Source organism: Amphibacillus marinus (assembly GCF_900110345.1).
GTDB lineage: Bacteria > Bacillota > Bacilli > Bacillales > Amphibacillaceae > Amphibacillus_D > Amphibacillus_D marinus.
The window spans coordinates 1-461,373 of the sequence record NZ_FODJ01000001.1 but is presented as its reverse complement, the minus strand read 5'-3'; the positions used below and the strand labels follow the sequence as shown (position 1 = coordinate 461,373).

At 38.5% G+C, this 461,373-nt stretch carries 455 protein-coding genes, 6 tRNA genes, 1 other RNA gene, 3 riboswitches and 2 other annotated features (1 of these 467 only partly in view); of the genes, 302 read left to right on the top strand and 160 right to left on the bottom strand.

Translation table 11 applies throughout. From position 1 onward, the window contains the following. The 9 genes from sdaAA to rnc all read left to right on the top strand — a co-directional run. A protein-coding gene (gene sdaAA, locus BM000_RS02275; RefSeq protein ID WP_091494379.1) for an L-serine ammonia-lyase, iron-sulfur-dependent, subunit alpha crosses the window boundary here: on the top strand, nt 1–13 show its 3' end. The gene continues 863 nt to the left of window position 1, outside the view; only the last 13 of its 876 coding nucleotides appear in the window; the start codon falls outside the window, past its left edge; the stop codon is at nt 11–13. Between the two features lie 21 nt (nt 14–34). Then, a complete protein-coding gene (recG, locus tag BM000_RS02270; protein WP_091494377.1) occupies nt 35–2,071 on the top strand; it encodes an ATP-dependent DNA helicase RecG in 2,037 nt (678 codons plus the stop codon). Nucleotides 2,072–2,278: 207 nt separating this feature from the next. Next, nucleotides 2,279–2,842, top strand: a complete 564-nt coding sequence (gene fapR, locus BM000_RS02265; RefSeq protein ID WP_091494375.1) for a transcription factor FapR — start codon at nt 2,279–2,281, stop codon at nt 2,840–2,842. A 14-nt stretch (nt 2,843–2,856) separates the two neighbouring features. Then, nucleotides 2,857–3,858 (top strand): phosphate acyltransferase PlsX, encoded by a 1,002-nt coding sequence (gene plsX, locus BM000_RS02260; protein WP_091494373.1) that lies wholly within the window; start codon nt 2,857–2,859, stop codon nt 3,856–3,858. A gap of 1 nt (nt 3,859) precedes the next feature. After that, the gene (gene fabD, locus BM000_RS02255; protein ID WP_091494370.1) at nt 3,860–4,810 is read left to right on the top strand and encodes an ACP S-malonyltransferase; all 951 of its coding nucleotides are present in this window, start codon (nt 3,860–3,862) and stop codon (nt 4,808–4,810) included. Next, the gene (gene fabG, locus BM000_RS02250) at nt 4,800–5,537 is read left to right on the top strand and encodes a 3-oxoacyl-[acyl-carrier-protein] reductase (RefSeq protein WP_091494368.1); all 738 of its coding nucleotides are present in this window, start codon (nt 4,800–4,802) and stop codon (nt 5,535–5,537) included. The genes fabD and fabG overlap by 11 nt, the downstream gene beginning before the upstream one ends. 34 nt (nt 5,538–5,571) lie before the next feature. Further along, entirely contained in the window at nt 5,572–5,805 is a 234-nt protein-coding gene (acpP, locus tag BM000_RS02245; protein WP_091494365.1) for an acyl carrier protein, read from the top strand. 68 nt (nt 5,806–5,873) lie between these two features. Continuing rightward, nucleotides 5,874–6,005: a hypothetical protein gene (locus BM000_RS17060; protein ID WP_281245837.1), complete on the top strand. Its 132-nt coding sequence runs from the start codon at nt 5,874–5,876 to the stop codon at nt 6,003–6,005. Between the two features lie 141 nt (nt 6,006–6,146). Beyond that, a complete protein-coding gene (rnc, locus tag BM000_RS02240; RefSeq protein WP_091494363.1) occupies nt 6,147–6,839 on the top strand; it encodes a ribonuclease III in 693 nt (230 codons plus the stop codon). Nucleotides 6,840–6,901: 62 nt separating this feature from the next. Here the strand turns inward: rnc and BM000_RS02235 are convergent, their stop codons facing one another. After that, nucleotides 6,902–7,123 (bottom strand): DUF1128 domain-containing protein, encoded by a 222-nt coding sequence (locus BM000_RS02235; protein ID WP_091494360.1) that lies wholly within the window; start codon nt 7,121–7,123, stop codon nt 6,902–6,904. Between the two features lie 121 nt (nt 7,124–7,244). Between BM000_RS02235 and smc the strand changes: the two genes are divergently transcribed. The 101 genes from smc to BM000_RS01730 all read left to right on the top strand — a co-directional run bounded on the left by smc (nt 7,245) and on the right by BM000_RS01730 (nt 109,576). Then, complete coding sequence (gene smc / locus BM000_RS02230) at nt 7,245–10,811, top strand: chromosome segregation protein SMC (protein WP_091494357.1); 3,567 nt, start codon at nt 7,245–7,247, stop codon at nt 10,809–10,811. An 18-nt stretch (nt 10,812–10,829) separates the two neighbouring features. Next, nucleotides 10,830–11,831 carry a signal recognition particle-docking protein FtsY gene (gene ftsY, locus BM000_RS02225; protein WP_091494353.1) on the top strand — a complete coding sequence of 334 codons (1,002 nt, stop codon included), beginning with the start codon at nt 10,830–10,832 and terminating at the stop codon, nt 11,829–11,831. A gap of 70 nt (nt 11,832–11,901) precedes the next feature. Next, nucleotides 11,902–12,231 carry a putative DNA-binding protein gene (locus BM000_RS02220; protein ID WP_091494348.1) on the top strand — a complete coding sequence of 110 codons (330 nt, stop codon included), beginning with the start codon at nt 11,902–11,904 and terminating at the stop codon, nt 12,229–12,231. 13 nt (nt 12,232–12,244) lie between these two features. Then, nucleotides 12,245–13,597: a signal recognition particle protein gene (gene ffh, locus BM000_RS02215; RefSeq protein ID WP_091494342.1), complete on the top strand. Its 1,353-nt coding sequence runs from the start codon at nt 12,245–12,247 to the stop codon at nt 13,595–13,597. 80 nt (nt 13,598–13,677) lie between these two features. Further along, nucleotides 13,678–13,950 carry a 30S ribosomal protein S16 gene (gene rpsP, locus BM000_RS02210; RefSeq protein ID WP_091494338.1) on the top strand — a complete coding sequence of 91 codons (273 nt, stop codon included), beginning with the start codon at nt 13,678–13,680 and terminating at the stop codon, nt 13,948–13,950. A gap of 15 nt (nt 13,951–13,965) precedes the next feature. Then, on the top strand, nt 13,966–14,193 hold the full coding sequence (locus BM000_RS02205; RefSeq protein ID WP_091494335.1) for a KH domain-containing protein: 228 nt from the start codon (nt 13,966–13,968) through the stop codon (nt 14,191–14,193). Between the two features lie 72 nt (nt 14,194–14,265). Then, nucleotides 14,266–14,781, top strand: coding sequence for a ribosome maturation factor RimM (gene rimM / locus BM000_RS02200; protein ID WP_091494331.1), 516 nt, complete (start codon nt 14,266–14,268; stop codon nt 14,779–14,781). Beyond that, nucleotides 14,781–15,497, top strand: coding sequence for a tRNA (guanosine(37)-N1)-methyltransferase TrmD (trmD, locus tag BM000_RS02195; protein WP_091495031.1), 717 nt, complete (start codon nt 14,781–14,783; stop codon nt 15,495–15,497). Before rimM ends, trmD begins: the two co-directional genes overlap by 1 nt. A gap of 180 nt (nt 15,498–15,677) precedes the next feature. After that, nucleotides 15,678–16,022 carry a 50S ribosomal protein L19 gene (rplS, locus tag BM000_RS02190; protein WP_091494326.1) on the top strand — a complete coding sequence of 115 codons (345 nt, stop codon included), beginning with the start codon at nt 15,678–15,680 and terminating at the stop codon, nt 16,020–16,022. Between the two features lie 667 nt (nt 16,023–16,689). Continuing rightward, the gene (lepB, locus tag BM000_RS02185) at nt 16,690–17,235 is read left to right on the top strand and encodes a signal peptidase I (RefSeq protein WP_091494324.1); all 546 of its coding nucleotides are present in this window, start codon (nt 16,690–16,692) and stop codon (nt 17,233–17,235) included. An 11-nt stretch (nt 17,236–17,246) separates the two neighbouring features. Then, nucleotides 17,247–18,095 (top strand): ribosome biogenesis GTPase YlqF, encoded by an 849-nt coding sequence (gene ylqF, locus BM000_RS02180; protein WP_091494321.1) that lies wholly within the window; start codon nt 17,247–17,249, stop codon nt 18,093–18,095. A gap of 108 nt (nt 18,096–18,203) precedes the next feature. Continuing rightward, entirely contained in the window at nt 18,204–18,974 is a 771-nt protein-coding gene (locus tag BM000_RS02175) for a ribonuclease HII (RefSeq protein ID WP_091494318.1), read from the top strand. Between the two features lie 70 nt (nt 18,975–19,044). After that, on the top strand, nt 19,045–20,877 hold the full coding sequence (locus tag BM000_RS02170; RefSeq protein ID WP_091494315.1) for a hypothetical protein: 1,833 nt from the start codon (nt 19,045–19,047) through the stop codon (nt 20,875–20,877). Then, entirely contained in the window at nt 20,874–21,149 is a 276-nt protein-coding gene (locus BM000_RS02165; RefSeq protein ID WP_091494313.1) for an EscU/YscU/HrcU family type III secretion system export apparatus switch protein, read from the top strand. The genes BM000_RS02170 and BM000_RS02165 overlap by 4 nt, the downstream gene beginning before the upstream one ends. 171 nt (nt 21,150–21,320) lie before the next feature. Then, on the top strand, nt 21,321–22,232 hold the full coding sequence (gene dprA, locus BM000_RS02160; protein WP_091494310.1) for a DNA-processing protein DprA: 912 nt from the start codon (nt 21,321–21,323) through the stop codon (nt 22,230–22,232). Between the two features lie 125 nt (nt 22,233–22,357). Continuing rightward, entirely contained in the window at nt 22,358–24,436 is a 2,079-nt protein-coding gene (gene topA / locus BM000_RS02155) for a type I DNA topoisomerase (protein ID WP_091494306.1), read from the top strand. 512 nt (nt 24,437–24,948) lie between these two features. After that, a complete protein-coding gene (gene xerC / locus BM000_RS02150) occupies nt 24,949–25,857 on the top strand; it encodes a tyrosine recombinase XerC (RefSeq protein ID WP_091495029.1) in 909 nt (302 codons plus the stop codon). A 9-nt stretch (nt 25,858–25,866) separates the two neighbouring features. Further along, nucleotides 25,867–26,412 carry an ATP-dependent protease subunit HslV gene (gene hslV, locus BM000_RS02145; RefSeq protein ID WP_091494304.1) on the top strand — a complete coding sequence of 182 codons (546 nt, stop codon included), beginning with the start codon at nt 25,867–25,869 and terminating at the stop codon, nt 26,410–26,412. Nucleotides 26,413–26,430: 18 nt separating this feature from the next. Next, nucleotides 26,431–27,831 (top strand): ATP-dependent protease ATPase subunit HslU, encoded by a 1,401-nt coding sequence (gene hslU / locus BM000_RS02140; RefSeq protein ID WP_091494301.1) that lies wholly within the window; start codon nt 26,431–26,433, stop codon nt 27,829–27,831. Nucleotides 27,832–27,859: 28 nt separating this feature from the next. Continuing rightward, nucleotides 27,860–28,639, top strand: coding sequence for a GTP-sensing pleiotropic transcriptional regulator CodY (codY, locus tag BM000_RS02135; protein WP_091494299.1), 780 nt, complete (start codon nt 27,860–27,862; stop codon nt 28,637–28,639). Between the two features lie 793 nt (nt 28,640–29,432). Next, the gene (flgB, locus tag BM000_RS02130; RefSeq protein WP_091494296.1) at nt 29,433–29,825 is read left to right on the top strand and encodes a flagellar basal body rod protein FlgB; all 393 of its coding nucleotides are present in this window, start codon (nt 29,433–29,435) and stop codon (nt 29,823–29,825) included. 2 nt (nt 29,826–29,827) lie between these two features. After that, entirely contained in the window at nt 29,828–30,286 is a 459-nt protein-coding gene (gene flgC / locus BM000_RS02125; RefSeq protein ID WP_091494294.1) for a flagellar basal body rod protein FlgC, read from the top strand. Between the two features lie 14 nt (nt 30,287–30,300). Next, entirely contained in the window at nt 30,301–30,597 is a 297-nt protein-coding gene (gene fliE / locus BM000_RS02120; protein ID WP_091494291.1) for a flagellar hook-basal body complex protein FliE, read from the top strand. Between the two features lie 44 nt (nt 30,598–30,641). Further along, nucleotides 30,642–32,267 carry a flagellar basal-body MS-ring/collar protein FliF gene (gene fliF / locus BM000_RS02115; RefSeq protein WP_091494289.1) on the top strand — a complete coding sequence of 542 codons (1,626 nt, stop codon included), beginning with the start codon at nt 30,642–30,644 and terminating at the stop codon, nt 32,265–32,267. Nucleotides 32,268–32,279: 12 nt separating this feature from the next. Beyond that, nucleotides 32,280–33,290: a flagellar motor switch protein FliG gene (gene fliG / locus BM000_RS02110; protein WP_091494286.1), complete on the top strand. Its 1,011-nt coding sequence runs from the start codon at nt 32,280–32,282 to the stop codon at nt 33,288–33,290. Continuing rightward, complete coding sequence (locus tag BM000_RS02105; RefSeq protein ID WP_177178174.1) at nt 33,283–34,068, top strand: FliH/SctL family protein; 786 nt, start codon at nt 33,283–33,285, stop codon at nt 34,066–34,068. The genes fliG and BM000_RS02105 overlap by 8 nt, the downstream gene beginning before the upstream one ends. After that, nucleotides 34,046–35,359 carry a flagellar protein export ATPase FliI gene (gene fliI / locus BM000_RS02100; protein ID WP_091494280.1) on the top strand — a complete coding sequence of 438 codons (1,314 nt, stop codon included), beginning with the start codon at nt 34,046–34,048 and terminating at the stop codon, nt 35,357–35,359. The genes BM000_RS02105 and fliI overlap by 23 nt, the downstream gene beginning before the upstream one ends. Beyond that, nucleotides 35,359–35,805: a flagellar export protein FliJ gene (gene fliJ / locus BM000_RS02095; protein WP_091494277.1), complete on the top strand. Its 447-nt coding sequence runs from the start codon at nt 35,359–35,361 to the stop codon at nt 35,803–35,805. The genes fliI and fliJ overlap by 1 nt, the downstream gene beginning before the upstream one ends. 5 nt (nt 35,806–35,810) lie before the next feature. Next, nucleotides 35,811–36,392 (top strand): hypothetical protein, encoded by a 582-nt coding sequence (locus tag BM000_RS02090; protein WP_091494275.1) that lies wholly within the window; start codon nt 35,811–35,813, stop codon nt 36,390–36,392. A gap of 28 nt (nt 36,393–36,420) precedes the next feature. Then, a complete protein-coding gene (locus BM000_RS02085; RefSeq protein WP_091494272.1) occupies nt 36,421–37,776 on the top strand; it encodes a flagellar hook-length control protein FliK in 1,356 nt (451 codons plus the stop codon). Between the two features lie 3 nt (nt 37,777–37,779). Further along, nucleotides 37,780–38,229 carry a flagellar hook assembly protein FlgD gene (gene flgD, locus BM000_RS02080; RefSeq protein ID WP_091494269.1) on the top strand — a complete coding sequence of 150 codons (450 nt, stop codon included), beginning with the start codon at nt 37,780–37,782 and terminating at the stop codon, nt 38,227–38,229. A 12-nt stretch (nt 38,230–38,241) separates the two neighbouring features. Continuing rightward, on the top strand, nt 38,242–38,619 hold the full coding sequence (locus BM000_RS02075; protein ID WP_091494267.1) for a TIGR02530 family flagellar biosynthesis protein: 378 nt from the start codon (nt 38,242–38,244) through the stop codon (nt 38,617–38,619). An 81-nt stretch (nt 38,620–38,700) separates the two neighbouring features. Next, the gene (gene flgG / locus BM000_RS02070) at nt 38,701–39,606 is read left to right on the top strand and encodes a flagellar basal body rod protein FlgG (RefSeq protein ID WP_091494264.1); all 906 of its coding nucleotides are present in this window, start codon (nt 38,701–38,703) and stop codon (nt 39,604–39,606) included. Nucleotides 39,607–39,621: 15 nt separating this feature from the next. Continuing rightward, complete coding sequence (locus tag BM000_RS02065; protein WP_342708146.1) at nt 39,622–39,888, top strand: flagellar FlbD family protein; 267 nt, start codon at nt 39,622–39,624, stop codon at nt 39,886–39,888. Continuing rightward, nucleotides 39,869–40,288, top strand: a complete 420-nt coding sequence (locus BM000_RS02060; protein WP_091494261.1) for a flagellar basal body-associated FliL family protein — start codon at nt 39,869–39,871, stop codon at nt 40,286–40,288. The genes BM000_RS02065 and BM000_RS02060 overlap by 20 nt, the downstream gene beginning before the upstream one ends. A gap of 27 nt (nt 40,289–40,315) precedes the next feature. Next, nucleotides 40,316–41,317 carry a flagellar motor switch protein FliM gene (gene fliM / locus BM000_RS02055; protein WP_091494259.1) on the top strand — a complete coding sequence of 334 codons (1,002 nt, stop codon included), beginning with the start codon at nt 40,316–40,318 and terminating at the stop codon, nt 41,315–41,317. Next, nucleotides 41,307–42,464: a flagellar motor switch phosphatase FliY gene (gene fliY, locus BM000_RS02050; protein ID WP_091494256.1), complete on the top strand. Its 1,158-nt coding sequence runs from the start codon at nt 41,307–41,309 to the stop codon at nt 42,462–42,464. The genes fliM and fliY overlap by 11 nt, the downstream gene beginning before the upstream one ends. A 20-nt stretch (nt 42,465–42,484) precedes the next feature. Next, entirely contained in the window at nt 42,485–42,847 is a 363-nt protein-coding gene (locus tag BM000_RS02045) for a response regulator (RefSeq protein ID WP_091494254.1), read from the top strand. Between the two features lie 4 nt (nt 42,848–42,851). Then, nucleotides 42,852–43,508, top strand: a complete 657-nt coding sequence (locus BM000_RS02040; protein ID WP_091494251.1) for a flagellar biosynthetic protein FliO — start codon at nt 42,852–42,854, stop codon at nt 43,506–43,508. Continuing rightward, on the top strand, nt 43,501–44,160 hold the full coding sequence (gene fliP, locus BM000_RS02035; protein ID WP_091494249.1) for a flagellar type III secretion system pore protein FliP: 660 nt from the start codon (nt 43,501–43,503) through the stop codon (nt 44,158–44,160). The genes BM000_RS02040 and fliP overlap by 8 nt, the downstream gene beginning before the upstream one ends. A gap of 20 nt (nt 44,161–44,180) precedes the next feature. Beyond that, on the top strand, nt 44,181–44,450 hold the full coding sequence (gene fliQ / locus BM000_RS02030) for a flagellar biosynthesis protein FliQ (protein ID WP_091494247.1): 270 nt from the start codon (nt 44,181–44,183) through the stop codon (nt 44,448–44,450). 4 nt (nt 44,451–44,454) lie between these two features. Next, complete coding sequence (gene fliR, locus BM000_RS02025) at nt 44,455–45,234, top strand: flagellar biosynthetic protein FliR (RefSeq protein WP_091494245.1); 780 nt, start codon at nt 44,455–44,457, stop codon at nt 45,232–45,234. Between the two features lie 4 nt (nt 45,235–45,238). Beyond that, nucleotides 45,239–46,315 (top strand): flagellar biosynthesis protein FlhB, encoded by a 1,077-nt coding sequence (flhB, locus tag BM000_RS02020; protein ID WP_091495025.1) that lies wholly within the window; start codon nt 45,239–45,241, stop codon nt 46,313–46,315. Nucleotides 46,316–46,339: 24 nt separating this feature from the next. Then, nucleotides 46,340–48,373 carry a flagellar biosynthesis protein FlhA gene (flhA, locus tag BM000_RS02015; RefSeq protein WP_091494242.1) on the top strand — a complete coding sequence of 678 codons (2,034 nt, stop codon included), beginning with the start codon at nt 46,340–46,342 and terminating at the stop codon, nt 48,371–48,373. Next, the gene (flhF, locus tag BM000_RS02010; RefSeq protein ID WP_091494239.1) at nt 48,370–49,479 is read left to right on the top strand and encodes a flagellar biosynthesis GTPase FlhF; all 1,110 of its coding nucleotides are present in this window, start codon (nt 48,370–48,372) and stop codon (nt 49,477–49,479) included. The genes flhA and flhF overlap by 4 nt, the downstream gene beginning before the upstream one ends. Next, the gene (locus BM000_RS02005; RefSeq protein ID WP_091494237.1) at nt 49,472–50,347 is read left to right on the top strand and encodes a MinD/ParA family protein; all 876 of its coding nucleotides are present in this window, start codon (nt 49,472–49,474) and stop codon (nt 50,345–50,347) included. Before flhF ends, BM000_RS02005 begins: the two co-directional genes overlap by 8 nt. Before the next feature lie 7 nt (nt 50,348–50,354). Next, nucleotides 50,355–51,428, top strand: a complete 1,074-nt coding sequence (locus BM000_RS02000) for a protein-glutamate methylesterase/protein-glutamine glutaminase (RefSeq protein ID WP_091494234.1) — start codon at nt 50,355–50,357, stop codon at nt 51,426–51,428. Nucleotide 51,429: 1 nt separating this feature from the next. Next, entirely contained in the window at nt 51,430–53,436 is a 2,007-nt protein-coding gene (locus BM000_RS01995; protein ID WP_091494231.1) for a chemotaxis protein CheA, read from the top strand. A gap of 16 nt (nt 53,437–53,452) precedes the next feature. Further along, the gene (locus BM000_RS01990; RefSeq protein ID WP_091494229.1) at nt 53,453–53,911 is read left to right on the top strand and encodes a chemotaxis protein CheW; all 459 of its coding nucleotides are present in this window, start codon (nt 53,453–53,455) and stop codon (nt 53,909–53,911) included. 14 nt (nt 53,912–53,925) lie between these two features. After that, complete coding sequence (locus tag BM000_RS01985) at nt 53,926–54,555, top strand: chemotaxis protein CheC (RefSeq protein ID WP_091494226.1); 630 nt, start codon at nt 53,926–53,928, stop codon at nt 54,553–54,555. Beyond that, nucleotides 54,552–55,052, top strand: coding sequence for a chemotaxis protein CheD (locus tag BM000_RS01980; protein ID WP_091494224.1), 501 nt, complete (start codon nt 54,552–54,554; stop codon nt 55,050–55,052). Before BM000_RS01985 ends, BM000_RS01980 begins: the two co-directional genes overlap by 4 nt. Nucleotides 55,053–55,073: 21 nt before the next feature. Then, the gene (locus tag BM000_RS01975) at nt 55,074–55,832 is read left to right on the top strand and encodes a FliA/WhiG family RNA polymerase sigma factor (RefSeq protein ID WP_091494221.1); all 759 of its coding nucleotides are present in this window, start codon (nt 55,074–55,076) and stop codon (nt 55,830–55,832) included. A 38-nt stretch (nt 55,833–55,870) separates the two neighbouring features. Beyond that, a complete protein-coding gene (locus BM000_RS01970; RefSeq protein ID WP_091494218.1) occupies nt 55,871–57,238 on the top strand; it encodes a flagellar assembly protein A in 1,368 nt (455 codons plus the stop codon). A 23-nt stretch (nt 57,239–57,261) separates the two neighbouring features. Next, nucleotides 57,262–57,564, top strand: coding sequence for a hypothetical protein (locus BM000_RS01965; protein WP_091494215.1), 303 nt, complete (start codon nt 57,262–57,264; stop codon nt 57,562–57,564). A 10-nt stretch (nt 57,565–57,574) separates the two neighbouring features. Next, a complete protein-coding gene (locus BM000_RS01960; protein WP_091494213.1) occupies nt 57,575–58,051 on the top strand; it encodes a DUF6115 domain-containing protein in 477 nt (158 codons plus the stop codon). 152 nt (nt 58,052–58,203) lie between these two features. Next, nucleotides 58,204–58,950: a 30S ribosomal protein S2 gene (gene rpsB / locus BM000_RS01955; protein WP_091494210.1), complete on the top strand. Its 747-nt coding sequence runs from the start codon at nt 58,204–58,206 to the stop codon at nt 58,948–58,950. 99 nt (nt 58,951–59,049) lie between these two features. Then, nucleotides 59,050–59,934: a translation elongation factor Ts gene (tsf, locus tag BM000_RS01950; RefSeq protein ID WP_091494207.1), complete on the top strand. Its 885-nt coding sequence runs from the start codon at nt 59,050–59,052 to the stop codon at nt 59,932–59,934. A gap of 153 nt (nt 59,935–60,087) precedes the next feature. Continuing rightward, complete coding sequence (gene pyrH, locus BM000_RS01945) at nt 60,088–60,810, top strand: UMP kinase (protein ID WP_091494204.1); 723 nt, start codon at nt 60,088–60,090, stop codon at nt 60,808–60,810. Between the two features lie 3 nt (nt 60,811–60,813). After that, nucleotides 60,814–61,371, top strand: a complete 558-nt coding sequence (frr, locus tag BM000_RS01940; protein WP_091494201.1) for a ribosome recycling factor — start codon at nt 60,814–60,816, stop codon at nt 61,369–61,371. A 463-nt stretch (nt 61,372–61,834) separates the two neighbouring features. Continuing rightward, nucleotides 61,835–62,599: an undecaprenyl pyrophosphate synthase gene (locus BM000_RS01935; protein ID WP_091494199.1), complete on the top strand. Its 765-nt coding sequence runs from the start codon at nt 61,835–61,837 to the stop codon at nt 62,597–62,599. 22 nt (nt 62,600–62,621) lie between these two features. Continuing rightward, complete coding sequence (locus tag BM000_RS01930) at nt 62,622–63,413, top strand: phosphatidate cytidylyltransferase (protein ID WP_091494196.1); 792 nt, start codon at nt 62,622–62,624, stop codon at nt 63,411–63,413. 17 nt (nt 63,414–63,430) lie between these two features. After that, complete coding sequence (dxr, locus tag BM000_RS01925; RefSeq protein WP_091494193.1) at nt 63,431–64,579, top strand: 1-deoxy-D-xylulose-5-phosphate reductoisomerase; 1,149 nt, start codon at nt 63,431–63,433, stop codon at nt 64,577–64,579. Between the two features lie 19 nt (nt 64,580–64,598). Beyond that, nucleotides 64,599–65,855 carry an RIP metalloprotease RseP gene (gene rseP / locus BM000_RS01920; protein WP_091494190.1) on the top strand — a complete coding sequence of 419 codons (1,257 nt, stop codon included), beginning with the start codon at nt 64,599–64,601 and terminating at the stop codon, nt 65,853–65,855. A 28-nt stretch (nt 65,856–65,883) separates the two neighbouring features. After that, on the top strand, nt 65,884–67,590 hold the full coding sequence (locus BM000_RS01915; protein ID WP_091494187.1) for a proline--tRNA ligase: 1,707 nt from the start codon (nt 65,884–65,886) through the stop codon (nt 67,588–67,590). A gap of 93 nt (nt 67,591–67,683) precedes the next feature. Then, nucleotides 67,684–71,976, top strand: a complete 4,293-nt coding sequence (locus tag BM000_RS01910; protein ID WP_091494185.1) for a PolC-type DNA polymerase III — start codon at nt 67,684–67,686, stop codon at nt 71,974–71,976. 392 nt (nt 71,977–72,368) lie between these two features. Then, the gene (gene rimP, locus BM000_RS01905) at nt 72,369–72,845 is read left to right on the top strand and encodes a ribosome maturation factor RimP (protein WP_091494182.1); all 477 of its coding nucleotides are present in this window, start codon (nt 72,369–72,371) and stop codon (nt 72,843–72,845) included. 13 nt (nt 72,846–72,858) lie between these two features. After that, a complete protein-coding gene (gene nusA, locus BM000_RS01900; protein WP_091494179.1) occupies nt 72,859–73,980 on the top strand; it encodes a transcription termination factor NusA in 1,122 nt (373 codons plus the stop codon). A 14-nt stretch (nt 73,981–73,994) separates the two neighbouring features. Continuing rightward, nucleotides 73,995–74,276 (top strand): RNase P modulator RnpM, encoded by a 282-nt coding sequence (gene rnpM / locus BM000_RS01895; protein ID WP_091494176.1) that lies wholly within the window; start codon nt 73,995–73,997, stop codon nt 74,274–74,276. Beyond that, nucleotides 74,269–74,577, top strand: a complete 309-nt coding sequence (locus BM000_RS01890; protein WP_143063875.1) for a YlxQ family RNA-binding protein — start codon at nt 74,269–74,271, stop codon at nt 74,575–74,577. The genes rnpM and BM000_RS01890 overlap by 8 nt, the downstream gene beginning before the upstream one ends. Before the next feature lie 21 nt (nt 74,578–74,598). Beyond that, on the top strand, nt 74,599–76,656 hold the full coding sequence (gene infB / locus BM000_RS01885) for a translation initiation factor IF-2 (RefSeq protein WP_091494173.1): 2,058 nt from the start codon (nt 74,599–74,601) through the stop codon (nt 76,654–76,656). Beyond that, the gene (locus BM000_RS01880) at nt 76,653–76,934 is read left to right on the top strand and encodes a DUF503 domain-containing protein (protein WP_091494170.1); all 282 of its coding nucleotides are present in this window, start codon (nt 76,653–76,655) and stop codon (nt 76,932–76,934) included. Before infB ends, BM000_RS01880 begins: the two co-directional genes overlap by 4 nt. A gap of 41 nt (nt 76,935–76,975) precedes the next feature. Then, complete coding sequence (gene rbfA, locus BM000_RS01875; protein WP_091494167.1) at nt 76,976–77,326, top strand: 30S ribosome-binding factor RbfA; 351 nt, start codon at nt 76,976–76,978, stop codon at nt 77,324–77,326. A 107-nt stretch (nt 77,327–77,433) separates the two neighbouring features. Further along, nucleotides 77,434–78,384 carry a tRNA pseudouridine(55) synthase TruB gene (gene truB / locus BM000_RS01870; protein ID WP_091494164.1) on the top strand — a complete coding sequence of 317 codons (951 nt, stop codon included), beginning with the start codon at nt 77,434–77,436 and terminating at the stop codon, nt 78,382–78,384. Further along, the gene (locus BM000_RS01865; protein WP_091494162.1) at nt 78,359–79,297 is read left to right on the top strand and encodes a bifunctional riboflavin kinase/FAD synthetase; all 939 of its coding nucleotides are present in this window, start codon (nt 78,359–78,361) and stop codon (nt 79,295–79,297) included. The genes truB and BM000_RS01865 overlap by 26 nt, the downstream gene beginning before the upstream one ends. Before the next feature lie 138 nt (nt 79,298–79,435). After that, a complete protein-coding gene (gene rpsO / locus BM000_RS01860; RefSeq protein ID WP_091494159.1) occupies nt 79,436–79,705 on the top strand; it encodes a 30S ribosomal protein S15 in 270 nt (89 codons plus the stop codon). A 267-nt stretch (nt 79,706–79,972) separates the two neighbouring features. Next, on the top strand, nt 79,973–82,090 hold the full coding sequence (pnp, locus tag BM000_RS01855) for a polyribonucleotide nucleotidyltransferase (protein WP_091494156.1): 2,118 nt from the start codon (nt 79,973–79,975) through the stop codon (nt 82,088–82,090). 456 nt (nt 82,091–82,546) lie between these two features. Further along, nucleotides 82,547–84,034 (top strand): ABC transporter permease, encoded by a 1,488-nt coding sequence (locus BM000_RS01850; RefSeq protein ID WP_091494153.1) that lies wholly within the window; start codon nt 82,547–82,549, stop codon nt 84,032–84,034. A gap of 14 nt (nt 84,035–84,048) precedes the next feature. After that, on the top strand, nt 84,049–84,720 hold the full coding sequence (locus BM000_RS01845) for an ABC transporter ATP-binding protein (protein ID WP_091494151.1): 672 nt from the start codon (nt 84,049–84,051) through the stop codon (nt 84,718–84,720). Further along, the gene (locus BM000_RS01840; protein ID WP_091494148.1) at nt 84,713–86,143 is read left to right on the top strand and encodes a PASTA domain-containing protein; all 1,431 of its coding nucleotides are present in this window, start codon (nt 84,713–84,715) and stop codon (nt 86,141–86,143) included. Before BM000_RS01845 ends, BM000_RS01840 begins: the two co-directional genes overlap by 8 nt. A 269-nt stretch (nt 86,144–86,412) precedes the next feature. Next, the gene (locus BM000_RS01835) at nt 86,413–86,817 is read left to right on the top strand and encodes a hypothetical protein (protein WP_091494145.1); all 405 of its coding nucleotides are present in this window, start codon (nt 86,413–86,415) and stop codon (nt 86,815–86,817) included. A 46-nt stretch (nt 86,818–86,863) separates the two neighbouring features. Then, nucleotides 86,864–87,706: a hypothetical protein gene (locus tag BM000_RS01830; RefSeq protein WP_091494143.1), complete on the top strand. Its 843-nt coding sequence runs from the start codon at nt 86,864–86,866 to the stop codon at nt 87,704–87,706. After that, on the top strand, nt 87,706–88,527 hold the full coding sequence (locus BM000_RS01825; RefSeq protein ID WP_091494140.1) for a hypothetical protein: 822 nt from the start codon (nt 87,706–87,708) through the stop codon (nt 88,525–88,527). The genes BM000_RS01830 and BM000_RS01825 overlap by 1 nt, the downstream gene beginning before the upstream one ends. Then, nucleotides 88,528–89,175, top strand: coding sequence for an ABC transporter ATP-binding protein (locus tag BM000_RS01820; protein WP_091494138.1), 648 nt, complete (start codon nt 88,528–88,530; stop codon nt 89,173–89,175). After that, a complete protein-coding gene (locus BM000_RS01815) occupies nt 89,165–89,818 on the top strand; it encodes a hypothetical protein (RefSeq protein ID WP_091494135.1) in 654 nt (217 codons plus the stop codon). The genes BM000_RS01820 and BM000_RS01815 overlap by 11 nt, the downstream gene beginning before the upstream one ends. A gap of 713 nt (nt 89,819–90,531) precedes the next feature. Continuing rightward, complete coding sequence (gene yqfC, locus BM000_RS01810) at nt 90,532–90,837, top strand: sporulation protein YqfC (protein WP_245751552.1); 306 nt, start codon at nt 90,532–90,534, stop codon at nt 90,835–90,837. Continuing rightward, nucleotides 90,834–92,033, top strand: coding sequence for a sporulation protein YqfD (gene yqfD, locus BM000_RS01805; RefSeq protein WP_091494132.1), 1,200 nt, complete (start codon nt 90,834–90,836; stop codon nt 92,031–92,033). The genes yqfC and yqfD overlap by 4 nt, the downstream gene beginning before the upstream one ends. 3 nt (nt 92,034–92,036) lie before the next feature. Next, complete coding sequence (locus BM000_RS01800; RefSeq protein ID WP_091494129.1) at nt 92,037–93,008, top strand: PhoH family protein; 972 nt, start codon at nt 92,037–92,039, stop codon at nt 93,006–93,008. Between the two features lie 226 nt (nt 93,009–93,234). Beyond that, a complete protein-coding gene (locus BM000_RS01795; protein ID WP_091494127.1) occupies nt 93,235–95,385 on the top strand; it encodes an HD family phosphohydrolase in 2,151 nt (716 codons plus the stop codon). 1 nt (nt 95,386) lies between these two features. Further along, nucleotides 95,387–95,854, top strand: a complete 468-nt coding sequence (gene ybeY, locus BM000_RS01790; RefSeq protein ID WP_091494124.1) for an rRNA maturation RNase YbeY — start codon at nt 95,387–95,389, stop codon at nt 95,852–95,854. Continuing rightward, nucleotides 95,829–96,212: a diacylglycerol kinase family protein gene (locus tag BM000_RS01785; RefSeq protein ID WP_091494121.1), complete on the top strand. Its 384-nt coding sequence runs from the start codon at nt 95,829–95,831 to the stop codon at nt 96,210–96,212. Before ybeY ends, BM000_RS01785 begins: the two co-directional genes overlap by 26 nt. 30 nt (nt 96,213–96,242) lie before the next feature. Further along, a complete protein-coding gene (era, locus tag BM000_RS01780) occupies nt 96,243–97,151 on the top strand; it encodes a GTPase Era (protein WP_091494119.1) in 909 nt (302 codons plus the stop codon). A 133-nt stretch (nt 97,152–97,284) separates the two neighbouring features. After that, nucleotides 97,285–97,428 carry a YqzL family protein gene (locus BM000_RS01775; RefSeq protein WP_091494116.1) on the top strand — a complete coding sequence of 48 codons (144 nt, stop codon included), beginning with the start codon at nt 97,285–97,287 and terminating at the stop codon, nt 97,426–97,428. A 560-nt stretch (nt 97,429–97,988) separates the two neighbouring features. Continuing rightward, nucleotides 97,989–98,732 (top strand): DNA repair protein RecO, encoded by a 744-nt coding sequence (recO, locus tag BM000_RS01770; protein ID WP_091494114.1) that lies wholly within the window; start codon nt 97,989–97,991, stop codon nt 98,730–98,732. Nucleotides 98,733–98,797: 65 nt separating this feature from the next. Next, nucleotides 98,798–98,980 (top strand) — a binding site (T-box leader). Nucleotides 98,981–99,066: 86 nt separating this feature from the next. Next, a complete protein-coding gene (gene glyQ, locus BM000_RS01765; RefSeq protein ID WP_091494111.1) occupies nt 99,067–99,957 on the top strand; it encodes a glycine--tRNA ligase subunit alpha in 891 nt (296 codons plus the stop codon). Then, nucleotides 99,947–102,031 carry a glycine--tRNA ligase subunit beta gene (gene glyS / locus BM000_RS01760; RefSeq protein WP_091494108.1) on the top strand — a complete coding sequence of 695 codons (2,085 nt, stop codon included), beginning with the start codon at nt 99,947–99,949 and terminating at the stop codon, nt 102,029–102,031. The genes glyQ and glyS overlap by 11 nt, the downstream gene beginning before the upstream one ends. A 15-nt stretch (nt 102,032–102,046) precedes the next feature. Further along, entirely contained in the window at nt 102,047–102,856 is an 810-nt protein-coding gene (locus tag BM000_RS01755; protein ID WP_091494106.1) for a pyruvate, water dikinase regulatory protein, read from the top strand. Nucleotides 102,857–103,635: 779 nt separating this feature from the next. Further along, nucleotides 103,636–105,456 carry a DNA primase gene (gene dnaG / locus BM000_RS01750; protein WP_091494103.1) on the top strand — a complete coding sequence of 607 codons (1,821 nt, stop codon included), beginning with the start codon at nt 103,636–103,638 and terminating at the stop codon, nt 105,454–105,456. A gap of 31 nt (nt 105,457–105,487) precedes the next feature. Further along, a complete protein-coding gene (rpoD, locus tag BM000_RS01745) occupies nt 105,488–106,609 on the top strand; it encodes an RNA polymerase sigma factor RpoD (protein WP_091494101.1) in 1,122 nt (373 codons plus the stop codon). A gap of 506 nt (nt 106,610–107,115) precedes the next feature. Further along, nucleotides 107,116–107,739, top strand: coding sequence for a hypothetical protein (locus tag BM000_RS01740; protein WP_091494098.1), 624 nt, complete (start codon nt 107,116–107,118; stop codon nt 107,737–107,739). 24 nt (nt 107,740–107,763) lie between these two features. Then, complete coding sequence (locus tag BM000_RS01735; protein WP_091494095.1) at nt 107,764–108,462, top strand: tRNA (adenine(22)-N(1))-methyltransferase; 699 nt, start codon at nt 107,764–107,766, stop codon at nt 108,460–108,462. After that, on the top strand, nt 108,455–109,576 hold the full coding sequence (locus BM000_RS01730; RefSeq protein WP_091494093.1) for a Nif3-like dinuclear metal center hexameric protein: 1,122 nt from the start codon (nt 108,455–108,457) through the stop codon (nt 109,574–109,576). The genes BM000_RS01735 and BM000_RS01730 overlap by 8 nt, the downstream gene beginning before the upstream one ends. Nucleotides 109,577–109,623: 47 nt before the next feature. Here the strand turns inward: BM000_RS01730 and BM000_RS01725 are convergent, their stop codons facing one another. After that, on the bottom strand, nt 109,624–110,565 hold the full coding sequence (locus tag BM000_RS01725) for a 4-hydroxy-3-methylbut-2-enyl diphosphate reductase (protein ID WP_091494090.1): 942 nt from the start codon (nt 110,563–110,565) through the stop codon (nt 109,624–109,626). A 162-nt stretch (nt 110,566–110,727) separates the two neighbouring features. On the opposite strand from BM000_RS01725, the gene BM000_RS01720 reads away from it, so the two are divergent. Both BM000_RS01720 and BM000_RS01715 read left to right on the top strand, forming a co-directional pair. Beyond that, nucleotides 110,728–112,041: a DEAD/DEAH box helicase gene (locus BM000_RS01720; protein ID WP_091494088.1), complete on the top strand. Its 1,314-nt coding sequence runs from the start codon at nt 110,728–110,730 to the stop codon at nt 112,039–112,041. Between the two features lie 11 nt (nt 112,042–112,052). After that, nucleotides 112,053–112,946: a deoxyribonuclease IV gene (locus BM000_RS01715; RefSeq protein ID WP_091494086.1), complete on the top strand. Its 894-nt coding sequence runs from the start codon at nt 112,053–112,055 to the stop codon at nt 112,944–112,946. Nucleotides 112,947–113,026: 80 nt separating this feature from the next. Here BM000_RS01715 and BM000_RS01710 read toward each other — a convergent pair whose 3' ends face one another. Beyond that, entirely contained in the window at nt 113,027–113,311 is a 285-nt protein-coding gene (locus BM000_RS01710) for a DUF2624 domain-containing protein (protein WP_091494083.1), read from the bottom strand. Between the two features lie 153 nt (nt 113,312–113,464). Between BM000_RS01710 and BM000_RS01705 the strand changes: the two genes are divergently transcribed. Next, nucleotides 113,465–114,163, top strand: coding sequence for a lytic transglycosylase domain-containing protein (locus BM000_RS01705; protein WP_177178172.1), 699 nt, complete (start codon nt 113,465–113,467; stop codon nt 114,161–114,163). A gap of 122 nt (nt 114,164–114,285) precedes the next feature. Here the strand turns inward: BM000_RS01705 and ispG are convergent, their stop codons facing one another. Both ispG and BM000_RS01695 read right to left on the bottom strand, forming a co-directional pair. After that, nucleotides 114,286–115,386, bottom strand: coding sequence for a flavodoxin-dependent (E)-4-hydroxy-3-methylbut-2-enyl-diphosphate synthase (gene ispG / locus BM000_RS01700; RefSeq protein ID WP_091494080.1), 1,101 nt, complete (start codon nt 115,384–115,386; stop codon nt 114,286–114,288). A gap of 88 nt (nt 115,387–115,474) precedes the next feature. Then, nucleotides 115,475–115,828, bottom strand: coding sequence for a hypothetical protein (locus BM000_RS01695; protein WP_091494077.1), 354 nt, complete (start codon nt 115,826–115,828; stop codon nt 115,475–115,477). Between the two features lie 60 nt (nt 115,829–115,888). Here BM000_RS01695 and BM000_RS01690 point away from each other — a divergent pair, with 60 nt between their 5' ends. The 11 genes from BM000_RS01690 to BM000_RS01640 all read left to right on the top strand — a co-directional run bounded on the left by BM000_RS01690 (nt 115,889) and on the right by BM000_RS01640 (nt 123,231). After that, entirely contained in the window at nt 115,889–116,545 is a 657-nt protein-coding gene (locus BM000_RS01690) for an NfeD family protein (RefSeq protein ID WP_177178171.1), read from the top strand. A gap of 197 nt (nt 116,546–116,742) precedes the next feature. Beyond that, a complete protein-coding gene (locus BM000_RS01685) occupies nt 116,743–118,389 on the top strand; it encodes a Na/Pi cotransporter family protein (RefSeq protein ID WP_091494075.1) in 1,647 nt (548 codons plus the stop codon). Nucleotides 118,390–118,772: 383 nt separating this feature from the next. Further along, nucleotides 118,773–118,847 (top strand) — tRNA-Asn (locus BM000_RS01680). 5 nt (nt 118,848–118,852) lie between these two features. Then, nucleotides 118,853–118,929, top strand: a tRNA-Met gene (locus tag BM000_RS01675). A gap of 26 nt (nt 118,930–118,955) precedes the next feature. Then, nucleotides 118,956–119,031: transfer RNA gene (locus BM000_RS01670), tRNA-His, on the top strand. 6 nt (nt 119,032–119,037) lie between these two features. Then, nucleotides 119,038–119,114: transfer RNA gene (locus BM000_RS01665), tRNA-Ile, on the top strand. Between the two features lie 17 nt (nt 119,115–119,131). Next, nucleotides 119,132–119,224: transfer RNA gene (locus BM000_RS01660), tRNA-Ser, on the top strand. Nucleotides 119,225–119,254: 30 nt separating this feature from the next. Further along, nucleotides 119,255–119,327: transfer RNA gene (locus BM000_RS01655), tRNA-Phe, on the top strand. Nucleotides 119,328–119,595: 268 nt separating this feature from the next. Next, nucleotides 119,596–120,156 carry a TraR/DksA C4-type zinc finger protein gene (locus BM000_RS01650; RefSeq protein ID WP_091494072.1) on the top strand — a complete coding sequence of 187 codons (561 nt, stop codon included), beginning with the start codon at nt 119,596–119,598 and terminating at the stop codon, nt 120,154–120,156. Nucleotides 120,157–120,315: 159 nt separating this feature from the next. After that, on the top strand, nt 120,316–120,924 hold the full coding sequence (locus BM000_RS01645) for a superoxide dismutase (RefSeq protein ID WP_091494069.1): 609 nt from the start codon (nt 120,316–120,318) through the stop codon (nt 120,922–120,924). Nucleotides 120,925–121,080: 156 nt separating this feature from the next. After that, entirely contained in the window at nt 121,081–123,231 is a 2,151-nt protein-coding gene (locus BM000_RS01640) for a peptidoglycan D,D-transpeptidase FtsI family protein (RefSeq protein ID WP_091494067.1), read from the top strand. Between the two features lie 48 nt (nt 123,232–123,279). On the opposite strand, the gene BM000_RS01635 is transcribed toward BM000_RS01640, so the two are convergent. Together BM000_RS01635 and BM000_RS01630 are read right to left on the bottom strand one after the other, a co-directional pair. After that, nucleotides 123,280–123,774 carry a hypothetical protein gene (locus tag BM000_RS01635; RefSeq protein WP_091494064.1) on the bottom strand — a complete coding sequence of 165 codons (495 nt, stop codon included), beginning with the start codon at nt 123,772–123,774 and terminating at the stop codon, nt 123,280–123,282. A gap of 11 nt (nt 123,775–123,785) precedes the next feature. Next, nucleotides 123,786–124,130 (bottom strand): hypothetical protein, encoded by a 345-nt coding sequence (locus BM000_RS01630; protein WP_091494061.1) that lies wholly within the window; start codon nt 124,128–124,130, stop codon nt 123,786–123,788. A 213-nt stretch (nt 124,131–124,343) separates the two neighbouring features. Between BM000_RS01630 and rpmG the strand changes: the two genes are divergently transcribed. Together rpmG and BM000_RS01620 are read left to right on the top strand one after the other, a co-directional pair. After that, complete coding sequence (gene rpmG / locus BM000_RS01625) at nt 124,344–124,493, top strand: 50S ribosomal protein L33 (protein WP_067730425.1); 150 nt, start codon at nt 124,344–124,346, stop codon at nt 124,491–124,493. A gap of 81 nt (nt 124,494–124,574) precedes the next feature. Further along, nucleotides 124,575–125,126 (top strand): 5-formyltetrahydrofolate cyclo-ligase, encoded by a 552-nt coding sequence (locus tag BM000_RS01620; protein ID WP_245751551.1) that lies wholly within the window; start codon nt 124,575–124,577, stop codon nt 125,124–125,126. Here BM000_RS01620 and BM000_RS01615 read toward each other — a convergent pair. After that, a complete protein-coding gene (locus BM000_RS01615; RefSeq protein WP_091494056.1) occupies nt 125,103–125,948 on the bottom strand; it encodes a hypothetical protein in 846 nt (281 codons plus the stop codon). The two genes, BM000_RS01620 and BM000_RS01615, sit on opposite strands and share 24 nt — an antisense overlap. Nucleotides 125,949–126,033: 85 nt before the next feature. Between BM000_RS01615 and BM000_RS01610 the strand changes: the two genes are divergently transcribed. The 5 genes from BM000_RS01610 to BM000_RS01590 all read left to right on the top strand — a co-directional run bounded on the left by BM000_RS01610 (nt 126,034) and on the right by BM000_RS01590 (nt 131,525). Further along, nucleotides 126,034–127,479: a spore germination protein gene (locus BM000_RS01610; RefSeq protein ID WP_091494053.1), complete on the top strand. Its 1,446-nt coding sequence runs from the start codon at nt 126,034–126,036 to the stop codon at nt 127,477–127,479. 85 nt (nt 127,480–127,564) lie between these two features. Beyond that, nucleotides 127,565–127,753, top strand: a complete 189-nt coding sequence (locus tag BM000_RS01605; protein WP_091494051.1) for a YqgQ family protein — start codon at nt 127,565–127,567, stop codon at nt 127,751–127,753. 19 nt (nt 127,754–127,772) lie between these two features. Next, nucleotides 127,773–128,738, top strand: coding sequence for an ROK family glucokinase (locus BM000_RS01600; RefSeq protein WP_091494048.1), 966 nt, complete (start codon nt 127,773–127,775; stop codon nt 128,736–128,738). A 161-nt stretch (nt 128,739–128,899) separates the two neighbouring features. Further along, nucleotides 128,900–130,795 carry an LTA synthase family protein gene (locus BM000_RS01595; RefSeq protein ID WP_091494046.1) on the top strand — a complete coding sequence of 632 codons (1,896 nt, stop codon included), beginning with the start codon at nt 128,900–128,902 and terminating at the stop codon, nt 130,793–130,795. 112 nt (nt 130,796–130,907) lie between these two features. Then, nucleotides 130,908–131,525 carry an MBL fold metallo-hydrolase gene (locus BM000_RS01590; protein ID WP_091494043.1) on the top strand — a complete coding sequence of 206 codons (618 nt, stop codon included), beginning with the start codon at nt 130,908–130,910 and terminating at the stop codon, nt 131,523–131,525. A gap of 48 nt (nt 131,526–131,573) precedes the next feature. On the opposite strand, the gene BM000_RS01585 is transcribed toward BM000_RS01590, so the two are convergent. Genes BM000_RS01585 through comGA form a run of 7 tightly spaced genes read right to left on the bottom strand, consistent with a single transcriptional unit; the run spans nt 131,574 to nt 135,443 of the window. Then, nucleotides 131,574–131,894 (bottom strand): hypothetical protein, encoded by a 321-nt coding sequence (locus BM000_RS01585; RefSeq protein ID WP_091494040.1) that lies wholly within the window; start codon nt 131,892–131,894, stop codon nt 131,574–131,576. Further along, nucleotides 131,827–132,363, bottom strand: coding sequence for a competence type IV pilus minor pilin ComGF (gene comGF / locus BM000_RS01580; RefSeq protein ID WP_177178170.1), 537 nt, complete (start codon nt 132,361–132,363; stop codon nt 131,827–131,829). Before comGF ends, BM000_RS01585 begins: the two co-directional genes overlap by 68 nt. Beyond that, nucleotides 132,323–132,655 (bottom strand): hypothetical protein, encoded by a 333-nt coding sequence (locus BM000_RS01575; RefSeq protein WP_091494034.1) that lies wholly within the window; start codon nt 132,653–132,655, stop codon nt 132,323–132,325. The genes comGF and BM000_RS01575 overlap by 41 nt, the downstream gene beginning before the upstream one ends. Then, nucleotides 132,642–133,085: a type II secretion system protein gene (locus BM000_RS01570; protein WP_091494032.1), complete on the bottom strand. Its 444-nt coding sequence runs from the start codon at nt 133,083–133,085 to the stop codon at nt 132,642–132,644. The genes BM000_RS01575 and BM000_RS01570 overlap by 14 nt, the downstream gene beginning before the upstream one ends. After that, nucleotides 133,075–133,389 (bottom strand): competence type IV pilus major pilin ComGC, encoded by a 315-nt coding sequence (comGC, locus tag BM000_RS01565; RefSeq protein ID WP_245751549.1) that lies wholly within the window; start codon nt 133,387–133,389, stop codon nt 133,075–133,077. The genes BM000_RS01570 and comGC overlap by 11 nt, the downstream gene beginning before the upstream one ends. Before the next feature lie 19 nt (nt 133,390–133,408). Beyond that, nucleotides 133,409–134,464 carry a type II secretion system F family protein gene (locus BM000_RS01560; protein WP_091494029.1) on the bottom strand — a complete coding sequence of 352 codons (1,056 nt, stop codon included), beginning with the start codon at nt 134,462–134,464 and terminating at the stop codon, nt 133,409–133,411. Continuing rightward, on the bottom strand, nt 134,433–135,443 hold the full coding sequence (gene comGA / locus BM000_RS01555) for a competence type IV pilus ATPase ComGA (protein ID WP_091494026.1): 1,011 nt from the start codon (nt 135,441–135,443) through the stop codon (nt 134,433–134,435). The genes BM000_RS01560 and comGA overlap by 32 nt, the downstream gene beginning before the upstream one ends. Before the next feature lie 198 nt (nt 135,444–135,641). Between comGA and BM000_RS01550 the strand changes: the two genes are divergently transcribed. From BM000_RS01550 to glnA, 7 genes are all read left to right on the top strand, one after another. After that, nucleotides 135,642–136,145 carry a shikimate kinase gene (locus BM000_RS01550; protein ID WP_091494023.1) on the top strand — a complete coding sequence of 168 codons (504 nt, stop codon included), beginning with the start codon at nt 135,642–135,644 and terminating at the stop codon, nt 136,143–136,145. 45 nt (nt 136,146–136,190) lie between these two features. Beyond that, entirely contained in the window at nt 136,191–136,367 is a 177-nt protein-coding gene (locus tag BM000_RS16575) for a YqzE family protein (RefSeq protein WP_177178169.1), read from the top strand. Between the two features lie 175 nt (nt 136,368–136,542). Further along, on the top strand, nt 136,543–137,436 hold the full coding sequence (locus BM000_RS01545; protein WP_091494021.1) for an AAA family ATPase: 894 nt from the start codon (nt 136,543–136,545) through the stop codon (nt 137,434–137,436). A gap of 90 nt (nt 137,437–137,526) precedes the next feature. Next, on the top strand, nt 137,527–138,768 hold the full coding sequence (gene hflX, locus BM000_RS01540) for a GTPase HflX (RefSeq protein ID WP_091494017.1): 1,242 nt from the start codon (nt 137,527–137,529) through the stop codon (nt 138,766–138,768). Between the two features lie 3 nt (nt 138,769–138,771). Next, nucleotides 138,772–140,010: a methionine gamma-lyase family protein gene (locus tag BM000_RS01535; protein ID WP_091494014.1), complete on the top strand. Its 1,239-nt coding sequence runs from the start codon at nt 138,772–138,774 to the stop codon at nt 140,008–140,010. Nucleotides 140,011–140,164: 154 nt separating this feature from the next. Further along, the gene (locus BM000_RS01530) at nt 140,165–140,569 is read left to right on the top strand and encodes a MerR family transcriptional regulator (protein WP_091494011.1); all 405 of its coding nucleotides are present in this window, start codon (nt 140,165–140,167) and stop codon (nt 140,567–140,569) included. Nucleotides 140,570–140,594: 25 nt separating this feature from the next. Then, complete coding sequence (gene glnA / locus BM000_RS01525) at nt 140,595–141,932, top strand: type I glutamate--ammonia ligase (RefSeq protein WP_091494009.1); 1,338 nt, start codon at nt 140,595–140,597, stop codon at nt 141,930–141,932. A 95-nt stretch (nt 141,933–142,027) separates the two neighbouring features. Here the strand turns inward: glnA and BM000_RS01520 are convergent, their stop codons facing one another. Together BM000_RS01520 and BM000_RS01515 are read right to left on the bottom strand one after the other, a co-directional pair. Next, nucleotides 142,028–142,213, bottom strand: coding sequence for a tyrosine-type recombinase/integrase (locus BM000_RS01520; RefSeq protein ID WP_091494004.1), 186 nt, complete (start codon nt 142,211–142,213; stop codon nt 142,028–142,030). 61 nt (nt 142,214–142,274) lie between these two features. Then, nucleotides 142,275–142,727, bottom strand: coding sequence for a GNAT family N-acetyltransferase (locus tag BM000_RS01515; protein WP_091494002.1), 453 nt, complete (start codon nt 142,725–142,727; stop codon nt 142,275–142,277). Between the two features lie 465 nt (nt 142,728–143,192). Between BM000_RS01515 and BM000_RS01510 the strand changes: the two genes are divergently transcribed. Both BM000_RS01510 and BM000_RS01505 read left to right on the top strand, forming a co-directional pair. Continuing rightward, complete coding sequence (locus BM000_RS01510) at nt 143,193–143,375, top strand: hypothetical protein (RefSeq protein WP_091493999.1); 183 nt, start codon at nt 143,193–143,195, stop codon at nt 143,373–143,375. A 112-nt stretch (nt 143,376–143,487) separates the two neighbouring features. Further along, the gene (locus tag BM000_RS01505; protein WP_091493996.1) at nt 143,488–143,862 is read left to right on the top strand and encodes a winged helix-turn-helix transcriptional regulator; all 375 of its coding nucleotides are present in this window, start codon (nt 143,488–143,490) and stop codon (nt 143,860–143,862) included. A gap of 38 nt (nt 143,863–143,900) precedes the next feature. Here BM000_RS01505 and BM000_RS01500 read toward each other — a convergent pair whose 3' ends face one another. Further along, nucleotides 143,901–144,413 (bottom strand): type 1 glutamine amidotransferase domain-containing protein, encoded by a 513-nt coding sequence (locus tag BM000_RS01500; protein ID WP_091493994.1) that lies wholly within the window; start codon nt 144,411–144,413, stop codon nt 143,901–143,903. Nucleotides 144,414–144,799: 386 nt separating this feature from the next. Beyond that, nucleotides 144,800–145,096, bottom strand: coding sequence for a hypothetical protein (locus tag BM000_RS01495; protein WP_091495013.1), 297 nt, complete (start codon nt 145,094–145,096; stop codon nt 144,800–144,802). Between the two features lie 271 nt (nt 145,097–145,367). On the opposite strand from BM000_RS01495, the gene BM000_RS01490 reads away from it, so the two are divergent. Continuing rightward, nucleotides 145,368–147,068: a methyl-accepting chemotaxis protein gene (locus BM000_RS01490; protein WP_091493991.1), complete on the top strand. Its 1,701-nt coding sequence runs from the start codon at nt 145,368–145,370 to the stop codon at nt 147,066–147,068. 271 nt (nt 147,069–147,339) lie between these two features. On the opposite strand, the gene BM000_RS01485 is transcribed toward BM000_RS01490, so the two are convergent. Next, on the bottom strand, nt 147,340–147,726 hold the full coding sequence (locus BM000_RS01485; protein WP_091493987.1) for a YhjD family protein: 387 nt from the start codon (nt 147,724–147,726) through the stop codon (nt 147,340–147,342). Nucleotides 147,727–147,963: 237 nt separating this feature from the next. Between BM000_RS01485 and BM000_RS01480 the strand changes: the two genes are divergently transcribed. The 3 genes from BM000_RS01480 to BM000_RS01470 all read left to right on the top strand — a co-directional run bounded on the left by BM000_RS01480 (nt 147,964) and on the right by BM000_RS01470 (nt 152,271). Next, nucleotides 147,964–149,430 (top strand): tagaturonate reductase, encoded by a 1,467-nt coding sequence (locus BM000_RS01480; protein ID WP_342708145.1) that lies wholly within the window; start codon nt 147,964–147,966, stop codon nt 149,428–149,430. Beyond that, complete coding sequence (locus tag BM000_RS01475) at nt 149,423–150,910, top strand: UxaA family hydrolase (protein WP_091493981.1); 1,488 nt, start codon at nt 149,423–149,425, stop codon at nt 150,908–150,910. The genes BM000_RS01480 and BM000_RS01475 overlap by 8 nt, the downstream gene beginning before the upstream one ends. A gap of 77 nt (nt 150,911–150,987) precedes the next feature. Beyond that, complete coding sequence (locus BM000_RS01470; RefSeq protein ID WP_177178168.1) at nt 150,988–152,271, top strand: Gfo/Idh/MocA family oxidoreductase; 1,284 nt, start codon at nt 150,988–150,990, stop codon at nt 152,269–152,271. Nucleotides 152,272–152,316: 45 nt separating this feature from the next. On the opposite strand, the gene BM000_RS01465 is transcribed toward BM000_RS01470, so the two are convergent. Beyond that, the gene (locus BM000_RS01465) at nt 152,317–154,611 is read right to left on the bottom strand and encodes a helix-turn-helix domain-containing protein (RefSeq protein ID WP_091493976.1); all 2,295 of its coding nucleotides are present in this window, start codon (nt 154,609–154,611) and stop codon (nt 152,317–152,319) included. Nucleotides 154,612–154,692: 81 nt separating this feature from the next. Beyond that, a complete protein-coding gene (locus BM000_RS01460; RefSeq protein WP_091493973.1) occupies nt 154,693–155,331 on the bottom strand; it encodes a YesL family protein in 639 nt (212 codons plus the stop codon). 298 nt (nt 155,332–155,629) lie between these two features. On the opposite strand from BM000_RS01460, the gene BM000_RS01455 reads away from it, so the two are divergent. The 8 genes from BM000_RS01455 to BM000_RS01420 all read left to right on the top strand — a co-directional run bounded on the left by BM000_RS01455 (nt 155,630) and on the right by BM000_RS01420 (nt 166,257). After that, on the top strand, nt 155,630–157,165 hold the full coding sequence (locus BM000_RS01455) for an extracellular solute-binding protein (RefSeq protein WP_091493970.1): 1,536 nt from the start codon (nt 155,630–155,632) through the stop codon (nt 157,163–157,165). 249 nt (nt 157,166–157,414) lie between these two features. Then, entirely contained in the window at nt 157,415–158,389 is a 975-nt protein-coding gene (locus tag BM000_RS01450) for an ABC transporter permease (protein ID WP_091495011.1), read from the top strand. Between the two features lie 45 nt (nt 158,390–158,434). Next, nucleotides 158,435–159,298 (top strand): carbohydrate ABC transporter permease, encoded by an 864-nt coding sequence (locus BM000_RS01445; protein WP_425425154.1) that lies wholly within the window; start codon nt 158,435–158,437, stop codon nt 159,296–159,298. 116 nt (nt 159,299–159,414) lie between these two features. Then, a complete protein-coding gene (locus BM000_RS01440; RefSeq protein WP_091493965.1) occupies nt 159,415–160,911 on the top strand; it encodes a glycoside hydrolase family 28 protein in 1,497 nt (498 codons plus the stop codon). A 14-nt stretch (nt 160,912–160,925) separates the two neighbouring features. Next, nucleotides 160,926–162,491 carry a glycoside hydrolase family 43 protein gene (locus tag BM000_RS01435; RefSeq protein WP_091493961.1) on the top strand — a complete coding sequence of 522 codons (1,566 nt, stop codon included), beginning with the start codon at nt 160,926–160,928 and terminating at the stop codon, nt 162,489–162,491. An 11-nt stretch (nt 162,492–162,502) separates the two neighbouring features. After that, nucleotides 162,503–163,597, top strand: a complete 1,095-nt coding sequence (locus tag BM000_RS01430) for a glycoside hydrolase family 88/105 protein (RefSeq protein WP_091493958.1) — start codon at nt 162,503–162,505, stop codon at nt 163,595–163,597. 11 nt (nt 163,598–163,608) lie between these two features. Beyond that, nucleotides 163,609–164,076, top strand: coding sequence for a hypothetical protein (locus BM000_RS01425; RefSeq protein WP_091493956.1), 468 nt, complete (start codon nt 163,609–163,611; stop codon nt 164,074–164,076). Between the two features lie 12 nt (nt 164,077–164,088). Beyond that, on the top strand, nt 164,089–166,257 hold the full coding sequence (locus tag BM000_RS01420; RefSeq protein ID WP_091493953.1) for a glycosyl hydrolase family 28 protein: 2,169 nt from the start codon (nt 164,089–164,091) through the stop codon (nt 166,255–166,257). Between the two features lie 5 nt (nt 166,258–166,262). On the opposite strand, the gene BM000_RS01415 is transcribed toward BM000_RS01420, so the two are convergent. Next, entirely contained in the window at nt 166,263–167,249 is a 987-nt protein-coding gene (locus tag BM000_RS01415; protein WP_091493951.1) for a LacI family DNA-binding transcriptional regulator, read from the bottom strand. A 126-nt stretch (nt 167,250–167,375) separates the two neighbouring features. Between BM000_RS01415 and uxaC the strand changes: the two genes are divergently transcribed. From uxaC to BM000_RS01390, 5 genes are all read left to right on the top strand, one after another. Continuing rightward, nucleotides 167,376–168,779, top strand: coding sequence for a glucuronate isomerase (gene uxaC, locus BM000_RS01410; RefSeq protein WP_091493949.1), 1,404 nt, complete (start codon nt 167,376–167,378; stop codon nt 168,777–168,779). A gap of 376 nt (nt 168,780–169,155) precedes the next feature. Beyond that, the gene (locus BM000_RS01405; protein ID WP_091493946.1) at nt 169,156–169,683 is read left to right on the top strand and encodes a hypothetical protein; all 528 of its coding nucleotides are present in this window, start codon (nt 169,156–169,158) and stop codon (nt 169,681–169,683) included. A 208-nt stretch (nt 169,684–169,891) separates the two neighbouring features. After that, entirely contained in the window at nt 169,892–170,992 is a 1,101-nt protein-coding gene (yfkAB, locus tag BM000_RS01400; RefSeq protein ID WP_091495009.1) for a radical SAM/CxCxxxxC motif protein YfkAB, read from the top strand. Nucleotides 170,993–171,135: 143 nt separating this feature from the next. Next, nucleotides 171,136–171,217: riboswitch (ZMP/ZTP riboswitch) on the top strand. 120 nt (nt 171,218–171,337) lie between these two features. After that, nucleotides 171,338–172,537 carry a 3-phosphoglycerate dehydrogenase family protein gene (locus BM000_RS01395; protein ID WP_245751548.1) on the top strand — a complete coding sequence of 400 codons (1,200 nt, stop codon included), beginning with the start codon at nt 171,338–171,340 and terminating at the stop codon, nt 172,535–172,537. Nucleotides 172,538–172,777: 240 nt separating this feature from the next. Then, nucleotides 172,778–173,668, top strand: a complete 891-nt coding sequence (locus BM000_RS01390) for an AraC family transcriptional regulator (protein ID WP_177178167.1) — start codon at nt 172,778–172,780, stop codon at nt 173,666–173,668. Between the two features lie 34 nt (nt 173,669–173,702). Here the strand turns inward: BM000_RS01390 and BM000_RS01385 are convergent, their stop codons facing one another. Continuing rightward, on the bottom strand, nt 173,703–174,401 hold the full coding sequence (locus tag BM000_RS01385) for a CPBP family intramembrane glutamic endopeptidase (RefSeq protein ID WP_091493938.1): 699 nt from the start codon (nt 174,399–174,401) through the stop codon (nt 173,703–173,705). A gap of 394 nt (nt 174,402–174,795) precedes the next feature. Between BM000_RS01385 and BM000_RS01380 the strand changes: the two genes are divergently transcribed. From BM000_RS01380 to BM000_RS01370, 3 genes are all read left to right on the top strand, one after another. After that, entirely contained in the window at nt 174,796–175,800 is a 1,005-nt protein-coding gene (locus BM000_RS01380) for an LLM class flavin-dependent oxidoreductase (protein ID WP_091493936.1), read from the top strand. Nucleotides 175,801–175,864: 64 nt separating this feature from the next. Beyond that, nucleotides 175,865–176,557, top strand: coding sequence for an SDR family oxidoreductase (locus BM000_RS01375; protein ID WP_245751547.1), 693 nt, complete (start codon nt 175,865–175,867; stop codon nt 176,555–176,557). A gap of 131 nt (nt 176,558–176,688) precedes the next feature. Further along, nucleotides 176,689–177,243 (top strand): NADPH-dependent FMN reductase, encoded by a 555-nt coding sequence (locus BM000_RS01370; RefSeq protein ID WP_091493931.1) that lies wholly within the window; start codon nt 176,689–176,691, stop codon nt 177,241–177,243. A 32-nt stretch (nt 177,244–177,275) separates the two neighbouring features. On the opposite strand, the gene BM000_RS01365 is transcribed toward BM000_RS01370, so the two are convergent. Genes BM000_RS01365 through BM000_RS16955 form a run of 3 tightly spaced genes read right to left on the bottom strand, consistent with a single transcriptional unit; the run spans nt 177,276 to nt 178,100 of the window. Further along, nucleotides 177,276–177,473 carry a hypothetical protein gene (locus tag BM000_RS01365; protein ID WP_091493928.1) on the bottom strand — a complete coding sequence of 66 codons (198 nt, stop codon included), beginning with the start codon at nt 177,471–177,473 and terminating at the stop codon, nt 177,276–177,278. Continuing rightward, the gene (locus tag BM000_RS16715; protein WP_177178166.1) at nt 177,467–177,631 is read right to left on the bottom strand and encodes a hypothetical protein; all 165 of its coding nucleotides are present in this window, start codon (nt 177,629–177,631) and stop codon (nt 177,467–177,469) included. The genes BM000_RS01365 and BM000_RS16715 overlap by 7 nt, the downstream gene beginning before the upstream one ends. Nucleotides 177,632–177,647: 16 nt before the next feature. Beyond that, on the bottom strand, nt 177,648–178,100 hold the full coding sequence (locus tag BM000_RS16955; protein WP_245751546.1) for a ZIP family metal transporter: 453 nt from the start codon (nt 178,098–178,100) through the stop codon (nt 177,648–177,650). A gap of 113 nt (nt 178,101–178,213) precedes the next feature. Here BM000_RS16955 and glsA point away from each other — a divergent pair, with 113 nt between their 5' ends. Beyond that, entirely contained in the window at nt 178,214–179,143 is a 930-nt protein-coding gene (gene glsA / locus BM000_RS01355; protein ID WP_091493925.1) for a glutaminase A, read from the top strand. Between the two features lie 238 nt (nt 179,144–179,381). Here glsA and BM000_RS01350 read toward each other — a convergent pair whose 3' ends face one another. Further along, entirely contained in the window at nt 179,382–179,996 is a 615-nt protein-coding gene (locus BM000_RS01350; RefSeq protein ID WP_091493922.1) for a cupin domain-containing protein, read from the bottom strand. Nucleotides 179,997–180,058: 62 nt separating this feature from the next. Further along, nucleotides 180,059–180,781, bottom strand: a complete 723-nt coding sequence (locus tag BM000_RS01345; RefSeq protein WP_091493919.1) for an NAD-dependent protein deacylase — start codon at nt 180,779–180,781, stop codon at nt 180,059–180,061. Nucleotides 180,782–180,941: 160 nt separating this feature from the next. Between BM000_RS01345 and queD the strand changes: the two genes are divergently transcribed. After that, entirely contained in the window at nt 180,942–181,403 is a 462-nt protein-coding gene (gene queD, locus BM000_RS01340) for a 6-carboxytetrahydropterin synthase QueD (protein ID WP_091493916.1), read from the top strand. Continuing rightward, nucleotides 181,403–182,131 (top strand): 7-carboxy-7-deazaguanine synthase QueE, encoded by a 729-nt coding sequence (gene queE / locus BM000_RS01335; RefSeq protein WP_091493913.1) that lies wholly within the window; start codon nt 181,403–181,405, stop codon nt 182,129–182,131. Before queD ends, queE begins: the two co-directional genes overlap by 1 nt. A gap of 48 nt (nt 182,132–182,179) precedes the next feature. Here queE and BM000_RS01330 read toward each other — a convergent pair whose 3' ends face one another. After that, nucleotides 182,180–183,220 carry an NAD(P)/FAD-dependent oxidoreductase gene (locus tag BM000_RS01330; protein ID WP_091493909.1) on the bottom strand — a complete coding sequence of 347 codons (1,041 nt, stop codon included), beginning with the start codon at nt 183,218–183,220 and terminating at the stop codon, nt 182,180–182,182. A 306-nt stretch (nt 183,221–183,526) separates the two neighbouring features. Here BM000_RS01330 and rlmD (BM000_RS01325) point away from each other — a divergent pair, with 306 nt between their 5' ends. The 5 genes from rlmD (BM000_RS01325) to BM000_RS01305 all read left to right on the top strand — a co-directional run bounded on the left by rlmD (BM000_RS01325) (nt 183,527) and on the right by BM000_RS01305 (nt 187,480). Continuing rightward, entirely contained in the window at nt 183,527–184,909 is a 1,383-nt protein-coding gene (gene rlmD / locus BM000_RS01325) for a 23S rRNA (uracil(1939)-C(5))-methyltransferase RlmD (RefSeq protein ID WP_425425153.1), read from the top strand. Nucleotides 184,910–185,072: 163 nt separating this feature from the next. After that, complete coding sequence (locus tag BM000_RS01320; RefSeq protein ID WP_091493904.1) at nt 185,073–185,906, top strand: Hsp33 family molecular chaperone HslO; 834 nt, start codon at nt 185,073–185,075, stop codon at nt 185,904–185,906. Beyond that, a complete protein-coding gene (locus BM000_RS01315; protein WP_091493901.1) occupies nt 185,899–186,615 on the top strand; it encodes a MerR family transcriptional regulator in 717 nt (238 codons plus the stop codon). The genes BM000_RS01320 and BM000_RS01315 overlap by 8 nt, the downstream gene beginning before the upstream one ends. Nucleotides 186,616–186,910: 295 nt before the next feature. Beyond that, the gene (locus BM000_RS01310; protein WP_143063870.1) at nt 186,911–187,261 is read left to right on the top strand and encodes a DUF6442 family protein; all 351 of its coding nucleotides are present in this window, start codon (nt 186,911–186,913) and stop codon (nt 187,259–187,261) included. Further along, a complete protein-coding gene (locus BM000_RS01305; protein WP_091493896.1) occupies nt 187,262–187,480 on the top strand; it encodes a helix-turn-helix transcriptional regulator in 219 nt (72 codons plus the stop codon). Between the two features lie 1,084 nt (nt 187,481–188,564). Here BM000_RS01305 and BM000_RS01300 read toward each other — a convergent pair. Both BM000_RS01300 and BM000_RS01295 read right to left on the bottom strand, forming a co-directional pair. Continuing rightward, nucleotides 188,565–190,133 carry a response regulator gene (locus tag BM000_RS01300; RefSeq protein ID WP_091493893.1) on the bottom strand — a complete coding sequence of 523 codons (1,569 nt, stop codon included), beginning with the start codon at nt 190,131–190,133 and terminating at the stop codon, nt 188,565–188,567. A gap of 23 nt (nt 190,134–190,156) precedes the next feature. Next, nucleotides 190,157–191,860: a sensor histidine kinase gene (locus BM000_RS01295; protein WP_091493890.1), complete on the bottom strand. Its 1,704-nt coding sequence runs from the start codon at nt 191,858–191,860 to the stop codon at nt 190,157–190,159. A gap of 146 nt (nt 191,861–192,006) precedes the next feature. On the opposite strand from BM000_RS01295, the gene rhaM reads away from it, so the two are divergent. The 27 genes from rhaM (at nt 192,007) to BM000_RS01160 (ending at nt 231,769) form a co-directional block, all read left to right on the top strand. After that, nucleotides 192,007–192,327 carry an L-rhamnose mutarotase gene (gene rhaM / locus BM000_RS01290; protein ID WP_091493888.1) on the top strand — a complete coding sequence of 107 codons (321 nt, stop codon included), beginning with the start codon at nt 192,007–192,009 and terminating at the stop codon, nt 192,325–192,327. Next, a complete protein-coding gene (locus BM000_RS01285) occupies nt 192,320–193,165 on the top strand; it encodes a sugar phosphate isomerase/epimerase family protein (protein WP_342708144.1) in 846 nt (281 codons plus the stop codon). Before rhaM ends, BM000_RS01285 begins: the two co-directional genes overlap by 8 nt. 18 nt (nt 193,166–193,183) lie before the next feature. Next, a complete protein-coding gene (bglB, locus tag BM000_RS01280) occupies nt 193,184–194,275 on the top strand; it encodes a beta-galactosidase BglB (RefSeq protein WP_091493885.1) in 1,092 nt (363 codons plus the stop codon). A 351-nt stretch (nt 194,276–194,626) separates the two neighbouring features. Further along, nucleotides 194,627–196,441 (top strand): glycoside hydrolase family 35 protein, encoded by a 1,815-nt coding sequence (locus BM000_RS01275; RefSeq protein WP_091493882.1) that lies wholly within the window; start codon nt 194,627–194,629, stop codon nt 196,439–196,441. After that, the gene (locus BM000_RS01270; protein WP_245751544.1) at nt 196,422–198,257 is read left to right on the top strand and encodes a rhamnogalacturonan lyase; all 1,836 of its coding nucleotides are present in this window, start codon (nt 196,422–196,424) and stop codon (nt 198,255–198,257) included. The genes BM000_RS01275 and BM000_RS01270 overlap by 20 nt, the downstream gene beginning before the upstream one ends. Before the next feature lie 19 nt (nt 198,258–198,276). Further along, complete coding sequence (locus BM000_RS01265) at nt 198,277–200,562, top strand: AraC family transcriptional regulator (protein ID WP_091493880.1); 2,286 nt, start codon at nt 198,277–198,279, stop codon at nt 200,560–200,562. Between the two features lie 201 nt (nt 200,563–200,763). Continuing rightward, nucleotides 200,764–201,438, top strand: coding sequence for a rhamnogalacturonan acetylesterase (locus BM000_RS01260; protein WP_245751543.1), 675 nt, complete (start codon nt 200,764–200,766; stop codon nt 201,436–201,438). A 4-nt stretch (nt 201,439–201,442) separates the two neighbouring features. Next, nucleotides 201,443–202,147, top strand: coding sequence for a DUF1961 family protein (locus BM000_RS01255; protein WP_091493874.1), 705 nt, complete (start codon nt 201,443–201,445; stop codon nt 202,145–202,147). Nucleotides 202,148–202,176: 29 nt separating this feature from the next. Beyond that, nucleotides 202,177–202,833, top strand: a complete 657-nt coding sequence (locus BM000_RS01250) for a YesL family protein (protein WP_091493872.1) — start codon at nt 202,177–202,179, stop codon at nt 202,831–202,833. Nucleotides 202,834–202,871: 38 nt separating this feature from the next. Further along, complete coding sequence (locus tag BM000_RS01245; protein WP_091493869.1) at nt 202,872–205,436, top strand: exo-rhamnogalacturonan lyase family protein; 2,565 nt, start codon at nt 202,872–202,874, stop codon at nt 205,434–205,436. A gap of 338 nt (nt 205,437–205,774) precedes the next feature. Then, nucleotides 205,775–207,241, top strand: a complete 1,467-nt coding sequence (locus BM000_RS17135; RefSeq protein ID WP_091493866.1) for a polysaccharide deacetylase family protein — start codon at nt 205,775–205,777, stop codon at nt 207,239–207,241. A 248-nt stretch (nt 207,242–207,489) separates the two neighbouring features. After that, nucleotides 207,490–209,028, top strand: coding sequence for an extracellular solute-binding protein (locus BM000_RS01235; RefSeq protein WP_091493864.1), 1,539 nt, complete (start codon nt 207,490–207,492; stop codon nt 209,026–209,028). A gap of 157 nt (nt 209,029–209,185) precedes the next feature. Next, entirely contained in the window at nt 209,186–210,148 is a 963-nt protein-coding gene (locus tag BM000_RS01230; RefSeq protein ID WP_091493861.1) for an ABC transporter permease, read from the top strand. Nucleotides 210,149–210,166: 18 nt separating this feature from the next. After that, a complete protein-coding gene (locus BM000_RS01225) occupies nt 210,167–211,051 on the top strand; it encodes a carbohydrate ABC transporter permease (protein ID WP_091493859.1) in 885 nt (294 codons plus the stop codon). A 293-nt stretch (nt 211,052–211,344) separates the two neighbouring features. Beyond that, nucleotides 211,345–212,640: an ABC transporter substrate-binding protein gene (locus BM000_RS01220; RefSeq protein ID WP_091493856.1), complete on the top strand. Its 1,296-nt coding sequence runs from the start codon at nt 211,345–211,347 to the stop codon at nt 212,638–212,640. Nucleotides 212,641–212,738: 98 nt separating this feature from the next. Continuing rightward, entirely contained in the window at nt 212,739–213,668 is a 930-nt protein-coding gene (locus BM000_RS01215) for a carbohydrate ABC transporter permease (RefSeq protein WP_091493853.1), read from the top strand. Nucleotide 213,669: 1 nt separating this feature from the next. Further along, nucleotides 213,670–214,515: a carbohydrate ABC transporter permease gene (locus BM000_RS01210; protein WP_091493851.1), complete on the top strand. Its 846-nt coding sequence runs from the start codon at nt 213,670–213,672 to the stop codon at nt 214,513–214,515. Between the two features lie 74 nt (nt 214,516–214,589). Next, a complete protein-coding gene (locus BM000_RS01205) occupies nt 214,590–215,222 on the top strand; it encodes a YesL family protein (protein WP_091493848.1) in 633 nt (210 codons plus the stop codon). Between the two features lie 18 nt (nt 215,223–215,240). After that, nucleotides 215,241–217,220, top strand: coding sequence for a beta-galactosidase (locus tag BM000_RS01200; protein WP_177178165.1), 1,980 nt, complete (start codon nt 215,241–215,243; stop codon nt 217,218–217,220). A 789-nt stretch (nt 217,221–218,009) separates the two neighbouring features. Continuing rightward, nucleotides 218,010–218,987, top strand: a complete 978-nt coding sequence (locus tag BM000_RS01195) for an AraC family transcriptional regulator (protein ID WP_177178164.1) — start codon at nt 218,010–218,012, stop codon at nt 218,985–218,987. 172 nt (nt 218,988–219,159) lie between these two features. Further along, nucleotides 219,160–220,554, top strand: a complete 1,395-nt coding sequence (gene rhaB / locus BM000_RS01190; RefSeq protein ID WP_091493840.1) for a rhamnulokinase — start codon at nt 219,160–219,162, stop codon at nt 220,552–220,554. 18 nt (nt 220,555–220,572) lie between these two features. Beyond that, on the top strand, nt 220,573–221,838 hold the full coding sequence (gene rhaA, locus BM000_RS01185; RefSeq protein ID WP_091493837.1) for an L-rhamnose isomerase: 1,266 nt from the start codon (nt 220,573–220,575) through the stop codon (nt 221,836–221,838). Between the two features lie 143 nt (nt 221,839–221,981). Continuing rightward, nucleotides 221,982–223,127, top strand: a complete 1,146-nt coding sequence (locus BM000_RS01180) for an iron-containing alcohol dehydrogenase (protein WP_091493835.1) — start codon at nt 221,982–221,984, stop codon at nt 223,125–223,127. Between the two features lie 133 nt (nt 223,128–223,260). Continuing rightward, nucleotides 223,261–224,088, top strand: a complete 828-nt coding sequence (rhaD, locus tag BM000_RS01175) for a rhamnulose-1-phosphate aldolase (protein WP_091493832.1) — start codon at nt 223,261–223,263, stop codon at nt 224,086–224,088. A gap of 172 nt (nt 224,089–224,260) precedes the next feature. Beyond that, a complete protein-coding gene (locus tag BM000_RS01170) occupies nt 224,261–225,034 on the top strand; it encodes a DeoR/GlpR family DNA-binding transcription regulator (RefSeq protein WP_091493829.1) in 774 nt (257 codons plus the stop codon). 333 nt (nt 225,035–225,367) lie between these two features. Further along, nucleotides 225,368–228,658, top strand: a complete 3,291-nt coding sequence (locus BM000_RS01165) for a DUF5107 domain-containing protein (protein WP_091493827.1) — start codon at nt 225,368–225,370, stop codon at nt 228,656–228,658. Between the two features lie 33 nt (nt 228,659–228,691). Next, nucleotides 228,692–231,769: a galactose-binding domain-containing protein gene (locus BM000_RS01160; protein ID WP_091493824.1), complete on the top strand. Its 3,078-nt coding sequence runs from the start codon at nt 228,692–228,694 to the stop codon at nt 231,767–231,769. Between the two features lie 5 nt (nt 231,770–231,774). On the opposite strand, the gene BM000_RS01155 is transcribed toward BM000_RS01160, so the two are convergent. Beyond that, nucleotides 231,775–232,641 carry a helix-turn-helix transcriptional regulator gene (locus BM000_RS01155; RefSeq protein ID WP_091493822.1) on the bottom strand — a complete coding sequence of 289 codons (867 nt, stop codon included), beginning with the start codon at nt 232,639–232,641 and terminating at the stop codon, nt 231,775–231,777. Between the two features lie 196 nt (nt 232,642–232,837). Between BM000_RS01155 and BM000_RS01150 the strand changes: the two genes are divergently transcribed. The 27 genes from BM000_RS01150 (at nt 232,838) to BM000_RS01025 (ending at nt 262,927) form a co-directional block, all read left to right on the top strand. Beyond that, nucleotides 232,838–234,868, top strand: a complete 2,031-nt coding sequence (locus BM000_RS01150; protein WP_177178162.1) for a beta-galactosidase — start codon at nt 232,838–232,840, stop codon at nt 234,866–234,868. Nucleotides 234,869–235,286: 418 nt separating this feature from the next. Continuing rightward, nucleotides 235,287–237,065, top strand: coding sequence for a glycoside hydrolase family 43 protein (locus BM000_RS01145; protein ID WP_091493816.1), 1,779 nt, complete (start codon nt 235,287–235,289; stop codon nt 237,063–237,065). 801 nt (nt 237,066–237,866) lie between these two features. After that, nucleotides 237,867–238,076, top strand: a complete 210-nt coding sequence (locus tag BM000_RS01140; protein ID WP_091493814.1) for a helix-turn-helix transcriptional regulator — start codon at nt 237,867–237,869, stop codon at nt 238,074–238,076. Then, nucleotides 238,066–238,488: a hypothetical protein gene (locus BM000_RS01135; protein ID WP_091493811.1), complete on the top strand. Its 423-nt coding sequence runs from the start codon at nt 238,066–238,068 to the stop codon at nt 238,486–238,488. Before BM000_RS01140 ends, BM000_RS01135 begins: the two co-directional genes overlap by 11 nt. 57 nt (nt 238,489–238,545) lie before the next feature. Further along, nucleotides 238,546–239,268, top strand: a complete 723-nt coding sequence (locus tag BM000_RS01130; protein WP_091493808.1) for an ABC transporter ATP-binding protein — start codon at nt 238,546–238,548, stop codon at nt 239,266–239,268. A gap of 23 nt (nt 239,269–239,291) precedes the next feature. After that, nucleotides 239,292–240,929 (top strand): putative ABC transporter permease subunit, encoded by a 1,638-nt coding sequence (locus BM000_RS01125; RefSeq protein WP_091493806.1) that lies wholly within the window; start codon nt 239,292–239,294, stop codon nt 240,927–240,929. A gap of 370 nt (nt 240,930–241,299) precedes the next feature. Next, the gene (locus BM000_RS01120; protein ID WP_091493803.1) at nt 241,300–242,049 is read left to right on the top strand and encodes a hypothetical protein; all 750 of its coding nucleotides are present in this window, start codon (nt 241,300–241,302) and stop codon (nt 242,047–242,049) included. A gap of 124 nt (nt 242,050–242,173) precedes the next feature. Continuing rightward, nucleotides 242,174–242,353 carry an ATP-binding cassette domain-containing protein gene (locus BM000_RS01115; RefSeq protein ID WP_091493800.1) on the top strand — a complete coding sequence of 60 codons (180 nt, stop codon included), beginning with the start codon at nt 242,174–242,176 and terminating at the stop codon, nt 242,351–242,353. 155 nt (nt 242,354–242,508) lie between these two features. Then, nucleotides 242,509–243,681 carry a 23S rRNA (uracil(1939)-C(5))-methyltransferase RlmD gene (rlmD, locus tag BM000_RS01110; RefSeq protein ID WP_091493796.1) on the top strand — a complete coding sequence of 391 codons (1,173 nt, stop codon included), beginning with the start codon at nt 242,509–242,511 and terminating at the stop codon, nt 243,679–243,681. A gap of 139 nt (nt 243,682–243,820) precedes the next feature. Beyond that, nucleotides 243,821–244,474, top strand: coding sequence for a GPP34 family phosphoprotein (locus BM000_RS01105; protein ID WP_091493794.1), 654 nt, complete (start codon nt 243,821–243,823; stop codon nt 244,472–244,474). Nucleotides 244,475–244,654: 180 nt separating this feature from the next. Next, a complete protein-coding gene (locus BM000_RS16940; protein WP_245751542.1) occupies nt 244,655–244,861 on the top strand; it encodes a class I SAM-dependent methyltransferase in 207 nt (68 codons plus the stop codon). A gap of 6 nt (nt 244,862–244,867) precedes the next feature. Further along, nucleotides 244,868–245,257, top strand: coding sequence for a class I SAM-dependent methyltransferase (locus BM000_RS16935; protein WP_245751541.1), 390 nt, complete (start codon nt 244,868–244,870; stop codon nt 245,255–245,257). A 478-nt stretch (nt 245,258–245,735) separates the two neighbouring features. Next, nucleotides 245,736–246,305: a hypothetical protein gene (locus tag BM000_RS01095; protein ID WP_091493792.1), complete on the top strand. Its 570-nt coding sequence runs from the start codon at nt 245,736–245,738 to the stop codon at nt 246,303–246,305. A gap of 201 nt (nt 246,306–246,506) precedes the next feature. After that, nucleotides 246,507–247,406 (top strand): hypothetical protein, encoded by a 900-nt coding sequence (locus BM000_RS01090; RefSeq protein ID WP_091493789.1) that lies wholly within the window; start codon nt 246,507–246,509, stop codon nt 247,404–247,406. Continuing rightward, the gene (locus BM000_RS01085; RefSeq protein ID WP_091493787.1) at nt 247,407–247,964 is read left to right on the top strand and encodes a hypothetical protein; all 558 of its coding nucleotides are present in this window, start codon (nt 247,407–247,409) and stop codon (nt 247,962–247,964) included. 64 nt (nt 247,965–248,028) lie between these two features. After that, nucleotides 248,029–248,406 carry a YbaN family protein gene (locus BM000_RS01080; protein WP_091493785.1) on the top strand — a complete coding sequence of 126 codons (378 nt, stop codon included), beginning with the start codon at nt 248,029–248,031 and terminating at the stop codon, nt 248,404–248,406. A gap of 57 nt (nt 248,407–248,463) precedes the next feature. Further along, on the top strand, nt 248,464–250,104 hold the full coding sequence (locus tag BM000_RS01075; protein WP_091493782.1) for a PucR family transcriptional regulator: 1,641 nt from the start codon (nt 248,464–248,466) through the stop codon (nt 250,102–250,104). 279 nt (nt 250,105–250,383) lie between these two features. Further along, on the top strand, nt 250,384–251,901 hold the full coding sequence (locus BM000_RS01070; protein ID WP_177178161.1) for a xanthine permease: 1,518 nt from the start codon (nt 250,384–250,386) through the stop codon (nt 251,899–251,901). A 3-nt stretch (nt 251,902–251,904) separates the two neighbouring features. After that, nucleotides 251,905–252,576: a cysteine hydrolase family protein gene (locus BM000_RS01065; RefSeq protein ID WP_091493780.1), complete on the top strand. Its 672-nt coding sequence runs from the start codon at nt 251,905–251,907 to the stop codon at nt 252,574–252,576. 3 nt (nt 252,577–252,579) lie between these two features. Next, nucleotides 252,580–254,106, top strand: a complete 1,527-nt coding sequence (locus BM000_RS01060; protein ID WP_091493777.1) for a SulP family inorganic anion transporter — start codon at nt 252,580–252,582, stop codon at nt 254,104–254,106. Nucleotides 254,107–254,131: 25 nt separating this feature from the next. Then, nucleotides 254,132–255,079, top strand: a complete 948-nt coding sequence (locus BM000_RS01055; protein WP_091493775.1) for an oxamate carbamoyltransferase subunit AllH family protein — start codon at nt 254,132–254,134, stop codon at nt 255,077–255,079. Further along, entirely contained in the window at nt 255,039–256,592 is a 1,554-nt protein-coding gene (gene fdrA, locus BM000_RS01050) for an acyl-CoA synthetase FdrA (protein WP_091493772.1), read from the top strand. Before BM000_RS01055 ends, fdrA begins: the two co-directional genes overlap by 41 nt. Continuing rightward, nucleotides 256,592–258,025, top strand: coding sequence for a YlbE family protein (locus BM000_RS01045; RefSeq protein WP_091493770.1), 1,434 nt, complete (start codon nt 256,592–256,594; stop codon nt 258,023–258,025). The genes fdrA and BM000_RS01045 overlap by 1 nt, the downstream gene beginning before the upstream one ends. Next, entirely contained in the window at nt 258,018–258,956 is a 939-nt protein-coding gene (arcC, locus tag BM000_RS01040) for a carbamate kinase (protein ID WP_091493768.1), read from the top strand. Before BM000_RS01045 ends, arcC begins: the two co-directional genes overlap by 8 nt. 174 nt (nt 258,957–259,130) lie before the next feature. Then, complete coding sequence (gene atzD, locus BM000_RS01035; protein ID WP_091493765.1) at nt 259,131–260,237, top strand: cyanuric acid amidohydrolase; 1,107 nt, start codon at nt 259,131–259,133, stop codon at nt 260,235–260,237. Nucleotides 260,238–260,333: 96 nt separating this feature from the next. After that, nucleotides 260,334–261,584 carry a hypothetical protein gene (locus BM000_RS01030; protein WP_091493763.1) on the top strand — a complete coding sequence of 417 codons (1,251 nt, stop codon included), beginning with the start codon at nt 260,334–260,336 and terminating at the stop codon, nt 261,582–261,584. Between the two features lie 50 nt (nt 261,585–261,634). Continuing rightward, the gene (locus BM000_RS01025) at nt 261,635–262,927 is read left to right on the top strand and encodes a uracil-xanthine permease family protein (protein WP_218144073.1); all 1,293 of its coding nucleotides are present in this window, start codon (nt 261,635–261,637) and stop codon (nt 262,925–262,927) included. Between the two features lie 87 nt (nt 262,928–263,014). Here the strand turns inward: BM000_RS01025 and BM000_RS01020 are convergent, their stop codons facing one another. Beyond that, a complete protein-coding gene (locus tag BM000_RS01020; protein WP_091493760.1) occupies nt 263,015–264,811 on the bottom strand; it encodes a methyl-accepting chemotaxis protein in 1,797 nt (598 codons plus the stop codon). A gap of 315 nt (nt 264,812–265,126) precedes the next feature. After that, a complete protein-coding gene (locus BM000_RS17055; RefSeq protein WP_281245832.1) occupies nt 265,127–265,258 on the bottom strand; it encodes a hypothetical protein in 132 nt (43 codons plus the stop codon). A 558-nt stretch (nt 265,259–265,816) separates the two neighbouring features. Between BM000_RS17055 and BM000_RS01015 the strand changes: the two genes are divergently transcribed. After that, on the top strand, nt 265,817–266,350 hold the full coding sequence (locus BM000_RS01015; protein WP_091493758.1) for a hypothetical protein: 534 nt from the start codon (nt 265,817–265,819) through the stop codon (nt 266,348–266,350). A 132-nt stretch (nt 266,351–266,482) separates the two neighbouring features. Continuing rightward, entirely contained in the window at nt 266,483–267,928 is a 1,446-nt protein-coding gene (locus BM000_RS01010; RefSeq protein WP_091493756.1) for a protein adenylyltransferase SelO, read from the top strand. Nucleotides 267,929–267,991: 63 nt separating this feature from the next. Here the strand turns inward: BM000_RS01010 and BM000_RS01005 are convergent, their stop codons facing one another. After that, the gene (locus BM000_RS01005) at nt 267,992–268,777 is read right to left on the bottom strand and encodes a squalene/phytoene synthase family protein (protein ID WP_091495001.1); all 786 of its coding nucleotides are present in this window, start codon (nt 268,775–268,777) and stop codon (nt 267,992–267,994) included. A 310-nt stretch (nt 268,778–269,087) separates the two neighbouring features. Between BM000_RS01005 and BM000_RS01000 the strand changes: the two genes are divergently transcribed. From BM000_RS01000 to BM000_RS00995, 3 genes are all read left to right on the top strand, one after another. After that, nucleotides 269,088–269,825: a SurA N-terminal domain-containing protein gene (locus BM000_RS01000; RefSeq protein ID WP_091493755.1), complete on the top strand. Its 738-nt coding sequence runs from the start codon at nt 269,088–269,090 to the stop codon at nt 269,823–269,825. Between the two features lie 63 nt (nt 269,826–269,888). Further along, nucleotides 269,889–270,050 carry a hypothetical protein gene (locus BM000_RS16710; RefSeq protein ID WP_177178160.1) on the top strand — a complete coding sequence of 54 codons (162 nt, stop codon included), beginning with the start codon at nt 269,889–269,891 and terminating at the stop codon, nt 270,048–270,050. Between the two features lie 92 nt (nt 270,051–270,142). Then, the gene (locus tag BM000_RS00995) at nt 270,143–270,940 is read left to right on the top strand and encodes an N-acetylmuramoyl-L-alanine amidase (RefSeq protein ID WP_091493753.1); all 798 of its coding nucleotides are present in this window, start codon (nt 270,143–270,145) and stop codon (nt 270,938–270,940) included. Nucleotides 270,941–271,028: 88 nt separating this feature from the next. On the opposite strand, the gene lexA is transcribed toward BM000_RS00995, so the two are convergent. After that, nucleotides 271,029–271,652 carry a transcriptional repressor LexA gene (gene lexA / locus BM000_RS00990; protein WP_091493752.1) on the bottom strand — a complete coding sequence of 208 codons (624 nt, stop codon included), beginning with the start codon at nt 271,650–271,652 and terminating at the stop codon, nt 271,029–271,031. Nucleotides 271,653–271,812: 160 nt separating this feature from the next. Here lexA and BM000_RS00985 point away from each other — a divergent pair, with 160 nt between their 5' ends. The 10 genes from BM000_RS00985 (at nt 271,813) to BM000_RS00940 (ending at nt 284,018) form a co-directional block, all read left to right on the top strand. Continuing rightward, on the top strand, nt 271,813–272,478 hold the full coding sequence (locus BM000_RS00985; RefSeq protein ID WP_091493750.1) for a YneB family resolvase-like protein: 666 nt from the start codon (nt 271,813–271,815) through the stop codon (nt 272,476–272,478). 38 nt (nt 272,479–272,516) lie between these two features. Beyond that, on the top strand, nt 272,517–272,750 hold the full coding sequence (locus BM000_RS00980; RefSeq protein WP_091493748.1) for a DUF896 domain-containing protein: 234 nt from the start codon (nt 272,517–272,519) through the stop codon (nt 272,748–272,750). Nucleotides 272,751–272,850: 100 nt separating this feature from the next. Further along, nucleotides 272,851–274,839 (top strand): transketolase, encoded by a 1,989-nt coding sequence (tkt, locus tag BM000_RS00975; protein ID WP_091493747.1) that lies wholly within the window; start codon nt 272,851–272,853, stop codon nt 274,837–274,839. 345 nt (nt 274,840–275,184) lie between these two features. Then, entirely contained in the window at nt 275,185–275,604 is a 420-nt protein-coding gene (gene sirA / locus BM000_RS00970; protein WP_091493745.1) for a sporulation inhibitor of replication protein SirA, read from the top strand. 118 nt (nt 275,605–275,722) lie between these two features. After that, nucleotides 275,723–275,953 (top strand): YneF family protein, encoded by a 231-nt coding sequence (locus BM000_RS00965; protein WP_091493742.1) that lies wholly within the window; start codon nt 275,723–275,725, stop codon nt 275,951–275,953. A 420-nt stretch (nt 275,954–276,373) separates the two neighbouring features. Then, the gene (locus tag BM000_RS00960) at nt 276,374–277,513 is read left to right on the top strand and encodes an ATP-binding protein (protein ID WP_091493740.1); all 1,140 of its coding nucleotides are present in this window, start codon (nt 276,374–276,376) and stop codon (nt 277,511–277,513) included. A 186-nt stretch (nt 277,514–277,699) separates the two neighbouring features. After that, nucleotides 277,700–280,390, top strand: coding sequence for an aconitate hydratase AcnA (acnA, locus tag BM000_RS00955; RefSeq protein ID WP_091493737.1), 2,691 nt, complete (start codon nt 277,700–277,702; stop codon nt 280,388–280,390). A gap of 603 nt (nt 280,391–280,993) precedes the next feature. Beyond that, nucleotides 280,994–283,285 carry an AAA family ATPase gene (locus BM000_RS00950; protein ID WP_177178159.1) on the top strand — a complete coding sequence of 764 codons (2,292 nt, stop codon included), beginning with the start codon at nt 280,994–280,996 and terminating at the stop codon, nt 283,283–283,285. A 4-nt stretch (nt 283,286–283,289) separates the two neighbouring features. Continuing rightward, entirely contained in the window at nt 283,290–283,715 is a 426-nt protein-coding gene (locus BM000_RS00945) for an acyl-CoA thioesterase (RefSeq protein WP_091493735.1), read from the top strand. Then, on the top strand, nt 283,716–284,018 hold the full coding sequence (locus tag BM000_RS00940; protein WP_091493732.1) for a hypothetical protein: 303 nt from the start codon (nt 283,716–283,718) through the stop codon (nt 284,016–284,018). Between the two features lie 54 nt (nt 284,019–284,072). Here BM000_RS00940 and yidD read toward each other — a convergent pair whose 3' ends face one another. The 3 genes from yidD to plsY form a co-directional block, all read right to left on the bottom strand. Beyond that, the gene (gene yidD / locus BM000_RS00935; RefSeq protein WP_091493729.1) at nt 284,073–284,324 is read right to left on the bottom strand and encodes a membrane protein insertion efficiency factor YidD; all 252 of its coding nucleotides are present in this window, start codon (nt 284,322–284,324) and stop codon (nt 284,073–284,075) included. 12 nt (nt 284,325–284,336) lie between these two features. Continuing rightward, a complete protein-coding gene (folE2, locus tag BM000_RS00930; protein ID WP_091493727.1) occupies nt 284,337–285,254 on the bottom strand; it encodes a GTP cyclohydrolase FolE2 in 918 nt (305 codons plus the stop codon). Between the two features lie 155 nt (nt 285,255–285,409). Then, on the bottom strand, nt 285,410–285,997 hold the full coding sequence (plsY, locus tag BM000_RS00925) for a glycerol-3-phosphate 1-O-acyltransferase PlsY (protein WP_091493724.1): 588 nt from the start codon (nt 285,995–285,997) through the stop codon (nt 285,410–285,412). A 171-nt stretch (nt 285,998–286,168) separates the two neighbouring features. Here plsY and BM000_RS00920 point away from each other — a divergent pair, with 171 nt between their 5' ends. From BM000_RS00920 to BM000_RS00905, 4 genes are all read left to right on the top strand, one after another. Next, nucleotides 286,169–286,588, top strand: a complete 420-nt coding sequence (locus BM000_RS00920; RefSeq protein ID WP_091493722.1) for a CoA-binding protein — start codon at nt 286,169–286,171, stop codon at nt 286,586–286,588. A 312-nt stretch (nt 286,589–286,900) separates the two neighbouring features. Next, nucleotides 286,901–288,859 (top strand): DNA topoisomerase IV subunit B, encoded by a 1,959-nt coding sequence (gene parE, locus BM000_RS00915; protein ID WP_245751540.1) that lies wholly within the window; start codon nt 286,901–286,903, stop codon nt 288,857–288,859. Nucleotides 288,860–288,877: 18 nt separating this feature from the next. After that, nucleotides 288,878–291,325, top strand: coding sequence for a DNA topoisomerase IV subunit A (gene parC / locus BM000_RS00910; protein ID WP_091493719.1), 2,448 nt, complete (start codon nt 288,878–288,880; stop codon nt 291,323–291,325). A 151-nt stretch (nt 291,326–291,476) separates the two neighbouring features. Then, the gene (locus BM000_RS00905; protein ID WP_245751539.1) at nt 291,477–291,944 is read left to right on the top strand and encodes a flavin reductase family protein; all 468 of its coding nucleotides are present in this window, start codon (nt 291,477–291,479) and stop codon (nt 291,942–291,944) included. A 42-nt stretch (nt 291,945–291,986) separates the two neighbouring features. Here the strand turns inward: BM000_RS00905 and BM000_RS17050 are convergent, their stop codons facing one another. Beyond that, a complete protein-coding gene (locus tag BM000_RS17050; protein ID WP_281245831.1) occupies nt 291,987–292,109 on the bottom strand; it encodes a hypothetical protein in 123 nt (40 codons plus the stop codon). A gap of 720 nt (nt 292,110–292,829) precedes the next feature. After that, complete coding sequence (gene hisJ, locus BM000_RS00900) at nt 292,830–293,636, bottom strand: histidinol-phosphatase HisJ (protein ID WP_091493718.1); 807 nt, start codon at nt 293,634–293,636, stop codon at nt 292,830–292,832. Nucleotides 293,637–293,766: 130 nt separating this feature from the next. Between hisJ and BM000_RS00895 the strand changes: the two genes are divergently transcribed. The 10 genes from BM000_RS00895 to BM000_RS00850 all read left to right on the top strand — a co-directional run bounded on the left by BM000_RS00895 (nt 293,767) and on the right by BM000_RS00850 (nt 300,939). After that, the gene (locus BM000_RS00895) at nt 293,767–294,882 is read left to right on the top strand and encodes an ATP phosphoribosyltransferase regulatory subunit (RefSeq protein ID WP_245751538.1); all 1,116 of its coding nucleotides are present in this window, start codon (nt 293,767–293,769) and stop codon (nt 294,880–294,882) included. Beyond that, on the top strand, nt 294,879–295,493 hold the full coding sequence (gene hisG / locus BM000_RS00890; RefSeq protein WP_091493713.1) for an ATP phosphoribosyltransferase: 615 nt from the start codon (nt 294,879–294,881) through the stop codon (nt 295,491–295,493). The genes BM000_RS00895 and hisG overlap by 4 nt, the downstream gene beginning before the upstream one ends. After that, nucleotides 295,490–296,794 carry a histidinol dehydrogenase gene (hisD, locus tag BM000_RS00885; RefSeq protein ID WP_091493710.1) on the top strand — a complete coding sequence of 435 codons (1,305 nt, stop codon included), beginning with the start codon at nt 295,490–295,492 and terminating at the stop codon, nt 296,792–296,794. Before hisG ends, hisD begins: the two co-directional genes overlap by 4 nt. Further along, entirely contained in the window at nt 296,781–297,368 is a 588-nt protein-coding gene (gene hisB / locus BM000_RS00880) for an imidazoleglycerol-phosphate dehydratase HisB (protein ID WP_091494993.1), read from the top strand. Before hisD ends, hisB begins: the two co-directional genes overlap by 14 nt. After that, nucleotides 297,365–297,964 carry an imidazole glycerol phosphate synthase subunit HisH gene (hisH, locus tag BM000_RS00875; protein WP_091493707.1) on the top strand — a complete coding sequence of 200 codons (600 nt, stop codon included), beginning with the start codon at nt 297,365–297,367 and terminating at the stop codon, nt 297,962–297,964. Before hisB ends, hisH begins: the two co-directional genes overlap by 4 nt. Continuing rightward, nucleotides 297,961–298,668 carry a 1-(5-phosphoribosyl)-5-[(5-phosphoribosylamino)methylideneamino]imidazole-4-carboxamide isomerase gene (gene hisA, locus BM000_RS00870; protein ID WP_091493704.1) on the top strand — a complete coding sequence of 236 codons (708 nt, stop codon included), beginning with the start codon at nt 297,961–297,963 and terminating at the stop codon, nt 298,666–298,668. Before hisH ends, hisA begins: the two co-directional genes overlap by 4 nt. After that, on the top strand, nt 298,665–299,423 hold the full coding sequence (gene hisF, locus BM000_RS00865) for an imidazole glycerol phosphate synthase subunit HisF (RefSeq protein WP_091493702.1): 759 nt from the start codon (nt 298,665–298,667) through the stop codon (nt 299,421–299,423). The genes hisA and hisF overlap by 4 nt, the downstream gene beginning before the upstream one ends. Continuing rightward, on the top strand, nt 299,413–300,063 hold the full coding sequence (gene hisIE / locus BM000_RS00860) for a bifunctional phosphoribosyl-AMP cyclohydrolase/phosphoribosyl-ATP diphosphatase HisIE (RefSeq protein WP_091493699.1): 651 nt from the start codon (nt 299,413–299,415) through the stop codon (nt 300,061–300,063). Before hisF ends, hisIE begins: the two co-directional genes overlap by 11 nt. Before the next feature lie 237 nt (nt 300,064–300,300). Continuing rightward, the gene (locus tag BM000_RS00855) at nt 300,301–300,495 is read left to right on the top strand and encodes a helix-turn-helix transcriptional regulator (RefSeq protein WP_091493696.1); all 195 of its coding nucleotides are present in this window, start codon (nt 300,301–300,303) and stop codon (nt 300,493–300,495) included. Nucleotides 300,496–300,498: 3 nt separating this feature from the next. Continuing rightward, nucleotides 300,499–300,939: a hypothetical protein gene (locus BM000_RS00850; RefSeq protein WP_091493693.1), complete on the top strand. Its 441-nt coding sequence runs from the start codon at nt 300,499–300,501 to the stop codon at nt 300,937–300,939. Between the two features lie 207 nt (nt 300,940–301,146). Here the strand turns inward: BM000_RS00850 and msrA (BM000_RS00845) are convergent, their stop codons facing one another. Together msrA (BM000_RS00845) and gltC are read right to left on the bottom strand one after the other, a co-directional pair. Continuing rightward, nucleotides 301,147–301,674, bottom strand: a complete 528-nt coding sequence (gene msrA / locus BM000_RS00845) for a peptide-methionine (S)-S-oxide reductase MsrA (RefSeq protein ID WP_091493691.1) — start codon at nt 301,672–301,674, stop codon at nt 301,147–301,149. Between the two features lie 29 nt (nt 301,675–301,703). Next, complete coding sequence (gltC, locus tag BM000_RS00840; RefSeq protein ID WP_091493688.1) at nt 301,704–302,615, bottom strand: glutamate biosynthesis transcriptional regulator GltC; 912 nt, start codon at nt 302,613–302,615, stop codon at nt 301,704–301,706. Between the two features lie 138 nt (nt 302,616–302,753). On the opposite strand from gltC, the gene gltB reads away from it, so the two are divergent. The 9 genes from gltB to BM000_RS16705 all read left to right on the top strand — a co-directional run bounded on the left by gltB (nt 302,754) and on the right by BM000_RS16705 (nt 316,843). Further along, a complete protein-coding gene (gltB, locus tag BM000_RS00835; protein ID WP_091493687.1) occupies nt 302,754–307,313 on the top strand; it encodes a glutamate synthase large subunit in 4,560 nt (1,519 codons plus the stop codon). A gap of 15 nt (nt 307,314–307,328) precedes the next feature. Then, nucleotides 307,329–308,819 carry a glutamate synthase subunit beta gene (locus BM000_RS00830; protein WP_091493683.1) on the top strand — a complete coding sequence of 497 codons (1,491 nt, stop codon included), beginning with the start codon at nt 307,329–307,331 and terminating at the stop codon, nt 308,817–308,819. A gap of 520 nt (nt 308,820–309,339) precedes the next feature. Then, nucleotides 309,340–310,413 carry a branched-chain amino acid aminotransferase gene (locus BM000_RS00825; protein WP_091493680.1) on the top strand — a complete coding sequence of 358 codons (1,074 nt, stop codon included), beginning with the start codon at nt 309,340–309,342 and terminating at the stop codon, nt 310,411–310,413. A 399-nt stretch (nt 310,414–310,812) separates the two neighbouring features. Beyond that, nucleotides 310,813–311,337, top strand: a complete 525-nt coding sequence (locus tag BM000_RS00820; protein ID WP_177178158.1) for a VanZ family protein — start codon at nt 310,813–310,815, stop codon at nt 311,335–311,337. A 68-nt stretch (nt 311,338–311,405) separates the two neighbouring features. Beyond that, nucleotides 311,406–311,627: a binding site (T-box leader), on the top strand. 192 nt (nt 311,628–311,819) lie between these two features. Beyond that, nucleotides 311,820–312,935 carry a glutamate 5-kinase gene (proB, locus tag BM000_RS00815; protein WP_091493675.1) on the top strand — a complete coding sequence of 372 codons (1,116 nt, stop codon included), beginning with the start codon at nt 311,820–311,822 and terminating at the stop codon, nt 312,933–312,935. A gap of 2 nt (nt 312,936–312,937) precedes the next feature. After that, nucleotides 312,938–314,185: a glutamate-5-semialdehyde dehydrogenase gene (locus BM000_RS00810; protein ID WP_091493672.1), complete on the top strand. Its 1,248-nt coding sequence runs from the start codon at nt 312,938–312,940 to the stop codon at nt 314,183–314,185. 130 nt (nt 314,186–314,315) lie between these two features. After that, nucleotides 314,316–315,242, top strand: coding sequence for a manganese-dependent inorganic pyrophosphatase (locus BM000_RS00805; RefSeq protein ID WP_091493670.1), 927 nt, complete (start codon nt 314,316–314,318; stop codon nt 315,240–315,242). Nucleotides 315,243–315,346: 104 nt separating this feature from the next. Next, nucleotides 315,347–316,606, top strand: coding sequence for a threonine ammonia-lyase IlvA (gene ilvA / locus BM000_RS00800; RefSeq protein WP_091493667.1), 1,260 nt, complete (start codon nt 315,347–315,349; stop codon nt 316,604–316,606). 84 nt (nt 316,607–316,690) lie between these two features. Next, nucleotides 316,691–316,843, top strand: coding sequence for a hypothetical protein (locus tag BM000_RS16705; protein ID WP_177178157.1), 153 nt, complete (start codon nt 316,691–316,693; stop codon nt 316,841–316,843). On the opposite strand, the gene BM000_RS00795 is transcribed toward BM000_RS16705, so the two are convergent. Then, nucleotides 316,840–317,283 (bottom strand): YaiI/YqxD family protein, encoded by a 444-nt coding sequence (locus BM000_RS00795; protein ID WP_091493664.1) that lies wholly within the window; start codon nt 317,281–317,283, stop codon nt 316,840–316,842. The two genes, BM000_RS16705 and BM000_RS00795, sit on opposite strands and share 4 nt — an antisense overlap. 69 nt (nt 317,284–317,352) lie before the next feature. Here BM000_RS00795 and BM000_RS00790 point away from each other — a divergent pair, with 69 nt between their 5' ends. From BM000_RS00790 to BM000_RS00740, 11 genes are all read left to right on the top strand, one after another. Continuing rightward, the gene (locus tag BM000_RS00790; RefSeq protein ID WP_091493661.1) at nt 317,353–318,228 is read left to right on the top strand and encodes a CvfB family protein; all 876 of its coding nucleotides are present in this window, start codon (nt 317,353–317,355) and stop codon (nt 318,226–318,228) included. A gap of 217 nt (nt 318,229–318,445) precedes the next feature. After that, nucleotides 318,446–318,772: an ATP synthase subunit B family protein gene (locus BM000_RS00785; protein ID WP_091493659.1), complete on the top strand. Its 327-nt coding sequence runs from the start codon at nt 318,446–318,448 to the stop codon at nt 318,770–318,772. Beyond that, complete coding sequence (locus tag BM000_RS00780) at nt 318,759–320,720, top strand: V-type ATP synthase subunit I (RefSeq protein WP_091493657.1); 1,962 nt, start codon at nt 318,759–318,761, stop codon at nt 320,718–320,720. The genes BM000_RS00785 and BM000_RS00780 overlap by 14 nt, the downstream gene beginning before the upstream one ends. A 20-nt stretch (nt 320,721–320,740) precedes the next feature. Beyond that, a complete protein-coding gene (locus BM000_RS00775) occupies nt 320,741–321,217 on the top strand; it encodes a V-type ATP synthase subunit K (RefSeq protein WP_177178156.1) in 477 nt (158 codons plus the stop codon). A gap of 26 nt (nt 321,218–321,243) precedes the next feature. Next, entirely contained in the window at nt 321,244–321,834 is a 591-nt protein-coding gene (locus BM000_RS00770; protein WP_091493652.1) for a hypothetical protein, read from the top strand. A 9-nt stretch (nt 321,835–321,843) separates the two neighbouring features. Continuing rightward, nucleotides 321,844–322,854, top strand: a complete 1,011-nt coding sequence (locus tag BM000_RS00765) for a V-type ATPase subunit (RefSeq protein WP_245751537.1) — start codon at nt 321,844–321,846, stop codon at nt 322,852–322,854. Further along, complete coding sequence (locus BM000_RS00760; protein ID WP_091493647.1) at nt 322,844–323,155, top strand: V-type ATP synthase subunit F; 312 nt, start codon at nt 322,844–322,846, stop codon at nt 323,153–323,155. Before BM000_RS00765 ends, BM000_RS00760 begins: the two co-directional genes overlap by 11 nt. Before the next feature lie 18 nt (nt 323,156–323,173). Next, nucleotides 323,174–324,958: a V-type ATP synthase subunit A gene (locus tag BM000_RS00755; RefSeq protein ID WP_091493644.1), complete on the top strand. Its 1,785-nt coding sequence runs from the start codon at nt 323,174–323,176 to the stop codon at nt 324,956–324,958. Beyond that, entirely contained in the window at nt 324,951–326,327 is a 1,377-nt protein-coding gene (locus BM000_RS00750) for a V-type ATP synthase subunit B (protein ID WP_091493641.1), read from the top strand. Before BM000_RS00755 ends, BM000_RS00750 begins: the two co-directional genes overlap by 8 nt. Nucleotides 326,328–326,334: 7 nt before the next feature. Next, the gene (locus BM000_RS00745) at nt 326,335–326,964 is read left to right on the top strand and encodes a V-type ATP synthase subunit D (RefSeq protein WP_091493639.1); all 630 of its coding nucleotides are present in this window, start codon (nt 326,335–326,337) and stop codon (nt 326,962–326,964) included. A gap of 667 nt (nt 326,965–327,631) precedes the next feature. Next, the gene (locus BM000_RS00740; protein ID WP_091493637.1) at nt 327,632–327,994 is read left to right on the top strand and encodes an IDEAL domain-containing protein; all 363 of its coding nucleotides are present in this window, start codon (nt 327,632–327,634) and stop codon (nt 327,992–327,994) included. A gap of 278 nt (nt 327,995–328,272) precedes the next feature. On the opposite strand, the gene BM000_RS00735 is transcribed toward BM000_RS00740, so the two are convergent. The 3 genes from BM000_RS00735 to BM000_RS00725 are packed head-to-tail and all read right to left on the bottom strand — an operon-like array spanning nt 328,273 to nt 330,414. Then, entirely contained in the window at nt 328,273–329,001 is a 729-nt protein-coding gene (locus BM000_RS00735; RefSeq protein WP_091493635.1) for a P-II family nitrogen regulator, read from the bottom strand. Then, nucleotides 328,994–329,725, bottom strand: coding sequence for a DUF1538 domain-containing protein (locus tag BM000_RS00730; RefSeq protein ID WP_177178155.1), 732 nt, complete (start codon nt 329,723–329,725; stop codon nt 328,994–328,996). The genes BM000_RS00735 and BM000_RS00730 overlap by 8 nt, the downstream gene beginning before the upstream one ends. Then, nucleotides 329,722–330,414 (bottom strand): DUF1538 domain-containing protein, encoded by a 693-nt coding sequence (locus BM000_RS00725; RefSeq protein ID WP_091493632.1) that lies wholly within the window; start codon nt 330,412–330,414, stop codon nt 329,722–329,724. The genes BM000_RS00730 and BM000_RS00725 overlap by 4 nt, the downstream gene beginning before the upstream one ends. A gap of 195 nt (nt 330,415–330,609) precedes the next feature. On the opposite strand from BM000_RS00725, the gene htpG reads away from it, so the two are divergent. The 10 genes from htpG (at nt 330,610) to BM000_RS00675 (ending at nt 339,662) form a co-directional block, all read left to right on the top strand. Next, nucleotides 330,610–332,490 carry a molecular chaperone HtpG gene (gene htpG / locus BM000_RS00720; RefSeq protein WP_091493630.1) on the top strand — a complete coding sequence of 627 codons (1,881 nt, stop codon included), beginning with the start codon at nt 330,610–330,612 and terminating at the stop codon, nt 332,488–332,490. 56 nt (nt 332,491–332,546) lie between these two features. Continuing rightward, nucleotides 332,547–332,657: riboswitch (TPP riboswitch) on the top strand. Nucleotides 332,658–332,734: 77 nt separating this feature from the next. Then, on the top strand, nt 332,735–333,415 hold the full coding sequence (tenA, locus tag BM000_RS00715; protein WP_091493627.1) for a thiaminase II: 681 nt from the start codon (nt 332,735–332,737) through the stop codon (nt 333,413–333,415). 64 nt (nt 333,416–333,479) lie between these two features. Then, nucleotides 333,480–333,920 (top strand): YndM family protein, encoded by a 441-nt coding sequence (locus BM000_RS00710; protein ID WP_091493624.1) that lies wholly within the window; start codon nt 333,480–333,482, stop codon nt 333,918–333,920. A gap of 260 nt (nt 333,921–334,180) precedes the next feature. Continuing rightward, nucleotides 334,181–334,987 carry a YitT family protein gene (locus BM000_RS00705; protein WP_091493620.1) on the top strand — a complete coding sequence of 269 codons (807 nt, stop codon included), beginning with the start codon at nt 334,181–334,183 and terminating at the stop codon, nt 334,985–334,987. Nucleotides 334,988–335,496: 509 nt separating this feature from the next. After that, nucleotides 335,497–336,081, top strand: coding sequence for a chromate transporter (locus BM000_RS00700; RefSeq protein WP_091493618.1), 585 nt, complete (start codon nt 335,497–335,499; stop codon nt 336,079–336,081). A 2-nt stretch (nt 336,082–336,083) separates the two neighbouring features. Then, nucleotides 336,084–336,941, top strand: a complete 858-nt coding sequence (locus tag BM000_RS00695; protein ID WP_091493615.1) for a LysR family transcriptional regulator — start codon at nt 336,084–336,086, stop codon at nt 336,939–336,941. 166 nt (nt 336,942–337,107) lie between these two features. After that, nucleotides 337,108–337,650 carry a chromate transporter gene (locus BM000_RS00690; RefSeq protein WP_091493612.1) on the top strand — a complete coding sequence of 181 codons (543 nt, stop codon included), beginning with the start codon at nt 337,108–337,110 and terminating at the stop codon, nt 337,648–337,650. Next, entirely contained in the window at nt 337,647–338,231 is a 585-nt protein-coding gene (locus BM000_RS00685; protein WP_091493609.1) for a chromate transporter, read from the top strand. The genes BM000_RS00690 and BM000_RS00685 overlap by 4 nt, the downstream gene beginning before the upstream one ends. Nucleotides 338,232–338,522: 291 nt before the next feature. Continuing rightward, the gene (locus BM000_RS00680; RefSeq protein WP_091493607.1) at nt 338,523–339,032 is read left to right on the top strand and encodes a CueP family metal-binding protein; all 510 of its coding nucleotides are present in this window, start codon (nt 338,523–338,525) and stop codon (nt 339,030–339,032) included. A 96-nt stretch (nt 339,033–339,128) separates the two neighbouring features. Further along, nucleotides 339,129–339,662 (top strand): methylated-DNA--[protein]-cysteine S-methyltransferase, encoded by a 534-nt coding sequence (locus BM000_RS00675; RefSeq protein ID WP_091493604.1) that lies wholly within the window; start codon nt 339,129–339,131, stop codon nt 339,660–339,662. Nucleotides 339,663–339,688: 26 nt separating this feature from the next. Here the strand turns inward: BM000_RS00675 and BM000_RS00670 are convergent, their stop codons facing one another. Continuing rightward, nucleotides 339,689–340,510, bottom strand: coding sequence for a CAP domain-containing protein (locus tag BM000_RS00670; RefSeq protein WP_091493602.1), 822 nt, complete (start codon nt 340,508–340,510; stop codon nt 339,689–339,691). Between the two features lie 276 nt (nt 340,511–340,786). On the opposite strand from BM000_RS00670, the gene BM000_RS00665 reads away from it, so the two are divergent. The 8 genes from BM000_RS00665 to BM000_RS00630 all read left to right on the top strand — a co-directional run bounded on the left by BM000_RS00665 (nt 340,787) and on the right by BM000_RS00630 (nt 347,602). Beyond that, nucleotides 340,787–341,173, top strand: coding sequence for a RidA family protein (locus tag BM000_RS00665; protein WP_091493600.1), 387 nt, complete (start codon nt 340,787–340,789; stop codon nt 341,171–341,173). Between the two features lie 72 nt (nt 341,174–341,245). After that, entirely contained in the window at nt 341,246–342,514 is a 1,269-nt protein-coding gene (gene bcbE / locus BM000_RS00660) for a bacillibactin exporter BcbE (RefSeq protein WP_281245841.1), read from the top strand. 273 nt (nt 342,515–342,787) lie between these two features. Beyond that, on the top strand, nt 342,788–343,330 hold the full coding sequence (locus tag BM000_RS00655) for a sigma-70 family RNA polymerase sigma factor (protein ID WP_091493596.1): 543 nt from the start codon (nt 342,788–342,790) through the stop codon (nt 343,328–343,330). Further along, complete coding sequence (locus tag BM000_RS00650; protein ID WP_091493593.1) at nt 343,330–343,758, top strand: hypothetical protein; 429 nt, start codon at nt 343,330–343,332, stop codon at nt 343,756–343,758. Before BM000_RS00655 ends, BM000_RS00650 begins: the two co-directional genes overlap by 1 nt. Then, complete coding sequence (locus BM000_RS00645; protein WP_091493591.1) at nt 343,758–344,852, top strand: hypothetical protein; 1,095 nt, start codon at nt 343,758–343,760, stop codon at nt 344,850–344,852. Before BM000_RS00650 ends, BM000_RS00645 begins: the two co-directional genes overlap by 1 nt. Next, entirely contained in the window at nt 344,852–345,745 is an 894-nt protein-coding gene (locus tag BM000_RS00640; protein ID WP_091493588.1) for a hypothetical protein, read from the top strand. The genes BM000_RS00645 and BM000_RS00640 overlap by 1 nt, the downstream gene beginning before the upstream one ends. 151 nt (nt 345,746–345,896) lie before the next feature. Then, on the top strand, nt 345,897–346,658 hold the full coding sequence (locus tag BM000_RS00635) for a GNAT family N-acetyltransferase (protein ID WP_091493585.1): 762 nt from the start codon (nt 345,897–345,899) through the stop codon (nt 346,656–346,658). A 245-nt stretch (nt 346,659–346,903) separates the two neighbouring features. Beyond that, nucleotides 346,904–347,602 carry a metallophosphoesterase family protein gene (locus tag BM000_RS00630; RefSeq protein WP_091493583.1) on the top strand — a complete coding sequence of 233 codons (699 nt, stop codon included), beginning with the start codon at nt 346,904–346,906 and terminating at the stop codon, nt 347,600–347,602. A gap of 209 nt (nt 347,603–347,811) precedes the next feature. Here BM000_RS00630 and BM000_RS00625 read toward each other — a convergent pair whose 3' ends face one another. From BM000_RS00625 to BM000_RS00610, 4 genes are all read right to left on the bottom strand, one after another. After that, a complete protein-coding gene (locus BM000_RS00625) occupies nt 347,812–348,570 on the bottom strand; it encodes an alpha/beta fold hydrolase (protein ID WP_091493580.1) in 759 nt (252 codons plus the stop codon). Nucleotides 348,571–348,685: 115 nt separating this feature from the next. Further along, nucleotides 348,686–350,224 (bottom strand): glycoside hydrolase family 43 protein, encoded by a 1,539-nt coding sequence (locus BM000_RS00620; RefSeq protein ID WP_091493578.1) that lies wholly within the window; start codon nt 350,222–350,224, stop codon nt 348,686–348,688. 57 nt (nt 350,225–350,281) lie between these two features. Beyond that, nucleotides 350,282–351,817, bottom strand: coding sequence for a glycoside hydrolase family 43 protein (locus tag BM000_RS00615; RefSeq protein ID WP_091493575.1), 1,536 nt, complete (start codon nt 351,815–351,817; stop codon nt 350,282–350,284). 3 nt (nt 351,818–351,820) lie between these two features. After that, nucleotides 351,821–353,944: a glycoside hydrolase family 3 C-terminal domain-containing protein gene (locus BM000_RS00610; protein ID WP_091493573.1), complete on the bottom strand. Its 2,124-nt coding sequence runs from the start codon at nt 353,942–353,944 to the stop codon at nt 351,821–351,823. A gap of 129 nt (nt 353,945–354,073) precedes the next feature. Here BM000_RS00610 and BM000_RS00605 point away from each other — a divergent pair, with 129 nt between their 5' ends. Beyond that, nucleotides 354,074–354,859 (top strand): helix-turn-helix transcriptional regulator, encoded by a 786-nt coding sequence (locus tag BM000_RS00605; protein WP_091493570.1) that lies wholly within the window; start codon nt 354,074–354,076, stop codon nt 354,857–354,859. 21 nt (nt 354,860–354,880) lie between these two features. On the opposite strand, the gene BM000_RS00600 is transcribed toward BM000_RS00605, so the two are convergent. The 7 genes from BM000_RS00600 to BM000_RS00570 form a co-directional block, all read right to left on the bottom strand. Beyond that, nucleotides 354,881–355,132: a DUF4190 domain-containing protein gene (locus tag BM000_RS00600; RefSeq protein ID WP_091493567.1), complete on the bottom strand. Its 252-nt coding sequence runs from the start codon at nt 355,130–355,132 to the stop codon at nt 354,881–354,883. A gap of 211 nt (nt 355,133–355,343) precedes the next feature. Continuing rightward, nucleotides 355,344–356,822 carry a phytoene desaturase family protein gene (locus BM000_RS00595; protein ID WP_091493565.1) on the bottom strand — a complete coding sequence of 493 codons (1,479 nt, stop codon included), beginning with the start codon at nt 356,820–356,822 and terminating at the stop codon, nt 355,344–355,346. Continuing rightward, a complete protein-coding gene (locus BM000_RS00590; protein WP_091493561.1) occupies nt 356,819–357,928 on the bottom strand; it encodes a glycosyltransferase family 2 protein in 1,110 nt (369 codons plus the stop codon). The genes BM000_RS00595 and BM000_RS00590 overlap by 4 nt, the downstream gene beginning before the upstream one ends. Before the next feature lie 4 nt (nt 357,929–357,932). After that, complete coding sequence (locus BM000_RS00585; protein ID WP_091493559.1) at nt 357,933–358,658, bottom strand: lysophospholipid acyltransferase family protein; 726 nt, start codon at nt 358,656–358,658, stop codon at nt 357,933–357,935. Then, nucleotides 358,642–359,373 (bottom strand): carotenoid biosynthesis protein, encoded by a 732-nt coding sequence (locus BM000_RS00580; RefSeq protein ID WP_245751535.1) that lies wholly within the window; start codon nt 359,371–359,373, stop codon nt 358,642–358,644. The genes BM000_RS00585 and BM000_RS00580 overlap by 17 nt, the downstream gene beginning before the upstream one ends. Before the next feature lie 167 nt (nt 359,374–359,540). Then, entirely contained in the window at nt 359,541–360,767 is a 1,227-nt protein-coding gene (locus BM000_RS00575; RefSeq protein ID WP_091493557.1) for a peptidase U32 family protein, read from the bottom strand. A 17-nt stretch (nt 360,768–360,784) separates the two neighbouring features. Beyond that, nucleotides 360,785–361,708 (bottom strand): peptidase U32 family protein, encoded by a 924-nt coding sequence (locus BM000_RS00570; protein WP_091493554.1) that lies wholly within the window; start codon nt 361,706–361,708, stop codon nt 360,785–360,787. A 386-nt stretch (nt 361,709–362,094) separates the two neighbouring features. Between BM000_RS00570 and BM000_RS00565 the strand changes: the two genes are divergently transcribed. After that, the gene (locus tag BM000_RS00565) at nt 362,095–362,376 is read left to right on the top strand and encodes an acylphosphatase (RefSeq protein ID WP_091493551.1); all 282 of its coding nucleotides are present in this window, start codon (nt 362,095–362,097) and stop codon (nt 362,374–362,376) included. Nucleotides 362,377–362,423: 47 nt separating this feature from the next. Here the strand turns inward: BM000_RS00565 and BM000_RS00560 are convergent, their stop codons facing one another. The 11 genes from BM000_RS00560 to BM000_RS00510 form a co-directional block, all read right to left on the bottom strand. Then, on the bottom strand, nt 362,424–362,663 hold the full coding sequence (locus BM000_RS00560) for a ferredoxin family protein (protein WP_091493549.1): 240 nt from the start codon (nt 362,661–362,663) through the stop codon (nt 362,424–362,426). 32 nt (nt 362,664–362,695) lie between these two features. Then, nucleotides 362,696–363,241 (bottom strand): histidine phosphatase family protein, encoded by a 546-nt coding sequence (locus tag BM000_RS00555; RefSeq protein WP_091493546.1) that lies wholly within the window; start codon nt 363,239–363,241, stop codon nt 362,696–362,698. An 80-nt stretch (nt 363,242–363,321) separates the two neighbouring features. Continuing rightward, nucleotides 363,322–363,522, bottom strand: a complete 201-nt coding sequence (locus BM000_RS00550; protein WP_091493544.1) for a DUF6501 family protein — start codon at nt 363,520–363,522, stop codon at nt 363,322–363,324. Nucleotides 363,523–363,644: 122 nt separating this feature from the next. Next, entirely contained in the window at nt 363,645–364,607 is a 963-nt protein-coding gene (gene msrA, locus BM000_RS00545) for a peptide-methionine (S)-S-oxide reductase MsrA (protein ID WP_091493541.1), read from the bottom strand. Nucleotides 364,608–364,662: 55 nt separating this feature from the next. Then, entirely contained in the window at nt 364,663–365,232 is a 570-nt protein-coding gene (gene vrrA, locus BM000_RS00540; protein ID WP_091493538.1) for a VrrA/YqfQ family protein, read from the bottom strand. Between the two features lie 183 nt (nt 365,233–365,415). After that, nucleotides 365,416–366,096: a PspA/IM30 family protein gene (locus BM000_RS00535; RefSeq protein ID WP_091493536.1), complete on the bottom strand. Its 681-nt coding sequence runs from the start codon at nt 366,094–366,096 to the stop codon at nt 365,416–365,418. Between the two features lie 35 nt (nt 366,097–366,131). Then, the gene (locus tag BM000_RS00530; protein WP_218144072.1) at nt 366,132–367,232 is read right to left on the bottom strand and encodes a hypothetical protein; all 1,101 of its coding nucleotides are present in this window, start codon (nt 367,230–367,232) and stop codon (nt 366,132–366,134) included. Nucleotides 367,233–367,475: 243 nt separating this feature from the next. Further along, nucleotides 367,476–367,724 carry a DUF2584 family protein gene (locus BM000_RS00525; protein WP_091493533.1) on the bottom strand — a complete coding sequence of 83 codons (249 nt, stop codon included), beginning with the start codon at nt 367,722–367,724 and terminating at the stop codon, nt 367,476–367,478. A gap of 143 nt (nt 367,725–367,867) precedes the next feature. After that, a complete protein-coding gene (locus BM000_RS00520) occupies nt 367,868–368,083 on the bottom strand; it encodes a YozE family protein (RefSeq protein ID WP_091493530.1) in 216 nt (71 codons plus the stop codon). Nucleotides 368,084–368,094: 11 nt separating this feature from the next. Further along, nucleotides 368,095–368,583 (bottom strand): dihydrofolate reductase, encoded by a 489-nt coding sequence (locus BM000_RS00515; protein ID WP_091493527.1) that lies wholly within the window; start codon nt 368,581–368,583, stop codon nt 368,095–368,097. 11 nt (nt 368,584–368,594) lie between these two features. Then, nucleotides 368,595–369,554, bottom strand: a complete 960-nt coding sequence (locus BM000_RS00510) for a thymidylate synthase (RefSeq protein ID WP_091493525.1) — start codon at nt 369,552–369,554, stop codon at nt 368,595–368,597. A gap of 135 nt (nt 369,555–369,689) precedes the next feature. Between BM000_RS00510 and BM000_RS00505 the strand changes: the two genes are divergently transcribed. Further along, nucleotides 369,690–370,709, top strand: a complete 1,020-nt coding sequence (locus tag BM000_RS00505) for an NlpC/P60 family protein (RefSeq protein ID WP_091493523.1) — start codon at nt 369,690–369,692, stop codon at nt 370,707–370,709. On the opposite strand, the gene BM000_RS00500 is transcribed toward BM000_RS00505, so the two are convergent. Beyond that, nucleotides 370,706–371,308 (bottom strand): HD domain-containing protein, encoded by a 603-nt coding sequence (locus tag BM000_RS00500; protein ID WP_091493521.1) that lies wholly within the window; start codon nt 371,306–371,308, stop codon nt 370,706–370,708. The genes BM000_RS00505 and BM000_RS00500 overlap by 4 nt on opposite strands. Before the next feature lie 303 nt (nt 371,309–371,611). Between BM000_RS00500 and BM000_RS00495 the strand changes: the two genes are divergently transcribed. Beyond that, a complete protein-coding gene (locus BM000_RS00495) occupies nt 371,612–372,031 on the top strand; it encodes a ribonuclease HI family protein (RefSeq protein WP_091493518.1) in 420 nt (139 codons plus the stop codon). On the opposite strand, the gene BM000_RS00490 is transcribed toward BM000_RS00495, so the two are convergent. From BM000_RS00490 to BM000_RS16700, 9 genes are all read right to left on the bottom strand, one after another. Further along, the gene (locus tag BM000_RS00490) at nt 372,009–372,278 is read right to left on the bottom strand and encodes a DUF6123 family protein (protein WP_091493516.1); all 270 of its coding nucleotides are present in this window, start codon (nt 372,276–372,278) and stop codon (nt 372,009–372,011) included. The genes BM000_RS00495 and BM000_RS00490 overlap by 23 nt on opposite strands. 203 nt (nt 372,279–372,481) lie before the next feature. Beyond that, complete coding sequence (locus BM000_RS00485; RefSeq protein WP_091494986.1) at nt 372,482–373,939, bottom strand: carboxypeptidase M32; 1,458 nt, start codon at nt 373,937–373,939, stop codon at nt 372,482–372,484. 44 nt (nt 373,940–373,983) lie between these two features. Next, the gene (locus BM000_RS00480) at nt 373,984–375,120 is read right to left on the bottom strand and encodes a THUMP domain-containing class I SAM-dependent RNA methyltransferase (protein ID WP_091493513.1); all 1,137 of its coding nucleotides are present in this window, start codon (nt 375,118–375,120) and stop codon (nt 373,984–373,986) included. A 129-nt stretch (nt 375,121–375,249) separates the two neighbouring features. Then, nucleotides 375,250–375,634, bottom strand: an RNA gene (gene rnpB, locus BM000_RS00475) — RNase P RNA component class B. Between the two features lie 81 nt (nt 375,635–375,715). After that, the gene (gene gpsB, locus BM000_RS00470) at nt 375,716–376,018 is read right to left on the bottom strand and encodes a cell division regulator GpsB (protein WP_091493510.1); all 303 of its coding nucleotides are present in this window, start codon (nt 376,016–376,018) and stop codon (nt 375,716–375,718) included. A gap of 97 nt (nt 376,019–376,115) precedes the next feature. After that, nucleotides 376,116–376,670 (bottom strand): SLOG family protein, encoded by a 555-nt coding sequence (locus tag BM000_RS00465; protein ID WP_091493508.1) that lies wholly within the window; start codon nt 376,668–376,670, stop codon nt 376,116–376,118. 71 nt (nt 376,671–376,741) lie between these two features. Beyond that, nucleotides 376,742–377,056, bottom strand: a complete 315-nt coding sequence (locus BM000_RS00460; protein WP_091493505.1) for a CotD family spore coat protein — start codon at nt 377,054–377,056, stop codon at nt 376,742–376,744. Between the two features lie 227 nt (nt 377,057–377,283). Then, entirely contained in the window at nt 377,284–377,637 is a 354-nt protein-coding gene (locus tag BM000_RS00455; RefSeq protein ID WP_091493502.1) for a DUF1798 family protein, read from the bottom strand. Between the two features lie 117 nt (nt 377,638–377,754). Further along, nucleotides 377,755–377,928: a hypothetical protein gene (locus BM000_RS16700; RefSeq protein WP_177178154.1), complete on the bottom strand. Its 174-nt coding sequence runs from the start codon at nt 377,926–377,928 to the stop codon at nt 377,755–377,757. Between the two features lie 298 nt (nt 377,929–378,226). Here BM000_RS16700 and recU point away from each other — a divergent pair, with 298 nt between their 5' ends. Together recU and BM000_RS00445 are read left to right on the top strand one after the other, a co-directional pair. After that, the gene (gene recU, locus BM000_RS00450) at nt 378,227–378,820 is read left to right on the top strand and encodes a Holliday junction resolvase RecU (RefSeq protein ID WP_091493500.1); all 594 of its coding nucleotides are present in this window, start codon (nt 378,227–378,229) and stop codon (nt 378,818–378,820) included. A gap of 17 nt (nt 378,821–378,837) precedes the next feature. Further along, entirely contained in the window at nt 378,838–381,324 is a 2,487-nt protein-coding gene (locus BM000_RS00445; protein ID WP_091493497.1) for a penicillin-binding protein 1A, read from the top strand. A 163-nt stretch (nt 381,325–381,487) separates the two neighbouring features. Here BM000_RS00445 and BM000_RS00440 read toward each other — a convergent pair whose 3' ends face one another. The 47 genes from BM000_RS00440 to sleB form a co-directional block, all read right to left on the bottom strand. Beyond that, complete coding sequence (locus tag BM000_RS00440) at nt 381,488–381,823, bottom strand: YpoC family protein (protein WP_091493491.1); 336 nt, start codon at nt 381,821–381,823, stop codon at nt 381,488–381,490. Further along, complete coding sequence (nth, locus tag BM000_RS00435) at nt 381,820–382,482, bottom strand: endonuclease III (protein WP_091493488.1); 663 nt, start codon at nt 382,480–382,482, stop codon at nt 381,820–381,822. The genes BM000_RS00440 and nth overlap by 4 nt, the downstream gene beginning before the upstream one ends. 15 nt (nt 382,483–382,497) lie before the next feature. Further along, the gene (locus BM000_RS00430; RefSeq protein WP_091493486.1) at nt 382,498–383,175 is read right to left on the bottom strand and encodes a DnaD domain-containing protein; all 678 of its coding nucleotides are present in this window, start codon (nt 383,173–383,175) and stop codon (nt 382,498–382,500) included. Between the two features lie 97 nt (nt 383,176–383,272). Beyond that, the gene (gene asnS, locus BM000_RS00425; RefSeq protein ID WP_091493483.1) at nt 383,273–384,565 is read right to left on the bottom strand and encodes an asparagine--tRNA ligase; all 1,293 of its coding nucleotides are present in this window, start codon (nt 384,563–384,565) and stop codon (nt 383,273–383,275) included. A gap of 170 nt (nt 384,566–384,735) precedes the next feature. After that, nucleotides 384,736–385,911: a pyridoxal phosphate-dependent aminotransferase gene (locus BM000_RS00420; protein WP_091493480.1), complete on the bottom strand. Its 1,176-nt coding sequence runs from the start codon at nt 385,909–385,911 to the stop codon at nt 384,736–384,738. Between the two features lie 14 nt (nt 385,912–385,925). Continuing rightward, nucleotides 385,926–386,456 (bottom strand): hypothetical protein, encoded by a 531-nt coding sequence (locus BM000_RS00415; RefSeq protein WP_091493478.1) that lies wholly within the window; start codon nt 386,454–386,456, stop codon nt 385,926–385,928. Then, the gene (locus BM000_RS00410; RefSeq protein ID WP_091493476.1) at nt 386,422–386,595 is read right to left on the bottom strand and encodes a YpmA family protein; all 174 of its coding nucleotides are present in this window, start codon (nt 386,593–386,595) and stop codon (nt 386,422–386,424) included. The genes BM000_RS00415 and BM000_RS00410 overlap by 35 nt, the downstream gene beginning before the upstream one ends. A 214-nt stretch (nt 386,596–386,809) precedes the next feature. Continuing rightward, nucleotides 386,810–389,536, bottom strand: a complete 2,727-nt coding sequence (gene dinG / locus BM000_RS00405) for an ATP-dependent DNA helicase DinG (protein ID WP_091493473.1) — start codon at nt 389,534–389,536, stop codon at nt 386,810–386,812. Nucleotides 389,537–390,310: 774 nt separating this feature from the next. Then, complete coding sequence (locus BM000_RS00400) at nt 390,311–391,063, bottom strand: iron ABC transporter ATP-binding protein (protein ID WP_091493470.1); 753 nt, start codon at nt 391,061–391,063, stop codon at nt 390,311–390,313. After that, nucleotides 391,060–392,124: an iron chelate uptake ABC transporter family permease subunit gene (locus tag BM000_RS00395; protein WP_091493468.1), complete on the bottom strand. Its 1,065-nt coding sequence runs from the start codon at nt 392,122–392,124 to the stop codon at nt 391,060–391,062. Before BM000_RS00395 ends, BM000_RS00400 begins: the two co-directional genes overlap by 4 nt. Then, nucleotides 392,121–393,119, bottom strand: coding sequence for an ABC transporter permease (locus tag BM000_RS00390; RefSeq protein WP_425425152.1), 999 nt, complete (start codon nt 393,117–393,119; stop codon nt 392,121–392,123). The genes BM000_RS00395 and BM000_RS00390 overlap by 4 nt, the downstream gene beginning before the upstream one ends. Nucleotides 393,120–393,152: 33 nt before the next feature. Further along, nucleotides 393,153–394,184 (bottom strand): siderophore ABC transporter substrate-binding protein, encoded by a 1,032-nt coding sequence (locus BM000_RS00385; protein WP_091493462.1) that lies wholly within the window; start codon nt 394,182–394,184, stop codon nt 393,153–393,155. Nucleotides 394,185–394,650: 466 nt separating this feature from the next. Continuing rightward, nucleotides 394,651–395,037: an aspartate 1-decarboxylase gene (panD, locus tag BM000_RS00380; protein ID WP_091493459.1), complete on the bottom strand. Its 387-nt coding sequence runs from the start codon at nt 395,035–395,037 to the stop codon at nt 394,651–394,653. 15 nt (nt 395,038–395,052) lie between these two features. Beyond that, on the bottom strand, nt 395,053–395,925 hold the full coding sequence (gene panC / locus BM000_RS00375; RefSeq protein ID WP_091493457.1) for a pantoate--beta-alanine ligase: 873 nt from the start codon (nt 395,923–395,925) through the stop codon (nt 395,053–395,055). Nucleotides 395,926–395,927: 2 nt separating this feature from the next. Continuing rightward, nucleotides 395,928–396,761: a 3-methyl-2-oxobutanoate hydroxymethyltransferase gene (panB, locus tag BM000_RS00370; RefSeq protein WP_091493454.1), complete on the bottom strand. Its 834-nt coding sequence runs from the start codon at nt 396,759–396,761 to the stop codon at nt 395,928–395,930. Between the two features lie 11 nt (nt 396,762–396,772). Continuing rightward, complete coding sequence (locus BM000_RS00365; RefSeq protein WP_091493452.1) at nt 396,773–397,750, bottom strand: biotin--[acetyl-CoA-carboxylase] ligase; 978 nt, start codon at nt 397,748–397,750, stop codon at nt 396,773–396,775. Then, nucleotides 397,726–398,928: a CCA tRNA nucleotidyltransferase gene (locus tag BM000_RS00360; RefSeq protein ID WP_091493449.1), complete on the bottom strand. Its 1,203-nt coding sequence runs from the start codon at nt 398,926–398,928 to the stop codon at nt 397,726–397,728. Before BM000_RS00360 ends, BM000_RS00365 begins: the two co-directional genes overlap by 25 nt. After that, nucleotides 398,900–400,069: an N-acetyl-alpha-D-glucosaminyl L-malate synthase BshA gene (bshA, locus tag BM000_RS00355; RefSeq protein ID WP_091493446.1), complete on the bottom strand. Its 1,170-nt coding sequence runs from the start codon at nt 400,067–400,069 to the stop codon at nt 398,900–398,902. The genes BM000_RS00360 and bshA overlap by 29 nt, the downstream gene beginning before the upstream one ends. After that, nucleotides 400,066–400,476 (bottom strand): methylglyoxal synthase, encoded by a 411-nt coding sequence (gene mgsA / locus BM000_RS00350; RefSeq protein ID WP_091493444.1) that lies wholly within the window; start codon nt 400,474–400,476, stop codon nt 400,066–400,068. The genes bshA and mgsA overlap by 4 nt, the downstream gene beginning before the upstream one ends. 164 nt (nt 400,477–400,640) lie before the next feature. After that, the gene (dapB, locus tag BM000_RS00345; protein ID WP_091493441.1) at nt 400,641–401,444 is read right to left on the bottom strand and encodes a 4-hydroxy-tetrahydrodipicolinate reductase; all 804 of its coding nucleotides are present in this window, start codon (nt 401,442–401,444) and stop codon (nt 400,641–400,643) included. A 7-nt stretch (nt 401,445–401,451) separates the two neighbouring features. Then, entirely contained in the window at nt 401,452–401,793 is a 342-nt protein-coding gene (locus BM000_RS00340; RefSeq protein ID WP_091493440.1) for a nucleotide pyrophosphohydrolase, read from the bottom strand. Between the two features lie 194 nt (nt 401,794–401,987). Next, entirely contained in the window at nt 401,988–402,197 is a 210-nt protein-coding gene (locus BM000_RS00335; RefSeq protein ID WP_091493437.1) for a hypothetical protein, read from the bottom strand. 63 nt (nt 402,198–402,260) lie between these two features. Continuing rightward, nucleotides 402,261–402,848, bottom strand: coding sequence for a lipoprotein heptaprenylglyceryl N-acetyltransferase LhaT (gene lhaT, locus BM000_RS00330; RefSeq protein WP_091494984.1), 588 nt, complete (start codon nt 402,846–402,848; stop codon nt 402,261–402,263). Nucleotides 402,849–402,944: 96 nt separating this feature from the next. Further along, nucleotides 402,945–403,523 carry a ReoY family proteolytic degradation factor gene (locus tag BM000_RS00325; RefSeq protein WP_091493435.1) on the bottom strand — a complete coding sequence of 193 codons (579 nt, stop codon included), beginning with the start codon at nt 403,521–403,523 and terminating at the stop codon, nt 402,945–402,947. A 46-nt stretch (nt 403,524–403,569) separates the two neighbouring features. Then, nucleotides 403,570–404,820, bottom strand: coding sequence for a tetratricopeptide repeat protein (locus tag BM000_RS00320; protein ID WP_091493432.1), 1,251 nt, complete (start codon nt 404,818–404,820; stop codon nt 403,570–403,572). 201 nt (nt 404,821–405,021) lie between these two features. Further along, nucleotides 405,022–406,308 (bottom strand): 3-phosphoshikimate 1-carboxyvinyltransferase, encoded by a 1,287-nt coding sequence (gene aroA / locus BM000_RS00315; RefSeq protein WP_091493429.1) that lies wholly within the window; start codon nt 406,306–406,308, stop codon nt 405,022–405,024. Between the two features lie 11 nt (nt 406,309–406,319). After that, entirely contained in the window at nt 406,320–407,420 is a 1,101-nt protein-coding gene (locus BM000_RS00310) for a prephenate dehydrogenase (protein ID WP_177178153.1), read from the bottom strand. Continuing rightward, nucleotides 407,417–408,523 carry a histidinol-phosphate transaminase gene (gene hisC / locus BM000_RS00305; RefSeq protein WP_091493424.1) on the bottom strand — a complete coding sequence of 369 codons (1,107 nt, stop codon included), beginning with the start codon at nt 408,521–408,523 and terminating at the stop codon, nt 407,417–407,419. The genes BM000_RS00310 and hisC overlap by 4 nt, the downstream gene beginning before the upstream one ends. 16 nt (nt 408,524–408,539) lie before the next feature. After that, the gene (aroH, locus tag BM000_RS00300) at nt 408,540–408,902 is read right to left on the bottom strand and encodes a chorismate mutase (protein ID WP_091493421.1); all 363 of its coding nucleotides are present in this window, start codon (nt 408,900–408,902) and stop codon (nt 408,540–408,542) included. After that, nucleotides 408,902–409,978 carry a 3-dehydroquinate synthase gene (gene aroB / locus BM000_RS00295; protein ID WP_091493419.1) on the bottom strand — a complete coding sequence of 359 codons (1,077 nt, stop codon included), beginning with the start codon at nt 409,976–409,978 and terminating at the stop codon, nt 408,902–408,904. The genes aroH and aroB overlap by 1 nt, the downstream gene beginning before the upstream one ends. Next, nucleotides 409,978–411,144 carry a chorismate synthase gene (gene aroC / locus BM000_RS00290; RefSeq protein ID WP_091493418.1) on the bottom strand — a complete coding sequence of 389 codons (1,167 nt, stop codon included), beginning with the start codon at nt 411,142–411,144 and terminating at the stop codon, nt 409,978–409,980. Before aroC ends, aroB begins: the two co-directional genes overlap by 1 nt. A gap of 136 nt (nt 411,145–411,280) precedes the next feature. Further along, the gene (locus BM000_RS00285; RefSeq protein ID WP_091493416.1) at nt 411,281–412,054 is read right to left on the bottom strand and encodes a CheR family methyltransferase; all 774 of its coding nucleotides are present in this window, start codon (nt 412,052–412,054) and stop codon (nt 411,281–411,283) included. A 79-nt stretch (nt 412,055–412,133) separates the two neighbouring features. Further along, the gene (locus BM000_RS00280; RefSeq protein ID WP_091493413.1) at nt 412,134–413,108 is read right to left on the bottom strand and encodes a polyprenyl synthetase family protein; all 975 of its coding nucleotides are present in this window, start codon (nt 413,106–413,108) and stop codon (nt 412,134–412,136) included. Nucleotides 413,109–413,154: 46 nt separating this feature from the next. Continuing rightward, complete coding sequence (locus tag BM000_RS00275; RefSeq protein WP_091493410.1) at nt 413,155–413,841, bottom strand: heptaprenyl diphosphate synthase component 1; 687 nt, start codon at nt 413,839–413,841, stop codon at nt 413,155–413,157. 49 nt (nt 413,842–413,890) lie between these two features. Then, nucleotides 413,891–414,097 (bottom strand): trp RNA-binding attenuation protein MtrB, encoded by a 207-nt coding sequence (gene mtrB / locus BM000_RS00270; RefSeq protein WP_091493407.1) that lies wholly within the window; start codon nt 414,095–414,097, stop codon nt 413,891–413,893. A 93-nt stretch (nt 414,098–414,190) separates the two neighbouring features. Further along, the gene (locus tag BM000_RS00265) at nt 414,191–414,463 is read right to left on the bottom strand and encodes an HU family DNA-binding protein (protein WP_067836543.1); all 273 of its coding nucleotides are present in this window, start codon (nt 414,461–414,463) and stop codon (nt 414,191–414,193) included. 593 nt (nt 414,464–415,056) lie between these two features. Then, entirely contained in the window at nt 415,057–416,535 is a 1,479-nt protein-coding gene (gene spoIVA / locus BM000_RS00260) for a stage IV sporulation protein A (RefSeq protein ID WP_091493402.1), read from the bottom strand. 455 nt (nt 416,536–416,990) lie between these two features. Continuing rightward, on the bottom strand, nt 416,991–417,251 hold the full coding sequence (locus tag BM000_RS00255; protein WP_091493399.1) for a stage VI sporulation protein F: 261 nt from the start codon (nt 417,249–417,251) through the stop codon (nt 416,991–416,993). Between the two features lie 62 nt (nt 417,252–417,313). Then, on the bottom strand, nt 417,314–418,357 hold the full coding sequence (locus BM000_RS00250; RefSeq protein ID WP_091493397.1) for an NAD(P)H-dependent glycerol-3-phosphate dehydrogenase: 1,044 nt from the start codon (nt 418,355–418,357) through the stop codon (nt 417,314–417,316). 12 nt (nt 418,358–418,369) lie between these two features. Further along, nucleotides 418,370–419,680, bottom strand: a complete 1,311-nt coding sequence (der, locus tag BM000_RS00245; RefSeq protein WP_091493394.1) for a ribosome biogenesis GTPase Der — start codon at nt 419,678–419,680, stop codon at nt 418,370–418,372. A 195-nt stretch (nt 419,681–419,875) separates the two neighbouring features. Continuing rightward, a complete protein-coding gene (locus tag BM000_RS00240) occupies nt 419,876–420,442 on the bottom strand; it encodes a YphA family membrane protein (RefSeq protein WP_091493392.1) in 567 nt (188 codons plus the stop codon). 352 nt (nt 420,443–420,794) lie between these two features. Next, the gene (gene rpsA, locus BM000_RS00235; RefSeq protein WP_091493389.1) at nt 420,795–421,937 is read right to left on the bottom strand and encodes a 30S ribosomal protein S1; all 1,143 of its coding nucleotides are present in this window, start codon (nt 421,935–421,937) and stop codon (nt 420,795–420,797) included. An 89-nt stretch (nt 421,938–422,026) separates the two neighbouring features. Continuing rightward, complete coding sequence (locus BM000_RS00230; protein ID WP_091493387.1) at nt 422,027–422,614, bottom strand: lysophospholipid acyltransferase family protein; 588 nt, start codon at nt 422,612–422,614, stop codon at nt 422,027–422,029. Next, a complete protein-coding gene (cmk, locus tag BM000_RS00225) occupies nt 422,615–423,295 on the bottom strand; it encodes a (d)CMP kinase (protein ID WP_091493384.1) in 681 nt (226 codons plus the stop codon). It lies immediately after the preceding gene. Between the two features lie 31 nt (nt 423,296–423,326). After that, a complete protein-coding gene (locus BM000_RS00220; protein WP_091493382.1) occupies nt 423,327–423,986 on the bottom strand; it encodes a flagellar brake protein in 660 nt (219 codons plus the stop codon). A gap of 367 nt (nt 423,987–424,353) precedes the next feature. Beyond that, entirely contained in the window at nt 424,354–425,703 is a 1,350-nt protein-coding gene (ypeB, locus tag BM000_RS00215) for a germination protein YpeB (protein WP_091493379.1), read from the bottom strand. 14 nt (nt 425,704–425,717) lie between these two features. Continuing rightward, nucleotides 425,718–426,581: a spore cortex-lytic enzyme gene (gene sleB / locus BM000_RS00210; protein ID WP_091493377.1), complete on the bottom strand. Its 864-nt coding sequence runs from the start codon at nt 426,579–426,581 to the stop codon at nt 425,718–425,720. A gap of 205 nt (nt 426,582–426,786) precedes the next feature. Here sleB and BM000_RS00205 point away from each other — a divergent pair, with 205 nt between their 5' ends. Beyond that, the gene (locus tag BM000_RS00205; protein WP_091493374.1) at nt 426,787–427,359 is read left to right on the top strand and encodes a genetic competence negative regulator; all 573 of its coding nucleotides are present in this window, start codon (nt 426,787–426,789) and stop codon (nt 427,357–427,359) included. A 67-nt stretch (nt 427,360–427,426) separates the two neighbouring features. Here the strand turns inward: BM000_RS00205 and BM000_RS00200 are convergent, their stop codons facing one another. From BM000_RS00200 to BM000_RS00185, 4 genes are read right to left on the bottom strand one after another with little or no spacing between them, the layout of a single operon-like run. Then, the gene (locus tag BM000_RS00200; protein ID WP_091493372.1) at nt 427,427–428,395 is read right to left on the bottom strand and encodes an asparaginase; all 969 of its coding nucleotides are present in this window, start codon (nt 428,393–428,395) and stop codon (nt 427,427–427,429) included. A gap of 47 nt (nt 428,396–428,442) precedes the next feature. Beyond that, on the bottom strand, nt 428,443–429,048 hold the full coding sequence (locus BM000_RS00195; RefSeq protein ID WP_091493369.1) for a hypothetical protein: 606 nt from the start codon (nt 429,046–429,048) through the stop codon (nt 428,443–428,445). A gap of 56 nt (nt 429,049–429,104) precedes the next feature. Continuing rightward, on the bottom strand, nt 429,105–430,637 hold the full coding sequence (locus tag BM000_RS00190; RefSeq protein ID WP_091493367.1) for a RecQ family ATP-dependent DNA helicase: 1,533 nt from the start codon (nt 430,635–430,637) through the stop codon (nt 429,105–429,107). Between the two features lie 18 nt (nt 430,638–430,655). Then, a complete protein-coding gene (locus BM000_RS00185; RefSeq protein WP_091493364.1) occupies nt 430,656–431,705 on the bottom strand; it encodes a YpbB family protein in 1,050 nt (349 codons plus the stop codon). Nucleotides 431,706–432,156: 451 nt separating this feature from the next. Here BM000_RS00185 and BM000_RS00180 point away from each other — a divergent pair, with 451 nt between their 5' ends. Further along, nucleotides 432,157–432,426, top strand: a complete 270-nt coding sequence (locus BM000_RS00180; RefSeq protein ID WP_091493362.1) for a ferredoxin — start codon at nt 432,157–432,159, stop codon at nt 432,424–432,426. A gap of 89 nt (nt 432,427–432,515) precedes the next feature. Here the strand turns inward: BM000_RS00180 and BM000_RS00175 are convergent, their stop codons facing one another. The 26 genes from BM000_RS00175 to BM000_RS00040 all read right to left on the bottom strand — a co-directional run bounded on the left by BM000_RS00175 (nt 432,516) and on the right by BM000_RS00040 (nt 455,172). Beyond that, nucleotides 432,516–433,814: a hypothetical protein gene (locus BM000_RS00175; protein ID WP_091493359.1), complete on the bottom strand. Its 1,299-nt coding sequence runs from the start codon at nt 433,812–433,814 to the stop codon at nt 432,516–432,518. A gap of 15 nt (nt 433,815–433,829) precedes the next feature. After that, entirely contained in the window at nt 433,830–434,342 is a 513-nt protein-coding gene (locus BM000_RS00170) for a sigma-70 family RNA polymerase sigma factor (RefSeq protein WP_091493357.1), read from the bottom strand. A gap of 395 nt (nt 434,343–434,737) precedes the next feature. Then, on the bottom strand, nt 434,738–435,268 hold the full coding sequence (locus BM000_RS00165) for an ECF transporter S component (protein ID WP_091493353.1): 531 nt from the start codon (nt 435,266–435,268) through the stop codon (nt 434,738–434,740). A gap of 2 nt (nt 435,269–435,270) precedes the next feature. Continuing rightward, a complete protein-coding gene (locus tag BM000_RS00160) occupies nt 435,271–435,633 on the bottom strand; it encodes a DUF4430 domain-containing protein (RefSeq protein ID WP_091493350.1) in 363 nt (120 codons plus the stop codon). 90 nt (nt 435,634–435,723) lie between these two features. Beyond that, a riboswitch (cobalamin riboswitch) is annotated at nt 435,724–435,901 on the bottom strand. Then, the gene (locus tag BM000_RS16695) at nt 435,879–437,570 is read right to left on the bottom strand and encodes an ATP-binding protein (RefSeq protein ID WP_177178152.1); all 1,692 of its coding nucleotides are present in this window, start codon (nt 437,568–437,570) and stop codon (nt 435,879–435,881) included. (Overlaps the previous riboswitch by 23 nt.) Then, nucleotides 437,570–438,286: a response regulator transcription factor gene (locus tag BM000_RS00145; protein ID WP_091493347.1), complete on the bottom strand. Its 717-nt coding sequence runs from the start codon at nt 438,284–438,286 to the stop codon at nt 437,570–437,572. The genes BM000_RS16695 and BM000_RS00145 overlap by 1 nt, the downstream gene beginning before the upstream one ends. Nucleotides 438,287–438,336: 50 nt before the next feature. Continuing rightward, entirely contained in the window at nt 438,337–439,074 is a 738-nt protein-coding gene (locus BM000_RS00140; RefSeq protein ID WP_091493345.1) for a pseudouridine synthase, read from the bottom strand. 186 nt (nt 439,075–439,260) lie between these two features. Beyond that, on the bottom strand, nt 439,261–439,791 hold the full coding sequence (locus BM000_RS00135) for a spore maturation protein (RefSeq protein ID WP_143063887.1): 531 nt from the start codon (nt 439,789–439,791) through the stop codon (nt 439,261–439,263). Continuing rightward, nucleotides 439,791–440,378, bottom strand: coding sequence for a nucleoside recognition domain-containing protein (locus tag BM000_RS00130; protein WP_091493339.1), 588 nt, complete (start codon nt 440,376–440,378; stop codon nt 439,791–439,793). Before BM000_RS00130 ends, BM000_RS00135 begins: the two co-directional genes overlap by 1 nt. Beyond that, nucleotides 440,378–441,271, bottom strand: a complete 894-nt coding sequence (locus BM000_RS00125; protein WP_091494982.1) for a serine hydrolase — start codon at nt 441,269–441,271, stop codon at nt 440,378–440,380. Before BM000_RS00125 ends, BM000_RS00130 begins: the two co-directional genes overlap by 1 nt. Nucleotides 441,272–441,521: 250 nt before the next feature. Next, nucleotides 441,522–442,103, bottom strand: a complete 582-nt coding sequence (gene scpB, locus BM000_RS00120) for an SMC-Scp complex subunit ScpB (protein WP_091493337.1) — start codon at nt 442,101–442,103, stop codon at nt 441,522–441,524. Nucleotides 442,104–442,109: 6 nt separating this feature from the next. After that, complete coding sequence (locus BM000_RS00115) at nt 442,110–442,847, bottom strand: segregation/condensation protein A (protein ID WP_091493334.1); 738 nt, start codon at nt 442,845–442,847, stop codon at nt 442,110–442,112. Between the two features lie 289 nt (nt 442,848–443,136). Beyond that, nucleotides 443,137–443,487, bottom strand: a complete 351-nt coding sequence (locus tag BM000_RS00110; RefSeq protein ID WP_091493331.1) for a GNAT family N-acetyltransferase — start codon at nt 443,485–443,487, stop codon at nt 443,137–443,139. A 142-nt stretch (nt 443,488–443,629) separates the two neighbouring features. After that, complete coding sequence (locus tag BM000_RS00105) at nt 443,630–444,064, bottom strand: peptidylprolyl isomerase (protein WP_091493329.1); 435 nt, start codon at nt 444,062–444,064, stop codon at nt 443,630–443,632. 15 nt (nt 444,065–444,079) lie between these two features. Then, complete coding sequence (lysA, locus tag BM000_RS00100) at nt 444,080–445,402, bottom strand: diaminopimelate decarboxylase (RefSeq protein ID WP_091494980.1); 1,323 nt, start codon at nt 445,400–445,402, stop codon at nt 444,080–444,082. A gap of 179 nt (nt 445,403–445,581) precedes the next feature. Beyond that, nucleotides 445,582–447,045: a spore germination protein gene (locus BM000_RS00095; RefSeq protein WP_091493326.1), complete on the bottom strand. Its 1,464-nt coding sequence runs from the start codon at nt 447,043–447,045 to the stop codon at nt 445,582–445,584. A 350-nt stretch (nt 447,046–447,395) separates the two neighbouring features. Next, a complete protein-coding gene (gene sigF / locus BM000_RS00090) occupies nt 447,396–448,145 on the bottom strand; it encodes an RNA polymerase sporulation sigma factor SigF (RefSeq protein WP_091493323.1) in 750 nt (249 codons plus the stop codon). 14 nt (nt 448,146–448,159) lie between these two features. Continuing rightward, nucleotides 448,160–448,600: an anti-sigma F factor gene (spoIIAB, locus tag BM000_RS00085; protein ID WP_091493320.1), complete on the bottom strand. Its 441-nt coding sequence runs from the start codon at nt 448,598–448,600 to the stop codon at nt 448,160–448,162. After that, nucleotides 448,597–448,950, bottom strand: coding sequence for an anti-sigma F factor antagonist (gene spoIIAA, locus BM000_RS00080; RefSeq protein WP_091493318.1), 354 nt, complete (start codon nt 448,948–448,950; stop codon nt 448,597–448,599). The genes spoIIAB and spoIIAA overlap by 4 nt, the downstream gene beginning before the upstream one ends. Before the next feature lie 205 nt (nt 448,951–449,155). Then, on the bottom strand, nt 449,156–450,319 hold the full coding sequence (locus BM000_RS00075) for a D-alanyl-D-alanine carboxypeptidase family protein (RefSeq protein WP_091493315.1): 1,164 nt from the start codon (nt 450,317–450,319) through the stop codon (nt 449,156–449,158). 113 nt (nt 450,320–450,432) lie between these two features. Next, nucleotides 450,433–451,320: a site-specific tyrosine recombinase XerD gene (xerD, locus tag BM000_RS00070; RefSeq protein WP_091493313.1), complete on the bottom strand. Its 888-nt coding sequence runs from the start codon at nt 451,318–451,320 to the stop codon at nt 450,433–450,435. Between the two features lie 519 nt (nt 451,321–451,839). After that, nucleotides 451,840–452,286 carry a ferric iron uptake transcriptional regulator gene (gene fur / locus BM000_RS00060; RefSeq protein WP_091493307.1) on the bottom strand — a complete coding sequence of 149 codons (447 nt, stop codon included), beginning with the start codon at nt 452,284–452,286 and terminating at the stop codon, nt 451,840–451,842. A 104-nt stretch (nt 452,287–452,390) separates the two neighbouring features. Next, nucleotides 452,391–453,032: a stage II sporulation protein M gene (gene spoIIM, locus BM000_RS00055; RefSeq protein WP_091493305.1), complete on the bottom strand. Its 642-nt coding sequence runs from the start codon at nt 453,030–453,032 to the stop codon at nt 452,391–452,393. Between the two features lie 196 nt (nt 453,033–453,228). Then, nucleotides 453,229–454,395, bottom strand: coding sequence for an endonuclease Q family protein (locus BM000_RS00050; protein ID WP_091493302.1), 1,167 nt, complete (start codon nt 454,393–454,395; stop codon nt 453,229–453,231). 7 nt (nt 454,396–454,402) lie between these two features. Then, the gene (locus tag BM000_RS00045; protein WP_091493299.1) at nt 454,403–454,945 is read right to left on the bottom strand and encodes an NUDIX hydrolase; all 543 of its coding nucleotides are present in this window, start codon (nt 454,943–454,945) and stop codon (nt 454,403–454,405) included. An 11-nt stretch (nt 454,946–454,956) separates the two neighbouring features. Further along, complete coding sequence (locus tag BM000_RS00040) at nt 454,957–455,172, bottom strand: DUF3886 domain-containing protein (RefSeq protein WP_091493298.1); 216 nt, start codon at nt 455,170–455,172, stop codon at nt 454,957–454,959. Between the two features lie 225 nt (nt 455,173–455,397). On the opposite strand from BM000_RS00040, the gene BM000_RS00035 reads away from it, so the two are divergent. Genes BM000_RS00035 through rnz form a run of 3 tightly spaced genes read left to right on the top strand, consistent with a single transcriptional unit; the run spans nt 455,398 to nt 458,098 of the window. Continuing rightward, on the top strand, nt 455,398–456,144 hold the full coding sequence (locus BM000_RS00035) for a glycerophosphodiester phosphodiesterase (protein WP_281245839.1): 747 nt from the start codon (nt 455,398–455,400) through the stop codon (nt 456,142–456,144). A 7-nt stretch (nt 456,145–456,151) separates the two neighbouring features. After that, a complete protein-coding gene (namA, locus tag BM000_RS00030; RefSeq protein ID WP_091493294.1) occupies nt 456,152–457,174 on the top strand; it encodes an NADPH dehydrogenase NamA in 1,023 nt (340 codons plus the stop codon). Further along, complete coding sequence (gene rnz, locus BM000_RS00025; RefSeq protein WP_091493291.1) at nt 457,175–458,098, top strand: ribonuclease Z; 924 nt, start codon at nt 457,175–457,177, stop codon at nt 458,096–458,098. 57 nt (nt 458,099–458,155) lie between these two features. On the opposite strand, the gene BM000_RS00020 is transcribed toward rnz, so the two are convergent. Both BM000_RS00020 and BM000_RS00015 read right to left on the bottom strand, forming a co-directional pair. Continuing rightward, nucleotides 458,156–459,418 carry a DNA polymerase IV gene (locus BM000_RS00020; RefSeq protein ID WP_091493289.1) on the bottom strand — a complete coding sequence of 421 codons (1,263 nt, stop codon included), beginning with the start codon at nt 459,416–459,418 and terminating at the stop codon, nt 458,156–458,158. Between the two features lie 83 nt (nt 459,419–459,501). Next, complete coding sequence (locus tag BM000_RS00015; RefSeq protein ID WP_091493286.1) at nt 459,502–460,620, bottom strand: M20/M25/M40 family metallo-hydrolase; 1,119 nt, start codon at nt 460,618–460,620, stop codon at nt 459,502–459,504. A gap of 183 nt (nt 460,621–460,803) precedes the next feature. Here BM000_RS00015 and BM000_RS00010 point away from each other — a divergent pair, with 183 nt between their 5' ends. Continuing rightward, nucleotides 460,804–460,950, top strand: coding sequence for a DUF4044 domain-containing protein (locus BM000_RS00010; protein WP_091493285.1), 147 nt, complete (start codon nt 460,804–460,806; stop codon nt 460,948–460,950). Between the two features lie 156 nt (nt 460,951–461,106). Then, the coding region (locus BM000_RS00005; protein WP_143063867.1) for a transposase at nt 461,107–461,373 on the top strand (267 nt) is incomplete at its 3' end.

Below are 461,373 nucleotides of genomic sequence, written 5' to 3'. Positions count from 1 at the left end.
TCAAAATAGTTGATCAATAGAGAGAGGGAGTATTTTGTTAGAAACAAAGGTAACTGAGATTTCTGGAGTTGGACCTGCTCTAGTTGAAAAGCTAGCTGAACTGAACATCTATACTGTTGAAGACCTCCTTTTCACATTTCCTTCTCGTTATGACAATCATGAGGTTAGTCCGTTAAGTACCCTGGTTCATGAGCAGAAGGCCACGATAGTTGGTACGGTTGCTAATCAGGCGGTCGTCACTTTTTATGGTAGAAAAAAGTCTAAATTAACTGTCCCGATTAGAGTTGAGAACGTTATTGTTAAAGGTATTATGTTTAATCGTGCCTTTGCAAAAAAACATTTGCAAGAAGGCGAAACGGTAACTTTAACGGGAAAGTGGGATCAGTATCGACAACAGCTTACAGTTGAACACTATCATCTAGGTGAAAAAACAGAAGAAGATTCTATTCAGCCTATCTATTTAATTAGACAGGTATTTAAATCGTCACAATTCAAAAAAATTATCAAACAAGCTCTTGCTCAATACAGTGATCAGATTAATGAAATTCTACCAATGGCATATTTAAAGACATATAAATTATTCTCTAGAGCATTTGCTGTCCATCAAATGCACTTTCCAACGGATTTTGAGCATTTAAAACAAGCAAAGCGCCGTATTGTTTACGAAGAGATCCTGCTTTTTCAGCTTAAAATGCAAGCATTGCGAAAGTACCATCGTGAACGTACAATTGGCACTGCTCATCATTTTGATAAGGATAAAATTGCGTACTTTATTCGCCGCCTACCTTTTAAACTGACTGAAGCACAACATAAGGTGCTAACAGAAATTCATGATGATATGGTATCGCCGTATCGAATGCATCGACTGCTTCAGGGAGATGTTGGCTCTGGCAAAACTGCTGTTGCTGCCATTGCGCTATATTCTGCTGTTTTGTCGGGAAAGCAAGGTGCCATTATGGTCCCTACTGAAATTCTAGCGGAGCAGCATCATCATTCGCTAGCTGCGATGTTTAATCAATTAGCTCGAGTTGAACTGTTGACAGGCTCTATTAAAGGAAAAAAGAGAAAAGATCGATTAGCAGCTTTACATAACGGTGATATTAATATTATTGTCGGTACCCATGCACTTATTCAGGATGAAGTTAATTTTAAGCAACTAGGGCTCGTCGTTGTTGACGAACAGCATCGCTTTGGTGTCAATCAACGTAAAGTGCTGCGTGAAAAAGGTGTTGCGCCAGACGTGTTATTTATGACTGCCACTCCTATTCCAAGAACACTAGCTATTACCAGCTATGGTGATATGGATGTATCTACTATTGATCAAATGCCAATAGGAAGAAAGCCGATTGAAACCTTTTGGGTGAAAGACTCAATGATGCCAAGATTAATTTCCTTTATTGAAAAGGAAGTGGCAAAAGGCCATCAAGGCTATGTCATAACACCTTTAATTGAGGAGTCAGACAAGCTTGATATTCAAAATGCTGTCGATCTCTATCAGCAGTTAGACATGACGTTTGCAGGTAAATTAAAAGTAGACTTATTGCACGGACGTTTAAGTAATGACGAAAAGGACCAAGTTATGAAAAGCTTTGCTCGAAATGAGACTCAACTTCTCGTCGCTACTACAGTTGTTGAAGTTGGTGTAAATGTACCTAATGCCACTGTCATGATGATTTATGATGCGGAGCGGTTTGGTCTTTCTCAACTCCACCAATTAAGGGGAAGGGTCGGGCGTGGAGATGCTCAAAGTTATTGTATTTTGATAGCTGACCCAAAAGGTGAGATTGGTAAAGAGAGAATGCGAATTATGACGGAAACAACAAATGGTTTTGAACTGGCCGAGCACGATTTAAAACTTAGAGGTCCTGGTGATTTTTTTGGTTCCAAGCAAAGTGGGCTACCGTCGTTTAAAGTGGCTGATTTGGTTCAGGACTATCGCGCGTTAGAAACGGCTCGAAAGGATGCTCAGCTTATTATTAATGATGATAAACTGGAGCAAGATCCATCATATGCAGGCTTAAAAAAATTTATTGATCAGGTGCTTGATCGGCATATTCAGGGCTTTGACTAGAAGTAACATTATTTTTGCTTACTCGTATTTAACACGTGTATGTAATCATAAGAAAGCTGATAAATAGCCGTATAGTGCTAATATAGAGATTAATTTTTATGAATGTTTATCTTCAGGGGTTGCAAAAAAATCAAATGTTCGTTATATTACTATTAGTACCTAGTCATAGGATGAAAAAAGTACGGAAATTAAATAGGCGGTGTTGACATGAGGTTACCAAAGAAAATTCGCCAAGAACGTTTAAAAGCTAAAATTGAGGAGACACCCTTTATAACAGACGAAGCTTTAGCAGAGCATTTTACCGTTAGTATTCAAACGATTCGATTAGATCGAATGGAATTGTCTATACCGGAACTTAGGGAGCGGATTAAATCTGTTGCAACTGATCAATGGAACGAGACGGTAAAAGCATTACCGATTGATGAAGTAATTGGTGAAATTATTGACTTAGAGTTAGATAAACGGGCAATATCTATTTTAGATATTACACAGGACCATGTTTTTTCAAGAAATGCGATTGCTAGAGGACATCATCTTTTTGCTCAAGCGAACTCACTAGCAGTAGCTGTAATTGACGACGAGCTTGCTCTAACTGCGAAGGCTGACATTCAGTTTTCTAGACAAGTAAAGCAGGGTGAACGCGTTATTGCAAAGGCGCAGGTAGAATCAATTGATCGGCATCGGCGTACATTAGTAAAAGTGGATAGTTATGTCGATAATGAGCTGGTTTTTTCCGGTCATTTTACCATGTTCCGTTCAACGGATAAATAGAGGGGTGAACGACAATGAAAATTGTAATTGATGCAATGGGAGGCGACCATGCTCCGCAAGCAATTGTAGAGGGCGCACTTGAGGCTGTTAAATCTATTAAGCAGTTAGAAATTACCTTAGTTGGTGATGAAGAGAAAATTAGACCATATCTGAATGAATCACAATCATTAACAATTATACATACAAAGACCGTTATTACAGGTGATGAGGAACCAGTCCGGGCGGTTCGGCGCAAAAAAGATGCATCGCTCGTTTTAATGGCAAAAGAGGTAAAAGAAGGAAGAGCAGATGCATGTATTTCTGCAGGTAACACAGGAGCGTTAATGAGTGCTGGACTCTTTCAGGTAGGTAGGATCAAAGGAATTGAACGCCCAGCCTTAAGTCCAACCTTACCCACCATTGATAAAAAAGGATTTGTCCTCCTTGATGTAGGAGCAAATGTTGAAGCAAAGCCGAAGCATTTGCTTCAATATGCGATTATGGGCTCAATCTATAGTGAAAAAGTACGCGGTATTAAGTCTCCACGAGTGGGCTTATTAAATGTTGGAACAGAAGATGGAAAAGGAAACGAGTTGACTAAACAAGCGTTTGAACTATTGCGGAAAGCACCTATTCACTTTGTTGGCAATGTTGAAGCGCGGGATTTATTGGACGGTGTGGCTGATGTTGTTGTAACCGATGGCTTTACTGGAAATATTGCGCTTAAGACAGTTGAAGGTACTGCACTAACCATGTTTAAAATGATTAAGGCAACATTTATGTCGTCACTTAAAACAAAGCTAGCTGCAGCAGTGGTTAAGAAAGACATGCGTGGCTTAAAAAATCAACTCGACTACGCTGAATATGGTGGCGCTGGCTTATTCGGTCTAGCTGCTCCTGTTATTAAAGCCCATGGTTCATCAAATGCTCGAGCAATTTTTAGCGCAATTAAGCAAACGTGTCACATGGTTGAACATAATGTAACAGCAACGATTGAATCAACAATAGCAACACTTAATGAAGGTGAAGGTGAATAGCATGGGAAAACGGGTAGCATTTGTATTTCCAGGTCAAGGCTCACAAAAAGTCGGCATGGGACAGGAACTGTTTAGCCAGAATCAGAAGGCTAAAGCAGCCTTAGTAAATGCTGATGAAAGTCTGGGTTTCTCTATATCTACTCTTATAGCGGAAGGGCCAGAACTGGCCTTAACTGAAACGAAGCATGCCCAACCAGCATTATTGCTTATGAGTAGTATTCTGGCTGATATGCTAAGCGAGGCTGGTGTAAAGCCTGTTGTAACAGCAGGTCACAGTCTAGGAGAATATAGTGCATTAGTAGCTTCTGGTGTATTAGCATTTGAGGATGCTTTAAAGCTTGTTCATGAACGGGGAAAACTAATGGAAGCAGCATACCCTGCTAATCAAGGCTCAATGGCTGCTGTACTAGGCTTAGAGGCGCCAACTATTAAAGATACAATCTCAGGGTTAGAAGAAACGGTAGAGTTAGCAAATTTAAATTGTCCAGGACAAATTGTTATTTCTGGAACAAAACAAGGCATTGAAGTGGCGATTCCACTTTTGCAGGAAGCTGGTGCTAAACGGGTGATACCTTTAAATGTAAGTGGTCCCTTCCATTCATCATTAATGAAGCCTGCTTCAGAACAATTTGCCCAATTACTTGATAAAATAACCTTCCACGATGCAGCGATTCCGGTCTTTGCAAATGTAACTGCTGAAAAGGTAGAAGGGGCAGCAGAAATAAAGGAGTTGCTTGTCAAGCAACTTTACTCTCCAGTAAGGTTTCATGAAATAATATCTGCCCTGCTTGCGGATGAGCTTGATGCTATTATTGAAGTAGGGAATGGCAAGGTATTAAGTGGGTTAATAAAAAAAGTATCGCGTCGGGCAAAGGTCTTTTCTGTTGAAGATTTAGTCTCATTAGAAGCGTGTGTTAATTGGTATAAGGAGGAAGAATCAAATGGTGAATAAGGTTGCTCTTGTCACTGGGGCATCTCGTGGAATTGGGCGAGCAATAGCACTTGAACTCGCAACAAAAGGCTATGATGTGGCTGTTAATTTCTCTGGAAGTGAGGGGAAAGCGCAGGAAGTTGTTAAGGAAATTGAAGCGCTCGGTCAACAGTCTATTGCTATTCAAGCAAATGTTGCTAATGAGGACGCAGTTAAGGACATGATTAAAGCAGTGGTTGATCAGTTCGGTCGCCTTGATGTCCTTGTTAACAACGCTGGGATTACGCGTGACAATTTGTTAATGCGAATGAAAGTTGATGAATTCGAACAGGTTATTGATACCAATTTAAAAGGTGTTTTCTTATGTATGAAGGCTGTTACTAGACAAATGATGAAGCAAAAATCAGGTAAGATTATTAATATTTCTTCCGTTGTCGGAATAAGTGGCAATGCAGGTCAGACCAACTATGTGGCTGCAAAAGCAGGCGTTATCGGCATGACAAAAACAGCTGCTAAAGAATTAGCGGCACGAAATATTAATGTTAATGCGATCGCGCCAGGTTTTATTACAACTGATATGACTGATCAGTTAAATGATGAGCTGAAAGCACAGCTACTCGCGCTGATCCCGCTCGCTAAGCTGGGTGAAGCAGCGGATATTGCAAAGGCAGTTAGCTTCTTTGCTTCAGATGACGCAGGCTATATAACTGGGCAGACGCTTCAAGTTGACGGTGGCATGGTCATGTAACTCGCTTAACTTTATTTGAAAGGAGGTGAACGGAATGGCAGATACATTTGAACGTGTGAAAAAAATCGTCATTGATCGATTAGATGTTGAAGAAGATAAAGTAACGCTTGAGGCATCTTTTAAAGAAGATTTAGAAGCAGATTCATTAGATGTGGTTGAGCTTATTATGGAACTTGAAGATGAATTTGATACGGAAATTGCTGATGAAGAGGCTGAAAAGCTTGCAACAGTTGGTGATGCTGTTCAATACATAGATAGTCAAGCTTAAGATGAATTCTAGTATTTGAACGGGTTAATTCTGCTTTATAAAGTTATTTTCTTTTGGGTGCTTATCAATTGGCATTGAACAAGCAATTTGAGGAACGAATTGCGAAAGTAAACGACGACTCTCGTGTATCTGTTGCTTGTGATAGAAAGCAATTGTTACTTTCTATCATGGCTATGACAGTGCTCGCTGGATTAATCTAAATTTTCACTGATCAATGTCATTTGATGAAGAACCTTTATGTTAAAGTTGCAAAGATCTCCTTGTTTACAGAAAGAGATCTTTGCATTTTTCAATAAGAAAGGATAATATATAGAAGTGTAATTGATTAAGGAGGTGAATATATGCATTTTAATCAATTAGAACAAGCGTTAGGGATTACTTTTAATAACCAACGTATCCTCGAGCAAGCCTTCACCCATTCTTCCTATGTAAATGAACATAAAAATCGCATCCATCAAGATAATGAGCGACTTGAGTTTTTAGGTGATGCAGTGCTAGAACTAGGGATTTCCCAATATTTATATCGGACCTATCCAACGAAAGCAGAAGGCGAGCTAACGAAGCTTCGAGCTTCAATTGTTTGTGAACCTGCCCTTGTCAAGTTTGCTACTGATCTTAACTTCGATCGTTATGTATTATTAGGGAAAGGTGAAGAGCGCACGGGCGGACGTAAACGACCAGCATTGCTAGCTGATGTGTTTGAGGCTTTTATTGGAGCGCTATATCTTGATCAAGGCTTCGAGGTTGTCGTAGAGTTTCTACGTGCGCACGTTTATCCGAAGGTAAAGGAGGGCGCCTTTTCTCACGCAATGGATTATAAAAGTCAATTGCAGGAGCTGATTCAGCAAAATAAGCACGCAGAGATTGAGTATGAAATTATTGCTGAGCATGGTCCGGCGCATGATCGTGAGTTTGTTGCCCATGTTAGAATTAATCAAGATGTAACTGGTGTTGGACGAGGGCGAACAAAGAAAGAAGCTGAACAACGAGCAGCCAAGAAAGCACTAGATCGACAAGAAGTTAAAACACCTTAAGTGAGCGTTGGCTAGTTTTTATGAATGACTTCGTAAGAACGAGCCAACGGTTATGGTATTGGTTATTTACGAATTTTTGATAACTCCTCAATAAAGGCTTGTGTTTCAGAAACACTAAGGTTTTCTTTCCCCTCAAGATGGTTAAACAACCATTTTAAATCATCATATTTTTCCAAATTATAATCATCCACGTCTAATAATGCTGTGTTGACGACTCCTAGTTTTTTACCAATTTCATTTAACAGATATGCTAAATTCTGTTCAGTGGCCTCTGACAAACTCATTTTTAACGCCTCCTTCATGATTAACCTTCTAACCCGTGCCTCTTTATGATAAAATAAATAAGTTGAAATAGAAAGTGATAATGCATAAGTAGCGTTATTAAACGGAATAGGTGAGAAAAGTATGTTTCTTAAAAAATTAGAATCGATCGGGTTTAAATCTTTTGCTGAACGCATCTCTGTTGACTTTGTCCCGGGGGTAACGGCAGTTGTTGGCCCGAACGGTAGTGGGAAAAGTAATGTAACGGATGCGATACGCTGGGTACTTGGTGAGCAGTCAGCGAAATCTTTACGCGGCTCAAAAATGGAAGATATTATTTTCCAAGGTAGTGATTCGAGAAAGCCGCTTAATGTAGCGGAAGTCACACTTATCTTAGATAATCAAGAGCGGACATTGCCAATTGACTACCAAGAAGTTAGCGTCACTAGACGCGTTTATCGGTCTGGTGACAGCGAATTTTATTTAAATAAGCAATCTTGCCGTTTAAAGGATATTACTGATCTCTTTTTAGATTCTGGACTAGGACGTGAAGCATTCTCGATTATAAGTCAGGGAAAGGTTGAGGAGATTTTAAGCTCTAAAGCAGAAGAGCGCCGGACTATTTTTGAAGAAGCTGCTGGTGTATTAAAGTATAAAAACCGGAAGAAGAAAGCAGAGTATAAGCTCGCTGAAACGCAAGAGAATCTTAATCGGGTAGAGGATATTATTTACGAAATTGAGGATCAACTAGAGCCGCTCAAGCAACAGGCATCAATTGCCAAGGAATATTTAGAAAAGAAAGAAGAACTTGCTAACACTGAAATAGCGTTATTACACGCAGAAATTGAAACGTTACATACAGAATGGCAGGCTATGCTCACTGAGGTCGAGCGCTTGAAGGATAATGAACGTGAATTAAACGTTCATGTTCAAACCGAGTCTGCTCAGGTAGAACAAGAGCAGCAGCAAATAGAAAAGCTTGATCAGCAGATTGAAGCATACCAGCAGCAGCTCTTATCGTTAACAGAATCGTTAGAAAAACTAACGGGTCAGAAGAATGTGATACGAGAACGTGCTAAACACACGACGGAAAACAAACAAAAGCTTGAGCAGCAGCTTAATGAACTAGACTCGGAATTAACTGAAATTCAAAGTCGTCTAAAAGAAGAATCGGATCTCCTATCAGGACTTGGTGGGGGCCGTACTAAAACAAAGCAAGCACTAATGCTTATTAATGATCAGCTTGGTAAAAATGTTAATGACATTGAGCAAGAGATCGATTCCCGTAAGGCTGACTTTATCGAATTATTAAATGCGCAGGCCACAACGAAGCATGCTCTTCAATCATTTGCTAAGCAAATTAAGCAAATTGATGATCGTAACGATACGAGCACAATCAGGCATGAAAGCTCACGGAATGATTATCAACAGCTACAGCAAGAGGAAGCAAAATTAGCTGCAGATTGTCAGGCTACTGCTAAGGATTTAGCCCGCATTAAACAGACGATCTTAACTAAGACAACACAAATAAATCACGAAAGTTCTGTTATTAAGGATATGCAGCAAAAGCTGCTTGAAGGGCACCGTCATATTGATAAGCATAATTCGCGAAAAGAGTTACTTGAAGAAATGAAAGAGGACTTCCAAGGGTTTTATGCTGGGGTTAAGGCTGTTTTAAAGGCGCGTGACCATGGTAAGCTGACAGGTGTGCAGGGGGCTGTAGCTGAATTAATTACTATTCCAGAACGTTACTTGGCAGCAATGGAAACCGCATTAGGCGGTCAAGGTCAACATGTAGTCGTTCAAACTGAGCGTGAAGCGCGCGCGGCGATTCAGTATTTAAAAAAGAAAAATCAAGGTCGGGCAACTTTTTTGCCACTTGATGCTATTCAAGCAAAGGTTTTTCCTGAGCAACTTGAAGCAAAGTTACGTAACCATTCTGGTTTTGTTGCGCTCGGGAATAATGTTGTAGAGGCTGATTCAACAGTTCAAATCGTTAAAGACTATCTACTTGGACAGACGATAATTGCAAAAACGTTGGCGGATGCAAATGCGTTAGCTAAGCTGGTGAATCGACGCTATCGAGTCGTTACCCTTGATGGTGATATTGTTAATCCTGGTGGCTCAATGACTGGGGGGGCAAAAAAGAATAATAATCAGTCTATTTTTTCCCGTGACCAGGAGCTTGAAGGTTTGAAGCAGAAACTGCTCGAATATGAGCAAAGCGTACACCGATTCGAGCAGGAGATTGCCTCTAAAGAATCTGACTTATCAGCTTATCAGACAGAACTAAATAAACTTAATCAGGCATATGATGACAAGCAAGCATCTTATCACACGCTTGCTGCAGACCATCATGCATGTCAAATTAAGCTATCACATTTTAATGATCAGCTAAAAGTTCATGAGCAGGATCAAGCTCGGGTAAACAGTGAACGTGAGCAACTTGTCAAAGAACTTCAGCAAAACGAAATGATGCTTAAGCAACTTAAAGCGCAAATTAGCGAAATTGAACAAGAAGTGGAGCAACTTGAAAGAAACAAACAAAACTTTAATGCTAATCGTGAACAGTTACAAGCTGAAGCGAACCAGTTAAGTATTCAGCTAGCTGAAGAAAACAAAGAATATCGGTTTAAGCAAGAACGTATTGAAACATTAGAAAGTCAACATACTGAGAAACTTGCCTTTGAAGCGCGTCTAAAAGCAGAGCTAGTGGAAATCATAAAATTCGAACAAGAATTTAAACAGGTTGACCAGCTCGAGCAGCAGCTTGAATTAAATGAGCAGGATAAGATCCACGTAACAGAGGCAATTCAAACTAAGCGTCAGGAACGTTTAATGTTGACAACGGCTTTGTCTGAACGAGAAGCTGTGGTAAAAACAAAGCAGAATCAACGCCAGGCTTTAATTGAGTCCCGACAGAAGTTTGAGGTCCGCGCTAATCGTTTAGACGTTGAATTAGAAAACCGTCTAAGTCATTTACAAGAAGAGTATGAGTTAAGCTACGAGAAGGCGAAGCAGCTATACCCGAAAGTAGAGAGTATAGATGAAGCTCGTAAGCAAGTGAAGCTAATTAAGCGATCAATTGAGGAACTTGGCACAATTAATATTGGCGCAATCGAAGAATTTGACCGTATCAATGAACGGTATCATTTCTTAACTGAACAGCAGACTGATTTAATTGAAGCAAAAGAAACGCTATTTGCTGTCATTTCAGAAATGGACCAGGAGATGGAACGTCGGTTTGATGAAACGTTTACGCAGATTAAAGCGGAATTTACAGTTGTGTTTCAGCAGTTGTTTGGTGGAGGGCACGCAGCACTACAGCTAACCGATCCTGCTAGTTTGTTAACGACGGGGGTAGAAATTAAGGCTCAGCCCCCCGGGAAAAAAGCGCAGCAGCTTGCTTTGTTATCCGGTGGTGAGCGCGCTTTAACAGCGATTGCACTCTTGTTTGCGATTCTTCGGGTTAGACCAGTGCCTTTCTGTGTTCTAGATGAAGTAGAGGCAGCGCTTGACGAAGCAAATGTTGAACGCTTTAGTCGTTATTTAAAACAATACAGTGAGAATACGCAATTTATTGTAATCACACACCGTAAAGGCACGATGGAAGGCGCCGATGTTTTATATGGTGTGACCATGCAGGAATCTGGCGTTTCTCGCTTCGTTTCAGTTAAACTGGAAGAGACGAAAGAATTACTTGAATCATAAAGAGGGAAGTGAACGACGATGAGTTTCTTTAAAAAACTAAAAGAAAAATTTACTGGCTCGGCAGAAACTGAAGAAGTATCTGATAAATATAAAGCTGGCCTATCAAAAACGAGAAGCTCGTTCTCGGCCAAGTTAAACGATCTTGTCGCCCGTTATCGTAAGGTAGATGAAGATTTTTTTGAAGATCTTGAGGAGGTTCTGATATCGGCTGATGTCGGTGTTAATACCGTTATGGAATTGGTAGCAGAGCTGGAGCTAGAGGCAAAACGCCAGAATATTAAGGATGCAATTGATTTAAAAGAATTAATTTCTGAGAAGCTTGTTGAAATTTATACCGATGGTGATTACACAGCTGAGGTGCCACTAAATTTAAATTCAGCTGGATTATCTGTTATTTTATTCGTTGGTGTTAATGGAGTTGGTAAAACGACCTCAATTGGCAAGCTAGCATACCAGCTTAAACAAGAAGGTAAGAAAGTCCTGTTAGTAGCAGGTGATACCTTCCGTGCTGGTGCAATTGAACAACTGGGTGTCTGGGGAGAACGAATCGGTGTTGAAGTTATTAAGCAAAGTGAGGGCAGTGATCCTGCTGCTGTTATGTATGACGGGATACAAGCGGCTAGGTCTCGTGGTGCCGATGTTTTATTATGTGATACCGCAGGTCGTCTACAAAATAAGGTAAACTTAATGAATGAGCTCAGCAAAGTCAAGCGCGTGATTGAACGAGAGATTCCTGGGGCTCCGCATGATGTATTGCTAGTCCTTGATGCCACAACAGGTCAAAATGCACTTGTCCAAGCAAAAACATTCTCAGAAACAACAGATGTAACCGGTATTGTCTTAACAAAGCTTGATGGTACAGCTAAGGGGGGGATCGTCCTGGCGATTAGGAAAGAGCTTAATATCCCCGTTAAATACGTCGGACTTGGTGAACAAATGACTGATTTAGAGAAGTTTGACCCCAATGCATTTGTGTATGGTTTATTTGCTGATATGGTTACTGAGCAGCAAATGGATTAACTTGACAACAATACACGCAATCGACTAATATCAATGTGTAAAGTTTTTTTACTTAACAAGGGGTGTCGATATGTTAGACAAAACAACACGCATTAATTTTTTGTTTGATTTTTATCAAACATTACTAACACCTAAGCAACGTAATTATATGGAATTGTATTACTTGGAAGATTATTCATTAGGTGAAATATCGGACACTTTTGACGTTTCAAGACAAGCGGTCTATGATAATATTAAACGAACAGAAGCGATGCTTGAAAGCTATGAGGAAAAATTAAAGCTTTACGAGAAATTTTTGGATCGCCAAGGCTTACTGAATCAGCTCTCAGACTTATTAATACAAGGGACAGAGCCTAAACAGGCAGTAGCCGTTGTACAGCAACTAAAAGAATTAGATTAGGAGGGTCTCCTCTATGGCATTTGAGGGTTTAGCTGACCGTCTGCAACAGACGATAAAGAAAATGACGGGCAAAGGGAAAGTAAACGAGCAAGATGTGAAAGAAATGAGTCGTGAAGTACGATTAGCATTACTAGAAGCTGATGTGAACTTTAAAGTTGTAAAGGATTTTGTTAAAAAAATAAGAGAACGAGCTGTTGGTACTGAGGTGATGGAGAGCCTGACACCAGGTCAGCAAGTTATTAAGATTGTTAAGGAAGAACTCACGCTCTTAATGGGTGGAGAGCAAAGTAAGATTGCTGTTGCGAATCGACCGCCGACGGTAATTATGATGGTTGGTCTCCAAGGTGCGGGTAAAACAACAACCTCTGGGAAATTAGCTAATTTACTGCGCAAAAAGCATAACCGTAAGCCATTGCTAGTCGCAGCCGATGTTTATCGCCCGGCTGCAATTGATCAGCTTAAGACCGTTGGAAAACAGCTTAATATCCCTGTCTTTGATAAAGGGACAGAAGCGAATCCAGTCGATATTGCTAATGAAGCGATTGAATATGCAAAGCAGGAGCATTTAGACTACGTTATTGTTGATACAGCGGGTCGCTTGCATATTGATGAGCAGTTGATGGGTGAGCTTACTCAGATTAAAGCAGATTTAAATCCCGATGAGATCTTTTTAGTTGTTGACGCAATGACCGGACAGGATGCGGTAAATGTTGCAGAAAGCTTTGATCAGCAGCTTAATGTCACAGGGGTTATCTTAACGAAGCTTGATGGCGATACGCGTGGTGGGGCAGCACTCTCAATTCGAGCAGTAACAGATAAGCCAATTAAATTTGCTGGTATGGGCGAAAAGTTGGATGAACTTGAAGCGTTTCACCCGGAAAGAATGGCTTCGCGTATTTTAGGGATGGGTGACGTTTTGACCCTAATTGAAAAAGCGCAAGAAAACATTGATGAGAAGAAAGCAAAAGAATTAGAAGAAAAAATGCGCTCAGCGTCATTTACTTTTGATGACTTTCTCGACCAGATGGAGCAGGTTAAAAGTATGGGTCCACTTGATGAGCTTTTGGGCATGATTCCTGGTGCCAACAAGATGAAGGGGCTTAAAAACGTCCAGATTGATGAAAAACAAATTGTCCACGTTGAAGCCATTGTAAAATCAATGACAAGACAGGAAAGACAAGATCCTGGATTAATGAATGCTGGTCGAAAAAGACGAATTGCCAAAGGTTCTGGTCGTCCTGTTTCTGAGGTTAATCGGTTGTTAAAACAATTTGAGGAAATGAAAAAAATGATGAAGCAAATGAGTGGTATGCAGGGTGGTAAGAAGGGAAAACGAAAAAAAGGTTTTAATTTACCCTTCATGTAATGGAAAAACACTTTACAGACTGTTCAACATCTGATACAATCTAAACTTGTGTAAAACATTTATTTATGGAGGTGCGAAATATGGCAGTTAAAATTCGTTTAAAGCGTATGGGATCTAAACGTAACCCATTCTACCGTGTAGTTGTTGCAGATGCACGCGCTCCACGTGACGGACGTATTATCGAACAAATTGGCACATACAATCCGGTTGCAAATCCGGTTGAAGTGAAATTAGATGAAGAAAAAGCATTAAACTGGATGGCTAATGGTGCGAAACCAAGCGATACAGTACGTAATTTATTCTCTAATGAAGGCATCATGAAGAAGTTCCACGACCAGAAAAATCAAAAGTAAGGTAGCGTGATAAACATGAAAGCCTTAATTACTACAATTGTTCAACCACTTGTAGATCATCCTGAAGATGTTGCGGTTACTGTTAAAGAAGAGACCAATAAGGTTGTCTATCATTTAACAGTTCATCCAGAAGACGTCGGTAAGGTGATTGGGAAGAATGGTCGAATTGCTAAATCAATTCGAACAGTTGTGTATGCAGCGGGAACAGATACGAAGAAACGTATCTATCTTGACATTATGTAGAACAGGGGGAGGGCGACCTTTCCCTGTTTTCTGTATATAATAAGGTTTAATAATTTATAAGTAGGTGATTAAATGACAAGCTACTATAATGTGGGTAAAATTGTTAATACGCATGGCATTAAAGGTGAGGTTAAAGTTGTGCGTATTACTGACTTTGATGAGCGATTTAAACCTGGCAATCGCCTCTATTTATTCTTAGCTGATAAGCCAGAGCCACTTGCCCTCACAATTAAGCAGCATCGTAAGCACAAACAATTTGATATGCTTCAATTTGAGGGATATCATAATATTAATGAGGTTGAGCACTTTAAGCAGGGTATCTTAAAGATTGATCATCATGACTATGCTGATTTAGAAGATGGTAGCTATTATTATGATCAAATTATTGGCTGCGATGTTGAAACAACTACTGGCGATCAGCTTGGTATCATTAAGGAAATACTTGCACCAGGCGCGAATGATGTTTGGGTGGTAAAGAGCAAAGGGTCAAAGGACATACTTGTTCCTTATATTGAACAGGTGGTGAAAGAGGTTCACCCAGAAGAGAAACGTGTCATTATTGAGCTGATGGATGGAATGCTTCCATGATGCAAATTGATATTTTAACCCTTTTTCCACAGATGTTTACTGGTCCGATGGAAAGTTCAATTATGAAGAAGGCACAGGATAACCATGCATTTCGTTATCAAACGATTGACTTTAGGGAGTATGCTGATAATAAGCATCAAAAGGTTGATGACTATCCATACGGCGGGGGTGCGGGGATGGTTCTAATGCCACAGCCAATTTTTTCTGCAGTTGATGCCATTGATAAAAATGAAAGTCGGCCACCACGTATTATTTTAATGTGCCCACAAGGTGAACGTTATTCGCAAGCGAAAGCTGAAGAGCTTGCTAAGGAAGAGCATCTGATATTTATTTGTGGCCATTATGAAGGCTATGATGAGCGAATTAGAGAGCAATTAGTTACGGATGAAATATCCATCGGTGATTTCGTACTTACTGGTGGTGAGCTTGCCGCAATGACAGTAATTGATAGTGTCGTTAGATTACTCCCAGATGCACTTGGGAATGCGGCATCAGCACAAGAGGACTCCTTTTCCACGGGTTTACTCGAGCATCCCCATTATACTCGGCCAGCAGAGTTTAGAGGGCTGGAAGTGCCTGAAGTACTAAGATCAGGTCATCATGAAAAAATTGCCCAGTGGCGAAGGATGCAGTCACTCATGCGAACTAAACAGCGCAGACCTGATTTGTTAGAAAATATGCTTCTTTCAAAAGAAGAGCAACAATGGCTTGAATAGTGATGCCTTAAGTGATTTAGGTAAAGTAAACATATAGCAATTCTGCTTTATTAGACTTGAATTGTCTTTAAATATATGCTATATTAGCAAATGGACTTAAGCTATGACTTAAGTGAGAACGATGTTCCGCTGCCGGGCACTTAGCAGGTATGAGCATTAGTTAAGAAGGAGTGTATACACATGCAACAATTAATTGCAGACATTACAAAAGATCAATTACGTACAGATCGTCCAGCGTTTCGTCCTGGTGATACGGTAAAGGTACACGTTAAAGTAGTCGAGGGTACTCGTGAACGTATTCAGGTCTACGAAGGTGTTGTCATTAAGCGCCAAAACGGTGGTATTAGTGAGACATTTACAGTGCGTAAGATTTCTTATGGTGTTGGTGTTGAACGTACTTTCCCAGTACATTCACCACGTGTTGATAAGATTGAAGTTAGTCGTCGTGGCCGTGTGCGTCGTGCGAAACTTTACTATCTACGCAACCTACGTGGAAAAGCTGCCCGTATTAAAGAAATTCGCTAAATTTACTTGCAAAAGGAGCTTGAATGTTCAAGCTCCTTTTTTCACGTGAAAAAACCACACAACTGAGCTTCATTAAGCAATATCAATTGTCTCTGCTATCGTTTAGTTAGCAGGAGATTGTTATTAATCAAGTGATTAAATAATATAAGGCTGTTTGAATTTGCTAGCTTAGCCGAAGAAGCGCTACGCTTTAACTTAAAGACTACTATATAAGGTTGTCTATTAAATAGCGTTGGTAAGATAATTTCCCAAGATTAGGCGGGAGAAAAAAAGCTGACTTCTGCGGGAATAGCACGTGTCCGAAGATCCCTTTGAGGATGTTAGACGATGGACGCGACATCGTGTCACAATGTCTAACTGACTCACATCCTGTGAACCTGAAGATGTCACGTTCGTGCCCTTAGGTGAAAGCAGCTCTTTTTTACTGGAGGCATACAAACATTTGCTTAACCAACTCTATTTGATGAAGAACCCTATTTAATTGGACAATTAGTTAGTGTTTGTTCTTATTCGATTAACCAAAAAAATAACCATACCCTTTGCTTAGGGATAGGAGAAAAGTGTATGATAGGGATAGACGTAGCAGTATGAACAGCGCAACATCTGATGTGTAGCAATAGCGGTTAATACCATTACTAAATGCTAGATATCAATCCGGAGGGTAGCGATGGTGAAGGATAAAGTAGATGTGAAATTAGCACTTAAAATAATTGCTCTAGTTGTTTTCTTAGGCTGGCTGATTAGGCTGCTCGTATTTGCAACAATTGAAATTGATGGGCCTTCGATGGAACCGACACTTACACGAGGAGAGCGCATTCTCATTGAGAAGTTTTCTTACCAAATTTCAGAGCCTGCCCGCTTTGATATCATTGTTTTTCAGGCTACCGAAGAAAAGAACTATATAAAACGAATTATTGGATTACCTGGAGAGAAAATAGTGATGGAGGATGATCAGCTCTACATTAATGATCAGCCTATTAGAGAGCCGTTTCTTACGGTGCAAGACTATAGTTTTAATTTTACCAATGACTTTAGATTAAATAATCTTCCAGGCAGACATCATGTCATCCCTGAAGATTATTACCTTGTTTTAGGTGATAATCGAATAAATTCAACAGACAGTCGTAGCTTAGGACTAATTGCCAAGCAGCAAATTATTGGTAAAGCCAGTATCCGTTATTGGCCACTACGTCAAATTAGTTTTATAGAATAGAGGTGAAAGGTATGACTGCAATTCAATGGTTTCCTGGGCACATGGCAAAAGCAAGGCGTGAGGTGCAGGAAAAATTAAAGCTTGTTGATTTCGTGATTGAGTTGGTAGATGCCCGAGCACCATTGGCATCTCAAAATCCAATGCTTCAGCAAATTTTACAACAAAAACCCAAAATGCAAGTTTTAATGAAGAAGGATTTAGCTGATCCAGCTAAAACGGCTGAATGGCTTGCATACTTTAAACAGCAAGATCAACTGGCTGTTGCTGTCGATGTTCAGAATCGTCAGGATGTGCAACAAGTAGTTGAAGCAGCTAAACAAATGGCTGCTGCTAAAATGGAACGCCTTAAGAGAAAAGGTGTGCGACCGCGAGCAGCCCGGGCGATGATTATTGGTATTCCCAATGTCGGTAAATCGACGTTAATCAATCGCCTAGCTAACCGGAAAATTGCCAAAACAGGTGATCGACCAGGTGTGACAACAGCGCAACAATGGATTAAGGTTAAAACTGATTTTGAGCTATTGGATACACCAGGTATTCTGTGGCCAAAATTTGAAGATCAACAAATTGGTTATCGCCTGGCTGCTTTAGGCACGATTAAGGATCAGCTGTTATCGATTGAGGATATTATTACTTATGTGCTATCTTTTTTAACAGAAAATTATCCCCATCTTGTGGCAGAGCGGTATCAAATTGATTCTTTGACCATAGAGCCAGCAGAGCTGATCAAACACATTGGTGAACTACGCGGGGCACTTACGACAGGTGCAGCGGTAGATATTGATAAGACAGCAGAGCTTATTATCCGTGATTTCCGTTCCGGAAAGCTCGGACGAATAACACTTGAGCATCCAGAATAAATAAAGGTTTGGGGAACGGCTTTTTCCTTTTAATCAGCTGTTCCTCTTTTCTTTAACATTATGAGGCTGGTGTCGATATAAATACTAAGTAACGAAAGGGACAAACAGATGCTTTCAAATAAATCAATTGCTGACATTAAGCAGATGCTAGTGCTTAATCAGCTTAGTACGGATTCAATTCCCTTACTTGAGAGTGATGCGAGAAAAGGGGTTCAACAACTGGCACGGCAACTAAAGAAGCAGCAAGCACAGCATGAACAATTGCAACAGAGGTTTATGACAATGAATGAGATAGAGAATCGCTATCGAGAGCAAGGCTGTGAGTTCATAGCTGGTCTGGATGAAGTGGGAAGAGGCCCACTTGCTGGTCCGGTTGTGGCAGCAGCAGTTATTCTACCAAAAGACTTCAGCTTGTTAGGGTTAACAGATTCTAAGCAATTGTCAGTACATAAGCGAAATGAGTTTGCTGCTATTATAAAAGAGCAGGCAATTTCAGTCGGAGTTGGTATCATTAGTCACGACATCATTGATCGTATTAATATTTATCAGGCATCAATTAAAGCAATGGAAGAAGCACTTAAACACTTAACGCAAAAGCCAGATCAATTACTTGTTGATGCAGTGCCACTCGACCATCTCTCGTATCAATCAGAAGCGATTATTAAAGGTGATCAGAAAAGTATTTCAATTGCTGCCGCTAGTGTAATTGCTAAAGTGACAAGAGATCAGCTCATGGCTCAGTATCATGAACAGTATCCTCACTATGATTTCTGTAATAATCAAGGTTATGGAACGAAGAAACATTTGGCTGGTATTTACAAACACGGCATTACCCCTATTCACCGCCGAACATTTGCACCGATAAAAGAATACTTATAGAAAGCGAGCTTCTGCCATGATATCTGATTTCTCAGCACTTTCAATAACACCTAATTCAGGAATAAATACCATGAAAGAGGACGCGCTTTCACTAAGGGCGGGACAAGTCGTAAGGGGCGAGATCCGCCAAATTTACCCTAATCAAACTGCGCTCATACAAATTGGGCGTCATCAAATAACAGCACAGCTTGAGACGAATCTTGAGGTTGGACAGTCATTTGTTTTTGAGGTGCAAGCTACAGAAGGGCTTCCCGAATTAAAGATCATAACTGCGGTTCATTCAAAGCAAGCGTTAGCAGAACAAGTAGCACAGCTACTGGAATATTTGGGTGAGAAACAAAGTAAAGGTGCCCAGCAATTTCTTAATCAAGTGTTGCGAGAAGAGTTAACACCTAGTTTTTCTGACCTTAAGCAGGCTTTAGCACTGCTTAAGGGCCAAAATGATACCGAGATCCAGACAATTTTATTAAGCATGATTAAAGATCAAATACCCATTACTCATGAAGCCTTTGCTGCAATAAGAACGCTTGAGAGTAAGCAATCAGTCCAGCAAGACATGGGAATGCTAGCAAAGGAACTGGCGGAAAAACCAGCCGGTCACTTAAGCGAATTGGAGCAACAGCTGCTTGGTCGAATTCAAAAAGTGGTCTCTTCAGCAACGGTATTTGGACAACAAGATAGTGGGCAACAGGTCAATCCTAGCGAAGTCATTGTGCCGGAGTTTCATAAATTACATAGTTCAAGCTCAATACTATTTTCAACTGTAACTAACCGTTTTTTAAGCGAAGCAATTGTAAATCTACTGGGTGCATTACCAGAGCAACGTTCAGGTTCATCAGTTGTTACAACAAATACACTAAATAATTTGCTTAATAGCTTGGTAAGTAACCAAGGAGACTTAAGCCAGCTAAGTCATGATTTAAAGGGGAAGGGTCCCCTTATTGAGCAATTATTAACAGACCAACTTTCCATTCCACAGAGGCAATTAAATCAGCTAACAAGATTTGTTGAAGGTATAACGACAGTATCTCTGAAAGAGTCACAGTCTAACTTTGTAAAACTAAGTAATTTCTTTAGCGAGAATCCAATTGCATTTGCAAAAATTAATGATAAGCTTCCTGATTATGCTCAAGTAGAATTTATCAAAGTATTTGAAGAGCGTTCAATTGAGCAATTTTCCACAATTAAAGCACCACTTTTATCATTATTAGACAATCAAATTCCGCATGCTGACCAAGCTAAAGTATTTCATTTATTAAATCAATTAACTGATGGAGATCGCCAGGCTTTATCAATTAAACAACAATTCATAATTGGATTTAAAGATTACTTGATAAACAGTGGCTTGGATTATGAGTATCAATTAAGTCAAGGGCGGGAGGGTGATGAACAACAGCTTGCTTCTTTAAAGCAATTGCTTATGGAAAGTTACACAAATCAGCAGCCCAACAATCAATTATTAAAAACAATCATTGATTCCATTACTGGCCAGCAGCTATATTTAATTCGAGAGGATCAGAATTATATTCACGTTATGCTTCAACTACCTGGGTTTTTAAATCAAGAACAGAACATAAAAATCGAAATGCAAAGTCAAAAGAAGGAAAGTAATCAACTCGATAGCGATTTTTGTCGTATTGCATTTTATCTTGACCTTGAACGAATTGGTACAACAGTGCTTGATATGCATATTCAAAATCGTATTGTAAATGTGACTGTTTATAATAAAGAGGATTTATCCCCCTTTTTTATGCAATATAAGACTGAATTAAAAGCAGGATTAAAGGCGCTCCAATATGAACTATCGGCTGTTAGCTATCGGCCATTTGCAACAGAAAGTACGAATGATGTTGCTAACGAAAAAAATAGTGAAAGTCACAACGAATGGGATCTAAAAATATGAAGAAGAATAATCAGCTATCGCGAGCAGTAGCACTTAAATATGATCGAAAAAAAAATAGCGCTCCGGTTATAAAAGCAAAAGGAAAAGGGTACGTAGCTGATGAAATTATCAAACGGGCACAAGCAAGTGACGTGCCCATCCAACAAGATAAAAGCCTAGTAGAGATGCTCTCAGAGTTAAACATAAATGACCGTATTCCGGAGGAGCTTTATCAAGCGGTTGCAGAGGTATTTGCCTTTATCTATAAAGTTGATCAAGAGCAAAAAAAATAATGTAACCAGCTTTAACATAGATTAAAACTAAAAAAAGGCCATTTTTAGCAATTAAAGTAGTAAAACCGATGCATTATTATAGGAAAACACTGTTGCTCACTAACTAGACAGGCTTGGTAGTATTGCATAAACTAATAGGAATAGAATGCGTTTAAAAAGGAGTTTAGTTGTATGCATGATTCCCGTTCCTATCTCATTTATTTAGCACAAGCGTCATTTATATCAAGACGCTTTTTACAGAAGCTGCTAGAAAAAAATTCAGATGTTACTACTTTGCTGAACTGGACCATTAGTGATTTAGCTAACCAGTTTAGGCTGACTGAGCAGAATGCCGCGCGTTTTTTTCATTATTTGCATGACCAAGCACTTATGCAATTAACTCTTCAAAAACTTACCGGTATTAAGGTTTGGACAATTATTGATTGCGATTATCCCAACAGTTTAAAAAACATTCCTGATCCTCCAGTTGTCTTGTATGGATTAGGAAAAACTCAGCTAATACATCACTGTCCTGCTTTAGCAGTAGTTGGCACGCGTCACCCGTCTAATTATGCAAAGAAGCATATTTATCAGCTCCTTTATCCGCTTGTTACAAATAATTGGCTTATTGTAAGTGGGCTAGCTAAAGGAATAGATGGGTACGCACATCGCATTGCTACATATTATCACGGCCAAACAATAGCTGCTATAGCTGGTGGCTTTAATCATCCATATCCTCGCGAGAATCTCTCTTTATTTCATCATCTTAAGGAAAAGCATCTCATTATCTCTGAATATCCGCCAAATCAAAAACCAGAACGTTACCATTTTCCAGAAAGAAATCGGTTAATTAGTGGGTTATCCTTTGCGACATTAGTTGTTGAAGCTAAAGAAAGAAGTGGCTCGCTTATTACTGCTGATCAAGCTTTAGAGCAAGGTCGGGAGGTGATGGCGGTACCAGGTTTAATAAGTGAAGAATATGCTCAGGGCTGTCACAATTTAATTAATAACGGGGCAAAATTAGTTCAAAATACCTATGATATCATTGAAGAATGGCATGCGATTGAACGAAAATGGTGTCGAACTATAGTAGATAATGATTAGGATTTCAACAATATTATAAAAAAAATTACTGATATATTTGACAAATGAATAAAAAGTATTTAATAATAGTGAAGATTTATTTCATACAATTAGTAAAAATAGAAAACCTCTTGGGAGGGAATGTTATGGCAGATTACCTAGTTATTGTGGAATCACCTGCAAAGGCAAAAACAATCGAACGTTATTTGGGGAAAAAATATACCGTTAAAGCATCAATGGGTCATATCCGTGATCTACCTAAAAGTCAAATGGGGGTAGATGTTGCAGATAAGTATACACCTCGATATATTACCATCAGAGGAAAGGGTCCTGTTTTAAAGGAGTTAAAAACAGCTGCAAAAAAAGTGAAAAAAGTTTACCTCGCAGCTGACCCGGATCGAGAAGGTGAAGCAATTGCTTGGCACTTAGCTCACAGTCTCGATATCGATGAGAAATCAGATTGTCGTGTCGTTTTTAATGAAATAACCAAGGAAGCCATTAAAGAATCGTTTAAACATCCACGCAGTATTAATATGGATTTAGTTGATGCTCAACAAGGAAGAAGAATTTTGGACCGTTTAGTTGGCTACAATATCAGCCCATTACTATGGAAGAAAGTAAAAAAAGGCTTAAGTGCGGGACGAGTTCAATCGGTCGCTGTTAAAATGATTATTGACAGAGAACGAGAAATAGAGAAGTTCGAGCCAGAGGAATATTGGTCAATTGATGGTCACTTCTTAAAAGATAATGATCAATTTAATGGTCACTTCTTTCGCTTAGATGGTGAGAAAGTAAAGCTATCTAATAAGGAAGAAGTCAATCACGTTCTTGATCGTTTAAAAGATAATCAATTTAAAATAGAAAAAGTAGAGAAAAAAGAACGGAAACGTAATCCAGCCTTGCCGTTTACGACATCTTCACTTCAACAAGAGGCAGCTCGTAAATTAAACTTTAGAGCTAGAAAAACAATGATGGTTGCCCAACAGCTTTATGAAGGGATTGACCTTGGTAAAAAAGATGGTGGCATTACTGGTTTAATTACGTATATGAGAACTGATTCAACACGCTTATCCGAAACAGCATTAAAAGATGGTAGAGCATACATTTCTGAGCAATATGGCAGTGAGTACCTTGGTGAAAATCGAAAAAGTAAAAATGCAAACAATGCTCAGGATGCCCATGAAGCAATTCGCCCAACAGCTGTTCTTCGGGAGCCAAGTACATTAAAAAGTATATTATCGCGAGATCAATACCGTTTATATAAGTTAATCTGGGATCGCTTTACTGCTAGTATCATGGCACCAGCAGTAATGGATACGATGACTGTTACGCTAACGCAAAATGGTGTTGAGTTCAGAGCAACGGGCTCAAAGATTAAATTTAAAGGGTTTATGAAGGTCTACATTGAAGGAAATGATGATAACAAGCAGGAAGAATATCATTTTTTACCAGAGCTTGAAGTTGGTATGGTCGTTGACGCAGCACAGATTGAACCTAATCAGCACTTTACTCAACCACCACCACGTTATACTGAAGCTAGGCTGGTAAAGACAATGGAGGAAAAAGGGATTGGTCGGCCGTCAACCTATGCACCAACCCTTGATACAATTCAAAGACGTGGCTATGTCACCTTGGATAACAAGCGATTTATCCCGACAGAGTTGGGTGAAATTGTTATTGAGCTCGTCATCGAATTTTTCCCGGAAATTATTGATCTTGACTTTACCGCTAAAATGGAAAGTGATTTAGATGAAATAGAGGATGGAAAGACCGAATGGATTCAAATTATTGATAATTTTTATCAAAACTTTGAAAAACGGCTTGAAAAAGCTGAAAAAGAAATGGAAAAGGTTGAAATTAAAGATGAGCCTGCTGGAGAGGACTGTGAGAAGTGCGGTCACGAGATGGTTTATAAGATGGGACGCTATGGTAAATTTATGGCTTGCTCAAACTTTCCAGATTGCCGAAATACGAAGCCGATACTAAAAGAGATTGGCGTAAATTGTCCAAGTTGTAAAAAAGGAAATATTGTCGAACGTAAGTCAAAGAAAAGAAGAACATTCTATGGCTGTGATCAATATCCAGAATGTGATTTCCTATCATGGGAAAAACCGATTTCTCGTCCTTGTCCTAAGTGCGATAAGATGTTAGTTGAGAAGAAGGCTAAAAAAGGCACACAAATTCAGTGCTCAAATTGTGATTATAAAGAAGAAGCACAACAATGATTTGTTAAGGGCGACTCTATGCTAGGCGTTAAAAGATTATCTTATCCACATTATTTTAAAAAAATCAAGGAAAGTTGCTTGCATGTCTTCATCCTATGCAAGCAACTTTTTTAAATTTATATGGGGATATGTTCGATGACACTTTACTGTTAAACATGGGTACTCATCAACACGTTATCATGTAGCAATACGTCTTAATTGGTGCATACGTTACTATTATAAAATGGACAGGTTTGTTCCAGTTAGGCAACTGTCAAAACAATAAAAGTGTTGACCAAGTGCGAATTAGGTTTAGTGAAGATAGCTAATGATAAATTATATTGACATGGTTTAGAATTGCGTTTATAATTTCCCGGTGGTAAGTATATTTGCTTGACAGAATTTCAATATGCTATGATAGTGCTATGAGAGGATTCAGAACTTTATTATTATTCAGTAAATAAGTTGCTTTCCCGATCATATTATGATACGGTTTAATCGCCTACAGCTAAAGAGGTGACACTGTGGATCAAATGCAGTTGCTAAAAAAAGAATTTAATTTATATCTACAAATTGAAAAGAATGTTTCACCTTATACGTTATCTTTCTATAGCCATGACCTCGATATTTTCTTTAGTTTTTTAGAACGCGAGCAATTAACTACTGTTAAGGATGTTGATGAAAGAGCGGTAAGGTTTTTTTTAACAAACTTATATGAGCAAAAGCTATCAAGAAAAAGTGTAGCAAGAAAAATTTCAAGCTTACGAACGTTCTACCGATATTTAGAGAGAGAAGGTTACTGTGAATCAAACCCGTTCTTGTCAATTTCTTTGCCTAAAGCAGAGCAATCACTGCCCAATTTCCTTTATAGTGAGGAGCTTGTCAAGCTTTTTCAAGTAAGTGATCTGTCTAATCCACTAGGTCAACGGGACCAAGCTATACTTGAGCTCATGTACGCAACTGGAATACGCGTTAGTGAATGTCAAACTTTAACTGTAGAAGCTGTTGATTTATCATTACAAACAATTATTGTTTTAGGGAAAGGACGAAAGGAACGGTATATTCCTTTTGGCTCATTCGCTGATAAAGCGCTTCGACGGTACTTAACAGGAGGTAGGAAGGTATTGCTGGAAAAGGGTAAAGCTGATACCAACTTGCTCTTCTTAAATGCAAAGGGTGCACCATTAACAGCACGGGGAATTCGTTATCTTTTAAATAAGCTTGTAAAAGATGCGGCTCTAACCATTCACTTACATCCACATGCATTAAGGCATACGTTTGCAACCCACATGTTAAATGAGGGGGCAGACTTAAGGAGTGTTCAAGAACTGCTTGGGCATGAACATTTATCAACTACGCAAATTTACACACATGTAACCAAGGATCGACTAAAGGATGTTTATATGAAAAATCATCCGCGAGCTAAGAAACAAGAAGAATGAGGTGGTTTTTTGGTTGCTCAATTTCACGCAACGACAATTTTTGCTATACATCATGACGGTAAATGCGCAATGAGCGGCGATGGTCAAGTCACGCTTGGAAATGCAGTTGTGATGAAGCACAAGGCAAAAAAGGTTCGAAGACTATTTAAAGGGCAAGTCTTAGCTGGATTTGCTGGGTCAGTTGCTGACGCGTTCACTCTGTTCGAGAAATTTGAAGCAAAACTTGAAGCTTTTAATGGTAACCTAGAACGATCAGCCGTTGAGCTTGCGAAGGAATGGCGAAGTGATAAAATGCTTCGTCAGTTAGAGGCTATGCTTATTGTTATGAACAAAGAGGGTTTATTGCTTGTGTCTGGGACAGGGGAAGTAATTGAACCAGACGATGGCATCTTAGCAATTGGATCAGGAGGACAATACGCCTTATCAGCTGGTCGTGCATTAAAGCGATACAGTCCAGAGAAATCTGCTAAAGAAATTGCTAAAGCTGCATTAGAAATTGCTGGGGAGATTTGTGTATTTACCAATGATCAAATTGTGTTAGAAGAGCTTGATTAAGTTAAGGGGGGAGTTTTGTTGAGAGAGAATCTTTCACCAAAACAAATTGTTACAGAGCTGGATCAGTTTATAATTGGTCAGAAGCAAGCCAAAAAGTCAGTTGCAATTGCGCTTAGAAATCGCTATCGTCGTATGAAGCTGGATAATCGGATGCGCGATGAGATTGTGCCTAAAAATATATTAATGATTGGGCCAACTGGTGTCGGCAAAACAGAAATTGCACGGCGATTAGCAAAGCTTGTTGGTGCGCCCTTTATCAAGGTGGAAGCAACTAAGTTCACTGAGGTTGGTTATGTTGGACGCGATGTTGAATCAATGATTCGTGACCTTACTGAAATGGCAATTAGAATGGTTCGGCTTGAAAAGATGGAAAAAGTACAGGATAGAGCAATTGAACTAGCAAATGAGGCATTAGTAAATTTACTTGTTCCAATGGCCAAAAAACAGTCAAATTCAATAAAAAATCCTTTTGATGTTTTCTTTCCGCAATCGCAAACGGACAATCAGCAAGAGCACAATGACGACCAGTCCACTGATGATCGGAAGCTGAAGCGCAAGCAAGTTGCTCATAAGCTTGCATTAGGTGAGGTTGAGGACACACTAGTTTCAATTGATGTTGAAGAACAGCAAACGAATATGTTTGACTTAATGCAAGGTTCAGGGATGGAACAAATGGGTGTTAATATGCAAGATATGTTTGGTCAATTTATGCCGAAAAAGACAAAAAAACGCAAATTAACGGTAAGTGACGCGCGCAAGGTGTTGACTAATCAAGAAGCTGAAAAGCTGATTGACCTGGATGAGGTTACCCAACTAGCTCTTGAGAAAGTAGAGCAAATGGGCATTGTATTTATTGATGAAATTGATAAGGTTGCTGGAAAGAGTGATCACCAAGCAAATGTATCACGTGAAGGTGTTCAACGTGACATCTTACCAATTATTGAAGGATCGACTATTATTACCAAATATGGCGCTGTTAAAACTGATCACATTCTATTTATTGCAGCAGGTGCTTTTCATATGTCGAAGCCATCTGATTTAATTCCAGAGCTACAAGGACGATTTCCAATTAGAGTAGAATTAGAGAAGCTTTCCGTTGACGATTTCAGAAGGATTTTAACAGAGCCTACCAACGCTCTACTTAAACAATATCAAGCCTTGCTAGCAACTGAAGAAGTGACCGTTAACTTCACGGAAGAAGCGATTACACGGATGGCTGAAGTTGCCTATCATGTTAACCAGGAAACGGACAATATTGGTGCACGTCGTTTGCACACGATCTTGGAAAAATTATTAGAGGATTTATCATTTGAGGCGGATAGCATTACAATGCCAACAATAGAAATTACCGCCCAATATGTCGACGAGAAACTAACAAATATTGCTGAGGACAAGGATCTACGGCAATATATCTTATAAGAAACGCACATTAAATGGAGGAATATACATGGAATTATTGGAGCGCGCACGGAGAATTAATTCAATTTTACAAGGTACCACTGGTAAATCAGTAAACTTTAATCAAATGGCAGTCACGCTACAGGAAATTATAGCTGCCAACATTTTTGTTGTAAGTCGGAGAGGGAAATTATTAGGTTTTTCAATTAATCAACAAATTGAGAATCCTAGAATGAAGGCTATGCTTGAGGAAAGACAATTTCCAGAAGTCTATACAGAGAGCCTATTCCGCGTGAATGAAACGACAGCAAATATTGAGATTGATAGCCCATATACAGCATTCCCAGTTGAAAATAAAGATTTGTTTGAGAAAGGATTAACAACAATTGTCCCGATAATTGGTGGCGGAGAGCGCCTAGGCACGCTAATTTTGAGTCGATTAAATGCTGATTTTAATAACGATGATTTGTTATTAGCTGAGTATGGTGCAACTGTAGTAGGTATGGAGATATTGCATGAAAAGTCAGAGGAAATTGAGAAAGAAGCTAGATCAAGAGCTGTTGTTCAAATGGCGATTAGTTCGCTATCATATAGCGAGCTGGAAGCAATTGACCATATTTTTGCAGAGCTAGATGGTAAGGAAGGGCTTTTGGTCGCAAGTAAAATTGCAGATCGTGTCGGTATTACGAGGTCCGTTATCGTCAATGCACTAAGAAAGCTTGAAAGTGCAGGTGTAATTGAGTCACGTTCACTAGGAATGAAAGGGACATACATTAAAGTTTTAAATGATAAATTCTTGTTTGAATTAAAGAAGCTTAAAACTGAATAGCAACAGTAAAAGGAGAAGCTGTAAAGGATCCACAGTCATATTGTGGATCTCATTTACAGCTTTTTTTAGGTTGTATTTAAATAGCGTTGGTTAAGCAAATGTTTGTATGGCGCCAGCAAAAAAGAGCCGCTTTCCGGGCTCAGCCTCGGGCTGAAAGGATGTGAGTCAGTTAGACATTGCGAAACGATGCCGCGTCCTTCGTCTAGGTGTCTTCGGACAGGTGCTATTCCCGCAGGAGTCGGCTTTTTTTTTGCTTCCGCCTAATCTTGGGAAATTATCTTACCAACTCTATTTGATGAAGAACTTTTTTTAAATAAAGAATGATTAACTGAAACGAAAGCGTCATCATCATACTGTCTATCTAAGTATATTATCACGGTTTTTTCAGCTCCATGCTCAAGTAGTAGGTATAACGTTTTACTTAAATTGGTAAACTGAGATGATTCATTAAAAAAAGGTTCAATATGACTATATTTTAGTTTTTCGAGGGATTTACTGGGATCTAGTTGGGACAAAAGAATTGTTATTGAAAAGTGGGTTAAATTAGGTATTTTAGCAAAAAAACCTTATATTCTAAAAAAGATCCAGTTTTATTGAAAAAAGAAATGAGTAAATCAAGCTATCCTTTTATTTCTGTTGATTCTTAGGATTTAGTTCTATAGTATTATTATTCCGCTTTTTCTTTAATAACTTTAGTCAGAATATAGAGAATTATCATAGACAGCTATTCTTTTTTACAATACAATGACAGTATGATTACGAAATGTAGAACTATGGGCGGGGAGGTCGTAAAATGTCTATTTTTGGTCGCTCTGTTGATAATATTCAACACGGCTTGAACTATTCTGTGCTAAAAAATGAAACGATATCGAATAATGTTGCCAATGTCGATACAGCAAACTATAAAGCTAAGCAAGTAGCTTTTAAAAGTTTGCTAGAGATGGAAAGTAAAAATGGGTTCAAAGCGAAGCGTACGGATCCTCGTCACCTTGACTTTGGCCGGACAACAAATGGTTTTCGAATATCAACTCATTCAAACACACAATACAACCATAATGGCAACAATGTTGATATTGATAAACAAATGTCAGAGTTAGCCAATAATCAGATTTATTATCAAAGCTTAGTGGACCGTTTAAATGGTCATTTTAATACATTACAAACAGTTATTAGGGGAGGAAGGTAAAGTTGAACATCTTTAATGGAATGAATATTAGTAGCTCAGCTTTAACCGCACAACGCCTAAGAATGGATACAGTGTCGTCCAATATAGCAAATGCTGAAACGACACGAGCCAGACTTAACGAGCAAGGAGAATTTGAGCCTTATCGGCGTAAAACAGTTAGAATGCAGGAACAGGGCGCTAGTTTTACTCAGCAATTAAGACGATTTCGTCAAGGTACAAGTAATCAAAATTTAACAGGGGTTAACATCACAGCAATAAGGGAAGATGATGAACCCTTTATGATGGTATATAATCCAACTCACCCAGATGCAGGCGAAGATGGCTATGTACAAATGCCAAATGTCGATCCACTCCAAGAGATGGTAGACCTAATAAGTGCGACGCGTTCTTACGAAGCAAATGTTACAGCACTAAATGCAACAAAAGGCATGCTCATGAAAGCATTAGAAATTGGTAGATAAAAGGAGGTAAAAAAATGAATGTTGGATTTTTACAGAATATTCAGCCATTAACAACAATTAATAGCCAGGCTGGCCAAAATCAACGTCCGCAAGCTCAATTTGCCAGTGAGTTGAAGGATGCCATACATAAATTAAATCAAGAACAGGTTGAAACAGAAATAAAAACTGAAAAGCTTGTCAATGGTGAAATCGATGATTTGCATGATGTGATGATTACCGCTCAAAAATCTGCTATTTCAATGAATTTAGCAGTGGAGATACAGAGCAAAGTCATTGACTCATATAACGAAATAATGCGGATGCAACTTTAAGTTACAGGACCTCAAGCAAAAGTTGTTAGGTATGGAGGCACAGAATGAAAGAGAGATTAGAACAATATCGAGGCAAAATAATTGAATTTTGGAATGCAAGAACGACAAAGCAAAAAGGACTGTTCATTACTTCATTCATACTTTTTCTAATCGTCGTAATAGGTGGATCGTTGCTAGCAAACCGATCAACAATGGTGCCCTTATATAGTGATTTAACGATGCAGGAAGCTGGTCAAATTAAAGCGGAGCTCGACGAGAGAGGCGTTAAGAATGAAGTGACAGACAGTGGTACATCTATTCGCGTACCTAGTGAACAGGCTGATGCGTTACTCGTTGATTTAGCCGCACAGGGAATACCCAACAGTGGAAGTATTGATTACTCCTTTTTTAGTGAGAATACCTCGTGGGGAATAACGGACAATGAATTTGACATGATTAAGCTAGATGCTATGCAGACAGAGCTTGGGAACTTATTAACTGGCTTTGCAGGAATAGATCAGGCAAACGTCATGATTAATTTACCAGACCAGCAAATCTTCGTAAGTGATGCCCAACAAGAGGCAACAGCATCTATTCGACTTACCTTAGTTCCTGGATACACGTTTGAACAAGATCAGGTAAATGCTCTTTATCATCTGATATCTAAATCAGTACCTAATCTTCCTACCAGTAATATCGTCATAATGGACCAAAACTTTAGCTATTATGATCTAAATGATGAAGATATTTTTTCAAGTGCAAATGTTTATGCAAATCAACAGGCGATTAAAAAAGATATTGAGCGGGATATTCAAAGACGTGTTCAACAATTACTAGGTACGATGATTGGAAATGATAAGGTAATAGCTACAGTTACTACTGATATTGATTTCACTCAAGAAAATCGTGTGGAGCAGCTAGTCGAACCGGTTGATGAAGAGGAAATTGAAGGGCTACCGATTAGTGTAGAGACTATTCATGAAACCTATTCTGGAGACCAAGCGCTGGCTGACATTGCTGGTGCTGGTGAAGAGGATATTACCAATTATCCAGCTGGAGAAACTGGTCAAGGTAATTACGAATTGATTCAAGAGTCTGTCAATTACGAATTTAACCGAATTCAGAGAGAGATTAGTGAAAGTCCTTATAAAATTAGAGACTTAGGCATACAAGTAGCAATCGATAATCGCACTGGTGTATTAAACGCTCAAGGACAGCCTGAATACTTAACTGCTGCCGAGCAAGCAAATGTAGAACAGAGTATTGCTTCAATACTTGAATCAATTATCTCAACTTCGATTGATGGATCATATGGCGAAGTTGATTTCGCTCAAAATACATCAATTGTTTTTCAAGAGTTTAATAATGATCCTGTTGCAAATCCAGCTGTATTTACGATTGCTGTCTGGATGTATATTGCTTTAGGTATCGCCCTCTTGCTTATTATCATTCTGATTATCCTTTTAATGCGTAAGCGTCGAGGAAGTGATCAAAGTGAATTTGAAGCTTACGAAGAAGTTTCCGCAACGGATTCAGCTAGTGTAGCAGAAACAGATTTTGATGACATCTCAGGAATTGAAGAGGCAGAAGATACTGAAGGTACGATAAGACGTAAGCAATTAGAAAAGATGGCCAAGGACAAGCCAGATGAATTCGCAAAACTCTTACGTTCATGGATATCGGAAGATTAGGGGAGGTACATTATGGCTAGGCAACAAAAGTTTACAGGACAACAAAAAGCAGCTATATTGCTTATCTCTCTTGGGCCTGATGTGTCAGCTCAAGTTTATAAGCACTTAACTGAAGAGGAAATTGAAAAATTAACACTTGAAATTTCATCAATAAAGAAAGTCGATTCGGGTCAAAAGGATGATATTCTCGAGCAGTTCTATCAAATCGCTTTGGCACAGGACTATATTACACAGGGTGGTATTGGTTATGCCAGAACAGTGTTAGAAAAAGCGGTTGGTACTGAGGAAGCTAAAAATATTATTGCGCGTTTGACCTCGTCGTTACAAGTTAAACCATTTGATTTTGCACGAAAGGCTGAGCCTAGTCAAATTCTTAATTTCATCCAAAATGAGCATCCCCAAACAATTGCGCTTATATTATCATACCTAGAAAATGAACAAGCGGGACAAATATTATCCGCTCTTCCGCAAGAGGTGCAGGCGGATATTGCTAGACGGATAGCGATTATGGATTCCACCAGTCCAGAAATTATTTTTGAAGTTGAGCAAATTCTTGAGCGTAAGTTATCCGCAACTGTTACTCAAGATTATACGCAAACAGGCGGTATTCAAGCCGTAGTTGAAGTACTTAACGGAGTAGATAGAAGTACCGAACGAACGATTTTGGATGCATTAGAAATTCAAGATCCGGATTTAGCAGAAGAAATCAAGAAGCGGATGTTTGTGTTTGAGGATATTGTCACATTAGACAATCGAGCAATTCAACGTGTTATTCGTGATGTTGAAAATGATGACCTTAGACTTGCTCTAAAAGTTGCGAGTGAGGAAGTTCAAGAAATTGTCTTTAGCAATATGTCGACACGGATGGCTAGTACATTTAAAGAAGAAATGGAATTTATGGGACCTGTTCGTCTTCGCGATGTTGAGGAAGCTCAGTCACGTATTGTTGGTGTCATTCGCAGGCTTGAAGAAAATGGTGAGATCGTGATAGCACGTGGTGGAGGAGATGATATTATTGTCTAAGCGTCGGCCTCTCGATCAAGAGAACCATCGGGTTATCTCGATTCGCCCAGTTACCTTTTCTGGAGAAGATAATCAATCAATAGTAGCAAATGAAGCACAATTAATTGAAGATAGGGTAGGACATGCACGGGCCGAACTAGTTAGAATTAACGGGCGAAAGGATCAAACACTGCAAAAGATTAAAGAAGACCTTGCTGCGGCGGAGCATCAGATTCAACAAGCGAGAGAAGATTGGCAAGCTGAAAGAGAAGCTTTGATTATGCAAACAAAAGAAGAGGCTTTTCAAGTTGGTTATGCTGATGGTGAACAAAAAGCATACCAAACTAGACAAGCAGATATTGACCAAGCAAATCAAATTCTTAATGTAGTTAAATCGGAAAAACTTAAGCTACTAGCTGAATATGAGGCAGATATTATTAGTCTTGTTATGACTATTGCCAAAAAAGTAATCCGAACAGAATTAGATCAAGCAGCTGGGTTAAGTCATCTAGTTAGCCAAGCGCTTAAAGAGTTGAATGATGAACCCTTTATAAAAATCCATGCAAGTACAGAAGATTTCATGAAAATTAATAATCACTACAAGCACTTTAAATCAATTGTTGATCAGCGCATTGTCTTAACCATTCATCCTAATGACCAGTTAGGCAAAGGTGATTGTTTAATTGAAACGCCGCATGCAAAGCTTGATATCTCAATAGATGTGCAGCTTAAAAAGATTGAAAAATGCTTGGTTGAACTGATGGAGGAATTCAGTCGTGAAGATAACCAGCTATATTGATGCGATTAAGGAACTAGATACCTACAACCGCTATGGCGAAGTAACTAGAATCGTCGGTCTCATGATTGAATCTGTTGGTCCGGTGGCAAATATTGGTGATGTCTGCTATATTCATCCGAAAAAAGGAATTAAAATAATGGCAGAGGTAGTAGGTTTTAACGATAATCATGTTATTCTCATGCCATACTCCCAAATTACGAATATAGGGCCTGGTAGTCTAGTAGAAGCAACAGATCGTCCGCTTACGATTAAAGTTGGAGAGGGCTTAGTTGGGAATGTTATTGATGCCCTTGGACAACCACTTAATATGGCCAACCTTCCCGTTGGATTAGTAAACATGAATACAGAAAGAACGCCACCAAATCCTTTACAGAGGCCACGAATTTTAGAGCCTATCGAACTTGGTGTTAAAACGATCGATGCGATGCTTACAGTTGGAAAGGGTCAGCGAATTGGGATATTTGCTGGAAGTGGTGTTGGTAAAAGTACATTACTCGGCATGATAGCTCGTAACAGTGAAGCAGATGTTAATGTCATTGCATTAATTGGTGAGCGTGGTCGTGAGGTGCGTGAGTTTATTGAAAAAGACCTTGGTGAAGAAGGATTGAAGCGATCGATTGTCGTTGTAGCTACCTCTGATCAGCCTGCGCTAATGAGAATAAAAGGTGCATATACAGCAACAGCAATTAGCGAATATTTCAGAGATCTTGGTTACAACGTCAATCTTATGATGGATTCAGTGACACGGGTTGCAATGGCTCAGCGTGAAGTTGGTCTGGCGACGGGTGAGCCGCCAACGACAAAAGGTTATCCGCCGTCTGTTTTTGCCATACTACCAAAATTATTAGAACGAACGGGTACGAGCGATAAAGGAACGATTACAGCTTTTTACACTGTGCTAGTTGATGGCGATGATTTAAATGATCCGATTGCTGATGCTACCCGCGGAATCCTTGATGGGCATTTTGTTTTAGACAGGAAGCTTGCCGAACAGGGCCAGTTTCCAGCTTTAAATGTACTTAAATCAATCAGCCGGGTGATGCCTCAAATTGTCGACGAGCATGCTAGAAAACTCGCAATGGAAATGCGTGCGCACTTGTCAATCTATGAAGAGAATTATGAACTCATTCAAATTGGCGCCTACAAAAAAGGAACCAACCCTGCCGTAGATCAAGCTATTCAATTACATAGTAAAATTATAAATTTTTTAAGGCAAGATATTGACGAAAAATGCTCTAGGCAGGAAGCACTTGCATTAATGGAACAGGTTTTATATGGAGGAGCTAATTAATGACAAATGTACGAGCATTCAATAAAATTTTAAACCATCAACAGCATCTTAAAAACCAGGCACAGATGGCCTATCAGACAGCTGTTGATGAGTTTCAAGAAGTTGCTGAAAAATTATATTTACTTTTGCAAAAAAAAGAACAAGTCGAAAAGGAGTACAATTACTATCTTTCTTCTAGTGGAACAGTTACAACCATTGCAACACACTATGCTTTTATTGAACGCATTAAAGAGAAGATTGCGCTTGTTCAAGTTGAACTACAGAAAAAACGGACAATGATGGAGCATCGACAACAGAATCTTACAGCTGCGCATGTAGAAGTGAAAAAAATTGAAAAGATTATTGAAAAGAAAAAGCTAAAGTTAGTCGAGTTAGAAAGATATCATGACATGCAGGCAATGGATGAAGTGGGATCAAGGTTATATTTTAAACATGGAGATAGGTGAGGGATATGTCACAAATTAAAGAAACACCAAAACAAAAAAACAATAATATCAGAAACTTAACCCTTGTGATTCTCGCTCTTCTTATTGTCATGATGGCGGTCCTTGTGTTTATTATGCCAATGTTTGGCTTTGAACCGTTAGAGCGACCGATTGGCTATGTGAAATCATTATTTGGCTCTTCCCAAGAAGCTGCTGGGGATGCTACTGCTAATTTTGAACAGACTGAGCAACGTTATCTGAGCCAAATTGAGCAATATGAAAATCAATTAAATGAAGCAGAAGTTGAATTAGCGCAAAGCTCCGCTGAGATTGATCGCTTAACACAAGATATTGTCAGATTAAATAATCAAATTGATAATTTGCGTGATGAAGCAGAGGAAGGTTCTGATGTACAGGAAAGCGTCTTAAGCCTAGCAAAAACATACACAGAGATGTCAGCGGTAAATGCTGCTGCGATCTTAGCTAATGTTTCTGATTCGCTAGCTATCTCTATTTTAAGAGAAATAAAAGAGAGTGAACGGGGCGCTATCTTAAGTGCGATGGATCCTGAGTTAGCTGCGCGTTATACAGAACAATTAGCTAATTAACAACAATTGAAGGGAGGTGAACTAAAAAATGATCAATCTTTTACCAATGCCGAGCATAGCACAGCAAGGTATTCGTTCACAGTTAACATCTACGTCATCAATATCATCAAGCTTTAATCAAGTCCTTCAGTTAGAACATGGGTTGCGTATACAAGAGCAACACCCAGAAGAAAGTGAAAGTATGATTGATGGACTTGTTGAGCTACTGAAGAACAACGAACTGATTACGTTTGATGACGAGGGGCACTTAGAAGAATTGCTAGTCCAATTAGATGAGCTAAGAGATAAATTAGGCTATCTCATTGATGATGAGAACTGGATTAATCGTATGCTAGCAGAGAATACAAGTGTTGAACAAATAAATGTAAGTGACCTGCTTGCGTTGACGCAAGAATTGCAGGATGAACTAGCTGAAGTCGATGAAACAGTAGCGATGCAATTCTTGTTATTTATCAATCTTTTGCAACATGATGCTGTTCGTTTACAAGAATCTGCAACCCATGCTAGTCAAGTGTTTGCCCCTACGTATAGCGCAGTTAATCTTGAGGGCCGAGAGCTCAATCAGGATTGGTTACATCAGGCACAGGACATACTCAGACATAGTAGCGAATTTGATCGAGAACAGGCTAAACAATTACTTCAGCTGTTAAAAGCAAACCTTTCATCAAATGGTGTGCTTACTCATTTTCCTAAAGTGGCAGATCAAACTGCTGAAGGTGATATTTTAGAACAAATCATGACAAGCTTTCAACGTAAAACCTATGTAGAGCAAAGAGGCTATAAGGCTGATGCAAGCGTAACGACGACTGATATCATGAAGTGGGTTAGAGGTGCGGTTGAACGGCTTGGTGCTAATGATTCAGAGCGAGAACAAGTATTTGGACAGCTGTATCAAGAGGCTACAGGCCATCATAAGCTTGAGCAATATACCCTCCATCTCGGAAATGGGGCTGAGGAAGGCGAGGCTTTAGCTCAACGGTTACTTGAGCAAATGGAGCAAACGTTAGCGAAAAGTCAATTTTTAAAATTAGGTAATAACCACAGTCAGCTGTTATTAAAGCTAACCCCACATGCGTTGGGGGAAATTAATGTTGCGCTTACTGAAATAGACGGTGAACTAATTGTGAAATTAAGTGCAGTTTCAGAGATGGCTAAAGAAGCACTTGAGGCCAATGTAAAGGAGCTACGCCACTTATTTTCGCCACATAACATTTTGATTGAAAAGCAGGAGCAGCCTGTTGTTGGTCCTGAACAACAACATAGTTTTACTGAGCACGACGAGCAGGAGCATGCTAATCAGCAAGAGCAAGCTCAACAAGGCGAAGAGCAGACTATGCAAGCTCAGTTAGATTTTGAAGAAATTCTATTAAATGAAAGGGTGTAACCATTGACAACAATTGATCCATCGTATTATTTGAGAAATCAACAGCGGTCAGCACCAAGTAGTGAGCTAGGTAAGGACGAGTTTTTGAGAATACTAATGGCGCAAATTCAAAATCAAGATCCACTAAATCCAATGGATGATCGTGAATTTATTGCGCAAATGACGACTTTTTCATCCTTAGAACAAATGATGAATATGAACAGTTCAATAACCCAGCTTGTAAACAATCAGATGGTATCACCGGTCATTCAGTTTAGTCATTTAATTGGTAAAGAGTTAAGTTATTATGCAATTGATAGTGAAACTGGAAAGGTTATTGAGCCGAAAGAAATAAAGCAAAGTACTGTTATTTCTATAAGTGAGAAGGAAGGCTTTGCCGTTATTGAACTTGCTAACGAAGATAAGATTTATACGGATGAGATTATTCGTATTACCCAACCTGCTCAAGCATAAAGGAGGGTTTAGATGGGACAACACATCCCACATATTGATCAACGAAGTCTAATACCAGCGGCTCATTCTTCCCGATCTAAACGAATGGATTTAGAAACGAGCCGATTTAGTGAGGTATTAAGAAATTCAGAACAGCAATTAAAGATAACGAAACATGCGCAACAGCGATTAAATCAGCGCAATATTAAGATTAACGAAGAAACATGGCAAGAGATTGCTTCGCACATGCAGCTAGCGAAGCAAAAAGGTATTACTGACTCTTTGGTAGTTACCTCAGAAGCGACCTTAGTCGTGAATGCTAAAAATAATACGATTATAACGGCCATGAACCGAGAAGAAGCAAGTAGTCGATTATTCACTAACATTAATGGCACAATTATTTTAGACTAAGGCTGGACCCTAAAATAGGGAAGCCTACAACCCTGTTGACTGACTGAGACAGGAGCTTTATTAACTAGGAGGAATTAGGTTATGTTACGTTCAATGTATTCAGGTATTGCGGGTATGAGAGGGTTCCAAACGCAATTAGATATTGTTGGAAACAATATTGCTAATGTAAATACTGTAGGTTTTAAGAAAGGCCGCGTTACCTTTCAAGATATGATGAGCCAGACTGTAGCTGGTGCATCGGCACCGACTGGCATTCGTGGTGGTGTAAATGCCCAGCAGGTTGGCTTGGGCTCACAAATAGGCTCAATTGATAACATCCATACACAAGGAAATCGACAAACGACCAATCGTGCGTTAGATTTAGCGTTAGAAGGAGATGGTATGTTTGTCTTTGCAACAGGTATTGCCCTTGATGCAAACGCAGTAGATATTGCCGATGTTAATCTGCAATACTCTCGTGCTGGTAATCTCTATTTGGATGACTTTGGCTATATTGTTAACCCTAATGGTCAGTATTTACTGGGTGTAAATGGTCTGACAGCTGAAGTAGAAGGACAAGAGCCAGATAATATTACAGTTGGTGCAGAGCAGGCAACACGAATTCGCATTCCAGAATCAGCTTCGAGCTTTAGTATTCAAGGGGATGGAACAGTTATCTATATTGATGCAAACAATCAAACACAAGAAGCGGGTCAGATTATGCTCGCTAACTTCTCTAATCCAGGCGGGTTGGAAAAAGTAGGTTCAAACATGTACCGTTCTTCTGTCAACGATGGTATGGTCGGAACAAATGGCATACCTCAATTAATTGCACCAGAAACACAGGGGGTAGCGCAGATTGTTTCAGGTGCACTTGAAATGTCTAATGTTGATTTAGCAGAGGAATTTACGGATATGATTGTTGGACAACGTGGCTTTCAAGCAAATACTAGAATTATCACAACTTCTGATGAAATCCTGCAAGAGCTTGTAAACCTTAAACGATAGTTTAAAAAGGAGGGGATGGAGCAAGTTTTAATAAACTTGCTCCTAACATATATGATTCAATTAACTCATTTTAGAGGAGATACCTTTATCCTAAATGCGATGTTTATTGAACGTGTTCAGGCATTGCCCGATACGACAATAACGTTACACAGTGGCAAAAAACTGGTTGTCAAAGAGTCTGTTGATGATGTGGTACTCGCTTCAATGACATATTATCAGCAGATTGGACTAGTGGGATCCCAGCAAAAGGTAGGTGTAAATAATGACCAACAAGGCGTTTAAAGTTGTTTTAACATGTTTAATAATGATTACCATTATCGGGTTAGCGCTCGTTATCTTCTTATTGCTAAACAACAATAATGCCGATAACGATGTCATTACGATTGATGACCAAATTGAGGCGTCATATATGACAGAAGCAATGAATATTGACTTAAGTGACAACCGTTACGCACAATTACAATTTCGGATCATTACGGACAGTGTGGATACGCGAGATGAGATGGAAAAGCGTATTTTTCAATTTCAAAATCTCTTAATTAAAGAAACTGTTGATATGAACTCGGAAGAATTGAATAGTGACCTAAGTGCGTTTGAAACAAGATTAAAGGATGAAATGAATGTATTTATGGAAGACGGAGAAATTACTGATATTTTCATCGTAAGTAAAATTATTCAATAATAACTCCATTATAGGAGGTGAAATGACATGGCAGATGAAGTTCTATCCCAGAGTGAAATAGATGCACTTTTATCAGCATTATCATCAGGAGAAATGGATGCAAATCAGCTAAAAGAAGAGGAAAAGGAGAAAAAAGTACGTGTCTATGATTTTAAGCGTGCGCTTCGTTTCTCAAAAGACCAAATAAGAAGCATTTCTAGAATACATGAAAATTATGCTAGAATGCTGACGACATATTTTTCAGCTCAATTACGTACATATGTGCATATCTCGGTTGCTTCTGTTGATCAGATTCCATATGAAGAATTTATTCGCTCTATTCCGACAATGACGGTTCTTAATGTTTTTAGTGTCGCGCCATTGGACGGAAGAATTATTTTTGAAATAAACCCAAACATTGCATATGCAATGTTGGACCGAACCTTAGGTGGAAAAGGTAGTAGCCTCAATAAGATTGAAAGCTTAACGGAAATAGAATCAACATTAATGTCGAATCTGTTTGAGAAATCTTTGGATAATCTACAAGATGCCTGGTCCTCTGTTGCGGAGATTGATCCAGTGCTTGAGGAGTTTGAGGTTAATCCACAATTTCTTCAGCTAGTCTCGCCTAATGAGACGGTTGTAGTCGTTTCATTAAATACGACAATTGGCGATACCAGTGGAATGATCAATATTTGTATTCCCCATGTTGTACTTGAGCCAATAATTCCAAGACTTTCTGTTCATTACTGGATGCAAAATGAAGGGCAAAAGGAACGAAAGCATGGTGAATATGAGTTGTTAACAGAGAACCTTGAGGGAACTGTGTTAGACTTAAAAGTTATTTTGGGAAAAACAAACATTACCGTTAATGATTTTCTAAATATCGAAAAAGGTCATGTCCTCCATCTTAACCAAGCTATTAACGAAGCTTTGACGATGGAGTCAGCGGATGAGATGATTTACTTGGTCCAACCGGGTAAGAGTAGGAACAAAGTCGCGGTTCAAATTATTGCAGAAAAAGAAGGAGGGAACCAAGATGATGAGTGATGGCATGCTCTCGCAGGATGAAATTGATGCGTTATTGACAGGAAACGATGATCAACAAGACATAGATTTTGATAATGAGGATGTAGAACAAAATATTTCACAAATCATGTCTGATCTAGAAAGAGATGCTTTAGGTGAGATAGGGAATATCTCGTTTGGTAGTTCGGCGACGACATTATCAAAATTGTTAAATCAAAAAGTAGATATTACAACGCCCACTGTCTCGGTAATTAAAAGGGACAACTTGGAAGAAGAATTCCCACATCCCCACGTTGGTGTTGAAGTTAAATATACTGAGGGTTTTGAAGGGATAAATTTATTTGTTCTAAAAACAAATGATGCTGCAATTATCGCTGATTTAATGCTTGGTGGTAATGGTGAAGCAGCTAATATTGAGTTGACTGATATTCATATGAGTGCAGTCCAAGAAGCGATGAATCAAATGATGGGGACAGCTGCAACTAGTATGTCAACAGTTTTTTCAAAGCGAATTGATATTTCACCACCATCAACAATGATGTTAGACGTTAAGGATGAAGCAAGTGATGCCTATATTCCAGATGCTGATATACTTGTCAAAGTTTCATTCCAATTAAAAATTGGTAGCTTAATTGATTCAAATATTATGCAGTTACTCCCTACTTCATTTGCTAAAGATATGGTTGATAGCCTGTTAAATGGTGAATCAAACAGTGAGAATAGTGGTAATGACCAAGAGGCACTTGACCAAGATCTAAGTTTATCTGAGCAGAGCGAGTCAATTGGCACGATGCGGACAGATAAAGAGCAGGTACAACAGACGATAGGTCAACCGACTAGACAAGATACAACGGTACAAACTGCTAAGTTTTCCGAATTCGAGGAGGTTAAATTGCCACAGGTGGAAAAGCAAAATTTAAATATGTTGTTAGACATTCCGTTACAAGTAACTGTTGAATTAGGAAGAACGAAACGAGCGGTCAAGGATATTTTAGAGTTTTCCTCGGGCTCCATTATTGAGCTTGATAAGTTAGCGGGTGAGCCGGTAGATATACTGGTAAATAACAAGCTAATTGCAGAAGGAGAAGTTGTCGTCATTGATGAGAATTTTGGTGTTCGCGTTACGGATATTGTCAGTCAGTCAGCACGCTTAAAAAAACTAAAGTAATCGTAATGGAGGTTTAATGGATGGCTAAGAGAGTATTAATTGTTGACGATGCAGCTTTTATGCGCATGATGATTAAAGATATATTAATTAAGAATGGCTTTGATGTTGTAGGTGAGGCGCAGGATGGGAATCAGGCGGTGGAGAAGTATGATGAATTAAAACCAGACCTCGTGACAATGGATATTACCATGCCTGATAAGGACGGAATTACTGCGTTAAAAGAGATCATTGAGTCACATCCACACGCCACTATTATTATGTGTTCAGCTATGGGCCAGCAAGCGATGGTAATTGATGCTATCCAGGCGGGTGCAAAAGACTTTATAGTCAAACCATTTCAAGCAGAACGTGTTTTAGAGGCAATTAATAAAGCATTGGATTGATCACATGAAAAAAGTATGGATTAGTGTTATGTTATTAATTGTTTTAAATCCACTTCTTATTCATGCAAATGATGAGAATGATTCTGTTACTGATCACTTTGAGTTGAACAATCAGCAGGAAACACCTAATTCGACTGCTGAAGTAGACGATCTTAACCAAGGGCTTGAGATTGAAAGTGAAGTAAGTACTAATGAGCGCCCTGGAATACTTGTCCTCTCCTTCCAATTGTTTTTTAGTTTGGTCCTCATTATCGGACTTATTTACGGCCTATTAAAGCTGTTTAATCGCATTGGTAAGCAAAAGAACCAAACAACTGTCTTGAACAATCTTGGGGGATTGTCATTGGGGTCAAACAAATCCATTCAATTAATAAAGGTGGGGGAACGTGTCTATCTAATCGGAGTAGGTAATGATGTTACTTTGATAGATGAATTAAAGGATGCTGAATTAATTGACAAGATAGATGCCAATGACCGTTCAAGTCGCGATGAATTAAAGTTTAGTTTTCTAAAGGACTTGAAGTCAAAATGGTCGCAAAAAGACAATGATGAGCACAATGAGCAAGCTTTTGCATCATTATTTAAGGGAGAAGTAGATGCTATGAGAAAAAAACGTCAAGAAATTCACTCCGTGATAAAGGAAGATATGAATCATGATTGATATTTTCTCAAATACGGATATCGAGTCAGTCTCATCGGCAGTACAGCTACTACTATTACTAACCGTCTTCTCCCTTGCGCCAAGTATCTTAATTTTAATGACAAGCTTTACGCGAATCATTATTGTGTTGTCTTTTACCCGAACATCCCTAGCAACACAACAGATGCCACCTAACCAAATCTTAGTTGGTATTGCGTTATTTATGACTTTTTTTATTATGGCACCAACTTTTCAACAAATTAATGAAGAGGCACTATCACCGCTTTTAAATGAGGAGATTGGCCTTGAAGAAGCCTATGATTTAGCAAGTTCGCCAGTCAAACATTTTATGGCTGATCATACGCGGCAAAAAGATTTAACCTTATTTTTAAATTACGCTAATGTCGACACAATTGAGTCAATCGATGACATCCCTCTGACTGCGTTGGTTCCTGCTTTTGCAATTAGTGAACTGAGGACGGCGTTCATGATGGGCTTTCTTATTTTTATTCCTTTCTTAGTAATTGATATGACAGTAGCTAGCGTGCTAATGTCAATGGGGATGATGATGCTTCCACCAGTTATGATTTCATTACCGTTTAAAGTGCTCTTATTTGTGTTAGTGGATGGGTGGTATCTTATTACAGATGCTTTACTATCAGGATTTAATTAGGAATAGAGAGGTGACAATTAATGAGTGCAGAGTTTGTGATTAACCTTGCCGAGCAAGGCGTTTTTACCATTTTAATGGTGGCCGGTCCATTGCTAATCCTCGCTTTAAGTGTGGGACTTTTAGTTAGTATTTTCCAAGCAACAACGCAAATTCAAGAACAAACCTTGGCCTTCATTCCTAAAATTGTCGCGGTGCTATTTGGTTTAATTTTTTTTGGACCGTGGATGCTTACACAAGTTGTTGAGTTCACAACAAATATTTTGCAGAATTTAAATCAGTTTGTAGGGTAATCGTATGCTAACACTAATCGATCTTAATGGATTACCTGCCTTTTTACTTATTTTTTCAAGAATAATCGCGTTTATGACAACGGTCCCGATTTTCTCATATCGAAATATACCTAACCCACTAAAAATTGGTTTAAGCATTTTTGTCAGCTTATTACTCGTTTTTAGTCTTGATTTACCGACACTTTCAATTGATTTATTTTTTGTTTTCTTAATAATAAAAGAAGCACTAGTTGGCATTATCCTTGGGTTAGTTGCTTATGTTATTCTTGCATCTGTGCAAATAGCTGGGGGGTTTATTGACTTCCAAATGGGTTTTGCCATTGCCAATGTTGTTGATCCTCAAACAGGTGCTCAAGGTCCAGTAATTGGTCAATATTTCTACACCTTCGCTATTTTATTTATTCTTGCGGTTGATGCTCACCACATCTTTATTAATGGAATTTGGTATAGTTTTGAAGTTATTCCGTTTGATCAATACATTTCCTTTGATCAGAGTGGCTTTATTTTAACTGTTATAACAATGTTTAATCAACTGTTCATTATGGCATTTCAGATGGCCATTCCAATTGTGGGAAGTCTGTTTTTAGTTGACGTCGCGCTTGGTATTATTGCACGTACTGTTCCACAACTCAATGTTTTTGTAGTTGGACTTCCATTAAAAATAACCGTATCTTTGTTTCTAATTGGGATGTTCATTGCACTATATATTGGCTTAGTAAGAAGAATGTTTGGCTATATAATTGAAATGATGAATGTATTTATGCGGTTATTAGGAGGGATTTGACTTGATGCTTCAGCTTGATTTGCAATTTTTTTCGGGTGAAAAAACGGAAAAGGCAACCCCGAAAAAAAGAGAAGATACCCGGAAAAAGGGGCAAGTGGCCAAGAGTCAAGATTTGAATACTGCAATTCTTCTATTTCTAATGTTTCTTACCTTTATTGCAATTGGACCATTCTGGAAAGAAAGAATGACAAACTTGTTTAGTCGTACGTTTTCTGAGTTTATTTTTACAAATGTTACGCAGGGCTCGATTCACTTAGTGTTTATTGAGGTCGTTAATTACATGGCTATTACAATTGCGCCTGTATTAGTGGTTGCTGTTATTGCTGGAATTAGTGCTACATTTTTACAAATTGGCTTTTTATTTACGACAGAGCCACTTCAATTTAAGCTAGATAAATTAAATCCTATTTCAGGGGCGAAAAAGATATTTTCAATTAGAGCTATTGTTGAACTAGTCAAATCTTTATTAAAAATTGCCATTATTGGGACAGTCACATTTTCAGTTCTATGGCTCAATAAGGATGAAATGATGATGCTAGCTCAAGGAAATATTGATAGTGCACTGTCTTTCTTTGGTCGAACGGCTACCCAAATGGGGATTTATGCTTCTATTGCTATTTTAATTCTCGGCATTCTTGATTATGGTTATCAGCGCTTTGATTATGAAAAGAACATTAGAATGTCAAAAAACGACATAAAGGATGAACATAAGAACATTGAAGGTGATCCGCTTATCAAGTCCAAAATTAAGGAAAAGCAACGGCAAATGGCGATGAGGAGGATGATGAGTGATGTCCCTCAAGCTGATGTAGTCATTACGAATCCAACACACTTTGCTATTGCCATTAAGTATGATGAAACAAAAGCCGATGCCCCTTATGTTGTTGCTAAAGGTGTAGATTATGTTGCATTGAAGATCCGTCAGATTGCAACAAATCACGATGTGATGCTCGTTGAAAATCGTCCTCTAGCAAGAGCATTATATGCAGAGGCTGAGATAGGTCAAGCAATTAATGAATCATTTTATCAAGCGGTGGCTGAAGTGTTGGCCTATGTCTATCAAGTTGAGAAAAGAGCTTAACGTAGCCTGTAAGGAGAGAGAAATATGAAGCTGAAAGATTTATCTGTATTATTATTTGTCATTATCATTATCGTCATGCTGATCATTCCGTTACCAGGCTGGTTATTGAGCTTTTTAATTTTATTAAATATAACGTTGTCTCTTATTGTTATTCTAGTTGCCATGAATGCCTCTGAAGCATTGGATTTTTCTATTTTGCCTTCTTTATTACTCCTGCTAACTTTGTTTAGATTAGGTTTAAATGTATCGACAACACGATCAATTTTAAGTGAACAAACAGCAGGAAATGTAGTAGAGACATTTGGTAGCTTTGTTATTGGTGGTAACCCACTCGTAGGTTTTGTGGTTTTTGTTATTTTAATTATTATCCAGTTTCTTGTTATTACCAAAGGAAGTGAACGGGTATCTGAGGTAGGAGCAAGGTTTACCTTAGATGCTATGCCAGGGAAACAAATGAGTATTGACGCTGATCTCAATGCTGGGCTGATTAATGAACAACAAGCAAAGGAACGACGCAAGAAAATTGAACGAGAAGCTGATTTCTATGGTGCGATGGATGGGGCCAGTAAATTTGTTAAAGGAGATGCAATTGCTGGTATTCTCATTGTCATCATCAATATTGTGTTTGGACTCATTATTGGTATGATGCAATACAATATGGCTTTTGGCGAGGCAATTGCTACTTATATGCGCCTAACCGTTGGTGATGGGTTAGTCAGTCAAATTCCCGCATTATTAGTATCAACAGCAACTGGTATTATTGTGACACGAGCTGCTTCTGATGATAACTTAAGCAGTGACGTGACTAATCAACTTTTGCAATACCCTAAGTTGCTCTATGTTTCAGGCGTATCAATTTTTTTATTCGGTTTAACCCCAATTAACTTTTGGTTAACGACACCCATTGCGATTTTATTAATAGCTGGGGGTTATTTACTTGATCGGCCTAACCAGTCTGAGTTAGTCGATCAAGCGGTTGAAGATGAGGAAGAAACAAGCAAACAAATGAAGTCTCAAGAAAATGTTGTCGATCTTATTAGTATGGATCCGATCGAATTTGAATTTGGTTATGCATTGATTCCATTAGTAGACGCTTCTCAAGGTGGCGACCTAATGGATCGCATTGTCATGATTCGCCGCCAGCTTGCTATTGAGTTAGGTATTGTTATTCCAGTGGTAAGGATTAGAGATAATATCCAGCTACCACCAAATGCTTATCAGCTCAAGGTCAAAGGTAATGAGGTGGCACATGGCGAGTTAATGCTAGACCATTACTTAGCCATGACGCCAGGCTTTGATGATAATGAACTTGATGGTATTGATACAAATGAGCCTGCGTTTGGTCTTCCAGCAAAGTGGATTGCAGAGGAAGTAAAGGACGATGCAGAGTTATCAGGCTATACTGTAGTAGATCCGCCTTCTGTGGTTTCCACACATATTACAGAAATAATTAAACGGTATGCTCATGCTTTATTAGGCAGACAAGAGACAAAACAGCTTATTGACCATTTAAAAGAGTCATACCCTATTTTAGTTGAAGAGGTTACTCCAGAGCCACTAAGTATTGGTGATGTGCAAAAGGTGTTAGCTAAACTACTAAGAGAGCAAGTTTCAGTGCGGAACTTACCCGTAATTTTTGAAACACTTGCTGACTTCGGGAAAATGACTAATGATCCTGAGTTGCTAGGTGAGTACGCTAGGCAAGCCCTTGCAGCGCAAATTACAAAACAATATACGAATGGTTCTAAATCATTACGTGTGATTACTGTATCTGGAAAGGTTGAACAATTAATTGCTGATCATGTTCAGCAAACAGAGCATGGCAATTACTTAGCCTTAGATCCAGATAGTCAGCAACGCTTAATTAAAGCGGTCACTGGAAAAATAGAGCGGTTATCTTTACAAGAGGAGACACCTATTATTCTATGCTCACCAACTATTCGCATGTATATTAAGCAGTTACTTGAGCGCTTCTTTCCGCATACGGTCGTATTATCGTATAATGAATTAGAATCAGATATAGATATACAAAGTGCTGGGGTGGTGGATATAGAATGAGAATAAAAAAATTTATAGCACCAACGATGCCAGAAGTGATGGATCAGGTAAAACAGGAGTTGGGTTCTGAAGCAGTTATCTTGAATTCTAAAGTCATTCATAAGGGTGGCGTACTTGGTTTATTTAAAAAAAGAAATATTGAAGTCGTAGCAGCTATCGAGCCTCATCCTGTTCAGCAAAGGAAACAACAAAGTGCGCACAAACACTCGAATAGCAGTGTAACTGAATCAAGTTCTAATATAGCAGTATTGGAGGAATTACGATCACTGCGAAAGATGATTCAAGCAAATCCAAGAGAAGGTGATGATGAGAGACCTATCCTAATTAAGGAATTCTTAAGCTTTCTAATGAAGCAAGATATAAAGCAAGATATTGCTGAAGAAATTACTACGCATCTATATGAGTCCAATCTTGGTGATGAAACGCTTTTTGCAGATTTGCTAGCAGATTTTAAAGTGTATTTGCTCAACCACTTTCAGCAAAAAAAATGTGGTAGCAAGACGTTCGCGACTCGGTTTATTCATTTGGTAGGTCCAACTGGTGTAGGCAAAACAACAACAATAGCAAAGTTGGCCGCGAAAAGCTTACTAAAAGACGGCAAAAAGGTGGCGTTAATTACAACTGATACCTATCGTATCGCTGCAATTGAGCAATTGCGTACTTATGCCAAAATTCTAGATATTCCGCTAGAGATCGCTTATAACATAGAAGATTATCAAAAAGCACGCTTAAAGTTTCAAGCTTATGATACGGTTTTCGTTGATACAGCTGGGCGTAATTTCCAAGATGAGAAATACATTAACGAACTCGGTAACGTAGTGGATCTTGATCATGATATTGAAACATATTTAGTGATGGCATTGACAGCGAAAGCTGCTGATTTAGATAGTATTTATAAGAAGTTTGCAACTGTCCCAATTAAAGGATTAATTCTGACTAAGCAGGATGAAACAGCATCAATGGGTTCAGTACTGAATTTAACCTATGCCAATCCGATTTCTATTGCTTTTATTACAAATGGTCAAGATGTACCTGACGATATTGTTGATCCAACACCAGCTTATCTAACAGAATTATTAACCAAAGGTAACCATTCGCATGTATAGAGATCAAGCTGAGCAACTTAGGAAAAACATGCAAGTTAACGACAAATACTCACATGGTGAACGTGCAACGGTAATTTCTGTGATTAGTGGTAAAGGCGGAGTTGGCAAGTCTAACGTAACCTTGAACTTTGCCTTAACACTCGGACAGCAGAATAAATCAGTGCTAATTATTGATTTAGATATTGGCATGGGTAATATTGATATTCTACTCGGTCATCAATCTCGGCATTCAATTGTTGAACTGTTTGAGCAACGACTATCGATCCAAGACATCATTGAACATACACCTAATAATATCTCATACATCTCTGGTGGTTCTGGTTTATCAACATTATTTCAGATGAGTGAGCAAAAGCTATCTTATTTCCTAGATCAATTTGGCTGGCTCTTATCGAGCTATGATTATATTTTCCTAGATATGGGTGCAGGTGTGACAAGTGATAGTTTATCTTTTATCTTATCAGCGGATCATTGTTTCGTCGTGACAACACCAGAGCCGACAGCGATGATGGATGCCTATGCTATGATGAAGCATGTCCATCAACAGAATAAGGAGCTTCCTTTTTATTTATTGATTAATCGAGCAGAATCAATTAGAGAGGGAAGAAAGGCTCTGGCTAGACTTCAAGCAGTTTCTGAACGATTTTTAGGGAAAAGTATCGAATATCTGGGTATTTTGCTTTATGATAAGGTTGTATCAAGAGCGGTTATTAAGCAAGTTCCATTTACACGCTTTGCCCCCAATGCTAGTGTTTCAAAGCAACTTAAGCAGATTGTCAGTGTATATTTATCGGAGTCTCAACCAGCTAATCAAAAGGTAGAACATACATTTATCGCTAAGTTTAAAAGCTTCTTTACAGAAAGGTAGTTACATAATGAATGATATTAAAGTGCTTGTTGTTGATGATTCTGCCTTTATGCGTAAGATGATTTCTAACATTCTACAATCCCACATTAAAATCAGCGTGGTTGGGACAGCACGAAATGGTGAAGAGGCTATCAAGAAAGTTAAAGAGCTAAGCCCTGATGTTATTACGTTAGATGTTGAAATGCCAGTGATGGACGGTATGACAACTTTAGCAGAGATAATGAAGGTTAAACCCATTCCGATTGTTATGCTCTCAAGTTTAACTAAAGAAGGAGCAGATAAAACATTTGAGGCATTAGAACTAGGAGCAGTTGATTTCATCACAAAGCCTTCTGGTTCTATTTCACTAAACATTAGAGAAATAGAAGCCGAAATTATAAGTAAGGTGATACAAGCTGTTAAAGCTAAGGCAAAGCCTACTATAAACGCAACACTACCCAGAAAAAGGATGCGTCCATATCTTTATGATAGCAGCCCTAAGTTTACCACTAAGAAGGGATACGTGGTTGCTCTTGGGACATCGACCGGTGGTCCAAGAGCCTTGCAGCAAGTATTAACTGTTTTACCAAGCAATTTGCCTGCCCCAATTGTTATTGTGCAACATATGCCTGTCGGATTTACGCGTTCTTTAGCGGAAAGATTAAACCGGTTAGCTAATATAAAAGTAAAGGAGGCTGAAGATGGTGAGATGCTAGAAAACGGTGTTGCATATATTGCGCCTGGTGGTGAGCAATTTAGAGTTAAAGAAGTCGCCAATCGACTGCAAGTGCATATTCACAAAGAAGAAAATCGGAATGGTCATCAGCCTTCTGTAGATGTCCTGTTTGAATCGTTAGCCCATGTACCGAGTAAGGAATTAATTGCAGTCATAATGACGGGAATGGGATCAGACGGTGTTAATGGTTTAATTGAAATGAAGACAAGGAAACCAAATACAATTATCTTTTCTGAAGCTAAAGAGACATGTGTGGTTTATGGAATGCCACAAGCTGCTGAAAAAACAAAACTTGTTGATTCAGTTCTTGAGCTACCTGATATCCCAACCGCAATTGTAAATCAATTGAAAGCAAGAGGTGAGTAAGATGGAAATGAATGAATATCTTGATGTTTTTATTGAAGAAAGTAAAGAGCATATTCAGGCGCTAAATGATCATTTACTTAAGCTTGAATCAAACCTTGGAGACCTTGGCTTAGTTAATGAAATCTTCAGATCAGCCCATACCCTTAAGGGGATGTCTGCGACAATGGGCTTTACTGATCTTGCTGATTTGACTCATAAGATGGAGAACGTACTGGACGCGATTCGAAATGACAACATTAGTTTAACACCAATCATTATTGATATTATCTTTCAAGCAGTTGATGCGTTAGAGTCGATGGTTGTAGATATTATTAATGGTGGAGAAGGTAAAAAGGATGTAACCGAGCTAGTTGCAATTTTACAAGGCGTTGAACAAGGAGAAGAAGTCCCAACTGAGCAATCAGTGTTAGAGCAACCAAATCGTATAACGACTCAATCGGCCCGTCTTGATGAATTTGAGTTAGCTGTTCTAAATCAGTCTAAAGAAAATGGCTTTAACAATTATCAAGTCAACGTTCAATTACAAAAGACCTGTCTCCTTAAAGCCGCTCGTGTGTATATGGTGTTTGAAATTTTCGATCAAATTGGTGAAGTCATTAAGTCAATGCCAACAGTAACCGAGCTAGAGGATGAAAACTTTGAGTATGATTTTACTGTTATTTTGGTTACCAAGGATTCACCAACTGAAATTGAGAAAAAAATTCTAAAAGTCTCTGAAGTTGATCACGTTTTAGTTGAGCCATTTGAGGTGAATTATGCAGGTTTAGAAGAAGAGGCAAACATAGAGCACATTGAAACCGCTCAGACTTTAGCAGTAGATATAGACGCTTCTGAAGAAGAAACGAAGAAGAAATCTTTTTCGTCAAAGACAATCCGTGTCAATATTAATCGTTTAGATGCACTAATGAACCTATTTGAAGAATTAGTGATTGACCGTGGTAGACTTGAACAAATCTCAAGTCAGTTAAAAAACAGTGATTTACAAGAAACCGTCGAGCATATGACTCGTATTTCTGGTGACTTACAAAATATTATTTTAAATATGCGAATGGTTCCGATTGACCAAGTTTTCAATCGTTTTCCAAGAATGGTACGTCAACTGGCTAAAGATCTAAATAAGAAGATTAATCTAGAAGTAGTTGGTGCTGAAACTGAATTAGATCGAACAGTTATTGATGAGATTGGTGATCCACTTGTTCACTTAATTCGTAACGCGCTCGATCACGGTATTGAAACGGCAGAAGAGCGATCTAAAAGCGGAAAAGTTGAAGAAGGCACACTAAAACTTAATGCCTACCATAGCGGAAACAGTGTATTTATCGAAATCACAGACGATGGAGCAGGCATTGATCGCCAAAAGGTTCTGCAGAAAGCTATCTCCAATGGTATAGTTAAAGAAGAGGACGCTGATACATTCACTGATCAACAAGTATTTCAGCTTATTATGGAAAGTGGTTTTTCCACGGCAGATAAAATTTCTGATATTTCTGGACGAGGTGTTGGCTTAGATGTCGTCAGAAATAAGATTGAGGCATTAGGCGGAACAATAACGATTCATTCTGTAGCTGGAGAAGGATCTACGTTCTTAATCCAATTACCGCTTACCTTATCAATTATCTCGGTAATGCTTACTGAAGTACAGCAAGAGAAATATGCCATTCCGTTATCATCAATACTAGAAACAGCGATTGTTCATAAAAAAGACATTATGCGTGCTCATAATCAACAAGTAATTGATTTCCGGGGAAAAGTTGTACCACTCGTTTCTTTAAAGGATATATTTCAAGTACCGGGAGAATTGCCTAATGACGAATATTTTTCAGTTGTTATTATTAAACAAGGCGAAAAAATGGCAGGTTTAATTGTAGATACCTTTATCGGCCAACAGGAGGTTGTGCTTAAGTCTCTTGGTAATTATTTAACAGACATATTTGCTATTTCAGGTGCTACCATTTTAGGAGATGGACAGGTCGCATTAATTGTTGATACGAACGCTTTAATTAAATAGGTAGGAGGATTTGACCATGGTTGAAGTAACAGAAGCATACTTAAAAGCAATTATCTTTCAGTTAAATGATGAAGAATATGCAATGCCAGTGGAATTAGTTGGCTCAATTGAGCGGATGATGCACGTCACACGAATTCCTGGGGCACCTGATTTTGTCAAAGGTGTGTTAAATTTGCGTGGTGTTGTGACGCCAATTCTTGATCTCAGGAAGCGGTTTGGTTTTGAGGAGAAGGCTTATACAGATAGTACCAGAACGATTATTATTCACTATAATCAAATTAATATCGGCTTAATTGTTGACGCTGCATACGATGTTGTTGATATCCCTAAGGACCGTATTGAAGCAGCCCCAGAAGTAATCGGCGGTATGCATATTGATTATATTTCTGGTGTAACCAAGCATGAGGATCGGTTACTCATTCTTTTAGATATTGATAAAATTTTGGAGACTAGTAATCTAAACATAATAGAATAAGTAGGTGTAAGACGATGTCATTTATTAAGTCCTTGTCGGGAACACAACTTGATGCGCTTAAAGAAATTGGAAACATTGGCTCAGGCCATGCGGCAACAGCATTGTCAATGATGCTAGATCGGAAAGTAGAGATGAGTATTCCAAGTGTTAGAGTAGTCGATTTTAATGAAATGATGGAGTTAGTGGGAGGGCCTGAAACATTAATTGTTGCTGTGTTTTTACGAATTGAAGGAGATGCACCTGGGAATATGTTCTTCGTTCTTTCACCCGAAGAGGCTAATGCATTTGTTAAGCAACTAACGGGAACAACGTCCTTTTCTATCGCCGATATTGATGAAATGTCAGCCTCAGCATTACAGGAAATGGGTAATATATTAGCCGGATCCTATTTATCTGCTTTATCTGACTTTATTAATGTCTTGTTGCAGCCTTCAGTTCCAATTTTGTCAATTGATATGGCAGGTGCAATTTTAGCAGAGGGATTATACGAATTATCTCATGTCAGTGATTACGCCATTATAATTGATACACTTATTGATGATCACTCACAAGATAATCGACCTATTCAAGGACATTTTTTTCTACTGCCAGATCCGGATTCTTTTTCAAAGATTTTTAACAACTTAGGCGTACAACCGCAGTGAAAACAGTGACAGGGCAAGTTGTAAAAGTGGGAATTGCTGATCTGAAATTCGCAAAATCGCCGGATATCTTGCGAACATCAGGACTCGGTTCCTGTGTTGGTGTTGTAATCTATGACCAGGGGCTTAAAATGGCTGGAATGGCACATGTTATGCTCCCAGAGTCCAAACAAGCTAAGAAAACGAATCAAAATATGTATAAGTATGCAGATACAGCTATTCCAATTCTAATTGAGGCATTAATTAAGGACGGTGCAAGAAAGTTCGCTTTAAAAGCCAAGCTGGCTGGTGGGGCCCAAATGTTCTCCTTCACCTCTAAAAATGATATGCTTCGTGTGGGTGAAAGAAATATTCAAGCTGTCAAGGATCAGTTAGAGATATATCGTATCCCAATTATATCAGAGGATATTAGCGGAAATAGCGGTCGTACGATAGAATTTTCACTTGAGACCTGTTTACTAAATGTAAGAACGGTAAGCAAAGGGGCAACTAATATTTAAAAAGAAAGCGAGGCGATTGGATTGATTGATCAAAAAGAAGCTATTGATCAGCTATGGATAAAATGGAAAGCGTCTAGGGATTCGGATACCGCCAATCGGCTCGTTGAGTACTATCTATATTTGATCGATTACCATGTTCAACGTATATCAGCACACTTACCGCAAAATGTACTAAGAGACGATATCCGAAGCTTAGGATTTGTAGGATTATTTGATGCATTACAGAAATTTGAACCGGAGAGAGATTTGAAATTTGATACCTATGCCTCCTTTAGAATTCGAGGCACGATTATTGATGGTTTAAGAAAAGAAGATTGGCTCTCACGATTAACACGAGAGCGCGCTAAGAAAATTGATCAAGCTACCAGCATGCTTACGCAACAGCTGCAACGTCAGCCTACAGCTTCTGAGATTGCTAAGCATTTAAATATAACGACTCAAGAGGTAGAAACAAGTTACAAGGATGTCTTGTTTGCAAACCTGCTTTCAATGGAAGAGAAAACAAGTGACGACTCTGATGATTACAAAGAAGGAATCGGTCATTCTATTATTGATAATCAACAATTGTCGCCTGAAGATTTAATGGTGAAGCAGGAGAATTATCAGGAGTTAGCGAATTCGATTCATAATTTAAACAAAAATGAGCAGCTTGTTATTAGCTTGTTCTATCATGAAGAGTTATCATTCACAGAAATTGGCCAGGTGCTTTCTTTAACAACATCTAGAATATCGCAAATACATAAGCAGGCCATCTTTAAGCTACGACATGCACTTTCTTAACGATTTGAAAGAGCTTATTTTACCTTGGAGGAAAACAAATGAGTGATCTTAATCAGTATTTTGAAATCTTAATTTCTGAGGATTACATGTATGCTAGTATTCAACTAAAAGAGGAATATGATCCAGCAGAAATTGATGAGGCAATGATTGATCAATGGTTGAAGCGCGAGAAAATTCTTTTTGGTATTGATCGCTCAGTTGTTAAACAGTTAGCAACTGGAACTAATTTCAATATGTTCCCTGTTAGAATAGCTACTGGGATTGATACTATTGATGGTCAGGATGGGACAATCGATTTTGTATGTGACCAAGAAGGTTTTTTTGATGAAGGGGAAAAACGTAATTTCAGAGACGTTAAGAAGATTCCAGCATTAAATGAGGATGAATTAATTGCAAGGATAACGCTACCCACAAAAGGCATCACAGGTGAAAATATTTTAGGTAAAAAAATGCCAGCTCGTAACGGCAAGCCAATTAAATTGAAGGCTGGTAAAAATGTTCGGTTTGACAGTGAAAAAAATGCTTTTTTTTCAACAACAATTGGCAAGCTAAGTGTCGATAGAAGTAAAATTAATGTCTTTAATACCTATGAGCTGAATGAAGACTTATCAATGCTGACCGGTAATATTAAGTTTGCTGGTTCAGTACTTGTGAGAGGCAATGTTCCAGATGGCTTTAGTGTTCAAGCTGATGGTGATATTTTTATTTATGGATTAGTTGAAGCTGGCCATCTCGAAGCTGGTGGAAACGTTGAAGTTTCAGAAGGAATTGTTGGACTGCAGAAGGGCAGCATTAAGGCAGGCGGTGATGTTAATATTGGCTATGTTAATCAAGCTAAAATTGAAGCTGAGCAAAATATTAATGTGCGAAATACCATTATGCATAGCCATTGTGTTGCAAAAGGGCGCATTATTTGTCAAAATGGCCAAATAATCGGAGGGACAAATTCAGCAGGACAATCAATTGAAGCGAAAGATGTTGGAAATAGAATGGATACAAAAACAGAGGTTGCGATAGGCGTCAATCAACAAAAAGCCACCATGGAAAATAAGTTATTTGAAGCGAAATTCACCTTAAAACAAGAATTAGAAAAGCTTGAACTTATTGGCAAGCGATTGCAAGAAAAAGCGAAGCAAAGTGAATTATCTGCGAAAGAAAAGATTTTACTGCTCAAACAGCGAAACTCACAGCAAGTAACGGAAGACAAATTAACGCGGATTGAGAACCAACTTGAGCGATTAAATGTTCAGATTGGTGACGAGAATAAGGCGCGTTTAATCGTAAAGGGCTCCCTATATCCGAATGTCGACCTTAGATTTGGCAAGTATCAGCGTACAACAGAACAATGCTACAAATATTCACAAGCCTTTATTGAAGATGGGGAAATAAGAATTGTTTCTTTATAATTAATTGAAGGGAGTAGATTGTGGTGAGCTGGAGAGCGGTTGAAATGCAAGTCGCACTGCCGAGAACACAGGATGCTGGCCGGATTCAAGAGCAGATTCAACAACGTGGCCAGTTTATGCAGGATGTCTTAGCATCCGCACAATTACAATCTGAGCTTTTAAAAAGAAAGACCGTGACAAATCTTGATAAAAAGAAGCATTTGATTGATACAAAAGAGCGCAAACCTAATCAAACAATGAAAAATTCTGCTAGTTTTGTGCGGGAACAACAGCCTAACAAGATTAGTCATCCGTATTTAGGAAGTAAAATCGATTTTAATGGTTAAGAGGGATACGATGCTGTTACTCTATATTTTATTACTAATAAGCTTTTTTTTACATGTACTAACCTTTGTTCAGTTGCGACAAATGAAAGTAAAACACGAGCAACCACGGCGAGATCATGAGCACCTAATTCGACAGCAAAAAGAGCTTGAAGAACTATTATCAGTTTATTTAGTTGAGATGAGAGAAGAAAATGAATCGCTTTTAGCGGCTTTGACTAAGAAAACTCCAAAGAAAGCTAACGTGATTGAACAGGATAGGCAGGAACAAGACTCGAAAGATGATCCGGACCACGGTTTAAAAACAAAATATTCAGACTATAAACCACTAGCGGATGACAAACCTGGTGAATCCTTTAAGCCTTCACTTGCAGCACAGGTTTTAGCAATGCATGATCAAGGTCAAGCTGTAGATGCTATTGCCAAGCAGCTTAACAAAGGTAGAACAGAAATTGAATTAATGCTTAAATTCCAACAAAAAAACGATTGAAATGCTTGCTTGTCAGTTTCTGTTATGATATAGTTACTTTTGGTGTTAATTACACACGCTTATGGATGGTAGAAATGGTGCTACAGAAGAAGCTGTAGTTTTTCTATAAAAATGAAGTAAGCGGAGGAAAAAACCATTAGGAGGAAAAGGAAATGGCAGTAATTTCAATGAAACAACTTCTTGAAGCTGGTGTGCACTTTGGTCACCAAACACGTCGTTGGAACCCAAAAATGAAGAAATATATCTTCACGGAGAGAAACGGCATTTACATTATCGATTTACAAAAAACAGTGAAAAAGGTTGATGAAGCATATAACTTTATCAAAGAAGTAGCTGAAAATGGTGGAACTGTTTTGTTTGTAGGTACAAAAAAACAGGCACAAGAATCGGTTAAAGATGAAGCTATTCGTTCAGGTCAATACTACATTAACCAACGTTGGTTAGGTGGTACATTAACGAACTTTGGTACAATCCGCAAGCGTATTAATCGTTTAGTTGCGATTGAAAGAATGGAAGAAGATGGTACATTTGATGTACTTCCAAAGAAAGAAGTCGTTGGTCTTTTAAAGGAAAAAGATCGTCTTGTTAAATTCTTAGGCGGAATTAAAGAAATGAAAAAAATTCCTGACGCATTGTTTATTGTTGACCCACGTAAAGAGCGCATTGCCGTGGCTGAAGCACATAAATTAAATATTCCAATCGTAGGTATTGTTGATACGAACTGTGATCCGGATGAAATTGATTATGTTATCCCAGCAAATGATGATGCAATTCGTGCGGTGAAGCTATTAACGTCAAAAATGGCCGATGCTATTTTAGAAGTTAAACAAGGCGAGGAAATTGAAGAAGTAGAAGCTGCAGTTGAAGAGACAACTGAAGAAGTTACAGCTGAACAATAATAACTAAGGTTACGGAGGTGATAAGAGGGGAACCTTTTATCACCTTTTTTTAAGAGTATAAGATCTAGTATGGTTGATTATGAATAGGAGGAATTTAAAATGGCAGTAACAGCAAGCATGGTAAAAGAACTTCGTGAAAAAACTGGCGCAGGTATGATGGACTGTAAAAAGGCACTTCAGGAAACTGATGGCGATATGGATAAAGCAATTGATTATTTACGTGAAAAAGGTATTTCAAAAGCAGCTAAGAAGGCAGATCGTATTGCTGCTGAAGGTTCAGCATACACACTTACAGAGGGTAACGCAGCTGTACTTATTGAGGTAAACTGTGAAACGGACTTTGTAACGAAAAATGATCAGTTTAAAGCGCTTCTAAATGAATTGGCTAAGCATTTACTTGCTCAAAAGCCTGCAACATTAGAGGAAGCTCTTCAACAGCCGCTTCATGGAGATGGCGAAAGTGTAGAAACATTTATTCATAATAATATTGCAAAAATTGGTGAAAAACTATCACTTCGTCGTTTTATCATTGCAGAAAAAACAGATGCAGATGCATTCGGTGCCTATATTCATATGGGCGGCAATATTGGTGTCTTAACAGTTGTTGAAGGTACAACTGATGAAGCATTTGCTAAAGATATTGCAATGCATATCGCTGCAGTAAATCCACGCTTTGTTTCTCGTGATGCAGTAGATGCGGAAACCGTTGAAAAAGAACGAGAAATCTTAAAGCAACAAGCGCTTAGTGAAGGCAAGCCAGAGAATATCGTTGAGAAAATGGTTGAAGGCCGTCTTGGTAAATTCTTTGAAGATATCTGTTTACTTGAGCAAAGCTTTGTTAAAGATCCAGATCAAAAGGTTAAAAAGCTAGTTGCTGATAAAGGAGCTACTATCCATGCTTTCACACGCTATCAGGTTGGTGAAGGTATTGAAAAGCGTGAAGAGAACTTCGCTGAAGAAGTAATGAGTCAAGTCAAAAAATAAACAATCTTATTTAAAATCGGTTATAAATGGGAGCACATAGTGTTCCCTTTTCTTTGGACATGCAAGATTGGTTTTTTTAAAATAGGATGTATAATTGTGTCTATTAAAAACTTGGTGTAAAATATAACTAAATTCTACATAATGGAGGTTATTATGACGACTGCACGCTATAAGAGAATTGTATTAAAACTAAGTGGTGAAGCATTAAGTGGTGAGCTAGGCTATGGGCTTGAACCAAAGATCATTCAATCTATTGCAAAGCAAGTAAGAGAAATCGCTGAAATGGGTGTAGAAATAGCCATCGTAGTTGGCGGCGGAAACATCTGGCGTGGTAAGGTTGGAAGTGAAATGGGGATGGATCGTGCAAATGCAGATTATATGGGTATGCTTGCTACCGTCATGAACTCTTTAGCGCTTCAAGATAGTTTAGAGAATTATGGTGTCGAGACGCGTGTCCAAACATCAATAGAGATGCGTCAAGTTGCAGAACCATATATTCGTAGAAAAGCAATTCGTCATCTCGAAAAGAAACGTGTTGTCATTTTTGCTGCTGGTACTGGAAATCCTTATTTCTCAACTGATACAACAGCTGCCTTACGAGCTGCTGAAGTCGACGCAGAGGTTATTTTAATGGCCAAGAACAATGTTGACGGTGTCTATAATGCTGATCCTAAGTTAGATAAAACTGCTCAGAAATATGATTCACTGACGTATATGCAAATGCTTAATGAGGAATTAGGTGTCATGGATTCAACAGCATCTTCTTTATGTATGGATAATGATATACCTCTACTTGTTTTTTCTGTTTCAGAAGAGGGAAATATTAAACGGGCCGTCTCTGGAGAAGAGATCGGTACTCTTGTTAGGGGGAAATAAACGATGTCAGAAGCAATCATTAACGAATCGAAACAACGAATGGAACAGGCCATTCAATCCTTTTCCAAGAATTTAGCTACAGTAAGAGCTGGTAGAGCAAATCCAGCAATTCTAAATAGTGTCTTTGTTGATTACTATGGTGCACCAACACCTTTAAATCAACTCTCCACTATTTCAGTGCCAGAAGCACGCTTGCTTGTTATTACCCCTTTTGATAAATCTTCAATTGGTGAGATTGAAAAGGCTATTCAGAAGGCTGACCTTGGTTTAGCGCCATCAAGTGATGGCAATGTGGTTAGAATTGCAATTCCAGCTCTTACCGAAGAACGTCGTAAGGAATTAGTTAAAGTCGTTGGGAAATTTGCCGAAGAATCAAAGGTTCAGGTTCGTAATGTAAGACGCGATGCTAACGATCAGTTAAAGAAAGCTGAGAAAAATGGTGATCTTACCGAAGATGATCTTCGTGATTATCAGGAAGATGTCCAAACAGAAACCGATCAATTTATTACGAAAATTGATCAGATGGTGACTGAGAAAGAAGCTGAAATCCTAGAGGTGTAAACAGTTAGGCAAGGCTAACCTGCTTGATCAGTGAACAATGAATTTAGTTAAATACAACGGCTATTCTTTGCTTAGCTGATCAGATAAGTGTAACAAAAGAGCGATCACTTTTGTTACACTTTTTTTACACGTTAGCGTCAATTTCATAATGGCACATACTGGTTTTTAATACGAATACTCACAAAGCGAAGGTCAAGATTAGTTCGGTTACCTTTTTTTCCTACCGTTAGACAGTGACCTTATTTCTATGAAATTGATATTTAGCTTAAAATAATGTACATAAATCGAATAAAGCTATTAAGATAATGAGCATGATAAGCGAGTAAAGGTAAGGCTTTGTTTGTCCAGTTTTAGGAGAATTTTAAAGCTCTAATAGGATTGTTAGTGAATCTCAGTCAAGAACATGGTAAACTGTAAAAAGAATTGTTAGAACGAGATGGCGTTTTAAATGGGGGAAATTGTAATGGCATTTTTTAAATGGCCTTTTAAAAAAAGAAAGGTTGAAAGCTTCGCAAGAAATGCGACCTTAAAACTAGTACCAAACCATGTAGCCATTATTATGGATGGTAATGGTAGATGGGCAAATAGTAGAGGTCTTCCTCGATTTGCTGGTCACAAAGAAGGCATGGATAACGTAAAGAGGATTGTAAAAGTAGCGAATGCTCAAGGAATTAAGGTATTGACGATGTATGCATTCTCGACTGAAAATTGGCGAAGACCAAAGCAAGAGGTCGACTACTTAATGAAGCTACCAAAAGAATTTCTTAACATATATTTACCTGAACTAATTGAAGAGAATGTTCAGGTGAAAATGATTGGTCATAGAGCTCAACTCCCCGCACATACACAAGCGGCAGTGGAGCAAGCCATCGAGCAAACAAAGCATAATAATGGTTTAATTTTAAATTTAGCCTTGAATTATGGGAGTCGTGCTGAAATTATTGCGGCCATTAAAGCAGTCGCAGGTGATGTTTCAGCTAATAACATTAATATTGATGATATTGATGAAGCAACAATTAATAAGCATTTATTTACAACTGACTTGCCAGATCCCGATTTACTAATTCGGACAAGTGGTGAAATGCGTGTAAGCAACTTCCTTCTATGGCAGCTTGCCTATACCGAATTCTGGTTTACCGATGTCCATTGGCCTGCATTTACTGAGGCGGAATTCGTTAAAGCCTTAGATGCGTATCAACAACGAAAAAGACGTTATGGTGGATTATAAGCCATAAAAAGGGGGCTTCCAAATGAAGACAAGAACTATTACAGCAATAATTGCAATTTTGCTCTTTTTCCCTTTTGTTATATTAGGGGGATGGCCATTTTATCTCGTCATGTTTTTAATTAGCTCAGTTGGACTTTATGAACTATTACGCATGCGGCAAATGACTAAGTATCCAATTCCAATAGCATTTACAATGGTTTTACTTTGGTCATTAGTTCTACCTGAAACGAATAAGCTTAATTTAAGCTGGGTTTACGCATATCAAAGAGAAATAATATTATTGGTTGTGCTACTATTACTAGGCTATACAGTGCTTGTTAAGAATAAATTTACTTTTGAAGATGCAGGATTTATGGTGCTATCAGCTATATACGTTGGCCTTGGTTTTCATTATTTCATTGAGGTACAGGCTTCTGGATTAGAGTATATTTTTTATGCCATCGTGGTCATTTTAGCTACTGATACGGGTGCTTACTTTTCAGGGCGATACTTTGGAAAGCGCAAGCTTTGGCCTGAAATTAGCCCTAATAAGACCATTGAAGGTGCAATTGGTGGGATTGTGCTGGCACTTGTTGCCGGGCTTACCTTTCACTTTATCTTTACTGTACATCAATCGACAAGCATCGTTATTCTGGTCTCAATTTTAGCAAGTATTGTTGGTCAAATTGGTGACTTAGTAGAGTCGGCGTTTAAAAGATACTATACTGTCAAGGATTCAGGGCATATTTTACCAGGTCATGGTGGAATTCTCGATCGCTTTGACAGCTGGTTGTTTGTTTTTCCGATTTTGCATTTTATTCAATTTGTTTCATAAATTAAAGGAGTGGAATCTTGAAAACAATCACATTACTAGGGGCAACCGGCTCGATCGGACAGCAAACCTTAGCCGTTATTCGAGCACATCCTGACCAATTTGTCATTCATGCGTTAGCCTTTGGCCGAAATGTCGAACTTGCTCGTCAATTTATATACGAGTTTCAGCCAGAAAAGGTCGTGGTACAGGATAAGGAAACCAAACAAAAATTAACTGCTTGGGTATCAGGTACGAAGATATTGGTAGGATTACCAGGTTTAATTGAGGTTTGTACCGATGAAGCTGTTGATTTAGTTGTAAATGCTATTATCGGAAGGATTGGGCTAGAGCCTACTCTGCAAGCAATTAAGGCAAATAAAACACTAGCGATTGCCAATAAAGAAACTCTTGTTACTGCTGGCCATTTAGTAATGGATGCGGTTGCCAAGCATCAAGTCAACTTATTACCTGTTGACAGTGAGCATTCCGCAATTTTTCAATGTTTGCAGGGCGAAAATGAACAAACGGTTAAAAAGCTTATTATCACTGCTTCTGGTGGAAGTTTTCGAGCAAGGACGAGAGCTCAGCTTGCTGATGTTTCAATTGAGGATGCGTTACAGCACCCAAACTGGTCAATGGGTGCCAAAATAACGATTGATTCAGCTTCAATGATGAATAAAGGGCTTGAAGTGATTGAGGCACATTGGTTATTTGGACTCGACTATGATAAAATTGATGTTATTTTACATAAGGAAAGTGTCATTCATTCAATGGTTGAATTTCAAGATCGAAGTGTGATTGCTCAACTAGGTAATGCTGATATGAGAATTCCGATCCAGTATGCGCTATCATACCCTACTAGAATACCGCTCAATGATGCGGATTCGCTTGATTTAGTATCTTTAAGCCAGTTGAATTTTGAAAAAATGGACCTTGAGCGTTTCCCTTGTTTAGCGATGGCAATTGAAGCAGGGAAAAGTGGTGGCTCATTACCAACAGTGCTGAATGCAGCTAATGAACAAGCTGTAGCGATGTTTCTGAATAATGAATTGTCATTTTTAGGAATTGAGGACGTGATAGAGTATGCACTAGCTCGGCATGTTAAAATTACCAATCCCGATTTAGAAACGATTTTAGCCATTGATGAAGAAACAAGACTTATCGTTCGCGATCAGATAAAACGTTAGCTTAAAAGGAGAGAGGCACTTGAATACAATTGTTGCTTTCATACTAATGTTTGGTTTATTAGTATTTGTGCATGAATTTGGGCATTTTATCGTAGCTAAAAAAACAGGCATGCTCGTAAGGGAATTTGCAATCGGCTTTGGACCGAAAATATTCTCAATTAAACGGGCAGAGACGTTATATACAATTCGGATTTTGCCAATGGGTGGTTACGTTCGGGTTGCTGGTGAAGACCCTGAAATTGTTGAGCTTAAGCCTGGTCAGCATATTGGTCTTAAGTACAATAAGCAAGGACAAGTAAATAAAATTATTGTCAACAATAAGGATAAGCACCCAACGGCTGAAGTCATTGAGGTCGAGCAGGCTGACTTAACGCACCAGTTACAAATTAAAGGCATGCTAATTGGTGAAGAAGAAGTGAAGGTCTATCAGATTGCAGTGGACGCTGATTATGTCATGAATGAGTCTGAGACACGCATTGCACCCTTTGATCGTCAGTTTGCTGCTAAAACCAAGCTTCAGCGGTCAGCGCAATTATTTGCCGGACCATTAATGAATTTTATTTTAACGGCGCTTCTGTTTTTTGCGTTAGCGGCATTTAGTGGGATTCCAGTGGAGGATGCGCGGCTAGGAGAGATCGCTCCTAACAGTCCAGCTGAACAAGCTGGATTACAACCTGGAGATCAAATTACTCAAATTGATCAAGTAGAAATAAATAGTTGGTTAGACTTTCAACGATATGTAAGTGAGCGACCTAATCAAGAATTAACAATTAATTATCTTAGAGATGGTGAAGCAGATAAGTTAACGATTGTTCCAACTTCTGAGCAATTGGATGATAGTGAAGTTGGTCGAATCGGTGTTAGGCAGTACATGGAGAGATCAGTGACTAGAGCGATACCGTATAGCCTAACTCAAACCTATGAATGGTCTAAATTAATTCTGGTTAACTTAGGTATGCTTGTAACTGGTCAATTCTCAGTTGATATGTTATCTGGACCAGTTGGTATTTATGATTTCACCGATCAAGTTGTGCAAACAGGTTTTTGGAATTTCGTCCAGTGGACTGCGGCATTAAGTGTGAATCTAGGTATTATTAATTTACTGCCGTTACCAGCACTCGATGGCGGAAGACTACTGTTTGTTGGCATTGAAGCAATTAGAGGAAAGCCAATTTCCCCAGAGAAAGAGGGACTCGTACATTTTGTTGGCTTTGCGTTACTTATGTTACTTATGGTTATTGTGACATGGAATGATATACAACGTTTATTCTTGTAAAGGGTTAACTAGAGAAGGTGGATGAAAAATGAGACAAAGCAGAACTTTAATTCCAACATTAAAAGAAACACCAGCTGATGCTGATATAGCGAGCCATCAATGGCTCTTACGGGCTGGGTACATTAGACAGAACTTTTCTGGGGTATACAGCTTTTTGCCACTAGGAAAAAAGGTTTTAGATAAAATTGAACAGGTTGTGCGTGAGGAAATGGACAAGGTTGGGGCTAACGAAGTATTAATGCCTGCCTTACAATCTGCTGACCTGTGGCGAGAATCAGGGCGATGGGACAAGATGGGTCCTGAATTGATGCGGTTAAATGATCGGCATGAGCGTGAGTTTGTCCTGGGGCCAACTCATGAGGAAGTGGCTACAAGTATGATTCGTGATGAAGTCAAGAGCTACAAGAAGCTACCACTAACCTTGTACCAAATTCAAACAAAGTTTCGTGATGAGCGTCGTCCTCGCTTTGGCTTACTTAGAGGACGAGAATTTATTATGAAGGATGCATACTCTTTTCATGATTCAGAGCAAAGCTTGGAAGAAAGTTATCAGACAATGTATCAAGCGTATACGCAAATATTTACTCGGCTAGGATTAAACTTTAGAGCTGTTATTGCTGACTCTGGAGCGATGGGTGGTAAGGATACCCATGAGTTTATGGCGCTATCACAGGTTGGAGAAGACACAATCGCTTTTTCAGATCAATCTGACTATGCGGCTAATATTGAAATGGCCGAGGTTCTAGATTGCTATTCCTTCTCAGAGCAAGAGGCTAAGCCGCTTGAGCTGGTTGATACTCCAAATCAGAAAACGATGCAGCAGGTTGCTGACTATCTTGGTCATGCCCTTGATGCTGGAATGAAGTCATTACTCTATCAAATTGATGATGCTTTTGTTCTAGTTGTCACAAGAGGTGATCATGAAGTGAACGAAATCAAACTGAAAAATCATTTCGCAGCAAGTAAGGTTGAATTGGCGGATGAAAAAGTAAGTGGAGAATTACTTCAAGCAGGCTTTGGTTCATTAGGTCCGATTGATGTACCAGCAGAGGTTAAGGTTGTGTGTGACTTGGCTGTTCGGGCAATGGCTAATGTTACCTGCGGTGCTAATCAGGATGATAAGCATTATGTCAATGTTAATCCTAAGCGGGATCTCGTTAATGTTGAGTACGCTGACCTTCGCTTTATCAAAGCGGGTGATCCTTCCCCAGATGGTAAGGGCACCATTGAATTCGCTGAAGGTATTGAAATAGGCCAAGTATTTAAATTAGGTAGCTTTTATGCGGAGCAATTAGGCGCGACCTACTTAAATGATCAAGGCAAGTCAGAGACAATGCTAATGGGTTGTTATGGTGTCGGTGTTTCTCGAACACTTGCTGCTATTGTTGAACAGCACCATGATGATAAGGGCATTGTCTGGCCGGTTCAAGTAGCACCTTACCAAATCCACTTACTTGTGCTAAATAGCAAGAAAGAAGAGCAAGTTCAATTAGGTGAGCAAATTTACCATCAGCTCACTAGTGCCGGCTATGATGTCCTTTATGATGATCGTAAAGAACGGGCAGGCATTAAATTTGCTGATAGTGATTTAATTGGTATTCCTTATCGAGTAACTGTTGGTAAGCAAGCAGACGATGGTATTGTCGAATGTAAAGTTCGGATGACAGGTGAACAATCTGAACGTCATTTTAAAGAAATTATTCCATACCTCGAGCGCAGCCTGAACCCGAACTAGATAAAGAAGCCCTTGTCCGTTTTGTCCGAGACAAGGGTTTTCCTTATTTAAATCTTTTTCAATGCTAAACGAGTAAGAAATGGAGGGATAAGAATGAGTTTATCTAGTCAGGATAAAATGAAACTATTACTAGATCAACTAGGTGTAGTTGAGGATGATCAACTAACCTATTTTACTGAGGCAAAGCTTTCGAAGTTAATTGTTTATAAGAAAACACAACGATGGTTATTTCAATTTCACTTTGACAATATTCTGCCGATTGAAGTATTTCGGTTATTTCGTTTACAACTGCAAGAAGCCTTTTCACAGATTGCTAAGGTTGATTATCAAATTACTAATGGCAATCTACAAATTGAACCTGATCAGGTGCTGGGCTATTGGCGCGATTTTGTTGAACAGGAAGAAGATTTATCGCCAGCCTATGCTGATCAGTTAAAGCAACATCAGCCATCAGTTTCTGGCAATAAACTCGTATTAAAAGCCAGGAATGATACTGAGGCAGAAGTGTTTAAGACGAGGTTAGTTAATCCTTATAAAGTATACTGTCACAAGCATGGCTTACCTGTTTGGACAATTGATGCAGCAGCTGAGTCAATTGCTGCCGACCTGGAGAGATTTAGAGAGCAAAAAGCATTAGAAGACCAGCAACTTGTGCAAAAAGCAATTGCGGATAAGGCCAAGCAAACGACTAAAGCTAAGCAATCTGATGCTAATCATCCGTTAACGATTGGGTATCCGATCAAAGAGGAACCGATTCAGATGAACACCATTTTAGAAGAAGAACGAAGGGTTATTTTACAGGGCTATGTTTTTGCTGCTGAGGTGAGAGAGTTACGATCGGGACGGCACTTGCTTATTGTAAAAATAACTGACTATACCGATTCATTTTCAGTGAAAATGTTTTCAAAAGGCGATCAAGATCAAGAAAAGTTTAAGCAAGTCAAGAAAGGCATGTGGATTAAAGCGCGAGGCAGTATACAAACCGATACTTTCTCAAATGAATTAACGATGATGATGAATGACCTTAACGAAATTAAGGTTGAAACGAAGCAAGACCTTGCGCCTGAGGGCGAGAAACGGATTGAACTTCACAGCCATTCAACCATGAGTCAGATGGATTCTGTTGTACCGGTATCAAAGCTTGTTGAACAAGCAGCAAAATGGGGCCATAAGGCTATCGCCATTACTGACCATGCTGGGGCACAGGCGTATCCAGAAGCGCACGCAGCCAGTAAAAAGCATGGTATCAAGATGATTTATGGTGTGGAAATTAATTTAGTCGATGATGGTGTGCCGATTGCCTATAATGAGGTAGATCTGCAGTTAGATAATGCCAGCTATGTGGTTTTTGACGTTGAGACAACAGGCTTGTCCGCTGTTTATGATACCATTATTGAACTTGCAGCGGTAAAAGTCAGAGATGGCGATATTGTCGATCGCTTTGAACGTTTTGCCAATCCACATAAGCCACTCTCACAAACCATTAAGGATTTAACAGGCATTACTGATGATATGGTCAAGGATGCACCGGAAGTAAAAGATGTGTTAGCTGAATTTCGGGAGTGGATGGGTGATGACATTCTTGTTGCACACAATGCTAGCTTTGATATCGGTTTTATTAATCAAGGCTTTAAACAGCATGGTGTGGAAAAGGCTACCAATCCTGTTATTGACACGTTAGAACTGGGAAGATTTATCCTACCGCAATTAAAGAGCCATCGATTGAACATCCTTTGTAAGTATTATGGCATTGAGTTAACCCAGCACCACCGGGCCATATACGACACTGAAGCCACTGCTTATTTATTACTAAAGCTCATCAAAGAAGCACAAGAAAAAGAAATTACCAATCATAATCAATTCAATCTACATATGGGTGAAGGAAATGCTTATCAGCGAGCTCGCCCGTACCATGCAACGTTATTAGCTAAAGATGAAACAGGGTTGAAGAATATCTTTAAGCTCGTTTCAATGGCGCATATTGATTATTTCTATCGGGTACCTAGAATTCCACGGTCTAAGCTGATCGCGCACCGCGCTGGTATTCTAATTGGGACGGCATGTGACAAAGGTGAAGTATTTGAAACAATGATGCAGAAATCTGCTGAGGAAGCAGAGCGTGTTGCAGCATTTTATGACTATATTGAAGTGCAACCACCAGAGAACTATGCACCATTAATTGATCGTGAATTAATTGAGAATGAAGCACAGCTTTATGATATTCTTCGTCAATTAGTCGACTTAGCAGATCAGCTTGAAAAACCATGTGTTGCTACCGGTAATGTCCATTATCTTGAGGAACGAGATCATATTTACCGACAAATTCTAATTAAATCGCAGAATGGAAATCCATTAAGCAGACAGAAGCTACCGAACGTACCATTTCGAACGACCGATGAAATGCTAGCCTGTTTTGATTTCCTTAGTGATGAAAAAGCAAAAGAAATTGTGGTCACCAATCCTCATAAAATAGTAGATTTAGTCGAAGAGATTAGTCCAGTGAAAGAGGATCTGTATACGCCTAACATTGATGGGGCCGATCAAGAGATTCGTGATATGAGCTATGCCTTTGCGCATAACTTATATGGTGAAGAGCTTCCAGAAATTGTAGTTGCAAGGATGGAGAAGGAACTAAAAAGCATAATTGGTCATGGCTTTGCTGTTATCTACTTAATTTCGCACAAGCTTGTGAAGAAATCTTTAAATGATGGTTATCTCGTTGGATCTCGGGGCTCGGTCGGCTCATCGTTAATTGCAACATTTACTGAAATTACCGAGGTAAATCCTTTACCACCACATTATGTCTGTCCAAACTGTCGTCACCATGTTTTCTTTACTGATGGTGAATATGGTAGTGGCTACGATCTGCCTGATAAGGATTGTCCGGAATGTGGGACAGCCTATCGAAAGGAAGGGCAGGATATCCCGTTTGAAACCTTCCTTGGCTTTAAAGGAGATAAGGTTCCAGATATCGACTTGAACTTCTCAGGAGAATATCAGCCGATTGCGCACAACTATACCAAGGTTTTATTTGGTGAAGATAAGGTTTACCGAGCAGGAACAATTGGAACAGTAGCGGAAAAGACCGCCTATGGTTATGTGAAGGGCTATGCATCAGATCACAACCTTCACATTAAAAATGCCGAGGTTGATCGCTTAGTGCAAGGCTGTACGGGTGTGAAAAGGACAACTGGTCAGCACCCGGGGGGGATTATTGTTGTTCCCGATTATATGGACATTTATGATTTTTCACCCATTCAATTTCCGGCAGACGATCGTAATTCTGAATGGAAAACGACCCATTTTGATTTCCATTCTATTCATGACAACTTATTAAAGCTTGACATTCTTGGGCATGATGATCCGACAATGATTCGGATGCTTCAGGACTTGAGTGGCATTGATCCGAAGACCATTCCTACCGATGATGCTGATGTCATGAAAATATTCTCATCTCCTGATGTCCTGGGTGTGACGGTTGATGATATTATGTGCGAAACGGGCACTCTTGGTGTTCCAGAGTTCGGGACCCGTTTTGTTCGACAGATGCTTGAGGATACTGGTCCAAAGACGTTTGCCGAGCTTGTTATTATCTCTGGTCTTTCTCATGGGACAGATGTTTGGCTAGGCAATGCGCAAGAGCTAATTAATCAAGGTATTTGTAAACTGCCTGATGTTATTGGCTGTCGTGATGATATTATGGTTTATCTTATGCATAAAGGACTTGAAGCTTCATTAGCCTTTAAGATTATGGAGTCTGTCCGTAAAGGGAAAGGCTTAATTGATGAGTGGATTGTTGAAATGAAGAAGCAGGATGTCCCAGATTGGTATATCGACTCTTGTAAAAAGATAAAGTATATGTTCCCTAAAGCCCACGCTTCGGCCTATGTGTTAATGGCTATTCGGATTGCATACTTTAAGGTCCATCACCCTATTCTATTCTATGCCGCCTACTTTACGGTACGAGCGAGTGATTTTGAGCTAGACACAATGGTAAAAGGTTCAGCAGCCATTCGCTCTCGGATTGAGGATATTTATAAGAAGGGTAATGATGCAGCACCAAAGGAGAAGAGTTTAGTCGTTGTCCTAGAACTGGCACTTGAAATGAACGCGCGCGGCTTTACCTTTAAAAAGGTTGACCTTTATAAATCAAGTGCGACCGACTTTCTTGTGGAGGGTGATGGCCTAATTCCTCCGTTTAATGCAATAGATGGTTTAGGAACAAACGCTGCGTTAAATATCGTGAAGGCGCGTGAGCAAGGTGAGTTCCTATCGAAAGAAGATTTACGAGAGCGAAGCCGTATTTCAAAAACAGTTCTTGAGTATCTCGATGACCATGGTTGCTTGCAAGGGATGGAAGAAAAAAATCAACTGTCCCTATTTTAACTAAAAAATATGGTTTAGGTGGCCAACGTTTTCAAACCAACCTTTACCACCACGGATGTTGCTAGCAAACTTTTGGTTGAGAGGTGGAAAGAGTAGTTGAACTTTACAGCTAGATGTGTTATAGTTACCCTAGCTTTAAGTGAGCGTGTACTGAAGAAAGAGTGGGGAAACCCACTCTTTCTTCACAGCTTGATCTTTTTTGTCATTCTATGTTTTTTGGTTTATCCCTTGTCACTCGGACAAGGGATTTGTCATTATGTCAAAACACCGTAATGAAGCTAGTGTCATGATTTAAACTGCAAAATTGAGATAATGAAACATTTAAAAATTGTCTACACTAAAAAAGATCAATCGGGTAGCGCTAAACAATTTAGGTTGAAGGAGGCGAATTTGTGAGTTCATCTGTTACAGAAAAAACCGAAGCACTGGTCATCCCTATATTAGAGGAGATGCAGCTTCAGCTCGTCGATATTGAATTTGTTAAAGAAGGTAAGAACTGGTTCCTAAGAGTGTTTATAGACAAGCAAGATGGTGTCGATATTGAGGAATGCGGTCGTGTATCAGAGCGGTTAAGTGAACGCTTAGATAAAGACGATCCGATTTCAACACCCTATTACTTAGAGGTATCCTCACCAGGTGCAGAACGACCATTAAAAAAACCAGAGGATTTTAAGTCTAAGCTTGGTAGTAATATTTATGTGAAGCTATATGAACCGATTGAAGGCAAGAAAAGCTATGAGGGTATTCTCGTTTCATTTGATGAAAATGAACTTGTGACAATTGAAGTAAAGGACAAAGCAAGGACAAAGCAGGTTGAGATACCGTATAAAAAAATGGCTAAAGCTCGGTTAGCGGTATCATTTAATTAAAGGGGGAAGTATTGTGAGTAAGGAGCTTTTTGATGCCATTAATTATTTAGGCGAGGAAAAAGGGATTGACAAGGATGTATTAATTGAAGCGTTAGAGGCAGCATTAATATCAGCCTACAAAAAGAATTTTAAATCCGCTACTAATGTTCGAGTTGATCTAAATGAAGAAACGGGTAGCATGCATGTCTTTTCACGTAAGGAAATTGTAGAAGATGTCGAGGATACCCAACAACATATTGATTTAGATACAGCAAAGTCAATTAATCCCAATTATGAGCTTGGCGATATTATCGAGGTAGAGGTTACGCCACGTGACTTTGGTAGAATTGCTGCTCAAGCAGCTAAGCAAGTAGTGACACAGCGTGTTAGAGAAGCAGAGAGAGGCGTTATCTTTAACGAGTATATCGATCGAGAAGAAGATATCATGAATGGGATCATTCAACGTGTTGATCCGCGCTTTGTTTACATTGATTTAGGTAAGGTTGAAGCTAAGTTAGCAGAGCCTGAGCAAATGCCAACTGAAAACTATCGTGTTCATGATCGGATTAAGGTATTCGTTACCAAGGTGGAAAACACAAACAAAGGTCCACAGATCTTCGTTTCACGCTCTCATCCTGGACTATTGAAGCGGTTGTTTGAAGTCGAGGTTCCAGAAATTTATGATGGTATTGTTGAAATTAAATCAGTTGCTCGAGAAGCAGGTGATCGTTCTAAAATTTCCGTATTTGCAAAGGACCCTGATGTTGACCCAGTCGGCTCTTGCGTTGGTCAAAAGGGACAGCGTGTCCAAACAATTGTTGATGAGCTTAAGGGAGAAAAAATTGACATTGTTGAGTATTCAGAAGATCCAGTCGTATATGTCTCTAATGCACTAAGTCCTTCAAAAGTAACGGAAGTCCATGTAAATGAAGAGCAGAAAGCCACAACTGTAGTCGTACCTGATAACCAGCTTTCACTTGCAATTGGTAAACGCGGTCAAAATGCTCGACTTGCTGCAAAACTTACCGGGTGGAAAATTGACATCAAAAGTGAAAAGGAAGCTGCTGAATTGGGCATTTTGGCAAGGCGTTCGGATTCAGGAACATCAGAGGATTTTGAGCCACTTTTCGATACAAACGAAGATTTGTTTAGTTAAGAGGAGTGATAACAATGGCGAAAAAAACTAAAAAAATTCCATTGCGAAAGTGTATTGTCTCGCATGAAATGAAGCCGAAGCAATCTTTAATTCGTATTGTTCGAACTAAAGAAGGAGAAGTCTTTGTTGATCCCAGTGGCAAAAAAAATGGTCGTGGTGCCTATGTGTCAAATGATTTGACTATTGTAGATCAGGCTGAAAAGAACAAAGCGATCGAAAGTCATTTTCAACTAGGTGAGATTGAAAACTTATATAACGATTTAAGAAAAGTAATTCAAGGTGAAAACATTGAGTAACGAGCAAAAGTATTTAAACATGATTGGTTTAGCAACTCGAGCACGAAAGACGACATTTGGTGAAGAGCAAATTATTAAAGATGTAAAGCGAGGACAGGCGAAGCTTGTGTTAATTGCAAGTGATATTGGTCTTCAAACATCAAAAAAACTGACTGATAAATGTACATTTTACCAGGTTCCCTGTCGTAAGATGATTATCGACCGAGATCGCTTGTCACATGCTGTCGGGAAGTCAGGCAGAGTTGCTGTCGCCATTACAGATGAAGGGTTTGCTAAGAAAATTTGCTCATTACTCGATTAAATATTATTCGGGGGTGACTGTATGGCTAAAACAAGAGTTTATGAATATGCCAAACAACACAATGTTTCAAGTAAAGAAGTTATTAATAAATTAAAAGAATTAAATGCTGATGTATCAAATCACATGTCGACAATTACGGATGAACATGTAAAAGCACTAGATAAATTGTTTAAACCTGAGCCAAAAGCGACTGAAACTAATCAAAATCAGCAACAGCAAAAAGCTAAACATACACCAAAGGCTAAAAAAGAAGGAACAGCAAAAAAAGCAGGACAACCAAAGCAAGAAACAAAGCCAGCGGAAGAAAAGAAGCAGGCTGAGTCATCTAATAAGACGATAAAATATACTGGGTCGCTCACTGTTGGGGAACTTGCTGAAAAGTTAGGTAAAGAAGCAAGTGAAATAATTAAAAAGCTAATGTTTCTTGGCGTAATGGCGACAAAGAATCAAGATTTAGATGATGATTCTATCGAGCTTATTTGTGGCGAATATGGTATTGCTGTTGAAAAAGAGATTGAGGTGGAGAAAACAGATTTGCTTCAATATATTGAAGCAGATCAAGAAGATGCGCTTGAAGAGCGCCCACCAGTTGTTACAATTATGGGCCACGTTGACCATGGTAAAACAACATTGCTTGATTCAATTCGAAATACCAAAGTTACTGAGGGTGAAGCGGGCGGCATTACGCAACATATTGGTGCTTACCAAATTAGAACAAATGACAAGAAAATAACCTTCTTAGATACGCCTGGTCACGCAGCATTTACCAGTATGCGTTCCAGGGGAGCACAGGTAACTGACATTGCCATTTTAGTCGTTGCGGCTGATGATGGGGTCATGCCGCAAACTGTTGAGGCGATTAACCATGCTAAAGCAGCTGAGGTACCGATTATTGTCGCGGTAAATAAGATGGACAAAGAAGGCGCTAATCCTGACCGTGTTATGCAAGAATTAACAGAGTATCAACTAATTTCTGAGGAATGGGGCGGTGAGACCATTTTTGTTCAGATGTCTGCCCTTCAAGGTGAGGGAATTGATGATCTGTTAGAAATGATTTTATTGGTAGCAGAAGTTGAAGAACTTAAAGCTAACCCTAGTAAACGTGCTCATGGAACAGTAATTGAGGCTGAGTTAGACAAAGGACGGGGCTCGGTTGCTTCGTTACTTGTGCAAAGCGGAACCTTACGAGTAGGTGACCCAATTGTGGTTGGAAGTACGTTTGGGCGTGTTCGAGCGATGGTTAACGACCTTGGACGACGTGTTAAAAAAGTTGGTCCGTCTACTCCAGTTGAAATTACTGGGCTTAATGAAGTGCCACAAGCTGGTGACCGCTTTGTTGTGTTCGAGGATGAAAAGACTGCGCGACAAATTGGTGAACTGCGTCAGCAAAAGCAAATCGAGGAGCGCCGTGGTGATCGTTCGAGAGTCAGCTTAGAAGATTTATTTGACCAGATTAAGCAAGGAGAAATTAAAGATATTAATATTATCTTAAAGGCGGATGTTCAAGGTTCTGCTGAAGCATTAGCAGCATCGTTAAATAAAATAGATGTTGAAGGTGTTAAGGTTAATATTATTCATACTGGTGTAGGGGCAATTAAAGAGTCAGATATTATCTTGGCGTCAGCATCAAATGCGATTGTAATCGGTTTTAATGTTCGCCCAGATAATAATGCTAAAAGTGCAGCAGATTCTGAAAAAGTAGATATTCGTTTACATCGAATTATTTATAAAGCAATTGAAGAAATTGAAGCTGCAATGAAAGGGATGCTTGATCCCGAATTTGAAGAGAAGGTTATTGGTCAAGCTGAAATACGTGAGACATTTAAAGTCTCTAAGATTGGAACCATTGCAGGTAGCTATGTAACAGATGGTAAAATTACTCGTGACTCAGGTGTTCGTGTTATCCGCGATGGCGTTGTCATTTTTGAAGGTGAGATTGACTCACTTAAGCGCTTTAAGGATGATGTTAAAGAGGTTGCCCAAAATTATGAATGTGGTATTACACTTCAGAATTTCCACGACCTTAAAGTCGGTGATGTCTTTGAATGTTATGTTATGGAGGAGATTGAGCGTAAATGATTCTCTACGCTGAAGTAGAGTGTTTCATTTATGAAGCCCATTCTTTAAAAGAGAAGCGGTCCGTTATTAAGAGGATCATGACTCGACTTCAGAATCAGCATAACATTTCAATTGCTGAGTTAGATTATCAAGACTTATGGCAACGCACTGCCTTTGGGATAGGAACGATTGCTTCCAATCGCCTGCTTTGTGAACAGGTTATCGATGCCTGCCTGAAGACAATTGATTCATTTCCTGAAATTGAACGAACACGTGTAGAAAGACAGTGGTTCGGGTAAAGCTATAGTAAGTATCGATTTAGAAATAGAGGTGAGCATTGATGAGTCAAGTGCGAGCAAATCGTGTTGCTGAGCAAATGAAAAAAGAGCTCGGTGACATTATTACTAGAAAAATTAAAGACCCGCGTGTTGGCTTTGTCACCATTACGGATGTAGAGGTGACAGGAGACCTACAGCAAGCAACTGTTTATCTAACCATATTAGGTGAAAAAAGAGAGCAACAGGATACGCTGTTAGGGTTATCAAAGGCAAAGGGCTTTATTCGGTCTGAGATTGGACAGCGGATTCGATTGAGAAAGACACCGGAATTGTTCTTTGAGCTTGATGAGACGATTGAAACAGGGAATCGAATTGAAAGTTTATTACGTGACTTGAATCGATCAAATGATTAATATTTTACTTAACAAAACCCTTGTTCTATAATGAATCAAGGGTTTTGTTTTGATTAAAAGCCGTTATAATCATTAATTACTTTTTTTCATTTTCTGGAGGAAAAAGCATGAATGGTATTGTTCCACTATGGAAGCCAGTTGGCCTTACGTCACACGATTGTGTGATTAAACTAAGAAGAATTTTTGCAACAAAAAAAGTTGGTCATACGGGGACACTTGATCCGGAGGTGGCTGGTGTATTGCCGATCTGTATTGGTGAAGCAACCAAAGTTGTGCCGTATTTAACCAATACAAAAAAGACCTATTTAGCTGAGGTCACCCTTGGTATCGCAACGGATACCGAGGATCAAACAGGACAGATTATTGATCAAGTCGCCATTAATCAACAACTTAGCAAGACAACTATTAAAGCTGTGCTGGCCAACTTTGTTGGCGAAATTACCCAGATTACCCCGCTGTATTCGGCAGTTAAGGTCAATGGGCGTAAGCTATATGAATATGCACGTGCTAATGAACCAGTTGAGCGCCCAATCCGACACGTAACTGTTCATCAGCTAGCATATATTGAAGATAGCTTTAGTCAGACAGATGGTAAGGTCAGCTTTAAAATAAGCACAACTGTTTCAAAAGGCACATATATTCGAACATTAGCTGTGGATATTGGCCGAGCTTTAGGCTATCCTGCTCATATGTCGCATTTAATTCGAACGAGAACAGCTGATTTTACTGAAGCGACTGCGATTGGGCTTGATCAGTTAGAATCGCTAAAGCAAGAAGGCGATTTGCAGCGGATACTGTTACCGATCGAAGCAGGTTTAACCCACTTACCCATTCACAATGTGAGTGCTTCACTGGCGAAAAAAGTCTTAAATGGTCAAAAATTGGCGCGACCTGAGGGCTGGTCTGCTAATGAAGTATACCGTATTGAATATGAAGACAAGCTATTAGCTATTTATCAAGTACATCCATCTAATTCTGATCTGATTAAACCATTACGTGTATTTAATTATGCAACTAAGGAGGTGACCGGCATTGAAGGTCGTTCGGCTGAACAGTAATCACGACTATTTAATCGATCCAATTGATCGTGCGGTTTGTGCCGTTGGGTTCTTTGACGGTATTCACAAAGGGCATCAACAAGTGATTGAACAAGCAAAGCAAATTGCCAAGCAAACAAATGCCAAGCTTGCCGTCATGACATTTAGCCCACACCCATCAGCTGTCTTAAATAAGGGTAAGCATGCTGTATCTTATTTAACACCACTATTAGAAAAACAAGCGATACTTCAAAAGCTTGGTGTCGACATTGTTTATGTTGTTAAATTTGATTTAGAGCTAGCTCAGCTTAGTCCGGAAGCTTTTATTAACCATTTTATTGTTGATCTTAATATTTTCCATTTAATCTGTGGATTTGATTTTACATATGGCCATATGGGCAAAGGTAATGTTACAACCCTGTTTGACCATGCGAATCATCGCTTTGACGTGACTGTCATTGAGAAGTATAGCGAGGACGATCAGAAGGTTAGCTCAACCCGCATCCGGAAGCTGTTGGCTGAGGGAGCTGTTGATCAGGCTGAAACATTATTAACGCGCCCATTAAAGACGATTGGTAAGGTGGTACATGGTCATAAACGGGGCCGGTCAATTGGCTTTCCGACAGCAAACATGCTAGTTGATTTAAAGCAAGCCTTGCCGAAAACCGGTGTCTATTATGTTGTGGTCGAAATTGATGATCAGCTGGTGCATGGGATGGCGAATCTCGGCTATAATCCTACCTTTGACCACGAGGTGGTTGAAACAACGGTCAAGTTGGAAGTACATTTACTCGATTTTAATAAGGACCTTTACGGTCAAGAAGTCGCGTTGTATTGGAAGAGATACTTGCGGCCAGAAACTAAATTTGATTCGATTGATTCACTAATTGAACAAATTAAACAGGATGAAGCAGAAATTCGGCAGTTTTTTTAAAGAAATGACCTGTAATACTTGCATTTTTTATGAAAAAGCGTTAATCTAGTTAACGGAAACCATCTACTTGGCATCACGTTCTCCAGCGGATGCTAGGTGATTGGGGATTTTTAAATGATTTAATAGGAGGTGAACAGGATGGCAATTACACAAGAACGTAAAAACGAACTTATTAATGAGTTCAAAACACACGAAAACGATACTGGATCTCCAGAGGTTCAAATCGCTGTCCTAACTGCAGAAATTACGAGCTTAAATGATCACTTACGTACACACAAAAAGGATCATCATTCACGCCGTGGTTTATTGAAAATGGTTGGGAAACGTCGTAACTTATTAACTTATTTACGTAACAAAGATGTTACACGTTACCGTCAACTTATTGAGAAGCTTGGCTTACGTCGATAATGTCAACAAAAGCGGGACTAGTCCCGCTTTTTCTGTATGTTATTTTAGTAAGTAACATTGGACGAAACTTATAGTCATCCTTGCGCTCGATTCTGATCAAAGCGCTGCCTAACCAGCTATGCAGCGTTTTGATCAGGATGGAGCAAGATAATGATAATGATGCAAAAGGATAATGAGGTTTTGACCCCAATGTCATTTATTAATTTCTAATAATGTGTAGAAACCTGTAATCGTTAGCTTACGTAAAAGAGAGGGGTCATGAAAAAAATGACGAACAAACAAATTTTTAAAACTGAAATAGCAGGTAAACCCTTTATTGTTGAAGTTGGTGAGCTCGCTAAGCAAGCAAGTGGTGCTTGTATGGTGCATTATGGCGATACATCCGTACTTGCAACTGCAACGGGTTCTAAAGAGCCAAAGGATTTACCGTTCTTCCCATTAACCGTTAACTACGAGGAGCGTTTATACGCAGTTGGTAAGATCCCTGGTGGTTTTATTAAAAGAGAAGGGCGTCCGAGCGAGAAAGCGGTTTTAACTTCACGTTTAATTGACCGTCCAATTCGTCCATTGTTCCCGGACGGATTCCGTAACGATGTTCAAGTTATTAGTATAGTGATGAGTGTCGACCAAGATGCACCTTCAGAAATAGCAGCAATGCTTGGTTCTTCAATTGCCTTAGGTGTGTCAGATATTCCATTTGCTGGTCCGATTGCCGGTGTTATTGTTGGCCGAGTTGATGGCGAATTTGTTATTAATCCGACGACTGAACAAAGAGAAAAAAGTGATATTGATTTGACTGTTGCTGGTACCAAAGATGCCATTAACATGGTTGAAGCAGGCGCTGACGAAGTAGCTGAGGATGTCATGCTCGAAGCCATTATGTTTGGACATGAAGAAATTAAACGATTAGTTGCTTTCCAAGAGGAGATTTATGCTGCTGTTGGTAAAGAAAAAATGGCAGTTAAGCTTTTTAGTCTAGATCAAGAGTTGACAGCTGATTTAGAAAACACGGCAAAAGACGAGCTTATCACAGCCATTCAGGTCGTAGAAAAGCATGCCCGTGAAGAAGCCATTCAAGCTGTTAAAGCTAAAGTTATTGAGCAGTATGAGGCAAAAGAGGCTGACGAAGCAACATTAAGTCAAGTGAAGGACATTTTAGATAAAATGGTTAAGGATGAAGTTCGCCGTTTAATTACGCAGGAAAAGGTCCGTCCAGACGGAAGAAATCCTGAAGAAATTCGCCCACTTACCTCTCGTGTTAAGCTATTACCAAGAACGCACGGCTCTGGTTTGTTTACACGTGGACAAACACAAGCACTAAGCGTATGTACCTTAGGTGCTTTAGGTGATGTTCAAATCTTAGATGGATTAGATCTTGAGGAATCAAAACGCTTTATGCACCATTACAATTTCCCGTTATTTAGTGTTGGTGAAACCGGCCCAATTCGTGGTCCTGGCCGTCGTGAAATTGGTCATGGGGCGTTAGGTGAACGTGCGCTTGAAAAAGTCATTCCGTCAGAACAGGATTTCCCATATACCATTCGTCTTGTTTCCGAGGTTTTAGAATCCAATGGTTCAACTTCACAAGCAAGTATTTGTGCATCTACCTTAGCAATGATGGATGCAGGCGTTCCAATTAAAGCACCAGTGGCTGGAATTGCTATGGGTCTTGTTAAGCAAGGTGATCATTATACCGTTTTAAGTGATATTCAAGGAATGGAAGACTATTTAGGTGATATGGACTTTAAAGTAGCTGGAACAGAAAAAGGTGTCACAGCACTTCAAATGGATATTAAGATTGAAGGGCTTTCTAGAGAGATTCTTGAAGAAGCACTCCAGCAGGCAAGAGTTGGACGTATTCATATCTTAAGCCATATGGCAGAGGTAATAGCAGAGCCTAGCGAACAATTATCAGCTTATGCACCAAAAATCTTAACATTATCAATTAACCCAGACAAAATTCGTGATGTTATTGGACCGAGCGGTAAGCAAATCAATAAGATCATTGAAGAGACAGGTGTTAAGATTGATATTGAGCAGGACGGTAAGGTGTACATTTCTTCAACAGAACAAGCAATGAATGAAAAAGCGAAGCAAATCATTGAAGATATTGTTAGAGAGGTTCAAGCAGGTGAAATGTATTTAGCAACAGTTAAACGTGTTGAAAAATTTGGTGCCTTTGCTGAATTATTTAAAGGTAAAGAAGGTTTAATTCACATTTCAGAGCTGGCAATTGAACGGACAAACAAGGTTGAGGATGTCGTCAAAGAAGGCGATAAAATTATGGTTAAGGTAAAAGAAATCGATCGTCAAGGTCGGATTAATTTATCACGTAAGGTTGTGCTGTTAGAAGAGCAAGAAAAGCAAAAAGAAGCGAAGAAGTAATAGGAAAAGCCTCTTGTGATCGTTTTGATCTGAACTGCACCCGAATTGTTAGCTGCAAGCTAACAATTGGAGGTGCAGTTTTCTTATGGCTAAATTTACTGTGGAAGAAGAGAAGCTTGATGACGCTTTCGAGCCGGTGGGTAAAAGCAAGTCCAGTAGCTGACAGAGCAAATTAATAGTCTAGTCCGATTCTTAATGTTCGTGTTTGGAACTCATATTAGCAATTATGAAATGCTTACAATTATTTAAAATGAAAATATTCAAAAAAATTGCAATCAAATTGAAACCTAAATGAAATATAAAGCGTCTAATAGGATGTACATAAACTAAATATTTACACTGATTACCATTATTTTAATAATAATAATAGATTTATTGTCTTTATTAACATATAATGATAGTGAATTATTTAGTCTGTTTTATCATAGATTAGTAGATTACCAAGGAGGCTAGGAAGTGAATTTTGTAAAAAGAGCACTATTAAGTATTGTAAGGCGTAAGGGGAAAGTACTTATTTTATTCGCAGTTATTTTAATTTTAGGCAATGTAATCTCAGGGGCTGTCTCAATACGCCAAGCTTCAAGAAATGTTGAATCGGCTATTAAGGAGCAGCTAGGTGCAGGAACGACCATTGATCTTGATTATGATAAATTGTATGAAATGGAAGAAGCGGGCGAAATAACTTGGGAAGAGATTGAAAGAATTGGTACTGATCTAATTAATCAAATTGGCCAGCTCTCTTATGTGAAATACTATGATTATTCAATGTCTAATTACTATGAAGCAGAAAATCTTATTGGTTATGATCCATATATGGAAGAGTATGAAGATGAAGAATTTATGTACCAGACCTACTTTCATTTAAAAGGGATTAATTATCCATTAGTAACAGATATTGAAGAGGGTAATGCCACCTTAATCGCCGGACGTGTATTTAATGAAGAGGAAATTACAAACGGTGCAATGGTAACTTTAGTTTCAACCAAAGTTGCCGATTTAAATAATTTATCCGTTGGTGACACAGTTACCTTATCAAATGTCCTTTATGATTATAGTGTGGACAGTGTTTCAGAATATCCGGTGCTAGAGGAACGTGATATCCCTCTTGAAATTATTGGTATATTCGAAACGAGAGCAGCTAAAGAACAGCGCGAAGGCGACGATAATGAGGGAAGTAATAACCCTGATCAAGAGTATTTTGATCAAGAATTCCAGAATCGTTTATATGTTTCAAATGAAGTCATAAAAAACGAAGTTAATTGGGAAATGCAAGTAATGATTGAGAATAATGACGAATATGCTGAGCTCTATCAAGATGAAGATAATTTTGAATACTATACACCTTACTTTATATTAAATAGTGTACAAGATAGCGAAGCTTTTATTGAGGAAGCTACAGTGTTATTGCCACCACTATATCACGTAATAAGCTCATTAGATCAATATGAAGATATTGCTGGACCAATTGAATCAATCTCAAATTTATCTAATTATGTACTAATCTTTGCAGTTGTTGCGACAATTCTTATTATCAGTTTAGTGGTTTTACTCTTTTTAAGAGATCGAAAGCGAGAACTTGGTATCTATCTGTCACTTGGAGAACGAAAGGGTCGTGTTATTGGGCAAATTATGATTGAAGTGGCTATAGTCGCAATTGTAGCGATATCTGTTTCCCTGTTCACCGGTAATTTGTTAGCGGAAAATGTGTCAGAAAGCTTAATTGAAGCGAATACGTCAACTAGTGATGATTTCTATGGCATCTCATATCCGACAGATTTTAACTCGCCGTTAGATACTGACGATGTTATTGAAGCTTATGAGGTGACATTATCTACCGAATATATCATCGTTTTTTATAGCATCGGCTTATTAACGATCTTAGTGTCGACTGTGGTCCCATTAATTTATATTGTCCGTTTAAATCCGAAAAAAATATTAATGTAAAAAGAGGTGAAGTCATGTTATTAGAAGCAAAAGAAGTTAATTATTACTATCAAGATGGTGAAAGTAGACGGTACATTTTAAAGGATACCAATGCCAAGTTTGAAAACGGCAAGTTTTATGCGATTCTTGGTCAGTCAGGCTCGGGTAAAACGACCTTTCTATCTCTTTTAAGTGCCCTTGACTCACCAAAGAGTGGCGAAATTCTGCTTAATGATGTTAACATCAAGCAACTTGGCTATGAAAAGTACCGACGCAATAAAATCGGCATTATTTTTCAAGCTTATAATCTAGTGCCAACATTAACGGCTGTTGAAAATGTCCTTGTGCCGATGTCGATTACTGAAAATGAGATACCAGCGGATCGTAAAACAGTTGCCTATAATCTTCTTGATTATATTGGCATTGGCAAATCAAAGGCAGATCGCTTTGTTAATGCACTATCTGGTGGCGAGCAGCAGCGTGTCGCGATTGCTCGGGCGTTAGCAACAAATGTTGAGCTTATTCTTGCCGATGAGCCAACGGGGAACCTTGACGAGGAGATGGAACAAGAAATTGTCGATATTTTCAAAAAACTAGCTCATGAACATGATAAATGTGTGATTGTTGTTACCCACTCGAATGAAATTGCGCAACAGGCTGATCATATTCTAAGATTAAAGAAGGGAATTCTCGAAGTAGATGAGTGATTTTCTTTCTAAATTTAATAAGGATAATTATGACGAGAATAAAGAAGATCACGGAGCGATTAGTAAACAAGAATCTAATCAACTTGACCAAGATGATTTAACGAAAGCGCCCGATAATTCAATTGTTCCAGCTAAGGAGGACAGACCTACAACGGTAAGTCGTAGGTCTGAATCACAGGAAGAGTATGAAATTGATCCAACTTATCGTATTAAAAAGCGGCGCCGGATCATATACATAGCAGCTGCTAGTGTTATTATGTTGATCATTTTAGGTATTGTTTATTATCAAGCCGTTCATGCCGAAGTAGAAGACTTTACTAATCAGCCAGTCTCTGAAGTTCGCGCATGGGCAAGTGAACATGAGATCGAACTCGTTATTACAAATAATTATAGTCTCGAGTATGACAGCAATCATGTTATTGAACAAAGTGTTGCCAAGGGCGACAAGATACGTAAAGGTCGTGAGCTTGCAATTGTCAGTAGTCTAGGACCTGATCCTGAGGAACAATTGCTATTTCCGGATTTTGAGGAATTAACAGAATCTGAAGCAACAGAATGGATTGAAATAAACAAGGCGGAGAACCTACGCTTGCTTACTGTCTATCATGATGACATTGAAGCAGGAGCGTTTGTTGAGCTCGTCTTACGCGATACTGAGCTAGACTTAAGTGAGTACCGAAGAAAAGATAGTGCGACTGTTTATTATTCAAGAGGCGAAGAAGTATTTGAAAAAAATATTACCGTCCCTGATTTCTCCGGTGTTCCACGTGCCGAGGTTGAGGAATGGGTGACAAAAAATGAAATAAAGATGACATACAAGGAAGCGGATTCTAATTCAATCGAGCTCGGCCATATTATTAGTCAATCAGTTGCGGCTGAGGAAAAAGTAGCCAAGCAGGATGATATGGAAGTGGTGGTCTCAATAGGACCTGCTTTTGAAGTGCCCAACTTTAACGAACTGTCAATGGAAGAGGCGACTAATATTACCGAGGTGTCGGTAATGCTTAGACAACGATATCACAACAGTGTTGGTTATGGTCGGTTAATTTCGCAATCGGAAGAGGCCGGTGCAAAGATTACTGATCAAGATAGTGGTCAACTTACAGTGACTTATTCATTGGGTAAGCCTTATTTACGAGATTATCGCGGTCTGCTTGAAGGTGATCTGCCAGAAGCATTTTACAACGATTATCAAGCTAAAGGTGCGAATATTAAGTACGTTGTGAAATATGTTAACGCACCGGAGATTAAAGGCACTGTGGTTGGAATGAGCAAATTTAATGAGTTTGTTGCGATGGAATACACGGTAGAAGTTAGAGTCAGTAATAATGCCAATGCTGAGCCAGTCGGCCCCCCTGACTTTGGCGATAATCCGATTGGTGAGGAACCAATTAGTGGTGATGATGCTAAGGATGAAGCTTAACAATACTCACTGCTGCTAAGGCTGTTGAGAAATTCATCTCAACAGCCTGTTTTTTCGATAAATAATCCTAAATTTGTAAAATGAATAATATTTAAATAAGTTTATTGTAAAAATTACATTAAAAGGTATATAAATAATTAACTATCCAATTTTACTAAAATTTTTAAAAAAATTAAAAAATATCTTTACAATTAGTAATTTATGGTATATGATTTGGGTAGGGTATGGAGATTTAAGTCGTTTTAATAAAAATGTTGGGAGCTAACTTAATGAAAAAAACAATGTTCAAAATTCTTTCAGTACTATTTTTTTGTAGTTTAGTCTTTGGAAGTAATGTTTTTGCAGCTAGGGAGACACTTAATTTACCATCTCGACAGTCATGGGTTGATAAGGCTGCAACTAGAAGTGGAACATACAATGACGTAAGAGCTCGTCTGTATTCTGTTTATCCCCCAAATGGCGGTACAGATAATTTTACTAGAATTCAAGTGGTAGTTGCGACACCTGGGAATCTTCATATAACAGATACGGTTACTCTTAATGAGACCGCTACAAGTAATACGAGTATCAAATTAAGAAATGGAACTCTTAATAATAGATCTATAAAATTTAGATTTAGAGGAAATAATCCAGATTATGCAGCGAAAGCTGATGTTGAATGGCAAGGTAGATAATTAAAAATGACTTATTTCTTCTACCCACTATAAAGAGTGAAGGGTCTTGAATGATATGTTAAAAAACTCAATTAAAATGCAACTAAGTGTATTATGGGAACGAAAAACAGCAACAATAATATTCGCTTTGTTAATGGTTTTAGTACTTGTGAATTTTTTTTCAAATGTTTTGACTTATCAAGGCCGTGATGTTCTTGACATGTATCACCCAATGAAGTTATTGACATTTTCTACCTGGAGTGAATTTAGTTACTATTTAAGACAATATTATCCATTGCTTGTTGTTATACCAGCTGGTTTCTCATTATTTGCGGACCATCAGTTAAACCAATTTATTTTTATTCAGACTAGAATAGGGTCGAAAGCATATTATTGGGGTAAAATAGTAACAGTTTTCTTGGTCACCTTTTGTGTGTTCACACTTCCGTTTTTAATCGAGATAGGTCTTAACATGTTGGCTTTCCCTACTCATGCGGTTGGCGATCCTTCAAATTTAGGTATACTAGATCAGGTGTATTTAAATACTATAAGTACCCTTTTTTTTCCGATTATTAAGCAATCAGTCTATGCCTATGCTTTTATCTTTACACTGTTCGTTGGTGTTATCTCAGGAATACTATCAATATTTACAGTTTCCGTCTCTGCGTTTAGAATCAAATTTAAAGTCTTATTATTCTTACCAGTTTATCTTTTGCTTCATTTCACAGCGTATTTAAAGCAACTCGTCCCAACAATTAATTTTGATACAAACTACTTTTTTTATTTAGTCATGCACGAACCGGTTAGAAATGTCAAGGCGAATTCTATTGCAATCGCTATCTTTATGTTGATTACTGTCTGTACTTCTTTACTGATCTTCCTAATGAAAATGAATAAGGATGCACTTTAATGGCCCTAGCTATTCGGAAGTGCCTTATTATCGCGATTGGGTTAGGTTTTATTGAATCATTTGTTTTTTTTACTATGGAGGGGACAGTCAACTGGTCAGATATTATTCTACACTTTGGTTTTTCAGAGATTGAAATTATTTTTGTGTATTTGATTGAGTTAAGCATTCGCTTATTACCCATAATTTTATTTCAAGCCTTTTTTGGTACATACATCTACCAAAGATTTTGTTCGGCAAGCGTTTACTATTTTTCACGTTGCCCTAACCGGATACGATGGTTTTTAAAAGAAGCTTCGAAACTATACTTGTTAGCGTTTATTTATCCGTTTTTGATGGTACTGACAACCATTGTCGTTGTCCCATTTATTAAAACTATTCATTTTGATCATGTAGCAGTTCTAATTTTTATTTATTATCTGCTGATTCATTCTATGTGGTTATTTATCACAACATTAATGATTAATGTGCTCTCCATAAAATTTGATAGTGGGTTAGGTTTTGTGATTGTTACAGGATTACAAATAACAAGCGTTACTTTAATGCTTCTGTGGGAAAAAGTCTGGCCGCTTGTGGATAATCCAAGTGTTGCTTTTCATAGTTTACTGTTAAAATTTAATCCGATCGCACATCTTATCTTGCCATGGCATAGCAGTAAGAATGCAGATATAAATAATCTAATTAATCAGTATAATCTTTCTTTTGATTTAAATGAATCTGTGTTGCTTTTTTTATTACTTAGTAGCATGGCATTAGGATTAGGCTGTTTGATCATAAAGCAACAAGAGTGGATTGTTTTAAACAGGGAAAGTGGAGGAATCTAAATGTTAAAAGTAAATCAGATTAGTAAAACAATTAAAGGTAAAGTAATTTTAAATAATATTAGTTTAGACCTTAAGCAAGGTGAAATCTATGGTTTTGTTGGACGTAATGGCTCTGGTAAGACGATGCTTTTTCGAGCACTTTCTGGCCTAATGAAAATTGACTCAGGAGATATCATCTATAATAATTATAAATTACACCATGATGTTACTGTTTTTCCGAATTTAGGAATTACGATTGAGAATGCCGGACTTTATCCGGAGTTTACTGGATTTAAGAATCTTCAATTATTAGCTAAACTTAATCGTAAAATTGGGGATCAAGAAATTAAAATCGCTATTAAGAGAGTTGGTTTAGACCCGGATGATGTTCGCACGTTTCGTAAGTACTCTTTGGGAATGAAGCAACGGATTGTTTTGGCACAGGCGATCATGGAGAAACCTGAACTTATTCTATTAGATGAACCGACTAACTCATTAGATGAAGAAGGTGTCAAGTTAATTCGTCAAGTGATACGTGAAGAACAGGAGCGGGGTGCAATGGTCCTTCTGGCTAGCCACAATAAAGAGGATATTAAATTATTAGCTGATCAAGTCTATTATTTGGATAGTGGTCGACTAGTAGACGAGGTGTATTCACATGCTAAATAAAATATTAATAAGCTTAATCGCGCTGTCTGTGATAGTTGCGGGTGGAATAGGGCTTTTTTTTCGCCAAACTTATACAGATGTTTCTGCTAATGAAAACATGCTAGAACAATTCACAGTTGCGCTCTGGGATCTGGACCTCTCACCAACCTTAATTGATACTATGCGCCAAGTTTTACCTGATAGCCCAATTATTATTCGGGCCAAATCTGATGGAAGAACACACTATACGTTCAAAAATTTTTATCAAAATGTCATTGTTGAAGAAGTTTATCAAGGAAAAGATATCGCTGTTGGTGATCAAATATCAATTATGGATTTTAGTTGGTATGTAGTTTTTGATAATATGTCAATAAACGCTAGTTTTATAAATCTAATGCAATCAAATGAAGAATACTTAATTTTTCTAGAAAAAAAACTTGATACGATCCATCCAGACGACCAGATTTATTTAACGAATGATTTAATTATGCCTCCTATCTTCAATTATGAAGATAAAGAGCATGAAATTCTCAGTGTAACAGATGAAGATCTTTATGTACCGTATTCGTCAGTGAAATATAATGAGTTCTTTGTCAGTTCAGAAGAAGCATTAATAGAATTAATGGTATTAAAACACGAGTTGTTAGCCCAATATCCCAGATAAAAAACCAATCATTTGATTGGTTTTTTATCTGGGATATTGGAATTTTTCCATCCCTTCATCAAATAGGACGTATAATTAAGTCGTCGTGCGATACGTAACTTGTAATATTCTTTGACATACTCGTGGACAAGAAGCGTCATGTTCATTAAGTTTAGTAGCCCTGTAATTTTCTACGACCACTCTCTGCTATATTCCCATGATAAAGGTCATCTACCTCTGTTTTTGTTATGGATTTATCTGTATTCTAACATACAAGTCAATAGGAAATTTCAAATGCAAACTGGAACAGTTAACTATGTGGATTAAAAATGTTGATAAGAAGGTCGGGTTGAGCGATCATGTAGTATGAAGATGGATTAATAACTTAAGAATTCGTTATATAAAAGATTTGTTAGAGAGAATGAATTCCAGTAATTTAATTAAACGTGTAAGTGTTATCATCATCTATACAACTATACAACCTTTTTAAGTTTGAGTTGGTAGGGAATTTGACTTGCGGTAGTCTGAGAGAAGAGCAAATTATTTAATTGTAAGCTTTACAATCATTTAAATCTATCTTTTTATTTTTAAGAATAAAGAACTAGTAGATATACAGCGTTAGGTCACTTGTATAAGTTTATAAAAGCAAAAGCTATGTGTATGCAATAGAAACAGAATTGTAGTTCTGATTATTTTATTAAAAACATATCTTGAGAAGTGAGGGAGGCGATTCCGTGGGTAAGTTGCGATCTTTTATTAATAAACGCGCCAAGACAACGATTGGCATGACAATGGATATGCAGATCAAATTACCAAGAATAACGATGATTGGCGATCTTCATGTATACATAGAGAATCATCGAGGGATCCTTCGTTTCACAGCAGATGAAATAGAATTAAATGTAAGTGGTGGTACATTGCTAATAAATGGTGAGGAACTTGTTATTAAAATGCTTTTATCAGAAGAAATCCTAATCGAGGGTATGATTAGGAGCATAACGAATCAATATAGCACTGACCAAAGTGAGGTGAAGACATGAGGCGAATTAAACCTTCTCGACTAAAAGGTATACTAACAGTCAAGGTCTATGGTCATTATGCAGAACGTTTTTTTGATTTATGTGCAAGACATGATATTACGGTCTGGTCAATAAAAAAGTTATCACAACTGGAATGCCAAGGTGATGTCTATTTAACTGATCTTCGTAAAATTAGGAAACTTAGAAGAAAAACAAGGTACAAGCTGTCTTTTATTAATAAGACAGGCTTGCCATTCTGGTACAAGCACCTTAAAAATTATCGACTGTTACTTACTTCTTTACTAATTGGTCTAGTTGCTTTTATCTATTTATCACAATCAATCTGGACAATAAACATTACGGGTACGTCGACTGAGATGGAAGCAAAAATCGGGCAATCCTTAGCGGACCTCGGCGTTAGATTGGGCAAAATAAAATGGCTTATCGATAGTCCAGCTAAAATACAAGAGCAGATACTAGCAGAACATAGTAACCTCTTATGGGTAGGTATTAAACAGTCAGGTATTAGCTATCAATTAGAAATTGTTGAAAAAAAGCAAATTGAACCCGAGAATAAGACAAGCAACTTGCACCTTTATGCTAGAAAAGACGGTGTAATTAGTCGGATGTTCGTGTCTAAAGGTCGACCCGTGGTTGAAGTAAATGATTTTGTCAGAAAGGGGCAGTTACTTGTAACTGGAGAGTTAAGTAATCGTGAAGAAGAAACGGATGAACAGCCGCTTGTTAATGTCGAAGCTGAGGTGTTTGCAACAACATGGTATGAATCTAGAATTCAAATTCCACTTAGTAGTCGGAGTATTGCTGAAACCGGGCGAAATAACAAGAAGTATTTCCTCAGCTTAGCTAATTTCAAACTTCCGATCTGGGGATTCTTCTCAGATAGTTACAATGCTGAATATGTTGAAAGATCGATTTACACACCGACATTGTTTAATTGGAAATTCCCTGTTAGTTTACTTGTGAATGAGCATAAAGAAACACAGATGTATGCAATTAAGAGAACGGAAAATGAAGCGATTCAAATAGGTCTACAACAAGCGAAAAATCAATTATTAGCTGGACTTGGACATGATGCAGAGGTAGTAGAAGAAAAAATTTTGCAACAAACGATTGAGAATGGTAAAGTAAACATACACGTATACTTAACCGTGACAGAGAATATCGTGAATACTACTGAGTCAATCCAAGGAGATTAGTTTATGTCAGATGCTCTACACTTAATTGATCTACAAATAAAAGATCCTCAAGAGGCCATGAGTCTGTTTGGTGCAGAGGACAACCATTTGAAACAGCTTGAAACACAGCTTGATATAGTAATTGTGACCCGAGGTGAACAAGTCCGCGTTCAAGGTAAACCGGAAGCAATTTCCCTAGTTGGTGATGTGCTAAAAGGCTTATTAGCTGTTATAAGGAAAGGAATTAAAATTTCCAATCGTGATGTTATTTATGCAGTAAAGCTTGCTAAAGATGGGAATATTGAGCAATTCTATCACCTGTTTGATGAAGAAATCATTCGGAATGCACTTGGTCGTCCGATTCGAGTAAAAACAATTGGACAACGTAGCTATTTAACGCAAATAAAAGCAAATGATGTTGTCTTTGGCATTGGGCCGGCAGGGACAGGTAAAACTTATTTAGCTGTCGTAATGGCGGTAAAAGCGTTAAAGGCAGGTAAGATTAAAAAAATTATTTTGACAAGACCCGCGGTAGAGGCTGGAGAAAGCTTAGGATTTCTGCCTGGCGATTTAAAGGAGAAAGTTGATCCATATTTAAGACCTTTATATGATGCATTACACGATGTCTTAGGTCTTGAGCATACAACCCGACTAATTGAACGAGGAACGATTGAGATTGCACCACTTGCTTATATGCGGGGAAGAACGTTGGATGATGCCTTTGTCATCTTAGATGAAGCTCAAAATACTACGCAAGCACAAATGAAAATGTTTTTAACCCGTCTAGGTTTTGGTTCTAAGATGGTCATTACCGGAGATATTACGCAAATCGATTTACCTAATGGTGTATACTCTGGCTTAAAATCTGTTGAACAGACACTAAAGCGCATTAATGGTATTAGCTTTGTTTATTTAGAACAGCAGGATGTCGTTCGACACCCGGTCGTACAAAAAATTATTGCAGCTTATGAACAGCAATTAGAGGCTAAGAACTAATTCTTACAGCAGAAATTAATTATATTGTCGCTTGTAGACTAGACAAAAAAACAAATGATTTCGTGACGATCCACGATTATTATTTGTTTTTTTCTGTCTAGAGCCAACTTATTTAACTAGTATTGTCCAAATTTTGCTTAATTTATTGCGCAATCGTATACATAAACAGTAAATCATTGTATGATAAACTATAAAGAACGTTTTCTGTTAAAAAAGGGGTGTCGCTATGAAATTTAACCTTACTAAATTATCAGCTTTAAATAAGGGCATTCAGCTTATAATAGCACTTGTAATCATTGCGCTATCCATTTTTGTCTCGACCTTATCAAATGTATATACAGAGACCTATGAAATTGAGCGGTTTACCAATGCGCCGGAAACGATCAGATCACCAATTACAATAGAAGATACCCGTGAAACGGAACGTCGTCAACGTGAAGCTCTTCAGTCGGTTGAAGACCGCTATGTTATTTTACATGATATCACATTAGAACAAATGGAATACATAGATGAACTTTTCGATGCGGTCACCTCTGTTAATCAACCGAATGAACGCGAGCAATTAGAGGATGACGAAGGTAGTGATGGTGAACAAGAAATTGAACGCTCTACCTCTGAAAAGCTTCAGGAACTAAGACAAATTGTTAGTACTGACTTAATCGAAGCATTGTCTGATGATGAACTGACTGTTTTTATTGGGATGAGTGATAACCAAAAGGAAGTGGGCTATGAACTGCTAACCACAACGCTTTTCGAAATTTTTAATGAAGGTATTAGAAGAGAACAGGTCGCTAATGCTACTGGACAGTTACAGCAAAGATTTCAATTCTCAAGCTTAAATAATGAATTAAAGGAAGCGCTCGTTTCCTTGGGGGAATTTAGTATTATAGAGAATTCATTTTTTTCTATTGAACAAACGATGGAGGCTGAGAATCAAGCCATAAGTAATGTTGAACCAGCTTTAATTCGAGCGGGAGAAGTGATTGTTAACGAAGGACAAACGATAACTAATGAGATTTATGATAAACTAACTTTGGTTGGCTTACTGAACAGTGACCGTAATATTTTTCCTATTCTAGGCTTACTTATTTTCACTTTGTTATTAACGGGTTTGCTTGCGTATAGCTTTCTTAATTATTTGTCTGATGAGCAACGTGAATTAAAAGGGTTAATTGCATTGACTTTAATTGTGTTCATTACCATCTCAATTATGAAGTTTATTAGCCTGTTCACAACTGATGCAAACCAGCTTTATTTATTAATGCCAATTGCCGCAGCAAGTATGCTCATTAAGATTTTATTTAAAGAACGGCTCGCTATTTTATTTTCAATTATGTTTGCAATTCTAGCGACTATTATTTTCAATGGTCAAATACCAGGTTCATTAAACCTTCAGGCTGGTATCTATTTGCTTTTTGCGCAACTTAGTAGCATTATAACGTTAATGACCATCAAAGATCGATCTGCTGTTCTTAAAACGTCATTAGCAACCGGTATTGTAAACGTACTCGTTATTCTTGGCTTTCTATTTTTGTCCTATGAAAGCTACCATATTCGTGATATTTTACTTTACGGTAGCTACGGGTTTGTTGCCGCTTTAATTTCTGGTATTGTAACAATCGGAGCACTCCCATTTTTTGAATCTATTCTCAGAATACTGTCAGATACGAAATTACTGGCACTGTCTAACCCTAATCATCCATTGCTTAGAAAAATTTTAACAGATGCACCAGGAACTTATCACCACAGTGTGATGGTTGCTAATTTGAGCGAGGCGGCCTGTGAAGCAATTGGCGCTAACGGTTTGTTAGCCCGGGTTGCAGCATACTATCATGATCTTGGTAAGACAAGGCATCCTCATTATTATATTGAAAACCAAATGGGCATGAGAAACCCACATGACTTCTTAACACCAAGGCAAAGCGCATCAATTATTTTGGCCCATCCGTATGATGGTGTAGCTATTTTACAAAAAAAGAAATTACCAAAGGAAATTATTGATATTGCCGAACAGCATCATGGCACCTCTTTATTAAAATATTTCTATTATAAAGAAAAAGAGCATAATAAAGAGATAGCAGAGCAGGAATTCAGGTACAATGGCCCTAAGCCTCAAACAAAGGAATCGGCTGTTATTTCAATCTGTGATTCAGTTGAAGCAGCAGTTCGCTCCATAGATGAACCAACAAAGGATAAAATTAATCAACTGATTGATAGTATTGTAAAAGACCGCTTGCAGGATGGTCAATTCGACGACAGTGCATTAACCTTTAATGAACTAAAACACATTAAGCAAACGATTAGCGAAACACTAAATGGGATGTATCATTCAAGAATTCAATATCCTGATCAAAGTAAAAGTGTAGAGGAGGAATAGCATGATTATTGACTTTATTGATGAAACAAATTCAGTATCAGAGGATTATGTTACAATGTTAACAAATCTTTTAAATTATGCAGCGAAAGAGGAGGGCATTACTGCTGAAGCAGAAATGTCAATTAATTTTGTTAATAATGCAACCATTCAAGAAATTAATCGCAATTATCGGCAAAAAGACCAACCAACTGATGTCATTTCCTTTGCCTTACAAGAAGAAGGAGAAGGTGAAGTGGCTATTATTGGTGCTGAGGCGCCAATTGTGTTTGGCGATATTGTTATTTCAGTTGAGCAAGCAAGCGAGCAAGCTGTTTCCTATCAGCACAGTTTAGCGCGAGAAATTGGCTTTCTTGCCTTGCACGGATTTCTTCACTTATTGGGTTACGATCATATGACCGAGGCTGACGAAAAGAAAATGTTTGCCCGACAAGAGGAAATTTTAAATGGCTTCGGATTATCAAGAAATTAAAAAGAAGCGTGTCGGCATTTGCTATGCATGGAACGGCTTAAAGTACGCGCTGAAAAATGAAATTAACATGCGTGTACACCTCATGATGACTTTATTGGTTATTATGCTGGGTATTTTCCTGTCAGTCTCATTTATTGAGTGGGTATTATTATTATTAACAATTGGTTTAGTGCTCACAGCTGAACTATTTAATACAGCTGTCGAGCTGTTACTCGATTATTTAGCACCGGAGCGGCATCCTATTGCCGGGATCATTAAAGATTTAACTGCGGGTGGTGTCTTAGTGGCCAGTATGATGGCCGCGGCAATTGGATTAATTATTTTTTTGCCAAAACTCATTGCAGTAATCTTTTTATAAAATTTTTAGTTTTTTTTGGAGGACGTTAGTATGGAACAACAAGATAGCTTTAAGTCAGGATTTATCACGATTATTGGGCGCCCTAACGTGGGGAAATCAACTTTTTTAAATCGTGTAATTGGTCAAAAAATTGCGATTATGAGTGATAAAGCACAAACAACACGGAACACCATTCAAGGTGTTTTAACTGAAAAGGATGCGCAAATGATCTTTATTGATACACCTGGTATACATAAGCCAAAACATAAGCTAGGTGATTTCATGGTAAAGCTGGCTGAAAATACGCTTAATGAAGTTGATGCAATTCTTTTTATGGTGAATGCTAAGGAAGGTTATGGTAGAGGGGACCAGTACATTATTGATCGCCTGGCTAATATTAACCGTCCTGTCTATTTAATTATTAACAAAATTGATCAGATCCACCCAGATCAATTGTTTGAGTTAATTGCCTTCTACAAGGATAAATACGCTTTTCAAGAAATAATTCCGATATCAGCTTTAGAGGGTAACAATGTTGCTCATTTATTAACTGTGTTAAAGAGCCAGTTACCAGAAGGGCCACAGTATTATCCGGCTGATCAGGTCACTGATCACCCTGAGCGTTTTATTATTAGTGAGCTAATTCGAGAAAAGGTCCTTCAAGAAACGCGAGAAGAGATCCCACATTCGGTAGCTGTGGTCATTGATAAGATTGAAAAGAGGGAAGCTGAAAAGGTGCTTGTTCAGGCTTCAATCATTGTTGAACGCAAATCCCAAAAAGGGATTGTAATTGGAAAGCAAGGCGCCATGTTAAAGAAGGTTGGTTCTCAAGCGCGACGAGATATTGAACGCTTGCTCGGAACAAAGGTGTTCTTGGAGCTGTGGGTGAAGGTTCAAAAGGATTGGCGAAATCGTGATCGCTACCTGCATGAATTTGGTTTTAATAAGGAAGATTATTAATAAATAGGTAACCGGATGCAATAGCTGGTAGCTTAATTAATTATTCATGGTAAATAATAATTAACATCAATCAATGCTTCTTGGTCAAGCTAAGGATGTAGGTACAAAGCGAAATTAAGGAAGGTTGATTTATATGCATGATTTACCTTGGATCGTTTTTAGTCAAACGGGCAATATTGAGACTTATCTACTGATGAAAAATGGTAGTGATCAGGAACATTTAGCAGGAGCTGCTGATCAGTTGCACGATCATACTTTAGATGATATAACTGACTAAACGCTAATGAAATAGAGGAGAAGAGACTGGGACATAATTAAATATTGATACTGAGTATCCGAACATTCTGAACCAGCGTAGGGAAAGTACGTAGACTCCTCGAAAATAAAAAGCTAATTGCTTCGTGGGATGTATGGTCTTCGTAGCTTTCCTTGTCCTGTGGGAACAAATCACTTCAATGGGGTTGGTAATCGCAACCCCAGTACGAGCTGAGGATTCACTGTGTGAAATGTTTTTCTTCACACAGTGGATGATGTTAGACTAAACCCGTCACGTCCCTTGACAACGTCTAACTGACCTACTTCCTGTAGGCCCGAAGCCGTGCCCCTGGGTGCTAGCGTGACCCTGAATATGGAATGTTAAACTAAGTACGCGACGTCGTGTCGCAACGTCTAACTGACCCACATCCTGTGAGCCCAAGCGCTATATGGATTTAGACATAATGTTCGGATTTCTCTTATCTAATTACTTTTTTGTCCCAACCTCATTTAAATATTTTTAAATGCATTAATTAGCTTAAGTAAATTAACGGTTTTGGCCGAATAAAGGATTGGTGACATATGTTCGAGCGAATAGAAGGTGTCATTATCCGTACGCAAGACTATGGTGAAACTCACAAAATTGTTACACTGTTCACTAAACAGCTAGGGAAATTAGCTCTAATTGCTCGTGGCTCTAAAAAGCCGAAAAGTCGAATGGCCTCAATTACACAAATGTTTATTCAAGGAGAGTACTTAGTACAGTTGGGGCGCGGTTTAGCAGTAATGCAGCAAGGAGAAGTTATTAATTCGCACCGAAAAATTAGAGAAGACATTGTTCAAACTGCATATGCGAGTTACATAGCAGAATTAACGGATAAATTGATGGAAGAAAAGAAGCCAAATCACTTGGTCTATCAGCAATTCGTAGCTGCCCTTTCAGGAATAGTTGATCAAAAGGATGCTGCCATTTTAGCGCTTATCTACGAATTGAAGTTGTATAAGGTAGCTGGCTTCGCACCAATCTTAAGTCAATGTACGAGTTGTCAACGTCAGGATCAGCTAGTTGGGTTTTCTCTTTCTGAAGCTGGACTTGTTTGTCGATTTTGCGCTCATAAGGATTCTAATGCAATGCTATTAAATTCTACTCAAATAAAGCTAATTCAGTTGTTTGATCAGACAGATTTAACCCGAATTGCTAATATTTCTGTTAAGGAAGAAAATAAGCAAGTGATCTTGCGGTTGTTAGTAGCCTATTATGATCAATATGGTGGATTAACAATTAAATCTAAACGGTTTTTAGATCAATTGGATTCATTGCTTTAACGTTATTAGCCTGCTTGACAATTAACTAGAATTCCCGTACTATTTGGTTAGATTATGAAATATTGTTATTTGTGTAGAAGGAGAACAGTAAGTTACTTCACTTAACTAGAAGCGAGTCTGGGTTGGTGTAAGCCAGATTTAAGTAATTAACTGAACAGGCACTCTGGAGCAAATGTTTTTTTAAAAAAAGTGACTAAAACGCATGGTTTTAGTAAATAGGGTGGAACCGCGGAAATCCCGTCCCTATGCTTTCGTTTGGAGGCATAGGGACGGGATTTTTTTGTTAACACCTAAGTTATTAATAAGCTTGCGTAAAAAAATGGAGGTTTTTCACATGCATATTCAAGAAATGATCTTAACGCTTCAAAAGCATTGGTCAGACCAAGGCTGTATTCTTATGCAAGCCTATGACGTTGAAAAAGGAGCGGGTACCATGTCACCGATGACTTTGTTAAGAAGTCTAGGACCTGAGCCGTGGAATGTTGCCTACGTCGAACCATCAAGAAGGCCTGCTGATGGACGTTATGGTGAGAATCCGAATCGTCTGTACCAGCATCACCAATTCCAAGTCATTATGAAGCCATCACCAGATAATATTCAAGAGCTTTACTTAGCGTCACTAGAAAAATTAGGAATAGATCCATTAAAGCATGATATTCGTTTTGTCGAGGATAATTGGGAGAACCCAACACTTGGTGCGGCTGGTTTAGGCTGGGAGGTTTGGTTAGACGGGATGGAAATTACTCAATTTACGTATTTCCAACAAATTGGTGGTTTAGAAGCTAAGCCGGTTGCCGTTGAAATCACTTATGGAATGGAAAGGTTAGCCTCATATATTCAAGATAAGGATAATGTTTTTGATCTTACTTGGACGGAAGGTGTCACAGTCCATGACATCTACTTTCAGCCTGAGTATGAGCACTCCAAGTATACCTTTGAAGAATCCGATACAGCTTTATTATTTAACCTATTCTCTCAGTATGAAGCTGAAGCAAGGCAGCTAATGGAGAAAGGCCTGGTCTTTCCTGCCTATGATTATGTATTGAAGTGTTCACACACGTTTAACCTTTTAGATGCTAAGGGCGTTATTTCAGTTACGGAAAGAACGGGCTATATCGGTCGAGTAAGAAATTTAGCCCGTGCAATTGCGAAATTATATGTTGAAGAACGTGAGAAATTAGGCTTCCCAATGCTGAAAGAGGAGGATGAAACAGATGACAACTAATGTACTATTTGAAGTGGGTTTAGAGGAAATGCCTGCTCGGTTTTTAGCTGATACTGAAAAGCAACTACACGATAAAACAATTGACTGGCTTAATCAAAATCGTTTGACCTTTGAACGAATTAATACGTTTATAACGCCACGTCGTTTTGCTGTAAGCATAAGTGGGTTAGCTGATAAGCAGACTGACATTGAAGAAGAAGTAAGAGGACCAGCTAAAAAAATAGCTCAAGACGAGGCTGGTAATTGGACTAAGGCAGCAATAGGATTTGCCAAAGGTCAGGGTGTAGCTGTTGATGCTATTTATTTTAAAGCTATTAAGGATGTTGACTATGTCCACGTTAATAAATTTATTGATGGGAAGGGGGCAGGCGAGTTATTACCAGCCTTTAAAGAGGTCATTTTATCGTTAAGTTTTCCTAAGAATATGCGCTGGTCTAATCGTTCCCTGCGCTTTATTCGTCCAATAAAATGGTTAGTTGCGCTTAACGGAGCGCAAATTATTGATTTTGATATTGAAGATGTCAAGACTGATCGAATTAGCTATGGCCATCGTTTTTTAGGCAGCCAATTTTCGCTTGTTAATGCTGGCGAATATGAACAGGCGCTCAAGCAGCAGTTCGTCATTGCGAATAGTCATGAACGGAAGGCTAATATCCAAAACCAAATTGAGGCATTAGCAAAAGCTCAAAACTGGCAAGTTCCAATTGAGGCTGATTTATTGGAAGAAGTTACCCAGCTTGTCGAGTACCCAACGGTCTTCTTTGGTACATTTAGTCGTGATTATTTAACTGTACCTGAAGAAGCACTAATTACTTCGATGAAAGAGCACCAGCGCTATTTCCCTGTTCGTGATCAAGCGAATCAGCTATTGCCGTACTTTGTTGCCGTTCGAAATGGGAACGATCAGCATCTTGCCAATGTTGCCCGTGGAAATGAAAAAGTACTAAATGCTCGCTTGGCGGATGCTGTATTTTTCTACACCGAGGATCAAAAGCAGTCGATTGATAGTAATAATGAGAAATTGTCACGAATGGTATTTCAAGAAAAATTAGGAACTATTTCTGATAAAGTTAATCGCGTCAGTATTATTGCCAATCAATTAGCTAGCCAACTAGGTTTGACGGATGATCAGCGCGCTCTTGTCACCCGAGCTGCTGATATAAGTAAATTTGACTTAGTTACGCAAATGGTGAATGAGTTTACTAATTTGCAGGGGATAATGGGGGAAAAATATGCGCTTATTGCTGGTGAAGATGAGCGAGTTGCCAAGGCGATTAATGAACAATATATGCCTCGCCAAGCAAATGGCATGCTACCTCAATCAACATTAGGTGCTATTTTAAGTGTAGCTGACAAATTAGACACGATTGTTGGCTGTATTGGTGTCGGTTTAATGCCAACAGGCTCTCAAGATCCTTATGCTTTAAGACGTCAAGCAATGGCTGTTATTCAAATTTTTATTGACCAAAAGTGGGCATTAACAGTTGAGCAGGCATTATCACTCACATTGACTCATTATCAAGCGACAACAGTCGAAATTGCGCAAGCTGATGCTGTCGCTGAGCAAGTAAGAACATTCATCAAGGCAAGAATGGTTTTCCTTGCAAAAGAGCAAGGGATTGCGCAAGATATTATGACAGCAGTAATGACAGCGCAAATCGGTGTACCAGCATTAGTCTTAAAGAAAGCTAAGCTATTAGAAGAGAAACGAGCTGACTTCGAATTTAAACAAACGCAGGAGGCACTGGGCCGTGTGTTAAATTTGGCTAGCAAGGGTGCTGAGTCAGCTGTTGCCCCTAGCCTCTTTGAAAACGATGCAGAACAAGGATTATTTGTTAAGCTAGAGGAGATTAAATCAGACTTTCAAGCGCTAATGAATGAGCAAGCTTATGTAGAGGCGATACAATTACTGGAACAGTTAACACCATTAATTGATCAGTTTTTTGAACAAACGATGGTGATGGCAGAAGATCAGAAGCTTAGAGCGAACCGATTAGCACTGTTAAAGCAGGTAGCGTGGTTTGTTTATCAGTTTGCTGATTTTAATAAAATTGAGTGGAAGCAGCAATTTTAATAAGGAGTGTGTTAGATGCGCAAACCTATTATCTATCTAATATCTGATTCATTAGGCGAAACAGCTGAGAAAGTTATTAAGTCTGCTTTACTTCAGTTTGTAAATGGTCAGGAGTATGAAATCATTCGTATGCCTTATGTCGAGGATCAGGAGAAATTAAAGCAAGTACTTGATTCTGCTTCCTGTGACCGCGCCATTGTTGGTTATACACTAGTCAATCCGGACTTGCGCTATTTTGTTAAACATCAAGCAATTGAACGCGGGCTAGAAGCGATTGATATTATCGGACCGACGCTAGAAGCAATGGAAAAAATCTTTAAAAAGAAACCACGGCTGGAGCCGGGCTTAAGTCATCAACTTGACGAGGCCTATTTTAAAAGAATCGAGGCAATTGAGTTTGCGGTAAAGTATGATGATGGTCGCGATCCACGTGGGATTGAGCAGGCAGACATTGTCTTAGTAGGTGTATCCCGAACGTCAAAGACGCCTTTATCACAATTTTTAGCTTTAAAAAGCTTCAAGGTAGCCAATGTTCCCATTGTACCTGAGGTTGATCCGCCTGAAGAGCTTTTTCAAACCGATTCACGTAAATGCATTGGATTGAAAATTAGCTCTGAAAAGCTAAATAGTATTCGTAAAGAGCGGTTAAAAGCTTTGGGCTTAAAGGAAAATGCTAATTATGCTGCGCCAAAGCGAATTGATGAAGAAATAGCATTCTTTGATCAAATTGTTGATCGTCTCGGTTGCCCTGTTATTGATGTCTCGCATAAAGCTGTTGAGGAAACAGCTAATCTAATTTTACATTTGTTAAATGTTAATAACTAAATGCTAATATAACTTAAAAGAACCACGGTGTGTCAACAAAATAATATGACTTGGTCATATAGCTGTTAAAACCTCACTGGAGTGAATAAAGGTGAGGTTTTAACCTGATACGCATTTATTTACTAGATGAGTCAATTTCAAAATTCATATTATCACAATTAAACACGAACTTTTTTCTTCCTTAAAAATTATTCGTCTGTATTTAGCACGCATGAAATTCATATACGCAATTATGAAATTCATTCAGATGAGTAAGCATAATTCACTATAATAGGGGCAAGTAGGACTCCAATAAAATACGATTTAACACGTATAGATTGGTAACTAATCGTTTTAAAATTATTTTTTTAAGTAGAATAGTGCACTTATTTTTAAAAAAAGTAATAATTGTAGCTTTTATTCAATTAATACAGTATAATAATTGTTTGTGAAAAAACATTTGTAATACTTTTATTTAGAATTGTAGCATAACATTTGTTAGGTGAATAATTACGGTTTTTATGGTTTTAAAATGGTTTTTATGGGAAAAATCTAGGTGTTAATTTTTTTTTTTTGGTTCCGAATGATGATATTTATCTTACAACTGAAAAAAGAAGCAGGATTTTTGCTTTTTTGTGTAGAAGGTGTTTAAGGTAGCGGATCGTATCCAGAGACTTCTTAATAGTTAATTGACCGATTGTAATTAATTATCTACTCAAAGGAAGTGAATTTTTTTATTTTTTTGTCGAAACTTGCAGGAATTTTTAATTTTATATAGAAATTAAGTGTTGGTGATAAATATGAATAATCAAATTCCACAGCATTTGATTGATGAGATAAGGCAATCAAATGATATTGTTGACGTAGTTGGAGAATACGTTTCATTAAAAAGACAGGGTCGAAACTATTTTGGTTTATGCCCCTTTCATAACGAGAGCACACCGTCATTTTCTGTTACACAGGAAAAACAAATTTTTCATTGCTTTGGCTGTGGAAAAGGAGGAAATGTGTTTACGTTTTTGATGGAACACGAGGGATTCTCATTTTTACAGGCTGTTGAACACTTGGCTCAAAAAAGTGGTCATGCTTTACCAGAAGTATTCGTAAAGCAAGAGAACCAATCTAATCAATCAATTGATCAAGTAAGTCTGCAAGCCTTTGAATGGTTAACTAAATTTTATCATCATGTTCTTGCTCATGCCAAAGAGGCATTAATAGGTAAGCAATACCTGGAAGAGCGTGGCTTATCACAGGAGATCATTAACGTCTATCAAATTGGATTTTCGCCACATGCTAATGAAGTAACAACCAAGTTTTTAGAGAAGAAATCCTTTAATTTACAACATCTTGCTTCTACGGGCGTTTTTACTCGCAATGATCAAAATCAAATTTTTGATCGTTTTCGTGGTCGCATTGTTTTTCCAATTCGTAATCACCTTGGGAAAACAGTTGGCTATGGTGGTCGTTCTATCAATGGGGAAGAGCCCAAGTATTTAAATAGTCCTGAGTCAGCTCTTTTTCAAAAAAGCAAAATGCTTTTTAATTTTGATTTAGCACGCAGTGAAATGAAAAAGAAGGGGCAAGCTATACTATTTGAAGGCTACATGGACGTCATTACTGCTGCTCAAGCAGGTATCACCAATGGTGTCGCCACATTAGGGACATCAGCAACAGAGCATCAGGCTGCTTTACTTAAGCGGTATGTCGATCATGTCGTCATTTGTTATGACGGTGATTCAGCTGGCTTTAATGCTGCCTATAAAGCAGCAAGATTATTTCTGAAAGCAGGGTGTCAAATTAGAGTTGCAACCTTACCCGACGGTTCGGACCCAGATGCTTTTATTAAGCAAAATGGTGGCGAGAGGTTTAAACGGGAGGTAATCGAGGAAAGCTCTACCTATATGGGTTTTGTTATGACTTTCTTAAAAAAGGGTTATAATTTAAAGGTTGAGGCAGATCGAATTGCTTATGTAAATAAGATTATAGAAGAAATAGCTGGTCTCAATAGTGCGATTGATCGCGATCATTATGCAAGGGAACTTGCAAACGAACATCAATTATCATTTGAAACCATTTTAAATGAAGTCAACCATTTAAATCAAGCAAGAGGAAATGATCGGGATAAGGCTGCCACTAAGCGCCATACTAAAGATCAAAACCTTTATCGTGCTAAGAAGAAGTTGCTTCCTGCTTTTTATAATGCGGAAAGAAGGCTTCTAGCATACATGCTCTATGACCATTCGATTGCTGAGAAAATTAAGCATATCCTTGGTGCTTCATTTAATGTTGATAAGCACAAGATAATTGTTACGCATCTGTATGCTTTTTATGAAGAGGGAAATAAAGCTAATGTGAGTCAATTTATTGAACGAATTGATGATGAGGCATTAAAAAACGACATTATTGAGTTAGCAATGGAATCTATATCTCCAGATATTTCTGATTCTGAGCTTAATGATTATATAAATATCATTAGCGAGGAGCAAGGGGATAAGGCAAATATACGGGCTTTATTAGCTGAGCAAAAGAAAGCAGAATTGAATCAAGACTATGTAAAGGCTGCTCAAATCGGTATGGAGATTGTTCAAATTCGACAGCGATTAGCAGGTCATAGTCAGTAAGTGTTTGATAGTTGGAAGGAGGGGGACTCTTATGGCAGAAAATACGCCATCAAATTCAAAACAGAGCGAACAGGAATTAACATTAGAGCAGGCAAAAGAACAAATCGTTGAGATAGGGAAAAAACGTGGTGTCATTGCTTATGAAGATGTTGCTGAACGATTAGCTATTTTTGAACTTGAGTCAGATCAAATTGATGAATTTTATGAATATTTAGGTGAACAAGGTATTGAGGTTGTTGGGGATTCAGAAGATGATCCTGATGAACAGCAAATCGCTAAGGTGGAAGAGTTTGATTTAAATGACCTTAGTGTCCCACTGGGAATAAAAATTAATGACCCCGTTCGCATGTACTTGAAGGAGATTGGCCGTGTTGATCTACTGTCGGCTGAAGAAGAAATTAGTTTAGCTGAACGGATTGAACAAGGCGATGAGGAAGCAAAGAAAAGGCTAGCTGAAGCAAACTTACGGTTAGTGGTCAGTATCGCAAAGCGTTATGTTGGTCGCGGAATGCTATTTCTTGATTTAATTCAAGAGGGAAACATGGGTCTAATTAAAGCTGTGGAAAAGTTTGATTATCGAAAAGGGTTTAAGTTTAGTACCTATGCAACTTGGTGGATCCGTCAAGCGATAACACGTGCTATTGCCGATCAGGCACGGACAATTCGGATTCCTGTCCATATGGTTGAAACAATTAATAAGCTCATTCGTGTTCAGCGTCAACTCTTACAGGATTTTGGTCGTGAACCTACCCCTGAAGAAATCGGTAAGGAAATGGAGCTGACACCTGATAAAGTAAGAGAGATTTTGAAAATTGCTCAAGAGCCTGTTTCACTTGAAACACCTATCGGTGAAGAGGATGATTCTCACCTTGGCGACTTTATTGAGGATCAAGAAGCAACCTCGCCGTCAGACCATGCAGCATATGAATTGCTTAAAGAGCAATTAGAGGATGTTCTTGATACGCTAACTGATCGTGAAGAGAATGTTCTACGACTCCGGTTTGGTTTAGATGATGGTCGAACACGCACTTTAGAGGAAGTTGGCAAAGTATTTGGCGTAACGAGAGAGAGAATTCGTCAAATTGAAGCTAAGGCATTAAGAAAGCTCCGACACCCAAGCCGTAGCAAACGCCTTAAAGACTTTTTAGAATAGAAAGATTGGCTCAGTCAATCCAGTTTCAGTTGAGCATCAATTGAATCTTGATTGACTTTTTTGTTTCACTTAAGTTCTTTAGATTGGTTGTCTATCAAAGAGCGTTAATCAGATAATTTCATAGGATGAGGAAGAAGCAAAAAAGAGTCGACTCCTGCGGGAATGGAACGTGTCCGAAGACCCCTTTGAGGATGTTAGACGAAGGACGCGGCATCGTGTCGAATGTCTAACTGACTCACATCCTGTGACCCCGGATATGGAATGTTAGACTTAGTGCGCGACGTCGTGTCGCAACGTCTAACTGACTCACATCCTGTGAGCCTAAGGATGTCACGTTTGTACCGGTGGGTGAAAGCGGCTCTTGTTTGCTGAAGCAATACAACCATTTGCTTAACCAATGCTATTTGATGAAGAACCTATAAATTAAAGAAACTAGATTGTTAAAATAATTAATTCATTTGAGTAATGTGTGCACTATTTTAACACGGATACAGAGGTGAATGCAGATGGATAAACAGCGGAAGATTACCATTATAAATGAGATTCACTACTGGAGAGAGAACCGCCTTCTGCCAAGCCATTATTGTGATTTCCTTTTGGCTTTATATACAGAGGGTAGTCATAGTGAAGGTGATGAACTCGGAACTGTGGATATTACTAGAATAACTAGTCCAGTACTGGGGTATGAAGCAGAAAGTGAGCAAGAAACGAGTTCCACGCAACGGCACTCAATGTTCTGGGATCGGATTAGCTTTACGCTATTGTTTTATGTGTTAGCAAACACAATTATTATTCCAGCAATTCTTATTTTACCTTATTTACTTAATGTAAGTATTGCACCTGAGTGGTATGTTGTTACAGCAGTAATTACAACCTTGATTCTCTTCTTTGTTGGAAGGAATAAAGCTGATTTACTACTAGCGTATCGCTTAACCATTCTGCTCGTTAATTTATTTATGGTTAGCTTGTTTATCATTGATCAATGGTTAGTACCTTACTATCTGTCTATTGTCATTATATTCGCACAGCTGACTATCTGGTTTTACTTAGCGGTTAGAAAGAAACTGAGGCTGTTACTAGTTCTCAGCATTATTGCGTTAAGCATAAGTGTATTTGCTATGATTTTATAGAGATTGGAGCAGTGTTATTACAAAATGCGAACCATTAAACTATCTTCAAGACTTAGTATTGTCGCTGGTTTTTTGCCTAATCAAGCTTATTTCGTCGATGTCGGCAGTGACCATGCCTATTTACCAATAGCAGTTTGTCAGAGTGATAAATCTGCTTATGCTGTGGCTGGAGAGCTTAATCGAGGCCCTTATCAAGCGGCTAAACAGCACGTTCATACATATGGATTAACAGATAGAATTGAGGTGGTCAAAGGTGATGGCTTATCAGTGATCACAAATCAGTCGATTCGTCAGGTTGTGATTGCTGGAATGGGTGGGGGTTTAATTCGATCAATTTTAGAGCAAGGCTATGATCGTTTAAACGGTGTTGACAGGCTTATTCTCCAACCCAATGTTGATAGCCATTATATTAGAGCCTGGCTCAACAGCAAGCCATTTTCCTTGAAAGAAGAGGTTATTTTAGAAGAGGATGGTCATATCTATGAAGTATTAGTAGCTGATCGCGTGGAAGCCACACAGCCATTAACACCCAAGCAGATTTTATTCGGGCCGTACTTAATGCAGGAAAATCATGCCGTCTTTCAAAAAAAATGGAAAAGCGAGTATCGTAATAAACTAAGGGTAATTAATCAAATGAGATTAGCAAAGCAGTTAGATGAACGGAAACTAGCTAATCTTCTGCAAGAAGTAAAATGGATTGAAGAGGTGATTAGCCATGACTAAACAACCAACAGTCGGTACAATTATCGAACTAATTGAGCAATGGGCACCAAAGAAATTAGCTTATGACTGGGACAATGTTGGCTTGCAGGTGGGAAAATTATCACAACCAGTCCACAAGCTATTAATTAGTCTAGATGTGACCGAGCAGGTTGTGGATGAGGCAATTGCTCAGCAGGTGGATTGTATCATTGTGCATCATCCACTGCTATTTAAGCCATTAAAGCAAATTAATCTTGCTGATCCAACCGGTAAAATAATTGCAAAATTAATTAAGCATGATATAACTGTATACGCTGCGCATACGAACTTAGATATCGCTCATGGTGGCGTCAATGATATGTTGGCTGACCGGCTTAAATTGCAAGATTCCAGTATTATGATTCCTGAAAGAGAAGAAAAACAATATAAGCTACATGTCTATGTACCGGTTAGCCACCTTCAAGCTGTTGATCAAGCGTTAACGCAAATAGGGGTGGGCCAATATGGTAATTACGCTGGTTGTTCTTATACGACTGAGGGGATTGGTGCTTTTACACCTAATCAACAAGCAATCCCTTATCTCGGACAAGCTGGTGTAAAAGAGAACGTTAAAGAGATGAAAATTGAGTATATGCTGCCGCAATCGCTTGCTAGGCAAGCAATTACAGTATTAAAAGCAGCGCATCCATATGAGGAACCCGCCTATGATTTAATCGAGCTACAAAATCATCAAGAGGTGAAAGGTTTAGGTAGAGTGGGTTACTTAGCGACAAGCATGGAGCTAGCAGAATTTAGCAAGTATGTAAAAGAAGTATTTCAGTTAAGTGCTGTTAACGTAACGGGCCAGTTAGATAAAAAGATTAACAAAGTAGCTGTTTTAGGCGGAAGTGGTGAGAAATACATTGGACAAGCGAAGCGATTAGGTGCTGATGTCTATGTAACCGGAGATATAACCTTCCATAGCGCTCAGGATGCTGAAGCACTGGGACTAGCCTTAATTGATGCGGGTCATCATATTGAACAGATTATGGTAGAGGGTGTTCAACATTATTTAGCACAATCATTTAAAGATCAGCAGATCACCATTGATATCATTACTTCTAAGGTAAATACAAATCCTTTTCAAACACTGTAAATAACCAAACGGCCTTTCAACATAAGCTGAAAAGCCGTTTGGTCATGTTACTTTGTTTTTACCTTTGGCAAAATTTTATCCTGTTTAACCTTTGAGGTTATATCCCAAGTAGTTTGATCGTTATGGTCAAATTGCTGAATGAACTTAATAACTTCCTTTGTAATTGGCGTTGGTGTCGAAGCGCCTGCAGTGATCGCAACCGTCGCTATACCTGTTAACCAGGACAGCTTTAATTCTGACAAGTCTGCTATTCGGTATGCTTTTGTGCCCGCTATTTCTTCAGATACCTGAGCCAAGCGGTTTGAGTTATTACTCCTTGGATCACCGACAACTAAAGTTAAATCAGCATCCTTAGCCTGCTCTGCCACAGCCTCCTGTCTTACCTGAGTAGCCATACAAATTTCTTGGACCAGTTCTGTTTGCGGATATTTTTCTTTGACGGCCAGCATAACATCGTGGACATCCCATTGACTCATTGTTGTTTGGTTCGTGACAATAATCTTTGGGTGATCAAGAGACAATGCTGCGACATCGGCTTCAGTTTGGACGAGATAAACATCATGAGGTGCAATACCTACTGCTCCCTCTGGTTCAGGATGTCCTTTTTTACCTATGTATACAACCTTATAGCCATCCTTAACTTTCGCGCGAATAAGATCGTGCGTCCTAGTTACGTCAGGGCAGGTAGCATCAAGGACCGTTAATCCTTTTGCCCTTGCTTTTTCCTTAACAGTAGGCGAAACACCATGGGCGGTGAATATGACAGTTCCTTCGTTAATGTCATCGAGCAAATCTGAACGATTTTTCCCATCCAAAGTAATGACACCTTCTAATTCAAAAGCGTTGGTAACATGGGCATTATGAACAATCATGCCTAATATATATATGGGTCTAGGTAAATTTACATCCTTCACTGCATTTTGAGCAATGACCATGGCATCGACCACACCATAGCAATAACCCCTTGGAGCGATTTTAATGACTTCCATGACTATTTCCCCCTAGTCAATAATTTAACGCAATAGTTTCATTATAAAGAAAAAAAACAAAAAAAACAAAAACTAACCCATTTTTTCAGGACAAGGTGTGCAATTTACTAGAAAAACATCTATAATGAGAAAGATAAGAGGATTTTTAGTAAGGAGTTTATTATGGAAAAACACAATTTTAAAGAATATACGTTACAACCTTGGCTTAACGAGGTGATTGAGAAATTAGCATTTGAGCACCCGACACCGATTCAAAGAAAAGTCATTCCAGCCGTTTTACGTGGTGAAAGTGTCATTGGTCAATCTCATACTGGCTCAGGAAAAACACATGCATTCTTGTTACCCCTGTTCAGCAAGCTTAACGTCGAAGCAAAGGAAGTCCAATTTGTTATTACTTCACCGACCCGTGAGTTGGCTCGACAAATTTTCGATGAGGTAAAGAAAATTATCACACTATCTAATCGAGAAGCTGAGATTAGTACCAAGCTCTTTATCGGCGGAACGGATAAACAACGTACAATTGAAAAACTAAAAGAACAGCCACAAATTATCGTTGCTACACCTGGTCGTTTACTTGATCTCATTAAGGAAGGCGCTATCGATATGTATACAGCAACTTCTTTTGTTGTTGATGAAGCTGACCTTATGCTCGACTTAGGATTAATTCAAGAGATTGACCAAATGCTCGTGCGCGCTAATCCAACAATTCAGCTGCTTGTTTTTTCTGCTACAATACCGGAGCGCTTGCAACCGTTTTTAAAAAAGTATTTGCAAAGTCCAACGCATTTCCACTTAAAGGACCATTACGCACCAGAGAAAATTGAGCACCGCTTAATTCCATTACGTCACCGACAACAGGCGGATGTTATTTATCAAATTTCACAAGCGATCAATCCTTATTTGGCTATTATCTTTACAAACGGTAAGGATGCTGCTAATCAGCTCTATGAAGAATTACAAGCACGTCAACTGGCAGTTGGAATTATTCATGGTGGTTTGGGTGCTAGGGAGCGTAAACGTGTCTTGAAGGATATTCAAGCATTAAAGTATCAATATGTCGTGGCAACGGATCTCGCTGCCCGTGGAATTGATATAAAGGGTGTTAGTCATGTCATTAATGCGCAATTGCCGAAGGAAGAGCCATTCTATATCCACCGTGTTGGCCGAACTGCACGTGCCGGAATGGAAGGAACAGCCATTAATCTTTACGGTGAAGATGATCTTGCTTTATTAAGTAAGCTATCAGAGAATAAGGTAGAATTTACGACGTATGACATTGTTAACGGTGAATGGAAGGAAATAAAGCCGTGGAATGAACGGACATTGCGGAAGAAGCAGGGTCATGATGTTGATCAGGAGGCCTGGCGTCGGGTGCGAAGACCGAACAAAGTCAAGCCAGGCTATAAAAAGAAAATGAAGCGTCAGCATGAACGGATAAAGAAGCAAATTAATCGTACAAAACGTAACAAAGGATAGAGGTGGAAAGCATGAAAATAGGCTCACATGTATCAATGAGTGGCAAAAAAATGCTGTTAGCATCAAGTGAGGAAGCTAACAGCTATGGTTCATCAGCAATGATGATTTATACTGGGGCACCACAGAATACCCGACGCAAAGCAATTGAAGAATTAAACATTGAAGCGGGGCGGGCGCACATGCGGGACAATGGCATTGATGATTTAATTGTCCATGCACCATATATCATCAATTTAGGTAATACAACCAAGCCAGAAACGTTTGAATTAGCTGTTAGCTTCATGCAAAGTGAAATTGAGCGAACAGCTGCCCTTGGCGCAAAGCAGATTGTTTTACACCCGGGGGCACATGTTGGGGCTGGTGTTGAGATTGGAACAGCCCGTATTATTGAGGGACTTAATGAGGTTCTGACTAAAGAACATGATGTCCAAATTGCGCTAGAGACAATGGCGGGAAAAGGTTCGGAGATTGGCCGCAGTTTTGAAGAATTGGCCGCGATTATTGAGGGGGTTGAGCGTAATCAACAGTTATCTGTCTGTTTAGATACTTGTCACATTCATGATGCTGGCTACAATATAGTAGATGATTTTGATGGTGTGTTGAATAGCTTTGATAAAACTATTGGAATTGATCGCTTAAAGGTTATTCATGTTAATGATAGTAAAAATGTCAGAGGTGCTCAGAAGGACCGCCATGAAAACATCGGCTTTGGTCAGATTGGCTTTGATGCTCTTAATTATATTGTTCACCATCCCCAACTGGCAGATTTACCGAAAATCTTAGAAACACCATACGTTGGGACAGATAAGAAAGATAAAAAACCACCTTATCGATTTGAAATTGCGATGTTAAAAGCGCAGCAATTTGACAGTGATTTAAAGGAACAGATTCTTGCTCAAGGATGATTTGCTTTGAAACAACCAGCTAAGCGTTTGAATTGCTTAGCTGGTTTTTTTGTGTAGCTTAAACTATTTGTTATCGGTTATTATTCAAACCAATCAGCTACACCATATTGCTTAACAAACTGTGTCAGTATTTCCCTTCCTTTTTCTGCGGTAGAAGCATCCGTTATTTGCTCAAGTCGGTCAAACAGTTTATTTAAATCCGCCTTACTAAAGGGATCTAAATCGCTCTCTCTTAGCACATTAATAATTTGATTAGCTTGATTGAGAGAGAGATCAATATTGTATGCATGAGCATGACGAATTAACTCCCCAGGTGTTAATTGCATAATTCTTGTTCGAATAATTTGCTTTAACATGAAATTCATCTTACCACTCCTTTTTTGATAATAAAGAACTACAAATAAGGGAAAAAATCTCTTATATATCTTAGATAAAGGGTTAATGGTTGCAAAATACCCTTTAATCGTGTAGCATAACGATTTGTGATCAAAAAACCTATCGGAAAGGATGTAAAAGTTGTGAAGAAAGGAATTGCTTTTATTCTAACTGTATTACTAACTTCAGCTATTATTCTATTTTTCTATACAAAACATTTAGATTCGCGCTTAAATGAACTTGAGCATGAAAATACCCTCCTTAATGCTCAAAATAGACAGTTGCAGGCGGAATCAACTTATCAAATCGAAAAGGTCGACGTGAAATTAACAGGTGACTATAACTACTGGGCAAGTATTGAAGAACTTGCCAAAACTATGGTTGATGATAGCGAGGGTCGCTTCAAAAAAACGTGGGCGATCTACCTTGCAAATGAGGCGACACAATATGATTTAGATCCGTTTATCGTTTATGAATTACTGAAGGTTGAAACTGGGCATACTTTTGATCCTGAATTAGTCGGTCCAGACACCATTTATGGCAATGCCTATGGCATGTCACAATTTATGAAGAATACGGCACCATGGATAGCTGAGATGGCAGGATTGCCGTATGAGGATGATTTATTATTTGACCCTTACTATTCTATGCAACTGGCCATTGTATATTTAGATTTTTTATATCACAAATATGATAATTGGGATGAAGCGCTAACAGCTTATAATCGTGGCATGACAGGTATGGAAAACTATAAAGCGGCTAATGGTTCTGCTAGGAGTCAATATGCTGATCAGATTTTAAGGCGAGCAGAGCGCTATGATTCGATAGCTATGGTTAATTAATTGATTATTAACCAGGTAAGTGGGTGTTAGTTGCTGTTTTAACAGCATTCGTTGCCACTATCCATCAATAATGGCATGCACTAAACCACCTATTTCAAGAAAATAGGTGGTTTAGTGGCTGGTTAGCTTTGCTCAGTTTCAACTTGAGCGGCTAAATATTCGGCTGCAATTTTATCGACTTCTTTCTTTAATTCTTCAACCATCGTTTCTTCAGGTACTTTTCTAATAATCTCACCATGTCTAAACAATAAGCCTTCTCCACGTGCACCAGCAATACCAATATCAGCTTCACGTGCTTCACCAGGTCCGTTTACTGCGCAACCTAATACTGCTACTTTTATCGGGGCTTTAACTGTGGAAATGTACTCCTCAACTTCATTGGCAATTGCTATCAAATCAATTTCAATTCGTCCACAGGTTGGACAAGAAATTAATGTAGCTGCATCAGAAGCAAGGCCAAATGTTTTTAACAGTTCACGGGCAACCTTTACTTCTTCAACAGGATCGGCACTTAAAGAGATCCGCATGGTGTTACCAATACCCATGCTTAGAATCGCGCCCATCCCAGCCGCACTTTTAATACTACCAGCGAACAGTGTACCAGACTCTGTTATCCCCAAATGGAGTGGATAATCAATCACTTCAGCCGCCTTTCGATAGGCATCAATGGCCAAACCTACATCCGAAGCCTTTAATGACACAATAATATCATGGAATTCTAAATCCTCAAGAATTTTAATATGGTGTAAGGCGCTCTCAACCATGCCATCAGCAGTAGGGTAGCCATATTTTTCGAGAATATGTCGCTCTAATGAACCTGCATTTACACCAATTCTAATAGGAATACCTTTAGCTTTAGCAGCATTTACCACAGCTTCAACCTTGTCCCGCTTACCGATATTACCAGGGTTAATTCTAATTTTATCAGCGCCACCTTCAATGGCCTTAAGGGCGAGTTTATAATTAAAGTGAATATCAACAACTAGTGGAATGTTAATCTGTGCCTTAATTTGAGGAATAGCATCAGCAGCACGGTCATCTGGACATGCGACACGGACTACCTGACATCCTGCTTCTTCTAATCGCTTAATCTCGGCTACGGTAGCTTCAACATCATGTGTTTTTGTGGTGGTCATTGACTGAATAATAACTTGATCTTTGCCACCTATGACTAGATTACCGACCTTAACGGGTCGCGTCTTTTTTCTGTGTGTTAGAACCATTAGAACGCTCCTTTACCTACGTTACGTTGAATTGAATAGCTATTAATCTACTCAATCTATTATAAATGTTAAACTGTTAAATGAGAAGTCATAAGTCTAAGTTAATTTGGCGTGCTGAATAAACGGGCAGGAGATAAACGCGTCCTTCTGCTAATTGATAAACGTCCGCCTTTGGGTTTAATGATTGAAAGTCCTCAAGAACTTGGTCAATATTTGTTAATGGCTCAGCACTTAGTTGCTCAATAATGGAAAGGAGCTGGTCACCACGCTGAAATTGATAAGAAATAACTTGAAAACTTTGAGGGCTTTGCTCATAATATAAGTAGAGAGAATCATGGGCTGTTGAAGGCTTAGTTGTGTATGGGCTTGTTAGGTCTTTGTAACAGGCAATAATAATTAGCGTAAACGTTAGCCAACCGATATTTTTTTTGTTAAATTGCATCGTGACAACCTCTATTCTCGCTTATTCTTTTACTATATATATAGAAAGAAGGTTTTGAATATGCTGGATATCTTTGCTTTTGATTGGATTAGTTTTTTTATTGTAGGTTTAGCGACGATGTTTTTAGTGGGGGAACTACTCGTTAATACAAAAGGTGCTTTTGCACTACTAGGCTTTGGCTTAATCACGTTATATTTTACAGCTTATCTTGATACATCAATGTTTTTGATTATGGTGGGCGTATATTTTTTAGGAATCTTACTGATATTTGTCGATGGTGAGTTTCTGAATGATGGTATTTTAGCAGGAATAGGTGCGTTGCTAATGATTGTCTCAGTTGGATTGAGCTCTCCTAACTGGCGGATTGGCGCTTATGCAATCATTGGTGTTGTAGTTGGGGCCGCCTGTTCATTAGTCTGGCTTAAATTACTACCGAAACGTAACCTGTGGAGCAAGATCACCTTACACGATCAATTAACTGATGATGAAGGATATAGCTCAATGAATGCTTCCTATAAAGGACTTATTGGGGAAAGGGGTGTTACCCTCACCGATATGCGTCCAATCGGTACAATCAGAATTAATAAAGTAGACTATAGTGCTATTTCGAATGGTCATTGGATTAAAAAGGACACGAATATTATTGTTAGGAAGGTCGATGGTACGCGTATTCTCGTCGATCCAATAACCGAATCTCATGATACTAAAAGCAGCTAATTTTAGCTGTTTTTTTAATACCTAAATTGTGCTTCTCTAGAATGTTAATTTACAATATATAATTAATATTCGTGGTTTTTCGATTTTGTTTGTAAATTTAGTGTAAATTTTTCAGAGAAACTCTTTACATATTGTTAATATATCATTAATAATAGGTGAGATTGAAAAATTATTTTGTACTGAAGGGATGAAAATCCATGGAATTTGATTTGCAAACGTTATTATTTGAGTTCTTAGGTGGACTAGGTATTTTCTTATTAGGCATTAAATACATGGGGGATGGCCTCCAAAAAACAGCTGGCGATCGCTTGAAGGATGTTCTTGATAAATTTACAAGCAACCCTTTTATGGGCGTACTAGCTGGTATTGTCGTAACTGTATTAATTCAATCTAGTTCTGGAACAACCGTTCTAGCTGTGGGACTTGTAAATGCAGGATTTATGACGTTAAGACAATCTATTGGCGTTATTATGGGGGCGAATGTAGGTACGACCATTACTGCATTCATTATTGGTATAAAAATTGAAGCGTACGCTTTACCGATTTTAGCCATTGGTGCTCTTATGCTTTTCTTTATGAAGAGTCAAAAGTTACAAAATTATGGACAAACTATTTTTGGGTTTGGTGCCCTGTTTTACGGCTTAGATTTAATGGGTAGTGGACTATATCCGTTGCGGTACCTCCAAGCTTTTCATGATTTAACCGTACAGATGTCAGATAATCCGATTTTAGGCTTTTTTATCGGAACCGTTTTTACACTAGTCGTTCAAAGCTCTTCTGCTACGATCGGCATTTTGCAGAATTTAACAGGGCAAGGTTTAATTGAAATGGAAGGGGCTATGCCAATTCTATTTGGAAACAATGTTGGTACAACCATTACTGCCATTATTGCCTCAATCGGTGCAAGCTTAGCTGCTAGGCGAGCTGCGCTTACTCATGTTATTTATAATTTGTTTGGGGCTGTTATTATCATGTTATTATTGATACCATACACAGCACTCATTCTATTTATCCAACGTACTTTGTCATTAAACAGTGAGATGACAATTGCCTTTGCACACGGCATTTATAATTTAGCAACGCTTATTATTTTCTTTCCTTTTATTGGTTGGCTAGCCTGGGCAGTATCTAAGATCATTCCTGGTAAAGATACTGAAGTAGACTTTAAGCCGATGCATCTAGATCCAATTTTTATCCAGCAATCGCCAACAGTTGCGCTGGACCAAGCAAAAGAGGAAATTATTAGCATGGGTAAGTATGCACTCAAAGGTTTGGCGGAATCTACCAAATTTCTAAATAATCATGATGTTAAGTATGCAGAAAAAGCATTTAAAATAGAAAATGCCTTGAATAAAATGGATCGTGAGATAACAGATTACTTGGTTCAGCTTTCCTCAGCTCAATTGTCTGATACGGATAGCGAAAAACACAGCTCGTTAATTGATTCAGTGCGTGATATTGAGCGGATAGGGGACCATTTTGAGAATATTGTTGAGCTTATTCAATTTAAGATCTCTAATAAAATTGTGTTAACTGATGACGCAAAGGCTGATTTGAATGAAATGTTTGAGCTTACCAACACAACCGTGGCAGAAGCAATTGAAGCCCTCACTCATATGGATCAAACAAAGGCGCATGCTGTTGTTAAGCATGAGAACGAAATTGACCGGATGGAAAAACGGTTTCGAAAAAAACATATTATTCGTTTGAACGAAGGAAAATGCTCAGGTTCATCAGGAATTGTTTATGTTGATATCTTAAGTAACCTTGAGCGGATAGGGGACCATGCGTTAAATATCGCAGAGATGGTTCTAGGGGAAAAAATCCCTGAAACTGTCCACTAAAAAGACGCCTTAAATTTGCTATGGCAGGTATTTTTATACCTGACCATAGTGAATTTTATTGCTGATTAACAATTCGTAACATTCCAATTCATTATAGTGGCCGAACATTAGAAATGCTTATGGTTCCAAAAATCAGTGGATGTTACAGCGCCATTAATTGAAAATTCACTTTATGACATCTCCACATGCTAATTTCAGCATTATTTTAACAAAGCACTAGCTAATTTTGCTGAAAACTATTGAAACCTTATTGATCCCATGCTATATTAAATTTGTTGAAAAAAACGCTTAAAAAAAATGGTTGACTCTTTGTTTTAATCATGATATATTATTAAACGTCGCTGAAGTAAGTAACAACGGAAATTGATTGATATACATACTATTCCACAGTAGCTCAGTGGTAGAGCTATCGGCTGTTAACCGATCGGTCGTAGGTTCGAATCCTACCTGTGGAGCCACTTATGGCGGTGTAGCTCAGCTGGCTAGAGCGTACGGTTCATACCCGTGAGGTCGGGGGTTCGATCCCCTCCGCCGCTACCAATTTTCATAGATAGTTTGTTATAATGGCGATCGTGGTGAAGTGGTTAACACATCGGATTGTGGTTCCGACATTCGTGGGTTCGATCCCCATCGGTCGCCCCATTATAAGGACCCTTAGCTCAGTTGGTTAGAGCTATCGGCTCATAACCGATCGGTCGCAGGTTCGAGTCCTGCAGGGTCCACCATCTCATACTTTAATCGCGGAGGAATACCCAAGTCCGGCTGAAGGGATCGGTCTTGAAAACCGACAGGGGCTTCACGGCTCGCGGGGGTTCGAATCCCTCTTCCTCCGCCATACTACTTTAGTAAGCAGGGTACATATTAAGGCTCGGTAGCTCAGTCGGTAGAGCAACGGACTGAAAATCCGTGTGTCGGCGGTTCGATTCCGTCCCGAGCCACTTTTAAAAAACAAGTCATTTTGGCTTGTTTTTTTGTTGTTAATTTATTGATGTTTTATCTTTGTCATATTGAGGAATGATATAGATAAACGGTTCTTCATCAACTAGCCTTGGTAAGGTGATTTCTCAAGGTTAGGCTTCAGCAAAAAAGAGCCGACTCCCGTGGAAAGCGGTTCTTTTTTGCTGGAGCCATACAAACATTTACTTAACCAACGCTAGTTGATATACAACCAGATAAACACGACTATAATTAAAGGAGCTAAAACCTATGCTTGCTAAAGAACAATTAACGGAAATAAAACGCGAACTAACAGAGCGAAAGCGAGAGTTAGTCAAGCAAATTAATTTAGAAATGGAATTAACGCGGAATGGAGAGTATTCAACAGAGTTATCAGATTATGATAATCATCCTGGTGATAATGGTTCCGATCTATATGAACGTGAGAAGGAAATGGCGTTGACTGAGCATGAAAGAGTTGAACTAGCAGCTATCGAACACTCGCTTACAAGAATGAATAATGGTAAATATGGTACCTGTGTAACTTGTGGTAGTACGATTAATCCCGAGCGTCTAGAGGCTGTGCCGACAACTCAATTCTGTATTGAGCATGCGAATCAACAAGTTAATAAAACCGAATTTTCTCCTTCTATGGGTGGATTAGAAAATGATGATACCGATAGCTGGGCCACCTTAGAAAGCTATGGCACATCTGAGACAGCTTCCGATTTATTAGGTGATCATGATAGCTATAACGACATGACAGAAAATAATGATTTGAATTATGTTGATGATGTTGACCAGTTTTCAAATAAATTTAACAAAAAATAGTTCGGAATAATGTTTAATGATTTTCCAATTGGTGAATATAATAATTAAATGTGTTTGTAGGCAAAATGTTTGCTAGAAAAGGTTTAATTTGCTAAAGTAATAGGTGTTAAGAAAGTGAACATTCTGTGAACTTTCAAAAAGTATAGGGAGGCATTTACCATGGCAAAATTTGAATTACCAGCTTTACCGTATGCATATGATGCATTAGAACCGCACTTCGATAAGGAGACAATGAATATACACCATACGAAGCACCACAATACTTATGTGACAAAGCTTAATGATGCATTGGAAGGTCACAGCGATTTACAAGCATTATCAATTGAGGAATTATTAGTTGATTTAGGCAGACTTCCTGAAAGTGTGCAAACAGCAGTTAGAAACAACGGTGGTGGTCACGCTAACCATAGTCTGTTCTGGACATTATTATCACCAAATGGTGGTGGTGAGCCAACTGGCGAATTAGCAGAAGCAATTAATGCTAAATTCGGTAGCCTTGATAAGTTCAAAGAGGAATTTGCAGCAGCTGGTGCTGGACGCTTTGGATCAGGCTGGGCTTGGCTCGTGGTTGATAATGGTGAACTAGCGATCACAAGTACACCTAACCAAGATTCACCGCTTTCTGAAGGTAAAACACCAATTCTAGGTCTTGATGTGTGGGAGCATGCTTATTATTTGAAATATCAAAATAAGCGCCCTGATTACATTAATGCATTTTGGAATGTGGTGGACTGGTCTAAAGTAGCAGAATTATACGCTGCAAAGTAAAAAATAGTAATGAGAGCTACACCTATTTATAGGTGTAGCTCTTTTGTATGGTTTACCATTTAAGCGTGAAAAATAACGCCGTCCATGCTATAATACTTATGCTAGTTTTTTTCATTTTTAGACAAAATATTAAAATCTGATTGAGGGGGGAAGCCATTGGCAAAGAAAAAAAAGAAGCGCGCACAGCTTCCATTAAGGCTTAATTTTTTGTTTGTGTTTGTGTTCTTAATGTTTTCACTACTTATCCTACAACTAGGTGTTGTTCAAATATTGAATGGCGAAGAAGCTCGCCAACGGATTGAAGAGACTGAGAGTACCCGTTCAGCCATCTCGGTGCCAAGAGGATTAATGTATGATCGCTTTGGTAATCTTATTTTAGATAATGAACCCGAGCGTGCGATCACGTACACGCCACCTAAAAACGGTGAATCAGCAGCTAAACGATTAGAGCTTGCTGAAAAGTTAGCTAAAATCATGGTTATGTCCGATGATTTTGACGAGCTTGAGGCAATGGTAAGCGACCGGGATAAAAAAGAATATTGGTATATTGGTAAATCTGATACTTATGAAGAAGAGCAGCATCACAAAGAGGCAGAGAGCCGCTTAACCACAGAGGAAAGCGAGTTGACTGCGGCAGAGCAATACCGAATTGTCTTAGATCGAATCGAGGAAGATGATTATAATATTTATGATTGGTCAGACCCCAATTTGTTAAATATTGTGGCGATAAAGAAGGAGTTAGATCAGGCTTTTGGTTTATCACCACACACGATTAAAAATGAAGGGGTAACAGATGAGGAATACGCTTTGATTTCGGAAAATCTGAGCCAGCTTCCTGGTATTGATGCAACGATTGATTGGAACCGTGTTCGACTCTATGGCTCAACATTTGCCAGTTTTCTCGGAAACATTTCATCATCAAAAGAGGGGATTCCTGGAGATAATCAAGATTATTATTTAACGTTAGGCTATAGCCGCAATGACCGTGTCGGCACAAGTGGTCTTGAGCAACAATATGAAAGTGTCCTCCGTGGTCAAAAGGAAATTATTCAATATACGACCGATAACGACGGTAATGTCGTTGGCAATGAAACAGTTGTTGATGGTAAGAGTGGGAATGACCTTATTTTGACTGTGGACATGGAGCTAAACGAAATATTAGATGAAATTGTACTCGAAGAACTTGAAGCTTACATTAATCAAGATCGCAACCAAAATCGTTATATGACTGATGCTTTAGTTGCAGTGTTAGATCCTAAAACTGGTGATGTATTGGCGATGTCCGCTGCACACTATGATCAGGAAAAACAGGAATATTCAGATCAAGCCTATCGGGTTATTTATGATGCCCATATTCCAGGTTCAGCGATTAAAGGGGCGACTGTTTTAACGGGCTATCAGACGGGAGTAATTTCTCCAAATACAGTAATTACTGACAGACCCATTAATATTGCAGGTACACCTAGAAAAGCTTCTTATACTACAATGGGGACTATTAATGACCTTGATGCAATTACACGATCCTCAAACGTCTACATGTTTGAAATCGCGTTACGTATTTCTGGAGCTACTTATCGTCCAAACGAGCCATTACGCGGCTTTAATTCTGACGGCTTCCAAATTATGCGTAAGCATTTTAATCAATTTGGCTTAGGAGTGGAGACTGGAATTGATCTGCCATATGAATCAACTGGCGTGGTTGGGAGTAATATTAGAGATGGCGGTCTTCTGCTTGACTTTGCGATCGGTCAGTATGATACTTACACAACATTGCAATTAGCTCAGTATGTATCAACAATTGCCAACGATGGCTACCGAATTAGTCCTCGTCTAGTTAAAGAAGTTCGTCAAGCAAATGGTAACAAAGAAACGTTAGGATCAGTGCTGGAAAGTAATAGCCCAAATATCTTAAATCGGATTGATATGGATGAAAGCTATATTGAGCGTGTCCAGAGTGGCTTTAGACGTGTCGCAACGCACTCACAAGGTACGGGACGCTCACACTGGGCCGACAGTCCTTATGATGTTGCTGTTAAAACAGGAACTGCTCAAAATCAATTTTGGGATAATGGCGTGCAAAGGGAAACAAACAACTTAACGCTAGTTGGTTATGCACCTTATGATGAACCAGAGGTGGCTTTTGCGATTGTAGTACCACGTACTGGAGTAGGCAATAATTTTAACGGTATCCATCATAATATTGGTAACCGCCTAATGGATGCTTACTTCGACCTCAAGGAAGAAAGAGACCAAGCGGGCTTTGATGAAACAAATATTGATGAGATGGTTGAAGTTGAAAGTGAATAACGCAAAAAATCGGATGCTGCTAGTGCATCCGATTTTTTGCGTTTTATTCTAATTACTTTGATTAGCAATTGTATCGACAACCTCATCAAGCGACATGCTGCGATCTAAATCAAATTGCCCGATCTGGATATTATGACCGTAATTATTGTCATCTAAATAATCGGTAAATTCGCTTCTGCTTTTAATTAATCCAGCAAGCATTAGGTAGTCCGCGACTTGAGAGATGGTTGTGCCTGGTAAAATGGTTAAGACAAACTGATCATTTGTCACCACTGCTTGTTCAGGTGTGTCAACTTCTGGTTCCTCATCATCTTGTTCTGGCTCAGTTTCGGGCTCTGGTTGACCTGTCGCATCTTGATTAATGGCTGGGTCTGTCTCTGATATGTAGTAGCCTAAAGTTTCTAATTGTGCAATCATCTCTGCCTCTGTTGGCTCACTGGTCGCAGTTACGTTTTCTGTTGTTTCGAAAAAGAAATAATAACCAGCTAGTAGCGCTGTCGCTGTTAATAAACCGAATGAGAATGCTCTTAAAATGTGCTTCATAATAATCCCTCTTAACCTGTGTGCGATAAATTTTTAATTACAGTTTCAATGTCATATTCACTAAGCTGTGTTTTTTTACTAATTTCTGTTAATGAAAGACCTTGCTTGTAGAGCTGTTCAATTTCCTTAGTGGAGTCGGGCTGTCTTAAGCTAAATCCTTGCAAGACATCTTCATTAGGAAGAATTTCTTCTTCCAATACTTCAATCTTTCTCGTTAATTTGTAGCTCTCCTGCAAATTAGACATGGACAAATGCTCGATTTGTTGCTCTACCTCTTTGAACTTATCATTAACAAATAATGATAAGATGAACAACACAAAACTAACTGCTGCTAATGTAATAATAATTTGTACCACTTCAATTCCTCCGATCTATCTTTAATAGTTATACCATATTTTTGTGCCATGGAAAATGATTTGTCCTTAAAATGCGACAGAGGTCTTGTTTTTTTTATTAAAGATGTAAAGAAGAAATACTTGATCTTTACTACTAAATTTGATAATATAAACAAGTCTGAAATGATCTTTTAATGATTAGTGATAGTTGAAAAGAAGTTTGGAGGGATAAACATGCGTGTTAACGTTACATTAGCTTGTACTGAAACGGGAGATCGTAATTACATTACGACAAAAAATAAACGTACGAATCCAGAGCGTATTGAATTGAAAAAATATAGCCCACGTTTAAAAAAACATACGCTTCACCGTGAAACAAAATAAGCCAGCGAAAACTCTTATCCCAAGCAGATAAGAGTTTTTATTTTACATAGATTTGAACAACTAGAGAGGGGGGGATTGACATTGCTGAAAGCCACCTTAAGAGCTACCTATCTAACAAAACTAAAAGAACTAACTGCTTCTCAGAAACAGCGTATACAACTGGATCTGTACGACCAGCTTTTTAAAAGCGAGCATTGGCAGAAAGCGGACGTTATTGGCCTCACAATTGCTCAAGCTTACGAATGGGATACGTGGCCTATTATTGAAGAAGCTTGGCAACATAATAAGAAGGTTGCGGTGCCTAAATGTTACCATGAAACAAAAACAATGATTTTTCATATTATTGGCGGAAGAGAAGACCTTAAGCATCAGTACTATGATTTGCTTGAGCCAATTGTTGAAAGAACTGTTGCGGTTAGCCCTGAAGAAATTGATTTGCTCCTTGTGCCTGGTATTGTTTTTGATCACCAGCATTATCGGATTGGTCATGGCGGCGGCTACTATGATCGCTTTCTAAAGCGATTTACCCAGACGACATTATCTTTGGTTTGGTCTGGCCAAGTCATTGATCAGATTCCGATTGATAGCTATGATCTGCCTGTCCAATATTTAATTCGTAATCGTCTGCTTTAATTGCTGTTTCTCTCCAGAGGCATTCACAAATAAAACAAAAAGTTGCTCCTCATTTTTGTCAATTAGAATTAATGGCATAAAGCTTTCACTAATCGTTTCGTTAATCGTGAACGGTAGAATGTAATATTTATACAACCCTTCCCATAACTGCGCAATAATTTTGTTTGTCTCAGTCTGCGTTTTACTAAATAGCGGCTTTGCTTGAAAGTCGATTAAAGTGATTAAAGGAATTTCTAAATAGTTCTCTCGATTAATGGAAAAGTGCTCAATTAACTCGGTCCAGTAAAGATCAAGCTGTTGCTCAGTGGTATGTGCTAATGTCTCGGCCCATTTCTGTTCTTGAGCGGTATTGGGTTGTTCGAAGGCTAAGATTGGTTCAAAAGGATCTTTAATGAGATAGATACTTGCGTTTGTCATGCGGTACTGGCTAGTAATGGGTTGGTCGGTTGTGTGTATCTCAGCATAGTGTACGCTAATTGATTGGAAAAATTGACTGCCGGTTGGCTCTAGGCTGGTTGATTGTTGAATGGCTGGTTCATTCTGATTCCACTTTGATTGGATGCCCTTCAACTGACCGTTTTGAAATAATAAGCTGACATCATGACGCAAGAACGCGTTATTACCAATTAATGATTCAACAGACCATTGTAATAAGGGATGTTGATTTACTTCTGTCACGCTAAGTGTTGTCTTTGCTTGATCAAACTGGATATGCTCATTAAAAGGAAAATATTTGAGCGTAGTTTGTGCATTATTTGCGGAGAACAGAAAGAAAAATACGATTATGAGAACGAATGATGCAATAATCAAGCTGTGCTTCATGTCATCACCACCTAATTCATTTGACTAGTCTAGCTTATGTATGAACTTGTCTAATTAGTATAAGATAATCTTGAGGTGACGGACGTTGAAGACTGTAAAGCGAGATTATCAAAACCGAATTAATTACTTATCTAATGAACTTGCAGTAGATGAAAGCTTTGATTTAGTAAAATTAGAATTGGATTATGCTGATCGAGAAATGTGTATTTTTTTAGTTGATGGCTTCGTCAAGGATGAAGTGTTAATGTTTTTATTGCATTTTCTATCAGAATTAACAGCCGATCAGCTTGAGCAGAACGGCTTTGAAAAGCTGATGAAAAGCTATATTCCCTATGCAGAGATAGCGGCTGAGCCTGATTTAGATAAAATAATTGATCAAGTTCTATCAGGTCCAGCAGCTTTGATTATTGAAGGTTTTACCCAGGCTATCTTAATCGATACCCGAACATATCCGGCTCGTGGACCAGAAGAGCCTGATTTAGAGCGGGTTGTGCGGGGGTCACGAGATGGTTATGTCGAAACGATCGTCTTTAACACCGCATTAACCAGAAGGCGAGTTCGAGATCGTTCATTAAGAATGGTGTATATGCAAATTGGTAAACGATCGAAATCAGATGTCTGTTTGTGCTATTTGAGTGACATCGCTGATCCGGGCAAGGTAAAGCTAATTGAGGATCATCTAAAAGCCATTGAAGTAGATGGTTTGCCAATGGCAGAAAAGACGATTGAGGAGTTTTTAGCTGGTCAATATTGGAATCCCTATCCGGTAATTCGCTATACAGAGCGTCCAGATACAGCTGCAGCTCATCTTTATGAAGGGCATATTATCTTGATTGTCGATGCTTCGCCAAGTGTCATGATTATGCCTGCTACCTTCTGGCATCATCTTGAACACGCCGAAGAGTACCGTCAAAAGCCTTCAGTAGGAGCATATTTGAGAGGTGTGCGCTTTATCGCAGTTCTTGCCGCCTTGTTTTTATTGCCGTTTTACTATTTGCTTTCAGTAAATCCGTCGTTAATTCCGGCAGAATTGGCATTTTTAGGCCCAGAAGATAGTGGTTCTGTTCCGCTAGTTGCCCAATTTTTACTTGCAGAGATTGGTTTAGATGTATTAAGAATGGCAGCTATTCACACACCGTCTGCTCTGGCGACTGCGCTCGGGTTGGTAGCAGCTATTATGATTGGCGATGTAGCGGTTGAGGTTGGCTTATTTTCAAGTGAGGTTGTCTTATATATATCAATTGCTGCTATGGGTACATTTTGTACACCAAGCTATGAAATGTCCCTTGCTAATCGGTTAACGAGAATTTATCTGTTAATCTCCACAGCGTTGTTTGGTGTTGCTGGCTATGTTGCAGGAATAACATTATGGCTACTGTTATTAATTCAGATGAAAACATTTAAAACAGGCTATCTCTGGCCGTTTATTCCCTTTTCCTTTAAAGCGCTTTTAAATGTCTGGATTCGGATGCCAATACCATTTAAAAAATATCGACCATCTTTTTTAGACCCGCAGGACCCGAAGCGATAATTGCATAAGTAAGATTTTTTTCAAAAAAATAGGTTTTTACTTCATTTTTTAATTGAACTTTTGCTATAATAAGCTAGGTGATTGCATGAAAACATTTTATGACATAAGAAGATTTTTACATAGATATGGTGTATATATCTATTTGGGGAACCAAGAAGCAGAAATTGAATTAAGCTTAATAGAATTAAAAGCCTTATATCAAGAGGGAATTGTCGCGACAGATGACTATCTGCGTGCGCTAGAGACGCTTAATCAATTGCGTTGTCAGAAATAGGTAGAATGGGAGTGGGGAAATGTCAAAGATATTATTAGGCGTAGATATTGGTGGAACAACAATTAAACTAGGCATGCTTGACCAAGAAGGGAAAATTATTGATAAGTGGGAGATTGAAACACGTAAATGGGAGCTATCTGATCAAATTCCTGGAGATATTTGGTCTTCAATCAAACGATATTTAGCTAAGCACAGCATTAATCCGGCCCAATGCTTAGGTATCGGGATCGGTGCGCCGGGCTTTATTGTTGCGGAGACAGGTGAGGTTGCGGAAGCTGTTAATCTTGGCTGGCGCAATTTCCCATTAGGAGCGATCTTAACAGAACTATCTAATCTTCCTGTTTATGTTGATAACGATGCTAATATAGCTGCACTTGGAGAGAATTGGCTCGGCTCCGGTCAATTGGCAGAGAACTTAATTGCAATTACGCTTGGAACTGGTGTAGGTGGCGGTATTATTGCAAATGGAAAAATTATTAGTGGTGTCAACGGAACTGCTGGAGAGATTGGTCATATGACTGTTGTACAGGATGGTGAACCATGCAATTGTGGACGCAAGGGCTGTTTAGAGACTGTCACATCAGCAACTGGCATTGCCCGGATTGCTTTAGAAAGATTACCAGAGTTTGCGAACTCTATATTGACTGAAGTATTCTCAGCTAAACAAAAACTAACAGCCAAAGATGTATTTGATGCTTACCAAAAGAGTGACGAGTTGGCGACGGAAGTTGTTGAGCATGTAACAAATGTTCTTGGTTTGGCAATTGCCAATATGGCAACGATTATTAACCCTTCCAAGATTGTAATTGGCGGTGGTGTTTCAAAGGCAGGGAACTTACTCTTAAGTCCGCTTGATAAGGCTTATAAAGCTTATGCACTAAAGAGAAGCTATGAAGGTAGTACATTTGAAATTGCTGCGTTAGGAAATGATGCCGGCATCATTGGTGGAGCGTTTTTAGTTAAACAAAATCAAGTGCTGGCATAGAATAGTCATTAGGAAAATAAATTGTAACTTATTTAAAGATAGACACGTCTAATAAGAAAGAGGTTTAAATAGTTGCCTAAAGAGGTATTCTATTTAATAGTATCACATATCTTCATAGATACGATATCGTTTTGGTATTAGACGTAAGGAGGACTTTTTACATGTTTCAAAGAAATGAAAATATTAAACTTTATATTGTTGCTAGCTTACTTTTTGGTGCAAAGACATATATGATTTATCGCTTCTTCTTCAACATTAATTTGGAGAATGTCGTTCAAGAGCTCATTTTATTTATTAATCCATTCGTGACGGCATTTCTAATTTTTGCTGTTAGTGTTTGGATGAAGGAAAAAAATCAGCTAAGGTTTATTCGCTATGCAGCTTTACTAGCAACCTTAATTTTATATTTTAATATATTGTTCTATCGAAGCTTCGGCGACTTCTTAACAATTCCGTTACTTTTTCAAGGAAGTAATGTTGCCGATCTGGGTTCTAGTGTTATTGCTTTAATAGAACCATTTGATATCTTTATCTTTATTGATTTAGCATTGATTTGGTACTTAACAGTTCAGAAAAAATGGACATTAACCACCACATTTCCAAGAAAAAAGAAATTACTTGTTTTAAGTATGGCGCTTGCTTTTCTGCTAGGTAATTATATTTTAGCAGAGATTGAACGCCCTCAATTGCTTCAAAGAGGATTTGATCGCGAGTATCTAGTGAAAAATATTGGGTTATTTAATTTCCATATTTACGATATCGTGCAACAATCACGTTCTCAAGCACAGCGAGTATTTGCGGATGGTAATGAATTATCAAGTATCATCACATATGTGGATGAGAATACAACAGATAATGAAGAAACGGACCTCTATGGAATTGCTAAAGGGAAAAATCTTATTTTTGTAACGCTTGAATCTTTGCAAACGTTTGTGATTAATAACACACTTAATGGTGAAGAGGTTACACCATTTCTGAATAGTTTAACAGAAGAAAGTTATTATTTTGAGAATTTTTATCATCAAACAGAGCAAGGAAAAACAGCCGATTCTGAGTTTATTATGGAAAATTCACTTTATCCATTACCAAGTGGGGCGGCATACTTCACTCACAGCGGGAACACTTATCACTCAACACCACAAATGTTAGGTGAGGAAGGTTACATGTCAGCTGTGTTCCATGCGAATAACAGCAGTTTTTGGAATCGGAACAGTATGTATGACAATTTAGGTGTTGATCAATTTTATGATATTAATGCTTATGAGGTAAACGATGGAAATAGTGTTGGTTGGGGGTTAAAAGATAAAGAATTTTTTGAGCAGTCAATGAAGTATTTAACCAATCTGCCTGAGCCTTACTATGCACGTTTCATTACGTTGACAAATCACCACCCATTTGACCTTGATGAAGAGGATGCAACCATTGATCAGTTTGATTCGAATTCAAACACATTAAATAAATACTTTCAAACAGTAAGGTATTTGGATGAGTCTATTGAGGAATTCTTTAATCACCTGAAGGAGTCAGGTATTTATGAGGACTCAATTATTGTGATGATGGGTGACCATTATGGCATAAGTGATTTTCATAATCGAGCAATGTCAATGTATTTAGACAAGGAAGAAATTACATCATATGACCAGATTCAACTTCAACGGGTACCATTCTTTGTTCATATCCCAGGACAAGAGGGTGGCGTAATGAGTCAAATTGGTGGTCAAGTAGATGTCAAACCGACAATTATGCACTTACTAGGTGTAGATGACTCCGCTGATATAAGCTTCGGAACAAATTTATTTGGACCGAACCGTAAGGATTATGTAGCATTAAGAGATGGAAGTTTTATAACAGATGATTATATCTTTACTAAAGATGTTTGTTATGACCGTGAATCCGGTGAAGAATTAGGAAGTGAGAACTCAGGGATACTTGCAGGTGATGATTCTGATACCGAAACAGCCTGCTCTCCATTCAGGGAGCAAGTTGAGCTAGAAATGTCTTATTCTGATAAGATTATTTACGGGGATCTATTCCGCTTTCATGATTTTACAGAATAATGATGTTGCCCTTGAGCTTTTAACCTGGCTCAAGGGTATTTTAATGTTTCATAGCTAGTAAGTGGTACAATGAAAATAAAGATAGACTAACTATTTGAAAGGAATGAGTAATATGAAAATAAAGTGTCTTTCCCTAGGGCCAATAGGGACGAACTGCTATATTTTATCGAAGAAAAATAAGGGTTTAATTGTTGATCCTGGTGCAGAAGCAGATAGAATTATTGAATACTTGAAGCTAGAGAAGATTGATCCACTAGCAATTCTCCTTACACACGCACATTTTGATCACATCGGTGCTGTTGATCAATTAAGAGATCAATATGCTATCTTCGCTTACCTACATAAGGGAGAAGCCAATTGGATGGCTGATCCGGATTTAAATGGTTCCAATCATTTCCCACTTGGACAGATTACCGCTAAACCCGCTGATTACTTCTTTAATGAAGAAGTTATGTCCATCGGTGATTTTAGCTTTAAAATACTTGAAACTCCCGGTCATTCACCTGGAGGGGTATCATTCGTTTTTGCTGAGGAACAAATCGTTCTATCTGGTGATTGCTTATTTCAGCAAAGTATTGGTAGAACTGATTTAATTGGTGGTAACCAGGCTAAACTAATTGCGTCAATTAAAAATGTGCTATTTCGCTTACCAGATAGGTACACGGTATATCCTGGACATGGCCCTAAAACGGATATTAAATTCGAACGAAATCATAATCCATTTTTATAACGTAAACTTTTTTTACACAGTACTAGAGTTAATAAATAATCATTAGGGCTAATTTTCTTGTAGTAAATACTTGCGATTCTTGCTGGTATTAGAGCTTGATGTTGTTGTGACGATTAGCTCTACTCTTGTTGTGTTCTGCTTGTTTATTAAAATAACAGCCTCACCGTTGGGGAAGCTAAAGCTTACAGTTGTTTGATTATCTATATCAGTCCAGCGATCAAGCAAGCTCCGATAAGCAAGTTGCTGGAGCATCTCATGATTGAGATGCTCTATTTCTAGGTTAGCTAGCTGTTGTTTGTTTTCATGCTGCGCTAGTAGGCCAAATGATAGCATAAACATAAGTGATAACAGTAGTAAGGTATAGACCATAATTGAACCACTTTGCTGCGTCATAATAGGGGGTAATGTTTTTTTCATAATAACGTCCTGACGTTGTTTTTATTTGAATTGCCAAATAAGTATCGTGATGGCTAACCTTGAAAGTCTTCACATCACGTAGTAAGATTTCATGACCTGCTCGGTTAACCTGACGTCTAATTAAATCATTATACTTGGTAATTTGTACATGGTCACCTGTGGCCGTCTCAATTGTTAGACCAGCTTCGGAGCTTCGGCTGACAGCTACCCCTTGCTGAATTTCATCTGCTAACACATGAAAAAATTGTTGAACTGAATAAAGCTCAGTTTGCTTTTGGGGTGTGATTAACAGTAGCCAAATAGTTGGAACAAAAGATAGTAGAACAGACATCAAGACCAAGGCTAACAATCCTTCAAGTAAAGTGAAACCGCTCTGATTGTTACGGCTTATAATAGACTTGGGCGTAGCTATTTTCCCCACGAACATTCTGCCACCTTCCTGTACCAATTATTATTGTATTCTCTAGAATGAACGATACCTCTAAGTCAATTTCGTTAATAACGGTTGAATAGTTGATAGGCAGTTCGTCATAGGATAGTGACTGAATTTGATTGTATAAGTAATGATAATGCTCAATGCGCTCATTTTGTAAAAAAGCTTCATATCTGAGTTGCAAATTTATTGGAATGATAAGCAAACAGATCAGCATAATCATTGAAAAGCTTAGTAACAGCTCGAATAAGATGTAGCCTAATTGATTATTCTTTAACATAATATTGTCTTCCTTTTCCGAACGGGAAGTAGATATGATACTGATTCTTTCCAGTATCAATGTGCATAGAACCAGGTCGTCTAACTGTCCCTGAGCTGGTAAAAGACAGCGGATTTCCTAATGAACGCATACTAACCTGCCAATTATCCGGGATCTCACGGATAAACAATGGTGGGTTTACGGGACTTTCCCAAAGTCCATAGCGATTTTGACTAATTATAAACTGTAGTGAAGATGCTGGAAGGTTTAGCATGGCGCGTTTTTGTAAGTACAAGACATCTAAGTCAAACTGCTGGTACCAAACTTGGAATCGGTAATGATCAATGCTAGTTAATGCTGCTCGTGCAGAAATCAGTAGCATAATATTTATAATCGCTAACACAAGCAGTAATTCAAGGATTGAAAACCCTGCTTCTCGTTTAGTTAACATCTTCAGTTGTGACTTGATAAGTGACAGTATCCTGATAAATTAAGCGTTTTGTCCCGTTTGCAAGTAAATTAGTTTGCAGGTAGTTTTTTTCAACCAATTCTTCAATAGAGCTCGGGTACCTACCGTTATCAAGAAAGTATGCCTGAGTTTGACTTTCTGCTAATTGAATCATAGCTTGTTCCCCTTTTCCTTGCACATCGTTATTGCGTTCTGCCAAATTAGGAATAAGTAGCAATAGTAAAATGGATATAACCGCCAAAACGATGAGCATTTCAATTAGTGTGAACCCTTGTTGTGTCTTCACTTTTTTTCAACTCCTAGTACTAATAATTTTGAATTAATTGCAGCATAGGGACGAGTATTGATAGGTAAATTAAAATAATACTGATGGCGATAAAAATAAAAGCAAGTGGTTGAATCCATTGCATTAGCTTTTGAACAATTCGAATTAGATCATCCATTAAAAAATGTGAAAAGGATGTTAAATCTCGTTTGAGTAACTGTTGAGTATGATTTCTGGTGAAAATATAGCCCAATTCATTTTGAAATAGAGGATGATTAATAAGAAGTGTTTCTAATGGTAAGCCGTTATCTAATTCCGTGAGTAACTGTTCACAATAAAAGCTAAGTATGCTGCTTTTCCTATAAGTCGCCATTGTGGTCAAGCATTTCTTCATGGAGAAACCAGCTTCTAGCAAGGAACTTAAATGTACGGAAAAGATAAAGCTCATGTATTTTCTCGTGAAGTTCTTGACTTGGGGTATTTTCTGTAGCAATGTTAATTTAAAGCTTAACGTAATTTTTTTTCTGAAACATAGCCAAATAATTAATCCTGCTAGAATAAACGTAGTTGTAAGAATCGTCATTAAGAAAATAATTTGTACCGTTGTCATAGCGATAAGTAAGACGGGTGAACTAGTGCCACTGGTTTGATAGAGTTTAATGAAATTTGGATAGATGTAGAAATAGACAAAGAAAAGAATGGCAAAAAAGCTACTAAATAACACAATTGGATATTGAATGGTCTTCTTGAGGGTAGCTTCTAACTTTAATTGTTGCTGTACAATCGTAATGCTTTTTCTAAGACCTTCAAGTAAATTGCCGTGGTGCAATGAAAAATAAATAAATGTTATTATTTTACTATTAAAGCTAAGCTCAGCTAGCGCCTGATCAATTCGATTACCAAGGTTGAGTTGATCATCTAATGTTTGAATGATTGATTGCCACTTGCTTTGTCCATAAAGTAGTACTAGGGCATCTTTAAGTGCGTAGTTCTGTTCAAGTAGATGAACTAGTCGCGATAAGAAGAGGAGCTGCTGGTCCAGCGATAGTTTCTTCCTAGTATTATTAATCATTAAGCTGTGTCGAAGCAAAGCCATATGCAATCGCCTTTCTTTTTAATTGTGCGAAAGTTTGATATGAATATGAGTTATCTTTGTTTGGGAAAATAGCTTGATTTAAATCCTGTTGCTGTAAAATTTCAATAATTGCTGCTCTCCTTGAGCAATGGCCATTCTGGATAATAGGAATTAGTTCCAATGCAACTACGGCAAGTAAATTTTGTTCCAAATCAATCGGCTTGATTCCCATATCCAGTAATCGGTGAATGGTCCCAATAGCATCTCTAGCGTGTAACGTGGAGAAGACGAGATGTCCGGTATATGCGGCGTGAAAGACAAAAGCCGCTGTTTTGTGATCGCGAATTTCGCCAACCATTAAAATGTCTGGATCATGTCTTAATGCTGCTTTTAAGCCTGTGTGATAAGTCATGCCATTTTTTTCGTTAATTTGCACTTGCAAGAGAGCGTGAATGTTTTTCTCAATGGGATCTTCTAAGGTGATTGCTTGACAGGGTTGCTGGTCCAACAAATGATTTAATAGTGAATAAAGTAATGTCGTCTTACCTGATCCGGTTGGTCCGGTAAATAGCACAAGTCCTGATTTTCTTGAAAAAATTAGGTTTAGTAAGGTCTGTTGGTAGGGAAACAAGAGCAAGTGCGTTAATGGTCGATTATCTGTTTGTGGTAAAATTCGTAAGGCTAGACTTTCATTATTCACCGTAGGTAAAGTGGAAATTCTAATATCCAGAAGTGTGTTCTCAGCAGTGACTGTGATGACACCATCCTGAGGTAACCGGGTCTCACTAATATCCATGCCGGATGTGAACTTTAGGTGGTTAATTGTTTGTCTATATTGATTATGACTAATCTCTTGATGAGGAACGCGGTTACCATTAACACGAAAAAAAACGTCTATCCCTTGTTTACGCGGACTGAAGTGGATGTCAGTAGCATTTCGCTTTAGTGCGGATGAAAATAATGCTGTTAAAAAGGTTGTGGATGGATAAACATTGATCACCTCGCTTTCTAATCACACTATACAAATTCTTTAATGAATAGGCAAATGCTGCAACAAAAGAGAATTCATTAAAAAAAGGGTGCTTCAATTATTTATTTGTACTTGCTTATTTTATGTTCAGTTTTTACTGGGTTTTTGCTTTAAAAATATTTTTTTGCCGTGCTATACTATTAACAGAGAAAGGGAGTTGGGTTAACAATGAAGACATTCTACATAATTGGCTTTATGGGAAGTGGGAAGACAACAATTGGTATGGCTCTTGCAAGAACATTATCAATTGACTTTGTTGATACTGATGAGTTAATTAAAATAAAGACTGGAAAAGACATCAAAGATATTTTTGCTTCTGAAGGTGAGCAAGCTTTTCGGGAATATGAACGGGATGTCTTACTTCATACGCCTGCACGTCATTGTATTGTTGCGACAGGCGGTGGCATTGTTGAACGGATGGATAATCGCCAATGGTTGGCTGATAAAAGGGTGGTATATTTACAAGCAAGCTGGGAGTCCATTGCGCAACGTTTAAAAGAAGATCAATCTCGGCCAATTTGGGCAGATCAAACAAGAGATAAACAAGCGCTTTTAGAAAGCAGACTAAGTAAATACCTCGAGATTGCCAGCTACACGATTAATACTGAGCAACTTTCACCACAAAAGATTGTTGACCAGATTATTAGCTTTAGTTCATTTAATTATGAATGAGAAATGTGAATTTTGGAAATGCTTTTACTAAAGGAGTTGACTGTAATGGCTGATCAGACTTTTGTTGAAATGGTTGTGAAGGAAACTGTCGCACACTACAGTAAACCAGCAGAACTCAGAAAGCAAGAACGAAAAAATCGAAAGAAGCAGCAAACACAGCCTCTCAGTGAAAAATATTTTGGCGCGCTGGCTGTACTTATTAAATCAAAAGAAAGTCGTTAAGAAAGTAAATAAACTTATCATCTAAATTATTCTTCTGTAGTCGATGCATTAGATTGCGCATTGGCTACTATTTTTTTAAGTTTTTCTAACGAAATAAGTGTTGTTACCCATTTCAATAGGTTAAGAAATCAATTGTTTTGCGTATACTCTTATAGAAGGAGTGTGATCGCAAATAATGAATGTACGTGCAAATCAAATTAATATTGTATTGAAACAGCAAGATAATCAGGCCATTACATCCCGACCAACTCACGATCCATTTGAAATTGTGCATACAGCGATGGAAGGCTATATTGGCATGCAATCATTAAGACAAAAAATTAAAGAGATTTACGCCTTTATTGCAATTAATAAGCGCCGTGACGAAGTAGGATTAAAAATAGAGAAGCACGCATTACATATGCTGTTTAAGGGTAATCCTGGGACTGGAAAGACAACTGTTGCACGTACGCTAGCTAAGTTATTTGTTGATCTGGGGGTGCTTGAACAGGGTCATGTAATTGAAGCGGAGCGGGCTGATTTAGTTGGTGAGTATATTGGGCAAACAGCAAACAAAACGCGTGCCCTGATTCAGCGTGCTAAGGGAGGCGTATTATTCATTGATGAAGCCTATGCATTAGCGCGAGGGAGTAAAAAGGATTTTGGTAAGGAGGCGATTGATACCCTTGTTAAGCAGATGGAGGACCATCACCAATCCTTTATTCTTATTTTAGCAGGTTATCCTAACGAAATGTTAACTTTTCTACGTACAAACCCAGGGTTAGCATCACGCTTCCCGTTTATCTTGGATTTTCCTGACTATACGGTTGATGAGCTAATTCGAATTGCCAAGAAAATGATTAAAATGCGTGATTATCATCTAACTACTGGGGCTGAAGCCTCCTTGCGCACTGTCATTGATCAGGAAATGAATAAGAAAACAACGCAGTCTTTTAGTAATGGACGTTTTATTCGTAATGTAATTGAGCAGGCAATTCGCAATCAATCGGTCCGACTAATTCAGCAAAGGGTCTATGATGTGAAAGAATTAATCCTGCTAAAAGCTGACGACTTTGAGGTGGAAAGTTAACATAAATTGTGATGTCCGCTATTAAAACTTACAGTTTACTTGTTTTTTTGGTAAACTAGTAAGGTAATTGTCTAGAAAAGAGGTTTTTTAATGATAGAAAAAGTAATAATTATTGCTGTCCAACGAAAGATGGGTGACGAAACCCGCTTCCATTATTCAATGGAAGAAATTAAATCACTAACCGAATCTGCAAAAGGGGAAGTGATTGCGGCAGTTAGCCAGAAGCGCGATCATCCACATCCTGCTTTATATTTAGGAACGGGTAAGTTGTTAGACATACATGATTTAATTGAAGAGGAACAAATAGATTTAATTATTGCCAATGATGAGCTCTCGGCTACGCAAATGCGAAATTTACAGGCTGAATTTGACCTGCCTATTATTGATCGAAGCCAGCTTATTCTTGATATCTTTGCTAGCCGAGCGAAAACAAATGAAGGAAAGCTTCAGGTTGAATTAGCACAATATCAATATTTACTTCCTCGTCTGCATGGGCAGGGTGGTTCGTTATCGAGACAGGGTGGCGGAATTGGGACTAGAGGGCCTGGTGAAACCAAGCTAGAGTCTGATCGTCGTCATATTAATCGCCGTATTGATGAAATTAAGCGTAGGCTTAATACGGTTGTGAATCAAAGAAAGCAATATCGATCGCGGAGAAAAAGTAATCAGATTTTTCAAATTGCAATTGTTGGTTATACGAATGCCGGAAAATCAACGCTATTCAACCGGCTAACGAATAGTGATACTTATGAGCAGGATCAACTGTTCGCAACGCTTGATCCAATGTCAAGGCAGCTGAAGCTTCCTTCAGGCTTGCAGGTTATTTTAACAGATACGGTTGGTTTTATGCAGGATCTTCCTACTGCTTTAATTGCTGCCTTTCGCTCTACTTTAGAGGAGGTAACTGAAGCTGATCTCATTTACCATGTTGTTGATGGGTCACATCCTGATCAGCACCAACACCAACAGACTGTAAATCAGCTTCTGAAGGAGTTAGGTGCGGATCAAATTGCCACATTAACGCTCTATAACAAAGCTGATCTTATTGGAGCTGATTTAGTTCCATTAAATAAACCTGCTTTAACCATTAGTGCGTTTGTACAATCCGATCGACAAAAAGTTTTACATGAAACAGAAGCACTAATTAAAGAAAACTGGACAGCATACACGTTCAAAGTAAGCCCCGATCAAGGGAAGCGATTACAGCTGTTAAAGCAACATTCGATCATCACAAGTGAGCACTTTCTTGAGGATGAGGATGTTTACTTAGTTAAAGGCTTCTTGCCTGAGGAGCATCCTTTAATGTCCACGGAAGAGCAGAAAGAGAGATAAGTGATGATTAATCAACTAATTAACCAAACAGAACAAGATATACTTGAACAGCGCGCCAACATTCAACAAATCGCTGAACATAATCAATATCGTGTGCTACAAGCATTTCGAACAAATAAAATTTCTGATAGCCATTTTCAGGCTACTACTGGTTATGGTTATGATGATTTCGGCAGAGAAGGCTTGGAGAAAGTCTATGCAGATGTTTTTGGTACCGAGGATGCCCTCGTCCGTCCTCAGCTTATTTCTGGTACACATGCGATTACGACAGCGCTATTCGGCGTACTAAGACCAAATGATCAGCTGCTGTATATTACAGGCGAACCTTATGATACTCTAGAAGAAGTAATTGGAACGAGGGGAGAGCAGACTGGATCATTAATGGATTTTGGGATTAGCTATCAAGCCATCCCGTTAGTTGATGGGGAAATGGACAAGCGGGCAATTACAGCTACTATTAGCGACCGGACGAAGGTGATTGCCATTCAACGATCCAAAGGCTATGCCGATCGACCTTCATTTACGGTTAGTCAAATTGAAGAAATGATTAACTTCGTACGCACCGTTAAACCCGATGTTATTGTGTTTGTTGATAATTGTTACGGTGAATTTGTTGAGAAGCTGGAACCTACTCATGTAGGAGCAGACCTAATTGCTGGATCACTAATAAAAAATCCAGGTGGTGGATTGGCAAGAATTGGTGGTTATATCGCTGGAAGACAGGATTTAATTGCGCTCTGTGCCAATCGCCTTACAGCTCCTGGTTTAGGGAAGGAAACAGGTGCCAGCTTAGGTATCTTACAAGAAATGTATCAGGGCTTCTTTTTAGCACCACATACGGTTGCTGAGGCATTACAGGGCGCCTTATTTACTGCTAGATTGTTAGAGTTAGCTGGATTTAAGACGACGCCACATTATTTAGCGGATCGAACCGATTTAATACAGTCAGTGACATTTAGTTCACGTGAGCAGATGATTGCATTCTGTCAGGCAATTCAGCACGCTTCGCCAATTAACGGGCATGTGACACCATACCCTGCTGAGATGCCTGGTTATGAGAGTGAGGTTATCATGGCTGCTGGTACTTTTATTCAAGGTGCTAGCTTAGAGTTAACAGCTGATGGTCCACTACGTCCACCGTATACAGCTTTCGTGCAAGGTGGTTTAGTATACAGTCACGTAAAATTAGCTGTTTCTGAGGCTGTTGCGAAATTTGTAGAACGAGGTTATCTAAAATTATAAGACTATACTATGGGCTATTAGGGAATATACTAGAAATATGTATTATTTTAAGAGTTTTTTTAATGTAAATAAAGCTAACATGAGTTGACAAGTTTTATTCCGCCTGTGTATAATAGATTTATGGAAAGCAAGAGAGGAAAGGGGAGAATGCTATATGAGTGAGCAGGATAGACGTTCGCAGCCCTTATTTTCCATAGGTATAGTTAAGGATTTAACAGATTTGACTGCTAGACAGATTCGTTACTATGAAGAACATCAGTTAATTCACCCAGCTCGAACAGAAGGGAATCAGCGCTTGTTTTCCTTTAATGATGTCGATCGGTTACTTGAAATTAAGGAGCTGATTGAAAAAGGAATTAATTTGGCTGGTATCAAGCAAGTTTTACAGCTTAAAGATCTACCTACTACCGAGCAGAAATATGGGGCAGATAAAGATGGAAAACCGGAATTATCTGAGAAGGAACTACGTAAACTGTTACGTAACGAATTGCTACAGACAGGTCGCCTAGGGAAAACCTCGTTGCGTCAGGGAGAGTTATCAAGATTCTTCCCAAAATAAAGAATATTTAAAGGAGAGGACAGACATGGGAACAAAGTTTACCAAGGAAGAGATTAAGCAAAAGATCAAGGACGAGGGCGTTAAATTTATTCGTCTTCAATTCACAGACTTATTAGGAACAATTAAAAACGTAGAGATTCCACTAAGTCAATTAGATAAAGCATTGGATAATGACATGGTATTTGATGGTTCTTCAATTGAAGGCTTTGTCCGTATTGAAGAGTCTGACATGAAGCTTTATCCAGACCTTGACACATTTGTCATTTTCCCTTGGACATCTGAAAAAGGTAAAGTGGCACGCTTTATTTGTGACATTTATACTCCAGAAGGTGAACCATTCATTGGTTGTCCACGTGTTAACTTAAAGCGTAACCTTAAGAAAATGGAAGACTTTGGTTTCACTGCATTTAATATCGGTACAGAGCCTGAATTCTTCTTATTCAAACTGGATGAAAGAGGCGAGCCATCATTAGAGTTAAATGATAAAGGTGGTTATTTCGATTTAGCTCCTACTGATTTAGGGGAAAATTGTCGTCGTGACATCGTTCTTGAGCTAGAAGAAATGGGCTTTGAAATTGAAGCATCACACCATGAGGTTGCTCCAGGTCAACACGAAATTGATTTTAAATATTCTGACGCAGTGAAGCATGCTGACGATATTCAAACATTTAAGCTCGTTGTTAAAACAATTGCACGTAAGCACGGTCTACATGCAACATTTATGCCAAAACCTTTATTTGGTGTAAACGGCTCAGGTATGCACACAAACATGTCTTTATTCAAGGGCAAAACCAATACATTCTTGGATGAGGATGGCGAGTTAAAACTAAGCAAAACAGCTTATCAGTTTATTGCTGGTATTATCGAGCATGCTCAAGCATTTACAGCTGTTACAAACCCGACAGTAAACTCATACAAACGTTTAGTACCAGGATATGAAGCGCCATGTTACGTAGCATGGTCAGGATCTAACCGATCACCATTAATTCGTATCCCAGCTTCTCGTGGACTAAGCACACGTGTTGAGGTACGTAGTGTTGATCCGGCAGCTAACCCATACTTAGCACTTTCAGTATTACTTGCTGCTGGCCTAGATGGTATTGAACGTGAACTAGAAGCGCCACAGCCAATTGACCGTAATATCTATGTGATGGACAAAGAAGAGCGTGAGGCAAACGGTGTTCAGGACCTTCCAGCAACATTATACGATGCACTTGGAAAGCTTTCACAAGATGAAATCATTACCAACGCACTTGGTGATCATTTATACGAGCACTTCATCGAGTCTAAAGAAATTGAATGGGATATGTTCCGTACGCAAGTACACCCATGGGAAAGAGAACAATATATCCAACAATATTAATCGATTATTCCCTAGAGCCAGTAATGGTTCTAGGGTTTTTATCTTTCAGTGGTCAAAAAATTTATAAATGGTTTGTGAGATCAATTGACCACCAACTATTTATTATTGTGGAGACTTTTGTGTGTAGTCTGCAAATTTTTCAGATAATCGTCCTCTATTTTGCCTGATATGTGACTGTATATATCAGCTATTGTTTGCATTAATTTATGTCCTAACCTTTCTTGGATGAACTTCATCCTTGCGCCAGATTCTAAGAGCCAAACAGCGTGTGTATGTCGCATGATAGCTATTCGTCTAAACTATAGTCAACACTTTTGTTTATGGGTTAATTCTCTCAAGTTCTCAATCATTCTGTAAATCATATTCCATCATTATTCCATCATTTGATTTCACAAATCCACTATTTTTATAAAATTTTGCTGCTTGTTCTCCGCCAGTGATAAGAAAAATTCTATTTATTTTATCATTCTTCAATACGTTAGAAATAAATTTCAATAAATTTTTACCAATTCCACTTCCTTGGTGAGTAGAAGCCACGTTAAATTCATCAATACAAAATTGATTCCATTCGCTATAGTAATAATCAATTCTCCCCAGACACATTGCAATAATTTCATCATTTTTCTCAACTACATATCCTCTAGCGTTAAAGCCGCTCATTGTAGCCTCAATTCTAAGGAGTGCTTCTTTTTTAGTCCATGTATTATTCCAGGGAACGCCTTTATATGCTGCCATTAAAATTTCAGCACAGACAGAATAATCGTCACTCTTAATCTTTCTAAAATTTAAATCCATACTTATATCTCCTCTGTTTTTAATTTTTATAGATTATTATAGCAAACAGTTTGGTAAATGACCTCGTTTCTATTTAATTAATTTTCATTCTGTAAAAGCCTTTTTATAATTTTCTTATTTGTCGATATTAATGAGGAGGTGTTTTATAAACGATCTAGAAATTAGCTTATTTAATTGGACAAATGTATGGAATGTTGCGGGCCATTTATTATAATGAGAATTACAATTATTGTTTTAGGAATTGTATTTATAACTATTTTAAGATTAATGTCAAAAGGGGTCTTGCGTGAGTTAATCGAGATTTTAGCAATAATTGTAATTGTTGCTGGGGCTCTGTTGTCTCTGCAAATAGGCGCTAATATTTGGGGTTATTAGGTTAAGTAGAAAATATCGTAATCATTCTTTTAATATTTTACACCCATATATTTTTTGGGTAGCTTATCTAATTATGAAGGTGGTGAAGCCATGCATAAATTTCGTATTAGTATTACTTACGTTGATGGGCAGGGAGATATTGCAACACTAACGTCTGTTAATGAGGATGTGTTAAAGGAATGGATAAAAGGGCAAGATTGGATTGAATGTGAAGATTCGGGAAGATTTACAAACATGAAAGCGGTTAAGTACTTCTATATTGATAAAGTGTGACTAACCTAAATGTTAGTTGCTAATTAGTCGACCATCCTAACCTGAATTTGTAATTTGATATATAGGTAGAATAATCATATAATATATGTCTAACTATAGTAGGAGGGTCTGTATGTGCTTGACATTGCGTGAAGAGATAAAGACTAAATTAAAAAATAAAAATTTTCATTGTGAAAAGGAGCTAACACTTTCAATTATAAGTGGGAAATGGAAAGTGGTTATTTTATGGCATTTGGGAGTTGAGGGCCCCCATCGATTTAGTGACCTGCAACGCCTTTTTGAGAATATCTCTCATAAGACACTTTCAAATCAATTGAAGGAATTGATAGAAGATGGGATAATCAGTCGAAAGGTATACCCTGAAACACCACCGAAAGTAGAATATTCAATGACAGATTTGGGCTATACATTGTTACCTATTATTGAATTGATGTTTACGTGGGGTAAAAAGCGAATTACACAATTAAAGCAAGAAAAACTCATATAGAATTAAACGAGCCAGACTTATTTAGTCTGGCTCGTTTATTAGTGATTTAATAATTTTAATGATTCATTAATAAATATAGGTAAGTCATCAGGAGTACGGCTTGTCACAATATTTTGATCCACGACGACCTCGGTATCAACAAAATGAGCGCCTGCATTAATTAAATCTTTACGAATCGAGATGAATCCGGTAATATTAACCCCTTTTAATAAATCCGTGTCAATAAGAAATTGAGGGCCGTGGCATATTGCAAATACAGGTTTATTATTCGTCATAAAAGAACTTGCAAATGTTGCATTTCTTTCGTCGACACGTAACTGGTCTGGTGAGAAGCCACCAGGTATATATAATGCATCATATTCTTCTGGATTAACGTCAGCAATTCCTTTATCAATTGTAAATGTCAGTCCATTTTTCCCTGTAATTTCATTTCCTGCTTCTTGCTCAATCAAATCAACATGATGACCTGCTTCTTTAAATGCATCGAGTGGTTTAGTTAATTCGATTTCCTCAACTAAATTTGTTACTAGAATAGCAATTTTTTTACGCATATCAGTTATAATCTCCTCTTTAATTTATTTTATGAGCTCAGTTTTAATAGTAGCAAGACAGGCTATGGTTGTGAAGAACGCACTTTTATGTGCGGTAGTTACCAAAAGGTTACTTCACTTCTAAAAGAATTGCCTGCTATTTTTTATTTTATCATTCTACTATCGTAAACATGATCGAGTTGGCTAGTGCAAGAACGGTGTGTCTGTGACATGTTAAGAATGGCAAGTGTTTAAAACAGAGTTTTGACTTTGTTTTAAACACCTGCCTTCTAAATAATTGTTCTACCTGACCACATAGAAAGAGGCCGTCACGATCTATAGCGGGAAGATTAAACGATTTGTTAAGCACACTTATAGGTATACAAGTGTGTATTCAGTCTCAATTGTTAGTTTGCCTTTAAGTGCTGCTTTTTTCTATGTTGTTTAAAGGCAGCCCAACTCGTTTTTAATGATGAGTAAGTTCCAATTGCTGCCGCTCCATAAAAGCCACCCATGAACACACCGGCCCAGATATCATGTCGATGGCTAATAAAGATAGAAATTGCAAAGCCTAATAAGCTGGCGATCGTCGGAAAGTATTGTCTCGGAATCGGAAACAGCTTAAAGCATTGCGTAATAAGCACAATACTAGGAACAGCTATAACAGCATCCCAAAAATTAGTATGTATTATTGGGAATTCCATTGAAATCACACCTTTCATTAATATTTTCACCTTACTTTATATTTGTCTTGAATAAGGATTATATGCATTTGCTTTCTTTTTTATAGGCAAGTTTAAGTTTACAATTCATTTACATACTTCATCAAAACTTTACTTGTTTTAGTGAAAAGCACATTTCATAATAAAAAGGTACCAGAAAACAAATTATTAAATAGTCTATTATACCTGCTTTATTTAATTTTTTGTTTAAATATGTAAAATTGAAAAAAGAGAAAAGAGGGGATGCCACGTTATGATAAGAAGCATTGAGAAAAAAATGAGTATGATGTTTATTCTTATTTTATTTCTAGTCGTTGGACTAGGTGTGCTATCACTATTTGGGCTTAGGAGTCTTCGAAATGAGCTGAACGATATCTACGAGTATCATGTTTATGGCATTACGCAGGTCGCTGAGGCTAAACAAGCTATTTTTGAGCTTGAACGTACGAGAGATAATATGATCTTTACCGATCTGCCTAGCGAACGTGTTAATTTATCGGAAGAGGTACTTGCGTATTTTGAAATTTTTGCTCAGCAGCTCATAGATATTGAATCGACACTTGTTACAAATGAAGAAAAAAATTTTTTTAAGGAAATTCAATCATTACATAGTGACTTACTAAAAAACGAGGAAACGATTGTGCGATTTGCTTTAGATAACAACATGACCGTTGCAACCTCATTTCGGACAATTAGTAGAAGTTTAATTGAGCAGACACATGAGCAGTTTGAAAACATTATGGCTAGTAAATCACAACTTGCTTCTCACGCAAATCAACGAGCTGATGATGTGTTTCAGTTTAATCAGTTGCTAACAATCGCCACATTTGTCGTCTTAATTATGCTCGTTATCTTTAGTTTGTCTAATGTGCGCCAAACAGTCGTCCAGCCAATTAAAAAAATAAATCAGCTTATGAGCATACTTGCAACAGGCGATTTCAGTGTGAATATGATTAAGTTAAAAACGAAGGACGAATTAGCTTCATTAGGGTCAGCTATTAATCGAATGATTTCGTCGATTCGTCAGATATTACTCGAGATTAATCAGACAGCTGAGGAAGCGGCTATGTCATCAGAGGAGCTTACGGCTATTTCGCAACAGCAAGCCACTACAGTTGAGCAGCTGGTAAATGCTATTGATAAGTTGGCAAACCGATCTGATGAACAAACAGCTGATTCGCGTTTGGCTAATGATCATATGAACGAAATGTCAACCTGGTTGGCAACCAATCAAACTGCGATTGCTAAAGTTCTTAATGCTTCACATGATATTGCGTTGAAGCAAGCAGAAGGGTTTGAAATTGTTAATCAACTTGTCGTGCAAAATGAAGCTAGTCAGCAGGAAGCAACTATTGTATATAAGAAAGTTATTGCTAATCAGCAATCTGCGGTAAAGATTGAAGAGGCGGGTGAAATGATTCAATCGATAGCCGATCAAACGGGATTATTGGCCCTGAATGCTGCTATTGAAGCTGCTAGAGCAGCTGAATTTGGTGGTGGTTTCGCGGTTGTGGCAAAAGAAATTCGTAAGCTTGCTAACCAATCGCATCAGTTTGCGCAACACATTCTCGTCATTATTAATGAATTAAAGGTATATTCTGATGAAGTCGTCCATCATATTTCCGCGTTAAATGTTAAGATGGAACTACAAGCAGAAAATGTTAAGCACACGTCTGAATCATTTACTGCTATTGAACAGGCGGTTGAGCAAACCGAATTAGCGACTAAGGAGTTGGAGCAAGTTGCAGTAGCTCTGGAAGAGAAAAAGGGCTTGACCCAGTCCATTGTGGGGCAGCTTGCTGAAAAAGCTGCTGAGAACGCGTTAACAACAAATGGAGTGGCTCACTCAGTTAATGAACAAGAGACAAGTGTTAAAGAAATCTCGGCATCTAGTGAGGGATTAGCACACATCTCCAATCAGCTACATAAGCTTGTTAACGCGTTTAAACTTTGATGGAATCAACCCTGAAATATTACATTTCTTTCATAGCTTGTGCTATATTAAACAATGAGGTGATGGTTTATGAGGGAAACGGGAAGTGTGCTAGCCAAGGTGATTTTCTCATTTATATTTTTGGTCCCAATCGCTATCTTGTCAACAATTGAACCATTGTTTATTCGGTTTCTTTGTTTGTTGTTCTGGGTCCCAGTATCGTTATTTCTTATTCAGCCATACGTTTATAAAAGGTTTTAAGCTAAGCTACGTTAGCCCGTTACTAGGAAGGCTAACGTAGCTTTAAATTGGCGGGAACTTCAAGGCAAACCCACTTTAAGTAAGTATATAACTCGTGCTGTGTTTTTGTTTTTAAATCTTCCGCAGAGAAAACAAGCAGGTACTGCTCTTGGTCAACGGAGATTCTATAATGAATCAAGCTATTGTTTTTTTCGGTTAACATTATGGTAACTTTTAAGTCATAAAGTTCTTGTTTATAAATAATAAGATCCTGTTGAATCCACCGCATCATTTCGGTAAAGACAAAATTATGATAGCCAAGCACTCTTGACTCATTTAATGCAAGTTGATCTAATTTTAAAGCCTTTAAGGCCATCGGTAAAATAATATTTTTTTCAATTTGCCATCGATGAGGGATATAATTAAGCGATTGCTTCATAGCCATTCCTCCAAATAGTGTAGGGAACATTTGTTCTTATTATATGATGAACCTATGGTAATATGCAAGCTTCTTTTTTTGGTTAGAACGGTAAAAAAATCCTCATCATTATTTTAATCGCCTCACCATAATAATCATCTTTACATATTGTTAAGCATAGCTATAGACGAATAGCAAAATACTTGCTAAAATAAAAATAACAACGTTGTTATTTTCCTAAAAATGGAGGGGAAGGATTTGGAAAGGTTATCAAAGCAAATCGTTGATAAGAACAGTTATTCAGAAAAAGTCGTTCAGTTTGGGGAAGGGAATTTTCTTCGCGCATTTGTAGATTGGCAGATTGATGTCATGAACAAAGCGGATTTATTTAATGGAAGTATCGTTGTCGTTCAACCGATTGAGCATGGTTTGACTGAGCTACTTGACCAGCAAGATGGCTTGTATACGTTAATTCTAGAAGGGATAAAAGAGGGGAAGGCTGTCCGAGAAAAGGAAATTATTAATTCGATTAGCAGAACGATTAATCCTTATCAGGATAAAGAAGCCTTCTTTGCATTGGCAAAACAACCTGAATTAGCGTTTGTTTTTTCAAATACAACTGAAGCAGGCATTGTTTTCGAGGAAACAGACATACAAACAGATCGACTGCCAAGAACATTTCCAGGTAAACTAACAGCATTTCTGTATGAGCGTTATCTTCATTTTCATGCTGATATGACGAAGGGCTTGGCAATTATTCCGTGTGAGCTTATTGATCGTAATGGCGATCAGTTAAAAGCGTGTATTGAAAAATACATTGACCTGTGGGCATTGCCGGCTGCCTTTCTGGATTGGCTTAATCATGCGAATCAATTCTGCTGTAGCTTGGTTGATCGGATTGTTCCTGGGTATCCACGTGACCAAGCAACAAAAATTGAACATGAACTTGGCTATCATGACCAGTTAATGGTAGTGGCAGAACATTACCACCTATGGGTTATTGAAGGTGACGCTGAATTAGCTGCAAAATTCCCAGCTAATCAAATTGGTTTAAATACGTTATTTGTTGAAGATTTAGCTCCTTATCGAACGCGGAAGGTGCATATTTTAAACGGTAGCCACACAGCACTGACACCTATTGCCTATTTAATGGGTTTAAATACGGTTGAAGAGGCGATAAAAAATGAAAAGATTAGCCAGTTTCTTAAGCAGATGATTAATGAAGAGGTCATTCCTAGCTTACCTTATGATCAATCTGATTTGAAAGCGTATACAGAAACGGTGTTAGAGCGGTTTGAGAACCCTTATTTAAAGCATCAATTAATGAGCATTGCCCTAAACAGTGTGTCAAAATTTGCAACACGTGATTTACCAATTTTATTAAGATACTATGAAAAGACAGGTGCACTACCAGAAAAGTTAGTCTTTGCTTTAGCTGCATTACTTTACTTCTATGATGGTAAACGTGGCAATGAAACCATTGCCTTAAATGATGATCCAGAAATTCTTGAGCGCTTTCAGAAATGGTGGAAAACATATGATGGTTCGCTCGAATCAGCACATTATTTAGTTAGTCATGCGCTCCGGAAAACGAAATGGTGGGGGCAAGATTTAACAAAGCTTGAAGGCTTGGTCAAGCAGGTTGCAGAGCATCTAATGAGAATCGATACTAATGGTATCGCGCTAGCACTTGATCATATCTTGGAGGTTAAAGATCATGCTTAACTACATGCACTTGCAAGCAAATGATAATGTTGTTGTCGCTTTAACTGATTTAAAAAAAGGTGATGAGGTAAACAACGATGATCAAATGATTATCGTTAATGAGGATATTCCTCAGGGGCATAAAATTGCCCTGCAATCCTTTAAAGAAGGCGATCATATCATTAAATATGGTTACCCAATTGGTCACGCAACAGTCGCAATTGGTGTTGGAAATCGGGTTCACACCCATAATATGAGAACAAACTTGTCTGGAATTGACGAGTATAATTACCAGCCAAAACCAAGCCCAACAAGATTTGCGCCAGAAGAACGTTATTTTCAAGGCTATCGGCGTAAGAATGGCAAGGTCGGTATTCGTAATGAGCTGTGGATTGTGCCGACGGTAGGCTGTGTGAATGGGGTAGCTGATCATATGCTTAAGCAATTTATCGCAGAAGTGGGAAATATTACACCATTTGATCAGGTACTTGTTTTAAGTCATCAATACGGTTGTTCGCAGCTTGGTGATGATCATGAAAACACAAGACAGATCTTAGCAGATGTCGTCCATCACCCCAATGCCGGTGGTGTGCTTGTCCTAGGTTTGGGCTGTGAAAACAATATTGTTGAGCAATTTGAACAAGGATTAGGTGACTACGATCAAGAGCGGGTCAAATTTCTAGTTACGCAACTCGTTTCTGACGAAATTGAGGAGGGAGTCACGAAATTAAAGGAAATTTACCAAGCTGCCCAAGCTGATTGTCGAGAAGCAGTGCCTATTTCGGAGTTGAAAATTGGCTTGAAATGTGGTGGTTCTGATGGTTTATCAGGAATAACAGCAAATCCATTGCTAGGAGAGTTCTCTGATTACCTTGTTGCCCAAGGAGGAACGACGGTTCTAACAGAGGTGCCAGAAATGTTTGGTGCTGAAAAGATTTTGATGGAGCGAGCTGAGAGTGAAGCTGTTTTTAATAAAACGGTGGACATGATTAATGATTTTAAAAATTATTTTATTAAAAATGAGCAACCTGTTTATGAAAACCCCTCGCCAGGAAATAAAGATGGTGGGATTACCACGCTGGAGGATAAGTCGCTGGGCTGTACTCAGAAGGCGGGTACATCAACGGTTACCGATGTATTAAAGTATGCTGAACGGTTGAAAAAGAATGGCTTGAACCTCCTTAGCGCACCTGGAAATGATTTGGTGGCAGCTTCAGCATTAGCTGCTGCAGGTTGTCATATTGTTCTATTTACCACCGGTAGAGGCACACCATTTGGTACCTTTGTACCAACAATCAAGGTTTCCTCAAATAGTCAGATTTTTGAAAAGAAACCACATTGGATTGATTTTAATGCGGGTAAGCTATTGGCTGAGGATAAGGATAATGTTCGGGCTGAATTTGTTGATCATATTATTAATATCGCGAACGGCGAATTTGCTAAGAATGAGCAAAATGGCTATCGTGAATTAGCCATCTTCAAAACTGGTGTAACGTTGTAAGCGCACAAACTGTGAGTCTAGCTTCATTAACTGTGGAGCTAGACTCATTATAAAGTTACTCGGAAAGGAACCTGATAATGAGGAAAAAATATGCACTAGTAGGTACTGGTGGTCGGGCTGAATTTTTTTATGGAGCAATTGCTTCACAATTTAGTCAATACGGTGAACTTGTTGCATTTTGTGATCAAAATATGACGAGACAACATTACGCCAATACATTATTACAGGAGAAATATCACCACCCTGCCATTGCCACATATGCTGCTAAAGACTTTGATAAAATGGTTGATGAGCAAAATCCTGATATTGTAATTGTGACTTCTGTTGATCGGACACACCATACTTATATTATTCGAGCACTTGAATTGGGTTGTGATGTGATAACTGAAAAGCCAATCACCATTGATGTTGAAAAAGCTAAATTAATAGAAGCAGCTGTAAAACAGACGGGCAAAGAGGTCCGGGTAGCATTCAATTATCGTTACGCGCCACATAATACTAAGGTGAAGGAATTAATTCAGGCTAAGACAATTGGAGAAATTTATTCAGTCCATTTTGAATGGGCACTAGATACCACTCATGGGGCGGATTACTTTCGAAGGTGGCATCGTGATAAAAACAACAGTGGCGGTTTATTAGTCCACAAGTCTACCCATCATTTTGATTTAGTCAATTTTTGGCTTGATACAACGCCAGAAAAGGTCTACGCAGCAGGTGGTTTGCGATTTTATGGAAAGGAAAATGCAGAGGACCGAGGGATTGAACAGTTTTACCAGCGTGCCCATGATAATCCACATGCGGAGCACGATCCATTTGCACTGCACTTAGCGAAAAATCCACATTTAAAAAAAATGTACTTAGATGCTGAACATGAGGATGGCTATCAACGTGATCAGAGTGTCTTTGGTGATGGCATTAGCATTGAGGATACCTTAGCCGTCATTGTCCATTACAAAAATAAGGCGTTATTAACTTATTCATTAAATGCCTATTTACCTTGGGAAGGCTTTTCTGTTGTTTTTAACGGTAGTAAAGGGAGGATTGAGCTATCAGTAAAAGAACGGTCTTATATTAATTCTGGTGGGGAAAAGTCAGATGAAGGTGAAGCAGAGGCATTACGCCTGACGGTTATGCCAATGTTTGCGCCGTCCTATGATGTCCCGATCCAACTAGGGGAAGGTGGACATGGTGGAGGGGATCAGGTGTTACTTGCGGATCTTTTTGGCGCTCCAGTTATCGATCCGTTTAAACGCGCGGCGACACATACAGATGGCATTCAATCAATTATGACTGGCATCGCTGGTAATCAGTCATTAAAATCAGGTTTGCCAGTCTCCATTACTAACCTCTATGAACGGTAATAGCCAGAAAGACCATGAGTAGACTTAGTGACTCATGGTCTTTCTTTAGCGATATTGACTGCGATAATTTCCGGGGGTGATACCCTCAACCTTACGAAAAGAACGAATGAAATTTTGTGAATTATTATATTTGAGCTTGCCGGCAATTTCTTTGACTGATAGATTGGTATCGGCAAGCCATTCTTTGGCTTTGTTGACACGATAGAGCAGCAAATATTCACTAAAAGAACGATTTGTTTCTTTTTGAAAGATGTTGCTTAAATAGTTTGGGTTATAATGTAGTTTTGAAGCAATAATATCCAAAGTAATATCTTGATCGTAATCATCTTGAATAATTTGAATGATTTTTTCCGAGAGCGTTTTGTCCTCTGATTTCGTTCTAACCTCAACACGCTCAATCATTGGCTTAATGAGTTGATCCCTAAACCATTTCTTTATTAATGGTAATGTCTTTAGATCAAAGAAGGCATTTAGATAGGCTTGATTGTTCTCATGATCAAGCTCCACGCCTAGCAACTGCTTTAACTCAATGAGATCATACAAAAAACGACTGAGAATAATTTGATAATAAGTATGATGGTGGTCCTCTTTAATAATATGTTCAAAAAGCTTATCAAGCTCTTGATCAGCTTTTGCTTGATTAGCAAGTTTAATGGCATCAAACAGCTTGTATTTAATCTTTTTCGGATAATCCATTAAGAGCTTGGTATCCCGATTTAAATTATTGTAAAAGATAATCGACTCACTACCTACTTTAATTCGATATTTAAGCGCCTCAAGGCTTTCATTATACGCCTCTTTAGCAGCAAGTAAATTAGTGAAAGGCTGACTTATCCCAATACTTACTGATAAACAAAAGATCCGTTTAATTTCTGTTTGAATAAAACTAATTTGCTCATTAATAAAACGCGTATAGCTTTCTGCACCTGTAAAATTAGACAGCAGTATGGTGGACTGGGTATGGTTAATAACAACAGGTGTGAAGCGTGCTTCAGTATGAATTAAATCTTCAATAACATTATTAATAGCGAATAACAGCAAGTCGGTATCGTTCTTATTAAACGGACATTCTTGTGTGTTATCAATTTGTAAGGAAAGTAAGGTGAGCTGGGACCATTCCCGATTATAGGCAAAGGTATTTAACTTATTATCCAACTCACTGACCGTAACTTTCCCTTGCAGCAATCGAATAATAAACAGTTGCTTTAATTGGTTAATTTGATTTTGCATACGAGATTCTAAATGTTTGTTTTCATTTAACAAATTATTAATATGGCCTTCAATTAGAGTAAACTCATTACTCAATGGCACCTTGCCAGCTGTGGAACTATCAAGAGCTTGCACAAGGACATCTTGAATCCGTCTAATTGGTCGATATAAATTCTTACTTCCTAGGATTGAGGCAATAAATGATAACAATAATAGTACGACACAAATAATTAGTGTTACCCACCCAATTGCATTTGAGCGACTATTTAAATCACTAATTCTAACCAGTGACAGATAAGTCCAATTATTGTAGTCCGAGTTTAAGAAGGTGACCTTATAAGGGATGTCATCAATGGTGTAATCAAATTGTCCTTCACCAGTTTTTTGCGTAAGTCGTTCGTTAATTTGTTCTGGAATAATAAAGTCATTACCAATGTATTCTGGGTTTGAATGTGAGATGATTTGCTGATTTTCATCTAACACAAGGAAAGACTCGGACTCGAGACTGTGGCCCATTGAATCAGTAAGGGAATGACTCGGAATTAAAACACTAATTAAACCGGTTTTATTGGTCGACAGGAGCGGGAGTTTCTTAACTAAATTAATATAGTATTGACTGGTCCGCCTTACGCTATGTTGAACTTGAATATGGTCATACTCTTCTAATAACCACATTGATGTTCCTGGAAAAGAGAAATAATAATCGGCCATTCTCTTTGTCTGCTCTAACTCAAGCCTCACGAGTCCATTATTATTCATTAGCCAGTTTTGCTCAGCGCTGACCAGTACAATATCCTCAATTCCAGTATCCAAGGACTGGAGATGATTAAGATCACGTTTAATTGTTTGATAATCAAGAAAAGCCTCACCCGAGATGGGCTCACGAATATACTCTTGTAATTGAGAGGTTCGAACAAAGTAAGTGATTGAATGATCAATATTTTTAAGTACCTGCTCGACATTGGTCTGAATCTGATAAACGTTTTGAAGCTTCTCTTGACTAGCATAATTTTGAATGGCCTGTGAAGATTGCCAATAGGAAAGTGTCCCCGTTGCGATAACAGGAACTGTACTTAAAATAAGACACATAATCATAATCTTATAAAAATGATTTAATTTACTTCTCTTCATATGATCTACTCCCATTTCTTCTCTAGCTATAGCGTGCTAATAAGCATGGATAAATTGTGTACTTAGTAGATTGTTATGTCTTTAAGTAGGCTCTTGGTTAACATCAGCGACCCTTACATTGCGGAAGCTATACTGGGCGAAGTGATCAACGATAAAAGCGCTTACAGAAATACTGAAGAATAAGGATAGACCAGGGACTTTCATAGTCAAATAGTAAACGCCATATAAACAGACGAGCATAGCAATTGTGTGTAGTAGATTTGCTAAACCGATATGAATCGAATAGCCAAGGTAGTGCTTAAATGAAAAACGATAGTAAGTAAAAACAGGTCCAATATACATGCAAAGAATAATAAAGAGAAAGCTTGCGATAATGGTTAAAAACAAGAACGGTGTATACCAACTCTGTGTACTAATCTGTCCAGCATAAGCATAGTTCATAAGTAATAAAAACGTAAATAAATATAAACAACCACCAAGTAAATTAGCTTGTTTGAAATGTTGTTTATAGATAGTCCAAAAAAAACTGAAAAGTGGAAAGTCTGTTTCGTTTTCACGCCATTTCCTGACAATGACAAACATACTTATTGTTGCTGGCATTAGCCCGAATACAATGAAACCTATTAATGAAAAAAAGACCCAGAGTAGATTAAGGTACGCTAACCGACTGACCCATAAAGCGATTTGATTTAATTTTGACCAAATTGTTTGATACTCCATTCTGTTCACCTACTTAATTATAAAATAACTGTCGACATTATTATAACACTTTTGTATGATTATAGGAGATATCTATGGCAAAAAATGATAATCATTAGATAAGTTTGTTCACATGTTAACACCAAATAAAATGATTATTATAACGAAAATGCTGATATGCCTAGCACTTAGCGAACAATAATCATCGCTTATTTAATCGTCATTCTAGGATATGTAAAAGTGATTATATACTAAATTTAACATTTGCCATACTATTTAGGTGCAACACAATTTAAGAAAAATTTTGGAGGGTTGTTAAATGTTGAAAAGTCGTAAAATGTTAATAGGGTTAATGTTATTATTACTTTCGTTATTGCTAATTGCTTGCAATAATGAAAGCGCTTCCTCTGATGCTGACAAGAAAGACGCAGAGGGGAGTGAGCAGGCAGGTGCTAGTGAAGGAGATGAAGAGCCATTTGAATTTACTATTATGGCTAACTTGCATACGCCAGAGGTTCCCGCAACAACAACTTTAGAAGAGATTGAAAAGATTACCAATACAAAAATTGAGATTCAGTGGGTACCAGATAACAACTACGAAGATCGCTTGAATACGGCGTTCGCTACTAATACATTACCAGAAGCTGTTTTCTTGAAGAATCAAGCTACCTTTATTCAATTCCGTGATGCTATTCAAGATGGTCAGTTTTGGGAATTAGATTCTTACTTAGATCAATTTGAAAACTTGCAGAAATTAAAAGAGAATGTCCAAGATAATACACGTGTTGATGGTAAGCTCTATTCACTTTATCAAGGTCGACCGCTTTCTAGACAGGGAATTATTTATCGTAAGGATTGGGCTGATAACCTAGGTCTTGAAGCACCGACAACAACAGACGATTTCTTTGAAATGGCCCGCGCTTTCACAGAAGATGATCCTGATCAAAATGGGCAAAACGATACATTTGGTGTGACTGATCGTGATGATTTGATTTACGGTGCATTTAAGGCGGCCGCTTCTTGGTTTAACACGCCGAACAATTGGGGTGAAGCAGATGGTGAGCTGCTCCCAGAATTTATGTTTGATGAATATTTGCAAACCATGGACTACTTTAAAGAATTACACAGTAACGGCTACATTAATCAAGATTTTCCAGTAACAAGCAAGGTTGATCAACAAGAGCTCTTTAAAAATGGCTCAGCTGGTATATACGTTGGGTCAATGGGTGATGTCAATAGCCTTTACACAGATGCAGTTGCCATTAATCCTGATATTGAGCTTGATGTCCACAATTATGTAGAAGGTCCCACTGGTGAGTATGGCATTTGGGCGATTCCTGGCTATGGAAACATGGTGATGTTCCCGAAAAGCTCAGTTGAAACAGAAGAAGACTTGCTAAAAATCTTAACCTTCTTTGATCAAATGATGACACCAGAAGTAATGAATTATGCTTATTGGGGAATTGAGGGTGTGCACTATGAGGTTGTCGAAGGACGCGCACTGCCAACAGAAGATTCTGCTTTAATGGATCGTGAAGTAAGACCGTACCAAGGGATTGAAATTGGCGAGCCTGAAACGAATGGACGATTTGAGGGTTACTTTGAATATGAGCCAAAAGCAAAATCAGAAGATTTATTTATTGATAACGAAAGCTATTTAATTGAGGATCCAACCATCCCACTCTATTCCGAAACGTTTACCAGAGATGGTGCGCGCTTACAGCAAATTATTACTGATGCCACCTATCAATATATACTTGGTCAAATTGATGAGGATGGCTTCCAAGCTGCTATTGACAATTGGAAGTCACAGGGCGGTCAAAATATAATCGATGAATTTAATGCATCGAATTAAGGAATAAAGATAAAATGCTCATCTTCTAAATGAATTAGAAGATGAGCATTTCCTTCATTACTAAAGCGATTCAAGAAGACTTGACTATAATCATTTTTACATGTTCAATTAGCAGCTTGTGACTAGTTTGTAAGCGTAGTCACATTGTGGTGTGAACTTAGAAAATGATTATTTACCGAAGCACCCTGATCAGTTAACGTAAGCTTATAGCTAGCTTTTACAACTGCTAAAGAAAAGAGGTTTTAGATGATGACAAGCATTACAGTTCCTAAAGTAAAAAAAACAAAAGCGCAAGTATCGGAGCTGCGACAAAAGAGACGTGCAGAGCTTTGGCGTCGGATTAAACGAAATAAAATGATTTACTTAATGATTTTACCAGGTATTGTGTACTTTCTAATTTTTCGTTATTTGCCAATGTATGGGTTGATCATTTCCTTTCAAGACTATAAACCGTATTTAGGCATTACAGGTAGTGACTGGGTTGGATTTGCTCATTTTGAGCGTTTGTTTACCAGTCCTGAATTTTGGACCATTTTCCGCAATACCTTGATGTTGTTTGGATTGCAAATTTTTGTTTATTTCCCAATTCCAATTATTATTTCATTAATGCTTAATGAGGTTAGGCATACCTTTTTCAAGCGTGGGATTCAAACGCTTATCTATGTTCCTCATTTTATGTCTTGGGTTGTTATTGTGTCCATTAGCTTTGTTATGCTGACGTTGGATGGTGGGATTGTCAATTCGCTTTTAGAGGTACTAGGTTTGGATAAGATAAATTTCCTCATGAATGCGGATTGGTTCAGGCCAATCTATATTTTGCAAGTAATATGGCGTGAGGCAGGTTGGGGAACAATTGTCTTTCTAGCTGCAATTACGGCCGTTGATCCGCAATTGTACGAAGCGGCTAAAATTGATGGGGCGAATCGGTTTAAGCAAATGTGGCATGTCACCTTACCATCAATTCGAAGTGTCATTATCGTTTTACTAATCTTAAAGATTGGTAATGTACTTGAATTAGGTTTTGAGCATGTTTACTTATTATTAAATGCTTCAAACCGTAATGTTGGTGAGATCTTTGATACGTATGTTTATGTAGCAGGTCTACAGCAAGGGCAATTTAGCTACAGTGCAGCGGTTGGTTTCTTTAAAGGAATTGTTGGGCTGATCATGGTTGTTGTTGCCAATCGATTAGCGAAAGCATTTAACGAAGAAGGTATATACTAGACAAACGAGGTGATTACTATGCAAAAAAAGGCTAGAAAAGGGCGTATGTCATTAGGAAGTAAGGTTTTTGATAGTGTCAATTACACGTTGTTGGCGTTGATCGGGTTAATAACCATTTTACCATTTATTCACGTTGTCGGAAGCTCATTTGCAACAAGTGCAGAAATTGCGAGCACACAATTTTTGTTATTTCCAACTAAGTTCACGCTTGATGCTTATCGGTTTATTTTTTCAACAAATACTATTTTTAGGGCATTAGGGGTTTCTGTTTTCATCACCGTTGCAGGTACAGTTTGGAGTATGTTTTTTTCAATATTAACCGCTTATGGACTGTCACGGAAAGATTTGGTTGGACGACGTGCCCTTAATTTCTTAATTGTATTTACCATGCTATTCAATGGTGGGATGATTCCAACTTTTCTTGTCGTTCAGCAAACTGGGTTGTTAAACACGCTCTGGGCTTTAATTATTCCGGTAACGGTTAATGCCTTTAATATGATTATTTTACGTAGCTTCTTTATGAATTTACCGCAAGGATTAGAGGAGTCTGCAAAAATTGATGGTGCAACTGATTTCGGTATCTTGTTCCGAATCGTTATCCCAGTCTCGCTGCCATCAATCGCTACAATTTCTTTATTCTATGCCGTCACCTATTGGAATACTTACATGCATGCCATCCTTTATTTAAGTGATTCTAATAAATGGCCAGTCCAAGTATTACTAAGACAAATCGTAGTCTTGGCAAGTGGCTTCAGCTATGATGGGACATCGTATACTGATGTGCCACCTCCAGAGGTGACTGTTAAAATGGCGACAATTGTTGTTGCAACAGTACCAGTACTACTTGTTTATCCATTTTTGCAGAAATATTTTGCCAAGGGAGCATTATTAGGATCGGTAAAAGGTTAAGAATAGGCATGCTTACGCGCGCTCAGTATGCTAGGAAGTTATGATCATACCCGCATGTTGTTTAGTCATCATGTGGGGACTTACTAAAATGGAGCGGGAGCCCAGGAGGAGACGATATGCGGGATTACTTGGCAACAGAATTTAAGATTTGCGGCGACGGTCAGACTGATAATACTGTTGCGATTAATCAATTAATAAACCAATGTTCGGAAGGGGGCGGTGGAACAATCTACTTTCCAGCAGGTAAGTATCTAACTGGACCAATAAAGCTAGCAAGCTACTTAACAATTTATTTAGCTGCTGGTGCCGTTTTATTTTTTGATGATCAGTTTGATCGCTACACACCTGAAAAAACGAGATGGTCTGGTTACAATTGCTATGGATTCTCACCATTATTGTTTGGCAGTGAGCTTGAGCATGTCGCTATTAAGGGTGAAGGTACAATTGATGGGCAGGGTAAGAGATGGTGGGCAATAAATCACCAGCTTAAACAGGGGTTACCGTTTGAAACGGCTGTTACTCGGTCGCTTAAGAAACTAAATGCTCACCTAACCGAAGCTGAAAATACCAATCTAGTGGAATGGGATTCGCAATTTTTGCGTCCGGCACTGTTACAGCTGTTTAAATGTCGACACGTTAAGCTAGAGGGTATAACTTTGCAACATTCACCGTTTTGGAATACCCATCTTGTTTATTGCGATAATGTTACCATCCATGATTTAACGATCTTGAATCCTGCTGACACGCCAAATGGTGATGGTCTTGACTTGGATTCTTGTCAGCATGTTCGGGTAGCAAACTGTCATTTTGATGTTGGTGATGATTGTATTGCAATAAAATCAGGGATAAATGAAGATGGTAGACAAACAGCAGTTCCATCGCAAAACATTACCATTACCAACTGTTCAATGCTTCACGGTCATGGGGGAGTTGTCCTTGGTAGTGAGCATTCCGGTGGGATAAAAAATGTTGTAATTAGTAATTGTATTTTTACTGGCACAGACCGTGGGATTCGCTTTAAAACAAACCGGGAGCGCGGTGGTTACATTAAGCAAGTTATTGCCAGCGATATTATTGTTGAAGATTGTCTGTGTCCAATAGCAATTAATGCCTTTTATCGCTATGGAATTTCTGAACATAATACCTTAGCATCGGAGGATCGATGGCTGCCAGTAACAGAAAAAACGCCTGTTATTTCAGATATTAAAATTAGTAATTTAATTGGACGAAACATTGTTGCTGCAGCGGGCTTTATTTATGGCCTTCCCGAGATGCCTATTCGCAATCTTCAACTCACTAACATTGATATAGAAATGAACAGCGAGAACCAAGTTGGTGGCGAACCAGATATGGTTAAAGAAGAGCTGTTTATGAGTGGGGCAGGAGTGTTTGCAAAGTATGTTGAAAACTTAACCTGCTCGTCAATGCGGATTCAAACTAACGAAAGCGTAGCGCTAACAGCTAAGTCATGTAATCAACTCCTAATCGATAATCTTGAAACACCTCTAAATCAAGATCACCTACCAGTTGTTGAGTTAGAGGATGTCGATACATATACGATTGTTGGCAGACAGTACGATCAACGTGGCGTTAACTATTTAGCTACGCAATAGAGAGGTGTTAATCATTGAAGACTTTTAAAAATCCCATTCTACCTGGTTTTTACCCAGATCCATCGGTATGTCGGGTAGAAGATGACTATTACCTGGTTACATCGACATTCGAATACTATCCGGGTGTCCCAATTTTTCATAGTAAAGATTTAGTTAATTGGCGGCAGCTTGGTCATGTACTTGATCGTCCTGATCAACTTGATCTGGACTATACACCGGCTTCTAGAGGCATTTATGCACCAACCATTCGCTATCATCAGGGTTTATTTTACATGATTACAACGTTCGTTGTCAGCCAAACTGGAGAGCGGCGTAATTTTTATGTCACTAGCTCAGATCCTGCTGGTCAATGGTCTGATCCAATATGGCTACCTGATGCACCAGGGATCGACCCATCTTTATTTTTTGATGATGATGGGCGAGTTTATTATACCGGCAACCGCATGCCACCGAATGGTCCTGATTATCATAAACATAATGAAATATGGCTACAGGAGTTAGACATTCAAGCGGGGAAGCTCATTGGTGAGAAATACAGTCTATGGGATGGTGCACTAAAAAATGCCCATGCTCAAGAGTCACCACATTTATATAAACGAGGTGAGTACTATTACTTGATGATTGCTGAAGGTGGCACGGGCTTTACCCATGCAGTCACAATTGCGCGTAGCCCATCTGTCAAAGGTCCGTACGAAGCAGCAAAGATTAATCCAATTCTAACTCATCGTCATTTAGGCAAGGATTATCCAATTACTAATGTTGGTCATGCTGATTTAATTGAAACCCAGATAGGCGAGTGGTGGTTAGTGTGTTTAGCTAGTCGCCCCTATGGAGGGCCATATCGTAATCTAGGAAGAGAGACGTTTCTAACCCCTGTTAACTGGGAGGATAATTGGCCGGTTGTTAACCCTGGTAAGGGCATTATTGAAATGGAAACACGCTTTCCACATTTACCTGAATGGAGATGGCAAGAGCAGCCAAATTGTGATCACTTTAATAGCGAGCGATTAAATGCGTACTGGAATTTCATCCGCACCCCTCGAGGTGAGTTCTGGTCATTGTCAGAGCGGCAAGGCTTTTTGAGACTAAAGGCGAAGCCAGTCAAACTAACTGAAGAAAACAATCCCGCTTTCATTGGACGACGGCAGCAACACATATCTTTTTTAGCGCAAACAGTTATGGATTTCCAACCGACTCAGGATGATGAAGCAGCAGGCTTAGCTTTACTTCAGAATCATGACTATCAGTTCCGGTTTGAGTACCGCCAATTTGCAGGAGAACCCTTTTTACAACTGATTCATCGGGAAGCTGGGGAAGAACAGGTTATTGCTAAAACGCCGCTTTCGACAAAACGGTTATACTTAAGGGTTACTGCCAATCAGCAAAGCTATACCTTCTCATATAGTGTGGATGACGTTAACTGGCAGTGCCTTGCCGAAAAAGTGAGTGGTACGATTTTGAGTACAGATGTGGCAGGGGGCTTCGTCGGTGCGTACTTAGGGATGTTTATTTCAAGTAATGGTTTTGAAAGCTCAAATCGAGCTGACTTTGATTGCTTTGAATATCAAGGCTTAGATTAGGAGGAGCAGAAATGTTATTAAAACAAAATAAATCAGCAATTGATTGGGCAGAGCTAGCCTGCCAGAGCTTGATGAAAACGTATGAACCTAATGAATTGCCACCTCGTCAACGGTGGCACTATCATCAAGGGGTGTTTCTTTGGAGTATGCTAGATTTATGGCAAGTCACGGGCAAGCAAAGCTATTTTAATTACGTAAAGGGATATGCGGATGGGTTAATTGATCAATCTGGCAACCTGTTATTTGCTAGAGGAGAATTAGATGCCATTCAAGCTGGTTTAATTCTTTATCCATTATTTGATGAAACCGGTGATCACCGCTATTTGCTAGCAGCCAGTAAACTGAGACATCTCTACCACACGTTGAACAAGACTAAAGAAGGCGGTTATTGGCACAAGGATAAGTACCCTTATCAAATGTGGTTAGATGGGCTTTATATGGCTGGACCATTTATGGTTGAATTCGCTCAGCGTTTTAATGAGCCAGACTTGATTAAGGATGTGCTATTACAGGAGCGACTAATGCGCAAATATACGAAAGATAATCAGTCGGGGCTGTATTTCCATGGCTATGACGAAAGTAAAGCAGCACCTTGGTCAATGGAAGCAGGACACGCACCAGAAATATGGGGAAGAGCATTGGGCTGGTATGTCATGGTCTTGACGCTATTTTTAGATCTTCTCCCTGAAGATAATGAGGTTCAGGCAGAACTGAGGCCGGTACTAAGTGAATTAATAGATGCGATTATGAGCTATCGTGATGTGGAGACAAACCTTTGGTATCAAGTTATTGATAAGGGAAGTGATCCAAATAATTGGCTTGAATCATCCTGTTCAGCATTATTTATTCATGCCATTGCTAAGTCGATTAATCGCAACTATATTGATGCTACCTATAAAGCTCCTATCCTAGCAAGCTATGCGAGCTTAACAGATAAATTTGTTAAGACTAGTACAGAGCAGGGCTTTACTTTAGAGGGGATTTGTATTGGGACATCAATTGGTGATTATGATTTTTATTTAAATCGAGAAACGTGTGCAAATGACCTTCATGGTGTTGGTGCATTTGTATTAGCAAGTACCGAAATTGCAAAATTAGCAGAATAAAGGTGATAAGAGTGAAACGCTACTTTCTCGTTATAATATTGGTCCTGGTTATCACCGGCTGTGCAAAACAAGATCAGCTTGATGTACTGGTCTTTGGATCGGATCAACCAGCTCAGTTGCAGATTGCTAATAACCAACAGGCTAATGTCGAACTATTGTCGAATAACTATGAGCGCTTAATTATGGAAATTGCTTCACACAATGGCGATGTGTTAGTGGTTGATCAAACGCTTGTCAACACAACAGTCTTTGACCCGGAGGGGTTAGTGCCATTAGACAACTTACTAGCTGGAGATAACAATTTGACAGCACTTAAGGGCACGGACCCTAACTCTGGCGAGACGAATACTTACGGTCTTAAAATAGAGGGGCAAAGTGATCAGAATCAAACATTTATTGTCATGGTACCGAAATACAGTAGAAATCAAGCTGATGCTCTAGCTATAATTGCTGCACTAACGGGAACTAGCAACAAATAGAGGTGAATTTAAGTGACAACCATTTACTTAATTGGCGACTCTACTGTTGCCAACTTTGATAAATCTAACACAACCAAAACAGGCTGGGGCGAAAAACTAGCACCGTTCTTTTCCGATCAAATCATTATTCACAATGCAGCCAAATCGGGCGAAAGCTCAAAAAGTTTTCTAGAGCAGGGCTATTTTGCAACGGTCGCGGATCAATTAAAAGCTGGTGATTACTTGTTTATTCAATTTGGTCATAATGATCAAAAGGATGATTCGAACAGACACACAGAACCTAATAATGAATTTAAAACATACTTAGCTAATTATATCCGTACAGCTCTGGAAAAAGCGGCCTATCCTGTCTTAATTACACCAGTATCAAGACGTAACTTTAATGATGAAAATAAGATAATTAATACCCATAAAGACTATGCAAATGCAGTACGTGAGCTTGCAGATCATTTGAAGCTACCTTGTTTAGATTTAACATTTGAGAGTGCCCGACTTTATCAAAATTTGGGGAGAGCAGTATCAAAGACCTTGTTTACTGTTAAAAAAAATAGCGAAGGAAAGCATGTCCTGGATAAAACCCATTTTTCTCATGATGGTGCGCAAGCTATTGCTAAATTAGTGATAGCCTGTCTTAAAAAAAGTGATCTGCCACTAACGAATGATCTCGTTGTTGATCTTGAGCAACCAGAACTAGAGGCTTTTAATTGCCACCAACCTGTTATCCCGGATCATTCCGTCATATTAACGGCATACGGCGGAAGAGGTGATGGACAATTTGATAATACGGAAGCCATCACTGATGCGATTCAAGATTGTCACCAAAAGGGTGGCGGAAAGATTATCATTGAGCGGGGCATTTGGCTATCGGGGCCGATTAAGCTTAAATCAAAAATAAATTTGCACTTAAACCGAGGTGCTGTCCTCTTATTTAACCATGATAAACATGCATACCCGATCATAAATTCAAGCTTTGAAGGGATTGTCATGCCAAGATGTCAAGCACCAATTGATGCTGAAGCAGTTGAGGACGTAGCCATTACCGGTGAAGGAATAATTGATGGTGCTGGAAGTGGCTGGCGTCCGATTAAAAAGTGGAAGCTGCCATCTTATGAATGGACAAATCTTATACAAAGTGGTGGTGTTGTTGATGCTACTACAGAAGTATGGTGGCCGTCTGAACAAGCATTAAAAGGCCAAAAACTGCTAGAGAATAGTGATCTTGGTTCATTATTAAAGCAAGTTGATTTGGAGCAAGTCAAGGATTACTTACGACCTTGTTTAATTAGCATTAGGGATAGTAACCGCATTTTAATTGAGGGTGTTACGATTCAAAATTCGCCTGCGTGGGCTATTCATCCTTGGCTATGTCAGCATGTGACAATTGCGCAAGTGTCTGTCCGTAATCCGTGGTATGCCCAAAACGGAGATGGTTTAGATATAGAATCATGCCGCTTTGTCATGGTTAAGGGATGTCTCTTTGACGTGGGCGATGATGCTATTTGTATTAAGTCTGGTAAGCGAGACCAAAGCCCTAACATACCTAGCGAATCAATTATTATTGAGGATTGTCAAGTGTTTAGAGGTCATGGCGGATTTGTACTTGGCAGTGAGATGTCAGGGAGTATTCGTCATGTCGAGGTTCGACGCTGTCAGTTTATTGAAACAGATCGTGGTATTCGGATTAAAACAATGCGGGGAAGAGGGGGGAGCATTGAACAAATCCAAATTAAAGATATTCAGATGGTTAATATCAAGCATGAAGCTATTTCCATTCGAATGGACTATGCTCATGAGAAAGAGCAGATAGCAACGCGTTGCTTGTCAACATTACCCCTAATTAGGGAATTGGAATTATCTAATATAAATATTTCAGGGGCAGATAAAACGCTCCAGATTACTGGATTACCAGAAGAGCCAATTATGAATATTAAGCTCACCCAAATTAATAGTCAAGCTAATCAGCCTATTACAATTGATTATGCTAAATTTATCTATTTCGATCATATAAAGCAAAAGGTTTTAGCTGCTGATAGTCAGCTCTCGATCAGAGAAAGCAGTCATCTTGAATTAGCTCACTTTAAACCAATTAACGCTGACTATTTAGCGATTAACGTTGATGATGCTGAAGGGAGCAGAATTAAGGTAATAGCATCAGCTACACCAAAGCTAAACATGGCATAATCTCACTACTGAACTGATTTTAACGAGGATTGCCTAATGACTAGCTCTGGTGTGAGCTTCGTTAGCATCGTTTGCAGAGGCTGCTCACCGAATTGCTGTAATAATTTTGATACAATCACATGGGTTAGTTCTGGTAGTGTGACACCAACAGCTGATAAAGGTATTTCAATATGTGACATTTGCATAATATTATCGTAGCTAATGATTGATACTTGGTCTGGAACTTGGATGCTATGCTCAGCAAGGTAGCGAACAATTCCTTGGCTGAGCTCGTAGCTGGCACTTATAAGCGCACTGCCAAGCCGATGCGATTCAATGCATTTTTGAATGGCTTGATAGCCATCAAACCAATCCAGACCCGTAGTACCAATAACATTGTTTTGCGTATATTTGAAGTTATGTTCCGCTAATGCCTGAGTAAAGCCGTTCTGTTTCTCAAGTTGAAAGGGGTCTTTACTATCCAGTTGCCCGACAAATTGAATATGACGGTGACCAAGTCTAACAAAGTGATCAATAGCTTTGCCAATTGCAGCCCGATGGTTTGCATCAACTAGAGGGTAATGTTTGTGTGGTCGATTAATGCCATAAGCAACTAAAGGAATGTTAATTTGACTCAAGTCGTACCGATCACTGCCCTCAAAAATAATTAAGCCATCAATCTGAAATCGCTTAAACATTTCTAATGCCGTTTCAATTGGATCAACTGATAAAATCATTGAAAACCCTTTTTGTTCAAGTGCTTCTCGAATTAACATGACGAGTTGTGCAGGAACTGAACGTTCTATTGTTGGCCAAATTAGCCCAATCATGTTGGTCTTTTTATTGACTAATCGCTGTGCTGCGTAATTAGGTTGATAGCCTAATTCATTTGCAATACGCGTTATTTTATCTTTTGTGCCTTGTTTTACAAGGGGACTATTGTTGAGTGCTTTTGAAACAGTAGAGTAACTTACCCCAGCTTTAATGGCGATATCTTTAATGGTTACACTCATTTATTCAACATCCTTAATCATTCATTTTTAATTAATTTAACATATTTAACAAAGTCTTTCACTAATTTAATAAAAAAAAGCTAGTTTAGCTAGTGAAGAAAAAATTCAAACAGAGGAGTTGCTTATATGAAACCATTTATTCATGATGATTTCTTACTAACAAGTGAGCTTGCTAAGGATCTCTATCATCATTATGCCCGTGACTTACCTATTATCGATTACCATTGTCATCTAAACCCAGAGGAGATATACATGGATAAGCGTTATCAAAACCTTACTGAAGTTTGGCTATATGGTGATCATTACAAATGGCGAGCCATGCGCGCTATCGGAGTGGATGAGTATTATATTACAGGTGAGGCAACTGACTATGACAAGTTCCTAGCTTGGGCAAAAACTGTTCCGCAATTAATTGGAAACCCGCTATACCATTGGACACATTTAGAATTAAAACGGTATTTTCAAATAGATGAGCTGTTAGATGAACAGAGCGCGCCAAGGATTTGGGAGCAAGCTAATCACTTGTTAACGTCAGGCAAGTTAACTGTTAGATCGTTAATTAATCAGTCTAATGTTAGCGTCATCTGCACCACAGATGACCCTATTGATTCATTAGACTTTCATGAAAAAATCGCGGCAGATAAATCTTTTGATGTCCTTGTGCTACCCAGCTTTCGACCTGATAAAGCACTTGCGATTGATGCTGATTATTTTCTCGATTGGAAGAACCAGTTAGCGGGTATTTCTGGTGTGGCAGTTCATAACTATCAAACTTTTCTAGACGCTTTAATAACCCGGATAAGCTTTTTTAATGACAAGGGTTGCCGCGTCTCCGATCATGCTTTAGATCAATTTAACTATAGTCATACCTCGTTTGAGGAAGCTGAAGCTGTTTTTGCAAAAGCACTAAAGCAAGAGCAGATTGGAAAGGAGGAGCGTGACAAATTTAAATCTTATACGTTAACGGAGCTAGCACGGCAGTACCATAACTATGGCTGGGCTATGCAGCTTCACTTTAACGCATCGAGAAATCTAAACAGTGTCATGTTTGATGAACTAGGCCCTGATACTGGCTATGATGGTATAAGTGACCATTTACTTGCATCTTCCTTAGCGCAATTTCTTGATGAATTAGCAAAGGAAAAACAACTAGCCAAAACGATTGTTTACTCACTAAATCCCAATGACCTACCTATAATAGCAACGATTATTGGAAGTTTTCAAGGGGATGGTATTCCCGGTAAGATGCAGCTCGGCACATCCTGGTGGTTTAATGATACGAAGAAGGGAATGCTAAAGCAAATGGAAACACTTGCTGATATTGGCGTTTTCGGCCAATTTATCGGGATGTTAACCGATTCAAGGAGCTTTTTATCTTACCCTAGACATGAGTATTTTAGAAGAATCTTATGTCAGTTGATAGCTAATTGGGTTGAACAAGGTGAGTACCCAAATCATGCCCCGTATTTGCAGAATATTATTGAGGCAATTTCCTATCAGAATGCCAAAAGATATTTTGACTTCCAGTAGTCCCTAAGGAGCCCTGATCTAAGCATCAGTGCTCCTTTTTTGAGCGTTAATTCACAAACATATGATTATATAATATTTGTGAAGTTAATAACATGTTTTAAGATCACGGATAGGAAATCTTTCTCAAATGCTTGTTGAAAATTTATACATAGTAGAGAAAGAAAACACATTATTATAAAAGGTAATGCGGTTACATAAATTAAAGTAACAAGATATTATAGTCTATTTACCTGCAAATTTAAAACCTAATTTTAATAAATAAAGCTTTTTAATTGATCAATAATTCACAATTTGTACACAGACTTTTATGATTAATATGTTAATATAGTATGTGAACCAAGTCACAATACATAGACAAATAGGAGGAGAAAGAATAATGAAAAAAATCTTAAGTTTATTAATGATGGTATTAGTATTAGGTATGTTAGCAGCTTGTGGTGGAGATGATGAGGATACTACAGCAGATCCAGCTCCAGAAACAGATGCAAGCTCAGGTGCAACGCAAGTTGTCGTTTCTGACGAAGATTCTTTAGTAAATGGTGTTTCTGCCGATGGCGCATGGATTATTATCTTTGAAGATGATTTCTCAACTGATCAAGAGTTAGTGCTTACTGGAGAATTTGAAAGCAAAGGCGAGCCAGCTCGTAAATTAGCACTTTATACACAAGATGAAGACCGTAATATTATTGATCAGTTCACTTTAACTGCACCTAAATTAACTGTTCAAAACGAAAACACACGTCTACAAGGTGGTACATTCGCTGGTGACGTCTATGTAGAAGCAAATAACTTCTCAATGCCAGATGGAACAATTGAAGGAAATCTTTACTTTGCTAGTGAAGAGTATCAAGATTCAGCAGACCTATCTGGTGGTACTGTTACCGGTGCTGTTGAAGTTCAATAATTTACCATTCTAAAGCTAGTCTCTGTATAGAGGCTAGCTTTTTTATATGCATCTAGCTAAGAAGTCTACTAGTAAAAGGACAGAATTAACCTATTCAATCGCTTGTCCATATGTTAAAATCAGCAAGTAAACAAATACGATAACCTTATGCAGTGCCTAGTTCGGACATTGCTATTAAAAGGGAGGCGGAAACAGATTGAATCAACTCATGACAAATCCAAAACAAGATCCTTGGGAAGCGTATCGTGATGTCAGCGAGCATGGCGAAATGGTTCTTTCAAGTATTGAACTAACGACAACAACATTATGTAACATGCGCTGTGCCCATTGTGCCGTCGGCTACGATCTTAGGACAGTTGATCCCGAGGCACTGCCGTTACCACTTATTTTGCAGCGCCTAGATGAAATTAAGCATTTACGCACCCTAAGTATTACCGGGGGCGAGCCAATGATGTCAAAAAAATCAGTCAGGGAGTATGTACTACCCATACTGAAATATGCACACGATCGAGGTGTGAAGACACAATTAAACTCGAATTTGACCTTACCATTTAATCGCTATGAAGCTATTATTCCTTATTTAGATGTATTACACATTTCGCATAATTGGGGCACGGCAGAGGAATTTGTTGAGACAGGATTTGCTAGGATGGAGCGGAAACCGTCTGAGCAAAATCGTCAACAATTCTTTGATCAAATGGTAACAAATGCACAAGCTTTATCGAAGGCAGGTGTAATGGTTTCAGCAGAGACCATGCTTAATAAACGTACTTTTCCCTATTTAGAGCAAATTCATGATCATGTTGTCGAGATGGGCTGTAGCCGACACGAAATACATCCAATGTATCCAGTTGACTTCGCTAGTCACTTAGAAACGTTAAGTCTCGAAGAAATGAAGGCTGGGATTACCAGGCTGTTAAATTACCGCGATCAGGAGCTCTGGATGCTTTTTGGGACGTTACCCTTTTATCCTTGTAGTCAATCAGACGAGGATTTAGCATTATTAGATCGTCTATATCAAACGAAAAATGTGTCCGTGAGAAATGATCCGGATGGTCGCTCCCGTTTAAATGTTAACATCTTTTCAGGTGATATTATTGTAACGGATTTCGGTGATGTGCCACCGCTTGGTAATATCAAAGATAGTTCCTTTCAACAAGCTTATCAGAAATGGAACGAAACAACGGTGGCGAAGCAATTAAGTTGTCATTGCCCGGCGGTGCAATGTTTAGGTCCGAACATTCTTGTGAAAAACACCTATTATCCCGAAGTTGACTTTACCATTCGTCAAGCTAAACTGGTTAAATAGTTACCGCAGCTTTTACAGTTGTAAAAAAGAAAAGAAGCTTAAAACAACAATAAATTGACTATGTTACAAGAAATAAGGTTGATGTTTTTTAATATTGCGTTTTAAGAGCAGGTTTGTTATAGTTTTATTAATTATAGTTAAAGATGTCGATACGTAACTGGCGTACACGGAACGACCGTGAGGGAGCGTATTGTATAACATAAGCCGTTCGCCTGGGCAAGGTAAGGATTTTCTCAATCCTTACCTTTTTGTTGTTTAAAAAGGAGGGCAGGGCTCAGCAGAACTGAAGCGTTTTAATTAAGTAAAGTGATGATATTAATCAACTTACTAAGAGGAGGACAATCAGTGAAAACGGCAATATTAGATAGTCATAAACAAACGATCAAACCGTTAAATGCAATTTCAAAAAAAGGATTAAAGATTTTAGCAGATAACTATGTCATAAATGAACAAGCGGAGGAGCCAGCAGGTATTTTGCTTCGTAGTTTTAATATGCATGACATGAAGTTCAAGGCTAATTTGTTGGCGATTGCCAGAGCTGGGGCAGGGGTCAATAATATTCCAGTAGAAAGGTGTACGGAAGAAGGCATTGCCGTCTTTAATACACCAGGTGCCAATGCCAATGCGGTCAAGGAATTGGTGCTAACGACTTTAATGGCTGCTTCTCGTCAGTTATTTGATGGCATTGCTTGGACAAGAAGGCTTGTTAGCTATGGTGAGAACATTCCTGGTCTAGTTGAAGCAGGTAAAAAACAATTTATTGGTAAAGAAATTAGTGGCAAAACACTTGGTGTGATTGGACTCGGTGCGATAGGTGCTCGTGTAGCAAATGACGCAGTTGAACTGGGCATGAATGTTGTCGGCTTCGATCCATTTATCTCAATTGATATGGCCTGGAATTTATCTCGGTCAGTTAAGCGTGTATTATCGATCGAAGAGCTATACGCAAGTGCTGATTACATCACTGTCCACACCCCCTTAACTGATCAGACAAAAGCAATGTTTAACCAAACTGCTTTTAATCTAATGAAAAAAGACGTGTATCTACTAAATTTTTCTCGAGGAGAACTTGTTAATGATCAAGACATGGGCAGAGCGCTTGATCATGGGCAGGTTGGCAAATATATTACTGATTTCCCGAATGAAGCTGTTTTAAAAATGAACAACGTCATTCCAATTCCACATCTAGGTGCCTCGTCTAAAGAATCTGAAGAAAACTGTGCGATTATGGCTGCTCGTCAGTTAAAGGATTACATTGAGACAGGGAATGTTACTAATGCGATTAACTTCCCAAATACAAACCTGCCTTATACAGGTAGAAAAAGATTAACGGTATTTCATCTGAATGTTCCCAATATGGTTGGTCAGATTACTAAGCTTTTATCTGAATATCAATTGAATATTGCTGACATGGTTAATCGAGGAAAGCAAGATCATGCTTATACCATTATTGATTTCGAAACAAATTCTGAGCAGATTATGTCTGAAAAAATAGTCAAGCAGTTAAAGCAAATTGAAGGCATTGTCAAAACTAGATTTATTTAATAAGATTTCAGTATAAATTTCTAATTTTCTTTTGTTTTATCAATGCTCGCAAGTCCTTATTCTAATGACTTGCGAGCTTTTTTTGTCTTATTGAAATTTTTAATGATTTTGTATAGCGAGACCATCGGCATACATGATCGTTTTGCTCTCTCAAAACATATCTTCTTCAGAAAATTAATCCTTTTGAGATGTCATGCTGGTATAATAGAGTAAATAACGATGTAAGAAATGGTGGTTAATATGTCCAGAGAGATCAATGATGCTATGTTGTATATTGAAAATCATTTAGCAGAAGAATTAAATCTAGACGAGAATATTCCGCAAATTACAGGTATGTCATTATTTCAATTCAAAAAGATCTTTCTTTTGTTATCAGGTGTGCCTTTGCTAGAATATATTCGTAAAAGACGAATGACTTTAGCGTGCTATGACCTAAGAGAACGAAACATGAAAGTTATAGATGTAGCCACTAAATATTGCTACAATTCACCCGATGCTTTTACAAAAGCATTTTATAAAGTACACGGAGTGAATCCATCAGACGTCTTTGCGAAGAACACTGCTATAAAATCATATTCTCCAATAACTTTTCAATTAACAATAATGGGTGGATCTCAAATGAATTATAAAATTGAGGAGAAGGAAGCTTTTAAAATTGTTGGTATTAAAAGAAGGCTTTTAGATTTTTATCGAGATATAAGTAACAGCATCATAGATATGAGAGAAGCCTTAGGTATTAATATACATAATAAACTAGCGGAACTGTCCAATGTGAAACCTTATGGGGGATACAGTGCTACCTACAATGTGCTTAATAGTGAGAACGAAGAAAAAATTCAATGTGACTTTATGATGGGGACACTAACTACAAATAACAATGTCTTGGACTTAGATTGCCTTGATGTTCCTAAAGCAACTTGGGCAGTTTTCACCTCTGAGGAAAACAAGTATATCTCACTTCAAGAAGTTTGGATAAAAATTCTTACCGAATGGTTACCTTCCTCTGAATATGAAATCATTGATAATGAACCGATCATTTTCTTTGTCGGGGATGTCAAACGTATTGATGAGCCATCTGTGAGCAAGGAAATATGGATACAAGTCAAAAAAACAAGGGCAACTTTATCTTGATGATAGGTTGTACTTGTCTTGCTAATAATCTAGATTATGCAGCAACATTAAATATAAAAAACATAATGACGACATCAAGCAGAAAATGTATCATAAAAGCCCAATAGAATCCTTTTGTTTCTTGAATAGACTTAGCTAAAAAAAGCCCTAATAACGCTGATATTAGCGCTCCGAATAGCCCGTTTGGTACAATGCCCCAATAGTGGATAACACCAAATACAATTGATCCCATAATTAAACCGTATAGTGAAGAATTCGTTTCATTTTCTCCCATTGTTACATAAGAAAGTCTAAAAATTACTTCTTCAGTAAAAGCATTTGAAGCTGCCAATGGAACAACCATCAATATGGTTGTTAAACTAAAACTAAACCCTAATCTAAATGTTTGTAATAAGGTTACAGCTCCGATAATCGCTACCATTATTGCGCCGATACTCCAAGTATCACTTTCCCATCTTCCCTCGTGTTTGATCCCTAATAAAGCTGAAGGTTTTATTTTGCCCTGACGATTAGCATTTAAATAACCTAATCTAATTTTATCTGCAAAAATATAGAGAATTAATAAAGATACGGCAGCTATAATTAATCCGCTTAGTTGATAGTTTAAGTGATAATTTAAAACTGTATTATTAAAAATACTAAAATTGAATATTGGGTTTCTTGCTACGAGGGATAATAACCGCGTCACCAAAAACATGATAATGGTATAGATCGTTAATTTAAAGTACTTCATAATAACCTCCAGTGGCTTAATTTGTTTCGACTTGATTACTATGGGACTGAGATAACTAATTTTTAATAATAGCTAATTAAAAATTATACGCCCTAGTGATGGTTTATGCTCGATAATTTTAGTATTAGAAATGTCGGATGTTTTATAATATCGCAATAGAAAGGCAGACATGGCTAATTTGCTGGTGAAAATTTTAACATCTTTTTAAAAAGAAAGACGGTCCTGCCAGTCTAAAAAAGCTTTAAATTGAATTTTTTATATGGATTTACTTGCCTAATAGCTCCCTAACCTAAAAATTACTATTTATAAGAAAGTGAGTGAAGTCAAAAAAATTGAGTATCCTCTAATCACGTGCTAACATATGGGCAATGCTAAGCTTAAGGATGTGATTTTATTGACGAGAATAAATATACCGTTGTCTGTCTTGAACCTTGCACCAATTCGAAAAGGGGAAACTCAAAAACAAGCTATTGAAGCAGTTGTTGAACTTGCCCAAGCAACAGAAAGGATGGGTTATCGGCGTTATTGGATTGCAGAGCACCATAATTCACCAACACTAGTAAGCTCAGCGACAGCTATTTTAATTAATCATACACTGGCTAATACAAAGACCATTAAGGTTGGATCGGGTGGAATTATGCTCCCGAATCACGCCCCCCTAGTTGTGGCTGAGCAATTTGGTACGATGGCTGTGATGTATCCTGATCGATTAGATTTAGGATTGGGCCGGGCACCTGGTACGGATATGTTAACGGCGAATGCCTTGCGAAGAACAGGCGGGCATGAAGCTGTTTATACTTTTCCGCAGGATGTCGAATCTTTATTGACGTACTTTGGTCCCTTAGATAAGCAGGGGCATGTTAAAGCTTTCCCGGGTGCCGAGACAGGAGTACCGATCTACATATTAGGTTCTTCGACAGATTCTGCTCGGTTAGCGGCTAAGTTAGGATTGCCTTATGCCTTTGCTAGCCACTTTGCCCCCCAACAAATGGCTGAAGCAATAACAATCTATCGGCAACAATTTCAGCCATCAAATTATTTGAGTGAGCCGTATATGATGGTATGCCTTAATGTAATTGCTCAAGATACCGATGAGCAAGCAAAACGAGAGGTAACATCAATGCAGCAATTTTTCTTGAATGTTGTCCGTGGTTTAAGCGAACCGTTAAGCCCACCAGTTGATAGTATGGACGCCATTTGGACCGCGCATGAGAAATATACAATTACGTCAATGTCAAGCTATACCTTTGTTGGTAGCCAAGCAGCAGTTAAGCAGCAACTCATCAATTTTCAAAATGAATTCAATGTTGATGAGTTGATTGCAGTATCTTATATCTTTGATCGTGATAAACAACAGCGCTCTTATCAGCTTTTGAAAGAAATAGTAGATCAAGGCTAATAGCTGAATCTTAAATGTAGAAGATATTAGCAGAAAGCGACTATGACCAAAAAAGGAGATGATAATGATGAATATTTTAGTAGTTGGTGGAAGTAGAGGATTAGGTGTTGCCTTAGTTGAGTACGGGCTTAAACAAGGTCATCGTGTTTTTGCCACAATAAGAAATAGCAATGCATACATCAGCCGTTTGCGCGAGCAATATGAATCATTACAGTTTATTGAATGGGATGTAACCGATGAAGCAGCAATAAAACAAACAGCAAGTGAGCTTGAACAAAAAGGGATCAGCTTTGATGTGATTATTAATAATGCCGCGATTCTAAATGAGCGAGATAACGATATAGAACATCTCGATCTGGAAGCTACCTTGCAGGCGTTTAATATTAATACGCTCGGTCCAGTTCGCGTGATTAAGCATTTTCTTAAGCTGATAAAAAAGAATAAGCAATCTCTAATTGTAAATATAAGTTCCGAAGCGGGTAGTATAACCAATACTTATGCGGGAGACTATGCTTACGGTCTGTCGAAGGTTGCTTTAAATCTATTTACTGAGAAGCTGGCTCTAGCATTAAAAGAGGAAGACATTGAAGTCCTTTCTATTCATCCAGGGTGGATGCACACGGATATGGGAGGGAAGCAAGCACCGCTCGATCCTAATCAAACTGCCGCTGCTATTTATCAATTAATGAGCGCTCGACCAACATTAAAAGATCAGCTGCACTTTATAGATTATCAAGGGAAACCAATGGATATTTAACTTAACGCTCATTTTCTAGATGCACATATTCGTTTTTTTAAAAAAACTAAACAAATGATTAGACAATATCTCAAATTCGAGATATAATATAATTATCTTGAAACTGAGATTAATTTTAAGGAGGAATTTTTATGTTGAAAATAGGGATTGTTCTAGGTAGTGTTCGCGAAGGAAGAAATGGGGAAGCTGTAGCTAATTGGGTTTATGACTTTGCCCAAAAACGCTCAGATGCCGAGTATGAGTTAGTTGATTTGAAAGCTTATAATCTCCCGCTTTTAGGTAGTGCAGTGCCAGAAGAAAGTCAAGCACAGGTAAATGAAGTCATTGCTGCTTGGAAAGAAAAAATAGCTTCATTTGATGGTTTTATCTTTGTTGCTCCTGAATATAACCATGCAGTAGGTGGCGCTCTAAAGAATGCATTAGATTATTTAAATCCAGAGCTTAACAATAAAGCGGCTGGCTTTGTCGGCTATGGTAGCTTAGGAGGCGTTCGCGCGCACGAGAATCTACGACTTATTCTTGGCGAGCTTCAAGTTGCCGATGTGCGCACAGCGTTAACCTTCTCATTAATGAGTGATTTTGAAAACTTCTCAGTCTTTAAACCCGCTGATTATCATGAGAACAATGCCACTGAACTATTTGATCAGGTTGTCAAATGGAGTGGCGCTTTAAAAACAATTCGTTAACGTGTAAGCCTACCGTGTTGGTAGGCTTTTTTTTAGTCATTAATCTGATTACCATTTTCATCAAATTGGTGCCGAATTGCTTTTTCAGTCGGAAATAGCGTTAGGATCAGCATGACAAGCTGTAGTGTTGAGAAGCTCAGGACAAGGAACTCAGGTAATTGTGCGTTAATAAATATAATAATGAATAAAAATGTAAACAAGATCATGGTTATGCCTGATTTAATTAGCACGCTTCCACTGTGCCGGTGGGCAAAATCCCAGGCTTCCTGGGATGTCGATAGCCATAGAGTTTATTAATTTGCTTAGGTGGTAGTATGCGCCACAGTAAGCCAAAAGCTAATAAGAAAAATGGCACCATCATTAATGTGATCATTAAAAGTCGATCCACTGTCATCACTCCCTTATTAAATTTGTTTACCTTTCTTCGCAGCGTCTGCATCAAGTCCTATACCAACCGCTAAGCCAATACTCATACCAATTGGAAGCCCCAGAGCAATATTGTCTAACAGAGTGAGCCCTAAAACGAGCCCAATGCTCATCCCGATTGACATAAAAATTGACATATAGTAGCCTTCAGTCACTAGCTTGTGCTCTTTTTCCAAATGTTTAACAATGTGGTTAACAAAGGCAACATGTACTTTTAGATCCTGTTTTTCTGTTTGGTCTATTTCTTTGACGAGAGTATGGAGATGTTCCTCTGTTGCCACTAACTGTTCGCGGCAATCTGTACACGTATCTGCGTAAGAAGTCATATGCTTAATTGCTCGCTTAAGCTGAGGGATTCTTAATTTATTGAGCTGATTCTTATCGTAGTGCTGTTCAATTATGAGCAGGTATTCTTCATGTTGCTTGGACATTGCTCTCACCCTTTTTTAGTTTATTACAATAATTATACCTTAATTAGCGATAACAGTAAGGATGTTATCGTAAAAAAGGTTAAAAAGGTACATACTAAATTTAGGTGATGAGAATGTTTTGTAAAAGTAGCAAGGAACTTTTAAATTATGTAGAAGAAGCAAGATCAGTTAGTAAGGATGGCGTGGTTGCTAATTACATACCCGCCTTAGCTCAAGCTAAGCAAAATGATTTATCAATTGCAATTAGATACCCAGATAGTACGTGCGTTTCTGCTGGTGATGTCGGCAAAATTTTTACCTTGCAAAGTATTTCAAAAGTAATCAGCTTAGCATTGGCACTAATTGATCACGGGGCAGATTATGTATTTGAACGAGTAGGGATGGAGCCAACAGGAGATCCGTTTAATTCAATTGCCAAATTAGAAAATCTTGCCCCAACGAAGCCGTTAAACCCAATGATTAATGCTGGAGCATTGCTTGTGACCCATTTAATAAATGGGCAATCTGTTGAGGACAGAGTAAGGCGCTTAGTAACGCTTGTGCGTGAATTAGCAGGGGATAACGCTATTGGGTTTTGTCCTAAGATCGCACAATCGGAGTTTGCGACAGCTCATTTAAACCGGGCACTCAGCTATTTCTTAAAGCAGCACAAACGCATTAATGAAGACGTCGATCAGCTATTAGCTTTATATACGAAGCAATGTGCAATTGAGGTGAATTGTAGTCAGCTTGCTCAAATTGGGCTGGTATTTGCTCAAGATGGTCTTAATCCCGTAACGAAAAGACAAGTCATTCCAACTGAAGTTGCAAGAATCTGTAAGACCTTTATGGTGACATGTGGCATGTACAATGCCTCTGGTGAATTTGCCATTAGAATTGGTATTCCAGCAAAGAGCGGTGTATCTGGTGGGATTATGGCGGCGGTCCCAGGGAAATTCGGAATCGGTATATTTGGCCCTGCTTTAGATGAAAAAGGCAATAGCATTGCTGGCTTAAGGCTACTTGAATTATTATCGTCTCAATACCAGTTGAGTATGTTTTAGAAGTTGGTTGCGTCAACGAGAATCACGAAAAGGTTCGCTAGGTTAATGCAAAGCGTGTTTGCGTTAACGAGAATCACGAAAAAGTAGGCTAGGTTAACGCAAAGCGTCTTAAGTTAAATAAAACTAATCCCACCCTAGTTACGGCATACATCGCCAGTTATGAGCTAACCCGTTTCCTCACATCTTCATACAAAAAACTGATCGAGCAGTTTTTTAAAAAATCGCTCGATCAGAATAATTACCCATGATAGAAAGGATAGGGGACGCTTGGATAATAATAAGGAATCCAAGGTGCTTGCGGTGGCTGGTGACGCATTTCTTGCTTGCAATCTTCACTTGGACCAATGTAGGTTCCAGGTTGGACAGGTTCAACTGTTTCCTCCCACTGCTCTTGATTAATACAATAGGTCTGTGAAATAATATCTGCCGGTGTTAAGGCAAGTAGATCAGAGCCAAGGATAACCTCTGGATTTGGCGCGTCAAAGATGGCTAGCAAATGGGTGTCATCTTCAAGTGCGACTTCATAATGCCACCATCCTCGAGGAACATTTGTTACTTGCCCTGGCGTAATCGTGTACGTTAACCACTGTTTGGTAAATGGATTTAACAACGCAACAAGGGCCTTGCCATTAATTGCATAGACAAGTTCAGCTGCATTTTGATGATAATGTGGTTCGACAACATGACCATCACTAAGAAATATGTCCAGCAAAGAGGATCCTTCCAGTGAATTTAATTGTTTTTTACCAACAATGTTAATTAAGTTTTGCTCATTTTGGACAAATAAAGGACTATCATTCATATCATAGAAAAATTGAATATCAGGTGAGGTATAATCTATTTCATTAGTCATAAGACCGCCTCCTTAAACGTTACAATAGCCTATGCATGAGCAAATCATAAGGTGTCACAAACTTAAAAATCGCTTAGCAATGATTCGAAAACTTGGCCAATTGCGTCATTTAACACGAGGTCAGCCTGGTGATTTGGCAAATTTGTTTTGTTAATCACGACCAAGTGAGTGCCTTGAAAATATTGAATTAATCCTGCAGCAGGATAGACAGATAGTGATGTTCCACCAACAATTAGCAAGTCTGCCTGTGAAATACTTTGAATGGCACCGTTAATTGCTTGTTCATTGAGTGGCTCTTCGTAAAGCACAACATCAGGTTTAATAATCCCACCACAGTCACAATATGGAATGGCTGAGTTCTGTTTAACAAAAGAAGCCGTATACCACTGGTGACAGTTAAGGCAATAATTGTTGTGTATCGTCCCATGCAACTCAATTACTGACTTTGAACCAGCCCGCTGATGAAGCCCATCAATATTTTGTGTCACAACTGTGCTCAGTTTACCTAACTGCTCAAGCTTTGCTAAGCTAAGATGGGCAGGGTTGGGCTTGGCTTCTAGCGTTAGCAGATGGGCACGATAAAATTGAAAAAAAAGCTCAGGATGATGATGGAAAAAAGAGTGACTGAGAATTTGCTCTGGCGGGTAGCTTGTTCTTTCATGAAATATCCCATTTGCGCTTCTAAAGTCAGGTATACCACTTTCAGTAGAAACCCCAGCACCGCCAAAGAAAACAATCTGCTTTGCCGCATCTATATAATCGTTTAACTGCTCTAATTTGTTCAAATTTAACACAACCCCTTTTCCTACCTAGTAGACTTGTATATAATAGACTAGCACATTTCACAGCATGATAAAATAAATAAAAGCGTTATTTACGGACTGAAGCGATTGTTCTGCTATAATAGAGACAGTTGTTTGATAGTTTACAAAGGAGTGCAAGACATTGGAACGGTTTAAAATTGTTAAAGATCTGCAAAAGATTGATATTGATATAGAACGTGATGAACTTAAATTTCATCAAAAGCGGGTGCTAGTTAGCAAAAGCTTTACGTTTGATGCTGCTCACCATTTGCATTGCTATGAGGGCAAATGCAAAACACTTCATGGGCATACGTATGAAGTCATTTTTGGTGTGAGTGGCTATCCAAATGAAATTGGCTTGGTCATTGATTTTGGTGATATTAAAAAGATTTGGAAGGACCAAATTGAAATTCATTTGGATCACCAATATTTAAATCAATCACTGCCAAAAATGAATACAACTGCTGAAAACATGGTTGTCTGGATTTTTGAACAGATGGATCAGTTTTTGAACGAACTTAATCAGAATGAACTGCGAGTCGAGTTCGTCAAGCTATATGAAACACCAACAAGCTATGCTGAAGCAAGAAGGGAATGGATGTAATGGCCCAGTTCCCTGTATTAGAAATTTTCGGACCGACCATCCAAGGTGAGGGCATGGTGGCTGGTCGCAAGACGATGTTTATTCGGACAGCAGGCTGTGATTATAGCTGTTCGTGGTGTGATTCCGCGTTTACTTGGGATGGCAGCGCGAAGGATGACATTGAAATGTTGTCAAGTGAGACAATTATTGAACGCCTTGAGGCATTAGGTGGTGATCAGTTTAATCACGTGACGGTCTCTGGTGGGAATCCAGCTTTATTGAAGCATCTTGACGAATTAATTGAGCAGCTCCATAAACGCGGTATTCAAGTTGCATTAGAAACGCAAGGATCAAGGTGGCAGCCTTGGTTTGGCAAGCTTGATGATTTAACGATCTCGCCTAAACCACCTAGTTCAAATATGCAGACAAATTGGGAGACACTTGATACTATTATTGACAACTTGATTGAGCAGGAGCGGCTTCATCATATCTCACTTAAGGTTGTTATTTTTAATGATGGTGATTTTAGTTATGCCGAACAGGTGCATAAACGTTATCCCCAAGTGCCTTTTTACTTACAAGTCGGAAATGACGATCTTACTGAAACTGATGATAGTCAGCTAGCTTTAAAGCTGCTTAGCCAATATGAATGGTTAATTAATAAAACCTTGGCATCAGCTACCTTGAATAGTGCGCGGGTACTGCCGCAGCTCCATGCGTTAATATGGGGGAACAAACGTGGTGTGTAAATAGAGAAGATTGGATTGTTAATAATAGCAATCCAATCTTTTTTACTGTTAACACTGGTAATCTAATAAATTTAATTCTGTTTTTTTGCCAGTTAAGTAGTCGGCAACCTCCCTCCCAATAACAGGAGCGGCTGTTAAACCTGATGAACCCAAACCATTGACGACAAATAACCTTTTCTTAACAAAACCTATGAATGGAAGTGACTGGTCGGTGAATGGCCGTAAACCAACAGCAACCTGTTGGTCCTGGATGGTGTAATCTGTAAAGTACCGCGCGGCTTGCTCGTGTAAGTAACGCTGATTTTCCTGTGAATGCTTCACTTCAAAAGATTCTGTGTCGTCGTGCGTTGTTCCAATTGCATAGCCTTCTGCCTCCATTTCAACAATGTACATGGGGCCAAGTGCCATAACCACAGGTGTGTTTGCGTAATTTATTTGATCAGTTAACTTAAAGTGGAGCAATTCAGCACGCTGATGTCTGACTGTTGGTTGTTCAGACCATTCCCTTGACCATGCTCCAGCTGTATAGATGACGATTTCATCCTCAATCTGCTCAGGCGATACATCTTTAATCAGCCATTTCCCACCGTAATGGATAACGCCAGCTTTTAAAACGGTGAGTAACTGTGCTCCATTGACTTGGGCACCACCTTCAACAAAAACAGCAGGGAAAAGGTCTGATAAGTGTGGGTGAAGAGCTTTAACGTCAGTTGGTGCTAGTTTTTTTACCGTGCCCATTTCAGGTGCATCTGCTTGCTTAGCTGAAATTCGCTCATAAGCGAGCTGTTGAATATGCAAATCCTTGAAGAGACAAATGGCCCCATTTTGCCGATAACTGCTTGATAGCCCAGTCGCTTGTTCAAGTTCCTCAATAAACTTAGGATAATAGCGTGCCCCAGCCTTTACTAGACGATACCACTTCTGATTCCTTCTTTGACTTGTCCATGGACAGATAATGCCAGCCGAAGCAGCGGTTGCTTGACCGGTATCTTGGCGATCATAAACTGTTACCTTATTTCCTAGCTTGGCAAGATGATAGGCGATCGAAGCACCTGCAATTCCACCACCAATAATTGAAAAACCGGACATCAAATCCCTCCTAAGCTACTATTATAGCGTAAGTTCCTTTTGTTATGCTACTGTAAACAAAGAATAGGCAAAAGAAAGGGAATATAAGATGGACAAGCTTAATTTACGAGATTTTAAACGAATTATCCTACAGCAGCGCTGAATGAATTGATGATCAATTCGTAACGGAAAACCACGCACTGCTGATGTCTGAGCCACTGTTGACTCGCCTTACCAAGCATAGCTTATAATTAAATCATGAAGATGACTTGTTTTTTCGTAAATGTATCGTTAAGATAAGTTGAGTAGATTTGTATAAAGGAAGGAATTACTGAGATGAATCAACAAAGCTATTTAACTAAGATTGATAGCCTAGACCGTAAAGGCTCGGGCCGCGCTGTTGTATGGCGTGATACCGGTCAGGTTAATCCGAAGAAATTAAAATTAACAATACCACAAACAATCCCTGGTGAACAGGTACAAGTAACGGTCGATGATCCTGAGAAACGCTGGGTTCGTGTTCTAGCAGATGAGATTGTCGAATCAAGTGAGGAGCGCGTTGACCCGGACTGTCCTCACTTTAACCTGTGTGGTGGCTGTATTTGGCAACATTGGTCATACAAGGGACAATTACAAGAGAAAACGCGTCATGTTAAACAGTTTCTTGCTAATCAGGGATTTGATTCGTCCCTTGTTCACGATACGATGGGGATGGAAGATCCTTGGCGCTATCGGAATAAAATGGAATTCACCTTTTCAGCAGATGGTGAGCTAGGTTTACATGAGCAAGGCAATTTCCGCAAAATCATTCCATTGCACACTTGTTTAATAGCAGGTAAGCAAATGGTGGATGCCGCGCTTATCGTCGCCAATTGGGCTAAAGATCACCAGTTATCTGGTTATAACAAAGATAAACACGAAGGCTTGTTGCGTCATTTAATGGTTCGTCAATCATTTGTAACAGGCGAGCTGATGCTGGGGTTATTTGCCACTGAGCCACCAGTAGCCGCTGTAAACGACCTGATTGCTCGCGTTCAAACCAACTGTCCAGAAGTAAAAAGCTTGATGTGGTTTGAAAATCGTGATTGGGCAGATCGCACCCAATCAGAGCAAGCCCATCAGCTCGCAGGGCGTGATTTTATCTATGATGATATGCTCGGTTATCGTTATCGACTTTGGTTCGATACTTTCTTCCAAACGAATCCAACACAAGCAACCAAGCTTGTTGAGCTTGCCTTGGAAATGGCACAACCAAAGCCGAATGAAAAAATGATTGATCTATTCTGTGGCGTTGGTACCTTCTCGCTTCCATTTGCAAGCAAGGTCGGTGCATTGGCTGGGATTGAGATTGTTGAGACCTCTATTGAATCAGCGAAGCGAAACGCTGCTGACAATGGCATCAGCAATACGACTTTTCTAGCAAAAGATGCTCGTCATGGCATAGATCAAATTCTTGAGGAATTTGGTGCACCTGAATTACTTTTGCTTGATCCACCTCGATCCGGGGCTGGCGGGAAGGTCATGCGCCGTATTGGCCGCGCCCAACCTGAACGAATTGTCTATGTGTCGTGTAATCCTGAAACGTTTGCGGCAGACATTAAAGAACTCGAGCCGTTTGGCTATCAACTAATTGAGGTTCAACCTGTAGATCTGTTTCCGCATACTATGCACGTCGAGTGTGTGGCGTTATTGTTAAGAGTGGCTGAATAGAAAAAAGAGAAAAACTATCAACAAAGGATTTTCAGACATAGGTACCTCTGCTAGATTGTTAGAGATGCTAATGTCTAAAATCCTTTGTTTTTTCTAAACATAAAAAAGGACTTGAACCTCACGTTGCGTTATGTTTTATAATGCATTCATGGGGGTAATAACTATGAAGAATTTAGTAAGGTTTCTAACAAGGGATAAAGAATTTAGAATATTTATTGTTGATGTTAGGAGCATTTTGGAGTGCAGTTATTTCAAAAATATGAAAACAGATTTTGCAAGGCAACTTTATACAAACATATTTATTAATTGTTGCTTGTTACGCGGTTTTATAACTGAAATGGATCAACGGATAAGCGTAAGTGTTAGGTTTAAGTTAGCTGGTCATACTGCCCATTGCGAGATAGATGGTAGTGGAAAAATTAGTTGTGTTTTTTCTTCCAGCCTTACAAATTTTAATGGCGTATTTGAAGACCTTATTGGACAGGGTGCAACCCTTTCTATGTCAAGAGGCAGTTGGACTGGCGGGATGTTTACTGGAACGGTAGAATTAACCGCTACTTCTGTTGATTCTTGGTTTTCATATTTTTATGAGAAGAGTGAGCAGACAAAGACAATCTTTCAAACATGGAATGCGAACGGAATTGTAAGAGGCTGTATGGTTCAACCACTTCCTCTTTATAGTAGGAGCAACCTAAAGAATATAAAGGAATATATTTGCAACCTAGATATGATTTCAATTAAATGGGCAAATATCCCTTATGAAATTTCTTTATTTGCAACGAAAGTAGATGAGTATGATCTGCTAAGTGCATGTAATTGTTCAAAAGATTTTTTTTCGAAAATCTTAATGTCAATTGAAACCAACGAACTAATAGAATCAATTAAAGCTGAGAAAAAGGAAGAAATGGAATGTGGAATATGTGGTGAAAAGTATCTATTTAATACAGATGATTTAAAAAATATTGTTAAAATTATGGGAAGTGACCAAAGTGAATAAGCTTCTTAAAATTGGGGAATTAGCCAAGATGTCTGGTTTAACAATCAGAACATTACATTATTATGATGAAGTTGGCTTGCTCAAACCAACTCAAATGACAACTTCTGGACATAGGCAATATAATATGGAGTGTGTAACAACCCTTTATAGAATAGCAGCAATGAAAGATTTAGGATTTAATTTGGATGAAATAAAGAATTTAATGATGACTGAGAATATTGACATTAGTGAGCTTATCGAAATTCAGCTTTTAAAAGTCCAAGCTGAAATTGCAAAGAGCCAACAACTGTATGGTAAGCTATTAAAATTAAAACAAAGACTTAAACTTACTGAAAAATTCTCAATAAATGAATTTAAAGCATTGGTACCATTTATTAATTACTCAGCGGATAAATATTTTACAAGGGAACAGTTCGATAAATTGAGAGGCAATATAGGTGGAGACAGCCCAAAATTAGAGAAAGTATTAGCAAACTGGTTATTTTTTATTACAAAGTTAAATTATTGTTATAATAATAAGTTGCCTAATACGGACTCAATTGCTTTAGAATGTATAGATTATTGGAGAAATATTGAAAATGAGATAATTGGACAAGATGAGAACCTTAAGGAATCAATATTGTTATTTCATAACGATATTGATAATTTCCATCTAAGATATGGATTAACTGACGAACTCTACAAGTATTTAAATGAATTAATAAAATAGTCAATTAACAAGTTTAGTTACTACTAAACATTCAATAGTGCTGCTGAAATGGGAAAGACACTGATAATTTTAAAAGTGCTAAACTAATCTTTATATTTTCAAGAACATCTTATAACCTAAAAAAACTTAAGCTCGGTATATGTTCGTTGGGACAACGTATCGAGTTTTTTAATGTGGATTAAGCTCATTTTTGAATTAGAAGCAGGTTAATGATAATAATCTAATCTATTAAGACAACAAAACTTTACCATATGTAAATAAAACTTTACATTTATTTTAATCTGTCATATAATAAATGTATAAAGTATTATTTAAGGAGGCAAATCATATCAATAATCAAGAAATCTTGAAAAAAGCTCGCCAAGAAAAAACGGATGAGCGGGAAGAATATATTAAAAATAAAGCATTTAATATTGGCTGGATCAGTGTATCTGCGATTATCTTAGTGCTCATTTTACTTCGTTTATTAAATAACGAGTCAGCTAATGATCTATTGATGATTATAATGGCGCAAACAGCAGCATCTTCTTTTTATCAATATGCTTATATGCGAGATAGAAAAATTTATTTAGTAGCTGGTATTATCAGTACAATAGCTGTATTGCTTTCTTTAGCTGCGCTGTTGAGTCAATATGGTGTTTTTTAAATGAACAGCGGAATAGACCAGCTTACGCTTAAAAATCGATTAAAAGTGGCACGGGCAGAGCGGAATATGACACAAGGTAAATTAGCAAATACAGTAGGGGTTTCAAGGCAAACCATCAGCTCGATTGAAACAGGGCAATTTAATCCAACCGCAAAGTTAGCACTTCTTTTATGTATCGCACTTGATAAAAAATTTGAAGATTTATTTTATTTTGAGTAAAAATATCTAGGGCTTTATGGTGCATACAACGATATATAAATTCATGCTAGAGCGACATTATTTTACGTTGTGAGGAGTGAAAGTTGATGACACTTTTGTGCCAGTCATTAAAATCGAATCCATTGGGGTACAGAGCGGGTTAATATTTTTAGTCTTTCTCTTAATGGTCAAGTTGGGAACGCATATAAGCAATTATGAATTTCATGTATAATAGCAAATACGCAAGGTAGTAAAACAAAAGCGTTGTTAAACTCCTGGTTTTTAGGACCTATGTAACATTCCTTTTAGGTTATCTCTAATTAACAGAGTGTAAGGCCTCAATTTTAATAATCAGTTAATGACAACTTCCTTTTCGATAATGTGACGTGCAGTATCTCGGTTTAGGTTAACGCAAGTCCAGTTTACGTAAACGTAGCCAGTGATTTGTCGTCCCAGATTAACGCAAGTCCAGTTTGCGTAGACGTAGCCAGTGATTTGTTGCCCCAGGTTAACGCAAGTCCGGTTTGCGTAGACGTAGCCAGTGATTTGTTGCCCCAGGTTAACGCAAGTCCGGTTTACGTAGACGTAGCCAGAGATTTGTCGCGCCAGATTAATGCAAGTCCAGTTTGCGTAGACGTAGCCAATGATTTGTTGCGCCAGGTTAACGCAAGTCCGGTTTACGTAAACGTAGCCAGTGATTTGTTGCGCCAGATTAACGCAAGTCCGGTTTACGTAGACGAAGCCAGCGATTTGTTGCGCCAGGTTAACGCAAGTCCGGTTTGCGTAGACGTAGCCAGAGATTTGTCGCGCTAGGTTAACGCAAGTCCAGTTTACGTAAACGTAGCCAGTGATTTGTTGCGCCAGATTAACGCAACCCTGATTTGCGTAGACGAAGCCAGCGAATTGTCGCACCAGGTTAACGCAACCCCAGTTTGCGTTAACCTGGCGCAAACCAATGAAGTATGTTAAGTGAGGATCAGCCAACGGTGCTAACAATCAGTGGCGTTAAAGAGATAATATTTGAAGAAGAATAGAGTCTGCCCTAGGTTAATAAAAAATTCAGCTCTAACTATTTACAACAGTTAGAGCTGAATTATAATAAAGTTTAGTTATTGTCCTCGTGAATAATTTGTGAAGGGGGATACCCAGCTACTTTTTTGAAGACGCTCGTAAAGTAGGCTGGGTTATCAAAGCCAACTGCCTCGGCTGCTTCATAAATCATATAGTCGCCAGTTACGAGCATTTTTCGTGCAGCTTCAATTTTTGCTTTGGTTACATATTCTTTGAATGAAATCGCCATTTTTGTTTTGAACAATTTACCTAAATAATTTCTAGAGATAAATAATTCTTCAGCAATTTCATTCAAGGTTAAGTTTCTGTTCAAGTTATTGTCAATATAAGCAATGACTTGATTTATTAACTTAGAATGACGGGTATCGTCTTGGAAAATTGGTTCTTGTGCTAATTGATCAATTAAACCTTGAAAGAAAAAGTCAAGTTCTCGCCATGATCGAAAATGGACAAAGGTTTGGTAGAGATCGGTTGATTGGAAGAGATCATCTAATGTATAGATACCATTTTCATGTAATTCATATTTAAAAATAGTGAAGATCTCGATGCCAATCTGCACAGTAATTGCCGGTGCAAATGTAAAGGTACTGACTGTTTTGAAAAAATCATCAATCGTAGTCTGAATTAGTTGAATATTAGTTGATTGAATAGCACGAGACAACTGCTTCTTAATATTGGGTAATTCAATCGTTAGTGTATCCGACGCAAATGGCAGTTTCATAGCGAGCAACTGGTGAACATCCGCAATGAAATCATGCCATTCTGTTGAATAATGGGCGCATTCAAATTGTAAATCCACTTTCAACAGGGATAGTAAGTTTTCCTTAATTGCTCGTAGGGCTTTGCCAGCTAACACGTTAAGTGCTTTTCCCGCACAATCTTTTTTATAAAAGCAGAGAAGATGATTAATTTGATCAACTTCAATGTAGTAGTGATCAAGCTCATGCTCTGCTATGGTGTCCTTAACAATATTGGCTATCGCAAAGCTAAGAAGCTCGTAGTTATGTGGTGCGCTAACAGCATCCTTTAAGTGTTTAAAGTTTAATTTGACCGGAAGATGGAATTGCTCTGGCCATCTGTTAATAAAGCGACGCTGGTTCGTTTGCAGACTAGCATGGTCAATATGACCTTTAATAGCAAGTTCAATTAAGCCTTCAGCAAAATATTTTTCATACTGTTTTAGTTTTAATCTAAACTGCTGATTACTGCGTTTCTTTTCTTGTTCTGCTGTTAATTGATTAAGTACATCCGCAATTGTAGTTAGAATAGTCGAGCGTGAAGCTGGCTTTGACAGGTAATCGACAATGTTTAGTTTTAAAGCTTGCTGCGCATGTTGGAATTCAGAGTAGCCACTTAGGATTATAATTTTCTGATTAAAGCCTTGCTGCCGTAGCTGACGAATCATGTCAATGCCGTCCATCATTGGCATATAAATATCTGTAATGATAACATCCGGGAGGGTTGTCTGAACAAGATCAAGCCCTGCTTTTCCATTGTTCGCCGTACCTACAACTGTACATGGTAAACCTGACTGCTTCAGAGTAGCTTCCATACCCGCGACAACTTGATAGTCATCATCAATAATAACGACATTCCAATTCATGTGATTCTCCACTCCTTTTACATTTACCCAAGTTCATGTTGATCTGTTATAAATGGTATATTTATTTGCACCTCTACACCACCTTGTTGGTGATTAGATAGGGTTAGCTTTGCTTGATAGTTAAAATAATGTGTCAAACGTTCTCGGACATTTTGAATACCATAGCCACCACTTTTGGAATCACCTTGCTTTTTTTTGAAGGAATCAGCACCAATCCCATTATCTTTAATACTAATAATAATCCGTTTGTCCACTTGTGTGACAGAGAGTTCAAGTTTACCATGGGCAATGCCAGCTAAACCATGCACAATGGCATTTTCAACAAAAGGTTGAAGCGTAAGCTTGGGAATTAAGGCCTGCTTGACTGATGCTGCTACAGTTAGATCATACATAAAATTGCCTTTCATTCGGATTAATTGGAGCTTTAAGTATTTTTCGAGATAATCAACTTCATTCTCAATTGTTAAAATACTTTCACCATTCGATAGGCCGATCCTTAGCATTTCACCGAGTAATTCAATAATTCGGCTCATGTCATCATCACCATGCTCAATGGCGCGCCAGTTAATTTGATCCAGCGTATTATATAAGAAATGGGGATTGATATTAGCTTGTAAGGCTTTTAATTCAGCTTGCTTGTGTTGTTTATACTTTTTAATATAAGAGTGGTGTAACTGCTCATTACGATTAATTAGGTTTTTATAGCCTGAAAAGAGCTGACCAAACTCATTTTTGTAATCATCAGGAATTTGTTGCTGTGAACGATTTAGCTGGTAATGGTTCATTAAACATGTAAGCTCTTTAATTGGTTTAGTAAGTTGTTTTGATAATAATAAAGCAATAATTAGAGCGACACTAATGGTAATTACGCCAAGTGAAATCAAGCGTTGTGCAACAAGTACACTAGATTGTGTAAGGGCTTGATAAGGTGTTACCCCAATAAGAGTCCATTGATAGGGGAGCAGTGCGCTAGTCACAATGAGCTCATCATCGATTGTATGTGAATGCGTTTGTTCGGCCGAATCGGTTAGAATATCTGGCCGATAAAAGTTTTCGCCAATACCGGCTACATTGGTACTTGCTAGCACATGGCCTGTGTTATTAACTAAATAAAGTGTTGAAGCAAGATCAAATTTCCGTAGCCAATTCTCAACAATTAATGGGTCTAAATTAACAACAAGAATGCCTTCGGTTTGTCCGCGTGCGTTTTTAATCACCCGCGCGTGGCTAATAACACGGTCCTCACCATAGATCATTTCAATAGAGCGAATGCCGACCCACGCTGCGGCATATTCATCGAAGACATTCATCCACGTCGTTTCGAGAGCTTGCTCCAGTTCACCATAGCGCACTGGGTTTTGAATATTATTGGTAGGCGGCTCGTTCATAAATATCTCAATAGAATGCACGCTACCATTGGTATAGACTGTATTGGATAGGTCTAGGGTTAATAAATTGGCCTGATAATAACTCGTTCCACCACTAATAACATTGCGTAAATTAGATTGACGTGCCATGACGACAGCATTATTCTCAATTGAACGTAATTGCTCGTTTAAGCTCTCTTGAATAAGTAACAAGTTCGTCCTCTGTTGCTGTGCGGATAAATTGACAATTTCAGTGACGGAAACACGATAGTTCACTGCTATTATAATGGCGATAGAAACTAAGAATAAAGAGGTCATACTTAAAAATAATAGATGTTTGAATGAGTACTTTTTAAACAAATCAGCACGCCCTAACTCAAAAGAGTTAATTTCTTATAGAGAAAGTTGTTTTTTTATATAGAAATTAGTAGTTCTATTATATATAATAGTGTAAGGGTTTTCAATGTATCTTTAAAAATATAATAGCATAAGTGGAGGCAATTTAAATGAGAAAAGCGTTTAAAATGAGGGTTCACCCCGATCAACATGATGAGTATTACAAACGACATCAAGAGCTCTGGCCTGAGCTACTCGCTGTGTTAAATGCTCATGGTGTTGTTACTTATGGCATTTATTTAGACAAACAATCCAGCGAATTATTTGCGTTTTTAGAGGCATCAGACGAGGAGCAATGGGAACGGGTTGCAGCCACAGCCATTAATCAAAAGTGGTGGACATATATGGCACCAATTATGGATACCAACTCAGACCAAAGCCCAGTAACAATTGCGCTTGATGAAATGTTCTTCATCAAAGGGGGTGAATAAGTTGAATATTGGGATTAGAGCACACGACATAGAGAACAAGGATCTCCTTGATTTAACTAAGAAGCTTGCGGCTAAAGACATACATGCCATTCAATTTGCCCTAAAGAAATCAATTAAGGAATGGCCGATTAACACCGAGAGCTTAAATACTGGGTTGGCTAGAACCGTTGCGACTCACTGTCGTGATCACCATATTGATATTGCTGTACTTGGCTGCTATATCAACATGATTCATCCTAATTTAGTAGAACGTCAAGATGCACTTGACTACTTTAAAGCGCATATTCGCTTTGCTCGTGATTTTGATTGTAGTATTGTTGCATCTGAGACGGGCAGTGTCCTTGAGGAGATTATTTATACAGAAGCGAATTTTACGGAGGAAGCATTTGAGCTTGTTGTGGCGAGCGTGCAAGAATTGGTTAATGAAGCAGAGCGGTTTGGTGTAATTGTCGGCATTGAAGGTGGTATCAATCATCCCATCTATTCACCACAAATGATGCAACGATTAATTGAGCGTGTGCCTTCTCATAATCTTCAGGTCATCTTTGATCCAGTTAATTATTTAACCTTAGCGAATTATGAGCAACAAACAGAAGTTATTGATGAAGCATTTGAGTTGTTTGGCGATCGAATTGTTATTGTTCATGCTAAAGACTTCATTGTTGCAGACAACCAACTAAAAGTTGTTCCGGTTGGTCATGGTAGATTGGACTATCCGCATTTGATTAGCAAACTTCATCCGAATAAACCGTGTCTACCAATTCTATTAGAAGAAACACAGGAGCCTCATATTTCAGCAAGTATTGATTACTTAAAGAATTGTTTGAAAGAGAATTAGCTTAATGGAGGGATCTTAATGACAACAATTAAAAAAGAACGCGTCATTGAAAATATTGAATTATTAGCACAAAATCTTGCCAAAATTACCGATGATACGGGAGAGTTTTTACTTGATTTCGACGGGCTGATTGTTGATGATAAAAGCTGGCATGTCTGGAACTGGCCGCAGGGTGTTGGTCTATATGGCCTCTACCAATATTGGCAATTGACAAAAAGTGAGACGGCTATTCATATTTTAACAGAATGGTTTGATCAAAGACTTATGGAAGGCTCGCCACCGAAAAACGTGAATACAATGGCTCCTTTATTAACAATGGCTTACTTATACCAAGATCAAGGTAAACAGGAGTACTTGCCATACTTGGAGCAATGGGCTGACTGGGTAATGTTTGATATGCCACGTACCGATGAAGATGGTCTCCAGCACATGACCTATGGTCCAGAAAATAAAAATCAATTATGGGCAGATACATTAATGATGACTGTACTGCCATTGGCAAAAATAGGTCAATTACTTAATCGGTCTGATTACATTGAAGAAGCTAAGCGCCAATTTCTCTTACACATTAAATATTTAGCAGACAAGCAAACTGGTCTTTGGTTCCATGGCTGGACATTTGAAGGCCACCATAACTTTGCATCAGCACTATGGGGGCGGGGAAATTGTTGGGCGACAATTTCAATACCAGAGATTATTGACATGCTCGATCTGCGCAAAGGAGATTTTCTATTTGATTATCTCGTTAGCACATTAACTAGACAAGTTGAAGCACTTGAAAAGTTGCAACATCAAGGTGGTCTATGGCATACATTAGTTGATGATTCTTCTTCTTACCTAGAAGCTTCAGCTTCAGCTGGATTTACTTATGGCATACTTAAAGCTATTCGTAAGCGCTATTTACCAAAGCGCTATTTACCGGTAGCCGAGCGTGCTTTAGAGGCGATCATCAATGAAATTAATGATCAAGGAGCATTAGAGAAAGTATCTATTGGAACTGGAATGGGTGATGATCTTGATTTCTATCGTGAAATTGATCAAACAACGATGCCGTATGGTCAATCCTTAGCTATCCTTTGTCTTACTGAATATTTATATATATATGCGTAAACTTAAGTCTTGTAAAGCTAGATAAAGGAAAACCAATCTGTGATTAACATTCACTAGATTGGTTTTTCTATTTGAAAGCGAGCTCACTTATAAGACTAATTGCAGTTACTTCTAAAGCTAAGTTTAAATGCACAACAAGCTTAATTAGCGTGATTACGTATAAAGCTGGATGATGATAGCTTTTGACTGAAATGTCTGCAGTATGAACACGTGTTATTAATTAACAAACAAAACAAAAGTAAAAATAGTTGTTTTGTTTGTTTTTGTTTTTGGAAATATTGACTTAGAAGCAGTTTAGTCGTATACTAAGGGTAAAAGTGGAAACGCTTTCTTTGGAGGTGTTAATTATTAATGCAGAAGAAATTTGACGTAAGAGAAAGCTTCACCTTAAATGGTGCGACGTTTCAGATCGTATCAGGTGCCATTCACTATTTTAGAATTGAGCCAGCATACTGGGAGGATCGGCTACAAAAGGTTAAAGATATGGGCTGCAATACAATTGAAACTTATGTACCTTGGAATGTGCATGAGCCTGAAAAGGGAAAATATCAGTTTTCGGGGCAATATGATCTAATAAGGTTTATACAGTTAGCTGAGCAAATCGGACTATATGTGATCTTACGTGCATCGCCATATATTTGTGCTGAGTGGGAGTTCGGTGGTTTACCAGCATGGTTGTTGAAAGATCCAGCAATGCGAGTACGCAGCTTGTATGAGCCATTTATTCAGCATTTGTCTGATTATTTCCGTGAATTATTTATACACATTGCACCACTTCAAGTTGATCAAGCTGGCCCGATCATTTTAATGCAAGTTGAAAATGAATACGGTTACTTTAGTAACGAGAAAGCGTATTTAAAGCGTCTTGTACATATTATGAAGGAAAACGGTGTGACCGTGCCACTTGTAACATCAGATAGCACAAGACAAAGCATTTTAAACGCGGGTTCAATCCCTGGATATGCGCTACCGACAATTAATTGTGGGAGTGATTTGCGGGAACGAATTCATTCCCTGCGCACACTTATTCCCAATAAACCCTTAATGTGTATGGAGTTCTGGATTGGTTGGTTTAACGTCTGGGGTGGGCTACATGAACGTCGTAACTTAGCAGCCATTAACCAGGATTTACTCAATATGCTAGATATCGGCCATGTCAATATTTATATGATTCACGGTGGGACCAATTTTGGTTTTATGAATGGTGCCAACTATTACGAGCGTGTTAAAGATGACTATTACAAAGAAGAATATGCACCTGCTACCACATCGTATGATTATGGGGCACCAATTGATGAGTCAGGTGAATTAACGGAGAGTTATTATCGCTTCCAAGAGACAATTGCAAAGGCGTTCAACCAACACTATTTTGAACGCCCAACGACACCAATTGTATTAAAAAAAGCTTATGGAAGTTTTCTGGTCAGCGACAAAGTTGGCTTATTTGAAGTGTTAGAGGATTTGGCTTCGCCTATTCATTGTGATTATCCTGTCACGATGGAAATGCTTGATCAGGCTTATGGTTATATTCTGTATCAAAGTCAGCTTGGAAAATTACCATTGAAGCAATCGATTAAGCTGCTTGGAACACAAGATCGTGCGCACGTTTTTTTAAATAAAACGCATCAGTTTACTGCTTATCGCGACAGTTTTTACCGGAAGGAATATATCCAGCTCAGAGAGAATCAAGACAATCAATTAGCTATTTTAGTTGAGAACATGGGCCGCGCAAACTTTGGTCCCTACTTAAATGACCAACGTAAAGGGATTGGAACAGCGGTCATGTTAGATGAGTATCAGCAATCGGGTTGGGATCATTTTTGTTTACCACTCGATAACTTAGCTAATTTAGATTTTGAAAAAGCCTATCAATCTGGTTTGCCGGCTTTCTATCGCATTACATTTGAGATTGATCAAGCGGTCGATACTTACTTAGCACTACCTGGCTGGGGGAAAGGTGTTGTCTTTTTAAATAATTTTAATCTAGGACGATTCTGGGAGGAAGGTCCCCAGCAAAGTTTGTACGTACCAGCACCAAAGCTCAATATAGGAAAAAATGAGCTTATCATTTTTGAAACAGAAGGTAAGGCTGCATCCAGTATTGAATTTGTAGCAGAGCATGTTCTAATGAACAAGGAGGATCATAATGACGGAGATGAGACGTAATTTAGAAGCTTTAGATCGGGGATTAGTAGCAGTTAAAATAGAAAGTGGGATTTTTTTAAGTTGGCGAATTGCAATTAATGAATATGAATCAACAACATTTGAACTCTACCGAAATAATAAGCTGATTGCCTCGTTCACTGATTCTGAGAATAGTAATTATCTAGATCGTGACGGTAAAGTTGATAGTAGGTATTATGTTAAATCAATAACAGGAAATAAAGAAACCGTCTCAAAGAAAGTAAGTGTTCTTGAACAACCTTATTTCGATATTCCAATGAATAAGCCAAAAGACGGGGTCACACCAACCGGAGAGCTTTACACCTACTCGGCAAATGATTTATCCATTGGTGATGTAACAGGTGATGGACGCTACGAAATCTTTGTCAAATGGTACCCGAGCAACGCCAAGGACAATGCCCATGATGGCTATACTGGTCCCACATATTTAGATTGCTATACATTGGAAGGTGAGCAACTCTGGCGCATTGACTTAGGCATTAACATTCGCTCTGGAGCACATTACACGCAATTCCTTGTTTATGATTTTGATGGAGATGGAATTGCCGAACTCATCTGTAAAACAGCTGATGGCACAATTGATGGTATTGGAAAGGTTATTGGTGACCAAGCAATGGATTACCGGAATGAAAAAGGCTTCATTCTTGAGGGTCCAGAGTATTTAACATTATTTGACGGAGCAACTGGTGCAGCGCTTGACACGATTAATTATAAGCCAGATCGAGGTGCCCCTGGTAGTTGGGGCGACTTTGATGGCAATCGTATTGATCGCTTCTTAGCTGGTGTTGCTTATTTAGATGGAGAAAAAGCAAGCGCTCTTGTTTGTCGGGGTTATTATACACGAGCAGTTGTGGTGGCATACGACGTTAAAGAGAACAAGCTAGTAGAGCGCTGGTGTGCGGATTCGAGTGATAATGTGCCAGAATTAGCAGGACAAGGAGCGCACTCGCTTAGCATTGCTGATGTCGATCAAGATGGGTTTGATGAGATTGTCTATGGTTCAGCAGTAATTGATCATGATGGTTCCTTATTGTATTCAACAGGCTTTGGTCATGGTGATGCGTTACATGTCGGTGATTTTGATCTTGATAATCCGGGGCTAGAGATTTTTATGACTCATGAAGAGAGCCCGCATGAGCATGGCTTTGAACTGCATGATGCTAAAACCGGTAAGGTACTCTTTAGTGTTCCATCCGAGTCTGAGGATATTGGTCGTGGCGTTGCTGCTGATATCGATCCGCGCTACAAAGGCGCACAGTTATGGGGCTATGCACCAGAATTGAATGAAAGAGTTCCAGGTACAGAGAGTTTTTATACCAGTAAGGGCGAGGTAATCGATGGACCAGTACTACCGGCGAATTTCGTTATCTGGTGGGATGGTGATTTGGGCAGAGAAATTCTTGATCATGAGTTTGATCCAGAGCAACAAGCGGGTGTGGGTACAATTTACAAATGGAATTGGCTAACAAACGAGGCAGATTTACTGCTCCGAGCAGACGGAACGTTATCTAATAATGGTACAAAGGGTAATTCGAATTTGCAGGCAGACTTATTTGGAGATTGGCGTGAAGAGGTCATTTGGCGCTTGGCAGACTCAAGTGCGTTAAGAGTTTATACCACAACAGATTTGTCTGAGCATCGACTTTATACGTTAATGCATGATAGTCAATATCGTGTTGCAGTAGCATGGCAAAATGTGGCATACAACCAGCCGCCACACCCGAGCTTCTATATTGGCTTTGATAAGGATCAGATGAATGTCCCTGTCCCTGATGTGAACTTAATTCAAAAAAAATAGTGTAACAGAAGGTGGGTATATGAAAAAAATATTAAACCATGTTCGGCGTTACGTATTAGAGCCTCAACTGTCTTCTTATCGTTTTTATCGCAAGCAGATTGTCATTTTCTTAATTGTTATTTGTGTACCAAGTCTATTAATTGGCGCAATGATTTATGTCTTTGGTGCCAAAGAATTAAAACAAGAAATGATCAGCGCGCATAATGAGCAAATTATTAATCAAGTTGATTATATCGATTCACAGATGCAGAGTCTTGAAGTGAACTTGAACTATTGGACGCATGAAAAATTGTTTTTTAATGATTTAAATACGATAAATTTTCAAGAGCAGTATCAGATGGCTGATGAAATTAAGGGGTCGTTATTCTCTAAACAGAATGGCAATAGCCTTATTGAGAAGATAAGCGTCTATGTTGATGCAGAGGACCCAATTTTATTTAATCCTCAATTTAGGTGGGTTGATGAACAAAGAAATAAATATTTCCAACAGTATGTCAAGCATGAAGATACCTTCTTCTGGGACCGTAATGTACTAATGGATGAGTCAGATGAACATCTTTTTCCATTGGTATTAGTGAAAAATATTCCTTCACTACAACAAAATGATCGTAATAGTGCATCCTTTATTGTTGAACTAAATAAGAACGCCGTCATGCAAATGATTGACGGACTAAGTTTAGCAAGTGATGGCTTTTCGTTTATTATTGATAAAGAAACGGGCGTTATTATTACTTCGGATCAACAAAGTCAATTGTTTTTCAACGATGTTCTTATGAGACAAGGAATTGAGAACGGTTCCTTTTCAACAACTTGGCAAGGGACTGATTATTCTGTCACATCTGGAACAATTGGACGGGTAAATGCCGAGTGGATATATATGTCAGTTGTGCCGTTGTCTTTTATTGCAGAACCGATCAATTATTTATCAAGAACGATTGTAATCATTAGTTTAATTGGCTTATGTCTGTCTTTTATTATTGCAAATATGACTTTTAAATCTCTTAATAAGCCAGTTGAAAAAGTGCTCGAGCTTGTGAAAGGGAACTCTGGAAGCAGAAGTAATCCATTACAGCATATCGAAACAACCTGGAGAAAACTAAATAATGAGAAAGATATTCTCGAAGAACATGTGGACGGACTAAATAAGAAATTAATTAGTAATTTCTTTTTTCAATTAATTGAGGGCTTTTTAGCAGAGCACAATGAACATGAGCTTCGACTAAAGCTAGCTCAATATAATGTGAGCCTCTCAAACGAACAGCTAAGATATCTGGATATTGAGACCGTTAATCCTCGACAACAAGCTTTAGTCATTGATTTGTTAGATGAGGTATTTTCAATCAATCATTATGTGATGACTTTTAATAGTCGTTTTATCGGTGTTATTTATTCTTATATGGATACCGATCACTTTAATGCCCAAATGGATCGCTTCTATCAAATGGTAAACAGGAATCAAAATTACGAGGTTGTGGTCATGTATTTGAGTCAACCTGTTCAGGATTTAACAGATTTGAGTGAAGGTGTTGAGCAAATCAGACAAAAAAAATATCTGATGAATAGTTATGAACCAACATGCTTAATTAATATGCCCGAGCAAGTAGAAAACGATGACAAGGGCTACTTACTTTATCCATTTGCAATTGAGCAACAACTATTAAGTGCGATTCGTACCCATGATAAGACAAAGATTTCTGTGGCTATTGATCAATTTATTGAAAGGGTCTGCCAGTACGATGAACGTGCTATCCAGTATAGTTTTTTCCAACTTTACAGTGCTATCCAAGGGCATTTCTTACAAGAGGGTTATTCACCAATAGAGCTTTTTTCTGGAAAGAATATGGTTAAAGAATTGCTTCATAGTTACGATTTAACAGCGTTAAAGGAAACCATTGTTCAAGCTGTGATTGAGCCGTATCTTCAAGTTGTTCAACAGAAACAAGTGAGTAAGCATGATTTAATTGTGAAAGAAGCTGTTGCCTATATTGATGAAAATTATATGTATGATCTGTCACTTGAACAATGTGCGGATGCACTAAATATTAACTCTTATCGTCTAAGTAAGCTGTTTAAACAAGGAAAAGGGATTAATTTCATTGATTATTTGACAATGCTCCGCATTGAAAAAGCAAAACAGTTGTTGACTGACAGTACCTTAAAAATTCAAGATATTGCGCTCTCGGTCGGCTATCGTCATAGCTATTTTAATCGCATTTTTAAAAAGCACACAGCAATGACACCGGGACAATTTAGAGATAAAAGTCAGGCTGGTTTAATCAACGCTAAAGTATTTAATTTATCATAGATTCACTGAATGTAAGACACCTAATCGAGCAGACGAGGGCAATTTATATATGCTAGTTTGGTGATCACTAATCTGCAACTGTCCGACGGGTCAGAGGACGTACTTTTGGTCATACTTTTAAGAGCGTGACGGTGGTGTTGACATTGAGTAGTGAACCTCTATTGATTGAAGGTTCGCTTTAAGAAAGAAGGAGCAATGAATATGAACGTTTTTCTAATTGGTGATTCGACTGTTGCTACTTGTCCAGCTCATGAATATCCAATGGCTGGTTGGGGCCAATATTTTCAACAGTTTTTTAAGACCAAGCATGTTACGGTTATTAATAAAGCCAAGGGCGGGGCAAGCTCAAATACCTTTATTGAAGAGGGAAGATTAACTCCAATACTAACTGAACTGAAGGCAGATGATCTTGTCTTGATTCAGTTTGGTCACAATGACCAAAAGCCCTATGGCACTATTACAGCAGGGGCGTACAAAGCATGCTTGTCGAGTTACATTGATCAGATTGAAGCAAGAGGAAGTCAAGTCGCTCTTGTTTCACCTGTTCATCGCCGTTTTTTTAAAGAGAATGGTCAATTAAAAAATACGTTAGGCGAATTTCCAGAAGTGGTTAAGCAATTAGCTACTGAACGGAATGTGCCACTAATTGATCTGTCTCTCCTGACCGAACAGCTTTATCAACAGCTTGGTGTGGAGGGATCGAAGCAGCTATTTACTTGGTTAGAACCGCATGAGCATAATAATTATCCAGATGGTGTTCAAGATAATACCCATTTCTCAGAAAATGGTGCAAAACGCGTTGGTCAGCTCGTATGTGAGCAAATAAAAAGGCTGAATATTATGCCACTTGTGTATTTTCAGCAAGGATTGAGGTGAATACATGGAATGTCCATTATTTGAAACTGGCGATGTTCTTTATTACAATCGCCTAGCCTGCGAGCAAGATCTATCAGACTTTCATGCTGAGGGTGAGGTGAACATGCAGTTTATTGATAATAGTCTTGTCTTAGCTAGTCGGCTTAATCCTGAGCAACATGGTGATTTTGCTCATTGGGTTTTGTGGTGCAAGCATGACTTTCCCGATCGAATTAGTATCGAGTGGACTTTTAAGCCGTTAGAAGAACCGGGACTGTGTATGCTGTTTTTTGCTGCTCAGGGTCAGAACGGTGAGGATATCTTTGATCAAAGCTTACCTCGAAGGTATGGTCACTATCCACAATATCATTCTGGTGCAATTAATACGTATCATCTATCTTATTTCAGAAGAAAATGGCCAGATGAGCGCGCTTTCTGCACGTGTAACTTAAGAAAGAGTGCTGGTTTCCACTTAGTCGCACAAGGTGCTGACCCACTCCCTACTGTTAAAGATGTCAAAGAAAGTTATCAATTAAAGTTAATTAAATATGAGCAATATATTCAGTTCTCTATCAATAACCTTGTTGTGTTAGAATGGCTCGATCAAGGATCGGAGTTTGGTTCAATGCTAACGACTGGTAAGCTTGGCTTTCGGCAAATGGCACCACTTAAGGCGATGTATCGCGATTTAAAGGTGTCAGAGCTAAACCAACTAGCGGTTACAACTTAGCAAATACTATCAATTAGAGGTGGAAAACGATGAAACCAAATGGCACACTTGGGCACGTATATAACGCATTTGAATTTTTGTATCGCCTTATTTATTTAAATTTACTTTGGTTTAGTTTTACGATTATTGGTGGAATTATTTTTGGCATTGGTCCAAGTACTGTTGCTTTATATGACGTAACTAGACGTTGGCTGAGAAAAGAGCTAGGTAATGATCGTTATATTTTCAAGCTATATTTTACATCTTTTAAGCAAAATTTTTTTGCGGGCAATACGCTAACTTTACCAGTACTCAGCATCTATTTTATGTTATTGGTTAATTACCGTTATGCTAGTATGCGTTTTGAAGTGATTTTTGAGGTTATCCAAGTTGCCATGGTTGTCATTGCGGTGATCCTGACCATTATGCTCACGTATTTATTTCCAATGTTTGTCCATTATGAGCTTAGCATGTCTAATTATTTTCGCAAAGTTCCCTTACTAGTGATTGCCCACCCAGTACCGACAATGCTTAATGTGATCTGGGTTGCTCTGGTCGCATATCTTATCTATCAGTTATTTCCTTATAGCATCTTAATAGGAATGAGTGGCCTTGCCTATGGCGTAATGGGTATCACTTATTCTTCATTTGTTAGAAATGAAGAAATTAGAATAAATCAAGCTAACGACAATAAGAAAATAGGCTAAGCATCGGTAAAAGTCGTTCACGAGAATGGAGTATATAAATGAAATTAAAATGGTTAGAGAAAGGACCAAAAGTTAAAGCAGGTGTTACGTTTGGTGTGCCATGGCAGCAGGGTAAATTAAAGGAACTGTGCGCTTTTAAACTCGATGATACACCAGTCCAATCTTGGGCAACAGCTTATTGGCCAGATAAGTCGATTAAATGGACAGCGCATGCAGTAGTCGTAAAGCAATCTTCTGAATCTACATTCACATTAACGAAGCAAACTAATGACCAACCAACTATCAATCACGCTGGTATTGTCGTCACGGAGCGAGAAAATTCGGTGGACATTAATACCGGTAGGTTAACATACGTTTTAGCACGTTCAGGTTCCAAACTCATTACTGCAGTTAAGGATGGTAATGGCGGAATAGTCGCTTATGACGGGCAATTAATTATGCAGACAAAAACAGCGCATGAAGTGGAAGGTGCTTGTCAGGTTACTTATCGAGAACATGTAAGTAGAATAGAATCCGTTATGGTTGAGAAGCACGGGCCAATTCAAGCAACGATAAAAATAACGGGGTATTGTGGCCATGATACAACTTACCCATTTACCATGCGCTTAGTTTTTTACAATCAAGTTGACCGCATTAAATTGCTCCATACTTTTTTCTTTAATGGTGTACCTGAGCAACATATTGTTCAAGGAATTGGTTTTAGCATGAAAACCCATTTAACTGGCCCTGCCTATAATCGTCAGCTTAAGCTAGCAACTGAATCGGGGACTTACAATGAACCAGCTCAATTGTTAACCTCAAGGCGCTATCGGCAATCCACGATCTATCAACAGCAAATTGCAGGAAAGTCAATTAAGCGCACTGACGAAAATTGTGAAATCTTAAAGCAGGCTTCTGGCCAAGCAATTTGGCAGGATTTTAAGCTTAGTCAATTGAGTCAAGGTTATGGTCGTTATCAGAAGCGCACAGGTACTAACTATGCCTGGGTAGACATCCCGACTATTCATCAGTCAAGTGGTTTACTTTATGTCGGAGGAGAGACAGGCGGCCTAGCATTGTCACTTAAGTATTTTAACGAAAAATATCCGAGTCAATTCACTATAACGGGTTTAGCGAATGAAGTAACAACGGCAACCATCTGGTTTTGGTCTCCAGATGGTCAAGCAATGGATCTCCGTCATTACTCAGAAACAACGCATGTCGAGAGCGCATACGAAGGCTTTGCAGAAATGCGTGCCTCACCAACGGGTATTGCGAATACGAGCGAGGCTTATCTGTCTTTCTTTCAAGAACCAGTTACTGATGAGCAACTATTTGAACTAGCGAATTATTGTCAACAACCAAGCTTATTAATAGCGCATTCAAGTTATTATTATCAAACAGGTGCAACCGGTATTTGGCCACTTAAAGATACAACTACCCCACAAAAGCAGTTTCTCGAGCAACAGCTTGATAAGCTCGTCTCCTTTTATCAAGCTGAGATAGTTCAAAGACAATGGTATGGTTATTGGAATTACGGTGACATTATGCATAGCTATGATGCAACCCGTAAACAATGGTTTTACGATGTTGGTGGCTATGCTTGGCAGAATACCGAGCTTGTGCCTAATCTATGGCTTTGGTATAGCTTTTTCAGAACGGGTGACAGTTCCATCTTTCGTTTAATTGAAGCAATGACGCGTCATAATAGCGAGGTTGATCGCTATCACTTTGGTGCATATAAAGGATTAGGATCACGTCATAATGTGAGTCATTGGGGCTGTGGCTGTAAGGAAGTGCGGATTAGTATGGCTTGTTTATATAAATACTATTTCTACCTAACTGGTGATGAACGTATTGAGGAGTTGCTGGATGAAGTTAAAGACGCTGATCAAGCATTGGATCGTTTAGATCCAATGCGCGAATTCTATCCAAAGACGGACAAGCTAACACATGCGCGTGTTGGTCCTGATTGGTCGGCCTTAAGCTCAAATTGGTTGTCACAATGGGAACGAAAGCAAGATGAGAGCTATTTGAACAAAATTCAAGTTGGCATTAACAATTTAAAACAAGCACCATTTCGATTGCTGTCTGGACCTACTTTTAAATACGATAGCACAACATCTGAGCTTATTTATATGGGCACAGGAAATGAAGGTGGCTACCATATGGTGATTGCATTTGGTGCACCACAAGTATGGCTTGAATTATCAGACCTATTAGCTGATGAAGCGTTTAAGCAGATGCTTGTTGAATTCGGTGAGGTTTATGCAATGGATGACAATGAGAAGCGGGCCTATTCGGGAGATCAACTGCATCAAGATTTATTTCATTGGCCAATGTTTGCCAGTGGTTTAATCGGTTACGCGGGTCATTACCATCAGAGTAACCAATTGAAGGAACAGGCTTGGAATCTACTCCTTAATCCAGAGCACAGTGGTGTTCCCTTACCCATTACGAGCTTAGAAACAGTTAGCTGGGCTAACTTAAATGAAATCCCTTGGTTAACAACGAATGTTGCGGCTCAGTGGAGTTTAAATGTGTTGATTAACCTGTATTATAACGGTGATTGGTTAGCAACCGATCTTGGCAGTGGCATGGAAAACCTCCCTGCTGATCGATAATGATTATAATAAAGAACTTGAACTAATGTTTAACAAAGGTGCAGGGTGTCAGCTATCTGGCTCATAATATGTTTAAGCTTAGAGCCAGCAGATTTAGTAAGCGGGCACAGTAGTGCCCTTGCACAAAGCCTTGTGGCATCTTCAGACGCGTATACTATTAGTCTGAAGATGCCATGTCTTGGTCCAGGGAAAAACAGCTTTAGTCGGCTAAAGGTATGGACTACACCAAGTGCTTAGACTTTCTTATCAAATTCCACCCAATAGTACTCTAATTTTAGAGTATTTAAATTAAGCTAATTAGATAATAAACCAAACTAAAAATTTAAGGAGATCTAATGATGAACACCATCCATATAACCTTTCCAGAAGGGAAACATAAGGTTCTTACCTTCAGCTATGATGACGGACGGGCAGCAGATAAGCGGCTGGTAGAACTATTCAATCGATATCAGTTACGAGCGACATTTCATCTTAATTCAGGCTTTATTCAAGAAGATATTCAAGGTATTCATGATGACTATTTAAAATCTTATCAGCTACGCAATCTCTTTAACGGTCACGAAGTTGCTTGTCATACGGTCACACATCCAACGATTGCGCGAACACCAGTTGAGCACGTTGCTGATCAACTAATCACGGATCGGAAAAACCTTGAAAAGGTAATGGGTTATCCAGTCCAAGGCTTCTCTTATCCAAATGGTTCTTATAATCCGGCAATTATTGAGATGCTACCCAACGTTGGTATTAAATATGCACGAGTAGTTGGCAGCTCTGAACAATTTGCTATACCAGACGATTTTTATCAATGGCAGGCTACTTGTCATCATAACAATCGACTTCTAGAATTAGGTGAGCAGTTTAAATCATTAGGTAAAGTACAATACTTATACATGATGTCTGTCTGGGGACACAGTTTTGAGTTTGATCGGGATGATAATTGGTCGCTTATTGAAGCGTTTTGTGAGCAGATGGCAAGCCAAACAGACATTTGGTTTGCTACGAATATAGAAATTGTTCGCTATCTTGAAGCAGCAAAACAACTAGTCATTGGTTTAAATGGCGATTTTGCCTATAACCCAACTGCAATACCTGTATGGATTAATGTTAATGGTCTTATTTCACAAATTGCACCGGGAGAGACAAAGCGACTAAAGAAGCCAATCGAGGTGGTTATTATAGGTGATTCTACCGTACAAACGCAATTAGATGATTCAGATCCGCAATCAGGCTGGGGTGGTTATTTGCAAAAGTACTGCTCAACTAATGTGATTGTTAAAAACTATGCAATTGGCGGACGCAGTAGCAAGTCATTTCTTGCTGAAGGAAGACTAGCCGCGCTTGATTACGAAATTGAGCAGGCTAACTTTGTCTTGATTCAATGGGGACATAATGACGCTAGCAAGCAACGTCCCGACCGTTATACGGACCCATCGACTTCTTTTAAGAATAATTTAAAACACTATCTTGACTTCGCTAGAGACCGTCATGCAACACCGATTTTAGTTACGCCACCCCTCATTCTAAGTAGAGCTAATGAGACATATAAAAATGAACTTGAGCAATATTGGCTGGCGTTATGTGAGATTGCAAAGGATGAGCAGGTTGCTCTAATTGATTTAACTACGTTGTCATTATCACTTTATGAGCAATTATCAGCTGAACAAGTTGATTCATTCTATTTATCATCATTAGGTACCCACGATACGACACATTTTACTAGACGAGGCGCAAGTATGTTAGCCAAGTTAATCGCAAGACAATTAAAGCAGACACTTCCTGAATTTAAATCAGAAGTCATTTTATAGTGTTTATTAAGGAAAGATCGTAATAGAATTGCTTTCTACACCAGCAAACAGTTTGAGCAAGAAAGTGCAAGCTGAGCAAATAAGTGGAACGCTACTCATATAGTAGCGTTTTTTTCGCTAATAGTCGGGATAAGCTAAAGTGCAAAAAAATCTAATTGCAGGAAATTTGTAAGCGCTTTACTGTAGTGGTGAAGTGGTTGACTTAGACCATTTCTTAACTAAAGAAACTTAAGAGGAGTGAAATGAAAATGGATTCACTTAGAAAAAGGGGCGTTTATTCACTAGCAGGTTTATTTTTATTATTTGTCTTAGTAGCGTGCGGCGGTAATGATGGTACTGCTACAAATGACTCGTCAGGTGAGGGTGGCGAGTCAGGAGAGACTACTCTTATTAACGAGATAACAATAATGGCACCAACGTTTGAAACAACAGCACCTCCCGCAGATAATGAGTGGGAACAAGCTGTTGAAGCGTTTACTGGCAGACAGTTAACGATTAATTGGGTTCCAAACGTTTCCTATGAAGATCGGATGAATGTAACACTTGCATCTACTGATATACCGCATGTAATGGTTATTCAAGGGAAAACACCAGGGTTCTTAAACTCAGCGGAAGCAGGTGCATTCTGGGAATTGTCTGATTACTTAGATGATTATGAGTACCTTTCACAATATAATGAAGATATTTTGCGAAACGCTTCAGTGAACGGCAATGTGTATGGTCTATATCGAGGCCGGGATATCATGCGTTCTACCGCTATTGTTCGTAAAGATTGGTTAGATAACTTAGGTTTAGATGTACCAGAGACAATTGATGATTTATATGAAGTGCTACAGGCCTTTACTCATGATGATCCGGATGGAAATGGAGCAGATGATACAGTTGGATTAATCATTCCTACTTGGTATGGAAGTCTTGATACGTTATCAATCTGGTTTGGTGCTCCTAATGTTTGGGGTTATGAAAATGGAGAAGTTGTACCAGCCTTTACGACAGATGCATACAAAGCGTCTTTAGAGTTTGTTAAGAAAATAGTTGATGAGGGTTTAGTTAACCCGGATTTTACAACACTCAGCCCGGATGATTGGAATAACGCAATGTTTAATGGTCAAGGTGGCGTTATTATTGATACGTATTCCCGAGCAATGCAAATTAATAACTTGTTTGTCGATGAAACAGGGAGTACAGACCCTGAAGAGCACTTTGTTGAAATAACTGGAACCATTCGATCTTCAGATGGTGAAGAATATGGACAACCAACTGATGGTTACTCTGGTTTTCTAGCGATCTCGAAAACGAGTGTACAAACAGAAGAAGAGCTTCACGAAGTATTAGCTTTCCTTGATCAATTAAGTTCGGCAGATGGTTTAAATTTATTAAATCATGGAATTGAAGGGGTTAATTATGAATTAGACGATGAAGGCTATCTAATCCCGCTTGAAACGCCAGAAGCAGCTGCACTAAAACCTTATGAGATGGGTCAAATTTCAACTTATGGTGAAGGAATGCATACGATGCGTCAGGACGGTGCATTACCGCAAAAACGCTATCAGTTAATGGAGGATAATGAAGCCCATGCTGTATATAACGCGGCTGCACCATTAGTTTCAGAAGTTTATACAACGCGAGGCACACAGCTTGATGATATTATTGCTGATGCACGTATTCAGTATGTAGCAGGTCATATTGACGAAGCAGGCTGGGATTCTGCCATTGATTTATGGTACAGCAGTGGTGGCCAAGAATTAATTGATGAATTAAACGAACTGTATACAGAAATGAACTAATTTTGGTAGCGCAAACGATGGTATCGTTTTATGAGTCAACCGGGTTTGATGCGATAGCTTTATTAGCAAACTAGTTAATCTATGCATATGCTTAACCATTTTAAAAAACTAAGGATGGTGTTTGACCATCCTTAGTTTAGAAAGAAGGGTGACACTAATGAAGGCGATAACGTTACGAAAGCCTGAAAAGAATGCGGATAAAAAATCGCTTGCAGAAATAGTAAAAATCATGTGGGTACGGGACAAGTGGTTATATTGCTTACTCATTCCCGGGGTCCTATACTTCCTAATTTTTAGATATGCACCCATGTATGGTGTTATCATTGCCTTTAAAAATTATGTTCCATTTTTAGGTATCCAAGCTAGCCCTTGGGTTGGCTTGGACCATTTCACATCTTTTTTTAGTAGTCCAGATTTTCTTAGACTACTAGGTAATACACTTTGGTTATCTTTTTTAGGCATTGCTGTTGCCTTTCCCGCACCTATATTTTTAGCAATTTTACTAAATGAAATTAGATTTTCAGTTTACAAAAAGCTTGTCCAAACATGTATTTATGTCCCGCACTTTTTGTCTTGGACAATTGTCATTGGGTTAACACATGTATTATTCTCCATTAATGGTGGCGCTGTTGTTGATTTAGTTGAAACGATTTTTGGCGTTAGGATTAATTTTCTTGCTGAGCCACAATGGTTCAGACCAATGATTATTCTTCAAGGGATCTGGAAGGGAACGGGCTGGGGGACAATTATTTTCTTAGCTGCTCTAGCTAATGTTTCACCAGAGCAATACGAAGCAGCAATTGTTGACGGTGCTGGCCGCTTTAGACGAATTTGGCACATTACATTGCCAGCTATCCGTCCTACTGTTGTCATCATGTTAATTTTAACAATGGGCTCTGTGTTAAACACGGGCTTTGATCAAATATTTCTTATGACCAACTCATTAAATCGGTCAGTGGCTGATGTATTTGATACTTATGTCTATAATGTTGGGATTACAAGAGGGTCCTATTCTTACAGTACAGCAGTAGGGTTATTTAAATCGCTTGTAGGAATTATTTTAATTCTAACGACAGATTTTATTGCGAAAAAAGTTGATAAAGAAAGTGGATTATTTTAAGAAGGGGGCTAGATAATAATGAGCGATATGCATAAATTACACAATACCAAGCCAGGAAAAGTATTCGATTTTATTAATATCATTTTTCTTGGCATCGCTGCAATCATAACGCTATTGCCATTTGTTTATGTCGTTGCTGGTTCATTTGCGACAGAATCTGAGTTAGCACGCCGTGCATTTTTCGTCTTTCCAGAAACATTTACACTAGAGGCATACCGATATATCTTTACATCAGAAGCCTTTATCAGAAGTATTATTGTTACCATTGGTGTTACGGCTGTTGGGACGCTTGTCCAACTGTTCTTTACGTTTACATTAGCATACCCGTTAGCAAAGCGTCAGTTAAGAGGAAGAAAGCTACTGATTAATATGGTTGTCTTTGCCATGTTATTTAGTGGTGGCATGATTCCCACCTTTTTAGTCGTACAGGCATTAGGATTAGTTGATTCCTATTGGGCACTAATGCTGCCAAATGCGATTAATCCATTTAACCTAATTATTATCAAGAACTTCTTTCAAAATTTTTCAGTTGAACTTGAGGAGTCAGCTAAAATTGATGGTGCCACTGAAATAGGAATATTTTGGCGAATTGTCCTGCCGCTATCTAAACCTATTTTAGCTACATTTGCGCTTTTTTACGCAGTTGGTATTTGGAATGACTTTATGAGTCCATTACTTTACTTAAACGATAGTTCAAAATGGACTTTGCAGCTTCTATTACGTCAAGTCACGATTTCGTCAGATCCAAATGCATTAGGTTCATTAGATCCTGATTATATCCCACCAGCTGAAGGGATGAAATTGGCTATTATTGTTATTGCAACTTTGCCAATTATGACAATTTATCCGTTCCTACAGAAGCACTTCGCTAAAGGTTTATTAATTGGTTCCGTAAAAGGCTAGTACAGACAATGTCAACTTATAAAAAGTAAATAATGTTTGGCTATAATAATGCTAATTTAAGACCGTACCACCGATTAGAATAGCGAACTAAAGATAGTGCATAGCGACTCGCCCAAACACGATCAAGGATTAATGACTATTTTCAATGTGTGAAAGTTGAGTTATATTTATAAAAACTATTAAGAAGTGGATTACTTTTTAATAGTTTTTTAACATTTTTTATCTACTAACAGTATTGCAAGTTAGTTATAATCAAAATTGTAAGCGATTACTTCTAATCGAGGAGGATAAAGATGAAAAAGTATGTATTATTAATTTTAGTAAGTTTATTTTTATTAACTGCCTGTAATGGTGGCGATAGTGAAAATGGGAACGCTGACAATGGAGGTCAAGCTGGAGAGACAACAATTCGTGTTGCTTGGTGGGGGAACCAAGAGCGGCATGATATGACATTAGAAGCAATTGAATTATTTAATGATATCTATCCAGACATTAATGTTCAACCTGAGTATACCGGATGGGATGGTTATTGGGAACGTCTCAACACACAGGCCGCAGGAAGTAACCTTCCTGACGTTATCGCAATGGACAACTCTTATTTAAATGAATATAACAGTAATGAATTACTGATTGATCTAGCACCACTTATTGACGACGGAACAATTAATCTATCTGATGTGGATGATGTCTATCAAGAAATTAATCATGATGGAGATCGTGTCTTGGCAGTCGCATCTGGCGCCAATGCGTTATCTTTAGTTTACAACACAGAAATGTTAGAGGAGTATGGCTATAATCTTGAACCTGGTTATACGTATGATGATTTGTATGAAATGAATCTCGCTATTAAGGAAGCTATTGAGGAAGATGGCGGCGAATTCTTTGGTTACGACTTCGCAAATGCAGAATATGAATTGTTTAACAATTATGCCCGTCAAAATGGAATGACCCTCTACAACGAAGCTGGTGATGGCTTAGGTTTTGCCGAAGAAACTTTGGTTGAGTACTTTAATTGGGTGCATCAAATGGTCGCTGATGAAGCAGCACCACCACATGATATTATGATGTCTTATATAGAAGGTGGTAACTCAATGCTTCAAGAAGGTACAGCTGTGACCCAAACAGCAGCAAGTAATCAATTAATCGGCCTTTCACAGGGAACGCAATTTGAACTTGACTTAACAATTTTGCCAGCTTTAGACGGTGTCCATGCAAACTATATTCGTCCAAGTATGTCTTTTGCTATTACCAATCATTCAGCTGAGCAGGAAGCAGCAGCTAAGTTTATTGATTTTATCACAAATAACTTGGAAGCGAACGAAATCCTACAAGCAGAGCGTGGTGTGCCGATTTCACAAGCTGTTCGTGATCACTTAGTAGAAATCGTTTCTGAACCGGTCCAAAAAACATTTGCCTTTTTAGAAGTTGTCGCTGAGTACACGCAAGATTCAGACCCACTTTCACCACCTGGTGAGACGGAAGTGCGGGGCGCTTTTATTCGAATCGTTGAATCATTAAAGTATGGACAAGTAACACCAGAAGAAGCAGCAAGCCAATTCATTCAACAAGCTGAGAATGTTTTAAATTAAGGTAAGTGGGCGATCGTTTTTATAACGTGTCGCCCTTATCTACCATTAAGTGAAGAGATCAAGCTCGTTGAACTACTAAAGTATGGTGGTGAATAAAAATGGAAAAAGAGAAAAAAATTCCTGCTAGTTTAAGTTTAGAATCTAGAAATTTACGTGCTGACAATCTGTCTGGTTATTTAAGTATTTCACCGTGGTTAATTGGCTTTATTTTATTAATACTCGGACCAATGCTTGCATCGCTATACTTATCTTTCACAGACTACAACTTATTATCTGCTCCAAATTGGGTCGGATTAGCTAATTATCAAAATTTATTAAGTGACGGACGGTTTTTAAAATCATTAGAAGTCACCTTTAAATTTGTGTTCATATCTGTACCATTGAAGCTGATCTTTGCCTTAGCTTTGGCACTTCTGTTTAATACAGGTAGGAAAGGGAGCTCATTATTTGCAGCTGTCTATTACGTGCCTTCAATCATTGGTGGAAGTGTTGCAATTGCGGTCGTGTGGCGTCAACTATTTGGACGTCAGGGTGCTATTACTCAAATCCTATCGGCACTAAATATTACCGATGCGAATTTGATTGGAAACCCTAATACAGCATTATCTGTACTTATCTTATTGGTAATCTGGCAGTTTGGCTCGCCAATGATAATCTTTCTTGCAGGTCTAAGGCAAATACCACTTGAGCTTTACGAAGCAGCCAGTGTGGATGGTGCTACTAAAATTAGACAATTTTTCAGTATAACATTACCAATGCTAACGCCAGTTATCTTTTTTAACCTTGTCATGCAGACAATTCAAGGATTTATGACTTTCACGCAGTCTTATTTAATTACAGGTGGCGGTCCACTAGACGAAACTTTATTCTATGCCGTGTATCTCTACGAAACGGCATTTGAATACTTAAGAATGGGCTATGCTTCAGCAATGGCGTGGGTATTATTAATTATCATAGCTGTCATTACATCAATCTTCTTCTTGACTTCAAAATACTGGGTTTTTTATCAATCAGAAGGAGGTCGCTAAGATGCAAACAAAAAAAGGCCTTCTTAGTAACAGTATCTTTTACGTTTTTGTCAGTGGAATTGGAATTGCGATGATCTATCCAATCCTTTGGATGATGGCGAGCTCGCTAAAACCAGCAACTGAAATATTCAATAATGCAATCTCTCTTATCCCAAGTCAGCTTATGTGGGAGAACTATTCAGCAGGCTGGGCGGGATTCGGTGGCATTGGCTTTGCAACTTATTTTAGAAACTCAGTCATTGTAACGTCCATCGTTGTCGTCGGAACGCTATTAACGGGTAGTATTGTCGCATATGGGTTTGCCCGCTTAGAATTTAAGTTTAAAAATGCGCTGTTTGCTTGTTTAATGGCAACAATCATGCTGCCCGTGCAAATTACGCTAATTCCGCAATATATTATTTTTAATGAAGTAGGTTGGGTAAATACATTCTATCCTTTATTACTTCCTGGTTTAATGGGTGGTCAACCCTTCTTCATCTTCTTACTCATTCAGTTTATTAGAGGTATACCTAGGGAGCTGGATGAAGCCGCTATTGTTGATGGTTGCTCAAAAATGGGGATTTACTGGCGCATTATCTTGCCATTGTTGCGCCCAGCGTTAGTAACAGTAGCTTTATTTAGCTTTATGTGGACATGGGATGACTTCTTAGCGCCACTTATTTACTTAAATAACTCAACTTTGCATACGGTAACAATTGCGTTGAGAAATTTCATGGATACTCAGGGTAGTACATCTTGGGGGCCATTATTGGCAATGTCATCATTGTCATTATTGCCTCAACTGTTGATTTTTGCTTTTTTTCAGAAACATTTGGTCCAAGGTATTGCTACTACTGGACTTAAATAGTATTTGCTTCAAGGGTTAACATTCGTTAACTCTTGATTCTATTTCAGATAAAAAAGGTTAGGAGGACAACTAATTTGAAACTGACTGGACTGCGCGGATCAATTAATTATTTATTTGAATGGGTTGTTACATTAGCTTGGTTGAATACACTTTGGCTACTTTTTACGATTGGCGGAATGGTTCTGTTTGGCTGGGCACCAGCAACAATAGCGATGCTAACAGTCTTACGTAAAATTTACCATGAAAAGAATTTTGATGTAGCCATGTTTAAAACCTTTTTGCATGCTTTTAAGGCCAATTTTATAACGGCGAACGGGCTAAGTCTCGTGTTTTTACTAGTGTTTGGCTTTATCGGATCTGGTATGCTGACGTTACGATACCTCCCATCATCATTATTTATCGTAATGTCTATCCTTTATACGATTATCATAAGCTTGCTCTTCATTGTTTTTTTGTTTGTATTTCCGGCATTTACCCATTATCAGACAACATTTATTAATTATTTTAAGTATGCACTCTTGATAGGGCTGGCGCATTTTCATTACGCTTTATTTATGATACTGGTCTTTGTGTTAACGTATTTTCTCTTCAGTGCTTTTCCTGGGCTACTCCTATTTTTTGCAGTCAGTATTCCAGGGGCGTTAATGATGAAATTAGCCTTAACAGTGTTTACACGTGTTGACGTTTATCAAGCTTCTGCTAATTAAGGAAAGGTGGTCATTTTTTTGAACAAAATCTACTATGGAGCAGCGTTATATCCAGAACTATGGGATCGAGAAACAACTGAGCAGGATATTAAAGAAATGAAAAAGTTAGGCATGAACCTAGCCCGGATTGGTGAATTTGCTTGGTCTACCTTTGAACCAGCCCCTAATCAATTTGATTTTTCCGTGCTAACTGAGACATTGACTAGCTTAGCAGAACATGAAATTGATGTCATTATTTGTACGCCGACACCAACACCACCAATTTGGTTGACTGCCAATTACCCAGAGCGGCTCCATCGAAATCATCAAGGGGTTACAATGGTTCATGGGTCAAGACAGCATATTTGTACTAACAACCGATATTTTCGCGAGCGAGCCGCTATTCTGGTGGAACAAATGATTGCTGCTGTTGCCCAATTCAATCATGTTGTAGCCATTCAGCTTGATAACGAATTTAAGTGTCACGTCGGTCCATGTTATTGTGAAACCTGTAAGCAGGAGTGGCATAAGTGGTTAGCGAGCAAGTATGGAACAATTGACACGCTAAATAATGCTTGGGGAACGGCAATCTGGAGTCAACATTACCAGAGTTTTGAGCAAGTGGTGCAACCGGTATCCACACCCTTTTTACATAACAGCTCTTTACAACAGAATTATTTGGCCTTTACTCATGCAAAGCTGGCTGAATTTGCGGCTGAGCAAACAAAGGTGATTAAAAAAATTTCACCAATTCCTGTTACGCATAATTCAAGTATGTTCTTTGATTTGGATAATGAACTGCTTGCTGACCAGCTTGACTTTATTAGCTTTGATACATATACACCGGCAGGTAAACACCCTGGTTTTATGATGAACCAAGAGCGCTGGCGCTATATGAAAAATGATACAAGGCGAACGATGCTATTAGAAACAAGCACGTCTCATAACGGGCATCTTGATTTATATGGGCTGCTACATCCTGCTGGTTATCTTCAAGCGGAGAGCTTTGCAACATTTGCTTCGGGAGTCGAGGCATTCAGCTATTGGTTGTTTAGAGGGCAAAAATCTGGCTGTGAACAGCCCCATGGCTCGATTGTCAGTTCATGGGGTGAGCCGACAATTGGTTATCAGCCGGCAAAGCAAGTGGGGGAACTTATTGAGCAGTTAAGACCATTACTAGAGAGTTCAGAGGTTATGGAACCACGTGTAGCATTAACTTACTCTGATCGAGCGCGGTCGTTTCTGACCGTTGAGCCTGGAGAGGACTATGATTATAAAACGCTGGTGACTTCTTTTTATCAGGGACTTTTAGCCCTTAATATTGAACGGAAGCTGGTACCAGAAGGTCATAATCTAGCTGAAACTGAGCTCTTGATTACCCCATATGTGCATTATATTTCGGATCAATTTCTAGAAAAGGTTATCAAGTTTGTTGCACAAGGTGGTATCTGGATTGCCGGTCCAATGACCGGAGATCGTACCGAGGAGCACACTTGGCACACAGATAGCGGATTGGGTGCGTTAACGGAGCTAGCTGGTGTTAAGGAAATGATGCAGTTTCCTACGACAGGGAGCGGTCACAAGGGTGAGGCTTTTGGCACATCAGTCGAACTTAGCGGACTTTCTAGTTTGTTTACGGTTGAGGACGATGTCATCGTACACGGGAAAGTGACAGCAGGACAGGCGCAAGGCAAGGCTTTTCTAATTGAACGAGCACTTGGAAAAGGGAAAATTGTTATGGTAGGCACAGTGCTTGAACAAAACGCTTTACAAGTCGTGATTGAAAACTATGCTAAACCGTATATGGCGAAGCATGTCGCTCAAGTCGCCGAAGAGATTGTTATTATAAAAAGAAAGACGAACCAAGGCGCTTTACAATACTGGCTAGTTAATTTCTCAGATCAGCCACGTAGTCTTGTGTTAGAAAAAGAATGGCGAGAATTACTTAGTGATAAGCAGCTTGGCGTAGGTAAGCATGTAATTGAGCCGTTTGGTTATCGAGTCTTGTCCCAAAAATAAGTCGTACTGTTAAACTAACTAACTCAACTTTCGCAGTTTAAAAAAGTGAACAACTCCAATGTCATCGCATAATAGCTAGAATTAAGTATAGAACTTGACTATTGTCTCTAAATAAATGATCCCAACTCAGTTTACGCTCAAGGCGTCAATCAATTCGCTTTTACCACGGCACAAAAGCAACATACGTTTTAGCTCCTTAAGTCGCAAAAACGGTGTAGCTCTAGCCGGGGGATCGCCTCGGTCCTACAGGATGTAGGTCATACAGACGTTGCCACACGACGTGGCGGTCTTAGTCTGTAACCCTTCTTAAGGACGTGATGGGTTTAGTCTAGCATGCCTTACAAGTGGATCTTCGGACTGATGCTGCTTTATCCATTGACACCTTTTACTTCATTATGAGCTTTTATTGATGGAGATCACATGATTTTCAACCGTATCGTAACAAAATCCATCCATCCATTTATTAGCTTTGAAGAGTGTTTCAGATAGGATTGTTTTTAATACTTAAGCTCCCTCCCTTCCCAACGCGGAGTCGTTCTTCTGTCACAAAACTTACATGCAATTAAACGTCTATATAAGTATGTAATTGGCTATTTAGACGCTCAGAGCAGTGGGTAGACTGTAATTTTACGCTGCGAAAGTTGAGTAACTAATATAATTAAGATATTAAATATAATTAACTAGCTAAAGCCCTTATTCAATAGCATATTTTGAATAGAGCTGTTATCAAACAGGTCCTTTGCTAGTATAATAATAGCTAGATTAATTTACTAGACAGGAGTGATTCGGGTGGTATTCACATTTGCAGAGCTATTTCAATTAACTGACGAGGAAGAACAGATTTTAAAACAAATCGAAATTAATCGAAGTGTCTATACCTCCCAAACAGAATTTGTTATTGAACGAGCTAAGTTTCTTCACCATCAAAAACGAATTGACATTCGTAAACATCCACGTTTTATTGCTTTTCCGCCCCATAAACACGACTATATTGAAATAAATTATGTCTATCATGGGCAATTAACCCAGCAGGTAGGGCAAGATGAGATTGTTTTGCAGCAAGGTGAATTATTATTTCTTAATCAACATATTGAGCATGCTCTCGAACCTTGTCAGCATCATGATATTATTATTAATTTTATTATTGATCCCGTGTTTTTTAATCAAATGATTCAGCAATTTATTACAGACTCTGGTAACTATACGATCATTCAATTTTTAATAAATAGTATCTTCAATCAAGATAATTCTGGTCAATATTTACTTTATCGAGTGGCAGCTGTTGCTGAGATTCAGGAGATTTTTCAGAACATAATTGTTGAGATGATGGAGCCCGGTCTCCTATCAGAAGCAAAAGTGAAATTTCAAATGGGCTTATTAATGATTGAACTCATTAAACAAGCTCATCTGGTTGAACATCAACCAAATCGACCTACTCATCATCATCTTGTATTCGGCGTATTAAACTATATCGAACAGTCTTATCAAACTGCACAATTATCACACTTTGCCAGTGAAAATAGGTTTACGATTGATCGATTGAGTAAGTTGATCAAGCAAGCGACTGGGCAAACATTTAAGACGCTTCTTCAAGAAAAGCGCTTAAATCAAGCTGAATTTCTGCTAACAAATACCGACTATTCTGTTGAGCAAATTGCCTATGAAATAGGTTATGAAAACATTAGTTATTTTTATCGCCTTTTCAAAACAACAAAGGGATGTACACCAAGGCAATTTAGAAAAAAACTAGCCGAAGTAGCGAATTAAGCTAAGATTTTTCCATTACAAATAGATTAGCCCCCTTTGACTTCGGGTTACAATTGCTTGAAAGAGTAATGCAAATAAGGACAGTTTTTCAGTCAAGTAAGGTTATAGCTTTAATCACCGTATTCCGTTACTTTATTAAGTAAGAGAACGGTTACAAAAAGAGGTGATTGTCGTGATTAATTGTCATTTAGCAGTAGATATTGGTGCGTCAAGTGGCCGGCTGATGGCCGGTTTTCTTGACCAAGAAAAACTTGTACTTAAAGAAATATATCGCTTTAACAATCAAATGATTAGGCAGGCTGGTTATTTGTGCTGGGATATTGATTTTTTATTTCAGTCGATTAAAGCCGGTGTTAAGGCTGCAATCGAGGCGAATTATCGTCCTGAAAGTCTAGCAATTGATACATGGGCAGTTGATTTTGTCCTATTGAATGAGGACGATGAGCGGGTGACACCAGCAGTTGCTTATCGTGATCGTCGTACAGATGGGGTTATGGAACAGGTGTTAGCAGAGGTAGATCGTGACAGTCTCTATAACCGAACCGGCATTCAATTTCAGCCATTTAATACAATCTACCAGCTAAAGGCACTGCAGGCTCAGCAACCTGAATTAATTGAGCAAGCTAAGACATTCTTGATGTTGCCTGATTATTTGAATTTTTTACTAACTGGACAAAAGGTTAACGAGTACACCAATGCCACTTCAACTCAGTTGATTAATCTTGAGACCAGGGATTGGGATTTCGCTTTACTTAACCGCTTAGATTTACCGCTGCAAATCTTTCAACCAATTGCGCTTCCGAAAAAAAATCTTGGACCAATAAAAGCTTCATTAATTGCGGAATGGGGCATTAGCTTTGATGTTATTTTACCAGCAACACATGATACTGGATCGGCCATTATCGCTGTCCCTGAACAAGAGGATACCATTTATTTAAGCTCGGGCACATGGTCACTTATGGGCATTGAGACAATGCAGCCGATTAATTCAGCACAAGCGTTAGCACGTAACTTTACCAATGAAGGTGGACTTGATTATCGCTATCGCTTCTTAAAGAACATAATGGGTTTATGGATGATTCAAGAGGTAAAGCGCTTGTATAATGATTGCTACTCATTTAGTAGCTTTGTCGACTTAGCTAAGAGAGAGCATAATTTTAATAGTATTGTAGCTGTGAATGATAACCGATTTCTAAGTCCAGATAATATGATTAGCCAAATCCAAGCAGCATGTCGAGAAAGCAAGCAACAAGTTCCAGAAACGCCGGGACAGATTGCTCGGACGATTTTTATGAGTTTAGCGAGGAGCTACGAGCAGACGGTTCAGGAGATTGAGCAAATAGCTGACAAGAAATACAACTCGATCCATATTATTGGTGGGGGTAGTCAGAACGAATGGTTAAATGAACTACTTGCTGACTATACGGGTAAAGCTGTCTATGCAGGGCCCATTGAGGCGACAGCAATTGGTAATTTGGTTGTCCAGCTATTAGCGCTTAACAAAGTAGCTAGTCTTGACCAGGCTAGACGAATTATTAAGGATTCATTCCCAATTAACAAGTATTAAATAAGGAGGACAACAACAATGACGATTGAACAACGCTATCAATTAGCAAAGGCACAATATGAAAGCTGGGGTATTGACGTTGACGCTGCTTTGGCTAAATTAAAACAGGTTCCCATCTCGATTCATTGCTGGCAAGGTGATGATGTTGGCGGGTTTGAGGTAAATAAGCAAGCGCTATCGGGGGGGATCGATGTAACTGGGAATTATCCTGGTAAAGCAACAACACCTGAAGAGCTGCGGCAAGATATTGAACAAGCATTAAAGCTCATCCCTGGTCAGCATCGAATTAATCTACATGCTATTTATGCTGAAACAAATGGTGAAATTGTCGAACGTGATCAATTAAAGCCACACCATTTTCAAAATTGGATTGACTGGGCAAAAAAGCATCAGCTTGGTATTGATTTTAATCCAACGTTATTCTCACATCCTAAAGCTGATGATGGTCTGACGCTATCACACCCAGATCAAAGCATTCGAGACTTTTGGATTCGACATTGTCAAGCAAGTCGCCGAATCGCCGAACATATTGGTAAAGAACTTGGTTCACCAGTGTTAACAAACATTTGGATTCCTGATGGATATAAGGATACACCTTCTGATCGACTGGGCCCACGTAAGCGATTAAAGGAATCGCTCGATACCATTTTTTCAGAAGAAATTGATTCTACGTATAACCTTGATGCAGTTGAAAGTAAGCTATTTGGGATTGGTTCAGAGGCGTATGTCGTTGGATCACATGAATTCTACTTAGGGTACGCAGTTCAGAATAATAAGCTGTGCTTGTTGGATACAGGGCATTATCATCCAACTGAAATGGTGTCAAACAAGATTTCAGCGTTATTATTATTTAGTGACAAAGTTGCCTTACATGTTTCCCGGCCCGTTCGTTGGGATAGTGACCATGTCGTTTCTTTTGATGATGAGTTAAAAGAGATTGGCTTAGAGATTGTACGTAATGATGCCTTAAATAACGTCCTCATTGGGCTAGACTTCTTTGATGCGAGTATTAATCGTGTTGCTGCTTGGACGATTGGTACAAGAAATATGATTAAAGCATTACTATACGCACTGCTTATGCCAAATGATCAGCTCAAAGTCTATCAAGAACAAGGAGATTATACGAAGCGTTTAGCCGTACTTGAAGAATTTAAAAGCTATCCGTTTGGAGCAGTTTGGGATTATTATTGTGAACGCATGGATGTACCAGCTGGACTTGACTGGCTTGATCATGTAAACAAGTATGAGGATGACGTTCTGGTCAAGCGGGCTAACAAATCTTGAGCCTGATTTATCAACGCTAACAAGACAATATTAAATAAAACAGACAGGTACTTAACAAAGACTGGTTAGAACCACCAGAATAGTCTGTTTTATTTTATATATAATTATGTGAAGTGATGAACATTTAAAAGGAGGATTTGATTATGGGCGTATTGTATGTACCAAGCACAAATTTAGTTGGGAAAGGGTGTTTAGGCGAACTCGCACCATTTATTAAGCAATTAGGTGGCACAAAAGCACTTGTGGTCACGGATAAGTATTTAAATCAAAGCGGCATAGTGGCAAAGGTAACCGAGCAGCTTACCCAAGCAAATACAGACTATGTCATTTATGATCAAGTAAAACCGAACCCAACTGTTGCGAATGTAACTAAGGGTGTAGCAGTCTTTAAAGAAGCTAATTGTGATTTCATCGTCTCTGTCGGTGGTGGCTCACCACAAGATGCAGGTAAGGCGATTGGTTTGCTCATTACCAATGGTGGTAATGTAAAGGACTTTGAAGGCGTGCACAAGACGAAGAATAAGACAGTTCCAACCGTTGCAGTCAATACAACAGCTGGAACATCCGCTGAGTATACGATAAATTATGTCATTACCGATGAAGAGCGTCAAGTGAAGATGGTGATGGTTGATAAGAATAGTTTAGTAGCAATCTCAGTCAATGATCCCGAGCTGATGGTTAATAAACCGCGTGACTTAACAGCCGCTACTGGCATGGATGCATTAACACATGCTATTGAAGCCATTGTCACACCGGGTGCGTATGCCATTACTGATGCAACTGCTCTTGCTGCTGTAAAAATAATCTTTCAATATTTACCGAGAGCTGTTGCAGACGGTCTCGATATTGAAGCGAGAGAGCAGCTTGCTTATGCCATGTTCTTAGCAGGTCTAGCCTTTAATAATGCTGGGCTAGGTTATGTTCATGCAATGGCACACCAGTTAGGTGGTGTCTATGATTTACCGCATGGCGTTTGTAACGCAATGCTGTTACCAATTGTAGAGCGTGAAAACGCAAAGCGTGATCCCAGCAAATTCATTGCGATAGCAGAAGCGATTGGCATTACCACTACTGGTAAAACAGCCGGACAATGTGCTGATAGAGTAATTGAGGCGATTACTGAGCTAGCCAAAACGGTAGGTATCCCAACTACTTTAGCTGAGTTAGGGGTTAACGAGGTCGACTTAGACAAGCTTGCCACTCATGCGATGCAAGATGCTTGTGCACCAGGTAATCCATTTATTCCAACTAAAGCAGAGGTTATCGCCATGTTTAAGCAAATTTTATAGAACTGTGCTAGATATAAGCGCTCTTAACAAAAGAAAAACAAAAGATATACTTTGTTTTTCTTTTGTTTTTATTGTATTTTATGGTTTTGTGCGCTAAAATAAAAGTAATGACAAGAAATGAGGGATACATAGCATGATTAAACAAAAAAAAGACCTAAAACAAGCTGTTTTTGTACAAGAAATGATGACTATTACCCAAGCGATGTGGCGGAATGGCTGGGATGAGGCAAATGGTGGGAATGTTAGTTTAATTATTCCTGAGGATGATATTTTAGAATTTCTTGATCCAAATCAGGTGAAAAGGCAGATTGACTTAGACTTTCCAGTTAAACCACTTGCAAACTTATACTTTATTGTTACCGGTTCAGGGAAGTATTTTAAAAACATTGCGAAAGATCCAGAGGATACACTAGCAATTATTAAGGTATCGGAGAACGGACAGTCGATTGACCTGTTGTGGGGATTAAGTAATGGTGGGAAGCCGACAAGTGAGCTCGCGTCTCACTTTATGAGTCATATCACTCGGCTAGAACAAGATCCAAAGCATCGTGTTATCATGCACACGCATACAACCAATGTGATCGCCATGACTTTTGTTCATGAGCTCACGGCAAAAGCGTTTACCAAGACATTGTGGCAAATGTGTACGGAATGTGTGGTTGTTTTTCCTGAAGGGGTAGCGTTGTTACCATGGATGGTACCAGGAACTTCACAAATTGGTGAAGCGACGGCAAAAGCCATGGGAGACCATCGCTTAGTTGTCTGGCCACACCATGGCATTTTTGGAGCAGGGTCATCAATCGATGATGCTTTTGGCTTAATTGAAACAGCAGAGAAAGCTGCTCAAGTTTATATGCTGGTTTCTGCCCATCAAGGTGGTGTGCAACAGTCGATTACGGATCAAGAGCTAATGGACTTAGCAGCTGCGTTTAATGTAACGCCTAATCCAAATTATATGTAAGGGCAAGTTAACGTACTATGGATAACTAGCTTTTTTAACATTGTAGGTTGCTGGCGGATTGGTTGGCTATATTCATTTTAAGCTATCAATGCTATCATAAAGAGACAACCCCTAGTTAACCAATTAAAGGGTAGGGGGTATATTATGCTAGTGATTAGGAAGGAAGAGAACGATGCTAGTAGCAGAGCGACATCAAAAAATTGTTGAGCAAATAACAGATAAAAAAACAGTAAAGGTTACTGAATTAAGCCAGCTGTTCTCCGTTACTGAGGAAACCATTCGCCGAGATTTAGAAAGACTTGAAAAGGATGGCCACTTAATTAGGAGTCATGGTGGTGCCGTTTACAATGAGAAAAAAGGTGACAGTGATATTCCGTTCGCTAAGCGTGAGGTCATTAACGTAGAGGCAAAAAAGAGAATTGCGCGAATGGCAGTGCAGCATGTCAATCAAGGTGAAACAATTATTCTTGATGCAAGCTCTACTGCTTGGTATATGGCACAAATTCTGCCCGATATGCCGTTAACAGTTGTGACAAACGCTTTAAAGGTTGCGGCTGCATTAAGTGAGAAGACAAAGATAACGGTCGTTTGTCCAGGTGGAACTCTACTGAGTAAATCACTGTCATTTGTTGGTCACTTGACCGAAAAAGGCCTAGATCATTACTTTGTTGATAAAGCCTTCATCTCATGTAAAGGTATTCATTCAGAAAGAGGGCTATCGGAATCTAACGAGCAACAAGCCATCATTAAACGGAAAATGCTCGAAATAAGTGCACAATCGTTTATTTTATTAGATGATAGTAAGTTTGGTGTTCAAGCTTTTTTTAAATTAGCAAGTATTGAATCTGCACAAGCTTTAATTGTTAATCAACCATTAGATGCATACTGGGTAAAAGTCGTGCATGAGTTGAATCCTGACCTAAAAGTTGTTAGTCCGAATGTATAGTTAAGCTGTATGATTTTCCAATAAATAAAGACTCTATCGTTATCACTGTTGTGTCAGGGATAATGTCAGAGTCTTTTTCATAAAGCGAAATTAACAGTTTATTAATTAGCTGCTTTCATAATTGACAATCCTCTTTGCCATTAGTGAGTCAAGGTAATCTTTAACTAATAACTAGAGGGAATTAACCCCAGCCCGTGCAAAACTTATGCAAAATAATCCATCCTCAAACAAGATAATCTATGTTAAAGAAACAGCCAATCAGCTACTCTTAATATAGGTAACCAAGGTTGATTACGTAGTATCGCTAATTATATTAAGAAGGGTGATTAACTAATGAAAGTAGCTGATGTAAAGCTGTGGGAAGAAACCGTTATCATTCCCACATATGAGGTCGAGGAACCAAATATTAATCCATTGTTTTTTGAACGAAGAATTTATCAAGGCAGTAGCGGTAAGGTCTATCCCTTGCCTGTGACCGAGGGGGTTAAGAGTAGTAAGCGTGATCAAGCTTATCAGGCCATCTTTTTGGAAAATGAATATGTAAAAATCATGTTTCTTCCTGAGCTTGGTGGTCGAATTCAACGTGCCTATGACAAAACGAACAACTATGACTTTGTCTATTATAATGAGGTAATTAAGCCAGCGTTAGTAGGCTTAGCTGGTCCGTGGATTTCCGGAGGGATCGAGTTTAATTGGCCACAACATCATCGACCAACAACATTTATGCCCGTTAATTATACCTTGAAGACATTCGAGGACGGGAGAAAGACACTCTTTATGGGTGAAGTTGATCAAATGTATGGAACTAAAGGAATGGCTGCCTTTACGCTTTACCCTGATCGAGCATATTTGGAGATCAAAGGTCAGCTTTATAATCGAACGGAAATACCGCAGACGTTTCTCTGGTGGGCTAATCCGGCTGTTGCCGTGAATGATCATACCTATTCTGTATTCCCACCGGATGTTCATGCTGTTTTTGATCACGGCAAGCGCGATGTCTCTGCATTTCCAATTGCAACTGGAACCTATTATAAATACGATTACTCGGCCGGTGTTGATATTTCCAAATACAAGAACATTAAAGTGCCTACTTCCTATATGGCTGCAGCCTCTAACTATGATTTTATTGGGCATTATGATGAAGCCAAGCAAGCAGGATTGTTACATGTGGCCGATCATCACCTTTCTCCGGGTAAGAAGCAATGGACTTGGGGGAGTGGCGAGTTTGGTCAAGCATGGGATCGGCAGTTAACTGATAAGAATGGCCCTTATATTGAGCTGATGACAGGTGTGTTTACCGATAACCAACCTGACTTTTCTTGGCTAGCCCCATTTGAGGAGAAAGCGTTCACCCAATACTTCATGCCTTACAAAGCAGTTGGTCGTGTCAAGAATGCCAATAAGAATGTGGCATTAAATATCGAGCCAAGTGAGCAAGGTTTGGCCTTAACGCTGTATGCCAGTATTAGAATAGAGCAGGGCAGTATCACACTTTACCAAAATCAGCAACAGCTGTATCAGTTGACGATCGACCTAGCCCCTGCTGAATCACTGTCTACGATCTTACCAATAGAGACTGTGGCTAAAGTCGATGATACGGTTGAGATCGTCTTAACGAATCAAACTGGACAAGTGCTGCTCAGCTATCGTGGTCAACCAGAAGCAGTTCCCCCATTACCAGAAGCTGCCGAGCCGTTACCTGAGCCGAGCTCACTTAAATCAACAGAAGAACTTTTTTTAGCAGCTACGCATATTGAGCAATATCACCATGCCACCCTTGAAGCAGAACATTATTATGTAGAAGGATTGCGTCGAGATACACAGGATATTCGCTTGAATAACGGTTACGGCTTGTATTTATATCGACAAGGAAAATTCAAGCAGAGCGAACAACATTTTCGTCGTGCAATCGCAAGGCAAACGTGGCGATCACCGAACCCTCTCTCTGGTGAAGTCTATTTTAACTTAGGACTTAGCCTGTTTAGGCAAGATCGTGATGCTGAAAGCTATGCTGCTTTTTACAAAGCAAGCTGGAATGATGATTATAAGAGTAAAGCACTGTATTACTTAGCCTGCTTGGCGTATAGAAAACAAGACCTTGCAGAGGCTGAGGGTTTTATTGAACAGGCACTGTATTTGAATAAACATCATATGAAAGCGCGAGGCTTACAATTACGTTTATTGCGCTCAAGGCAGACTGAGCTGGTGGTAAAACTTCAGGCTGGGGTCGACATTGATCCACTTGATCTGACCGTTTGGTACGAATGGGGAAAGCTTGACTCAGATAAGTATGCAATTTGGCTGACACATATGCAAGCCGATCCGATTAAGTTCCGCGTACTTGCACGAGATTATATGGAGTATGGCTGCTTTGATGAAGCCATGACGATTCTCACGACCTGTCCAGTTGCCGATCCACTTAACCTTTATTACCAAGCATACCTATTTTTATTGCTTGGTCAGAAGCAAAAGGCAGACCAGTTAATTGAGAAAGCAGAAGCATGTAAGCCTAGTTATTGTTTTCCTAATACGTTAATCGATCTCCGCGTTCTAGAAGCAGTCATTGCCAAAAGTGCTGCGCCACGTGCGCATTATTATTTAGCTAATCTTTATTACGATAAAAAACGACATCAGGAGGCCATTCGGCTTTGGGAGCGCTGTGCAGAGCAATTACCTGATTTCCCGACTGTTTTTCGTAACCTGTCATTCTCCTATTACAATGTAAGAGCTGATGAAACTGGGGCATTAGCTGCAATTGAAAAGGCTGTCGCACTTGATCGGAATGACGCGCGGTTACTATTGGAGTTAGATAGTTTAAAAAAGCGGCTCGGCCACAGTGTTCAATCCCGACTTAACCAACTCGACCAACAGCGTGAATTAGTGGCTACGCGTGATGATTTATTAATTGAATATCTGTCATTGCAAAATATAGCAGGCTATCACCAAGCTGTTTATGCAGCAATTGAAAAACATCAGTTCCATCCATGGGAGGGTGGTGAAGGCAAAGTGACAACACAATTTGTCTATTGCTTAACCATGCTTGCTATAGACCAAATCGCAACGGATCCTGCTCAGGCAATTGCCTGTCTAAAGTTGGCATTAACTCGTCCAGAGAATTTGGGTGAAGGAAAGCTTCCGAGTCATTTTGACAATCGAACCCACTATTATTTGGCGAATGCTTATCAACAACTTGGTGATGATCACCAAGCTATGGCGCACTATCGCTTAGCAACTTACGGGAGTACGGATCCTGAACCCGTTATCTACTATAACGATCAATCAGCAGAGAACATTCTCTATATTGGTCTTGCACATCAAGCATTAGGGGAAGTGGATAGAGCGCAAGCCTGTTTTCACAAGCTCATTACATTTGGGACAGAGCAGCTTGCAAAGGATGTGACTTATGATTACTTTGCTGTTTCATTACCAGCCAATGTTTTATACCATGATGATTTAACTAAGTTGCATCAATGCTATTGTCATTATGTTAGAGCACTTGGGTTCTACGGTCTTCAGGATTACCAACAGGCAAATGAGAATAATCAACGGGCGTTAGCTATTAACCCAGCTGATCAATCCGCCTGTTATTTGCAGAAATTATTGACTAAACAATTTAGCATATAATAACACCCTTATGCTAGGAAAGAGTGAACGGAGATGACAAAGATAAGTTTGGCAGGTATTTGGAACTACCGATTTGATTTAGAGGATCAAGGCCTTGATCAAAGCTGGTATCAAGATATGTTCTTAAATCACGCATTTCAGTTACCAGGCACCACATCAACAAACAAAGTCGGTCAACCAGTTGATCCGGCTAAGTTTAAGCAGCTAACGAAGGCATCCGTCACTACGCATCAAGAACGTTATCCGTATTTAGGTGTTCTATGGCTCCAAAAGCAAATGACTGTCGATGTCCAATTTGCTCCAGATCAAGATGTTATCCTTAACTTTGAACGTATCCTTGGTCAGAGTACAGTCTGGATTAATGAGACAATGTTAGGTAGCCAGAATAGCTTATCTACCCCCCATTATTATGTAGTCAGTCCTAGTTTAATAAAGCGTGGGGAGCCATTGACAATTACGGTTCGAATTGATAACCGCGTTCATCAGCATCTTGGGGAACTAGCATCAGGCTATTCGCTCCATACACAGGGGCTATGGGCAGGAATTGTCGGTGAACTAACCCTTGCTCAAGCACCAATAAACTGCCAATTATTTTACGATCAAGCTAAACAGCTGCTTGAAGTGGTCGTAGCAACAGGTAAGCAGCCTGTGCAAGTTGTTATTTGCGATCAAGCTAAGAATAGATATATTGCTGAACCAGATTCATATGAGTACCAAGCGGAAACAACACACTATCAATTTGATGTAAGTAAGCTTGATATTTGGTATGCGGCTAAACCAAACCATTATCAGGTTCAAATTAGCATGGGTAAGCACACTATATATAAAACATTTGGTCGATTAGATTTATCCGCTGATACTAACTATATCTACCAAGCTAATAAGCGGTTGTTTTTAAGAGGCACACTGGATTGCGCTATTTTCCCGAAAACGGGCTATCCAACTATGGACCAGGAAGGCTGGCAAGTCATCTTTACTAAAATTAAGGGCCATGGATTAAACCATGTACGTTTCCATTCATGGTGTCCGCCAAAGGCAGCCTTTCTTGCGGCCGATTATTTAGGACTATATTTAATGGTTGAGGCACCAATTTGGTTAGATGAATGGTTTAATAATAAAGTCGGAGATGCGCGTGAGCACTATGCCTTTATTACGAATGAAGTAAGCCGGATTCTTGCAAGTTATGGGCATCATCCAAGCTTTAGTTTTTTTTCAATTGGGAACGAACTCGCAGGTGACTTTAAGTTTCTAGCAGAGCTCATTCAGGAACTGCCATTTAAAGAGCATCAAATATTGACAACGATTACAGCAAATACGACCAACCGCAAGCGAACGTTCTATGAGCGTGCTGATCACTTTTTTATCGGGGTTGAGTACCAAGGTAAGGGTCTAAGGGGTAATCGTTTCTTAGATCAAATGGTTGAAGGAACAGCTTTAGATTATCAGATGGCCGCCGAGCACGTGCCCTTGCCAGTAATTACGCATGAGATTGGCCAATACGCAAGCTACCCTGTATTAGATGTTATTGAGAAATATGATGGTGCAATGGTGCCGACCAATTTACTTTCTATTCAGCATGATTTAAGAGAAAAACAACTAACACCCTTTGCGGATCAGTATGTGACAGCTTCTCTAAAGCTAGCGCGTGATTTGTATAAGGCGGAAATTGAAGCAGTGCAGAGAAGTAATGCGGTAAGTGGCTATCAACTTCTGGGCTTGCAAGATTACCCAGGTCAAAATACCGCTACTGTTGGACTACTTGATTCGTTTTGGCAGGATAAGCAAGCAGGGCTGACGGACATGATGAAAGAATTTTGTAACGATGTTGTCCCAATAATCGAGCTTGAGCGGAGGATTTTCTTAAAGCAGGAGACAATTTCGTGTCGGTTAGCAGTAAGAAATGATTTATTTGAATCGCTTAATCAAGCACGGGTAACGATGACCATAACGCATGATCAGACTGTATTATTTCAAGATCAGTTTACCGCTACACTTAACCAAGGAAACTATCAAGTCATTAAGGAGCTTTCCGTTTCAATCATGGCGCAATTAAACAATGATGCATATCTATCAATGTGTACCCTTGAATTATGCATTGAGGCAAATAAGCAAAGCTATTGTAACCATTGGCAAATTTGGGTGGCGGACCAGTCAACGTTCTGCCATGGTCATACACGGCTCTTTGTTGATGATTGGGCTTCGCCAGCACTTGAAGCGGCACTGGAGCGTGGGGAACGCTGTCTGTTGCAAGTTAATCCTACGCTAACGAAAAATGTGAAGGCAGGTCATTTCTTTCCTGTTTTCTGGAGCCCGGTGTTTTTTGACTCAAAGGACGACTGTGGGGTGAGTATTGCTAACCAACATCCGCTTTTTCAAACCTTTGAAACAGATGACTATGGCTCATTTCAATGGAAAAGCTTGCTGGAAGGTGGCTGTTCATTTGCTACGCATCAACTAACTAGTATCATCTCACCAGTACCTAATTTCTACAATCATGACCAACGCAGCTATTTGCTTGAAGTTAAGGTAGGGACGGGTAAGCTGATGATCAGTGGCTTTGATATAGACCGTGGTCAGAAACCAGAAGAACAGGCTTTTCGATCAGCGCTACTGGATTATCTAGACAGTGATGCGTTTGAACCAATACAACAATTAGATTGGCAGGCGGTCAAACAGCTAATTCCATCCGATCAGGACCATGCTGTGACGCAGGGTCTAAGTAGCGATCTTGCTTATCGTAAACCGGCATGGGCTGATATTGAGCGTTCAACGCAGCTAAGTGCAGATCGGGGGAATGATGGTATTCATGATACGTATTGGACAACGCCAGCTCAAACGGATGGACATTGGTGGTGTGTTGATCTTGGTCAGACTGCTCATTTTGAACAAATTGTCATTTATCCTTTGGATGGAGAAGAAACAACATTAACGATTACTGTTTCTGAGGATGGAGAGTATTGGTCAAAGCATGCTGACTCAACTAAACCAGGGTTAGAGCATGTTATTAATAAACAAGGCTATGGCCGATTTGTCAAAATTCACTATCACCATCCGTTAAATATTGCGGCTGGTCAGATTAGTTGTCAAGTCTTTCAGCAACGCGTCCGCTAGCATCATTATTCACCTTTGCGAGGAGCAATTTGATCCTGAAACATTTTTGGAGAAAGGCCAATGACTTTCTTAAATACCCGAGAAAAATAGTAAGGATCTTGAAAACCGACTTTGGCAGCTACCTGATATATTTTTAGTTGCTCCATTCGAAGAAATTTACACGCCCGTTCCATCTTTAATTCTGTTAGGTAAGCCATGGGCGACTGATTTAATTGTTGTTTAAATACTTGGCTAAGGTAGCTCGCTGATACACCTAAAGCGGCCGCAATTTCTTCTAATGATAACGGGCTAGCTAAGTGTATGTTCATATATTGAATGGCTTTTGCTAAGAAATGATGATCTTGGCCGTGTTCTTCTCGTTCAGGTAAATAAGCGACCTCGGCAAAAATGAAGAACAGGAATGGTGAAACAACCCGTTGGAGGTGTTGGTGTGGATAACGCTCACACATATGGAGCAGCTCAGTAAAATGATTTTGGATGGTACGTTGTTTCTCAATTGGAAAGCTAATTGGCTGGTCTGATAATGGTAACGCGACTGCCTGATCATGCGTGCAATTAAAATGCATCCACAAAATTGACCAAGGATTCGTTGTGTCAGCATAATAACGATGACTAGTCGTCTTTGGGATACAATAAAGTTGGCCAGCCTTTACCTTAAGGGCTGAACCATTATTCAAGTGAATATAGCCTAATCCATCCATGCTATAAATAAGGATAAATTCAGCAGCGCCAGTATGGCGCTCACGGTAATGGTGCTCAGCTTTCTGATAGTATCCGATTTCGGAAATGACAATCGCAAGCTCGGGGTATTCACCATGATTAGGCAAAACAATGTGCTTTTCATTTAAGAATCCGTGCTGTTTTTTTACCATTATGAAGTTTCATTCCTTTAGTGTGATAACGAGTTATGAGTAAATGATAACAAAGCAAAGACTTAATTGCATTAATAAAATGAAACTTAATTAGTAAGAGGGCTTTATCCCCAACTTAGCATACGTGATTCTTCGCCTATCTTGGAAGTGGTTCCTACAGTCAGTTAATCTGTTAAAAAAAGAAAGGATGATTATTGTGCATATTTTATTCCCGGTTTTAGGTAATAAAGAAGTACCTAAGCCATTACCATTCTCAGGTCATAACGATCATCATCAATTAGGTGCAACCTCAGCTTACCTAACAAAGGACAATATGCCCTGGTTCCCAATTATGGGTGAGTTTCACTACACGCGTTATCCTGAGGACAAATGGCTTGAACAGCTATATAAAATGAAAGCAGGCGGGATAGAGATCGTTGCGACTTATGTAATCTGGATCCATCACGAGGAAATAGCGGGAGAGTGGAAGCAATCTGGTCAAACAGATTTAATTAAATTTATTAAAACCTGTCAACAAGCTGGATTATACCTGTTGTTACGTGTCGGTCCATGGGCACATGGTGAAGTTAGAAATGGTGGCTTTCCTGATTGGCTTCAGCATGCTCCATTTGAGAAAAGAACAGATAACCCACAATATTTAGCCTATGTCGCCCAGTACTTTAAACGTATCTATCAAGCCTGTGAAGGGCTACTATTTAAAGATAATGGGCCTATTATTGGCGTGCAAATTGAGAATGAATATGGTCATGCTGGTGGGAAAAATGGACAAGAAGGTTATCAGCACATGACTACGTTAAAGCAGATGCTGGTTAAAACAGGGTTTGATGTGCCCTACTATACTGCGACAGCATGGGGTGGTGCAGTTGTCGTAGATCAAGAGATGTTGCCTGTGTTCGGTGGGTATGTTGATGCACCATGGTTTAATAAGCTCGGTCCGTTACCAGCTAATCGGAATTTCTTAATTACGCCAGACTACAACGATGAATTAATTGCCAATGATTTTAATCCGGATGGCTTAGCGGAGGTAGCGACAAACGTATTGGATTATCCAATCCTGACCGCTGAGTTAGGCGGTGGCTTACAAGTCACGAAGCGACGACGATTATATGTTGAAGCAGATGCAACAGAAGCACAAGCGTTGTGTAAGCTTGCATTAGGAGCAAACTTACTTGGCTATTATATGTACCATGGCGGCACGAATCCAATTGGAGAGCTAAGCACCTTTCAGGAGTCAACGGCAACAGGCTCGAATACTGATGTACCTGTATTATCCTACGATTTTCAAGCGCCAATTGGAGAATATGGCTACTTTCACCCAAGCTATGGCTGCTTAAGAAAGCTACACTTGTTTATTAAAAGCTTTGAGCAGTGGCTCGTTGCTGCACGGCCAATTTTCCCAACAGAATTGGTGACGAATCCAGAAGATACGCAAGCGTTACGATATAACATTCGTTATAACGATGATTTACAGGGTGGATTTATCTTTATTAATAATTATCAACGACATCGTCAAATGAAGAATCATGGTCAGGTAAGCTTTACAATTGAACTCACTGACAAGTCTATTGAAACGCCACCTATTCATGTGGCTCCAGGATTTAAAGGCATCATACCTTTTCAAATTAAATTTGGCGAGGCATTACTTCAATCAACCAATGCCAGCTTACTTTGCCAAGAAGAAGATGGCACAATTGTCTTTTACCATCATGATCCTGAAGTAGCGATTGTTAATTTTATTGGCAAGGTACCGAAGTATCGTGTGATAACTGAGGAAGAGGCGAATCAAGGTCTATATTATAATGGGCAATTTCAGGTTGCAGCAGAGACACAATGGCTGGCTCAAGATCATCATTATTTAGAATGGACTGAGACAGCTGAGCAGGTAATGATAAGTGCTGAACAGATTGAAGAATCTAAAATCAAACAACACTTTGTCTTAAACCTTGTCTATCCTGAACAAAGGGCAGTCGATTATTTGTTAAGCATTGATTTTATTGGTGACCGAACAGAGCTTTTCTTGGGAGAACAATTAATTGCAGACTGGTTTCAGATCGGGACTGACTGGCAAGTTTCCCTAGCGCGGTTTAATTTTCCTAGTCAATTAAAGCTTACAATCTATCAAACACGTTCGGATGTTTACTATGAACGTGAGATAGAGACAGGCTGTCAGCTTAAGCAAGCTTCCGTACAAGCTGTCGTTAGGCAAAGCGAACAAATTCAGAATTGATGGATTAGGGAACAGCTAGGCAGAGCAAGTCAAAAATGATCTAATGACGAGAACAGCTATGCTTATCCCGAGTTAACAATGGGGATGGAGAATTTGTTAGATTCATCACAATTGACATCTGTGAAAGCGTTTTATATACTTAATAAGTAAAATTTAACTAAAATTATATTATGAATTTACTGGCTGTAAGACCTGGCTTCAAGCATAAGTCTAGCCGAGGACTGACAGTTAGGAACAGCTAGCTTTGCAAAAAGGGCAGACTTTGTGATAGCTGTACACGCATATCTATGGGTGGAAATAAGCAACGAGAGAGGATAAAACACATACTAATTGAAAGTTCACTTCATGAAATTAACTTGGTTATGAAATAACAACATAGCCAAGGTTATGATTAGCAATAGTTGAGAGGAGCAAGATTATGTCAGCGTATTTATTTGTACATTTTATCGGGGAAGGAAAGAATGAAGAGCAGGTTTATTTTAGCCTTAGTAAGGATGGCGTTAATTTTCAAGATCTTAATCAAGGGAAGCCAGTTCTGTGCTCGCAGCTAGGAGAAGAAGGTGTACGCGATCCTTTTTTAATTAGAGATGATAAAACAGGGAAATTCTATCTCATTGCAACAGATCTGCGGATGGAAAAAGGACTCGGCTGGTCGCATGCAATTGAATACGGTAGTCAAGACATTATCATTTGGGAATCTACCGATCTCATTTACTGGAGTAGCCCAAGGGCGGTAAAAGTAGGCGTAGCAGGTGCCGGAAATGTCTGGGCTCCAGAAGCAATTTATGATCAAAGTAAAGCTGCCTTTTTGGTTTTTTGGGCATCTAAAGTTGCGGGAAAGCATCGTATGTATGCAGCTTATACAACTGACTTTATCGACTTTACTGAGCCCTTCCAATTTTTTGAGAAGGAAAAGGATGTTATTGATACGACAATTGTATTCGATCAGGGCTATTACTACCGATTTACCAAGGATGAAACCAATAGTCGAATTATTATGGAGCGATCAGAATCACTGCTGGGCGATTATCAACTGGTTAGTTCGCCAATACTCGATCAACTTGAAGGTGTAGAAGGGCCAGAGATCTATCAATTACCTGATCAAAAAACGTGGTGTTTAATTGTTGATCAATTTATGGCTAGAAAAGGCTATATGATTCTAACAGCTACTGATCTAGCAACTGGAGACTTTAACATCTTAGAGCAAAACAAGTATGACTTTGGTCAAACTAAGAAGCGACATGGTGGCGTGCTTGCCATTACTGATCAAGAATACCAACGGTTACTGACCTATTATGACCAACAAAATCCTGTTATTTCAGGCTTATATGCCGATCCAGATTTGGTGGCTTTTGGTGACAAGTATTACCTTTATCCAACGACTGATGGCTTTACCGATTGGTCTGGTACAAGCTTTTCAGCATTCGTCTCTGATAACTTAACCGATTTTAAGGCAACAGGAGAAATTGTTGATGTGGCTAGTGATCAGGTTCCATGGGCTGTCGGGCATGCATGGGCGCCATGTATCACTGAACGAGACGGAACCTACTATTATTACTTCTGTGCGAAAAGACCGGACGGGAAATCATGTATTGGTATGGCTCACAGTAAGCATCCGACTGGACCGTTTACTGCTGAGGACAGCCCACTGCTTGCACATGAACTTATTGATCAGCATGGCCTAGCAATGAGCCAAATGATTGATCCTTCTATTTATAGTGAAGACGGTGACTACTACATTCTATTTGGCAATGGTGAGGCGGGTGCAATCGCTAAATTGACAGAAGAAATGGATGCTATTGAAGAGGATACACTTCAGCAATATGCAGGCTTAGTTAACTTTAGAGAGGCGGTGACGGTTTTAAAAAAGGATGGCCAATATCATTTCACTTGGTCGTGTGATGATACGAGAAGTGAAGATTACCATGTTAATTATGGTGTCTCATCATCCCTCTATGGTCCCGTTGATTACAAATATCCAATTTTAACAAAAAACCCGTTAAAAGCTATTCTAGGTACTGGGCATCATAGTATCGTGAAAGTACCCGATCAGGACAAATATTATCTGGCTTATCACCGATTCGCCACGCCATTGGCTCAATATCCAGAAGGAAAGGCTAAGGGCTACAACCGAGAAACATGTATTGCGCCACTTGATTTTGACCAAGACGGTTTAATGCGACCTGTTATCGTTTAATTAAGAAAAAGACTAGGGCAGTTAGTAATCGGTTCCCTGGTAAACCTGTTAGAGATAAACTTTGGAGAAAGGATGCGAATGATTAGCTACTTAGCAAAAAGTAAAGACTGGAAACAGTAGCATATGTTCAAGATATGGTTAAATTTATAATAAAACCGCTAGTAAACTGCCTATTAGGCTGTTGCTAGCGGTTTTTATCGTAAAAAATCGATTATGTGTTGTATCTTTAATAGTGTTAGTAAGGTAGTTTCCCAAGATTAGGTGGAAGCAAACAAGAGCCGACTTCTGTGGGAATAGCACGTATCCAAAGCCCCCTGTGTGATGTGTAGTTCTTGACGCAGTGGGGGATGTTAGCCTAAACCCGTCAACTCTTTTAATAGCGTCTAACTGACCTACATCCTGTAGGACCGAAGCTGCGTCCGAGGCTAGCGTGACACTGAAAAATTGAAGATGTCACACTCGTGCCCTTGGGTGCTAGCGTGAAACTGAAGATGGAATGTTCGTGCCCTTTGGTGAAAGCGGCTCTTGTTTGCTGGAGCCAGCCAAATATTTGCTTAACCAACGCTATTTAATGAACAATTAATTATGTCGAGATGGCGTTCTTTGGGTGGCAACCCTTTAGCTGTACCTTTAAGCAGCGCATGCTTGCTGGGCAAACACTTGAAACAGAGTGAAGATCAACTAAATTATTCTAATCTTTTTTTTATAACAATTACTATTGACGAAATGCAAACTATATATTACAATTAATGCAACATATAGTTTGCATTAATCTGTTTTGAAATTGAGGTGATTTAGATTATTAAAAACCGTGTGAAAGTAAGTCGAAATGAAAAAAAACTAACCCAAGAAGAGTTGGCAGACAAGGTAGGGGTTACTAGGCAGACAATCGGACTTATCGAGAAAGAAAAATATAACCCGACCATTGCCTTAGGTCTTAAGCTTGGCAACGTGTTAAATAAGTCGCTAGATCAACTATTCTGGGAAGAGGATGATGAAAATGAAACATGATGAGCGGGTAATTTCGGATATTAACATAGCCAAGCGGATTGGTTTTTCTATTTTTTGGTTCGGTATTTTTGCTGTATTAATATACCGCTGGTTTATCTTGAATCAAACACTTCTTGATACGCTGGATGTGTTCCTAGTTTGGTTTATTGCTTCACTCGTGCAATTTTTTGCCTTAGCTTGTAAAGGCATTCCGCTTTCTTATCCGGTCACACTGAACAACGGTAAGCAGCGTTATTTTTTGTTCTTTATGCCATTAATGACTGGGATACTGTCGGCGGTCAGTGTTTTTGCTAAGGTAGGCTTTGATTGGACACGAATAATCGGCGGATTTGCGGTTAGCTTCTTCGGTACACTCATTATATTTCTACTTTATAGAACAATTGTTCATCTCTGGGAGAAGAGAAATATTTAGCTTGTGGTACTTTTTTGCCGAGCTAGTCATTAAAATAACTGAGAGGAAGTGGTCTGAATGCTTGAAGTAAGCAACCTTGTGCATCATTATGGGAAAAAGACTGCAGTTAACCAAGTTAGTTTCAAAATTAAACCAGGAGAAATTTATGGCTTCCTAGGCCACAATGGTGCTGGGAAGACAACAACGATTAAAGCATGTACAGGTTTGTTACAGCCAACATCGGGTGTGGTTAACATATGTGGCTATAACATTGTCGATCAGCCATTAGTGGCGAAACAGCATTTTGGTTATGTCCCAGAGAATCCTTATTTATATGAAAAGCTCACTGGAAGAGAATTTCTAAATGCTGTTTCTGCTGTCTATCAAACACACAGTCGAAAGGATTTGAACAGCAGCATGCATTCATTATTGAAAGACCTTCAGCTAAATGACGCTGCGGATCAATTAATCGGCACCTATTCTCATGGGATGCGGCGAAAAATAACCCTTTGTGCTGCATTGCTGCACAACCCACCGGTAATATTTCTCGATGAACCAACAACAGGTCTTGATGCCGCTAGTGCAAAGGCAGCTAAGGATTTATTTAGAAAACATGCTGATCAAGGAGCGGCGGTGCTATTCACAACCCACGTACTAGAATTAGCTGAGAAGCTCTGTGATCGAATTGGTATCTTGTCAGCTGGTGAATTGTTGGTTGAAGGGACCTTAGCAGAATTACAAGACAGATACCAAGCGAACGATACCAGCTTGGAGGAAATATTCTTACGGATTACAGTCTAGTTGGATGGAGGGGGTTAAATGAAATGCATTATCTAAAATGGTATAGCAAATTACAATTTGTCATCTTGAAAAATAGATTATGGCGAGATCGAAGTACAATAATGAGAGCGTTATCAGTAATGGCAGCAGTGATTGCTGCCCAAATCATTTTGACAAATATACTGGTTCGACATGTTTTTGTACAGGTAGATCATTTGGAGCAACTTCTCGCTGTCTCTCTCTTCGTAGTGCTAATTTGGCTTTATTTGAGCACAATTGCTCAAAGTATCAGTAGCTTTATTCGTTTATTTTATCATGCACCTGATCTGAATTATCTAATGGCTTTGCCAATCCCGATTAACTATCTGGTTATCTTTAAGTTTTTTGAGCACCTCATCACGAGTACGAAATCATTGTTGTTCTTGTTTTTTCCCTTACTAACAGCATTAGGATTAACTGTAAACGCTCCATTTATTTACTATTGGGCAATTATTCCGTTATATGTTATTAGTGTAATTATTCCCTGTGCAGTTGGCATATTAGTCGCAATGATTGGCTTAAGGTTTGTGTCTGCCAAAGTTTTTACCTCCGTCACGCCACTGTTTATTTTCTGCATCAATGTAGGCTTTGCCTTGCTTATTTCACGTATTCAACAGTTGGATCCTCGTTACTTACTGAACGTAATTGAATTCTTCGAGAAACCGTTGGTGACTGATATTATTCCAGTCACAGCCGCAACGAAGCTTTTTTATGCATTTGTAACTGGTGAACCAACTTTATCGACGTTCGTGGCTTTATTGTTTGTATCCTTAATAGCCATTTGGACTGTGTTCTATTCAGCTAAAAAGCTCTTCTTTGCTGGTTGGGTAAAGCATCAGCATATGGATGCAAATCCAAAGAAGCGACAAAAGCGAAAAGAAAGAAGTGGCAAAGCTAATCATCATAATGAAATAATTGCATGGATGAAAATGGAGTGGCTGATGGCGCTACGCAATAATGAGATGTTTATCGGTTCCGCATTTATGCTGTTTTTCTATTTATTCACACTGGTTATCTTTATTTATAGCGGTCTTTTCTCAGATACACCGATTCTTGGTGTTATCTTATTAATAATGCTTGCAGCAATCGTCAATATTATCGCTGTTTCAGTCCTATTTATCCCTGCTACTATTACTAAGGATAAGAGCTTGTGGAAAAGTCGTTATTGGCTACTTAAGGTTTTACCGATAGCAGGGGAGAAGGTGTTTATCATACAATCTCAGATGTTTTTCATTCCAGCATTAATTATTAGTATTGTTGGTAATGTTAGTTATTCAATTGTAACTGGCTTAAGCCTACCGTTCACTCTGCTATTCGTTTTCGTACTATTCTTTGTCCTTTATGGCAGCTCGGCGCTTTATACTGCAGTTGAATTGCTATCGTTAGTCGATTTTTTTAACGAAAGGACGTTATTAGGTAATCTAACGACCATTGTTCTTCCTGTTCTCTATGGTGTTCTGTCGGTCGGCAGTGTTGCGTTATATTTAGCGAAAGATTTCGTAGTGGAAATGCCCATCCTAGCTCAGCTTAGTACTGTCTTGAGCCTACCGATCGTCATTATCCTTTCAGTGGCAACTGTCCTCATTACCTGTACCATTTCAAAGTTAGTCTTTACTTGGGTATGGGCAAAATTAGCAATTTAGTTGCTTAATTAATAACGCAGAAACCGGCGCTACCGTGGTCTGATCAACTTCAAACAAATAAGGACTGTATTCAAGCTGGTTAATTAGCTTGGGTACAGTCTTTTGGTTTATTATAGTTATGCTAGCGTAATTGTTAACCATTAATCTAGTAAGCGGATATGCAGACACAACGTGGTAGCTAGTTTGTCGGAAGAATCATGACTGCAACAATTGTATATGCATTGTTTAGGCAACTATTCTGAACGTGACTTATCCTTTCTTGTTAGAATCATGGTAGAATAAAAGAAAAAAGAGGTGGACATATGGTTAAAATTACGAACATATGGGCAGTGGGCAATAGCCTTGCCGAATCAACTCAAGGAACTTCATCATGCTTTATTTAGCTTTTTTTAATCATTTACCAAGCATCTTCGTTATTATCGGGTTTATACTCATTCATTTTATTTCTAAAACCATTTCTTTTAAATTTATTAGTGCACGCTCATTAATTTCATTTGCTGCTGGCGTCAGTGTCGCCTATGTCGTTATTAATTTAATCCCATACCTTGGCTACGCTCAGAATAAACTTAATCAGGAATTTGATTGGGACTCGACTAATCCCTTCAGTCAGCTTATTTATGTTGTCGTGTTAATTGGCTTTGTCCATGCTTACGTTATTTATAAGCTTAGTGAACGACCATTGCGTATGCTGGGGAAGAAGAATCCCGTCATGGTAAGTTCAATTTATTTTTGGTATGATTTAATTTTTTTCGCTATTTACAACATCATGATCGCCTACCTAGTATCATCCCAATCATTACCTGATCAAACCAATGTCTGGGTCTATTTTGTCGCCTTCGGCTTGCACTTTCTGTCAATGGATTTAGGTATGCGTCATCATCATCAGCAAAAGTATCGCAAAGTTGGTTGGGTTGTTCTCGCTACAAGCGTCGCTTTCGGTGGCGGGCTAGCGCTAATTTGGCTCCCACCAGCATACGTGGTAACCTTAATTAAAGCATCTATCACCGGTGAAATGCTGTTAAATGTGCTCAAGTTTGAATTGCCAATTGACAATCATGGAAATGTTAAGGGCTTTTTAGCAGGTACAGTTTGCGCTGCTGTTTTGTTTTTGTTAGTCTAAACGTCTGAATGCAACACGAATAAGAACAAGACTTGGCAATGTTAATTAAATTCTTTTAGTGATGGATCTGTATGTTAAAACTAATTTAAAACGTTGGGTATGCATTCGGTAGCAGGAGGTTATTATGAGTCGGATATCCATGGAACATGTTGATAAAAATTTTAAGCAAATGAAAGCTATTAAAGGTGTTCATTTTCATGCTCACCGAGGTGAGATTATTGGTATTATCGGGCCTTCAGGTTCTGGGAAAACGACACTAATTAAATTGCTGATTGGTTTGCAATTTTTGACCAACCAGCACTGAAGAAGTTGCGCTAACTTCAGTCTGGTAAATGTTAGGGACAGGGTATGAATTTTAATTGAGCTATCTCTTTTTAATGAATTTATGGTAAGATTAGACTGATTTTAGTTCTTATTATTTAAGTGAATGGACAAGTCTTAAGCAAGGAAAGGGTTATTATGCAAAAACACGTTAAACCAGCACTACCTAAAATAGATTGCCCAGTTGTTGATCGCTGCGGCGGCTGTCAGATCCAACAGCTTTCTTACGATCAACAACTAGCAAAGAAACAAACCGAAGTCAACAAATTATTAAGTAAGTTTGCCAAAGTGGAACCAATTATCGGGATGACCAACCCGTATTATTATCGTAATAAAATTCATACAACCTTTGCTATGAATCGGAAAGGGCAGGTTATTTCAGGTAAGTACCAAGCCGGATCACACCATGTCGTGCCAATTGATAGCTGTTTAATTGAGGATCAACGGGCTGACGAGATTGTTGTTTCAATTCGTCAGATGCTGCGGTCGTTTAAGATTAAACCTTATCATGAAGATTCACGGTCAGGCTTATTACGTCATGTCTTAGTCCGAACCGGTTTTCAAAGTGGCCAGATTATGGTCGTGCTCGTCCTCGGCTCACCAGTTTTTCCATCAAGGAAAAATTTTATTAAAGCGCTACTTGAACAGCACCCAGAGATCACAACAGTCGTTCTGAATGTTAACAATAAAAAAACAAGTATGGTGTTGGGGGATCGGGAGCAAGTTCTATATGGAAAAGGGTTTATTGAAGATACCTTATGTGGCAAGTCCTTCCGTCTGTCACCTAAATCATTTTATCAAGTCAATCCAGTCCAGACGGAAGTACTATACAGTAAGGCACTTGACTTAGCGGAATTTACTGGACGAGAAACGATTATTGATGCCTATTGTGGCATTGGGACAATTGGCTTAATTGCAAGTGATCGGGTTAAGCAGGTCATTGGTGTGGAGCTTAACCAAGCTGCTGTTAAAGATGCCATTAATAATGCGAAGCGCAACCAAGTGAAGAATGTCTTTTTTCATCAAGCAGATGCTGGCGATTTTATGCTACAAATAGCACGAAAAAAGCAACGGGTTGACGCGGTGCTGATGGACCCGCCTCGTTCGGGTAGTACTGAGAAATTCATCCAAGCGCTTGCGACAATGAAACCGAAGCAAGTCGTCTATATCTCCTGTAACCCAGTCACATTAGCTCGTGATTTAGCCAGCTTAGCGAGAAAAGGTTATCAAGCCAAGCGGATTATTCCGGTTGATATGTTTCCAGGGACGAATCATGTGGAGACAATCGTAAGTTTAGTTCGTAAACGCTAAAAAATGACAAGAGCAACCAGATAACGCAAACAACATACAGTCGCTCTATCTTCAAGTAATGAGGACATTGCGACTTTTTTTAGCTAAACGCGTTTAATATGTTGGATATGAGTGAACTGTGAATGAGGAGAATTAAAAGATGAATAATTTATCCTGTACCCGAGCATTTTTTCTATGCGCGTTAAATATGAAAGGCAGTACAACATTGACGCATTCTATAGAAGCATCTAGTTGTCTGTTGGCGAGTTGTCTGCTAGAGCTGTTGGAAGGGAACTACCTGATATATGACGACAAGCAGAAAATGTTTGTTAACAATCCATTACCAGCTGACAAGATCTATTTAGCGCCTGTCTATGAGCTTATTCGGATCAACAAACCAATGAAACTTGAAAAGATTGCTGAAAAGTATGTGTTTGATTCAAAGAAAGCTAACGCGCTATTTCAATCAATTGGTCACTCACTCGTGGATGACGGTTATGTAGACAAGGCGAACAGTAAAGGTTTATTTACGACCAAAATAAGGTTTACACCGAAAGCGCATGCTGTTTCACAGGTCGGAGAGAGTCTCCGCAAAGCAGTTCTGACGGAGCAATTTATTCCAGATGATCGAATAGCCTTAGTGGTGCTATTAAATAAAAGTGGTTATTTTAAAGAACACTTTGCAAAAGACGAATTAAAAGTGCTTAAAGAAAAATTACATGTTTTAAAACAGACTGATACTAGCGTGCTAATAAATAAATTAATTGGCCACATTGAGATGATACTGGTCTTCTTTATTTCTAGTATAAACTAACGAGATTGTCTGGACTTATGTAACCTAATTATAAAGTGAATCTTCAATTACTACGGATCATCCTTATCGCTCACTTAGCATGCTTTGATTTTCCACTTATGCTTCAAGAGGGCTTGTAGTCAGTTAATCTACAAAAAGGCGACATTAATTAAATAACTTTTTTTGAAGGAGCGTCATCATATGGGTAATACTGACAAATTCGACATGATTGCAAATAATTATGATACTGCTGAGCGCATTGAATTAGCGAGCTTGACTGCTCATGCTATTGCAGACAAACTTTATCAAACAGAAACAAAACATGCGATTGATTTTGGTTGTGGGACCGGTTTAGTTGGATTGAATTTACTAGCTAAATTTAAGTCAATCCTGTTTCTTGATCCGTGAGCAAATATGATTACACAAGTTGAACAGAAAATTACTAGTTTGAGCATTAACAATGCCACGACACAATGTTTAGACCTTGAAAGGGAGCAAACGACAGACTTACAGGCTGACTATATTTTTATGGCGCAAGTTTTGCTGCACATTAAGCATACAGAACAAATTTTATCAACCCTCTACCAATGCCTTAATCCAAAAGGGCAACTGATTATTGTTGACTTTGATTACAATGAGCATGTTAATTCACCGTTCGTTCATAGTGGTTTTAAACATGATCATCTTGAAAATTTATTAAAAAGAGTCGGCTTTAAACAGATTAATAGTGAAACCTTCTATCATGGTGAGCAAATCTTTATGGGCCAGGATGCATCAATGTTTATCACTAGCGCTCAGAAATAATCCGTTTGTTTAAATATACAGAAAATAACGCCCAAGTTAGCATGATGTTCGTTAGAAATGGGTCGTTTTTTCGGCTGGTTTACTACTCTTTTCATTGTTAACGAGAGAATGACTTACCATTCTTAGCAACGATGAGCGGATTTTTTTTTATCTAAAGCGCTTATGACGGTAGTAATCTAGTAAGGAGCCAACTGTAAATGATAGTTTTTCAAAATAGATGGGTTTTTGTCTAGGAAAAAATATGGTAAACTAAAACAATTAGTTTTAAATGGTGATGGAGTGACGTTAGATTGAATTTAAATAACCGTTTATTTCGAATTGTTATAGGCGTCATCATTTTAACCTTAAACCTATCCTCGGGTTTCGTAATAAGGACGGAGTAGCACAAGAAATATTTTATACTAGAGCATACCAAGTCAGTCATGACTACAGTTTTTATGGCTTAGTCAAATATATCAGGCTTAAAGGGAGAGTTAAGATGCAAAGTTATCGAAGAATTTTTTGGAGTTTTATCTTCGCAACGTTTAATTTACATATTGGCGCCTTAACCATTATTCCACCATTTATTGGTTGGATAGTGGTGTACTCAGGATTGCTAACCCTTGGTATCAAAGCGCGCGAACAGGCACTCGCGAGGCAAAGAATTACTTGTGTTTGTTTAATTGTTTTGTCTGCTCTCAATGGCTTTTTAATGTTAATCAATGCTAGTGGCCTTTTTCGGATGCTGTTACCAATATTAGTGATGGTAGGGGAGCTTGTTTTCTTTCACTTTTTATTTTCAGCGATTGTTGAGCATTTTAAAACCATTGAGTATTTTGAATTGGCCACCATTTATGCTAAGAAAGACCGCACTTATCTTGTGCTAAAGGGACTGGCCACCTTGTTCATGACGGTATCGCTTAGCTTAAATCATCAGCTGCTTGGCCTAGGTGGTGCTATTTTAACCCTTATTGCTCTAATTCATGTTTTAACAGCGTTATACTGGCTCAATAAAGGCGCGGAGCAGTTACTTAGACGAAGGCAGCAGGCTTTAACGTTTAGAAGTTAGAACAGTTTCAATTTAGCACGCGTTTGTTAATCCGTTACACACTAGTAGGTACTTACTAGTGTGTTTTCATGTCTACTCACAAATAGTTTTTATAAGATTAGAAAATGCGCCTAATCAGAAAAAAATATGGTAAACTAAAACAGATCTTACCAGTCGATAACAGAATGATTTTTATCTGGAGTAAAGAGGAGAAGTGAAGGAATGGATGTAAATAAGCGCATTTTTAGAATTTTTCTGATCATTATTGGTATAGTAGCAACTGGGTGCATGATCTTTATTCAGTATGTAAGCTTAGCTGAGCCAATTTTCTTTAAGCAATACGCTGATCTAAGTGTTAATCTAGATGATGACGATTATCAATACGGTTTATCAGATGAACTATTTAGCTTTAATTACTTCACCAATGCAGAAGATAAAAGAGTTGTTTCATATGTGAGCTTCCCTGAATATCCAGATTTACACATCCAACCATTTGAGGATGATTGGGGCATGTTTGGTCTTGACTTTGAGACGGAACAACCAGATCTTATTGGTCAATTATATGGGCGGTATAGTTTAAGAGAAGTACTTTGGCAGATCGTAGACTTACCAGAGGAAAGCTTAGATAATGAACTTATTCTAAATGAAGCGATCTTTTACTTTAGTGATGGCAGCGAAGTCAAGACAGATATTGGTCAAATTCGGTTATCACGATCTGCAAGTGACAGTGAAATAATTGAGTTCTTATCAGGGTCAAGCTCATCAGATGGTGATAGTCGATCAAACTTCAAAGTGCTTAAACCGATTAACTTTTCCGGTTTTGAAGCGCATTTTCTTGATCAAATTAGTCAACGTGTGGAGATGAAAATTAATAATCAAAATATTTATGATCTCGAAGAGCTTCAATTAGAAGAGGGGGATACGCTCACCATTGTTTCGCAAATTAAGCCAGCTCAAACCTTGCAAGAAAGGTATACAAGATTTAATTTATCGTTAAAACTTATCTTTACAGATGAAAAGGATCAGGAATATTATCTTACATGGAAAGAAAGCCCTAGCTTTAGAGAAGATTTCAGTTTTACCGATCTTTACAAATACACAAAAGAGCAGGAGGGGCTTTAAATGGCAGCTGGTTTTCGAAGAGTTTTTATTGGTATGATTATTGCATTTATTGATATTGAACTATTTAACCTAGCTCTATTGCCCAGCTTGATAGCGTGGTTGATTATTTATTCAGGTCTGTCAATTTTTGAAACGAAAGGGATAATAATTTTAACGGAAAAAATTATCTGTGGTATGTTAGTATTGCTAATTGGGACGGATATTTATTTATTCTTTATTCAAGCTGATCATTATGGTTTGTTGCAAAATGTTATTCTTCCTGTTTTGGCGTTAGTTGGCCAGTTTATTATCTTCCATCGTCTTCTTGGAATGGCTGTAGCATATTTTGCAGCAAGAGGGGAACAAGACCTGATCGCAAAGTATACGCGTCATAATCGGATTTATCTTATCGTCCAAGGAACAGGTATCCTCCTATTGATATTATCATTGACATTTAACTTAGAAATTCTACTCCTACTAAGCTCAGTGCTTAACCTGATTGCGTTTATCGATATTTTAATATTCACCTATGGTTTAAGCAGAGAAGACTATCGTTATATGCGTATCACTAAGAACTAACTATATTATATCCAAGACTTTTTTAGGTACATGTTGGAAAAGTGTAGTGAGAAAGGGGACAAGCATGGTAAAAAAAATTGTATTTATCTCAATAGGTTCATTATCCTTATTACTGGCTATGTTAGGTATCTTTCTTCCGTTGTTGCCGACAACACCATTCTTGTTATTAAGTGCTTATCTTTATTTGCGGAGCTCCCAGCGATTGTATAACTGGCTGATTAATCATCCTGTTTTCGGATCGTATATTTATCATTACATAAAGTATAAAGCCATTCCAGTTAAAACAAAAATTACCGCAATTATTGTGCTCTGGTTGTCAATGGGTTTTTCAATCTACATTGTTTCAAATGTTTATTTAAGAATTATGCTTACCTTAATTGGAGGAATAGTAACCCTCTATTTACTGACTTTAAGAACGCTGCCAAAGCATGTGGTAAAATAAGCGTAACCCATGTCATAATAGCTTGGACAAAATAATGATACACAGGAGGGATCAACCATGTCTGTCACAATTGAGAGTGTCTTAAACATGGAAGCATTTTCTGATGTAGCGATTATAGCTGGCCAAAAGGGGATCAACCGACAAATTCAAAATGTTTACGTAATGGAAGTCCCAGATATCTTTTCTTATGTCGATCAACATGGTTTGTTATTTACAACCCTTTATCCAATTGCTAATAATAATGAGGCAATGATGTCCTTTATTCCAGAGCTTGCCAAACAGCAGTTAGCTGGTGTAGCGATTAAGCTAGGGCGTTATATTTCAGAGGTACCTAAGTATATGATTGAACAGGCAGAGGCGCGTGATTTTCCGATATTGGTTCTGCCAAATGATGCGAATTTATCTCTTCTAACCAATCATATTTTAACGGCTTTATTAGGCATGAAAACAAGTATGCTTGAGTTTCGTGAAACCATTTCACAGCAGCTGCATGCTTTGCTATTACAGGGGGCAGATTTAGTTACCTTTGTTCATTATGTATCGCAAATTACCGGAGGGAATATTGTTATTTTAGATAATAGCCTGAATTGCACTGCATCTTCCTTTGATATCCAAGATGACGAATTTACTGTGGATCGCGAGCAGTTCCAACAATGGTTTAATTCTAGTAACATCACTGAAAACAATCCCTCTATTATCAAAGTAAATCAAACTACTTATGGGAAAGCAGAATTATTTATTCAATCAATTGCTGCTGGAACAAAACGACTGGGCTATCTAGTTGTCCTTATTGATGAGCCAGGAAAAATGACAAAGCATTTGAATGTTGTGGTTGAGCAAGCTATTATTTTACTAGCTTTTCTCTTGCAAACTGAACAAACTATTATTCAGAAGGAGCGCAATTATCTCGATAACTTTATTCGAGATATTATGAATGATCGGTATCAGTCTCAGGCAGAGATTATTGAAAAGGCAAAAGTCTTTAGATGGAATTTTAATTTCCCTAATATCATTCTGTTAATAAAATCCCAGAAGAAGGACAGCAGTAAACGCTTATCAACTTATTATAAAATATTGGATTCAGGTAAAATTCCACGTATTATAGCTGGTGTCTTTGATGTCCCTATTCAAAATTGTAAGGTTATCCACTACAATGGTGAGCTAATGTGTTTAATTAGTGTAGCATTTGAAACTAGATTACAGCAAAGGCTAAAGACTGCGGGAGAGCGTTTAATCGCACGCTTAGCCGACTATGGTCAGCTTGGGATTGGAATTTCTGAGGTTATTTATCAGGTGCATCAGCTAAAAACAGCTTATGATCATGCCTTATTAGTACATCGTGTTAATGATCAGCAAGGGACCTCTGAATCTTATGTTCAATTTTATGATGACCTAGGCCTTTATAAATTGTTTTACCTCATTAATGATCATGCTCTTTTAAATGAGTTTATTGATGAGAAGATTGGTGAAGTAATTCATTACGATCAGCAACGTGACATAAATTTACTCGAAACGCTGACCTATCTTATTAAGAATAATGGTAACCTCCAAAAGACTGCGGATGAAATGTTTATTCACTACAATTCACTACGGTATCGTGTAAATAAACTGAAGGAGCTTGGATTAGAGTTAGATGAAGGACATAAATTTACTGAAATAGCTGTCGCGTGCCAGCTGTTTCAGTATTTAAATAATTAATAATGTTGCATCGATAAAGACGAACACCAATTTGGTTTAATTGAGCCAAATTGGTGTTTTTAATTTAAGTAAATTATTCTAACAAAACTTAATATTTGAATAAAGTAAAAACTAAATCAATGTTGTTTGTCAATAATTAATAATTAAAACTATTTTTTTTGTCTTTTATATACAATGAATGTTTAGCTTTCGCTTGCTATAATTAACTTATCAAAGGAAAGGAGGAGATATTTTTATCGGAATTATCAAATAAAATACCTCAAGCATGGGGGGATTGGCATGTTTAAAGGTCAAATAAAGCTATGGCAGAAATCAGATATAGACGGATTTTTTGGCTTGATTACCAACAATTTAACAAATTTGCTTGTCATGGCAGGACTTCTTTTAGGAGTAGGTATACCAGCTGATATTACTTTCGGTGCAATCTTACCAGCCGTAGGTTTGTCTATTTTTGTTAGTAGCTTAATTTACACGGTGATGGCCTATCAATTAGCAAAACAAGAGAAGAGAAATACAGTGACAGCTTTGCCCTCGGGTACAAGTGTCCCGCATATGTTTTTAATTGTCTTTCTTATTATGGGGCCCGTTTTTCGAGAGACAGGTGATCCATACTTAGCCTGGTATGCTGGCTTAGCTTGGGGTTTTATCGAAGGGGTTATTGAGTTGCTGGGTGCGATTATCGGTCCTAAGATAAGAGAGCTGTTACCGAGAGCTGCTATGCTTGGTTCATTGGCTGGGGCATCCATCACTTTTATTTCAATGTCACCAGCGATGCAGGTCTTTGACTTGCCCTATATTGGCTTCACGTCACTTATTATTATTCTGTTAGGCTGGTTTGGTAAAGTAAAGTTTCCCTTTCATGTTCCTGTCGGTTTAGTAGCAATTTTGATCGGAACCATATTGGGCTGGGCAACTGGGAACATGGATCTATCAACCATGTTAAATTCAGCAAATAATATTCAATTCGCTCTACCAAGTTTTTCTTTAAGTAATATTGTAAGCGGTTTCTCTGATGCAGCACCATTTATTGCAACCGCTATACCACTTGGTATTTACAATATTTTCGAAACCATTGACAACATCGAGAGTGCTGAGGTGGCAGGAGATGCTTACCCCACTACGGTAACGATGGTTGCTGACGGTGCAGTCAGTGTGTTAGCAAGCCTATTTGGCAGCCCATTTCCGACAGCTGTTTTTATTGGTCATGCAGGATGGAAAGAGGCAGGGGCACGGATTGGCTATACGTGGCTAACAGGGCTAGCCGTGTTGCTGATTACCTGGTTGGGATTAATATCCTTGTTGTTAAACATTATTCCACTTGAGGCGATTCTGCCGATCCTGATCTATATTGGCTTGGTTATTGGCGCTCAAGCATTTCAGGAAGTAGAACTCAAATACGCACCTGCTGTAATCTTAGCAATTATTCCGTGGCTAGCAGACTGGGGAGTAAACATGATTCAGAATGTTTTATCCGCTGCAGGAACAGATGCTCCGACAATCGGTTACGAAGCAATAGCAGCGGCAGGCTTACCAATTAGTGGGCTTATTATTTTGGGATCAGGGGCAATTGTCACAGGAATGGTGTGGGCTAGTATTTTGTCATTTATCATTGATCAAAAGTTTAATCTAGCAGCTATTGGTGCGGTTATTGGCGGGGTTCTTTCTTTTTTTGGAATCATTCATGTTGAATCAGTTGGTATTGGAGTCGGGAGTGAAATGGCGCTTAGCTATCTATTAGTTAGTACGATCTTAGGAGTGGTTAACCTAATGAGAAAATACAATCGAATGGAGGAGTAAAGTATGGATAAACACTTTTCAATTAATGCAAAGCCTTATGAATTTACCTTTTCTTTGGAGAAAACAGCGCTTGTCATTATTGATATGCAACGCGATTTTCTTTACCCAGGAGGTTTTGGGGAGCAATTAGGAAACGATGTTTCAACCACGAATGGGATTATTCCAGCTGTGAAAAAAGTGCTTGAAACAGCGCGTGAACAGGGGATCTTCGTTATCCATACCCGAGAAGGGCATCGCACAGATCTTTCTGACGTTCCACCAAGCAAACAACGACGTGGGGGTAATATTGGCGAACAAGGACCAATGGGGAGGATCTTAGTTCGGGGCGAGTACGGACATGACATTGTTGATGAACTACAACCTGTTAGAGGGGAAGTCGTGCTCGACAAGCCTGGGAAAGGTGCTTTTTATCAAACAGATCTAGATATCATTTTGAAAAACAAACAAATAGAGACGTTACTCGTTGCTGGTGTTACGACACATGTATGTGTGCAAACAACAATACGTGAAGCAAATGATCGAGGTTATGAGTGCTTAATGCTTGAAGATTGCTGTGCAGCATTCGATCCGAAAGATCATGAGGATTCAATTCGAATGATTAATCAGCAAGGTGGTATTTTTGGTTGGACAGGTCGATCAGAAGATTTACTTGCAGGTTTATCTAGGGAGGCGTAAACCATGTCCACAAAAACGAATGGGACACCTTGGTTTGTTAAGGGCGATACCAATGGCTTCTTCGGTCTATTTAGTAATGTACTCACTAATTTTTTAGCAGCAATTGGCTTATTGGGTGCCATTAATATGCCTGATCATCTTATTTACGGTCGTATTGTCCCTGGCACTGCGGTAGCAATTGGTTTAGGCGGGGTTATTTTTGCTATTCAGACACGGCGGAAGTCCTTAGAAGTTGGTAAAACAGAGATGACTGCCTTACCATATGGGCTTAGTGTGCCTCACTATTTTATTGTTGCCTTTGGCGTTATTTTACCCGTGTATGCGCAAACACAGGATTGGGTTATTGCTTGGTCTACGGGTATCGCTTGGAATTTAATACAGGGCCTTATTATGACGTTAGGTGCCTTTGTAGGACCATTCATTCAAAAGTATATTCCAAGATCTGCTTTACTTGGATCATTAGCGGGAATCGCGTTAACCTTTATTGCTATGAACCCGATGGGGGCGATCTTTACTACGCCATATATTGGCTTGTTAACGCTAGTCATCGTATTAGGTGGCTGGATTGCTCACAAAAAATTACCTGGTAATCTTCCAGCCGGCTTACTTGCTATTATTATTGGGATGCTTTTAGCATGGGTAACAGGCTATATGGATGTTACAAGTGTTCAGGAAGCTGCGAGTGGTTTCTCTATTTCATTTCCATCCTTTGCAATGGGTAATTTAATTACAGGCTTTGCTTACTTAACGCCCTTTTTAGCAGCAGCTATTCCGTTAGCTATTTATGATTTTCTTGAAAGCTTAGATAACATTGAGAGTGCTGAGGTGGAGGGGGATAAGTACCCAACTACCTTGACTTTATTGGTGCCTGCCTTACTGACCATGTTTGGGTCTGTGTTAGGTAGCCCTTATCCAACAATCATTTACATTGGACATCCCGGGTGGAAAAAAGCAGGCGCAAGAGTCGGTTATTCTTTAGCCACTGGAATTGGGGTAATGCTAATTGCCTTTGTCGGCTTGCTACCACTTGTTATGTCCATTATTCCGCTAGTTGCGTTACTTCCGATTCTTGTTTATATCGCAATGACAATAGGAACCCAAGCATTTACAACTGCGGAGGCAAAGCATGTCCCAGCAATGATACTAGGTTTGATGCCGTTCATTGCGAGTTATGTCATCTTACAAATAGATAATGCCTTATCAGCAGCGGGAACAAGCGCTGAAGAGATCGGATTTCGTTTACTTGAAGATAATGGTGTTTTCTACCAAGGATGGCAAGCGCTTGGATCATCAGATATTCTGGTTTCAATGATGCTAATTACCATAGTTATCTTTCTAATTGACAAACGCTTTAAGCAGGCGGCAATTTATAGTTTAATTACGGCTACACTTGCATTCTTTGGCTTTATTCATGCAGCAGAAATAGGTTTTGGTACGGGTTCAAGTTCTGCATTGGGTTATTTATCAATGGCAATTGGTTTGTTCGCTTTTCATTTTTACCGTCATCCAGAGGAAAAAAGTCAGCTCTAAAAACAGATGATAAGAGGGGGTTAGCATGTATCTTTACATGAATGAAGTAGATGGACGGTTAAAGCAAGATTTAGCTAAGTGGGAGATTGGTTCTATTGTTGGGGAAGTACACAGTGTATTTGAACAGGCTATTAATATAATGCTGAAGACGGAAGAACGTATGATAACCCTAGCGGTAAAATCTGTGACTCAAGCTCCAGATATGCTAAAGACAACTAATCATAGACTCTTTCATCAACTTGCTCAGACGTTAAGACCGACTAAAGTAGTATATCTACACGGGTATTCACAATTAGCTATTGATCATTATGTCATTGACTTTAATGACGCAAATGAATGGTGCGGACAAATAGCTAGACCATCAGTACGTTCAAGCTCACTCAAGTCAATCATCAGGAGACTAGATGGCTTTTTAAGCGCAAATGGCAAGAAGGATGGGTTATTGCCAGCTTACCAGCATGTCTTTCTTAATAATAAGGAAACACAAACGGCTCATTTAACGATCCACCAACGTGGCTTAATAAAGCATTTAGCTTTATTTCAACAAACATACCAATCAAAATTTTTACAAAGCTTTATCGGTTTAGGCATTGGGTTAACACCGTCTGGCGATGATTTTTTGACGGGCCTATTAGCAGTTGGCTATGCGTATCAGGCAGAATACCTGGTCTCGATTATGCATACGAAGCAAGAATGGCTTCATCTGATGAAGCAACGCACAACAACCATTAGCTACCAGATGTTAAAAAATTGCTTAAACGGTGCCGTTAATGATGGTATCCAGCAACTTCTGCTTAGTGGCGATAAATTTACCGAGCACGAGCTTGAAGCGGTGGTAAAGATTGGTTCGACATCTGGCACGGACATGTTAGTCGGTGTAGTAGTAGGTTATCGAATACTACACGACCATTATTCACAAGGGGGAAACGAAGATGGCAGCAAAAGTAATTGTAGAGAAGAACGCTTATCATGATTCGGTAACGTTAATGTCGTTATCTGGAAAAATATTATCGAGAGAGGGCGTCGAGGAAGCCGTCGTCTCAATGGCTACTGAAATGAACAAGGATCTATTAGCCAATATCGGCTTACTGACAGACAATGCGAGTGATGCAACTGAAAATGATCTAATTATAGCAGTTAAGGCCATTAATGAAGCTATTGTCGAGGATACCATAGCTTTCGTTGATAGTGAATTAAATGCAAAGAAAAAGAAGAAGGGGAAAGGCGGTCATCAATCCGTTCAAACCTTTAGTGCTGCGTTGAATACCTTACCAGATGCAAACATGGCTATTATCTCAGTGCCAGGGGAATATGCCGCAAGAGAAGCACGCCAAGCCTTGGCTAACGACCTTCACGTTATGCTGTTTAGTGATAATGTTTCAATTGAAGATGAGCGAGAACTAAAGGAATTAGGGAGAGAAAAAGGATTATTCGTTATGGGACCAGATTGTGGGACGGCGATCCTTAATCAGACAGGCCTTTGTTTTGCGAATAAGGTAAAACAAGGAGGAATTGGATTAGTAGCTGCCTCAGGGACTGGATTGCAGGAGGTTGCTGTCCAAATTGATCGCCTAGGCTACGGTATTACACAAGCAATTGGAACGGGTGGCCGTGATTTGCACGAGGACATCGGTGGCATTATGATGCTAGAAGGTTTAACGGCTTTGGCAGCAGATGAGCATACTGAGGTCATTATACTTATCTCAAAGCCACCTGCAAAAGCGGTTCAGCGTAAAATCCTAGAAGTGGTTGAGCAAATCACGAAGCCAGTGGTTATTAATTTTCTTGACGGAGAGCGAGAGCCGATTGAAGCAGTCGGGGCTAGCTTTGCACCTACTTTAATTGAAGCAGCGCGCCAAGCAGTTAAACGTCTTGATCCAGAAGCAAAGGTTGACGGTGATCTGCCATTGGCAACAAAGAATTGGGCCAGTGATGAGCGTACGCAGTTATCCAGTCAGCAACACTATATCAGAGGACTATTTTGTGGTGGGACCCTAACTTCCGAAGCACTTTCAATTATTCGATCTAACGGTGAGGCGGTAAAGAGTAATGTAGCCAAAATTGCTGAAGAAAAAATTGAGAACCTAGAAGTAAGTGCTGGTCATAGCTTGCTTGATATGGGAGACGATGCGTTTACTAAAGGTAAACCACACCCAATGATTGAACCTTCACTGCGAAATGATCGTATTCTGCAAGAAGCAAAGGATCCTGAGACTGCAGTGTTATTGCTTGATTTCGAGCTGGGCTATGGCGCTCATGAGGATCCGGTTGGAGAATCAATTGACACCATTAAAGAAGCAATCGAATTAGCTAAGCAGGAAAAGCGTCATTTGATTGTCATTGCTTATATATGTGCGACATTAGCAGACAAACAAGATTACCAAGCACAAGAGAAAGCCTTACTAGAAGCAGGTGTATATGTCGCTAACTCGAATGAAATGGCAAGTAAGTTAGCGTGTTTGATTACAAAAGGGGAGGTTATCTAATGAGTAGAGCTACTGAGCTTTTTAACGACTCACTTAGAGTTATTAATATCGGGACATCAAAGTTTAAGGATGATTTAGATCTGCAGAATGTCGAGTCCGTTCAGTTAGATTGGCGGCCACCAGCTGGTGGAAATACACAATTAATAGCTGCACTTGATTTCTTACAGGGTAACGATCAGGTTGAAGCGGCTAATTTGGAAGCGATAACACGGATTAAAGACGCGCATCCCTATCTAATTGATATTGAACAGGCGATCCATGTAATCCCAAATATGCATAAGAAAAAAATCCTGCACTCAGGCCCACCAATTACCTGGGAGCGAATGTGTGGTCCGGCTAAAGGAGCAATCATTGGTGCATTAATTTATGAAGGTTTGGCTAAAAATGAGGAAGCGGCTGAAAATCTTGCTGCATCTGGAGAAATTGAGTTTGCCCCAGCTAATGAACACAGCGCTGTTGGACCAATGGCTGGCATTATTTCGCCTTCTATGCCAGTTCATGTCGTTGAAAATAGAACCCATGGTAATCGCGCATATTGTACAGTCAATGAAGGGTTAGGGAAAGTGCTTCGTTTTGGTGCTAATTCAGTTGAGGTAATTGAACGGTTAAAGTGGATTGAGACCGTCTTTGCACCAGCATTAAAGAAAGCTTTAGCCCTTACGGATGGAGTTGACCTAAAATCGATTACTTCTCAAGCTCTGCACATGGGTGATGAATGTCATAATCGAAACAAGGCAGCAACTAGCCTATTTAACCGAGAGATCATTGATTACTTTTTACAAACTGATTTAACCAAAGACGTACTTCGTGAAGTTATTGGCTTTATTAGAGGGAATGAACATTATTTTTTAAATTTGTCAATGCCTGCTAGTAAATCTGCGTTGGAGGCAGCTCAAGGCATACCCTATTCAAGTATTGTGACCACGATGGCCCGTAATGGTGTTGACTTTGGCATTCGTGTAAGTGGATTAGGAGAAAATGAATGGTTTACTGCTCCAGCTAATCTTGTCAAAGGTCTCTTTTTCCCAGGTTATTCTGAAGAGGATGCTGCACCCGATTTAGGTGATAGCGCAATAACTGAAACAATGGGAATTGGCGGATTTGCGATGGGTGGTTCACCAGCAATTGTCCAATTTGTTGGGGGAGAAGTAGAGGATGCTATTGCTTACAGTGAACAAATGTATGAAATAACCGCAGGTGAAAATACAAATTATTCAATTCCGACCCTTAATTTCCGTGGTGGTGCTTATGGTATTGATATTCGGAAAGTAATTGAAACTAACGTACTGCCGGTCATTAATAGTGGTATGGCACATAAACAAGCCGGAATTGGGCAAGTTGGCGCGGGGGTTGTTCATCCACCGGTAGCCTGTTTTGAGCAAGCAATGCTTGCTTTTGCTAATAAGTATCGAGGCGGTGATCAGCATGAGTAAAATATTAATTGCATTAGGGGGTAATGCATTAGGTAATAATGCTAAAGAGCAAAGAGAATTAGCAAAGCAAGCAGCGGTACCAATCGTTGATATGATTGAGCAGGGACATGATGTCATCATCACACATGGTAATGGCCCACAGGTTGGTGCCATCAATCTAGCTTTTGGTAAGTATGCAGAGGATAAAGCTGAGCAAGACAAAATGCCGTTTGCTGAATCGGGAGCAATGAGCCAGGGGTATATCGGCTACCACTTACAGAATGCACTACGAGAAGAGCTCGCTAATCGTGGAATAATTAAATCTGTTGCATCAATTGTAAGTCAAGTAGTTGTTGATGAGCATGATCCTGCTTTCACAGCTCCAACTAAACCAATTGGTCCATTTTATAGCGCCGAAGAAGCAGAGGAATTAACAGCAAAGACTGGTGATCGCTATATTGAGGATTCTGGTCGCGGCTTCCGTAAGGTCATTCCCTCACCAACACCAATTGAGATTGTTGAGAAAGATGTAATGAAGGATTTAGTTGATTCTGGTCATATTGTAATTGGGGCTGGTGGCGGTGGTATCCCAGTTGTGAGAGATCAAGAAAATGGCTTAAGGGGTGTCGAGGCTGTTATTGATAAGGATTTAGCCAGCGAATGCTTAGCCGAAGCCTTAGATGTTGATTTCCTATTTATTTTAACAGCCGTTGACCGCGTTGCAATCAACTTCGGTAAGCCGGGCCAGCAGGAATTAGATTCCATCTCAGTTGAGGAGGCAAAGCAGTATATTGCAGATGAACAATTTCCACCAGGGAGTATGCTTCCTAAAGTTGAAGCTGCAATTAAATTCGTCCTTTCCAAGAAGGAACGGAAGTCCATTATATCTTCTCTTGAACGTGCTAAGGATGCGGTATTAGGTCGAACCGGGACCGTTATTTATCGGGACTAACTTTCTTCTAATTAACTTCCATTAACAGCCATTAATTTTATCAATTTATGATAATTTATTTCACAGCTGTTTATCAACTATTGACAATGCATTATCCAAGATACCGTGTTATTCTAAAGTTAATCAATTAGAAAGCGCTATCAAAAGGGTAAAAACAAAAAGGAGGAAATAGACATGAATGACGTCCGAATATACAAAATTGCAATGTCATCACCTGATGACATGTCTGAATTGGATAAATTGATTAAGTCAGGTGAAATACAGGCTGAAGAAGTTGTAGCTGTATTGGCTAAAACAGAGGGGAATGGCTGCGTAAACGATTTTACTAGAGGCTTTTCAACCTTTGCCTTCAAACATTATCTTGCTGCAAAATTAAATGTTACAACAGAAAAAATTGAAGAGAAAGTTGCTTTTGTGATGTCTGGTGGTACTGAAGGGGTGATGACACCTCATGCTATGATTTTCACAAAGAAACAGAGTTCTGAGTTAACTAGCATCGTTGAAAAAGCTTTGACAGCGGAAATTGGCTTTACTCGAGATTTTTTACCAGAAGAAATTGGGACAAGAATCATGGTAGATGAAGTAAAGAAAACAGTGCGTCAATTAATTGAGCTTTCAGGAATAACGGGCAAGGAAGATGTGCATTTTGTGCAAATAAAGTGTCCATTATTAACTTCTGACAGAATTGAAGAGGCTAAACGGCGTGGTCAAAAGGTTATTGTTGACGATACCTATAAATCAATGGGCTATTCAAGAGGTGCCTCTGCACTCGGGGTGGCGGTTGCACTAGGTGAAGTGGCAGATGATGCAGTAACGGATGAAGCTATTCTGTCAGATTGGTCACTGTTCTCTTCTGTGGCTTCTACTTCAGCTGGAGTAGAATTAATGAATTGCGAAATCATTCTGATGGGCAATTCTGTTCATTCGGTAAGCCCGTATAGAATTGGTCATAGTGTGATGCAGGATGCCATTGACATTGACAGTGTATTGCAAGCAATTAAGGATGGTGGATTAGATATTCAAGGTTTACCATCTTGTGCTGATCAAAAACGAATCGTAAATGTTTTGGCAAAGGCAGAAGCGTCTCCTGATGGTAAAGTACGAGAACGGAGAAATACTATGCTGACCGATTCTGATATTAATCATACTCGACAAGCACGAGCTGTTGTTAATGGTGTCATTGCCAGCGTAGTGGGTGATCCGATGGTTTATGTGTCAGGTGGGGCAGAGCATCAAGGACCAGCTGGCGGCGGACCGATCGCTGTCATTATTGAAAGATAGGTATGGGAATCAGGCAGGGAGAGCATCCCTCCTGATTTTTTCAGCAGATTCAAAAACGTTAATAGCAATAAATAATTAGTGAACGGGGAGATAAAGATGCAGTTATTTATTAATCTTGTGCCTATTATACTAATCCTTATTTTACTTTTTTTACGTAAGCACATGCTCATTGCAGGTGTTGTCGGTGGGATATTGGCCATTGTGATTGGCGGATTAAGTATTGAACAATCTTCAGATATTATCTTAAATGGTATTACGAGTATGCTAGGTATCACGGTTCCAATTCTTTATGCTTCAGCAGCTGTTATGGTTTCAAAAGCGGGAAGTATCCAGGCTTTAATAGAGTTATCAAGACGAGGCTTAAAGGGTAAAATTATTATACTAGCAGGTATTATCGTTTTAATTCAAGGCCTAGCTACCTATATGGCTGGGATGGGCGCTGGAAATACCATGGTGACAGCACCGTTAATGGCGGTAGCGGTTGGCGCTATTCCAGAAGTAATTGCGGCAATGGCGATTATTTCAGCAGTTGGTTTTACAACCTCCCCTGCTTCAACAGAGACTGCTCTTACAGCAGAAAGTGCTGGGGCAGAATTAACTGCCCATGCTTCCTCCATGCTACCATACGTTGTTATCTTTTATTTAATTGCAGCTGGCTTAGCTATTTTCGGTGTGTATAAACGGGGGGCATTAGTAAGTGCAGGACAGCAGGAGGAAAAGGTTAATAGCGAAACTAATTTAAATCTCGTAAAATATGCCTTACCTTCGATTGCCTTACTGATCATGGTTGTGTCGGGATCAAGTATTAACCAATTAATCGGAATGACAATTCTGACCCCAGCAACGACCATCATATTTACTGCGATTCTTACAATTATTTGTACACCATTAACCAGCAACGAAACATGCGAGGCTTTAATAGACGGCTCCAAGTTTATTTTAACAACGTTATTTTCTGTCGGCATATTCTTAGGGTTTATCAATATGGTTGCAGAATTAGGCGTATTTAATCAAATTGCTGATTTAGCAAGTCGAGTGCCGACACCATTTGTGCTGCCCTTTGCTATGGTGCTTGCTTTTTTAATTGCCATTCCATCAGGGGCTTTTGCGGCCGGTGTGCTGACCTTGATTCTACCAACCTTGTCGGTGTTAGGGTTATCTTCAGAAGCTATGGGCTTTGTGGCTATTGCAACAGGACTTGGTACACAGGTGAGTCCGGTACAAATTAATGTTGCTGCTTTAGCCAAAGGGTTTAATCTAGATATTATGGAAGTGATTAAAGCTCAGTTAAAATATATAGTATCTATGCTGGTATTAATAATTATTATTGCTGTTATATTTGTATAAATGCATAATGAATCTTTACTTGAAAACATGAAACGATGGGTGATGATTTAATGAGTAAACAGCCGGAAAATGATATCTTATATGGAATTAACGATAAACCAGCCTTAACAAAAAGTATACCATTAGCGATACAGCATATCCTGGCTATGTTCGCAGCAAACGCTACACTTCCGTTACTAATGGCAGCATTACTTGATTTTTCAATTGAAGAAACCGCATTATTAATTCAATGTGCCTTGCTCGTTGCAGGTATAACGACAATTCTTCAAGTTTCTCGCGTACGGAAAATTGGTTCTGGTTTACCAATCGTAATGGGAACAAGTAATGCCTTTATCTCGACAAGTCTGGCCATTGCAACAGACTTTGGCATTGGTGCTGTCCTGGGTGCTTCATTTGTTGGCGGACTTGTTGAATTTTTTATCGGGCATCACCTACGTTTTTTTCGAAAAATTTTCACACCATTAATAGGTGGTATTGTTGTTCTGACAATAGGTATTACCTTAATTCCAGTTGGAGTTAAACAAGCAGCAGGGAGTATAAATACAGGAAGCCCAACTAATCTGCTTATAGCAGCACTTGTGCTCATTTCAATTATTTGCTTCCATCAAAGTAAACACACATTTTTAAAGTCGTCTTCAATCTTGCTGGGGTTAATTTTGGGCTATGTGGTCTCACTATTAGTTGGCGTGATGGAATTTACTGAAATCACCAAGAGTAGTTGGTTCTCAATTCCATTACCTTATCAATATCAGTGGAGCTTTGAGCCTGCCGCTATTTTTACGATGATTTTTATGTATTTGGCTTCAACAATTGAAACAATTGGTGATGTTGCTGCGTTAACTAAGGGGGCAGAGGGACGTGAACCGACAGAGGAAGAAGTAGCTGGTGCCGTAAAAGCAGATGGTTTATCCAGTTGCTTTGCTTCGATCTTTAATGCATTTCCCAATACTTCTTATTCTCAGAATGTAGGCGTCGTTAGTTTAACGGGTGTGTTTAGTAAACACATTGTTAAAATTGGTGGTATTATTTTAATCATATTGGCTCTCGTACCCAAAGTCTCCACCGCTATCTCTGTTATGCCTGAACCAGTACTTGGTGGGGCAGCGATTGCCATGTTTGCAATGGTTGCCGTCTCAGGCATAAAGTTAATTCAAGACATTAATTTAAATAGTAGAAACATGCTAATTATTACCATTTCACTAGGGGTGGGTGTTGGCTTAAATTTAGTTCCAGAAGCTACCCAACAATTACCCTTTAATCTACAAGTTGTATTAACGTCTGGTGTAGGGCCAGCGGCTATTATAAGTATTTTTTTAAACCTGTTACTTCCAGAAGAGCATTAATTATTTTGTATTACTATTCGAGAATCATTAACGCATAAGAGGACCTTATGGAAGCTTAGGTCCTCTTACTTAATGTTTTAAAATAGTTTATAGCTTGTACGTTGATAAATAATTCTTAAATTCATTAACCAGATTTTTAAAGTTATCAATGCCTTCAGTTAATTTGTTAATTTCCTCAGCGTAGTTTGATACGTTCGAGCTCACTTCCTCAGTCGAAGCTGAATTCTCGACGGCAATAGCAGCTAAGGACTCTATTGAGGTAAATAACCCACCAATTTGCTCGGATTGCTTTTGTAAGTCTGCTGCTGACTTAAGCATCTTCTCAGCAACGGCTGCAATTCTCGTATATGACGTCTCAGTTTGAGCAATGGCAGCTTTAATGCCATTACTTTCGGCATTAATGACATTAAATTGACTAGCAAGCTGATCAACCATCGTGTCCATGTCGTGTAAAAAGCCAAACACATTTTCTTTAATGTTTTCAGCGGCTTGCTCAGATTGATTAGCAAGCTTGCGAACTTCTGTTGCGACTACCGAAAATCCTTTTCCCATATCCCCAGCTCTAGCAGCCTCAATTGAAGCATTTAGCGCTAACAGATTTGTTTGATAAGAAATATTTGCGACAAATTCGGCTATTTGTTCGATTTCTTTGCCTCTATTTTTTAAATGAACACTACCATTCTTAACCTGTTCAAACTGAATTAAAATGTTCGATAGGCTGGTGACCGTGCCATCAAGTGTGGTAAAAGAGGCTTGAATCATTTCTAGTGCATGCTCTAGTTCCACTTTATTTTGGTTCTCTTGCTCTGAGATTGAGTGAATGCCTGCGATATTACTGTGTAAAGTCGTAACACTTTGTTCTGTTTCCTCCGCTTGTGAAATAGCGGTGTGAGCCAGTTCTTCCACTACTTCAGCAATATCCTGGCTCGTGTCGTCCATTGTTGTCGAGATTTGCCGTAATGTATCACTAAAGCCTTGCATTTCTTCTGTCATACTATTAAAGCCAATGAAATCTTCAGCTACAGCAGCCTTATAATTATTCAGGGATTGGTGAATGTTTTCATACATGTCTCCACCTGAATAAATCTCAGTTGTCACAATAAATTGCTTTTGTGTAAGTGCGTCTAGCTCTTGGTTTATAATGCGTAAGGGACGACTTAACAGCTTAAATGCAATTATAGACGAAGCAGCAGTGATTGCTGGACTAATTAAGTATAAGAAAGCTGTCTCGGGTAAGAAATAGCTAATAATTGCGCCAACTGTTAACCCAAACAAAGCTGACTTTGCGCCAACGTCTTTAATAAAACCAACTGAAAGAATTTGATTAAAGCGGTATTTTTTTCGGCACCTTACTTCGTAGGGAAAGGTCAATTTTATACTCATTTCGCCATCTTTCCGTTCCAGTTCTTCTATTTGAATCTCTTCATTAAAATGTAATTTAGCCCCCTGCAGAAGTCCCATTAAGTAACTAAACATACCTCTTTTTGACCGATACGTAAGCTTTACATCAAATTTGCTGATAATCTCCATATCAAGAACAGGTGGGTTTGATCCAGCGATTCGCTTACGGACAACTTGGTGAACATCATTCATTGAGTTGAGAAATTGATATAAATTTGCCTTTTTAAAAAAAGAGCGATAGGCATCATAAAAAGATTTAACATTATCTTTGCCAATGGCTAACCAAAGATCCTCTACCGTAACAGAAAAGCGAGTAGCAACTTCTGAGATAAACTTAAATACCTTTTGGTCATCAATGTCATCTAGAGGCGAGATGGCTTTTGATGGATCAATGCCTGCCACCATCATCTTTTCTTTAATAATATCCTCAGGGTACATTCTCCCTAGAGTCTTAATCCATGTACCAACAACAGTTCCTTTCAAAACTACTCCTCCTCAAGACAGCATAAATAATACGACAAAATACGATGTTTGTTCAATCTTACTTCAGTTTAGTAAGAGATAACAAGAGTAAAATAATAGGTCTATGTGTCGATTTTGTTAACATTATGTGGATGTGTTCTTCTTTCAGAAGACTAGATTAAGGGGCCAACGAGCCTTTCAATGCGAACGTTGACAGATAGATTAAAACAGTTATCAAATAATTTGATAAAATGAATCAATTTCATAATTACTGATAAGAGATGAATATACGAACATTAAGAAAATGATAGTCGATCACCAGGGCAACGATTAAGGTTAGAACATTGATCCGTTCCGGCAGCCAATGGACTCTCTTTCCGAAGGCATCGCCTCAGCTAACTTGAGTAGCAGAAAGCGCTCCTCAAGTGGATCTTCGGCTGATGCTATTCCTTCCGGAGTCTCGCCCATTGGCTGTCTCCACTTAATTATGTAGATCTAGTTAGGTGTCTGCGTTATCAATGGACAGTCCTATTACATACTTAAACGTATTTAATCTTTCAATTTATGCTAACACAAATAAAAGAAGGGGTAAGCATACCTATCATCAAGCATTCAGCAGTCACATAGACTCCTACGGGAACAAGGGTGAGTAATCGCAACCCCAGCGCGAGCCGAAGATCCACTTTGTCAAGCGTTCTGTGCTTGACAAAGTTAGCTGAGGCCGTGCCCATGGCTAGCGAGACACTGAGGAAACGAAGATGTCTCGTTTGTGCCAGTGGGTGAAAGCGAAGGGACTGCTAAATGCGACACGCTATGCTAGTTAGTGGATTTTTTCATGTGTTTATTTTTAGCTAACTACGTTTAAAACTCAATAATAAGTTTTAATGTTCGTATTTTCCTATGTTAATATGTATTATGAAATTGACTCAAAAAGCTAAAAGAAATAAATTATTCTAGTTAAATCTGCTAGCTAAATTTCAATATTCTGTTATAATTAATCCATTCGTGTCAAAAGGAGGAGAATAAATGAAAAGATTAGTAGCCTTGGGGATGTTTACAATTGTCTTGTTGTTAACTGCTTGTGGTGGCAATGACAATGTTGAAGTTGTCCTTCCTAGCTCAATATTTGGTGGAGAAGAAGAGGTAGCTTTAATTTTTGAAGAAGAAAACGAAGAAGAGGGTATTAAAGAATTAAGTCAGAATGATGATGGTGATGTTGTTATGGTTATAACACCTGAATATCATGAAGAGTGGCTACAAGAAAGCAAACAATCACTTGAAGAAATTATTAGCGAACTTCAAGAAAATGACGAATTCTCGTCAATACAGGATGTTACATATTCAGATGATTTTTCAACGTTTACTGTTTTGGTAGATTACGAAGCATATGAAGATAGCATTGATTCCTTCATGGTGATGTCAATTGGCTATACCGGCATATTTTATCAAATTGCTGAAGGGAAATACCCAGATGATTTCGGTATCACGATTGATATTGAGGATGTAGCATCTGGTGAGGTTGTTGAGACCATTAATTACCCCGAAGATTTAGACTATTAAGTATAAATGAAAAAACATTAGACAATGCTGTCTAATGTTTTTTTTCGTTATGAGCATAAAGTTCAATCAGTAGCCAAAGCTAAGCGTATCAGTTAGAATGTGAACTAAACGTGTCTAGAAAGGAAAGCTTTTATGTGTGCAAAAAATGCCAAAGACCTACCCCTTAAGCAAAGTTATCTAAAACTACCTGAACTGTTTTATACAAAAACAACGCCAACTATTGTGCAAAATCCTCAGCTTATTGTCCAGAACAATGAGCTCGTTAACCAGCTTGCTATTAACACAGTAGATTTAGGGCTTTTTTCTGGCAATAAAGTACCAAACGACTTAACACCGATTGCTCAAGCATATGCAGGGCATCAGTTTGGGCACTTTACTATGCTAGGTGATGGTCGGGCAATTTTGCTTGGTGAATTAAACGATAAAAACGGGTTGAATTACGATATTGTCTTGAAAGGTGCTGGACGAACGCCATATTCAAGAGGTGGCGATGGCCGCGGTGCTCTTGGACCGATGCTAAGAGAGTTTTTAATAAGTGAAGCTATGCATGCCCTTAATATTCCGACGACTAGAAGTCTAGCAGTATTGACGACCGGAGAAATTGTCATCAGAGAAGAGGCTTTGCCTGGCGCGATCTTAGTAAGAGCTGCCTCAAGTCATCTTCGCATTGGCACCTTTCAGTATGCGCGACAATATGGAAAAGATGCTGATTTAGTTGCTTTAGCCGATTACGCAATAGAACGGCATTTTCCAGAGTTAACAGAACATTATGATCGTTATTTTCTGTTCTTTGAACAGGTTGTGAAGAGACAAGCAGACTTGATTGCCAAGTGGGATTTGTTAGGTTTTGTTCATGGCGTGATGAACACCGATAATATGATGATTAGTGGTGAAACTATTGATTATGGCCCCTGTGCCTTTATTGATCAATACAATCCAAAGGCTGTTTTTAGTTCAATTGATGTCCACGGTCGCTATGCGTATAATCAACAAAAAGTAGTTGCCACGTGGAATTTAGCCAGATTAGCTGAATCATTACTTCCGATATTAGGAAAGAATCAAGCAAAGACAATTGAGCGTGCTCAGACAGTATTAAGCAATTTCTCAGCTTGCTATCGCCAATCATGGAATGAAGGCATTCGTAGTAAACTTGCTTTGCAAGATGAGCAGGCTGCTGATTCTGCGCTAATTGAGGAGTTATTTAACTTAATGACTGCTAACAAAGCTGATTATCATGATACATTTCGTGCTTTAACAGTGGCTGATTTTAGCAAGCAGACTTGGTTTCAAGACCAACCGTTTCAAGCTTGGTATCAAAAATGGATAGAACGGATTAAGCAGCAAGGAATGCGTTCAGCAAAGCAGCAGGAAATTATGAAAAAAGCTAATCCTGCCATTATTCCGCGCAATTATTATGTGGAGACTGTACTTGAAAAGGCCGTCAAAGAGGCTGATTTTGGTCCGTTTAACCAATTTTTAAATGCATTAGCAAAGCCGTTTGCGTATTCGCAGGTACAACAGGATTATATGAAGATCCCACCAGAAAATAATACCTATCAAACGTACTGTGGAACTTAACATGAAGCCGGGACAAATCATAATTTAGATAAGGAAATTAGTTATGTCCCAGCTTGATGTTTTTTAGTTTTCAGTGACGGTAGTAATGACGGCGTTAACTTCATCCCGATTCATTTTTTCTCGACCGGCTTCCATGACACTTAGTGTTTTTTCAGCAAGTTTATACGGTATTTTGCAAAAAGTGGAAATATTGCGATTGGAAAGAGTTTTTAGGTAGCTCTTTGCTAAATCTAAATTTTCATTAGCATAGCTAAACATGTCTTCCCGGCCCCAACCATTGGGCATAAAAGTAACACCGCGTTCTGAGTCTTCGTCTTGATTTCTAAGAATATTTACCGACTGGAGTCCTCGTCCAAAGGCAATTGCTAATTCACGATCGGTTTCAATATCATCATACCATTTCCAAATATCCGAAAGCATGACACCGACTAATCCAGCTACATAATAGGTGTAATCGTCCAAATCATCCTTTGATTTAATTTGCCAATTCTTTTTTACCCATTTCGCCATACCACTAGCCATTGTCGCAGTTGAGGATTTTACTTTATTTACAACCTCAACCGGACAAATAGCAATCCATTCATCTAAACGATTGGTTACTTCTGGTAGTTCATTCTTGAAAGGATCAATTAGTCGTTGATAGGCATTTGAGTCAAATGGTTTTGTTAAAAGCTCACTAATTGCTGTTAATAATGTTGTTTTAGTATGAGCTGGGAGAACTTGATGATCTTCTATTTCATCAATTGCCCTCATACAGAGGTAGGCTGATGCTACTGTGTTTTTTAATGTGGGCTTTAGTAACGAAATTGGAATGTAAAAGGTCCGGCTCGTTTCTTTTAAAACGCGCATCGCTTCTTTTTTAGTACGTTCAGATAAACTATTCAAGCATTCTCCTCCTCAAATTGTATATGTGGTGACTTGCTTATTATGAACAGTTTAGCAGGAGCTATTAGGAGGAAGCAAGAAATACAGTAAATTAAAGAATTTATCTTTTTACACATTTTTTACTTAAAATAGTGATTAACACCTGAAACTATTGATAGAATAGCCTTTATCCTGTCATGGTATTGTTATAATTCAATTAGCTCCTCCTCTTTGCTTTTAACCGGATAAAGAATATGTTACACTAACCAACAATTGGTTTTAGGAGGGTTTATAGATGAAGAAAGTAAAATTAATGCTAGCTATATTAATTGGCTTGCTTATCATGGTCGCGTGTGGTGAAAATGGTGATCAGGAAGAGCAAACATCACCAAATCCACAAGATATGGAAGAAATGCCAGAGCCCGATTTTGAAGATGTTCCAGAAATTGTGGCTGAGGTAAACGGTAGTGAAATAAGCCGTACCGAGTTTGAACAAACGTATGTGAGCCAGTTTCAGCAAATGGTAATGCAGGCGCAAATGACAGGGGAGCAAGTAGATCAGAATCAATTGAAAACAGAGCTAGTTGAAAGTATGATTGATCAAGAGTTACTTATTCAAGAAGCAAATAATAGAGGCTTTGCTGCTTCTGATGAAGAAGTTGATACAATGTTAGCTGAAATTGCAGAAATAAATGGGATTGAATCGCAGGAAGCGCTGTTTGAAGCCTTTGAGGAACAAGGTATGTCACGAGAAGAGATTGTTGAACAAATTGAAATGTCAGTCATGCTTGAATTGCTTATTGAAGACGAAATGGGAGAGGTTAACATTTCTGATGAGGAGTTGCAAGCATTGTATGATGAAGTAATCGTTCAATTCGAACAAACAGAGGATGAAGAAGAAAATCTTCCAACTTTTGAAGAGCTAAGACCTGAGCTTGAAGCAGAACTTCTTATGCAAGAGGAGTCAGAAGTCGTAACAGAGTTAATCGAATCATTACGGGCTGAGGCGGATATTGTTAACCATTATTCATAAATTTAAACCATAATGAAAATCACCTAACTAACGCGATATGTAAAGCGAGTTGGGTGATTTTTTGTGTGGGTTTCTATAGCATTTTTTATTAAGGCAATCGCCATCATGGTTGATCTAACCAATTTTTTTGGCAAAGGGCCTGTTAATGACAATGAATTCGATTATAAATATAAAGTATTCTCTGTTATTAAATTTACTACTGTTTCTCAGGAGCTTGGTCATTAGTATCTTTCTTAGCAACTGTAATTTAGGAAGATAGACGTCCAAACGCGAAAAGTTCAGATTACGTAGACTATACTCGAAAGGAGTTGGTGACAATGGTAAAGGTCTTTATTGATCCAGGTCATGGTGGTACTGATCCAGGAGCGGTAGCAAACGGGTTATTGGAAAAAGACATTACGCTCGCGATTGCTCGATCACTGCAGACTGCACTGTTAAATCAATTTTTAAATGTTGAAACAAGGTTAGCAAGAACAGGTGATCAAACAGTGTCATTAGCGGAACGGACTCGTGCTGCAAATCAATGGCAAGCTGACTTTTATATTTCAGTTCATGTTAATGCGGGTGGCGGTAATGGGTTTGAAAGTTACATTTGGAATGGTAACTTTACCAACAAACAAAGAACACGGCAAATTCGATCAGCAGTGCATCAAGCAATTACGTCAGAGTTAGCATTAAGAAATAGAGGGGAGAAGGAGGCGAACTTTCATGTGTTAAGGGAAACACGGATGGCGGCGGTCCTAACTGAGAATGGTTTTATTGACCATCACGATGAAGCGCATTTAATGCGACAAGTTAACTGGATAGATCGTGTCGCTCAAGCACATGCACTTGGAATTGCCGATGCATTTAATTTACGACCTAAAGTCGAGAACGTTGAGCCTTCTCAACTATATCGTGTCGTTGTTGGTGCCTTCACAGATGAAGCAAATGCAAGAGCTAGAATTCAGGAATTAAAAGAGAAAGGGTATGAAAGCTATCTTTTACCCTATGAAAATCAAGAGCAACTTTTTTTTCGAGTTATTGCCGGTGCTTTTCGGCAACGAGAAAATGCCTTAACTCAGCAAAATAAACTAAAAAATGAAGGGTTTGAATCGTTTATCCTTGCCATTTAATGCTGCATTCTGCTGAAAACTGCGCTTACCCAGGAAATAATTCAAGTAAAACAAAAAACCAGCCTCAAAATTGATAGCTGGTTTTTTGCTATTTCATATGGCGATATAAGCCGACAACTTTTCCTAAGATGGATACATTATCATAAATCAATGGCTCCATTGTAGAATTCTCTGGCTGTAAACGAATCTGATTCTTTTCTTTAAAGAAACGCTTGACTGTAGCTTCATGCTCATCGGTCATCGCAACTACAATATCACCATTCTCTGCATTTTGCTGTTGTTTAACAATTACCATATCCCCATCTAAGATACCAGCTTCAATCATACTGTCTCCCTCTATAATGAGTACAAATAAATTGGCGCCACTTTGGGCAATGCTTGCTGGGAAGGGAATAAACTCTTCGATGTTTTCAATAGCTGTGATAGGTAAACCAGCTGTTACCTTACCAATGACTGGTGCATAGGCAACCTCACCTTTAGGAACACCAAATTCATTTTCTAAATCAATAATTTCAATAGTCCGAGGTTTTGTGGGATCGCGTTTAATATAACCTTTTTTCTCTAAACGCGCGAGGTGACCATGTACTGTAGAACTAGAAGCTAACCCGACTGCTTCACCAATTTCGCGAACTGAAGGTGGATAACCTTTTAAGGAAACCTGTTCTTTAATAAAATTTAAAATGGCTTCTTGCCGTTTTGATAATGCGTGCATAGGCAGTTCAACCTCCTGTCTTAATAATTTTTATTATAACACGAACGTATGTTATAGACAAACATTAGTTCTATTTTTATTTGACTTGTAATAAACAAGTGGTTATGATTAGTTAAACGGAACGTTTGTTCGAATGTGAGATGAGAGGAGTTTTTCAAAAATGCAAGCTATTATTTATTGCAGAGTCAGTACAGATAAACAAGCGCAAGCAACTTCGTTAGTGCGACAAAAGGAAGAACTACTAAAATTAGCAGAAGAAAACAAGCTCCATGTTATTAATAGTATAGAAGAAATAGCTAGTGGTTTTGAGATTGATCGTGAGGGTATATTACAGGTATTGGAGCATTGTGACCTTGGTCATGTTGATGCCGTCTTAATCCAGGATTCGACAAGATTAGGTAGGGGACATACAAAAATGGCTCTGCTTCATCAGCTATTAAAGAAAGGTATTAAGATTTTAACTGTAGCAGATAATGGGGAGATGGAACTTGCTGAATCTGATGAAATGGTCTTACATATTGTAAGTACGGTTGAAGAATACCAACGGAAATTACATAATAGCAAGATAAAAAGAGGGATGAAAAAAGCAGTTGCTAATGGCTACAAGCCTGAGAAAAACCTTAAGAATTTGAATCAAAGTCAAGGGCGCAGCCGAATTGTGTTCCCAATAGAGGAAGTGGTCCGACTAAAAGACAAAGGGCTAACCTTTCATGATATTGCAGCTACGCTTAGAGGTGTGGGATACAACGTTTCTAAAGCAACTGTGCACCGACGCTACCAAGAATATCTATCACTTGCAGAATCAGCACGAAATCCGCTAGAATGAAGGTAAGCATTCACTAAACTTTTAAAAGGAGACACAACATGCTGTCACAAGAGAAATTAGCTAGAATAAATGCTTTAGCGAAGAAAGCGAAGGAAGGAACAATCACTGACGCTGAGCTTAGTGAACGACAGATTCTGCGCGAAGAATACTTGAAAAATGTTCGTAAATCTTTCAAAAACCAATTAAAGGGAATGAAAATTGTCGATCCAAATGGCGATGATGTCACACCTAAAAAACTAAAGGATTTAAGAACAGAAAATAAAGATAATTAAAAAAACGCGTAATTTTGACTTGTTTCTTGTACGTTTTCATTATAGGATATAAAATGTACGTACATATATATGTATCTATTTGAAAGGGGATTCATTTAAAATGGCAAATCAAGTACAACAAGCGTCAATAAATACAATTCGAACATTATCAATCGATGCAATCCAAAAAGCAAACTCGGGTCACCCTGGTCTTCCTATGGGGGCTGCACCTATGGCTTATACACTTTGGACAGAATTTCTAAATCAAAATCCACAAAACGCAAATTGGGCAAATCGTGATCGCTTTGTTCTATCAGCGGGACATGGATCGATGCTTTTATATTCACTTTTACATTTGGCTGGCTATAAAGTTACGATTGACGATTTGAAGAATTTTCGTCAATTCGGCTCGCACACACCTGGACATCCAGAAGTTACCGATACTGATGGTGTAGAAGCTACAACAGGTCCATTAGGACAAGGAATTGCGATGACAGTAGGTATGGCAATGGCGGAAGCGCACCTCGCAGCAAAATATAATCGTGACAATTTTAATGTTGTTGATCACTATAGCTATGCGCTTGTTAGTGATGGCGATTTAATGGAAGGGATTTCTCATGAGGCTGCTTCACTTGCAGGACACCTCGGTCTTGGGAAATTGATTGCGCTATATGATTCCAACGATATCTCATTAGACGGTGACCTAAATAAATCATTTTCAGAATCAGTTGAAAAAAGATTTGAATCTTACGGATGGCAAGTCATTCTCGTTGAAGATGGTAATGATATTGATGCTATTGCTGCAGCACTTGAACAAGCAAAAGCAAACACAGAACAACCTACATTAATTGAAATTAAAACAGTTATTGGCTTCGGTTCTCCTAATAAGGCTGGATCAAATGCTTCTCACGGTGCACCATTAGGTGAAGATGAAATTGTACTAACAAAAGAAGCTTACCAATGGACTCATGAACCATTTTCAGTACCAGAAGAAGTTTATAGCGATTTTGAAGAAAAGATTGTAAAGCGTGGACAAGCAACAGAAGCTCAGTGGAATGAAATGTTCGATGCCTATCAATCTGCTTATCCAGAACTTGCTGCAGAATTTGAAGCGGCGTTAAAAGGCGAATTACCTGAAGATTGGGATCAAAATTTACCTACCTTTACACCAGGAGAGGATACGTTAGCAACACGTGCGTCTGCTGGTAAGGTTGTAAATGCACTAGCTAAATCAGTTCCAAGTTTATTTGGTGGAAGTGCTGACCTAGCTGGATCGAATAATACGAGAATGAATGACGAAGCAGATTTTGATAAAACAAATTATGCTGGTAGAAATATTTGGTTTGGTGTGCGTGAATTTGCTATGGCAGCTGCACTAAACGGAATGGCACTACACGGAGGACTCAAAGTCTATGGTGGGACATTCTTTGTTTTTAGTGATTACTTACGTCCAGCTGTGCGTTTATCAGCTATTCAAAAGTTACCGGTAACCTATGTATTAACACACGACTCTATTGCAGTTGGTGAGGATGGTCCTACTCATGAGCCTGTTGAGCAGCTAGCAGCATTTCGTGCGATGCCGGGCATCTCATTAATACGTCCTGCTGATGGCACTGAAGCCCAAGCAGCTTGGCGTTTAGCAGTTGAATCAACAGACACACCTACCTTACTTGTTCTTACGCGTCAAGGCTTACCAACATTAATTGGTACTAACTATGAAGGTGTTAAAAAAGGTGGCTATATCGTAAGTCCATCTGAAAATGCGGTAGCAGATGGTATTTTAATTGCGGCTGGATCTGAAGTTCAGTTGGCTGTTAAAGCACAAGCTGCTTTAAAAGAGCAAGGCCACGATGTAAGTGTTGTAAGCTTACCTTCATGGGATCGATTTGAGCAACAAGATCAAGCTTATAAAGATTCAATTCTACCTAAAACGGTTAAAAAGCGGTTAGCTATTGAGATGGGTGCTTCATTAGGCTGGGATCGTTATGCTGGCGATGAAGGCGATATCTTAGCTATTGATCGCTTTGGCGCATCAGGTGAAGGTAACCAAATTATGGCTGAATATGGCTTCACAGTTGAGAATGTCGTCGCCCGCTATCAAGCTTTATAAGAAAATGTAAATAATTAATTGTAGATAGAGCCCCTGAATACACCATTAGCGTTTATAATGGAAACTCAGGAGCTCTTCTTTGCGTTTTTTGCTTACATGAGTTAGCTTAAGCCGGGCTCACGAAAAGCGGCTCCTTTTTGCTGGAGCAATACAAAGATTTGCTTAACCGACGCTATTTGATGAAGAACCTTTTTCTATCCGGTGAAGGAATCTCGCCAGCACTATATGTTGTGCCAGCTTTTTTTAAATTATAACTGCATCTGACAAAACTCGTGACTATTTACTTCGTCAATTGACAAAAGTTAGCTCCTTAACTAGCTATAATTAGTTAAAGGGGGATTAGCTATGTATCACTACTATTTATTTATTGTTGAAGAGGAAGTCTATCAGGATTACTTCTATAAATCAGGAATTATTGCTAGGTTTTTTAAAGCATACTTAAATAGTCCGAGCCGCTGGGATCTTAGTAAGCAATTTATGTACATAACTAAACGAATTCCGATTAACAAATTAAGTAGTAAAATTAAATTCGAAACAATTAATGAACGGATTATTAGCTTAACTCAAGTCCATCAATTGCCATTTAATAGTAAACTTATTAGTGAATTGGAGCTTGTTGATCGTCATTGTTTCGTGGTCGACAATACTCAGGCACGATATGGTTGGATCTCGCCAATGAATACGGCGCATCTTCCAATAAATACTAGTAGCGAATATCATCATGATCATGAACGACTAACGCATACATTTAATAGATGTAGCTAATTCTTTATTTCACTGTGCTCTTTTAAATCAAATATATAGTTTTTATGGCACACTATTGTAATCTAGGCAAATGTTTAATATACTAGATAGGAGATGATTTGAAGGAGGAAGACTTGTCATGACACTAGGTATCGGCTGGGTAATCTTAATTGTCATCATTGCTATTTTGGCTGGTTTGGCATTGGGATTTTTTATAGCACGTAGATATATGATGAATTACCTTAAAAAGAACCCACCAATTAATGAGCAAATGCTAAGAACAATGATGATGCAAATGGGTCAGAAGCCATCACAAAAGAAAATTAATCAAATGATGCGAGCAATGAACAACCAAAGCCAGATTAAATAAAGGTCGTTTATAAATAAAAACTGTATCTTAAAAAGTTAGATTAATTTTAAAGAAGCCATTTACTTTGTTTGAAAACATACAAAGTAAATGGTTTCTTTTTATATTTTCAAACAAATATTGTATTAAATTACAAAACTAGCTATCAAAATAAAGACTTTTGTAATATACTCTACCTATGATGCATTACTTAGTTCTCATGAATAAAGTAACAGAATGTTTCAAAAAAATTTCAAAAGGGTAAATACTTTACGCCAGTCAATTTCCCTTATTTAACGCTATAATAAGATGTATATTTAACTGGTATTATAGTTATTTCGCAAAAAAATTCTCATAATTATCAAAATCAGTGCATAAATTGTCTATAGATATGTTATTATTGTAAAGTAATGGTAGTCACAAATTAAAGGGGGGAGCAAGTTAGTGTATTCTCAACGGAAAATAGAATATTATCATGTAAAGCAAGATCAAGTTCGTTTTTCGCTAAGCACGACGCCTGCTCGCTTTAATCTAGCTAGCTTATCAGAAGAGATTGTTGACTGGATTGAGCACCACGGATTTGATTTTATGAGTGTGTGCAATAGGAAAGGCCGCGTACTGTATACTTCAACGTCTGTTGAAAAGGTCCTAGGTTATCAAAGAGAAGATATTATAGGTGATTTATCAATACGTTATATTCCAAGACGATCACGGGCTGCTTTCATTGAGACTTTTTTATTTGATTCTCCTTATCGCCAACGTTTTACTATTCAATTAAAAAGTATTACTGGCAAAAATGTTTGGGTCGATGTTGTCATTAAAACGATATTTATAGAAGATATTGAAAGTGTGCTTTACCTCATCTTAGTCAAGAATATTAGTGACAAAAAAGAGGCTGAAGAAATGCTTATTCGTTCTGAAAAAATGTCTGTAGCAGGTCAGTTGGCTGCAGGAGTTGTTCATGAAATTCGCAATCCACTAACGTCGTTAAAGGGATTTATTGATTTACTACAAGCTGGTATTGACCGCAATCATGAATATTACAAGATTATGATTGAAGAAATAGAAAAGATTGAAACAATATCATCAGAGCTATTGTTTATTTCGAAACCGCTCACTCATAACCAATCCTATCAGTGGATAAAGGGAATGATTGAAGACGTTATTACGCTGTTAAATACACAAGCCAAAAATTTTGATATTAGAATTAATTTGGTCTGTCCGAATGATTACGTTGTCTATGTTGATCGTTCCCAAATGAAGCAGGTTTTTATTAACCTAATTAAGAATGCAATTGAAGCTATGGCAGCTCCAGGCGAAATTACAGCTAAGGTTGAACGACGGCAGAATCTTTGTGTGGCCTCGGTTATTGATGAAGGTCCTGGAATTCCACCGCATCTTATACATAAGGTAAAGGAGCCTTTCTTTACTACGAAAAAAGAAGGCACTGGTTTAGGGCTAATGATTACCACTCGCATAATTGAAAACCACAATGGTTTGTTTAAAATTCTTTCAAACAAACCAACTGGTACAACTTTTGAAGTGCACTTACCATACTACAGCCCAAGCAACATCACAATTTAGATAAATTAAATTATTGTTAAATTTCTTTACTAGTTTACAAGAGTTGAACGATAGAATCGCCCTCTAAACCAGCTTAACAATTTTACATATTGACTATTTTACTTTAAAATAATAAAGTACATAGGCGTGTCTGTAAAAATAGAGTTACTTTTGATGCGTTATGAGACTTACTTAGGGGGTATGTTTATGACTTTAAATACCAAAAGGACTTTTGAACTAAATGGCGAAAAAATTAACTATTATCAATTAAAAGCTTTAGAAGATGCTGGAAATGCAAAAATTAACCGGTTACCTTTTTCAATTCGAGTATTACTTGAATCGCTTTTACGACAGCAAGATGGACGGATAATTAATGAATCACATATTAGTGGCCTGGCTAATTGGGGAAAGACACAGAAAACAGATGTCCCGTTCAAACCTTCTCGCGTTATTTTGCAGGATTTCACTGGTGTACCGGCAGTTGTTGACCTAGCATCATTAAGAAAGGCAATGGTTGATTTAGGTGGAGCAGCTGATCAAATTAATCCAGAAGTACCTGTCGATCTTGTTATTGATCACTCTGTGCAGGTTGACGAGTTCGGTACAAACAGTGCCTTATTCGCTAATATGGAGCTTGAGTTTGAGCGTAATGCCGAACGTTATCAATTTTTAAATTGGGCCCAAAAAGCATTTGATAATTATCGTGCTGTTCCACCAGCTACAGGAATTGTCCATCAAGTTAATCTTGAGTATCTTGCTAATGTCGTCCATAAGCTAGAAAATGAGGACGGTAGCTTTGACGCTTTTCCTGACACATTAGTTGGAACGGATTCCCATACAACAATGATTAATGGTCTAGGTGTCTTAGGTTGGGGTGTAGGTGGAATTGAAGCCGAGGCTGGTATGCTTGGACAACCTTCTTATTTCCCGGCTCCAGACGTTATTGGGGTTAAATTTACTGGATCAATGCCTAATGGAATTACAGCAACTGATCTCGCTCTTAAGGTCACACAAGTATTACGCGAGAAAAAGGTAGTTGGTAAATTTGTTGAATTTTTTGGTCCGGGTCTTCGTGAGATGCCGCTTGCAGATCGGGCAACCATTTCTAACATGGCTCCTGAATACGGTGCGACTTGTGGTTTCTTCCCAGTTGATGATGAAGCAATTAACTATTTGCGCTTAACCGGTCGTGAAGAACAACAAATTGCTTTAGTAGAGGAATACTGTAAAGCAAACAGCCTATGGTATGATGCCAGCCAACCAGATCCAGAGTTTACCGAGCTTGTTGAGATCAGTTTAGCAGAGCTTGAGCCAAGTCTTTCCGGTCCGAAGCGTCCACAAGATTTAATCTTACTCTCCGATATGAAACAAATGTTTAACGAAGCAATTACTGCTCCGGCTGGGAATCAGGGCTTTGGTTTGGATAAAGCTGAATTTAATAAGGAAGTAAAAGTTAAGCACCCATCAGGTGTTACTTCCAAAATGAAGACAGGATCGCTAGCGATTGCAGCGATAACTTCTTGTACAAATACATCTAATCCATATGTCATGCTTGGTTCGGGTTTACTTGCAAAAAATGCAGTAGAAAAAGGTCTAACTGTCCCTGAATATGTAAAGACATCGTTAGCACCAGGCTCTAAGGTTGTTACACGTTATTTAGAGGACGCCGGTTTAATGTCTTATTTAAATGAACTAGGCTTTAACCTTGTTGGCTATGGTTGTACAACATGTATAGGGAATTCGGGTCCATTAGCTAAAGAAGTAGAGGAAGCAATTATTGAAGAGGACCTAACAGTTGCTTCAGTTCTATCAGGAAATCGAAACTTTGAAGGCAGAATTCACCCGCTTGTTAAAGCTAATTACTTAGCATCACCACCATTAGTTGTTGCTTATGCTTTGGCTGGGACGGTAGATGTTGATTTAAAAACGGACCCGCTTGGCTTTGATCAAAACGGGGAACCTGTTTATTTTGATGACATTTGGCCATCATTATCAGAAATTAGAGAACAGGTAAGCAAGGTGGTCACACCTGAAATATTTAAAAAAGAATACGAAAACATTTTTAACTCGAATGAAAAATGGAATGCAATTGAGACAACGGATCAGCCTTTGTATGAGTGGGATGAGCAATCTACTTACATCCAAAATCCACCATTTTTTGAGCAATTATCGAAAAATCCTGAAGAAGTAAAACCGTTAGCGGATTTACGTATTATCGGCCATTTTGGTGATTCTGTGACGACTGACCATATCTCTCCAGCTGGAGCAATTGCCAAGGATATGCCGGCGGGCCGCTATTTGCAGGAAAATGGCGTGAGTCCACGACACTTTAATTCCTATGGCTCCCGTCGTGGAAATCATGAAGTGATGATGCGTGGGACATTTGCCAACATTCGCATTAAGAACAAGCTTGCCCCTGGTACTGAAGGTGGCTATACAACGTATTGGCCAACTGAAGAAATTATGCCAATTTATGATGCAGCAATGAAATATCAGCAAAATGATACAGGTCTTGTTGTTTTAGCTGGTCATGATTACGGTATGGGTAGTTCACGTGATTGGGCGGCAAAAGGAACAAATCTACTCGGGATAAAAACAGTTATTGCTCAAAGCTATGAGCGTATTCACCGAAGTAATTTGGTTATGATGGGCGTGTTACCACTTCAATTTAGCACTGAAGAAAGCGCAGATAGTCTTGGTTTAACTGGACGCGAAACACTTTCTGTGGCGGTTAATGAAGCCATTTCACCAAACGCTACAGTAAAAGTTACTGCAATCTCTGAAGATGGAAAAACAACCGTTTTTGATGCAATTGCACGTTTCGATAGTGAAGTAGAAATTGATTACTACCGTCACGGTGGCATTCTACAAATGGTCTTACGTAATAAATTAGCTTAATTATATAGAAAAGTGTAACACTAATGGATAAAATCATTCTGATATGATTTTATCCATTTTTTTGATTTTAGGAATGATAACTAAATGATGGCATAGACATTACCCGCCATTTAGACGAATGGGTAAAATAATTTACAGTAAGTTACGATTTGTTAATAGTTTAACTTTTACATTAATTGGCACCATTGATGCTTACAAAATAAATTGACGATTGTATTTCCCCCCATTAGTTTAGCCTAACAGATATATTTAGTTTTTTATGAAGTAATAGCCGTTTATAACAGTGGTAATTATCATGTATTCAAAATTAATAAACCGAATTATCGTCATAAAAATAAAGCATACCACCGCAAGGGTTGTTTTCGTTAATGTGGCGAGGCTGATCAGTGCTTAGGTTAACGCAAGCCGAGCTGTCGTTTAACCAAGAGATAAGAATCAGCATTTTCTATTATTAAGCGTTAAAAAGAATTAAATAATCACAGTTAATTACCGTTCTATCGCATAATAAACTAGATAAAGTCAGGGCACTTCGTTAGTCAATACGAATAATTGTTCGAGAGGATTAAGGTATGCTAAAATATAAAAGGGAAGGAGCAAATTACATTGACTAACCACTTAATTTTATCAAAGATCAAAGAAGAGAGCCTTCTTAACTGGAATCAAATAAACAACGAAATCCCATATACAGAAATTGAAATTTTGCGTGCACTTGATCAAATTATTGTTGAACCTGATCAATTATCTGATCAAGCAGTTTCAACCTTGCGCGTGATGCTAGCCTTTCATCGCTTAGTTAGACAGCATGATACAGATGAATTAGCTGAGAAGTTGTTATTAGAAGCAAATGCTACTGATAAGCACGGGCTCTCACAACAACTGCAGGCTATCAAGGACTTCCAGTATGTTATCGATGAGCTTCACAAACTTGATTTGCAATCTTGGGTAATTAGAGAGGCAGATTATGCTTCGGCTAAGCTTAATAAAATGCAAGACTGGCAGCCTAAGCTCCAGCATGTATTAGTAAATTTCAATATGGTATTTAGACAAGAGCCAAAGGAATTTCAGCAATTATCGACTATCTTTAATCGCTTGAAAATAAACATGACTACCTTGAATGACCTGATGGAAGATGGTATCGCTATGCTCCAAAACAAGCGTTCCGGCATCCCGATTAAGGAGATTAATCAAATTATTAAAGCCATCTTAGCAGACAAAGAAGCATTTATAGAGGCGATTCCAAATACATTTAGCAAGAACCAGAAACAGAACCCGCTGCAAAAGCTTGAAGAGATGGTTGGGCTAGAGCAAGTCAAACAGTATATCAAGCAGTATTATCATTATTTAAAGTATCAGCAGGATCGAAAAAAAATTGGTTTTCAAATGATTGATGAACCAGGCTTACATATGATTATTACTGGTAATCCTGGTACTGGAAAAACAACAATTGCTCGCTTATTAGCTGAAATCTATCACGAACTTGGTCTATTAGAATCAAAGCAGGTAATTGAAGTTAACCGTTCACACTTGGTTGGTTCATACGTGGGCCAAAGTGAAGAAAATACGATTAATTTTATACGTGAAGCAGTTGGTGGCGTCCTATTTATTGATGAGGCGTATAGCTTACACCGCCCGGATGCAAGTGGAAGTGATTATGGTCAAGCAGTTATTGATACACTTGTTTCAGCAATGACAAGTGGTGAATATGCAAACAAATTCGCCGTCATACTTGCTGGTTATCCAGAGGAAATGCGTCAATTTCTGTGGTCAAATCCAGGACTAAGAAGCCGATTCCCAGAACAGAACATGATTGCTTTGCCAGACTTTAAAATACAAGAGCTCGTTGAGATTGCTGAAGCAACGGCTCTAGACAATGATTATTTTTTTACTGAAACAGCGTTGAACAGCTTCTATGGTTTAATAGAGCGCGCGAAGGTTGATGATACCTTTGGTAATGCCAGAACAGTGCGTGATCTCGTAATGAAAGCAATTTTCAAAAAAGGAGCTTCTATTACAGTCCAAGCTGAAGACAATTGGCTTGATCATATGCGCATTGAATCAAAAGATTTAGCAGTAATGGAGGATGAAAAAGACGACACTGCACCAATGGACCAGTTAGAGCAATTAATTGGTCTTGATAATATAAAAAACGAAGTGAAAAAGCTGTCTTCGTTTGTGAAGATTCAACAATCTAGAAAGAATCAAGGTTACCCTTCTGTACCCATTCAGTTGCATGCAGTTTTTTCTGGTAATCCCGGCACAGGGAAGACAACGGTAGCTAAAATTTACTCAAAGCTATTAAAAGAGTGTGGTCTTCTTAAGCGGGGACATTTTGTTTTAGCCTCTCGAAGTGACTTGGTAGCTGGCTACGTTGGTCAAACGGCGATTAAGACGAAGAATAAGATTCGTGAAGCACTTGGTGGTGTGCTATTTATAGACGAAGCCTATGCCCTATTTCGTGGTGAAAATGATTTTGGTAAGGAGGCGATTGATACCTTAGTGGATGAAATGACCAAACATAACGAAAACCTAGTCGTTATTTTAGCGGGCTATCGTCAAGATATGGAACGTTTTATTAGTAGTAATCCGGGTTTAGCATCGCGGTTTAAGAAATATTTTGAGTTTCTCGACTATCAAGCAGATGAATTGATGGAAATTACTAAGTATCATGTGAGCCATTATCATTATCAAATAACTGCTTCGGCTACTGACTATGTCCACCAACAGTATCGAGACCAAAAGCTTCAAGGTAATGCCCGCTTTGTTGTAAATCTTGTTGAGGAAGCCATTCAATTTCAAGCAATGCGGATCGCAGAACAAAGTGAAAATAATGAACCATTTTTAGAATTAAATAAAACGGATTTTATTAAAGCTTGGCAGGCTGTGAGAGGGGAGTAGCCAATTGAAAGTTGTGCATACACCTATTCAGGTTAGGTATCAGGAAACTGATCAAATGAGCGTGGTCTATCATGCTAATTATTTGGTTTGGTTTGAAATTGGTCGAACGGCTTTTATCGAGGAGCTTGGCCTTTCTTATACAGCGATGGAACAAGCAGGTGTTGTTTCCCCAGTCACTCACGTTGAAGTGAATTATAAGCACCCAGTTCGCTATGGTGATTCAGTTGAGGTTAAAACATGGTTAGTCAGCTATGACGGTTTAAGAACAACATATGGCTATGAAGTTGTTAACAAGCGGACTAACCTGGTAGCTGTTTCTGGACAAACAGATCATGTCATAGTGAAAAAAGTAAATTTTAGACCAACATCTGTACGGCGATTGTTTCCTGACTGGCACGCCGCTTATTTAGAAGCATTAGGTGCCAATTAGATGGCTTTTGGTTTAAAAAGGGCGGAATTAACCGCATGGAAGCATGCTGTTCAAAACGGCGAAATTGGGATTATTACACACTATTGGCAAGATGAGCGTTTTCCTACCAGTACAAGTGTAACCAAGGTAGGGTGTGCCGATTTAAATAAATTAGTACGATGGGGAAGACAGTATGGCTTAAAGGCAGAGTGGATAGATAACCGATCTCCCTATCCACACTTTGATTTATTTGCCGAAACCCAGCTAGAGGTGTTAAGGAAAGAGGGGTTGGCTAATCAAATTAATCGCTTTAATTTAAACTAACAAGTACAAAAAATATGCGCACACTTTTTTAAAAAGTCGTGCGCATATTTTAAATTAGTTGACCTCATCACTATCATCATGATGACAACTAATCTGCCCTGGGACAGGATCATAGCCACCGGGGTGAAAGGGATGACATTTTAAAATTCTCTTAATTGCAAGATAACTGCCCTTTACAGCACCATACTGAATAATCGCCTCCTTGCCATAATTTGAGCAAGTTGGCTGGAAGCGACAGTTTGGTGGTGTTAAGGGACTAATTTTTCGTTGATAAAAATCGATTATGGCAAGAAGGATCTTTTTCATTAGCCATCACCTTTACTCATTTGTTGTCTTATCAAAGGTTATACTTGCGACAGCATCATGTAAGTGGATGGACTCTTGGTTTCGACAAGCAATATAAAAAGCTTTAACTTCCGATGCTTCATAAAGATCAGCTGCTACCAGACGGACAATGTCTTCAACAAAGCGAGGATTTTCATAGGCCTGCTCAGTAACCATCTTCTCATCTGGCCGTTTTAGCACAGGGTGAATTCGGGCACTGGCATTACTTTCAGCTGCCTCAAGCAATAAGAGCTTCCAATCAACTTTATCCTCATCGAAATCAGCACTTAATTCTACTTCCATTGTTACTGTACCGCGTTGATTGTGTGCACTGTATTCGCTAATTTCTTTTGAACAAGGACATAACGTCGTAATTGTGCCAGTTAGTGCTACCGTTACTTCAAATGGGCGGTCTTCCCTGTACTGAATGCGAATTGCTAAATCAGCATGGTTTAAGCCTGCTAAATCAGAGCTTGGACCTCGTCTTTCGAAAAACCATGGAACCTCAATTTCGATAAGTGCATCTGGGCTTTCTAACCTTTCTGCTAAAGCCTTTGTAAATGACTTTAGGGTAGTTAAATCTGTGTTAAGCTTGTTTTCTGAAAAATAAAGCTGCAATTGCTCAGTAAAACGACTCATATTGGTGCCTTTACTATCCTGGGCAACAGATGATGATAAAGAAAAGCTTGCCACCGATGTTTGCTCGGTTGGTGTAGCCAGGCTATTAATTATAATAGGGTGTTTAACATTGGCAATGCCAACTTGATCTAGTTCAAATAGGAAATCAGCTTGCTTATTTTGCAGGTCTGGCATGTCTTCCTTTTCAGTAGGTTTTATTTTTTTTCCAGGCTTCACAGAACCAAAAATGCGATGGCGTTCTGTTTTACTTGGTAATTGACGTAATTGTTTCATGATGGTAACTCCTTTCGCAACAATAACTAGTTCAAAGTATACTGAACTCTAGCTAATCTTTCAATTGAAATAACTTCTATTTGATCTAAACAAGAAAGGAGACACTGCATAGCGTGCAGTGCCTAACCTAAGTCATTTATGCTATATAAAGGTTCTTAGATCCAAGTAACCTTTGGTTCAGTGTGATTAATGATTCGTTTAATGTTTGCTTTGTGGCGATAAACAACAAAGATACAAAGGATACTTGTGATAATAATTAAGCCGGTGTTTTGTAAAGCAACAGCAGTAATAACTGCAAAAATAGCAGATAGCATCGATGATAGTGAAACATACTTACTTATATAAAGGATAACAAAAAAGGTGGCAAAGACAATAAAAAATAATAATGGACTTATTCCAAGTATCATACCCGCTGAAGTTGCCACTGCTTTACCGCCTTTGAATTTAGCGAAGATTGGAAACATGTGACCAACAACAGCAAATATCCCAATGACTAAACCGCTAAGTTCAGGCTGGCTGAGTAAAAACGGTAAGCTAGCAGCTAGAGTTCCTTTTAAGATATCCGCAATTGTAACAACAAGCCCTGCTTTCTTTCCTAGTACACGGAAAGCATTTGTCCCGCCAAGATTACCACTACCATGCTCGCGGATATCAACTTGATAAACTAATTTGCCTATTATTAAACCGGATGGGATTGATCCAATTAAATAGGCGATAAATGAAAAAATAATATAAGTCCCCATGCATTGTCTCCTTTTCTAATCCATGATAATGTAGTCGCCTTATTTTAACATGTTTTTCTTATTTGTAAAATGTTTTTATGACCAGGTATTAGTATGCAGTTCTATTTGACCAAATCTTATTATACAGCGTAAACTAAGAAATAAGCAAATTTATAGGGGGTGAGAGTCAGCATGGTTAAGCACAATTCAGATCAAATTAAAAAGCTCTTTACGAATACTAAAACCATTGCAGTCGTTGGTTTATCAGATAACCCCAATCGAATATCTTACCAAGTAAGTCGGGTTATGCAATCGGCTGGCTTTAAAATAATTCCTGTCAACCCCAATATTGAATCAGCATTGGATGAACCAGCGTATGCTACGTTGTATGACATCCCTGAATCAATTGAAATTGTTAATGTGTTTCGTAAGTCCATCTTCTTGAAAGACATTGCCCGTGCAACCTACAATATTGGCTGTCCAGTATTATGGGCACAGCAGGGGGTAATTGATGAAGAGCTTAATTGCCTGTATAATGATAAGCTGATTGTCATTATGGATACGTGTATTAAGCTCGCTTATCAACAAATTGGGATTAATCGTCACAACTAACTTGTATGAATTAATCTAAAATGGGTATAAATAAGCGTTATATTTAGCTAAAGCTGTAAAAAAAGCTAAGTTTTTCATTTTAACTTTTCAAGACTAATGCTATACTAGAACAAAAAAAGAACCCATAACAAATGTATGTTCGTTTATAATTAATAATCCGTATGATAAGCATCTAGGGAATTATTTCATTAAATTAGGTGGCTAACGATTATATAACAACACATTCATGTCGTAATTGTTATATCTTTTGTTTTTTGGGCAGTTATCAGCTGGATTTAATTAAAGAGATAGAAGTTCGTTGGAAGGAGCAAGATGAATTTGACTATGAATCAATCAACATATAATGATGCATCAATTCAAGTATTAGAAGGGTTAGAGGCCGTGCGTAAAAGGCCAGGAATGTATATTGGCTCGACGGATGCAAGAGGGCTGCACCACTTAGTTTATGAAATTGTCGATAACGCCGTAGATGAAGCATTGGCTGGTTATGGAAAGAGAATGACGGTAACAATCCACCGCGATAATAGTATTACGGTAACAGATGAAGCTCGCGGGATGCCTATCGGCATGCATCAATCTGGAAAGTCAACCCCAGAGGTCATTTTTACTGTACTCCATGCTGGTGGTAAATTTGGCCAAGGTGGCTATAAGACATCTGGAGGATTACACGGTGTTGGTGCATCAGTTGTAAATGCGCTTTCAGAGAAATTAACGGTTACTATTCATCGTGAAGGTAAAATAATGGAAATGACATTTTCAAACGGTGGTAAGCCTGATGGCCCGCTAAAGCAAATTGGTCATACAAAGAAAAATGGAACGATCATTCATTTTAAACCTGATCCGACTATTTTTTCAACAACTTCTTATCAATATGAAATTCTGTCAGAACGTTTACGAGAGTCTGCTTTTTTATTGAAGGGTTTTGAGATCGTACTAAAAGATGAGCGTCATGATCAAACTGAATCCTATATCTACCCAGAAGGCTTAAAATCCTTTGTCGAATATTTAAATGAGGAGAAAGATGTGCTTCATCCCGTTGTTGCTTTTGAAGGAAGTCAGCAAGAGCTTGAAGTAGATTTTGCTTTTCAATTTAACGATGGCTATGCAGAAAGCATGCTATCCTTTGTTAATAATGTTAGAACAAAGGATGGGGGAACCCATGAATCTGGCGCCCGGACAGCAATGACACGTGTATTTAACGAATATGCTCGAAAAAATGGATTGTTAAAGGAAAAAGATAAAAACTTAGAAGGAAATGATATCCGAGAAGGGTTTGCTGCCATTGTATCGGTCAGAATTCCAGAAGCAAAGCTACAATTTGAAGGACAGACCAAAGGGAAGCTCGGAACGTCAGAAGCCCGATCCGTTGTTGATGCCGTTGTCTCAGAGCATCTTGCCTACTTCTTAGAGGAAAATCCAGAAACAGCAACACTACTACTAAAAAAGGCTGTTCGGGCTAAAGAAGCACGAGAAGCAGCGCGGAAAGCCCGAGAGGATGCACGCTCCGGAAAGCGAAAGAGACGTAAGGATGCACTTTTAAGTGGTAAGCTCACGCCTGCACAATCACGTAACCCAGACCGTAATGAATTGTATTTAGTAGAGGGTGATTCAGCTGGTGGATCTGCTAAACAAGGGAGAGACCGAAAGTTCCAAGCTGTATTACCATTACGTGGAAAAGTAGTCAATACTGAGAAAACAAAATTAGAGGATGTTATTAAGAATGAAGAAATCTCTACCATCATCCATACAATAGGAGCCGGTGTCGGTGGTGACTTTAATATTAATGATAGTCAATATGATAAAGTTGTCATTATGACAGATGCAGATACAGATGGTGCGCATATTCAAGTTTTACTATTGACCTTCTTTTATCGCTATATGCGTCCGCTCATTGAAGCAGGAAAGGTGTTCATTGCCCTACCTCCTTTATATAAAGTCTCTAAAGGGAAAGGGAAATCGGAGCAAATTCATTATGCATGGAGCGATGAAGAAATGAAGCAGATCTTGGTTAAGCTAAAAAACGGCTACATCATTCAGCGTTATAAAGGCCTTGGTGAGATGAATGCGGATCAATTATGGGAAACAACGATGAATCCAGAAACGCGAACGTTGATTCGAGTTACGATTGATGATTTAGCACGTGCTGAACGTCGGGTTACGACTCTAATGGGTGACAAAGTAGCTCCAAGACGAAAGTGGATTGAATCACACGTGGCATTTGGTTTGGACCAAGAAACAAATATAATTGATAATGAGAACATTCACAGTTAGGTTTGAGGAGGAAGTATTGTGTCAGCTAGTGAGAAGTATTTAGATCTACCCCTAGAGGAAGTTATTGGAGACCGTTTTGGTCGATATAGTAAGTATATTATTCAAGATCGTGCATTGCCCGATGCTAGAGATGGGCTTAAGCCCGTTCAACGTCGCATTCTCTATGCGATGCATGTTGAAAAAAACACGCATGAAAAAGGCTTTCGTAAATCAGCTAAGACAGTTGGAATGGTAATAGGCAATTACCACCCACATGGTGACAGCTCGGTATATGAAGCAATGGTAAGGCTAAGTCAGAATTGGAAGGTTAGAGATGAATTAATCGAGATGCATGGTAATAATGGTAGTATTGACGGTGATCCACCTGCTGCGATGCGTTATACTGAGGCACGTTTATCTGCGATTTCAGGTGAACTCATTCGTGATCTTGAGAAGGAGACAGTTGATTACATACCAAACTTTGATGATACTGATAAGGAACCGGTTGTGTTACCTGCTCGCTTTCCTAATTTACTTGTAAATGGCTCAACTGGTATTTCAGCTGGCTATGCTACTGATATTCCTCCTCATAATCTTGGAGAAGTGATTGATGCGGTGATAAAAAGAATTGATCAACCAGAAGTTACCATTGATCAATTGTTAACGATTTTAAAGGGTCCTGATTTTCCCACAGGGGGCATCATCCAAGGAGAAGAGGAACTTAAGCAAGCATACCAAACAGGTAAGGGTAAAGTCATTGTCCGTGGTCGAGCACAGGTAGATGCTATTCGTGGAGGACGCGAACAAATTGTCATCGACGAAATTCCATACGAGGTAAATAAAGCCTCACTAGTTAAGCGCATTGATGAACTTAAGTTAGATCGTAAGGTAGAGGGCATTGCGGAAGTTAGAGATGAAACCGACCGCACGGGCATGCGAATTGTTATTGAACTTCGGAAAGATGCCGATAGTACTGGAATTCTTAATTTTCTTTATAAGCACACCGACCTTCAGGTTACTTACCATTTCAATATGGTTGCAATAAAAGATAAGACACCACGCCAATTAAATTTATTACAATTATTAGATGCTTATATTGGTCACCAAAAAGAGGTTGTTCTTCGCCAATCAAAATATGACTTACGTAAAGCGCAGGATCGTGCCCATATTGTTGAAGGGTTAATAAAAGCCATTTCGGTGCTAGATGAATTAATTGCTACAATTAGAGCTAGTAAAGATAAAGCTGACGCTAAAAAGCGTATTCAGGCACAATTTGGCTTTTCAGACACGCAAGCAGAAGCAATTGTCAATTTGCAACTTTATCGCTTAACTAATACCGATATTACTGCACTAGAGAAAGAAGCCTCTGTATTGCAGCAACAAATTAACCAGTTAACTGAAATTATTCATAATCATAACAAGCTAACTGAAGTAATAAAAAAAGATTTACGTCAAATTAAAAAGCAGTTTGCAACAGATCGGTTAACTTCAATTGAAGCAGAAGTAGAGGAATTAAAGATTAATTTAGAGGTTATGATCGCTAGCGAGGATGTCCTTGTATCAGCTACCTATGATGGTTACGTTAAACGAACAAGCTTACGCTCATACGCTGCTTCTAATGGGGGTGACTTGGCAATAAAGGATGATGATCGTTTAGTTACATTGTGTGAAATGAACACAACTGACACCGTTCTCTTCTTTACTAATCAAGGTCGCTATATATTTGCCCCTGTTCATACTTTACCTGATATTCGCTGGAAGGACTTAGGCCAACATGCTTCTAATCTGGTTAGCATTAATAAAGGTGAGAAAATAATTGAAGCAATTCCTATACGAGATTTTACTGAACCAAAGTATCTCATTTTTGTTACTAAGCAGGGTATGATTAAACGAAGTGAACTTGCTTTATATGAAGCACAGCGCTACTCGAAGCCACTTGTAGCCATTAATTTAAAAGGGGACGATACCTTAATTAGCGTTTCGCTATCTAATGGACTACAAGATATCTTTGTTGTTTGTAATCGTGGCTATGGACTACGCTATCACGAGGCAGAATTAACGCCTATTGGTCAGCGAGCTGCTGGAGTTAAAGCAATGACATTGAAAAAGGATGAGTATATTGTTGCGGGAATGGTTCTCGAGGGTGAGCAAGACGAGACATTCCTTACCTTGATAACGCAACGAGGTGCCATGAAACGAATGCTGTTAACTGATTTCGAGCAATCAAGTCGAGCAAAACGCGGACAAATTATGTTACGTGAACTAAAAGGAAAGCCACACCGTGTTATCGGGCTAATCGAAACGGCAACAGAAGACGAGGTTGTTCTCCTGACCGAATCAGGCTATGAAAAGGCTATTCAGCCGATGACCCTTAGTGTGAGCGATCGTTATAGCAATGGTTCATTTGTTCTTGATACCGATGATGCTGGAGAGGTTGAACAGGTTTGGAAGAAAACGATTTATCAGACACCATTTAAAACTGAATAAGATATTATGTAAGATAAAAAAAGAGTAGAAGCAATTTATACCGTGCTGTTACTCTTTTTTTATGCTCAATACCCTACAAGCAAGAATATTCGCTTTCGGTTGCATGCATGCTATGCTTTGAATAGGTTGATAAAAGAAGGAGAGGATACTATTGTTTACTAAGCAGACATTTCGTCAGGCTATGGGGCAGTTTGCCACAGGCATTACGGTGATAACGGCTCAGAATAATGAATTAGAGGTAAAAGGTGTTACGGTTAATGCTTTTATGTCATTGTCCTTAGACCCCAGCTTAATTGCAATATCTTTAAGAAATGAAGCTTCAATTATTGATACACTAACTCAAGCTAAAAGCTTTGGAATTAGTATTTTATCTGATGAACAACTGGAATATTCCATGATTTTTGCTAATCAGAAAAAAACAGAAGAACTTGTTTCTTTTGAATATAAACAGTCTGTACCTGTCCTACCGGAAGCTCTTGTCCAGATGATTTGTGAGAAAGAGTCAGAGGTAAAAGCAGGTGACCACACTATTTTTATTGCCGCGGTTAAAGATTTACAGCTAAATGAAGGGAAGCCATTGTTATATCATGGCGGTCAATACAAACAGCTAGCTGAATAATTATTTGATTTGGGATAGAGGCTAACTATTGACTTGATATAGTTAGCCTCTTAAGTTATCATCAGCTAGAAAAAAACGCTGTTCAGTTATAAAAATAACGAATTGATGATTAAATAACAGTGCGATTGTAGTTACCCTATTCATGATACTTTTAGTTGCTGTCATTTTCGCTAATCCCTTGATGATTTTAAAAAAAGTTAAATAAATTACTCAACTTTCGCACACTAAAAACAGTCATTAAGCCATGCACGTGTTTAAGGGTGTTGGCATGCACTACCCATGTTGACTTTCATATCAGTTCAGCGCGCTATGTCGTTCCGAAAAGCAATGGGATCGCTTTCCGCGGGGCTGGCCTCGGACCTACAGAATGTAGGTCAGTTAGACGTTGTCACAAGTGTTTGGCGGGGCGAGTAATCGCAAATTAATTCAGTGGGACGAGTAATCGCAGTCCCAGGACGTGACGGGTTTAGTCTAACATCCCCACTTTGTGAAGAAATGCGCGCCAAAAGTGGATCATCAGCTCATCCTGTTCCCACAGAGTCTCACTCATTGCCTATCTCCACTTAATTGGATATTCATCATGAAAGAATCCGTACAAAATTAGGAGTAGCAGAGAAAATAGCGCTTATTATCGGTCATCCAGCTAAGGCACTGGAATTTGCTGCTTCGAAAACCGAACGCTACTATCTTCACGAGCGACAAGGAGTAGCGCTAATACTGACATAAAGCAAACATAGCTCCACTACGGGTTAATAACGATAGCTTTAAGAAAGGACGCATTCATCAAACGAGCTACTGGTCCTCCCAATCCGTAGCCTTAATCCTTCGCCCACTCTTCAGCCAGCATAGCTGAACCTGAATATGTTGATGTGAAAGTTGAGTAAATTAGTCTAGATAGGGACTAATTAATTGGAAGCCTCTTGTTAAGGTAGCAGCTTCGTGGCTGTCAGAGCCAGGAACAAGCGGGATAAACAATTCTTTAGCACGCTGAATCACTTTTTTATTTGGATAGATCGATAAACAATCAGGCTTATACAGGCCAGCAGTATTTATGTCTAAACAGTATTGCTTGTCCTTGATTAATCTTAAGATTTGCTCAATTTGGTCACTGTTATCTTTTGTTAGTGGATACTTCTGCTTAAACTTCTCAATTAGCGTTAAGTGCCCAATTCGAGTTGGCTTGTACTTGCCTAAGTCAGCACAAACAGCCTTTTCAATGGTTCGATAATAAAGGTCATATACCTGCTCGGTTGAGCCAAGTTGATTGGCAATTTCACCAAAATGATCTGCGCTATAGTCCAGACAAGCATAGTGATTGGTAGCAAGCCTTAGCATATGGACAGATAGAATGGCGTCATCTATAACTTCACCATAGGTATTTAAGAACTGGCTCGTTTCAAACTCGTACCCTTCAAGATAATCGAGTTCAAAGCCTAAATTAATTTTAATATCACTGGCAAATTGTTGTTTTAAAGTTAAACCTTCCGCTAAATAACTTTCAAGTGCATGTCGGTTCATTGCGCTATCTTTTTCCGGTACTGGATCTTCGAATGATTCAGGTAGTGGTGCGTGCTCCGTGAAACTAATTTCCTCTAACCCTAATTCTATTGCCTTTATAATATATTGCTCCCAACGATCAGTTGAACCATGTGGACAATATGGCGTATGAACATGATAATCACCTAAAATCATTTTTATTCCTCCTCATTTCCTATATGATATAAGTAAATACTAAAAAAGAAAAGGTTTGACTAGTCGTATCGACCATGTTATTGTATTAACAACAAACACTTTACTGCAGTAAAGTGTTAAAGGATTGGGCGTGAATAGATTGTTTTTGCCAGCAGGGAGTCAAGATCAAGTTGGAGATAGATTAAATAACAAAGCTAAATTAAATGAAACGTTTAGGCGCGTTGTTAGAGGAAGAGACTTTCAAGCAATTGAAACACCTGTTGTCGAGTATGCACAAACCTTTACCAACCCACATGTGGGAATGAATTTAAGTAAATTACTTAAATGGTTTGATCGCGATGGTGAGATTGAGGTTTTGCGATCAGATTGGACAACAGCAATAGCACGGGCGTTAATGAACCAAAATGCAGCACAGTTAAAATGGTTTTACCAGGGATCGGTATTTCGTAATGATACAAGTGGGATTGAAAGTAGACAAGCCGGGATTGAAATTATCAGGACAGATCCGTTACTAGGTGAAATGGAATCGTTATTGACTGCTGTTGCTTATTTAAAGGAAATAGACGTACGCAACTATATTATTGAACTAGGTCACACTGGGCTTTTTGACTATTTAATTAAATCGCTTGAATTAAATCAAGAAACAGAGGAGCAGTTAAGGTTAGCATTATATGATAAAAAACAGGATGCCATTTATCAAATTATTAATAAGCGTGAGCACAATGAAATTGCTCAGGATCTTGTTGAGTTAACCAAAGCTTTTGGGGGAAAAGAAGTGTTAGTGCGCTATGGCTTAAGGTGGCAAGATCGACCTGAATTGGTAGCGATTCTTAATCAGTTACAGCAACTTGTTGCTGTCCTAGAGCAAATAGGTGTACCAGAGGTAATTGTTGATCTAGGACGAGTGAAAGAGCTACCCTACTACAGTGGGACAATGTTTCGCGGTTACTTAAAGCCATCAGGAAAAACCTGTTTCTCAGGGGGGCGCTATGATAAGCTCTATGCTCAATTCAATGAGGATATTACGGCGATTGGACTAGCGTTTGATATTGACGTATTAACAGAAGTACTGAAACCAGAACCAGTTAAACCAAGAATTTGTCTTGTAGCGTGTCCACAAACGCATTTAAAAGCCGAATTAATGCGTAAAGACTTTCCAAACGGACAAGTAGATATTCGCTATCAAATCCCAGCTACTGGACTTTATGATCAAGTTATTCAGATTGCAGATGAGGTGAAAGAATGAAACCAGTAATTGCCTTAACAAAAGGGCGCTTAGAAAAACAATTTTTATCTTACTTCTCGTCATTGCAGTATGATACCGAACCCTTAATAAAAAAGGGGAGAAAGCTACGAATTGAAACAGACCAATTTGCTTTTATTTTTGCTAAAGGACCTGATGTCACGACATATGTACAATATGGTATTGCTGATTTAGGTGTTGTAGGTGGCGATATTCTTGCCGAATTTGAACCAGATGTATACGATTTGTTTCCACTTCCATTCGGTAAGTGTCGCATGGCTGTTGCGACAGAACAAGGTAAGATTTGGCCTAAGCACAAAAAAACAATTGCTAGTAAATATACGAGCATTACCAAAGATTTTTTTAAAAATAAAGGTGAATCGGTTGAAATTATTAAACTAGAGGGTTCCGTTGAATTAGCCCCTATTTTAGGCTTAGCTGATGGTATTGTTGATATTGTTGAAACTGGGACGACTTTAAAGGAGAATGGTTTGGTTGTTAGTGAAGAATTTCTTAAATTTAGTGCACGTTTAATTGCTAATCGTTCTGCACTTAAAATTAAACGCAATGAATTAGCAGCTGTAATTAAAAGATTACAGGAGGGGCAGATATGAAAATAGCCGTATATCAGGCTCAGCAATTTAAAAACCAGTTTTTGAACAAAAGAAAAAGCAGATCACAGGCTAATCACGTCACACAAGTGGCGCAGGAAGTTATTGACGCTGTCTACAATCAGGGTGAGAAAGCGCTACGCTCCTATATTAAACAATTTGATGGGTCTGTACCAAACGAATTGTTAGTGTCTGATCAGGAAAGGGAACGCGCTTGGCAACAAGTTTCTGAAAGGACAGTTCAAGCTTTACAAAATGCAGCTGAGAATATTAGAACATTTCATAATAAACAACTTAATCAGTCAAAATTTATGCAGCATGATGAACAGATTGTCTCGGGTCAGCTATTTCAGCCCATTGATAGGGTCGGTATCTATGTCCCTGGTGGAACGGCCTGTTACCCATCGTCCGTATTAATGAATGCTATTCCTGCCAAAATAGCAGGTGTTGCAGAGATTATTATGGTTACTCCGGCTCGGGATGGGCAAGAAATTGCACCTATCTTATCTGTAGCAGCCGATATCGCGGGGGTAACACGTATATATAAAGTAGGGGGTATTCAGGCAATCGCAGCCCTGACCTATGGAACCGAATCAATTCCAGTTGTTGATAAAATAGTTGGACCTGGAAACGCATATGTGGCTGCGGCAAAAGCGCTGGTTTATGGCGATGTTGGCATTGATATGATTGCAGGTCCTTCTGAAGTAGCAATTATAGCTGATGATTCAGCTAATCCTAAACATGTTGCGGCTGACTTAATTGCCCAAGCCGAGCATGATGTACAAGCCAGAACAGTATTATTCACCCCTTCAGCTCAATTAATTGCGGCTACAAAGGCTGAGTTAGCTACCCAACTTGAGACCTTACCGAGAACTTCAATTGCATCTGAGGCGATTTTAACAAATGGTGCCCTTGTTCAAGTAAGCGATTTAACAGAGGCTTTTGATCTGGCAAATATGCTAGCACCCGAGCATTTAGAAATTCAACTTGATCATGCCTTAAGTTATCTTAGTCATGTTAAGCATGCTGGTTCCGTCTTTTTAGGTCACTATACACCTGAATCACTTGGTGATTACTATGCTGGCCCTAATCATGTCTTACCTACTTCAGGAACAGCCAAGTTTTCATCAGGTCTATCTGTAGATGATTTTATGAAAAAGACGACGTTCCTTTATTATTCTCAGCAGGCTTTAGCAACTGCGGCCAAGGATATTGTCACATTGGCTGAAGAAGAACAACTGTCTGGCCACGCAAGAGCAGTAACAAAACGATTAGAGGTGAAGAAAAATGATCCGTCAGGCTGAGAAGAAGCGTCAAACATATGAAACAGCAATTCAAGTCAAAATTAATTTAGATCAAGCAGAACCTATTTCCATTAAAACTGGTGTTGGTTTTTTTGATCATATGCTAACATTAATGGCTAGTCATGGCCGCTTTTCATTAGTCGTTCAAGCTGAGGGTGATCTACACATTGATAGTCACCATACCGTTGAGGATGTCGGCATTGTCATTGGTCAGCTTGTTAAAGAAGCGCTTGGGGATAAGAAACAAATTAATCGCTATGGCACAGCCTACGTCCCAATGGATGAGGCGCTAGGTTTTGTATCACTTGATATAAGTGGCCGACCCTACCTTGTGTTTGATGCTGAATTAAACAATGAGAAATTAGGGAATTTTGATACTGAGTTGGTGAGAGAGTTTCTCCAGGCATTTATGGTTCATGCAGGTATTACCTTGCATGCGCGTGTACTTTATGGAATGAATACGCATCATAAAATAGAAGCAATCTTTAAGGCGTTAGGTCGTGCGTTAGCAGATGCAATTACGGTAAATCCAGAAATTAAGGGCGTTAATTCAACAAAGGGGTTGTTGGAATGATTGCAATTGTTGACTATGGTATGGGAAATGTTGCCAGTGTCAGAGCAGCCTTTGAAAAGCTCGGTTACCAAGTTGTTGTAACAGACGATCATCAATTATTACGCGAGGCTAGTCATCTTATCTTGCCTGGAGTAGGTTCGTTTCAAGCTGCAATGGCAGAGATTGAGGAGCGTAATCTTAAACAATTACTTATCCAGCTCGCTAAGTCAAAGCCATTCTTAGGTATTTGCCTTGGAATGCAGTTGCTTTTTGAAGAAGGGACTGAGGGAGGTCACTCCAGTGGCTTAGGGCTAATTCCGGGCAAAGTAACTCGCATTCAGACGCCATATATTCTACCACATATAGGTTGGAATCAATTAACGGTAACGGATTTGGTCCCGAGCTTCCAAGACTTTAATGAAGCATTTGTCTACTTTGTCCATACCTTTGCGGCAGAGACAGCTGCAAACTATATTGTAGCAACTGCAGACTATGGAACTGATGTAACGGCAATTGTTAGGAATAAAAACATTTATGGTATCCAGTTCCACCCGGAAAAAAGTGCTGATATTGGTTCGCGGATTATTAAAACATTTTTAAATGAGGTGCAAGTATGAAAATTCTACCAGCGATTGACTTGCTTAACGGCAACTGTGTTCGACTTTATCAAGGAGATTTCAATCAAGCTGAGCAAGTAGCTCAAGATCCTGTCGAGCAATTAAAGACTTTTATTAATGATGGTGCAGAACTCATTCATATTGTTGATTTAGACGGTGCAAGGGATAGTCAAGCACGTCAATATCAGCTGATTGAAGACCTTTGTACGCAGTCAACAGTTCCGATTCAGATCGGTGGAGGTATAAGGTCAATGGAGACGGTGGACCAATTAATGCAAGCTGGTGCGTCTCGACTGGTCCTCGGCACAGCAGCAATTGAAAATCAATCTTTTCTCGAGCAAGCACTAGCGAAATACCCCGAAGCTATTGTAGTGGGGATTGATGCGAAGAATGGTCGTGTTGCTACGCATGGCTGGGAGGATGTATCGTCAGTCGATTACCTTACGTTTGCAAAAGAAATGGAACAGCTAGGTGTGCAGACGATCGTATTTACTGATATTTCAAAGGATGGTACGATGACGGGTCCAAATATTGAGCAATTACAGGCAATTAACTCGTCCGTAAATTGTAAAATTGTTGCTTCTGGTGGTATTAGTAGTCTTGCTGATATTAAAGCACTAGTGGCAATCGGGATTGAAGAAGCAATTGTTGGAAAAGCCATCTATCAAGGAACAGTGACGATCGAAGGGGTTAATCAACTATGATTGCTAAACGAATCATTTCATGCTTAGATGTTAAAGACGGTGAAGTAGTGAAAGGTACAAATTTTGTTGGGCTACGAGCACTTGGTGATCCAGTTGAGATGGCTAAGGGCTATTCCAAGGCTGGCGCTGATGAGATTGTCTTTTTAGATATTTCAGCGACTCACGAAGCAAGGGACACGATTATTGATATTGTTAAGGATACTGCTCGTCAAGTACATGTGCCATTTACTGTAGGGGGAGGTGTCCGATCTATTGCCGATGTTAACCGTCTATTACAGGCAGGGGCAGATAAAGTAGGGATAAATTCAGCAGCAGTCACAAATCCCGAATTAATTACTGCTGCTGCAGAGCGCTTTGGCTCTCAGTGTATTGTCGTTGCAATTGATGCTAAAAAGTTTGCGGACGGCTGGCATGTGATGACACATGGGGGGAGGAAGGATACCGGTATTGATGCATTACAATGGGCAATTGAAGCAGAAACAAGGGGAGCTGGAGAAATTTTACTAACAAGCGTTGATACTGATGGTGTAAAATCGGGCTTTGATTTAGCGTTAACAACCGCTGTTGTCCAGCGTGTGAAGATTCCAGTTATCGCCTCAGGTGGTGTTGGTCATCCTGATCATTTCGCAGAGGTCTTTAAGGCAACTGATGTATCAGCGGGCTTAGCCGCTTCAATTTTTCATGAGCAAACATTTTCTATTCAAGCCGTTAAACAAAGTTGTCGAGAACAGGGGGTGCTAGTACGTGAAGCCTAATTTTTCAAAGGGACTTGTTCCAGCAATAATCGTCGATGCACGCACCAAAGATGTTTTAACATTAGCGTATATGAATGAAAAATCATATCACAAAACACTTGAAACAAATGAAACATGGTTTTACTCTCGTTCAAGGCAAGAATTATGGCATAAAGGAGCAACATCAGGAAATACGCAAAAGGTTGTTTCACTAACACTCGATTGCGATCAAGATGCACTTTTAGTAGAAGTCATTCCGAAAGGACCCGCGTGTCATAAAGGCACTACATCTTGCTTTACCGAAGTTGTGAAAGAGCAGAATCAAGAAGATTTTGATGCTAATATTATCAATAGAATTGTTACTGAGATTAGCGAAAGAAAGCTCAATCCGCAATCAGACTCCTATACTAATTATTTGTTTAATAAAGGGATTGATAAAATTAGTAAGAAGCTCATTGAAGAAGCTGGAGAGGTTGTCATTGCAGCAAAAAATAGAGATAAAACTGAAGTAACTTTAGAGGTTAGTGATTTACTTTATCACACCTTTGTGCTACTCGAAGAGCAGGGTGTGCCTTTTAATCAGATAAAAACTGAATTAACCAAGCGTTTTGCTAAAAAAGGCAATAATAAAGGAGATCGACCAAAAATTGAGCAGTGGTAAACTGTTCAATTTTTTATTTACTATAATATTATTATGTAAACTAAATTAGCGATTTCTTATCCAAGTAGAGACACACTACCGAAAAGCTTTCTTAGGAAAAACTGTAGACCAATCTATTTATGAATATCTACACACCGAAACTATAAATAGTTATATGTCCGAAATTTATGACTTAATGTAATATATAATTGACTTTTTGTAAGGTTATATATTATGATTATCATAGGAGGAGATGCTGTGAAGAACAAAAAAATGAAGTTGGCTAGGGTCGAGGCCGATGTATCACAAGAAAAGTTAGCAAGTCTGGTAGGCGTGACAAGACAGACGATTAACTTAATTGAAGCCGGAAACTACAATCCAAGTCTAAAATTGTGCACGGCAATATGTAAGGTCTTAAATAAAACGTTAAATGATTTATTCTGGGAGGAATGAAAGATGGATACTGAGTCGGTGATTAAAGCAGCAAAATTGAAGATATGTGTAGGTATAGTGGTTAGTATTGGTCTCTTTATAACCTGGTTTATTTTTGAAACAAGTGAGCTATCCTTTAGCAATCATAAAGTGTTTATCGCCTTATCACTTATCCCGTTTAGCGTATCACTAGTGTCATTTCTTAAGTTAATGAAGTTAAACAAGTATCCACAGACAATTGTAGCTGAGACTGATGAAAGATTGGTAGCTGAGAAGAATGAGGCTGATGCCAAGACGTTAAAGATCATTCAAGGTACATTATTTTTAATTTATTTAAGTTATACCTTTGTCATTCCAGATGACATCTTTAAAACAATAGGTTGGTGGATGACCTTACTGGTTTTACTTATATCGTTGTTCTTACCATTACTATTTCGTTATCTTGGAAGAAAGCAAGGCAGATAATAACTACGGTGATCAGTAAGTAATTAGAAGGAGGTGAGTGGCAAATGACGAGTGGTATGTTCCTACTTATAATGGTATTAATCTCAGTCATAATTATTAGAAAAAGGGACAAAAAATAGGGCAAGAACTTATAGATGTCCCAGCCCTATATCTTAAGGTTCTTGTATAAATTTTAGTGGACCAAGATCGTTTTATTATTGGATTAAATTAGCTGTTCCAATGTTGTTCAATAAATGGGTCACGACCCGATTTTTCACGGTCTATCTGATACGCTTCAGTATTCTTCTTATAATAGTCTTGATGATATTCCTCTGCTGGATAGAAGGTTCTTGCAGGAAGAATGTCAGTTACAATTTCCTCCTTAAACCGTCCACTGGTTGCAAGTTGATTTTTAGCTAATTGCGCCAATTTTTGTTGATTTTCATTATGGTAAAAGATCGCCGTTCGATATTGTGGACCGCGATCATGGAATTGCCCATCTGGATCAGTAGGGTCAATCTGCGGCCAGTATAGATCTAAAATTTGCTGATAAGAAATGATCTCCGGGTTAAAGGTAATTTGAACGACCTCGTAATGGCCGGTTTTACCTGTTTTAATTTGCTGATATGTCGGATTTTCAACATGGCCGCCACTATAACCAGATAGCACGGCTTTAACACCATCCCATTGGTCGAAGGGCTTAACCATGCACCAAAAACAGCCGCCTGCAAAGGTTGCTTTTTGATAAGTTGACATTTACATTCCTCCAAATTTCAATATTAGTCTTAATCTCGCTTAAGACGTGGATAATGCTCAGTGAAGTAATTAATAACAAATTGATAAAAAACCTTTTCAGAAGGGGCAAGATCACGATGTTTTGGTGTAATCATGCCGACACTCCGCTTTAAGTCAGGGCTGCTAATTGGTATACGCACTGTATAGCTGGATTGATATTCAGCTATTGCACTTTCTGGTAGAATTGTTATGCCTATATTAGCAGCAACCATTCCTTTAATCGCATCTAAGTCCTCACCTTGTGTCGAGACATGAGGTTCAAATCCTACCGAATAACAAGCATCAACAACTAACCTTTCGAATATGTATCCTTTTGGAAAAAGCACGAAGTCCTCATCTTTTAATTCAGTTAAGTAGACACTTTTTCGTTTTGAGAGGCGATGATTGCTAGGAGCAAGCAGGAACATCTTCTCGTGAAAAAGAATATCTCCATTTATGTGTGGATCATCAGTAATAACTGGGCCAATAAAAGCAATATCAAGCTCACGCTCTTTGACAGCATCAATTAGGAAATTATAGGCCCCTTGTCTTAACTGAAAATGAATATTTGGATATGCTGTTTTAAATTCTGCGAGCAAATGGGGTAGCATACTACTTGCTAAGCTGGTTGGAAAACCGATTTTTATTGAACCTCGTTCTGGATCTATATATTCATCCATTTGTTTCTTTGCATAATCAATGGCTTTCATCGCTTCTTTCGCATGGGTTAGAAAAATCTTCCCTATTGGTAACAACTTGACATTTCTTCCTTCACGTTCAAATAGTTGAATGCCCAATTCATTTTCTAAATTAGCAATTTGCCGACTAATTGCTGATTGTGCAACGTGCAGATGAACGGCTGCTTCAGAAACATGCTCACGTTCAGCAACTTCAATGAAATATTTTAACTGTCTAAATTCCATCCTTGTCCTCCCCCTGAATTAATCTATATATGCGATTATATTCATTATAATTATATATTGTATATATAAATTAGAGAACATACAATAGGAATAGACACAAAAATCTAATTTTTTAATCTATTTTTGGGGGCATGTTTCATGAAATTCAATAAAATGGCTGAAAAACAAGGATTATATCAGCCGCAGTTTGAACGAGATAATTGTGGAATTGGGTTATATGCCCATATTAAAGGTAAACGCACACATGATATCGTCAAACAAGGGCTTGAAATGCTGACAAAGCTTGATCACAGAGGTGGTCAGGGTAGCGATCCCGAAACTGGTGATGGATCTGGTTTAATGGTCCAAATACCAGACTTATTCTTTAGAAAGGCACTACCTACGATTCAATTTCCTGAGGAGGGCCGATATGGTGTTGGTATGACATTCTTCTCGCAAGATGACCCAAACATAATAAAATGGGAATCAACCATTAATCAAATTATAACAGATGAGGGTCAAGAAGTATTGGGCTGGCGAACCACGCCGACAGATGTCAGAAAAGTCGGAAAAAAAGCACAGGATACTGCACCATATGTTAGACAAGTGTTTATTAAAGCAAATGATGACATAAAAACGACAATAGAATTTGAACGAAAGCTATACTTGATTAGAAAACAAGCCGAGCGAATAGCTAAGGAGAATGAGGATGCTTTTTATTTTCCAAGTTTCTCAAGTCAAACAATTGTTTATAAGGGCTTGTTAACATCAGATCAAGTGGGTAAATTTTATTTAGATTTACAGGATCCCGAATTTATCTCAGCGTTTTCACTCGTACACTCACGCTTCAGTACAAATACCTTTCCGAGTTGGGAACGCGCCCATCCAAATCGTTATTTAATTCATAATGGTGAAATTAACACACTCAGAGGAAATGTAAATTGGATGCGGGCAAGAGAGCAGCAATTTGTTTCAGATGCCTTTGGTGAGGATCTAAAAAAAGTATTACCGATTCTAAATGCAGAGGGTAGTGATTCATCAGTTTTAGATAATGCTTTAGAATTTTTTATTCTAGCTGGAAGAACACCTGCTCATGCCGCAATGATGCTTATCCCAGAACCGTGGGAACAGAACAAAAGCATGTCGCCGGAAAAGCGAGCTTTTTATAAATATCACAGCTGTTTAATGGAGCAGTGGGACGGACCAACATCAATTACCTTCACTAATGGAAAGCAGATTGGTGCTATTCTTGATCGAAATGGCTTAAGGCCGGCACGGTATTATGTAACAAAGGATGACTACATTATTTATTCATCTGAAACTGGTGTTATTCAAGTCGATGAAACGGATGTTGTGTTGAAAGATCGTCTTCGTCCAGGCAAGATGTTATTAGTTGACCTTGAAGAGGGTAGAATTGTTGCTGATCAAGAAATTAAGAACGAAATTGTAACTGCTGAACCTTATCAAGAATGGCTTGATGATCAAGTCGTTACGCTATCACAAGAACAGGTTGAAACAAACCCTAAACAAATTAATTTTCTTATTGAACGGCAAAAGGCATTTGGCTATACTACTGAAGATATTGAAAAGTATTTAATTCCACTTTTGGCAAACGGTAAGGACCCAATTGGAGCCATGGGAAATGATACGCCATTAGCTGTTTTATCCAATAAAGCACAATCTTTATTTAACTATTTCAAACAACTCTTTGCTCAAGTTACCAATCCACCGATTGATGCTTATCGAGAAAAAATTGTGACATCAACGTTAACTTGGTTGGGTACTGAAGGTGACATATTACACCCTTCAAAAAAGAATAGCCATCGCATACGGTTAACAACACCGATTTTATCAAATGAACAACTAACAGAATTGAAAAATAAAGAAGCGCTAGGTTTTAAAGCTGCCGAGCTGAATAGTTTATTCACTAACGATTTGGCTGCCGGACTAAAGCGGATCCACAAGCAAGCAGAGGCTGAGATTACTGCTGGTGCCAACTTAATCATCCTTACTGATCGATATATGAATGAACAGGAAGTTGCAATTCCAGCATTACTAGCAGTGAGTAGTCTACATCAACACTTAGTCAGACAAGGGATTCGAACTAAAGCAAGTATTATTATTGAAACAGGGGAAGCAAGAGAGGTACACCATTTTGCAGCATTAATTGGATACGGCGCAGATGCCATTACACCTTATCTCGTTTACGAGACTTATTTATCGCAAATATTGTCAGATAATCTAACATTCTCCTATCAAGAAGCTGTTAGCCGCTATATTGATATTGTCACAGAAGGTGTCATTAAAGTCATGTCCAAGATGGGGATTTCGACAATTCAGAGCTATCGTGGTGCGCAAATATTTGAGGCTGTTGGCATTAGTCAAACAGTTATTGATCACCATTTCACCGGTACTGCTTCACAAATTGATGGCATTAATTTAGCGACAATTGCACGTGAAGCACAGCTACGGCATGAAGAAGGCTATCAAGTTGAAATTAGTAAATCATTAGATTCTGGAAGTGATTTTCAATGGCGAAAAACCGGAGAGCATCATGCTTATAATCCATTGACTTTGCATAAGTTGCAATGGGCAGCGAGAAGAGGGGATTACAAACTTTTTAAAGAGTTTACCGAGTCGGTTAATGACGAGCAAATTGGCTTTTTGAGAAATTTGTTTAGCTTTAAGCCAAGTAGTAAGATCGATATTAATGAGGTTGAGTCAGTTGATTCAATTGTAAAACGGTTTAAGACTGGCGCCATGTCTTTTGGATCAATTAGTCAGGAAGCACATGAGGCGCTAGCAATTGCAATGAATCGCCTTGGTGGCAAAAGTAATAGTGGTGAGGGTGGCGAAGATCCACGACGGTTCAAGGCAGATGAGAATGGTGATTTGCGCAGAAGTGCAATTAAGCAAGTGGCTTCCGCACGATTTGGTGTCAATAGTCATTATCTTGTCAACGCTGAGGAGTTGCAAATTAAAATTGCCCAAGGCGCTAAGCCAGGGGAAGGTGGGCAACTGCCTGGTCAGAAAGTTTATCCCTGGGTTGCGAATGTGCGAAATTCAACCACTGGTGTCGATTTGATTTCACCACCGCCACATCATGATATTTATTCAATTGAGGATCTTGCACAATTAATTCATGATTTAAAAAATGCTAACCGTGATGCACGTATTAGTGTAAAACTAGTCGCGAAGGCTGGTGTTGGGACAATTGCATCTGGGGTAGCAAAAGGAAATGCTGATGTCATCTCAGTCGTTGGCTACGACGGCGGAACAGGTGCCTCTCCAAAAACCAGTATTAAACATGCTGGCTTACCGTGGGAGCTAGGCTTGGCTGAGACTCATCAAACCTTGCTTATTAATGATTTAAGAGAACGTGTCGTGCTCGAAACAGATGGTAAGTTGTTAACCGGTAAGGACGTCATCCTAGCGACATTACTAGGAGCTGAAGAGTATGGCTTTGCAACTGCTCCTTTGGTTATCTTAGGTTGTGTCATGATGCGTGTTTGTCACTTAGACACTTGTCCAGTTGGCGTTGCTACTCAAAATCCTGAATTACGTAAAAAGTTTACTGGTGACCCTGACCATGTCGTTAACTTCATGCGCTTTATTGCGCAAGAGGTACGTGAAATAATGGCTGAACTTGGTTTTCGCTCATTGGAAGATATGGTTGGCCGGACTGATCTTCTCACCATAAGCGATAAAGCCAAACAGCACTGGAAGGCGAGCCAGTTAGATTTAAGCAAGGTTGTCTATCAACCTAAAGGGATTATTAAGCTTAACAAAACAAAGCAAGATCATAAAATAGAGCAGTCATTAGATATTCAAACCTTGTTACCAGCAGTTAAAGAGGCAATTGCTACAGGCGAACCTGTTGAAGTAAGTAGTAAAATTACTAATATTAATCGAGTAGCTGGAACCATTATTGGTAGTGAGATTTCAAAGCAATACGGTGGTGCTGGGTTGCCTGAGAATACGATTCGTCTAAACTTTACTGGCTCAGCTGGGCAAAGCTTTGGCGCTTTTATTCCACGTGGCATGACGCTGACACTAGCTGGCGATGCTAATGATTATGTTGGCAAAGGTTTATCTGGTGGCAAGTTAATTGTTAAAGCTCCAAAAGATGTTACCTTTAACGCAAGTGATAACGTAATCGCAGGTAATGTCTCCTTCTATGGAGCGACTGCTGGTGAGGCCTATATTAATGGCTATGCTGGTGAACGCTTTGCAGTGAGAAATAGTGGGGCTAACATTGTTGTTGAAGGTGTCGGTGATCACGGTTGTGAATATATGACAGGTGGAAAAGTGACAGTTTTAGGGAAAGTAGGTAAGAACTTTGCTGCTGGAATGTCTGGTGGAATTGCTTATGTTTTCAGTACCGACCGAGAGCGGTTTATTAATCAAGCTAATGATGAACTTGTTGATTTTGAACAGCTTGATAATCAAAAAGAAATTGCTGAGCTCAAGCAAATGGTTGACAATCATTTTGCCTATACGAATTCGTCACGAGCACGTACAATCCTAGATAATTGGGAAGCTAGTGTTGCTCATTTTGTTAAAGTCATCCCACGTGATTATAAACAAATTGTCGGACGCATCAATGAATTTGTAGCGGCAGGACAAAGTGAAGAAGAGGCAAAGATGAAGGCATTTTTATTAAAAAAAGATAATCGCTTAGCTGAATATACGGATGATCAAGAGGTTTTAGCACAATAGAAAGGAGACAGGAATATGGGGAAAGCGACTGGATTTATGGAAATTAAACGGGAGCAGGCAATCGAACGCGATCCGACTGACCGGATTAAAGATTGGAAAGAATATTCTGCTCCTTTCTCAGATGAAATGATGCAACGACAAGGAGCGCGTTGTATGGATTGTGCAACACCATTCTGTCATATTGGAATGGAAATAGAGGGCGCTACTTCAGGTTGTCCAATCCATAATTTAATTCCTGAATGGAATGATCTTGTTTACAAAGGTAAATGGAAGGAAGCCTTAGCGCGATTAATGAAAACCAATAATTTCCCAGAGTTTACTGGTCGTGTTTGTCCGGCGCCATGTGAAGGGTCATGTACAGTAGCAATTGCTGACCCTGCGGTAGCAATAAAGAACATTGAACGGGCAATTATTGATAAAGGCTTTGAGATGGGCTGGATTACGCCGAAAATTCCACAAACTCGCACTAAGAAGACAGTAGCAATTATTGGTTCAGGTCCGGCCGGTCTTGCCGCGGCTGACCAACTTAATCAGGCAGGTCATCACGTTACCGTCTACGAACGTTCTGACCGTGCCGGCGGCCTATTAATGTATGGCATTCCGAACATGAAACTTGATAAAGATGTGGTCACGCGCCGAATCAAGCTGCTGGAAAAAGAGGGTGTTACCTTCATACTAAATACTGAGGTGGGCAGCGACATTTCAGCTGAGGAGATCAGAGCAGCATTTGATTCTGTCATTCTGTGTACAGGATCACAAAAGGCCAGAGATTTACCAATCCCTGGCCGAGAATATCAAGGTGTTCATCTGGCAATGGATTATTTAACGCAAGCAACGAAATCGTTATTAACTAACAATCCAAACAGTTCATTAACAGCAAAAGATAAAGATGTTATCGTTATCGGTGGTGGTGATACCGGTGCTGATTGTGTCGCTACTGCTTTACGACAAGGGGCTAAGAGTGTTAATCAATTCGCAATTAACCCACAGCTACCTATAAAACGGGCTGATGATAATCAATGGCCTGCTTATCCAAAGGTTTTTTCTTTAGAATACGCCCATAAAGAGGCTAAAGAGAAATATGGTAAAGACATTAGAGAACATGCGATCCAAACAAAGGCATTTATTACAGATGGAAAAGATGGCCTGCAGGCGCTATATACAGTAAAAATGGCAAAAACACGTGATCAGAATGGCCAATTTGTTTATCAAGAAGTACCTAATTCAGAAGATGTCTGGCCCGCGCAATTAGTTATTATTGCCATTGGGTTCGAAGGTCCTGAGCAACCTCTATTAGAGGCATTTGGCGTTAAGCAAGAAGGTAAACGAATTGCTGCGCAATATGGCGATTTCAAAACAAATGTAGAGGGTGTATTTGCCGCTGGTGACGCAAGACGCGGGCAAAGCTTGATCGTTTGGGCCATTAATGAGGGGCGTGAGGTTGCCTGTGCGGTTGATCATTATTTAATGGGGAAAACAACGCTACCAACTGTTCAAGCAGTCTAGAATCCATCTCATCAGAGCTGATTTGGTTAATCAAACTTAATCAGCTCTGTCTATTCTTATTAACTCAACTTTCGCAGCGTAAAATTACAGTCTACCCATTGCTCTGAGCGTCTAAATAGCCAGTTACATACTTAGATAGACGTTTAATTGCATGTAAGTTTTGTGACAGAAGAACGACTCCGCGTTGGGAAGTGAGGGAGCTTCGCTTTCTGCAGGCACGAGGCGATGCCCTGGTTAGAGCTACACCGTTTTTGCGACTTAAGGAGCTAAAACGTATGTTGCTTTTGTGCCCGTGGTAAAAGCGAATCCATTGACGCCTTGAGCGTAAAATGAATTAGGATCGTTTATTTAGAGACAATAGTCAAGTTCTATACTTAATTCTAGCTATTATGCGATGACATTGGAGTTGTTCACCTTTTTTAACTGCGAAAGTTGAGTTATTAAAATAATGGTGTTTTTTTATTGGATTACATACTACAATAGATATATTAAAAAATATAGCTTTAGAGGGGGAGTTCAAATGGAAGCACATAAAATATCAGTAACAAAAGTAATGACCAAAAAACCCAAGCCTGCAAATGATCAGTTAGGGTTTGGACGCCATTTCACCGATCATATGTTTATTATGGACTATCACATTGAAAAGGGTTGGTTCGATCCGCGAATTGTCCCATATCAAGCACTAACACTCGATCCAGCAGCAATGATCTTTCACTATGGACAAACAGTGTTTGAGGGCCTAAAGGCTTATTATACTGACAGCAACGAGATACAGCTATTCCGACCGGAAGAAAATATTAAACGCCTAAATCGTTCAAGTGCTCGGATGTGTATCCCAGAAATTGATCCTGAGCTTGCCTTAACTGCGATTAAACAATTAGTGGCTGTTGACAAGGAATGGGTCCCGACAATTGAAGGTACTTCTCTTTATATCCGCCCATTTATTGTCGCAACTGAGCCTTACCTAGGCGTAGCGCCAGCGAAGCAGTACCAGTTCATAATCATTTTATCACCAGTGGGGGCATATTATAGTGAAGGGATCAACCCTGTCAAGATAGCTGTTGAAAATCAATATATCCGTGCAATTAAAGGTGGCACAGGAGAAGCGAAGACCGCCGGAAATTATGCCGGAAGTCTAATCGCTCAAGAAAAAGTTACGAATCACGGATTTGCCCAAGTACTCTGGTTAGATGGATACGAGCAGAAATACATTGAAGAGGTCGGGAGTATGAATGTCTTCTTCAAAATTAATGGTGAGGTAGTTACGCCGGCCTTAAGTGGCAGCATATTACCAGGTATTACCCGCATGTCTGTGATTGAATTACTCAAACAGTGGGGAGTACCGGTTAGGGAGACGAAGCTTTCACTTACCGATTTACAGGCAGCTTACCAACAAGGAACACTGGAAGAGGCGTTTGGTTCTGGAACAGCTGCGGTTATTTCACCAATTGGTGAGCTTCACTATCAAAGTCATGCACTGGTACTTAATAATAATCAAACTGGCCCACTTGCTAAAAAACTGTACGACACGTTAACTGGTATTCAATATGGTAAACTTGAAGATGCATTTAATTGGACCGTTTCCTTAACATAGGTATAAAAAGTGAGTAAGCCTATAAGTGGCCAAAGGACAACAATAAAAAGTAAGTGCGATAAAGTGAATCGTTAATTACTGGGATTTTCTTTATCGCTAACTGATTGGTCACAGCAGTCAAACAGCTAAATTATGACTAAAATACGACCTACCAAAGTACAGATTTCGAAGGGCGGACTGTGAGCAAGTCAGGTACATATTAACTGATATTCTCCTTAAAAGACATGGTTTCACGGTAAGAACGTGAATTGGTGAGAATCGATTAATTCTTTATCACTACGCTACGTCGTTAGTCATAGCAATCTATTATTTTCTTAATAGACAAGCAGTACTTTCTTTTGCTACATTTGATATTTTTACCTTGAATTGTAAGGTATGCTAGATGGGGGAAACCGTAGCATGTTAGAAACAAAGCTAGTTATTTTTTTTATTATTACTTTTCCAGTTTGGCTAATCGGCCGCACACGTTTTCTACGTAAAAGGAAGCGACGACCTCAGTTCCTTGGGGAAATTGTTGTCCAAATGTTTGCCTTTTATTTTTTAACAGTAGCCTACCTAACGTTTGAGCCATTCACTTTTCAAATCCCATTTATTGGGGACAGACCGTTTAGTTTTGACACACAATTATTTTATCGCTTGCTCCATATGGCACCAGGTCATATTCATCTCCAATTGCTTTATTCAATTGGAAATGTTCTTTTATTTGTTCCTTTTGGGATGTTAGCACCTGTTATCTTTACCAAGCTTCGTCATGTTGTTTTCTTAGTTTTTGCCTCATTTATGTTTTCACTGACCATTGAAATGACGCAAGCACTATTTACGTTGACGAGAATGGGGACAGTGGATGATCTTTTCTTTAATACGCTTGGTGGTCTTCTTGGTTATATAATCTTTCGTTGCGCGGCTAAGCTAGGTGGAAAATGAACAGACTTTTCTGAAAAAACTATTGACAATGTTGTTAAGCTTAAGGATAATGTAGTAAATTAATATCTTAAAAAATGATGATAGGGACCAAGTAAATAATTGATGAATGAAAGAGATTAAGACGCATTGGCTGAAACGTCTTATCATACCACTCATTATTGAATCCTACCCTTTGAATTGTTAATTACCATAATTAACCGCTTAAATTGAGCGTTATCAACTTGGCAAGAGGATAGATGTAGATCTATCAATGATGGTGGTACCGCGGAAAGCTGTTTTTCGTCCATTACATATTTATGTAGTGATCGAAAGGCTGTTTTTTTTTGATTGTTTTAATTAAGAGAAACCAACGTCAATAAAGTGAATCTTTAACTCGTGAGAATCATGCAGTCAGTTAATCTGAAATTAATTAACAACATCTGGTAAAACCACTACGGTTACTGTGCGAATAAACACTGATAATTAACAAAGGAGATGTTGTCATGGAAACGAAGCGTGTTGTTATCAAGATTGGCAGTAGCTCACTTACAAACAAAGACGGTACACTGAGTTTAAAGAAACTACAGCAATATAGTGAAGCTGTCTCCTCCTTAATGGATCAAGGTATTGAGGTTGTGCTCATCTCATCTGGTGCTGTCTCAGCAGGTTTTCGTGACTTAGGTTACTCAAGTCGCCCTGTAACCGTTTCTGGTAAACAAGCGGCCGCGGCAGTGGGGCAGGGGCTATTAATTAAAGCCTATAATGACTTTTTTAAGAAGCTGGGCTATGTTAGTGCTCAACTTCTTTTAACAAGAGATGTTTTCAGAAATGAAATTCAATTCTCAAATGTGTATCAAACCATTCGTGAGTTATTAAAGAGACGTGTCATTCCGATTATTAATGAAAATGACTCAGTAGCTACAGATGAGCTTACCTTTGGTGATAATGACATGCTGTCTGCACTAGTAAGTGGCTTGGTTAATGCTGACCTATTGATTATACTTACAGATATTGATGGCATTTATCGAGAAAACCCGCGCACCCATCCTATGTCGGCTAAGATCGATTATTTACCGCATATATCGGATGCTTTAATTAATCAAATGAGTGCCGAGTCAGGTTCTAAAGTAGGAACTGGTGGAATGAAGTCTAAACTACTAGCTGCTCAAAAAGCAACAAGCTTAGGCGTACGCTGCTTTATTGGCTTAGCAGAACAGCAAGAAGCATTAAGGTTAGTTATCAAGGGTAATGGAACGGGTTCCTATATTGGCAGTGAAGAGGCCGTCCACGTTCGAAAACAGAAGCAGTGGATCGCTTTTCATTCACAAGTTAGTGGTCGTGTCTTTATTGATGATGGAGCCAAGCAAGCAATTGAATTAGAAGGCAAAAGCCTGCTGCCGATTGGGATAGTTGCGCTTGAAGGAGAGTTTAATAAAGATGATGTTGTTGAGATCTATTATCATCATCAATTACTAGCAAAAGGACAAATTAACTATTCTAATGGGCAACTTCAGCAAATTCGCGGCTTGAATAGTCATGAGGCTAGCAAACTAATTAAAGGAACTAAGGCAGAAGCTATTCATCGTAACAAACTAATTTTAACCACACAGGGGGTTTGACTATGAAAGAGTTGGAGCTAATTGGCAAGAAAGCAAAGCAGGCTGCGGTACAACTAGCCCGTGCAACCACAATTGAAAAAAATGATGCGTTACGACGGATAGCACAGTTACTACTTGATCAGCAGGAGCTAATTATTAATGAAAATCAAAAAGACATTAACAATGCTAAGCAAGCGGGGGTTGCTCAAGCAATCATTGATCGACTAGCCTTAACAAAGCAACGTATTGTAGACATTAGCACTGCGTTAGTAAATCTAGCAACATTAGCTGATCCAATTGGTGAGACGTTAACAAGTTGGCAAAGACCAAACGGCTTAACAATTAAGCAGGTAGCTGTGCCAATTGGTGTAGTGGGCATGATCTATGAAGCACGACCAAATGTTACTGTCGATGCCGCTAGTCTCTGTTTGAAAACAGGTAATACTGTCGTCCTAAGAGGGAGTTCATCCTCAATTCATTCCAATAAAGCAATAGTAAAATTAATGCAAACAGCGCTTACCGATTCTAATATTCCCGTTGATAGCATTCAATTGGTTGAAGATACGCGTAGACAGACAGCCGAGGACATGTTTAAATTAAATCATTATCTCGATGTTCTAATACCGAGAGGCAGCAAACAGCTCATTGACAACGTGATTGCGAAGGCTTCTGTTCCTGTGCTTGAAACAGGGGCAGGAAATTGTCATATTTATCTTGATCATGATGCAGATGTAGAAATGGCACTAAAGCTCATTATTAATGCCAAGACGCAGCGACCATCCGTTTGTAATGCAATTGAAACTGTGTTAGTACACGAGGATTGGTTTGACCAACACGGCCTTACCCTAATTAATAAATTACTCGCGCATCAGGTCGAAATTCACGGGGATCAAGCGGCGACAGCAGCTTCAACTGCTGTGATTCCAGCTACTGAAGAAGATTGGCAAACAGAGTACTTGGACTACAAGCTTGCCCTTAAGACAGTCACCTCAACGCAACAGGCAATTGATCATATCAATCTGTATGGTACAAGTCATTCTGAAGCAATTATCTCTGAAAATCCAGTTAGTGTGGACCTGTTTATGCGTGAGGTTGATGCGGCCTGCGTCTACCACAATGCATCAACCCGTTTTACTGACGGATTTGAGTTCGGATTTGGTGCTGAGATTGGCATTAGTACACAGAAATTACATGCGCGAGGTCCAATGGGCTTAACAGCACTTACTTCAAGTAAGTACTTAATTTTAGGTAATGGTCAAGCCAAAGAATAATTGCTGCTAACCTTGCCGTTCCCTCTTTTCTAATAATACACAACATTTTTTTAATGAAAGATCATTTTATTTACGTTACAATATAAAAAGAAGAAGTGCGTTACATTAATCTATGAGAAGGAGCGATTTTGTGAGTAAGACATTAATTTTTGGACATAAAAATCCGGATACAGACACCATCACATCTGCATTAGCCTATGCGTACTTGAAAACACAGTTAGGCGAAGAGGCTGAGGCGGTAAGCTTAGGTGAGCCAAATGAAGAAACGGCATACGCGTTGGACTACTTCGGTGTCAAGAAGCCAAGAGTTATTAATGCTATTGCTGGTGAAACTGATCAAGTTATTTTAGTTGATCATAACGAAAAGCAACAAAGTGTTTCGGATATTGATGAGGTTAAGGTTATTGAGGTTATTGATCATCACCGCATTGCCAATTTCGAAACAACTGACCCGCTTTATTATCGAGCAGAGCCAGTTGGGTGTACGGCTACAATATTAAATAAAATTTTTAAAGAAAAGAACATTGAAATAACCAAAACAATCGCGGGATTAATGCTTTCTGCCATTATTTCTGACTCGCTACTCTTTAAGTCTCCAACATGCACCGATGAAGATATTAGTGCGGCAAAGGAACTCGCTACTATTGCAGAGGTAGATGCTGACACATATGGGTTAGCAATGCTTAAAGCTGGAGCAGAGCTTTCAGGTAAAACGATTGAAGAATTACTGACGCTTGATGCTAAGGCGTTCGAGATGGGCTCAAGCACCGTGGAAATTGCTCAAGTAAACACAGTTGATCCTACTGAACTACTTGTATTACAAGAAGAGCTAAAAGTGGCAATTGCCGAAAAAATAGAGCGTCGACAACTTGATTTGTTTGTCTTTGTTATTACCGATATTTTAACAAATAATTCAACCATTATTGCACTTGGTGATCGAATCGACTCCATTAAGCAAGCTTTTAATGTTACTTTTGAAAATGGCCTTACCGAGTTAGCAGGAGTTGTTTCAAGAAAAAAACAAATTGTCCCACAGCTTACCGAAGCTCTTTCGTAACTTTTTGGCAACTCTTGTAGTTGCCTTTTCACAGTTAGACGATAGCAACTCACGGCATTTGAGAAGATATGGCGAATTTTTTATAAAGAAGGGATCTATCAATTATGGGCACGCAATTACAATCTATTGATGTTAAGGATATTGTAATCGCACATCAACGGATAAAAGATGTCATTACAAAAACACCACTGCAAAAGGACCCAATTTTATCTGAAAAATATGAGTGTAATGTTTTCCTAAAGCGAGAGGACTTACAGGTAGTTCGCTCATTTAAGATCAGAGGAGCATACCATTTCATGCAAGGCTTATCAACCGCAGAACTGCAGAAGGGTGTCGTATGTGCTAGTGCTGGTAATCACGCTCAAGGCGTTGCCTTCTCTTGCAATGCTTTAAAGGTAAAGGGTAAGGTATTTATGCCAACGACCACACCGCGACAAAAAGTAAACCGAGTTGCCTTTTTTGGTGGTGAATATGTCGATATTATTTTAACTGGCGATACGTTTGACGATGCCTCTGATGAATCCAAACAGTATTGTCTAGAACATGATATGGTATTTATCCATCCCTTTGACGATTACCGAACGATTGTTGGACAAGGCACAGTTGGTTTAGAAATATTAGAAGCGATGGATGAACCTATTTCTCACGTTTTTATGTCAGTTGGCGGTGGTGGGCTAATTTCAGGCGTAGGCTCATACATAAAAAACATTAGCCCAGACACAAAAATTATTGGTGTTGAACCAGCAGGGGCTGCTTCTATGCAAGCATCTTTTCAAGCCAATAAAGTAGTTAAGCTTGATTATGTTGATAAATTTGTTGACGGTGCAAGTGTGAAAAGAATAGGCGACTTAACCTTCAGCATTGCTCAAAAAATTGTTGATGGCTTTGCAACCATTCCGGAGGGCAAGGTTTGCTCAACAATGCTTAGTCTCTATAGTGAAAATGCAATTGTTGCTGAACCTGCTGGTGCAATGCCAGTATCCGCATTAGATGATTATCGAGAAGAAATTAAAGGGAAAAATGTTGTCGTAGTCGTCAGTGGTGGCAATAATGATATAGATCGTATGCAGGACATTAAAGAACGATCTCTTATTTATGAAGGCTATAAACATTACTTTATTGTCAGTTTTCCGCAACGGGCAGGTGCATTGCGCGAATTTTTAACGAGCGTTCTCGGTGAAAATGATGATATTACCAGATTTGAATATACCAAGAAGAATAACAGAGATCGAGGGCCAGTGTTAGTGGGGGTAGAGCTACAGAATAAAGAAGATTACCTGCCGTTAATTAATCGAATGGCGGAAAAAGGATTCTCTTATATTGAGATTAACAAGGACCAGGATCTATTTCAGCTATTAATTTAAGTTCTACCGTAGATAGAGGATGGGAAAGGGTGAGAGTCGTTTACCAAACAATTCTCCCCTTTTTTAATTGAGAGGAGCATCATTATGCTGGTAAAAATGCTTGTGCAAACACAGTATAAAAATGAATTACTAAGAGAAAATAAAACTTATGATATTCCTGATGAAACCGCGCTAAGGTGGGATATAAGCGGTTTAGCAGTAATCGTTGAGGGACAAACCGAGAACAAGTTAGATTAAGTTTTAGAAAGTAGCATAATAAAGTTTTTTATAAAATGATCGCGATCGCTCTTAGAAAAAGGTTTCGGCCCCTTTGTTCGTCCGCCCTGCTTTCTAATTTGGGCACTTTGATAACGTGACAGTAACAAATGATCAATGTTATCTTTCTTGTAAATAAAACCTTTAGGGTGAATAACATGACAGCCCTGTTCAAGGGCTAGAGAAGCTAAGCCATAATCCTGTGTAACGACGAAATCCCCAGATTTAGCTAATGACATAAGTCTGTAGTCTGCTGCCTCATTACTAGCATCAACATAAATTTCTTTAACCGATGGTCCATATTGATGGTGGGAAAAATGGGCATAGCTTTTTATTAAATGAATAGTCAAGTTGCGTTCTGAGGCAATCTTAATAATTTCATTTGTTACTGGACAAGCATCTGCATCGACAAAGATATTCAATTTATTCCTTCTTTCTCTTGTTATATAACAGGGCTTATTTTTTATTAATAATTAAGGAGAATCAAAAATATGACAGCAATACGACCTGGTGAGACAGTACAATTAATTGTCAAAAGAGTGATTGAAACTGGCTACGTGTTGACAGAAGAAACGTCAACAACTACTGAAATTCTGCTACATCAAAACGAAACAACAGAGACATTAAATGAGAACGATAAAGTTAATGTTTTTTTATATCATAATAAAAACAAGCAACTTATTGCAACTATGAACCTTCCACGGATTAACTATGATGTTTTCGACTGGGCTGAGGTTACGGAAGTAAATGCACCATTAGGGGTTTTTGTTAATATTGGGACGAGCAAGCATATCCTCGTATCAGCTGATGATTTACCCGTTATCTCAGCGGTATGGCCACAACCTGGCGATCAACTTTATGTCACCTTAAAACAAGATAAAAAAGGGCGATTATTAGCCGACCCAATTCGAGAAGAAGACTTTGAAGGGAATTGGGATCAAGCCCCAGAAACACTATTTAATCAAGACATCTCTGGGCGGGTTTTTCGTTCGGGTAAAGAAGGTGCTGTTGTCATCACGGATCAGGGCTACCGTGGTTTTATTCATAGCAGTGAAAGAAAAAAAGATTTGCGCTTGGGTGAGTGGATTGACGGTCGTGTCATTAAAGTTAAGCACGATGGCAGCTTAAATCTTTCATTATTGTCAAGAAAGCAAGATGCACAAGCCGAAGATGCTTACATAATTTTGCAATATTTACAAAAGCACAATGGCATAGTGGCATTAGATAATAAATCAGACCCTGAGGAAATTGCCATTCATTTTAACATGAGTAAAGCTGCCTTTAAAAGAGCGATCGGTAAATTATATAAGGAACGTTTAATTGTTCAAGAAAATGGTAAAACAATTTTAATAAATGATAAAAATTAGTGACCAATTACCCTTATGCGTATAAGGATAATTACATTTTTTTAAATAAGCTTTACCTCGTTCTTACCTATTAAATAGCTTGGTATCAAAAGAAACTCAGTTAATTCACATAATTTAAAACATTTGAACACGGTGTTTAAAAACGTTATAATGTTCTTACTTGAAGCTTTTTTACGTTACATATTGCTTGCTGAATGATAGGGGGTGCAAACGAAAGATGGGCTTAGAAACCATTGATGAAGTAAAAAAAATAGAACATCAAGCTACTCAGCTTGAACGTGACTATCAAGAAAAATTGAAAGACATGCAAAATGATACTCAGGAAAGAATAAACCAGTTAACTGAAGAGGCAGAAACAGAAATACGTGCTTTTAAAGAACGTGAACAAGAGAAAAAAGATGCAAAGCTACAAGAATTAAAGGCAACATATCAGCAAGAGCAAGAGAAAGCAATCAACCAACTTGAAGCAAATTTTGAACGAAACAAGGATCAGTTGGTTAATGCGGTTATTGAGGAGGTCATGAGGAAATATGGCAATAGCTAAAATGAAAAAACTAACGCTCATCTCCTTTCATGAATTAAAGGATCAATTGCTGCAATCTGTTCAAGCACTGCAGAACTTCGAAGTTGTTGATTTGCAAACGATAAATATTGACAATTATGACTTTTCTGTAAATGATGTTGATAATCTTGATCACCATATTAAAAAGCTTGGAACAACTATCAATCAAGTTCAGTCGGCATTGTCCTTTCTAGAATCTTATTTACCAAAAGAATCTTTAGTAAATAAACTTAGAGCAAGCAAGGAAGAGCTCTCTCTAGAGGAGCTGGAAGTTGAAATTAGAAAGTTTTCTCCAAAGGACTTAACCAAACAGCTCCTTGACATGCAATTAAAGCTTGATCAAATAGCTGAAACAAGAAATGAACTGGATGAGGAAGAAGTTTTTTGGTCAAGGTGGCGTAACTTAGAATTTAGTATGGGTGATTTGCAAAAAATGCAATATATTGTTGGAAGTATTGGGACAGTCCCTCAGCATGTTCAAAATAAATATATAAATTATTTAAAGTCTAGTGCAGATTTATATGTTAATGAAATTTATCAGACTTCAGATGAGCATGGTATTTTAATTGTTTACGATAAACGGGACACTAATCTAAAATCTATGCTTGCAAGTCATCATTTTGTCGATTTGACCGAGCGATTTAGTGTAAATCCAAAGGACAGATTAAAGGCTATTCAAGAGCAAATCACGAAGTTAAAAAAAGAGAAAAGCGATCTTCAAAGTAAACTGAAAAAAATGAAGGATCAGGAGTGGCAATTAAAACTAACAGAAGAATATCTATACGCAAAGCTACAGAGGGAGAAAAGTAAGAAACTAATTATTGATGAAAACCATTTATTTGTGATGGAGGGTTGGTTAGAAGAAGACAACATCTCATCATTTAGGAACAATTTTCAACAGCTTTTACCTGAGACGGATTATGCCTTAGTTGTAGAAGACATTGCCGAGAGTGATCTGGATAATGTTCCAATAGTTTTAAAAAATAATGATCTTATTGCTCCCTTTGAAGGAATCACAGCCATGTATAGCCTTCCGAAATATAATGAAATTGATCCTACCCCATTTTTAGCTCCATTTTATCTCGTCTTCTTTGGCATGATGGCCGCTGATTTAGGATACGGACTATTACTATGGCTTGCTACTTTCATTGCAATTAAAGCATTTAATTTTGAAAAAGATATGAGAAGGAATATGAAGTTCTTTCACCTCTTATCCTATCCAACAATGATTTGGGGACTTATCTATGGTTCGTTTTTCGGGGCCGAATTACCATTTGTTTTATTGTCAACGACTAATGATGTTATTACCATTTTAATTTTATCGGTCGTTTTAGGAGTGATTCAGGTATTCTTTGGTTTAAGTATTAATACCTTCCTTAAGCTTAAGCAAAGCGATAAGTATGGTGCAGTTGCAGACGGGCTAGGTTGGATTGGCATTTTTGTCGGAATCATTATCTTACTACTTGGTAATATGATCCTAACAAATGAAATTATAAGTACAATTGGTGCCATTATTGCGATTCTGAGTGCAGTGAGTATTTTATTAGCCTCAATGTTGGGAGCCGAGAATAAGGGTGTTGGCCTAGGTGTTGGCTTTTACAATTTATATGGTATCACTGGCTATATTGGTGATATTGTAAGCTACACACGTCTAATGGCGTTAGGTGTTTCAAGTGGTAGTATTGCGTTAGCCTTCAATATGATTATTGGCTTCTTCCCTACATGGGGTAGATTTACCATTGGCACCATTTTGTTTGTTGCATTACATGCAGTAAACTTAGGGTTAGCTTTTCTAGGTTCATATGTTCATGGAGCCCGGTTAATATTTGTAGAATTCTTTGGTAAATTCTATGAAGGTGGCGGTAAAGCGCTAAATCCACTAAGGACATTGGAAAAATATATTCAACTTAAAAAACAAAAGGAACTATAAAGAGACGGAGGAATTTTATAATGCAAACTTGGTTACAATTTTTTATGGAAAATAACGGTGGTTTCATTTTTTCAGCACTAGGTATTGGTATAGCGGTTGTACTATCATGTATTGGTTCAGCAAAAGGGGTAGCAATGACTGGTGAAGCTGCAACTGCCCTTATTAAAGAACAACCTGAAAAGTTTGGTAAAGCACTGATTCTACAACTATTATCTGGAACGCAAGGTTTATATGGATTTGTTATTGGATTCTTAATCTATTTAAACATGACGCCTGATATGGCACTTGCCGACGGAATTTACATGTTAATGGCTGCACTTCCAATTGCATTTACTGGATTAACTTCTGCAATTGTTCAAGGTCGCGTTTCTGCTGCATCAATCCAAATTTTAGCGAAGCGAGAAGAGGAGAATTCTAAAGGTATTATCTTTACGGCAATGGTTGAAACTTATGCTATCTTAGGGTTTGTTATTTCCTTCTTACTTATTTTAGCCTAGTCAATAATAGTGAGAGGATGAGGAATATGCAAGATTTGCAAAAATTATCTGTTCAGATTTTAGAAAAAATAAAAGAAGAAGGTAATAAAAAGCTAAATGTGAACGAAGACGAGATGCGTCGTAAACTTGATGAACATGAGCAAAAACTTGTCGAGAGCAAGCAAGAACGTCAGTCTGTTATTGCCAGCCAAGTAGCAGGAGAGTACGAGCGGGAAGCCCAGACTTTAGCTAATCGCCAAAGAAATGCTATTCTGGCTAAAAAGCAAAGCATGCTTAACACTGTTTTTGATGAAGCAACGAAACAGTTGGCTGCATGGGATTATGAAAAATTTTCATATTTCTTAAAAGGTGTCTTATCACAATTAGACCAACATTCTAGTTGGCTAATTGTTCCGGGAGAGCTTTCAGATCAGCTGTTTCAACATGATCAAGTGAAAAAAATCTTAATGCAATATCCTTCAGTAACACTTTCTGAAAATTTAATAAAGCATAAAGCTGGTTTTATTGTCCAGCAAGCTGGCATCGATTATAATTTCTGCTTTGATGTGCTCGTAAAAGAGCTTAAAAAAGAATTTTCTCCACAACTTGCAACCTTAGCATTTAAAAATAATGAATAAGGGGGGAGAATGATGAAGGATACTCAATACAAGGGTGTAAATACCCTATTACGTGTATATGAAACGAAGCTGTTAACACGTGAAGACTATGAAAAAATGCTGCGGGCTGAGAGTCTTCAAGAGGCATTAGAGGTATTAAAAAGCACGGACTATCATTTTGATGATCAAGAAATTTTACTTAATAAGGATTTTGACTCCTTCTTATTATATCGACTGAGAATGATTTATGAAGAATTGTATGAGGTTACGCCTAATTCTGAAGTGGTGCAAATTTTCTCATTACGCTACTCATATCATAATGCTAAGGTACTACTTAAACAGCGTTTTACCGATTTATCGTTAGAGCATTTATTAATCCCAATTGGGAAGTATCCCGTTACAACGATTAAGAATTTAGTTAACACTCAACAATCGGCAGAGCTTAATCCAATTATGATTGAAGCTGTTAATGAAGCTATTGCTGATTTTGAGACTTATGGAAGAGTGGAAGCAGCTGATGTGTTTATGGATACGTATTACTATAAGCATATGCGTGCTATTACTGATCGCCTCAAGAATGAGACGATTACACGGGTTGCTGATGTCTTAATTGATTTAGATAATCTTTCAACAGTAGTAAGAAGCATAAATCAAAATAAATCTCGATCTTTTTTGCATACGGTTTTGTCAAGCTCTGGTTCAATTCCCAAACAAGCTATTATTAATTTAGCAGATCAGGGTGCTGTCTCGATATTAAATGAGCTTTATTTAGAAAAGCCATATGCAGATAAGTTACAAGCAGTACTTTCAGATTCAAAAGATACGATTAATCCCATGCTGTTGGATAAAGTTATTGATGAGATTGTGCACGAGTTAATGGAAGAAGGCAAATACCAGCCATTTGGCCCGATGCCGGTCATGGCTTTTATGTTTGCAATTGAAAAGGAAATAACAAATATTCGGTTAATACTGGTTGGCAAAGACAATCAAATTAATGAAGATACGTTGAGAGAAAGGATGCGACCAATTTATGGCTCATAAAATTGCTGTGGTAGGTGACAAAGATTCGGTGCTTCCTTTCAAAATTCTTGGCTTCAATGTGTTTGCTGCAGCAAATTCACAAATTGCTCGTGAAACAATTGATTCATTAGCAGAACGTAATTATGGTGTGATTTATTTAACCGAAGCAATGGCAAAGGAAATACCAGATACAATTAAACGTTATGATGCTGAGGTTCAACCTGCAATTATTCTAATCCCTAACCACAAAGGTTCGCTTAATATTGGCAAGGGAAGAATACAAGAAAATGTTGAAAAAGCAGTTGGCCAAAACATCTTATAATTTTAGGAGGGGACTTATTTGAAAAAAGGAAAAATAGTTAAAGTTTCCGGTCCTTTAGTAATGGCAGCGGGGATGGAGCACGCTAATATTCAGGATCTCTGTTATGTAGGAGATATGAGGTTGGTTGGCGAGATAATTGAAATGCGTAATGATGTTGCTTCAATTCAAGTATATGAAGAAACGTCTGGTATGGGACCTGGTGAGCCTGTTGAGACAACAGGGGAAGCCTTGTCTGTTGAACTTGGACCTGGGATCGTTTCACAAATGTTCGACGGTATCCAGCGTCCACTTGATACATTTAAGGCAAAGACAGAGAGCAACTATCTTGTTAGAGGTGTGAATATTACAGCCTTAGATCGTGAAAGAAAGTGGGATTTTACTGCTACAAAGGCTCCAGGGGACTATGTTGAAACAGGGGATATTGTCGGGACCGTTCAAGAAACTAAAGTTATTGAACACCGTGTAATGGTTCCTCACGGCGTTAAGGGCACATTAAAAACCATTACAGATGGTGCTTATGCACTTGATGATATCGCGTTTACGATTGAAACAGATAACGGACTCAAGGAATTAACTCTTTTACAAAGATGGCCGGTTCGTCGTGGTCGTCCTTTTAAAAAGAAACTAAACCCGGATAAGCCGATGCTAACCGGTCAACGTGTTATTGATACGTTCTTTCCAATCACTAAAGGTGGAGCAGCAGCGGTTCCTGGTCCTTTCGGTGCTGGAAAAACAGTCGTGCAGCACCAAATAGCAAAATTTAGTGATGTTGACCTCGTGGTTTATGTAGGCTGTGGTGAGCGTGGTAACGAAATGACTGATGTACTAAATGAATTTCCAGAATTGATCGATCCAAATACGGGTGAGTCACTGATGGAGAGAACGATTTTAATTGCGAATACATCTAATATGCCAGTAGCAGCTCGTGAGGCTTCTATTTATACTGGTATTACCATTGCCGAGTACTTTCGTGATATGGGCTATAACGTTGCTATTATGGCTGATTCAACTTCACGATGGGCAGAAGCACTTCGGGAAATGTCAGGTCGTTTAGAAGAAATGCCAGGTGATGAGGGCTATCCTGCCTATTTAGGTAGCCGAATTGCGGAATACTATGAACGTGCTGGTCGAACCATTACTTTAGGTTCTGATGATCGAGAGGGAAGTATTACAGCGATCGGTGCTGTATCGCCACCAGGTGGGGATACTTCAGAACCAGTTACACAAAACACGTTACGTGTGGTTAAAGTTTACTGGGCGCTTGACTCATCATTAGCGCAAAGACGTCATTTCCCGTCTGTTAACTGGCTGACTTCATATTCTCTCTATCTTTCTGAAGTCGGTACTTTTATGAATGATGAACTCAAAGAAGATTGGTCAGGGATGGTGCAGCGTTCGATGACTATTCTGCAAGAAGAAGCCGAGCTTCAAGAAATTGTTCGTCTCGTTGGGATTGAGTCACTGTCAGAGAAAGACAGATTAACAATGGTTATTGCGCAATCATTAAGAGAGGATTACCTACAACAAAATGCTTTTGATGAAGTAGATACCTATACATCACGAGAAAAGCAATACATTATTCTAGATCTAATCCTTTCCTATGAAGCAGAGGGGCGTGAAGCCATGCGTCTAGGTGCTTACTTTAAGGAAATTATTGATGGTACAGAAGCTTTACGCGATAAGATTGCCCGAGCCAAGTTTATTTCTGAAGATAATTTGGCAGATATTAAAGCAATTAAGCAAGAAATTAAAGCTAGGATTCATGAGATTGTTGCTGAAGGGGGGATGACGAAAAATGCTTAAGGAATATAAAACAGTTAGCGAAGTCGTTGGCCCTTTAATGGCAGTCGAGCAAGTCGAGGGTGTGAAATTTGATGAGTTAGTTGAAGTCCAAATGCAAACTGGCGAGATTAGACACGGTCAAGTTTTGGAAGTTAACGGTGATAAAGCAATGGTTCAGATTTTTGAAGGGCCAAGTGGCATTAATATTAAGGATACGAAGGTTCGCTTTCGCGGTAAGCCTTTGTCAATTGATGTTTCCGAAGATATGGTTGGACGTGTGTTCAATGGTATGGGACAACCGATGGATGGTGGTCCAGAAATTATACCTGAAGACAGCTTAGATGTTAACGGTCAAGCAATTAATCCGATTGCTCGTGATTACCCTGATGAGTTTATTCAAACAGGTATCTCTGCAATTGATCACTTAAACACACTTGTCCGCGGGCAAAAACTACCCGTCTTCTCTGGTTCAGGCTTACCTCACAAAGAATTAGCTGCACAAATTGCTCGTCAAGCAAAGGTGTTAAACAGTGATGAAAAGTTTGCCGTTGTTTTCGCTGCAATGGGGATTACCTTTGATGAAGCTGAATATTTTATGGAAGACTTTCGCAAGACGGGTGCAATTGATCGCTCGGTTATGTTTATTAACTTGGCAAATGATCCAGCCATTGAACGGATTGCTACACCAAAAATGGCGTTAACGACAGCAGAGTACTTAGCATTTGAGAAGGATATGCATGTTCTCGTCATTATGACCGATATGACATACTATTGTGAAGCTTTGCGTGAAATCTCGGCTGCTCGTCGTGAGGTTCCTGGGCGCCGTGGTTATCCTGGTTACTTATATACCAACCTGTCTACGCTATATGAACGTGCTGGTCGTTTAGTCGGCAAGAAAGGTTCCGTTACACAGATTCCAATTCTCTCGATGCCTGAGGATGATATTACGCACCCAATTCCTGATTTAACAGGCTATATTACCGAAGGACAAATTATTTTATCTGGCGATCTAAACAAAGCAGGTTATAAGCCGCCTATTAACGTTTTACCTTCACTGTCTCGGTTAAAGGATAAAGGGACTGGCGAAGGGAAGACAAGGAAAGACCATGCACCGACAATGAACCAATTATTTGCTGCTTATGCAAAAGGGAAAGAAGCGAAGGAATTAGCTGTTGTTCTAGGTGAGTCGGCTCTATCAAAAACCGATAAATTGTATGTTGAATTTACCAAACGTTTCGAGGAAGAATACATTAATCAAGGATTTTACACGAACCGTTCAATCCAAGAAACGCTTGCTCTGGGCTGGGAATTACTCTCTATCTTACCTCAATCTGAGCTTAAGCGCATTAAGAGCGATTTGATCGAAGAGTATATGCCGAAAGGAGAGTGATCGGCTTATGGCGAGATTAAATGTCAAGCCAACACGGATGGAGCTATCCAACCTTAAAGACCGTTTGGCTATATCAACCCGTGGTCATAAGTTATTGAAGGATAAGCAGGATGAATTAATGCGTCAATTCATTACCCTTATTCGAAAAAATAACGCATTACGTGACGAGGTTGAAAAAGAATTAACAGAGGCAATGCAAGCTTTTGTTGTCGCTAAGTCACTGTTGAATGAATCGTTTATTGAAGAATTATTTGCCGTGCCAGATAAATCTGTCACCTTAAATATTCAAGAGAAAAACATCATGAGTGTAATTGTGCCAGAAATGAATTTTACTGTTGATGAGGATGATAAAGACTCAGAAATGCAATATGGATTATTAAACTCTAACAGTGAACTAGATGACTCAATTGCTAGAATTAACACGATTTTGCCTAAATTATTAAAGCTGTCTGAAATTGAAAAGACATGCCAGTTAATGGCTGATGAAATTGAGAAGACCCGACGTCGTGTTAATGCGCTAGAATATTTAAAAATTCCTCAATTAGAGGAGACCATTCATTATATTCAGATGAAGCTGGAAGAGAATGAACGGGCTAACATTACAAGGATTATGAAAGTGAAGGATATGGGGCAATAAAGTAGATCTTGAGTTATTATTTTATTATCCCACTGATTGTTAACTGCGACATACAGACATATTTAATCGCATAAACCACTAGACAAATGGAGCGTAACATTGCTCTGTTAGTCTAGTGGTTTTTTATGATAGAGAACCTGTAGTATCGGTTAGCTGATCTCAGCTAATGAAATTGAGGTTCTTCATTAAATAGCGTTGGTGAGATATTTTCCCAAGATTAGGCGAAAGCAAAAAGAGCCAACTCCTGCGGGAATAGCTCGTGTCCGAAGACTTCTTTGAGGATGTTAGACGAAGGACGCGACATCGTATCGCAATGTCTAACTGACTCACATCCTGTGAGCCCTGCGGCTAGCGTGACACTGAAGAATTGAAGATGTCACGTTCGTGCCCTTGGGTGAAAGCTGCTCTTTTTTTTGCTCGAGCAATACACAAATATTTACTTAACCAATGCTATCTGATATACAACGGGAATTAAAGCAAAAAAACGCTAGAAAATGCTTTGTTCATCAACTAGCGATAATAAGTACAAATATTCAAGCATTTGTATTGACAGAATCTGTTTTTGAGAATAAAATATCTAATAACTATTTTAATTGATGATTCTAATTATTCAGTTTATTCTATCGATTGAAAGGTTGTAAAACTCCAGAAAAGGTGGTGTCAAAACATGAATAAAGATGTTGAGGTTAAAATCGGGGACTGGGTCAAGCTTCAATCTAGCAAAGGAGAACGTATTCACGGCTATATTGAGAAAGAAATGAATGGCGAGAAAGTTATGCAATTACGTGTTGTTACTAGTGATAATCATTTACTAGCAGGGCATAGTATTCAAGTTCAAGCCTATAAGCTTGAGCGTGAGAAGCGCTTTAGTCGTTATACACTTGGTGAGCTTGAGCAATTAATTGATTTATCATTATTAACGCGTGATCGCGCATGGTTTGACGCATTAACTGCGCAATATAGTTATTTGCAAAATGAAATAGATCAAGATCGACATTTTGATTATACGTCGACTTCCAACCGAATATAAAGGAAGATTTTTAATCAGTGATTGTCTGATGTGATAAAGTGATAGGAAGTAAAGTAAACGATGTGGAAATAGATTGCTGCTTTACACCAGAGAAACCATGTCTATCTAATTATTAGATAGACATGGTTTCTCATCTGAAAGCTAAGAAAGCTAGTATTTAAAAGCTAATTAAACGAGGCGACTGCGCGATAAGTCATTATTGACTCACTGCTTTACATGCTACCTTTAGCTTTGGTTGCTTTACTCCAGTTGCTACATCACGATTAGTGCTTTTGTCTTTAATTATTCTTAAATTCTTCAGCCATTTCCTCTTTTAATGCTAAATTCATTCCAATAGTATTCTCAACTTCAAGTACAAAGGCAACACCTTTGCCAGGTTCGGTCAAGCCAATTGCCTTATTTATTGCACTAAGTACTTCAGTAGTTTGCGCACGCGTTACTAAAGTCAGCACAACTTCTTTTTCTGGTTCAATCATGATGTTAAAAAGCATTGCCTTTTCATGGACACCTGTACCTCGACCATGAATGATTGTACCACCTGTAGCTCCGGCATTTTTACTGGCGTCAACAACATCCTCTGCATCACCATTATTTACGATTGTTACAATTAGATCTTGCTTTACTACCGATTCAGCCATGTTTTCTAAATTCTCCTCTCTGCTGCAATCTACAATTTGATCACCGATTAAATGCGATATCCCAGTTACTTTTTTGATATCAATTACAAAGGCGATGCCGTGTGCACTTTTGTCAAGCTTAATGGTATAATCAATGGCTGATAAGACTTCTGATAAAATCACCTCTGATACAATTGTAAAAATAACCTCTCGCTCACGCGGTACTGGAATGCCTAAAAATCGTTTCTTCTCTTTTAAGTGAAAGCCTGATCCTATAACAGTTGTGCCCCCTTGTGCGCCTGCCTTACGGGTGGCATTAATAATTTTATTGGCTTTATCTTTTTTGACAATGGTTACAATTAATTTATGATCTTCAATCCGCTCAATCATGTTTACTTTTGCCACTCCTTTGAAATAGGTTTCCTAAAATTAAAACAGATAGGATAGGGGCTAATGCAACTAATGCTATCATACCAAATCCATCAATTAATGGGTCTCTTCCTTCTGTAACTGACGCAATTCCAACAAATAAAGCCAACATAAATGTTGCAATCATCGGCCCAGTGACGATACCACCGGAATCAAATGCTATTGCCGTAAACAGTTTAGTTGATTTGCGAGCTAGAATGAAGGCGATGATATAGCCGGGGAGAACGTAGAACCAAATTGAGAATCCGACTAAGATCTTAATAACCGTTAATGAAATAGATAGGCCAACACCAATTGAAATTGTGTAATGCAGTAGTTTACCTGGGACAGAGCCACCAGAAACCTTATCAATTTGCTGAATTTGTACGGCAATTGCTGGTTCCGCATAAGCAGCAAAAAAACCAAGTACAAAGCCAATTGGTACTAATAACCACGGCCAGCGCATACTCCCTAGAATCTCACCCATCATTTCACCAATCGGCATAAAACCAACGTTAACCCCTTGGAGAAAAAGTGAGAGACCTATGTACGTTAATAAAAATCCAACAAGAATGTCAATGACTTTGCGTTTTTTAAGTTTTAGCAATGTTACTTGAAAAACAAGGAAGAAAAATACGAGAGGTAGTAGCGCCGAGGCTACTTCAAACAGTATGGTCGTAAAACCTGCAAATAGATCACTCATCATCCGTATAACACCCCTAACAATAACACAGTAATGACCGGACCTATTGAAGCAAGTGCAACTAGTCCAAATGAATCACCTGAATTTGATTTTCCCCTTAGCACTGACGAAACACCTACACCGAGTGCTAGAATAAAGGGCACAGTCATCGGTCCAGTTGTAGCGCCACCGGCATCTAATGAAATTGGTACAAAAGTTGGTGGAGTAAACATAGCTAAAACGAAAATCACACAGTAGCCAATCCCAAGTAACATAAGCAGAGGAACATTAAAAATAATTCTTGCTATTGCAAGTGAAACGAAAACGCCTACACCAAAGGCAACGGCGAGGACCAAGGTAATTGCTGGAACGTCACCACCTGAAACGAATTCAACTTGATTACTCAGCACTTGCACACCTGGTTCAGCAATAGTAACAGCAAAACCTAACAAAAAGCCAAAAAAGAGAATAAGCTTGATTTTTTTGGTTTTAGATAATGCTGCTCCAATTAGTTCACCGACCGGCGTTAGTCCCACTTGTACCCCAACAAGAAATAAGAAAATACCTAAGCTTGCTATAACTGCTCCAAAAATGAAGCGCCAGAAAATTTCCATAGGCAAGAATACGAGGGTAAATTGAAGAATGACAATTAATAACGTGAGCGGTAAAATTGATCTTAATACCTCAAAAAATGTTTCCTTAAAAGTTTCCATTACATAACTCCTTTCTTCAAACATTATAGCAATATAAATAGGAAAAGAAAAATATTTTCCCTTATCCTTTTTAATTACATAATTTTCTTATTCGAATAGAGAACGGTTGACAATGATAAGATAATATGATAAAAAAATAGTATTAGCACTTCGAAGCGTTGAGTGCTAATACTACAAAAAAGTGAGGTAATAACGATGGCTAAGCAGCAATTTGAAGCAGAATCTAAACGATTGTTAGACATGATGATCAACTCAATTTATTCGAAAAGAGAGGTTTTCGTTAGGGAGTTAATTTCAAATGCAAGTGATGCGATCGATAAGATGTATTATCGCGCATTAACCGACGATTCAATTACATTTAATCAATCTGATTACTACATAAGATTAAGCGTTGATAAAGAGAAGCGACAATTGACGCTTACAGATACGGGAATTGGGATGACGAAGGAAGAGCTTGAAAGCAACCTTGGAGTCATTGCCAAAAGCGGATCCTTAGCATTTAAAAAGGAAAATGAACTTAAAGACGGGCATGATATTATTGGTCAATTTGGTGTTGGTTTTTATGCAGCCTTTATGGTAGCTGATCAAGTAACGGTAAAATCAAAAGCATTAGGCGAAGAACAAGCTTTCCAATGGTTTTCAGAGGGTGCTGAAGGATTTACGATTGAACTAGTTGAAAAAGACGATGTTGGTACAGAGATTACGCTAACAATTAAGCAAAGCACAGATGAAGATGATGATTTCGACCAATTCTTAGATGAAAATACTTTACAAACTATTGTTAAGAAGTATTCGGACTTTATCCGCTATCCAATTAAGATGGAAGTCACGACTGAACAACCAAAAGAAGATGAAGAAGACGAGTTTGAAACAGTTGTTGAAGATAAGACGATCAATAGCATGGTACCTATTTGGAAGAAGAACAAAGCAGAACTAACAGATGAAGATTATAAGAATTTTTATAATGAGAAGCATTATGGCTTTGACACACCACTCCAGCATGTCCATGTAAGTGTCGATGGCAACATTCGTTATCAAGCGATCCTGTACATTCCTGAGACAGCGCCATATAACTACTATTCGGCTGATTACGAAAAAGGACTTGAGTTGTACTCTAATGGGGTGTTAATTAAAAATAAGGCACCAGAACTCCTACCAGACTACTTTAGTTTTGTCAAAGGCCTAGTTGATTCTGAGGATCTTTCTTTAAATATTTCACGCGAAATGCTTCAACATGATCGCCAGTTAAAATTAATTGAAAAAAACCTAGTTAAGAAGGTTAAACAAGAGCTTGTTAAATTGTTTAAAGGTAATCGTGAATCCTATCAGAAATTCTTTGAAGCATTTGGTCGTCAGTTGAAATATGGTGTCTACAGTGACTTTGGTCAGAACAAAGACACATTAAAAGATCTATTACTCTTTTATTCATCAACAGAGGAGAAGCTAGTTTCTTTGGCTGAATATATTGAGCGCATGAAAGACGATCAAGCATTTATTTACTACGCAACTGGTGAAACAAATGCCCGTATTGAACGTCTTCCACAAACGGAAGTCGTTAGAGATAAAGGTTATGAAATCCTTTACTTTACCGATGATATTGATGAGTTTGCAATTAAAATGCTGACTGAATATGACGGTAAGAGTTTTAAGTCTGTTTCAAGTGGCGATCTTGGCTTTGAAGATGAAGAAGTTGATCAGGCTACGGAGTCAACTGAAGATGACAAAGCGATTTTTGACAAAATGAAAGAGATTCTTAAAGGTAAAGTAAGTGATGTAAGGGTGTCTAAGCGTTTGAAATCACACCCAGTTTGTTTAAGCAACGAGGGTGATATTTCGATTGAAATGGAAAAAGTATTAAGTATGATGCCTGATAATCAAGGCGTACAAGCTGAAAAAGTACTAGAGATTAATACACATCATGACATTTTCACTGCGTTGAAAGCTGTATTTGCAACTGATGAAGCTAAAGTTGAAACGTATACCAATATTCTTTATAATCAAGCTTTATTGATTGAAGGTTTACCAATCGAAGATCCAGTCAGTTATACAAATGATGTCTGGGCGGTTATGAAGTAACGCTTGACAATTCAATTCAACATGTTAAGGTAATGGTATGAACATAATAAAATAAGAGAAACCACTAGGGGTGTCACCGTGTGAGTGACTGAGATTGAAGTAGTGCTTCAAGACTCTTAGAACCTGATCTAGTTTAAACTAGCGTAGGGAAGTGGCTAATAAAGCTTTTTTATCTTGCTTTGTTTTCCAACCACTTTTCTAGCTACTAGAGAAGTGGTTTTTCTAATCTTAGGAGGATAAAGAAATGAAATTTTCACAGTTAATTAGACAAGAAGCAGATCCAATTTGGCAAGCCAGCTTTAATCATCCCTTTGTACAAGGTGTTGCGGATGGGACTTTACCGTTAGATCGATTTCGTTACTATGTGATGCAGGATTCCTATTATTTATCAACTTTTGCCCGTGTTCAATCACTTGCTGGTGCTAAAGCAGAATCATTTGCAGTGACAAATCGGATGGCTATTCATGCTCAAGGTACCTATGAAGCAGAGATGGCCTTGCATCGCACTTTTGCCAAGCTCTTAAAGATTACCAAGCAAGAACAACAAGCGTTCAAACCAGCTCCAACGGCTTATGCATATAGCTCACATATGTACCGCGCTGCCCAGTTTGGACATTTAGGGGACATAATCGCTGCTATCTTACCATGCTACTGGCTATATTATGAAATTGGTGAACTGCTAAAGAGTGCGACACCTGGAGAACCTATTTACCAAGAATGGATTAATACTTATGGTTCTGATTGGTTTAAAGACTTAGTCGAGGAGCAGATAGATCGTATAGACGAGGTGGCTGAAACAGTAACTGAAGCTGACCGAACACGCATGAAAGAACATTTTTTACTAAGCTCCCAATACGAATATTTATTTTGGGAGATGGCTTATACTTTAGAAAAATGGCCAATTGAAGCCTATCAAAATAAATGACATGGATCGTGAATAGAATAAATTAAACGAGCCATCCTAATACTATCTTATTGGAGGTGTTAGGATGGAACATGTAAAACTCATCTTGATTAAATTCATCGCATCATTCGTCCTGCTATATTTGATTTTAGGAATTGGCTTTGGGATGGCAACGGGTACTATTTTTTTAATTAATCTCGTTAGCATTGCCGCTTACTATATTGGTGACTTAATAATTTTACCTAAAACAAATAACTTTATCGCTGCATTAGCTGATTTCGGTATTGCTTTTGCTGTTATTTACTTATTAGGTGACGTCCTGACGATTGGTGGCGATCCACTAACAGCTGCCTTTCTCTCGGCAGGAGCTATTGCTGTTTACGAATTATTTTTTCACCCTTATGTAGCTGAAGAGCTTGATTTTAACCAAGTAGAAACGATTGACTTAAATGGTTATGATTATAGCATGGAAGCCTCTGAGGAGTTTGATTTTTATCTAGATGATGAAAAAGATGACGACATTTAGGGATTGGCAAGAGAAAAGCTGTGAGCAGATTAACTGCTCACAGCTTTTTTAGCATTCTGATAAATGATAAAAGTATGTCCTGTAACTAATTAACTGATTTGAGATTCACTTTATCTTAGTTACTTCTAGCTCTATCGCTCTGCAATTTGACAAGCTTATTATATTTTCAAAATTAACTGAATTGTCTTTTGTATTGACACTAGTCACTGCAATTTGGATAATTAAGCTACCGAGAGCAAACTAAAGGGGTTGGACTAGTTTTGAAATTTTGTGTAGTTGTTATGGGTTCACTAATTATTGGGTTAGCCTTTAATTTATTTTTAGTTCCGTATGGTATCTTGAGCAGTGGTATTAGTGGCCTTGCCATTCTAATTGGCTTAGTAACACCATTTGATACTGGCTTATTAAATTTATTATTAAATGTCCCAATTCTAATATTGGGTTATTTTAAGTTAGGGAAGGAAATCGTATTTAATACGATTATATGTGTACTGGCATTATCTTTCTTTTTATATATCATTCCAGTCATACGTGTTGCTGACGATATTCTATTGTCTTGCATATTTGGCGGTGTAATTGCCGGGGCTGGCATTGGCTTAATCTTAAAGTACTCTGGAACAAGTGGCGGTTTTGATATTATTGCAATGATAGTATCGCGCATAAGTAATGTTAGCATTGGCTTACTGCTAACCTCGATGAATGGCTTAATCGTACTTGCCTCTGGATCAGTATTTAATTGGAGCCTCGCTCTGTATACGATGCTTTCTATTTATATCACCGGTAAAGTAATCGATGTCGTTCATACCAATCATATTAAGCTAACCATGCAAATCGTAACGACCAACGGCAATGCTATTCGCGAAGCGTTAATTAAATCCGTCTATCGCGGCATTACGTTAACAAATGGTTATGGTGGTTACACATTGGAGCAAAAACAAATATTAATGATGGTCGTTACGCGCTATGAAACCATGTTAATAAAGCAAATTGTCCGGAAGCATGATTCAAGGGCGTTTATTAATATCTATGAAACAGTTGAAGTAGATGGGAAGTTTGCCAAAAATTAAGCATAGGGAATTCCACTAATTACGCGAAATCGAGTTAAACAACGAGCACGATTTGACTCATTTTTAATTATACTATTACTAGCAATAGCTTATCCACAAAGCATGTATTGGCAGGGGGGAAGGTGGCGAACGTGTCAGTTTATGAAACATTGGCATTGATGATCAGTTTTGCTACACTTATTTATCTTATTTCAAATAGAGATAAAAAATAATTGAAGGATTTAAGATGAGTGAATATTGACCAATACTTGTTAACCATGCTATTGCTAAAACCGCTTACTGGATAAAATCAGTAAGCGTTCTTTTTATAATGGACGATTAGATCTGCTCAGTTTGTTAATGATAGACATAAACTTAAAAAACTAGGCTATGACAACAACATCTCCACAAAATAAGTTGACATGCCCGCTTTATTTATATAAAATTATATTTATAAACTATATAAAAATATTTTATATATGTTTTTTGTATGTTATTAGCAGCCATTCTAAATGATAGGGGTTTTAATCATGATTTATTTCCAACTGTTTTATGAGTTCTTTCAGGCAGGCCTATTTGCTATAGGCGGAGGACTTGCTACCTTGCCTTTTCTTTATGATATCTCTGATCGCACAGGCTGGTTTACTTATAGTCAGCTAGCAGATATGATTGCTGTATCAGAATCTACACCAGGACCGATTGGCGTAAACATGGCAACCTATACAGGTTATTTAATTGCTGGAATTCCAGGTAGTCTTGTTGCCACGATCGGATTAATAGCTCCCTCAATTATTATTATTATTATTGTTGCCCAATTCCTTACCAAATTTAAAGCTAGCCCACAGTTGCAAGCTGTTTTCTATGGACTTCGACCTGCGTCAACAGCACTAATTGCTGCTGCTGGTTTTTCAGTCATGTTAGGGGACTTAATTCAATACGAGCGTTTTAAAGCAACAGGAATGATTGGTCAATTAATTAATGGTCGGGCAATCATACTGGCACTCTTGCTTTACGTATTAGCAAATCATGTTAAGATAACTAAGAAGCTTCACCCTATTGTATTTATTGCTTTTGCTGCATTAATCGGTGTTTTATTCAACTTTGGAGGTCATTAACAATGAATATAAGACAGCTTCAATACTTTATTGCGATCGTAGAGCAAGGAACAATTTTGGCCGCAGCTAACTATCTTGGCATTTCACAACCGCCCCTCAGTGCCCAATTAAAGCAGCTAGAAACAACCCTGCAGGTCAAGCTAATTAATCGCGGTGCTAGAAAAATCACCTTGACGGAAGCAGGTAGAGTTCTCTATAAAAGAGCTAATGCCATTATATCGTTAGCTAATACAACCATCCATGAACTAACTCATTTCCAGGACGGTCAGACGCAAACGCTTCGACTAGGAATTATCTCATCTGTTGGTTCCTCTCTTTTTGACCACCGTCTTCAGCAGTTTTGTTACAGTCACCCCCATATCGTGTTTGATATCCATGAAGGAAATACTTATGAGCTACTAGAAAAGCTAGATCAAGATCAAATTGACCTGGCCATTGTTCGGAGTCCATTTCAAACGGATGGGTATGATTGTCAAACCCTTGCTCCTGAGCCTATGGTCGCTGTGGCCACGTCTAATTTTTTAAAGAATGAACCTGAATATATTAGTGTTTCTGCATTACAAAACAAGCCGTTAATCTATTATCGAAGAATGGAGCATGTTATTATTTCTTCATTTTTAAAGAAGGAGATTGAGCCGATAACACGTTGTATTTGTGATGATGCGCGCACAGCCTTATCATGGGCTAAGGCTGGGATTGGCATAGCCATTGTCCCTAACTCGATTGCAAGCTTAGCTAATAAAGAGGGGATAATTAAAAAGGAGATTAATGAAAAGGATCTGTTTAGTGCAATTAAAATTGTCAAGCGATCGAACAAGCAAAGTACGCAAATTATGTCCGATTTAATAGCTATGTTTTAGCTACTTTCCATTTAATTTGAGCCGGTGTTAACCACAGTAAATATTTTGTTTTTGCCTTATTGTCAATTTGACATTTGCTAAAGATCAGCTTAAACTTACAAAATGCATACTAAAACCATAGATAATTAACTTTTATTTCAGCTTAAAATAGGATAAGGGGGATATTATGAAAGAATTATTAAATTTGTTTCTTACTTTTGCAAGAATTGGTGCTCTGACCTTTGGTGGTGGCTACGCAATGTTACCAATACTACAGCGTGAGCTTGTTGATCAACGAAAATGGGTTACTGAAGAGGAATTAATGGATTATTTCGCCATCGGGCAAACAACACCTGGTGTTATTGCAGTTAATACAGCTACCTTTATTGGTCAAAAACGAAAAGGTACGCTCGGTGGGGCAATCGCTACATTAGGTGTTGTTTTCCCCTCTATTGTCATTATCAGTATTGTTGCAATGTTCATTAATAACTTTGCCGACTCAGTAATCTTACAAAATGCATTTGCAGGGATACGGGTGAGTGTCTATGTATTAATTTTAAATGCTGTATTAAAGCTTTGGAAAAGTGCGATCGTAGATAAGATTGGTATTATTATTTTTATTGCCATTTTTAGTCTCTCTATTTTTACAAATCTTTCGCCAATTCTATTTATTGTCGGAGCAGGGCTAGCGGGCTTTATCGCTAAGCGACAACAGGGAGTGGTGTCATGATCTACCTTCGACTCTTTTATGAATTCTTACAAACTGGACTATTCGCAGTCGGTGGTGGGCTCGCCACTTTACCATTCTTATACGATATTTCAGACCGAACAGGATGGTTTAGTTATGGTCAATTGGCAGATATGATTGCCATATCTGAATCGACCCCGGGGGCAATTGGTGTCAATATGGCAACATACTCAGGTAATATGGTGGCAGGTATCCCGGGCGGTATTATTGCAACGCTTGGTTTAATTACGCCGTCAATAGTCATTATCGTAATTGTTGCGCATTTTCTTAATAAATTTAAAACAAACGAAGGCGTTCAAGGTGTATTCTACGGGCTTAGACCGGCCTCAACGGCTTTAATTGCAGCAGCGGGCTTTTCTGTCGTTTTAATCGATTTAGTCGATTTCGACCTTTTTAGGCAAACAGGTAGTTTCATTCAATTAATGAACTGGCGAGCACTCTTCTTAGCAATTGTCCTGTATATTTTGGCAAATCACATTAGGGCTACTAAACAACTTCATCCTGTCATTTTTATTGCTTTTGCAGCCCTAGTCGGTATTATTTTTAACTTTGGATTAAACTAGAGAACGTGTTAATTATTTACGAATGGTAAAACGTCAAAAGTTATTTTTAATACTTTTGGCGTTTTTCAGCATCACGTGATGGGGAGCTTTATCTATCTTCCACTGATTGCAGATGATGTATCTTGAGCTATGATGAAAGTATGACCATAAAACGATTCGGTATCATTCAGTACTAAAATGTGAACATTGTTTGTCCATCTTTATTAAAATTTAATGACAGTACAAAATTCGTCATTTTCTCTAAAAGGAATTGAGCTAAAATGAGCAGTGAAAGAAGGGAGTAGATAACTGATGAAAAAAACAATTTTGCTTCTACTTAGTATCATATGCCTGTATGTGTTATTCTCTTTGCTCGGCTCAGATGAAGAAGATATCTATCAACAAGTAACCAACTACAGTGCCAATAACAATAGTGAACAGTCAGCTTCGATTACCGCTGAGCAATTGATTGTAACAGGGAAAGATGGTACTGAATCAAGCTACCAATTGCCAGATGATCAATTTTTTGTTTCAATAGCTCCATATATTAATGAAACACACCCTTGTGAAATACATAGTCTGACCGGCTGTCAGGGTGAATTACCTCAGCAAAGGTTTAAGGTATCTGTTATAACAACAGAAGGAGAGGTCATTATTGATGAAGAGCTACAATCTGAAGCGAATGGATTTATTGATTTATGGTTGCCTCGTGATGAAACCTTTACAATTGAAATTAATCGTGATGATCTAACAGCCTCGGAGACTATCTCTAGTTTTAAAGATGATTTCACATGTATTACGACGATGCAATTAACCAACTAATATGCTTAATAGTGCTGTTAACTGAAAAAACATAATGACAATCATGCTGGTATTTGTTAAAATTAATACAAACATACGTTTGTAAAGGGGCATAAGATGGACAAACAACAGCAGGAAATTGTTTATTGGAGTGTTTACTTGTATAACGAAACACAATTTTACTTGTTAGCAACCGCACGTGGCTTGTGCTACATGGGTTCCCCAAACTCCTCCTTTGAGGAAGCACGACTATGGGCAGAAAAAAAGCTCCACTATCATCAACTGAAGCAGGATGATAAACAGTTTGCATTTTACAAAGCGCAATTGACCGATTACTTTAATGGGAAATCTACTCAGTTGCGCTTTCCAACAGAGCTTATTGGAACTACCTTTCAATTACAGGTTTGGCGAGCTCTTGAGCAAATTCCGTATGGTGAAACACGCTCATATAGTGATATTGCTCAAATAATAAAACGTCCTCAAGCAGTTCGTGCGGTTGGTCGTGCGATTGGAGCAAATCCGCTTTTAGTCGTTGTACCTTGTCACCGAGTCATGGGTAAACGTGGTCATCTAACCGGATTTCGTGCAGGTCTACCTTTTAAACGATACTTATTGCTACACGAGCAGACAGAAATAGAGACAAGCTTTTGAAAGCCTGTCTCTATTTTGTAATGTACTTATCTACCAACAAACAGTTGCGTCCAGTGATTACCACTTTCGACAAAACCTACTCCGATGTGCGTATAGTTTGGATTTAAGATGTTGGCTCTGTGGCCTTCGCTATTCATCCAGGCAGTAACAACTTCTTCTGGACTACGCTGTCCTTTGGCAATATTTTCTCCTGCTGTGCGGTAGTTAACACCGAATTGTTGCATCATATCAAATGGTGATCCATATGTTGGACTTGTATGTGAGAAATAGCCATTTCTCGCCATATCGTTTGATTTTTCACGCGCTACAGAGCTTAATGACTCATCAATAGCTAGCGCAGCTAAACCATTGGCAGCACGTTCTTGATTGGTCAACGCAACAACTTGACGTTCAAATTCATTTAAGTTCGTATTTGCTTGCTCAGCTGGTTGATTATTTTCTTCAACTGGTTCCGCCGGTGCTGGTGCTGCCGGAGCCTCTGCTTCAGGTGTCTCAACAGGCTCTGCTGGTGTTTCACCTGGCTGCTCATTATTTTCTTGTTGTTCAGGCTCAGGAGCTTGAGGCTGTTCAGCTTCCTCAGCAGGTGCTTCAGTTTCAGTTGGTTGTTCAGTTTGCTCTTCTGCTGGTTGGTTTGGCTTTGCCTTCCCTAAATCGTTCATGAATTGATTAACATAGCCTTCTAACCATTCCTGCCAATTGCCTTCGAATTGATCAAAATCTATATTGAAGACACGCGCTGAAAAATGGTGCCCAGCTTTTCTTACCTGTGAAGCTTCAACTTCCTGTGTAGATAACCCAAGCAGTAATGACGCTGATACTACTGCTGTCACTGCAATTTTTTTAAACATGTCATACAACTCCTTTGTTTTAATTTCACAGTCATCATACCACGCTTTTTTCGTCATAATCGATCCTAACTTTTCCAGCTAATAGGTTAGTAGGTCAAAAGTATGCTATATTAATATTATTGAGCTGGTAGCAGAGCGTAAATTTATTAAAAAAGGAAATAATTACGCTCGAACAGCTATTGACAGCTTTTCCTAACCGGTTTCTCTGTCATATTTGACACGATTGTGTTATAAATGTCATGATCTGATAATAATAGAAAAGAAAGGTGACTACTTATGAAACAGGCTAGAAACCCACAATCCATTCATGCACCACTGGCAAATTACACGCATCAAATTGAAGTGCATAACCCGCAAAGGTGGTTAACAATATCTGGTCAGGTAGGGATGACACCAGCAGGAGGCGTACCTGAAGAAGCTATCGAGCAGCTAAAGCTGGCGTTAGTTAATATAAAAGAAAACTTAACAGCTGCTAGCATGAGCATAACAGACTTAACCAAGCTCACTTTTTTCTTGGTTGATCAAATCGATGCTCCAAAGCGAGTAGCCATCATTAAAGATTTTCTAGGGGATCACACTCCATGTATGACACTTATTTATGTGGCTGGTTTAGCAACACCGCAATTAAAAGTTGAGATTGAAGCTGTGGCTTGCACTGTCTAATAGTAATTCTGTTTACAACTTAACAGGTTAAAGAATAATAATTAAACTGATTTTAAGCATGAAAAAAACAGTATCGTCCATAATAAGAAACAGCTTCAAAATCTACTTGAAACGGACGATATGATGATGAATGATAAGAAACTGGATTTACTTGCTTTAGCATCAATACCACTTGTAATGACCTTAGGAAATTCTATGCTTATCCCGATCTTACCTTTACTGGAGCAGGAACTTAGTATATCGAGTTTTCAATCGAGTATGGTAATCACGGTCTATTCAATTATTGCCATTATTCTCATTCCTTTTGCGGGTTATTTGTCTGACAAGCTTGGCCGCAAGAAAATCATTATCCCAAGTCTAATCATTACAGCTATTGGTGGTGGCCTTTCTGGTTTTGCGGCATGGAAGCTAAGCTCACCATATTTGCTCATTTTAATTGGTCGCTTTTTACAAGGTATTGGAGCAGCGGGAGCTTTTCCGGTTGTTATACCAACAGTAGGGGATATGTTTGAGCAGGAGGAGGAAATTAGTGCAGGACTTGGCTTAATAGAAACAGCGAATACGTTTGGAAAAGTATTAAGTCCAGTCATTGGCGCTGCTTTGGCTTTATTAATCTGGTACGCACCGTTTCTTTTTATCCCAGTTATTTCACTAATCGCAATTTTATTAGTTGCGTTTCTCGTTAAATCACCAATAGAAAAGAAGGAACAGAAAACCACATTTAAACTGTTTTTTGCTAACATTAAGACGTTGTTTAAAAAGAAGGGGCGTTGGCTCATTAGTATTTTTTTAGTGGGCTGCTTAAATATGTTTGTCCTGTTCGGAGTTCTTTTTCATTTTTCATCATTACTTGAATCAGACTTTGAAATGAAAGGGGTAATGAAAGGATTAATTTTGGCCATCCCCTTACTATGCTTATGTATTGCCTCATTTGTAACTGGAAAGAAAATTGGCAGCAATAAAGTATTGATGAAATGGTTAATTGTCTTTAGTAACTTACTTGCAGGTATGCCACTCATATTTGTGAAGGATGAAATCGGTATTGTTTGGTTCTTAATTATTTTGTCCCTATCCGGAATCGGTATTGGTGTATCCTTACCTTGTTTAGATGCTCTAATCACAGAGGGCATTGAGAAAAATGTGCGTGGCACAGTAACTTCATTATATAGTAGTATGCGTTTCTTAGGTGTTGCAGCTGGTCCACCAATAATTGCACTGATTATGGATCACGTTCACGGGATGTACATAACCTTAGCCATTTTATCAGGTATTGGTGCCGCTATTGCCTTACTCTTAATTAAGCCAAAGCAACAATCAAAGCCAGTTAACATGGTATTATAATAAGTTTAACGTAAAGAAAACATGAGCCACAATACTGAATTGGCTCATGTTTTTACTTTGTGCTTGTTTATCCGTTGCGCGTAGCTCAAGTAGAATTAAGTAAAGGGCAACAGTAACATACTCGTCAGTAAAACAATTATAAAGGCTAAGATAAATGTACCTGTTCTTATGTAAGCGCGATCATTAAAAGTTTTTAAATTTTCTTCTAAAAAAATGTAGTCATGTCCTTTTTATTTTCGTCTAGAGAGATAGAGAGAAGGGAGGGGGGCGAGTATCATTCATGATGATTTATTAATTAAAAAGATCCAGGACGGGCATACACAAGCAATTCGAATCTTAATTGAGCGCTATAAGCAGCACGTTTTTAAAATTGCAATGAGTGTGGTACATAATGAAAAGGATGCTGAAGATATTGCTCAGGAAACATTTATTAAAATGATTGATGCGCTCCCATCTTATCGTTTTGAAGGTTTTAAAACTTGGTTAGGTCGGATGACGTTACACAAATCCATTGACTATAAACGGAAACAGCAACGTCGTAAAGAGGATCTTTCTAACTTTGAACAGGATTATCACTGGGTTGATCAGGGCGATGTTGAAACAGAGGTAATCGTTAATGATTTACAGACGCGTGTTCAGACTTCGCTCCAGCATATGCCAGCAAAGTTCAAATCGGTTGTTGAATGCTATTATCTAGAAGATATGTCATATCGAGAAATTGCGTGCCACCTAGAGTTAGCAGAATCTAATGTAAAAATGCGATTGTACCGTGCGAGAGCATGGATGAAGGAACATTGGAAGGAGGATGATTTTTAATGACACACTGCACCAAAGAAATACTTACTGCCTATTACAAGCAGCAGCTCTCAAATGGAGATGAATTAGGGGTAGAGAACCACTTGCAACATTGCGAGACATGTATGGATTGCTATCTAAACCTGATTGAAGCTACCGAAATACAACAGACAGTCTCTAAGCAGTTTACCGATCAGTTGCTCGTCAAGATAGAAAAACAGGTCATTAAACCAAATCATTCAACTTATAAACGAAAGCAATTAGATAAAACCGTCAGACATTTTCTATTAGCTGCTGGACTAACCTTACTGTTAACATTAGCTGGCCTATTTCAAGAGGTGGCCACGATTACTGATGAATCATTCCTGCAAGAACAAACTTCGATTACCGAACAATTATTAGAGAAGAGTACAGGACTGCTCAATCTGTTTAAAGGAGGAAATAATTAATGAAATCACCATTATTAGCATTTTTCTTAGCCCTTTTTCCCGGGGGTGGTCATTTATATCTAGGCTATAAGCTAAAAGGATTATTATATCCGATTACCTGTATCGGAGCTTTTATCCTTGCTGTCCTGGCTGATTCATTTTGGTATGCCTATGAGGCCGTTTACTTCTTGCTGATCGTCGCACTATTTATCTGGATCATTAATGTTCTAGATATTATAATGACCCTTATCATTAGGGGCAATAGCATTCGGTCGATGAGCCAAATAGAGCAAAATGAGCATATGATAAAGCTTAACCAGGATGCTTTCTTAAAAAATGAACGCGTAACAACGATTCTTTTATCATTAATTCCTGGTGCGGGGCAATTTTATTTGGGATTGGCACAACGCGGGTTAACGATCATTGCTGCCTTCTTCGGCATTATTTCAATGGTATTATTTGTTGGAATGGTTGTTACACCAGAATTTACGATCTTTTTATTTGCTTTACCCATCCTGTGGATTTACAGCATGTTTGATGCCATTCAATTGCTTAACAAAAAACAAGCTGGTGAAAAGATTAAAGACCGAACCATTTTTGATGATTTTAAACAATTTCGAGAGGACGGGAAGAAGAGTAAGCTACTCGCAACTATTTTAGCAATTTTCCCTGGAGCAGGACATATGTATCTTGGTTTACAAAAAAGAGGACTACAGCTCATGGCTGGTTTTCTGTTATCGGTTTACATTCTCGATGTGCTAAATTTAGGGCTCTTTCTGTTTATCATTCCAATTATTTGGTTCTACAGCTTCTTTGATGCCTTACAGCTTGCTAATCGAGCTGAGTATGAACAGGTAGATGATATTCCGATTATTAATTATTTTGTTAATCACCAGAAATGGATTGGGATCGGCTTAATAGCACTTGGGCTGTTTTACCTATTCGATGCCATTGTGCTACCAAGTCTATCTAATTATTTTATTCGTATAATGGGCATCAACCTTTACTATTATTATAGTCAATATCTGCAAATGGCGGTTGTGTCATTGTTGTTAATTGGGGTTGGCATTCGCCTGCTAAAAGGTTCAAAAAAAGCAAAGCAGGGGGTTAAATAATGAGACATTGGCGTGTTGGTTCACTTTCAATGGGAATCCTATTAATTACGCTTGGAATAACGTTATGGCTAGCTCATTTTTTTGAATGGGATATTGAGCAAGTCGCAAGCTTATTTATTCCGTTTTTGCTGTTGCTAATCGGAACCGAAATTATTGTTCATTCAATCCGTTCTCGTCGAGAGCAGGCACTCATCAAATATGATATATTCTCAATTTTTTTCACTGCTTTTATTGGTTTCTTAGCTGTAATTCTACTGCTAATTTCTTCAACTGGCTTGTTTGCAGCAATGCGGCAGAATGTATTTGCTCAAGAGCATGAAATTGCTGTTGAACCATTTACTAAGCTAATTAATGAATCTGTTAATAAAGTCGTGATTCAAACAAATGATGCGCAGGTTTCATTAACCAACAACACAACGAATGAGTTATCAGTATTTGGTTCCCTGCAAACAAATGCTGATAATTTTGCTAGTGACCTTGATTATCTTAATGTTAATCAAGTTGGAGATATTCTCTATCTAACCATTTTAAGACCGACTGAGTATTACGGAATTGTAAATACTTACCACCACTATGACCTAATGATTTCAATTCCAAGTCAGCTAGATGTAGAGGTAAATTCATTTCTTTCCCAACTTGAGTTGGATTTAACCGTAATTACTGCTAATTGGGACATAGCGGGGGTGAACGAATTATTAATTCGAACTGATGATACTACTAACCATCAGGTCAAAGTGACAACTGAGCAGGATTATTCCGGTGAGTTAAGCAACTGGGGGCAAACGCCAAGCGCGATAACTGAAGGCATGTATCAATGGCAAAAGACATTCGGCGATGGGCAGTATCTAATCACAGTCAATGAAGTATGGGACGTCGTTGAAGTAATTAATTAAACAAGGATAGCAAGTTTATAAAACTCAAGGGCTAATTTCTAGTGTGAAATTAGCCCTTGAGTTGCTCATATTCATTTCATTAACCCACGGATGCAAGAAAACTTGTGCTAAACTTGGATAAGATAGAATATATTTTGAAAGGTTGATTACCATGAATCTTAATCTAATACCAGCAAAAGATAGCAAAGCATTAGCTTACTTTTTAGCAACGATGAACACTAACCAGCAGCATCATATTGGCTATTGTGGTGAGGATAGCGAGGAAATATACGACACTTTAACGAATGATTTCTCTGATCTTACTTTGGAAGATTCATTTATGGTCGCATATCATAATGACCAAATCATTGCAGCAATAGGAATTGATGTTGATTTAGCAACTGGGGTCGCCGAAGTATGGGGACCATTTGTTAAAGACCATGATCTGGAAATTGCAGACTTACTTTGGGATCAGCTTAAGAAAAAAGGGCAAGAAAAAGTCAAACGATTTGCTTTTTTCTTTAATAAAGACAACACTTTTGTCGAAGCGTTTGTAAAGCGCCATCATGGAAGAAGTCAAGGTGGTGATTTTGTTTTACAAAAATTACGCTCTAGCTCTGTTAATTACGGTTGCTCAGACCTCGTTACTCCTTTTTCACTTTCAGACCGGGACTCTTTTATCGAGCTTCACAATCAGTCATTTCCAGGTACATATTTCACTGCTGAGACCATCCTGAAGCGCTTAAATAGTGTTAATCAGTTGTTCGTTGTCAACGATCGTAACTCAAGTGTTATCGGTTATGTTTACCTTGAAGCTAATTCGGATTATAATGAGGGCAATATTGAGTATGTTGCAGTAGCAGAGTCTCAGAGAAAAAACGGGTTTGGTAAGTTGCTTATTAGTAAGGCCGTTGCAGAGCTTTTTTCTTTTTAACAAATTAATAAAATAACTATTTGTGTTGATGCTGATAATTATGCAGCAATTAACCTCTATGGTGCCTTAGGGTTTGAAGTAAAGTATGAATTGCTAAGCTATCAACTTTGAATGAATAAAGGTGTCAAGCAATGCATGATTCAAAATTTTTAAGTGTTGCAAGCGTAATTAGTGATCTGGTGGGTACTATAAGGTTCGGTTAGTTTAAAAGGATAATACCTAAATTTACATAGGGAGTTGTTAAAATGCGTGTAGCAGCTATTTATGACATTCACGGTAACTTGTCAGCATTAGAAGCCGTTTTGACTGAAATTAACAAGAATCATGTTGATCGCGTTATCGTTGGTGGTGATTTAGTTTGGGGTCCTGAACCACGTCAGGTTATGGAGCTGTTACTAAAGCAAAAGGATGAGTTTCTGTTTATTAGGGGCAATGCAGATCGTGAGGTTGCCACTCGCTATACAAAGGGGTTGGATGAACTTACAGCTAAATTAAATAATTGGTGTGCTGATCAATTATCACCACATCAATTAAGTTTTTTGAATAATTTACCGGAAAAATTATCTTTAAACATCGACGGGCTAGGTGAGGTTCTATTCGTACACGGTTCACCACGAAGCGATGAAGAAGCTATTCGAGTAAGCACCACAGAAGGTGAAATTGAGTCAATGCTTACAAGCACAACACAAGAAATCATTGTTTGTGGACATACGCACATTCAATTTGATCGGGTAGTTGCTAATAAACGCATTATAAATCCTGGTAGTGTGGGCTTACAAAGTCGAGCTACCGGAGCTTGCTGGGCTTTATTAGGTCCAGAAATTGAATTAAAGATGACCCAATATGATGTAAAGAAAGCTAATGCACGCATTCTCAAGTCTAGTGCACCATATAAAAAGGAATTTGCTAAACACTATTTAAATCCGCCGTATGTGGGGCCATGATAATTAAATGCGAAATTAAGAAAGTAGTATTAGCATGATGTACTTAAACAAACACAAGAGGAGAGAGTCATAACCTTGACAGGAAATATCAGTGAATAATTATATTTCTATTCTAGTTTACATAATATATATTATAGGAAGTCATCGGTGAAAAAAAACCTATAGTCTCATAATTAAAGTATGCTTAAGAAAGTGAGACAAAAATAAATCTACACGTGCTTAACAAAATTAATAATGAGTTGATTAAACACATCTGGTTTCTTTGCCGGAATTTGATGTGAACCATCATCGACATATGCTAACTGAATGTGTGGTTGCGAACGATACAGCTTTGCATAATAATGTGTGAAGTCACGGGTGTCACCATAAATAAATAAACTTGGACAAGCTATTTGTTTTACATAATGCCGAATATCCACTTGATAAGTGTTATGATAAAATTGGGCCCATTTTAATACGTCTGACTTATTAATATGCTGCTTCAATCTTTGTTTCTGCTCTTCATCTTGTGCATTGCTTGCTGCTAGTCGATTAGCTAGAAAATGACTCGAATGATCAATTATTAACATTCCTGCTATGTAAATACTTCTTAATAGTTGCGTTGATACCTTGGGGAAACCTCCTGAAACAATTAAAGCGTTAACGCGGTTAGCATATTGGCTCGCAAAAATTTGCGCAACAATACCACCAGCTGAGTAAGCACAGATAATGACTGAGTTAATGTTCTCCTGATCTAAAATGGCTTCAATTTCCTGACAATATTGCTTAATAATGTTGCGTTGATACGGCGCAGTAGACGCACCGTGACCACTTAAATCAGGCATAATTAATTTAAATTGCTGGCAAAGTGGAGATTGATAGTGAAAGACCAATCGCCCTAGACCAGGCGGATGAATAAATAAAATTGGCTGACCAGCTCCAACGACTTCATAATATATTTTTGACTGGTTAAATGCAACACACTTCACTTTCGCCTCTCCCCTTCACTATTGTTATTTATTATGGATTCTAGCTAGCACTAATATACAGTGAAACGCAAACAAACAGATTTATTTAGAAAAATCTAAGTCTGTTTGGTTTAGCTTATTTTAGATACTTAAACGTGCTAAATCGTGCTGAACCTTCAAGCTCTTTAGTTGCAAAACAGAATAAACCAAAGCGGCAGCCAGTAAAATGATCAAGCTTAAATGCTACTTTATGGTCAATGCCAATTTGCTTAAACAATCCATTATCTTGATAATAGAATTGGGTTACATCCTTCATTTGATCAAAATCTGCTTTAAGTTTAAGGGTAACAATTGGTGAATCAATTGCTACTCTCCCCCACTCTTTACCTGGTGCATGATCATGATCCATTGCTTGTAGGCTCATGTTATCAAGCTCTCGTGAGTGCATAACCAAATAATATTGACCGTTTGCTTTAGTTACACCGACAAAGCCATAAGCACCTTGAAAGGCACAGAGACCAGCAAAGTCGCCTTCCATTAGATCAGTGGCGTCAAGCTGTACTTCTGCTGAGCAGCTTGGTAACAGCATACGCTGTGTTAACGTATTAGGCGCTTGAGTTAAGTTCTTAACAACTTTTGTTGTGCTGATTTCAAAATAGCCTTCATTTGTGTTCACTTTAAACCCTGACTCATTAGGCTCATGATTAAACTGCCATTTTGGATCTAATCCATAGTACTGTGGGTACGTTGTTTTAAAATCATCACCGCTAACTAACGGTGTGTAGCTGTGAATCGGTCGTGTACTGGTGGCCTTGAAGACTTTTGGGACCTTGCCAGCCACCCCAAAAACTGGGTAATCTTCGTTCCACTCTATAGGCAATAATACCGGTAAGCGCCCTACTGCACCATGATCTTGAAACAGGATCGCGTACCACTCTCCTTCTGGTGTATCTACTATCCCACCTTGTGCTACACCCTGACCACAATAATCGCGTGTATCCTGAAGAACATCACCACCTACGTACTGACCGTCAATAGAATTAGACTGATAACATGCCTGCACCCGCATCCAGCGGTCAGGGAGTGAATGAATTAAAAAGACATAGTATTTTCCGTTAATTTTATAAAAATGAGCACCTTCATAGCCAAGGTTAGGGTTATTGTGATCGGTCACAATAATTTTATGAATACCATCATGCTTCGGTCCTGTGAGCTCATTGTTTAGCTCTGTTAGCCAAATATCCTTATTGCCATATACGAGGTAAGCGCGCTCATCATCGTCAAAAAACAAAGAACAGTCATGGTAAAACCCTTCAATAATACTTTTTTGCCATGGTCCTTCTATATTTGCTGAAGTATATAAGTAGGTTGTTCTCGTATCATTGGCAACAAAGATAATGTAAAATTTATTCTTATGATAACGGATTGTGGCTGCCCACATTCCCCTGCCATAAATATTAGCATGTTCTTCTAATTTTTGTGCTGGTGTGCTATCTAATTGATCATAAACAAAGGTGGCATGCTCCCAGTTTACCAGATCATAAGACCGCAGTATTTCACAGCCTGGCATAAAGTGCATTGTCGTTGTCACCATATAATAGGTATCAGCTACCCGAATAACATCAGGATCTGGATAGTCTAAAGGAATGATGGGGTTTTGAACTTCCTTGATCATTTTTATCCTCCTTTATTAAGGGCCAAGTAAATAGTTACTTAGCCCAATAGTTAATGATTAATCTTCTTTTGTACTTTGTAATGCTAACCACTCAAAGTCAGCATAACCCGGGTCAGATGTAGTTGATGTTGCATAGATGCCTAGCGTACAGCCAACAAATCCACCAGCTACTTCAGTACTTAAATAATGCGAATCAATATTCTCCGCTATTACTAGCTCTTTTCCATCCGCATGGCAAACACCTTTTACTCGTTGGCCGTTACCAATTAAATTTAGCTCCAGATTCTTTGCTTCAATTGCTTGAGCGCCAACTATTGATTCCTCACCATCAATAGTCGTAATCAAATTAATAACAGTTCCCTTTTCTTCACTTACAGCAACTAACCGAATCGAATACTTGTCATTCTGCAAAATGACTAAGCCTGCTTCTCCGCCAGGCTCTAAGGCTAGCTCTAATCGTGTTGATAGTTTATACCACATCGATTGCTGTCTTAGTCCAAGATATGTTGGTGAAGCTAGTTCATGGATAGTTTTAGTCGTTGGATAAAGCCGTAACCAGCCTTGTCTTGTCTGATTATCATAATTGTTTATATTAGGATTTCTTAAAAATAAGAATTCTGGTTTAAATACATCAAATGTATGCTTTGTTGTCTGTTCAACAGGAACGAGTGGTAATTGATGATCTTGTTCGTCTAATAATTGTCCCTTACCTGGATTCACAACGGCCCAGCCATCTTCCCAAATAACCTCAGCCAAGAAAGTTTCTCTACCCAAATTACTGTAGCCATCAAAAATTCTGCTAGCTAAACAAGTCATATACCAGTTACCATCAGTTGTTTCAACTAAATCACCGTGTCCAACATTACAGACAGGAAAATCTTTTCCTAAGTGGCGGTGTGTTAAAATAGGATTGTTTTTATTTCCAATGTATGGACCGTCAATCTTTTCACTTCGCGCCATCGTCACACAATGATTAAAGCCAGTTCCGCCTTCAGCAATCATTAAGTAGTAGAAACCGTCCTTCTTGTAAATATGAGGACCCTCTGGCCAGACCACATCTCTTAATGCACCATTCCATAAACGGGTACTCACACCAATCAGCTGCATCGTTTCTAAATCAAGCTCCTGTAGCCACACTTCCCAATCGCCATTAAAATTTGGTCCTTCAGGGCGAGGGCGCGTGCCTACATAATAGCACTTGCCATTATCATCAAAGAATAGGCTTGGATCAATACCTGGAGCATGGTCAATAAAATAGGGATCAGACCATGGACCAGTTGGATCGGTTGCTGTTACTAAAAAGTTACCACCATGACTTACATTTGTGGTAATCATATAGAAGGTACCCTCGTGATAACGGATGCAAGGCGCAAAAATCCCTTGTGAGTGCTCAGTATCTAGCAGCTTTAATTGTGATTCACGGTGTAGAGCATTACCGATCTGCTTCCAATTAACAAGGTCTTTACTATGATAAACCGGTACTCCTGGAAAGTAGGCAAAAGTCGATGTAACCAGATAGAAGTCATCACCAACAGCACATACAGAAGGATCTGGTGAAAACCCTTCAAGAATTGGATTTTTAAATCTATTCATAAATTAACCTCCGTTTGGATTAAGCCTAATTTTAGTAGCTAAGGTTTTAATCCCTGTTAAAGACTCTGTAAGCTTACCAGGTGAGGCAACATTAACGAATATTTCTGCCGCAGTTCCCGCTAATTTTCTGTTGCCATCAGAATCAGTAACCGCTAAATTAGCAACCGGTATTGTTAAATTAATTCTCTTCTTAGCGCTCTTTGGTAATTCAACACGCTTAAAGCTGATTAATTTGTTGTTTCTAACTTCATCTTCTGCATTTGTTCTCCCGTATACTTGGATGACCTCATCAATCGCATATTTATCGTCATTTTCAATCGTGATAGACACTGACAGACTTTCACAATTTTGTTTGCAATCAAGATCACTTAAGCGCACGTTTCCATAAGTTAAACCATAGCCAAACGGATAAAGCGGTTCTTCCTCTAAATAGCGATATGTGCGATTTTTCATTACGTAATCATTAAAGTCTGGTAAGTTATCCGTATTCTTATAGAACGTAATCGGTAATTTACCACTTGGACTTCTAAGTCCAAACATTATATCTGCTAATGCAGTACCTCCTTGACTCCCTGGATACCATGCTTGAATAATTGCTTTAATGTGCGGATGGTCTTCAAATCCATTCAGAGACAGTGCAGATCCAGCAGCTAGTACAACGACAACTGGTTTATTAAGCTCTAGTACCTTCTTCAGTAACTGCTCTTGAACAGTCGGTAGATGTAACTTTTCTTTATCACCAGAACCATAGACATTGCCAGAATCACCTTGTTCTCCTTCAATTGTTGGGTCTAAGCCTAAGCAAAGGACAACAACATCTGAATGCTTTGCGGCTATAATTGCTTCTGATTCACGCTCATGTTTGCTTGATAATGAAGATTCCGCATGTTCTTGAAACAAGTGACAACCCAATGCGTAGTAAACCCGTCCATGTCCATTCATTTCATTTTGAATACCTTCTAGGAACGTGTAATAGCGTGAAGCTGTCCCGAAATAATTTCCTCTCAGCGCTTCAACACTAGCGGCATTTGGTCCAATAACTGATACAGCACTCAGCTCCGTCTTATTCAAGGGTAGAAAATCATCATTCTTTAATAACACCATTGATTTTCTAGCTGTTTCAAGTGAGAGCTGACGATGCTCCTCGCAATCATTTACTTCAAACGGAATACTGTTGAACGGATTGTCTTCAGCAAACATACCGAGCCGGACACGGGTTGTATATAATTCAACCACTGATGCGGTAATGTCAACTTCAGTGACAAGGCCCTGTTCAATTGCCTCATGAAGCGCATCTGAAATGTTTCCAGCGCAGAGATTACAGCCAACCTTCATTGCTAGTGCCATTGTCTCAGCTGCTGTATCCGTGTAATGATGGTGAAGATGGACATCCTCTAGAGCCGCATAATCAGAAACAACATGCCCTTTAAAATTCCATTCATTTCGTAAAATTGATTGCATTAATTCAGGATGTACACATGCTGGTACGCCATTAACCGCATTATAAGCGCCCATAAAACTTTCTACGTCAGCCTCTTTTACAGCTGCTTCAAATGCAGGTAAGTAGGTCTCATAAAGATCCTTTTGGTTAACCTCTGCATTAAATGAGTGGCGGTCTGCTTCGGGTCCACTGTGAACAGCAAAGTGTTTTGCACAAGCTGCCAGTTTTAAGTAAGGCCCATCTCCTTGCAAACCTTTAATAAAGGCGACACCTAGTTTGGCTGTTAAATAAGGATCTTCACCATAGGTTTCCTGTCCCCTTCCCCAACGCGGATCACGAAAAATATTAATATTTGGTGACCAATAGGTTAACCCTTTATAGATATCATGGTCACCCTCTGCATGGTATTGGTTATACTTAGCCCGTCCCTCTGTTGAAATCACATCTGCTACCTTCTTTAATAAAGCATCATCAAATAAGGCGGCTAAGCCAATCGCCTGTGGAAATACAGTCGCTACACCCGCTCTTGCAACGCCGTGCAATCCTTCATTCCAATAGTTATAATCAGTGATCCCTAGTCGGTCAATTGCAGGTGCTCTAAAATTAATTTGTGCGATTTTTTCAGCTAAGGTCATTTGGTTCACAATCTGCTCAGCTTCTTTCCGAGCTTGTTCATGAGAAATCATTTCGCTACCTCCGTCATATATTAAGCGTCATCTGATACGCCTTATAGCCAAATTGTAAGGCTTAAGCGCTTGCAAAAACAAGACATTTTCCGTATAATAATGGACAAAAAATGTAGGAGTTTAATAATTATGATTGAATTAGAAAAACACCATTACGGCGAGAACTTAGCAGTTGTTCAGTTCCACCCAGAATCACTGACTTATCCTGAGCATTTACATCGGAGCTTTGAACTTGTTATCTGTCGTGAGGGTAGTTGTCTCCTCTCAATTGAACAGACGCTATTTCAGCTAAAGAAAAATGAATTGGCGCTGATCTTACCATTCCAATCTCATTTTATTAAAACAGTAGCATACTCTCAACTTGATATTCTGATATTCTCACCTGAGTATATAGACGATTTCTATACAAAGGTTGAGGATCTTGCCTTTGATAACCCGGTGATATCATTGGCGGATAATCTCTTAGCTACATTACAGGAACCACTCTTTAATACCGATTCATCATACCATCGAAAATCTGGCCTGTATCACATCTTATATTTGTTCGAGCAGCAAAGACAATTAATATATGCGAAGAGTCACCAAGGATTGACCGCACAAATGTTAATCTATATTGACCAACATTTTCAAGAAAATTTAACAATTGAGCAATTAAGTACTGCTTTAGGTTATAGTGAGGCATATGTCTCTAAGTTAATCGCGCGCCATTTAAACAGTACGTTTCCAAGGCTGGTCAACAATGTACGAATTAATCATGCCTGCTTTCTGCTTGCTCAATCTCAAGATTCTATTACAACTATTTCTGATCGCTGTGGCTTTCAAAATGTAAGAACCTTTAATCGTAATTTCAAAACAATAATGGGAATGACACCAAAACAATATCGACAAACCATTACCATTGCGAACCCAAACTAAGAGCACATGAAGACATGTGCTCTAAAAGAAAATATAACCTGTTTCAATCAGATAGCTAAAAGAAACGAAGGCTACAATTATAGGTAAAATAAAACTAATTAAGCTAAGAATGATACTTGAAATAGCTAATCCTTTCCCCTTTTGCCTACGTTGTTTAATTTCACTCAAACCGATAATAGCGAAGATGACTGCCCCAATCGCTAGAGGATAAGTAATAAACGGAAAAACAACTGAGCTAACAAGTCCACATACTGCTAGAATTAAAGCTACCATAGCCTTTTGATTTGTAATGGAATAGATAGGTTGTATAGGTGAATTCTCTTCTCCTTCATCATAAATCTGGGCAGCTAGTTGACGACTGGATAAAAAGCTAGCTAGAGTTTGATTAACAGCTTCTTCCAGAGAATACCCCTGAGTCAGTTTTTCATCTATTAATTGATGAAGATGACTTTCGGTTTCAGCAATATGTTGCTTTCTTTCGTGCTCAGCTTTTCCATCCGTATCTTTTCATAATTTCCTTTGCAACAAGGATTCCGGAACTTACTACCATTGGTGTCCCTCCTCCTGGATGGGTTGAACCGCCCACGAAAAATAAATGTTCATAATACGGGTCTTTGTTTGCTAGCCGAAAAAAAGCTTGACGGAAACTATTTGATGATAACCCGTAAATAGCTCCTTTATAAGCAGTTGTCCGCTGTTGAAGGGTCTTTGGCGTCATGGCATAATGATAACTACAATTAGTAAATATGTCTTCTATTCCAAAATGAGCAAGTTGGTAACTAAGTTGCTGCTTAAGATAATTAATGGTTTGCTCATTCCACTTAAAACGTTCACTAAGTGCAGGAGCATTTACTAATAAGAATAAATTACTCCCACCAATTGGAGCTCGTTCAGGCTCAGAATAGCTTGATTGACAAATATATAGCGTTGGCTGATCAGGCATTCGTCTGTCAGAAAAAATCGCCGAAAACTCCTGATTATAATACTTCGGGAAGAAAACATTATGGTGACGGAGCTGCTGGTTACACTTGTTAGAACCTATTAACATTGAGAAGCCAGATAACGACGGTTCTTTCTTGGCCAGCTTTCGGTGGATCGGGTGCTCAGTAAGCATGTGCTGATAAATAAATAACGGATCGGCATTAATGACAACACAATTGGCTGATCGTTCACCTTGAGCTGTAACGACCCCTGTCACTTTTCTTTGTTTAATAATGATACTTGTCACGGGAATGCCTGTTTGAATATCCACACCGAGTTCTTTAGCTAAACGTTCCAATGCACGAATTAATTGATAGGTACCTCCTTTAATGCCCCAGATGCCTTGCTCCCCCTCTAAATGAGCAATCATTCCATAAATAGCTGGTGCTTGAAATGGGGATGAGCCTACATAGGTCGCGTACCGTCTAAATAAATTTAACGTATTAGGGTGCTTAAAGTATCGCTTCAAATGTCGATCAAGATTTTGAAATGGATGGATAGTCATAAAATCTCGAATTAAGCTAGGAGAAAGCTTAGCCTTAGTTGAATAAAGCAATTGATTAAAAAACGAGCGCTCAGCAATTTGGTAAAGACGTCCTGCCTCTGCCAGAAAACCTTGATAATTACGGGCATCATGTTCAGAATAACAGGCAATTTGTTCTGCAACTGCTTCGCTATCTGTATTAAAATCAACAATAGTGCCATCATGGAAAAAATTACGAGTTCCAGTTTTAATTGGATAAAACGATAAATAGTCGGCAGGATTACGATTACAAGTGGTAAAAATAGATTCAAACACATGACGCATCGTAATTGTACTCGGACCGAGATCAAATTGATAGCCATTCTTTTCAATGGTTTGGAGTTTCCCTCCTAAGGTCTGCTCTTTTTCGAAAAGCGTAACAGCAAAACCATCGTAGGCTAACTTTATTGCAGTGGTTAGGCCACCAAGCCCACCCCCTACGACAATAACTTTACTCAAAAATAGCGCCTCCCTTTCCATTGGTAGCCTATACCCCGTTTTTTAGTTAGTACAGATGAATACGCAATAAAAATAACACATAGGACCGATACGGGCATAAATAGACTGTAAAATGGATTAACTCCATTTGAATAATCGGCAAGAGCCTTAGTTAAGATACCAAGCCCAATTAACAGAACAGCAAAAATCCAATCTATACCGGCGATTAACAGCAAAAAAGGTCCTAAATATAATATCAAGTAGTACACGAGAACTATAATTATAAGGGGATAACGCTCATTAACACCAACAAAAATGTTTTTTTGATAACCTGACCAAACTGATTTTGCATCATGATACATTCGCATAAAAGCGAGTGTATCAATTTTTAATAAAGTCGCAGGTTCTTGATTACATTTGATTAATTTAAAAAGTGCCATATCATCAACGATTGTGTCCCTAATTGCCTGATGGCCCCCCACTTTTTGATAGCTACCCTTGCTAATGGCAATGAAGCCCCCGTGAGCAGCAGCGAATACCGGTTTTGGTGAGCGCTGGACCAACCAAACGGGAAGATGAGCAAGAATGACAAACATCATCATCGGGACAACAAGCCTTTCAAACCATGTTCTAACGATCTGTCTAGGAAAGCCTGAAACGATTCCACTTCCTTGTTTCGATAAATATGGCGCTAATGTATTTAAAGCGCCCGACTCTAATCTGACATCAGCATCTAAAAAGAGGAACCAATCACCATTTGCTTCCCTTGCAAGCTGATGACAAGCAAATGATTTACCAAGCCAACCATCAGGTAAGGGTTTACCTTCTTTATATTTAATTAAAGGATAGTTTTTTATCATTTCCCTAACCAAATGCTCGGTTTGATCTGTCGAGTGATCATTCAGAACAATAATCTCATCAGGTAAGAGCGACTGCTGAACAATTGATGTTAAACAGGCTTGAATATTTGAAGCCTCATCGCGAACTGGAATGAGAACAGATAGCTTCACTGATGATTTTGTCGGTGTTTTTACCAGCTTTAATTTAGGGTAATATGCTAAATTAATACTGACGAAAATCAGTTGGCAACTTAAGATAATGAATAACCCCAGCGCAATCAATTCCATTTGTTTATCTTCCCTTCCACATATCCAACCAATCACTAGTTGACCGACTGCTTGTTATCAGGTGTTTAGCAGCTGGATGGCGGTGATAAAGAATGGATTGACTTACTTTTTCCCTTTGGTGCTCATATTGTGTTGTCAATATTTGAGCTAAGTAAGCTGACCATTCCTTTCTTTTACGGTCTGCCCCCTGAAGCAATTGCTCCTGTCCAAACTCAATATGTAGCTTAGGCTTCTGCTCCTCAGCAAAGTAGTAATGAAATGTGACCGGCTTAAGACAAAGAGACGGATAACGTTGAATAATTCGCCCTAATCCGCTTTGCAACTGATAAGGTAGCTTATCCTGATGTGTGACGTTCCCCTGAGGAAAGAGCCAGACTCGATGTCCTTGATCAAGAAGTTGGTAAAGATAGTGAAAGGTTTTGACTAAATCCTTTACTTTGTCACGATTAACTGAAAAAGCACCAAGCTTGCGAAAAAATGGATACTTTTCTAACCCATTCTGATCCATCATTGCAAAATGCTCTTGATCAGACGCAACATAGGTGACATAGAATAAAAATAAGCCATCCCACCAAGAGCTGTGATTAGCAATATATAGAATGGGCAATTCTGTAGTCGTATCCACGTCACCCTCGTACATAACTGTACTAAACTGTCTTTTTATTAAATAGTATTTTAGGTAACGAAAAAACCATTTTTCAAAGTTAGCTGACTTATTTGCGGTAATCATAACGATACCTTCCCTCTACCAGAATAACAAAGCAAATACTGAAGAACCCAATCAAGGTTAAGCCGACCCTAAACGCAAGCATACCAAATAGCAAGAGCATAAGCTGAAAAATGAAGGTAATCCTGCGTTGTCTCCTTTTATCCTTCTGATAGAGAGGAAATAAGTAAGATAACAGTGCCCCCAAGACAAACCAAGTGACAAAATTACTTAAGGGAATATCAAAGTATGCAAAGTTACCTGGCTCATGCCAAGTCCAAAAATTTAATGACACAGCGACAGGATCCAGAATCAGATCAAGCACGACAATCCAAATGCCCGTTTCGAGGGCACGAACAAATTTACCCTTCTGAGTTGAAATACCAAGGCTATTTAGTAACACGCCAACCCAAGCAAGCGCGATTGTAAAAGGAACGCCAATAAGTAATGGACCAAGAGCAGCGCTATAATGATAGGAGCCAAATGGGAAACCTGTTTTAACACTAATCACTTCAACAGCATATGTACTCAAAGCAACTACTAACAAACTAATGACGAATCGCTGCTTACTATTTTCCTGTAACCAGATCAACTCGGCTAAACAGCATGCATATAAAACAAGAAAAACAGGCTTTGAAAAGCTTAAAAATTCAGGAACAGAAAAAAAGACTTGTAGAATAAAACCAATGGTATACCAGATTAAAAAAATTAGGAAGAAACGCATTTGTTTACTTTCCACATTATCGACAACCTTTTTTGTATAATTTTTGTATAGAAAATATATCATACTGTTCCCTAATTTTCAGTTAATTAAGCTTTAGATTTTTAAAAACACAAAAAAATAGAGTGGCATACCACTCTATCAGCATCTATCTATGTTAAAAACTAAGGAGCTCCTGAGCTCTTTTACTTTTGCTTGCGCATCATATCATAATAGTTTAGTGGTTGATCAACCTTAATCTTGGTGATCATCATGGCATGCTTGGCTCGGTCAATCGGCTCACCTTTCTCATTCCATAGCTCAGTTATTGTTTGTTTAAAATGATAGAAGTTGGGACCGAAAAACTCCACCTCATCACCGACACCAAAGTTATTACGCTGTTGAATGGTCGCAATTTGTGTTTGTTCATCATAATCAAGTACCAGACCAGCAAAATCAAATTTCGGAATCCGTTCTGGCTTACCATACAATTGATCACGATGTGTTGGTTCATTGTAATAAAAAGCTGTTGATAATGAACGTTGTGCAGCTTTCCAAATTTCATCAACCCACTCTGGATTTAACTCAAACTGATCAGGGCTATCGAAGTAGCTATCGATAATTTTACGATACACATTAACAACCGTTGCCACATAATGAATACTTTTCATTCGTCCTTCAATTTTTAACGAATCAACACCAGCTTCAATCAGGTCAGGTAAATGCTCGACCATGCTTAAGTCCTGAGCGCTCATCGTGTAATCTTCATCTGCCTGCTCTGATATTGCTGCGTCATCATCGATACCATCTTCAAATAAATCATACTTCCATCGACAGGATTGCGCACAACCACCACGATTAGCATCGCGGGCTGTCATATGATTAGATAAGACACAGCGGCCAGAATAGGAAATACACATGGCACCATGAACGAATGCTTCTATTTCAATATCAACTTTTTCTTTCATTTCTTTAATCTCTTGTACTGAAACCTCACGAGCTAAGACAACGCGAGGAATACCTTCGTTCTTCCAAAACTCTACCGTCTTCCAATTTGCAATGGAAGCCTGTGTACTAATATGCACCTCTAAATCTGGGGCAGCCTGACGACATGCTTGAATTAAAGCGGGGTCAGCTGCAATAACTGCTGAAATACCAACCTCATAAAGCTTCTTAAAGTATGCTTGAGCTCCCACTAGATTTTCATTATGAGCAATAATATTTGTGGCAACATAGACTTTAGCACCGTACTGATTAGCAAAGTCAACCCCCTCCTTCATCTCTTCGAAGGTGAAGTTCCCAGCTTTCGAGCGCAGTCCAAATTGCTGACCACCAATGTAGACTGCATCAGCACCATAATGGATGGCGAATTTTAATTTTTCTAAGTTTCCTGCCGGAGCCAATAACTCTGGCTTCTTTAATTGCTGTTCCATCTGTTTGACTCCCCTTATTAGTAAATCTGTTCTTTAAAATAAAAGCCTGTTCCAATTTTACGTTGGTTTGGCTGAATAGCATAAATTGCTTGCTTCCAACCAAGCTTTTTCATTTTATATTGCTCTGGATCAGCTAAGTACGTATCAATTGCATCACGATAAATAGCAACAATTTGAGCATTGTATGCTGTTGATTTGAGCATACCCTCAATTTTCAGTCCATCAATTTGCGCATCTAGAATTTCAGCTAAATAATCAACCATGACAATATCTTCGTTACTCATAATGTGCGTGCCATTCTGATCCTCAAAAATTGGATAATGTGTTTCTGCTTTTTTTGCTTCTTTAATGTAACGTGTTTTTGATTGATGGTAATCTAGCTCAATATGGTTATAGTAGTTCGTCACTAAACTACGCTTTGATTGGAAGATACAAGACATGCCATGTACTTGAATATCAATTGGAAAGCCAACCTGCTCTTTAATCTCAACTACAGCTGATAACGCCAGCTCGTTAGCTAATGTTGCTCGACGCAATCCCCGCTTATGCCAGAAGTTGAGCGTTTGATAATTAGTGGACAAAGTAGCTGGGTGCCAATTCAACGGAATATCAAAAGCTAAATCAGAAATGATTTGAAAAATTGATGGATCACCTGCTACAATGCCGTCAACTTTAATCGTCTTGAGCTCAGTCAAAAATGACGTTAAAGCATCAATATGATTATTATGAAAAATAGTATTAATCATGATATAAGCACGTTTATTACGCTCATGTAAATAAGCAGTCGCTGTTTTAATTTCCTCTATAGAAAAATGTCCGGCAAGTCGATTGCCAAACTGAGCATCCCCAATGTAAATAGCATCAGCACCTGCTTCAGCTAATTGCTTTACCTCATCAATATCTTTTGCTGTTGCTTGTAGTTCTGGTCGATAACATTGCATTACACTCACCTCTAAAAATACAGTCTATTAGTTATTATGAACGAATTACTTAAAAAAGCAGTGATAAAAGTCACACTTTTACATACTTTTCGTTATGGAATATATCTTATTAACGCTAAGGGATGCGCCGCTACAATAGCGATAGTATTTCTGGCTAAGAAGTTAGCTTTTCAACAAGAAATTACTTTACTTATAATTTTTAAGATTTAGTATGATTTAATTGTTAAATTTAGCATAGTATTTGCAGACTTCATCGTTTTTTTAAAAAAATAGATTTACATTAGTCTAAAGAAAAGTTTTTCAGAAGGCTATGCTTATCAAGTGTTTAAGGTAAAATAAACGGGGGTATCGTTTATAGATGATTTAATTAACTAAGGAGTGAACAAATGGCTAAAGTGCGAGCGCATTTAGTAGTTACGGGCCGTGTCCAAGGGGTAGGCTTTCGTTATACAACACAAGATACAGCCAATCGACTAGGAATCAAGGGGTGGGTAAAGAATCTGGCGAACGGTGATGTGCAGATTGAGGCAGAGGGTGAAGTCAAGATGGTTTATCAATTTATTGATTTAATTAAAGCAGGACCAAGTCGGCCAGCAAATGTTGAACATGTTGATCTCTCAATTACTGAAGAATTAAGCCACTACAAAAAGTTTGATATTCATTACTAAGCAACTAAAAAACGTCTATGAACTGCTCATAGACGTTTTTTTAACCTTTACTTCTCTTCAAAGAAGCGACGATTTAAGGAAATATATTCTTGTTCACCTTCTGGGACTTCATCCTCCATGAAGATGGCTTCAACTGGACAGACAGCTTCACAAGCACCGCAGTCAATACAAATATCAGGATCAATGTAAAACATCTCGTCCCCTTCTTCGATACAATCAACGGGACAGACTTCTTCGCACTCTCCTGCCTTTTCACCAATACAACCTGATGTAATAACAAATGCCATTGTACTAACCTCCTATTTAAATTCTAATGCCCCTACCAAATATGCTGGAGCTGATAAAAATCTTTCTCATGCTCAATTACAAAGATATCCGGATTTTTTAACAAACGCCATTGTGAAAAACCATACCCTTCTTCAAACTGCGATAAGAGTAAGGTTAACAAGTTACCATGAGTCACAATTGCAATTTGTTCATGCTCTGGATCTTCCATCGCTTCTTTAATAACATCTAAGCCTCTTTTTAGGGCATCGTTTGAAGACTCACCACCAGGTAATCGATAATCTTTGTCTTGAAACGAGGCTTCAACAACTTCAATCCAGTCATCAACAGGCTGACTACTTAAGATCCTCTCCTGCAAACGAACGTCCTTTTCAATTTTTAGATTAAATTGTCTCGCATATGGTTTAATGGTTTCAATTGCTCTCATATATGGACTAGAGATAATTCGATCAAAACGAAGCTCTTGATTTGCAAAAAACTCAGCAATTCTTCTTGCTTGATTAACCCCATTATTTGTTAGCGGTGAATCTCTATGCTGACCTTCTGCTTGACAATGTCTAATTAGAACAAGTTTTTTCATGGGATCATCTCCTAAGTGAATGGGTTTGTGTTATTATCACTATTGCCCGTTATGCACAATTAAAAACATTATACGAATAATTATTCAGTAAAGTAATCTTTTTTAAAGCCACCAATCCGATTAGTATTATCTATAATAAAGTAAAACTCATCAGTTTCATTCTTAACTTCATATCGTTTACCTGGCGTGAGCACGTTGTTAACGATAAACTTTTTTGCATCTGCATGAACACATTTAATCTCTTTAATTGTTGTTGCTTGTTCCCAGTTCGTATGAATCAAGAGCAATGCTCCTCTCTACTATTCAACTTGCTCTTATATTTTAGCACGTTTCAACAAAAAAAATAACCATAGTTAGCAAAAAATAATGTAAATAACAATAAAAAACCAATTGTTAGGTTTAGTTATTCAAATAAACTCAGGTATTGACCATACCCCTCTTGCACCAATTGCTCTTTAGGAACAAATCGTAGTGCAGCTGAGTTAATACAATAACGTGAGCCACCACTTTCAGCTGGACCATCATCAAACACGTGGCCAAGATGACTATCAGCTGTTTTACTACGCACTTCAATACGCCTCATTCCATGTGACGTATCCAACTGTTCGTCAATTTCATGGCGACTAATTGGTTTGGTAAAGCTTGGCCAACCACAGCCTGCGTCATATTTATCAGTTGAAGAGAATAAGGGCTCACCACTGACAACATCAACATAGATACCATCTTGCTCTTCATTATAGTATAAGTTTTCAAAGGGGCGCTCAGTGCCATTTTCTTGCGTCACATGGTATTGAATTGGGGTTAGTTTGGCTTTCAATTCTTCAGGTGTATGCTTAACCTTCCAATTATCTTGGATAAAGCTTTCTCTTCCTGAGCCTTTTTTATAAAGACGATAATGAAAGCTGTTTTTCTTATAATAATCTTGATGTTTTTCTTCAGCAGGGTAAAAAGGCTTGGCTGGTAATATTTCTGTTGCAATTGGTTTAGAAAATCTACCGGATTGTGCTAGATTTTCTTTCGCTTGCTCTGCCATTTGCTGCTGTTGTTCATTATGATAAAAAATTGCCGTCTGGTAGGATTCTCCCCGATCATTAAATTGGCCCCCTGAATCAGTCGGATCAATTTGTTGCCAAAATAGCTGTAACAATTTTTCATATGAGAACACATTTGGATCAAACGTAATTTGAACAGCTTCCAAGTGTCCGGTTGTATTAGAGCAGACCTCTTCATAGGTCGGGTTCTTCTTATGACCACCTGTATAACCTGAAATGACTGAATGTATGCCAGGCTGCTGGTCAAACGGTTCTACCATACACCAAAAACATCCACCAGCAAATGTTGCTAAGGCTTGATTTGTTTGTACCATTAAAATCCCCCACTTTCATATTGTATATTTATTTTATCGGGGATTGTCATGATAATCAAATATAGAGAACTGGACCCCGATATGTTTGCTTAGCTACTTGAGAATCCTCAAGTGTTTCTATTTTATATAAATTGTCCTGTGACGCTTCGATTTTTGTGGGTTCTTCTTCAAATGGTGTTGCATTGTCATCATTGCTATTCGCTTTATTTGTCGTTAGTTGATCGTCATTTTCGTTAAGTGCATTTTCATTTGACGACGCTTGCTCTTCACTTTGTCCTTCTTGATTTTCTCCATCTGATTCATTAAATGCCTTCATTAAAGCCATCATGCTTGGTAAGTTTTTCAAGATTGGACCATATTGTTGAATCATTGGTGTAACGGACTGGGTCATCTTTAAAACGTTTTGCAGTTGACCTAAAGTGTCAGTCAAATTCCCACCAGCAGGAATGAAACGTTGTAAAAGCCCTGTCAGTCCCGTCTTCGGTGCAGCAGCTTGTGTCATCATCGATGGGTTTGCCATTGCCATTGCTCCAGCATATGGAGGAGCAGCACCCATCCATGGGGAAAACCCGCCGGCCTGAGCAAAAGGATATTGACCATAATAAAACGGAGGAGCTTGATTCATATCATACCCTCTTTTCCTTTCTTCTAATACGATAGCTTACGCTGGGCGAACGAAAATGTGCATTCTGCCTAGTAAAAAAGCAAGAACTAAATGTTGAGGTTATTATAGAAAAGCACGATTCAACCTAACTTAACAACTAGGTTGAATCGTGCTAACGCAATTATTAATTGACAACAATCTTTATTATAATCCCATTTCTTCCTTCATACGTTGTAACTCATCTTCAACAGCGGCTGAACCTTGATGAGAAGCATATTTCTCCTCAAGCGTTTTTGCTTCATCTGTTGGCTCTTCATTAAGCTCTGACATGGCGTTTGCCTCGTCAACGCGACGAGCAGCTTTTTCCTCCATACGCTGGAATGAGCTTATTGCCCCTTTAGACTTACCAACCGATTGATTAACCTTATTAAGCTTCTCCTGTGTATCGGCAACAGAAAGCTGTGCTTTAATCATTGAACGACGGCCTTTGAGTTTTTCAATATCAGTAGCTAGCTTATCATGCATTTGACGCATTTTACTAGCATTTTCATGAGCTAAAGCATAAGACTTTGCTAAATTCGTCCCAATATCTTCAAGTTCTTGCTTCTTAGCAAGAAAAACTCTTGCGTCATCATCATTTCCAGAAGTCAGTGCTTTTTTAGCTAACTCACCATATTTAGCTACTTCGCCTTCATTTTCATCAAGCAGACGCTTTGCCTTCGCTTCTTCTGCCATAATACCGGCCGTATTTTTTTTAACCTCAGCTAAATCATTCATCATATTACGTAAATATTGATCAATCATTTTCTCAGGGTTTTCCATACGATCCATTAAGGCATTCACATTAGAGCTAATGATATCTGAAAATCTTTCTAAAACTGACATAATCATTCCTCCTAATAAACTTAATATTATTTTTGTTATTCTTTATTGCTATCATCGTACTTACTTGATAAATCATCGACATTACTTTTGCCAAAAGTAGAGATCGGCTTATTTAACATCTCCTCAGTTTGCTTTGCTTCCTTGTCCTTCTGCTGCTGCTTTTTGCGCCACCAGCTAAATAGGATAACTAGAATTACAACAACCGCAAACACAAGTAAGACAGGGATCCAAGGTGAACGAGTCACCTCCATAATCCGATCAGCTGCTTCTTGGAATGAACGACTAAAATATTCTTCATCTCCAATATCATCATAATAATAACGATCAAGATAATCAAGCAAAATGTTGGCCGCTTCAGTATCAATTACACTTTTAGCTTGCGTACCTGTAACAGCATACATCGCGTAATCCTCTGGGAAGGTTGATCCTCCATCAAAGTAAGGGTCAAAGTAAAGCAATAATAAGTGAGCCTCATCAGTAAAAAGCTCATCATACAATTCATTTGTGTACACTTCAATGTCATTGAAGGTCGGCGTTAGACTACCATCAATTTCATCTGTTATGTAAACATGGGGTTGAACACCAGTCTCGTTATAAAAATGACGCAAGCCGTTTAGCATAACAGTCTCATTAAAGATTAAACCTATCTCATCTGTATAATAGTCTGTTTCATTAACAACCCCTGATGGCAATGGTTCCCGGTCGACTGTCGATGGTGTGATGCTATTACTTCCAAATGAGCCACCGCCGCCAAACATGGACGTAATTGCTGGAACGACAAGGAAGATCATTAGGAATACAATTATTATTGGTAATAGGATGAAGCTTGATCCACAACCAAAGCATCCGCCACCGCCACCATAATAACGACGATGTCCCCATCTTGGTCTACCATAATAAGGTCTGTGGAAAAATCCGCCTGTCCTCGGACGATAGCCACCACCAGTTGATGGTCGGTTAAATCCTGAGCCTGAGCCTGAACTACCACGTTTTTTGCCAGAACCGAATGAGCCACTTCCACCCATTCTTCCAGCACCACCTCGACTTCCGCCGAACGAACCACCTCTTGAGCCACCACCGAAGCTTCCACCACTTCTACCTCCGCTACGGCCACCGCCTCTTCCGCCTCTGCCCATATAGACATCTCTCCTTCTTTTATCTATTTCTAATCTTATCCAAGACAAAAATTAGCATAATGATCGTGACACGTCAATCAACCTTATGGTCTATGATAATAAACTATTCTCTTTTAAGTAAGGAAAAAGGAACTATTTTGTGGGTACTCACTTGAGGAAACAGATGTCTAAAATAAAGTTGCAATATTTCCCGGGCAAGCGCATAAAACTATATAATTAGACACGATCAAATAAAGTCCTGCATTAATTGACACTATAAAGAGAAATTAATTGATACATACATATTGTTTGATTATCACGCCATGTCAACTCTACAATTTTACCAAAACCAATCTGGTCTGAGGATTTATGTCTTGTAATTTCAATTTGTTCCTGGATTGGGTAAAGTCGGTACCCATCAAGTGTGAGCGTAAAACAGTTTTCTCGATTTTCAACGCGTTGCTCAAGCCCTTCTGTCACTAATGTCCATTCTAAAGTTAATGGCGTCGTCATTATACGTATCCTCCTTAATTCTATACCCGTTTTCACGTCTTGTTAATCCTATTATCCTAAAGATAATGAATATTTTAATTATTTAATGGCAGATAAAGTAATCATTTAGCTATTTTCATTGCTGCCTTGTGTGCTCTGTCCTGCTAACGATTTTCCAGATAATCCTGCCAGAGATTATCGTAAACGGTAATAGCGTTGGTGAATGGAATGTTCCATTCAAGATAACGACTAATTTCGTCATAGTTGTGACTATGTTTAGGAAAATCGTGATCATAAAAGATCCAATCAGCTAATTGACGGGCTTCAGTATTTGACTTTGCCCCCCGATAGCGCATCATATATTGGTGAAAAGATTGCATATTAAACTCCTTTACTTAACGCGATCGTATTGAAGAAAGTAATAGTCATAAGGATTGTCTTCGTTTTTTAAGCCTTTTTCTTTTGAAATTAATTTCCAGTTAGTCAAATCATAAGCTGGGAAATAAGTATCGCCCTCAAAGGTATTTTCAATTTGGGTAATATACAAGCGATTTGCATATGGTAAAAAAAGTTCATATATTTCCCCACCCCCAATGATAAACACTTCTTGGTTATCATTTTGCAATAAAGTAAGCAGTGTCTCAAAATCATGAAATACCTTACAATCGTCGATCTGGTAGCTGTGATCACGTGTTAGAATAATATTTTCGCGCTTCGGTAGTGGCTTGCCAAATGTCTCCAAAGTCTTTCTACCCATAACAATCGTCTTTCCTAAGGTCTTTGCTTTAAAATAGCCAAGATCGTTGGGAATATGCCAAGGCATCCAATCGCCCTTCCCAATAAGTCGATTCTGATCATGCGCAGCTATCATTGTTATCATATTATCGCTCCTTATACTGCTATTGGTGCTTTAATAGCAGCGTGTGATTGATAGTTAACGATTTCTAAATCACTCACTTCAAGCTCAAAAATAGATTTGGCTCCCCCGCTAATCTGCAATTGTGGTTGAGCAAATGGCGTCCTGCTTAACTGTGTAGTAATTTGTTCAGTATGGTTTTGATAAATATGTGCATCTCCAAGTGTATGAATAAACTCACCAACAGCTAAGCCAACTTCATGGGCAACTAGATGTGTAAGTAGTGCGTAGCTGGCAATATTAAATGGAACACCCAAAAAGACATCGGCACTACGTTGGTAAAGCTGACAAGACAGCTTACCATCTGCAACATAAAACTGAAACAGTGCATGACAAGGTGGTAACGCCATGTTAGATGGAACATCTTCAGGGTTCCAAGCACTAATAATATGTCTTCTTGAGTCGGGATTATGCTTCAGTGAGTCGATGACATCTTTGAGTTGATCAATTGTCTCACCTTGGGATGTCTGCCAAGCTCGCCATTGTTTCCCGTAGACCGGTCCAAGCTCACCGTACTGCTGAGCAAAGCCATCATCGGTTAGAACGCGTTCCTTAAATGATGCCATCTCTTGCTGGTATTGCTCACGAAAAGAGCTGTCTACTAAACTTCGGTTACCGAAATCCGTCATATCAGGCCCTTGATAATCAGTACTCTCTACCCATCTTTTAAAAGCCCACTCATTCCAAATATTATTATTGTGCTTCAATAAAAATTGAATGTTCGTCTCCCCACGAATAAACCAGATTAACTCTGAAGCAATAAGCCTGAAATTAACCCGTTTTGTTGTTAATAACGGAAAACCATCTGCTAAGTTAAATCGCATTTGTGCACCAAAAATGGAATGTGTACCTGTGCCTGTTCGATCACTTTTCACTTGACCCTGATCTAGTATTGTTTGACATAAATCCAAATATGCCTGTTCATTTTTCACCATTTAGAATTGCCTCCGCTCTTTCATTTATTCTAGTCTATATTACAAAATCATAACAAAACCTTCAAGACACATTTATTGATTAGAGAATGAATACACTTTTAAAAAGTCTAATAATCCGCATAAAGGAGGCGTTAATTGTTGGCTCAAGCTCAGCTTAATCAAATTGTTAAGCAAACAGTCGCTTATAGTTACATGGTAAGCCAACCATTCTCAGTCTATGTAGATGCTTATCCTGTTTTTCAGAACTATTGGTTAATGAATCAGGAGGAGCATGTTTTTGTTTATGGTCAACATAGTACTACTATTCGTATTATACAGCAAAAGCTAAATAACCTGCATTATTATGATGAAACAATTGATGGCGAATTTGGCTTACTTACTGAATATGCCTTAAAGAAATTTCAACGCGAACATTTTATTGAGATAGACGGTACGATTAACACTGAGACCATTCAGGCAATTATGGATGCTGAATATCGGTTTTATCTATCTGAACTTAAAAGCTTTGATCGTAGCTTTCAATTCGGTGAAAAGAATGAAGAGGTTGAAAAACTTCAAAAAGCTCTTTTTTATTTCGGCTTTTATCAAGCTAATATTGATCAAATTTACGGTCCAATAACAGAAGCCGCCCTTCTGGAAGCAAAAGAAGCCTTTAGTCTGCCTATGACAGTTGAGATTACTGAAGCATTTGTCGAAACGATTCAAGCTGAAACAGTTCCGGAGATCGTTGAGCCTAAACAGAAGACCGATAACACAAGTAAGCAGGAAGTAAAACAAATTAAAAAAATACCACAAGACTCCAATCAGATTATTGAAAGTGCAAAGGCTTTACAAGGTATTCCTTATCTCTGGGGCGGCACGTCAACTTCCGGATTTGATTGCAGTGGCTTTTTGCAATATGTTTTTTCGGAAAATTCGATTACAATTCCTCGGACTGTAGCCGATATTTGGAACCAATCGTCACATGTTGATCAAGCTTCATTAGGTGACATCGTTTTTTTTGAAACATATAAAAAAGGACCCTCACATGCCGGTATTTATTTAGGAAATGATCAATTTATTCATGCCAGTGCTTCTAATGGTGTAACCATTTCTAATCTCACTGAATCCTATTGGCAGCAACGTTATTTAGGCAGTAGAAGGATAAGCAATTAGTTGCCCATCCCTTCACGCCACTCAACCATAAATTGATGATAAAAGTGCATCATGAACTGATGCCGATCTTTAGCCATTTTCTTTGCCGCCTGTGTGTGCAAGCGAGCTTCTAGCTTAAATAATTTCTCGGTAAAGTGAGCAAGAGTAGAAGAGTGCTCACTATCATAAAGAGGCTGATGCTTTGAAGTGCCATAGCTGATAGCCCTGGCAACACCTATTGCTCCAATCGCATCAAGCCTGTCTGCGTCCTGAACAATTTGGGCAAACTCTGTTTCTGGTGTTTTACCTTTCCGGAATGAAACAGTATCTATTGCTGATATAATCTGATTAATTTGTATTGCTGAGAAACGAAGCTGTTCGAGTAGCTTCTTTAAATCTTGCTTGGCTAATTCAGGATCTTCAACGAGCTTTAAATCAATAAGATCATGAACCCAGCCGCATACCTCACTGATAAACGGGTCACTACCTTCCGCTTCAGCAATTATTCTGGCATAATTGGCAACTCTATTCATATGGTTACAATCATGACCAGAGTTATCATTATTAAAAAAATTAATAACATATGATTTAATCTCACGTAATTGTGCTTCTTGACGCATGAGTAAGTCAACCTTTCGTATAGAATAAAAACTTGACGCACATAGCAAACTAAGCTATCATTTTACACGTGTATAGAAGACAAATTTAATTGCTTGGTAATGGCCTTAAGTGATGTGTGCAGGGATGTCCCTCTCACGTTAACTGGGCTATTTTTTTCATGGTCAATCTTGTTTGCCTTCAGATTCATGCTTATTGTGAAAGTATTCTGTCTGTGTAAAACGGTTATCTCACTGTTTTTTAACTGGATGAATAGTAATATGTATCCAAGCGATTGGGCTCTTATAAGGGAAGGTGTGTTAGTGATGCTAACAGTTTATATTGATGGTGCTTCTGCAGGTAATCCTGGACCCAGTAGTACCAGTTTTATTATTCAGAATAAACAAGAGAAAATCCAGGGTTTTTCTTTTATCGGACAATCAACAAATCACGAAGCTGAATTGCAAGCACTTATTAATGCGCTTCTTTACTGTGAAGCAAACTTTCCTGATCAAATTCTATCAATTCGATCCGACTCCATGCTTGTTGTCGATATGGTTGAAAAGGGCTATACAAAGAACAAAACCTTTAAACCATTACTTGATCAAGCATTAAGTATAATAGCGGGCTTTCCTCATTGCTTTATTAAGTGGATTCCTGATCAACAAAATAAACCCGCTGATCAGCTTGCAAGACATGCCCTTCAAACAAAGAAAAGCGCAATTATTGGAGACCCTTCTTCTTGAATAGAGCAATAGCATCCTGCCTCGTTCCAATATTGTGTTCTTTTAACAACTCTAACAAGCTAATATAAAAAGATCCATCAAATTGGTACTGTAAGCGCAGTGTCGTCTTAATAGCTACCCTCGCTAAATCATCATTTGCTCCAGTATATTGCTTGCCAAAATAAATGAACCGAACCTGCTCATCTGACAGCTTAAAGCCCTTCACCCAAAGTTGTTCAAGGTAGTCAGCTAAGGTAAGATGACCCAATTCAATCCCCTCTTCCCTTACTTTATAAATCAATTACGTTTACTAGTATACAATAATCAGTGCGAAATAGGAAGAGATATCGAACAATTGTTCTGTCTATAAGTGTGACATAATCTAATTAGTTATCATTAGACGCATTTAAATAAGCAGGCATCCAATTACTATACCAGTAGATTGAATGCCTGCTTATTTGAACATTATGATTATAATTGATAAATTTCTTGATACTTCTTAGTTAAGTACGCAATGAGATGGTCGGGATTTAATCCCTCACCTGTTACATCTTTAATTATTTCAAGTGGTTTTTTCATCTTACCATGACGATGGACATGCTCGGTGAGCCATGCTTTGATTGGTTCAAAATCACCAGATTGAATAATACCATCAACATCTATCGCCTCAGTTAGCTTCGCATTTAGCTGTGCTGCGTACATATAGCCTAATGCATAAGTGGGAAAGTAACCAAAATCCCCAGCTGACCAGTGAATGTCCTGTAAAATTCCCTGCTTATTAGAGGTTGGTCGAATCCCTAAATACTCTTCCATTTTATCATTCCACGCTTCTGGCAAGTCTTTGACTGCTAAATCACCATCAATTAATGCTTTTTCAAGTTCGTAGCGGATAATAATATGAAGCGAGTAAGTCAGCTCATCTGCCTCAATTCGAATAAAGCTTGGCTTAACCTCATTTATAGCCTGATAAAAGGTTTCAAAATCAATTGATTGAAAAGCAGCTGGCGCTTTCTCTCTAAATAAATTAAAGTGGTTTTGCCAAAAACCCTTGCTTCTTCCAATGAAATTTTCCCAAAATAATGATTGCGATTCATGAATACCCATTGATGTCCCGCGAGCTAATACGGTCTGAGCTAAGTCTTGGTCAATATTTTGCTCATATAGGGCGTGTCCGCCTTCATGAATAGTTCCGAAGACAGCCATTCTAAAATCGCCTTCATCATAACGTGTCGTTACACGGACATCATTTGGGTTAATCCCAATTGCAAAGGGATGAATGGTTTCATCAAGACGACCAGCGTCAAAATCGTAGCCCATCTTATCTAATATTGCTAAACTAAATGCTTCTTGACTCTGTTTGGGAAAATGATGAAGCAGGGATTCGACATCAATCTCAACTTCAGAATTAGCAATTTGAGAAACAAGCTCCGTTAGGGCTTTCTTAACCTTAGCAAATACCTGATCAAGAACTTCTGTAGTTAAACCAGACTCATACTGATCGAGCAATCCATCATACTTCTGCTCTTTATAACCCCAATAGGTTGCAAATTTCTTATTAAAGTCCACGATTTCTTCTAAATAGGGTTGCAGGAGGGCGAAATCATCCTCCTCTCTTGCTTGCTGCCAAACGGTTTCTGACTTTGAACAAAGGGTAACAAATGCTTTATATTCTTCAACCGGAATTTTACTACTTTTGTTATAAGTATCTTCACATTCCTCAACAGCTTTAATTAAAATTGGATCAGCTGTCTTTCCTTTTAATTGATCAATACAATGCTTCATCTGGTCAGATGTTTGTAGCTGGTGGATTCTCTCTGATAACAAACCAATGACATCCGATCGTTGCTCCATAGCTTTTTTAGGGATTTTAGTCCTTAAATCCCAATGAATTAATGATAATGCTTCGGCATAGCCTTTGATTTCCTTCATCAAATCTTTAAACGTTTGTTCAACCTCGTTCACATTAACGCCTCCTAGCTATTATTTTTCTTACCAAAGTATTGATAATAGTCCACCTTAATAAACCCATTAAATAACTTGCGTTTTTTAGTCGCACTTTGACCAAACAGTTTTTCAAACTGTTCATTTGAGGTCAACACATAGCTACTCCAGCTATTATTTTCAGACATTACTTGGCCAATCTGACGATACATCGCTTCGACCTCTGCTTTATCACTTAAACGCTCACCATAGGGGGGATTGGTGATCAAATAACCATTGTTGCGTTTTGGGTTAAAGTCAGCTGCTTGCATCTGCTTCCAGTTGATCAACTCAGCAAGTCCTGCTTCTACGGCGTTTTGCTTCGCAATTCCAATCATTTTTGGATCAATATCGGTGCCTGTTATGTCAAGGGATTGATTATAGTTTGCTAATTGTTCAGCTTCATCAAAAGCTTGCCCCCATATTTTTGGTGATATAAAAGACCAATCCTCACTTGCAAATTCGCGATTAAAGCCAGGTGCAATATTCTGACCAATCAAAGCAGCTTCAATTAAAATGGTGCCTGAACCACAGAACAAATCAACTAGTGGGAAATCTGGTTTCCAATTTGTTAGCTGGACAAGTGCCGCAGCTAACGTTTCCTTTAGTGGCGCTTCTCCCTGACCTATTCGATAGCCCCGCTTATGTAAGCCTGCGCCAGAGGTATCCAGTGTTAAAGTGACTTTATCTTTCAGAATAGCAACTTCAACACGATGAAGTGCGCCAGTTTCAGGCATCCGAATTGCAACGCCATGCTTTTGCTTTAATCGTTCTACAATGGCTTTCTTAACAATAGCTTGGCAATCAGAGACACTGTACAGCTTTGATTTAACAGACTTTCCGATTACAGGAAATTGACCATCCTCTGGAATAAAATACTCCCAATCTAAAGCTTTCGTACCTTCAAATAACTGATCAAAAGTCTTTGCTTCAAATTCTCCTACAATTAGCTTCACTCGATCAGCAGTCCTAAGCCACAGATTACAACGTGGAATTGCAGACGAATCTGCTTCAAAGATGACTTTCCCGTTTTCTACTTGTACTCCTTCATAGCCAAGCGCTTTAACCTCCTTGGCTACAACTGATTCTAATCCCATCGCAGCAGTTGCCAACAATTTAAATTTACTCATCCTGTCATCCTTTCATCGTTTTTACAATTTTAATAACAACTTGGTATGTATGTTCATTAAAAAAACCTCCTAAGACATAAGTAGCCTCTGGAGGAATTCATTTGCTTAACATAAATAGACCAATGAATGCTTTATAAGCCATGTTCTGTCCTAAAGTACTACAAGCGGTGGTCATCCTCGTACCTTAGTGGTAATCATCTATCTGCTATCATAAAGATAGCCCTTGTTTCGGTTCAGTTCCCTAATCCAAGATGCCCCTACCGTAATTTGGGTTGCTCGCTCGTGGGGTTTACCGCGTTCCACTCAAAATGTTTCCACTTTGACTACGTCACTGTGGCACTTTAAAGGTAATAAGAGCATATCAGTGTTGACTTAGCTCTGTTCCCTGCCGTAAGTTGTCAAGACAACTCCCAAGATTTATGAATTCATCAAGCACGAACACTACAAGCATCGCAGCCTGTGCGAGCATGGACTTTCCTCTACATGCAAATACATGTAGCAATTACCAAAGCATTCATTATGTTATGTTTTACTCGAATAGATATTATACCATAAAAAATGATGTTAAACATCTATCAAAGTTTTCCAGTGACTGTTAGGCGTCCGTGTATTTCTTGCCAAACACTGCTTTTTCCAAATTGGATACACGTTTTAATATATCATAGTTTACCTGATGATTAGATGTTTGTACCCGATGTGGAGTCGGTTCACTGTTACTCTTTAGTCTTTCATTCTCGCGTTTTAGTTGCTCAATTTGCTTGGTTAAGCCTTCATAATCTTGAATAATTTTATCCAGATAGGCATCGACCTCTTCTTGGTTATACCCACGCATTGATGTTTTAAATTGTTTATCTAAAATATCCTTAGGACTCAACTGCGTTTTAAAATTAGTTGACATTTAATTTCACCTCATTATTTAACAACGGTTAATATGTATTTTTTCAAATTTTGCGAGAATTGTCAATCTAAACTCACGCTTATTTTATGGATGGCTACTATTGATTATGCATATCGTTCCACTCTCGAACAATATCCTCCAAATCTAGTGGTGTAATAAAATAGACGGGATGGTTTTGACTTTCCTGATAGCTAGTCACTTCATCAAGGTAGTAACGTACACTTCCTGGATACATATCGTCAACGAGAAGCATGCTACAGTCGCTTTTTTCTATTAACCATTTATTTTTTGCAGTAAATTGCTGTGGACTTTTATAATCACCTTTGTAAAGTGAGGTATAGAAGTCAGCTTGCTCAATACAGGTCTGATACGCTTGCTGATCGGCTTCATTCCAAAGCTTGTCCTGATTCTCAAACGGGGCAATTACTGCTGTTTGAATTGGATAATCTTTGGCTAACTCTCGTGCTACTTGACATGACCACAGTTCCACCCCTAACTGCCCGGAGCACAATAACCATTCCCCTCCCTGTTCAATAAATTGCAGTAACTTTCGTTTTATTGCTAACTTAATAAATTTAATCCGTTCATCATTCGTTGCATTTATATTCATTTCGTAGGATTTATAGCCAGTTACACTAATAACTTTTGTCATAAAAAGCACACCTCCCCTTTAATTTTACAAAAAGAAGAGCTGGGAATCCAGCTCTTCTCTAAACTGATATTCTAACGTTTGCAGCAATGATTGTAACCGGATTGAACACCCTGCACACCATTGTTGTTATAACCAGATTGCGCACCCTGGACGCCGTTATAACCTCCCGGCCAAGTTTGACCTCCGTAAACATTTGTTTGATTTACCGTTTGACCCCAAGAAGTTGATTGTGGGTACCAGTGCGTATTTTGAACAGTATGGTGATCTGTCACCGTTGTATGTGTTGGATGCACATAATTCACTTGGCTTTGACTGCACGTATTTACCTGCTGATGCTTTGTCGGGCAGACAATTGTTTTTGCTGGGCAACATGGATGTCTTCGCATAATAATCCCCTTTCTAGATTTGAATTCATAATAGCTTATGAACAAACGTCCAAGAGGTGGCGGGCAAATGCCCCTGCATTTTCATTTTTTTTATTTTTTTTATTGGCACATAATCAAACCAATTATTATTTTTAAAAATTGAATAACTGCTAATTGCCTCGTTCCAACATCCTCTGCCTGTTTACACCCTAGCATCTCTCGCTGCAACCGCCAATTTAAAGCAAAGCTTATTGCTTAGCAATATCATTCTTAATTAACAAGAAGACATAGTCAATTGCCTGGTGAAGCTCCATGTAACGTTGCAGCTTAACATCGATGTAGAAACTGTGCATAAGAATTAATTCGAAGTTTTCCCGTGTTGATTGAATAAGCTGCGGGTGTACAGATATTTCTCTATTCTTTGCCAAGCGAAGTGCTTCTTCTTCCCAGCATTCAATTTGGTCAAATAAGGGTTCTGTCTTTTTCTTAACAAAATCAAAAAAAACGGGATCCTTTTTTTCTTCTGGCTGTTCACTGGTTAAAAAATGTTGCTTTAATATATCCTTAGCAGCTTCGAGCTGTATTGTTATCTCCATTAACATCTCATCAGTCCTCTTTCTTATCATAACTTTATCATGCCGATCATTTTGCGTAAAGGCAAGTAAAAATTAAAAAGTAGTGATATTTGCTGACTGCGATGGATGCAATAGCACAGTTTATTAATGATGGATAGCACGATTTGTATTCTGATTTACGTTCATGTACTGTCCAGATAAATTGTTTAAGTGATTTCGTTTAATTCTTTCGTGGACCATTTTCAAACGAACAATTTCTAATTCTTCAGCAAGCTGTTCCAGTCTTTCTTGAAAAACCCTTAAGTCTGCATTCTCCATAACAACTGACATCTCCTTTAAGATTCGATTAATTTATTATTTGCTAATCCATTATCATTCTCCTACCTAACTGACAAAACTAGTGACTTAACAACAAAACTAGTGTTTTTCATCTATTAAAATATGTTTTTATCGTCTTCGTTCACTTATAAATTCTGGATTACTTGGCTATAATTATAGGAGAGTACATGCTGTTTTTAGCATAGTCATTTAGCACTTATTCATGGCTAATCTATCTTTTTAGTTCTCAATTCACTCAATTTTCTGGTATGATACATTCAGGCAGGAGGGAATAATCATGAACTACCCAAATGGGAAAAGATCAATTAACAGCTCAAGCTCTGGTAATCATGGCTTACAAAGGAGTTTTAGTAACCGTGGTATGTCACTTGAAGATGATATAAACCAGACGAACGATTACTATCTCGCGCAAAATATTTGTGTAATTCATAAAAAACCAACTCCTGTTCAAATTGTAAAAGTTGACTACCCAAAGCGTAGTGCTGCTGTCATTAAAGAGGGTTATTTCAAGCAAGCATCTACAACGGATTACAATGGTGTTTACCGCGGGCGTTACATTGATTTTGAAGCAAAGGAAACGAGAAACAAATCCTCTTTTCCACTCAATAACTTTCATGAGCATCAAATTAAGCACATGAAGGCTGTTGCTGAACATGATGGTATTACCTTTGTAATCATTCGGTTCCGTGCTCACAATCAAACTTTTTTTCTACCAGCAGTGAAACTTTTTCGTAGCTGGGATAGTCAATATAGTGATGGAGGAAGAAAATCAATTCCTTACAAGCAATTTGTAGCCGAAGGTATTGAAATACCGTCACGTTACCCTGCTCTCCTTGACTATGCGACAGTCATTGAGCAATTGTTTTTCTAGAATGGAGGAAGATGCGTATGGCAGAAAAAGGCCAAACACGTACGGCAAGAAGACAAGAACAACAAAAAACAAAAAAAAATAAATCAAGTAGATGGAAGAAAGTTGGCGTGTGGGTGCTTACCGTCTCACTTGTTGCTATCGTTGGTGTAAGTGCTCTATTCGGTTACTATATTATTTCAGCACCTGAGTTAAATGCCGAATTGCTCCGTGATCCACAACCAAATCGTTTTTTAGATATAAACGGTAATGTGTTTGCCGAATCAGGATCAGAACGTCGGACCGAAATTTCTTACGATGAGCTTCCGGAAATATTAGTTGACGCCGTTATTGCCGCCGAAGATGCGCGGTTCTTTAAGCACTCTGGAATTGACTTTCGAAGAATTGGTGGTGCTGTTTTGGCCAGCATTAGAAGAGGAAGCATTGGTGCTGAGGGTGGTGCAAGTACGATAACGCAACAAGTCATCAGGGGATCATTTCTTTCAACCGATCAAACGATCAAGCGTAAAGTGCAAGAGCAATGGCTAGCTCTTCAGTTAGAACGTGCCTACGATAAAGAGGAAATTCTTGAAATGTATTTAAACAAAATCTTTTATGGTCAAAATGCATATGGTGTTGCCGCGGCAGCGGAAACATTCTTTGGGATTACCGATTTAGACGAGCTTTCCCTGTCTCAAGCAGCCCTTTTAGCCGGATTACCACAACGACCAAGTGCTTATAATCCTGCTGTAAATCCAGATCTTGCTCATGGTCGAATGGAAACGGTGCTAAGTCTAATGGTTAGGCATGAGAAGATTACGCAGGAAGAAGCAGATGAAGCCATGGCTGTTAGCATGGAAGATATGCTGAATCTAACGAGTCGACAAGGTGACTCCTACCATGGCTTCCTTGACCAAGTTAGAATTGAGATTGAAGAAAAATTAGGTGCTGATGCTTTTAATGAAGGCTTAATTGTTCATACAACACTAGATCCAGATGCGCAAGAACATGTCGAATATGTTCTATCAGATAACAGTCCAATTAATTACCCTGATAGTGAGATTCAAGCGGGTCTTGTTGTTATTGACACGCAATCCGGTGCCATTCGAGCGGTTGGCCCAGGAAGAGACCGTGAAGTCGGTGGATTTAATATGGCTATTCAAGCCAAGCGTCAGCCAGGTTCAGCCATCAAACCAATCCTAGATTATGGTCCAGCGATTGAACATTTAAATTGGTCAACATATGAGCAAATTAATAACTCTGCTCCTTACGAGATAGCTGGTTCTGATAAAGTAGTAAGAAATTGGAATGATGAATATTCAAACCGTGTTAGTGCGCGCTATGGTATGCAATGGTCGCTTAATGTCCCAGCCTTAGAGGCCTTAGATGCGGTCGGTATCGGGACGGCAACTGAATTCGCCGAGAGTATCGGGGTACCAATACCCGAAAACGGCTTGACTATTGGTGATGGTATTGGTGGTTCTACACTAGGTATGTCTGCACTTGATATGGCGGGCGCTTACACAGCCTTTGGTAATGGCGGTATTTATAATGAGCCCTATGCAGTAAGAGAAGTTGAATTTCATGATGGGACAACTCAGAGTTTAAAATCTGAGCCTGTTGCTGTCATGTCTGATGCAACAGCGTATATGATTACCGATATGTTAAAAACTGTTGTGCAAAGCGGAACAGGAACATCTGCAAGTGTTTCTGGTTTACCTATCGCGGGAAAAACGGGCTCAACAGATGACAATGTTGATATTTGGTTCTCTGGATATACAACAAATTATACAATCGCTGTTTGGTCTGGCTATCACGAAAGCTCAACGAGGTCTGTGCCAGACACACAAATTTCAAGACAATTATTCCGTAACGTTATGAGTGAGTTGTCTGTAAATATAGAAACTGCTGATTTTGAAATGCCAGATTCTGTTGTGCGGGTTCAGGTTGAACGTGGCTCTAACCCTGCTAAATTACCAAGTGCTTATACGCCGGATTCACAAATTGTAACTGAATTATTTAAACGTGGCTATGAGCCTACTCAAGAATCAGAGCAATTTGAACAGCTTGATCCTGTTGCTAACTTATCTGCGCAATATAATGAAGAGAGCAACCAAATTGATGTTTCATGGTCATATTCAGGTGACGAGGATGTCTCTTTCAACATTAACTATGGGACTAATGGATCGAGTGGTAATGACTCGTCCACAAGCGAGCAAAGCTTTACAATTAGTAATGTTGAACGTGGCGCTGTTTATACCATTGAGGTCACTGTTGCCAATGATAATCTAACGAGTGAATCACGACAGGTTGATATACAGGTTCCTGAAGAAAACATTGAAGATGAAACAGAAGAACCTGAGCAAGAAATTGAACAACCTGTTGTTCCAGATGACCCTGACGATGACCCCGAGCAACCTGATGATAACAATGGTGCTGAACAACCCGAGGAAGAGGAGCAGGAGGAAGATCCTGAGCCTGAGCAAGAAGAAGAACCGGAAAGTGATAATAGCGAACAAGATGGATAAATAAGGATAATCACTAAGTAAAACCCTCACAGGTTAAGAAAATGTGAGGGTTTTACGGTTGTATATCATATAGCTTTGGTAAAATAATTTTTCAAGATTAGGCGGAAGCAAAAAAAGCATTTGCTAAACCAACGCTGTTTGATGAAGAACCGTTTTACTATTCTTATTCTTGATATGCTTCTAATATTGCAACCTTTGCATATAGTTTTTCTAACTCTTCATACAATGCCTGTAATTGAATAAAAGCATGGTATTGACTTAAATTTTCTTCGATATATAACATTCTTTCCACTACATTGATTGGCTTATGCTTAAGTGTATTGACATCCAACACTGACTCATCAGTACCATTTAATAAGGCTAAGGCTTGCTTAAATTGTTTGAGATTCGATTGCATCGGGCTAACTGCCTGTTGATATTTTTTTTCGCGAAACAACAGACCGATTTCTGGTGATTTCTTTTTCCATGCTTGAAACAGATCAGTATGAAAACGACTCATTTGGCTTTAGCCCCTTTTTGTTTCATTCGTTTTTTTCCCTCGCGACATAGCTCTAGCAACCGGCATTGCTCACAAGCTGGATTTCGAGCTTTACAATGATAACGACCAAAAAAAATCATCCGATGATGCGTATTACTCCATTCTTCTATCGGAACTTTACGCATTAAAGTTTTTTCAACCTCTAACGGGCTATCCTTCCATCGTGAAATAGCTAATCGTTTAGAAACGCGTTCAACATGTGTGTCAACAGCTATGGCAGGTTTACCAAAAGCGACTGAGGTTACCACGTTTGCAGTTTTGCGACCTACACCAGCCAATGTTTCTAACTCTTCATTTGTTTCAGGTACCTTACCATTAAAGTTCTCAATTAGTGATTGACAAAGCTTCTGAATATTTTTTGCCTTATTACGATATAAGCCAATCGATTTAATATCTTGCTGTAGCTCTTCAATTGGGACTGCTAAGTAATCTTCAGGCGTTTTATATTTTTTAAATAACGCCTTGGTTACCTTATTGACTAATTGATCCGTACATTGTGCAGAGAGCGCAACAGCAATAACAAGCTCAAAAGGATTCTCATGAACAAGTTCACACTCTGCCTCAGGAAACATTTCCGTCATAACAGCCAGTACATAACTTATTTGTGCTTTATTTAACATTTTTACTTTCCCACCTTAATCTTCATCTAGCCAGTTATAATAGAGGTTAGAATCGGTTTTAGCTGTCTTTGAGGTTTGCGACTGGTTTTGATGAAAGGTTCTCGCCTGCTTTTTAGCTTGCGCTTCAGAGCGAATTCCTTTACGTTTCCACTCACTAAGAATACGATCGATATATTTAAAATTTAATTTACTCATTAAAACAGCTTCACGAAGAGCAGCCTTAATTAATTCCAGCTCATACTTCTCCTCATCTAACCAGATATTAATCATTTCAATTTCAATTGGTGATAGCGTTCGAGCAAACTCTTTTTCAAATAAGATAAATAGATTAATCGTTAATTCTTTTGGTTCTGTCTGCTTTGGCTCAATTTGATAAAGGGTTATCCATAGCCCTTCTAATGAGTATTGCTCATTTACAATTCCTTGTTGATCCTTCTTTTCCTCAATACTTAAATAACCTTTTTGCAAAAGTGTTCGAAGTAGCTGGCTACATATTTGTTCATCAAATGAGACAAAAGATGCTAGCTCGGTAGGTGTTGGGAAATAGATTTGCTTTAAATGGAAACGATGAATCTGTAGGATAAGTGCAAGCTCTTGCTCTGTAATACCAAACTTATGATAACCACTTATTAACTTTGAAGGAATCAAAAGCTGATCCTGAATAATTGATTGATAGGTTTTCGTTTTCTTCATCTTCTTCACTCTTTTCTAACACCTTTTAAGATAAATCATTATTATTGTAAAATAACAGTAAACCCCCGATTTTGTGATCGAGGGTAAGTACCGCTTATTAAGGGTATAATCGATTAAGCAAACGTGGGAATGGAATCGTTTCTCGTACGTGCTCAACCCCTGAGAACCATGCTACTGTTCGCTCCAAACCTAATCCAAAGCCAGAATGTGGGACACTGCCATATTGTCTAAGCTGTAAGTACCAATTATACGCATCTCCAGAAAGCTGGTGTTCCTGATAGCGTTCTGTTAATAATGCTAAGTCATCTATGCGTTGGGAACCGCCAATTATTTCGCCATAACCTTCTGGAGCAATCAAATCTGCACACAGTACAACCTCTGGACGCGCAGGATCCGGTTTCATATAGAAAGCCTTAATATCCTTGGGATAATGGGTAATAAAGACAGGCTTATCATACGTTTCCGCAATGGCAGTCTCATGAGGCGCACCAAAGTCTTCACCCCATTCAATATCAGTAAAGCCTTTTTCTTTTAATAATTCAATCGCTTCATCATAAGTAATGCGGGGAAATGGCGCCTTGATGTTCTCCAGCTTTGTTAAATCTCGTCCCAGTGTATTTAGAGCGAGCTTACAATTGCTCAAGACTGACTGCGCGAGATAGCTTACATAATTCTCTTGTACATGCAGACTTTCTTCATGATCGACAAAAGCCATTTCAGGCTCGATCATCCAGAACTCAATTAAATGACGACGTGTTTTTGATTTCTCTGCCCGGAATGTTGGACCAAAAGAAAATACTTTACCAAACGCCATTGCGGCAGCTTCCATATACAATTGACCACTTTGAGATAAGTAAGCTTCTTCATCAAAATATTGAGTGTGAAAAAGCTCTGTCGTACCTTCAGCTGCAGCCCCAGTAAGTATTGGTGGATCGATCTTTAGGAACCCTTCGTCATTAAAAAATTGGTAGGTTGCTCGAATAATTTCGTTACGAATTTGCATAACGGCATGTTGACGTTTTGATCTTAACCATAAGTGGCGGTGATCCATTAAGAATTCGGTCCCATGCTCTTTTGGTGTTATTGGAAAATCAACTGATTCATGAATTAACGTAATTTCTTTTACCTGCATTTCAAAACCAAAAGGAGAACGGGTGTCCTCAACAATTGTCCCTGTTACAAATACAGATGACTCCTGTGTTAATCGCTTAGCTGTTGCGAAGGTTTCTTCTGCTACTTCAGCCTTCACCACAACACCTTGGATAAAGCCTGTTCCATCTCTTAATTGTAAGAAAGCAATTTTCCCACTTGAACGCTTGTTTGCAAGCCAAGCTCCAATCGTGACATCTTTACCTACATAGTCTTTTACTTGATTAATTGTTGTTTTCACTAAAAAGTACCTCCAAGAAAATCTTTCATTTTACGGTTTTATGGTTTGTAATAATATGAATCTTTATCATTAGGCGGTTTCTTTATCATCACTGATGATTAATACCGCAGACATGAGCCTAAACGTATGAGCAAAGTGCGGTCATTGAACGAGTCGGGCCTTTATGCCTGTTAATCTGCAATGAAGGCTGCAATACGTCTAATTGCCTCCTCTAGCTTCTCTAATTCAATAGCATAGGAAAGTCTGACATGGTCTGGCGCGCCAAATCCTGAACCAGGTACAAGTGCAACCTTCTGCTCCTCTAATAGCGCACTCACCCACTCTTCTACATTTTCATAACCAGATTGCTTAACTAGCTTTGATACGTTCGGAAACAAGTAAAAGGCACCCTTAGGCTTTTCACAAGTTACACCAGGTAATGCATTTAACTGCTCATGAATGACATCTAATCTTGTTTTAAAATTGTTCTTCATTTTCTCAATTTCAACATCATCTGCTTGATAAGCGGCTAATGCAGCATATTGAGAAACCGTTGTCGGATTTGAGGTTGAATGAGAAGCCAAATCGGTCATTGCCTTTATAATTGACCTCGGACCAACAGCATAGCCAATCCGCCAACCCGTCATTGCATGAGATTTGGATACGCCATTAATAATAATAGTTTGTGCCTTTATTTGCTCAGAGATCTCGGCAATTGAAATATGTAATTGCTCTGAATAAATTAATTTCTCATAAATCTCATCAGAAATAATGATGAGATTGTGTTTTAAACACATCTCGCCGATTTCTTTTAGTTCTTCCTTAGTATACATCATTCCCGTTGGATTACTTGGTGAATTAATAATTACCGCTTTTGTTTGGGGAGTAATGGTTTTTTCCAATTGATCGGGTGTTAATTTAAAGTGGGCTTTATCCTCACAAGCTACAAAAACAGGGCTTCCCCCTGCTAACTTAACCTGCTCAGGATAGCTAACCCAATAAGGGCCTGGAATGATAACCTCGTCACCTTCATTTAACAGAACTTGGAATAAGGTGAATAGGGCATGCTTTGCCCCTGTTGTGACAATCACTTGATCAAAATCATACATAAGCTTGTGATCGCGAGCCATTTTCTCGGTAATTGCTTTTCTTAGTTCAATAATGCCACCTGCGGGCGTATAGCGTGTTAGTCCACTATACATCGCTACCTCAGCTGCTTTAAGAATATAATCAGGCGTATCAAAATCTGGCTCACCTGCTCCAAGACCAATCACATCATGACCAGCTTGCTGTAAGGCTTTTGCTTGCGCTGTAATAGCTAAGGTAGAAGATGGTGTTAGTGTTTTTACTCGATTAGCTAAATTCATAGTATCACCCTCCGCTAATTAAACTGTTTTCTAAATGTAATCCCACTATCATAGTCACCGTCACTTAAGCGATAATAATCGTAGCTAAGGCGACCATTATCGTCTAAATAAACAATTTCTAATAGCGGGGTTTGATTCCTTAACCCTTTTTGTGAACGATAAAGCTGTTGATAAGCAGTTTCATTACGCCACGTTGCCATAATTTGATCTTCTGTAACTAAATCTTGCTTATCAAAAACAATGAGGTCTTGCTCACTATCATCCTGATTTACAAAAATGACAATTGCCTCATCCGCTGCCGTTGTTGCATCAATAACATGAAAATATTCGGTGCCATGATAACGTGAAATATGCTCAATAGAATGAATGGCTAACTCTTCCTCGACACGTTGCCGGGAATCGCTAAACGCGCCTGTTCGATTAGCATCAATTGAACGGTAGAGAGAAATGATAAAAAACACAAGTGCTAAAAGTAAAATTCCTACACTAACAGCAATTGCTTTTGTCCAGCTAAGTTCGATAAATTGTGAAGACCGCTGTCTCATTGTCACCCTCATCTAAAGCTAACCCAAACATTAAGTCATCGTCCTTCAAGGTTCGATTTAAACTATCTACGATTTTATATAACTCTGGATTGTTTTGTAATTTCACAGTTGATAACGTCTCAATTTTTTCATTTCTCATCAATATCCCAGCCCTTAGTAATAAATTTTATATAAACATGTCTAAAAATGACTATTCATATAAACCTGTTTATATTATAACAGGTTTTCTATAAAAAATAATGATTAGTTTTTCTTTTTTGAATCAATCACGACCTCTCAAAAAGCCTTACCCTATTGAGATCAACATAAAAATATCAAACTGCTCTTTAAAAGAATAGCATACTCCCTTTTCCTCACAGCCACTCTTGAACGGTTTCGATAAGCTCGTTTGTTCGGCGATGGAAGAGTTGAACTTGTGGAATTGAATTTAAAAATACTTGTCCATACTGCTCAGTAACAATTCGATCATCACATACAAAGACAATGCCCCTGTCTTCATATGAACGAATTAACCGGCCAAAGCCTTGTTTAAAGCGAATAACCGCATTCGGTAAGGACATTGAGGTAAATGGGTTTTTCTCTTGTCGTTTTAAATCATTAATTTTAGCATTGACAATTGGATGCTGTGGCGCCTCAAATGGTAGTCTAACAATTACGACACAAGATAAATTATCACCAGGAATATCTAACCCCTCCCAAAACGCATGGGTACCAAGCAAAAGAGCACGATCAAAGTTTTGAAAGTTCTTTTTTAACCGTTCATGACTACCACTAGAAATTCCTTGAGCAATTACCATAAAATCATCATCAAGTAGCTCCTTCAGCAATCGATAGGCTTTCTTAAGCATTTCGTAACCATTAAATAAGATCAACATTCTTCCCTTTGTCACTTCTGCCAAGCTAAAAATAGCTTCACAGGCTGCTTCAATGAAGGGGTCCATAGCGCCATATTTTGCAATTGGAAAATCATTTGGCACACATAGTTTAACCTGATTTTGAAAAGGATATGGAGATGGGATTCGCCGTTCAAAGATAGTTTCGTTGCTAAACCCAAGCTGTTGCTTAAAGTAATCAAACTGTTCGGTAATTGATAAAGAAGCACTTGTAAAAACAAACGTACCCTTTTTCTTAAGCAACAGTTCTTGAATTAATTTCTCAGCATGTAAATGCTCCTGATAGAAATATACAGCATTTTTGGCTCCATACTTATCGATTTCAATCCAGCTTACCGTCTTACTCTGTTCAGCATTAAAAAATTGCTTAAGTTTATCTTTTAATTCAAGCAAATCTTCAACAACAGACTGCAGCTGGTGTTTATTTGCTTCTGGAACTGACTTTAAATCAAAAGCATGGCAAACATCATGCAAAATGAATTGTAAACGACTTGCCATCTCTAAAACAACCTGCCAGTCTGACTGATCTTTATTGCCAATAATATATTGTGTACGGCCAATATCGCTAGCAGCTGCTTGGTTTTTTCCATTTCTACTGACATAATGATAAATAAACCGATTAAAATCATCATGTTCTTCTTTTAACATACTTAACAGCCTCTTGATAGTTGGTTGGTGATCTGCGTTCAGTTTGGTCAAACACTTTTCAAAGTCTTCAATTTTTTTTAAGGAGCTTAAATAATCAAGTTGAAGACCATAGTGTTGCCCGACAACTCTTGGAAAATGATGTGCCTCATCGATAATGAACTTATTAATATGATTAAACAGCGTTGTTTTTTCAGCTAAGTTTTTAGCTAGCAAGGCGTGATTAACCACAATAAGGTTAGCATGTTCAGCTTTACTAATAGCACGATTATAAAAAGAGATGGTTTCATTCTGAGCGTGATTCTCCTGTTGTAGTTCTCGACTTACCGATATTTGGTTGAAGAATCGATACCCACTCGATGGCAATTGTATTTCATCGATATCACCCGTTTCTGTCTCCGTAAGCCAAACAACAAGGATTGCTTTTGTTAATATTTGATCATAATTAGTCATTTCTTGATCAAATAAGGATTGGCTAAATAAGGGTAGGCTTATGTAATGCTGCTTGCCTTTAAGTAACGTCGCATTAATTGTAAATGGCAGTATTTTTGCCAATCTAGGGATTTCTTGATTTATTAATTGTAACTGCAATTGTGTCAAGAAGGTACTTACAATAACCTGCTCCTTATGTTCAACAGCATAGAAAAGGGAAGCAACTAAATACGCAAGTGTCTTTCCAGTTCCTGTACCTGCCTCAATGATAGCATGCTGGTTACTTTGAAAAGCATGATAGATATAAGATGCCATTTCTTTTTGGCCAGGACGAAATTCGTAATTACGATGATCATCATGATTAGCTCGTACTTCTGATAGAAAGCGATCCAGCCATTCACCAATACTAATCTCAGCAGATTGATCAGTAGTCATTATTTCCTTCTCACGCTTAATGGCAAGTCCAAACTCATAATCATAGCGATCATTAATTTCAATTTGTTTTCTTGCCAATTCTTTTTGTTCACTTAAAAGCTGAAATAGACTACTTTTAAGGAATGGAGCGAGTTGCAAAAGGCGCTTTATTGTATTCAATGGTAGCGTTGCTAGTTTACTTAAAAGATATTTAAGGAGCTCAGCCGTTACATAAGCATCGGATAGTGCACGATGAGGATCATCGTGCTTAAGTGCTAGCCATTCAGATAGGTAGCTGAGCTTAAAGCTAGGAGCTGTAGAAAGAAGAATTCTACTTAATTCAACGGTATCAATAATAGGTTGATTAATTGGCGTATATCCAGCGTTTTTTAGTTCTGCATTAATAAACCCTAAGTCGAATGGAACATTATGAGCAACAAAATAAGCATCGGTAAAGTAAGCCATTAATTGGCTAGCTATTTCAGAAAAGCTAGGCTGGTCCATTACCATCTCATTTGTAATCCCCGTTAGGTGCGAAATAAACCTTGAAATATGCTGCTCAGGATTAATAAGCTGAGCGAACTGTTCAATGATTTTCCCATTTTGCAAAACAACAATGCCAATCTCGATAATTCGGTCCCCTTTATGCGGTGAATTACCAGTTGTTTCTAAATCAACAATGACAAATTTGTTCATATTAATCAACCCCTATCATGCTTTGAAGCAATTCTTATCTTTAATATATTAATTTGTATTCTAGTAGTATTTTATTAATTATTGTCTCAACTTTCGTATCAACATATTAAGGTTCAGCCAAGATGGCTGAAGAACACAGCAGTCCCATAGACTCCTTGAAATGAGAAGCTATTTTCGCACGACGCGATGTCTAACTGACTCACATCCTGTGAGCCCGAAGCCGTGCTCAAGGCTAGCGTGACACTGAATAAGGAATATTTGACCAAGTGCGCGGCGTCGTGTCCCAACGCCTGCCTAACCGACTCATATTCTGTGCGCCTAAAAATGTCACGTTTGTACCCTTGAGTGAAAGCGAATGGACTGCTGTTGCGCTACGCTAACGATTATATTAATCATTATCTAACACGTACAAAAAGCAATAAATATATATAAGTCCGTTTTTTATGGATGAATATTAAATTATAAAATTGATTCACTTAAATAAAATTTATAACGGCTAAAAAGAGTTCTTGAAACGCCTAAAGTAATGTTCTCACAATTACTTTAATTGATTATGACATTTTAACATGTTTAAAAGAAATGAAAATGCAAAGAACATTTTAAAGTGGACTATTCAATTATGCTAAACATGCTCAAATAAAAAAACGCGCATATGCATTATTTTAACATAAAATTATGCATCTACACGTTATTTTAAATTAGTTGAGCAAGCAGCCTATGTAAAGAAGCATTTTCTATAAAAGAAAATTGCGCTATAATAACCTTTTTATTACATTAATAAATTGCTATTGGCCCATAAGGCCCTTCAATAATTTCTATTTTTGTTTCAAATATATCTGTCAATATATCTGGTTGCATAACTTCTGCTACAGTTCCAAAAGCAGCAATTTGCCCGTGTTTCATTGCACAAATACGGTCAGAATATTTCGCTGCAAAATTTATATCATGTAAAACGGTTAAAATTGTTCGACCAAACTCATTAGCAGCACGCTTTAAGTGCTCCATCATTTGAACCGAACGGGCAACATCTAGGTTGTTTAGTGGCTCATCAAGTAGTACATATTCAGTTTCTTGACACAAGACCATCGCTACATATGCCCTTTGCCTTTGACCACCTGATAGTTCATCTAAATATCTATTTTCTAATTCGGTCAAATTCAAAAAATCAATATATTTAGATATAACAGCCTCGTCCTCTTTCGTTAACCTTCCTTTTGAGTAGGGAAAGCGGCCAAAGCCAACTAATTGCCTAACTGTAAGCCTCGTGACAAAATGATTTTCTTGACGCAAAATAGTTAGTTTTTTTGCTACATCTGCAGATTTCGCTTCAGAAATATCCATATCAGCGATCTCTATTTGTCCATCATCCAAATCTAAGAGACGACCAATCATCATGAGCGTAGTCGACTTTCCAGCGCCGTTTGGTCCGATCAAAGAAGTAAGGCCAGCTTTCGGTATGGTAATATTCAACGGACCAATTTCAACTTCATCTGTATAAAACTTGCTAACATTATTAATCTTTATCATAACGTTCCCTTTCTTAAAATCACTATTAAAAATGTTAAACCACCAAACAGTTCAATTATTACTGAAACGACTCCCTGAGCATTGAATATATGATACATAAAAAAGTATGAGCCTGTAATGATTAAGAAGCCTATCGCAAGAGCCATCGGGAAGATATATCTGTGATCATAGGTTGGAGCCGCTTGATAGCTCAATGTAGCGACTAAAAAGCCATAGAACGTAAGCGGTCCAACTAATGCTGTTGAAATGGCCATTAGAATGGAGATTAATATTAGTGTATAAATTGTGCTAGTACGATGATTAATGCCCAGGGAAGTTCCAATATCGCTTCCAAGTGATATGACATTTAAACGCCTTGCAAAAACAAGAAGTAATAAAACGACAGTAATAACTACCGGAATAGCGATGGGAAAGTAATCAGCATCTGCATTATTGACAGAACCAAACAATCTGGCTTGTAAAATATCAAACTCAGATGGGGCAAGTAGTCTTCTCATAAATGATGACAACGATCTAAGACCAGTCCCAAGAATAATTCCAACTAAAAGCATAAGCTGCAAGTTCCCATACTTTCCAGAAAGCAACCAGCCATAAAGAATTAAGCACATGAGAATCATCACAACAACTTGAAAAACAAATGATCCAGCACCACTAAGATTAATAAAGGCACGAGCACCGAAGAAAAATATGGTACTGGTGTGAATAGTTGAGTAAAGTGCTTCAAAACCTAACAAGGAGGGTGTTATCACTCTATTGTTTGTAACCGATTGAAACGATACGGTCGCTAAACTTTGACAAATAGCAGCAATGATCATCGCAACAAGAGCGACCATTCTTCGTCTAACAACAGGAAGGAAAGAAGGTGAATCAATTGGAATTGGATTGTTATAAACCAACAACCCATACGATGAAAGTACACCTAAACTAATCAAGATAATCAGCAAAATCCAGTAACGCTTTTCTTCTTGCTTGGACCGAAAAGCTTTTGCTGATCTCTTTTGCTGATCAAGGCGCGAATTAATGTTAATATCTCGTTTATGGCTTAATTCTATTTCCTTCATCGCTGCTTCCTCCGTCTTAATAAAATTACAATAAATACAATCGCGCCCAAGGTTCCAAGTATTAAAGAAACAGGTACTTCAAACGGCATGATAATAGTTCTCGAAATTATGTCACAAACCATTATTGAACCCATCCCTAACAGAACCACCCAAGGCAAATTACTGCGTAGGTCATCACCTCGATACATTGAAACGACATTGGGTACAATTAAACCTAAAAAAGGTAGGTTCCCAATAACGGCGGCAACAATGCCAACTGCAAATGAAATAAGCGCTGTACCAACCAAGATAATTAAATTATAATTGACACCAAGACTAGTTGTGACATCTTCCCCTAGCCCTGCTAACGTTAATCTATTTGCATAAATAAAAATAAGAACAGTCACAACAACAATTAACCATAAGTATTCATATCGGCCAATTTGAACCGAAGCAAATGATCCTACAAACCAAGCCTCAATATTTTGAGTCATCTGAAAAAGTAACCCAATAAACGTTGAAAAAGCGGAAATAACTGCGCCTAACATCATCCCGATAATCGGCACAATCAAAGATGAACGTAATTTAACTTTTCTCAAAAACAAAAAGAAGATCATCGTTCCTATAAAAGAAAAAACGATTGCACCCGTCATCCTCTGCACTAAAGTTGGCGCAGGAAAAAATAAATAAACAAAAATAAGTCCCAAGCCAGCCCATTCAATGGTGCCTGTAGTGGTAGGCTCAACTAAACGATTCTGTGTAATAAGTTGCATAACCAATCCTGACATGGACATGGCAGCTCCTGTCAGCATCAATGATACTGTTCTTGGCACACGCGTTATAAAAAACATGTTCATACCATCTTCTTGGCCACGAATATCATACACGCCTGTCAATAACGATATAATACCTAAGATGATAATCGCTATGATTGCCAGGATAAATGTTTTAGTCCAGATTTTATTTTGATTAAAAAGATGGGGCTGAGAAATCTCAGCCCTAGTTATTGTTTGCATTCTATTTTTTGACACTCTCTTAACTCCTCAAGACTAATTAGCTAAAGCATTTGCAATTTCTTCAAATAATTCAATAAACGTTTGAATTGATTCGTTTGTATACGTGTCGTCTGGTGCGTAAACAATTTTATCTTCAGTGACAGCCGTTATATTTTGAAGCGCAGGTGAGTTATCGATAACATCCTGAGCAGGTGTAGCATCCTCAGTAGACGATACCCCAGCATCACGGTCTAGCACGAAGAGCCAATCTGGATTACTTTGGGCAATAGCTTCTACAGAGATATCATCACCTTCATGATCAGAAGAACTACCATCAACTTCTAAAGCAGGACTCCATTCAAAAATATCATACAGTGGTCCCCAAACTCGCCCAGATTGAGGAGCAGAAAAACCGATACCTCCTCCTGAAACGACAATACTCATTACTGTATCTGCTCCATTATATGCAGATTTAACATCCTCAATAGCTTGATCAAAATCAGATATCAATTGTGCTGCCTCTTCAGTTTTATCAAAAATTTCACCCAATGCAATTGTGTAATCCTTAAATCCGTTTATTAAATTTTCACCAGGTGTAGCAGCTTCCTCAGAAACATCAAAATTCAGATCAATTACAGCTGCATTTGGTACAAGAGCTTTAATATCCTCATAATAGCCTGAAAATCTTTGTCCAACAATGACAAGGTCAGGATCTACAGCTGCGATTACTTCAAGATTCGGCTCCCGGTGGTTGCCAACATCTTGAACTGAATCATCACCAACATACGATATATCAGCTGGCATTACTGGCTTTGGAACAGCAGCTAAGTCAATTCCCCAATCAGCTAACGTCTCAAATGTTCGGTTATCTAAAGCAACAACATTTTCTGGATTTACCGGAACAGAAACAGTCCCATGGGCATCAGTAATTTCAACTGTATCCTCATTCACTTGCTCAGTAACGTCTTCGCTAACCTCTCCTGTTACTTCCTCAGTTTCGTTGTTAGTTGAATCTGAACAAGCCATTAAAACTAAAGCAAAAAGAACCACCAAAATTGACAATTTAAAGATCCTAAATCTTTTCATGTATATCCTCCTAGATATAAGCTTGCTAGACAAGCAAATTATTTAATTGATAAAATTCATATCTATGTTATCTTTTCATGCACAAATTATGTAGTCATTAACCCTAGTCTTTATAATAGATGGCACTAAATAAACATTAATGATATTGATAATCATTATCAATTGTTTTTTATTTTATCAAATTAAAAAAAATTGTCAAGGTGTAGTCGTTATTTAATTTTGCTGTTTTCTTTAAAAAATTTTCCGGGCAAGTACTGGCGTGCTTACTTTTAAAAAAACTCATTCTCTCACCAATGTCGAAAACTTAACATTTTTAGGTGAGAAAATGAGCTTTATAAGCAAACTAATTAAATGACATGTTTAACTTGTGGTAATGGTGACGTATGCAACCCTTAATTATTAATTATTAATTATTAATTATTGATTTGGTCATATCCCAGCAGATTGACAGGCTCTAAATACACGCTTATGAATAAATAGTTAATGGCGGCTCCTGATCAAGCATCTCAACAATTTCATTCTTATCATTCATCAACGCCACTTTCGGCTTAAAATTAGGCAATTCTTCGGTTGAAACGGAAGCGTATGCCACAATTATAACAGTATCATTTACTTGAACAAGTCTAGCTGCTGCACCATTAAGACAAACTAACTTACTTCCCCGTTCACCTGGTATCACATACGTTTCAAGCCTTGCTCCGTTATTATTATTGACAATCTGCACCTTTTCGTGGGGTAAAATATCAACAGCTTCCATGATGTCTTGATCAATGGTAATGCTTCCTACATAATTTAAGTTTGCTTCGCTAACACTTGCTCGATGAATTTTGGCTTTCATCATTGTTCGATACATCGTGATCTACCCCCTTTAGTCTAAACTTGTGATTCGATTTCCATGCACGTCGATAATAATATTATCAATTAATCTAGCCTGAGTAAAATGGACCGCAACAGCGATAATAATAGGCTGATTAATTAAAGCTACTTCCATTAATTCAGGAAAAGCTAATACTTCAACATAATCAATACGCGCAGACAGTGACTGTTCCAGATGCTTGCGAACGACACGCATGATCTTATCCGGATTTTTCTCACCGTCAATAATCTTTGCTTCACCTCGTTTTAATGCTTGGTAAAGATGACGAGCCTCCTGACGCTCTGCAACTGACAGGTTAACATTGCGGCTACTCTTAGCAAGCCCATCCCGTTCTCGAACGGTTGGAACCATACGAAGCGTTATATTAAAGCTCAGGTTAGCGATAAGAAGTTCAATAATGGCAACCTGCTGTGCATCCTTTGTACCAAAGTAGGCAAAGTCAGGCTCAACTAGATGAAATAGCTTACTTACAACGGTTAGAACACCTTGAAAATGACCTGGACGGGAACGGTCACAAAGAACACCAATCCGTTCATTAACGTCCATAGTAATTCCCATGGCACGAGGGTACATCTCAGTAACAGTTGGGATAAATAAAAGGTCGACTCCATTAGCGCTTGCTAATGCTTGATCATGGACTTCGTCTTTCGGGTAAGAGTCGAAATCTTCATTTTCCCCAAATTGTAGCGGATTAACAAATATACTCGCGACTAAATAATCTACTTCTTTTCGTGCTTGTTGCATAAGAGCCGCATGGCCCTCGTGTAAAAAACCCATGGTTGGGACAAAGCCAATTGTTTGATTAGCTTGCTTAATTTCTAATATTTCCTTTTTAAATTCGGGTATGGTTCGAATAATTTTCACTTCTATTCCTCCACCCTTGGAAGCTGCGTATCAGGATGAATGGTGTAGGTGTGCTTTTCTTCTGGAAAGCGGTTGTCTTTAACATCCTGAACATACTCAGTCAAACCAGTTAAGCTTACTTGATTGACATTAGCATAGTTTTTAACAAAGCGTGGATAACGATCCGTGCCATATTGCAATAGATCGTGGTAAACTAACACCTGTCCGTCACAATGAATCCCAGCACCAATTCCAATCGTTGGAATTGAGAGTTCTCGGGTAATGACCTCTGCTAGCTCTTGTGGAATTCCTTCTAATACACAAGCAATAGCTCCTGCTGCTTCTAAAGCCTTTGCCTCTGCTAGAATACGATTAGCGCCAGACTGATCCTTCCCTTGTATTTTAAAGCCGCCAAAAACATGAACCGATTGTGGCGTTAATCCAATATGTCCGACTACTGGAATACCTCCCTGTGTTAGTCGTTCAATTAAAACGCGTACTTCTTCTGTGGCACCTTCAACTTTAATAGCTTGCGCCTGTGTCTCCTGAAAAATTCTAGTCGCATTCCTTAGCGAGTCGACTAGAGAGACATGGTATGACATAAACGGCATATCAAGTACAATAAACGTATTCTGAGCACCTTTTCTGGCGGCTTTTCCGTGATGGATCATATCCTCAATTGTGACATTAATTGTTGATTCGTAGCCTAGTACAACCATACCTAACGAATCGCCAACTAAAATCATCTCAACTCCCGCCTGCTCAACAAGCTTTGCAGAAGGGTAATCATAGGCTGTAACCATTGTTATTTTATCATTTTTTTGTTTCATCGCTAACAAGTCTATGCGTGTCTTCATGTTAAATCCTCCTAAAACCAATCTATTTCAGCTGAATGCAAGTGCTTGGTATTGCCTAGAGCATCTTCAATCATTAGTGCCCCGTCTGATGCAATACCAATAATCTTTCCTTTGGCACGTTCTTTGCCAGCCTTATAGTGGACGACATCACAGAATCGATATGCATAAGACTCCCAAGACGCCTTAACAGGAGTGAAACCATGCGATAAAAACGCCTCATATTGACCTTCAAATAGTTCAAGAAGCGTCTGAATAAACACACGTTTATCATATTGCTTGTCTGTTTCAAGCGCTAATGATGTTGCCCTTTTCATAATGGATGCGTCAAAATCTGACTCTTTGTGGTTAATGTTGATCCCTATTCCAATTATAACATGATGGATGGCATCCTGCTCTGCCTGCATCTCTGTTAAAATACCCGCGATTTTACGGTCATTTAGTAAGATGTCGTTTGGCCATTTAATACTCGGTTTAACACCTGTAAGCTTCTCAATTGTTCTAGCCAAAACAGTTGCGGTGAGCAGCGTCAATTGGGGTGCATGGCTTGGAATAAGATTCGGACGAAGAATGAAGCTTAGCCAAACACCATTATGATGATTAGAATCCCAAGCTCGATTTAAGCGACCTTTACCTGCTGTCTGCTTTTCCGCAACGACAACTAAACCCTCTTGACCGCCACTTTGAGCATGCTGACTAGCAATAATTTGAGTTGAGGAAATCTCCTCGTAATGATCAATTACTTTCCCTAGCCATTTGGTCGATAATCCCCAAAACAAAGTGTTCTCGCTAACCTTTTTTGGGGTTTCAATTAAACGATAGCCTTTATTCGGAACAGCCTGGAATCGATAGCCATCTGCTTCAAGCTGTTTAATTTGCTTCCAAACTGCTGTGCGTGAAAGCTGTAGCTGGTTAGACAGCCATTGTCCAGACACGAACGTATTTGCCTGTGATGCTAATAGTTCAATTAGCTTTTCTCGGGTGGATGACATGTAAGAATCCACTCCTTTATCTCTTGATAATTGTTTGTAATTGTTCCTTCAACAACCAGATACTCAATTTCCGCTAAATAATTAGACAGCCATTTACCTTTACTGCGATCCGGATAGAGCTTTATTAAATCCGACCCGTTTAACGATAACTCTGAACGATTGTTGATGGGCAGAAGCTGCCTTCTTAACTGAAGTTCTGACACTTCTACTACTATCGTTTCTATGGCTAATAAAAGTAAACAAAAGACTTGATCCAGTTTCTCTGGTAATTGGTAAACAAGCCAATTTGATAGCTTTACCTTTCGATAAAGTAGAACAGCCTGTAAGACTGTCTCGCCTTCATTTACATCCTTGTTGGTTAAATGGAATGCCTTGGCCCACTGCTTTAAGGTAATCTCACGGTTCATTTGATCAACGAGATAAACAAAAACAAAAATTAACTTTGGTAACGATGACTTTAATTTAACTAATAAATCTGTATAGCTATTATCTTCTTTAAAAATGGGTAAATAGTTAAACAAAGTTGCTTGGCTACTGTATTGAACGGCTAATTGATAGTTAGGACCTTTAAATAGTTTGTTAAGTTCTACTGTAATGCGCTCAATGGCTACTCGCTCTATCAACTTAATATTATGATGAATAGCCAATTTTGTTTCAGGTTCAATAGTGAATTGTAATTGACTAACAAAACGAAAAGCCCGTAACATCCTTAAAGGATCTTCGATAAAACGCTCACTAGGATTGCCTACTGCTCGCAGATAACCTTTGGCTAATGCATCTAGTCCTCTGTATGGATCGATAATTGCTAACTGCTTCGTCATTGCGATCGCATTACAAGTAAAATCACGTCTGGCTAAATCATCTTCAATCCGATTCACAAAAGCTACATGATCAGGATGGCGATAATCGCTATAACCACTTTCAGTGCGAAAGGTGGTTACCTCAAAAGAGTAGCCCTTATACCTAACTAGGACAGTACCATGCTCAATACCTACAGGAATTACTGATTCAAAAAGCGCTTGAATTTGTGCTGGCTTTGCTGAAGTTGCCAGATCAATATCATTTACGCTACGTTTTAACAAGTAATCACGAACGGCACCACCGACAATATAAGCTTGGTAACCTGCTTGCTCAATGGTCTCAATAACCTCAATCGCATGATTGAATAATGGGTTCATTACAGTGATCCCCTTTTAAAACATTTTGATAAATGAATTCATACTGCTGCACAATGATGGATGTATCAAAGTTTTTTTTCACATGTTCAATGGCTTGTTTTGAATAACGTAACCACTTTTGCTGATCCTGAAGTAGTTGAAGGGCGTACTGACTAGCGGACTCACTATCGTTTAACGGGACAATATACCCGTTATACCCGTGTTCAATTACCTCAGGTATACCACCAACACTAGTACCAATACACGGCACGCCACAGGCCATTGCTTCAATTAATACTAAGCCAAAGCTCTCTTTTTCAGATAATAAGAGCTTAAGGTCTGCGATAGAAAGCAGGTCAGCAATATTTTGCTGTTTTCCTAAGAATAGGACATGCTCTGCAATTCCTAACCGCTCAGCTAAATGATTCATTTCAGAGTACTCTGGACCGTCACCAATTAGCAGAAGCTTAGCAGGCATGTGTGCCGCTATTTTCTTAAAAGTTAGCAGAACATCAGTAATTCGTTTTACCTTCCTAAAATTAGAAATATGAATAAGAACCTTTTCCTCTTCTTTAATACCATAGGCAATTCGCAAATTAACATTGTTTTTGCGATAATAGTCAACCGTATCAATAAAATTGTAAACCACTTCTATATCTGTGTTAACATTAAGTTCTTGATAAGTTTGTTGCTTTAAATTTTCAGATACCGTCGTCACCACATCGGATTGTTCAATCCCAAATTTAATCATATTAGTAAAGCTCTTATCCATCCCTAAAACGGTAATATCCGTCCCGTGTAGCGTCGTCACAATCTTGACATTATGCTTAGCCATTTGCTTGGCTAAGATCGCGCAAACAGCATGAGGCATTGCGTAATGGACATGTAAGATGTCTAAATGCTCTTGATCAATAATCTCTGCCATTTTGTTCGCTAACGCTAGATCGTACGGCGGGTACTGAAAAACGGGATAATGGCCAAGCTCAACCTGATGAAAAAAAATCTTAGATGAAATCTCAGTTAAACGAAACGGCATATCGGAAGTTATAAAATGAATCTCATGACCACGCTTTGCTAGCTGCTTACCAAGCTCTGTGGCAACAATACCCGATCCGCCAACGGATGGGTAACAAGTAATGCCTATTTTTAACGTTTCTCTCAATTGGCCTCATCTTCCTTTACTAACTCACGCCATGCGAAGAAACCAGCCTCTAAAGCACGAATCATTATTTCTGCCCCGGCAAGGTTCGTCACCAAGGGAATTTGATACACATCACAAAGTCGCATTAATGCGCTAATATCTGGCTCATGTGGCTGCGCAGTTAATGGATCGCGGAAAAAAATGACTAAGTCCATTTCATTTTCGGCAATTCTTGCGCCAATCTGTTGATCACCACCAAGTGGCCCTGATTGAAACCTATGAACCGGTAGTCCAGTAGCTTCCTGAATCCGCTTACCCGTAGTTCCAGTGGCAAACAACTGATGCTTTTGAAAAATATGCTGATACGAGGTAGTAAATTGAATAATTGCTTCTTTCTTTTTATCATGGGCAATTAAAGCTATTTTCATAACAAAAATCTCTCCTTTTATTTAATAGATAAATGCCCCAAACACACAAGATCGATTGTACAGTAAAAGACGTAGGGTAACCAAGGTTTGCTCATGCAGGTCTTGATTACCCAACACCCCAATCGTGACACGTTCGGGCTCACAGTGTGTGAGTCTGTTAACCATTAACCAAGCATTAAGTGCTCTAAACCATACACAAGCTTGTCCAAAGAAATAACATGATCAATGGCAAATTTTATCCCTGACATAAAGGATTCTCGATGGAAAGAATCATGCTGAATTTTTAAATTTTCACCTGGACCGCCAAAGATCACTTCTTGGTGGGCAACTAGTCCAGGTAAGCGAACACTATGAATCCGCATCCCGTCATAGTCAGCCCCTCTCGCCCCCAAGATTGTCTCTTCTTCTTCGGAATGTCCTTGGTTCTTTTTATTTCTTTGTTCTTGAATAAGCTGTGCTGTCTTGACTGCAGTACCAGATGGGGCGTCTAATTTCTGGTCATGATGCTTTTCAATAATTTCAACATCTGGAAAATACTTTGCGGCCATTTTAGCAAATTGCATCATGAGTACTGCTCCAATAGCAAAATTAGGGGCAATGACAGCACCAATCTTCTTTTCTGCCGCAAGTTGAGTTAATTCACTCAACTGCTCATTGGTAAAACCAGTTGTTCCTACAACCGGACGTACCCCATTGAGAATAGCAGCTTTTGTATGTTTATAGCCTGCTTTAGGACTCGTTAAATCAACTAAAACATCTGCATTAACCTCTGCTAAGCACTTTTCAATATCATTATAGAAGATGGCATCGAATTGTGGGAGTCCTGCTATTTCTTTTACTTTTTTACCGGTATGTTGCTTGTCAACACAGCCGACTAAAGTAAGATCGGATTGCTTTTCAATCATACGTAATGCTTCACTACCCATTTTACCACTTGCCCCTGCTACAACAACTCTTATTTTACTCATTTCCAGTTCACTCCGATTCTTTTTCTGTCCAACGTTTTTGATCACGTTGCTCTATTTTTGTCATTGCTTGATCAAATGCTTCACTTACATCAATGTTTAAGGAGTTTGCAAAAGATAATAAGACAAACATTAAATCTCCAAGCTCATTCTCAATTGTATTCGTTGCTTCTGACTGTTTTTTTGGCTTTTCACCATAAACATGATTGACTTCACGAGCTAACTCTCCAATTTCCTCAGTAAATCTGGCCAACATTGCTAAAGGGCTAAAATAACCCTCTTCAAATTGAGAAATGAACTGATCTACTCGCTTTTGCATTTCCTTACTATTGGTCTTAGTCGAATTAGACATACCATACCTCTTTTCACTTATCCATATTCTTCTTCATGTTAGCGAAAACAACGCAATTTGACAATTTTTTTATCTTTACCTCTTGCACTTACAAATAATTAACAAGCGATTATTTGCTCAGCTTCCTCAATTATTGTACAAAAAAAGACACGATCTGACAACGGATAGATCGTGCCTTACTATAATAGTTCGTTTCACTGCTTGTGCTTAATCTCCACTTCATTAAGCTGATCATAATTTGTTGCTTGCTTACTAGCTAAGTACATTTTAATTATTACATAGCTTAAGCAAATAATAACAAAAAGCACCATTAGGATGATGGATTTATATTGAGTAGTAACAGTTAAATAAGTTATGCTTAAACTCGGGATAAAAAAAGCGATAAGTAAAAATCGCGTAGCCATATAAAGGCCTCCCTCGCGTTTTTACTATAAAGTATTCAAAGATTGCACAGATCGTGTACCTTTCTAGTAGCGAATTTTAGCTTTATTCATGACACAAAGATAGTAAGCTAAAGCAATTGATGCAATACTTAACCAAAATGTAAAGTATCCGATTTGATTCATATACAGATTTAACGAACGATATTGGGGCATCATATCAAAAATGTAATCAATAAAATCATTATGTAAAGTCCAAATTCCTGCAACAATTAGATGTTTTAATTTAAAGCGATAGCACGGTGCATAAAGTAACCCTTGAATAGCCATAGCTCCATGTGAAGCAATAAGCATATAACCAGCAGGACTTAGCGTTCCTTCAACGATCAGCATGAGTAGATTCATCACTACTGCCCACACGCCGTACTTAAATAGCGTTACCATCGCCAAGGCTTCTACATAAGGAATATGCTTGCCAAAAATATAAAAAGCTAGGAAGATGGTGAAAAACAGGCTGGCAGTCGGGCTATCTGGTACAAAGATTAAAAAATGAGTCGGGGTTTGGGCGAGTTGGTTACCGTACCAAAAGAAACCATAGATTGTCCCAATTAAGTTAATTAAAAATAAGAAAATTAAAAAAGATCTATGCGTTAAAATTGAATAAATAGCATACATTTTCAATTCTATCCCTTCTGTTTCATTACTGTCGTTTATCATACCATTTGGCTTCAGTAAATGACAATCCCCTTACGATTTAAAGTAAGGGGATTGTCATTCCTCGAGATGAAATGGCTGGTCTGAATCATAAGCTTCTTTTAGTTTTTTTAAAGATTCAGTATAGCGTTTAAAGGCAATAACATCCTTGTAATCAAGGGCATAATCAATTTGGGCTAATAAATCCTTTTGCCTATTTTGAAACAGGGTATAATTTAAAAACTCACTTGCTAATAACTTTTCTCGCTTGGTAATAAAAAAGTCATCTGGTAAAAAAGGATTATCCTCTAAAACAGCACTATACTCAGCGTTTTGATTGGCATTTTCAAACGACAGTTGAATATAAATAGGTTCATGTCGATTTAAACGAATATCATGAAAAGATTTCTCGGCGTCTGTTGTAACAATATGATCCTTATAAAAGCGAAAAGGAACATCATCTGAGCAACGAGTCGAAATAATAATTCCCCTTGGGCAAAACCGAGCCTCACGAATAAAATGCACATTTGCCAGCATACTTTCATGATTGCTTAAATAATTCAAAATCCAGACACTTTCCCGTTTTTTTAATTGATAATGCTCTAAAAACCACTGAATAAACGCTTTTTTATCTTGAATGGATACCGATGTACTCAATCAGCTTCCCTCCTGTCCAATTATAGGAAAGTTATGAGTTGCCAGACTAGCTGTTTAATCGTTCGACATAACTCTCAATTTCACTATCACTAGGCTCAATGGTTAGATACCGTGCGAAGATTGCACTGGCTTGCTCTTTTTTCCCCTCCTCAACTAAGAAGTAGCCATATGCTTTAAGAAAGTCACTATCATCTCCAAAGTCCTCATAAGCCTCATCATATGCCTGTAGTGCTTGAGGGTAAGCCTCCTCTGCTTCATAAGCTTTCGCGAGCTCCCACTTATAATAGCCATCCGCTTCACCTTGTTCTATAATATGTGTGAGTAGATCAATTATTGCTTGAAAATCATCATCCTGCCGATAATTTTCAATTAAAAATAAAACGGCTTCCTTATAGCCTGTATCAATCGCAACAGCCTCTCTTGCATATTGATAGCTTTGCTCTGCTTGGCCATTTCTTCGGGCAAGTCCTGCCGCGGCTAATAATAATTCCTTGTTAATCGGATCCAGCTTTAAACCATTAGTTGCTGTCTCAAATGCCTGCTCAATCAGCCCCTCTTCTTCATAGGCCTCAGCTAAATATAAGTAGACTGAGGGGTATTCCGAGTCACGCTTAACAACCTCTTCCCATGTTTTAATCGCAATGTCCACACGATTAGCTCGAAATGCAATAAAACCGAATCTAAACAAGGTTTCTTCATCTTCTATTTTAGCAGCTTGATAATGATTAAGCGCTGCCTCGAATTCACCTATTGTTGCAAGTGATTCTGCTAAGCGAAGCGCAATATCAACTTCTGCAATTTGCTTATGTTCGTGATAAACTTTTTCATAGTGCACAACAGCCTTTTGATACTCCCCTATTGAGAAAGCAAGTTCTGCCCGAGCAAAGTCAATTAAGCGCTCTTGTGGTGCCAACTGTTTTGCCTCAATGAGTTTCTGTTCTGCTACCTCGAATAGTCCTTGTGATTGATAAAGATCTGCTGTTGTTAGTAAGGCTGATAAATAGTGATCGCTATCCGGATGAATTTGTTCTAACAAATGAATGGCTTTCGCATCCTCTTCTAAATCAATTAGTATTTCTGCCAGCGTTAACTGCAGATCAGACTCATTTGGATAACGGTTTAGTAGGTCTTCTAATATCATTTTTGCATCACTGATTAACCCGAGTTGAATGTATAAATCGGCAATAACAAATTGTTCATCATCGTTAGCATCTGGCAAAAACTGATGAATTATTCGTAGTGCTTCTTCTTCTTTATTCTGTTCAATTAATTGAATGGCTTGATAGATATCTTCCATGTTCTCAGCTACCTTTCAAATCTTGCTCTACATACCTTCATCATAACCAAAAGTTGTTTTTTATTCAATTATAAAACAATAATTAGCATTCCAAACAGCTTATAAGCATTTAGTTCATTAAATTTGTAGCAATTGTATCCTTATGGAAGCAAAAAAGAAGTAGTGGAGTTAGTCATTGCTAGGTAACTAACCCCACTACATTTAACTGAGTTGCTCTAAATCGTCAAAAAAGTTTGGATACGAAATATTAATAGCTTCAGCATCCTTCAGTGTTACTGGTGCATCACTAATAAGTGCTGCAATTGCAATCATCATGCCAATTCGATGATCGCCATAAGAATCAAGTTCAGCACCTGTAAGCTTAGCGTTACCTTTAATAATCATACCATCTGCTGTAGCCGTTATATCAACACCTAGTGCAGAAAGAGTTTGAACGACACTTTCGATTCGGTCTGTCTCTTTATATCTTAGTTCCTCAGCATCCTTAATAATCGTTGTTCCATTAGCTTGGCTTGCCAAAAGTGCCACAATTGGTATTTCATCAATCATGCGTGGAATAACATCCCCGCCAATCACCACCGCTTCTGGCTTCGAATGCCTTACAGTCACCGTTCCGATCGACTCTCCTCCAATTTGGTTTGTTTCAGTAACCTGAAGATCAACTTTCATAAGTTCAAGCACATCAAGTAAACCGGTCCTGGTCTGATTTAGACCAACATTATTAATCGTAACCTCACTACCTGGTACAAGTAATCCAGCTACAATGAAAAATGCCGCTGAAGAAATATCGCCGGGTACCTGGATTGATGTCCCGTGTAAAGCTTGACCACCCTTGACTTTGACAACATTCCCAGCAATTGAAATGCTTCCCCCAAATGCAGTTAACATATTTTCAGTATGGTCTCTTGTTTTGGTTGATTCAACTACAGTGGTTTCACCCTCTGCAAATAGCCCAGCAAGAAGCACGCCTGACTTAATTTGTGCACTTTTTACGGATGGTTTAAAGGTTATCCCTTTTACTCTGCCACCACGAACGGCAAGCGGTAAGTACTTTCCGTTTTCTCTACCATCAATGCTTGCACCCATCTGCCGGAGTGGATCACGAATACGATCCATTGGGCGCTTAGTTAATGATTGATCACCAAACAAGGTCGTATGAAATGGCAGTGCTGCTAACACGCCTAGTAATAGCCGTGCTGTTGTCCCAGAGTTGCCAAGATCAATTGGAACTTTGGGTTCCTTGAGCCGCTTAAAACCGTGACTTACAATTTTAACGTGGTCACCTTCATATTCTATTTGGACACCCATCGCTTGAAATGCTGCAATTGTTGTTAAACAATCTTCTCCATTTAGAAAATTTGAAATAATGGTTTCACCGCTTGCCAGAGAACCCAAAATGACGGCCCGATGTGAAATTGACTTATCCCCAGGTACTGCTAGACGTCCTTGTAAGGCTTTGTTAACTGGTTGTAATTGCTTTGTGCTCATATCGGTCACTCCTAATCCTCTATTGTAGTTTCATAGCCGCTATTTGATAACAACTGCTGACTCTTTAGTTGATCAGCTCGTGTCACAAAACTAAGCCTTAGCACACCAGTGATATCTTCTCTAATCTCAAGAATCTCGATATTTTTAATACTAATTGCATGATCAGCTAATAATGAAATAACCTGCTTAATAGCACCAGGCTGATCAAAGATATCAACGAAGACATCATAAAATGCTGGAATTGCGCCGCGTTTTTCGCGGTCAAGTCCATCACGAAATTCACGTGCCTGTTCAAGATAATGATATATGGAGATTTTATCATTTGTTTCAAGCAAAGTTTTTAATGTATCCATTTCCGTAATCCAATCGGTTATTAGCGGAATAAGTATGTCCTTATTTTGAAAGAAAATATCCTGCCACATCCCCGGATTGCTTGATGCGATCCGAGTAATATCACGAAAGCCACCTGCTGCGAGCCCCGGGATTCTCGGGTGTTTTTTTTCCCAGCTCTTTGCCTGCTGCACTAAAGCAGAAGCGATAAGGTGGGGAAAATGTGAAATGACACTTGTCATTTCATCGTGCTCCTTAGCATTAAGCACAATGAAGGTTGATTTAGTAGCTGACAGCAGCGCTTTAAGCTTTTCAGTATCAGCTTCGCTCGCTCGTTTAGAAGGTGTTAAAATATAAAAAGCATTCTCAAATAAGTGTGCTTTTGCTGCTTCAATCCCTTTCTTATGTGAGCCAGCCATGGGGTGTCCACCGATGAAGCTAATCTGCTCAGATACAATCTTATCTGCTTCCTCCATGACATTTCCCTTTACTGAAGAAACATCAGAAACAATGAGTGAATGATTGAGATCGATCGTCTCAATCGTCTTAATCAACGCAATTGTTTGTGAAACCGGTGCAGCTAAAATACAAAAATCAGCCTTCTTGATTGCTTGTACAAAGTCATTCGATGTTTCATCGACAATTTGATTTGCTTTTGCATAGGTTAAGGTTTGTTGATCAAGGTCAAAGCCAATTAGGTGAACCGATTTATTTTGCTTAATATTCGCAGCTAACGATCCACCAATCAGACCAAGTCCAGCAATTAAAACAGTCTGTTTCACGATTGTTCAGTCCCTGTGTGTTTTGTTATAAAAGTTTTCATCGCTTCTTGCATGAGCGCCATCTGCTCCTTCGTGCCAATTGTTATTCTTACTCCATTAGGATGACCAAGAGCCTCTCCCGAACGAACAATAAAACCTTGGGTCAGCAAATATTCAAATAGTAGATCACCAGAAACCGGTAGCTTTACAAAAAGGAAATTGGTTTCTGAATCATAATAGGACAGACCTAACTCATCAAGAACAGTCTTAAAACTATTTTTGTTCTTTAACGTTTCTTCATATGAATATGAAATAAAAGCTTGATCTTGATAGGCTGCTACAGCAGCCTTCTGAGCCAATTGCGTCGTATTAAAGGGTCCTCGTGCAATATTGAGTGTATCACTAATTGGTAAGGCGGCTATCCCATAGCCAATTCTTAGACCCGCAAGTCCATAGGCTTTCGAAAAGGTTCGTAGTACAATTAAGTTTGCATGTTCATTAACTAATGCAAGCGAATTAGGCGCTTGATCTTTTATGATATACTCGTAATACGCCTCATCAAGGACCACTACCACATGTTTTGGACAATTTGTTAAGAAATCTTTTAACGCTTGCTCTGCGATTAAGCAGCCGGTTGGATTATTCGGAGTACATAACCAGACAACCTTTGTTTTTTCAGTAATCGCCGCCAGCATGCTAGCTAAATCATGATAGCCATCGACTAACGGAACCTCAATTATTTTCGCTCCTTGAATCAATGCATTATGCTTGTACTGTGGGAAAGTTGGTGTTGCCATTATGGTCTCTGAATCCTCGTCTATGTATGTTCGACAGATAATATCAATGACTTCATCAGAGCCACAACCAAAAATAAGCTGATCTGGGTCAATATTAAGATCACTACTTAAAACCTGTCTCAATTCAGTGGCATAACCATCTGGGTATATCTCAAAATGATTGCCATGTGCTTTAACAGTCTCATCAACCTGCTTTGAATAGCCAAATGGATTTTCGTTTGAAGCAAGTTTATAAATTTGTGCTAACCCTAATTCTTCTTTCACATCATCAATTTGTTTACCCGGTTTGTATGGGGACATGGATTCAAAAATTTTTTTTGCTTTCAAGACAAATTCCTCCTTATTATTTCAGTAAATCTGGCCTTAGTTTTTTTGCTTCGTGATGATAAACATGGATTATTTTCTCCTGTTCAATCATTGTATTTACCGTTAGCATAATCCGAATACAACGTGGAAGACCACCAGGAACATCAATCTCATTCATACACATGACCGGAACATAACTCCAACCAGCTAACTCTCTAATTGGCTTAGCTGGGAAGGCAGCATTCAAATCAGTTGTAACAGATACCAGTACAGAAGCCACATCACTAGCCTTAATCTGATTTAACGCTATTATCTCCAATACTAATGCTCTTGTTCGGTCAATAATGTCAGTTGCTATATTCTCATTTACGGTTGTTGCCCCGCGAATCCCTCTTATCATTATTTCACCAACTTCCGCAAAAAGAGCTGTAATGCGTCCTTAATTGTTACATCATCAATTTCTTCAACCACTGGCATGCCTAGCTCCTTTAATAGAACCATTTGAATGCGCTGCTGCTTAGCCTTCTTGTCTCGTTTCATTCGATTCATAAGTGCAGTAATAGACAGGTTAGCCACTTGGATTGGATAATGGTTTGTTTTTAACCATTGTAAAAAGGCATCGACGGGTAAACGATTACCAAAGTATTGTTGACTAAGTTCCATCGCAAACAGCATCCCGATTGCTACAGCTTCACCGTGGGTATATACACCATAGCCAAGTTCAGCCTCTAGCGCATGACCTAACGTATGACCAAAGTTTAGAAATTGACGTACATTGGCTTCTCGTTCATCTTGTTCGACAATTTTCGCCTTTACTTCAATGCCCCTTATTAAATCTCGAATAAGCCATGTTTCATTGAGAGGTTTTTCAAGGCTTACTTGATTAATGTCTGTCCAAAAGCTTGGAGAATGAATCATGCTGTGCTTGGCAATTTCAGCGTAGCCTGAGCGAATTTCAGTTTGAGGAATGGTGTGTAAGGTTTCTACGTCGTAGATCACAGCTTTAGGTGGATAAAAGGAACCAATTAGGTTCTTCCCCTCTGGATGATTAATGGCGACCTTACCACCAACACTGCTGTCATGAGCTAAAATAGTTGTCGGCATTTGTAGGTAATCAACCCCACGCATAAAAGTAGCTGCTACAAAGCCGGCTAAATCACCGATCATCCCACCACCTAATGCAATAATAAGACCGTGGCGATCTAACCCCATATTAATTGCCTCAGTTAGCAAATCAAAATACACTCGACCGTTTTTTGAAGCCTCACCAGCTGGAACAACCGTATAATTAACGCGCTTAACTGAAGAAAGAGTTGTTAAAACATCTTGTAAATACAAAGACTCAACGTTGCTATCCGTAATAACGAGTACATCATCGTAGCTCTGATCTAAATAATCAAGAAACTGATGCCTTAATCCACCCCCGACTAAGACATCATAAGCATTTGTACTTGTTTGTATCGTTAATTTGTCCATTAGAAACACCTTACTTCTTCGCGATATTGATCAATTGCCTGTTTAAGCTTTGGAAATTGGTCGTTGGGAAACTGCTCCAAAATAGCGTTAGCTAATTCAAAAGCGACAACGTGTTCCATCACAACTGCAGCTGCCGGGACAGCACAAGAATCAGATCGCTCAATACTAGCGTTAAAGACTTCTTTCGTGGCGATATCGATACTCTGTAATGGCTTATAGAGGGTTGGAATAGGCTTCATTACGCCCTTAACCACAATTGGCATGCCGCTTGTCATCCCGCCCTCAAAGCCGCCTAGGTTATTTGTTCTTCTTGAATAGCCCGTGCCCTCAGACCAGATAATTTCATCATGCACCTCGCTACCATTTCGGCGAGCAGCTTCAAAGCCAATTCCAAATTCTACACCTTTAAAAGCATTGATACTTTGCACAGCAAAGGCAATTCGGGCATCAAGTTTACGATCATAGTGTACATAGGAGCCGATACCAGCTGGTACGCCTTCAATATACACCTCACAAATGCCGCCAATTGAATCACCCTCCTGTTTAGCCTGATCAATCGCTGTCATCATTTCCTCGCCAGCCTGTTGATCCAAGCAACGTACTGGTGAAGCTTCTGAAATTGTTATTCTTTCCTGTATTGTTAACTGATGGTCAGCTTTCGCCTTAATCCCAGCAATTTCATTTACATAGCCAACGATGTTAATATCTAGGTGTTGTAATAGTGATTTAGCAACTGCACCAGCTGCAACACGAGCAGCTGTTTCCCTGGCAGAAGATCGTTCAAGAATGTTACGCATATCACGATGACCATATTTAATTGCACCATTTAAATCAGCGTGACCGGGTCTTGGACGAGTAACAGTCCGTCGAATATCTTTATCTTGATCATATGGGTCCTCACCCATGATGTCCTCCCAATGTTTAAAGTCATCGTTTTTGACCACTAAAGCAATTGGTGATCCCAATGTATAGCCATGGCGCACACCACCTGCAATATCAACAAGGTCTTTTTCTATTTGCATTCGCTTGCCCCGACCATGACCTTTCTGTCTCCTAAGCAAGGACTCATTAATATCAGTACTTTGAAGTGGTAATTGTGCCGGCACCCCTTCCACAATCGTTGTCAATTGTTTACCGTGTGACTCACCAGCTGTTAAGTAGCGCATTTGACTATGTCCCCCTGTTTCTTTGATTTTATATAATATAACACACCTTCTCTGTTCTGTGGACAGCAAATTATAAGATTTGTTTCTTATTTGAGAAACTTAAATTAAATAACGATAGCTAAATTAACCATCGTTCTCATCCATTTTTTTGATAGAAAAAAGTATCGAGTACTTTAAAATTGAATTTTTCAGGGTTGAAAATTTGTTCCGTACTTCCAACAAAGAAAACACCATTGCCTTTAAGTGCATGACTAAACTTAGGATAGAGGTTTGTCTTTGCCTCCTCAGTAAAATAAATTAAAACATTGCGACAAACAATTAAGTCAAAATCGGTCGGAAAAGGATCAGACAGAAGGTTATGCTTCTTAAATGTTATTGTTTTTTTTAACGCTTCATCAATATAGTAAAGATGGTCTGTATATGTAAAGAATTTCTTTTTCAGTTGACTGGGTACCTCTTTTAGTGCTCGCTCTGTATAGATCCCTTCCTTAGCTCGGGCCAAAATCCTGTCATCAATGTCGGTTGCTAAGATCTCGACTTGGTTTAAATCCGTATATTGACTTAATAACATCGCTAACGTATAAGGTTCATCACCAGTGGAGCATGCAGCACTCCAAATTTTAATCCGCTTCTTCCCACTTAAAAGTAATGGTAGCACCTTATTCTCTAACACCTGCCATCTAGAAGAATTACGAAAGAATTCTGATACATTAATAGTCATTTTATCAAGAAATTCAGCTAAAAGTTGATCATCCTCAAGCAGAGCTGTAAAATATGTATTAAAATCACGATAACCTCGTTTATCACGCAGTGACGTTAGCCGCCTTTTCATCTGCACCTCTTTATATAAATTCAAATCGATGCCGGTCTTTTTTTTAATTGACTGGGTGAAAGTTTGATAATCTGCCAACCCGTCCAACTCCTCTCAAGCAGCAATCCTATCAAAGCTCTGCTGCTCACACCTGTATTTTCAAAAATTTATATAACTACTAATGCGTCCGTTTTGCTAATCCAGCTGCCATTTGAAGCAGTAAAGGTTTCTCAGGGAAATCAGGTAACGACCTGCCAACCTTAAGTGCACGCATTAGATACCAATGACTGACTTGATTTGCCTGTTCTATTGCCCCAGACTGTTTAATTAAATGAATTATTTCTCGGTCATCAGAGCCTGCTCGCGAACTGCCTTGATTAAACAGTTTGTGAACTTGATTATAAATAGTTTTATCTGATAAAGCAAGCAATGTCGGTAAGGTTAAGTAGCCTTCTAATAAATCAGTTTTGCTGTCTTTACCCGTTTGGTGATAGTCAGAGAAATCAAGTAAATCGTCTTTAATTTGATAACTCATGCCAAGATAGTAACCAAAATTGGCTAATTGGTTTTGTAATGAAGGCGGCGCTTGATTAAGCTTAGCCCCAACTTCACAACAAGTAGCGATCAAACGTGCCGTTTTATTTCGAATTTTCATAAAATAGTTTTTTACTGATTGATCAATCTGATAGCGCGTGTTTAGTTGAGCCAGCTCTCCCTTTACTAACCATGTCAAGGTAGTAGCTAATCTTCGGTGTATCGTCTTATCTTCCAATTGAGTAGCGATCTCCAATGCATACGAAAACAAATAGTCACCTACTTGAATGGCAATTTGGGGATTATATGTATAATGAACAGTTGGCTCACCTCTTCTTAATACTGCGTGATCAATGACATCATCATGGATTATGCTTGCCATATGAATCATTTCAAGTACAGCCGCTATTATTAGTACTTCATTTGAGCGATTGGGGCTGCAACGACTGCAAATGATACATAATAATGGTCGGATACGCTTTCCACCAGCATGAAGTAGGTTAATAATGGGTGTTTGAACCGTCTGATCTGTTGCTAAAAATAGCTTATGTAATAATTCGTTTAACTCATCAATATCCGCTTGCAGATATTGATACTGTTTGGGTAACTGGCTAATCATAGGTCTTCACCCTTCATTTACATTTTCCTAGGAAAGCTGTGCCTGTCTAAAGGTTGTGAACCGCATGCCACAAATTGTCAAAACTGAGCTTGCTAGTTAACAACAAGTGATCAATTTCTCTTATAAGGAACGCCACGTTCATAGCAATAGGTTTACAAGCTTGACTGAGCGAATACTTTTCTTTCTGGTCAGCAGTTAACTTTAACCGTTCATTTGTTAATTGTTGAACCCATAGTGCCTCTATCATGCTCCTTTGTCGTTCGAATGGCTGAAAGGTATTTATTAATGTAATCGCAAGCCATGTCTGCTGATTGAACCATGCTAAGATAAATAGTGCCTTATTTGCCTTAATATCTAAAAGATTTAGCCTAATTTGGCTAGCATTTTGCTGTTTTATAGCTAAAGAAATTTTGTTAAGCAAATTAAATTCATTTTCTTTTACAAGAATAGCGTAATAGCGACTACTAAATAAATCAGCTTCTAGTAAATACGCTGCATCTTCCATAGTCGCAACGTTCGTCAGCTGACTATGAATATGCAGAGAAAGCTGGACCAAACAGATAGCAACAAGACAGTCGACACGTTTTGTCTCTGTCCAATAGTTTCTTTTCGTAAAAGCGAGATAATAATCGAGCAGACCATACAAATGATCAAGGTAATTAACGTCTAATAATGCGTTCGTTCCGTTTAACTCTTGCTCAAGTCTTGTTATAACAGTAGCTTTTATTGACACCGTTCAGTTCCCCCAAGAAAAAATGCTTAACTTTTTATTTAGATTACTACTAATCGGCGCTTACTTCACCATGACTTGAAATTATTTTAGCCTTACCTTTTACTTTAATTGCAGATGTGTGATTGGTAAATTGAACGACAAGAACTTCCCCTTGATCCAATTTTTCAGCGTGATGAAACTTTGTCGCTTCACCTCTTGTAAGGCCAATAACTTGCACACCATTTTCTTCCGCCTTAATAACCAGATATTCTTGCATGCTTCCTCCACCTTTACTCCTTAATTAAACAGTTATAACAGAAAAAAGGATGCAATTTAATTGCACCCTTTTTTCTCCCTATGTAGTATAGCCTTATTTTACGCTATCTTTAAGGGCTTTACCTGGTTTAAAAGCAGGTACTTTGCTAGCTGGGATCTCGATCTCAGCTCCAGTTTGTGGGTTACGACCTTTACGGGCAGCACGCTCACGCACCTCAAAGTTACCAAAACCAATTAATTGTACTTTTTCACCGTCTTTTAGTGAATCCATGATAGATTCAAAAACTGCATCAACAGCTTTTGTTGCATCCTTTTTAGAAAGCTCGCTTTTTTCAGCAACAGCATTAATTAGATCTGTTTTGTTCATGATATTCACCTCCTCCCACATTTAAATTCATGAAGCATACGAATTTAAATGGTTCTATTCCATTTGTTCACAAATTTCGCAAATTCTATACTTCCGTTCATCAAATTTTTTGATGACAAGGCTAATAATAAACGACTTTCCCTATAAATTCAACAAAAAACATAATAATAATTAAAAATGCCCAAATTAACTAATCCAAATTTAACATTGACAAATTAATTATCTTACTAGAATCTGCTAAGATTTAGTGAAATTATCATTTATATTATTGCATACTACCATAATCAGTTTTTATATGCAAACAAATAGCGGACTGATCAGCTATTATATGAAAATCAGTACTAATTTAAAATCAACTTTTGCCTTAACATATTTAGTTTGAACTAAAACGGCTGAAGGGCGGACGAAAGACTAAGTCTGCGTATTGATATGACGAGTAGATAGTTTGATGAATAACTCCTTTCTGATAAAACTATCGTTATTAACCCTTAGTGGAGCTATGTATCGCTTTCCGTGGGCGGCTTAATGCTTATTTTCATTGTGCGAGAGTTTAGTTTTACAAAAAAACAAAAAACGACTTGAAATTCAAGTCGTTAGAGGATAATCGCGATTAAGCCACCCGATCCTTCATTCACAATTTTCTCTAATGTTTCTTTTAGCTTAAACCGCGCATTTTCCGGCATAAGTGTTAGTTTACCTTGAATACCTTCTCGGACAATTGAGCTTAATGATCGCCCGAAAATATCTGATTGCCAAATTGATAGTGGATCATCTTCAAAATCTTGCATTAGGTAGCGAACAAGTTCTTCACTTTGCTTCTCTGTCCCTATTATCGGTGAAAATTCTGATGCAACATCAACTTTAATCATATGAATTGAAGGCGCAATAGCCTTTAACCGGACACCAAATCGTGTGCCCTGGCGAATGATTTCTGGTTCGTCGAGTGACATATCGTTAATTGTTGGTGCAGCGACACCGTAACCTGTTTGCTTGACCATATTTAATGCATCTGCTATTTGGTCATATTCGCGTTTGGCCACAGCAAAATCTTGCATCAACTCTAGTAAATGATCTTTGCCTCGAATTTCTTCTCCAACAATTTCCTTAAGAACTTGATCATAAAGATGGCTAGGTGCATCTAGGTCAATTTCCGCAATACCTTCACCCATCTCCAAACCGTTAATGCGCGCGTGCTCAATATTCTCGTAATTAATAAAATGACCAACGACACGATCAACATCACGTAACCGTTTAATATCTTTAACAGTTTCTTGAATCGCCTCTTGATAGCTTGTTCTAAGCCAATGCTCATCATTTAGGACCATTACCCAGCTCGGAAGGTTAACATTGACTTCAAGTACTGGAAACTCAAATAAAGCTTCTCTAAGGACATTTAATGCATCATCCTCTTGCATACTTTCTACACTCATTGCAAGAACTGGGATATCATGTTGTTCACTTAATTCCTGTCTTAATAATTCTGTCTCCTGTTGATATGGTTTTGTCGAATTCAACACCATAATAAACGGCTTACCAACTTCTTTAAGTTCTTCAACAATTCTGGATTCGGCTTCAACAAAATTACTTCTCGGAATATCACCGATGGAACCATCTGTTGTAATGACTACCCCGATTGTAGAGTGCTCTTGAATCACCTTCCTCGTACCAATTTCAGCTGCCTCATGAAAAGGGATTGGCTCTTCATACCATGGTGTATGAATCATCCTTGGTCCATTCTCGTCCTCAAAACCTTGTGCTCCCTTAACAGTGTAACCAACACAGTCAACTAGACGAACATTAATACCTAATCCATCATCAACATTTAAGTGAACTGCTTGATTAGGTACAAATTTAGGTTCTGTCGTCATAATCGTCTTACCAGCAGCACTTTGAGGCAATTCATCCTGGGCACGCGCACGATCACCTTCATCTTCCATATTCGGTAGTACTACTTTTTCCATAAACTTTTTGATAAATGTAGATTTACCAGTCCGAACGGCACCTACAATACCTAAATAAATATCTCCGTTCGTTCGTTTTGAAATATCCTTAAAAATGTCTACTTTTTCCACATAATCCCCTCCCGATCTCCTTCAACGTCGCAATGTACGATGCCCTGACACTTAAAGTGTATGATGTTGTCCCATAAAATTATGACAGCTGATTGCAATCATGTTTATTTTTTTTATCCACTACCCAGCTGGATAATTTAAAGAAATTCCTAACCGATTCCTGTTATAAGCTTAAACAGCTGCTGACTATATAGCTTAGCGGTTGGACTGTAGCAGGGCCCAGAAAGTTAAAATATATTAGATTTGGTCTTGTATTTTTTTATTCTTATGATGGAATTGGATCAGATATGCCATAAATGAAGGGAATTGAAGAGAAAAAATGAAACCGAGCTAGAAGGGGCGTTCTAGCTCGGCTGACTATGATTAATACCCAGGGCAACTTTAACGTGAATGCTTGTGCATAATAGTTTATGCGAAAAAAAAAACATTGTATAAACGCTTGCCTACTACATCAACTATTTTTTAAAAAGTTGTCCCAACGCACTTAAATCTTTAGGTAAGTTGTTATTGACAATCGTTTGGACAAGCTTATCTTCTTTCTGTTTTGGAATAGGCTTATTTGCTAAATGACTCAATTGTTGAACTAAATCTCTAACAGTTCCTTCATCTGAAAAATCAGCATTTTGAACTGAATGAGCGACTTTAAAGATTTCATCGGGCTGAATATTAGCTTTGTTTTGGATCTGATCAAATAAAGCTTTTTGAAAGTCGTTCACATAGTCTCCTCCTTGATTAGCATTTTCAAGATACTATATGCTAAAAGGGGAGATGCTGTTCATCATTTAGATTGATAATGTTGCTCCAGCATTAAATGTACTTCATCGGTTTCAGTTCGTCGAGAACGGGTCATAAGTTGATCAACAGCTTCCTGAGCATTTGCATGCTTAAACAGAATTTCATATATGGCTGTAGTAATTGGCATATCTATGCCTTTTTCCTTTGCTAAATGGTAAGCTGCTTCCGCAGTACGTACTCCTTCTACAACCATCCCCATTTGGGCAAGCACATCAGCCAATGTATTTCCTTGTGCTAGCATATTCCCTGCTTTCCAGTTTCGACTATGAATACTGGTACAGGTTACAATTAAATCACCGATACCGGTTAAGCCAACAAAAGTGAGCGGGTCTGCTCCCATCGCCGTTCCAAGTCGAGCAATTTCAGCCAAACCTCTTGTGACTAATGCTGCTTTTGCGTTATCTCCGTAGCCCAGTCCATCTGAAATACCCGCACCTAGCGCAATAATATTCTTTAACGATCCACCTAATTCAACACCCAGAGTATCTTGATTAGTATATACTCGAAAGGATTCATTCATAAATAGATTCTGCGTGTGCATAGCTGCCTCCATTGATTTAGAAGAAGCAGAAACCGTAGTTGGAAGCTTAATACTAACCTCCTCGGCATGAGATGGACCAGAAAGAACAACAATTTCATCATAAAATTGTGAGTCAAGCTCTTCTTCCATCATTTCAGATACACGTTTAAATGTATCAGGTTCAATTCCCTTTGTACCGTGGATAATGGTTACCTGATGGTCAAGAACAGCCTTTACCTGCTGACAAACAGATCTAATTGCTTTAGTTGGTAACACAAAAACAATGGCAGTTGTATCAGCCAATGCTTGCTTGAGATCAACATGAGCGATAATAGAATTTGGTAACGTGACATCTGGTAAGTAAGCACTATTTTTATGCATTTTATTAATTTCATCCGCATGTATCTGATTATTTGTCCACAAAGAAACATGGTGACCATTATCATTTAATACCATAGCTAGAGCAGTTCCCCAGCTCCCAGCACCTAAGACGGCGATTTTTTCCATATGAGTCACCCCTTAACTTCTTCTTCTTGCAAAAATTTTAATAGGTGTTCCTTCAAATCCGAATGCTGCTCGTATTTTATTCTCTAAGAATCGTTCATAAGAAAAATGCATGAGCTCCGGGTCATTAACAAATACCACAAATGATGGTGGCTTAATTGCTACTTGAGTAGCATACAATATCTTCAAGCGCTTACCATGCGAGGTTGGTGTTGGATTCATGGCAACTGCATCCATAATAACATCATTTAAGACGTTTGTTTCGACACGGATAGCATGGTTCTCACTGGCAAGCTTTACTTGTGGGATAAGGGTATGTGTTCTTTTTTTCGTCAAAGCTGAAAGAAAAACAATTGGGGCATAATCCAAGAAGGGAAAATGCACACGTACTTTTTGTTCAAAGTCCTTCATTGCTTTCTCATCAGATTGAACCGTATCCCATTTATTTACGACAATAACGACAGCCTTACCTGCTTGGTGGGCGTAGCCGGCAATCTTTTTATCTTGTTCGATGATCCCAGTATCCGCATCAATAAGAGTAAGGACAACGTCTGAACGTTCAATCGCTTTTAAAGCTCTCAAGATACTATACCGTTCTGTCGATTCATAAATTTTACCACGCTTACGCATACCAGCCGTATCAATAATAACGAAATCTTGGTCATCCTTAGTAAACGGGGTATCAATAGCGTCCCGAGTCGTACCTGCAATCTCACTTACAATGACACGTTCTTGGTGAAGTAATGCATTTACCAACGATGATTTACCAACATTTGGACGTCCAATTAAACTAAAATAGATCGTATCCTGCTCGTGATCTTCTACTTCTAACTGAGGAAAATAGCTAACCACTTTATCAAGCATGTCACCTAAACCAAGTCCGTGAGTACCAGAGATTGGAAACGGTTCGCCAAAGCCCAAGCTATAGAATTCATAAATCTCTTCCCGCATCTCAGGGTTGTCCACTTTGTTTACCGCTAATACAATTGGTTTGTTAGATTTATATAGTATTTTGGCCACTTCTTCATCTGCAGCAGTAATACCTTCTCGTCCATTTACAATAAAAATAATGACATCTGCTTCCTGAATAGCTACATCTGCCTGTTCGCGCATTTGAACAAGTAATGGCTCATCACTTAGTTCAATGCCACCTGTATCAATTAAATTAAACTGAGTGGTTAACCAGTCAGCCTCAGCATAAATACGGTCTCTAGTAACACCTGGTGTATCTTCAACGATCGATATTCTTTCTCCTACTAAACGGTTAAAAATTGTTGATTTCCCAACGTTTGGTCGACCAACTATTGCAACTATTGATTTCCGCATGAAAGGTTCATCCTTTCCTTCTCTGATCTTTTTTTATATGTTTGTCTAAACTAAGCATAACATAAAGTATCGGCTCATACAGTCAATACCGATTGCTTTGTAGCCCAAGCTATACTGATCGGTAAACTAACTTATTCAGTTTAGCAAATCTCACCTCATTTAACAATCCTTTCATTAGATTGATCGTAAATCTCTTTACAGGTTCATTCGGACTAGCTTTTGGCCGCCTTTTTTTGTTGCATAATTAATCAGATAAAGGATTGCAATCCCCAAATAAATGTAGCTATAAAAAAAATTGCTTCCAAGAGGATGTTGCCAATTCAATATTTGCAAATTATAGGCAAGCAGTGCTTCTCCTAGCCATGACGCAATTAAAAAGCAAAGTACTTGATCCCAAAATTCTCTATTAGTAAAAACAACCATAATAATTAGACTTCCACCAATAAGCAACTGACTATTAACAATTAACCAGATTGGACTTGCTATAAAAATATAATGTAGCCCCACATAGCTTAAGACAAGGCACCATAAGGTAAACCCGCTCTTAATAGAGAAGCTTCTAGACCCAATTAACAAGAATAATAATAGACTTCCAAGTATGAATGGAAAACTAATCGTGAACTGAATAATAGTTACCTCGTACCGAAGGAGAATGATATTTAGTAGTAGACAAACAATCAGTAACTGTTTAACACTTTGCTTTGCACGATAAAAAAAGAACAGATAAATAATTAAAAACCAACTTAACCAATAAAACATCATTCAGTTCACCTCTTTAATTCTAAAACTCACTTATAATTATGACACATTGAGCTTTAGCTTAAACCTCCACTTTGTCAAATTCCATCCAGCAGATCAGAAAAGAATAGCGATTATAATACCCAAAAAAAGACACCATAATGCTATGGTGTCCACTAACAAGTATCCAAAAATAAAGGTTCTTCATTAAATAGCGTTGATTAAGCACATGTTTGTATGACTCCAGCAAAAAAGATCCGCTTTCTTGTGGAGTCTTCAGACACTTGCTATTTCCACAGGAGTCGGCTCTTTTTTGCTTCCGCCTAATCTTGGGAAATTAGCTTACCAACGCTATTTGATATACAACCAAAATAAATTAATCTTTAAATTTATCTAATTGATCGCCAATCATATCACTAAAAGAAAAACCAGACTCTTCTTCATCTTTTTTATATGATTTTAGTTCAGCCTGATTTTTATCGACCTCTACTTCTTTAATACTTAAAGAAATACGTTTGTCTGACGGATTAACCTCTAAAACCTTTGCACTAACCTTTTGACCAATCTCTAAAACCTCTTGAGGCGTTCCAATATGTTCTGTCGAGATTTGAGAAATGTGCACTAAGCCCTCAACTTGCGGCAATACTTCGACAAATGCGCCAAAGTGAACCAGTCGCTTTACCTCTCCTTCAACAACGTCACCAACAGAGATTTTTGCTTCAACATCCTCCCATGGACCAGGTAATGTCGCTTTTAAAGATAATGAGATGCGCTCTGACTCTGAATCAATTGATAGAATCTTGACACTGATCGTGTCATTCTCAGTTACAACATCACTAGCCTTCTCTACATGCTCATGAGAAAGCTGAGAAATGTGAACTAAACCATCAATTCCACCTAAATCAACGAACACACCAAAATCAGTTAGTCGCGCAACCCTACCCTCGACAATCTCCCCTTCTTGAAGTGTTGCAATGCGTTGCTCCTTCTGAACAGCAGCTTCCGCTTCAACAACCGCACGATGAGAAAGAATTACCCGGTTTTTGTCACGATCTAATTCCGCTACCTTAAGTGTTAACTCCTGATCTTGATAAGATGAGAAATCGTCAACAAAATATGTTTCAACAAGAGAAGCAGGTACAAAGCCTCTTAAGCCCACATCAACAACTAAGCCGCCTTTTACAATCTCTTTCACCTTAGCTGAGAACACCTCTCCACTTTCAAGCTTTTGCTCTAAATCATCCCAAGCTTGCTCAGTGTCAACTGCTTGCTTTGATAAGATAATTTCATCATCATCTAGTTTTTTTATCTTAAGCGTTAACTCATCATCCACTGAAACAACTTCACTTGCTGTTTCAATATGGAGACTAGATAATTCACTAATAGGAACAATTCCATCTGTTTTCCATCCGATATCAACCAATACTTGTTTATCTTCTACTTTTACTACTTTTCCAGTTACCACTTCACCGACTGATAACTCTTTAAAGTCTGATACTTCATTATTCATTTCATCCATAAAAAAAAGCCTCCTTCAATTTGCGACAAGAAATAAAACTATCTTTTTCTAACTTCTAACATTTCGGACTATTTGTCAAGTCATATCATTTAATTTGAGGAATTCTTTTCAATTAGCTGACGGATTGCCTCCATAATTCGATCAGTTGCTTGTTTAGCAGTCGCTTTTTCCATCCGAAGATCTGCCATTTCAATTGGTTCACCATATACTACCTTTACTTTCCTACCAATTTTATAAGGACCAATAATAGCACAGGGTACAACTGCTGCTTCAGAGCGTAAAGCAAAAAAGCCAATTCCTGATAAACCTTCTCCAAGCTGCCCAGTTTTACTTCTGGTTCCCTCTGGAAACAACCCCAGAGCCCGTCCATCCTTTAGAAGTGTAAGCGCCTGTCGCAATGCTTGTCGATCACTCATCCCACGCTTAATCGGAAATGCATTTAAGCTTGTTAGCAGTTTGTTCAACCACTTTTTTTTAAATAATTCTTCTTTTGCAAGAAAATGAATATCTCTGGTTGATGATCCGCCAACTACTGGTGGATCAATATTAGAGATATGATTGGAGCAAATAATTAGTGGGCCATCATTTGGAATGTTCTCCTTGCCAAACACCTTGATACGAAACATAGGCTTAAAAATATACCAGACAATGTTTTTGGCAATTGTATAGAATGACATTTATGCTTCCACCTTTTCATTAATAATATTAAAGATACAATTGGTAACTTGATCAATTGTTAATGAAGTTGTATCAAGCTCAATTGCATCCTCCGCTTTAATCAATGGCGATACCGTTCTTTCTGAATCAAGCTTGTCTCTTTCTGCGATTTCCTTTTCTAATTGAGCTAATGAAGCTTCAAAACCTTTACGTTTATTTTCATAATAGCGTCTTTCTGCCCGCTCTCGAACAGATGCTATTAGAAAAATCTTCACTTCCGCGTCTGGTATCACATGAGAGCCAATATCTCGCCCATCCATCACAACACCTTTTTTCCCAGCCAGTTCACGTTGGCGTATGACCATCTCTTCCCTAATTAAACGATACGCAGCCACCTTGGATACACTGTTGGTTACTTGTTGGTTTCTAATATCCTCAGTAATATCCTTCCCATTGACGATAACCTTTTGCCCACTACCGCCTTGTGATAACTCTATATCCGTATTTAGCAATAATTGATACAATTGCAATTCATCTGCTAGCGATTGTTGGCTTTCAATGGCAACATATGTAATGGCACGATACATTGCTCCTGTATCAATATAAATATAATTTAATTTCTGAGCGATTCTCTTCGCTACAGTACTCTTTCCTGCTGCAGCAGGGCCGTCAATTGCTATAGCAATTTTTCTCTCTGACATAATTGTATCTCCTTTATTGTTCATGTTGGTGCTATTTAAATTGCTGACGACGCTCTTCAAGCTCGGTATTAAAACAAAAATGGATAATTCGTTGTCTGTCTTTCTCTGCGATAGAATTGAATGCAAGCGATAACTTAAATATTGAAGCGTGCTTTACCGACTGAGTTCGTATTACGTTTGCATCTGCATAAATATAGTCAAAACTCGTCTGATTCGCTCGAAGAACAATAACAACATTAACTTTCATACCTTCATAGAAGATTCGATCATCTGGTACATAGATAGCAACTCCGCCACCACTAATATCACTAGTGACTGTATGAAAGGGATCAATCTTTTGTGAAGGATCCTGTACGGCAATATCTAAACTAGCCGTAACTCTAACATAGTCTCGCCGCTGCACCTTTTCTAGTTTACTCTGATCGAAGTGTAAAAGCAATAACGGTATTTTATCTTTCTTTCGCCCTTTAATAACAGTAACAAACCTATACACCCCTTGATTCGGGGTAATGAAGTAAGCTACAAGTTGATCCCCCCTTGCAAAGATATCTGAGTGTCCCGTCAGCGTATTAATGGGATAATCAATATATAGAGTGTGCCCTTTAAAATCTGAAATTCTACACTTGTAATTCTCAACCTGATTGTTCACATCTTGTTTCTGTAAGGTTAAAACAGTTCCTATTTTAATCACAATTAACCACTCACTCTCACAATTATACTGTCTTTATTATGACAAATGAAGGGCGAGCTCTGCAAGAGAAAGTAGTCGTTTATTCTCAAAAAAAATCCTAACATTGTATAAAAAGAAGCTTTTTATAGTTCGAAAAGCCTTTTTATTTAGTACCTCGACGTCTTCACTTACTATATTTGTAATTAAAACAGGTAAAATGAATAACTTTTACCCAAAAATTAGAATACGGAAAATCCGAACATTATGACTGAAAACGTAGACCGCTTAATCAGAATGTTCGGATACCCTGGTTTGATATTTAGTTGTAACCTTGCGTTACTAGCTTTATCAACTTAGTGTTAAATTTGAGAACAGCTTAAACTTCTTCTCAATCTGTTAGCCGATTACCCCAATTGTTTTCCACATCTTGCAGAAGTTCAACAACAACCTCATAGCCTGTATTTGCATCAATAAAAATGCGATACGTATCGTGATTTAATGTTCCAAAAAATGCATAGGTTAATACTTCATTTCCTTCATTATCCTCTACTATGGCTAAGTGATAATCTTCTATCGTTAACGATTGATTAACCTTTTCCTCGGCTTCTTCTAGTGAAAGCTCCGGCTGGCTTAACTCACGGTCGCGGTGATTTCGATAAAAATCAGCTGCACTAAAACCAACAATCTCACCAGTATCTAAGGCTACTTTGACCATAATTTTATCGGGATAGATCCAGATGTCATCTTGGTTGCCAACGAACTGAAAAAGACCAACTTGTTCAAACTGACTTGCTTGCATAATGATAAATTGATCTAGCCCCTGTTCTTCTAACAATTGCTCAGCTTTCTTTTGCGCATCATTTAGGCTAATAGCTGCTTCTTGAAAATCCCGATTAATCATATAGGAGAGAATGTGCCCACCTTTTTCTGAAATTTCAACATAACCATGATGATCGTCATGCGTAAACGAACCACTATATGTTTGAAGTTGAGCTCCCTCCCCACTTTTTTGAAGATCAATTGCTAAATCTTCATTAAGATCAAATTGCTTACGAATAATATCAATTGCCTCCACTTCAGACACATCACTACCCGTTAAAAAACTAAATCTTTCATGCTGTTGGGGAAGTGTTGCCGATAGATTTTGAAAGTGGGTCTCAGTAAAATTACTAGCCGAGTCCTCGATAGTCGTAAAACCATCGACAATGAAATTCTCACTTTCAGGGTCCATATCTGTTAAAGCTAGCTCAACATCCACCCACCGTAACTGTTTACCCATTACTTCATGTTGAATTGTTCTCAGCTCTTGTCGAATTTCATCAGCTGCTTCATATAACCCATTTAGTTTTTCAGTTTCTTCTTGAGATAGTGGTTCGTCATCTAAATTTCTTACTGCAACATCATAGGTAAAATCCCCTATTTCAGACAAGAACCCTTCCGTTTTACTAAATGGCAGTAAAACAAGTGGCAATTGATTAACATCTGTTTGAGCTCGCGACGTCAATTGCCAAATTTCTAGCATCTGTGGTGACAATTGTTCATTGGTATTAAGCGCTAAGGTTGTCCCAATCTTCCCATATAATAAATCAAGGTGATAGGTTAAATCATGAAAAGCGCGTTGATAATTATTTTCGTTTTGAATGAGCAACGTCTCGCGTTGATTGGATTGCTGAAAGCCCCAATATGCTGTCCCAGCTAAACCAATTGAAAGAATTGCAATTGCAATCCATTTTATCATTTTAAATTCCTCCTTTACATACAGAATACGTGCTTGCCAATTCTTTTAATTTGAGGGCGCGACCAAATCCAAGTTGATGTAGCAGTATCTGGATTAAAGTAGTAAATAGCTTCACCTGACGGGTCCCAGCCATTAATTGCATCCAACACTGCTCTTCTAGCCGTTTCGTCAGGCTCTAAATATATTTGCCCATCCGCTACAGCCGTAAAAGCTAATGGTTCATAAATAACACCTGATACTGAATCTGGAAAAATTGAATTTTGAATCCGATTAAGAATGACTGCTGCAACAGCAACTTGGCCTTCATACGGTTCTCCCCTTGCCTCACCATATACGGCTTGGGCCATTAACTGAATATCATTTTGTGAAAACCCATTAGGAACATTTGAAGCAGTTGGTTCAATTGCTTCATCTTCATTTGTTGGTTGAACTGTCCCCCCTGACTGCCCATCACCATTATTAGGTTGTTGATTTGATGAACCTGATCCTTGCTTAACTTGATTTTCCTTACTCATCCCACCATAGTAAGTAAATTTTCGACCTGCTTCAATATTCTCCCGAATAAAAGCTTTATCGTAATTACTAGCACTAACAAGCTTATCTTTAACTTCCTGACCAGCTAATCCATCAATTTCCATACCGAATTCATATTGAAAGTTTCTTAAAGCCCAATAAGTTCCCCAGCCAAAGACTCCATCAATTTGACTATTGTAAAAACCGAGATATTGTAACCTTGCTTGAAGTTCGACAACATCCTCTCCTGTAGCACCATGTTGAATAACCTGTGGACTAAAGGCTGCAACAGGTTGTTCATTATATACAAAGAAGATACTTAAGAAACATACACTTAATAAACTTTTTAAAAAAGCATTTTTCATTTTCTTACCTCCTGACTAAGATTTTTTATCTCATTACGAGGTAGTTTTTAATAAAATGACTTTTTTATACATGAATTAATTCGCCTGATTTTAAAAACAATAAGGCATCTATGTTTCAAAAATTGTTAGAATGTCATATAATAAGCAAAAGATATCTTTTTAAAGCTTGTTTCGTTTTGAAGCTTTTAATAAGGAGGTAGTTAACATGCGTTTAGAAAGGCTATCATCAAACCAATTCAAAATATTTCTTACCTTTGATGATTTAATGGAACGAGGGTTAACAGAGGAAATAATGTGGCAAGACCTACCTGCGATGCAAGCACTTTTTCATGATATGATGTTTGAAGCTAGCGATGAGCTTGACTTTGAATTGGCAGGTGTACTGTCTGTTCAAGTTTATATGCTACAAGCACAGGGCATGTTAATTATTGTCACACAAGAGCTTCTTGATGACGATGATGACTACATCGAGATGCAGGTCACTTTAGACGAAAGCGATGCTCTTCTCTATGTTTTTGACGATTTTGAAGATATTATTCAATTATCACATACATTAGGACGACTTGGGATTGACGATGGATCGGTATATTTCTTCGACCATAATTATTACGTCTTTTTTACTGATAGCCTGTTAGAGGAAGTTAATCAAGAGGATTTTATTGCTTTACTATCTGAATATTCAGAGGCAAGCGTAGTTTCTCCTGCTAGAATCATGGAATACGGCAATACCATTATCTCTGAAAAAGCGATGCATCAATTACGTCATACATTTAAATAACAATTTAAAAAGGTCTCGTTAGATTTTTATATCTAACGAGACCTTTTTGTCTTTCCTATACATAGAATTAAGTCTCAAGTGTATCCTTAATCTGCTCCCAATTATACTTAGCCTCCAGCAATGCCATCAGCTTAATTCTAGCCTTGGGACCAGACAAACGTTTTGCAAAGAATAGTCCTCTCTCCTTCAATTGCTGCCCCCCGCCATCATAGCCGTATGTAGGCTGAACAACCCCCATAAAGCTTCTAGACACAATCACAACGGGTATGCTTGCTTTAATTAATTTAACCAAAGGATAAACAATATCAGGTGGTAAATTACCCTGACCAAAAGCTTCAATAACTAAACCATCTAGCGGAAGCCGACAAATACTTTCGATAAAAGCTTGGTCCATACCTGCATATGCTTTAATAAGCGGAACCGTTTTAGTAATAGTATCAAATTCAATTTGGTCATGTTTAATCCATTTGTGATAGAAGTAAACATCTTGCTTAGTTAAAATACCAATGGGTCCAAATTGAGGACTCTGGAAGGTAGCTATATTACTGGTTGACGTTTTGGTACAATATGCTGCAGAATGAATTTCGTCATTCATTACAACCATGATCCCTTTATTTTGTGCTTCATTATCACACACAACGCGAATGGCGCTCATTAAATTATAGAGACCGTCAGAGCCTACTTCATTACTCGACCTCATTGCACCAGTAATAACGATGGGAGCTCCAACATGTAAGAACAAATCCAAAAAGTAGGCGGTTTCCTCCAACGTATCTGTACCGTGAGTAACAATTACGCCATCAAAGCACTCAGTTTCTATTAGCTGACTAATCTTTTGACCAAGCTCAAGCATTTTTACGGGGGTCATATGTGGTGATGGTAAATCAAACAGAAAAATTTCTTCAATAAGCGCTTTTGATTGTAACTCATTTAGGTGCTCGCTAAGTGGATGATCACTCACTGGTGCTACGGATCCAGCTTGATCTTCAGCCATTGCTATCGTTCCACCCGTATGAATAATGGCAATTTTCCTCATTAAATCCCCCCTATCAACATTTTGATAATCCATTAAGATTAAATACCTTACTCACTTAAATTTGGGAGAAAAAGTCGCAAATTTTTTTCAAGCTGTGAGTCAGCTGTTACCTCAAGCTTATTAATCTCAAGCAGTAAGGGAAGAAGTGCACTGTCCGATTTATAGAAACGGTCAATGATGCTGTTAAGGCTGTCATCTTCACCTGTTAAATAATAACGCCCTCTCAATGTACGCGAATCTTCATTTGGAGCTAGTTGAAGCTGACGAGATACTTCTTCAGATAAAATAGCTGAATCGTTAACAACTAAAACTTGATCGCCGACAAGATTCCGCGGCTGTTCAGAAGGTGAACTAGATGGAAAGAAATGTTCCCCCCAATAGTTAAACGTTAGAACTAAGACAACAATTAATATGAAAATGATAACGAAAAACCGGACAAAAGCATAACTAACCTTCCATTTTAACCGCGCATTCTCCTCATCATGTACTTGGCTTCTGGGGGGGAGGTTTAAGACATCGATCTCATCCGCACTTTCAGGACCAAGAAACACTTTTTGATCCGAGTTGTCAGCCTGTATAGTTGTATCTTCTTGATTAATAGCTTGCAATTGTTTAATTAAATCTTGATCTTCAACTTCACGTGAGTCATTCATATCATGCCCTCCACAACTCTATTTCATTATTTAATACGTGCTTATTCATCAAAACCTTAACCTGACTCAGTATCAAAAGGTAATAGTATATTGGTAAGCTTTATCTGCCATGAACTGGTACTGACACCGTATTGAGATACTACTGGCGCCCACTGATTTAATGCAAAACCACAATAATCACAGCAACTAAACTGAGCTAATGGTTTTGTAGATTGAAACGGTTGGTATAGCTGTATTCGTCTACACGCATCAGTATTTATCCATGAAAAAAACCGTTCTAACTGCTTGAATTTATGCCGTTTACGTATTGCTATCTTTTCTGTTAGATATTTAAGGATTTGGCTATAATTTGTCGTATTCGAATTAACCTTATTATCGTTTATGATTTGCTTTTTTTCAAGATAATTTTTTACAAATCGCCACTGAACCTCACTTAAATTCCATTTATTCATTATTTCTGCCGGGTTGATTTCCCCCTCAGCTTTTTGATTGGCTAGTTCTAGCAAATCATTGAACAAACCAGTAAGTCCAGCATTGCTGGGGAACTCAGACTCAATTAAATGCTTAGGTATACTGTAATCATAGGGTGCGACAAGAGTAAGACTAACACTATGTAACTGATCTCTACCAGCTCGTCCGACTTCTTGAATAAATGACTCAATTTGAACTGGCAAATGATAATGGATAACAAGTCGCACATCTTGCTTATTAATCCCCATTCCGAAAGCGCTGGTGCAGCAGATCGTATCAAGCTGATTATTCATGAACTGCTCTTGGATTAAAATTCGCTCGGTTGTAGGTACATCACCATGATAAAACGCAACATTTAATTGCGGACAGTGCTGTGCAAGGTGATTACAGACACGCTCGGTTTCTCTTTTACTTGAAAAGTAAATCATGGTTGGAACATGAAAGCTATTACACAGTTCCACAATCTGCTTATCTTTATCAGCCGTATGCTTTACCTTCTTAACAATGAAAGATAAATTGGGCCTGTCAATTGGATAAATGTGACACTTAAACTTTACTCCAGTTAACTGATTGATAATATCCTGTTGTACTTCTGGTGTTGCCGTTGCAGTTAATGCAAGTGTAATAGGACTTCCTAGTAACTTAATAATGGTATTTAATTTAAGATAGGCTGGTCTAAACTCATGTCCCCATTGGGAGATGCAATGCGCCTCGTCAATTACAAAAAGCGCCGGTTTAATTAGGGCAAGTTCAGTAACTAGAAAATTATTTTGTAAAATTTCCGGTGAGAGGTAAATAAATTTATACGTTGCCAGCGTTTGAATAATTTGTTTTCTTTCTTCAATCGTATTAAAGCTATTGACAGCTACAGCATTTTTAAAACCCTTCATTTTTAATTCTTTAACCTGATCCTCCATCAGCGAAATTAAAGGGGTCACCACCACGACAGGTCCATCCATCATCAGCCCAGGCAACTGGAAGCATAGGGATTTCCCTACCCCAGTCGGGAGTGTAGCTAATACATTATTTCCAGCTAGGACGTCCATAATAATTTCTTTTTGACCTTGCCTAAAAGAATTAAAACCAAAGCGGTTTGACAGCTCTTGCTCTAGTTGCATGAATTCCGTCACTCCTATCTATAAATTATGAAAATGAACTAATGCTAAACGAATTTGAAAATAACTATAGTTATTATGTAGCGCTTGTTTAATCAAAGAAAGCTTATGATTCGGCAATTTTGCTATGGTGAGGGTTATGTTTTCTAAGCTACTTTGGTCAATAAATGTATGAATTCGAAATGGGTAATAAGCATAGGTTAGTTCAATAATATGGTCCTCAATTGTGGCTCTTTTTAACTTCCTCTTTTGTGCAATTTGAGCAATCGTGTAGTCACTTTCTAGTAACCGTAACGTAATTTGAGCAGATTTAGTCAAAAAGCGGTTATTTTTTCTAAGATTTAAATCTTCAACAAATGTGCGTACTGTTGAAAGTTGATTGGTCTCAGCAAACGTTAATAGCTTATGGAACAGCAGGACTAGAATAAGTTCTATTTCTGGTTCCTCAATTTGATAGATCCTTGCCAGTTGTTGAATTGAATAACCTGCTTGCTGGTATCCAGATAATCGATCAACGAATAGCATTGCATACATTTCATTATCTAAAGCGTTTAGAAATGAGAGCAATTCATTGTGTATTCCTCTTAGCCAATAGCGCAACTCCTGTCGATTTTGATGAAAGTTCTGTTTAACCCAATGTTGAACTGTTTCATCATCACTAATTGGTCGAAAGGTTTTATTCTTCATGACTAGATTGGAATAAGTCTGAACTGCTAAATGGAACCGTGCAATAAAGCCATCCATTATATCAACATATTTTAGCCCCTGTAAGTAATGAATGGGGTACTTATCTTGCTCTTTAACCAAATAGTTTTTTGCTTGTGCCGTTAGAACGACTAGACTCTGGTCCCTTTCATTTAAATAATTCTGTGCAATCAGCTCCTTAATAATATTGGTAAACTGCACTCTAGTTAATGATTTGGTAGCACCATAAAAGTTTGTTAATTGATATAAATGTACATCTTGAATTGTTTGTGCAGATCTCCTGCCTGTTAGAATGTGATAGATTGAAGCAACTGTGCGCTGCTCCCCAATTCTATTAAAACAGAAAAGAATAAGATATCTTAACATCTAACCCACTCTTCCTCTTTATAAACTGTATCCATCATAACAATAAGGGCTGAAAATGCCAACCTTGCTAAATAAAGCTTAGACGCTTAAAATAGAAATGAATACTTCTAATTGAATGAATTTCATAATTGCTTATACGCGTTCCAAACACGAACATTTAAAAAGGGGCTAGACTATTAACACGCTCAGTCAGCCAACTCACTTTTACCCATGAGCTGAAAGCAGTGTAGCTACTGGTAATGCACTACGTTAACAAATACATTAACACCTAGCTCGTAAAAAAAGTGTTTAAGCATTTAAAAATGGCTGTTTCTATATTAGAATATTGAACTGTGCAATTCAGAGGGTAGATTAAAAAAAGTTAATGACGTTTATGTACGTGACCATTTAGCTTTTTTTGCAAATCTCAAAGATGTCTAATTATGAGCGGAAATAAAGGAGTAGATTGTTTATGGGTTTCTATACCTGTGTAGATAAAGAAACGTGTATTGCTTGTGGGTCATGTGGCGCCTTAGCTCCCGATATTTTTGATTATGACGACGAAGGCATTGCTTACGTTTTATTGGATGGAAATAAAGGAAAGGCGCTAATGCCAAGCATACTTGAGCAAGACATGATTGACGCCCAAGAAAGCTGCCCTACCGACTCGATAAAGGTACAGACTAAATCATTTGATCAGAATAATGATTGTACATCAAATAACGGGTTGTCTATCAAATAGAGTTGGTAGGATAATTCTCCCAAAATACACAGAAGCAAAAAAGATCTAAATTAATCTTTTTTCACAAGATTAACTTAGATCTTTTGTTTTTAATCAGCAATTAATTTCGCATTTATCCCATCTGGCACAGGAACAGCTTCATTTAAATTAAAGCGCCCCACTTCTCCATTAATACCGTCTATTTCAAAAGCAACCTCTTGAAAACCAAAGCTTTTGGCTGTCATTAAAATAGCTTCAATCATTTCACTGGTTAAAATATTATCGCCAAAATCAGGGTAAGGGCCCATTTTGACAGTCAACTGTTCATTACTTGTTTGTTCTACAGTAATATCAACGACCTCAGCGGGAATAGAGGCAGTTAAATAAGAATCCGATTGATCCACCTGCATTTCAGCAAATGCCTCATCAATAGTATTGAAGGTAGAACCTTCATCACTAGACCTTGTTATTGGTACCAATAACCGCTCAGAACTAGCCTGATAGATCTTGTAAGCAGAATTAGCTAATTGGTCTAATAATTCAATTTCGGTCACCAAACCAGAATGACTCATTTCTATTCCTTGCTGACCAGATTCCGTTTGAAGGATAACAGTATCAACATCATAATCGGCAAACATGATACTTAATACTTCGTCTAACAATCCTTCTGCAAAAGTCCCCTCAGAAAATTGATAGTCATCAGGCACCGTCAGGTATACGACGTTACCATCAAACCCAAATTCAAACGACATATCCTGAAATGGGTACAAAGAGATACCGAGCTCCTCAATGGCTTCGTCGCTTAGAAATGAATTAATTCGGCTATAATAATCATTAGGATCTCCAGTTGATGAACTCGAGATTAACGTTAATGGAATAACAAAATTTGCATTTACATCTACCACAGTCACAGTAAAAGTTTCAACGCCATCAGCATCAACAAAAGAATCATGATCATAATAAACAAGTTGATCTTCCTCAGTAGGCAGAGCCATCCGTGCTGAGTCTAAGATATTTAGATCATCTCCGTCATTTTCATTTTGATAGTTATCCGCCTCATCAGCAGTAGCCGAACCACTTTCTTCTTCATCTGCTAGAAACATTTGCACCTCATCATTATTTGAATCACTTCTTAAAGACATATCTCGATCAGAAGTGGTTCGTTCCATAATTTGATCATCACCCTGAAAAAGATTTTGTTGTGCCACTATAATTAAGATAAAGACCATTGCTATACTAGCGACAGATGGTAAAAACCACTTATACCAGAGACGATCTTGCTTCTGATCCTGCTTATTTAAATTAATGTTAATTCGCTTTAGCAGCATCTCTTTACTAAGATCGTCTTTAATCTGGGGCATTTTCTTTAATTGCTCAATAAGTTGGTCCTCTTTTTCATTTCGATCCATCACTAATCACCCCTTTTAGTCTAATTCTATTAACTGCTGTAGTTTCTTAATTGCACGGTGTTGCGTAGTCTTAACCTTACTTTCTGACCACTCTAATATTCTCGCCGTTTCGTGTATCGACAGCGTTTGGATATACCGAAGAATGAGTACATTTTTTTGATCTAGTGTACACTGATCTAAGAGCTGGTATATTTGCTTCATCTCATCCTTTAGTAAAGCAATTTCTTCGGGGAGCTGATCTTTATCTTTAATGCGCTCCATCTCTTGTGTCCGATTAAAAAAACTCGCCAACTTCCCTTGCTGGCGCTGCTGTTTACGAAAATAATCCATTGCTGTATGCCTTGCAATTGAAAAAAGCCACGTCTTCTCGCTGCTATCTCCGCGGAATCCATCATACGATTTCAGAACCTTTATATAAGTCTCCTGCACAATATCTTCAGCAACTTGTCGATTTTTAACTAAATAAATGACATACTGAAACAAATCGTCATGGTATTGTTCATAAAGCGAATCGAATGTGGTCTCCATAAGCAAGACCCCCTGTCTTCATTTTATTAGTCGTACGAATTTTATTAACGTTACACAATCTATATAATTCTTGCAATATTTTTTTATTTAGTAAACTATAATAGATTGTTCTAAGTTTAACTTAGCAAAAATATTAATAAAAAATAAAGCAATGCTTGAAGTAATACACATTACTGCTTTTTTTATGGAGATAATTGTCCAATTTAATATGCCCCTATAAAACAATGGATGTTTATTGATATTCTTTTTTTTTAGCTCATGGTAGATAATGATTAATAACCAATATGATCGTTAGCGTTGCACACCAAAGATTTCATTGAGTGACAGCGCGTATTAATATTCTCGACATGCTCTATTTCTGTCTTAATGTGCGCATTTGGAACTTGTATTAGCAATTATGACCATTTTCTGTCGTTATTAAGCCTTTTTATTTTCTTATGATATTGTGCAAAAATTTTGGCAAGTGGGCGGTATAATAAAGCAATAAAAATAACATTACCCACGGCATGACTAATGTCGAATGGCAAGCCCGCTAAATAGTATGGCCAAAAACGGCCTGCAATGACAAAATTTACAACACTAAAAAAGAAACCATATAAGATGCCCGCCCCAAAAGCCATCGGTACAAGACAATAGGCAGGTGGAATAACGGGTATCTTCTTAAGCATAGCAGAAAGCAGTGCTATCAACGACCAGGCTGTTATTTGCCAAATAGTCCAAAGTCCCATACCCAGCGTAATATTGGTTAAATAGACCGTTAAAATTGCCAGCATGACACCAGAAATCGGCCCAAGAAAATAGGCAGACAAGATTATAATGGCAGTCACTGGTTGGACATTGGGCAGGTGTTGAAACGCAAGCCTGCCTACAATACAAATTGCAGCTAAAACTGAAATAAGCGTTAATTTATAGAGATTGCCCCTCATGCTTACTCCCATGAATGAAGATCAAAATGCACACTATCCCCATCACTTAACTCATAATCTCCGGCTCCAACATTTGCTTCCTCATTATTTACCTCATAAAACCAATAGTGATTATCAAATTGCTCGTAGCCTTCAATTGCTGTAATAAACCCATCATCAGTAACCTCAATCTCATAATTCTCTTCTAAGACTGAAAGTAAATTAGCTCCATCACTAACCCTAATACTGTCTTCACTTATAACTTCTTCTTCATTGTCAAGTGAAATAATGATTGAAACTTCGATATCATTTCCTTGATTTAATTCACCTGATTGACACCCGACCAGCATGACTAGGAAAGACATTGCTAATAAAATCTTTTTCATATAAAACTCCTCCAATTTTTGAAGGATTAAACGTACTATCGCTCAATTTGATAAACGCTCAATCCTCGAAGCATTTTTTTCGTTGTATTTGGTTATGACGTGCGAATGGTAGGTCTCCTGGCTTATAGCAATCTAATTTGATCCGTTCCCATATTGTTTAAATACAGCCAACAAATCCTTTCGATCCTAATTACAGTTGCGAGGACAGCTTTGGTTTTCCACCAAATTCCCTGTTATACACCATGTTACACTTCGTTTGGAATAGTAAATTTAAATGTAGTTCCTTTACTAAGAATACTTTGTACCGTTATCTCGCCACCATGCGCATTGACAATTTGTTTAGCGATAGCTAATCCAAGACCTGTTCCTTTTTTATTTGAGTTTTTCGCCCTTGATTTATCCGCCATATAAAATCGTTCAAAGATAAATGGTAGGTCTTGCTCTGGAATACCCGATCCTGTATCTGATAATTTAAATTCCAAGAAGCGCTTGCTATTGATAACTTTCAACCGCAAAGATCCTCCTGAAGCTGTATGCCTTATTCCGTTGTCAATAAGATTTGTCAATACTTGCTCAAGGCGATCATAATCAAAATAACCTTCACATGCGTCGGGATCAAGTGAAATTTTAAAGGTAATTGCTTTATCCGTGACCATCCCTAAAAATTTTCGTTTGATGCGATTTAGAAATTTGGTAACATCATGCTGCTTAACATCTAATTGAAGCTGACCAGATTTCATTTTAGCCAAATTTAACAAATCATTAACTAGTCGACCCATTCTAAGTGATTCATCTCTTATAATTGCAGCTAATTCTCGCTGATCATTAATTGTCTCTGCTACACCATCGACAATTGCTTCACTATAGCCTTGCATAAGAGCAATTGGCGTTCTCAGTTCGTGGGAAACATTTGCAATAAATGATTCTCTTAACTGATTTAATTGATACTGCTCAGTTGTATCCCTCACAATCGAGACCACTCCTCTAATCCGTTGATCCTCGTATAACGGAGCCATAACAAGCTCCCAATTACGCCCTTGTATAATAAGCGAATATACTTTAACCGTTTGCTCGGAAATCGTTAAAGCTAAATACTCGTTTAACTTTTCTGGTAAGCGATCCAAGCCATTGTGATTACTTTCAAAGTTAGCATCAGCTAAAAAGCGCTTCGCCTGATCATTAATTAAAAAAATATCGCCATCTAAGTTCATTGTCATAACGCCGTCACGCATCGATCCAATTACACTATGAAGAATGTGTTTCTCATGCAAGAGCCCACTAATTCGATTATTTAATTGGCGAACCATTCGATTAAAAGCCATTGATAACTCGCCAAACTCATCATGAGCCTCAATGGGCATTTTCGTGACAGTCTCACCAGTGGCCATTTCAAGAGCAAGCTTTCTAAAGTGTTGGAGCGGTCGACTAATACTACGGTTAAGTAAATACGCTAATAAAGTAATAGCGAGTAAAACAATGGTGAACACAGTTATTGGCGACCACAAAACTGAACGATAAGCTTCAATAGCCATTGCAATTGGCTGATAGGCGACGACAACAAGTTCTGACTCTATCATGGCTACTGCTAACATTTCTTGATTATGAATAACAATTTGTTCAGCAATTGTACCACTATCTTGCATAACATCAATGGATTGATTAAATTCACTTAATATATCTGCTGCAGCAGTAGAAGGACCTGATATCATTATTGTTGTTTGATTAGGATACGATAACTCATACCCATCTAACGGCCAGTCACCATTAAGGTATAGGTTATGCATGCCCTCAACGTAAACAGTTAATTGCTCATTTGCATCTTCTAATGCTTGATTATTTGCCTGTAACGTTAAAAAATATGAGAAAACAGCAAAAACGACAATAAATATGGAGAGCGTGACCAACCATATTTTCCAAACCCTATGCCGCCAGATCATTATAAATCTTCCACTTCAAATTTATACCCAACACCCCATACAGTTACAATCATTTGAGCTGCTTCCTGAGAAACCTTGCTTAGCTTTTCTCTTAGACGTTTAATATGTGTATCTACTGTTCTTAAGTCACCAAAGAATTCATATTTCCAAACTTCTTTTAATAACTGCTCACGGTCAAATACTTTATCTTGATTGCTAGCTAGAAAGAACAACAACTCATATTCCTTCGGCGTGAGTGTAATATCGACACTATTTGATGAAACACGATGTGCATCATTATCAATGATAAGATGTTCAAATTCAAGAATATTCTTTGTTTTATTGTCTTGAGCAATTGGTGCATCCGAAACTACTCTACGTAATAACGCCTTGACTCTTAGAACAACTTCTCTAGGACTAAATGGTTTAACAACATAATCGTCGGCACCAGCTTCAAAACCTTCTATTCGATTTGCTTCTTCACCTTTAGCAGTAAGCATAATAATAGGAGTAGCTTTAACTTCTCGAATTCCTTTACACACTTCTATTCCATCTATACCAGGCAACATTAGATCCAAGATGATCAGCTGATAATCATGTTCTTTGGCAAGCTCTAAGCCATCAAAACCATTGTTTGCCTCATCAATTTTAAAGCCATCTCTTTCTAAATACATCGTTAATAAACGTCGAATACGATCTTCATCCTCAATAATCAAGATCGACTGTTTATCCTCCATCCCCGATACCCCTTTCTTTCAATGAACATGTCCATGTTCAAACCGCACAATTATTTATCTTTGAGGGCTTCTTCCTTTAACAGGTGAACCTCTTGGGGCGTAAGCTTTCTATAATCGCCAGAGCTTAACCCTTTTAAATCAAGGAAACCATAACGCTCACGCTTAAGTTTAGCAACTGGTAGCTTCACTCCCTCAAGCATTCGTCTTACTTGTCTATTTTTTCCTTCATGTAAAGTTAACTCAATCACCGCGGTATTTTTATCTCGATCACTTGACAGCACTCTCACCTTCAGCGCTTTAAGCAACTCACCTTCAGACTGAATACCTTTTTTTAGCTTCTTTACTATTTCTTTAGTGGGCATACCCTCAACCTTTGCCACATATACTTTATCAATCTGATGACTTGGGTGCATTAATAGCTGCGCTAACTCGCCATCATTTGTTAAGAGCATAAGACCAGACGTATCATAATCTAAGCGACCGACTGGATAAATCCGCTGATCTCGATCTGGAATAATCTCTGTTACTACACGTCTATTTTTATCATCCTTGACGCTAGAAATAACGCCTCTTGGTTTATAAACAAGATAGTAAACTTTTTTCTCCTTCTTAATTGGAACACCATCAACCTCAATTGCATCTTTCTCGGTCACCTTTGTGCCAAGCTCATTCCTAACTTCTCCATTTACTTTCACTCGGCCAGCTTCAATTAATTGCTCAGCCTTCCTTCTCGAGGTTACTCCACTTTGAGCAATTACTTTCTGAAGCCTTTCTTCCTTAAAAGACATACTATCACCAATTTCTTTAAGATTATAAGTTCTCAATCACGAATTCATGTTACAGTGTCGTGTTTAGTTATTACATTAATACACTTAAAACATACTCAGATTTAATTTGTAACATGAATGTAAAAAATAACTCCTTCTTCATTTTGCCAGAAATATTCATGTAAAACAACTTCATTTGTATATCTTTTAACCAAAAAAGAACGAAACAACAATAATTGCTGTTATTATACCAATAAGATCAGCTAGTAGTCCAACCTTTAATGCGTCGCCCATCTGCTTTATTCCTACAGCGCCAAAGTAGATTGTTATAATGTAAAAGGTTGTATCTGTGCTACCTTGCATAGTAGAAGCAAGTCTACCAATAAAGGAGTCGGGCCCAAATGTTTTTAGCAGATCCGATGTGACCGCCAATGCTGCCGTACCCGATATCGGTCGGGCAAACGCCAATGGGATAATCTCACTGGGAATTCGCAGAAAGGCTAATAGCGGATGAAAAAGACTAATGGTCGCGTCTAGTGCACCTGAACTTCTGAAAATTGAAATAGCAACAAACATACCTAATAAATAAGGAAGTAAGGAGGCGGCCATACTAAGCCCTTCCTTACCTCCTTCGACGAATAAATCAAAAGTAGGTAGTTTTTTATAAGTTCCGATTAGTAAGACAACTAAGACAAATAAGGGAATACAAATTAAACTTACGACATTAATCCAAGCCATCATTTTTTTCTTTTCTCCCTTTTGAAATAGTATAGTCGATCAATTATTAATGCAGAAATGATAGAAATACAGCTTGCAATAAAGGTCGGAAAAACAATTTCTGTTGGCGCGGCTGAACCATATTGAATTCTTAGCGCAATAACTGTTGTTGGAATAAACGTTAAACTTGTCGTGTTAATAACGAGAAAGGTAACCATTGACCGAGTCGCTTGGTTTCCGTCCGATAGTCTTTGCATTTCCTTCATGGCTTTTATTCCCAATGGTGTCGCTGCATTGCCTAGCCCAAATAAGTTAGCAATAAAATTGGAGGTAATATAACCTATTGCTCTATGCTCACTTGGTAATTCAGGAAATAGTCGTGTAAAAAGTGGGCGAAACAACTTATTTAGTGCTTTTAGAACTTTAGCCTCCTCTGCAACGCGCATTAGGCCTAACCAAAAGATTAAGATACTAGTTAAACCAATAACAATTTGCACCGCTTCATTGCCACTTGTAAAAATGGCTTCATTCACATCTGTTATCGTCCCATTAAAAAGCGCATAAATAATGCCAATACATGCCAGACTTGCCCAGATTAAATGGACCATTATGATAACCCAACCAGACTTGTTAAAATGTCTAGTACTTGATTAAAATAATCACCTTCACTGTTGTCAATTAATGGGCTAAGTGTCTCCTGTTGATTAAGCTTGTCAAAACCCCAATTGTATAAACTCATATGATCCTGCCAATCATTAGGATCATTAATGGTAACAGCAATAAGTTGGATGCCATCACGCTCGGCTACAGAAACAAACGTCCTTCCGGCTGCTCTTGTGTAACCTGTTTTCCCACCAATTGCATCCTCATAATATGAAGTAAGTAATTTATTCTTGTTCACCCAATCGTAAGTTCGTGTGCTAGAACGATAGGACTTGGCTCCAGTTATTTTGCGGAATTGCTTATCGAGCATAGCATAACGCATAAGATTAGCCATATCTTTAGCAGAAGAGTAATGCGTTTCTGAATCAAGCCCATGAGGATTATCAAAGTGGGTATTATCCATCCCCAGCCATTTAGCCTTCTCATTCATTAAAAAGACAAAGCCCTCCACACTCTCCCCAACGTGCTCTGCAATTGACATCGCAGCATCATTTCCAGAACGGAGCATTAATCCATAAATTAAATCCTCTAACGGAATTTGTTCTCCAGCCTCTAAATATATGGATGAGCCTTCTGTTAGAGTAGCTTGCTGTGGTACTTTGACCATTTCACTTAATGATGTCGACTCAATTGCAATAATAGCGGTCATAATTTTGGTAATACTCGCTATTAATTGTTGTTGGTTCGCATTTTTTTCAAAAAGAATTTCCCCTGTCTCTTGATTAATTAAAATAGCTTGGTCCGCTGAGACACTGGGATTAGCTTGAACGGTTAGAATAGGCTGAAAGTAAAAGCAAAAAATGATGACTAAGCAGAGGCGAAAAATTTTGTTTAACATGATCATAAAGCACCCTCTTTATATCACTTATTATTTTTTTGATCTTTCATTACTTTATGTCCAAGCTTTCGAAGTTATGAGCAGCCACACCTAACTATTTATTGATCTCGCTTAAGGGTGTGTCAAGAAAACAATGTTATGCAAATTACAACACATAAAAAAATCGATTCCTTTGCAACTTTTAGGAACCGATTTTTTATGTGATTTCTTTAGATGAAACACTTTAAAAAAATTCACGACGTGCTAACGTTTAATGCTCTTCTTTGGTTAATTGGTTAAAAAACAAATCTGCTTCCTCAGTAATTTGGTCATCAATCAGTTGCTCTGTAAGCGGTGGAAGTTCTTCTATGGACCGCAAGCCAAAATAGGTTAAAAAATCAAGGCTTGTTTTAAACATCATTGGGCGACCAATCGTATCTTTGCGACCTGCCTCCTCAATTAAACCTCTTGATAATAACGTCTGAATCGGGCGATCACTTTTTACACCACGAATATCCTCTACTTCTGCTCGAGTAACCGGTTGATTATAAGCTACAATCGCTAGCGTTTCTAATCCTGCCTGTGATAATTTAGAAGTATGGGCACTCGTCATCAGCTTTTTAAAATATTCAGCATGCTCTGACTTTGAAGTTAAGAAAAAGTGCTTTTCTGACTCTAGTAATTGAAAGCCTCGATCAGTCCGCTCATAATCATAGGTTAATTCTTCTAAGATATGACGAACTGTATCCTGATCAATCTCAATAATGGTAGCCATTTGCTTAATTGTTAAGCCATCTGACCCTGATACAAATAACAATCCCTCCACAATTGCTTTATAATGCTTTAAATCCATTTTTAGCTACGACTCCCATCTATGTAAAACTAACCGATCGAATGTTCGATCTTGTTGACAGTATACTAAGCGTTCCTTCATAAGTTCTAGCATGGCCATAAAAGTTACCACAATATGCGTTTTCGATGGATAGGGAAACAAATCATCAAACGCGACACCTTTATCACTTTGCTCAACAATTAATAGGACCTGCTCCATCCGTTGTTTGATCGGTATTTCAACCCTTTCAATTGTTGTTTCCATTGGACGGTTCCATTTTTTTCGATTAAACACATTTTGCATGGCTGCTAACATATCGTATATTGAGCCACTGCCAGCAATAGGTTGAATAGAATCTTTTTGCTCAGCGGCGATTTTCTCTGGTGCTCTTGTATAGCTATTTTTCTCCTCACCTTCACGATCCTTCAGCTCTGTCGCTGCCTCTTTATATTTCCGATATTCAATCAACCTTGCAATTAATTCATCTCGAGGATCATTTTCGTCATAATCTGTATCCTCATCAAGTTCTTGGTTAGGTAGAAGCATTGCACTCTTGATGGCAAGTAGTGTCGCTGCCATGACTAAATACTCACTTGCCATATTAAGCTCCAACTGCTGCATGGTATGGATATATTGTAAGTATTGCGCCGTTATCGTTGAAACAGGAATGTTATAAATATCAATTTCATAACGATTAACTAAATGCAACAATAAATCAAGTGGCCCTTCAAAGCCATCAACACGCACATTATAAGACTCTATCATAATATCTTCTCCCTACCATTCAGTTCAAATTACTCTTCTCATTATATCACATAAATTTTCCAACCACATCGTTAGCAATAATTCCAGCTTACATTAGCAAGATAGTAGGCAGTCTTTCCGTATAACAATAAGTCAATTGAGCAAACAAGAGCACCTGACTACACGTAATACTATTGCTACCACCTTAATAGGTTTGGCACATAGTATCTCGCGTTTTCAGATGCTCGTTTAATAATTACAGATATGAAAAGCTTAACAATCACTTATTTAAAGCTTATATCATTAGGATTTACTGGCATTTTTTGAGAAATGGTTCAGTTATATGATTTGCCATGATGCTATAGTTGTCTTGGTAAATTGAACGTAGTTGACTAATCATTTTATGACCAATCCCCATATCTCGATGTGATGGATTAACAGTGATATGCTGAATAACAACTGACTGACTAGCATCATCAACTTCCACACCAATTGCAGCAAGAACGTCTTCCTCTTCCTTCCATAAGTAGAGCTGCCAATTTGGATTTTCCTCATATAACTTCATTGTAGCCTGAAGTTTTTTTACTTCTTTTTCATTTGGCATAAAAGACAACAAGCCCATTGCAATCTTTTCCATCGACTTCTTAAACCTTACTAACATGAATAACCCCTTACTAGATCATGTAACTGATCGTTTAAGTTTTTACTTAACCTATCTGGTAATAGAGAATGATCTCATACTTTCAATCCTATAGTTCGATAAGATTCATTATAGTCAAAAACTGATCGTTCTAGTCAAATGATTAATTGTTAATAACAACTTCTTCCATAACATCACCTTGTTTAATACGTAAGACGACATCCATTCCATCTGTAACTTGACCAAAGACAGTATGTACACCATCTAAGTGGGGCTGTGGTTCGTGAACAATAAAGAACTGGCTGCCACCGGTATCTTTTCCTGCATGAGCCATTGACAAGCTTCCAGCTACATGCTTGTGTGGATTACCTTCAGTCTCACATTTAATCGTATATCCAGGACCACCAGCACCAGTACCCGTTGGATCGCCACCTTGAGCTACAAAACCCGGAATAACGCGGTGAAAGCTCACACCGTTGTAAAAACCATCATTTGCTAGTTTTTCAAAATTTGCCACAGTCCCTGGTGCAGCATCTGCATATAATTCAATCGTGATTCTTTCTCCATTTTCAAATGTAATAACTGCTTCTTTTGTCATTTTTAAATTCCTCCATTATTCATAAGATAAATCATTACGAATGAGATCTTGGTAGGACTCTCTTCGCATGACCAGTTTATCGTGACCATTTTCTACAAAAACAACCGCTGCTTTCGGGAAACGATTGTAATGACTTGACATTGAATAGCCATAAGCTCCCGTACTAAACACTGCTAGTATATCACCAGGCTCAACTTCTGGCAATAACAGATCCCACAACAACATGTCACCTGACTCACAGCATTTACCAGCAACAGCTGTCTGATACGTTTTTTCTCTAGCAGCTTTATTTGCTAAGATAGCATCATACTTTGCTTGATACAATGCTGGGCGAATATTATCTGTCATCCCACCATCTATTGCGATATAGTTTCGCACATTAGGGATTTCTTTTTTTGAACCGACGGTATATAACGTTATGGCTGTATTACCAACAATTGCACGACCCGGCTCAATCCAAATCTCTGGGGAATTAAGCTTATAGTAGTGAGCTTGCTCTGTAATTTCTTTAACCAACACTTCAACATAGGATTCAAGCGCTAACGGCTCATCTTCCTTCGTATACCTTATCCCAAAACCACCACCTAGATTCAGAACGTCAGCCTGGTAGCCATAGCGCTCATGCCAGTTGGCCAACGTTTCAAATAACCGACGGATCGCCATCACAAAACCATCTGTTTCAAAAATTTGTGAACCAATGTGACAATGAAGGCCTTTAAGCTGAATTCTTGAATTTCTTTTAATTTGCTTAAAGGCTTCTTCCGCCTGACCATTAGCTAGATCAAAGCCAAACTTTGAATCTTCATTTCCAGTAAGGATATAATCATGAGTATGAGCCTCAATACCAGGTGTAACACGTAATAGCGCATGAATTGACCTGTCATGCTTTTGTAACAGCTCCTCAAGCAATTGGATTTCATGGAAGTTGTCAATCACAATACAACCAATATTATGCTCAATTGCCATTTCTAATTCAGCTACACTTTTGTTATTACCATGCATATGGACCTTGTCCATTGGAAAGTCAGCCTGAATAGCTGTATACAGTTCCCCTTGTGAAACAACATCAAGACTCAAGCCTTCCTGTTTGGCAACTTGAAGCATCGCAATTGAAGAAAAAGCCTTACTCGCATAAGCCACCTGGGCTGGTATATTTAATTCTTTAAAGCCATTGACAAAAGCCTTAGCATTTGCTCTAATTTGTTCTACATCATAAACAAATAGCGGTGTACCATATTTCTCTGCTAAGTAGGTCACGTCAATGCCACCAATTGTAAGGTGATCAAGATCATTAATCTCTACGTGCTGCTTCACCTTATTTCCCCCTTTATCAGCCATGCAACTATTCAAAAAAATAGCCCCATCGCATGAATAAGCCCACCCTAAAAAAAGGGCTAACAAAACATCTGTTATGGGCCATACGAAAGGGACATTATTTAGATAAATAATTGTCCTTTTTAATAGAATAGACTTAATTTATCATATAACTTAAGACTAAGCAACTAGTTGAGCCGATTTTACTTTAAGTTGCGTTTTGGATGAATGATACTTGGTCTTGATTCAGAAGAGGGAACACTATAGCGAACAAAAACTTGTTGAAATGCTTTTAAATTAAAGGGAATAAACGGCCACATGTAAGGCGTGTTTAATGACTTTGTTTTTGCTAACATTAAGATATATCCCGTTGATGAGATTACAAATCCGCTCAATCCAAAAGCAGCAGTTAAAATAACAATTGCAACACGAACAAGTTTGTTAGCTATACTTAGCTCGTAGCTTGGCGTAACATAGGATCCTATCGCTGATAAAGCCACATATAAAATAACTTCAGATGAAAATAAGCCTACTTCGATTGCAATATCACCAATTAAAATAGCGGCAATTAGCCCCATCGCAGTAGACAGTGGTGTTGGTGTGTGAATAGCTGCCATACGCAAGAATTCTATTCCAATATCAGCGAAGACAATTTGTAAAAATAACGGTATTGTTCCTTCTTCACTTGGACCGATAAAGGATAGTGCCTCTGGTAACAACTGACTTTCCAGCGAAAGTAAGTACCATAACGGCAGTAAGAAAATTGAAATTAAAATCCCAAGGAATCTTATCCATCTGATAAAAGTACCAACCGCCGGAGATTGCCGATACTCTTCAGCATGTTGCAAATGATGAAAAAATGTGGTCGGGGTAATAATCATACTTGGTGATGTATCAACCATAATGAGTACATGCCCCTCAAACAAATGATTTGATGCAACATCAGGGCGCTCGGTATAACGAACCAACGGAAACGGATTAAAACCTTGATGGACAATGTACTCTTCAATTGTTTTATCAGCCATCGATAAGCCATCGGTTTTTATCGTTTCTAGTTCCCGTCTAATTACTTTAATAAGTTGTTCATCGGCAATATCTTTAATATAAGAAATGCACACATCCGTTTTGGAACGATCACCAATCTGAAGAATTTCATTTCTTAAGCGTGGATCACGGACACGTCTACGCGTCAAAGCAGTATTTTCAATAATATTCTCCGTATAACCATCTCTTGAACCGCGAACAACTCGCTCAGTATCAGGCTCTTCTGGACTTCTTCCTGGATAAGTTCGAACATCAACAACCATTGCCTGATTATAGTCTTCAATGAAAATGACAATTAAACCGGAGAGGAGCTGTGTTACCGCAGATTCCATATCTTTTGTCTCTTCGAATTGTTGATGAACAAGTCTATTTTTGACAATTATCGGTAAAGCGACAGCTTCTGGTTCGTGATCATTAATCGCTATAAGCACTTTAAGTAACTCAACGATAATAGCTGAATCACACAGACCATTTAAATAATAAATGTGTACCCTTTGCTTCAACAATATAATTTCTCGGAAACCAACATCAAATGAGACACCTACACCGACATGCTCTTGCATAAAATGTTCAACTTGCCTAAGGTTACCAAAATTAATTTTAGCTGCTTTTTGTTTAAACATGCATTGACCATCCTTTATTTATCACTAGCTTTAGTATTGTTTAAATGAAATAATCTATACAGAGTAGATTTAAGGAAGTATTATCATGATATGAATAAGTTGCGCTTTTTTTAAAATACTCTATAGCGTATTAATAATTGTCATAAAATTACCTTTTTTCTTCACCCAACTAACAACATGATAAAAACTAGATGGTTTTATAAAAATAAACAATTAATCCACACAAACAGCTCAGCCAGCTTTTCTTTCTTAAAGAAAAGCTGGCTGAGCTGTTTGTAAATGTTTGCGCTATTCGACATGAAAAACGCACTAAAATTGTGCAAAACTAATTTATTCATATTTAGATAAGACTACATACTAATCTGGTTTTTCATATAAGCTAGAATCTTCTTTTCCAATCGTGACACCTGCACCTGAGAAATGCCAAGTCGACTGGCCACCTCTGATTGCGTTTGATCTTGATAATAACGCAGGTAAACAATAAGCTGTTCACGCGGCTCTAAATTCTTCATTGTTTCTTCAATTAAAAGTTTGTCAAACCAATGATCATCCTCTTTTGAGAGCTGATCAAGCAAAGTGATCGGGTCACCCTCATTTTCATAGACGGTTTCATGAATGGAATGAGGTTGCTTAATTGCCTCTTCTGCTTGGATAATGTCTTCAGTACTCATATCAAGCGCACAGGCTAATTCAGAAACCGTTGGTGATCTACCAAAGCTTTTTGACAATGCTTCTTTTTCTCTTCTAACTTTATGACCGAGTTCTTTAAGTGACCGACTGACTTTAATAGAACCATCATCACGGATAAAGCGTTGGATCTCCCCAATAATCATTGGGACAGCATAAGTTGAGAACTTAACCTGATATGACAGGTCAAACTTATCAATTGATTTTAATAACCCAATGCAACCGATCTGGAATAAATCTTCTTGATCATAACCTCTATTTAGAAAGCGTTGCACGACCGACCAAACTAAACGAACGTTTCTTTCAACCATGATATCTTTAGCATCTTGATCGCCAGCTTGACTTAATTGAATGTAACGCTTCATCGCTTCATCAGAAAGCGGCTCCTGCTTCTTTACTTGATTTAAGGACATCTCATTCACCCTCTCTAATGACAGAAGGAGCGGGTTGTCTGAAAGGTCTTTTCTAAAATGACCTTAGTACCTTGACCTAAAGAAGACTCCACTACAACCTTGTCCATAAAATTCTCCATAATCGTAAAGCCCATACCTGAGCGTTCAAGCTCTGGCTTTGATGTGTACAATGGCTGGATGGCCTTATTGACATTTTCAATACCAATACCTAAGTCCTCTATTGTAATTTTTACTTTATTCTCAATAATCTCAGCGGTTAAATAAACATCAAAATCTTCAGACTGTTCATAGCCATGGATAATTGCATTGGTAACAGCTTCTGAGACCACTGTTTTTATTTCAGTTAATTCGTCTAGCGTTGGATCAAGGGGAGCTAAAAATGCTGCAATTACAACTCTAGCAAATGATTCATTCACACTTTTACTTTTAAAAGATACATTCATGTGATTGGTCATGATGCCACCCCCAAATAGTGAAATGCTGCTTGTTCAGAATCTTCTAATCTCATAATTTTAAATAAGCCGGATAAATCAAATAATCGCTTAACTGCCGGTGAAATTGCACATACAACCATCTCTCCACCCGCTTGCTTAATTTCCTTGTAGCGACCCAAAATGACCCCAAGACCGGAGCTATCCATAAAGGTTAACTCTGCTAGATTAAGGATAATATTAGCTGGCTGCTTCGTGTTAATCTCCTCCTGCCAGATTGATTTAAGGGCATTAGTTTCATGATGATCCAATTCTCCAACAAGTCGAACTACTAAAACATTATTCTTGGTGTTAAAGCTGTGTGCTAAAGCCATGTTAACTACCTCCTAAGTTATTTACTCCCTGCCATTACGATTCGCTAAATAGTTGCTAAAAACCTGCTTGCCGACAAAACTAGAAGAAAATAGTGCTATTTCATGCTTATTTTCACTTAAAAGATTGCTTTTTAAAAAGAATTAAGCCAAAGTCACGAACTGCTCGTTCTTCGCAAGGACTTTGGCTTGTTAAACAATTTAAGGATTAATGCGCACCTTGACGGAGTAAACGGTTAGTAGAATCTTTAATTAACTGCCAGAAACTCGCCTTTTCAATAGCTACTTCACTAATTAAGACAATCTCATCAATCAGCTCACCATCTAAATGAATTTCCAGTTTTCCTAATTCTGTACCCGCCTCTATTGGTGCAACAAGCTCATCTTCCACTACCGTCTTCAGCTCAAGCTGTTCTAAATTTGTCCCCTTCTTGGTTACAATTGAGACTGCATCTTGTGTGATAGCAGCTAGCTTAGCAGCCTTACCCTTTAAGACATCAATTTCTGCAACAGCCTGATGACGGTCGTAAAGTTTCTTGTGATCAAATTGCGAGAAACCATAATCAAGTAATTTAGTAATAGCTGAATTTCTCAGCTTTGGTGATTCGGCCCCCATTACAACTGCAATAAGTCGCATATCATTTTTTTGGGCAGTTGCTGTTAAACAATATTTTGCTTCTTGGGTAAAGCCAGTTTTCAACCCATCTACTCCCGGATAGAATTTAACGAGCTTATTGGTATTAACAAGCCAAAACTCATTATCCGTTCCTTTTCGTAAGTAATCCTCATAAATGGAGGTATATTCTGTAATAAATGGGTAAGCCAATAAAGCTCGGGCAATCATAGCCATGTCATGAGCAGTTGAATAATGATTCTCCTCTGGTAAGCCTGTTGTATTAGAGAAATGCGTATTCGCAAGGTCTAACTCAACAACCTTATTATTCATTGCTTCTACGAATGCCTTCTCACTTCCATAAATGTGCTCAGCTAATGCAACACTGGCGTCATTAGCAGATCCTACTGCCACAGCCTTAAGAAGCTCATCTACAGTCATCTCCTCATTGGGCTCTAAATAAATTTGTGAGCCCCCCATCGATGCAGCAAACTCACTAATTCGCACTGTGTCAGCAAGGCTAATTTTTTGCTGCTCAATTGCATCAGCAATTAATAACAGGGTCATCATCTTCGTCATGCTAGCTGGTGGTAAGGTCGTATCTTTATTTTCCTCGTACAGCACTTTACCTGTATTTCGTTCAATTAATATGACACTTTTCGTGTCCAAATCAAGTTCATATTCAGTCTCTTGTGCAAAAGCACTTATGGGCTGTGTTGTGAAAATGAGTAACATTAATAAGATAATCGTCTTTTTCATCAAGTTTGACCTCCTCATTATCGGTACTCTCATTTTCTCCAATTCAAAGTATTTTTAAACATAAGAAAAACTGGTCAAAGTGACCAGTTTTATTAATAGGTTAACGACTTGGATTAAGCTCTTGGATGGTGCTTACTGTAAATCTCACGCAATCGTCTTTTTGAAACATGTGTGTAAATTTGCGTCGTTGAAATATCAGCATGACCAAGCATTTCTTGAACAGACCGTAAATCGGCTCCGTTCTCTAATAAATGCGTTGCAAACGAATGTCTTAGCATATGGGGACTAAGATTCTTTTTTACATCTTGTTCCTCGGCCACTCTTTTTAAAATTTTCCAAAAACCTTGTCTCGATAAAGGCTTACCATGATGATTAACAAATAATTGCTCTGTTAGCTGCTTCTTCACTAGCAAAGGACGGGACAGCTCTAAATATTGTTTGACTGCACTAGACGCTATATCACCTAGTGGAACAATCCGCTCTTTACTTCCCTTACCTAAGCACCTAATAAAACCCATCATTAGGTGTAAATCACTTAACGTTAAAGAAACAAGCTCAGTTACCCGTAAACCTGTTGCATACAGGGTTTCAACCATTGCCTTATTCCTAATAGAGAGCGGTTCATCCGTTTCGATATCAAGTAACCGGTCAACCTCCTCTGATGAGAGAAACTTCGGTAGCTTTGCAGTTTTCTTTGGTGTTTCAATATGTATACTTGGGTTTACTGCCGTTATTCGTTCATTTTGAAGAAATTGATGAAATAAACGAATAGAAGACAGGCTCCGAGCCAGCGTTGCCTGTGATACACCAGTATCATTCATATGATAGAGAAATTGCGTAATATCGCTTCTAGCAACTTCTGTCCACGAATCAATTGACCTTTGCTCAGTTAAATATGTTAAATACTTCTTTAAATCACGTTGATAGGATTGAAGTGTGTTAATTGATAGACCACGTTCAATCTTGATGTAGTGGACAAAGTCTTCTAATTCTAGACGCATAACTAGTCTCCTAAATGATTTATTTTAAAATACGATTCAAAAAAACTCACCTGATCAGCAGCTCTTCTAGGCGTTAATTCTCGAATTCTTAACTGATACTCGTTTTGAATCATACTAACACCGTAAGAAAATATAAATAAAGCAGTAAAGAATATAAGTAATAATTTAATACACTCCCAAACCATCCGCTTCAGACTTCGCATCCTCATCACCCTCTCAAAGACGTACCTTACTTTCTAATGTTAACAAAAAAATAAGCTACTATACTTATATTTTCTAAGTTAGGCAAATTAGTTGGGTTCTTCATCAAATAGCGTTGGTTAAACAAATGTTTGTATTGCTCCAGAAAATTTTGGGAAACTACCTTATCTACGCTATTTGGTATACAACCATTAGTCGAAAGAATACGAAAACTAGAAAATCCGAACTAAGCTGAGTCATTCAGTTTAAATTCGGATTAATTTGTTCATTTATGCTAATCAATGAGCAATCGGACACAAATTACATAATCATATTTAATTATTCCTTATTGTCTTGACATTTAACGCAAATACCATGAAAGGTTAGCCGGTGATCCTTTACCTGAAAGTTCCAATCACGCTCCACGACCTTCTCAACATCCTCCAGTAAATCCTCAATAATTTCTTCTACATTCCCACATTCCATACATACTAAGTGATGATGAAAATGTGTTGCACCTTCTTTTCGTAAATCATAACGTGATACACCATCACCAAAATTTATTTTATCAACAATCTTTAATTCGGAAAGTAACTCTAGTGTTCGATAAACAGTAGCAAGGCCAATTTCAGGTGCCTTCTCTTTAACAAGTAAGTATACATCTTCAGCACTTAAATGATCCTCTTCACGTTCTAGCAAAACTCTAACGGTAGCTTCACGTTGTGGAGTTAATTTATAGCTTTGAGAATGCAACTGCTTCTTAATACGTTCAATACGATGTTCCATAACGGAAACCTCCTTCACATTCTCAATTATAATCAGATCGTGAAAGGGTGTCAATTAAAATAATTATAATTTAAAAATCAATTGAAATATACAATTTGTAATCATTACAAATTAGTCACAGAACTGACATATTCAATTAAAAATGACGAAAAATACGCCTCAACTAAAGCTGCTAATAAACTAAAAGTTATTAAAATGACAAAGGCAACACCATATTGAGCAAAACCTTGCCAAGTGAATCTAGTCAGTCTTTTACTCATCAATCGCTTTAGTAGATATGAAGAAAAAATCATCGCAATTGATCCAGATAATATATAGAGTGGAATTAAGATTAGATTCTGCGGTAAAACGCCAGCACTTACAAACAATAAGCCCCTTAGACCATATTGATTAACAAAAAAACCGATTGAAAATCCGATAAAGGTACCTTTTATAAAAATCATCACCCATATGATCGGTAGACCTACAATCGTCAAACCAAGAATGAAGATAATTAGTAAAAATTGAAAATGAGAAAAGAAACTGGCTCTCAACAAATCACTATTTAGCAAAACACTCTGGCTATCAACTCGACTAAAATATTGATTTAGATAGAAAAGTAAATCTTGCTTTTGGGTAAAATGCATCGTTATTACAATCACTGCGCCAAAAATCAAGCCCATTACTAATAATATCATAATGAAAAAATAACTTAAGTAGTGTGTCTCAACATGTTTACTAATTTCCCTAGTATAATTCGGTCGCATGTCGCTCTCCTCCATCATAAATCTAGTAGTTCAAACCTAGTCAACCACTATAGTGCATTCTATGATATTGAAAAGTAAATAGAACCAGATCATATAATTACCCGTTTTCACAAATTTACTGACATGCGGCACTAACTATTTTAATTAATAACTTAGTAAATCATGCCATAGACGTTTAACCTGAGCATTATTTAGCTTATTCAGGAATTAAACGCCCATACAATCCTCCACCACCCTCTTTAATAATAAGATCGCCCTTTCTAATCCTGATGAGTCGCTGAGCTAACTCTTGTCCGACAACTTGGGCGAGTTGCTTGTATTCAACATTATGATAAACATTCATTTCAGTTCCAAATGATTGAATAAGTTTGTTATAAGTAACCTTACCGATACCATTTACGTACTCCAGCGGTACATGGTAATAATATGGTGGACGCATTATCTTAGCTTGATTATTAGCCAATTCGTCAATACGTTCCCTTACCCCTTTAATAATTTGGCTACTTTGGCAAGTGGCACATTTTGTTTGAGTAGCGCTTGGTTCACCACAATACTTGCAGACCGACTGGTAATACTTACCTAATTGAGGGTGCATACCATAGTTTGCGATAATAGCTCGCCCCTCCTCTCCCTTTAGAGCCAACTTCAACTCGTTAAACGTTTTAGCCTGTAATAGAAGCTGTTGATATTCTCTGCCAATCTTCCCTAATGAATGCGCATCTGAATTGGATAAGAATGGATAGCAGTTAATTTCAGTAATTGAAGCCGCCATATAGCTATCTGAACTCAATCCTAACTCGATCCCATCTATTAGCTCCGGCCTAAAAACTTCCCTCAAAGAAAACCGGACACCTCGACCATATAAACTTTTAAATGGTGTGAACACATGAGCCGGAATAAATAAGCCATCAAGCTGTTTAACCTTTGTTTGCAATTCCTTTCCCGCCACATAGACACGTTGTGAGCTTAAATTAATATTCTTTAACTGGTTTTTTAACCATTTAGTAAACAACTGCATTTTAGCCAAGGTTGGAAAATAGCAAAGCACGTGTATGGGTCCTTGACAATTGTGATCATAGATTTCTAGTTCGACCCCTAAAATTAAAGTGACATTCTCAAATTGAATGCCGCCATCCTTAAGCGGGAATGCTTGGTGAGCATCGATTAATTGCTCAAGCTCGCCTTGTACAGCTGGTACATGACAATCAATCACACCGATAATATCAATACCTTTCCGCTCACTTGCTTCAATTAAAATTTGCGTAAGGGTTAATGATTTTGAGCCTGTTATTTTGACTGGCTTATTATTTAAATCTCTCCCAATATGAATATGTAAATCGGCAAAATACGTATTGAGTTCCACGGTAAGCTTACCCCTGTCTTAATTTAAGAAATTGAATCGCATAAACCGTCTTGGCATCATGGACGCGTTGGTCATTTTGCAACTGTTCTAGCTCCTCTAAGCTCAATTCCAATACTTGAACAAACTCGTCTTCGTCAAGTGCTCTGCTTTCTTCTAATGGCTTCAGCTGATCAGTGAAATAGATGTATAACAATTCGTCAGCAAAGCCTGGTGACGTGTAAAATGAGCAAATATAATCAAGCTTATCAGTCGTATAACCGGTTTCCTCTTCAAGTTCTCTTAACGCCGTTACACTGTGATGTTCACCTGGTTCAAGCTTTCCAGCTGGTATCTCAATTATTTCTTTCTCCAATGGTTTTCGAAATTGATTAACGACAACGACTTTCTGCTCTGCTGTCAAGGCAATAACGGCTACTGCTCCCGGATGTTTAACTAACTCTCGTTTTGCTAATTGACCGTTAGGTAGAACAACGTCATCAACAGAAACATTGATAATTTTCCCCGAAAAAATTTCCTTACTAGCAACTGTTTTTTCTTCAAATTTACTCATCTTAATCACTCCTATTTAAATTTTTCCCACTCCATATTACTTTCATTTAATAATTGTTCAAACGTCTTGTGCCTATCCTGTTCACTCTTTCGGTTAATTTGAGCTAACCGTTCTCTTTCTTGATGATCACGCTCTGCTTGTCTAAGTCGTTCTTTCATTCCCTCTAAGGCCGTATATTTGGTTAGGCCTAGACGTTCTTTAGCTACCTGCTTTTCTTTTCTGTTCAAATTAATCCCCCTTATTACCCGCCCTGTAATAACAGAACCATTTATTATATTGGTAGCATTCGGTCTAGTGATTCAAAGTAAAACCCGTCTCGCTTGCTTAAACTAAATTAACGGTGCAAATAGCTACCGCATATTTAAACAACTTTTATTGTATAATTTACTTATATTATGCTACGATTTTGACAAGACTGCAAATGCTTAAATGCCGATAAGGAGGTTAAGTTTATCTCATCACTAATTATCGCCCACAGAGGCGCAAGCTTTTATTGTCCTGAAAATACAATGGCTGCCTTTGAAATGGCTTTTCAGCAGGGGGCTGATGGTATTGAAACAGACGTGCATCTGACCGCAGATAATATTCCGGTCATTATTCATGATGCTACCATTGATCGTGTTAGCAATTACTCTGGTAAAGTTCGCTCATACAGCTATGAAACATTAAAAACGATTGATATCGGATCATGGTTTAACCAAGACTACCAAAAAGAAACTATTTTATCTTTAGAGGACTTATTAAAATGGGCTAGGGATAAAAATTTATTGATTAATATTGAGTTAAAAACAAGTAAAGAATCCTATCCAGATATTGAAAGCATTGTTTATCAGCTTGTTTATCGCTACTCAATGCTTGATCGTGTTATTTTTTCATCATTTAATAAAGCTACCCTGCAACAATTCAAGGCAATTGATGCTCATTGTAAAATTGGCTTATTGCGCTCACGTTTTGATCAACAAGTTCTAATGGATGCCCAGCAACTAAAGGCGGATGGCATTCATTTAAAATATCACGCGATAAATCGCAAAATCGTTAAGGATATTCGCGCTGCGAACATGTATTTAGCTCCATATACAATCAATAAGAGCAAGCAGATGCGGCAATGCTTTAGCTACAACTGTGCTATGATTATTACAGATCGACCAAAGCTTGCCATTGAAAAACGTTATTTATATATGAATAATCGGGAGGATTAAGAAAAAGATGACTGTAAAATTATTTGAACCTATTACCTTTAAAAGCGTGACGTTACCAAACCGAATAGTGATGGCACCAATGTGCATGTTCTCTGTTGAGCAGGAAGATGGCCAAGTGACCCCTTTTCATATCACTCATTATGAAACACGTGCGGTTGGTCAGGTCGGCCTGGTTATGCTAGAAGCAACAGCTATCCTTCCCGAAGGACGTATTAAAACAACTGACCTTGGTATTTGGCATGACACCCATATTAACGGATTAAAAACAATAAATGCCCGGATTCATGCCCATCAAGTAAAAAGCGCTATTCAGCTTGCCCATGCTGGGCGCAAAGCTAGAACAGGTTCAGCTTGCTATGCTCCAAGTCAACTGGCGGCCAGTGACAGTGAACCAACACCCGTTGAAATGACAATAGCGGATATTCAGAAGGTTATTGATGCTTTTAAAGAAGGCGCAATTCGAGCTAAAGCAGCAGACTTTGATATTATTGAGCTCCATGCGGCACATGGCTACCTTATTAATCAATTCCTTTCACCGCTTGCTAACAAAAGAATAGATCATTATGGTGGTTCACGTGAAAATCGCTATCGATTTCTAAAAGAGATTATTGCGGCTGTTAAGACAGTGTGGCAGGGGCCTATTTTTGTTAGAATCTCAGCTGATGAATATGATGCTGAAGGAAATAGCATGGATGACTTCATCTACTTCTCTACAGAAATGAAGCAGCAAGGCATTGATTTAATAGATGTCAGTACTGGCGGCATTGCACAGCATGCCAAAATCGATGTTTTTCCTGGCTATCAGACTAAACATGCTGAAATCATCAAGCACCAAGCAAATATTGCAACAGGTGCAGTGGGACTAATAACTGAAGGTATTCAAGCTGAAGAAATTCTTAAAAATGAACGGGCAGATCTTATTTTTATCGGTAGAGCGTTGTTAAAAAACCCATACTGGGCTAAAGAAGCTGCTGATCAGCTCGAATACGAGTTAACTGCTCCACAACAATATATTAGAGGATGGCAATAGATGAAGATTGAATTTCTTGGTACGGGGGCAGGCTTACCGACAAAGCAACGTAACGTAAGTTCGCTTGCTTTAGATTTAACAGCTGAAATTGGTTCTGTATGGTTATTTGATTGTGGCGAAGGTACCCAGCATCAAATATTACGCACAACAATAAAGCCTAGAAGAATTGATAAGATCTTCATCACCCACCTTCATGGTGACCATATCAATGGTTTAGTGGGCTTGCTAAGCAGTCGCTCCTTTCAAAACGGTGAGTCATTGGTACAAATATATGGACCGAGTGGCATAAAGACATATGTCAACTGTCACTTAAGTCTAACCGGAACAAAATTAGCCTACCCCATTCAGTTTATTGAAGTTGAGGATCAAAGCTATTATGAAACAAAGCATTTCACAATCACTGTTAAAGAGCTTGAACATGGTTTAGCCTCCTTTGGTTATCGGATTTCCGAAAAAGCTAAACCGGGCCAACTACAAGTTGACAAGCTGTTAGCTCAGGGCATTAAACCAGGCCCTATCTATCAACAAATTAAAGAAAATGAACAAACGCAATTACCTGACGGACGATTACTAACAAGAGCGGATTTCCTCGGTGCTGCCAAACCTGGTAAAGAAATTTGTGTGTTAGGTGATACAAGGCATCCGCATAAATTTGCAGGGTTCGTATCCGATTGCGATTTACTCATCCATGAAGCAACCTTCTCTCACCTTGATGTTGCTCATGCGCACCAATTTTATCATAGTACTGCAACGGAAGTTGCCCTGTTAGCAAAACAAGCAAATGTAAAGCAGCTTATTCTGACGCACATCTCAGCTAGATATCAAGGGGATCAAATAAACAAGCTTGCAGATGAAGCACAGGCTATCTTTGCAAATACATTAATAGCTGAAGATTTGCTACAGGTTGATTTAACGAATCATTAGAACACACACTACTAGAAAAGCAACGCGCTATTGCAAATTATCGCAGCAGCTCGTTGCTTATTCTTTGTCGTTGCGAAAATCATCTAAAAAATCCTTCTGAAAGCTTGTTCGTGGCTGGTCATGTGCTACGTTTTTTTCGGTAAATTGATTAACAAACGGATTTTTCCCATAGCGCTCTGTTAGCTGCTTGATCACTTCATTAATCGCCTCATCACCAATTTGCTCTTGATAGCGAAATAAATCGAGCTGCTCAACAATCTGATTTCTCTCAATTAGGCCCTGAACAGTAACACCAAGCAGCCGAATCGGTCTCCCATCCCAGTGCTGATCAAATAAATCAGTAGCAACAGAAAATATATCCAGTTCTGTTGCTAAATATGCTGTTTGGGTTACACTTCTAGTGATGGTTCTCCGATCAAAATACCGAATCATTAGTTGAACAGTTTGGCCAACGACTTCTTTTCTAGTTAATCGCGTTGACACCTTACGAGCAAGCTTGCGTAATAACGATAAGATCACCGCTTCATCCGTTGTGTCCTCAGGTAAAGTCTCTGAATTTCCAATGCTTTTAAAATCATAAATTGCCTCTGGATCGACTGGGCTCATATCGTCGCCTTTTGCTCTTCTCTGAAGCCGCTCACCGTTTACACCCAATAAACGCTTTAATTGATAGGGGTCAGCTTGAACTAAATCACCGATGGTATTAACGCCAATACCATTAAGCTTTGTTCCCGTTTTTTGACCAATACCGTACATTTCAGCAACTTGTAACGGCCAAAGCTTTTCAGGTAAATCTCGTTTTCTTAGAACGGTAATCCCCATCGGTTTTTTCATATCGGAAGCCATTTTAGCTAGAAATTTATTAGGAGCTATCCCAATACTGCACGGCAAATCCAACTCATTTTTTATTCTAGTTTGCAGCTGGGTTGCAATTTCTAAAGGCGAACCTAGCGATTGGCATGAAGAAATATCCAAATAACCTTCATCAATTGAAACAGGCTGAACAAGTGAGGTGATTTCTGCCATCATTTTAAACATTTTACTAGAAGCAGCACGATAGCGATCAAAATTGGGTCTTAAAACAATTAGATCAGGACATAAGCGCTTTGCTTGCCACAACGGCATGGTCGTACGAACGCCTTTCGCTCTTGCTTCATAGCTACTTGTCACGATAATGCCACGCCTTTCTTCAGGATTACCAGCAATGGCCACTGGCTTACCCTTTAACGAAGGATCATGCGCTGCTTCAACTGACGCATAAAAACTATTCATGTCAACGTGAAAAATCACGCGACCATTCTTTGGATACCACTTTGACATCAGCAATACCTCCTATGGAACGCACGTTCTATAGTTAACAGCATATCACAACTTTAAAAAAATTACCGCATAATAATACTTACTTAGTTCTCGGTCACTTCCTCAATAATAGCTAAAACGAGTTCTGTTATATTTGCTAATTCAGCGATTGGCATCCGTTCATTCTTAGTATGAATGTCTTCATAACCAACAGCTAAATTAACCGTTGGAATACCGAAGCTAGCAATAACATTGGCATCACTGCCCCCACCACTCTGTTTAAGCTTACTTACCCGATTAATCTTGCCCGCTGCACGCTTCGCGATTTCAACAACTTCATCACCATCTTGCTGTTTATAGCCTGGATACATGACTTGTTGATCAATTTCAACCTCACCACCAAGCTCATTAGCTGCTTCGACAAAGGCTACCTCCATTCGTTTAACCTGTTGCTTAACTTTAGCCGGATCCAATGAACGTGCCTCAGCTAGGACTTCTACATAATCACAAACAATATTTGTTTTCTGTCCCCCTTCAAACCTACCAATATTTGCAGTTGTTTCCGAATCTATTCTGCCTAGAGGCATTTTAGCGATAGCCTTTGCTGCAATCGTAATAGCGGAAACGCCCTTTTCTGGGGCTACACCAGCATGAGCGGTTTGCCCTGTTACCTTAGCCAATAATTTAACTTGAGTAGGAGCGGCCACGATGATATCGCCCACATCCCCATCACTATCTAAGGCATAGCCAAGCTCTGCTTTAATTAATTCAGCTGATAAAGCTTTAGCCCCAACTAACCCTGATTCCTCTCCAACCGTAATAACAAATTGAATATCGCCATGCGGTTTTGCTTGCTCCTGCAACACTGTTATTGCTTCAATAATTGCCGCAATTCCAGCCTTGTCATCAGCACCTAAAATCGTCGTCCCATCGGAAACAACATAGCCATCCTCAATACGTGGCTTCACCCCGTTACCTGGTACAACAGTATCCATATGGGCAGTAAAGTAAATAGGCTTTGCTACTTGCTCGCCTTTTAAAGTACAAATTAAGTTACCTGCTCCATGACCTGTTTTCTCCTTTGCTTGATCTTCAACAACCTCTAAGCCTAACGCTGTCAGTCTCTCCTTCAAGACTGTAGCAATTCTTGACTCATCACCTGTTTCTGAATCAATTTGAACCCAATTAAGAAAATCATTAAGTAAACGTTCTTGATTAACCAAAAAAATTCCCCCTTGACTTATTAACTCTACTCAAGTGATTATAACATTTTTACCTACCTTATGACCATGTCATCCGTTAGTACCAGTAATAATCCTTGCTGTAAAGTAAATAAAACACTTGAATTACTCACCAATTAAAGCTAAAATGGAAGTGAATTTGGCCTGTAAAGGGAGGTAATTATTTTGGCAAAAACAAAGAAAAAACAACATCAGCAAACTGGACCACAACGTCCATCTAAGCGCGAAAAAAGACATAAGATGATTATTTATATCATGATTATTATCATGGTGGGTTCGGTAATAACAGGTGGACTAGCTGCTATTCTTTAAGTGTTTAGAACATAAAAAGACAAGAACATGCTTAAATAAAATAATGATAATCCAACAGAAAAAACAGCTCATTCTAGATGGAGAAATGATATGCTCCCCTATAAGTAGACAGATAAAAAAATAAAAAATCTGGCTGCTTATGGGGGAGTATTTATTATGTCCAAAAGATCTTATTCCGCAGAATTGAAATGCGAGATATTAAAAGCATTAGATGAAAATTATTCAGCATATGAACTAGGTTCAAAATATAACGTGTGCCCTTCAACGATTTTGGGCTGGAAACGCAAGTATGATAAATATGGTAAGGAAAGCCTAAAGGCGTCTACTACCTGGAAAAAGTATGCAAAGGCATTCAAGTTAGCTGCGATCAGAGATTGTCTGTCTGGGAAGTATTCTATACGTGAGGTTGCGAGATTGTATGAA

Bases quoted from the DNA above. Each gene is read 5' to 3' on its own strand.
- fapR (WP_091494375.1), top strand. From the start codon at position 2,279: ATGAGGTTACCAAAGAAAATTCGCCAAGAACGTTTAAAAGCTAAAATT.
- plsX (WP_091494373.1), top strand. From the start codon at position 2,857: ATGAAAATTGTAATTGATGCAATGGGAGGCGACCATGCTCCGCAAGCA.
- fabD (WP_091494370.1), top strand. From the start codon at position 3,860: ATGGGAAAACGGGTAGCATTTGTATTTCCAGGTCAAGGCTCACAAAAA.
- fabG (WP_091494368.1), top strand. From the start codon at position 4,800: ATGGTGAATAAGGTTGCTCTTGTCACTGGGGCATCTCGTGGAATTGGG.
- acpP (WP_091494365.1), top strand. From the start codon at position 5,572: ATGGCAGATACATTTGAACGTGTGAAAAAAATCGTCATTGATCGATTA.
- rnc (WP_091494363.1), top strand. From the start codon at position 6,147: ATGCATTTTAATCAATTAGAACAAGCGTTAGGGATTACTTTTAATAAC.
- BM000_RS02235 (WP_091494360.1), bottom strand. From the start codon at position 7,123: ATGAGTTTGTCAGAGGCCACTGAACAGAATTTAGCATATCTGTTAAAT.
- smc (WP_091494357.1), top strand. From the start codon at position 7,245: ATGTTTCTTAAAAAATTAGAATCGATCGGGTTTAAATCTTTTGCTGAA.
- ftsY (WP_091494353.1), top strand. From the start codon at position 10,830: ATGAGTTTCTTTAAAAAACTAAAAGAAAAATTTACTGGCTCGGCAGAA.
- BM000_RS02220 (WP_091494348.1), top strand. From the start codon at position 11,902: ATGTTAGACAAAACAACACGCATTAATTTTTTGTTTGATTTTTATCAA.
- ffh (WP_091494342.1), top strand. From the start codon at position 12,245: ATGGCATTTGAGGGTTTAGCTGACCGTCTGCAACAGACGATAAAGAAA.
- rpsP (WP_091494338.1), top strand. From the start codon at position 13,678: ATGGCAGTTAAAATTCGTTTAAAGCGTATGGGATCTAAACGTAACCCA.
- BM000_RS02205 (WP_091494335.1), top strand. From the start codon at position 13,966: ATGAAAGCCTTAATTACTACAATTGTTCAACCACTTGTAGATCATCCT.
- rimM (WP_091494331.1), top strand. From the start codon at position 14,266: ATGACAAGCTACTATAATGTGGGTAAAATTGTTAATACGCATGGCATT.
- trmD (WP_091495031.1), top strand. From the start codon at position 14,781: ATGCAAATTGATATTTTAACCCTTTTTCCACAGATGTTTACTGGTCCG.
- rplS (WP_091494326.1), top strand. From the start codon at position 15,678: ATGCAACAATTAATTGCAGACATTACAAAAGATCAATTACGTACAGAT.
- lepB (WP_091494324.1), top strand. From the start codon at position 16,690: ATGGTGAAGGATAAAGTAGATGTGAAATTAGCACTTAAAATAATTGCT.
- ylqF (WP_091494321.1), top strand. From the start codon at position 17,247: ATGACTGCAATTCAATGGTTTCCTGGGCACATGGCAAAAGCAAGGCGT.
- BM000_RS02175 (WP_091494318.1), top strand. From the start codon at position 18,204: ATGCTTTCAAATAAATCAATTGCTGACATTAAGCAGATGCTAGTGCTT.
- BM000_RS02170 (WP_091494315.1), top strand. From the start codon at position 19,045: ATGAAAGAGGACGCGCTTTCACTAAGGGCGGGACAAGTCGTAAGGGGC.
- BM000_RS02165 (WP_091494313.1), top strand. From the start codon at position 20,874: ATGAAGAAGAATAATCAGCTATCGCGAGCAGTAGCACTTAAATATGAT.
- dprA (WP_091494310.1), top strand. From the start codon at position 21,321: ATGCATGATTCCCGTTCCTATCTCATTTATTTAGCACAAGCGTCATTT.
- topA (WP_091494306.1), top strand. From the start codon at position 22,358: ATGGCAGATTACCTAGTTATTGTGGAATCACCTGCAAAGGCAAAAACA.
- xerC (WP_091495029.1), top strand. From the start codon at position 24,949: ATGCAGTTGCTAAAAAAAGAATTTAATTTATATCTACAAATTGAAAAG.
- codY (WP_091494299.1), top strand. From the start codon at position 27,860: ATGGAATTATTGGAGCGCGCACGGAGAATTAATTCAATTTTACAAGGT.
- flgB (WP_091494296.1), top strand. From the start codon at position 29,433: ATGTCTATTTTTGGTCGCTCTGTTGATAATATTCAACACGGCTTGAAC.
- fliE (WP_091494291.1), top strand. From the start codon at position 30,301: ATGAATGTTGGATTTTTACAGAATATTCAGCCATTAACAACAATTAAT.
- fliF (WP_091494289.1), top strand. From the start codon at position 30,642: ATGAAAGAGAGATTAGAACAATATCGAGGCAAAATAATTGAATTTTGG.
- fliG (WP_091494286.1), top strand. From the start codon at position 32,280: ATGGCTAGGCAACAAAAGTTTACAGGACAACAAAAAGCAGCTATATTG.
- fliJ (WP_091494277.1), top strand. From the start codon at position 35,359: ATGACAAATGTACGAGCATTCAATAAAATTTTAAACCATCAACAGCAT.
- BM000_RS02090 (WP_091494275.1), top strand. From the start codon at position 35,811: ATGTCACAAATTAAAGAAACACCAAAACAAAAAAACAATAATATCAGA.
- BM000_RS02085 (WP_091494272.1), top strand. From the start codon at position 36,421: ATGATCAATCTTTTACCAATGCCGAGCATAGCACAGCAAGGTATTCGT.
- BM000_RS02075 (WP_091494267.1), top strand. From the start codon at position 38,242: ATGGGACAACACATCCCACATATTGATCAACGAAGTCTAATACCAGCG.
- flgG (WP_091494264.1), top strand. From the start codon at position 38,701: ATGTTACGTTCAATGTATTCAGGTATTGCGGGTATGAGAGGGTTCCAA.
- BM000_RS02065 (WP_342708146.1), top strand. From the start codon at position 39,622: ATGGAGCAAGTTTTAATAAACTTGCTCCTAACATATATGATTCAATTA.
- BM000_RS02060 (WP_091494261.1), top strand. From the start codon at position 39,869: ATGACCAACAAGGCGTTTAAAGTTGTTTTAACATGTTTAATAATGATT.
- fliM (WP_091494259.1), top strand. From the start codon at position 40,316: ATGGCAGATGAAGTTCTATCCCAGAGTGAAATAGATGCACTTTTATCA.
- fliY (WP_091494256.1), top strand. From the start codon at position 41,307: ATGATGAGTGATGGCATGCTCTCGCAGGATGAAATTGATGCGTTATTG.
- BM000_RS02045 (WP_091494254.1), top strand. From the start codon at position 42,485: ATGGCTAAGAGAGTATTAATTGTTGACGATGCAGCTTTTATGCGCATG.
- BM000_RS02040 (WP_091494251.1), top strand. From the start codon at position 42,852: ATGAAAAAAGTATGGATTAGTGTTATGTTATTAATTGTTTTAAATCCA.
- fliP (WP_091494249.1), top strand. From the start codon at position 43,501: ATGATTGATATTTTCTCAAATACGGATATCGAGTCAGTCTCATCGGCA.
- fliQ (WP_091494247.1), top strand. From the start codon at position 44,181: ATGAGTGCAGAGTTTGTGATTAACCTTGCCGAGCAAGGCGTTTTTACC.
- fliR (WP_091494245.1), top strand. From the start codon at position 44,455: ATGCTAACACTAATCGATCTTAATGGATTACCTGCCTTTTTACTTATT.
- flhB (WP_091495025.1), top strand. From the start codon at position 45,239: ATGCTTCAGCTTGATTTGCAATTTTTTTCGGGTGAAAAAACGGAAAAG.
- flhA (WP_091494242.1), top strand. From the start codon at position 46,340: ATGAAGCTGAAAGATTTATCTGTATTATTATTTGTCATTATCATTATC.
- flhF (WP_091494239.1), top strand. From the start codon at position 48,370: ATGAGAATAAAAAAATTTATAGCACCAACGATGCCAGAAGTGATGGAT.
- BM000_RS02005 (WP_091494237.1), top strand. From the start codon at position 49,472: ATGTATAGAGATCAAGCTGAGCAACTTAGGAAAAACATGCAAGTTAAC.
- BM000_RS02000 (WP_091494234.1), top strand. From the start codon at position 50,355: ATGAATGATATTAAAGTGCTTGTTGTTGATGATTCTGCCTTTATGCGT.
- BM000_RS01995 (WP_091494231.1), top strand. From the start codon at position 51,430: ATGGAAATGAATGAATATCTTGATGTTTTTATTGAAGAAAGTAAAGAG.
- BM000_RS01990 (WP_091494229.1), top strand. From the start codon at position 53,453: ATGGTTGAAGTAACAGAAGCATACTTAAAAGCAATTATCTTTCAGTTA.
- BM000_RS01985 (WP_091494226.1), top strand. From the start codon at position 53,926: ATGTCATTTATTAAGTCCTTGTCGGGAACACAACTTGATGCGCTTAAA.
- BM000_RS01970 (WP_091494218.1), top strand. From the start codon at position 55,871: ATGAGTGATCTTAATCAGTATTTTGAAATCTTAATTTCTGAGGATTAC.
- BM000_RS01960 (WP_091494213.1), top strand. From the start codon at position 57,575: ATGCTGTTACTCTATATTTTATTACTAATAAGCTTTTTTTTACATGTA.
- rpsB (WP_091494210.1), top strand. From the start codon at position 58,204: ATGGCAGTAATTTCAATGAAACAACTTCTTGAAGCTGGTGTGCACTTT.
- tsf (WP_091494207.1), top strand. From the start codon at position 59,050: ATGGCAGTAACAGCAAGCATGGTAAAAGAACTTCGTGAAAAAACTGGC.
- pyrH (WP_091494204.1), top strand. From the start codon at position 60,088: ATGACGACTGCACGCTATAAGAGAATTGTATTAAAACTAAGTGGTGAA.
- frr (WP_091494201.1), top strand. From the start codon at position 60,814: ATGTCAGAAGCAATCATTAACGAATCGAAACAACGAATGGAACAGGCC.
- BM000_RS01935 (WP_091494199.1), top strand. From the start codon at position 61,835: ATGGCATTTTTTAAATGGCCTTTTAAAAAAAGAAAGGTTGAAAGCTTC.
- BM000_RS01930 (WP_091494196.1), top strand. From the start codon at position 62,622: ATGAAGACAAGAACTATTACAGCAATAATTGCAATTTTGCTCTTTTTC.
- BM000_RS01915 (WP_091494187.1), top strand. From the start codon at position 65,884: ATGAGACAAAGCAGAACTTTAATTCCAACATTAAAAGAAACACCAGCT.
- BM000_RS01910 (WP_091494185.1), top strand. From the start codon at position 67,684: ATGAGTTTATCTAGTCAGGATAAAATGAAACTATTACTAGATCAACTA.
- rnpM (WP_091494176.1), top strand. From the start codon at position 73,995: ATGGCGAAAAAAACTAAAAAAATTCCATTGCGAAAGTGTATTGTCTCG.
- infB (WP_091494173.1), top strand. From the start codon at position 74,599: ATGGCTAAAACAAGAGTTTATGAATATGCCAAACAACACAATGTTTCA.
- BM000_RS01880 (WP_091494170.1), top strand. From the start codon at position 76,653: ATGATTCTCTACGCTGAAGTAGAGTGTTTCATTTATGAAGCCCATTCT.
- rbfA (WP_091494167.1), top strand. From the start codon at position 76,976: ATGAGTCAAGTGCGAGCAAATCGTGTTGCTGAGCAAATGAAAAAAGAG.
- truB (WP_091494164.1), top strand. From the start codon at position 77,434: ATGAATGGTATTGTTCCACTATGGAAGCCAGTTGGCCTTACGTCACAC.
- rpsO (WP_091494159.1), top strand. From the start codon at position 79,436: ATGGCAATTACACAAGAACGTAAAAACGAACTTATTAATGAGTTCAAA.
- pnp (WP_091494156.1), top strand. From the start codon at position 79,973: ATGACGAACAAACAAATTTTTAAAACTGAAATAGCAGGTAAACCCTTT.
- BM000_RS01845 (WP_091494151.1), top strand. From the start codon at position 84,049: ATGTTATTAGAAGCAAAAGAAGTTAATTATTACTATCAAGATGGTGAA.
- BM000_RS01840 (WP_091494148.1), top strand. From the start codon at position 84,713: ATGAGTGATTTTCTTTCTAAATTTAATAAGGATAATTATGACGAGAAT.
- BM000_RS01835 (WP_091494145.1), top strand. From the start codon at position 86,413: ATGAAAAAAACAATGTTCAAAATTCTTTCAGTACTATTTTTTTGTAGT.
- BM000_RS01825 (WP_091494140.1), top strand. From the start codon at position 87,706: ATGGCCCTAGCTATTCGGAAGTGCCTTATTATCGCGATTGGGTTAGGT.
- BM000_RS01820 (WP_091494138.1), top strand. From the start codon at position 88,528: ATGTTAAAAGTAAATCAGATTAGTAAAACAATTAAAGGTAAAGTAATT.
- BM000_RS01815 (WP_091494135.1), top strand. From the start codon at position 89,165: ATGCTAAATAAAATATTAATAAGCTTAATCGCGCTGTCTGTGATAGTT.
- yqfD (WP_091494132.1), top strand. From the start codon at position 90,834: ATGAGGCGAATTAAACCTTCTCGACTAAAAGGTATACTAACAGTCAAG.
- BM000_RS01800 (WP_091494129.1), top strand. From the start codon at position 92,037: ATGTCAGATGCTCTACACTTAATTGATCTACAAATAAAAGATCCTCAA.
- BM000_RS01795 (WP_091494127.1), top strand. From the start codon at position 93,235: ATGAAATTTAACCTTACTAAATTATCAGCTTTAAATAAGGGCATTCAG.
- ybeY (WP_091494124.1), top strand. From the start codon at position 95,387: ATGATTATTGACTTTATTGATGAAACAAATTCAGTATCAGAGGATTAT.
- BM000_RS01785 (WP_091494121.1), top strand. From the start codon at position 95,829: ATGGCTTCGGATTATCAAGAAATTAAAAAGAAGCGTGTCGGCATTTGC.
- era (WP_091494119.1), top strand. From the start codon at position 96,243: ATGGAACAACAAGATAGCTTTAAGTCAGGATTTATCACGATTATTGGG.
- BM000_RS01775 (WP_091494116.1), top strand. From the start codon at position 97,285: ATGCATGATTTACCTTGGATCGTTTTTAGTCAAACGGGCAATATTGAG.
- recO (WP_091494114.1), top strand. From the start codon at position 97,989: ATGTTCGAGCGAATAGAAGGTGTCATTATCCGTACGCAAGACTATGGT.
- glyQ (WP_091494111.1), top strand. From the start codon at position 99,067: ATGCATATTCAAGAAATGATCTTAACGCTTCAAAAGCATTGGTCAGAC.
- glyS (WP_091494108.1), top strand. From the start codon at position 99,947: ATGACAACTAATGTACTATTTGAAGTGGGTTTAGAGGAAATGCCTGCT.
- BM000_RS01755 (WP_091494106.1), top strand. From the start codon at position 102,047: ATGCGCAAACCTATTATCTATCTAATATCTGATTCATTAGGCGAAACA.
- dnaG (WP_091494103.1), top strand. From the start codon at position 103,636: ATGAATAATCAAATTCCACAGCATTTGATTGATGAGATAAGGCAATCA.
- rpoD (WP_091494101.1), top strand. From the start codon at position 105,488: ATGGCAGAAAATACGCCATCAAATTCAAAACAGAGCGAACAGGAATTA.
- BM000_RS01740 (WP_091494098.1), top strand. From the start codon at position 107,116: ATGGATAAACAGCGGAAGATTACCATTATAAATGAGATTCACTACTGG.
- BM000_RS01735 (WP_091494095.1), top strand. From the start codon at position 107,764: ATGCGAACCATTAAACTATCTTCAAGACTTAGTATTGTCGCTGGTTTT.
- BM000_RS01730 (WP_091494093.1), top strand. From the start codon at position 108,455: ATGACTAAACAACCAACAGTCGGTACAATTATCGAACTAATTGAGCAA.
- BM000_RS01725 (WP_091494090.1), bottom strand. From the start codon at position 110,565: ATGGAAGTCATTAAAATCGCTCCAAGGGGTTATTGCTATGGTGTGGTC.
- BM000_RS01720 (WP_091494088.1), top strand. From the start codon at position 110,728: ATGGAAAAACACAATTTTAAAGAATATACGTTACAACCTTGGCTTAAC.
- BM000_RS01715 (WP_091494086.1), top strand. From the start codon at position 112,053: ATGAAAATAGGCTCACATGTATCAATGAGTGGCAAAAAAATGCTGTTA.
- BM000_RS01710 (WP_091494083.1), bottom strand. From the start codon at position 113,311: ATGAATTTCATGTTAAAGCAAATTATTCGAACAAGAATTATGCAATTA.
- ispG (WP_091494080.1), bottom strand. From the start codon at position 115,386: ATGGTTCTAACACACAGAAAAAAGACGCGACCCGTTAAGGTCGGTAAT.
- BM000_RS01695 (WP_091494077.1), bottom strand. From the start codon at position 115,828: ATGCAATTTAACAAAAAAAATATCGGTTGGCTAACGTTTACGCTAATT.
- BM000_RS01690 (WP_177178171.1), top strand. From the start codon at position 115,889: ATGCTGGATATCTTTGCTTTTGATTGGATTAGTTTTTTTATTGTAGGT.
- BM000_RS01685 (WP_091494075.1), top strand. From the start codon at position 116,743: ATGGAATTTGATTTGCAAACGTTATTATTTGAGTTCTTAGGTGGACTA.
- BM000_RS01650 (WP_091494072.1), top strand. From the start codon at position 119,596: ATGCTTGCTAAAGAACAATTAACGGAAATAAAACGCGAACTAACAGAG.
- BM000_RS01645 (WP_091494069.1), top strand. From the start codon at position 120,316: ATGGCAAAATTTGAATTACCAGCTTTACCGTATGCATATGATGCATTA.
- BM000_RS01635 (WP_091494064.1), bottom strand. From the start codon at position 123,774: ATGAAGCACATTTTAAGAGCATTCTCATTCGGTTTATTAACAGCGACA.
- rpmG (WP_067730425.1), top strand. From the start codon at position 124,344: ATGCGTGTTAACGTTACATTAGCTTGTACTGAAACGGGAGATCGTAAT.
- BM000_RS01615 (WP_091494056.1), bottom strand. From the start codon at position 125,948: ATGAAGCACAGCTTGATTATTGCATCATTCGTTCTCATAATCGTATTT.
- BM000_RS01605 (WP_091494051.1), top strand. From the start codon at position 127,565: ATGAAAACATTTTATGACATAAGAAGATTTTTACATAGATATGGTGTA.
- BM000_RS01600 (WP_091494048.1), top strand. From the start codon at position 127,773: ATGTCAAAGATATTATTAGGCGTAGATATTGGTGGAACAACAATTAAA.
- BM000_RS01595 (WP_091494046.1), top strand. From the start codon at position 128,900: ATGTTTCAAAGAAATGAAAATATTAAACTTTATATTGTTGCTAGCTTA.
- BM000_RS01590 (WP_091494043.1), top strand. From the start codon at position 130,908: ATGAAAATAAAGTGTCTTTCCCTAGGGCCAATAGGGACGAACTGCTAT.
- BM000_RS01585 (WP_091494040.1), bottom strand. From the start codon at position 131,894: ATGGTCTATACCTTACTACTGTTATCACTTATGTTTATGCTATCATTT.
- BM000_RS01575 (WP_091494034.1), bottom strand. From the start codon at position 132,655: ATGTTAAAGAATAATCAATTAGGCTACATCTTATTCGAGCTGTTACTA.
- BM000_RS01570 (WP_091494032.1), bottom strand. From the start codon at position 133,085: ATGTTAACTAAACGAGAAGCAGGGTTTTCAATCCTTGAATTACTGCTT.
- BM000_RS01560 (WP_091494029.1), bottom strand. From the start codon at position 134,464: ATGGCTTTGCTTCGACACAGCTTAATGATTAATAATACTAGGAAGAAA.
- BM000_RS01550 (WP_091494023.1), top strand. From the start codon at position 135,642: ATGAAGACATTCTACATAATTGGCTTTATGGGAAGTGGGAAGACAACA.
- BM000_RS16575 (WP_177178169.1), top strand. From the start codon at position 136,191: ATGGCTGATCAGACTTTTGTTGAAATGGTTGTGAAGGAAACTGTCGCA.
- BM000_RS01545 (WP_091494021.1), top strand. From the start codon at position 136,543: ATGAATGTACGTGCAAATCAAATTAATATTGTATTGAAACAGCAAGAT.
- hflX (WP_091494017.1), top strand. From the start codon at position 137,527: ATGATAGAAAAAGTAATAATTATTGCTGTCCAACGAAAGATGGGTGAC.
- BM000_RS01535 (WP_091494014.1), top strand. From the start codon at position 138,772: ATGATTAATCAACTAATTAACCAAACAGAACAAGATATACTTGAACAG.
- BM000_RS01530 (WP_091494011.1), top strand. From the start codon at position 140,165: ATGAGTGAGCAGGATAGACGTTCGCAGCCCTTATTTTCCATAGGTATA.
- glnA (WP_091494009.1), top strand. From the start codon at position 140,595: ATGGGAACAAAGTTTACCAAGGAAGAGATTAAGCAAAAGATCAAGGAC.
- BM000_RS01520 (WP_091494004.1), bottom strand. From the start codon at position 142,213: ATGCGACATACACACGCTGTTTGGCTCTTAGAATCTGGCGCAAGGATG.
- BM000_RS01515 (WP_091494002.1), bottom strand. From the start codon at position 142,727: ATGGATTTAAATTTTAGAAAGATTAAGAGTGACGATTATTCTGTCTGT.
- BM000_RS01510 (WP_091493999.1), top strand. From the start codon at position 143,193: ATGCATAAATTTCGTATTAGTATTACTTACGTTGATGGGCAGGGAGAT.
- BM000_RS01505 (WP_091493996.1), top strand. From the start codon at position 143,488: ATGTGCTTGACATTGCGTGAAGAGATAAAGACTAAATTAAAAAATAAA.
- BM000_RS01500 (WP_091493994.1), bottom strand. From the start codon at position 144,413: ATGCGTAAAAAAATTGCTATTCTAGTAACAAATTTAGTTGAGGAAATC.
- BM000_RS01495 (WP_091495013.1), bottom strand. From the start codon at position 145,096: ATGGAATTCCCAATAATACATACTAATTTTTGGGATGCTGTTATAGCT.
- BM000_RS01490 (WP_091493991.1), top strand. From the start codon at position 145,368: ATGATAAGAAGCATTGAGAAAAAAATGAGTATGATGTTTATTCTTATT.
- BM000_RS01485 (WP_091493987.1), bottom strand. From the start codon at position 147,726: ATGAAGCAATCGCTTAATTATATCCCTCATCGATGGCAAATTGAAAAA.
- BM000_RS01475 (WP_091493981.1), top strand. From the start codon at position 149,423: ATGCTTAACTACATGCACTTGCAAGCAAATGATAATGTTGTTGTCGCT.
- BM000_RS01470 (WP_177178168.1), top strand. From the start codon at position 150,988: ATGAGGAAAAAATATGCACTAGTAGGTACTGGTGGTCGGGCTGAATTT.
- BM000_RS01465 (WP_091493976.1), bottom strand. From the start codon at position 154,611: ATGAAGAGAAGTAAATTAAATCATTTTTATAAGATTATGATTATGTGT.
- BM000_RS01460 (WP_091493973.1), bottom strand. From the start codon at position 155,331: ATGGAGTATCAAACAATTTGGTCAAAATTAAATCAAATCGCTTTATGG.
- BM000_RS01455 (WP_091493970.1), top strand. From the start codon at position 155,630: ATGTTGAAAAGTCGTAAAATGTTAATAGGGTTAATGTTATTATTACTT.
- BM000_RS01450 (WP_091495011.1), top strand. From the start codon at position 157,415: ATGACAAGCATTACAGTTCCTAAAGTAAAAAAAACAAAAGCGCAAGTA.
- BM000_RS01445 (WP_425425154.1), top strand. From the start codon at position 158,435: ATGTCATTAGGAAGTAAGGTTTTTGATAGTGTCAATTACACGTTGTTG.
- BM000_RS01440 (WP_091493965.1), top strand. From the start codon at position 159,415: ATGCGGGATTACTTGGCAACAGAATTTAAGATTTGCGGCGACGGTCAG.
- BM000_RS01430 (WP_091493958.1), top strand. From the start codon at position 162,503: ATGTTATTAAAACAAAATAAATCAGCAATTGATTGGGCAGAGCTAGCC.
- BM000_RS01415 (WP_091493951.1), bottom strand. From the start codon at position 167,249: ATGAGTGTAACCATTAAAGATATCGCCATTAAAGCTGGGGTAAGTTAC.
- uxaC (WP_091493949.1), top strand. From the start codon at position 167,376: ATGAAACCATTTATTCATGATGATTTCTTACTAACAAGTGAGCTTGCT.
- BM000_RS01405 (WP_091493946.1), top strand. From the start codon at position 169,156: ATGAAAAAAATCTTAAGTTTATTAATGATGGTATTAGTATTAGGTATG.
- yfkAB (WP_091495009.1), top strand. From the start codon at position 169,892: ATGACAAATCCAAAACAAGATCCTTGGGAAGCGTATCGTGATGTCAGC.
- BM000_RS01390 (WP_177178167.1), top strand. From the start codon at position 172,778: ATGTCCAGAGAGATCAATGATGCTATGTTGTATATTGAAAATCATTTA.
- BM000_RS01385 (WP_091493938.1), bottom strand. From the start codon at position 174,401: ATGAAGTACTTTAAATTAACGATCTATACCATTATCATGTTTTTGGTG.
- BM000_RS01375 (WP_245751547.1), top strand. From the start codon at position 175,865: ATGATGAATATTTTAGTAGTTGGTGGAAGTAGAGGATTAGGTGTTGCC.
- BM000_RS01370 (WP_091493931.1), top strand. From the start codon at position 176,689: ATGTTGAAAATAGGGATTGTTCTAGGTAGTGTTCGCGAAGGAAGAAAT.
- BM000_RS16955 (WP_245751546.1), bottom strand. From the start codon at position 178,100: ATGTCCAAGCAACATGAAGAATACCTGCTCATAATTGAACAGCACTAC.
- glsA (WP_091493925.1), top strand. From the start codon at position 178,214: ATGTTTTGTAAAAGTAGCAAGGAACTTTTAAATTATGTAGAAGAAGCA.
- BM000_RS01350 (WP_091493922.1), bottom strand. From the start codon at position 179,996: ATGACTAATGAAATAGATTATACCTCACCTGATATTCAATTTTTCTAT.
- queE (WP_091493913.1), top strand. From the start codon at position 181,403: ATGGCCCAGTTCCCTGTATTAGAAATTTTCGGACCGACCATCCAAGGT.
- BM000_RS01330 (WP_091493909.1), bottom strand. From the start codon at position 183,220: ATGTCCGGTTTTTCAATTATTGGTGGTGGAATTGCAGGTGCTTCGATC.
- BM000_RS01320 (WP_091493904.1), top strand. From the start codon at position 185,073: ATGAAGAATTTAGTAAGGTTTCTAACAAGGGATAAAGAATTTAGAATA.
- BM000_RS01310 (WP_143063870.1), top strand. From the start codon at position 186,911: ATGTATAAAGTATTATTTAAGGAGGCAAATCATATCAATAATCAAGAA.
- BM000_RS01305 (WP_091493896.1), top strand. From the start codon at position 187,262: ATGAACAGCGGAATAGACCAGCTTACGCTTAAAAATCGATTAAAAGTG.
- BM000_RS01300 (WP_091493893.1), bottom strand. From the start codon at position 190,133: ATGAATTGGAATGTCGTTATTATTGATGATGACTATCAAGTTGTCGCG.
- rhaM (WP_091493888.1), top strand. From the start codon at position 192,007: ATGAGAAAAGCGTTTAAAATGAGGGTTCACCCCGATCAACATGATGAG.
- bglB (WP_091493885.1), top strand. From the start codon at position 193,184: ATGACAACAATTAAAAAAGAACGCGTCATTGAAAATATTGAATTATTA.
- BM000_RS01275 (WP_091493882.1), top strand. From the start codon at position 194,627: ATGCAGAAGAAATTTGACGTAAGAGAAAGCTTCACCTTAAATGGTGCG.
- BM000_RS01270 (WP_245751544.1), top strand. From the start codon at position 196,422: ATGACGGAGATGAGACGTAATTTAGAAGCTTTAGATCGGGGATTAGTA.
- BM000_RS01265 (WP_091493880.1), top strand. From the start codon at position 198,277: ATGAAAAAAATATTAAACCATGTTCGGCGTTACGTATTAGAGCCTCAA.
- BM000_RS01260 (WP_245751543.1), top strand. From the start codon at position 200,764: ATGAACGTTTTTCTAATTGGTGATTCGACTGTTGCTACTTGTCCAGCT.
- BM000_RS01255 (WP_091493874.1), top strand. From the start codon at position 201,443: ATGGAATGTCCATTATTTGAAACTGGCGATGTTCTTTATTACAATCGC.
- BM000_RS01250 (WP_091493872.1), top strand. From the start codon at position 202,177: ATGAAACCAAATGGCACACTTGGGCACGTATATAACGCATTTGAATTT.
- BM000_RS01245 (WP_091493869.1), top strand. From the start codon at position 202,872: ATGAAATTAAAATGGTTAGAGAAAGGACCAAAAGTTAAAGCAGGTGTT.
- BM000_RS17135 (WP_091493866.1), top strand. From the start codon at position 205,775: ATGAACACCATCCATATAACCTTTCCAGAAGGGAAACATAAGGTTCTT.
- BM000_RS01235 (WP_091493864.1), top strand. From the start codon at position 207,490: ATGGATTCACTTAGAAAAAGGGGCGTTTATTCACTAGCAGGTTTATTT.
- BM000_RS01230 (WP_091493861.1), top strand. From the start codon at position 209,186: ATGAAGGCGATAACGTTACGAAAGCCTGAAAAGAATGCGGATAAAAAA.
- BM000_RS01225 (WP_091493859.1), top strand. From the start codon at position 210,167: ATGAGCGATATGCATAAATTACACAATACCAAGCCAGGAAAAGTATTC.
- BM000_RS01220 (WP_091493856.1), top strand. From the start codon at position 211,345: ATGAAAAAGTATGTATTATTAATTTTAGTAAGTTTATTTTTATTAACT.
- BM000_RS01215 (WP_091493853.1), top strand. From the start codon at position 212,739: ATGGAAAAAGAGAAAAAAATTCCTGCTAGTTTAAGTTTAGAATCTAGA.
- BM000_RS01210 (WP_091493851.1), top strand. From the start codon at position 213,670: ATGCAAACAAAAAAAGGCCTTCTTAGTAACAGTATCTTTTACGTTTTT.
- rhaA (WP_091493837.1), top strand. From the start codon at position 220,573: ATGACGATTGAACAACGCTATCAATTAGCAAAGGCACAATATGAAAGC.
- BM000_RS01180 (WP_091493835.1), top strand. From the start codon at position 221,982: ATGGGCGTATTGTATGTACCAAGCACAAATTTAGTTGGGAAAGGGTGT.
- rhaD (WP_091493832.1), top strand. From the start codon at position 223,261: ATGATTAAACAAAAAAAAGACCTAAAACAAGCTGTTTTTGTACAAGAA.
- BM000_RS01170 (WP_091493829.1), top strand. From the start codon at position 224,261: ATGCTAGTAGCAGAGCGACATCAAAAAATTGTTGAGCAAATAACAGAT.
- BM000_RS01165 (WP_091493827.1), top strand. From the start codon at position 225,368: ATGAAAGTAGCTGATGTAAAGCTGTGGGAAGAAACCGTTATCATTCCC.
- BM000_RS01160 (WP_091493824.1), top strand. From the start codon at position 228,692: ATGACAAAGATAAGTTTGGCAGGTATTTGGAACTACCGATTTGATTTA.
- BM000_RS01155 (WP_091493822.1), bottom strand. From the start codon at position 232,641: ATGGTAAAAAAACAGCACGGATTCTTAAATGAAAAGCACATTGTTTTG.
- BM000_RS01145 (WP_091493816.1), top strand. From the start codon at position 235,287: ATGTCAGCGTATTTATTTGTACATTTTATCGGGGAAGGAAAGAATGAA.
- BM000_RS01135 (WP_091493811.1), top strand. From the start codon at position 238,066: ATGAAACATGATGAGCGGGTAATTTCGGATATTAACATAGCCAAGCGG.
- BM000_RS01130 (WP_091493808.1), top strand. From the start codon at position 238,546: ATGCTTGAAGTAAGCAACCTTGTGCATCATTATGGGAAAAAGACTGCA.
- BM000_RS01125 (WP_091493806.1), top strand. From the start codon at position 239,292: ATGCATTATCTAAAATGGTATAGCAAATTACAATTTGTCATCTTGAAA.
- BM000_RS01120 (WP_091493803.1), top strand. From the start codon at position 241,300: ATGCTTTATTTAGCTTTTTTTAATCATTTACCAAGCATCTTCGTTATT.
- BM000_RS01115 (WP_091493800.1), top strand. From the start codon at position 242,174: ATGAGTCGGATATCCATGGAACATGTTGATAAAAATTTTAAGCAAATG.
- rlmD (WP_091493796.1), top strand. From the start codon at position 242,509: ATGCAAAAACACGTTAAACCAGCACTACCTAAAATAGATTGCCCAGTT.
- BM000_RS01105 (WP_091493794.1), top strand. From the start codon at position 243,821: ATGAATAATTTATCCTGTACCCGAGCATTTTTTCTATGCGCGTTAAAT.
- BM000_RS16940 (WP_245751542.1), top strand. From the start codon at position 244,655: ATGGGTAATACTGACAAATTCGACATGATTGCAAATAATTATGATACT.
- BM000_RS16935 (WP_245751541.1), top strand. From the start codon at position 244,868: ATGATTACACAAGTTGAACAGAAAATTACTAGTTTGAGCATTAACAAT.
- BM000_RS01095 (WP_091493792.1), top strand. From the start codon at position 245,736: ATGCAAAGTTATCGAAGAATTTTTTGGAGTTTTATCTTCGCAACGTTT.
- BM000_RS01090 (WP_091493789.1), top strand. From the start codon at position 246,507: ATGGATGTAAATAAGCGCATTTTTAGAATTTTTCTGATCATTATTGGT.
- BM000_RS01085 (WP_091493787.1), top strand. From the start codon at position 247,407: ATGGCAGCTGGTTTTCGAAGAGTTTTTATTGGTATGATTATTGCATTT.
- BM000_RS01080 (WP_091493785.1), top strand. From the start codon at position 248,029: ATGGTAAAAAAAATTGTATTTATCTCAATAGGTTCATTATCCTTATTA.
- BM000_RS01075 (WP_091493782.1), top strand. From the start codon at position 248,464: ATGTCTGTCACAATTGAGAGTGTCTTAAACATGGAAGCATTTTCTGAT.
- BM000_RS01070 (WP_177178161.1), top strand. From the start codon at position 250,384: ATGTTTAAAGGTCAAATAAAGCTATGGCAGAAATCAGATATAGACGGA.
- BM000_RS01065 (WP_091493780.1), top strand. From the start codon at position 251,905: ATGGATAAACACTTTTCAATTAATGCAAAGCCTTATGAATTTACCTTT.
- BM000_RS01060 (WP_091493777.1), top strand. From the start codon at position 252,580: ATGTCCACAAAAACGAATGGGACACCTTGGTTTGTTAAGGGCGATACC.
- BM000_RS01055 (WP_091493775.1), top strand. From the start codon at position 254,132: ATGTATCTTTACATGAATGAAGTAGATGGACGGTTAAAGCAAGATTTA.
- fdrA (WP_091493772.1), top strand. From the start codon at position 255,039: ATGGCAGCAAAAGTAATTGTAGAGAAGAACGCTTATCATGATTCGGTA.
- BM000_RS01045 (WP_091493770.1), top strand. From the start codon at position 256,592: ATGAGTAGAGCTACTGAGCTTTTTAACGACTCACTTAGAGTTATTAAT.
- arcC (WP_091493768.1), top strand. From the start codon at position 258,018: ATGAGTAAAATATTAATTGCATTAGGGGGTAATGCATTAGGTAATAAT.
- atzD (WP_091493765.1), top strand. From the start codon at position 259,131: ATGAATGACGTCCGAATATACAAAATTGCAATGTCATCACCTGATGAC.
- BM000_RS01030 (WP_091493763.1), top strand. From the start codon at position 260,334: ATGCAGTTATTTATTAATCTTGTGCCTATTATACTAATCCTTATTTTA.
- BM000_RS01025 (WP_218144073.1), top strand. From the start codon at position 261,635: ATGAGTAAACAGCCGGAAAATGATATCTTATATGGAATTAACGATAAA.
- BM000_RS17055 (WP_281245832.1), bottom strand. From the start codon at position 265,258: ATGGGCGAGACTCCGGAAGGAATAGCATCAGCCGAAGATCCACTTGAG.
- BM000_RS01015 (WP_091493758.1), top strand. From the start codon at position 265,817: ATGAAAAGATTAGTAGCCTTGGGGATGTTTACAATTGTCTTGTTGTTA.
- BM000_RS01010 (WP_091493756.1), top strand. From the start codon at position 266,483: ATGTGTGCAAAAAATGCCAAAGACCTACCCCTTAAGCAAAGTTATCTA.
- BM000_RS01005 (WP_091495001.1), bottom strand. From the start codon at position 268,777: ATGCGCGTTTTAAAAGAAACGAGCCGGACCTTTTACATTCCAATTTCG.
- BM000_RS01000 (WP_091493755.1), top strand. From the start codon at position 269,088: ATGAAGAAAGTAAAATTAATGCTAGCTATATTAATTGGCTTGCTTATC.
- BM000_RS00995 (WP_091493753.1), top strand. From the start codon at position 270,143: ATGGTAAAGGTCTTTATTGATCCAGGTCATGGTGGTACTGATCCAGGA.
- lexA (WP_091493752.1), bottom strand. From the start codon at position 271,652: ATGCACGCATTATCAAAACGGCAAGAAGCCATTTTAAATTTTATTAAA.
- BM000_RS00985 (WP_091493750.1), top strand. From the start codon at position 271,813: ATGCAAGCTATTATTTATTGCAGAGTCAGTACAGATAAACAAGCGCAA.
- BM000_RS00980 (WP_091493748.1), top strand. From the start codon at position 272,517: ATGCTGTCACAAGAGAAATTAGCTAGAATAAATGCTTTAGCGAAGAAA.
- tkt (WP_091493747.1), top strand. From the start codon at position 272,851: ATGGCAAATCAAGTACAACAAGCGTCAATAAATACAATTCGAACATTA.
- sirA (WP_091493745.1), top strand. From the start codon at position 275,185: ATGTATCACTACTATTTATTTATTGTTGAAGAGGAAGTCTATCAGGAT.
- BM000_RS00965 (WP_091493742.1), top strand. From the start codon at position 275,723: ATGACACTAGGTATCGGCTGGGTAATCTTAATTGTCATCATTGCTATT.
- acnA (WP_091493737.1), top strand. From the start codon at position 277,700: ATGACTTTAAATACCAAAAGGACTTTTGAACTAAATGGCGAAAAAATT.
- BM000_RS00940 (WP_091493732.1), top strand. From the start codon at position 283,716: ATGGCTTTTGGTTTAAAAAGGGCGGAATTAACCGCATGGAAGCATGCT.
- yidD (WP_091493729.1), bottom strand. From the start codon at position 284,324: ATGAAAAAGATCCTTCTTGCCATAATCGATTTTTATCAACGAAAAATT.
- folE2 (WP_091493727.1), bottom strand. From the start codon at position 285,254: ATGAAACAATTACGTCAATTACCAAGTAAAACAGAACGCCATCGCATT.
- plsY (WP_091493724.1), bottom strand. From the start codon at position 285,997: ATGGGGACTTATATTATTTTTTCATTTATCGCCTATTTAATTGGATCA.
- BM000_RS00920 (WP_091493722.1), top strand. From the start codon at position 286,169: ATGGTTAAGCACAATTCAGATCAAATTAAAAAGCTCTTTACGAATACT.
- parE (WP_245751540.1), top strand. From the start codon at position 286,901: ATGAATTTGACTATGAATCAATCAACATATAATGATGCATCAATTCAA.
- BM000_RS17050 (WP_281245831.1), bottom strand. From the start codon at position 292,109: ATGACAGCAACTAAAAGTATCATGAATAGGGTAACTACAATCGCACTG.
- hisJ (WP_091493718.1), bottom strand. From the start codon at position 293,636: ATGATTTTAGGTGATTATCATGTTCATACGCCATATTGTCCACATGGT.
- hisG (WP_091493713.1), top strand. From the start codon at position 294,879: ATGAAACCAGTAATTGCCTTAACAAAAGGGCGCTTAGAAAAACAATTT.
- hisD (WP_091493710.1), top strand. From the start codon at position 295,490: ATGAAAATAGCCGTATATCAGGCTCAGCAATTTAAAAACCAGTTTTTG.
- hisH (WP_091493707.1), top strand. From the start codon at position 297,365: ATGATTGCAATTGTTGACTATGGTATGGGAAATGTTGCCAGTGTCAGA.
- hisA (WP_091493704.1), top strand. From the start codon at position 297,961: ATGAAAATTCTACCAGCGATTGACTTGCTTAACGGCAACTGTGTTCGA.
- hisF (WP_091493702.1), top strand. From the start codon at position 298,665: ATGATTGCTAAACGAATCATTTCATGCTTAGATGTTAAAGACGGTGAA.
- BM000_RS00850 (WP_091493693.1), top strand. From the start codon at position 300,499: ATGGATACTGAGTCGGTGATTAAAGCAGCAAAATTGAAGATATGTGTA.
- msrA (WP_091493691.1), bottom strand. From the start codon at position 301,674: ATGTCAACTTATCAAAAAGCAACCTTTGCAGGCGGCTGTTTTTGGTGC.
- gltC (WP_091493688.1), bottom strand. From the start codon at position 302,615: ATGGAATTTAGACAGTTAAAATATTTCATTGAAGTTGCTGAACGTGAG.
- gltB (WP_091493687.1), top strand. From the start codon at position 302,754: ATGAAATTCAATAAAATGGCTGAAAAACAAGGATTATATCAGCCGCAG.
- BM000_RS00830 (WP_091493683.1), top strand. From the start codon at position 307,329: ATGGGGAAAGCGACTGGATTTATGGAAATTAAACGGGAGCAGGCAATC.
- BM000_RS00825 (WP_091493680.1), top strand. From the start codon at position 309,340: ATGGAAGCACATAAAATATCAGTAACAAAAGTAATGACCAAAAAACCC.
- BM000_RS00820 (WP_177178158.1), top strand. From the start codon at position 310,813: ATGTTAGAAACAAAGCTAGTTATTTTTTTTATTATTACTTTTCCAGTT.
- proB (WP_091493675.1), top strand. From the start codon at position 311,820: ATGGAAACGAAGCGTGTTGTTATCAAGATTGGCAGTAGCTCACTTACA.
- BM000_RS00810 (WP_091493672.1), top strand. From the start codon at position 312,938: ATGAAAGAGTTGGAGCTAATTGGCAAGAAAGCAAAGCAGGCTGCGGTA.
- ilvA (WP_091493667.1), top strand. From the start codon at position 315,347: ATGGGCACGCAATTACAATCTATTGATGTTAAGGATATTGTAATCGCA.
- BM000_RS16705 (WP_177178157.1), top strand. From the start codon at position 316,691: ATGCTGGTAAAAATGCTTGTGCAAACACAGTATAAAAATGAATTACTA.
- BM000_RS00790 (WP_091493661.1), top strand. From the start codon at position 317,353: ATGACAGCAATACGACCTGGTGAGACAGTACAATTAATTGTCAAAAGA.
- BM000_RS00785 (WP_091493659.1), top strand. From the start codon at position 318,446: ATGGGCTTAGAAACCATTGATGAAGTAAAAAAAATAGAACATCAAGCT.
- BM000_RS00780 (WP_091493657.1), top strand. From the start codon at position 318,759: ATGGCAATAGCTAAAATGAAAAAACTAACGCTCATCTCCTTTCATGAA.
- BM000_RS00775 (WP_177178156.1), top strand. From the start codon at position 320,741: ATGCAAACTTGGTTACAATTTTTTATGGAAAATAACGGTGGTTTCATT.
- BM000_RS00770 (WP_091493652.1), top strand. From the start codon at position 321,244: ATGCAAGATTTGCAAAAATTATCTGTTCAGATTTTAGAAAAAATAAAA.
- BM000_RS00765 (WP_245751537.1), top strand. From the start codon at position 321,844: ATGATGAAGGATACTCAATACAAGGGTGTAAATACCCTATTACGTGTA.
- BM000_RS00760 (WP_091493647.1), top strand. From the start codon at position 322,844: ATGGCTCATAAAATTGCTGTGGTAGGTGACAAAGATTCGGTGCTTCCT.
- BM000_RS00750 (WP_091493641.1), top strand. From the start codon at position 324,951: ATGCTTAAGGAATATAAAACAGTTAGCGAAGTCGTTGGCCCTTTAATG.
- BM000_RS00745 (WP_091493639.1), top strand. From the start codon at position 326,335: ATGGCGAGATTAAATGTCAAGCCAACACGGATGGAGCTATCCAACCTT.
- BM000_RS00740 (WP_091493637.1), top strand. From the start codon at position 327,632: ATGAATAAAGATGTTGAGGTTAAAATCGGGGACTGGGTCAAGCTTCAA.
- BM000_RS00735 (WP_091493635.1), bottom strand. From the start codon at position 329,001: ATGATTGAGCGGATTGAAGATCATAAATTAATTGTAACCATTGTCAAA.
- BM000_RS00730 (WP_177178155.1), bottom strand. From the start codon at position 329,725: ATGATGAGTGATCTATTTGCAGGTTTTACGACCATACTGTTTGAAGTA.
- BM000_RS00725 (WP_091493632.1), bottom strand. From the start codon at position 330,414: ATGGAAACTTTTAAGGAAACATTTTTTGAGGTATTAAGATCAATTTTA.
- htpG (WP_091493630.1), top strand. From the start codon at position 330,610: ATGGCTAAGCAGCAATTTGAAGCAGAATCTAAACGATTGTTAGACATG.
- tenA (WP_091493627.1), top strand. From the start codon at position 332,735: ATGAAATTTTCACAGTTAATTAGACAAGAAGCAGATCCAATTTGGCAA.
- BM000_RS00710 (WP_091493624.1), top strand. From the start codon at position 333,480: ATGGAACATGTAAAACTCATCTTGATTAAATTCATCGCATCATTCGTC.
- BM000_RS00700 (WP_091493618.1), top strand. From the start codon at position 335,497: ATGATTTATTTCCAACTGTTTTATGAGTTCTTTCAGGCAGGCCTATTT.
- BM000_RS00695 (WP_091493615.1), top strand. From the start codon at position 336,084: ATGAATATAAGACAGCTTCAATACTTTATTGCGATCGTAGAGCAAGGA.
- BM000_RS00690 (WP_091493612.1), top strand. From the start codon at position 337,108: ATGAAAGAATTATTAAATTTGTTTCTTACTTTTGCAAGAATTGGTGCT.
- BM000_RS00685 (WP_091493609.1), top strand. From the start codon at position 337,647: ATGATCTACCTTCGACTCTTTTATGAATTCTTACAAACTGGACTATTC.
- BM000_RS00680 (WP_091493607.1), top strand. From the start codon at position 338,523: ATGAAAAAAACAATTTTGCTTCTACTTAGTATCATATGCCTGTATGTG.
- BM000_RS00675 (WP_091493604.1), top strand. From the start codon at position 339,129: ATGGACAAACAACAGCAGGAAATTGTTTATTGGAGTGTTTACTTGTAT.
- BM000_RS00670 (WP_091493602.1), bottom strand. From the start codon at position 340,510: ATGTTTAAAAAAATTGCAGTGACAGCAGTAGTATCAGCGTCATTACTG.
- BM000_RS00665 (WP_091493600.1), top strand. From the start codon at position 340,787: ATGAAACAGGCTAGAAACCCACAATCCATTCATGCACCACTGGCAAAT.
- BM000_RS00650 (WP_091493593.1), top strand. From the start codon at position 343,330: ATGACACACTGCACCAAAGAAATACTTACTGCCTATTACAAGCAGCAG.
- BM000_RS00645 (WP_091493591.1), top strand. From the start codon at position 343,758: ATGAAATCACCATTATTAGCATTTTTCTTAGCCCTTTTTCCCGGGGGT.
- BM000_RS00640 (WP_091493588.1), top strand. From the start codon at position 344,852: ATGAGACATTGGCGTGTTGGTTCACTTTCAATGGGAATCCTATTAATT.
- BM000_RS00635 (WP_091493585.1), top strand. From the start codon at position 345,897: ATGAATCTTAATCTAATACCAGCAAAAGATAGCAAAGCATTAGCTTAC.
- BM000_RS00630 (WP_091493583.1), top strand. From the start codon at position 346,904: ATGCGTGTAGCAGCTATTTATGACATTCACGGTAACTTGTCAGCATTA.
- BM000_RS00620 (WP_091493578.1), bottom strand. From the start codon at position 350,224: ATGATCAAGGAAGTTCAAAACCCCATCATTCCTTTAGACTATCCAGAT.
- BM000_RS00615 (WP_091493575.1), bottom strand. From the start codon at position 351,817: ATGAATAGATTTAAAAATCCAATTCTTGAAGGGTTTTCACCAGATCCT.
- BM000_RS00610 (WP_091493573.1), bottom strand. From the start codon at position 353,944: ATGATTTCTCATGAACAAGCTCGGAAAGAAGCTGAGCAGATTGTGAAC.
- BM000_RS00605 (WP_091493570.1), top strand. From the start codon at position 354,074: ATGATTGAATTAGAAAAACACCATTACGGCGAGAACTTAGCAGTTGTT.
- BM000_RS00600 (WP_091493567.1), bottom strand. From the start codon at position 355,132: ATGGTAGCTTTAATTCTAGCAGTATGTGGACTTGTTAGCTCAGTTGTT.
- BM000_RS00590 (WP_091493561.1), bottom strand. From the start codon at position 357,928: ATGGAATTGATTGCGCTGGGGTTATTCATTATCTTAAGTTGCCAACTG.
- BM000_RS00585 (WP_091493559.1), bottom strand. From the start codon at position 358,658: ATGATTACCGCAAATAAGTCAGCTAACTTTGAAAAATGGTTTTTTCGT.
- BM000_RS00575 (WP_091493557.1), bottom strand. From the start codon at position 360,767: ATGGAACAGCAATTAAAGAAGCCAGAGTTATTGGCTCCGGCAGGAAAC.
- BM000_RS00570 (WP_091493554.1), bottom strand. From the start codon at position 361,708: ATGCAATGTTATCGACCAGAACTACAAGCAACAGCAAAAGATATTGAT.
- BM000_RS00565 (WP_091493551.1), top strand. From the start codon at position 362,095: ATGGCTAAAGTGCGAGCGCATTTAGTAGTTACGGGCCGTGTCCAAGGG.
- BM000_RS00560 (WP_091493549.1), bottom strand. From the start codon at position 362,663: ATGGCATTTGTTATTACATCAGGTTGTATTGGTGAAAAGGCAGGAGAG.
- BM000_RS00555 (WP_091493546.1), bottom strand. From the start codon at position 363,241: ATGAAAAAACTTGTTCTAATTAGACATTGTCAAGCAGAAGGTCAGCAT.
- msrA (WP_091493541.1), bottom strand. From the start codon at position 364,607: ATGGTACAAACAAATCAAGCCTTAGCAACATTTGCTGGTGGATGTTTT.
- vrrA (WP_091493538.1), bottom strand. From the start codon at position 365,232: ATGAATCAAGCTCCTCCGTTTTATTATGGTCAATATCCTTTTGCTCAG.
- BM000_RS00535 (WP_091493536.1), bottom strand. From the start codon at position 366,096: ATGTCAGTTTTAGAAAGATTTTCAGATATCATTAGCTCTAATGTGAAT.
- BM000_RS00530 (WP_218144072.1), bottom strand. From the start codon at position 367,232: ATGGGCAGAGGCGGAAGAGGCGGTGGCCGTAGCGGAGGTAGAAGTGGT.
- BM000_RS00525 (WP_091493533.1), bottom strand. From the start codon at position 367,724: ATGACGACGCCATTAACTTTAGAATGGACATTAGTGACAGAAGGGCTT.
- BM000_RS00520 (WP_091493530.1), bottom strand. From the start codon at position 368,083: ATGCAATCTTTTCACCAATATATGATGCGCTATCGGGGGGCAAAGTCA.
- BM000_RS00515 (WP_091493527.1), bottom strand. From the start codon at position 368,583: ATGATAACAATGATAGCTGCGCATGATCAGAATCGACTTATTGGGAAG.
- BM000_RS00510 (WP_091493525.1), bottom strand. From the start codon at position 369,554: ATGGTGAAAAATGAACAGGCATATTTGGATTTATGTCAAACAATACTA.
- BM000_RS00500 (WP_091493521.1), bottom strand. From the start codon at position 371,308: ATGCGTCAAGAAGCACAATTACGTGAGATTAAATCATATGTTATTAAT.
- BM000_RS00495 (WP_091493518.1), top strand. From the start codon at position 371,612: ATGCTAACAGTTTATATTGATGGTGCTTCTGCAGGTAATCCTGGACCC.
- BM000_RS00485 (WP_091494986.1), bottom strand. From the start codon at position 373,939: ATGAAGGAAATCAAAGGCTATGCCGAAGCATTATCATTAATTCATTGG.
- BM000_RS00480 (WP_091493513.1), bottom strand. From the start codon at position 375,120: ATGAGTAAATTTAAATTGTTGGCAACTGCTGCGATGGGATTAGAATCA.
- gpsB (WP_091493510.1), bottom strand. From the start codon at position 376,018: ATGTCAACTAATTTTAAAACGCAGTTGAGTCCTAAGGATATTTTAGAT.
- BM000_RS00465 (WP_091493508.1), bottom strand. From the start codon at position 376,670: ATGACAAAAGTTATTAGTGTAACTGGCTATAAATCCTACGAAATGAAT.
- BM000_RS00460 (WP_091493505.1), bottom strand. From the start codon at position 377,056: ATGCGAAGACATCCATGTTGCCCAGCAAAAACAATTGTCTGCCCGACA.
- BM000_RS00455 (WP_091493502.1), bottom strand. From the start codon at position 377,637: ATGTTAATGGAGATAACAATACAGCTCGAAGCTGCTAAGGATATATTA.
- BM000_RS16700 (WP_177178154.1), bottom strand. From the start codon at position 377,928: ATGGAGAATGCAGACTTAAGGGTTTTTCAAGAAAGACTGGAACAGCTT.
- recU (WP_091493500.1), top strand. From the start codon at position 378,227: ATGAACTACCCAAATGGGAAAAGATCAATTAACAGCTCAAGCTCTGGT.
- BM000_RS00445 (WP_091493497.1), top strand. From the start codon at position 378,838: ATGGCAGAAAAAGGCCAAACACGTACGGCAAGAAGACAAGAACAACAA.
- BM000_RS00440 (WP_091493491.1), bottom strand. From the start codon at position 381,823: ATGAGTCGTTTTCATACTGATCTGTTTCAAGCATGGAAAAAGAAATCA.
- nth (WP_091493488.1), bottom strand. From the start codon at position 382,482: ATGTTAAATAAAGCACAAATAAGTTATGTACTGGCTGTTATGACGGAA.
- BM000_RS00430 (WP_091493486.1), bottom strand. From the start codon at position 383,175: ATGAAGAAAACGAAAACCTATCAATCAATTATTCAGGATCAGCTTTTG.
- BM000_RS00420 (WP_091493480.1), bottom strand. From the start codon at position 385,911: ATGAATTTAGCTAATCGAGTAAAAACACTAACACCATCTTCTACCTTA.
- BM000_RS00415 (WP_091493478.1), bottom strand. From the start codon at position 386,456: ATGAGACAGCGGTCTTCACAATTTATCGAACTTAGCTGGACAAAAGCA.
- BM000_RS00410 (WP_091493476.1), bottom strand. From the start codon at position 386,595: ATGAGAAATGAAAAAATTGAGACGTTATCAACTGTGAAATTACAAAAC.
- dinG (WP_091493473.1), bottom strand. From the start codon at position 389,536: ATGAACAAATTTGTCATTGTTGATTTAGAAACAACTGGTAATTCACCG.
- BM000_RS00400 (WP_091493470.1), bottom strand. From the start codon at position 391,063: ATGATAAAGATTAATAATGTTAGCAAGTTTTATACAGATGAAGTTGAA.
- BM000_RS00395 (WP_091493468.1), bottom strand. From the start codon at position 392,124: ATGAAGGAAATAGAATTAAGCCATAAACGAGATATTAACATTAATTCG.
- BM000_RS00390 (WP_425425152.1), bottom strand. From the start codon at position 393,119: ATGCAAACAATAACTAGGGCTGAGATTTCTCAGCCCCATCTTTTTAAT.
- BM000_RS00385 (WP_091493462.1), bottom strand. From the start codon at position 394,184: ATGAAAAGATTTAGGATCTTTAAATTGTCAATTTTGGTGGTTCTTTTT.
- panD (WP_091493459.1), bottom strand. From the start codon at position 395,037: ATGTATCGAACAATGATGAAAGCCAAAATTCATCGAGCAAGTGTTAGC.
- panB (WP_091493454.1), bottom strand. From the start codon at position 396,761: ATGAAGACACGCATAGACTTGTTAGCGATGAAACAAAAAAATGATAAA.
- BM000_RS00365 (WP_091493452.1), bottom strand. From the start codon at position 397,750: ATGTCATCCACCCGAGAAAAGCTAATTGAACTATTAGCATCACAGGCA.
- BM000_RS00360 (WP_091493449.1), bottom strand. From the start codon at position 398,928: ATGAACCCATTATTCAATCATGCGATTGAGGTTATTGAGACCATTGAG.
- mgsA (WP_091493444.1), bottom strand. From the start codon at position 400,476: ATGAAAATAGCTTTAATTGCCCATGATAAAAAGAAAGAAGCAATTATT.
- dapB (WP_091493441.1), bottom strand. From the start codon at position 401,444: ATGAGTAAAATAAGAGTTGTTGTAGCAGGGGCAAGTGGTAAAATGGGT.
- BM000_RS00340 (WP_091493440.1), bottom strand. From the start codon at position 401,793: ATGTCTAATTCGACTAAGACCAATAGTAAGGAAATGCAAAAGCGAGTA.
- BM000_RS00335 (WP_091493437.1), bottom strand. From the start codon at position 402,197: ATGGCTACGCGATTTTTACTTATCGCTTTTTTTATCCCGAGTTTAAGC.
- lhaT (WP_091494984.1), bottom strand. From the start codon at position 402,848: ATGTATGCTATTTATTCAATTTTAACGCATAGATCTTTTTTAATTTTC.
- BM000_RS00320 (WP_091493432.1), bottom strand. From the start codon at position 404,820: ATGGAAGATATCTATCAAGCCATTCAATTAATTGAACAGAATAAAGAA.
- aroA (WP_091493429.1), bottom strand. From the start codon at position 406,308: ATGAGCACAAAGCAATTACAACCAGTTAACAAAGCCTTACAAGGACGT.
- aroH (WP_091493421.1), bottom strand. From the start codon at position 408,902: ATGATAAGAGGGATTCGCGGGGCAACAACCGTAAATGAGAATATAGCA.
- aroB (WP_091493419.1), bottom strand. From the start codon at position 409,978: ATGGACAAATTAACGATACAAACAAGTACAAATGCTTATGATGTCTTA.
- aroC (WP_091493418.1), bottom strand. From the start codon at position 411,144: ATGCGCTACTTAACAGCTGGTGAGTCACACGGTAAACAATTGACAACG.
- BM000_RS00280 (WP_091493413.1), bottom strand. From the start codon at position 413,108: ATGATTAGCCAGTTACCCAAACAGTATCAATATCTGCAAGCGGATATT.
- mtrB (WP_091493407.1), bottom strand. From the start codon at position 414,097: ATGCAAGAATATCTGGTTATTAAGGCGGAAGAAAATGGTGTGCAAGTT.
- BM000_RS00265 (WP_067836543.1), bottom strand. From the start codon at position 414,463: ATGAACAAAACAGATCTAATTAATGCTGTTGCTGAAAAAAGCGAGCTT.
- BM000_RS00250 (WP_091493397.1), bottom strand. From the start codon at position 418,357: ATGGAAAAAATCGCCGTCTTAGGTGCTGGGAGCTGGGGAACTGCTCTA.
- der (WP_091493394.1), bottom strand. From the start codon at position 419,680: ATGCGGAAATCAATAGTTGCAATAGTTGGTCGACCAAACGTTGGGAAA.
- BM000_RS00240 (WP_091493392.1), bottom strand. From the start codon at position 420,442: ATGATGTTTTATTGGTTAAGTTGGTTTTTAATTATTTATCTGTTCTTT.
- rpsA (WP_091493389.1), bottom strand. From the start codon at position 421,937: ATGGATGAAATGAATAATGAAGTATCAGACTTTAAAGAGTTATCAGTC.
- BM000_RS00230 (WP_091493387.1), bottom strand. From the start codon at position 422,614: ATGTCATTCTATACAATTGCCAAAAACATTGTCTGGTATATTTTTAAG.
- cmk (WP_091493384.1), bottom strand. From the start codon at position 423,295: ATGTCAGAGAGAAAAATTGCTATAGCAATTGACGGCCCTGCTGCAGCA.
- ypeB (WP_091493379.1), bottom strand. From the start codon at position 425,703: ATGATAAAATGGATTGCAATTGCAATTCTTTCAATTGGTTTAGCTGGG.
- sleB (WP_091493377.1), bottom strand. From the start codon at position 426,581: ATGAAAAATGCTTTTTTAAAAAGTTTATTAAGTGTATGTTTCTTAAGT.
- BM000_RS00205 (WP_091493374.1), top strand. From the start codon at position 426,787: ATGCGTTTAGAAAGGCTATCATCAAACCAATTCAAAATATTTCTTACC.
- BM000_RS00200 (WP_091493372.1), bottom strand. From the start codon at position 428,395: ATGAGGAAAATTGCCATTATTCATACGGGTGGAACGATAGCAATGGCT.
- BM000_RS00195 (WP_091493369.1), bottom strand. From the start codon at position 429,048: ATGAATGACTCACGTGAAGTTGAAGATCAAGATTTAATTAAACAATTG.
- BM000_RS00190 (WP_091493367.1), bottom strand. From the start codon at position 430,637: ATGCAACTAGAGCAAGAGCTGTCAAACCGCTTTGGTTTTAATTCTTTT.
- BM000_RS00185 (WP_091493364.1), bottom strand. From the start codon at position 431,705: ATGTTAAGATATCTTATTCTTTTCTGTTTTAATAGAATTGGGGAGCAG.
- BM000_RS00180 (WP_091493362.1), top strand. From the start codon at position 432,157: ATGGGTTTCTATACCTGTGTAGATAAAGAAACGTGTATTGCTTGTGGG.
- BM000_RS00175 (WP_091493359.1), bottom strand. From the start codon at position 433,814: ATGGATCGAAATGAAAAAGAGGACCAACTTATTGAGCAATTAAAGAAA.
- BM000_RS00170 (WP_091493357.1), bottom strand. From the start codon at position 434,342: ATGGAGACCACATTCGATTCGCTTTATGAACAATACCATGACGATTTG.
- BM000_RS00165 (WP_091493353.1), bottom strand. From the start codon at position 435,268: ATGAGGGGCAATCTCTATAAATTAACGCTTATTTCAGTTTTAGCTGCA.
- BM000_RS00160 (WP_091493350.1), bottom strand. From the start codon at position 435,633: ATGAAAAAGATTTTATTAGCAATGTCTTTCCTAGTCATGCTGGTCGGG.
- BM000_RS16695 (WP_177178152.1), bottom strand. From the start codon at position 437,570: ATGATCTGGCGGCATAGGGTTTGGAAAATATGGTTGGTCACGCTCTCC.
- BM000_RS00145 (WP_091493347.1), bottom strand. From the start codon at position 438,286: ATGGAGGATAAACAGTCGATCTTGATTATTGAGGATGAAGATCGTATT.
- BM000_RS00140 (WP_091493345.1), bottom strand. From the start codon at position 439,074: ATGTCTTTTAAGGAAGAAAGGCTTCAGAAAGTAATTGCTCAAAGTGGA.
- BM000_RS00135 (WP_143063887.1), bottom strand. From the start codon at position 439,791: ATGGCTTGGATTAATGTCGTAAGTTTAATTTGTATTCCCTTATTTGTC.
- BM000_RS00130 (WP_091493339.1), bottom strand. From the start codon at position 440,378: ATGGTCCATTTAATCTGGGCAAGTCTGGCATGTATTGGCATTATTTAT.
- BM000_RS00125 (WP_091494982.1), bottom strand. From the start codon at position 441,271: ATGTTAAACAAAATTTTTCGCCTCTGCTTAGTCATCATTTTTTGCTTT.
- scpB (WP_091493337.1), bottom strand. From the start codon at position 442,103: ATGGATTTAAAGCATTATAAAGCAATTGTGGAGGGATTGTTATTTGTA.
- BM000_RS00115 (WP_091493334.1), bottom strand. From the start codon at position 442,847: ATGATAGAGTCTTATAATGTGCGTGTTGATGGCTTTGAAGGGCCACTT.
- BM000_RS00110 (WP_091493331.1), bottom strand. From the start codon at position 443,487: ATGTTAGTAAGGTTTAAGAAGTCGATGGAAAAGATTGCAATGGGCTTG.
- BM000_RS00105 (WP_091493329.1), bottom strand. From the start codon at position 444,064: ATGACAAAAGAAGCAGTTATTACATTTGAAAATGGAGAAAGAATCACG.
- lysA (WP_091494980.1), bottom strand. From the start codon at position 445,402: ATGGCTGATAAAGGGGGAAATAAGGTGAAGCAGCACGTAGAGATTAAT.
- BM000_RS00095 (WP_091493326.1), bottom strand. From the start codon at position 447,045: ATGTTTAAACAAAAAGCAGCTAAAATTAATTTTGGTAACCTTAGGCAA.
- sigF (WP_091493323.1), bottom strand. From the start codon at position 448,145: ATGTCCTTAAATCAAGTAAAGAAGCAGGAGCCGCTTTCTGATGAAGCG.
- spoIIAB (WP_091493320.1), bottom strand. From the start codon at position 448,600: ATGACCAATCACATGAATGTATCTTTTAAAAGTAAAAGTGTGAATGAA.
- spoIIAA (WP_091493318.1), bottom strand. From the start codon at position 448,950: ATGGCTTTAGCACACAGCTTTAACACCAAGAATAATGTTTTAGTAGTT.
- BM000_RS00075 (WP_091493315.1), bottom strand. From the start codon at position 450,319: ATGAAAAAGACGATTATCTTATTAATGTTACTCATTTTCACAACACAG.
- xerD (WP_091493313.1), bottom strand. From the start codon at position 451,320: ATGCGTCTAGAATTAGAAGACTTTGTCCACTACATCAAGATTGAACGT.
- fur (WP_091493307.1), bottom strand. From the start codon at position 452,286: ATGGAACATCGTATTGAACGTATTAAGAAGCAGTTGCATTCTCAAAGC.
- spoIIM (WP_091493305.1), bottom strand. From the start codon at position 453,032: ATGCGACCGAATTATACTAGGGAAATTAGTAAACATGTTGAGACACAC.
- BM000_RS00045 (WP_091493299.1), bottom strand. From the start codon at position 454,945: ATGAGTAAATTTGAAGAAAAAACAGTTGCTAGTAAGGAAATTTTTTCG.
- namA (WP_091493294.1), top strand. From the start codon at position 456,152: ATGACTGTAAAATTATTTGAACCTATTACCTTTAAAAGCGTGACGTTA.
- rnz (WP_091493291.1), top strand. From the start codon at position 457,175: ATGAAGATTGAATTTCTTGGTACGGGGGCAGGCTTACCGACAAAGCAA.
- BM000_RS00020 (WP_091493289.1), bottom strand. From the start codon at position 459,418: ATGTCAAAGTGGTATCCAAAGAATGGTCGCGTGATTTTTCACGTTGAC.